Annotated in this window: 413 protein-coding genes, 8 tRNA genes, 3 pseudogenes and 1 riboswitch (1 of these 425 running past the window's edge); of the genes and pseudogenes, 276 read left to right on the forward strand and 148 right to left on the reverse strand. The window is 71.9% G+C overall.

The features are described from left to right. Positions 1 to 246: 246 nt before the first annotated feature. From ACZ7DY_RS28340 to ACZ7DY_RS28350, 3 genes are all read right to left on the reverse strand, one after another. Positions 247 to 696 carry an NUDIX domain-containing protein gene (locus tag ACZ7DY_RS28340; protein ID WP_471140864.1) on the reverse strand — a complete coding sequence of 150 codons (450 nt, stop codon included), beginning with the start codon at positions 694 to 696 and terminating at the stop codon, positions 247 to 249. A 52-nt stretch (positions 697 to 748) separates the two neighbouring features. Then, on the reverse strand, positions 749 to 1963 hold the full coding sequence (locus ACZ7DY_RS28345) for a helix-turn-helix domain-containing protein (RefSeq protein WP_471139960.1): 1215 nt from the start codon (positions 1961 to 1963) through the stop codon (positions 749 to 751). A gap of 242 nt (positions 1964 to 2205) precedes the next feature. Beyond that, positions 2206 to 2574, reverse strand: a complete 369-nt coding sequence (locus ACZ7DY_RS28350) for a GntR family transcriptional regulator (RefSeq protein ID WP_471139963.1) — start codon at positions 2572 to 2574, stop codon at positions 2206 to 2208. 814 nt (positions 2575 to 3388) lie between these two features. Between ACZ7DY_RS28350 and ACZ7DY_RS28355 the strand changes: the two genes are divergently transcribed. The 14 genes from ACZ7DY_RS28355 to ACZ7DY_RS28420 all read left to right on the forward strand — a co-directional run bounded on the left by ACZ7DY_RS28355 (position 3389) and on the right by ACZ7DY_RS28420 (position 14917). Then, positions 3389 to 3715, forward strand: a complete 327-nt coding sequence (locus tag ACZ7DY_RS28355) for a hypothetical protein (RefSeq protein WP_471139966.1) — start codon at positions 3389 to 3391, stop codon at positions 3713 to 3715. Then, positions 3712 to 4368 carry a GGDEF domain-containing protein gene (locus ACZ7DY_RS28360; RefSeq protein ID WP_471139968.1) on the forward strand — a complete coding sequence of 219 codons (657 nt, stop codon included), beginning with the start codon at positions 3712 to 3714 and terminating at the stop codon, positions 4366 to 4368. Before ACZ7DY_RS28355 ends, ACZ7DY_RS28360 begins: the two co-directional genes overlap by 4 nt. Further along, positions 4365 to 4706 (forward strand): hypothetical protein, encoded by a 342-nt coding sequence (locus ACZ7DY_RS28365; RefSeq protein ID WP_471139970.1) that lies wholly within the window; start codon positions 4365 to 4367, stop codon positions 4704 to 4706. Before ACZ7DY_RS28360 ends, ACZ7DY_RS28365 begins: the two co-directional genes overlap by 4 nt. Then, positions 4696 to 5859 (forward strand): hypothetical protein, encoded by a 1164-nt coding sequence (locus ACZ7DY_RS28370; protein WP_471139972.1) that lies wholly within the window; start codon positions 4696 to 4698, stop codon positions 5857 to 5859. Before ACZ7DY_RS28365 ends, ACZ7DY_RS28370 begins: the two co-directional genes overlap by 11 nt. 9 nt (positions 5860 to 5868) lie before the next feature. Beyond that, the gene (locus ACZ7DY_RS28375; RefSeq protein ID WP_471139974.1) at positions 5869 to 6114 is read left to right on the forward strand and encodes a hypothetical protein; all 246 of its coding nucleotides are present in this window, start codon (positions 5869 to 5871) and stop codon (positions 6112 to 6114) included. Between the two features lie 234 nt (positions 6115 to 6348). Beyond that, complete coding sequence (locus tag ACZ7DY_RS28380) at positions 6349 to 8097, forward strand: type IV secretory system conjugative DNA transfer family protein (RefSeq protein WP_471139976.1); 1749 nt, start codon at positions 6349 to 6351, stop codon at positions 8095 to 8097. Positions 8098 to 8253: 156 nt separating this feature from the next. Continuing rightward, positions 8254 to 9237 (forward strand): C40 family peptidase, encoded by a 984-nt coding sequence (locus tag ACZ7DY_RS28385; protein WP_471139979.1) that lies wholly within the window; start codon positions 8254 to 8256, stop codon positions 9235 to 9237. A gap of 44 nt (positions 9238 to 9281) precedes the next feature. After that, positions 9282 to 9461: a hypothetical protein gene (locus ACZ7DY_RS28390; protein WP_471139982.1), complete on the forward strand. Its 180-nt coding sequence runs from the start codon at positions 9282 to 9284 to the stop codon at positions 9459 to 9461. A gap of 2 nt (positions 9462 to 9463) precedes the next feature. Further along, positions 9464 to 9838: a hypothetical protein gene (locus ACZ7DY_RS28395; protein WP_471139984.1), complete on the forward strand. Its 375-nt coding sequence runs from the start codon at positions 9464 to 9466 to the stop codon at positions 9836 to 9838. A 2-nt stretch (positions 9839 to 9840) separates the two neighbouring features. Beyond that, complete coding sequence (locus tag ACZ7DY_RS28400) at positions 9841 to 11076, forward strand: hypothetical protein (RefSeq protein ID WP_471139987.1); 1236 nt, start codon at positions 9841 to 9843, stop codon at positions 11074 to 11076. After that, positions 11000 to 12343 carry a hypothetical protein gene (locus ACZ7DY_RS28405; protein WP_471139989.1) on the forward strand — a complete coding sequence of 448 codons (1344 nt, stop codon included), beginning with the start codon at positions 11000 to 11002 and terminating at the stop codon, positions 12341 to 12343. Before ACZ7DY_RS28400 ends, ACZ7DY_RS28405 begins: the two co-directional genes overlap by 77 nt. Then, positions 12337 to 13593, forward strand: coding sequence for a hypothetical protein (locus ACZ7DY_RS28410; RefSeq protein WP_471139991.1), 1257 nt, complete (start codon positions 12337 to 12339; stop codon positions 13591 to 13593). The genes ACZ7DY_RS28405 and ACZ7DY_RS28410 overlap by 7 nt, the downstream gene beginning before the upstream one ends. A gap of 179 nt (positions 13594 to 13772) precedes the next feature. Then, a complete protein-coding gene (locus ACZ7DY_RS28415; RefSeq protein ID WP_471139993.1) occupies positions 13773 to 13982 on the forward strand; it encodes a hypothetical protein in 210 nt (69 codons plus the stop codon). Positions 13983 to 14035: 53 nt separating this feature from the next. Next, positions 14036 to 14917, forward strand: coding sequence for an IS5 family transposase (locus tag ACZ7DY_RS28420; RefSeq protein WP_471140866.1), 882 nt, complete (start codon positions 14036 to 14038; stop codon positions 14915 to 14917). Between the two features lie 109 nt (positions 14918 to 15026). Here the strand turns inward: ACZ7DY_RS28420 and ACZ7DY_RS28425 are convergent, their stop codons facing one another. Next, a complete protein-coding gene (locus tag ACZ7DY_RS28425) occupies positions 15027 to 15371 on the reverse strand; it encodes a peptidase inhibitor family I36 protein (protein WP_471139995.1) in 345 nt (114 codons plus the stop codon). Positions 15372 to 15550: 179 nt separating this feature from the next. On the opposite strand from ACZ7DY_RS28425, the gene ACZ7DY_RS28430 reads away from it, so the two are divergent. From ACZ7DY_RS28430 to ACZ7DY_RS28460, 7 genes are all read left to right on the forward strand, one after another. Next, positions 15551 to 15754, forward strand: coding sequence for a hypothetical protein (locus ACZ7DY_RS28430; protein WP_471139997.1), 204 nt, complete (start codon positions 15551 to 15553; stop codon positions 15752 to 15754). A gap of 10 nt (positions 15755 to 15764) precedes the next feature. Continuing rightward, positions 15765 to 15929, forward strand: coding sequence for a hypothetical protein (locus tag ACZ7DY_RS28435; protein WP_471140000.1), 165 nt, complete (start codon positions 15765 to 15767; stop codon positions 15927 to 15929). 89 nt (positions 15930 to 16018) lie between these two features. Further along, positions 16019 to 16744: a DNA methylase gene (locus ACZ7DY_RS28440; RefSeq protein WP_471140002.1), complete on the forward strand. Its 726-nt coding sequence runs from the start codon at positions 16019 to 16021 to the stop codon at positions 16742 to 16744. Next, on the forward strand, positions 16741 to 17580 hold the full coding sequence (locus ACZ7DY_RS28445; RefSeq protein ID WP_471140003.1) for a bifunctional DNA primase/polymerase: 840 nt from the start codon (positions 16741 to 16743) through the stop codon (positions 17578 to 17580). The genes ACZ7DY_RS28440 and ACZ7DY_RS28445 overlap by 4 nt, the downstream gene beginning before the upstream one ends. A 1-nt stretch (position 17581) precedes the next feature. Then, the gene (locus tag ACZ7DY_RS28450) at positions 17582 to 19057 is read left to right on the forward strand and encodes an ATP-binding protein (protein ID WP_471140005.1); all 1476 of its coding nucleotides are present in this window, start codon (positions 17582 to 17584) and stop codon (positions 19055 to 19057) included. A 464-nt stretch (positions 19058 to 19521) separates the two neighbouring features. Next, on the forward strand, positions 19522 to 19731 hold the full coding sequence (locus tag ACZ7DY_RS28455; protein ID WP_471140007.1) for a helix-turn-helix domain-containing protein: 210 nt from the start codon (positions 19522 to 19524) through the stop codon (positions 19729 to 19731). A gap of 71 nt (positions 19732 to 19802) precedes the next feature. Beyond that, positions 19803 to 20999, forward strand: coding sequence for a tyrosine-type recombinase/integrase (locus tag ACZ7DY_RS28460; RefSeq protein WP_471140010.1), 1197 nt, complete (start codon positions 19803 to 19805; stop codon positions 20997 to 20999). Positions 21000 to 21122: 123 nt separating this feature from the next. Here the strand turns inward: ACZ7DY_RS28460 and ACZ7DY_RS28465 are convergent, their stop codons facing one another. After that, positions 21123 to 21830, reverse strand: a complete 708-nt coding sequence (locus ACZ7DY_RS28465) for a response regulator (protein ID WP_471140013.1) — start codon at positions 21828 to 21830, stop codon at positions 21123 to 21125. 131 nt (positions 21831 to 21961) lie between these two features. Here ACZ7DY_RS28465 and ACZ7DY_RS28470 point away from each other — a divergent pair, with 131 nt between their 5' ends. From ACZ7DY_RS28470 to ACZ7DY_RS28485, 4 genes are read left to right on the forward strand one after another with little or no spacing between them, the layout of a single operon-like run. Then, the gene (locus ACZ7DY_RS28470) at positions 21962 to 22945 is read left to right on the forward strand and encodes a Bug family tripartite tricarboxylate transporter substrate binding protein (RefSeq protein WP_471140869.1); all 984 of its coding nucleotides are present in this window, start codon (positions 21962 to 21964) and stop codon (positions 22943 to 22945) included. Further along, positions 22942 to 23472: a tripartite tricarboxylate transporter TctB family protein gene (locus ACZ7DY_RS28475; RefSeq protein ID WP_471140015.1), complete on the forward strand. Its 531-nt coding sequence runs from the start codon at positions 22942 to 22944 to the stop codon at positions 23470 to 23472. Before ACZ7DY_RS28470 ends, ACZ7DY_RS28475 begins: the two co-directional genes overlap by 4 nt. 1 nt (position 23473) lies before the next feature. Next, complete coding sequence (locus ACZ7DY_RS28480; protein ID WP_471140018.1) at positions 23474 to 24982, forward strand: tripartite tricarboxylate transporter permease; 1509 nt, start codon at positions 23474 to 23476, stop codon at positions 24980 to 24982. Beyond that, positions 24979 to 25470, forward strand: coding sequence for a GNAT family N-acetyltransferase (locus tag ACZ7DY_RS28485; protein ID WP_471140020.1), 492 nt, complete (start codon positions 24979 to 24981; stop codon positions 25468 to 25470). The genes ACZ7DY_RS28480 and ACZ7DY_RS28485 overlap by 4 nt, the downstream gene beginning before the upstream one ends. A gap of 18 nt (positions 25471 to 25488) precedes the next feature. Here the strand turns inward: ACZ7DY_RS28485 and ACZ7DY_RS28490 are convergent, their stop codons facing one another. Continuing rightward, positions 25489 to 25629, reverse strand: coding sequence for a hypothetical protein (locus tag ACZ7DY_RS28490; RefSeq protein WP_471140022.1), 141 nt, complete (start codon positions 25627 to 25629; stop codon positions 25489 to 25491). 123 nt (positions 25630 to 25752) lie between these two features. On the opposite strand from ACZ7DY_RS28490, the gene ACZ7DY_RS28495 reads away from it, so the two are divergent. Both ACZ7DY_RS28495 and ACZ7DY_RS28500 read left to right on the forward strand, forming a co-directional pair. Further along, complete coding sequence (locus ACZ7DY_RS28495) at positions 25753 to 26433, forward strand: class I SAM-dependent methyltransferase (RefSeq protein WP_471140023.1); 681 nt, start codon at positions 25753 to 25755, stop codon at positions 26431 to 26433. Between the two features lie 150 nt (positions 26434 to 26583). Then, entirely contained in the window at positions 26584 to 26748 is a 165-nt protein-coding gene (locus ACZ7DY_RS28500; RefSeq protein WP_471140026.1) for a hypothetical protein, read from the forward strand. A gap of 173 nt (positions 26749 to 26921) precedes the next feature. Here the strand turns inward: ACZ7DY_RS28500 and ACZ7DY_RS28505 are convergent, their stop codons facing one another. Together ACZ7DY_RS28505 and ACZ7DY_RS28510 are read right to left on the reverse strand one after the other, a co-directional pair. Continuing rightward, positions 26922 to 27410: a ribonuclease FAU-1 family protein gene (locus ACZ7DY_RS28505; RefSeq protein WP_471140027.1), complete on the reverse strand. Its 489-nt coding sequence runs from the start codon at positions 27408 to 27410 to the stop codon at positions 26922 to 26924. After that, a complete protein-coding gene (locus tag ACZ7DY_RS28510; protein ID WP_471140030.1) occupies positions 27391 to 28329 on the reverse strand; it encodes a GNAT family N-acetyltransferase in 939 nt (312 codons plus the stop codon). The genes ACZ7DY_RS28505 and ACZ7DY_RS28510 overlap by 20 nt, the downstream gene beginning before the upstream one ends. 116 nt (positions 28330 to 28445) lie before the next feature. Between ACZ7DY_RS28510 and ACZ7DY_RS28515 the strand changes: the two genes are divergently transcribed. Beyond that, the gene (locus ACZ7DY_RS28515; RefSeq protein WP_471140032.1) at positions 28446 to 28826 is read left to right on the forward strand and encodes a GntR family transcriptional regulator; all 381 of its coding nucleotides are present in this window, start codon (positions 28446 to 28448) and stop codon (positions 28824 to 28826) included. A gap of 43 nt (positions 28827 to 28869) precedes the next feature. Here ACZ7DY_RS28515 and ACZ7DY_RS28520 read toward each other — a convergent pair whose 3' ends face one another. After that, positions 28870 to 29964, reverse strand: coding sequence for a DUF5925 domain-containing protein (locus ACZ7DY_RS28520; RefSeq protein WP_471140034.1), 1095 nt, complete (start codon positions 29962 to 29964; stop codon positions 28870 to 28872). A gap of 260 nt (positions 29965 to 30224) precedes the next feature. On the opposite strand from ACZ7DY_RS28520, the gene ACZ7DY_RS28525 reads away from it, so the two are divergent. Further along, a complete protein-coding gene (locus ACZ7DY_RS28525; RefSeq protein ID WP_471140036.1) occupies positions 30225 to 31046 on the forward strand; it encodes an SGNH/GDSL hydrolase family protein in 822 nt (273 codons plus the stop codon). A 24-nt stretch (positions 31047 to 31070) separates the two neighbouring features. On the opposite strand, the gene ACZ7DY_RS28530 is transcribed toward ACZ7DY_RS28525, so the two are convergent. Beyond that, entirely contained in the window at positions 31071 to 32732 is a 1662-nt protein-coding gene (locus ACZ7DY_RS28530; RefSeq protein ID WP_471140873.1) for a serine/threonine-protein kinase, read from the reverse strand. Between the two features lie 102 nt (positions 32733 to 32834). Then, positions 32835 to 33299, reverse strand: a complete 465-nt coding sequence (locus ACZ7DY_RS28535; protein WP_471140038.1) for a MarR family winged helix-turn-helix transcriptional regulator — start codon at positions 33297 to 33299, stop codon at positions 32835 to 32837. A gap of 141 nt (positions 33300 to 33440) precedes the next feature. Here ACZ7DY_RS28535 and ACZ7DY_RS28540 point away from each other — a divergent pair, with 141 nt between their 5' ends. From ACZ7DY_RS28540 to ACZ7DY_RS28560, 5 genes are all read left to right on the forward strand, one after another. Further along, positions 33441 to 34352, forward strand: a complete 912-nt coding sequence (locus ACZ7DY_RS28540) for an SDR family oxidoreductase (protein ID WP_471140040.1) — start codon at positions 33441 to 33443, stop codon at positions 34350 to 34352. A gap of 16 nt (positions 34353 to 34368) precedes the next feature. Beyond that, positions 34369 to 35241 carry an amidohydrolase family protein gene (locus ACZ7DY_RS28545; RefSeq protein WP_471140874.1) on the forward strand — a complete coding sequence of 291 codons (873 nt, stop codon included), beginning with the start codon at positions 34369 to 34371 and terminating at the stop codon, positions 35239 to 35241. A gap of 7 nt (positions 35242 to 35248) precedes the next feature. After that, positions 35249 to 36823, forward strand: coding sequence for an acyl-CoA synthetase (locus tag ACZ7DY_RS28550; protein WP_471140042.1), 1575 nt, complete (start codon positions 35249 to 35251; stop codon positions 36821 to 36823). Positions 36824 to 36915: 92 nt separating this feature from the next. Then, on the forward strand, positions 36916 to 37374 hold the full coding sequence (locus tag ACZ7DY_RS28555; protein ID WP_471140044.1) for a MaoC family dehydratase: 459 nt from the start codon (positions 36916 to 36918) through the stop codon (positions 37372 to 37374). Positions 37375 to 37647: 273 nt separating this feature from the next. After that, positions 37648 to 37917: a hypothetical protein gene (locus ACZ7DY_RS28560; protein WP_361168343.1), complete on the forward strand. Its 270-nt coding sequence runs from the start codon at positions 37648 to 37650 to the stop codon at positions 37915 to 37917. Between the two features lie 255 nt (positions 37918 to 38172). Here ACZ7DY_RS28560 and ACZ7DY_RS28565 read toward each other — a convergent pair whose 3' ends face one another. From ACZ7DY_RS28565 to hmgA, 3 genes are read right to left on the reverse strand one after another with little or no spacing between them, the layout of a single operon-like run. Further along, positions 38173 to 39393 (reverse strand): type ISP restriction/modification enzyme, encoded by a 1221-nt coding sequence (locus tag ACZ7DY_RS28565; protein WP_471140047.1) that lies wholly within the window; start codon positions 39391 to 39393, stop codon positions 38173 to 38175. A 25-nt stretch (positions 39394 to 39418) separates the two neighbouring features. Then, positions 39419 to 40168, reverse strand: coding sequence for a GntR family transcriptional regulator (locus tag ACZ7DY_RS28570; protein ID WP_471140049.1), 750 nt, complete (start codon positions 40166 to 40168; stop codon positions 39419 to 39421). Between the two features lie 28 nt (positions 40169 to 40196). Further along, entirely contained in the window at positions 40197 to 41561 is a 1365-nt protein-coding gene (gene hmgA / locus ACZ7DY_RS28575) for a homogentisate 1,2-dioxygenase (RefSeq protein WP_471140052.1), read from the reverse strand. A gap of 101 nt (positions 41562 to 41662) precedes the next feature. Between hmgA and ACZ7DY_RS28580 the strand changes: the two genes are divergently transcribed. The 3 genes from ACZ7DY_RS28580 (at position 41663) to ACZ7DY_RS28590 (ending at position 45134) form a co-directional block, all read left to right on the forward strand. Further along, positions 41663 to 42304, forward strand: coding sequence for a TetR/AcrR family transcriptional regulator (locus tag ACZ7DY_RS28580; protein WP_471140054.1), 642 nt, complete (start codon positions 41663 to 41665; stop codon positions 42302 to 42304). Between the two features lie 152 nt (positions 42305 to 42456). Then, entirely contained in the window at positions 42457 to 43881 is a 1425-nt protein-coding gene (locus ACZ7DY_RS28585; RefSeq protein ID WP_471140056.1) for a CitMHS family transporter, read from the forward strand. Then, on the forward strand, positions 43881 to 45134 hold the full coding sequence (locus tag ACZ7DY_RS28590) for an MFS transporter (RefSeq protein WP_471140058.1): 1254 nt from the start codon (positions 43881 to 43883) through the stop codon (positions 45132 to 45134). Before ACZ7DY_RS28585 ends, ACZ7DY_RS28590 begins: the two co-directional genes overlap by 1 nt. A gap of 440 nt (positions 45135 to 45574) precedes the next feature. On the opposite strand, the gene ACZ7DY_RS28595 is transcribed toward ACZ7DY_RS28590, so the two are convergent. After that, positions 45575 to 46612 (reverse strand): sulfotransferase, encoded by a 1038-nt coding sequence (locus ACZ7DY_RS28595; RefSeq protein ID WP_471140061.1) that lies wholly within the window; start codon positions 46610 to 46612, stop codon positions 45575 to 45577. Between the two features lie 107 nt (positions 46613 to 46719). After that, on the reverse strand, positions 46720 to 47550 hold the full coding sequence (locus ACZ7DY_RS28600) for an endonuclease/exonuclease/phosphatase family protein (RefSeq protein ID WP_471140876.1): 831 nt from the start codon (positions 47548 to 47550) through the stop codon (positions 46720 to 46722). A gap of 188 nt (positions 47551 to 47738) precedes the next feature. Here ACZ7DY_RS28600 and ACZ7DY_RS28605 point away from each other — a divergent pair, with 188 nt between their 5' ends. Beyond that, positions 47739 to 49127, forward strand: a complete 1389-nt coding sequence (locus ACZ7DY_RS28605) for an aldehyde dehydrogenase family protein (RefSeq protein ID WP_471140063.1) — start codon at positions 47739 to 47741, stop codon at positions 49125 to 49127. A gap of 49 nt (positions 49128 to 49176) precedes the next feature. Continuing rightward, positions 49177 to 50256, forward strand: a complete 1080-nt coding sequence (locus ACZ7DY_RS28610) for a Zn-dependent alcohol dehydrogenase (protein WP_471140879.1) — start codon at positions 49177 to 49179, stop codon at positions 50254 to 50256. Positions 50257 to 50603: 347 nt separating this feature from the next. Here ACZ7DY_RS28610 and ACZ7DY_RS28615 read toward each other — a convergent pair whose 3' ends face one another. Continuing rightward, the gene (locus tag ACZ7DY_RS28615; protein ID WP_471140066.1) at positions 50604 to 51638 is read right to left on the reverse strand and encodes an urea transporter; all 1035 of its coding nucleotides are present in this window, start codon (positions 51636 to 51638) and stop codon (positions 50604 to 50606) included. A 55-nt stretch (positions 51639 to 51693) separates the two neighbouring features. Continuing rightward, a complete protein-coding gene (locus tag ACZ7DY_RS28620; RefSeq protein ID WP_471140069.1) occupies positions 51694 to 52698 on the reverse strand; it encodes a DMT family transporter in 1005 nt (334 codons plus the stop codon). Positions 52699 to 52825: 127 nt separating this feature from the next. On the opposite strand from ACZ7DY_RS28620, the gene ACZ7DY_RS28625 reads away from it, so the two are divergent. Beyond that, on the forward strand, positions 52826 to 53401 hold the full coding sequence (locus tag ACZ7DY_RS28625; RefSeq protein ID WP_471140072.1) for a TetR/AcrR family transcriptional regulator: 576 nt from the start codon (positions 52826 to 52828) through the stop codon (positions 53399 to 53401). Between the two features lie 51 nt (positions 53402 to 53452). Here ACZ7DY_RS28625 and ACZ7DY_RS28630 read toward each other — a convergent pair whose 3' ends face one another. Beyond that, positions 53453 to 54163: an ArsR/SmtB family transcription factor gene (locus tag ACZ7DY_RS28630; RefSeq protein WP_471140074.1), complete on the reverse strand. Its 711-nt coding sequence runs from the start codon at positions 54161 to 54163 to the stop codon at positions 53453 to 53455. A gap of 148 nt (positions 54164 to 54311) precedes the next feature. Beyond that, positions 54312 to 54959, reverse strand: coding sequence for a TetR/AcrR family transcriptional regulator (locus tag ACZ7DY_RS28635; RefSeq protein ID WP_471140076.1), 648 nt, complete (start codon positions 54957 to 54959; stop codon positions 54312 to 54314). 109 nt (positions 54960 to 55068) lie between these two features. Here ACZ7DY_RS28635 and ACZ7DY_RS28640 point away from each other — a divergent pair, with 109 nt between their 5' ends. The 3 genes from ACZ7DY_RS28640 (at position 55069) to ACZ7DY_RS28650 (ending at position 57320) form a co-directional block, all read left to right on the forward strand. Then, positions 55069 to 56220 carry an acyl-CoA dehydrogenase family protein gene (locus tag ACZ7DY_RS28640; protein WP_471140079.1) on the forward strand — a complete coding sequence of 384 codons (1152 nt, stop codon included), beginning with the start codon at positions 55069 to 55071 and terminating at the stop codon, positions 56218 to 56220. A 104-nt stretch (positions 56221 to 56324) separates the two neighbouring features. Further along, positions 56325 to 56612, forward strand: a complete 288-nt coding sequence (locus ACZ7DY_RS28645; protein WP_471140081.1) for a YiaA/YiaB family inner membrane protein — start codon at positions 56325 to 56327, stop codon at positions 56610 to 56612. A 69-nt stretch (positions 56613 to 56681) separates the two neighbouring features. Continuing rightward, complete coding sequence (locus ACZ7DY_RS28650) at positions 56682 to 57320, forward strand: TetR/AcrR family transcriptional regulator (RefSeq protein WP_471140084.1); 639 nt, start codon at positions 56682 to 56684, stop codon at positions 57318 to 57320. On the opposite strand, the gene ACZ7DY_RS28655 is transcribed toward ACZ7DY_RS28650, so the two are convergent. After that, a complete protein-coding gene (locus ACZ7DY_RS28655) occupies positions 57311 to 57775 on the reverse strand; it encodes a MaoC family dehydratase (RefSeq protein WP_471140086.1) in 465 nt (154 codons plus the stop codon). The two genes, ACZ7DY_RS28650 and ACZ7DY_RS28655, sit on opposite strands and share 10 nt — an antisense overlap. 107 nt (positions 57776 to 57882) lie before the next feature. Between ACZ7DY_RS28655 and soxR the strand changes: the two genes are divergently transcribed. Continuing rightward, a complete protein-coding gene (soxR, locus tag ACZ7DY_RS28660; RefSeq protein ID WP_471140088.1) occupies positions 57883 to 58353 on the forward strand; it encodes a redox-sensitive transcriptional activator SoxR in 471 nt (156 codons plus the stop codon). A gap of 111 nt (positions 58354 to 58464) precedes the next feature. After that, complete coding sequence (locus tag ACZ7DY_RS28665) at positions 58465 to 58983, forward strand: hypothetical protein (protein WP_471140090.1); 519 nt, start codon at positions 58465 to 58467, stop codon at positions 58981 to 58983. Between the two features lie 43 nt (positions 58984 to 59026). Here ACZ7DY_RS28665 and ACZ7DY_RS28670 read toward each other — a convergent pair whose 3' ends face one another. Then, positions 59027 to 59641 carry a hypothetical protein gene (locus ACZ7DY_RS28670; protein WP_471140093.1) on the reverse strand — a complete coding sequence of 205 codons (615 nt, stop codon included), beginning with the start codon at positions 59639 to 59641 and terminating at the stop codon, positions 59027 to 59029. Between the two features lie 290 nt (positions 59642 to 59931). On the opposite strand from ACZ7DY_RS28670, the gene ACZ7DY_RS28675 reads away from it, so the two are divergent. Continuing rightward, the gene (locus ACZ7DY_RS28675) at positions 59932 to 62772 is read left to right on the forward strand and encodes a penicillin acylase family protein (RefSeq protein WP_471140094.1); all 2841 of its coding nucleotides are present in this window, start codon (positions 59932 to 59934) and stop codon (positions 62770 to 62772) included. A gap of 18 nt (positions 62773 to 62790) precedes the next feature. Here ACZ7DY_RS28675 and ACZ7DY_RS28680 read toward each other — a convergent pair whose 3' ends face one another. Then, a complete protein-coding gene (locus ACZ7DY_RS28680) occupies positions 62791 to 64053 on the reverse strand; it encodes a serine-threonine protein kinase (protein ID WP_471140097.1) in 1263 nt (420 codons plus the stop codon). A gap of 73 nt (positions 64054 to 64126) precedes the next feature. Then, positions 64127 to 65464, reverse strand: a complete 1338-nt coding sequence (locus ACZ7DY_RS28685) for an MFS transporter (protein WP_471140098.1) — start codon at positions 65462 to 65464, stop codon at positions 64127 to 64129. Positions 65465 to 65625: 161 nt separating this feature from the next. On the opposite strand from ACZ7DY_RS28685, the gene ACZ7DY_RS28690 reads away from it, so the two are divergent. Genes ACZ7DY_RS28690 through ACZ7DY_RS28700 form a run of 3 tightly spaced genes read left to right on the forward strand, consistent with a single transcriptional unit; the run spans position 65626 to position 68687 of the window. Continuing rightward, positions 65626 to 66393, forward strand: a complete 768-nt coding sequence (locus ACZ7DY_RS28690; protein WP_471140881.1) for an SDR family oxidoreductase — start codon at positions 65626 to 65628, stop codon at positions 66391 to 66393. Beyond that, positions 66390 to 68072, forward strand: a complete 1683-nt coding sequence (locus ACZ7DY_RS28695; protein WP_471140101.1) for a class I adenylate-forming enzyme family protein — start codon at positions 66390 to 66392, stop codon at positions 68070 to 68072. Before ACZ7DY_RS28690 ends, ACZ7DY_RS28695 begins: the two co-directional genes overlap by 4 nt. Positions 68073 to 68093: 21 nt before the next feature. Further along, the gene (locus tag ACZ7DY_RS28700; protein WP_471140104.1) at positions 68094 to 68687 is read left to right on the forward strand and encodes a TetR/AcrR family transcriptional regulator; all 594 of its coding nucleotides are present in this window, start codon (positions 68094 to 68096) and stop codon (positions 68685 to 68687) included. Positions 68688 to 68724: 37 nt separating this feature from the next. Here ACZ7DY_RS28700 and ACZ7DY_RS28705 read toward each other — a convergent pair whose 3' ends face one another. From ACZ7DY_RS28705 to ACZ7DY_RS28715, 3 genes are all read right to left on the reverse strand, one after another. Beyond that, positions 68725 to 69939: an acyl-CoA dehydrogenase family protein gene (locus tag ACZ7DY_RS28705; protein WP_471140107.1), complete on the reverse strand. Its 1215-nt coding sequence runs from the start codon at positions 69937 to 69939 to the stop codon at positions 68725 to 68727. Between the two features lie 9 nt (positions 69940 to 69948). Beyond that, the gene (locus ACZ7DY_RS28710; protein WP_471140109.1) at positions 69949 to 70980 is read right to left on the reverse strand and encodes a phosphotransferase family protein; all 1032 of its coding nucleotides are present in this window, start codon (positions 70978 to 70980) and stop codon (positions 69949 to 69951) included. Positions 70981 to 71139: 159 nt separating this feature from the next. Further along, positions 71140 to 71436, reverse strand: coding sequence for a hypothetical protein (locus ACZ7DY_RS28715; RefSeq protein ID WP_471140112.1), 297 nt, complete (start codon positions 71434 to 71436; stop codon positions 71140 to 71142). 133 nt (positions 71437 to 71569) lie between these two features. Between ACZ7DY_RS28715 and ACZ7DY_RS28720 the strand changes: the two genes are divergently transcribed. Then, positions 71570 to 72505 (forward strand): NADP-dependent oxidoreductase, encoded by a 936-nt coding sequence (locus tag ACZ7DY_RS28720; RefSeq protein ID WP_471140115.1) that lies wholly within the window; start codon positions 71570 to 71572, stop codon positions 72503 to 72505. Positions 72506 to 72523: 18 nt separating this feature from the next. Here the strand turns inward: ACZ7DY_RS28720 and ACZ7DY_RS28725 are convergent, their stop codons facing one another. The 6 genes from ACZ7DY_RS28725 to ACZ7DY_RS28750 form a co-directional block, all read right to left on the reverse strand. Beyond that, on the reverse strand, positions 72524 to 72853 hold the full coding sequence (locus ACZ7DY_RS28725; RefSeq protein WP_471140117.1) for a DUF202 domain-containing protein: 330 nt from the start codon (positions 72851 to 72853) through the stop codon (positions 72524 to 72526). After that, a complete protein-coding gene (locus ACZ7DY_RS28730; protein ID WP_471140120.1) occupies positions 72841 to 73233 on the reverse strand; it encodes a YidH family protein in 393 nt (130 codons plus the stop codon). The genes ACZ7DY_RS28725 and ACZ7DY_RS28730 overlap by 13 nt, the downstream gene beginning before the upstream one ends. Positions 73234 to 73276: 43 nt before the next feature. After that, positions 73277 to 73816, reverse strand: a complete 540-nt coding sequence (locus ACZ7DY_RS28735; RefSeq protein ID WP_471140123.1) for an NUDIX hydrolase — start codon at positions 73814 to 73816, stop codon at positions 73277 to 73279. Between the two features lie 15 nt (positions 73817 to 73831). After that, positions 73832 to 74596, reverse strand: a complete 765-nt coding sequence (locus tag ACZ7DY_RS28740; protein WP_471140126.1) for a glucose 1-dehydrogenase — start codon at positions 74594 to 74596, stop codon at positions 73832 to 73834. Continuing rightward, positions 74593 to 75246: a TetR/AcrR family transcriptional regulator gene (locus ACZ7DY_RS28745; protein ID WP_471140129.1), complete on the reverse strand. Its 654-nt coding sequence runs from the start codon at positions 75244 to 75246 to the stop codon at positions 74593 to 74595. The genes ACZ7DY_RS28740 and ACZ7DY_RS28745 overlap by 4 nt, the downstream gene beginning before the upstream one ends. Positions 75247 to 75325: 79 nt before the next feature. Beyond that, positions 75326 to 76216 carry a DMT family transporter gene (locus tag ACZ7DY_RS28750; RefSeq protein WP_471140131.1) on the reverse strand — a complete coding sequence of 297 codons (891 nt, stop codon included), beginning with the start codon at positions 76214 to 76216 and terminating at the stop codon, positions 75326 to 75328. Positions 76217 to 76461: 245 nt separating this feature from the next. Here ACZ7DY_RS28750 and ACZ7DY_RS28755 point away from each other — a divergent pair, with 245 nt between their 5' ends. From ACZ7DY_RS28755 to ACZ7DY_RS28765, 3 genes are all read left to right on the forward strand, one after another. After that, positions 76462 to 78117: an FAD-binding dehydrogenase gene (locus ACZ7DY_RS28755; RefSeq protein ID WP_471140134.1), complete on the forward strand. Its 1656-nt coding sequence runs from the start codon at positions 76462 to 76464 to the stop codon at positions 78115 to 78117. Positions 78118 to 78323: 206 nt separating this feature from the next. Beyond that, entirely contained in the window at positions 78324 to 79286 is a 963-nt protein-coding gene (locus tag ACZ7DY_RS28760; RefSeq protein WP_471140136.1) for a hypothetical protein, read from the forward strand. A gap of 43 nt (positions 79287 to 79329) precedes the next feature. Then, positions 79330 to 80895, forward strand: a complete 1566-nt coding sequence (locus ACZ7DY_RS28765) for an APC family permease (protein ID WP_471140139.1) — start codon at positions 79330 to 79332, stop codon at positions 80893 to 80895. A gap of 100 nt (positions 80896 to 80995) precedes the next feature. Here the strand turns inward: ACZ7DY_RS28765 and ACZ7DY_RS28770 are convergent, their stop codons facing one another. Next, positions 80996 to 82393, reverse strand: coding sequence for a GntT/GntP/DsdX family permease (locus tag ACZ7DY_RS28770; protein WP_471140141.1), 1398 nt, complete (start codon positions 82391 to 82393; stop codon positions 80996 to 80998). A 36-nt stretch (positions 82394 to 82429) separates the two neighbouring features. Continuing rightward, entirely contained in the window at positions 82430 to 82936 is a 507-nt protein-coding gene (locus ACZ7DY_RS28775; protein ID WP_471140143.1) for a gluconokinase, read from the reverse strand. Between the two features lie 138 nt (positions 82937 to 83074). On the opposite strand from ACZ7DY_RS28775, the gene ACZ7DY_RS28780 reads away from it, so the two are divergent. The 3 genes from ACZ7DY_RS28780 (at position 83075) to ACZ7DY_RS28790 (ending at position 87442) form a co-directional block, all read left to right on the forward strand. Continuing rightward, complete coding sequence (locus ACZ7DY_RS28780) at positions 83075 to 83776, forward strand: FadR/GntR family transcriptional regulator (RefSeq protein ID WP_471140145.1); 702 nt, start codon at positions 83075 to 83077, stop codon at positions 83774 to 83776. Between the two features lie 72 nt (positions 83777 to 83848). Next, a complete protein-coding gene (locus ACZ7DY_RS28785) occupies positions 83849 to 84256 on the forward strand; it encodes a YchJ family protein (protein ID WP_471140147.1) in 408 nt (135 codons plus the stop codon). A 306-nt stretch (positions 84257 to 84562) separates the two neighbouring features. Beyond that, entirely contained in the window at positions 84563 to 87442 is a 2880-nt protein-coding gene (locus tag ACZ7DY_RS28790) for a peroxidase family protein (RefSeq protein WP_471140149.1), read from the forward strand. Between the two features lie 21 nt (positions 87443 to 87463). Here the strand turns inward: ACZ7DY_RS28790 and ACZ7DY_RS28795 are convergent, their stop codons facing one another. Then, complete coding sequence (locus ACZ7DY_RS28795; protein ID WP_471140151.1) at positions 87464 to 89026, reverse strand: acetolactate synthase large subunit; 1563 nt, start codon at positions 89024 to 89026, stop codon at positions 87464 to 87466. Between the two features lie 944 nt (positions 89027 to 89970). Between ACZ7DY_RS28795 and kdpF the strand changes: the two genes are divergently transcribed. Genes kdpF through ACZ7DY_RS28815 form a run of 4 tightly spaced genes read left to right on the forward strand, consistent with a single transcriptional unit; the run spans position 89971 to position 94559 of the window. Further along, positions 89971 to 90060 carry a K(+)-transporting ATPase subunit F gene (kdpF, locus tag ACZ7DY_RS28800; RefSeq protein WP_033264828.1) on the forward strand — a complete coding sequence of 30 codons (90 nt, stop codon included), beginning with the start codon at positions 89971 to 89973 and terminating at the stop codon, positions 90058 to 90060. A gap of 8 nt (positions 90061 to 90068) precedes the next feature. Then, positions 90069 to 91733, forward strand: a complete 1665-nt coding sequence (gene kdpA, locus ACZ7DY_RS28805; RefSeq protein WP_471140154.1) for a potassium-transporting ATPase subunit KdpA — start codon at positions 90069 to 90071, stop codon at positions 91731 to 91733. Further along, positions 91730 to 93883 carry a potassium-transporting ATPase subunit KdpB gene (gene kdpB / locus ACZ7DY_RS28810; RefSeq protein WP_471140157.1) on the forward strand — a complete coding sequence of 718 codons (2154 nt, stop codon included), beginning with the start codon at positions 91730 to 91732 and terminating at the stop codon, positions 93881 to 93883. Before kdpA ends, kdpB begins: the two co-directional genes overlap by 4 nt. A gap of 7 nt (positions 93884 to 93890) precedes the next feature. Continuing rightward, on the forward strand, positions 93891 to 94559 hold the full coding sequence (locus ACZ7DY_RS28815) for a potassium-transporting ATPase subunit C (protein ID WP_471140884.1): 669 nt from the start codon (positions 93891 to 93893) through the stop codon (positions 94557 to 94559). Between the two features lie 43 nt (positions 94560 to 94602). On the opposite strand, the gene ACZ7DY_RS28820 is transcribed toward ACZ7DY_RS28815, so the two are convergent. Further along, positions 94603 to 94690: transfer RNA gene (locus ACZ7DY_RS28820), tRNA-Leu, on the reverse strand. Positions 94691 to 94878: 188 nt separating this feature from the next. On the opposite strand from ACZ7DY_RS28820, the gene ACZ7DY_RS28825 reads away from it, so the two are divergent. The 3 genes from ACZ7DY_RS28825 to ACZ7DY_RS28835 all read left to right on the forward strand — a co-directional run bounded on the left by ACZ7DY_RS28825 (position 94879) and on the right by ACZ7DY_RS28835 (position 97591). Next, positions 94879 to 96204, forward strand: a complete 1326-nt coding sequence (locus tag ACZ7DY_RS28825; RefSeq protein ID WP_471140160.1) for a M20/M25/M40 family metallo-hydrolase — start codon at positions 94879 to 94881, stop codon at positions 96202 to 96204. 191 nt (positions 96205 to 96395) lie between these two features. Beyond that, complete coding sequence (gene chpH, locus ACZ7DY_RS28830) at positions 96396 to 96629, forward strand: chaplin ChpH (RefSeq protein ID WP_471140163.1); 234 nt, start codon at positions 96396 to 96398, stop codon at positions 96627 to 96629. Positions 96630 to 96769: 140 nt separating this feature from the next. Further along, positions 96770 to 97591 (forward strand): chaplin, encoded by an 822-nt coding sequence (locus ACZ7DY_RS28835; protein ID WP_471140166.1) that lies wholly within the window; start codon positions 96770 to 96772, stop codon positions 97589 to 97591. 152 nt (positions 97592 to 97743) lie between these two features. Here ACZ7DY_RS28835 and ACZ7DY_RS28840 read toward each other — a convergent pair whose 3' ends face one another. Beyond that, positions 97744 to 97932, reverse strand: a complete 189-nt coding sequence (locus ACZ7DY_RS28840) for a DUF5703 family protein (RefSeq protein WP_127911640.1) — start codon at positions 97930 to 97932, stop codon at positions 97744 to 97746. 47 nt (positions 97933 to 97979) lie between these two features. On the opposite strand from ACZ7DY_RS28840, the gene ACZ7DY_RS28845 reads away from it, so the two are divergent. Beyond that, positions 97980 to 98804, forward strand: a complete 825-nt coding sequence (locus tag ACZ7DY_RS28845; protein WP_471140169.1) for a hypothetical protein — start codon at positions 97980 to 97982, stop codon at positions 98802 to 98804. Positions 98805 to 98883: 79 nt separating this feature from the next. Here ACZ7DY_RS28845 and ACZ7DY_RS28850 read toward each other — a convergent pair whose 3' ends face one another. Both ACZ7DY_RS28850 and ACZ7DY_RS28855 read right to left on the reverse strand, forming a co-directional pair. Beyond that, a complete protein-coding gene (locus ACZ7DY_RS28850) occupies positions 98884 to 101355 on the reverse strand; it encodes a helix-hairpin-helix domain-containing protein (RefSeq protein ID WP_471140171.1) in 2472 nt (823 codons plus the stop codon). Next, on the reverse strand, positions 101352 to 102332 hold the full coding sequence (locus ACZ7DY_RS28855; protein ID WP_471140173.1) for an aldo/keto reductase: 981 nt from the start codon (positions 102330 to 102332) through the stop codon (positions 101352 to 101354). The genes ACZ7DY_RS28850 and ACZ7DY_RS28855 overlap by 4 nt, the downstream gene beginning before the upstream one ends. A 217-nt stretch (positions 102333 to 102549) precedes the next feature. Between ACZ7DY_RS28855 and ACZ7DY_RS28860 the strand changes: the two genes are divergently transcribed. Continuing rightward, positions 102550 to 103605 (forward strand): LLM class F420-dependent oxidoreductase, encoded by a 1056-nt coding sequence (locus tag ACZ7DY_RS28860; protein ID WP_471140176.1) that lies wholly within the window; start codon positions 102550 to 102552, stop codon positions 103603 to 103605. Positions 103606 to 103848: 243 nt separating this feature from the next. After that, a complete protein-coding gene (locus tag ACZ7DY_RS28865) occupies positions 103849 to 104637 on the forward strand; it encodes a ferritin-like domain-containing protein (RefSeq protein WP_471140178.1) in 789 nt (262 codons plus the stop codon). Positions 104638 to 104674: 37 nt separating this feature from the next. On the opposite strand, the gene corA is transcribed toward ACZ7DY_RS28865, so the two are convergent. Then, positions 104675 to 105676 (reverse strand): magnesium/cobalt transporter CorA, encoded by a 1002-nt coding sequence (corA, locus tag ACZ7DY_RS28870; RefSeq protein ID WP_471140179.1) that lies wholly within the window; start codon positions 105674 to 105676, stop codon positions 104675 to 104677. Between the two features lie 62 nt (positions 105677 to 105738). On the opposite strand from corA, the gene ACZ7DY_RS28875 reads away from it, so the two are divergent. From ACZ7DY_RS28875 to ACZ7DY_RS28895, 5 genes are all read left to right on the forward strand, one after another. Then, entirely contained in the window at positions 105739 to 106425 is a 687-nt protein-coding gene (locus ACZ7DY_RS28875) for a histidine phosphatase family protein (protein ID WP_471140182.1), read from the forward strand. Between the two features lie 123 nt (positions 106426 to 106548). Continuing rightward, positions 106549 to 107139, forward strand: a complete 591-nt coding sequence (locus ACZ7DY_RS28880; RefSeq protein ID WP_471140184.1) for a DUF3090 domain-containing protein — start codon at positions 106549 to 106551, stop codon at positions 107137 to 107139. Next, positions 107103 to 107921, forward strand: coding sequence for an SCO1664 family protein (locus ACZ7DY_RS28885; RefSeq protein WP_471140187.1), 819 nt, complete (start codon positions 107103 to 107105; stop codon positions 107919 to 107921). The genes ACZ7DY_RS28880 and ACZ7DY_RS28885 overlap by 37 nt, the downstream gene beginning before the upstream one ends. A 149-nt stretch (positions 107922 to 108070) precedes the next feature. Continuing rightward, on the forward strand, positions 108071 to 109300 hold the full coding sequence (gene mshC, locus ACZ7DY_RS28890) for a cysteine--1-D-myo-inosityl 2-amino-2-deoxy-alpha-D-glucopyranoside ligase (RefSeq protein WP_471140190.1): 1230 nt from the start codon (positions 108071 to 108073) through the stop codon (positions 109298 to 109300). 146 nt (positions 109301 to 109446) lie between these two features. Continuing rightward, positions 109447 to 112506: an NPCBM/NEW2 domain-containing protein gene (locus tag ACZ7DY_RS28895; RefSeq protein ID WP_471140192.1), complete on the forward strand. Its 3060-nt coding sequence runs from the start codon at positions 109447 to 109449 to the stop codon at positions 112504 to 112506. Positions 112507 to 112584: 78 nt separating this feature from the next. Here ACZ7DY_RS28895 and ACZ7DY_RS28900 read toward each other — a convergent pair whose 3' ends face one another. The 10 genes from ACZ7DY_RS28900 to ACZ7DY_RS28945 all read right to left on the reverse strand — a co-directional run bounded on the left by ACZ7DY_RS28900 (position 112585) and on the right by ACZ7DY_RS28945 (position 123356). Next, a complete protein-coding gene (locus ACZ7DY_RS28900; RefSeq protein ID WP_471140195.1) occupies positions 112585 to 113568 on the reverse strand; it encodes a PAC2 family protein in 984 nt (327 codons plus the stop codon). A gap of 196 nt (positions 113569 to 113764) precedes the next feature. Beyond that, a complete protein-coding gene (locus ACZ7DY_RS28905) occupies positions 113765 to 114436 on the reverse strand; it encodes a FadR/GntR family transcriptional regulator (protein WP_471140198.1) in 672 nt (223 codons plus the stop codon). 132 nt (positions 114437 to 114568) lie between these two features. Next, complete coding sequence (locus tag ACZ7DY_RS28910; RefSeq protein ID WP_471140201.1) at positions 114569 to 115336, reverse strand: ferredoxin reductase; 768 nt, start codon at positions 115334 to 115336, stop codon at positions 114569 to 114571. Next, positions 115329 to 115958, reverse strand: a complete 630-nt coding sequence (locus ACZ7DY_RS28915) for a sulfite oxidase-like oxidoreductase (RefSeq protein ID WP_471140204.1) — start codon at positions 115956 to 115958, stop codon at positions 115329 to 115331. The genes ACZ7DY_RS28910 and ACZ7DY_RS28915 overlap by 8 nt, the downstream gene beginning before the upstream one ends. Beyond that, entirely contained in the window at positions 115955 to 117310 is a 1356-nt protein-coding gene (locus tag ACZ7DY_RS28920) for an amidohydrolase (RefSeq protein WP_471140207.1), read from the reverse strand. The genes ACZ7DY_RS28915 and ACZ7DY_RS28920 overlap by 4 nt, the downstream gene beginning before the upstream one ends. 41 nt (positions 117311 to 117351) lie before the next feature. Then, a complete protein-coding gene (locus ACZ7DY_RS28925) occupies positions 117352 to 118137 on the reverse strand; it encodes a nucleoside phosphorylase (RefSeq protein WP_471140210.1) in 786 nt (261 codons plus the stop codon). Positions 118138 to 118229: 92 nt separating this feature from the next. Then, positions 118230 to 119840: a glycerol-3-phosphate dehydrogenase/oxidase gene (locus ACZ7DY_RS28930; RefSeq protein ID WP_471140212.1), complete on the reverse strand. Its 1611-nt coding sequence runs from the start codon at positions 119838 to 119840 to the stop codon at positions 118230 to 118232. A 5-nt stretch (positions 119841 to 119845) separates the two neighbouring features. Continuing rightward, positions 119846 to 121390 (reverse strand): glycerol kinase GlpK, encoded by a 1545-nt coding sequence (glpK, locus tag ACZ7DY_RS28935; RefSeq protein WP_471140214.1) that lies wholly within the window; start codon positions 121388 to 121390, stop codon positions 119846 to 119848. 70 nt (positions 121391 to 121460) lie between these two features. Next, on the reverse strand, positions 121461 to 122252 hold the full coding sequence (locus ACZ7DY_RS28940) for an MIP/aquaporin family protein (protein ID WP_471140216.1): 792 nt from the start codon (positions 122250 to 122252) through the stop codon (positions 121461 to 121463). Between the two features lie 339 nt (positions 122253 to 122591). Then, positions 122592 to 123356, reverse strand: a complete 765-nt coding sequence (locus ACZ7DY_RS28945; RefSeq protein WP_471140218.1) for an IclR family transcriptional regulator — start codon at positions 123354 to 123356, stop codon at positions 122592 to 122594. 295 nt (positions 123357 to 123651) lie between these two features. Here ACZ7DY_RS28945 and metH point away from each other — a divergent pair, with 295 nt between their 5' ends. The 4 genes from metH (at position 123652) to ACZ7DY_RS28965 (ending at position 131583) form a co-directional block, all read left to right on the forward strand. Then, positions 123652 to 127188, forward strand: coding sequence for a methionine synthase (gene metH / locus ACZ7DY_RS28950; protein WP_471140220.1), 3537 nt, complete (start codon positions 123652 to 123654; stop codon positions 127186 to 127188). A 100-nt stretch (positions 127189 to 127288) separates the two neighbouring features. After that, entirely contained in the window at positions 127289 to 127984 is a 696-nt protein-coding gene (locus tag ACZ7DY_RS28955; protein WP_471140222.1) for an HAD family hydrolase, read from the forward strand. A gap of 337 nt (positions 127985 to 128321) precedes the next feature. After that, positions 128322 to 129929, forward strand: a complete 1608-nt coding sequence (locus ACZ7DY_RS28960; protein ID WP_471140224.1) for an ABC transporter substrate-binding protein — start codon at positions 128322 to 128324, stop codon at positions 129927 to 129929. A gap of 67 nt (positions 129930 to 129996) precedes the next feature. Then, positions 129997 to 131583 carry an ABC transporter substrate-binding protein gene (locus ACZ7DY_RS28965; protein WP_471140227.1) on the forward strand — a complete coding sequence of 529 codons (1587 nt, stop codon included), beginning with the start codon at positions 129997 to 129999 and terminating at the stop codon, positions 131581 to 131583. A 92-nt stretch (positions 131584 to 131675) separates the two neighbouring features. On the opposite strand, the gene ACZ7DY_RS28970 is transcribed toward ACZ7DY_RS28965, so the two are convergent. Together ACZ7DY_RS28970 and ACZ7DY_RS28975 are read right to left on the reverse strand one after the other, a co-directional pair. After that, positions 131676 to 132347, reverse strand: a complete 672-nt coding sequence (locus tag ACZ7DY_RS28970; protein ID WP_030782872.1) for a response regulator — start codon at positions 132345 to 132347, stop codon at positions 131676 to 131678. Positions 132348 to 132361: 14 nt separating this feature from the next. After that, positions 132362 to 133243, reverse strand: coding sequence for a RecB family exonuclease (locus tag ACZ7DY_RS28975; protein ID WP_471140229.1), 882 nt, complete (start codon positions 133241 to 133243; stop codon positions 132362 to 132364). A gap of 129 nt (positions 133244 to 133372) precedes the next feature. Between ACZ7DY_RS28975 and ACZ7DY_RS28980 the strand changes: the two genes are divergently transcribed. The 3 genes from ACZ7DY_RS28980 to ACZ7DY_RS28990 all read left to right on the forward strand — a co-directional run bounded on the left by ACZ7DY_RS28980 (position 133373) and on the right by ACZ7DY_RS28990 (position 136723). Continuing rightward, on the forward strand, positions 133373 to 134944 hold the full coding sequence (locus ACZ7DY_RS28980) for a site-2 protease family protein (protein ID WP_471140232.1): 1572 nt from the start codon (positions 133373 to 133375) through the stop codon (positions 134942 to 134944). 58 nt (positions 134945 to 135002) lie between these two features. Next, complete coding sequence (locus tag ACZ7DY_RS28985) at positions 135003 to 135905, forward strand: tRNA (adenine-N1)-methyltransferase (protein WP_125511707.1); 903 nt, start codon at positions 135003 to 135005, stop codon at positions 135903 to 135905. Between the two features lie 230 nt (positions 135906 to 136135). Continuing rightward, the gene (locus ACZ7DY_RS28990; protein ID WP_471140235.1) at positions 136136 to 136723 is read left to right on the forward strand and encodes a hypothetical protein; all 588 of its coding nucleotides are present in this window, start codon (positions 136136 to 136138) and stop codon (positions 136721 to 136723) included. 19 nt (positions 136724 to 136742) lie between these two features. Here the strand turns inward: ACZ7DY_RS28990 and ACZ7DY_RS28995 are convergent, their stop codons facing one another. After that, entirely contained in the window at positions 136743 to 137054 is a 312-nt protein-coding gene (locus ACZ7DY_RS28995) for a ferredoxin (RefSeq protein ID WP_471140238.1), read from the reverse strand. A gap of 254 nt (positions 137055 to 137308) precedes the next feature. On the opposite strand from ACZ7DY_RS28995, the gene arc reads away from it, so the two are divergent. From arc to prcA, 6 genes are all read left to right on the forward strand, one after another. Then, positions 137309 to 139075, forward strand: a complete 1767-nt coding sequence (gene arc / locus ACZ7DY_RS29000; protein ID WP_471140240.1) for a proteasome ATPase — start codon at positions 137309 to 137311, stop codon at positions 139073 to 139075. Between the two features lie 213 nt (positions 139076 to 139288). Continuing rightward, complete coding sequence (gene dop / locus ACZ7DY_RS29005; protein ID WP_471140242.1) at positions 139289 to 140800, forward strand: depupylase/deamidase Dop; 1512 nt, start codon at positions 139289 to 139291, stop codon at positions 140798 to 140800. Positions 140801 to 140924: 124 nt separating this feature from the next. Then, positions 140925 to 141143: a ubiquitin-like protein Pup gene (locus ACZ7DY_RS29010; RefSeq protein WP_150165888.1), complete on the forward strand. Its 219-nt coding sequence runs from the start codon at positions 140925 to 140927 to the stop codon at positions 141141 to 141143. Between the two features lie 5 nt (positions 141144 to 141148). Then, entirely contained in the window at positions 141149 to 141754 is a 606-nt protein-coding gene (locus tag ACZ7DY_RS29015; RefSeq protein WP_471140245.1) for an endonuclease VII domain-containing protein, read from the forward strand. Continuing rightward, entirely contained in the window at positions 141706 to 142551 is an 846-nt protein-coding gene (prcB, locus tag ACZ7DY_RS29020) for a proteasome subunit beta (RefSeq protein WP_471140248.1), read from the forward strand. The genes ACZ7DY_RS29015 and prcB overlap by 49 nt, the downstream gene beginning before the upstream one ends. 53 nt (positions 142552 to 142604) lie before the next feature. Then, on the forward strand, positions 142605 to 143387 hold the full coding sequence (gene prcA, locus ACZ7DY_RS29025; protein WP_471140251.1) for a proteasome subunit alpha: 783 nt from the start codon (positions 142605 to 142607) through the stop codon (positions 143385 to 143387). A gap of 84 nt (positions 143388 to 143471) precedes the next feature. Here the strand turns inward: prcA and ACZ7DY_RS29030 are convergent, their stop codons facing one another. Beyond that, on the reverse strand, positions 143472 to 144470 hold the full coding sequence (locus ACZ7DY_RS29030; RefSeq protein WP_471140887.1) for a LacI family DNA-binding transcriptional regulator: 999 nt from the start codon (positions 144468 to 144470) through the stop codon (positions 143472 to 143474). Positions 144471 to 144620: 150 nt separating this feature from the next. Here ACZ7DY_RS29030 and ACZ7DY_RS29035 point away from each other — a divergent pair, with 150 nt between their 5' ends. The 17 genes from ACZ7DY_RS29035 to ACZ7DY_RS29115 all read left to right on the forward strand — a co-directional run bounded on the left by ACZ7DY_RS29035 (position 144621) and on the right by ACZ7DY_RS29115 (position 161775). Next, positions 144621 to 145880, forward strand: coding sequence for an MFS transporter (locus ACZ7DY_RS29035; protein ID WP_471140252.1), 1260 nt, complete (start codon positions 144621 to 144623; stop codon positions 145878 to 145880). A 9-nt stretch (positions 145881 to 145889) separates the two neighbouring features. Continuing rightward, on the forward strand, positions 145890 to 147251 hold the full coding sequence (gene pafA / locus ACZ7DY_RS29040) for a Pup--protein ligase (RefSeq protein WP_471140254.1): 1362 nt from the start codon (positions 145890 to 145892) through the stop codon (positions 147249 to 147251). A gap of 129 nt (positions 147252 to 147380) precedes the next feature. Next, entirely contained in the window at positions 147381 to 148379 is a 999-nt protein-coding gene (locus ACZ7DY_RS29045; protein WP_471140256.1) for an FKBP-type peptidyl-prolyl cis-trans isomerase, read from the forward strand. A gap of 61 nt (positions 148380 to 148440) precedes the next feature. Further along, positions 148441 to 148815: an FKBP-type peptidyl-prolyl cis-trans isomerase gene (locus ACZ7DY_RS29050; protein WP_471140259.1), complete on the forward strand. Its 375-nt coding sequence runs from the start codon at positions 148441 to 148443 to the stop codon at positions 148813 to 148815. 136 nt (positions 148816 to 148951) lie between these two features. Beyond that, complete coding sequence (locus ACZ7DY_RS29055) at positions 148952 to 149953, forward strand: helix-turn-helix transcriptional regulator (protein WP_471140261.1); 1002 nt, start codon at positions 148952 to 148954, stop codon at positions 149951 to 149953. Positions 149954 to 149971: 18 nt separating this feature from the next. Beyond that, positions 149972 to 150949: a helix-turn-helix transcriptional regulator gene (locus ACZ7DY_RS29060; protein ID WP_471140264.1), complete on the forward strand. Its 978-nt coding sequence runs from the start codon at positions 149972 to 149974 to the stop codon at positions 150947 to 150949. After that, positions 150946 to 151221 carry a hypothetical protein gene (locus ACZ7DY_RS29065; protein ID WP_471140267.1) on the forward strand — a complete coding sequence of 92 codons (276 nt, stop codon included), beginning with the start codon at positions 150946 to 150948 and terminating at the stop codon, positions 151219 to 151221. Before ACZ7DY_RS29060 ends, ACZ7DY_RS29065 begins: the two co-directional genes overlap by 4 nt. 9 nt (positions 151222 to 151230) lie before the next feature. Further along, positions 151231 to 151428 (forward strand): hypothetical protein, encoded by a 198-nt coding sequence (locus ACZ7DY_RS29070; protein ID WP_471140269.1) that lies wholly within the window; start codon positions 151231 to 151233, stop codon positions 151426 to 151428. 210 nt (positions 151429 to 151638) lie between these two features. Next, complete coding sequence (tatA, locus tag ACZ7DY_RS29075; protein ID WP_471140272.1) at positions 151639 to 151923, forward strand: Sec-independent protein translocase subunit TatA; 285 nt, start codon at positions 151639 to 151641, stop codon at positions 151921 to 151923. Positions 151924 to 152015: 92 nt separating this feature from the next. Beyond that, positions 152016 to 152909 carry a twin-arginine translocase subunit TatC gene (tatC, locus tag ACZ7DY_RS29080; protein ID WP_471140889.1) on the forward strand — a complete coding sequence of 298 codons (894 nt, stop codon included), beginning with the start codon at positions 152016 to 152018 and terminating at the stop codon, positions 152907 to 152909. Positions 152910 to 152952: 43 nt separating this feature from the next. Continuing rightward, positions 152953 to 153852 (forward strand): diacylglycerol kinase, encoded by a 900-nt coding sequence (locus tag ACZ7DY_RS29085; protein WP_471140274.1) that lies wholly within the window; start codon positions 152953 to 152955, stop codon positions 153850 to 153852. 95 nt (positions 153853 to 153947) lie between these two features. Beyond that, a complete protein-coding gene (locus ACZ7DY_RS29090) occupies positions 153948 to 156758 on the forward strand; it encodes a DEAD/DEAH box helicase (RefSeq protein WP_471140276.1) in 2811 nt (936 codons plus the stop codon). A gap of 356 nt (positions 156759 to 157114) precedes the next feature. Beyond that, positions 157115 to 158773 carry an ATP-binding protein gene (locus ACZ7DY_RS29095; RefSeq protein ID WP_471140279.1) on the forward strand — a complete coding sequence of 553 codons (1659 nt, stop codon included), beginning with the start codon at positions 157115 to 157117 and terminating at the stop codon, positions 158771 to 158773. Beyond that, positions 158770 to 159177 carry a roadblock/LC7 domain-containing protein gene (locus tag ACZ7DY_RS29100; protein ID WP_098241423.1) on the forward strand — a complete coding sequence of 136 codons (408 nt, stop codon included), beginning with the start codon at positions 158770 to 158772 and terminating at the stop codon, positions 159175 to 159177. The genes ACZ7DY_RS29095 and ACZ7DY_RS29100 overlap by 4 nt, the downstream gene beginning before the upstream one ends. Beyond that, positions 159174 to 159587, forward strand: coding sequence for a DUF742 domain-containing protein (locus tag ACZ7DY_RS29105; RefSeq protein WP_471140282.1), 414 nt, complete (start codon positions 159174 to 159176; stop codon positions 159585 to 159587). The genes ACZ7DY_RS29100 and ACZ7DY_RS29105 overlap by 4 nt, the downstream gene beginning before the upstream one ends. Next, positions 159568 to 160182 carry a GTP-binding protein gene (locus ACZ7DY_RS29110; RefSeq protein WP_471140285.1) on the forward strand — a complete coding sequence of 205 codons (615 nt, stop codon included), beginning with the start codon at positions 159568 to 159570 and terminating at the stop codon, positions 160180 to 160182. Before ACZ7DY_RS29105 ends, ACZ7DY_RS29110 begins: the two co-directional genes overlap by 20 nt. A gap of 102 nt (positions 160183 to 160284) precedes the next feature. Continuing rightward, positions 160285 to 161775 carry a cytochrome P450 gene (locus ACZ7DY_RS29115; protein ID WP_471140286.1) on the forward strand — a complete coding sequence of 497 codons (1491 nt, stop codon included), beginning with the start codon at positions 160285 to 160287 and terminating at the stop codon, positions 161773 to 161775. An 18-nt stretch (positions 161776 to 161793) separates the two neighbouring features. Here the strand turns inward: ACZ7DY_RS29115 and ACZ7DY_RS29120 are convergent, their stop codons facing one another. Beyond that, positions 161794 to 162738, reverse strand: a complete 945-nt coding sequence (locus ACZ7DY_RS29120) for an RluA family pseudouridine synthase (RefSeq protein ID WP_471140289.1) — start codon at positions 162736 to 162738, stop codon at positions 161794 to 161796. A 190-nt stretch (positions 162739 to 162928) separates the two neighbouring features. On the opposite strand from ACZ7DY_RS29120, the gene ACZ7DY_RS29125 reads away from it, so the two are divergent. Continuing rightward, positions 162929 to 163528 (forward strand): GNAT family N-acetyltransferase, encoded by a 600-nt coding sequence (locus tag ACZ7DY_RS29125; RefSeq protein ID WP_471140291.1) that lies wholly within the window; start codon positions 162929 to 162931, stop codon positions 163526 to 163528. A 44-nt stretch (positions 163529 to 163572) separates the two neighbouring features. Here the strand turns inward: ACZ7DY_RS29125 and ACZ7DY_RS29130 are convergent, their stop codons facing one another. Together ACZ7DY_RS29130 and ACZ7DY_RS29135 are read right to left on the reverse strand one after the other, a co-directional pair. Then, the gene (locus ACZ7DY_RS29130; RefSeq protein ID WP_471140293.1) at positions 163573 to 164409 is read right to left on the reverse strand and encodes a siderophore-interacting protein; all 837 of its coding nucleotides are present in this window, start codon (positions 164407 to 164409) and stop codon (positions 163573 to 163575) included. Positions 164410 to 164460: 51 nt separating this feature from the next. After that, positions 164461 to 165366 carry a 5'-3' exonuclease gene (locus ACZ7DY_RS29135; RefSeq protein WP_471140296.1) on the reverse strand — a complete coding sequence of 302 codons (906 nt, stop codon included), beginning with the start codon at positions 165364 to 165366 and terminating at the stop codon, positions 164461 to 164463. 315 nt (positions 165367 to 165681) lie between these two features. Between ACZ7DY_RS29135 and ACZ7DY_RS29140 the strand changes: the two genes are divergently transcribed. The 5 genes from ACZ7DY_RS29140 to ACZ7DY_RS29160 all read left to right on the forward strand — a co-directional run bounded on the left by ACZ7DY_RS29140 (position 165682) and on the right by ACZ7DY_RS29160 (position 172040). Continuing rightward, positions 165682 to 166785, forward strand: a complete 1104-nt coding sequence (locus tag ACZ7DY_RS29140) for a quaternary amine ABC transporter ATP-binding protein (RefSeq protein WP_471140298.1) — start codon at positions 165682 to 165684, stop codon at positions 166783 to 166785. Next, the gene (locus ACZ7DY_RS29145; protein ID WP_471140301.1) at positions 166778 to 169387 is read left to right on the forward strand and encodes an ABC transporter permease/substrate binding protein; all 2610 of its coding nucleotides are present in this window, start codon (positions 166778 to 166780) and stop codon (positions 169385 to 169387) included. The genes ACZ7DY_RS29140 and ACZ7DY_RS29145 overlap by 8 nt, the downstream gene beginning before the upstream one ends. A gap of 171 nt (positions 169388 to 169558) precedes the next feature. Then, positions 169559 to 170548, forward strand: a complete 990-nt coding sequence (locus tag ACZ7DY_RS29150) for a hypothetical protein (protein ID WP_471140304.1) — start codon at positions 169559 to 169561, stop codon at positions 170546 to 170548. A gap of 162 nt (positions 170549 to 170710) precedes the next feature. After that, positions 170711 to 171286, forward strand: a complete 576-nt coding sequence (locus ACZ7DY_RS29155; protein ID WP_471140306.1) for a helix-turn-helix domain-containing protein — start codon at positions 170711 to 170713, stop codon at positions 171284 to 171286. 22 nt (positions 171287 to 171308) lie between these two features. Continuing rightward, positions 171309 to 172040 carry a helical backbone metal receptor gene (locus ACZ7DY_RS29160; protein ID WP_471140892.1) on the forward strand — a complete coding sequence of 244 codons (732 nt, stop codon included), beginning with the start codon at positions 171309 to 171311 and terminating at the stop codon, positions 172038 to 172040. On the opposite strand, the gene ACZ7DY_RS29165 is transcribed toward ACZ7DY_RS29160, so the two are convergent. Then, positions 172030 to 173181 carry a TDT family transporter gene (locus tag ACZ7DY_RS29165; RefSeq protein ID WP_471140308.1) on the reverse strand — a complete coding sequence of 384 codons (1152 nt, stop codon included), beginning with the start codon at positions 173179 to 173181 and terminating at the stop codon, positions 172030 to 172032. The genes ACZ7DY_RS29160 and ACZ7DY_RS29165 overlap by 11 nt on opposite strands. Before the next feature lie 71 nt (positions 173182 to 173252). Here ACZ7DY_RS29165 and ACZ7DY_RS29170 point away from each other — a divergent pair, with 71 nt between their 5' ends. Beyond that, a complete protein-coding gene (locus ACZ7DY_RS29170; RefSeq protein WP_471140311.1) occupies positions 173253 to 174257 on the forward strand; it encodes a LysR family transcriptional regulator in 1005 nt (334 codons plus the stop codon). A gap of 46 nt (positions 174258 to 174303) precedes the next feature. Further along, positions 174304 to 175284, forward strand: coding sequence for a phosphotransferase (locus tag ACZ7DY_RS29175; RefSeq protein WP_471140312.1), 981 nt, complete (start codon positions 174304 to 174306; stop codon positions 175282 to 175284). On the opposite strand, the gene ACZ7DY_RS29180 is transcribed toward ACZ7DY_RS29175, so the two are convergent. The 3 genes from ACZ7DY_RS29180 to ACZ7DY_RS29190 all read right to left on the reverse strand — a co-directional run bounded on the left by ACZ7DY_RS29180 (position 175241) and on the right by ACZ7DY_RS29190 (position 178339). Continuing rightward, on the reverse strand, positions 175241 to 175954 hold the full coding sequence (locus ACZ7DY_RS29180; protein ID WP_471140314.1) for a gamma-glutamyl-gamma-aminobutyrate hydrolase family protein: 714 nt from the start codon (positions 175952 to 175954) through the stop codon (positions 175241 to 175243). The two genes, ACZ7DY_RS29175 and ACZ7DY_RS29180, sit on opposite strands and share 44 nt — an antisense overlap. A 28-nt stretch (positions 175955 to 175982) precedes the next feature. After that, positions 175983 to 177428: an ethanolamine permease gene (gene eat / locus ACZ7DY_RS29185; RefSeq protein ID WP_471140315.1), complete on the reverse strand. Its 1446-nt coding sequence runs from the start codon at positions 177426 to 177428 to the stop codon at positions 175983 to 175985. A 149-nt stretch (positions 177429 to 177577) separates the two neighbouring features. Next, positions 177578 to 178339, reverse strand: coding sequence for a FadR/GntR family transcriptional regulator (locus ACZ7DY_RS29190; RefSeq protein ID WP_471140317.1), 762 nt, complete (start codon positions 178337 to 178339; stop codon positions 177578 to 177580). 75 nt (positions 178340 to 178414) lie between these two features. Between ACZ7DY_RS29190 and ACZ7DY_RS29195 the strand changes: the two genes are divergently transcribed. From ACZ7DY_RS29195 to ACZ7DY_RS29220, 6 genes are all read left to right on the forward strand, one after another. Next, positions 178415 to 179785 carry a glutamine synthetase family protein gene (locus ACZ7DY_RS29195; RefSeq protein ID WP_471140318.1) on the forward strand — a complete coding sequence of 457 codons (1371 nt, stop codon included), beginning with the start codon at positions 178415 to 178417 and terminating at the stop codon, positions 179783 to 179785. A gap of 9 nt (positions 179786 to 179794) precedes the next feature. Continuing rightward, positions 179795 to 181180, forward strand: coding sequence for an aldehyde dehydrogenase family protein (locus ACZ7DY_RS29200; RefSeq protein ID WP_471140320.1), 1386 nt, complete (start codon positions 179795 to 179797; stop codon positions 181178 to 181180). Between the two features lie 6 nt (positions 181181 to 181186). Beyond that, positions 181187 to 181969 carry a 3-oxoacyl-ACP reductase gene (locus ACZ7DY_RS29205; RefSeq protein ID WP_471140321.1) on the forward strand — a complete coding sequence of 261 codons (783 nt, stop codon included), beginning with the start codon at positions 181187 to 181189 and terminating at the stop codon, positions 181967 to 181969. 103 nt (positions 181970 to 182072) lie between these two features. Next, positions 182073 to 183404, forward strand: a complete 1332-nt coding sequence (locus ACZ7DY_RS29210) for a haloacid dehalogenase-like hydrolase (protein ID WP_471140894.1) — start codon at positions 182073 to 182075, stop codon at positions 183402 to 183404. Positions 183405 to 183420: 16 nt separating this feature from the next. Continuing rightward, positions 183421 to 184719, forward strand: a complete 1299-nt coding sequence (locus ACZ7DY_RS29215; protein WP_471140323.1) for an HAD family hydrolase — start codon at positions 183421 to 183423, stop codon at positions 184717 to 184719. 28 nt (positions 184720 to 184747) lie between these two features. Next, a complete protein-coding gene (locus ACZ7DY_RS29220; protein ID WP_471140325.1) occupies positions 184748 to 185692 on the forward strand; it encodes a DUF2510 domain-containing protein in 945 nt (314 codons plus the stop codon). Positions 185693 to 185725: 33 nt separating this feature from the next. Here the strand turns inward: ACZ7DY_RS29220 and ACZ7DY_RS29225 are convergent, their stop codons facing one another. Further along, complete coding sequence (locus ACZ7DY_RS29225) at positions 185726 to 186928, reverse strand: amino acid deaminase/aldolase (protein ID WP_471140328.1); 1203 nt, start codon at positions 186926 to 186928, stop codon at positions 185726 to 185728. A gap of 1064 nt (positions 186929 to 187992) precedes the next feature. Here ACZ7DY_RS29225 and ACZ7DY_RS29230 point away from each other — a divergent pair. The 3 genes from ACZ7DY_RS29230 to ACZ7DY_RS29240 all read left to right on the forward strand — a co-directional run bounded on the left by ACZ7DY_RS29230 (position 187993) and on the right by ACZ7DY_RS29240 (position 190768). Continuing rightward, positions 187993 to 188787: a hypothetical protein gene (locus ACZ7DY_RS29230; RefSeq protein WP_471140329.1), complete on the forward strand. Its 795-nt coding sequence runs from the start codon at positions 187993 to 187995 to the stop codon at positions 188785 to 188787. After that, on the forward strand, positions 188784 to 189959 hold the full coding sequence (mycP, locus tag ACZ7DY_RS29235; protein ID WP_471140332.1) for a type VII secretion-associated serine protease mycosin: 1176 nt from the start codon (positions 188784 to 188786) through the stop codon (positions 189957 to 189959). The genes ACZ7DY_RS29230 and mycP overlap by 4 nt, the downstream gene beginning before the upstream one ends. 74 nt (positions 189960 to 190033) lie before the next feature. After that, positions 190034 to 190768, forward strand: a complete 735-nt coding sequence (locus tag ACZ7DY_RS29240; RefSeq protein ID WP_471140334.1) for an SseB family protein — start codon at positions 190034 to 190036, stop codon at positions 190766 to 190768. A gap of 10 nt (positions 190769 to 190778) precedes the next feature. On the opposite strand, the gene ACZ7DY_RS29245 is transcribed toward ACZ7DY_RS29240, so the two are convergent. Further along, the gene (locus ACZ7DY_RS29245; RefSeq protein ID WP_471140337.1) at positions 190779 to 191141 is read right to left on the reverse strand and encodes a DUF1844 domain-containing protein; all 363 of its coding nucleotides are present in this window, start codon (positions 191139 to 191141) and stop codon (positions 190779 to 190781) included. 392 nt (positions 191142 to 191533) lie between these two features. Here ACZ7DY_RS29245 and infC point away from each other — a divergent pair, with 392 nt between their 5' ends. From infC to ACZ7DY_RS29295, 10 genes are all read left to right on the forward strand, one after another. Then, entirely contained in the window at positions 191534 to 192196 is a 663-nt protein-coding gene (gene infC / locus ACZ7DY_RS29250; protein ID WP_471140896.1) for a translation initiation factor IF-3, read from the forward strand. A gap of 106 nt (positions 192197 to 192302) precedes the next feature. After that, complete coding sequence (rpmI, locus tag ACZ7DY_RS29255; protein ID WP_471140340.1) at positions 192303 to 192497, forward strand: 50S ribosomal protein L35; 195 nt, start codon at positions 192303 to 192305, stop codon at positions 192495 to 192497. A 95-nt stretch (positions 192498 to 192592) separates the two neighbouring features. Beyond that, positions 192593 to 192976: a 50S ribosomal protein L20 gene (rplT, locus tag ACZ7DY_RS29260; protein WP_471140343.1), complete on the forward strand. Its 384-nt coding sequence runs from the start codon at positions 192593 to 192595 to the stop codon at positions 192974 to 192976. A gap of 199 nt (positions 192977 to 193175) precedes the next feature. After that, on the forward strand, positions 193176 to 194003 hold the full coding sequence (locus ACZ7DY_RS29265) for a TrmH family RNA methyltransferase (RefSeq protein WP_471140345.1): 828 nt from the start codon (positions 193176 to 193178) through the stop codon (positions 194001 to 194003). 160 nt (positions 194004 to 194163) lie between these two features. Further along, a complete protein-coding gene (locus tag ACZ7DY_RS29270; RefSeq protein WP_471140347.1) occupies positions 194164 to 195306 on the forward strand; it encodes a sensor histidine kinase in 1143 nt (380 codons plus the stop codon). 157 nt (positions 195307 to 195463) lie between these two features. Then, positions 195464 to 196594, forward strand: a complete 1131-nt coding sequence (gene pheS, locus ACZ7DY_RS29275; protein WP_471140351.1) for a phenylalanine--tRNA ligase subunit alpha — start codon at positions 195464 to 195466, stop codon at positions 196592 to 196594. Next, positions 196594 to 199140: a phenylalanine--tRNA ligase subunit beta gene (pheT, locus tag ACZ7DY_RS29280; RefSeq protein WP_471140353.1), complete on the forward strand. Its 2547-nt coding sequence runs from the start codon at positions 196594 to 196596 to the stop codon at positions 199138 to 199140. The genes pheS and pheT overlap by 1 nt, the downstream gene beginning before the upstream one ends. A 374-nt stretch (positions 199141 to 199514) precedes the next feature. After that, a complete protein-coding gene (locus tag ACZ7DY_RS29285) occupies positions 199515 to 200504 on the forward strand; it encodes a PP2C family protein-serine/threonine phosphatase (protein ID WP_471140897.1) in 990 nt (329 codons plus the stop codon). 278 nt (positions 200505 to 200782) lie between these two features. Further along, positions 200783 to 202132: a transcriptional regulator gene (locus tag ACZ7DY_RS29290; RefSeq protein ID WP_471140356.1), complete on the forward strand. Its 1350-nt coding sequence runs from the start codon at positions 200783 to 200785 to the stop codon at positions 202130 to 202132. Positions 202133 to 202251: 119 nt separating this feature from the next. Then, positions 202252 to 202794, forward strand: coding sequence for an NUDIX hydrolase (locus tag ACZ7DY_RS29295; protein WP_055699051.1), 543 nt, complete (start codon positions 202252 to 202254; stop codon positions 202792 to 202794). Here the strand turns inward: ACZ7DY_RS29295 and ACZ7DY_RS29300 are convergent. Together ACZ7DY_RS29300 and ACZ7DY_RS29305 are read right to left on the reverse strand one after the other, a co-directional pair. Further along, positions 202791 to 203051, reverse strand: a complete 261-nt coding sequence (locus tag ACZ7DY_RS29300; RefSeq protein ID WP_471140358.1) for a hypothetical protein — start codon at positions 203049 to 203051, stop codon at positions 202791 to 202793. The two genes, ACZ7DY_RS29295 and ACZ7DY_RS29300, sit on opposite strands and share 4 nt — an antisense overlap. A 225-nt stretch (positions 203052 to 203276) precedes the next feature. Further along, positions 203277 to 204137 (reverse strand): 3-hydroxybutyryl-CoA dehydrogenase, encoded by an 861-nt coding sequence (locus ACZ7DY_RS29305; RefSeq protein ID WP_362993551.1) that lies wholly within the window; start codon positions 204135 to 204137, stop codon positions 203277 to 203279. 180 nt (positions 204138 to 204317) lie between these two features. Here ACZ7DY_RS29305 and ACZ7DY_RS29310 point away from each other — a divergent pair, with 180 nt between their 5' ends. Further along, positions 204318 to 205553, forward strand: coding sequence for a glycoside hydrolase family 10-like protein (locus ACZ7DY_RS29310; RefSeq protein ID WP_471140361.1), 1236 nt, complete (start codon positions 204318 to 204320; stop codon positions 205551 to 205553). Positions 205554 to 205566: 13 nt separating this feature from the next. Here the strand turns inward: ACZ7DY_RS29310 and ACZ7DY_RS29315 are convergent, their stop codons facing one another. Both ACZ7DY_RS29315 and ACZ7DY_RS29320 read right to left on the reverse strand, forming a co-directional pair. Then, positions 205567 to 205761 (reverse strand): DUF1918 domain-containing protein, encoded by a 195-nt coding sequence (locus ACZ7DY_RS29315; RefSeq protein ID WP_471140364.1) that lies wholly within the window; start codon positions 205759 to 205761, stop codon positions 205567 to 205569. 96 nt (positions 205762 to 205857) lie between these two features. Continuing rightward, a complete protein-coding gene (locus tag ACZ7DY_RS29320) occupies positions 205858 to 206817 on the reverse strand; it encodes a DMT family transporter (protein WP_471140367.1) in 960 nt (319 codons plus the stop codon). Between ACZ7DY_RS29320 and ACZ7DY_RS29325 the strand changes: the two genes are divergently transcribed. Both ACZ7DY_RS29325 and ACZ7DY_RS29330 read left to right on the forward strand, forming a co-directional pair. After that, a complete protein-coding gene (locus ACZ7DY_RS29325; RefSeq protein WP_471140370.1) occupies positions 206816 to 208252 on the forward strand; it encodes an aminotransferase-like domain-containing protein in 1437 nt (478 codons plus the stop codon). The genes ACZ7DY_RS29320 and ACZ7DY_RS29325 overlap by 2 nt on opposite strands. Before the next feature lie 99 nt (positions 208253 to 208351). Continuing rightward, a pseudogene (locus ACZ7DY_RS29330) lies at positions 208352 to 208704 on the forward strand (histidine phosphatase family protein); the annotation flags it as partial. On the opposite strand, the gene ACZ7DY_RS29335 reads toward ACZ7DY_RS29330, so the two are convergent. Next, positions 208673 to 209158, reverse strand: a complete 486-nt coding sequence (locus ACZ7DY_RS29335) for a DUF6314 family protein (RefSeq protein ID WP_471140373.1) — start codon at positions 209156 to 209158, stop codon at positions 208673 to 208675. The pseudogene ACZ7DY_RS29330 and the gene ACZ7DY_RS29335 sit on opposite strands and share 32 nt — an antisense overlap. 9 nt (positions 209159 to 209167) lie before the next feature. Then, positions 209168 to 210157, reverse strand: a complete 990-nt coding sequence (locus tag ACZ7DY_RS29340) for an aldo/keto reductase (RefSeq protein ID WP_471140376.1) — start codon at positions 210155 to 210157, stop codon at positions 209168 to 209170. 229 nt (positions 210158 to 210386) lie between these two features. Between ACZ7DY_RS29340 and ACZ7DY_RS29345 the strand changes: the two genes are divergently transcribed. After that, the gene (locus ACZ7DY_RS29345) at positions 210387 to 211892 is read left to right on the forward strand and encodes an alpha/beta hydrolase (RefSeq protein ID WP_471140378.1); all 1506 of its coding nucleotides are present in this window, start codon (positions 210387 to 210389) and stop codon (positions 211890 to 211892) included. Beyond that, entirely contained in the window at positions 211889 to 213082 is a 1194-nt protein-coding gene (locus ACZ7DY_RS29350; RefSeq protein WP_471140380.1) for a serine hydrolase domain-containing protein, read from the forward strand. Before ACZ7DY_RS29345 ends, ACZ7DY_RS29350 begins: the two co-directional genes overlap by 4 nt. 387 nt (positions 213083 to 213469) lie before the next feature. On the opposite strand, the gene ACZ7DY_RS29355 is transcribed toward ACZ7DY_RS29350, so the two are convergent. Continuing rightward, positions 213470 to 214948, reverse strand: a complete 1479-nt coding sequence (locus tag ACZ7DY_RS29355; protein ID WP_471140383.1) for an MFS transporter — start codon at positions 214946 to 214948, stop codon at positions 213470 to 213472. Next, positions 214945 to 215547 (reverse strand): TetR/AcrR family transcriptional regulator, encoded by a 603-nt coding sequence (locus tag ACZ7DY_RS29360; RefSeq protein ID WP_471140386.1) that lies wholly within the window; start codon positions 215545 to 215547, stop codon positions 214945 to 214947. Before ACZ7DY_RS29360 ends, ACZ7DY_RS29355 begins: the two co-directional genes overlap by 4 nt. Before the next feature lie 129 nt (positions 215548 to 215676). On the opposite strand from ACZ7DY_RS29360, the gene ACZ7DY_RS29365 reads away from it, so the two are divergent. Next, positions 215677 to 217896 carry an NADP-dependent isocitrate dehydrogenase gene (locus ACZ7DY_RS29365; protein ID WP_471140389.1) on the forward strand — a complete coding sequence of 740 codons (2220 nt, stop codon included), beginning with the start codon at positions 215677 to 215679 and terminating at the stop codon, positions 217894 to 217896. A 109-nt stretch (positions 217897 to 218005) separates the two neighbouring features. Here the strand turns inward: ACZ7DY_RS29365 and ACZ7DY_RS29370 are convergent, their stop codons facing one another. Further along, a complete protein-coding gene (locus tag ACZ7DY_RS29370; RefSeq protein ID WP_471140392.1) occupies positions 218006 to 218809 on the reverse strand; it encodes a LysR substrate-binding domain-containing protein in 804 nt (267 codons plus the stop codon). Positions 218810 to 218866: 57 nt separating this feature from the next. On the opposite strand from ACZ7DY_RS29370, the gene ACZ7DY_RS29375 reads away from it, so the two are divergent. Next, positions 218867 to 219283: a DUF5997 family protein gene (locus tag ACZ7DY_RS29375; RefSeq protein WP_471140395.1), complete on the forward strand. Its 417-nt coding sequence runs from the start codon at positions 218867 to 218869 to the stop codon at positions 219281 to 219283. Positions 219284 to 219312: 29 nt separating this feature from the next. Here the strand turns inward: ACZ7DY_RS29375 and ACZ7DY_RS29380 are convergent, their stop codons facing one another. The 3 genes from ACZ7DY_RS29380 to ACZ7DY_RS29390 all read right to left on the reverse strand — a co-directional run bounded on the left by ACZ7DY_RS29380 (position 219313) and on the right by ACZ7DY_RS29390 (position 222253). Then, positions 219313 to 220518 carry an epoxide hydrolase family protein gene (locus tag ACZ7DY_RS29380; RefSeq protein WP_471140398.1) on the reverse strand — a complete coding sequence of 402 codons (1206 nt, stop codon included), beginning with the start codon at positions 220516 to 220518 and terminating at the stop codon, positions 219313 to 219315. 157 nt (positions 220519 to 220675) lie between these two features. Then, positions 220676 to 221635 carry an RNA polymerase sigma-70 factor gene (locus ACZ7DY_RS29385; RefSeq protein WP_471140401.1) on the reverse strand — a complete coding sequence of 320 codons (960 nt, stop codon included), beginning with the start codon at positions 221633 to 221635 and terminating at the stop codon, positions 220676 to 220678. A gap of 144 nt (positions 221636 to 221779) precedes the next feature. Further along, the gene (locus tag ACZ7DY_RS29390) at positions 221780 to 222253 is read right to left on the reverse strand and encodes a carboxymuconolactone decarboxylase family protein (protein ID WP_471140402.1); all 474 of its coding nucleotides are present in this window, start codon (positions 222251 to 222253) and stop codon (positions 221780 to 221782) included. A gap of 178 nt (positions 222254 to 222431) precedes the next feature. On the opposite strand from ACZ7DY_RS29390, the gene ACZ7DY_RS29395 reads away from it, so the two are divergent. Together ACZ7DY_RS29395 and rox are read left to right on the forward strand one after the other, a co-directional pair. After that, positions 222432 to 224072 carry a hypothetical protein gene (locus ACZ7DY_RS29395; RefSeq protein ID WP_471140405.1) on the forward strand — a complete coding sequence of 547 codons (1641 nt, stop codon included), beginning with the start codon at positions 222432 to 222434 and terminating at the stop codon, positions 224070 to 224072. Next, on the forward strand, positions 224069 to 225502 hold the full coding sequence (gene rox / locus ACZ7DY_RS29400; protein WP_471140408.1) for a rifampin monooxygenase: 1434 nt from the start codon (positions 224069 to 224071) through the stop codon (positions 225500 to 225502). The genes ACZ7DY_RS29395 and rox overlap by 4 nt, the downstream gene beginning before the upstream one ends. Positions 225503 to 225510: 8 nt before the next feature. On the opposite strand, the gene ACZ7DY_RS29405 is transcribed toward rox, so the two are convergent. Continuing rightward, positions 225511 to 226350, reverse strand: coding sequence for an alpha/beta fold hydrolase (locus tag ACZ7DY_RS29405; RefSeq protein WP_471140411.1), 840 nt, complete (start codon positions 226348 to 226350; stop codon positions 225511 to 225513). Positions 226351 to 226604: 254 nt separating this feature from the next. Here ACZ7DY_RS29405 and ACZ7DY_RS29410 point away from each other — a divergent pair, with 254 nt between their 5' ends. Together ACZ7DY_RS29410 and ACZ7DY_RS29415 are read left to right on the forward strand one after the other, a co-directional pair. Next, positions 226605 to 227663 (forward strand): vWA domain-containing protein, encoded by a 1059-nt coding sequence (locus tag ACZ7DY_RS29410; protein ID WP_471140414.1) that lies wholly within the window; start codon positions 226605 to 226607, stop codon positions 227661 to 227663. 166 nt (positions 227664 to 227829) lie between these two features. Beyond that, entirely contained in the window at positions 227830 to 228585 is a 756-nt protein-coding gene (locus ACZ7DY_RS29415) for an SDR family NAD(P)-dependent oxidoreductase (RefSeq protein WP_471140416.1), read from the forward strand. Between the two features lie 76 nt (positions 228586 to 228661). Here ACZ7DY_RS29415 and ACZ7DY_RS29420 read toward each other — a convergent pair whose 3' ends face one another. The 3 genes from ACZ7DY_RS29420 to ACZ7DY_RS29430 all read right to left on the reverse strand — a co-directional run bounded on the left by ACZ7DY_RS29420 (position 228662) and on the right by ACZ7DY_RS29430 (position 230628). Further along, complete coding sequence (locus tag ACZ7DY_RS29420) at positions 228662 to 229324, reverse strand: hypothetical protein (protein WP_471140417.1); 663 nt, start codon at positions 229322 to 229324, stop codon at positions 228662 to 228664. Next, positions 229324 to 229788, reverse strand: a complete 465-nt coding sequence (locus tag ACZ7DY_RS29425) for a DUF2199 domain-containing protein (RefSeq protein WP_471140900.1) — start codon at positions 229786 to 229788, stop codon at positions 229324 to 229326. Before ACZ7DY_RS29425 ends, ACZ7DY_RS29420 begins: the two co-directional genes overlap by 1 nt. Positions 229789 to 230022: 234 nt before the next feature. Further along, the gene (locus tag ACZ7DY_RS29430) at positions 230023 to 230628 is read right to left on the reverse strand and encodes a dihydrofolate reductase family protein (protein WP_471140420.1); all 606 of its coding nucleotides are present in this window, start codon (positions 230626 to 230628) and stop codon (positions 230023 to 230025) included. Positions 230629 to 230794: 166 nt separating this feature from the next. On the opposite strand from ACZ7DY_RS29430, the gene argC reads away from it, so the two are divergent. From argC to ACZ7DY_RS29455, 5 genes are read left to right on the forward strand one after another with little or no spacing between them, the layout of a single operon-like run. Next, the gene (gene argC, locus ACZ7DY_RS29435) at positions 230795 to 231823 is read left to right on the forward strand and encodes an N-acetyl-gamma-glutamyl-phosphate reductase (protein ID WP_471140422.1); all 1029 of its coding nucleotides are present in this window, start codon (positions 230795 to 230797) and stop codon (positions 231821 to 231823) included. Continuing rightward, the gene (gene argJ, locus ACZ7DY_RS29440) at positions 231820 to 232974 is read left to right on the forward strand and encodes a bifunctional glutamate N-acetyltransferase/amino-acid acetyltransferase ArgJ (RefSeq protein WP_471140424.1); all 1155 of its coding nucleotides are present in this window, start codon (positions 231820 to 231822) and stop codon (positions 232972 to 232974) included. Before argC ends, argJ begins: the two co-directional genes overlap by 4 nt. Then, the gene (argB, locus tag ACZ7DY_RS29445; RefSeq protein WP_471140427.1) at positions 232971 to 233915 is read left to right on the forward strand and encodes an acetylglutamate kinase; all 945 of its coding nucleotides are present in this window, start codon (positions 232971 to 232973) and stop codon (positions 233913 to 233915) included. The genes argJ and argB overlap by 4 nt, the downstream gene beginning before the upstream one ends. After that, positions 233912 to 235117, forward strand: a complete 1206-nt coding sequence (locus ACZ7DY_RS29450; protein WP_471140429.1) for an acetylornithine transaminase — start codon at positions 233912 to 233914, stop codon at positions 235115 to 235117. The genes argB and ACZ7DY_RS29450 overlap by 4 nt, the downstream gene beginning before the upstream one ends. A 7-nt stretch (positions 235118 to 235124) precedes the next feature. Continuing rightward, the gene (locus tag ACZ7DY_RS29455) at positions 235125 to 235670 is read left to right on the forward strand and encodes an arginine repressor (protein ID WP_361726545.1); all 546 of its coding nucleotides are present in this window, start codon (positions 235125 to 235127) and stop codon (positions 235668 to 235670) included. Positions 235671 to 236141: 471 nt separating this feature from the next. Here ACZ7DY_RS29455 and ACZ7DY_RS29460 read toward each other — a convergent pair whose 3' ends face one another. Both ACZ7DY_RS29460 and ACZ7DY_RS29465 read right to left on the reverse strand, forming a co-directional pair. Further along, positions 236142 to 237173 carry a bile acid:sodium symporter family protein gene (locus ACZ7DY_RS29460; protein WP_471140430.1) on the reverse strand — a complete coding sequence of 344 codons (1032 nt, stop codon included), beginning with the start codon at positions 237171 to 237173 and terminating at the stop codon, positions 236142 to 236144. A gap of 57 nt (positions 237174 to 237230) precedes the next feature. After that, positions 237231 to 237845 (reverse strand): pyridoxamine 5'-phosphate oxidase family protein, encoded by a 615-nt coding sequence (locus ACZ7DY_RS29465; RefSeq protein ID WP_471140432.1) that lies wholly within the window; start codon positions 237843 to 237845, stop codon positions 237231 to 237233. A 177-nt stretch (positions 237846 to 238022) separates the two neighbouring features. On the opposite strand from ACZ7DY_RS29465, the gene ACZ7DY_RS29470 reads away from it, so the two are divergent. From ACZ7DY_RS29470 to ACZ7DY_RS29490, 5 genes are all read left to right on the forward strand, one after another. Continuing rightward, on the forward strand, positions 238023 to 239216 hold the full coding sequence (locus tag ACZ7DY_RS29470) for an argininosuccinate synthase (protein ID WP_471140435.1): 1194 nt from the start codon (positions 238023 to 238025) through the stop codon (positions 239214 to 239216). Positions 239217 to 239261: 45 nt separating this feature from the next. Continuing rightward, positions 239262 to 240692 (forward strand): argininosuccinate lyase, encoded by a 1431-nt coding sequence (gene argH / locus ACZ7DY_RS29475; protein ID WP_471140438.1) that lies wholly within the window; start codon positions 239262 to 239264, stop codon positions 240690 to 240692. 86 nt (positions 240693 to 240778) lie between these two features. Continuing rightward, entirely contained in the window at positions 240779 to 241753 is a 975-nt protein-coding gene (locus ACZ7DY_RS29480; RefSeq protein ID WP_471140440.1) for an aldo/keto reductase, read from the forward strand. 83 nt (positions 241754 to 241836) lie between these two features. Further along, the gene (locus ACZ7DY_RS29485) at positions 241837 to 242388 is read left to right on the forward strand and encodes a TetR/AcrR family transcriptional regulator (RefSeq protein ID WP_471140442.1); all 552 of its coding nucleotides are present in this window, start codon (positions 241837 to 241839) and stop codon (positions 242386 to 242388) included. Next, positions 242385 to 243932 carry an MFS transporter gene (locus ACZ7DY_RS29490; RefSeq protein ID WP_471140444.1) on the forward strand — a complete coding sequence of 516 codons (1548 nt, stop codon included), beginning with the start codon at positions 242385 to 242387 and terminating at the stop codon, positions 243930 to 243932. The genes ACZ7DY_RS29485 and ACZ7DY_RS29490 overlap by 4 nt, the downstream gene beginning before the upstream one ends. Positions 243933 to 244138: 206 nt before the next feature. Here the strand turns inward: ACZ7DY_RS29490 and ACZ7DY_RS29495 are convergent, their stop codons facing one another. Beyond that, positions 244139 to 244759 (reverse strand): lysophospholipid acyltransferase family protein, encoded by a 621-nt coding sequence (locus ACZ7DY_RS29495; RefSeq protein WP_223828252.1) that lies wholly within the window; start codon positions 244757 to 244759, stop codon positions 244139 to 244141. A gap of 378 nt (positions 244760 to 245137) precedes the next feature. Between ACZ7DY_RS29495 and ACZ7DY_RS29500 the strand changes: the two genes are divergently transcribed. The 3 genes from ACZ7DY_RS29500 to ACZ7DY_RS29510 all read left to right on the forward strand — a co-directional run bounded on the left by ACZ7DY_RS29500 (position 245138) and on the right by ACZ7DY_RS29510 (position 247511). Then, entirely contained in the window at positions 245138 to 246319 is a 1182-nt protein-coding gene (locus ACZ7DY_RS29500; RefSeq protein ID WP_471140448.1) for a glycerophosphodiester phosphodiesterase, read from the forward strand. Positions 246320 to 246433: 114 nt separating this feature from the next. Continuing rightward, positions 246434 to 246961, forward strand: coding sequence for a sigma-70 family RNA polymerase sigma factor (locus ACZ7DY_RS29505; RefSeq protein ID WP_471140452.1), 528 nt, complete (start codon positions 246434 to 246436; stop codon positions 246959 to 246961). A gap of 37 nt (positions 246962 to 246998) precedes the next feature. After that, positions 246999 to 247511 (forward strand): GNAT family N-acetyltransferase, encoded by a 513-nt coding sequence (locus ACZ7DY_RS29510; RefSeq protein ID WP_471140455.1) that lies wholly within the window; start codon positions 246999 to 247001, stop codon positions 247509 to 247511. 66 nt (positions 247512 to 247577) lie between these two features. Here ACZ7DY_RS29510 and ACZ7DY_RS29515 read toward each other — a convergent pair whose 3' ends face one another. Next, the gene (locus ACZ7DY_RS29515) at positions 247578 to 248021 is read right to left on the reverse strand and encodes a hypothetical protein (RefSeq protein WP_471140902.1); all 444 of its coding nucleotides are present in this window, start codon (positions 248019 to 248021) and stop codon (positions 247578 to 247580) included. Between the two features lie 7 nt (positions 248022 to 248028). Next, on the reverse strand, positions 248029 to 248388 hold the full coding sequence (locus tag ACZ7DY_RS29520; RefSeq protein ID WP_471140458.1) for a hypothetical protein: 360 nt from the start codon (positions 248386 to 248388) through the stop codon (positions 248029 to 248031). A gap of 139 nt (positions 248389 to 248527) precedes the next feature. Between ACZ7DY_RS29520 and ACZ7DY_RS29525 the strand changes: the two genes are divergently transcribed. The 9 genes from ACZ7DY_RS29525 to ACZ7DY_RS29565 all read left to right on the forward strand — a co-directional run bounded on the left by ACZ7DY_RS29525 (position 248528) and on the right by ACZ7DY_RS29565 (position 261356). After that, entirely contained in the window at positions 248528 to 249175 is a 648-nt protein-coding gene (locus ACZ7DY_RS29525) for an HAD family hydrolase (RefSeq protein ID WP_471140461.1), read from the forward strand. Between the two features lie 413 nt (positions 249176 to 249588). Further along, positions 249589 to 250647 carry a methionine ABC transporter ATP-binding protein gene (locus ACZ7DY_RS29530; RefSeq protein ID WP_471140464.1) on the forward strand — a complete coding sequence of 353 codons (1059 nt, stop codon included), beginning with the start codon at positions 249589 to 249591 and terminating at the stop codon, positions 250645 to 250647. Next, positions 250644 to 251393, forward strand: a complete 750-nt coding sequence (locus ACZ7DY_RS29535; RefSeq protein ID WP_471140466.1) for a methionine ABC transporter permease — start codon at positions 250644 to 250646, stop codon at positions 251391 to 251393. The genes ACZ7DY_RS29530 and ACZ7DY_RS29535 overlap by 4 nt, the downstream gene beginning before the upstream one ends. A gap of 77 nt (positions 251394 to 251470) precedes the next feature. Then, positions 251471 to 252310 (forward strand): MetQ/NlpA family ABC transporter substrate-binding protein, encoded by an 840-nt coding sequence (locus ACZ7DY_RS29540; protein ID WP_471140468.1) that lies wholly within the window; start codon positions 251471 to 251473, stop codon positions 252308 to 252310. Positions 252311 to 252462: 152 nt separating this feature from the next. Then, positions 252463 to 253146, forward strand: coding sequence for a GNAT family N-acetyltransferase (locus tag ACZ7DY_RS29545; protein ID WP_471140905.1), 684 nt, complete (start codon positions 252463 to 252465; stop codon positions 253144 to 253146). A gap of 171 nt (positions 253147 to 253317) precedes the next feature. Then, on the forward strand, positions 253318 to 254532 hold the full coding sequence (gene cbiE, locus ACZ7DY_RS29550) for a precorrin-6y C5,15-methyltransferase (decarboxylating) subunit CbiE (protein WP_471140470.1): 1215 nt from the start codon (positions 253318 to 253320) through the stop codon (positions 254530 to 254532). A 357-nt stretch (positions 254533 to 254889) separates the two neighbouring features. After that, on the forward strand, positions 254890 to 259032 hold the full coding sequence (cobT, locus tag ACZ7DY_RS29555; RefSeq protein WP_471140473.1) for a nicotinate-nucleotide--dimethylbenzimidazole phosphoribosyltransferase: 4143 nt from the start codon (positions 254890 to 254892) through the stop codon (positions 259030 to 259032). 159 nt (positions 259033 to 259191) lie between these two features. After that, positions 259192 to 260424 (forward strand): uroporphyrinogen-III C-methyltransferase, encoded by a 1233-nt coding sequence (gene cobA / locus ACZ7DY_RS29560; protein ID WP_471140475.1) that lies wholly within the window; start codon positions 259192 to 259194, stop codon positions 260422 to 260424. A gap of 113 nt (positions 260425 to 260537) precedes the next feature. After that, a complete protein-coding gene (locus ACZ7DY_RS29565; protein WP_471140476.1) occupies positions 260538 to 261356 on the forward strand; it encodes a TrmH family RNA methyltransferase in 819 nt (272 codons plus the stop codon). A 24-nt stretch (positions 261357 to 261380) separates the two neighbouring features. Here ACZ7DY_RS29565 and ACZ7DY_RS29570 read toward each other — a convergent pair whose 3' ends face one another. Further along, positions 261381 to 262727 carry a serine/threonine-protein kinase gene (locus tag ACZ7DY_RS29570; RefSeq protein WP_471140479.1) on the reverse strand — a complete coding sequence of 449 codons (1347 nt, stop codon included), beginning with the start codon at positions 262725 to 262727 and terminating at the stop codon, positions 261381 to 261383. Between the two features lie 611 nt (positions 262728 to 263338). On the opposite strand from ACZ7DY_RS29570, the gene ACZ7DY_RS29575 reads away from it, so the two are divergent. The 3 genes from ACZ7DY_RS29575 (at position 263339) to ACZ7DY_RS29585 (ending at position 265631) form a co-directional block, all read left to right on the forward strand. Beyond that, positions 263339 to 263542 (forward strand): hypothetical protein, encoded by a 204-nt coding sequence (locus tag ACZ7DY_RS29575; protein ID WP_471140481.1) that lies wholly within the window; start codon positions 263339 to 263341, stop codon positions 263540 to 263542. 757 nt (positions 263543 to 264299) lie between these two features. Then, positions 264300 to 265259 carry a phosphotransferase gene (locus tag ACZ7DY_RS29580; protein WP_471140483.1) on the forward strand — a complete coding sequence of 320 codons (960 nt, stop codon included), beginning with the start codon at positions 264300 to 264302 and terminating at the stop codon, positions 265257 to 265259. 69 nt (positions 265260 to 265328) lie between these two features. Continuing rightward, a complete protein-coding gene (locus ACZ7DY_RS29585) occupies positions 265329 to 265631 on the forward strand; it encodes a TFIIB-type zinc ribbon-containing protein (protein WP_471140486.1) in 303 nt (100 codons plus the stop codon). Positions 265632 to 265755: 124 nt separating this feature from the next. Here the strand turns inward: ACZ7DY_RS29585 and ACZ7DY_RS29590 are convergent. The 5 genes from ACZ7DY_RS29590 to ACZ7DY_RS29610 form a co-directional block, all read right to left on the reverse strand. Continuing rightward, positions 265756 to 265830: transfer RNA gene (locus tag ACZ7DY_RS29590), tRNA-Val, on the reverse strand. A gap of 30 nt (positions 265831 to 265860) precedes the next feature. Further along, positions 265861 to 265932: transfer RNA gene (locus ACZ7DY_RS29595), tRNA-Val, on the reverse strand. 39 nt (positions 265933 to 265971) lie between these two features. Then, positions 265972 to 266043: transfer RNA gene (locus ACZ7DY_RS29600), tRNA-Val, on the reverse strand. A gap of 1 nt (position 266044) precedes the next feature. Then, positions 266045 to 266118: transfer RNA gene (locus ACZ7DY_RS29605), tRNA-Cys, on the reverse strand. A gap of 40 nt (positions 266119 to 266158) precedes the next feature. Beyond that, positions 266159 to 266231: transfer RNA gene (locus ACZ7DY_RS29610), tRNA-Gly, on the reverse strand. Between the two features lie 186 nt (positions 266232 to 266417). Here ACZ7DY_RS29610 and ACZ7DY_RS29615 point away from each other — a divergent pair. From ACZ7DY_RS29615 to ACZ7DY_RS29625, 3 genes are read left to right on the forward strand one after another with little or no spacing between them, the layout of a single operon-like run. Further along, on the forward strand, positions 266418 to 267443 hold the full coding sequence (locus ACZ7DY_RS29615; RefSeq protein WP_471140908.1) for a chorismate-binding protein: 1026 nt from the start codon (positions 266418 to 266420) through the stop codon (positions 267441 to 267443). Then, positions 267440 to 268261: an aminotransferase class IV gene (locus ACZ7DY_RS29620; protein ID WP_471140489.1), complete on the forward strand. Its 822-nt coding sequence runs from the start codon at positions 267440 to 267442 to the stop codon at positions 268259 to 268261. The genes ACZ7DY_RS29615 and ACZ7DY_RS29620 overlap by 4 nt, the downstream gene beginning before the upstream one ends. A gap of 54 nt (positions 268262 to 268315) precedes the next feature. After that, complete coding sequence (locus tag ACZ7DY_RS29625) at positions 268316 to 269140, forward strand: GNAT family N-acetyltransferase (RefSeq protein WP_471140492.1); 825 nt, start codon at positions 268316 to 268318, stop codon at positions 269138 to 269140. Here ACZ7DY_RS29625 and ACZ7DY_RS29630 read toward each other — a convergent pair. Beyond that, complete coding sequence (locus ACZ7DY_RS29630; RefSeq protein WP_471140494.1) at positions 269137 to 269655, reverse strand: DsbA family protein; 519 nt, start codon at positions 269653 to 269655, stop codon at positions 269137 to 269139. The two genes, ACZ7DY_RS29625 and ACZ7DY_RS29630, sit on opposite strands and share 4 nt — an antisense overlap. A gap of 229 nt (positions 269656 to 269884) precedes the next feature. Between ACZ7DY_RS29630 and ACZ7DY_RS29635 the strand changes: the two genes are divergently transcribed. Then, on the forward strand, positions 269885 to 270334 hold the full coding sequence (locus ACZ7DY_RS29635) for a hypothetical protein (protein ID WP_471140496.1): 450 nt from the start codon (positions 269885 to 269887) through the stop codon (positions 270332 to 270334). A 241-nt stretch (positions 270335 to 270575) separates the two neighbouring features. Beyond that, a complete protein-coding gene (locus ACZ7DY_RS29640) occupies positions 270576 to 270824 on the forward strand; it encodes a hypothetical protein (protein ID WP_469254215.1) in 249 nt (82 codons plus the stop codon). Positions 270825 to 271016: 192 nt separating this feature from the next. On the opposite strand, the gene ACZ7DY_RS29645 is transcribed toward ACZ7DY_RS29640, so the two are convergent. Both ACZ7DY_RS29645 and ACZ7DY_RS29650 read right to left on the reverse strand, forming a co-directional pair. Further along, entirely contained in the window at positions 271017 to 271586 is a 570-nt protein-coding gene (locus ACZ7DY_RS29645) for a CGNR zinc finger domain-containing protein (protein ID WP_471140498.1), read from the reverse strand. Between the two features lie 217 nt (positions 271587 to 271803). Beyond that, the gene (locus tag ACZ7DY_RS29650; RefSeq protein ID WP_003959770.1) at positions 271804 to 272217 is read right to left on the reverse strand and encodes an SsgA family sporulation/cell division regulator; all 414 of its coding nucleotides are present in this window, start codon (positions 272215 to 272217) and stop codon (positions 271804 to 271806) included. A gap of 191 nt (positions 272218 to 272408) precedes the next feature. Here ACZ7DY_RS29650 and ACZ7DY_RS29655 point away from each other — a divergent pair, with 191 nt between their 5' ends. Beyond that, positions 272409 to 272843, forward strand: a complete 435-nt coding sequence (locus ACZ7DY_RS29655; protein ID WP_471140500.1) for a TIGR02611 family protein — start codon at positions 272409 to 272411, stop codon at positions 272841 to 272843. Between the two features lie 66 nt (positions 272844 to 272909). Beyond that, positions 272910 to 272981 (forward strand) — tRNA-Val (locus ACZ7DY_RS29660). Positions 272982 to 273082: 101 nt separating this feature from the next. Here ACZ7DY_RS29660 and ACZ7DY_RS29665 read toward each other — a convergent pair. After that, positions 273083 to 275476, reverse strand: coding sequence for an SCO7613 C-terminal domain-containing membrane protein (locus tag ACZ7DY_RS29665; RefSeq protein ID WP_471140502.1), 2394 nt, complete (start codon positions 275474 to 275476; stop codon positions 273083 to 273085). An 84-nt stretch (positions 275477 to 275560) separates the two neighbouring features. Between ACZ7DY_RS29665 and ACZ7DY_RS29670 the strand changes: the two genes are divergently transcribed. Together ACZ7DY_RS29670 and ACZ7DY_RS29675 are read left to right on the forward strand one after the other, a co-directional pair. After that, complete coding sequence (locus tag ACZ7DY_RS29670; RefSeq protein ID WP_471140505.1) at positions 275561 to 276007, forward strand: SRPBCC family protein; 447 nt, start codon at positions 275561 to 275563, stop codon at positions 276005 to 276007. Between the two features lie 39 nt (positions 276008 to 276046). Continuing rightward, positions 276047 to 276118, forward strand: a tRNA-Val gene (locus tag ACZ7DY_RS29675). A gap of 61 nt (positions 276119 to 276179) precedes the next feature. Here ACZ7DY_RS29675 and ACZ7DY_RS29680 read toward each other — a convergent pair. Continuing rightward, positions 276180 to 276905, reverse strand: a complete 726-nt coding sequence (locus ACZ7DY_RS29680) for an exonuclease domain-containing protein (RefSeq protein WP_471140506.1) — start codon at positions 276903 to 276905, stop codon at positions 276180 to 276182. Between the two features lie 167 nt (positions 276906 to 277072). Between ACZ7DY_RS29680 and ACZ7DY_RS29685 the strand changes: the two genes are divergently transcribed. From ACZ7DY_RS29685 to ACZ7DY_RS29710, 6 genes are all read left to right on the forward strand, one after another. Then, on the forward strand, positions 277073 to 277639 hold the full coding sequence (locus ACZ7DY_RS29685; RefSeq protein ID WP_471140509.1) for a DUF4365 domain-containing protein: 567 nt from the start codon (positions 277073 to 277075) through the stop codon (positions 277637 to 277639). Continuing rightward, a complete protein-coding gene (locus ACZ7DY_RS29690) occupies positions 277639 to 278865 on the forward strand; it encodes a hypothetical protein (protein WP_471140512.1) in 1227 nt (408 codons plus the stop codon). The genes ACZ7DY_RS29685 and ACZ7DY_RS29690 overlap by 1 nt, the downstream gene beginning before the upstream one ends. Before the next feature lie 133 nt (positions 278866 to 278998). Continuing rightward, positions 278999 to 280978 (forward strand): threonine--tRNA ligase, encoded by a 1980-nt coding sequence (thrS, locus tag ACZ7DY_RS29695; RefSeq protein ID WP_471140514.1) that lies wholly within the window; start codon positions 278999 to 279001, stop codon positions 280976 to 280978. Positions 280979 to 281115: 137 nt separating this feature from the next. Further along, positions 281116 to 281676, forward strand: a complete 561-nt coding sequence (locus tag ACZ7DY_RS29700) for an HIT family protein (RefSeq protein ID WP_471140517.1) — start codon at positions 281116 to 281118, stop codon at positions 281674 to 281676. A gap of 116 nt (positions 281677 to 281792) precedes the next feature. Beyond that, a complete protein-coding gene (locus tag ACZ7DY_RS29705) occupies positions 281793 to 283214 on the forward strand; it encodes a helix-turn-helix domain-containing protein (RefSeq protein WP_471140519.1) in 1422 nt (473 codons plus the stop codon). 222 nt (positions 283215 to 283436) lie between these two features. After that, a complete protein-coding gene (locus ACZ7DY_RS29710; protein ID WP_471140521.1) occupies positions 283437 to 286625 on the forward strand; it encodes a M20/M25/M40 family metallo-hydrolase in 3189 nt (1062 codons plus the stop codon). 58 nt (positions 286626 to 286683) lie between these two features. Here the strand turns inward: ACZ7DY_RS29710 and ACZ7DY_RS29715 are convergent, their stop codons facing one another. Together ACZ7DY_RS29715 and ACZ7DY_RS29720 are read right to left on the reverse strand one after the other, a co-directional pair. Further along, a complete protein-coding gene (locus ACZ7DY_RS29715) occupies positions 286684 to 288351 on the reverse strand; it encodes a hypothetical protein (RefSeq protein ID WP_471140911.1) in 1668 nt (555 codons plus the stop codon). Between the two features lie 180 nt (positions 288352 to 288531). After that, a complete protein-coding gene (locus ACZ7DY_RS29720) occupies positions 288532 to 290739 on the reverse strand; it encodes an elongation factor G-like protein EF-G2 (RefSeq protein ID WP_471140524.1) in 2208 nt (735 codons plus the stop codon). Positions 290740 to 290998: 259 nt separating this feature from the next. On the opposite strand from ACZ7DY_RS29720, the gene pgsA reads away from it, so the two are divergent. The 18 genes from pgsA (at position 290999) to ACZ7DY_RS29810 (ending at position 309459) form a co-directional block, all read left to right on the forward strand. Then, on the forward strand, positions 290999 to 291670 hold the full coding sequence (gene pgsA / locus ACZ7DY_RS29725; RefSeq protein ID WP_471140527.1) for a phosphatidylinositol phosphate synthase: 672 nt from the start codon (positions 290999 to 291001) through the stop codon (positions 291668 to 291670). Then, entirely contained in the window at positions 291667 to 292587 is a 921-nt protein-coding gene (locus ACZ7DY_RS29730) for a phosphatidylinositol mannoside acyltransferase (RefSeq protein ID WP_471140529.1), read from the forward strand. Before pgsA ends, ACZ7DY_RS29730 begins: the two co-directional genes overlap by 4 nt. Further along, positions 292584 to 293747: a glycosyltransferase family 4 protein gene (locus tag ACZ7DY_RS29735; RefSeq protein WP_471140531.1), complete on the forward strand. Its 1164-nt coding sequence runs from the start codon at positions 292584 to 292586 to the stop codon at positions 293745 to 293747. The genes ACZ7DY_RS29730 and ACZ7DY_RS29735 overlap by 4 nt, the downstream gene beginning before the upstream one ends. Positions 293748 to 293918: 171 nt before the next feature. Continuing rightward, complete coding sequence (locus ACZ7DY_RS29740; protein ID WP_361726639.1) at positions 293919 to 294464, forward strand: LemA family protein; 546 nt, start codon at positions 293919 to 293921, stop codon at positions 294462 to 294464. Positions 294465 to 294618: 154 nt separating this feature from the next. After that, positions 294619 to 295533: a pyridoxal 5'-phosphate synthase lyase subunit PdxS gene (gene pdxS / locus ACZ7DY_RS29745; RefSeq protein ID WP_471140534.1), complete on the forward strand. Its 915-nt coding sequence runs from the start codon at positions 294619 to 294621 to the stop codon at positions 295531 to 295533. Then, complete coding sequence (gene pdxT, locus ACZ7DY_RS29750) at positions 295533 to 296138, forward strand: pyridoxal 5'-phosphate synthase glutaminase subunit PdxT (RefSeq protein WP_471140536.1); 606 nt, start codon at positions 295533 to 295535, stop codon at positions 296136 to 296138. Before pdxS ends, pdxT begins: the two co-directional genes overlap by 1 nt. Before the next feature lie 91 nt (positions 296139 to 296229). Continuing rightward, a complete protein-coding gene (locus tag ACZ7DY_RS29755; RefSeq protein ID WP_362999325.1) occupies positions 296230 to 296982 on the forward strand; it encodes a YebC/PmpR family DNA-binding transcriptional regulator in 753 nt (250 codons plus the stop codon). A gap of 123 nt (positions 296983 to 297105) precedes the next feature. Beyond that, positions 297106 to 297702 (forward strand): crossover junction endodeoxyribonuclease RuvC, encoded by a 597-nt coding sequence (gene ruvC, locus ACZ7DY_RS29760; protein WP_471140912.1) that lies wholly within the window; start codon positions 297106 to 297108, stop codon positions 297700 to 297702. After that, positions 297699 to 298310, forward strand: coding sequence for a Holliday junction branch migration protein RuvA (gene ruvA / locus ACZ7DY_RS29765; RefSeq protein WP_471140539.1), 612 nt, complete (start codon positions 297699 to 297701; stop codon positions 298308 to 298310). The genes ruvC and ruvA overlap by 4 nt, the downstream gene beginning before the upstream one ends. Before the next feature lie 57 nt (positions 298311 to 298367). Continuing rightward, complete coding sequence (gene ruvB / locus ACZ7DY_RS29770) at positions 298368 to 299441, forward strand: Holliday junction branch migration DNA helicase RuvB (protein ID WP_471140540.1); 1074 nt, start codon at positions 298368 to 298370, stop codon at positions 299439 to 299441. 197 nt (positions 299442 to 299638) lie between these two features. Continuing rightward, on the forward strand, positions 299639 to 300100 hold the full coding sequence (gene yajC / locus ACZ7DY_RS29775; RefSeq protein ID WP_471140542.1) for a preprotein translocase subunit YajC: 462 nt from the start codon (positions 299639 to 299641) through the stop codon (positions 300098 to 300100). A gap of 165 nt (positions 300101 to 300265) precedes the next feature. Next, the gene (gene secD, locus ACZ7DY_RS29780; protein WP_471140544.1) at positions 300266 to 302044 is read left to right on the forward strand and encodes a protein translocase subunit SecD; all 1779 of its coding nucleotides are present in this window, start codon (positions 300266 to 300268) and stop codon (positions 302042 to 302044) included. 1 nt (position 302045) lies between these two features. Next, positions 302046 to 303170 carry a protein translocase subunit SecF gene (secF, locus tag ACZ7DY_RS29785; RefSeq protein WP_471140546.1) on the forward strand — a complete coding sequence of 375 codons (1125 nt, stop codon included), beginning with the start codon at positions 302046 to 302048 and terminating at the stop codon, positions 303168 to 303170. After that, a complete protein-coding gene (locus ACZ7DY_RS29790; protein ID WP_471140548.1) occupies positions 303167 to 303715 on the forward strand; it encodes an adenine phosphoribosyltransferase in 549 nt (182 codons plus the stop codon). The genes secF and ACZ7DY_RS29790 overlap by 4 nt, the downstream gene beginning before the upstream one ends. A 295-nt stretch (positions 303716 to 304010) precedes the next feature. Next, complete coding sequence (locus ACZ7DY_RS29795; protein WP_471140550.1) at positions 304011 to 306548, forward strand: RelA/SpoT family protein; 2538 nt, start codon at positions 304011 to 304013, stop codon at positions 306546 to 306548. A gap of 31 nt (positions 306549 to 306579) precedes the next feature. After that, entirely contained in the window at positions 306580 to 307908 is a 1329-nt protein-coding gene (locus ACZ7DY_RS29800) for a serine/threonine-protein kinase (RefSeq protein ID WP_471140552.1), read from the forward strand. Beyond that, a complete protein-coding gene (locus ACZ7DY_RS29805; RefSeq protein WP_471140554.1) occupies positions 307905 to 308330 on the forward strand; it encodes an effector-associated constant component EACC1 in 426 nt (141 codons plus the stop codon). Before ACZ7DY_RS29800 ends, ACZ7DY_RS29805 begins: the two co-directional genes overlap by 4 nt. Then, positions 308314 to 309459 (forward strand): tetratricopeptide repeat protein, encoded by a 1146-nt coding sequence (locus ACZ7DY_RS29810; protein WP_471140557.1) that lies wholly within the window; start codon positions 308314 to 308316, stop codon positions 309457 to 309459. The genes ACZ7DY_RS29805 and ACZ7DY_RS29810 overlap by 17 nt, the downstream gene beginning before the upstream one ends. A gap of 89 nt (positions 309460 to 309548) precedes the next feature. On the opposite strand, the gene ACZ7DY_RS29815 is transcribed toward ACZ7DY_RS29810, so the two are convergent. After that, positions 309549 to 310781, reverse strand: coding sequence for a DUF349 domain-containing protein (locus ACZ7DY_RS29815; RefSeq protein WP_471140559.1), 1233 nt, complete (start codon positions 310779 to 310781; stop codon positions 309549 to 309551). A gap of 134 nt (positions 310782 to 310915) precedes the next feature. After that, positions 310916 to 311740: a peptidylprolyl isomerase gene (locus tag ACZ7DY_RS29820; protein ID WP_471140563.1), complete on the reverse strand. Its 825-nt coding sequence runs from the start codon at positions 311738 to 311740 to the stop codon at positions 310916 to 310918. Positions 311741 to 311905: 165 nt separating this feature from the next. Here ACZ7DY_RS29820 and ACZ7DY_RS29825 point away from each other — a divergent pair, with 165 nt between their 5' ends. Then, a complete protein-coding gene (locus ACZ7DY_RS29825; protein WP_471140566.1) occupies positions 311906 to 312619 on the forward strand; it encodes an MBL fold metallo-hydrolase in 714 nt (237 codons plus the stop codon). 13 nt (positions 312620 to 312632) lie between these two features. Next, positions 312633 to 313898 carry a histidine--tRNA ligase gene (hisS, locus tag ACZ7DY_RS29830; RefSeq protein WP_471140568.1) on the forward strand — a complete coding sequence of 422 codons (1266 nt, stop codon included), beginning with the start codon at positions 312633 to 312635 and terminating at the stop codon, positions 313896 to 313898. Positions 313899 to 313969: 71 nt separating this feature from the next. Here hisS and ACZ7DY_RS29835 read toward each other — a convergent pair. Together ACZ7DY_RS29835 and ACZ7DY_RS29840 are read right to left on the reverse strand one after the other, a co-directional pair. Then, positions 313970 to 314594, reverse strand: a pseudogene (locus tag ACZ7DY_RS29835) (response regulator). Then, complete coding sequence (locus ACZ7DY_RS29840; protein WP_471140570.1) at positions 314591 to 315823, reverse strand: sensor histidine kinase; 1233 nt, start codon at positions 315821 to 315823, stop codon at positions 314591 to 314593. Before ACZ7DY_RS29840 ends, ACZ7DY_RS29835 begins: the two are co-directional and overlap by 4 nt. A gap of 136 nt (positions 315824 to 315959) precedes the next feature. Here ACZ7DY_RS29840 and ACZ7DY_RS29845 point away from each other — a divergent pair, with 136 nt between their 5' ends. From ACZ7DY_RS29845 to rpsD, 3 genes are all read left to right on the forward strand, one after another. Beyond that, entirely contained in the window at positions 315960 to 316601 is a 642-nt protein-coding gene (locus ACZ7DY_RS29845) for a vitamin K epoxide reductase family protein (protein WP_471140573.1), read from the forward strand. 46 nt (positions 316602 to 316647) lie between these two features. Further along, positions 316648 to 318009, forward strand: coding sequence for a replication-associated recombination protein A (locus ACZ7DY_RS29850; protein WP_471140575.1), 1362 nt, complete (start codon positions 316648 to 316650; stop codon positions 318007 to 318009). 362 nt (positions 318010 to 318371) lie between these two features. Then, positions 318372 to 318986, forward strand: a complete 615-nt coding sequence (rpsD, locus tag ACZ7DY_RS29855) for a 30S ribosomal protein S4 (RefSeq protein ID WP_471140577.1) — start codon at positions 318372 to 318374, stop codon at positions 318984 to 318986. Here rpsD and ACZ7DY_RS29860 read toward each other — a convergent pair. Beyond that, on the reverse strand, positions 318974 to 321106 hold the full coding sequence (locus tag ACZ7DY_RS29860; protein ID WP_471140580.1) for an ATP-binding protein: 2133 nt from the start codon (positions 321104 to 321106) through the stop codon (positions 318974 to 318976). The two genes, rpsD and ACZ7DY_RS29860, sit on opposite strands and share 13 nt — an antisense overlap. A gap of 173 nt (positions 321107 to 321279) precedes the next feature. Here ACZ7DY_RS29860 and ACZ7DY_RS29865 point away from each other — a divergent pair, with 173 nt between their 5' ends. From ACZ7DY_RS29865 to nusB, 14 genes are all read left to right on the forward strand, one after another. Then, positions 321280 to 321738 (forward strand): DUF948 domain-containing protein, encoded by a 459-nt coding sequence (locus ACZ7DY_RS29865; RefSeq protein WP_471140581.1) that lies wholly within the window; start codon positions 321280 to 321282, stop codon positions 321736 to 321738. Between the two features lie 7 nt (positions 321739 to 321745). Then, on the forward strand, positions 321746 to 322105 hold the full coding sequence (locus ACZ7DY_RS29870; RefSeq protein WP_471140584.1) for a DUF6167 family protein: 360 nt from the start codon (positions 321746 to 321748) through the stop codon (positions 322103 to 322105). Further along, positions 322105 to 324774 carry an alanine--tRNA ligase gene (gene alaS, locus ACZ7DY_RS29875; protein ID WP_471140587.1) on the forward strand — a complete coding sequence of 890 codons (2670 nt, stop codon included), beginning with the start codon at positions 322105 to 322107 and terminating at the stop codon, positions 324772 to 324774. Before ACZ7DY_RS29870 ends, alaS begins: the two co-directional genes overlap by 1 nt. Beyond that, the gene (gene ruvX, locus ACZ7DY_RS29880; RefSeq protein ID WP_471140590.1) at positions 324774 to 325259 is read left to right on the forward strand and encodes a Holliday junction resolvase RuvX; all 486 of its coding nucleotides are present in this window, start codon (positions 324774 to 324776) and stop codon (positions 325257 to 325259) included. The genes alaS and ruvX overlap by 1 nt, the downstream gene beginning before the upstream one ends. Before the next feature lie 124 nt (positions 325260 to 325383). Continuing rightward, positions 325384 to 327084, forward strand: coding sequence for an endolytic transglycosylase MltG (gene mltG / locus ACZ7DY_RS29885; protein ID WP_471140592.1), 1701 nt, complete (start codon positions 325384 to 325386; stop codon positions 327082 to 327084). Further along, a complete protein-coding gene (locus tag ACZ7DY_RS29890) occupies positions 327081 to 327911 on the forward strand; it encodes a shikimate dehydrogenase (protein WP_471140594.1) in 831 nt (276 codons plus the stop codon). The genes mltG and ACZ7DY_RS29890 overlap by 4 nt, the downstream gene beginning before the upstream one ends. A gap of 168 nt (positions 327912 to 328079) precedes the next feature. After that, positions 328080 to 329264, forward strand: a complete 1185-nt coding sequence (gene aroC, locus ACZ7DY_RS29895; RefSeq protein ID WP_471140597.1) for a chorismate synthase — start codon at positions 328080 to 328082, stop codon at positions 329262 to 329264. Next, on the forward strand, positions 329264 to 329791 hold the full coding sequence (locus ACZ7DY_RS29900) for a shikimate kinase (RefSeq protein ID WP_471140600.1): 528 nt from the start codon (positions 329264 to 329266) through the stop codon (positions 329789 to 329791). The genes aroC and ACZ7DY_RS29900 overlap by 1 nt, the downstream gene beginning before the upstream one ends. Beyond that, positions 329788 to 330885 (forward strand): 3-dehydroquinate synthase, encoded by a 1098-nt coding sequence (gene aroB / locus ACZ7DY_RS29905; RefSeq protein WP_471140602.1) that lies wholly within the window; start codon positions 329788 to 329790, stop codon positions 330883 to 330885. The genes ACZ7DY_RS29900 and aroB overlap by 4 nt, the downstream gene beginning before the upstream one ends. Before the next feature lie 162 nt (positions 330886 to 331047). Beyond that, positions 331048 to 331998 carry a Pro-rich N-terminal domain-containing protein gene (locus ACZ7DY_RS29910; RefSeq protein WP_471140605.1) on the forward strand — a complete coding sequence of 317 codons (951 nt, stop codon included), beginning with the start codon at positions 331048 to 331050 and terminating at the stop codon, positions 331996 to 331998. Positions 331999 to 332138: 140 nt separating this feature from the next. Then, entirely contained in the window at positions 332139 to 332636 is a 498-nt protein-coding gene (locus ACZ7DY_RS29915) for an excalibur calcium-binding domain-containing protein (protein WP_471140607.1), read from the forward strand. 92 nt (positions 332637 to 332728) lie between these two features. Next, a complete protein-coding gene (locus tag ACZ7DY_RS29920) occupies positions 332729 to 333835 on the forward strand; it encodes an aminopeptidase P family protein (protein ID WP_471140609.1) in 1107 nt (368 codons plus the stop codon). Between the two features lie 58 nt (positions 333836 to 333893). Continuing rightward, entirely contained in the window at positions 333894 to 334460 is a 567-nt protein-coding gene (gene efp, locus ACZ7DY_RS29925) for an elongation factor P (RefSeq protein ID WP_384553412.1), read from the forward strand. A gap of 2 nt (positions 334461 to 334462) precedes the next feature. Next, positions 334463 to 334897: a transcription antitermination factor NusB gene (gene nusB, locus ACZ7DY_RS29930; RefSeq protein WP_471140613.1), complete on the forward strand. Its 435-nt coding sequence runs from the start codon at positions 334463 to 334465 to the stop codon at positions 334895 to 334897. A 199-nt stretch (positions 334898 to 335096) separates the two neighbouring features. Here nusB and bldD read toward each other — a convergent pair whose 3' ends face one another. After that, entirely contained in the window at positions 335097 to 335597 is a 501-nt protein-coding gene (bldD, locus tag ACZ7DY_RS29935) for a transcriptional regulator BldD (protein WP_030787240.1), read from the reverse strand. A 224-nt stretch (positions 335598 to 335821) separates the two neighbouring features. On the opposite strand from bldD, the gene pyrR reads away from it, so the two are divergent. From pyrR to metK, 13 genes are all read left to right on the forward strand, one after another. Then, on the forward strand, positions 335822 to 336385 hold the full coding sequence (gene pyrR, locus ACZ7DY_RS29940) for a bifunctional pyr operon transcriptional regulator/uracil phosphoribosyltransferase PyrR (protein ID WP_471140616.1): 564 nt from the start codon (positions 335822 to 335824) through the stop codon (positions 336383 to 336385). 88 nt (positions 336386 to 336473) lie between these two features. After that, a complete protein-coding gene (locus ACZ7DY_RS29945; RefSeq protein ID WP_471140618.1) occupies positions 336474 to 337460 on the forward strand; it encodes an aspartate carbamoyltransferase catalytic subunit in 987 nt (328 codons plus the stop codon). A 2-nt stretch (positions 337461 to 337462) separates the two neighbouring features. Next, a complete protein-coding gene (locus tag ACZ7DY_RS29950) occupies positions 337463 to 338749 on the forward strand; it encodes a dihydroorotase (protein WP_471140621.1) in 1287 nt (428 codons plus the stop codon). Next, positions 338746 to 339318, forward strand: coding sequence for a PH-like domain-containing protein (locus tag ACZ7DY_RS29955; RefSeq protein ID WP_471140624.1), 573 nt, complete (start codon positions 338746 to 338748; stop codon positions 339316 to 339318). Before ACZ7DY_RS29950 ends, ACZ7DY_RS29955 begins: the two co-directional genes overlap by 4 nt. After that, positions 339315 to 340466 carry a glutamine-hydrolyzing carbamoyl-phosphate synthase small subunit gene (gene carA / locus ACZ7DY_RS29960; protein WP_471140627.1) on the forward strand — a complete coding sequence of 384 codons (1152 nt, stop codon included), beginning with the start codon at positions 339315 to 339317 and terminating at the stop codon, positions 340464 to 340466. The genes ACZ7DY_RS29955 and carA overlap by 4 nt, the downstream gene beginning before the upstream one ends. Continuing rightward, complete coding sequence (gene carB / locus ACZ7DY_RS29965) at positions 340459 to 343767, forward strand: carbamoyl-phosphate synthase large subunit (protein ID WP_471140630.1); 3309 nt, start codon at positions 340459 to 340461, stop codon at positions 343765 to 343767. The genes carA and carB overlap by 8 nt, the downstream gene beginning before the upstream one ends. A 55-nt stretch (positions 343768 to 343822) precedes the next feature. After that, positions 343823 to 344929, forward strand: coding sequence for a quinone-dependent dihydroorotate dehydrogenase (locus ACZ7DY_RS29970; protein WP_471140633.1), 1107 nt, complete (start codon positions 343823 to 343825; stop codon positions 344927 to 344929). Then, a complete protein-coding gene (gene pyrF / locus ACZ7DY_RS29975) occupies positions 344926 to 345771 on the forward strand; it encodes an orotidine-5'-phosphate decarboxylase (RefSeq protein ID WP_471140635.1) in 846 nt (281 codons plus the stop codon). The genes ACZ7DY_RS29970 and pyrF overlap by 4 nt, the downstream gene beginning before the upstream one ends. 358 nt (positions 345772 to 346129) lie before the next feature. After that, positions 346130 to 346456, forward strand: coding sequence for an integration host factor (locus ACZ7DY_RS29980; protein WP_055564204.1), 327 nt, complete (start codon positions 346130 to 346132; stop codon positions 346454 to 346456). A gap of 38 nt (positions 346457 to 346494) precedes the next feature. Next, a complete protein-coding gene (gene gmk / locus ACZ7DY_RS29985) occupies positions 346495 to 347088 on the forward strand; it encodes a guanylate kinase (RefSeq protein ID WP_471140638.1) in 594 nt (197 codons plus the stop codon). A 60-nt stretch (positions 347089 to 347148) separates the two neighbouring features. Beyond that, positions 347149 to 347421, forward strand: coding sequence for a DNA-directed RNA polymerase subunit omega (gene rpoZ, locus ACZ7DY_RS29990; protein WP_005319902.1), 273 nt, complete (start codon positions 347149 to 347151; stop codon positions 347419 to 347421). A 57-nt stretch (positions 347422 to 347478) separates the two neighbouring features. After that, on the forward strand, positions 347479 to 348735 hold the full coding sequence (gene coaBC, locus ACZ7DY_RS29995) for a bifunctional phosphopantothenoylcysteine decarboxylase/phosphopantothenate--cysteine ligase CoaBC (RefSeq protein ID WP_471140640.1): 1257 nt from the start codon (positions 347479 to 347481) through the stop codon (positions 348733 to 348735). Positions 348736 to 349148: 413 nt separating this feature from the next. Continuing rightward, positions 349149 to 350357 (forward strand): methionine adenosyltransferase, encoded by a 1209-nt coding sequence (gene metK, locus ACZ7DY_RS30000; protein WP_471140643.1) that lies wholly within the window; start codon positions 349149 to 349151, stop codon positions 350355 to 350357. A 58-nt stretch (positions 350358 to 350415) separates the two neighbouring features. On the opposite strand, the gene ACZ7DY_RS30005 is transcribed toward metK, so the two are convergent. The 4 genes from ACZ7DY_RS30005 to ACZ7DY_RS30020 are packed head-to-tail and all read right to left on the reverse strand — an operon-like array spanning position 350416 to position 355538. Next, the gene (locus ACZ7DY_RS30005) at positions 350416 to 351492 is read right to left on the reverse strand and encodes a hypothetical protein (RefSeq protein WP_471140645.1); all 1077 of its coding nucleotides are present in this window, start codon (positions 351490 to 351492) and stop codon (positions 350416 to 350418) included. A gap of 41 nt (positions 351493 to 351533) precedes the next feature. Continuing rightward, positions 351534 to 353483, reverse strand: coding sequence for a hypothetical protein (locus ACZ7DY_RS30010; protein ID WP_471140648.1), 1950 nt, complete (start codon positions 353481 to 353483; stop codon positions 351534 to 351536). Further along, the gene (locus ACZ7DY_RS30015; protein ID WP_471140651.1) at positions 353480 to 354232 is read right to left on the reverse strand and encodes a TIR domain-containing protein; all 753 of its coding nucleotides are present in this window, start codon (positions 354230 to 354232) and stop codon (positions 353480 to 353482) included. Before ACZ7DY_RS30015 ends, ACZ7DY_RS30010 begins: the two co-directional genes overlap by 4 nt. A gap of 13 nt (positions 354233 to 354245) precedes the next feature. Then, positions 354246 to 355538: a helix-turn-helix domain-containing protein gene (locus ACZ7DY_RS30020; protein ID WP_471140653.1), complete on the reverse strand. Its 1293-nt coding sequence runs from the start codon at positions 355536 to 355538 to the stop codon at positions 354246 to 354248. 224 nt (positions 355539 to 355762) lie between these two features. On the opposite strand from ACZ7DY_RS30020, the gene ACZ7DY_RS30025 reads away from it, so the two are divergent. Next, entirely contained in the window at positions 355763 to 357934 is a 2172-nt protein-coding gene (locus ACZ7DY_RS30025) for a primosomal protein N' (protein WP_471140655.1), read from the forward strand. Positions 357935 to 358716: 782 nt separating this feature from the next. Here the strand turns inward: ACZ7DY_RS30025 and ACZ7DY_RS30030 are convergent. Continuing rightward, positions 358717 to 359283: a hypothetical protein gene (locus tag ACZ7DY_RS30030; RefSeq protein ID WP_471140657.1), complete on the reverse strand. Its 567-nt coding sequence runs from the start codon at positions 359281 to 359283 to the stop codon at positions 358717 to 358719. 307 nt (positions 359284 to 359590) lie between these two features. Here ACZ7DY_RS30030 and fmt point away from each other — a divergent pair, with 307 nt between their 5' ends. From fmt to ACZ7DY_RS30050, 4 genes are all read left to right on the forward strand, one after another. Then, positions 359591 to 360535: a methionyl-tRNA formyltransferase gene (fmt, locus tag ACZ7DY_RS30035; RefSeq protein WP_471140660.1), complete on the forward strand. Its 945-nt coding sequence runs from the start codon at positions 359591 to 359593 to the stop codon at positions 360533 to 360535. A 33-nt stretch (positions 360536 to 360568) separates the two neighbouring features. Then, positions 360569 to 362023, forward strand: coding sequence for an RsmB/NOP family class I SAM-dependent RNA methyltransferase (locus tag ACZ7DY_RS30040; protein WP_471140663.1), 1455 nt, complete (start codon positions 360569 to 360571; stop codon positions 362021 to 362023). A gap of 227 nt (positions 362024 to 362250) precedes the next feature. Next, positions 362251 to 362937 (forward strand): ribulose-phosphate 3-epimerase, encoded by a 687-nt coding sequence (gene rpe, locus ACZ7DY_RS30045; RefSeq protein WP_471140665.1) that lies wholly within the window; start codon positions 362251 to 362253, stop codon positions 362935 to 362937. Positions 362938 to 363015: 78 nt separating this feature from the next. After that, entirely contained in the window at positions 363016 to 364068 is a 1053-nt protein-coding gene (locus ACZ7DY_RS30050; RefSeq protein ID WP_471140668.1) for a sugar-binding transcriptional regulator, read from the forward strand. Positions 364069 to 364236: 168 nt separating this feature from the next. Here the strand turns inward: ACZ7DY_RS30050 and ACZ7DY_RS30055 are convergent, their stop codons facing one another. After that, positions 364237 to 364566, reverse strand: a complete 330-nt coding sequence (locus tag ACZ7DY_RS30055) for a MerR family transcriptional regulator (protein ID WP_471140671.1) — start codon at positions 364564 to 364566, stop codon at positions 364237 to 364239. Positions 364567 to 365048: 482 nt separating this feature from the next. On the opposite strand from ACZ7DY_RS30055, the gene ACZ7DY_RS30060 reads away from it, so the two are divergent. From ACZ7DY_RS30060 to ACZ7DY_RS30075, 4 genes are all read left to right on the forward strand, one after another. Further along, the gene (locus tag ACZ7DY_RS30060) at positions 365049 to 365405 is read left to right on the forward strand and encodes a hypothetical protein (protein WP_471140674.1); all 357 of its coding nucleotides are present in this window, start codon (positions 365049 to 365051) and stop codon (positions 365403 to 365405) included. Positions 365406 to 365500: 95 nt separating this feature from the next. Then, a complete protein-coding gene (locus ACZ7DY_RS30065; protein ID WP_471140676.1) occupies positions 365501 to 365920 on the forward strand; it encodes a guanyl-specific ribonuclease in 420 nt (139 codons plus the stop codon). Then, complete coding sequence (locus ACZ7DY_RS30070; RefSeq protein WP_471140679.1) at positions 365917 to 366369, forward strand: barstar family protein; 453 nt, start codon at positions 365917 to 365919, stop codon at positions 366367 to 366369. Before ACZ7DY_RS30065 ends, ACZ7DY_RS30070 begins: the two co-directional genes overlap by 4 nt. Positions 366370 to 366543: 174 nt before the next feature. Then, on the forward strand, positions 366544 to 367986 hold the full coding sequence (locus ACZ7DY_RS30075) for a GuaB1 family IMP dehydrogenase-related protein (protein WP_471140681.1): 1443 nt from the start codon (positions 366544 to 366546) through the stop codon (positions 367984 to 367986). A gap of 79 nt (positions 367987 to 368065) precedes the next feature. On the opposite strand, the gene ACZ7DY_RS30080 is transcribed toward ACZ7DY_RS30075, so the two are convergent. Continuing rightward, positions 368066 to 368875 carry an NAD(P)H-binding protein gene (locus tag ACZ7DY_RS30080; RefSeq protein WP_471140682.1) on the reverse strand — a complete coding sequence of 270 codons (810 nt, stop codon included), beginning with the start codon at positions 368873 to 368875 and terminating at the stop codon, positions 368066 to 368068. Positions 368876 to 368964: 89 nt separating this feature from the next. On the opposite strand from ACZ7DY_RS30080, the gene ACZ7DY_RS30085 reads away from it, so the two are divergent. From ACZ7DY_RS30085 to ACZ7DY_RS30095, 3 genes are all read left to right on the forward strand, one after another. After that, positions 368965 to 369411, forward strand: a complete 447-nt coding sequence (locus ACZ7DY_RS30085; RefSeq protein WP_471140684.1) for a winged helix-turn-helix transcriptional regulator — start codon at positions 368965 to 368967, stop codon at positions 369409 to 369411. A 250-nt stretch (positions 369412 to 369661) separates the two neighbouring features. Further along, positions 369662 to 371131: an amino acid permease gene (locus ACZ7DY_RS30090; protein ID WP_471140685.1), complete on the forward strand. Its 1470-nt coding sequence runs from the start codon at positions 369662 to 369664 to the stop codon at positions 371129 to 371131. A gap of 10 nt (positions 371132 to 371141) precedes the next feature. Further along, on the forward strand, positions 371142 to 371597 hold the full coding sequence (locus tag ACZ7DY_RS30095) for an Lrp/AsnC family transcriptional regulator (RefSeq protein WP_055564807.1): 456 nt from the start codon (positions 371142 to 371144) through the stop codon (positions 371595 to 371597). Here the strand turns inward: ACZ7DY_RS30095 and ACZ7DY_RS30100 are convergent. Continuing rightward, a complete protein-coding gene (locus ACZ7DY_RS30100) occupies positions 371594 to 372175 on the reverse strand; it encodes a hypothetical protein (protein WP_471140915.1) in 582 nt (193 codons plus the stop codon). The genes ACZ7DY_RS30095 and ACZ7DY_RS30100 overlap by 4 nt on opposite strands. 410 nt (positions 372176 to 372585) lie before the next feature. Between ACZ7DY_RS30100 and ACZ7DY_RS30105 the strand changes: the two genes are divergently transcribed. Both ACZ7DY_RS30105 and ACZ7DY_RS30110 read left to right on the forward strand, forming a co-directional pair. Next, positions 372586 to 373383, forward strand: coding sequence for a carbon-nitrogen hydrolase family protein (locus ACZ7DY_RS30105; protein WP_471140687.1), 798 nt, complete (start codon positions 372586 to 372588; stop codon positions 373381 to 373383). A gap of 69 nt (positions 373384 to 373452) precedes the next feature. After that, the gene (locus ACZ7DY_RS30110) at positions 373453 to 375147 is read left to right on the forward strand and encodes a flavin monoamine oxidase family protein (RefSeq protein ID WP_471140688.1); all 1695 of its coding nucleotides are present in this window, start codon (positions 373453 to 373455) and stop codon (positions 375145 to 375147) included. Between the two features lie 28 nt (positions 375148 to 375175). On the opposite strand, the gene ACZ7DY_RS30115 is transcribed toward ACZ7DY_RS30110, so the two are convergent. From ACZ7DY_RS30115 to ACZ7DY_RS30135, 5 genes are all read right to left on the reverse strand, one after another. Then, positions 375176 to 376105 carry an LLM class F420-dependent oxidoreductase gene (locus ACZ7DY_RS30115; protein WP_471140690.1) on the reverse strand — a complete coding sequence of 310 codons (930 nt, stop codon included), beginning with the start codon at positions 376103 to 376105 and terminating at the stop codon, positions 375176 to 375178. 114 nt (positions 376106 to 376219) lie between these two features. Beyond that, positions 376220 to 376924 carry a DUF5995 family protein gene (locus ACZ7DY_RS30120; protein ID WP_471140692.1) on the reverse strand — a complete coding sequence of 235 codons (705 nt, stop codon included), beginning with the start codon at positions 376922 to 376924 and terminating at the stop codon, positions 376220 to 376222. Between the two features lie 35 nt (positions 376925 to 376959). Beyond that, complete coding sequence (locus tag ACZ7DY_RS30125) at positions 376960 to 378159, reverse strand: Cmx/CmrA family chloramphenicol efflux MFS transporter (RefSeq protein ID WP_471140694.1); 1200 nt, start codon at positions 378157 to 378159, stop codon at positions 376960 to 376962. Positions 378160 to 378399: 240 nt separating this feature from the next. Beyond that, positions 378400 to 379788 carry a uracil-xanthine permease family protein gene (locus tag ACZ7DY_RS30130; RefSeq protein WP_471140697.1) on the reverse strand — a complete coding sequence of 463 codons (1389 nt, stop codon included), beginning with the start codon at positions 379786 to 379788 and terminating at the stop codon, positions 378400 to 378402. A gap of 139 nt (positions 379789 to 379927) precedes the next feature. After that, a complete protein-coding gene (locus ACZ7DY_RS30135; protein WP_471140700.1) occupies positions 379928 to 381139 on the reverse strand; it encodes an MFS transporter in 1212 nt (403 codons plus the stop codon). Positions 381140 to 381235: 96 nt separating this feature from the next. On the opposite strand from ACZ7DY_RS30135, the gene ACZ7DY_RS30140 reads away from it, so the two are divergent. After that, positions 381236 to 382423: an ROK family transcriptional regulator gene (locus ACZ7DY_RS30140; protein WP_471140703.1), complete on the forward strand. Its 1188-nt coding sequence runs from the start codon at positions 381236 to 381238 to the stop codon at positions 382421 to 382423. 39 nt (positions 382424 to 382462) lie between these two features. On the opposite strand, the gene ACZ7DY_RS30145 is transcribed toward ACZ7DY_RS30140, so the two are convergent. The 3 genes from ACZ7DY_RS30145 to ACZ7DY_RS30155 are packed head-to-tail and all read right to left on the reverse strand — an operon-like array spanning position 382463 to position 386515. Continuing rightward, the gene (locus tag ACZ7DY_RS30145) at positions 382463 to 383206 is read right to left on the reverse strand and encodes an SDR family oxidoreductase (protein WP_471140706.1); all 744 of its coding nucleotides are present in this window, start codon (positions 383204 to 383206) and stop codon (positions 382463 to 382465) included. Positions 383207 to 383248: 42 nt separating this feature from the next. Then, positions 383249 to 384139, reverse strand: a complete 891-nt coding sequence (locus ACZ7DY_RS30150; RefSeq protein WP_471140709.1) for an RNA polymerase sigma-70 factor — start codon at positions 384137 to 384139, stop codon at positions 383249 to 383251. A gap of 42 nt (positions 384140 to 384181) precedes the next feature. Beyond that, positions 384182 to 386515: a chitinase C-terminal domain-containing protein gene (locus tag ACZ7DY_RS30155; protein WP_471140710.1), complete on the reverse strand. Its 2334-nt coding sequence runs from the start codon at positions 386513 to 386515 to the stop codon at positions 384182 to 384184. A gap of 257 nt (positions 386516 to 386772) precedes the next feature. Continuing rightward, positions 386773 to 386903: riboswitch (FMN riboswitch) on the forward strand. A gap of 183 nt (positions 386904 to 387086) precedes the next feature. Between ACZ7DY_RS30155 and ribD the strand changes: the two genes are divergently transcribed. The 10 genes from ribD to ACZ7DY_RS30205 all read left to right on the forward strand — a co-directional run bounded on the left by ribD (position 387087) and on the right by ACZ7DY_RS30205 (position 395624). Continuing rightward, complete coding sequence (ribD, locus tag ACZ7DY_RS30160) at positions 387087 to 388184, forward strand: bifunctional diaminohydroxyphosphoribosylaminopyrimidine deaminase/5-amino-6-(5-phosphoribosylamino)uracil reductase RibD (protein ID WP_471140712.1); 1098 nt, start codon at positions 387087 to 387089, stop codon at positions 388182 to 388184. A gap of 1 nt (position 388185) precedes the next feature. Beyond that, complete coding sequence (locus ACZ7DY_RS30165; RefSeq protein ID WP_471140714.1) at positions 388186 to 388806, forward strand: riboflavin synthase; 621 nt, start codon at positions 388186 to 388188, stop codon at positions 388804 to 388806. A 56-nt stretch (positions 388807 to 388862) separates the two neighbouring features. Next, entirely contained in the window at positions 388863 to 389450 is a 588-nt protein-coding gene (locus ACZ7DY_RS30170) for a nicotinamide mononucleotide transporter family protein (RefSeq protein ID WP_471140917.1), read from the forward strand. Then, complete coding sequence (locus ACZ7DY_RS30175) at positions 389447 to 390742, forward strand: bifunctional 3,4-dihydroxy-2-butanone-4-phosphate synthase/GTP cyclohydrolase II (protein WP_471140717.1); 1296 nt, start codon at positions 389447 to 389449, stop codon at positions 390740 to 390742. Before ACZ7DY_RS30170 ends, ACZ7DY_RS30175 begins: the two co-directional genes overlap by 4 nt. A gap of 46 nt (positions 390743 to 390788) precedes the next feature. Next, positions 390789 to 391274, forward strand: a complete 486-nt coding sequence (gene ribH / locus ACZ7DY_RS30180) for a 6,7-dimethyl-8-ribityllumazine synthase (protein WP_471140720.1) — start codon at positions 390789 to 390791, stop codon at positions 391272 to 391274. A 35-nt stretch (positions 391275 to 391309) separates the two neighbouring features. Further along, on the forward strand, positions 391310 to 391582 hold the full coding sequence (locus ACZ7DY_RS30185; protein ID WP_355819390.1) for a phosphoribosyl-ATP diphosphatase: 273 nt from the start codon (positions 391310 to 391312) through the stop codon (positions 391580 to 391582). A 54-nt stretch (positions 391583 to 391636) separates the two neighbouring features. Then, positions 391637 to 392485, forward strand: a complete 849-nt coding sequence (hisG, locus tag ACZ7DY_RS30190) for an ATP phosphoribosyltransferase (RefSeq protein ID WP_471140723.1) — start codon at positions 391637 to 391639, stop codon at positions 392483 to 392485. A 21-nt stretch (positions 392486 to 392506) separates the two neighbouring features. Continuing rightward, on the forward strand, positions 392507 to 392956 hold the full coding sequence (locus ACZ7DY_RS30195; RefSeq protein ID WP_471140725.1) for a PH domain-containing protein: 450 nt from the start codon (positions 392507 to 392509) through the stop codon (positions 392954 to 392956). Positions 392957 to 393162: 206 nt separating this feature from the next. Next, the gene (locus ACZ7DY_RS30200; RefSeq protein WP_471140728.1) at positions 393163 to 394539 is read left to right on the forward strand and encodes a hemolysin family protein; all 1377 of its coding nucleotides are present in this window, start codon (positions 393163 to 393165) and stop codon (positions 394537 to 394539) included. Then, positions 394536 to 395624: a hemolysin family protein gene (locus ACZ7DY_RS30205; protein WP_471140730.1), complete on the forward strand. Its 1089-nt coding sequence runs from the start codon at positions 394536 to 394538 to the stop codon at positions 395622 to 395624. Before ACZ7DY_RS30200 ends, ACZ7DY_RS30205 begins: the two co-directional genes overlap by 4 nt. Positions 395625 to 395679: 55 nt before the next feature. Here ACZ7DY_RS30205 and ACZ7DY_RS30210 read toward each other — a convergent pair whose 3' ends face one another. Both ACZ7DY_RS30210 and ACZ7DY_RS30215 read right to left on the reverse strand, forming a co-directional pair. Then, positions 395680 to 397581, reverse strand: coding sequence for an AAA family ATPase (locus ACZ7DY_RS30210; protein ID WP_471140733.1), 1902 nt, complete (start codon positions 397579 to 397581; stop codon positions 395680 to 395682). 445 nt (positions 397582 to 398026) lie between these two features. After that, entirely contained in the window at positions 398027 to 398677 is a 651-nt protein-coding gene (locus ACZ7DY_RS30215) for a uridine kinase family protein (RefSeq protein WP_471140736.1), read from the reverse strand. Between the two features lie 313 nt (positions 398678 to 398990). Here ACZ7DY_RS30215 and ACZ7DY_RS30220 point away from each other — a divergent pair, with 313 nt between their 5' ends. The 3 genes from ACZ7DY_RS30220 (at position 398991) to ACZ7DY_RS30230 (ending at position 400847) form a co-directional block, all read left to right on the forward strand. Next, positions 398991 to 400346: a peptidase C39 family protein gene (locus ACZ7DY_RS30220; protein ID WP_471140738.1), complete on the forward strand. Its 1356-nt coding sequence runs from the start codon at positions 398991 to 398993 to the stop codon at positions 400344 to 400346. Positions 400347 to 400509: 163 nt separating this feature from the next. Beyond that, positions 400510 to 400701 carry a hypothetical protein gene (locus ACZ7DY_RS30225; RefSeq protein WP_471140740.1) on the forward strand — a complete coding sequence of 64 codons (192 nt, stop codon included), beginning with the start codon at positions 400510 to 400512 and terminating at the stop codon, positions 400699 to 400701. Then, positions 400698 to 400847, forward strand: a complete 150-nt coding sequence (locus ACZ7DY_RS30230) for a hypothetical protein (RefSeq protein WP_471140743.1) — start codon at positions 400698 to 400700, stop codon at positions 400845 to 400847. The genes ACZ7DY_RS30225 and ACZ7DY_RS30230 overlap by 4 nt, the downstream gene beginning before the upstream one ends. 182 nt (positions 400848 to 401029) lie before the next feature. Here ACZ7DY_RS30230 and ACZ7DY_RS30235 read toward each other — a convergent pair whose 3' ends face one another. From ACZ7DY_RS30235 to ACZ7DY_RS30245, 3 genes are all read right to left on the reverse strand, one after another. After that, positions 401030 to 401221, reverse strand: a complete 192-nt coding sequence (locus ACZ7DY_RS30235; RefSeq protein WP_471140745.1) for a CsbD family protein — start codon at positions 401219 to 401221, stop codon at positions 401030 to 401032. Positions 401222 to 401337: 116 nt separating this feature from the next. Further along, complete coding sequence (locus tag ACZ7DY_RS30240) at positions 401338 to 401718, reverse strand: hypothetical protein (protein ID WP_471140747.1); 381 nt, start codon at positions 401716 to 401718, stop codon at positions 401338 to 401340. A gap of 138 nt (positions 401719 to 401856) precedes the next feature. Next, entirely contained in the window at positions 401857 to 403347 is a 1491-nt protein-coding gene (locus ACZ7DY_RS30245) for a M1 family metallopeptidase (protein ID WP_471140749.1), read from the reverse strand. Positions 403348 to 403573: 226 nt separating this feature from the next. Here ACZ7DY_RS30245 and ACZ7DY_RS30250 point away from each other — a divergent pair, with 226 nt between their 5' ends. Beyond that, positions 403574 to 403720, forward strand: a complete 147-nt coding sequence (locus ACZ7DY_RS30250; RefSeq protein WP_471140752.1) for an SCO1431 family membrane protein — start codon at positions 403574 to 403576, stop codon at positions 403718 to 403720. Here ACZ7DY_RS30250 and ACZ7DY_RS30255 read toward each other — a convergent pair. Genes ACZ7DY_RS30255 through ACZ7DY_RS30265 form a run of 3 tightly spaced genes read right to left on the reverse strand, consistent with a single transcriptional unit; the run spans position 403698 to position 406199 of the window. Further along, positions 403698 to 404639 (reverse strand): hypothetical protein, encoded by a 942-nt coding sequence (locus tag ACZ7DY_RS30255; RefSeq protein WP_471140754.1) that lies wholly within the window; start codon positions 404637 to 404639, stop codon positions 403698 to 403700. The two genes, ACZ7DY_RS30250 and ACZ7DY_RS30255, sit on opposite strands and share 23 nt — an antisense overlap. Before the next feature lie 10 nt (positions 404640 to 404649). After that, positions 404650 to 405651, reverse strand: a complete 1002-nt coding sequence (locus tag ACZ7DY_RS30260; protein ID WP_471140757.1) for a DUF6114 domain-containing protein — start codon at positions 405649 to 405651, stop codon at positions 404650 to 404652. Beyond that, positions 405642 to 406199, reverse strand: a complete 558-nt coding sequence (locus tag ACZ7DY_RS30265; RefSeq protein WP_471140759.1) for a DUF6230 family protein — start codon at positions 406197 to 406199, stop codon at positions 405642 to 405644. Before ACZ7DY_RS30265 ends, ACZ7DY_RS30260 begins: the two co-directional genes overlap by 10 nt. 199 nt (positions 406200 to 406398) lie before the next feature. Between ACZ7DY_RS30265 and ACZ7DY_RS30270 the strand changes: the two genes are divergently transcribed. Continuing rightward, positions 406399 to 407022 (forward strand): TetR/AcrR family transcriptional regulator, encoded by a 624-nt coding sequence (locus tag ACZ7DY_RS30270; RefSeq protein ID WP_471140762.1) that lies wholly within the window; start codon positions 406399 to 406401, stop codon positions 407020 to 407022. 64 nt (positions 407023 to 407086) lie between these two features. On the opposite strand, the gene ACZ7DY_RS30275 is transcribed toward ACZ7DY_RS30270, so the two are convergent. Beyond that, entirely contained in the window at positions 407087 to 408331 is a 1245-nt protein-coding gene (locus ACZ7DY_RS30275) for a glycoside hydrolase family 18 protein (protein ID WP_471140764.1), read from the reverse strand. 346 nt (positions 408332 to 408677) lie between these two features. Here ACZ7DY_RS30275 and ACZ7DY_RS30280 point away from each other — a divergent pair, with 346 nt between their 5' ends. Next, on the forward strand, positions 408678 to 409850 hold the full coding sequence (locus ACZ7DY_RS30280; RefSeq protein ID WP_471140766.1) for an acyl-CoA dehydrogenase family protein: 1173 nt from the start codon (positions 408678 to 408680) through the stop codon (positions 409848 to 409850). Here the strand turns inward: ACZ7DY_RS30280 and ACZ7DY_RS30285 are convergent. Continuing rightward, the gene (locus ACZ7DY_RS30285) at positions 409813 to 410298 is read right to left on the reverse strand and encodes a hypothetical protein (RefSeq protein WP_471140928.1); all 486 of its coding nucleotides are present in this window, start codon (positions 410296 to 410298) and stop codon (positions 409813 to 409815) included. The genes ACZ7DY_RS30280 and ACZ7DY_RS30285 overlap by 38 nt on opposite strands. Before the next feature lie 265 nt (positions 410299 to 410563). Between ACZ7DY_RS30285 and ACZ7DY_RS30290 the strand changes: the two genes are divergently transcribed. Beyond that, positions 410564 to 411691, forward strand: a complete 1128-nt coding sequence (locus ACZ7DY_RS30290; protein ID WP_471140769.1) for an Rv3169 family protein — start codon at positions 410564 to 410566, stop codon at positions 411689 to 411691. Between the two features lie 28 nt (positions 411692 to 411719). Then, positions 411720 to 412820: a phosphotransferase family protein gene (locus ACZ7DY_RS30295; protein ID WP_471140772.1), complete on the forward strand. Its 1101-nt coding sequence runs from the start codon at positions 411720 to 411722 to the stop codon at positions 412818 to 412820. Position 412821: 1 nt separating this feature from the next. Here the strand turns inward: ACZ7DY_RS30295 and ACZ7DY_RS30300 are convergent, their stop codons facing one another. Further along, a complete protein-coding gene (locus ACZ7DY_RS30300; protein WP_471140775.1) occupies positions 412822 to 413250 on the reverse strand; it encodes a hypothetical protein in 429 nt (142 codons plus the stop codon). 271 nt (positions 413251 to 413521) lie between these two features. Here ACZ7DY_RS30300 and ACZ7DY_RS30305 point away from each other — a divergent pair, with 271 nt between their 5' ends. The 4 genes from ACZ7DY_RS30305 to fxsA all read left to right on the forward strand — a co-directional run bounded on the left by ACZ7DY_RS30305 (position 413522) and on the right by fxsA (position 417639). Further along, positions 413522 to 413962 carry an Lrp/AsnC family transcriptional regulator gene (locus ACZ7DY_RS30305; protein WP_150219824.1) on the forward strand — a complete coding sequence of 147 codons (441 nt, stop codon included), beginning with the start codon at positions 413522 to 413524 and terminating at the stop codon, positions 413960 to 413962. Between the two features lie 43 nt (positions 413963 to 414005). Next, positions 414006 to 415655, forward strand: coding sequence for an amidohydrolase (locus tag ACZ7DY_RS30310; protein ID WP_471140777.1), 1650 nt, complete (start codon positions 414006 to 414008; stop codon positions 415653 to 415655). Between the two features lie 535 nt (positions 415656 to 416190). Then, entirely contained in the window at positions 416191 to 416982 is a 792-nt protein-coding gene (locus ACZ7DY_RS30315) for a polyprenol monophosphomannose synthase (protein ID WP_471140779.1), read from the forward strand. 81 nt (positions 416983 to 417063) lie between these two features. Then, on the forward strand, positions 417064 to 417639 hold the full coding sequence (fxsA, locus tag ACZ7DY_RS30320; protein WP_471140782.1) for an FxsA family membrane protein: 576 nt from the start codon (positions 417064 to 417066) through the stop codon (positions 417637 to 417639). A gap of 139 nt (positions 417640 to 417778) precedes the next feature. Here the strand turns inward: fxsA and ACZ7DY_RS30325 are convergent, their stop codons facing one another. From ACZ7DY_RS30325 to yczE, 4 genes are all read right to left on the reverse strand, one after another. Further along, a complete protein-coding gene (locus ACZ7DY_RS30325; RefSeq protein WP_030360404.1) occupies positions 417779 to 418153 on the reverse strand; it encodes an RNA polymerase-binding protein RbpA in 375 nt (124 codons plus the stop codon). Between the two features lie 256 nt (positions 418154 to 418409). After that, positions 418410 to 419765 (reverse strand): MFS transporter, encoded by a 1356-nt coding sequence (locus ACZ7DY_RS30330; protein WP_471140785.1) that lies wholly within the window; start codon positions 419763 to 419765, stop codon positions 418410 to 418412. A gap of 45 nt (positions 419766 to 419810) precedes the next feature. Then, complete coding sequence (locus ACZ7DY_RS30335; RefSeq protein ID WP_471140787.1) at positions 419811 to 420578, reverse strand: glycerophosphodiester phosphodiesterase; 768 nt, start codon at positions 420576 to 420578, stop codon at positions 419811 to 419813. Further along, a complete protein-coding gene (gene yczE, locus ACZ7DY_RS30340) occupies positions 420575 to 421246 on the reverse strand; it encodes a membrane protein YczE (RefSeq protein ID WP_471140789.1) in 672 nt (223 codons plus the stop codon). The genes ACZ7DY_RS30335 and yczE overlap by 4 nt, the downstream gene beginning before the upstream one ends. A 102-nt stretch (positions 421247 to 421348) precedes the next feature. Here yczE and ACZ7DY_RS30345 point away from each other — a divergent pair, with 102 nt between their 5' ends. After that, positions 421349 to 422848, forward strand: a complete 1500-nt coding sequence (locus ACZ7DY_RS30345; RefSeq protein ID WP_471140791.1) for an SCO1417 family PLP biosynthesis transcription factor — start codon at positions 421349 to 421351, stop codon at positions 422846 to 422848. A gap of 34 nt (positions 422849 to 422882) precedes the next feature. On the opposite strand, the gene ACZ7DY_RS30350 is transcribed toward ACZ7DY_RS30345, so the two are convergent. Both ACZ7DY_RS30350 and ACZ7DY_RS30355 read right to left on the reverse strand, forming a co-directional pair. Beyond that, complete coding sequence (locus ACZ7DY_RS30350; RefSeq protein WP_471140793.1) at positions 422883 to 424541, reverse strand: ATP-binding protein; 1659 nt, start codon at positions 424539 to 424541, stop codon at positions 422883 to 422885. Positions 424542 to 424578: 37 nt separating this feature from the next. Then, the gene (locus ACZ7DY_RS30355) at positions 424579 to 424773 is read right to left on the reverse strand and encodes a hypothetical protein (protein ID WP_160503705.1); all 195 of its coding nucleotides are present in this window, start codon (positions 424771 to 424773) and stop codon (positions 424579 to 424581) included. A gap of 275 nt (positions 424774 to 425048) precedes the next feature. Between ACZ7DY_RS30355 and ACZ7DY_RS30360 the strand changes: the two genes are divergently transcribed. Continuing rightward, a complete protein-coding gene (locus ACZ7DY_RS30360) occupies positions 425049 to 425441 on the forward strand; it encodes an ankyrin repeat domain-containing protein (protein ID WP_471140794.1) in 393 nt (130 codons plus the stop codon). Between the two features lie 301 nt (positions 425442 to 425742). Next, complete coding sequence (locus ACZ7DY_RS30365) at positions 425743 to 427158, forward strand: HEAT repeat domain-containing protein (protein ID WP_471140796.1); 1416 nt, start codon at positions 425743 to 425745, stop codon at positions 427156 to 427158. Between the two features lie 36 nt (positions 427159 to 427194). On the opposite strand, the gene ACZ7DY_RS30370 is transcribed toward ACZ7DY_RS30365, so the two are convergent. The 5 genes and pseudogenes from ACZ7DY_RS30370 to ACZ7DY_RS30390 all read right to left on the reverse strand — a co-directional run bounded on the left by ACZ7DY_RS30370 (position 427195) and on the right by ACZ7DY_RS30390 (position 431571). Next, positions 427195 to 428073 (reverse strand): 5-oxoprolinase subunit C family protein, encoded by an 879-nt coding sequence (locus tag ACZ7DY_RS30370; RefSeq protein ID WP_471140798.1) that lies wholly within the window; start codon positions 428071 to 428073, stop codon positions 427195 to 427197. After that, entirely contained in the window at positions 428070 to 428696 is a 627-nt protein-coding gene (locus ACZ7DY_RS30375; protein ID WP_471140800.1) for a 5-oxoprolinase subunit B family protein, read from the reverse strand. The genes ACZ7DY_RS30370 and ACZ7DY_RS30375 overlap by 4 nt, the downstream gene beginning before the upstream one ends. Continuing rightward, positions 428693 to 429457, reverse strand: coding sequence for a LamB/YcsF family protein (locus ACZ7DY_RS30380; protein ID WP_471140802.1), 765 nt, complete (start codon positions 429455 to 429457; stop codon positions 428693 to 428695). The genes ACZ7DY_RS30375 and ACZ7DY_RS30380 overlap by 4 nt, the downstream gene beginning before the upstream one ends. A gap of 30 nt (positions 429458 to 429487) precedes the next feature. Continuing rightward, positions 429488 to 430240, reverse strand: a pseudogene (locus tag ACZ7DY_RS30385) (putative hydro-lyase); the annotation flags it as partial. 29 nt (positions 430241 to 430269) lie between these two features. Beyond that, positions 430270 to 431571 carry an MFS transporter gene (locus ACZ7DY_RS30390; RefSeq protein ID WP_471140804.1) on the reverse strand — a complete coding sequence of 434 codons (1302 nt, stop codon included), beginning with the start codon at positions 431569 to 431571 and terminating at the stop codon, positions 430270 to 430272. A gap of 170 nt (positions 431572 to 431741) precedes the next feature. On the opposite strand from ACZ7DY_RS30390, the gene ACZ7DY_RS30395 reads away from it, so the two are divergent. The 4 genes from ACZ7DY_RS30395 to ACZ7DY_RS30410 all read left to right on the forward strand — a co-directional run bounded on the left by ACZ7DY_RS30395 (position 431742) and on the right by ACZ7DY_RS30410 (position 439786). After that, positions 431742 to 432446, forward strand: coding sequence for a GntR family transcriptional regulator (locus ACZ7DY_RS30395; RefSeq protein WP_471140807.1), 705 nt, complete (start codon positions 431742 to 431744; stop codon positions 432444 to 432446). Between the two features lie 58 nt (positions 432447 to 432504). Beyond that, positions 432505 to 434049: a hypothetical protein gene (locus ACZ7DY_RS30400; protein WP_471140809.1), complete on the forward strand. Its 1545-nt coding sequence runs from the start codon at positions 432505 to 432507 to the stop codon at positions 434047 to 434049. Positions 434050 to 434128: 79 nt separating this feature from the next. After that, on the forward strand, positions 434129 to 435022 hold the full coding sequence (locus ACZ7DY_RS30405; RefSeq protein WP_471140810.1) for a hypothetical protein: 894 nt from the start codon (positions 434129 to 434131) through the stop codon (positions 435020 to 435022). Positions 435023 to 435097: 75 nt separating this feature from the next. Further along, positions 435098 to 439786: a hypothetical protein gene (locus ACZ7DY_RS30410; RefSeq protein ID WP_471140813.1), complete on the forward strand. Its 4689-nt coding sequence runs from the start codon at positions 435098 to 435100 to the stop codon at positions 439784 to 439786. On the opposite strand, the gene ACZ7DY_RS30415 is transcribed toward ACZ7DY_RS30410, so the two are convergent. The 5 genes from ACZ7DY_RS30415 to ACZ7DY_RS30435 form a co-directional block, all read right to left on the reverse strand. After that, a complete protein-coding gene (locus ACZ7DY_RS30415; RefSeq protein WP_471140815.1) occupies positions 439779 to 440900 on the reverse strand; it encodes an aromatic ring-hydroxylating oxygenase subunit alpha in 1122 nt (373 codons plus the stop codon). The genes ACZ7DY_RS30410 and ACZ7DY_RS30415 overlap by 8 nt on opposite strands. A 46-nt stretch (positions 440901 to 440946) precedes the next feature. Further along, positions 440947 to 442101: an N-methyl-L-tryptophan oxidase gene (solA, locus tag ACZ7DY_RS30420; RefSeq protein ID WP_471140818.1), complete on the reverse strand. Its 1155-nt coding sequence runs from the start codon at positions 442099 to 442101 to the stop codon at positions 440947 to 440949. A gap of 16 nt (positions 442102 to 442117) precedes the next feature. Further along, positions 442118 to 444562 (reverse strand): GcvT family protein, encoded by a 2445-nt coding sequence (locus ACZ7DY_RS30425; RefSeq protein WP_471140821.1) that lies wholly within the window; start codon positions 444560 to 444562, stop codon positions 442118 to 442120. Then, entirely contained in the window at positions 444559 to 445644 is a 1086-nt protein-coding gene (locus tag ACZ7DY_RS30430; protein ID WP_471140823.1) for an S-(hydroxymethyl)mycothiol dehydrogenase, read from the reverse strand. Before ACZ7DY_RS30430 ends, ACZ7DY_RS30425 begins: the two co-directional genes overlap by 4 nt. A 304-nt stretch (positions 445645 to 445948) precedes the next feature. Then, positions 445949 to 446779: an IclR family transcriptional regulator gene (locus ACZ7DY_RS30435; RefSeq protein WP_471140826.1), complete on the reverse strand. Its 831-nt coding sequence runs from the start codon at positions 446777 to 446779 to the stop codon at positions 445949 to 445951. 189 nt (positions 446780 to 446968) lie between these two features. Between ACZ7DY_RS30435 and ACZ7DY_RS30440 the strand changes: the two genes are divergently transcribed. Together ACZ7DY_RS30440 and ACZ7DY_RS30445 are read left to right on the forward strand one after the other, a co-directional pair. Continuing rightward, positions 446969 to 447370 (forward strand): bifunctional 3-phenylpropionate/cinnamic acid dioxygenase ferredoxin subunit, encoded by a 402-nt coding sequence (locus ACZ7DY_RS30440; protein ID WP_471140827.1) that lies wholly within the window; start codon positions 446969 to 446971, stop codon positions 447368 to 447370. A gap of 5 nt (positions 447371 to 447375) precedes the next feature. After that, complete coding sequence (locus ACZ7DY_RS30445; RefSeq protein ID WP_471140920.1) at positions 447376 to 448629, forward strand: NAD(P)/FAD-dependent oxidoreductase; 1254 nt, start codon at positions 447376 to 447378, stop codon at positions 448627 to 448629. Between the two features lie 127 nt (positions 448630 to 448756). On the opposite strand, the gene ACZ7DY_RS30450 is transcribed toward ACZ7DY_RS30445, so the two are convergent. Next, positions 448757 to 449353, reverse strand: a complete 597-nt coding sequence (locus tag ACZ7DY_RS30450) for a hypothetical protein (protein WP_471140923.1) — start codon at positions 449351 to 449353, stop codon at positions 448757 to 448759. Positions 449354 to 449815: 462 nt separating this feature from the next. On the opposite strand from ACZ7DY_RS30450, the gene ACZ7DY_RS30455 reads away from it, so the two are divergent. After that, a protein-coding gene (locus ACZ7DY_RS30455) for a sensor histidine kinase (RefSeq protein WP_471140829.1) crosses the window boundary here: on the forward strand, positions 449816 to 451916 show its 5' portion. Its footprint extends 890 nt past the window's final position; only the first 2101 of its 2991 coding nucleotides appear in the window; it begins with the start codon at positions 449816 to 449818; the stop codon falls past the right edge of the window.

The following is a 451916-nucleotide window of genomic DNA, read 5'->3' on the forward strand; positions in this document are numbered from 1 at the left end:
CCGTGTACGCCTGGGTGGCCGACTCGACATCGGGGACGCAGTGCAGAAGGTGGTCGAACTCCGGTGACTCGGGCTGCATTTCACGCTCCTGGAGGATTCCGTGGGTGGCGATCATGCCATCGTGCCACCGGCAGTGTGCCTTGCAGCGGAAGCCGGTAGCAGAAGGCCCCGGAGGAGGCCGACGATCCTGGCGTGTGGTGATGTTGGGGTGGAGACTGGCATCCGGCTTGCCCCATCGGACAGTCCCTAGGGCTCAGGATGTACGCCATGCTCCAAGTACGCTACGGCGCCCTCATTGCGAGCGGCAGCAGCTGCTCGGATACGGCGTGCGAGGCGGGGAATGGTCAGCTCATCTACCGCGTCGACGGCGTAAAACTCGTACGCCTTGATCTCTGATGCCTGCAACCTGATCTGCGCCCGGACCTGGTCAGGGAGGGTGCCACCATCGAACAGGCACAGCACCTTGTCACCCTCAGAGGGGCTCGGCGCCCAGTCGACGGCGAGCAAGCGGCCGATCTTGGGCGTGATACCGAGTTCCTCTCTTACCTCTCGCGCACACGCCTGTAGCGGGGACTCGCCCGCGTCGACATACCCGCCTGGGATGTCGCGGTACTCCTTGTATGTCGTCTCCAGCAGCATGATCCGGCCCTGGGCATCGAAGAAGAGCGCGCCCGCGGCCATCCGCGGGCGCGCCATCTTCGCTTCGTGTTCGTTCTCGGTCTCGCTCACGTGACCGAGCCTAACCAGATCAGAGCACTCGAAGCCTCTCGGCCAGGTCGGCTACAGGACGCGTCGGCCGGCCTCGGGTCCCCCGGACCCAGCCGAGCACGATCTCACGGCTCATGTAGTGGTGCCGCACCTGCTCCGGTGCCATTTCTTCTGCGTCAAGAACGACGCTGAGCGCGTCGTCAGTGCGATTCCAGGCCGTGAGGGCTCGCGCCACTTCGAGGCTGTGCCTCACCCTTCGCTCGATTGGGAGCCCACTCGTATCAACCTGTGCCCCCAGCTCTGCCGCGACCTGGTAATCGCCCAGCTCACCAGCGGTGGCCACTTTGTGGATCGCGACGTTGGTGGGTCCAAAGGCAGTCCACATGTGGTTGCTGTCTGTCCCGAGCCGCCTTGCCATCCCTTCCGCCTCGTGCAGGAAGGCTTGAGCTGTCGCACGGTCCTCGGCGCGAGCCGCAGCCATCGAACCCGTCAGGAAGAGGGTTCCGTAGACCGACAGATACGCGGGGGTCGCTTCCCTTAGCCCAGGCTCAAGGAATCCGGCTGCGTCGCTCACAAGCTGCACTGCGGTCTCGAAGCGGCCAGTGGAAAGCAGGCAGTGTGTCACCGACCGGAAGAGTGATCCAATGATGACGTTGTTCCCGCTCTGCTGAGCGGCGGCAAGACCCCGGTCAGCCGCCATCCACGCAAGCTCGTTCTCGCCCAGCTTGCCGAGCACCATCGCTGCCCCTTGGTAGGTCAAGGCGAGCAATGCGTTCGCCTCCTCCCGCTCTTGCCCGGCATACGTGCGCACTGCGAGTAGGGCGTCGGAGAGGATCAAGGGCAACTGTCGTGTCGCGAAGCCATACTGAGATCCCTGGTAGGCATCCCACGCTTCGCCGACATCGGACCGCAACGCGTCCAATGACGGCGGCTCACCATCGGTCGGCGCTCCGAGTAGCGGAGTCAACTGCCGGTAGTCCATGAGCGCTTCACGCAGGGCCGGCACCGTGCGGCGGCCGCTGTCCGCCGACCACTCCAACAGGGTCGGCTCACCGATGAGATCTCCGATGGACACGTCCAATGCGTGGGCCAGCGCCCGGATTACAGAGAGTCGGTCCAGCTCGATGCGGTTGTTCTCCGCTTTGCCGAGCCAATCCGCGGTGCGACCAACCAGCCCGGCCAACACCTCTTGGGACATGCCGCGGCGATGGCGGTACCACGCAACCCGCTCGCCGATCGTCAGTTGCTGCGTCATTCCTCGCATGACTTCAGCGTCACCTCAGTTGGAATGAGGACCCCGGAAGGATTTTCCGGGGTCGAATCAGTGGCGCGCCATAGCGTCATGGGTGTCGAGATCGTGACGCCAACGACGACTGCAAGGAGGCGCGGCTATGTCTCTGACGGCTAGGGAACGGCACCAGGTGATGGTGGCCCTTGCGGAGCTCTCCATGGAAGTGGGTGTCCTCGCGGAGAGGGCTAAACGGCTGGGATCGGCTGTCACCCTGCCGCGTCCCGCTCCTCCAACTGTCGGAGGCGTCCGTCCAAGCGGCCCAGATGTTCACGCATCGATTCGATCTCCCGCATGATCGCGGTGAACTCGGCACTCGAGGCCGACTCTTCCTGAGTTTCAGGACTGCGAGCGCTCACGAAGTAGCCGCGAGTCGAATCGGGCGTAACTAGCCCCCACTTCGTGAGTAGCTGGACAGCCTTCGTTGCCGTCCCAGGAGCCACCTCAAAGCGCTCAGCAATCGCTCGAACCGAGGGCAGCTTGTCCCCGACCTTCACCTTGCCGGTGTTGATCTCCTCGCGCAGGGCCTCAGCGATCTGCTCGTTCACCCGTCGTGCGTCGTCAGCAGTCGGTGTCATGCAGCGATGTTAGCGCCCACTGATCTAGCACAGCCAGCACGAATAACACGGAACCTTGTACTGGTTGTATCAGTCGTGCTAGAACAGAGTTAGTTGCTGGCCCGCACAGGGAGAGCACACGTAAGTCCTGCTTGACCTGCACAAACGCCCGGAGAGGTCCGTACTAGGCGGATCGCCTCGAAGGAAGCGATGGTGTCTTGAGAACTCAACAGAGGTTGTGAATGCGGGGCTTGAGCCCCGCCCCCCGCAACGGCCCGGGTGATGGCCGCCGACGGCCACTTCGTGGCAGGCGAACCTGTCCTGTCCTGCGTGCCAGCTCTGGAGAAACGCCCCTGGGGAGCATGCCTTCACCCCTGAAGGACAGCCTCTTGGGCGCCACCTGGTGCGCGCCGTCCTGTTGGCGTCAGAGCAGTGATGATGACGCACCCGACTTTCCCGGCTCGGGGCCCTCACGTCGCAACGGCGTGCTGGTGAAAGCCGTGTCCCTTCGTCTGTGAGGGGGTCGGTATGAACCGACGACATCCCAAGGCGCCGCCCAGGTTGACCGGCACAGCGGCGCCGTTTCCTCTTTGGTCCGCGAGCACAGCAGGACGCTCATGGGCGACCGGTCACCTTCTGCCGAATCGCGGCGGCTAGCGCCGCGCCGGTTGCCTCCTCCGCCCGTCCGGGGCGCTCTTCGGGGCGCGTCCGTACGGGCGGGGTTGAGGGGAGCCGGAATCTCGTGGTTCCACAACGGCGCGCGGCCCCGGGTGGCTAGACCCGGGGCCGCTGTTGGGCCGTTCCCGTTCCGTCTGATCTCAGAGGAGTACGACCCATGAGGTGCATCGTTGCTGGTCATACTGCCGTTACCGCGAAGGAGTTCGCGGAGCTGGCGTTGGGCTTTGCCGAGTATGCGGCGGGGTTCGATCCGGAGCTGTTCACCGGTACGGCCGACGAGTCCGAGGAGGACCGGGCGGCACGGCTGACCGTGGCGCGTGACGTGCTTGCGGACCTGCGGCAGGTCGACCCGGTGGCCGCGGCCTACGCCCACGCTCTGCTGAGGGAGAGCGACCTGCCGACGCCGGCGCCCCGCACGCGTCGGGTTCGCCGGGGGCGGCGGGCGCCGGTGTGCACCATGCAGGGCCGGGCGGTGGCGGCATGAGCCAGACCTTGACGGCCCTGTCCGTCGCCCTGCCGCTCACGGCCGGGTGGTCCGTGAACAGCGTGTGGCTGCGTCGGCGGATCAAGGCCGTGCGCCACGACCCGCTGACGGGCCTGTGGACGCGCGCAGAGTTCGAAAAGCGCGCCTGCAAGAGCCTGGCCCAGGGGCAGCAGCGGGCCGTGCTCGTGCTGGATCTCAACTGGTTCAAGCAGATCAACGACACATACGGCCACGCGGCCGGGGATGCGGTGCTCCGCGCGACCGGCCAGCGCCTGGGCGCGTGGACGGCCGCGCATCACGGCGTGGCCGGCCGACTGGGCGGGGACGAGTTCGCCGCCATCACCGACGCGAGCGACACCGTCACTGGCAACCTCAACGCCAAGCTGCTGAACCTCATCGGCCGACTCGAGCAGCCCGTTGTCTTCGGGGGGCGCGTGATCGACGTGCACGTGTCGATCGGGGTGGCCCGCTACGGGCGGGCCGATCTGTCCGCTCTGCTGCGGTTGGCCGATGAGCACATGTACCGGATCAAGCAGCAAGGCGGCGGTTTCAGCATCGCCCCCGCGCATGAGCACGGTCCGGGGCTTGGCACGGTGAACGGCCGCCGCGCGGGGCGCCCTGGTACCCACGGCGCACCGGAGGTGACCGCATGAGCTACGCCGACACGGTGCAGAACCTCTCGCCTGCCCTGACCGCGCTGCGGCTGCTGGCCGTGGACTTCGCCAAGCTGCCCGCGCCGACCGTGCGTGTCTCGCCGGTCTACCCGACGGTGCTGGATCTGTCCCTGCACGGCGACTTGGGGGCGTTCGAGCCGTGGCGGGCCGCGCTCGGCATCGCCCGCGCGGACATCGACTTCCACACGCAAAGCGACGGGCGGACGTGGGTGCTGTGCGCCGACACCGACTACGCCGGTGCCCGCGTGACCTTGTACGCCTACGGCGACGTACTGCGTCGCACCCTGACCATGGTGGGAGGCTGCCATGCGGCATAAGACATCGCCCGACGAGCCGACACGTACCTCGCGCGCCCTGGACAGGGTCCGGGGCATCAACCCGTTCGCCGTGGTCGAGAAGCTGCTGACGCTGGCGGCCCTGACCGTCGTGGCGGTCACCGTCGGCAGCCAGCTCGCGCCGATCCTCGGTCTGCACGGGCACTTCGGCACCGCCGCCGCCTGGTTCATCGCCCTGGTCTTCGACGCGTTGTGGATCGGCGCGCTGAAGATGAGCGAGCAAGCCATCCGGCAACGCAGCGTCCTGGGGATGACCGTGATGCTGTCCGTGGCCGCCCTCTCGATGGCCGGGTCGGTCGCGATCCTGCTGCTGATGGGACACGCCCGCGTCTTCGCCCTGGTTCCGGTGGCCGCCGCCGTGTTCATGGGGCTGCGGATCTTCGCCGACCACATGCTTGCGGATGACGCGACCTCTCGTGTCATCGCCGATCAGTCCGCCGCCGCCCGCAACACCCTGGCCCTGACCTACGCCGACGCCCGCCAGCTCAAGGCCGGTGCCGAGAACGAGGTCGTCATCGAGACAGCCGAAACGCTCGCCCAGGCGCACCGGCAGGCGGTGCAGGCGAAGGCACTGACCGGCATGCAAAAGAAGATCAACAAGGCGCGTGCCAGGGCCGAAGAGAAGCTGCAGTCGTCCGAGGACAAGCACGGTGCGGAGGCCCGGTCCTTCATGGCCCGAGAGCTGCATGCTCTCACCCCGCCTGCGCCCCCGGACCGGGCCGCCTCCGCTATCGAGGCGCCCCCACAGCCCCCCGCCACCACGCGCCCGAAGCCTGCGGCGCCCGGCCTGGGCAAGGCGGAGTCCTCGGAATCCTCGGAAAGCCCTGACCTGCACGAACACCTTGCCGAACGTGTGCCCTCGGAATACGTCCCGGACGATTCCGAGGCCCCCTCGGATCTTTCCGAGGGGCCTGGGCGCAAACCCAGCATCAGTGACAGGGCGCTGTACCTCACCGGTCGTCGGATCTTCACCGAGCTGGCGCCGCCGAAGTCGCTGAACGGCTTCATCAAGGCCATGAACGCCCAGGAGGCCAAGGCCAGTTACGAGCGGATGGCCAAGACCTACGAGCAGCTGCAAGCAGAATTCCCCAGCAAGGTGCGAGCCCCCCAGGCGCCCCCTCGCGACCAGGCTTAAGGAGAGGTTATGCCCGTACAGACCGCGATCGAGCAGACCGCCCAAACCGCGCAGCCGCAGGGCAGCCACCACTGGGTGATGACGCTGGAGATCCCCGGGAGGCTGATCTCCACACAGTCCAACACCTTCACGCCGCCGCAGAGCTGGACTCGCATGGACGCTTTCGTGGCCATCAAGAACGAACTCGCGCGAAGGAACCCGGAGTTGGCGCACGCCAACGTCATGTTCTTCGCCCTGGAACCCAATCAGCTCTGACCCCGAGCCACCCTTCCGGCACCACTGATGAAGGCCGTCCCCCAGTCGAGTGGGGGACGGCCTTCGTCACGACTGCCGGAAGACAGTCGAGTGCACCACCGCCCCGAGCCATCGGTTGGCCGGCGGCTGGCGGGCTGGCGGACACGGTCCGCAGGTCCCGCAGGTCCGCCGCGCAGATCCGAGTACCGGCCCTGGGGATTCGTCCTTCCCACCCCACCTGAGAGATGAGGATGCATGACCGCCGAAGCGGTCGAAGAGACGAAAGCAGCATCGCCCACAACCAAGACGGCCAGGTCAGCAGCACGGAAACCGATGTCGGAGGAGTCCCGCTGGCTGATCGGCGGGCTCGCCGTCACGGTGCCCGCCTCCGGGCTGGTCTACCGCGACGAGGTGGAGGCCTGGGTCTACGACAACCGCTACTGGCTGCTCGGCATCGCCGTCCTGCTGGTCGGATCGTGCGTGCTGGCCATGACCCGTGCATGTCGGCGTACCCGCAGGGCGCGTCCGCGCAAACAGGCGCGCGCCGTGGCCACGTTCGCCTCCGAAGGCCTCCAAAGCCCCGCCCCGCAAAGTCCCCCGAGCAGCGGGGACCCATTCACACCCGATGCGCAGCCACACGAGGGGCCCGCTTCCCCGGTCCCTCTCGTGCCGGATGCACAGCCGCCGGTGGTGCCTGCTTCCTTCCAGAGTGATGAGGCGCCCAAGCTGGCCGCCGCGCTGAAGCTGGACTACGCGGCGGGCAAGGCCCGCACGCTCCGCCGCGGGCGGGTCGAGCTGGGGGAAGAGTGGGTCATCGAGCTGCCCCCCGGCGGCGTGTATGGCGATGTGGCGGCCAAGTCGAAGCGGGTGATCTCCTGGCTCGGCGTGGACGCCACCAAGGTGACTATGCGACCGGGGCCCACGTCCCGGCACGTGGTCATCACGGTCTTGGACCATCCCGTCTACAGCCGCACCCCGGCTCTGCCCGACCCGGTGGAAGCCACCCGCCGGGGCGTGATCCCCCTCGGGTACGACATGCACGGCGCCATCGTCGAGATCCGCTCTCCGGTCGGCGATACACACATTCTGGTCGCCGGATCGGCCGGTGCGGGAAAGACCGAAGAGATCAAATGGCTCGTCTACTTCGCTCTCGTCAACGGCTGGGACATCGTCCTGGTCGATGCCAAGGGGGACGGTGACCTCGCCTATGCGGAAAAGGCGTGCCTCATCTATGAGGAGGTTCCCGACCACGACCGGATGATGGACATCATCTCCTTTGTGGAAGAGCGGCACGCGCAGCGTGCTGCGGAGAACAGCGCATCGGTCAAGGCCGGAAACGGCAAGGTGGAGCACCGGCCGCTGCTCTTCGTCATCGACGAGGTCAGCACCTACACCGATGAGGCCGACTCGAATAAGCAGGCGGCAGAGTTCGAGAAGAAGCTGAAGAAGGCTTCCCGGAAGTTCCGTTCGTCGAAGATCCTCGTCGTGCTGGCGACGCAGAGCCCGAAAGCTGAAGTCATCAACACGTCGATTCGTGCGAATCACCGTGTGCGGCTGGCCTTCGGGTGCGCCGAGACCAAGCAGTCGGACGTGATTTTGGGAAGCGGCACGGCGGCAACGGGACACGACGCCTCCAAGCTCCCGGCAATTGACGGAGCAGCGATTCTCCAGATCAAGAACCAGCTCCGGGAATTGCGCGGTTTCCTCGTCACCGATGAGGAGCTGCAAGCGGCCATCGATGCCCGCGCGGATGAGTTCCTGGAATCGGAGCCTGAATACGTGCGCCTGGTCCGTGAGGCGTACGGCGACGACGCGTTTCTCTCCACTGTCGAATTCGCTGCGCGGCTCCGCGGTCTGGGGGTGGATCTCGCCGGTGAAGGCGATGACACGGCGACGGGCAAGGCGGTCGCGGCGTGGCTGTCCACGTCGTTCGGCTGCAGCGTTCCCACCGCCCAGGAGGGCCGTGTCCGGGGCCGCTTCCTGACCGCCATTCTCGGCCGGTAGCCACCGTGCCAACACCGTGCAACGTCCGTGCGGGCACTGTGCAGAACCGCTGGCCCACCGTGCCGTGCACGGTGGCCGCACGGTGTCTGCACAGTGTCCCGCACGGTCCGTGACCTGCATCAATATACCTGCGGAGGGCAGGAGATGAAAGGATCCGTGATCGGCCTTGTGGTGGTCGGATCAGGGCTGCTGGCGGTCACCGCCACCAGTTTGACCGGCAACCCGGCGGTCCGCGGCAAGGCCACGTCGGTGGCCAACCGCACGGTACCGGGATCGGTGCCCGCACGCTTCGAGCGGCTCTTCAACGCCTGGGGCAACGAGTGCGACGCCATCACCCCCAGCATTCTGGCCGCACAGCTCAAACAGGAATCCGGTTTCAACCCGCGCGCCAAATCGCCTGTTGGGGCGATGGGGATTGCTCAGTTCATGCCGGGAACCTGGCAGAACTCGGGATACGACGGCAACGGCGACGGCAAGAAGGACGTGTGGGATCCGGAAGACGCGATCCCGTCCGCCGCCAAATACATGTGCTCGGTCTCCCGAGACCTTAAGGGTGTGCCCGGCGACAAGACGCGGCTTGCCCTGGCCGGATACAACGCCGGTCCCGGAGCAGTGCAAAAGTACCGGGGCATACCGCCCTACAAGGAGACGGAAAACTACGTCGCCACCATCATGGCATCGGCCGCGAAGATGGGGCAGGCGGTCGGCGGGCAGGGCAACGTGGCTGTGGAAGCGGTCAACTATGCGTCCGCGCAGATCGGCAAGAACTACGTCTGGGGTGGCGACGGTGCCGCCGATGGCGGGTTCGACTGCTCAGGTCTCATCAAAGCCGCGTTCTCTCAGGCCGGGGTGACCCTGCCCCGCGTCGCCAGCGCCCAGTACACCTACCTGGAAAACGACGGGGCCCTCGTCGAAAAAGACGATCTCGGCATCGGGGATCTCATTTTCTTCAGCCAGAAGAAGCGGACCGGCAAGGCGACTCCCGCTGACATCGACCACGTCGGGATCTATCTCGGCAAGGGGCATTTCCTGAACGCCCCGCGTCCTGGGGCGAAGGTCCGTATCGAGAAGGTCGGGTGGGACACCTACATGGGTGCCGGCCGGGTCTACCCGAAATCCACGAACACCAAGGAGGTGTGATGGGAAACGGACAGTGCATTGCGACCACGCAGGCCATGTATTCCGTGGCCTCATCCGCTCAGAGCCTGGAAACGACGGTGACCGTCCTGACGGTCCTGGCCGTCTTCCTGGCCCTCACGTGTGCCGGGGCCGTGGTCGTCGCATTCCGGCTCGGATCCAGCCTCAAGCGCCGCACGGCGCAGCAGCCCGCCCCCCTCACCCGCACGTCTGAGAAGGAGTACTGAGCATGGGCAAGTACACCGGAACCATCGTCGTCGCCGGTCCGGGTGATGGGTGCATCACCAAGTCGGACGGCTCGAAGGACTGCTCCAAGGGCGCCAAGCAGGTCGTCAAGACGGTCAACGACACCGGCCCGGACCTGGCGCCGGTAGCGGGGTTCCTGCCGCTGTACGGCGTGATCATGGGGGTTCTGGTCGGCGCGGTCATCCTGGCCATTGCCGCCGGGGCGGTCATCTCGGCGGGGCGCGGCGGGATCCAGGCCGGGTTCAAGAAGGACGGCTCGGCGCTGAAGAAGACCGCGGTCACGGTCGGCGGTCTGATCGTGCTGCTGCTGGGCGTGCTGGCCATCGGCCCGTCCATCGCCACCGCGCTGGGCGGCTGAGCATGGCCGACGATCCGTGCAAGTACGTCAAGGGCGCTGCCCATAAGTACTGCGAGCGCGGCCAAAACGGCGGCAAGGGAGTCACACCCGACGACCTGACGCCGCACAAGCCCGATGCGCTCGATCCACTGGGCGCCGCCGTCAACTGGCTCTCCGACCAGGCCTCGGCGCTGTACCGGCTGATGGACAAGTCGATGATGGCCGCCGCCGACCCTCTCGGGGGCCTCAAGGGCGGCACGCTGGCCAAGGTGTACAACCCGGTCGCGGGCCTGGCCCTGCTGATCGGTGCGATTGTTCTGGTGGGCGGGCTGATCTTCTGGATCGCCCGCCCTTCGGGGCCCGCCTTCAAGAAGGCGGGATCGGCCGGCGGCCGGTTCTTCGGTCTGCTGTTCCTCGTCACGGTCATCCCCACGGCGGTGGCGCTGATCGCGTTCGCACTGGGCCAGTTCTCCGCACTCATCTACGCCGACCTGGCCGACCACCCCTTCAAGGGCATGGAAAAGTCCCTGCTGGGCTCCACCGGCAACCCCTACGGGCGCCTGGCGCAGGCCGCAGTGGTGGTCCTGGCGGTCGGCCCGCTGTGGCTGGTGTGCGTCATCTCGCCGCTCGCTGTGCTGGCGGCGGTGGTGTTCCTGCCGCTGTCCGCCGCGCTGGGGGTGGGCAAGGGGTGGATGCGCTCGCGCAGCGGCAAAATGCTGCTGCATCTGCTCGCGGCGGTATTCCTGGCCCGCGTGCCGGTCGCCATCGTGCTGATGTTCCGCAAGGTGATGCCCAAGAGCGCGCTGAACGATCTGCTGCTGACCGCCGCCACGGCGGTGGTGTGCCTGTACATCCTGCTGAGCCTCCCGGCGATGGCCAAGAGCGTCGCTGCGGCCGTCACCCGCGCCCCGAAGCTCAGGACGCAGAGCGAGGGCCGCACCGCGGTCACCAAGATGCCCGCCGACGCCGAACGCCAGATCCACGCCAAGCGGCTGGCCGCCGCCCAGGCCGGTAGGCGCAAGGCGCCCCGGCCGGCGGCGTCCGTGCACGAGCCGGGCCGCCGCCCCTACCCCGGCGGCGGCAAAGGCGTCCGTGCCGCGCTGAAGGCACCGGGCCGGTCGGCGAACCCCGCTCAGCCCGCACCGTCCCGTTCCACGCCTGCACGACAGGAGAGGATCCGCCATGTCCGGGTCACGGACGTATCTGCTCGACCCCCTCTACGAGACCGAGACACTCAAGCTCCCCCCGTCACGCACTGACCTGACCGTCATGGGCGCCGGGGTTGCCCTGAGCGCCGTGCACGGGATGGCCGTCCCCGGCCTCCTGGGGACACTGACCTGCATCATCCCGGCGGCTGTGACCGGGACGCTGTCCCTGGTCAAGACGGGCGGGTCGACCGTCGTCGAACGCGTGGGCCGTCGCGGCGGCCACGCGCTGCGGAAACGCGCCCTGCAGCGGGCCATGAAGCGGTACGAGAGTGTGCAGGCCTCCTTCGCGGATGATGCGAAGGGGGCCCTGCCCCACCACACGACCTTCACCCACATCACCGAGGTGGTGTGGCACGAGCGGGACGGATGCGCGTTCCCGCAAGGAGCAGGCAGGCTGCTGGCGGCGTTCGAGTGGGTCACCGACGGCGCCGCCCTCAAGGACAGTGCGCACCGCGACCGCGCGCACGACGCACTCGCCGCGTTCCTGGAGTGGGTCGCGGTCACCGGCCACGGCTCGTGCGTGCGCATCGTGCACGCGGTCAGCCCCTACACCGGCGAGCACGATGTGCGCGCCGAAGGAGACGGCGACCTGGCCGACTCCTACCGCCAGCTCATGGACCTGGTGAACGGGGCGTGCGATGTGCACTCCACCGTCATCCTGCTGTCCGTGCCCGCCCACGGCCCCGACGTCGAAGAAGAGACCGCGTGGGCTCAGGCCGCTTACGAGCAGGCGCGGGTGTGCGGAATCGACACCGGCCGCATGTGGGACCGCGCCACCTGGGACATCGCGCTCGCCCCGATCAAGGGCAGCGACCCCTACGAGATCCACGAGAACCTCTTTCGCTCCGGGGACTTCGTCACCGCGACCGCCAACGTCACCGACTTCCGGCGCGGTGAGCGGGCAGCGGACTTCTGGCGCCCGATGATCACCACGCTGCCCCGCGTCACCCGCACCACCGTCATCGAGTATCTGCCGCTGGATCGTCGCAAGGCGGAAAAGCGGCTGGAGACCGGCGAGATGCTGCGCACTGCGACCGCCCGCGACGAACAGGACGTCCGGCGGGAGAAGACCTCCACCCGTACCGGCAAGCGGGCCGCCGACCTCCACGAGGAGGACATCTCCGACGGCGCCGCCTATGTGAAGGTCGCCGCCCAGATCATGGTCCAGGCCCGCGACGAGAAGGAACTCAAAGAGTTCCGGCGGGATGTAGAGCAGAGCGCGGTATCGGCCGGCGCCCACCTGATGTGGATGGACCGCGAACACGAAAAGGGCTGGCACGCGGCCCTGCCTCTTCCGGGAGGGGAGATCACATGCTGACCACCACCACCCGCCAGGCAGCGGGCCTGTTCCCGGGCTACGCCTGCAGGCCCGTCACCGACGGCGCCCTGATCGGCGCTTCCCTGCTGGACGGTTCCCCCTTCCGCCTCACTCCCGTGGACTGCGATCAGGAAGTGCTCCCGTCCACGGGGATGGCGCTGCTGGGCACGCTGGGCAACGGCAAGTCCACCAACACCAAGGTCATGGCCCTGCGGGACATGGCCCGCCCCGGGCGCCGCTACGCCGTACTGGACGCCAAAGGCGAAGACGGCGTCGGCGAGTGGGACGCGGTCGCCGCGGCCATGGGCGTCACGCCGGTCCGCTTCGGCGACGGGGTGTGCATGAACCCGCTCGACCCGAGGATCCCCCCGCTGCACCGCGTGCAGCTGGTCGCGGTGCTTGCCGAACTCGGCGGGCACCGGCCGCTGTCACCCGGAGCGCGCATGGCACTGGATGCGGCCATGGAATCCCCCGCGGCCCGCACCCTGTCCGGTCTGATGGGAGCGGTCACCTCCCTGGAAGCGGACGCGATCCCGGGACGCTTCGATGCCAGGCAGCTGCTCGCCTTCGGGCAGGAAGTCGTGCAAGCCCTGTCCCCGTTCATCCGCTCCGCCACGCGCGGCATGCTCGATGGGGAAACGTCGGTCTCGCTCGATGCGAAGCTGACCGTGTTCGACTTCTCCCGCATCGACCGCACTTCTATCGCGCTGCCCGCGCTGATGTCGGTCGTCGGGGTGTTCCTGGAGTCGGTGTGGCTCGCCCAGGGCGGCGCCGATCACGGTATCCACTCGACGCTGATCGTCGAAGAGGCGTGGCAGATCCTCAAGCACCCGGCCACGGCCGCGCTGTTGCAGCGGATGATGAAGTACTCCCGCCGTGAAGGTCTCTCGGTCACCTCCGTCGCGCACAGCGCCAAGGACGCCACCTCCGAAGAGGCCAAAGACCTGCTCCGCCTGGCTTCCACCCGGGTCCTGCACCAGATGGACGAGGGTGAAGCCGAGCAGTGCCGCGGGCTGTTCTCCCTGCCCGACTGGGCCGTGCGGCAGATCCCGCTGCTGGGCCGGGGACAGGCCATCTGGCAGACCGGGCGGCACGTCAACCTCGTTCAGACCCTGGTCACCGACTACGAGAAGCGGCTGTGCTTCACCTCCCGGCGCCGCGACGCCGCCCAAGGCAAGCCGCCCGTGCCTGTTGCCCGTGGCGCGTGGGCGTGGGAGATGCCGCCCAACGTCATCGACCACGCCGCCTGACACTCAACTCCGCGCCAGCCCACCGCGCCCCGCCTTCCGTCCCCGGATCGGCGGGGCACGGCGCTGTCCCCGGCCGCTCTGCCTGGCCTTCGCTCGCCCCTTCGGGCTGGCGAAGACCGGGCAGGCCGACCGGCCCGTACTCCACCCCACCGCGACGCTCTCAACTCGGAGGCTTCACCGTGCTGATAGGCAACCGCACTCCCGCCCGCTACGAGATCACCATCACCCCGGTCACACCCGCCCGGCGGCCCCTCTGGCTCTGGGCTCTGATCGCCCTGCTGCTGCTCGCCGTCGCCGCCATCATCGACCAGCCCGACCAGGGCAACGCCAGCCCGCACCAGCCCACGCACATCCAGAGCGCCGACGACCGCCCGCACGGCCAGGACTAGGGCCTGTCCGGTGGGTCGTGTGACTGGCTTGTGTCTTGGTCGTTCATCTCAGCGTGGGGCGAGGCGATCTGACGGATGCTGAATGGGCGCGGCTGAGGCCGCACTTGCCGTGGAACGTCGGGCGGGGCGGGCGTTGGAAGGATCATCGTCGGGTGATCAACGGGATTCTGTTCCGGCTGAGGACGGGTATTCCGTGGCGGGATCTGCCAGCGCGGTTCGGGAAGTGGAAGACGGTGCACGACCGGCATCGTCGCTGGTCGGCGGATGGCACGTGGGAGAGGGTTCTGCGGGCTGTCCAGGCTGATGCCGACGCGGCCGGCGGTATTGACTGGTCGATGGTGAGCGTGGACTCCACGGTGTGCCGGGCTCACCAGCATGCCGCGGGCGCTCGCAGGGAGGCGCCACGCAATTCCGGGAAGCGCACCCGTCCGGTGCAGCACCGTCCCGACGAGGGCCTGGGCCGTTCCCGGGGCGGGCTGACGACGAAGATCCACGTGGTCGGTGAGGGCGGATTGCGGCCGCTGGCCACGCTGGTCACTCCTGGGCAGTGGGGTGACGCGCCGCAGATGGTTCCGGTCCTGGAGCGAGTGAGGGTGCATCGCCCGGCCGGTGGCCGTCCTCGTACCCGTCCCGGCCATCTGGGCGGCGACAAAGCTTACTCGTCGCTTCGGAATCGCCGGTATCTGCGGCGCAGGCAGATCAAGCACACCATTCCCGAGCGCAAGGACCAACGGGCCAACCGGAAGCGGCGGGGCAGCGCGGGCGGCAGGCCCACCGGCTTCGACACGACGGTCTACAAGCGTCGCAACGAGGTGGAGCGGCTGATCAGCCGGTTGAAGAATTATCGGGCCGTGGCCACCCGCTTCGACAAGAGAGCGTACGTGTTCCATGGCAGCGTGACCGCCGCTTCCGTACGCCTCTGGATTCGTCCCTGACCGGGCGGGCCGATCTCTGAGATGAGTCTGCTGGGTGCAGCACCGGGCCCCTCCAGCAGTCGCTCACGCACGGAGACTGGAGGGGCCGGAAGGGCCGTCGGCGGTGGGGCTACTGGTTGAAGATGACGGAGCGGAACTTCAAGCCCTCGCCGCCGAAGCCGCTGTACGCCCTCAGGGAGAAGGACTCGCCCTCGCATTCGAGGTCGGTATAGACGGTGACGATGCTGTTGGTGCGGTTGCGCGGGGAGTGCGCGGGAGTCGTGCTCGGGTCGGCGACCTCGGCCAGGTCGATGCACTCGCGGCCCTTGGGGTCACTGAGCCTGGCCTCGATGGTCTTGCCGTCCTTGTTGTAGGTGAAGACGAACTGGCCGGTCGCGGCGTTGGCGGAGGTGGGCAGGGTGACGACGAGCGCGAGCGCGCCCAGGGCGGCGGCGAGGGAAGTACGGAAACGCATGAGGGCATCCTTAGACGGAGGGGTGGATTCCTCCCCAGGCTGTCCATGCCACCACCGGCTCAAGACGGGGGGCAGTGTGCTGTCACCCGTTCGTGAACGCCGAAACCTTTCCGCAGCGGCCATGTGGGGGAACCCGGTTCACGCCCTGCCCACTGATCTATCGGACACGCCCTAGGGCCATGGCCTGCCGCGACTGCACCGGACACCACCCGATCCGTCTGGACGCCTACCCGGCCGGCAACCCCCGCGCCTCCCTCGTGGCCGCACACCGCGCCACCGAGGCCCGCGCCGACGCCCCCGGACCGGTCCACGTCCACTACGACGCCACCACCGACACCTTCACCGTCATCCGCACCGACCCCACCACCGCGAACCAGCGCTGAAGGAGCCCTCATGGACGAAGACGAGTACTGCGACGAGTGCGCCGACTACGGCTGCGCCGGCCACGAACTGTGCGACGAGTGCGCGGGCGACATCTGCAACGAGTGCGACGGCTGCGACTGCCACGAGTCCCCGTGCCCCGGCTACATCGCGCACTACACCGGCACCGACCTCTAGCTAAGCCAAGGGCGGCCCCCGCATCTCGCCAAAGAACTGGGGCCGCCCTTGTCCATCCGCCCACTACAGACCTGATGGAGGTCTCCAGCATGACGCAATCCACCCCCATCCGGCGAGACGGCCACCGGCCGTTGCTGCTGGATCTGTTCTCCTGCGCCGGCGGCGCCGCCATGGGCTACGCCCGTGCCGGTTTCGCCGTGCACGGCTGCGACATCGTCGACCGGCCCAACTACCCCTTCTCCCAGCACCGGGGCGACGCCCTGGAACATCTCGCCCGCCTCATCACCACGGGCGCGATCCAGCAGTACGCGTTCGTCCACGCGTCCTGCCCGTGCCAGGCAGGATGCGCGCTGACCGTGGGCACCAACCAGTCCCAGGGATGGGGCGGAACGCACATCGACCTCGTGGCGCCCACCCGCGAACTGCTTGACAAGACCGGCCTGCCCTACGTCATCGAGCAGCCCAACGGCCGCGCCGCCATCCGCAAAGACCTCACCCTGTGCGGCGAGATGTTCGGCCTCGGCGTCATCCGCCACCGCAACTTCGAACTCGGCGGCTGGAACATCGAGCAGCCGGCGCACCGCCCGCACCGGGGCCGCGTGCGCGGCTACCGTCACGGCCGGTACTTCGACGGCCCGTACGTGGCCGCGTACGGCAACGGCGGCGGCAAGCCGTCCATCCCCGAACTTCAGGCCGCACTCGGTATCGACTGGACCGACGTACGCGAGGAACTGACCGAGGCCATCCCGCCCGCCTACAGCGAGCACATCGGCCGCGCCTTCCTCACCTCCCGCACGGCGGGGGTGGCGGCATGAGCGAGCACCTGCGCACCGCGCTCGACCTCGCGGCCTCACGCATCCCGGTCATGCCCCTGCGGGCAGGGAAGGTGCCGTTTGCCAACTGCCGCCGCTGCACCGACAACGCCTGCGGCGGACGGCCCAACATGAAGACCCCCGGCCCTTGCACCTGCCCGGCTCCGTGCCACGCATGGGCCGCCGCGACGACCGACCCGGACGTCATCACCTCCGGCCTCTGGCGCCGTGCGTGGCTGCGCGCGAGCGCGGTCGCCTACCACCCGGGCGGGGCGGGGCTGACGGTCGTGGACCTGGACAACGCCGACGCCATCGCGTGGGCCCGCGAGACCCTGCCCGCCACGCCGATCGTGCCCACCACCCGCGGTGAGCACTGGCTCTACCTGGGTCGGATGCAGTCCGCGAACGCGGTTCGGCCCGGTGTGGACATCAAGTCCACGATGGCCTACGCCCGCTGGCTCGGGTTCGGCACGGGCGCCATGACGGCGTTGCCGGATGCCGTGCGCCAGTTGGCCGTGAACAAGCCGCCGACGATCCGGCCCACGCCGCGCACCGTCACCGCGTCCGCGCCGGCCGGGGGCGGGGAGTGCCGCCACCGCACGCCCGCCTACCTGGAGCGTGGCATCGCCATGGCGGCCCAGCGCATCACCGAGGCGACCAGCGGCGTGCACGCCACCGTGTACCGCACCTTCCTGGCCGTGCTCTCCACACACGGCCGGTGCGGCTGCCTCACCGACGCCCACATCACCCGTCTGTTCACTGCTGCGCAGGCCAAGGGCGAGACCCTGCGGCACTGCACCGACGCATGGAACAACGCCCGTTCGAAGTTGGGACTGTGACGTGTCCGACGAGGAGAAGGACCCGGCGCGCAAGGTCATCACCGACTACGCGCAGACCCACTTCCGGTACTTCCGCACGGTCGACGGCACCGTGTACGCCCAGCGCACCGGCCACCCCGTGGCTCGCCCCATCCGCTCCCAGGGAACCACCGGGAGCCACCGCCAAGAACTCATGGTCGACCTCTTCCGCGACGGGGTCGGTGTCTTCAACGGAACTGCCCTCAAGGAGGCGTTGGACTTGATCGAAGCACTCGCCCTGACCGAGCAGGTACAGCCCACCCACATCCGCGTCGCCCCCGGCTTGGACGGTGCCACCTGGCTCGATCTGGGCCGCGACGACGGACAGTCGGTACGCATCCATCCCACCGGTTGGGACATCCGCGTCCCTGACCCCGCAGAGGTCTGCTGGCGGCGTACCCAGCTCACCGGCGAACTCCCCCTCCCAGCCCAGGACACCGACGGCAAAGGTCTGGATCTGCTGCTGCGGCTGTGCAACTTCGCCGACGCCCAGACCGAATGCCTGGCCCTCGCCTGGCTCATCGGCTGCCTTGAACCCTCCGTCCCGGTTCCGGCGCCCTTCCTGACCGGCCCGCAGGGCGCGGGCAAGTCCACCGCCGGGCGGATGCTTATCCGCATCATCGAGGGGATGAGCAGCGACCTGCGCCGTCCCCCGAAGGACGAAGAGAACATGATCACGGCCGTGGCCGCCGGGTGGATCACCGCTTTGGACAACCTCTCGCACCTGGCCCCGGACCTGTCCGACCTCATGTGCTGCGTCATCACCGGAGCCGAGAGCATCAAGCGCGCGCTGTTCACCGACGGCGACGTCGTGCGCTCCCGCTACCGCCGCCCGGTCCTGCTCACCGGCATCGACGTCGGCATCATCCGCCCCGACCTCGCCGAACGTCTCCTCACCCTGCGCCTGGAGCGCCCCCGGGTGCGGCGCACCGAGGCGGAGTTGTGGGCGGAGTACGCCGAGATCCTCCCCGTCGTACTCGGCTCGCTCCTGGATCTCACCGTCAAAGTCCGCGCGGCCGAAGCGGAAACCCCCACCGACCTGCGCATGGCCGACTTCGCCCACCTGTGCGCCCAACTCGACGCAGCCACGGGCTTCGGGACCCTGGCCGCCTACCGGGCCAGCCTGGACGACCTGAACGACGACGTCATCGAAGGTGACCTGCTGGCGCAGACCGTCCTGCAGCACGCTGCCGGCCTCGCCCCCGGCGAGGAGGTACGCATGACGTCGGCCGAGTGGCTGCACTGCCTCACCACCCTCTACAGCGGCGAGGACTACCGCCCGCTGCCCAAGGGCTGGCCCACCACCGGCAAAGTGCTCTCTGATCGGCTGCGGCGCATCCAGCCCACCCTGGCCGCCCGGGGCGTCCTGGTCGAGTGGGGCCGCACCAGCGCCGCCCGCTACATCGAGCTCAGCCGCCAGGCCCCGACCCCGCTGCACCAACAGCAGACCGCGTTCTAACTGCCCGCACGGGCGGACAAGCAAGAGGAGCACGCCCCGCCCGGGGTGCTCCTCTTGCTGTTCGGCGGCGCCAGCCGCCCTGCACAAGTCGCGCCGCGAAGCGGCCCGTTCTTCATGTCCTGAGCGGCGACGCACCACCACAGAAACCACCCCCTCGTTTTCCTAAGTAGGGGAGGTCTGCGTCATTGCGTCACCAGGGTCCGACAGACGGCCGCTGACCAGCACAGACAACGGTGACGCAGACGGCGGATCCTGCGTCACTCCCGCGTCATCCGCGTCACCCCATGACGGGAGCCCGTGTCACAGGTGACGCAGGCCCCATCCTGCTGCGTCACTCAAACCCGCAGGTCAGGGGTCTTATTGACGCAGGTGACGCGATGACGCAGAAATCCGCACCTAGGACACACCCGGGCCCACGACCTGACTCCCGAAGGCAAGAGATGCACCGCCGAGGAGGCTCCTTAATGAGTGCCACCGCTGCACCTGTCGCCAGGCTCCTCTACACCCCGGAGGAGGCAGCCGAGGCTCTCGCCATCGGCCGTTCACTGATCTACGAGGAGATCCGCCTTGGGCGCCTCCAGACGGTCCGGATCGGTCGACGTCGACTCGTTCCGCCCGAGTACATCGCGGAGTACGTCGAGCTACTCAAACGAGAAGCGCAAGCAGCCGCATAGCAGTCGGACAACACGCCAGGCAGGATCCGCCTCAGCGGGCCCTGCCTGGCCATATAGGAAGGCAGTAACGGATGACCGAGGATTCCGAGGGGCGCCGCAGGGCGGGCCATGGTGAAGATTCGATCTACTGGGACAAGTCCAAGGGCCGCTACGTAGGAGCTGTTTCCCTTGGGCACACGCCAGCAGGGAAGCGCATCCGTCCCGCGGTGTCTGGCAAGACGAAGACCGAAGTACGGCGCAAGTTGCGTGACCTGAAGAAAGAGCTTGAGGCAGGTCGAAAGACGCCCGCCAACTACACGGTCTCCCAAGCTGTGAATGACTGGTTCCGTCAGGGGCTCAAAGGGCGCGAGGCCAGCAGCATCGAGACCTATCGGAGCCTTTCCAGGACCCACATCCATCCGGACTTGGGGTATGCCAAGCTGCGCGAACTTGAGGCGGACGATCTGGATGAATGGCTTGAGGAGAAGGCGGAGGTGCTGTCCACGCAGTCCTTGAAGATGCTTCATTCAGTACTGCGACGCTCCATCGGCCATGCACAGCGCAGAGGCAAGGCCCTGCGCAATGTGGCGGAGTGGGTCGAGGTTCCGGACGGGCGGCCCGGCCGCCCCAGCAAGTCGCTCACCTTCGAGCAGGGGGAAGCCGTACTGCAGGCCAAGGTGGGCACCTGGATTCATGTCTATGTGGTGCTGTCTCTCCTGGTTGGAGTGCGCACCGAGGAGGCCCGGCCACTCCGTTGGACGCACGTGCACACACAGGTAGTCGGCGGAGTGAAACCCCACGTGGACGTGTGGAGGTCTGTACGCCGAGGTGGCGACACCAAGACCCGTAAGAGCAGGCGCTCGCTGGCCATGCCGCGCCAAGTCGTACCAGTCCTGGAAGCGCACAGGGCGTCGCAGCGCAGCAAGTGCAAAGAGTCGGGGACGGTATGGGATCCGGACGGCCTTGTTTTTCCCTCTGAGACTGGGGAGCAACGGACCGCCCTCAACGTGCGGCGCAACTTTCGGCTCCTCCTGAAGGACGCTGGTTTCGAGCAGCCGGCGGAGTGGACTTCGCGAGAGCTGCGCACCAGTTTTGTGTCCCTACTTTCTGATCACGGCGTGCCGATCGAGTCCATCGCACGTCTCGTAGGCCATAGCGACAGTGGCACCACGGAGAGGGTCTACCGCAAGCAGCTTCGTCCCGTGCTCACAGAAGGCGCTGAAGCCATGGACGACATCTTCGGGGAAGGTGCGAGTGACGGGGCCGACGAGGGACTTACAGGGGCGTAGTGGTGGGCTTTGGCTCCCGGTTTGGCTCCTTGGCTCCATCGCGAAGTACTTATACGCGCCTTGACCTGCGATGGAGTTGGACGCGACTCCTATGGTGCCTTTAAGGAAGCCTTCAAACTCCGCTCAGGTCGTGCCCGGATTGCTCTCGCCCAGCCACCGGTACCGCCGCTCCGGCCGGCCCGTCCCGCCGTACCGGAGCGTCACCTCCGCGCGCCGGGTGGCGACGAAGAATTCCAGGTAGCGGCGTGCGCTCACCCGGGACAGTGAGCCTGCCCGCGCGCACTCCGACGCCGACAGGCCCTCGGGGTGTCCGCGCAGGGTCTGCTCCACCAGTTCCGCCGTGTGCGCGGCCAGTCCCTTCGGCAGTTCGCGCGAGCCCGGCGGCCGTGTGCCGAAGAGCTGGTCGACGTCTTCCTGGCGCGCCTCCCGCAGGCCGTCGAGCCGGGCCCGCAACGCCGCCACGTGCCTTAACTGCTCGTGCAGCGCCGCCCGGTTGAACGGCTTGATCAGATAGTGCAGGGCGCCGGCCCGCAGCGCCGCCCGGACGACCGCGGCGTCCCGCGCCGCCGTGATGAACAGGGCGTCCACCGGCCGGCGGCCCGGCTCGCGCTCCTCGGCGGCCCGCAGCTCGCGCAGGACCGCGATGCCGTCCATGTCGGGCAGGTACACGTCGAGGAGGACGAGATCGGGGTGGAGCCGCCGCGCCGCGTCGACCGCCTCGGCGCCGCTGTGGGCGACCCCGACGACGGTGAAACCCTCCACCGCCGCGACATACCGACTGTGCAGCTTGGCGACCATGAAGTCGTCGTCCACGACCAGCACCCTTGTCATCGCCGCAGGCTATGGGCGCGACCACAACGACCACAACGACCGTTGATTCCGGAAGCGAGACAGCTCGCCGGCGCACGGGCAGCATGTGGGCCACCTCACACCCGACCACGTACCGACAGGTGGTGGCACACGTGCGCCTGCGCACCCCCCTCGCCCTGCTCGGGGCCGCCCTCCTCGTACTCCTTGCGCCGCCGCTGCTCACCACGGGCAGCGGCGCCGGGACCGGCACCCAGATCCCCGGGCTGCGCCTGATGGTCCCCAACACGCCCGGCGGCGGCTACGACATCACCGCCCGCACCGCGGCGAAGAACGCCGAGGACGCCGGACTCACCCACAACATCGAGGTGTTCAACCTGCCCGGTGCGGGCGGCACCGTCGGCCTGACCCGGCTCGTCGGCGAGCACGGCAACGGCAAGCTCGCCATGTCCATGGGCCTCGGCGTGGTGGGCGCGGCCCGCTCCAACCACGCCCCGAAGACCCTCTCCGACACCACGCCCATCGCCCGGCTCACCGAGGAGCAGGACGTCGTCGTGGTCGCCGACGACTCCCCGTACAAGACGATCGGGCAGCTCGTCGACGCCTGGAAGAAGAACCCCGGCAAGGTCACCGTGGGCGGCGGCTCCTCGCCCGGCGGGCCCGACCACCTCGCCCCGATGCTGATGGCGCGCGCCGCCGGCATCGAGCCGAAGAAGGTCAACTACATCCCGTTCGACGGCGGCGGCGAACTCCTCGCCTCGATCCTCGGCAGCAAGGTCGCCTTCGGCGTCTCCGGGGTCGGCGAATACCTGGACCAGATCAGGTCCGGGGAGCTGCGGCTGCTCGCCGTCACCGGGCCGAAGCGGGTGAAGGGCCTCGACGGGCCGACCCTCCGGGAGTCCGGCTACGACGTGGACTTCACCAACTGGCGCGGCATCGTCGCACCGCCCGGCCTCAGCGACGCCGAGCGCGAGAAGCTCACCGTGCTCGTCGAGAAGCTGCACGCCTCACCCGAGTGGAAGAAGTCCCTGAAGACCAACGGCTGGGACGACGCCTTCCTCACCGGAAAGAAGTTCGGCGCCTTCCTGGACGCCCAGGACCGGCGCGTCGTCTCCGTACTGAAGGAGCTCGGCCTGTGACCGCCACCGACCCTCCCCCTCAGGCGCCGAACCGCCGCGCCTGGCTGCGCGACCACTCCGAACTCGGCGTCTGCGTCCTGCTCTCGGCCCTCGGCGCGCTCGTCCTCACCGACGCGCTCACCATGGACGTGGACCTCACCCAGCGCGGACCGATCGGCCCCAAGACCGTACCCCTCGCCGTCGGCATCGCCCTGCTCGTCGTCGCCGTGCTGCTCGCCGTCGACGTGCTGCGCGGCGGCCGCGGCGAAGCGGAGGGCGGCGAGGACGTCGACCTCTCCGAACCGGCCGACTGGCGCACCGTGCTGCTCCTCGCGGGCGTCTTCCTCATGACCGCCGTCCTCATCGAACCGGCCGGCTTCCCGGCCGCCGGAGCGCTGCTCTTCTGGGGCGCCGCCTACGCACTCGGCAGCCGCCGGCTCGACCGCGACCCGCTCATCGCCGCCGCGCTCTCCGTCGTCACCTACGAGGTCTTCGACAACCTGCTCGGCGTGCCCCTGCCGGGCGGCCCCCTGATGGGAGTGGTGTGACATGAACTCCTTCGCCTCCCTGATGGACGGCTTCGGTACGGCCCTCACCCCCGTCAACCTCCTGTGGGCCGCCGTCGGCGTCCTGCTCGGCACGGCGATCGGCGTGCTGCCCGGCATCGGCCCCGCGATGGCGGTCGCCCTGCTGCTCCCGGTGACGTACGGACTCGAACCGACCGGTGCCTTCATCATGTTCGCGGGCATCTACTACGGCGCGATGTTCGGCGGCTCGACCACCTCGATCCTGCTCAACACACCCGGCGAGAGCGCGGCCGTCGTCGCCGCCATGGAAGGCCATCCGATGGCCAGGTCCGGACGCGGCGCGCAGGCCCTAGCGGCCGCCGCCGTCGGACACTTCGCGGGCGGCATGATCGGCACGACGCTCCTGGTGGTCCTCGCGCCGACCGTCGCCGACCTCGCCGTCGGCATCGGCGCGCCCGACTACTTCGCCATCATGGTGCTCGCCTTCATCGCGGTCACCTCCGTGCTCGGCTCCTCCCGCATCCGCGGCCTCGCCTCGCTCCTGATCGGCCTGACCATCGGCCTCGTCGGCCTCGACCAGATGACGGGCCAGCAGCGGCTCACCTTCGGCTCGCTCCAACTCGCCGACGGCATCGACGTGGTGATCGTCGCCGTGGGACTCTTCGCCATCGGCGAGGCCCTGTGGGTCGCCGCCCATCTGCGCCGCACCAGCGGCCGGGCGATCCCGGTCGGCCGCCCCTGGCTGGCCAAGGAGGACGTGCGGCGCACCTGGAAGTCCTGGCTGCGCGGCCCGCTCATCGGCTTCCCGTTCGGCGCGATCCCGGCGGGCGGCGCGGAGATCCCCACGTTCCTGTCGTACGTGACGGAGAAACGGCTGTCCAAGCACAAGGACGAGTGGGGCAAGGGCGCCATCGAAGGGGTCGCGGGACCCGAGTCGGCGTCCTCCGCGTCGGCCGCCGGCACCCTCGTCTCGATGCTCACGCTCGGCCTGCCCACCACCGCCGTCGCCGCCGTGATGCTCGCCGCCTTCCAGCAGTACGGCATCCAGCCGGGACCGCTCCTCTTCGAACGCGAGGCGGACCTGGTCTGGGGCCTCATCGCCTCACTCTTCGTCGGCATGGTCCTGCTCCTGGCCCTCAACCTCCCGCTCGCCCCGCTCTGGGCGAAGCTCCTGCGCATCCCGCGCCCGCACCTCTACGCGGGCATCCTCTTCTTCGCGGCCGTCGGCGCCTACGCGGTCGGCGGCGAACCGCTCGACCTCGTCATCCTGCTCGTCATCGGCCTGATCGGCTTCGGCATGCGACGGTACGGACTGCCGGTCCTGCCCGCCGTCATCGGCGTCATCCTCGGCCCGAACGCCGAGCAACAGCTGCGCCGCGCCCTGCAGATCAGCGACGGCAGTGTCTCCGGCCTCGTCGACACGCCCTTCTCCGTGACTGTCTACGGCCTCATCGTCCTGATCGTGGCGTGGCCCTTGTTGAGGAAGGCGGTGGTGCGGGCACGCCGACGTGCCGTAGACGTAGAGGCATGACCCCACCCGAGGCCCACGAGACCCCCGACGCCGCCGCGGACATCCGGCGCGCCACCGCCGCCGACGTGCCCGCCGTGCGGGCGGTCACCGACGCGGCGTACCACCGCTACATCGAACGGATCGGGGTCGTCCCCCGCCCGATGGAGGCCGACCACGCGGCCGATGTGGCGGCCGGATTCGTGTACGTCACCGGGGACCCCGTCGTGGGCCTCCTGGTCCTCGTCCCGCGCCCGTACGAAGGACGGCTCCTCCTGGAGTCGATCGCGGTCCACCCCGACGCCGCGGGGCAGGGGGTGGGCCGCCGCCTGCTCGCCTTCGCCGACGCGCACGCGCGGGAGCTGGGGCTCCGTGAGATCCAGCTCTACACCAACGCGATGATGTGGGAGAACCAGAAGATCTACCCCCGGTACGGATACGAGGTCATCGAGCGGCGGGTGGACGGGCCGTACGACCGCATCCACTACCGCAAGCGGCTCACGGACGGCTGACGGCCGCCCTCCCGCGTCTCATCCGTCCGGCCACCAGGTCCGCTGGACGTCCTTGCGCACCTCGGGCCTCTCCTGCGGCCGGACCTCCGCCTCCTGCCGCTCGCGCGCCCTGCGGCTGACGGACTTGCCCGCGGGCTTGTGCGTGGTCACTCGGCGCATCGCGGCCTCCCGGCTTCCCGACTCCTGCCTTACCGATGTCCATTCAAGGCACTCGGTAGACCTCTTGAGGCCCGCTTTCTGATCGAGGGGCCGATTGTCAGTGGTGGCTGCGACGATCGGGACATGACGATCAACGAGTGCGGCACGCCGCTCACCTGGGCCGATCCGGTCGACTGGGACGCGGCCGCGGACACCTTCGACGACGAACCGGACCACGGCCTGCGCGACGAGCGGGTGCGCGCGGCCTGGGCGGAGCGCATGGGGGAGTGGCTGCCGGACACCCCCGGTGACGTGCTGGACCTCGGCTGCGGCACCGGCAGCCTCGCCCTCCTCGCGGCCGGGCGCGGCCACCGCGTCACCGCGGTCGACCGCTCGCCCGCCATGGTGGAGCGGGCCCGCGTGAAGCTGGCGGACCACGACGCGGAGGTCCTGACCGGCGACGCGGGCCGGCCCCCGGTCGCCGGACGGAAGTTCGACGTCGTCCTGGCCCGCCACGCCCTGTGGCTCCTGCCGGACCCGGAGGCCACCCTCCGCCACTGGTGCACGCTGCTGCGCCCCGGCGGCCGGCTCGTCCTCGTCGAGGGCGTCTGGGGCACCGTGAGCCCCGTCGGCCTCCCCATGTCCCGCCTGATCCCGGCCCTGACCCCACTCGTCACCCACCTCCACACCGAACGCCTGTCGGGGGACGCGCGGTTGTGGGGCGGCCCGGTCGCCGACGAGAGATACGCGGTCGTGGGCACCGTGCGGGGCACCCCCGTCCGGCACACAGAGAACGTCGACGTTCCGCCCTTGAGCGATGCCTGACCAGTTCCCGGGGCAGGACGTCTGACCACTGTGCTCAGGTCGGTCGGGGTGACGTGAGTCGCGTCGAGTTCGAGGCACGGCGCAGGCGGGGAGCCCGTCAATGGTGAGCCGGGGAAGTGCTCGGGGCTCCACTGGCATCCCCTGTCCCGGTTGCCGCACGACATGGTGGCGTACTGCCGCGCCGCCCTGACCGCCTGGCACGAGGGCCGGCACTTCGCCGTGCACTGGCAGTCGGACGACGAGCCCGTGGCGTACGACGAGGCCCGCACCGCGGCCCTGGAGCCGCTGGCACCTGCGCGGACGGGTCGGCCCTAGGGCATGTCCGCGAAGTCGCGTCGTTCGCCCGAAGGGTGTGGCCCGCGGCGTCTGGTGCGTGCGATCGCAAGGCGGAGGGTCGCCCTCGTACCGGGCGTACTCGGGCGGGTCCGACAACGCGGCGAGCGTGCGTGCCAGGCGTCGCGGGCCAGACGGGGCTTCGCGGACAGACCCTAGGGGAGGGGGAGGCCGTCGTTGCGGGCCAGGGTCTCCAGGGTGTCCAGGGCGCGGGTCGCCTCGGCGGCCGCCGCCGGGTCCGTGGTGGACAGGCCGCTCGCGGCGAACTCGTCCTCGTCCAGGCGCAGTACGGTGCCGCCGTCCGCCGAGCACCACAGGTCCAGGTCCAGGTCCTCCACGGTGAGCACCGCGCCCTCGCGGACGGCGGGGCGGGTCACGTCGCAGTACCAGCCCTTCAGCGTGCCGTCCGCGGCGTACACCTCCTTGATCGCGTACCAGCGGTCGCGCCAGTAGTGCTCGGTGAAGACGTCCCCCGGTTCGAAGCGCACGAAGCCGAAGTCGCGGACGCCGGGGGCCGCCCACGGGGCGCGGACGGTGACGCGGACGCCGTCGTCGTCGAGGAGCCGCGCCGGGTAGCGGATCTTGGTGCGGCCCGCCTTGACGAGGGCGACCTCGACCGTCGCGTCAGCCGAGGGTCCGGACATGACGCACCTCCGTCCCGCAGATCTCGTAACCGAACCACTTGTTGATCGCCAGCATCGGCTCGTTCCCGGCGTCGTTGCCCGTGAACGCCTCCGTGCAGCCCGCCGCGCGGGCCCGGTGCAGGGAGTCGTTCTTGGCGAGCTTGGCCAGGCCGCGGCCGCGGTGGGCGCGCGCGGTGCCCGTCATGCCGGACGCGTAGCGCCCCGCACCGTCGGTGCGGGCCAGGGTGAACGCCGCGGGACGGCCGTCCACCAGCGCGACGGTGGTCAGCTCCCGGCTGACCAGGGGGTGGTGCCACGTCTCGGCGAGCCAGTGCTCGTAATCCTTGAACTCCGCGGCCACGTCGCCCGGTTCGTCGGCCACCGTCTCCGCGTCCAGCGCGAACAGAGGCCGCGCGTCGTCCGCGTACACCGATCCGCTGACCAGCTCGACCCCCGTCGGGGGCTCCCGGCGGGGCGGCAGCGTGCCGTGTGCCAGGTCCAGGCGGAGGAAGTGCGCGCCGCGGCGCTCCAGGTAGCCGTGGCGGGCGGCGAAAGCGCGGGCGGCGGGCTCGTCGAGCACCCAGGAGTACACGGCCTGCGCGCCCGCGTCGGCCAGATGCGCCTCCGCGGTGCGCAACAGGAGCGTGCCGGCCCCCTCGCCGCGCCGCTCCGGATGGACGTACACGTTGGCGTAGCCCTGGCCCGGCTCGGGGCTGTCGTGGGCGATGCCCACCTGCGCCGTACCGATGACCTCGCCGTCGACCTCGGCGATCAACTGCCGGTACGCGGAGTCCGGATGGGCGTGCGCACGGTCGAAGGCGACCGCCGCGGGGGAGATGAGCATGGCGGGCACGCAGGCGCGGCGCACGGCGGCGAAGCCCGCGTCATCCGCGGCGGCCGTCGGGGCATCGGAGCTGATCGCTCGGACGATCACAGTCATGGAGCCGCACGGTACGCGCGCCCCGCGCCGGGACGCCTCCCATTTTCGGTGCACACGCCCAAGGACGCGGGGCGCGCGGACCGGCCTGCGGGGCGGAAGTGCGGGACAATCACCGGGTGACGTTGAAGATCGACATCGATGGTGGCGCGGGCGACGCGCCGTACGAGCAGGTGCGGGCCCAGATCGCCGAGCAGGCGAGGTCGGGGCTGCTGCCGGTCGGCTACAAGCTGCCCACGGTGCGGGGGCTCGCCGAGTCCCTCGGGCTCGCGGCCAACACGGTCGCCAAGGCGTACCGGGCTCTCGAAGGCGACGGCGTGATCGAGACGCGGGGGCGGAACGGGACGTTCGTCGCCGCCGCGGGGGACGCCGCGGCGCGGGCCGCCTCGGCCGAGGCGCAGGCCTACGCGGAGCGGGTGCGGCGGCTCGGGCTCTCGGAGCGCGACGCGGCGGCCGCCGTGCGGGACGCGCTGCGGGCGGCGTACGGGGACGCCGGCTAGGCCACCGGCCCCGGCCGCACCCGTATGCCGTGAGCCGGATCCGCTACAGGTACAACCCGGCGTCCGCGCCCTCCCGTTGGTCGGGGACCGAGGTGGGCGCGGTGCCCCGGCGCAGCGCGAACAGTTCCGCGAGGGTGGCGCCCTCGCGGCCCACGCCCTCCTCCGTGCCGAGCCATTCCACCGCCTCGGGGCGGGTCAGCGGGCCGACCTCGATGCGGGCCAGGCAGCGGCCGGGGCGGACCACCGCGGGGTGCAGGCGCTCGAGGTCCTCGTTGGTGGTGACGCCCACCAGGACGTTCCTGCCCTGGCCGAGCAGGCCGTCGGTGAGGTTGAGCAGCCGTGAGAGCGCCTGGCCCGCCGTGTGCTTGGCCTCGCCGCGGATCAGCTCGTCGCAGTCCTCCAGGAGCAGCAGCCGCCAGCGGCCCTTCGCCGTCCCGTCGTCCTCACCGATCGCGATGTCCATGAGGTAGCCGACGTCGCCGAAGAGCCGCTCCGGGTCGAGGACGCAGTCGACCTGGCACCAGTCACGCCAGGAGCGCGCCAGCGTCCGCAGCGCCGACGTCTTGCCCGTGCCCGGCGGGCCGTGGAGCAGGAGCAGCCGCCCCGAGATGTCCTCGGGCGTGGTCTTCATCAGGGTGTCCATGGCGTCGGCGACCGGCGCCGTGTAGTTGGGCCGCACCTCTTCCCAGGTGCCGGCCGAGATCTGCCGGGTGGTGCGGTGCGGGCCGCGCCGCGGGGAGACGTACCAGAAGCCCATGGTGACGTTCTCCGGCTGGGGCTCCGGCTCGTCCTGCGCGCCGTCCGTGGCCTGCTTGAGGACGCTCTCGGCGAGTTCGGCGGTGGTCGCCGTCACCGTGACGTCCGCGCCGCGGTTCCACCGGGAGACGAGCAGCGTCCAGCCGTCGCCCTCGGCGAGGGTCGCACTGCGGTCGTCGTCGCGGGCCGCGCGCAGCACCCTCGCCCCGTACGGCAGCAGCGTGGAACCGGATTTGACGCGGTCGATGTTGGCGCTGTGCGAGAAGGGCTGCTCGCCCGTGGCGAAGCGGCCGAGGAAGAGCGCGTCCACGACATCGGACGGGGAGTCGCTGTCGTCGACGTTGAGCCGCATCGGCAGTGCGTCCTGTGGGTTCGCAGACATGCCGACATGATCCGGCACGTACCCCCGTCGTGCACCAGGTTTCCGCAGTGCGTTTCTTCCGTCCCTCTTCCGGGCGTCGGCGCCACGCCGTTCGAGATGCGGAGGATGCGTGCAGATGTTCCCCACCGGTCACAGCGGCGGTCGGTGAACTCCGCGGACGGGAAAGGGAATTGTCGGGGAAGTTATTGACATGAACACTATCGGCGGCCGGGGGTGCGTGCTACCACGGTCGAGGCAGAAACCCTGCTAAGGGAGGTTCCATGAAATTGTCCCGGATCACGGCATACATGTCCTCGCTCCTCCTTGCGGCCGCCTTCGCTCTCACCGGAGCGGCGGCGGCCCACGCGGACCCGTCGGCCGACCAGCGGGCCGCCGCGACCGGCTATGTGGCCCTCGGCGACTCCTACTCCTCGGGCGTCGGCGCCGGCAACTACGACGGCGCAAGCGGCGACTGCAAGCGCAGCACCCGCGCCTACCCCGCCCTGTGGGCCGCCGCCCATTCACCCTCCAGCTTCAACTTCGTCGCGTGCTCGGGCGCTCGTACGGGTGATGTTCTCTCCGGCCAGCTGGGCCCGCTGGGCTCCGGCACCGGACTCGTCTCGATCACCGTCGGCGGCAACGACGCGGGATTCGCCGACGTCATGACGACCTGTGTGCTGCAGTCCGAGAGCAACTGTCTGGCGCGCATCAACACGGCGCGCCAGTACGTCGACACCACCCTCCCCGGCAACCTCGACAGGGTCTACGACGCGATCAGCGCGAAGGCCCCGGCCGCCCACGTGGTCGTCCTCGGCTACCCCCGCTTCTACAAGCTGAGCGGCGGCTGCCTCGCGGGTCTCTCCGAGCGTGAGCGGGCCGCGATCAACGACGCGGCGGACTACCTCAACGCCGCCACCGAGAAGCGCGCCGCCGACCACGGCTTCACCTTCGGCGACGTCGCGTCCGCCTTCGCCGGGCACGAGATCTGCTCCGGCAACGCCTGGCTGCACAGCGTCAACTGGCTGAACATCGGCGAGTCCTACCACCCCACCGCCGCCGGACAGTCCGGTGGCTACCTCCCCGTGTTCACCGCGGCCGCCTGATCCGGGGCCACCGAAAAGCACACGTCACGGCGTGTAGGAGGCCCCGCCCGACGGGGTCTCCTGCTCGCAGGTGACCGAGTACGCCACGGAGTTCGAGGTCACCGCCACCGGTGCGCGCACCTCGACGCTGATCGCGTTCCCGTACGGCCCGCCGCCCGGCTCGTACGCGGTCTCGGCGTGACCGACCTGCCGCGTCTTCGCGCCGCCCGAGGCGAAGGCGAGCGACTTCCAGCCGGGCTCGCCCGGCTCGCCGGACCTCGTCACCCAGCGGTACTCGACCGTGGCGGGCAGGCGCCCCACCGTGAACGTCGCGGTGAACGACGGGCCCTGACCGGCCGCCGGCGGGCACGCGCCCTCGTACCGCGTGTGGCTGCCGGAGACATACACCCGCACGCTCTGGGCGGGCGCGGGGGTGTGGTTGTTCCCGCCGTTCCCCCCGTTTCCGTTCTCCTTGCCGTTGTCGTCCTTGCCGCTGTCCTTGCCGCCGTCGCCCTCGCTGTCCGAGGAGGCGGTCGACTGGCCGCCGCCACCGTCCGGGTTCTTCGACGCGGTGCCGGCCCCGGCCTGGCCGTCGGCCCCGTTGTCGCTGTAGTGGCCGCCCGAACCGCCGCTGTCGTCGCCGCCGCTGTGGTCGATCAGTGCGTACGTGAGCCCGCCGAGGGCGAGGGCGAGCACGATGAGCCCCACCACCAGGGCGACCACGCCGCGCCGGGAGCGGGCGGGCCGGGACGTGTCGGTGGTGGTCGTGGTCGGCGGCGGGGCGACGGGGAAGGGCGCCGGGGGCGTGGGCCCGTACTCCTGCCGCTCGGTGGTGGCGGTCGGCAGGTAGGGGAGCGCGGTGCCGACGCGCGGGGTGCCGCCCGACGCGACGGTCCGCAGATCGCGCTCGGCGTCGGCGGCGGACATCCGCTCGCCCGGATCCTTGCGCAGCAGCCCCTCGATGACCGGGGCCAGCGGTCCGGCGGCGCGGGCGGGCGGCAGCGGTTCGTCGACCACCGCCCGCAGGGTGCTCAGCGGGGTGTCCTGGCGGAACGGCGAGCTGCCCTCCACCGCCGCGTACAGCAGTACGCCGAGCGACCACAGGTCTGAGGCGGGGCCGGGCCGCTGCCCCAACGCCCGCTCCGGGGCGAGAAACTCGGGCGAGCCGACGACCTCACCGGTCATCGTCAGCGCCGAGCTGCCCTCGACCAGCGCGATGCCGAAGTCGGAGAGGACCACGCGCCCGTCGTTCGAGATCAGTACGTTGCCGGGCTTGACGTCGCGGTGGAGGATCCCCGCGTCGTGGGCGGCGCGCAGGGCGGCGAGGATCTCCGCGCCGATCCCGGCGGCCCGCTGCGGGGAGAGCGCGCCCTCGGCGTCCAGCACGTCGGAGAGGGAGAGGCCGCGCACCAGCTCCATGACGATCCACGGACGGCCGCCCTCCACGGCGACGTCGTAGACGGTGACGACATTGCGGTGGGGGATACGGGCGGCGGCCCAGGCCTCGCGCTCCAGGCGGGCATAGAGCCGGTCGACCTCGACGGCCGGGAGCCCGGCGGGGGCGCGCACCTCCTTGACGGCCACCTCGCGCCCGAGCACCTCGTCGCGCGCCCGCCACACGGTGCCCATGCCGCCCTCGCCCAAGGGGGAGAGGAGGCGGTAGCGCCCCGCGATCACGCGCTCTGGCCGACTCACGGGCGCCCCCATCCGCAGCAGTGCGATGCTCCACAAAAGTAGCTCAGCGGAGCGCTGTTGCAGCCCCCTTCAACACCAATCCACCCGTGCGGGCGCGGCCTTTTGCCCGCGCCCTCAGGACAGCGAGCGGTGGGCGCTCTTCAGGGCCTCCCGGAACCGCGCGACCTCCTCGGGCCGCAGCTCCCGCACCATGCGCTCCTCCAGCAGCCGCGCCGCCTCCGCGTGGTCGGCCAGGTGGCAGCGGCCCGCGTCGGTGAGCAGGATGACCTTCTCGCGGCGGTTGCGCGGGTTGGGCTCGCGGCGGATGAGGCCGCGCCCCTCCAGGGCCCGCACCATGTCGGCCATGGTCTGCGCGGTGACGAAGGAATCCCGCGCCAGCTGCGCGGCGGAGATTCCGTCGTGCCGCTCCAGCACGGTCAGGGCGGTGTACTGCAGCGCGGTGATGCCCGCGGGTCTGAGCAGCTCCTCCAGGCGGGCGCGCACCACGAGTTCGGCGCGCTTGACCAGGTAGAGGAGGGAGGGGCCCGCCGGGTCCGCCCCGGCCCCGTCCGTGGTCGCGGGCTCCGCCCGTTCCGTCATCCCGCGCCTCCGTCAGCCGCCGAGCCCGATGTCCTGGGGCCAAGCGTAAGTCATTGACAGGAATCCTGTTGATGAGGAGCATGGGCGCACGCAAGCCATCAACAGGATTCCTGTCAATTGCGATGTGAGTGGGGCTCAGTCATGGATCTGCACGGAATGGCCGCCGTCGTCACCGGCAGCGGCCGCGGTCTCGGTCTCGCCTACGCCCGGGCCCTCGCCGAAGCCGGCGCCGCCGTGGTCGTCAACGACATCGACGCCGACGCGGTCGGCGCCGCGGTGGACGCCATCACCTCCCGCGGCGGCCGGGCCGTGGGAGTCACCGCCGCGGTGGGCGGCACCGAGACCGCCGAACGGCTGGTCGACACGGCCGTACGGGAGTTCGGCGGCCTGGACGTCCTGGTCACCAACGCCGGGATCCTCCGCGACCGGGTGCTGTGGAAGATGACCGACGACGACTTCGACTCCGTCGTCGACGTCCATCTGCGCGGCACCTTCACCTGCGCCAGGGCGGCGGCGGTCAGGATGCGCGAACAGGGCACCGGCGGACGGCTGATCCTGATCTCCTCGCCCGCAGGACAGCGGGGCAACTTCGGGCAGACCAACTACGCCGCCGCCAAGGCCGGCATCGTCGCCATGGCCCGGACCTGGGCCATGGAACTGGCGCGCGCGGGCATCACCGTCAACGCCGTCGTCCCGGTCGCGGCCACCGAGATGACCAGGACCATCCCCGCCTTCGCGGCGGCCATCGAGGAGTCCGGGCGCACCGGCGCACCCCTGCCGAAGTGGCTGCGCGAGGACGAGGGCCTCGGCACCGTGGAGGACGTGGCGGGGCTGATCACCTTCCTGGCCTCGGACGCCTCGAAGGGCGTCACCGGCCAGGCCATCGGCATCGGCGGCGACCGGCTGGCGCTGTGGGCCCACCCCAAGGAGAAGGCGGTCGCCTTCGCCGACGGCGGCTGGAGCGCCGACGCGATCGGCGCGCAGTGGCACCGCGGCCCGGGGGCCGAACCCGAGACCTACGGGATCCCCGCCCCGCGGACACCGGAGGCGTGACATGGGTGCCCCGGCCATCGACGTCGCCGCGCTCACCGCGATCGACGTCCACACGCACGCCGAGATCTGCAGGACCGGCCACGGAGCGCTCAGCCCCGAACTCTTCGGCGCCTCCGAGAAGTACTTCAAGGCCCACGGCCACCGGCAGCCGACCGTCGACGAGATGGCGGCCCACTACCGGGAACGCCGCATGGCCGCCGTGGTCTTCACCGTCGACGCCGAACACGCCACCGGCCACCCCCGCATCCCCAACGAGGAGATAGCCGAGAGCTGCGCCGCCCACGCCGACGTGCTCCTGCCCTTCGCGAGCGTCGACCCCCATAAGGGGCGGGCGGGCGTCCGCGAGGCCCGCCGCCTGGTGACGGAGCACGGCGTACGCGGCTTCAAGTTCCACCCGAGCCTCCAGGCGTTCTCGCCGGACGACCGGATGGCGTACCCGCTCTACGAGGCCATCGAGGAGCTCGGAGTCCCCACCCTCTTCCACACCGGGCAGACGGGGATCGGCGCCGGGGTGCGCGGGGGCGGCGGCATCCGGCTCGCGTACTCCGACCCGATGCTCGTCGACGGCGTGGCGGTGGACTTCCCCGACCTGCGGATCATCCTCGCCCACCCGTCGTTCCCCTGGCAGGACGAGGCGCTCGCCGTCGCCACGCACAAGCCGCACGTGTACATCGACCTCTCCGGCTGGTCTCCCAAGTACTTCCCGCCGCAATTGGTGCGCTACGCCAACACCCTCCTGAAGGACAAGGTGCTCTTCGGCTCCGACTACCCGGTCATCACCCCCGACCGCTGGCTTGCGGACTTCGCGGAGCTGGAGATCAAACCGGAGGTCCGGCCGAAGATCCTCAAGGAGAACGCCGCCCGCCTGCTCGGCCTGCACGGGAAGTGAGGGCGCCGTGTTGAACCAAGGCATCGGCTCCTGGCCCGCCCGCCGGGCCCGCAGGACCCCGCACCGGACGGCCCTGGTCCACGAGGGCACGCACACCACCTACGCCGAGCTGCACCGCCGGGTCCGGGGGCTCGCCCACGCGCTGCGCCGCCTCGGGGTCGGCCGCGGTGACCGCGTCGCCTATCTGGGCCCCAACCACCCGGCCTTCCTGGAGACCCTGTTCGCGGCCGGAGTGCTCGGCGCGGTCTTCGTGCCGCTCAACACCCGTCTCGCCGCCCCGGAGCTGGCGTACGACGTCTCCGACTCCGGCAGCACCGTCCTCGTGCACGCGGCCGAGCACGCGGCGACGGCCGCCGCGGTCGCCGCGGAGACGGGCGTGCGGCACCGCGTCACGCTGGGCGCGGCCGAGGGGACGGCCCTCGCCTACGACGAGCTGACCCGCCACCACGGCCCGCCGGAACCAGGCGACGCCGAACTGCCGGACGCCGCCGAACCGCTCGACGCGTCAGTCGCCCCGGACGACCCCTGCATGATCATGTACACCTCCGGGACGACCGGCCGCCCCAAGGGAGCCGTCCTCTCCCACGCCAACATCATCTGGAACAGCGTCAACGTCCTCGTCGACACCGAGCTGACCGCCGACGAGGTCACCCTGGTCGTCGCCCCGCTCTTCCACACCGCGGGCCTCAACATGACCTGCCTGCCCACCCTCCTCAAGGGCGGCCGCGTGGTGCTGCTCGGCTCCTTCGACGCCGACCGCGTCCTGGACGCCATCGAGACGCACCGAGTCACGTACCTCTTCGGCGTCCCCACGATGTACGACGCGCTGGCCGCCCGGCCCCGCTGGGCGACCGCGGACCTGTCGAGCCTGCGCACCCTCAACTGCGGCGGGGCACCGGTGCCCGACCGCACCATCGACACCTACCTCGCGCGCGGCCTGACGTTCGGCCAGGGCTACGGCATGACCGAGGCGGCCCCCGGCATCCTCCTCCTGGACCGGGAACAGAGCGCGGCGAAGGCCGGCTCGGTCGGCGTGCCGCACTTCTTCACCGACACGCGCGTGGTCCTGCCGGACGGTACCGCCGCCGCGCCCGGACAGAGCGGCGAGATCCTCGTCAGCGGACCCCACGTCATGACGGGTTACTGGAACCGGCCCGCCGACACGGCGGCCGCGTTCACGGCGGACGGCTGGCTGCGCACCGGTGACGTCGCACGGACCGACGAGGACGGCTACGCGTACATCGTCGACCGGGTGAAGGACATGTTCGTCTCGGGCGGGGAGAACGTCTACCCGGCCGAGGTCGAGAACGCCCTGCTCACCCACCCCGCCGTCCGCGAGTGTGCCGTCGTCGGCGTGCCCGATGGGATCTGGGGGGAGGTCGGCCACGCCGTCGTGGTCACCGCGCCCGGGCCCGCGGGCCGGGTGGACGCCGGGGAGCTCCTCGCCCACCTCCGGGGCCGGCTCGCCAAGTACAAGATCCCCAAGTCCGTCGCCTTCGTGGCGAGCCTGCCGCGCACGGCCTCCGGAAAGGTCCTCAAACCGGCGGTACGCGAAGCACACCTGAACCGGAAGCACACCTGAACGAGCAGGACACCAGAACCAGAAGTACACGCTGAACGAGCAGCACACCCGAGCAAGAAGCGGATCCTGACCCTCCCTCGAAAGGCACGCCCATGCCCACCGCCGCCCACGGCCTCGACGGCATCACCTCCCTCGCCGGCACCGATCTCGGCCGCACCGACTGGCTGGAGATCACGCAGGACCGGATCGACACCTTCGCCGACGCCACCGGCGACCACCAGTGGATCCACACCGACCCGCGGCGGGCCAAGGACGGCCCCTTCGGCGCGCCCATCGCCCACGGCTACCTCACCCTCTCCCTCGTCATCCCCCTCTTCGGACAGCTGCTCGACCTCACCGGCATCTCCATGAGCGTCAACTACGGCCTGGACAAGGTCCGCTTCCCCAGCCCCGTGCCGGTGGGCGCGAAGATCCGCCTGCACGGTGCGGTCGACTCCGTCACGGAGGTCAAGGGCAACGGCGTACAGATGCACCTGGTGTTCACGGTCGAGGTGGAAGGCGGCGACAAACCTGCGTGTGTCGCGCACGCGGTCTACCGTCACTACGCGTGAGCGTCCCGAACTGCCTCACCGGCCCCACCCATGCCGGAACGCCACGTGAGATAGCCCACGTCACAGGGTGTGGGCGGGGCCCGGCGGTGACACGTCCCGTCCCGCTGTCGGGCCCTTTGTCCAACTCGCCCTGGAATCGCTTGGATTCGGAGAGTAATCGTCAACCTCCTTGCGGGGTAGGTGAATCCTGTGACCGGGATACACGTGTGTCATGCCGGGGCGATAGGGTTAACCTGCCCTGGGCCGGGTGCCCTCGTACGGGTGGGGAGTGACATGGAACAGATAACGGTGCGCAGCAGGGCGCGTGTCCCTGCGATCACTTGTGGCAGCAGCGCGAGCAGCTCGCGTCTCGATCGTCATCTCTCGGTGCTGGGCGGCCCCGCCGTCCCGCAGCGCGAGTCGCACGAGGCGACGCTGCTGATGCGTGAGCTGACCTCACGTGACGCCGCGCACGCCCGCAGCAGCAGGGGTGCCCGAGTGAGGCGAGTCTCGCTCTTCGCGCCACTGCGCAGGCTGCGGCGCTCGCTGTTCGGCGGACGCTGACCGCGGGTGGTCCCCGGGACGGAACCGCCGCTCAGGCGGCGGATCTTTCCCACCCACCCCGCTCACCCCGTCGCAGGTCATCGAAACCGATGCCGACACCGTCACGACACCCCGGTAACACTCCTGCCCCACAAGCCTTTTGACACCGCGCCGCCGGACCCGGCCGGCACGTGACCGACCGCTGGGCGCCACGCCCACACTCCCCCGGGAGGTCCACGTCCGGCCCGGCGTTCCGCCCGGTGTGACGCCCCCCGCTCAGATCAGGGCGAACTGCCCGTCAGGACCCTCTTCGCGGTGGTCGAGGACGGACGCCGGCCGTCGCGCGGAGTCGGGGACGGGCAGGACGCCCGACCCGCGCAGCCCCTCCTCGCTGACCCGCCAGGACCCGGCACCCCGCGGGTCGAGCCCCGACACCAACTCCTCCTGCCGAGGGGCCAGTTCCGCCAGCAGGGCGAGCCCCGTGATCAGTTCGAGGAGCTCGGACGTCCACGGCTGCGGCCACACCGCCGGCCCGATCGCCTCCAGCGTCCCCGCCTCGGCCGCCCCGGTCCGCAGCGCGAACCACCGCTCGACCACGCGCACGCCGCTCACCTCGTACTCCCAGGCCTCCCTCGGCACCGGCGAGATGACCCCCTCGTCACCGACCCGCAGGACCTCCTCGTCGGCGTCGTACGCCAGGACGCGGGGGTGCGCGGGCAGCGGCGCGCGGACGTACGGCCTGCGCCCGCCGGGCAGCTTCGGCCGCTCGCCGTCGCCGCGCAGCTGAAGCCAGAGCAGCCGCCGCCCGAGCTCCACGCCGCGCGCCCAGACGTCACCGTCGGCGGTGAGCGGCACGCGGCACCCAGCGGCCGACCCGACCCCCGCCGCGAGCACCCAGGCGAGCAGATCGGGCGCCGTGACCTCCGTGCCGAGCGCGCCCGACAGATGGGCGAGCAGCCCCGGCGCCACATTGGGCTCCAGGCCGCCGGGCCTGCGGAACAGCGGCCTGATCCGGCCCGGCCGCCCCGCCGGCGAGCGGCCGTCCGGCAGCACCCGGCAGGCGAGGACGGCCGGCCCCGGGGCACCAGGCACATGCCCCTGCTCGACGGCGAAGAGCTGGCCCTCGCCCGCCACCCGCCACAGCTCGGGACGGGCGACGTCCAGGAGGCGGTGGTCGGGGATGAGCCACTGCTCGTCGAAGGGGCCGTGCAGCACCCGCACCGGCTCGGGACAGCGACCGGTCTCCCGCGCGAGCCGGCCCGTGCCGCCGTGGTGACCGGGCAGTTGGGCGACCGCGGTGTGTAGCGTGCGGGCGCGCGTGGGACGGAACAGGGCCTCCCGCTCGGGGCCCCCGGCGCGGACCAGGGCGTCCCAACGGGCCTTCAGGGATGCGGCGTCCGGGCCCATCGGCCACCCGCGGCCCGGCCGGAGCGGTGCGACGGACCACGGCATGAGGTCCGCGAGCAGCGGCGCTTCGTCGTGCGTCACGCCCGGCATCGTACGACGTGCCCGCCCGCGCCCGTCACGTCGCGTCGAGCGTGACCGAGAAGGAGAAGCGGTCGCCGCGGTAGTGGATGCGGGCCACGTCCAGGGTCCGGCCGTCCTCGTCGTAGGTGACGCCGGTGTAGTGCAGGATCGGGCTGAGCAGCGGCACTTCGAGGAGCCGGGAGGTCTCCGGGTCGGCGAGCGTGGCCTCGACGGTGTCGGTGATGCGGCTGATGCGGACCCCCACCACGTCGCGCAGGACCTTCGTCATCGGCCAGCGCGCCAGGTCCTCCCGGTCGATGCGGGCGGCCAGTTCGGGGCGGACGTAGTTGCGGGCGTGGTTGGTCGGCTCGCCCGTCTTCTCGTCGCAGCGCAGCCGGTGGTACGTCGCCACCTCGGCCGAGTCGGGGAAGTACTCCGCGAGTTCGGCGGGCGGCGGGGCCGTGCCGTGGTCGAGGAGCCGGGTGGTCATGCCCGACTGCTGGGCCACGATCGCGTCGACCGAGCCCAGCAGCCGGACGGGGGAGCCGCGCTGCGCGCTCGGCTCGATGAAGGTGCCGCGCCGCCGGTGGCGGGTGATGAGCCCCTCGTCCTCCAGCTCCTTGAGCGCCTGCCGCATGGTCAGCACGCTCACACCGTAGTGCCCCGCCAGCTGCTCCTCGGTGGGCAGCCGGAGCGGGGCCTCGGGGGCGCGCCCCAGTATCGAGGCGCGCAACGACTGCGACACCTGGTACCAGAGCGGCAGTTTCCGATTCAGGACGATCGAGTCCGGGGCGAAAGCGGTCACGGTCTCTCCGAATCAGCGTGGTGTCGCGTCAGTCGCGGAAGTGGCGCTCCAGACCCTGCCATACGTCGTCGTAGCCGCGCTGCAGGTGGGACGCGGTCGCCGCCTGCTCCGTCGCCGTCACCGGCCAGCGCGTCTCGAACATGAAGGCGAGGCCGTCGTCGATCTTCTGCGGCTTCAGCTCGGCGGCCGACGCCTTCTCGAAGGTCTCGCGGTCGGGTCCGTGCGCGGACATCATGTTGTGCAGCGAGCCGCCGCCCGGCACGAAGCCCTCCGCCTTCGCGTCGTAGGCGCCCTCGATCAGACCCATGTACTCGCTCATCACGTTCCGGTGGAAGTACGGCGGCCTGAACGTGTCCTCGCCCACCAGCCAGCGCGGCGCGAAGACGACGAAGTCCACACCCGCGAGGCCCGGGGTGTCGGACGGCGAGGTGAGCACGGTGAAGATCGACGGGTCCGGGTGGTCGTAGCTGATCGAGCCGATCACGTTGAAGCGGTGCAGGTCGTAGACGTACGGGACGTGGTTGCCGTGCCAGGCGACCACGTCGAGCGGCGAGTGGTCGTACGTCGCGCGCCAGAGGTTGCCGCAGAACTTGTTCACCACCTCCACCGGGCCCTCGACGTCCTCGTACGCGGCGACCGGCGCCCTGAAGTCCCGGGCGTTGGCGAGGCCGTTGGCGCCGATGGGTCCGAGGTCGGGGAGCCGGAACGGCGCGCCGTAGTTCTCGCAGACGTACCCCCGGGCACTCGCGTCGAGCAGCTCGACGCGGAAGCGGACGCCGCGCGGGATCAGCGCGACCTCACCGGGCTCGGCGCGCAGCAGCCCGAACTCGGTGCGCAGGAGCAGCCCGCCGTGCTCGGGCACGATCAGCAGCTCGCCGTCGGCGTCGCTGAACACCCTTTCCGTCATGGAGGAGTTGGCGTGGTAGAGGTGAATGCCCATGCCGGTGCGCTGCGTCGCGTCGCCGTTGCCGCCGAGCGTCCACAGGCCCGCCAGGAAGTCCGTGCCGGGCGCGGGCTCCGGGAGAGGGTTCCAGCGCAGCCGGTTCGGGTCGGGCACCGACTCGGTGAAGGGGGCGGTGCGGAGCGCGCCGTTGTCCACGCGCGTGAACCGCGGGTGCGCGGCCGAGGGGCGGATGCGGTACAGCCACGAGCGCCGGTTGTGCGCGCGGGGCTCGGTGAAGGCCGCGCCGCTCAGCTGCTCGGCGTAGAGCCCCAGGGGCGCGCGCTGGGGGGAATTGCGGCCGTGCGGCAGGGCGCCGGGCACCGCCTCGGAGCTGTGTTCGTTGCCGAAGCCGGAGAGGTAGGTCAGGCCCTCGGCCGTCTTCCGTGCGTCGTGCGCCCCCGTACGGTCCGCGCCCGTGGGCTCCGCCTGGTCTGCGTGGTCCCCGATCATCACCGCTCCCTCGTCAATGATTCCTATGGGACACCGTAGGATTCAGGTTTTCCTTCCGCAAGGGGGAGCCAGGAATGTGAGCGGTGCTCTACTCTCCCGGAATGCGCCACCCGAACCCGCCCGAAGAACCGCGCCCACCGGCCTCCATGCGCCGTCTCCCCGTGCAGGAGCGCAGCGCCGAGCGGCTGACCCGGATCCTCGACGCCTGCGCCGCCGTCCTGGACGAGGTCGGCTACGAAGGCCTCACGACCCGGGCGGTGGCCCAGCGCGCGGGCGTCCCGATCGGCTCGGTCTACCGCTTCTTCGGCAACAAACGGGCCCTCGTCGACGCCCTCGCCCACCGCAACCTCGACGCGTACGCCCAGCGCGTCGCCGAGCGCGTCACCGGCGTCGAACACGGCGACTGGCGCGGCGCCGTCGACGCCGCCTTCGACGAGTACCTGACGATGATGCGCACGGTGCCCGGCTTCGGCCTCGTCGACTTCGGCGTCCCCTCCGCGCCCGAGGCGATGCCCGACGCCAACCTCCAGGTCGCCGAACGGGTCGCCGCCCTGCTCGCGGGCCACCTGGACCACCCCCTCGACGCCACGCTGCGCCGCACGATGCTGGTCGGCGTCGAAGCGGTCGACGCGGTCCTCCAGCTGGCGTTCCGCGCCGGCCCGTCCGGCGACGCGGAGCTGGTGGAGGAGGCCCGGGTGCTGCTCCACGCCTATCTGGCGCGGCGGCTCGACCGGCCGGGCTGAGGCGGGCGCCCCTGCGGAAGGCCCCCGTTGACCAGGAGTTTTGCGCTTATTGCTCGCGCGTCAACATCTTGTTAACGCCGGAGAGCGGGTCCTAACGTCATCCGGACCGCCAGACCTGGTGGGAGTTCGATGGTGAACGTTAGGTAGCCCCCATGCTGACAATCCTCGGATTCGTCATGATCGCCACCTTCCTGGTGCTGATCATGATGAAGAAGATGTCGCCGATCGCGGCGCTGGTGCTGATCCCCGCGCTCTTCTGCGTGTTCGTAGGAAAGGGAGCCCATCTCGGGGAGTACGTCCTCGACGGCGTCGGCAATCTCGCGCCCACGGCGGCCATGCTCATGTTCGCCATCGTGTACTTCGGCGTCATGATCGACGTCGGCCTCTTCGACCCGATCGTCCGCGGCATCCTGCGCTTCTGCAAGGCGGACCCGGTGCGCATCGTGGTCGGCACCGCGGTCCTCGCCGCGATCGTCTCGCTCGACGGCGACGGCTCGACCACCTTCATGATCACGGTCTCGGCGATGTACCCGCTGTACAAGCGCCTCAAGATGAGCCTCGTCGTGATGACCGGCGTCGCCGCCACCGCCAACGGCGTCATGAACACGCTGCCCTGGGGCGGCCCGACCGCCCGCGCCGCGACCGCCCTGAAGGTCGACGCGGCCGACATCTTCGTCCCCATGATCCCGGCGCTCGCCGTGGGCCTGGTCGCCGTCTTCCTCCTCTCGTACGCCCTCGGTCTGCGCGAGCGCAAGCGGCTCGGCGTGCTCTCCCTCGACGAGGTCCTGGAGAAGGAGACGGCGGGCGAGAGCGTCCTCGTGGGCACCGGCGGCGGCGACGGCCGCACCCCGCTCGGCAAGCGGACCGCCGGCGGACCGGGAGCCGACGCGGCTGGCGCCGACGCCGAAGATGCCGCAGACGCCGACGACGACGGCTTCCAGGCGCTCGACCCGCACCGCCCGACGCTGCGCCCCAAGCTCTACTGGTTCAACGCGGCCCTCACCGTCCTGCTGCTCACCGCCATGATCATGGAGTGGCTGCCGATCCCGGTCCTCTTCCTGCTCGGCGCCGCGCTCGCCCTCACCGTCAACTTCCCGCAGATGCCCGACCAGAAGGCCCGCATCGCCGCCCACGCGGAGAACGTCCTCAACGTCACCGGCATGGTCTTCGCCGCCGCCGTCTTCACCGGCGTCCTCACCGGCACCGGCATGGTCGACCACATGGCCGACTGGCTCGTCGACGCCATCCCCGACGGCATGGGCCCGCACATGGGGCTGGTGACGGGACTTCTCTCCATCCCGCTCACCTACTTCATGTCCAACGACGGCTTCTACTTCGGCGTCCTGCCGGTCCTCGCCGAGGCGGGCCAGGCGCACGGCGTCTCCACCCTGGAGATCGCCCGCGCCTCCATCGCCGGACAGGCCCTGCACATGTCGAGCCCGCTGGTGCCCGCCGTATACGTCCTCGTCGGCATGGCCAAGGTCGAGTTCGGCGACCACACCAGGTTCACCGTCAAATGGGCCGTGCTCACCTCCCTCGTGGTGCTCGGCGCCGGAATCCTCTTCGGCATCATCTGATGCCGACCGCGTCACCCGGGCCCGGTACCAGGGGCTGGCTGCTGCGCCTCGTCATCGCCTTCGGCTTCGCGCAGGGGGAGGTGTCGATGGCGCGGCCCGCCGTCTCCTACCGGGCCCTCGCGCTGGGCGCCGACGAACGCGCCATCGGCGTCATCGCCGGCGTCTACGCCCTGCTGCCCCTCTTCGCCGCCGTACCCCTCGGACGCCGGACGGACCACGGCCGGTGCGCGCCCCTGCTGCCCCTCGGCGTCGTCCTGATCGCCGGCGGCTGCGCCCTGAGCGGCACGGCGGGCTCGCTCGGCGCGATGGCCGCCTGGAGCGGGGTGATGGGGCTCGGCCACCTCTGCTTCGTGATCGGCGCCCAGTCGATCGTCGCCCGGCAGTCCGCCCCCGCCGAACAGGACCGCAACTTCGGGCACTTCACCATCGGCGCCTCCCTGGGGCAGCTGATCGGACCGATCGCGGCGGGTGCCCTGATCGGCGCGGACACCGGCCGCACCAGCACGGTCGCCCTCCTCGTCGCCGCGGCCGTCGCGGCCGTCTCGCTCACCTCGCTGTGGCGCATCGAGCAGGTGCGGCCCACGCCCGCGCCGGGCCGGGCCGAACGCGTGCCGGTCCTCGGCATCCTGCGCACCCGGGGCGTGCCCGCCGGCATCTTCATCAGCCTCGCCGTGCTCTCCGCGACGGACATCCTCACCGCCTACCTGCCGGTGGTCGGCGAGCACCGGGACATCACCCCGGCCACGGTCGGCCTGCTGCTCTCGCTGCGCGCCGCGGCCACGATCGCCTGCCGTCTGGTGATGACGCCGATGATCCGGTGGCTCGGCAGGACCGTCCTGCTCACCGGCACCTGCCTGCTCGGCGGAGTGCTCTGCGCGGGCATGGCGCTCCCCGTCCCGGTGTGGGGACTTGCCCTGATGCTCGCCGCGCTGGGCTTCTGCCTCGGGGTGGGACAGCCGCTCTCCATGACGACCGTCGTCCAGGCGGCGCCGGACGGCGCCCGCTCGACGGCACTGGCACTGCGGCTCACCGGCAACCGCCTCGGCCAGGTCGCGGCCCCCGCCTCCGCGGGGCTCGTCGCGGGGGTGGCGGGGGCGGCCGCGCCGTTCGTGATGCTGGGCGGCCTGCTGCTGGCGGCGGCGGGCCTCGGCATGCGCCCGCTGCCCGGACCCACGGGGCACGACCCGGGCCCGGGAAGGGGCCGGACCGCCCGGCCCACCGACCGGGACGGACGAGTCACCGAGAGGTCCTGAAGGGCGGCCTTCCTGCGGGGACGGTCACGGGGGTCGGACGGGGGCCCGGGCGCGGCACCGAGCGGTCCTGAAGGGCGGCGGCCCTGCGGGGGCGGTCACGAGGACCGGGCGCGGCACCGAGCGGTCCTGAAGGGCGGCCGCCCTGCGGGGGCGGTTACGGGGTCCGGACGCGGCACCGAGCGGTCCTGAACGCGGCCGCCCTGCGGGGACGGTCACGAGGACCGGGCGCGGGGCCCGGACGCGGACCCGCGCCCGGAACGGCGGGCGCCCCGCGGGGCGGTCACGGAGCCTGGACGCGGGGCCCGGACGCGGACCCGCGCGCTGAAGGCGTCGAGGACGCTGTGGGCGCGTACGTGCACGGCGTACTCATCCCGGCGGCATCCGTGGCACTGCCCCGCCCGCTCCCCACCCCCCTCGGCGCGCGTACGAATCCGGTCACCTCACCGCGACGCCGCCCGCAGCGCCCTGGCACCCGCCGTGCAGCCGTCCCTCAGTTCGTCCAGTTGGGCGGACATCAGCTCTTTCTCCGCCGAGCCCCGGCGGCCGCCGTCCAGTTGGCTGCACGCGCCCTCCAGCCACTCCGGTGCGGGCTCGACCCCGATGAACGCGGCGAGGCGGGAGAGTTCCAGCCGGGGAGCCTCGATGAGGTCCTCGTAGGCGAGCGAGGTGCCCTGTCCGGCGGACAGGCCGTCGAGGAAGCGGGTGCCCTGGACGACCAGTTCGGACCAGAGGTCCGCGAAGCGCCGCAGGGGGAAGTCCCGGTCCAGCACGAGGCCCGCGTCGAACCGCTCGTCGAGCAGGGGCGCGAGCTCCGCCGGCAGGGCGCGGACCTGTTCGGACGTCAGGTCGGCGACGTCCTCGACCCCCGTCCGTTCCCTGATCTCACGCATCAGGGTGATCACGCGGTACCCGGGATGCCGGCTCATGGACAGGGCGCAGTCCGGCCCGTCGCGGAAGAGGTGCACGAACCTCGCGTACGGGAAGGCGGCGCGCAGGCGTGGCGCCCAGCCCGTCGAGTACCCCGAGCGCTCCACCACGGCGGTGCGGCCGAACCGTGCGCAGAGCCACTCGAAGAGCGCTTCGTGGTGTGCGGCGGCGGTGGTCTCGGGCCGGCCGGAGACAACCGCGCCGATCTCGTCGAGCAGGCCGTCGGGGTCGTCGGTGAGGTGGGGGAGGACCATGAGGGAGAGGGCGGGGATGCCGGTCTCCGCGGTGTGGCGCCCGGGGCGGCGGGTGTAGAGGAACTCCGGCATCAGCACGCCGCTGCGGATCATGCTCGCGAAGTACGGGGTGGGCCGGTGGAGGGCCTCCCAGAACCGGTCGCCCGGGACCGGTCCTTCGGGGAAGGCCGCGTCGCCGACGGACGCCATGTACTCGTTGAGACTGAGGATGTCGGGGTGGGTGTTGAGGATGCGGGACAGCGCGGTGGAGCCGCTGCGGCCGGTGCCGATGACGAAGGTCAGGCTGCGCAAGGTCACTCTCCGAGGGCGCGTCGCGGGTGTTCCTGCCTCTGTGCACCCCAGCACAGGCGGGCGGGGCGCACCAGAGGGCGGGGGAGTGCCCGGGAGGCTCCCCGCGCGGTGTTTCAGCCGGGGTCCACGTCGGCGTGCAGCAGGTGGTGGTCGGAGTACGGGGTGGGGTGCACGCCGTGGCGGCGCGGGACGAGTCCGCGCAGGAAGACGTAGTCGAACTTGCTCTGCCAGTCGGTGGTCGGCTCACAGGTGCCCGTGCCGGCGCCCGTGGCCGTGCCCGTACGGGTCCCCGCGGGCCGGCAGGCCTGTGCGGCGTCCGCCGCCAGGGCCCACATCCGGGCGAGTTCGGGGGTGTCCGGCACGGCGTTGAAGTCGCCGAGGACGATCGCGCGGTCGTGCCGGGCGACGGCCCGGGCGAGCACGCGGGTCTGGTCCGCCCGGACCGCCTCCTGACGGCGCTGGGCGAGGTGGGTGTCGAAGACCCGTACGCGCCGGCCGCCCACGGTGGTGGTGACCGCCAGGTAGCCGCGGTCCTCGGAACCGCCGTCGGGGTACTCGACGTTCACGCGGTCCGTCATCGGCGCCGCCGAGAGGATCGCCTGACCGAAGCCGCCCGGCCGCCAGGGCCAGCCCCCGCACCGGCTCCGCTTGCGCAGGACCGTGCCGTACTCGACGTGGTAGGTCAGCCCGTAGAGGCGGTCCAGGTACTCCCGGATCTGCTCGACGTCCCGTACGCACGCTTCCTGCAGGCCGATGACCTGGGGCGCGTATGTGGCGATCTCCGCCGCGCGGCCGATGTTGTTCCCGCCGCAGGGGTTGCAGATGTTCCAGGTCATCACCCGGTCGGGCACGACGTCCTCGGCGGCCTCCCGGGGCAGGTACCGGGCGAGGACGACACCGTCCGGCGCGCTCGGGCCGAGGAGCACCAGACAGAGCAGGGTCATGGCGCCCGTGAGCCATCGTGTGCCCCTACCGAGCACCCTCGCCTCCTCGATCGCGCTCCACCCCGGCGTCCGACGTCCGCATGCACGAGGTTATGGGACGGGGCGGCGCGGGCGGCAGCCGGATGCCCCTGGTGCCAGAAAACTATCAGCGCTAGTTTGTAGCGCGGACGACAATCTGGAGGAGTGCGATGAAGGCCCACGACGGGATGTACATCGACGGTGCCTGGCGACCGGCCGCGGGCACCGACACCATCACGGTCCTGAACCCGGCCGACGAAGAGCCCGTCGGCGAGGTCCCCGCGGGCACCGCCGAGGACATCGACGCCGCGGTCCGCGCCGCCCGCGCCGCCCTGCCCGGCTGGGCCGCGACCCCGCCCGCCGAGCGCGCCGCCCTGATCGGCGCCCTCCGCGACCGCCTCGTCGCCCGCAAGGACGAGATCGCCGGGACCGTCACCGCCGAACTGGGCGCCCCGCTGCCGTTCTCGCAGGCCGTGCACGCCGGGGTGCCGATCCTGGTCGCCGGCTCGTACGCCGAACTCGCCGCGACCCACCCCTTCGAGGAGCGGGTCGGCAACTCCACCGTCTACCTGGAGCCGGTCGGCGTCGTCGGCGCGATCACGCCCTGGAACTACCCCCTCCACCAGATCGTCAACAAGGTCGCGCCCGCCCTCGCCGCGGGGTGCACGGTCGTCCTCAAGCCCGCCGAGGACACCCCGATCACCGCCCAGCTCTTCGCCGAGGCGGTGCACGAGGCGGGCGTCCCCGCCGGTGTGTTCAACCTGGTCACCGGCCTCGGCCCGGTCGCGGGCCAGGCCCTCGCCGGGCACGAGGGCGTCGACCTCGTCTCGTTCACCGGCTCCACCGCCGTCGGCAGGCAGATCGGCGCCACCGCGGGCGCGGCCGTCAAACGCGTCGCCCTGGAACTCGGCGGCAAGTCCGCCAACGTCATCCTGCCCTCCGCCGACCTCGCCAAGGCCGTCAACGTCGGCGTCGCCAACGTCATGTCCAACTCCGGCCAGACGTGCAGCGCCTGGACCCGCATGCTGGTCCACACCGACCGCTACGACGAGGCCGTGGAGCTCGCCGCGGCCGCCGCCGCCAAGTACGGCCCGCGCATCGGCCCCGTCGTCAACGCCAAGCAGCAGGCGCGCGTGCGCGGCTACATCGAGAAGGGCGTCGAGGAGGGCGCCCGGATCGTGGCGGGCGGCCCCGAAGCCCCCGAGGACAAGGGCTACTTCGTCCGGCCGACCGTCTTCGCCGACGTCACCCCCGACATGACCATCGCCCAGGAGGAGATCTTCGGCCCGGTGGTCTCGGTCATCCGCTACGAGGACGAGGACGACGCCCTGCGCATCGCCAACGGCACCGTGTACGGGCTCGCCGGCGCGGTGTGGGCGGCCGACGAGGCCGAGGCGGTGGCCTTCGCCCGCCGCATGGAGACCGGACAGGTCGACATCAACGGCGGCAGCTTCAACCCCCTCGCTCCCTTCGGCGGTTACAAGCAGTCGGGCGTCGGCCGCGAGCTGGGCGTACACGGTCTGAGCGAGTACCTCCAGACCAAGTCGCTGCAGTTCTGACCCGCCCGGCCGCCCCGAACCCGCCAACCTTCCCAAGGAGTACGTGAACGTGGTCCGCGCCGCCATCCTCCCCGCCGTCGGCTCCCCGCTGGAGATAGCCGAGATCGACCTGCCGGAGCCTGGCCCCGGCCAGGTCCGGGTGCGCCTCGCCGCCGCCGGGGTCTGTCACTCCGACCTGTCGCTGTCCAACGGCACGATGCGGGTGCCGGTGCCCGCCGTCCTCGGCCACGAGGGCGCCGGCACGGTCCTCTCCGTCGGCGAGGGCGTCACGCACGTCGCCGCCGGTGACGCCGTCGTCCTGAACTGGGCGCCCTCCTGCGGCAGTTGCCACGCCTGCTCGATCGGCGAGGTCTGGCTCTGCGACAGTGCGCTCGTGGGCGCCGCGGACGTCTACGCGAGGCGCGCGGACGGCAGCGACCTCCACCCCGGCCTGAACGTCGCCGCGTTCGCCGAGGAGACGGTGGTCGCCGCCAACTGCGTCCTGCCCGTACCCGACGGCGTCCCGCTCACCGACGCGGCCCTGCTCGGCTGCGCCGTCCTGACCGGGTACGGCGCCGTGCACCACTCGGCCCGGGTCCGCGAGGGCGAGAGCGTCGCGGTCTTCGGCGCCGGCGGGGTGGGTCTCGCGACACTGCAGGCGGCGCGGATCGCGGGCGCCGGGCGGATCGTCGCGGTCGACGTCTCCCCCGAGAAGGAGGAGCTGGCCCGCTCGGCCGGAGCCACCGACTACGTGGTGGCCTCGGAGAAGACGGCCAAGGCCATCCGCGGTCTCACCGGCGGCCGGGGCGTCGACGTGGCAGTGGAGTGCGTGGGCCGCGCGGTGACGATCCGCACGGCGTGGGAGTCGACGCGGCGGGGCGGGCGCACCACGGTGGTCGGCATCGGCGGCAAGGACCAGCAGGTGACCTTCAACGCCCTGGAGCTCTTCCACTGGGGCAGGACGCTCTCCGGCTGCGTGTACGGCAACTGCGACCCCGCGGTGGACCTCCCCGTCCTGGCCGGACACGTCCGCGCCGGCCGGCTCGACCTGGGCGCCCTGGTGACCGACCGGATCGGCCTCGACGACATCCCGGCAGCCTTCGACAACATGATCGCGGGCAAGGGGGGCCGGGCGCTCGTGGTGTTCTGAGCCCAGTGGTGGAACTCCCGCAGGAGGAGCTGTTCCGTGCCGCGCGTCCGGGGCTCGGCTCGCGCGTCGCGTTGAACACCGGCGCCGACGGACCCAACCGGAGCGCGAGGGACTCCAGTTCGCGGCGGAACCCGGCGTCGGCGGCGGCCAGCTCACGCAGCGCCCCGCCCAGCCGGCGCACCGCATCGGGGTCGGCCGCGTCCCGACCGTCGAGCACCGCCACCACGGCGGGGTCCCGCGAGAACCGCTCGCGGAGCCGTTCCCAGAGAGCGGTGGCGGCATGGGTCCCCAACTGCCCCCCCCGGCTCCGCCGAGCACGGCGGCGGCCAGGGCGCCGAAGGCGATGCTCATGGCGCCACGGCATCGCCCCGCTCCGGCCGCCGCTCGCCCGAACCGGCAAGCAGGGCAAAGGAGTTGGCGCCCGCCAGGAACACGAGCGTGGTCAGCACGAAGGGCCACGTGAAGGCGTGGCCGCCGGCCGGTGCGGAGAACGCCGCCACCGCAGGACCGAGCGCCGTCGCCACGGCGGCGCCCATCAGCGCGTACGCGAGGGTCGCCGCCCGCGCGGGCAGGAAGACGCCGCACAGGGCGAGGGCGACGAGGGCGGCGTTGTACCCCGAGGTGCCGTCCGCGATCTGCGCGGCGGGCGCCCCCAGCGCCCACGCCGTGGCGCCGCCGACGACGCTGCCGAGGGACGCCACCGCCGCCGTGCGCACGCCCGCGACCAGCAGACCGGCGAGGATCAGGGCCCCGACGTACCACTGCGGCATGAAGAAGATCTGGCCGAAGCCCGCGAAGAACCCGTGGACCAGATCGGCGGGGCGGAGCGCCGTGGCGCCGGTCGCGGGGTGGCTCGGCGTGGCCGGGGCGTCGCCGTGGTGCCAGATCCGCCGGAATCCCGGCGCCCCGATCGTGGCCGCGGAGGCGACCAGGCAGAACGGCAGGGTGAGCGAGGGCAGGCCCCAGGTGCCGAGGAACCGGACCACGGCCGCGGTGACGACGGTGACGACCGCGGAGCAGGCCACCGCGACCAGCACCGTGGAGGCGTGCCCCGGCCCGAGGAAGACGGCGCAACCGAGCGCCGTCAGGCAGGCGTTGAAGCCTTCGAGGCCGGTCGAGACGCGGTCGCGGTCGGCGCCGAGGAGGCGGGCCGTGGCCGTGCCGACCGCGGTGCCCGCAAGCCCGTAGAGCCCGTACCGCCACCCCGCGGCGAAGAGCGCCAGGCAGAAGAGGGCGCCGGTGGCCGCGTTCGGCAGGAAGGTGACCTGCCCGTGGCCGCGCAGCACTTGCGCGGCGAAGGCGCGGGCGCGGGGCGGCGCGACCGCCCGGCCTCCGTCGCCGGCCGGGCCACCGGCGTCCACCGCATCCGTCGCATGCCCCACGGCCACTCCCGGGTCAGGTCCCTGTTCCGTCCGGCAGAACGGGTGCAGAGTACATCTAAGTTGCCGGAGGGGTGGCTTCCGGTGCGTCCGTGGCCCGGGTGCGGGGGCGGGATCGCGCCACCGCGACCCCCGCGAGGCAGAGCGCGCCACCGCCGAGGGTGACCACCCCCGGCACCTCGTCCAGGGCCAGCCACGACATCAGGACGACGAGCGCGGGCACGGCGTACGTCGTCGCGCCCATGCGGCTCGCCGTCGTGCGGGCCAGCGCGTACGCCCAGGTGGTGAAGGCGAGAGCGGTCGGGAAGATGCCCAGGTAGACCATGTTGAGGGTCGCCGAGGCCGGCGCCTGCCGCAGGTCGGTCACCAGCTGCCCCGTGAACGGCAGGCACAGGACGGCGCCCACCAGGCAGCCGAAGGTGGTGACCTGCAGCGCGCTCGCGCTGCCGAGCGCCGGCTTCTGGGCGACGACCCCGGCCGCGTACCCGACGGCCGCGATCAGGCAGAGCGCCACGCCGAGCAGGGACGCCTTCCCCTCGCCGGACATCGAGAAGCCGACGGCGACGGCGCCCGCGAACGAGACCGCCATGCCCGCGAGGAGCCGGGGCGGCAGCGGGTCGCCGAGCAGCCGCGAGCCGAGCAGGGCCACGAGGATCGGTCCGATGTTCACCAGCAGGGCCGCGGTGCCCGCGTCGACCTGCTGCTCGCCCCAGTTGAGGACGACCATGTACACCCCGAACCACAGCAGCCCGGACACGGCGATGCCCGGCCAGGCGGCGCGCGGCGGCAGCCCCTCCCTGCGCACCGCCCAGACGGCGCCGAGCGTCACCGCCCCGGCCAGGAGCCGCCCGAGCGCGAGCGCGCCGGGGGAGTAGGCGGCTCCGGCGCTGCGTATGGAGACGAAGGCGGAGGCCCACAGGACGACCGTGAACGCGGCGGCGGCCGCTGCGAGCAGCTCGGGGCGGCGGGCGGTCAGTCGGGAGGCGGGCGGGGCGGGGGTGGCTGGTGCGGGGCGCGGGGAAGTGGCCGGAAGTGGCGCGTGCGCGGGGCGGGAGGCAGGCATGGGCCGAGGTTATGGCGTGGACGCTTCGGCGTTCAGCGAATTATCGGGCTCGACCATCTGGTTCCGGCTGCCTGTAGTACTCTCACTGTAGTGGTCGATACGTAGTACTTCGAATGGAGTGGTGGCCATGGTGCGCAGGAACGACGGCCGGCGGGCGGCCTTGGTCGACGCCGCCATCGAGGTGCTGGCCAGGGAGGGCGCCCGGGGGCTCACCTTCCGGGCCGTGGACACCGAGGCGGCGGTCCCCACCGGCACCGCCTCCAACTACTACAGCAACCGCGACGACCTGCTGACCCAGGCGGGCGCCCGCGTCTACGAACGGCTCACCCCCGACGCGGAGGTCATCGAGCGGCAGCGGACTGCGGCGCCCGACAAGGAGACCTACGCGGAGCTGATGCGCGAGGTCGTCGGCCGCGTCAGCGGCTTCCGCACGGGTTATCTGGCCCTGCTCGAACTCCGCCTGGAGGCGACCCGGCGGCCGGAGCTGCGGGCCGTCCTCACCGAGCGCGTCCGGTCCGACCTCGACGCCAACCTCTCGTACCACGCGGCGTCCGGGCTGCCGGGTGACGCGATGGCGGTCAAGCTCCTCTATCTGGCGTTCAATTGGCTCATCGTCGAACAGCTCACGCTGCCGGATGTCCTCTCCGAGGCCGAGCGCGACGAACTCGTCGCGGCGGCGGTGGAGCGCATCGTCGCGGGCTGACCGGCTGACCGGCTGACCGGCTGACCCGCCGTCCCGTGTCCGCCGGCCCGGCTAGAGGCCGTCGATGCCGAGGTGGGCGGTGAAGGCCCGCGCGCCGGCCGGTGTCACCCGCACGGCGCGCTCCGAACCGATCCGCTCGCACCAGCCCGCGGTCAGTGCGTGGTCGCAGAGCGCCGCCCCGGCGACCCCGGCGAGGTGGGGCTTGCGCTCCGTCCAGTCCAGGCAGGAGCGGGCCAGCGGCCGCCGGCCGGTCCGCACCAGCTCGATGCCCAACTCCCCGAACCACTCCACGCCTTGGTCGGTGAGGGCGAACCCGGTGTCCTGCCGCAGCAGCCCCCGCTCCGTCATCGCCCCGGTGACGGCGATCCCGAGCCGTCCGGCCAGGTGGTCGTAGCAGGTGCGGCCGCGGGCCATCGCGCCGGCGGCGCCCGCCTCGCGCAGCGTGCGGGGCGGCACCCGTTCGCCGGGGGTCGCGTGGGCGGCGAGGTCCTCGACGAGCTGGGCGACGCGCTCGTCGGCGAGCCGCACGTAGCGGTGCCTGCCCTGCCGGTGCTCGGCGAGCAGGCCGCCCGCGACCAGCCGCCCCAGGTGTTCACTGGCCGTCGACGCCGCGACACCGGCGTGCCTGGCCAGCTCTCCGGCGGTCCAGGCCCGCCCGTCGAGCAGCGCGAGCAGGCAGGCAGCCCTCGTCTCGTCCGCGAACAGCGCGGCGAGGGAGGCGAGGGCGGGGGCGTTGGTGTTCTTTCGGTGGCCCGGCGTCATGCCCTCAGGATGGGGCAGGGACCCTTCGGTCGGCACCGAAGCGTGCGCGTGACGGACCCTGAAGTGTGCGGGTGACGGACCCTGAAGTGTGCGCGTGGCCGACCCCGAAGTGTGCACGCGACCGGCACCGAAGGCGGCGAGGCTGCCGTCAGGCGCGTGCCGCAAGCCCCTCGTACTCCAGCGCCAGCCCGTCAAGGAGTGCCCGCAGGCCCGCCTCGAAGGCCCGTTCGTCGATGACCTGCTGCCGCTCGGCGAGCAGGTGGGCCTGGCCCAGGTGCGGGTAGTCGGCCGGGTCGTACGCGGTCTCGTCGTCCACGAAGCCCCCGGCGAACGAGCCGAGCGCGGAGCCCATGATGAAGTACCGCATCAGCGCGCCGATCGAGGTCGCCTGCGCGGCGGGCCAGCCGGCGTCGACCATCGCCCCGAACACCGCGTCGGCGAGCCGGAGTCCGGCGGGGCGGCGCCCCGGGCCGCGCGCGAGCACCGGGACGATGTTCGGGTGCAGGGTGAGGGCGGCCCGGTAGGAGACCGCCCAGTCGTGCAGCGCCGTGCGCCAGTCGCGCCCGTCGTCGGCGTCGAACATCGACAGGTCGACCTGGGCGCTCACCGAGTCCGCGACCGCCTCCAGGATCTGGTCCTTGGTGCGGAAGTGGTTGTACAGGGAGGGCCCGCTGACCCCGAGCTCGGCGGCGAGGCGGCGCGTGGAGACGGCCGCGAGTCCCTCGGAGTCCACGAGGGCGCGGGCCGCGTCGACGATGCGTTCTCGGCTGAGGAGGGGCTTGCGCGGTCGGGCCATGCGGCACATAGTAGGGCTGCCGCAACAAACTAGCAGTGCTAATTTAAATGCGACCTAACTTGAAGTAACCCGCCGCGCCACGCGGGACCCGAGGTGGAGAGGTGCCCCCATGAACCTGGAGCTCAGCGACGAGCAGGCCGCGGTCCGTCGGCTGGCCGAGGAGTTCGTGGCGCGCGAGATCACTCCGCATGTCGTGGAGTGGGACCGCGCCGAGAGCGTCGACCGGGGCATCGTGAAGAAGCTCGGCGACGTCGGTTTCCTCGGGCTCACCATCGACGAGGAGTACGGCGGCTCGGGCGGCGACCACCTCGCGTACTGCCTGGTGACCGAGGAGCTCGGCCGCGGGGACTCCTCGGTGCGCGGCATCGTCTCGGTCTCGCTCGGCCTGGTCGCCAAGACCATCGCGCACTGGGGCGACGAGGAGCAGAAGAGGCGGTGGCTGCCCGGGCTCACCTCCGGCGAGTACGTGGGGTGCTTCGGGCTCACCGAGCCGGGCACCGGATCCGACGCGGGCAGCCTCACGACACGGGCCGTGCGCGACGGCGACTCGTACGTGATCAACGGCACCAAGATGTTCATCACGAACGGCACCTGGGCCGATGTCGTGCTGCTCTTCGCCCGCACCGGTGACGCGCCGGGCCACAAGGGCGTCTCGGCCTTCCTGGTCCCCGCCGACACCCCCGGCCTGACCCGCCGCACCCTGCACGGCAAGCTCGGCCTGCGCGGCCAGGCCACCGCCGAACTCGTCCTTCAGGACGTCCGCGTCCCCGCTTCGGCCATGCTGGCGCCCGAGGGCAAGGGCTTCTCCGTCGCCATGTCGGCTCTCGCCAAGGGGCGCATGTCGGTGGCGGCCGGATGCGTGGGCATCGCGCAGGCGGCGCTCGACGCCGCCGTGCGGTACGCGGGCGAGCGCGAGCAGTTCGGGAAGAGCATCGCCCACCACCAGCTGGTGCAGGAGCTGCTCAGCGACATCGCGGTCGACGTCGACGCCGCGCGCCTGCTGACCTGGCGGGTCGCCGACCTCATCGACCGGGGGCAGCCCTTCGCCACGGAGTCCTCCAAGGCCAAGCTGTTCGCCTCGGAGGCCGCCGTGCGCGCCGCCAACAACGCCCTCCAGGTCTTCGGCGGCTACGGCTACATCGACGAGTACCCGGCGGGCAAGCTGCTGCGCGACGCCCGCGTGATGACCCTCTACGAGGGCACGAGCCAGATCCAGAAGCTCGTCATAGGCCGCGCCCTCACCGGCGTCTCGGCCTTCTGAGCGCACCCGCCGCCCGCCACCCGCCGCTGAGTACGGCCCGCTGAGTACGCACCTGAGTACCCCGACGGATGTGGCGCCCGCCGGTCTTCGCGGATGCTGCGTACATGACTGAGCCGCCCATCAAGCAGCAGACCACCAACGCCTTCTACGGCCAGGCCGTGGCCTCCTTCGCCGTCTCCATCGGGGCCGTCGCCATCGGCATCGGCTACCTGGACGCCTCCGCCTGGGTGCGCGGGTTCCTCGCCATCGCCGTGCTCTACCTGACGACCTCCGCGTTCACGCTGGCCAAGGTGATCAGGGACCGGCAGGAGGTGGTGCAGATCGTCAGCCGGGTCGACCAGGCCCGCGTCGACAAGCTGCTCGTCGAACACGACCCGTTCCGCCCGTCCTGACCGACGCCCTAAGCGCTTGCTCACCGTCAGAGGTATGGTGTCCCTCCCGAAAGGCTGAAGGAGTGGGCGATGAGTGCGGCGGAGGAGACCGGCGGCGAGGAGCAGCCGTGGGGCGAGGTGAGCCCCGACGCGGCCAGGCGGCTGCTTGTCGCCGCCGTCGAGGCCTTCGCCGAACGCGGCTACCACGCGACGACGACCCGCGACATCGCGGGCCGCGCCGGCATGAGCCCCGCCGCGCTCTACATCCACTACAAGACCAAGGAAGAGCTGCTCCACCGCATCAGCAGGATCGGCCACGACAAGGCGCTGGCCATCCTGCGCACCGCCGCGGAAGGCCCGGGCGGCGCGGCCGACCGGCTCACGGCGGCCGTGCGCTCCTTCGTCGGGTGGCACGCGGCGCACCACACGACTGCGCGCGTCGTCCAGTACGAGCTGGACGCGCTCGGCGAGGAGCACCGCACGGAGATCGTCGCGCTGCGCCGCAAGACGGACGCGGCCGTGCGGGACATCATCAACGACGGGGTCAGGGCAGGGGAGTTCGACGTTCCCGACGTGCCGGGCACCACGCTCGCCGTGCTCTCGCTCTGCATCGACGTGGCCCGCTGGTTCAACGCGGCGGGGCGCCGCACGCCCGACGAGGTCGGCGCGCTCTACGCCGACCTCGTGCTGCGGATGGTGGGCGCGCGGCCCGCGGAGCCTCAGAAGTAGTAGCGCGAGACCGACTCCGCCACGCACGCGGGCTTCTCGGCGCCCTCGCGCTCCACGGTGACCTTGGCCGTCACCTGGACGCCGCCGTCCTTCGTCGGCGTGACGTCGGTGAGCAGGGCGGTGGCGCGCAGCCGCGAGCCGACCGGCACGGGGGAGGGGAAACGGACCTTGTCGGTCCCGTAGTTGATGCCCATCTTCATGTTCCGGACGCCCATGACCTGCGGGACCAGGCTCGGCAGGAGCGACAGCGTCAGGTAGCCGTGGGCGATGGTCGTCCCGAAGGGGCCCTGCGCCGCCTTCTCCGCGTCCACGTGGATCCACTGGTGATCGCCCGTGGCCTCGGCGAAGAGGTCGATCCGCTTCTGGTCGATCTCCAGCCAGTCGCTGTACCCGAGCTGCTCGCCGACTCCGGCGCGCAGCTCCTCGGGCGACGTGAAGATCCTCGGCTCCGCCATGGTCCCTGGCCTCCTAGACGTATCGGAAACGTACGCAGACTAAGCGCTTGCTCAGCATGCGGGGTGGGCCGACGCGTGTCAACGGACCAGCCAGTAGGGTTTGCCGGGTGCCCCAGATCCCGGAAAAGGTCCATGAACTCACGGTCGGCCAGCTCGCCGACCGCAGCGGTGTCGCCGTGTCCGCCCTGCACTTCTACGAGTCCAAGGGCCTCATCGACAGCCGCCGCACCTCGGGCAACCAGCGCCGCTACCACCGGGACACGCTGCGCCGCGTCGCCTTCATCCGCGCCTCGCAGCGCGTCGGCATCCCGCTCGCCACGATCCGGGAGGCCCTCGACTCGCTGCCCGAGGAGCGCACGCCCACCCGCGAGGACTGGGCGCGCCTCTCGGAGGGGTGGCGCGCGGAACTGGACGAGCGCATCAAGCAGCTCGGCCGGCTGCGCGACCATCTGACGGACTGCATCGGCTGCGGCTGTCTCTCCCTGGACACCTGCGTGCTCTCCAACCCCGACGACGTCTTCGGCGAGCGGCACAGCGGCTCCCGGCTGATGGTGGAGCGCCGTCCGGGCCGGAGGTAGGGCCGGAAATTCCCCGCCCCGCGTCTAGCGGCGGCCGCGGTCGACGCATCAACGTGTTCGGTAGCCGAGTACGTACACGGAGCACGTCGAAGCCGATCGGGGGAGAGGCCGATGTCCGTCGTCATCTGCTCACTGCTGTGGGACGCCGCACGGCACGGACGGCAGACCGTCAAGTACGACAGTGACGGCTACCACCTGGTGCGTTTCCCGTACGGCGCGGACGAGGAGTCGTACGACGCGTGGCACATGCACGACCCCGCCAAGGGCGGCACGCACCCCTCGAAGTTCCCCGACGCCCGGTCGGGACTGATCTGGCCGAGCCACGAGGGCTGGGGGCTGCTCTCGGCCATGGTCTTCTGGCAGCCGGACGCCAGGGCGACGGAGTTCCGCGCGCGGTACGTCAGGGACCCGCTGAACCTGACGAGCGGATACGACTCGACGGCGACCACCGACTCCACGCCGACCGGAGGAGGGCAGTACAGGACCTACCTCTGGCAGATGTTCGTCCACCCGGGCACGCCGCTCGGCCTGAAGATCTCGGCACGCGGCGCGGGGGACGTGAAGCGCCCCACGCCGCTGATACACGCCCAGTTCAAGCTGGCCATACACACGGACGTCAAGGCGCCCTGAGCGGACCGCACTTCACCCGCCTCACCCACACCTCACCCGTACCTCATACGGTGACGAGGGGGCGCGGCCGCCTGGCCCGCGCCTGTGCCCGCGCCACCGCGTCCGGGGTGAGGACGGGTGCGGGCACGACGATGCCGCAGCCCGTGCAGACCGCCCCCGACGACGGCTCGTGCGCGAGCCCGTGCCGCCAGACGAGGTCGGTGTCCGCACAGACGGGGCAGGCCGCGCCCGGCTCCCTCTCCAGCGCCGCGATCAGCCGGCGCAGCACGTCGCCGAGAGGGGCGTGCGGGTGGATGTCCGGGTCGTCGCACCAGGCGATGCCGAACCCTCCCCAGGTGCAGCGGTGCCAGTCGTCGAAGCTGCCGGGGCGCCTGAGCCCGTCGTGCTTCTCCTTGCGGCGGCGCTCGGCGAACCCCGCCTCATAGGCGAGCCAGACCGCCCGCGCCGCCTCCAGCTCGTTCAACGCCGCCACCAGCCGCGCCGGGTCGGGCGACCTGTCCTCCGGCCCGAAACCGGCCCGGGAGCACAGGTGGTCCCAGGTGGCCCGGTGGCCATAGGGGGCGAACCTCTCCAGGCACTTGCGCAGCGAGTAGCGCCGCAGCGCCAGATCGCTCTGCGGATCACGCACCTGTCTCGCGAGACTCCGGAATCCGGCCATCGCCCTGCACCTCCGTCACACGCACTTCCGTACGGGTCCCCGTGTTCCGTTTTCGCCGGCGTCGATGTCGGGAGCCGAAACGACGTCGCCGAGTAGACGTATCGACACGCGATTCGGCTCCCTCATCGCGCGACCCTCTTTCGCCTGCCCGGGCGAGCTGGGGTGATGCCCGCACAACGGGGGCGCGTTGTGGTGATTCGGAAAAGGCGACGCATGTTCATCTTTCGGGTTGGCCGACCCGCCAGTAGCCTCCGCCGCATCGGCCTTCCGCGGAACCCGGAGGAGCAGCCATGCGACGACGCAACGTCAGACTCAGAACACTCACGGCGGGGGCGGCCCTCGCCCTCGGCGCCGCCCTCCTGGCGCCGCTGCCGGGGGCCGCGGCCGCGCCCGACGGCCCGGCGCCGCAAGGGCGGTCCGCCGCGGCGGACGACTATTGCGAGGGCCGGTGCGCGGACATCCTGCCGCCGGGCGCGAACGGCAACGCGACGCTCGCCGAGATCCTCGCCCACCGGCTGCTCGGCACCCGACCGGCCCACGCGGACGACCAGTTGGGCCCCTACGACGCGCTCTCCTCCGGCTACGGCTCGCTCACCGACGACCGTCTCACCGAGTTCTTCAATGACGCCTCGTTCGGGGTGCCCGACGGGCAGACCGCCTCGGTGACCCGGCCGCGCGACGACGTGACGATCACCCGGGACAAGAAGTACGGCATCCCGCACATCAAGGGCACCACCCGGTACGGCACCGAGTTCGGCGCGGGCTTCGCCGCGGGCCAGGACCGGCTCTGGCTCATCGACCTCTTCCGGCACATAGGCCGGGGGCAGCTGACCTCGTTCGCCGGCGGCGCACTCGCCAACCAGGGCCTGGAGCAGCAGTTCTGGCCGCAGGCCCCGTACACCGAGCAGGACCTGGAGAAGCAGGTCGAGTACATCAGATCGACCCAGGGCGAGCGCGGCAGGCAGGCCATGGAGGACGCGCAGGCCTACGTCGACGGGCTCAACGCCTACCGCGTGAAGTCGAAGAACGGCCGCTACTTCCCCGGCGAGTACGTCCTCACCGGGAAGATCGACGCGATCACCAACGCCGGTGAGATCGAACCCTTCAAAATCACCGACATGATCGCGCTCGCCTCGGTGGTCGGCGGACTCTTCGGCAACGGCGGCGGCGGAGAGGTCGAATCGGCGCTCTCCCTGCTGAAGGCCCAGGAGAAGTACGGGGTGGAGAAGGGCACGAAGGTGTGGGAGTCCTTCCGCGCCCGCAACGACCCCGAGGCCGTGCTGACCATCCACGACGGCACGAGCTTCCCGTACGCGGGCAAGCCGGCGAAGGCCCGCGGCACCGCCATGCCCGACCCGGGCTCCGTCGAGCGCGAGCCACTCGTGTACGACCGCGAGGGCGGCGCGAAGAGCGGCGCCAAGGACCCCGTCCGGGCGCCGGAGAAGCTGAAGCCGCTGCAGGGCATGTACGACAAGGGGGTCCTGCCGTCCGACCTGTTCCGGGCCGACGGCCACAAGAAGGGCATGTCCAACGCGCTGCTCGTCTCCGGCGAGCACACCGCGAGCGGCCACCCCGTGGCCGTCTTCGGCCCGCAGACCGGCTACTTCGCGCCCCAGCTGCTCATGCAGCAGGAACTCCAGGGCCCCGGCATCAGCGCGCGCGGCGTCTCCTTCGCGGGCGTCGGCATGTACGTCCAGCTCGGCCGCGGCCAGGACTACGCATGGTCGGCCACCTCCGCGGGCCAGGACATCACCGACACCTACGCGGTCGAGCTGTGCGAGCCCGGCGGGGGCACCCCCACCAAGCAGTCGGCCGGTTACCTCTACCGTGGCACCTGCACCCCCATGGAGAAACTGGAGCGCAGGAACGCCTGGAAGCCGACGCTCGCCGACTCCACGGCCGCGGGCTCCTACCGCATGCAGGTCTTCCGCACGAAGTACGGCATCGTCACGCACCGCGCGAACGTCGACGGCAGACCCGTCGCGTACGTCTCGCTGCGCTCCACCTACCGCCACGAGGCCGACTCCATCATCGGCTTCCAGATGCTGAACGACCCCTCGTACGTGAAGGACGCCGACACGTTCATGAAGGCCGCCCAGCACATCAGCTACGCCTTCAACTGGTTCTACGCCGACTCGCGCGACATCGCGTACTACAACAGCGGCGCCAACCCCGTGCGCGCCGACGGGATCGACCCCGCCCTGCCGGTCAAGGCGGAACAGGCCCACGAATGGCGGGACTTCGACCCCACCGACAACACCTCGGCGCAGACCCCGCCCGCCGAGCACCCGCACTCCGTCGACCAGGACTACTACATCTCCTGGAACAACAAGCAGGCCGAGGAGTTCAGTACCGCGGGCTTCGGCATGAGCGCCGTGCACCGCGGCGACCTGCTCGACGGACGCGTCAAGAAGCTCACCGAACAGGGCGGCGTCACCCGGGCCTCACTCACCCGGGCCATGTCGGAGGCGGCCGTCACCGACCTGCGCGGCGAGCAGGTGCTGCCCGAACTCCTCGACGTGCTCCGCAGCAAGCCGGTCACCGACCCGCAACTGGCCAAGGCCATCGAGCAGTTGGCGGCCTGGCGGGCGGCGGGCGCGCAGCGCAACCAGACGGCGGCGGGCTCCCGGACATACGCCCACCCCGACGCCGTACGCATCATGGACGCCTGGTGGCCGCTGCTCGTCGAAGCCGCGTTCGAACCGGGCCTCGGCAAGGACCTGTACGGGGCCCTCACCGCCCAGCTGGCCACCGACGAGGCGCCGTCCGCGGGCCACGGCCCCACCGGCGGGCACGCCGGCTCGGCCTTCCAGTACGGCTGGTGGGGCTATGCCGACAAGGACCTGCGCAAGGTCCTCGGGCGGCCCGTGAAGGGCGAGCTCGCCGACACCTACTGCGGCGCGGGCAAGCTCGACGCCTGCCGCGACACCCTGCTCACCACGCTGGCCCGCGCCGTCGCGAAGCCCGCCACCGAGGTCTACCCCGGTGACGACGCGTGCAAGGCGGGCGACCAGTGGTGCGCGGACTCCGTCATCCACCGGGCGCTGGGCGGCATCACGCACAAGCCGATCCAGTGGCAGAACCGCCCCACCTACCAGCAGGTCGTCGAATTCCCCCGGCACCGCCCGTAGTTCCGGCCCGGACGGGGCTCAGTACAGAGCGATCCGCCCTGCGGCGAACACGACACGCGCCAGCTCCTCGTGGCAGATGTCGCTGTGCGCGCCGGAGGGCGGACCGCCGCGCCGCACCACCGATGCCGTGTCGATGCTCACGCACCCCTTGGCCGGTATCCTCTCGCCCAGTTCGATGCGGCGGGTGCCGTCCACGGCCCGGATGCCGTTGTAGCCGATGGCTCCCCAGCGCTCCCACAAATCGAGGAAGCTCGACGAGTCACCGGCCAGCTTCGAGGCGAGCGGGTAGAGCTTGCCCAGCGCGTCGTCGAAGTGCGAGTAGCAGGAGACGAGCGGGCCGTCGATGCGGTCCTGCATGCCGTGCAGGGCGCCGCCGCGGAACCTGTCGTGCGGGAGCCGCTCGGCGAACGTGTAGTGCGAGAAGGCGCCCTGGAGCAGCGTCACCGACTTCACCGCCCGTACGTCCGCGGGCATCCCGCGCAGCGCGTACGCCACGAGCCGGGCGCCGAAGCTGTGTCCGATGAGGTGCACCCTGATGCCCGGCACATCGGCGGCGAGCAGTCCGATCGCGGGTCCGAGCCCCAGCTGGCCCACCGCGCCCGCCCGCCGCTTCATCGCGTAGTACGTGCCCTGCCGCAGCAGTTCGTGGGCGCCGTCCCACAGCCGTTCGCGCAGCTCGCCGAGGAGGGCGGGCTCCCCGGTGTCCGACCGCGCGGCGGCGAACATCTCGCAGACCTGGACGGCGTCGTCGGTGAGCATGGCGGGCTCGCCCGCGCCGGTGTCCTGGCCGAAGTGCCGGGCCGGATGCGTCTCGCGCAGGGAGACCAGCTCGCGCACGTGCCGGCCGAACTCGTAGATGCGGGACGGCACCCGCGAACGCTCGGCGAGCAGTTCGGCGATCCGGTCCAGGGTGGCGCCGTGGTCGGGGAAGGCGCGGTCCAGCGCCTGCCGGGTGGCCGGGTCGAGCACGGGCTCGCCCGGCGGAGCGCCCGGGACCGTGGCCGAGGGGTCGAAGTCGGGGATCGGCTCGTCGGGGAAGCGGATCGCGGGCCAGAGCACGCCGACGTAACCCAGCCGGACCCCCGCCCCGCAGAGATCCTGGGCGGGGGTGAAGAAGCGCCGGTACAGCTTCCTGGCGTCCTTCTGCTGGTTGTTCCAGCCGTGCGCGAAGACCAGCAGATCGGTGACGCGTTCACGTTCCGCGCCGGAGAGCAGCTGCGCGCGCTGCGCGGTGTCGACGTCGCCGTCGGCGTCGAAGGTCAATTCCCAGTAGGGCTCCACGCCCGGAGTGTCCTGCGCCCCGGGCCACCTGGCCAGATGCCGTGCACCACCTGGCCGGGCGGGGGGGAGCGGTTCAGGCGAGGTCGCGCTCCCGCGTCTCCGGGAGCGCGAGGACGCAGAGCAGCGACACGACGGCCATCGCGCTCACGTACCAGCCCACCGAGGAGGAGCCGAACGCGGACTGGAGCCGGGTCGCGACCAGCGGCGAGACCGCGCCGCCGAGCACCCCGCCCAGGTTGTACGCGAGCGAGGCGCCGGAGTAGCGCACGTTCGTGGCGAACAGCTCGGGCAGATAGGCGCCCATCGGGCCGTAGACCACACCCATGCAGAAGAGCGCGCCGCCGATCGCGACGGCGACGAGCACCGGCCGCTCGGTGTCCAGGAGCGGGAAGAGCACGAGCCCCCACACGGCGGCCAGCGCGGTGCCCGCGAGGACCAGCCTGCGCCGCCCCGCGCCGTCGGAGCGCGTCGCGGCGAGCCAGGTGCCGGCCGCGAGGAAGAGACAGGCGACCAGCGAGAGGCCGAGCATGGTGTTGCGGGAGATGTGCAGGGTGCCGGTGGCGTAGGAGAGGCAGTAGGTCGTGGCGGTGTAGAAGAGGCCGTACGCGACGACCATTCCGCCCGCGCCGAGCAGCAGTTCGCGCGGATGGCGGCGCACCACGTCGAGCGCGGGCACCTTGCTCGCCTCCTGTGCCGTCATGACCTTCGCGAAGACCGGGGTCTCGCTGATCCGCAGCCGCACGAACAGGCCGACGCCGACCAGCAGGAACGAGAGCAGGAACGGCACGCGCCAGCCCCACGAGCGGAACGCCTCGTCGGAGAGCGCGGCCGACAGCAGCCAGAACACGCCGGTCGCCGCGAAGAAGCCGACGGACGGGCCGAGTTGCGGGAAGGCCGCGTACAGGCCGCGCTTCTTGCGCGGCGCGTGCTCCACCGCGAGCAGCGCCGCCCCGCCCCACTCGCCGCCGAGCCCGATGCCCTGCAGGAAGCGGAGCAGGACGAGGAGCAGCGGCGCCCAGATCCCCCAGGTGCCGTAGCCGGGCAGGAGGCCGACGAGCGCGGTCGAGAGGCCCATCAGGAGCAGCGAGGCCACCAGGACGGACTTGCGTCCCACCCGGTCACCGAAGTGCCCGAAGATCACCGAGCCGATGGGGCGGGCCGCGAACGCCACCGCGTACGTGGAGAAGGAGGCGAGGGTGGCGTTGACCGGTTCGAGGGTCGGGAAGAACGCCTCGTTCAGGACGAGGGCGGCCGCCGTGCCGTAGATGTAGAAGTCGTAGAACTCGATGGCCGTCCCGATGAAGGAGGCCACGGCCACTCTCCGCAGACTCTCGGCGCCCGCACCCGGGGCCGGACCCGCGCCCGCGTCCTGGACCTGCTGGTTCTCTGCTGCTGTCGCTTCGCTGTGCACGAGCGGCACTCTCACGGTGGATGTACGGGGCAGTCAATACCCGGGACGGGCCGTCTCGGTCATTGAGACCGGGACGGCAGCGGCACCGGGCGGGGCCTTCCGCCACGACATACCGACTGGTTAGTCTGCCGGGGAAGCCGAGCCGCGGGCGAAGGAGAACCATCGTGGAGACCCTGCAGGACAAGGGAGTCGTCGTCACCGGCGGAGGAGGCGGCATCGGCGCCGCGCTGGCCCGCCGCTTCGCCGCCGAGGGGGCCCGCGTCGTCGTCAACGACCTGGACGCGGCCAAGGCGAAGGCCGTCGCCGCCGAGGTGGGCGGCATCGCCGTGCCGGGCGACGCCTCCGTGATCGTGCCCGAGGCCCGTGAGGCCCTCGGCGGCACGGTCGACGTGTACTGCGCCAACGCCGGGCTCGGCTCCGGCGGCGACGAGGCCGCGCCCGAGGAGGTCTGGGCCGCGGCCTGGGACGTCAACGTGATGGCCCATGTACGGGCGGCCCACGCACTGCTGCCCGAGTGGCTGGAGCGCGGCGGCGGCCGGTTCGTCTCCACCGTCTCCGCGGCCGGCCTGCTCACCATGATCGGGGCCGCGCCGTACAGCGTCACCAAGCACGGCGCGTACGCCTTCGCCGAGTGGCTCTCGCTCACCTACCGCCACCGGGGGATCAAGGTCCACGCGATCTGTCCGCAGGGCGTCCGCACCGACATGCTCGCCGCCACCGGCACCGCGGGCGACCTCGTGCTCACCCCCACCGCGATCGAACCCGCGGACGTCGCCGACGCGCTCTTCGCCGGCATGGCGCAGGACCGCTTCCTGATCCTGCCCCACCCCGAGGTCGCCGCCTACTACCAGGCCCGCGCCGCCACCCCCGACAAGTGGCTGACCGGCATGAACCACCTCCAGCAGAAGTGGGAGGCGACGCAGCGGTGAGCGACCTTCCCCCCGCCGGTTCCCGGTACGCGGCCAAGCCCTGGCTCGGCCGGCTCAACGCCGCCCAGCGCGGCCCCGTCCACCCCGCCGCCTCCGTGCCCCACGCCTTCCGCGACGCCGTCGCCGGCGCCCCCGGACACACCGCGCTCGCCTACTTCGACGGCCGCCTGAGCTACCGCGAGACCGACGCCCTCACCGACTCCGTCGCCGGCCACCTCGCCGCGCGCGGCGTCACCCGCGGCGACCGCGTCGCCATCCTCCTGCAGAACACCCCGCACTTCGTTCTCGCGCTCCTCGGCGCCTGGAAGGCGGGCGCGACCGTCGTCCCCGTCAACCCCATGTACAAGTCGGCGGAGGTCGCGCACGTCCTCGCGGACGCCGGGGTGACCGCGCTGATCTGCTCGGACCGCGCCTGGGAGACGTATCTGCGCGACACGGCGGCCGGTTCGCCGGTGCGCGTCGTCCTCACCGCCTGCCAGCTCGACCTCCAGACCCGTGACGACACCCGCGTCCTCGACTTCGAGCGCCTGCCGGTGCCCACCGACGCCGACGACCTGGTGGCCGTCGCGCGCCGGGGACTGCCGGCCCCCGCCGACCGCGAGCTCGGCCCGAACGACGTGGCGCTGATCAGCTACACCTCGGGCACCAGCGGCACCCCCAAGGGCGCCATGAACACCCACGGCAACATCACCTACAACGCCGAACGCCAGCGCACCGGCTCCGGGATCCCGGCGGGCTCCTGCTACTTCGCGATGGCGCCCCTCTTCCACATCACCGGCATGGTCGCCCAGGTCGCGGCCTGCATCGCCAACGCGGGCACCCTCGCGCTCGCCTACCGCTTCGAGGCCGGCGTGGTCCTCGACGCCTTCGCCGAACACCGGCCCGCGTACACGGTGGGCCCGTCCACGGCCTTCATGGCGCTGGCCGCCCACCCCGCGGCGACCCGCGCGCACTTCGACTCCTTCGTGATGATCTCCTCGGGCGGCGCGCCGCTGCCCCCGGCCCTGGTGGAGAAGTTCCGCGCCGCCTTCGGCCCCTACCTCCACAACGGCTACGGCCTCACCGAGTGCACCGCGCCCTGCGCCTCCGTGCCGCCCGGCCAGGAGGCCCCGGTCGACCCGGTCTCGGGCACCCTCGCCGTCGGCGTCCCCGGCCCCGAGACGGTCGTCCGCATCCTGGACGACGCCGGCCGCGAGGTGCCGTTCGGCGAACAGGGCGAGATCACCGTGCGCGGCCCGCAGGTGGTGCCCGGCTACTGGCGGCGCCCCGACGCCACCGCCGAGGCCTTCCCCGGCGGCGAACTGCGCACCGGCGACATCGGGTTCATGGACACGGCGGGCTGGCTCTACGTCGTGGACCGCAAGAAGGACATGATCAACGCCTCCGGCTTCAAGGTCTGGCCGCGCGAGGTCGAGGACGTCCTCTACACCCACCCCGCCGTGCGCGAGGCGGCCGTCGTCGGCGTCCCCGACAGCTACCGCGGGGAGACCGTCAAGGCGTACGTCAGCCTGCGCCCGGACAGCGACGCCGGCCCCGAGGAGCTGGCCGCGCACTGCAAGGAACGGCTCGCCGCGTACAAATACCCGCGCGACGTGGAGATCCTGGCGGAGCTGCCGAAGACCACAAGTGGGAAGATCCTCCGGCGGGAACTGCGTTCCCGCGCGAAGAACGGCAAGTGAAGCGAAAGGCAGGTGGCGGCAGTGGCCCGAACGACGGACGGTGACGGCACGCCCGTCCCGCAGCGCCTGCTGGCCGCCGCCACCAGGCTCTTCGCCGACCACGGGTACGACCGTACGTCGGTACAGGAGATCGTGGAGGCGGCGGGCGTCACCAAGGGCGCGCTCTACCACTACTTCGGCTCCAAGGACGACCTCCTGCACGAGGTGTACGCCCGCATGCTCCGCGTCCAGCAGGAGCGGCTCGACGCCATCGCCGCCACGGACGCCCCGGTGGAGCGGCGGGTGCGCGACGCCGCCGCGGACGTCGTGGTCACCACCATCGACAACCTCGACGACGCGTCGATCTTCTTCCGCTCCATGCACCACCTCAGCCCGGAGAAGAACAAGCAGGTCCGTGCCGAGCGGCGCCGCTACCACGAGCGCTTCCGGGCCCTGATCGAGGAGGGCCAGGAGTCCGGCGTCTTCTCCACCGCCACCCCCGCGGACCTGGTGGTGGACTACCACTTCGGTTCGGTCCACCACCTGTCCACCTGGTACCGCCCCGACGGCCCGCTCACCCCGCGGCAGGTCGCCGACCACCTGGCCGACCTGCTGCTGAGGGCGCTGCGGCCGTGAGGTGAGACAAGGAGCGCTCCCGCCGGGCGGGACGCGGTCACCTGTACTTCTTCAGCTCCCGCCGCGCCAGCGACCGCTGGTGCACCTCGTCCGGACCGTCGGCCAGGCGCAACGTCCGTGCCGCCGCCCAGAGTTCTGCCAGCGGGAAGTCCTGGCTGACGCCGCCCGCACCGTGCAGCTGCACGGCCCGGTCCAGGATGTCGACCACCGCACGCGGAGTCGCGATCTTGATGGACTGGATCTCCGTGTGCGCGCCCTTGTTGCCGACGGTGTCCATCAGCCAGGCCGTCTTGAGGACGAGCAGCCGCAGCTGCTCCACGGCCACCCGCGCGTCGGCGATCCACTCCTGTACGACGCCCTGCCCGGCGAGCGGCTTGCCGAACGCGGTACGGGCCACCGCCCGCTCGCACATCAGCTGGATGGCCCGCTCCGCCATGCCGATCAGCCGCATGCAGTGGTGGATGCGGCCCGGGCCGAGCCGTGCCTGGGCGATGGCGAAGCCGCCGCCCTCCTCCCCGACGAGGTTCGACACGGGCACGCGCACCCGGTCGAAGACGACCTCGGCGTGACCGCCGTGGTAGTGGTCCTCGTACCCGAACACCCGCATGGCGCGCCGGACTTCGAGGCCGGGAGTGTCGCGCGGGACGAGGACCATGGACTGCTGGCGTCGGATGTCGGGGCCGTCCGGATCGGTCTTGCCCATCACGATGAAGACGGCGCAGTCCGGGTTCATCGCACCGGAGATGTACCACTTGCGGCCGGTGATGACGTAGTGGTCGCCGTCGCGCTCGATGTGCGTGGTGATGTTCGTGGCGTCGGAGGAGGCCACCTCGGGCTCGGTCATCGCGAACGCGGAGCGGATCTCACCGGCGAGCAGCGGCTCCAGCCAACGCTTCTGCTGCTCTTCGGTGCCGAACTGCGCCAGCACCTCCATGTTGCCGGTGTCGGGCGCCGCGCAGTTCAGCGCCGTGGGCGCCAACTGCGGGGAACGGCCGGTGATCTCGGCGAGCGGCGCGTACTGGAGGTTGGTCAGCCCGGCCCCGTGCTCGGCGTCGGGAAGGAAGAGGTTCCACAGGCCCTGCCTGCGCGCCTCGGCCTTCAACTTCTTGACCACGGCCGGGGTGTCCCACGGCGAGGCCAGCGCGGCGCGCTGCTCGTCGGCGACCGCCTCGGCCGGGTACACATGCTCGTCCATGAAGGCGAGCAGCTTCGCGCGCAGCTCTTCGGTGCGGGCGTCGAATGCGAAGTCCATGGCTCTGTCTCAGCCTTCCTGTCGTCCCTGGAGCGTGGCGCGGCCGTGCTCGATGAAGACGGGCACCAGCTCGCCGATCCGGTCGAAGCCCGCGCCGACCGTCTGGCCGAGCGTGTAGCGGTAGTGGATGCCCTCGAGGATCACGGCGAGCTTGAACCACGCGAACGCCGTGTACCAGGAGACCGCCGACACGTCGCGCCCCGAGCGCGCGGCGTACCGCTCGATCAGCTCGGCCGGGTCCGGGTGGCCCGGCGCGCCCGCGGTGGTGCTGACGGGCGAGTCGGGCAGGTCCAGCTCGGCGCTGTACATCACCAGCAGGCCCAGGTCGGTGAGCGGGTCGCCGAGGGTGGACATCTCCCAGTCGAGGATGGCCTTGATCCGGTCGTCGTCGCCGATCAGGACGTTGTCCAGGCGGTAGTCGCCGTGCACGACGGCGGGGGCGGGGGAGTCGGGGAGCGAGCGGCCGAGCGCCGCGTGCAGCTCGTCGATCCCGGCGAGCTCGCGGTTGCGGGAGGCGTCCAGCTGCTTGCCCCAGCGGCGCAGCTGGCGGTCGAGGAACCCCTCGGGGCGTCCGAAGTCGCCGAGCCCGACCGCCGCGGGGTCCACGGCGTGCAGGTCGACGAGGGTGTCGACGAGGCCGAGGACCGCGGCGCGGGTGCGCTCGGGGCCGAGCGGCGCCAGCTCCTCCGCGGTGCGGTACGGCGTCCCGTCCACGAACTCCATCACGTAGAAGGGCGCCCCGATGACGGTGTCGTCCTCGCAGAGCAGCACCGGCGCGGGCACCGGCACGTCGGTCGGGTGCAGGGCCTCGATCACCCGGTGCTCGCGCTTCATGTCGTGCGCGGTGGCCAGGACGTGGCCGAGCGGAGGGCGCCGGACCACCCAGCGGGATGCGCCGTCCGTCACCGCGTACGTCAGGTTCGACCGGCCGCCCTCGATGAGCCGGGCGGTGAGCGGCCCGCCGGCGAGGCCCGGCCGCTCGCGGTCGAGGTGGCCGCGCAACTGGTCGAGGTCGAGGCCCGGCGGGTGGTCTGAGCTCATCTTCTGCTCCTGATCGGACGGGAGGCGGTCTGACTCCCACATGATGCCGACCAGTCGGTATGTCGTCCAGAGGCTACCGGGCGCGAAGACCGGGGGAAAGAGTGATCCCCCGCACCAGACTGCCAGGGGGCGCCGGTGCGGGGGAAGGGCGGGCCGCGCTCAGTGGTCGTCCCAGTGCCCGTCGTGCGAGGCGTGCCGGTGGCCGTCGTGCAGGTAGTCGACGTGGTCCCCGTGGGTGACGGAGTCGTGGCCGCAGCCGTCCCCGTGCTGGTGGTCGTGGCCCTGGTGGGCGGTGTGGCCGGTGGGCTCGCACTCGTCGTAGTGGTCGGAGTGCAGACGGTGCATGTGCCCGTCGTGCGCGTAGTCGACGTGGTCGCCGTGCGGCACCTCGGGGTGGCCGCAGGCCGGGCCGTGGAGGTGGTCGTGCACCGGGTGTTCGTGGTGGAGCGTGGTCATGACGCGCACCTTCTGTGACTGCCGGGGAGAGTGACCCTCTCAGGCTAGCCCCTGATGCCCCATTAATTCCGTTATGCGACCCTGGTTGGTGTTTGCATGACCTCCGCGACGGCGACTCCCTGAAGGCGACCCCATGAAGGCGATCAGCTACCGCAGCTACGGCGGACCCGAAGTCCTCGAGTACGGGGAGCTGCGCGACCCCAAGGTCGGGCCCGACTCCGTCCTGGTGAAGGTGCGCGCCGCGGCGGTGAACCCCGTCGACTGGAAGTGCCGCCAGGGCCACCTCGACGGGGCGCTCGATGCCGTCTTCCCGGTGATCCCCGGCTGGGACGTCTCCGGCGTGGTGGTCCAACCGGGCGCCTCCGTACCGGAGTTCGCCGTCGGCGACGAGGTCATCGGCTATGTGCGGGAGGACTTCCTCTCGCGCGGCACCTTCGCCGAGTACGTCGCCGCCCCCGTACGCACCCTCGCCCGCAAACCGCGCAACCTCTCCTTCGAGGAGGCCGCGGGTCTGCCGCTCGCCGGCCTCACCGCCCACCAGGTCGTCACCGGCCCGCTGGCGGTGACCGAGGGGGACGTGGTCCTCGTGCACGCGGCGGCGGGCGGCGTCGGGTCGATCGCGGTGCAGCTGGCCCGGTACGCGGGCGCCCGCGTCATCGGCACCGCGAGCGAACGCAACCACGACTACCTCAGGGAACTCGGCGCCGAACCGGTCACCTACGGGGACGGGCTCGTCGACCGGGTCCGCGCGCTCGCCCCCGAGGGCGTCGACGCCGCCTTCGACACGGTCGGCGGCGCCACGCTCAAGGCCTCCGCCGAACTCCTCGCGCCGGGCGGCCGTCTCGCGTCCATCGCGGACGGCGGGGTCGTCGGCCTCGGCGGCCACTACTGCTTCGTCCGGCCCGACGCCGCCGACCTGCAACACCTGTCCCGGCTGGCCGAGGAGGACGTGGTGACCGTCCACGTCGACGAGGTGTTCCCGCTGGAGCGGGCGGCCGACGCGCACCGGCTGAGCGAGGAGGGCCGCACCCGGGGCAAGATCGTCGTGACGGTGGAGTGGGAGGACTGACCGGCCGCTCACGGAGGCTCAGACCACCATCGCCGCGGCGCACACCGCCAGCGCGAGGGTGCACAGCGCCGCCGTCCGTGCGGCCCCGAGCGTCATCGTCCGGGGCTCGCGCACGGTCAGCGCGACCATCCTGCGGTGCGCGACGACCAGGAAGCCGAGCCACAGCAGCAGACAGAGCGCGCAGGCCAGCACGCCCGGCGCGGTGGGCCCGGCGTGCAGCACGGCGCGGGCGGCGAGCACCGCGGCGACCGTGGCCGACAGCGTCGTACGCCGCCACGCGAGGCGGGTGCGCTCCGGCTGGAGCCCCGGGTCCCGGGCCTCCCCGCGGCCCGGCGTCACCCCTCCCATCCGAAGAGCACGACGATCACCATGGCGAGCGCGACGACCGCGACGGCGAGGCTCAGCACGGTCGGGAAGCGCCCGGTCGGCAGGTCCTCGCCGCGCCGCATGGCGCGTTCGCAGCGCACCCAGTGGTTGACGGCCCGCAGTGAGCAGAGCACGCCCGCGCCGAGCAGCGCCAGGGCGAGACCGATCCGCCAGCCCCAGCGCAGGTCCGGCAGGAACTGGTCGACGGCGAAGCCGCCGCCGATCAGCGCGAGGGCGGTGCGCAGCCAGGCCAGGAAGGTGCGTTCGTTGGCGAGCGAGAAGCGGTAGTCGGGGGTGTCGCCCTCCTCGCGAATGCGCTCGGGGGCGAACCACAGCCGCAGGCTCTGTACGAAATTGCTCACGGCCGCACCATAAGCCGTGCCGGTCCGCCCGCCGGGCAGGCCCTCAGCTCCCCGCGCGGAAGGCTCTCAGCCGGTGGTAGGCGTCGAGCCCGTCCGGCACCCACTCCCAGGTGCCGAGCCGCCGCGCCACCTCGTCCTCGGTGAGGAAGGCGTGCCAGGCGACCTCCTCGGCCTGGGGGTCGACCGGCAGCTCGCAGCGCACCTCGTAGAGGTACGACCACCAGCTCTTGCCCGTCCCGTCGTCGTAGAGGAACTTGAACAGCGGGGTGGGGCGCGGCAGTCCCCGCACCCCCAGCTCCTCCTGCGCCTCGCGCAGGGCGGCGTCGTCGCAGGATTCGCCGGCCCCGACCACGCCGCCCACGAACAGGTCGTAGAGGGAGGGGAAGACCAGCTTGGTCGGGGTGCGGCGGTGCACGAAGAGGCGGCCTCGCGCGTCCCGCACCTCGATGAACACGCAGCGGTGGCGCAGGCCGCGCGCGTACGCCTCGCCGCGCGCGACCTCGCCGACCACCTCGTCGTTCTCGTCGACGATGGCCAGGATCTCCTCTGCGGGGTCGGGCGCGGGCCCGTTCTCAGCCGTCATGGCGACCATCCAACCTCACCGGCCCATGACGTACTTCACGGTGGGTCCCGCGGTCCAGCCGCCGTCGACGGCGAGCTCCGCGCCCGTCACATACGAGGCGGCGTCGGAGAGCAGGAAGACCACGGCACCGGCGATCTCCTGCGGCTCGCCGACCCGGCCCATCGGGGTGTTGGGGTATTTGCCCTCGCCCTTCTCGATGCCGACCTGGGCGGTCATCGGGGTGTACGTCATGCCGGGGTGGACGGAGTTGACGCGGACGCGGGCCGTGCCGAGCTCCACCGCGCCGATCTTGGTGAGGCCGCGCACGCCCCACTTGGAGGCGCCGTACCCGGCCGTGAGGGCGAGGCCCATGAGCCCTGCGGCGGAGGAGATGTTGACGATCGAACCGCCTCCGGCCTCCTTCATGGCGGGCACCACGGTCTTCATGCCGATGAACACGCCGGTGAGGTTGGTGTCCAGGACCCTGCGGAAGTGCTCCACGGACTCCGACTCCAGGAACTGGCCGGTGGATATCCCGGCGTTGTTCACCAGGCCGTGGACGGCGCCGAACTCGGCGACCGCGAAGTCGGTGACGCGCCGCCACTCCTCCTCGGACGTCACGTCGTGGCGGACGAAGCGGGCGCGCTCGCCCAGCTCGGCGGCGGTCGCCCGGCCCTCGTCGTCGAGGACGTCGGTGAGGACGACGTGGGCGCCCGCGGCGACGGCCAGGCGCGCCGTCTCGGCGCCGAGCCCGCGCGCGGCGCCGGTGACGGTCCGGCCGGTGAGGTCGTGCTGGGTCATGGGGTCTCTCCAGGGGTGGGGCGCGGGGCGAGCAGCAGCGCCGCGGTGGTCTCGACGAGATCGGCGAGGAAGACGTCCTCGCCGGTCAGGGGGGTGGCGCCGGCCAGGTACTGGCGGGCGCGGTCGCCCAGGGCGGCGCCGATCAGGGTGAGCGCGAGGTCGAGCCGCTCCAGGCGGAGCGGCTCCGGCAGGGCGGGCGCCAGGCGGGCCACGCACTCCTCGACGCGCTCGATCAGCGTCCAGTAGACGGTGCCGTCCAGGGTGGGGTGCGGGGTGCGGGTGCGGACGCCGCTCTCGTGGCTGAGCTGGGCGGAGATGCGCAGGCAGCGGCGCCCGCGCTCGGTGCGCAACTCGCCGGCCCCGGCGCTCACCAGGGCGGTGAGCAGCCCGCGCAGATCGGTCCTGCTCTGTCCGGCGTGCTCAAGCTCGGCCGCGAGCACCTCTTCCGTACGGCGCTGACGGGCCGCCATTACCGCGTCGAGGAGGCCGCCGCGCGAGCCGAAGTGGTACTGCACCGCGGAGGGGTTGCTCTGCCCGGCGAGCCGGACGATGTCCCGCAGCTGGGCGCCGTCGACGCCCTGCTCCGCGAAGACCTCCTCACCGGCGCGGATGAGCTTCTCGCGGGTCTCGGGACCTGAGGTTCGGGCCATGGAGGAACTCTAATGCTGGCCATTATTAAAAAGCGAGGGGTGCGTGCCCGGATGGCCGGACTCTCGGACGGCGCGGTGCTCAGCGCCGGTGCAGATGCCGCCCCACGGGCCCCCGGCCGGCCCCCGGCATCGCGGGGTGCAGCCCCAGCAGCACCACCCCCGTCACGATCGCCGCCAGCCCCGCCGACTGCCAGGCCAGCGCCCCCGTGTCGGTGCGCAGCCGGTCCCCGAGGAAGCCGACGCCGCACGCGATCCCGGCCAGCGGCTGCGAGGCGGTCAGCGCGGGCAGCGACATCCGCAGCGGCGCGGTCTCGAAGGCGCTCTGCACGAGGATCAGCCCCGTCACGCCGAGGACAAGCACCCCGTACGGCTGCCACCCGGTCAGCACCTCGGAGACCCCGCCCTCGGAGAACCGCTCCCCGGTCACCCGCGTCAACGCGTCCTGCACACCGAAGAGGAGGCCCGCGGCCAGCGCGAGCAGCACCGGACCCACGCCGAACTCGGTCCGCTTGGCGAACGCGGTCAGGAGCAGCGCCGCGCCCACCATCACGCCGAAGATCAGCCAGTGCCGCAGCGGACTCGTCACCGCGTCGCCGCCGCGCGGCTCGCCCGCCACGATGAACGCGGTGACCCCGCCCGCGAGCAGCAGCAGCCCCGCCCACCCCTGGCGGCCGAGCGGCTGCCCCGTCTGGTGCCGGGAGAGCGCGAGGGCGAAGAGCAACTGGGTGGTGAGCAGCGGTTCGACGAAGGAGATCTCGCCGCGGCCGAGCGCCAGCGCGCCGAGCACCATGCCGCAGACCATCAGGCCGATCCCGGCCAGCCAGCGCGCCTCCTTGACCAGGTCGAGCAGCAGCCGCGGCGAGAGGAAGTCGCTCAGCGGCGCGTTCTGCGCCACGTTCTGCTGGAGCACGAAGCCCAGGCCGAGGCAGCAGGCGGCGCCGAGCGAGAGGACGAGGATCAGCACCGACACGTCACATACCTCGGAAGATCGGGGGCGCGGCCGTACCCGCGCGTCCGGCGCGGGAGCGGAGGGCCGCCGCCCCTCGGGCCGGGGCGCGAAAAGGGGACGCAGCCGACCATAGTGGCTCATCCGCCGCCCCGCGCCCGGGAGCTCGCGCCCTTCCCCGTGCCTGTTTCGGTTGACGTCCGCCACCGGGCTACCCAGGATCTGACCCACCGGTAACCTTGCGGGACCTGTCGAGGAGGACGACCCCTATGGCGTACGACGCAGATGTGATCGTGATCGGGGCGGGGCTCGCGGGCCTCGCGGCCACCGCCGAACTGGTCGACGCGGGGCGCCGGGTCATCCTCGTCGACCAGGAGCCCGAGCAGTCGCTCGGCGGGCAGGCGCACTGGTCGTTCGGCGGTCTCTTCTTCGTCGACTCGCCGGAGCAGCGGCGGCTGCGGATCAAGGACTCCCACGCGCTCGCCCTCCAGGACTGGATGGGGACGGCCGCCTTCGACCGTCCGGAGGACCACTGGCCGCGCAAGTGGGCCGAGGCGTACGTCGACTTCGCCGCCGGCGAGAAGCGTTCCTGGCTGCACGCGCAGGGGGTGCGGTTCTTCCCGGTCGTGGGCTGGGCCGAGCGCGGCGGCTACGACGCGCAGGGCCACGGGAACTCCGTGCCGCGCTTCCACATCACTTGGGGGACCGGGCCCGGGCTGCTCGCGCCGTTCGTGCGGCGGGTGCGGGACGGGGCGGCGCGCGGCCTCGTCCAGTTCAGGTTCCGGCACCGCGTCACGGGCCTCGCGCGCAGCGCGGGCGGCGTCGACACGGTCACCGGCGAGGTCCTCGCGCCCTCGTCCGTCGAGCGGGGCAGGGCAAGCAGCCGGGAGGTGACCGGCGATTTCGAGTTCCGGGCCCAGGCGGTCATCGTCACCTCCGGCGGCATCGGCGGCAACCACGACCTCGTACGCGCCCACTGGCCCGAGCGGCTCGGCACCCCGCCCGAGAAGATGATCTCCGGGGTCCCCGCGCACGTGGACGGCAAGATGCTCGGCATCGCCGAGGAGGCCGGGGCGCACCTCATCAACCGCGACCGCATGTGGCACTACACCGAGGGCATCGAGAACTGGAACCCCATCTGGGAGCGGCACGGCATCCGCATCCTGCCGGGCCCCTCGTCCCTGTGGCTGGACGCGCGCGGCGACCGCCTGCCGGTGCCGCTCTTCCCCGGCTTCGACACGCTCGGCACCCTGGAGCACATCATGGGCACCGGGTACGACCACACGTGGTTCGTGCTCAACCGCCGCATCATCGGCAAGGAGTTCACCCTCAGCGGCTCCGAGCAGAACCCCGACCTGACCGGCAAGTCCGTGCGCGGCGTCATCGACCGGGCGCGCGCAGACGTGCCGGGCCCGGTCAAGGCGTTCATGGACCACGGCGTCGACTTCGTCGTCGAGAAGGAGCTCGGCGCCCTGGTGCGCGGCATGAACGCGCTCACCAAGGAGCCGCTCATCGACGAGGCCGCGCTGCGCCGCACGCTCGCCGCGCGCGACCGCGAGATCGCCAACCCCTTCACCAAGGACCTCCAGGTGACGGCCATCCGCGGCGCCCGCAAGTTCCTCGGTGACCGGCTCATCCGGGCCGTACCGCCGCACCGCGTCCTCGACCCGGCGGCCGGCCCGCTCATCGCCGTGCGCCTCAACATCCTCACCCGCAAGACCCTCGGCGGCCTGGAGACGGACCTCTCCTCGCGCGTCCTGACCGAGGGCGGACAGCCCCTGCCGGGCGTGTACGCGGCGGGTGAGGCCGCCGGCTTCGGCGGCGGCGGCGTGCACGGCTACCGGTCGCTCGAGGGCACCTTCCTCGGCGGCTGCCTCTTCTCGGGACGCACCGCGGGCCGCGCCGCGGCCCGGGCGGTGAACTGACCGGCCCGCGGGGCCGGACGCTGATCGAGCGTCTCTCCGGGGGCGGGTGTGAACACGGTTGAACCAGGTGGAGGGCGAAGTCCGGCGATCGTGGGACGAGTTGGTGAAGAACGGGGGCGCCGCCGGGCCTTGACGAGGAGCAGTGCCTACCGCTTTGCTGTGCGTGATCATCCGTACGCAAGCCGCGCCGGGGAGGACGTTCCGCGGTGTCACCACCCCCGCCCCCACTCGGCCGCTCCCGCAGAAAAGCCGCGGGACACGCCTTTGACGCCGCCCTCGACGACGCGGAACTCGCCACCGCGCGCACGGCATTGGCGCAGGGCCGCTGGACCGAGGTCCGCGCGCTGCTCGCCGCGACCGGCGACGACTGGGACCGCAGGGGACACCGCTTCCACGTCCTCGGCCAGGAACCGACCACCGGCGCCTGGGCGCGCGACTGGCGGCTCGCCGAGCCCGAGAGCCACGACGCCGAGGTGCTGCTCGTCTTCGCCGCCGTGCACAAGGCGCTGCGCGGCAAGGAGCGTTCGGACAAGGTGCGCGAGCGGTGCCGCGAGGCGGCGGCCCGGGTCCCCGCCGACCCGACGCCCTGGCTGGCCCTGCTCCTCCTTGAGCGCTCGCTGGGCCGCGAGGAGGACGTCGTACGCCTCTTCGACGAGATCAGGCACCGCCACCCCGAGCACCACCACGCCCACCACCTGATGGTGGCCCGGCTCGCCGAACGGCGCCCCGGCGCGGGCCAGGACCCGCTGCACGAGGTGTACGACTTCGCGGCCTGGGCCGCCGAGCAGGCGCCCGCCGGCTCGCCCCTCGCCGTCCTGCCCGTCGTCGCGCACGCCGAGCGGTACCGCGTCCTCGCCACCGCGGGCCTGGAGTCGACCGACCCCGCGGCCTCCGGGCACTGGACCGGGCGGCGCGCCCGCGGCGTCATGAAGGCCGCCTTCGACTGGTGGCTGGAGTGGGAGACGCCGGCCGGCCCCGGCCACCCCCGCTGCCACGTCGACCTCAACTTCCTTGCCCACGCGAAGTCCTGCGAGGGCAGGGCCGCCGAAGCCGCCGCGCTCTTCCACCGCATCGGACGGCACGCGACCCCGGCCCCCTGGTCGTACCCGGACCGGGACCCGTACGAGGCGTTCGCCGCCGCGCGGGCCACCGCCTTCGGCACGGCCTGACCATCCGTCCCCGATCAGCACCTTGCGAAAGGACAACCGCGCCATGGCGACGGGAAGTTCGACCCCGAGCGGCACCAGATCACCCGGCAGAGCGACGGGTGACACCGGGATCAGCACGTACAAGGGACAGGAGCAGGCGCTGCGGGCCGGCCGGCTCGGCACGGCGGGGCTGCTGCTCTCCGTGCTCGCCGCGACCGGCCCCCTGATGGTCGTCGCCGGCGTCATGCCCACCACCTTCGGCGTGATGGGCGTCGTCGGACAGCCGCTGCTCTTCCTCGTCCTCGGCGTCGTCCTCGCGCTGTTCAGCTTCGGGTACGCCGAGATGAGCCGGCACGTGCACAACGCCGGCGCCTTCTACGCGTACATATCCCGCGGCCTCGGCGGCACCGCGGGCGCGGGCGCCTCGGTGGTCGCGCTGGTCGCCTACAGCGCCCTGCAGGCGGGCCTGTACGGCATCCTCGGCTTCGAGGTCTCCGGGCTCCTGCACACCTACGCCGACGTCGAGGTGGCCTGGTGGATCCCGGCGCTCGTCACCGTCGCCGTCGTCGGGGTCCTCGCCTGGCTGAAGATCGACCTCAACGCGCGCGTGCTCGGCGTCCTGCTCCTCATCGAGGTGGCGCTCGTCGTCATCTTCGACATCGCGGCCGTCGCCGACCCGGGCAAGGAGGGGCTGTCGCTGCACGCGCTCAACCCGGACACCCTCGGCGGCGCGGGCGTCGCCACCTCCCTGTGCTTCTGCATCGCGGCCTTCACCGGCTTCGAACAGGCCCCCGTCTACGCGGAGGAGACCAGCCGCCCGCAGGTCGTCGTCGCCCGCGTGATGTTCTTCGCGGTGGGCTTCGTCGCCCTCTTCTTCGCGTTCAGCTCCTGGGCGCTCACCGTCGCGGCCGGCCCCTCCGGCATCGTCCCCGCGGCGCGGGAACAGAGCGCGGGGCTGCTCTTCGGACTCACCGAGTCCCGGCTCGGCGGCACCTTCACCGACGTACTCCACGTCCTGTTCGTGACCGGCATGTTCGCGGCCATCCTCAGCTTCCACAACGTCGTCGCGCGGTACGCGTTCGCGATGGGGCGCGAGAGGCTGCTGCCCGCCGCGTTCGGCCGCACCAACACCGCGACCGGCGCCCCCGGCACAGGATCGCTGCTCCAGACCGTCGTCTCTGTGGTGATCGTCGTGACGTTCGCCGTCACCGACGACGGCGCGGCGGGCGACCCGACCGCGCCCGTCCTGCACCTGTTCACCTGGGGCGGCAACGTCGGCGCGCTCGGCGTGATCCTCCTGATGGCCACCGCGTCCGTCGCGGTGATCGTCTTCTTCGCCCGCCGGGGCGCCGCGCGCGCCCAGGTCTGGCGGATCACCGCGTCGGCGCTGGCCACCGTCGGGCTGCTCGTCATCGCCGGCTACACCGTCAAGGACTTCGACGTGCTCGTCGGCGCGGGCGAGGGCTCGGCGCTCAGCTGGGTGCTGCCCGGCGTCATCTTCGCGGCGGCGGTGATCGGCGTGGTGTACGGGATGATCCTGCGCTCCCGTGACCCCGGGGCGCACGCCCGCATCGGGCTCGGGAACGAGGCGTTCCAGCTGGAGAAGGCGTCTTCGTCGCCGGGGGCCTGAGGCGGCGGCCGGCACGGGGCGTGGCCGCACTGGAGTACCAGTGCGGCCACGGTGAGGGGTCAGCGCACGCGGGGCGGAGGGTGGATCGCCCGCCCGGGCGCTAAAGGATCAGCGAGAGGAGCAGGACCAGGCCCCCCGCCACCACCGAGATGATCGTCTCCATGACCGACCACGTCTTGACCGTCTGGCCGACGTCGAGCCCGAAGTACTCCTTGACCAGCCAGAAGCCCGCGTCGTTGACGTGCGAGAAGAAGAGCGAACCGGCGCCGATCGCCAGCACGAGGAGCGCCGTGTGCGCCGTCGACATGTCGGCGGCCAGCGGGGCGGCCAGACCGGCCGCCGAGATCGTCGCGACCGTCGCCGAGCCCGTCGCGAGCCGGATGGCCACCGCGATCAGCCAGGCGAGGAGCAGCGCGGGGATCGACCAGTCCTCGGAGAAGTCCAGGATCATCTGGCCCACGCCGACGTCGATGAGCGTCTGCTTGAAGCCGCCGCCCGCGCCCACGATCATCAGCACGCCGGCGATCGGCGCGAGCGACTTCTCGACGGTGGTGGACAGGCGGTCCTTGCTGAACCCGGCCGCGCGGCCCAGCGTGAACATCCCGACGATCACCGCGGCGAGCAGGGCGATCAGCGGCGACCCGATGACGTCGAAGACCCGCTGCACCGTGGCCTCGGGGTCGTCGACCACGATGTCCACCAGCGCCTTGGCCAGCATCAGGACGACGGGCAGCAGCACGGTCGCCACCGTGACACCGAAGCCGGGACGCTTCTCCAGGTCCTCCGAGGCGCGCTGCGGGATCATCTTCTCGGGCGCCGGAACGTCCACCCAGCGGGCCGCGACCTTCGAGAACAGCGGCCCGGCGATGATCACCGTCGGGATGGCGACGAGGACACCGAGCGCGAGCGTGACGCCGAGGTTGGCCTTGACCGCGTCGATCGCGACGAGCGGGCCGGGGTGCGGCGGGATGAGCCCGTGCATCACGGAGAGACCGGCCAGCGCGGGGATGCCGATCCGCATCAGCGAGTAGTTGCCGCGCTTGGCGACCATCAGGACGACCGGGATCAGCAGCACGATGCCGACCTCGAAGAAGAGCGGCAGACCGATCACCGAGGCGATCAGGACCATCGCCCAGGGCATCGCGCGCCCGCCCGCCTTGGCGAGGATGGTGTCGACGATCTGGTCGGCGCCCCCGGAGTCCGCGAGCAGCTTGCCGAGGATGGCGCCGAGCGCGATGAGCACGCCGACGCCCGCCACGGTCGAGCCGAGCCCGCCGGTGAAGCTGGTGATGGCCTTGTCGAGCGGGGCCCCGGCGAAGGCGCCGAGCGCGAGCGACCCGACGGTCAGCGCGAGAAACGCGTGCAGCTTGAACTTGGTGATGAGCAGGACGATGACGGCGATGCCCGCGAGGACTGCGATCCCCAGCTGGGCATGGCCCGCCGAGGTGATCGGCTCGACGGGGTCCGCTGCCAGCATCTCGACGCTGAGACTGGTCACGGTGGGTTCCTTGGACGTGGGTACGGAAATGCGGTGCTAGCCGAGGTGCCGCAAGGCCTCTGCGGCTCGGTCGGCGATCTCATCGGGCTCACCCGAGACATCGACGTCGACCCCCGCCTCGTCCGCCCCGAGGGGCTGCAACGTGGCGAACTGGGAGTCGAGCAGCGCCGTGGGCATGAAGTGGCCCTTGCGGTGCGCCATGCGGTCCTCGATGAGCTTCCGGTCGCCGGTGAGGTGCACGAAGACCAGGTCCGGGGCGGCCGCGCGCAGCCGGTCGCGGTAGCTGCGCTTCAGCGCCGAGCTGCTGACCACCCCGCCGAGACCGGCCCGCCCGTGCGCCCAGGTGCCGATGGCGTCGAGCCACGGCCACCTGTCGTCATCGGTGAGCGGGGTGCCGGAGGACATCTTGCGGATGTTCTCCGGCGGGTGGAAGTCGTCGCCCTCGGCGTAGGGCACGCCGAGCCGGTCCGCGAGCAGGGGGCCGATCGTGGTCTTGCCGGTCCCTGCCACGCCCATGACTACGACGACGTGGGGGGTGCTCATCGCTGCCTGCCTCGCTGTCCTCATCGACATCGGTCGGTTGTTCACGTCACTGAAACCCATTAGGTCTGACGAATTCAAGAGCCTGTGACATAAAAGTCTGACTTATTGTTCCTCCGCTGCTCCTCGTAGGCTTCCGGCATGACCGCACAGGCCCGAGGGCTGCACTCCCGCGTACTCGAAAGCCTCGGGCCCGCCATCACGGCGGGCGAGTACCCGCCGGGCAGCGTGTTGCGCACGGACGAGCTGGCCCAGCGCTTCGAGGTCTCCCGCTCCGTGATGCGCGAGGCCGTCCGGGTCCTGGAATCCATGCACCTGGTCGCCTCCCGCCGCCGCGTCGGCGTGACCGTACGGCCCGCCGAGGAGTGGAACGTCTACGACCCGCAGGTCATCCGGTGGCGTCTGGCCGGCGCCGACCGGGCCCGGCAGCTGCGCTCCCTGACCGTCCTGCGCTCCGCCGTCGAGCCGGTCGCCGCGGGGCTCGCCGCCCGGCACGCCACGGCCGCCCAGTGCGCGGAGCTCACCGAGTGCGCGCTCGGCATGGTCGCCCACTCGCGCGGCCACCAGCTGGAGGGCTACCTCAGGCACGACGTCGCCTTCCACCGGGTGATCCTCAACGCCTCCGGCAACGAGATGTTCGCCCGGCTCGGCGATGTCGTCGCGGAGGTCCTGACCGGCCGTACCGCCCACCAGGTGATGTTCGAGGATCCGGACCCGCCCGCCGTCACCCTGCACGTCCAGGTCGCGGAGGCGGTCAGGGAGGGCGACGCGGCCCGGGCGGAGGCGCTGACCCGGCAGATCGCCCTCGGCGCCCTGGAGGAACTGGACATCCTCGCGCCCTGAGGCCGGCCCGGCGCCCCCGAAGCCGGCCCCCCGGCCCGCACCCGGCGTCCGGCGGTCGGCGACAATGGACGCATGCCCCGACGCGCCACCCGCCCCGCCGCCACGCCCTGCCCCTGCGGCCACACCCAGCCGTACGAGAAGTGCTGCGGCAGGCTGCACCGGGGGGAGGCCGCCGCAGGCACCCCCGAGGAGCTGATGCGCTCCCGCTACAGCGCCTTCGCCATGCGGGACGAGAGCTACCTGCTGCGCACCTGGCACCCGCGGACCCGGCCGCCCCGCGTGGAGTTCGACCCGGCGCTGCGCTGGTCGGGCCTGACCATCGAGGCCACCTCCGAGGGCACCGCCTTCCACACCACCGGCACGGTCACCTTCCTGGCCCGCTACACCGACGGCGGCCGCCCCGACTCCCTGCACGAGAAGAGCCGCTTCGAACGGTTCGACGGCGCATGGGTGTACGTCGACGGCACCTTCATCGACTAGGCGCCCCGCCCTCGCCCCCCACCACCCGTCGGGACCCGGCCACCGCGCGGACCCGGCGGGTGGGGCTGCTGGGGAGCATGAACTCACACGGGGTGTGAACGAGTGTCCTCACCCCGCGCGCCGCACACGGTTGACCGCCGCCCACGGGCCCAAACGCCCTGGCCCGCCCGCGTGTTCGAAGTCCGGAGAGGGTCGCGCACATAGGCGGGAACCGCCGCTGCGGGCCGCCGGTGCCGCCAGTAGCGTCTGCCTGCCCCCCTGTCCCGTACGCAGTCCCGCGAGCAGCCGTGCGAAGGAAGTGGCCCCATGGCCGACACCGGACAGCACCAGCAGAGTCACGAGCGCTACATGGGCGGCAGTCCGGAAGCGGAGCGCCGGCTCTTCCGGCGTCTGGCGCAGGAACTGATGAAGGTTCAGGAGAAGAACCGGCGCGCGGCCGGGGCCGCCGGCATCGAGCGCACCCTGCACGCCAAGGCCGCGCTCGGCGTGGAGAACGCCCGCCTGCGCTTCCACGACGACCTGCCCGACGAACTGTGCCGCGGCTACGCCCGGCCGGGCGCCGCCTACCCGGCGACCGTCAGGCTCTCCAACGCGAGCGGCATCCGGCAGGCCGACGGCGCCCCCGACCTGCGCGGCATCGCCGTACGCGTGACCGTATCCGCCGACGAGAGCCACGACCTGCTGGCCACCAACCACCCGGTCTCCCACGCCCGCGACGCCCGCGAGTTCGTCGCCTTCGCCACGGCCATGGCCGGCGCGACCACCCGGCTCGGGAAAGGCCTCGGACTCTACGTCAAACTGCCCCTCGCGGTGGGCCCCACCACGGCCGGCCGGATGCGGCGCAACGTCCGGGCCGCCACCCGGCACACCGTCAAGAGCCTGGCGGGGGAGACGTACTGGAGCCGCAGCGCCATCCTCTGGGGCCCGGCCGGACCCGTCCGCTACCTGCTGCGCCCGGCGGGCCACGTCCACACCACCGGGTCGCGCGCCGAGGGCCGCGACCCGCAGTACCTGCGCCGCGAGTTGGAGACCCGCCTCGCCCGCCACGACATCGTCTTCGACCTGTGCCTCCAGCGGTACGTCGACGAGCGGCGCACCCCCGTCGAGGACGGCTCCGTCGAGTGGCCGGAGTCCCTCGCGCCCGCCGTGCCCGTCGCCACGCTCACCGTGCCCAGCCAGGACCTCGACACCGCCGAGGCCCGGGCCGCCGGCGGCCGTGTCGAGATCATCGGCTTCAACCCCTGGTTCACCACCGACGACTTCCGCCCCCTCGGGAACCTCAACCGCGCCCGCAAGTCCGCCTACGAGGCCAGCGCGGCCCACCGCCACGGGCTGCGCTTCGTCACCGGCGAACCGCTGCGCAACAAGGCGTTCGGCGTGCCCGTCGGCGCCGCGTTCCGCCTTCTCAACCGCTATGTGCCGTGGCACAGGCTGCCGTTGGACGCGAGCCTGCTCAACCTCGTCTTCCTGCGCAAGGCGCTGCGCCGCGCCAACCTCATCGACACCGACCTGCACGAGGCGCCGCCGAAGCCGGTGCCCGCACCGCCCACGTTCGACGAGCGGCTGCGCACCGTCCGCTCCTACGACGGCACGTACAACGACCTCTCCCGGCCCGCCATGGGCTCCGTCGGCGCCGTCTTCGGGCGCAACATCGAACCGGTCTACCGCCCCGACCTCTTCGACGTCCCCAACCCCGTCACGGTCAGCCGCCAACTCCTGCACCGGGACACGTTCCTGCCCGCCACCTCGCTGAACGTGCTGGCCGCCGCCTGGATCCAGTTCCAGGTCCACGACTGGGTCAACCACCGCCGCCACAAGCCCGGCGGAAAGTGCGTGGAGGTGCCGCTGCCGCCCGGCACCACCTGGCACAACACACCCGGCGGACCCGCCGAGAAGGTGATGCGCTTCGCCGAGAACGAGGGCGTCGAACTCCCCGGCGACCGCCCGCCCATCCTCTTCGCCAACACCGCCTCCCACTGGTGGGACGGCTCCGAGGTGTACGGCGAGGACGAACAGACCGCCAAATACCTGCGCGAGCCCGACGGCGGCGCCAAACTCCGCCTGGACGAGGGCCACTTGCCGCTCGGCCCGAACGGCGTACCGCTCACCGGCTTCGCCGAGAGCTGGTGGATGGGGCTCAGCGCCATGCACACCCTCTTCGCCCGCGAACACAACGCGGTCTGCGACGCGCTGCGCCACGCCTACCCCTCGATGAGCGAGGAGAGCGTCTACCACACGGCGCGCCTGGTCGTCTCGGCCCTCATCGCCAAGATCCACACGGTGGAGTGGACCCCCGCGATCCTCGCCACCGAGGCCATCGACCTGGGGCTGCACACCAACTGGGACGGCCCGCCGGGAAAGTGGCTGCAGAAACTCGGCCTGTGGCTGCTCGAATCCCACTCGCTGACGGGCATCCCCGCCACCCTGCCCGACCACCACGGGACGCCGTACTCCCTCACGGAGGACTTCGTCACCGTCTACCGCATGCACCCGCTGATCCCCGACGACTTCGAGATGCGCGAACACCACTTCGGGCAGCGCCTGGAGACCCTCGGCTTCCGCGACATCCAGGGCGCCGCCGCCGAGGCCGCCATCCGCAAGACAGGACTGGCCGACACGCTCTACTCGTTCGGCATCGCCCACCCGGGCGCGATCACCCTGCACAACTTCCCGCGCGCCCTCCAGCAGTTCGAGCGCGACGGCGAGATCATCGACCTCTCCGTCGTCGACCTGGTCCGCACCCGCAGGCGCGGCGTGCCCCGCTACAACGACTTCCGCGAGGGCCTGCACAAACCGCGTGTCCGACGGTTCGAGGACCTTTCCCAGGACCCCGGCACCGTCGCCCGGCTCAAGGACGTCTACCGCTCGGTCGACGAGATCGACACTGTCGTCGGCCTCTTCGCCGAGAACCCGCCGCACGGCTTCGGCTTCAGCGACACCGCCTTCCGCGTCTTCATCCTGATGGCCACCCGGCGGCTGCAGAGCGACCGCTTCCTGACCGTCGACTTCCGTCCCGAGATCTACACCCCGCTCGGCATCGACTGGGTGCAGAAGGGCGGCATGAAGACCGTGCTGATGCGGCACTGCCCCGAGCTCGCGGGCCTGCTGCCGCGCGGGGCAAGCGCGTTCGCGCCCTGGCGTCAGGTGCAGCCGCCGAGCGACAGGGGCGGACACGCGGGCGGCTGACGGCGACCTGACCGGCGCGCTCTAGGCCAGCGCAGGCACCACGCAGTCGATGAGGAACGGCCCAGGCTCCGCGAGCCCCCGCTTCAGGAGCACCGCGAACTCCTCGGCGGTGGCGGCCCGTTCGGCCGGGACACCCATCCCGCGCGCCAGCGAGACGAAGTCGAGGGGCGGCCCCGACAGATCGAGGAGCCGCCGCGCCCGCGTCCCGGCCGTCGCCGCCCCCACCGAACCGAGCTCCAGATTGAGGATCGCGTACGACCGGTTGTCGAAGACGACGGTCGTGACGTCGAGCCCCTCCCTGGCCTGCGTCCACAGCGCCTGCAGCGTGTACATCGACGCCCCGTCCCCGACCAGCGCCAGCACCGGCCTGCCGGGACAAGCCACCCCCGCACCCACCGCCAGCGGCAGCCCCTGTCCCATCGCCCCGCCGGTCAACGTCAGCCAGTCGTGCCGCGGCGCCCCCGCGGTCGCGCCGGGCAGCCACAGCCCCGAGGTGTTGGACTCGTCCACGACCACCGCGCCTTCCGGCAGCAGCGCCCCGATCACGGCGGCCGCCGACTCGGCGGTCAGCTCTCCGGTGGGCAGCTCCGGCCGGCCCGCCTCCTGGCACACGGACTTCGCGCCGGGCCCGGTCACCTCGGCGAGCCCTTCGAGCGCGGCCGTCACATCCTCCGCGCCGGCCGCGAGCGTGTGCACCGCGCACCCCTCGGGCACCAGCGCACCGGTCTGCCCCGGATAGGCGAAGAAGGAGACCGGCGACGCCGCGCCGGCCAGCACCAGGTGCCGTACGCCTGCCAGTTGACGCCGCGCGCCCGCGGCGAGGTAGGCGAGCCGTTCCACGGCGGGGCGACCGGCGCCCCGCTCCAGGCGGGCGGGGAAGGTCTCGCCGAGCAGCCGCGCCCCGGTCGCCGCGGCGATCCGCCCGGCGGCCGCGAGCCCGGCGCCGCGCACGGCCTCCCCGCCGAGGAGCAGCGCGACCTCCTCGCCGGAGCGCAGCGCCGCCGCGGCGCCCGTCACGGCGTCCACCGAGACGAGGCCGCGCCGCCGTGGCGCCGGAGGCGCGGGGGAGGGCGGTTCGTCCGCCGGCGACCAGGACACGTCGGCGGGCACGACGAGTGTCGCGACGGCTCCGGGCGGGCCGGCCGCGGCGGCGAGGGCGGCCGCGACGTCGCCGGCGAGTTCCGTGGCGTAGTACGTGCGGCGCGTCCAGGCCGACACGGTGCGGGCGAGCGCCCCGATGTCGGACTCCAGGGGCGCGTCGAGCCGCTTGTGGTGCAGGGCGTGGTCGCCGACGACGTTGACGACGGGGGTCGCGGCGCGCCGCGCGTTGTGCAGGTTCGGCAGGCCGCCGGCGAGTCCGGGGCCGAGGTGCAGCAGGGTGCACGCGGGGCGTCCCGTCATCCGCCCGTACCCGTCGGCGGCACCCGTGGCCACGCCCTCGAAGAGGCAGAGCACGGGCCGCAGGTCGGGTGTCTCGTCGAGCGCGGCCACGAAGTGCATCTCGGAGGTGCCCGGATTGGCGAAGCAGGCGCGGACACCCCCGCCCACGAGGCCGTCGATCAGGATCTGCGCTCCGTTCGGCATGGCGGTCCGCCTCTGCTCGGTGGCGTGGGCGCGCGAGGGGCGGCGGCGCCCGGTCGGTGGGAGGCACCCGGGCCCCTGTCGTGGGCCACGGCTGTCCGGCGACGCCCGGCACGCACGCTCGCCGCGCTGTCGGGCCCAGTCTTCACGGGGTCCGGGGCGTGGCGGCAGCCGGGATCCGGCCAGCCCCCCGCCGGGCCGGACTCTCGCCCCGCGCCCGACGGGCCCCGTCACGCGCGGCGGCCGGGCCCGCGGGACGGTGGCGGTCGCCCGCCTGCCGGAGCGCGCCACGACGGCCGGACCGTGCCGCGCCCGGCCCGGTGAGTCGGCAGGCCAGGGCCGCGCCCCTGCCCGCCGCTCAGGTGGACCGACCGGTGGGGTGGAGCCGGTCCGGGGACGGAAGCGGTGGCGCCGGGCGGACCCGGTGCGGGCCCGGTCGCGGAGAGCCGGGTCGTACCCGTACCGAGCGTCCACCGGTACGAGAGAGACGTACCGCACCCGCGGAATCGGCCCCTCCATCACCTGCCACCGCCCACTGGCCCCTGGGCGGCGACGACATGGCGCCTGCTCACGGCGCCGAAGGCCCGAGCACCCCGGCGCGGCACCCGTGCGCGAGCCCGCCCCGGCCGCGGCCGCTCCGCCGTCACGGCGAGGAGCCCCGCACGCTCCGCCGGGAGCGCGTCCGGTCCGGACCAGGCGGCCGGAAACCGCTCCCGCCCCCCGCCCGGCGATGATCCGTAAGAGAGCCGTCAAGAGCCCCGCCGACGCCGTATGGAGGGCGTCAACGGGGGACGGATCGGGCCGAACGGACGCTTACCTCTAATCGTCCGTTCAAGCAGTCCGTTTCTCTTCTGTCAGGAGCTCACGATGGCCGACGTGGCCTTCGTCGTCACCACGATCGCGGTCTTCGCGCTGGTGGCACTCGTCGCCAAGGGGGTGACCAGGCTGTGACCGCCGAGAACATCGTCGGCCTCGTCGTGGCCGTCGCCCTGCTGGGCTATCTCGTCCTCGCCCTCGTCTTCCCGGAGAGGTTCTAGGTACGGATATGAGCCCCGTCCTCGCCGGTGTGCTCCAACTGCTCGCGCTGATCGCGGCGCTCGCTCTCGCATACCGCCCGCTCGGCGACCACATGGCCCGCGTCTACGGCTCGGAGCGCCACCTTCGCGTCGAGAAATGGATCTACAAGGCCATCGGCGCCGACCCCGACACCCAGATGCGCTGGCCCGCCTACCTGCGCGGCGTCCTCGCCTTCTCCGCGGCCGGCGTCCTCTTCCTCTACCTGCTGCAGCGGCTCCAGGGCTCGCTGCCCGGCTCGCTCGGCTTCCGCTCCATCGACCCCGACCAGGCCTTCAACACCGCGGCCTCCTTCGTGGCCAACACCAACTGGCAGTCCTACGCCGGCGAACAGGCCATGGGCCACGTCGTACAGACCGGCGGCCTGGCCGTGCAGAACTTCGTCTCGGCCGCCGTGGGCATCGCGGTCGCGGTCGCCCTCGTACGCGGCTTCGCCCGCTCGCGCACCGGTGAACTCGGCAACTTCTGGGCCGACCTGGTGCGCGGCACCGTCCGCATCCTCCTGCCGATCTCGGTGGTCGGCGCCCTCATCCTGGTCGCCTGCGGAGCCCTCCAGAACTTCTCCGGCATCCACGAGGTCGGCCAGTTCACCGGCGGCACCCAGCAGTGGAACGGCGGCGCCGTCGCCTCCCAGGAGGTCATCAAGGAGCTGGGCACCAACGGCGGCGGCTCCTTCAACGCCAACTCCGCCCACCCCTTCGAGAACCCCGGCCCGTTCTCGAACCTCTTCGAGATCTTCCTGATCCTGCTGATCCCCTTCGCCCTGACGCGGACCTTCGGCAGGATGACCGGCTCGCTCCGGCAGGGCCGCGCCATCCTCGCCACGATGGCGACGATCTGGCTCGCCTTCACCGCGCTGATGATGTGGACGGAGTTCCACCACGGCGGCCCGGCCCACGAACTGGCCGGCGGTGCGATGGAGGGCAAGGAGACCCGGTTCGGCGTCGCCGGTTCCGCGATCTTCGCGGTGGCCACCACGCTGACCTCCACCGGCGCCGTGAACTCCTTCCACTCCTCCTACACCGGCTTCGGCGGCGGCCTGGAGATGCTCGGCATGCAACTCGGCGAGATCGCCCCCGGCGGCACCGGCTCGGGCCTCTACGGCATGCTCGTCATGGCGGTCATCGCGGTGTTCATCGCCGGACTGATGGTCGGACGCACCCCCGAGTACCTCGGCAAGAAGATCGGCACCCGCGAGATCAAGCTCGCGGCCTGCTACATCCTCGTCACCCCGGCCCTCGTCCTCGGCTTCACGGCCGCCGCGATGGCGCTGCCCACGCCGGCCCACTCGATGGCCAACTCCGGTGCGCACGGCTTCTCCGAGATCCTCTACGCCTACACGTCCGGCGCCAACAACAACGGCTCCGCCTTCGCGGGCCTGAGCGCCGACACCCAGTGGTTCAACAGCACGATCGGGATCGCCATGCTGCTCGGCCGTTTCCTGCCGATGGTGTTCGTCCTCGCCCTCGCCGGATCGCTCGCGCAACAGCGGCCGGTCCCGGTGACCACGGGCACCCTGCGCACCGAGAAGCCGCTCTTCACCGGGTTGCTGGTCGGCGCCATCATGATCATCACCGGTCTCACCTATTTCCCCGCGCTCGCGCTGGGACCGCTCGCCGAGGGGCTTGCGTCATGAGCACTCACGTACCGAAGCACGAACGGGGCGACCGGGACGGGGGATCGCTCGCCACCGCGGACCGGGCACCCCGCCAGGAGCGCCCCGCCACCGACCCGACCACCCAGGGCACCCGGGTGGGCGCGGGCCTGTTCGACCCGGCCCAGCTGCTGACCTCGCTGCCGGAGGCCGTCCGCAAACTGCATCCGCGCGTGATGGTGAAGTCCCCGGTCATGTTCGTCGTCCTGGCCGGCTCGGTGGTCACCACCGTGCTCGCCGTCAGGGACCCGGGGGACTGGTTCGGCTGGGCGATCACCGGCTGGCTCTGGCTGACCACCCTCTTCGCCAACCTCGCGGAGGCCGTCGCCGAGGGCCGCGGCAAGGCACAGGCCGACACGCTGCGCCGCGCCAAGACCGACACCGTCGCACGCCGCCTCACCGGCGCCACCGAGGAACACATACCCGGCACCGACCTGCGCGTCGGCGACCTCGTCGTCTGCGAGGCGGGCGACATCATCCCCGGCGACGGTGACGTCGTCGAGGGCGTGGCCTCCGTCGACGAGTCCGCCATCACCGGCGAATCGGCCCCCGTCATCCGGGAGTCCGGCGGCGACCGGTCCGCGGTCACGGGCGGTACGAGGGTCCTCTCCGACCGCGTCGTCATCAGGATCACGACGAAACCCGGCGAGACGTTCATCGACCGCATGATCAACCTGGTGGAGGGCGCGGCCCGGCAGAAGACCCCCAACGAGATCGCGCTGAACATCCTCCTCGCCTCCCTCACGATCGTCTTCCTGCTCGCCGTCGTCACACTGAAGCCCTTCGCCGTCTACGCCGGGGCCGACGACCAGACCTCGCTGATCGTCCTGACGGCACTCCTCGTCTGCCTCATCCCCACGACGATCGGCGCCCTGCTCTCCGCGATCGGCATCGCCGGCATGGACCGCCTCGTCCAGCGCAACGTCCTCGCCATGTCGGGCCGGGCCGTGGAGGCGGCGGGCGACGTGTCGACCCTGCTGCTCGACAAGACCGGCACCATCACCCTCGGCAACCGCCGCGCCGCCGAGTTCGTCCCGGTGCGCGGCACCACGGCGGCCGAACTCGCCGACGCCGCCCAGCTCTCCTCGCTGGCCGACGAGACCCCCGAGGGCCGCTCCGTCGTCGTACTGGCGAAGGAGCGGTACGGCCTGCGCGAACGCCACCGGGGCGAGCTGACCGGCGCCACCTGGGTGCCCTTCACGGCCCAGACCCGCATGTCCGGCGTGGACGTCGAGGGCCGCAAGGTCCGCAAGGGCGCGACCGGTTCGGTCATCGCCTGGGTCCAGGAGCGCGGCGGCGAGGTCGCACAGGACGCACAGGAACTCAACGACCGGATCTCACAGTCCGGCGGCACCCCGCTGCTCGTCGCCCTGGAGGACGAGAACGGCGCCCGGGTCCTCGGCGTCATCCACCTCAAGGACGTCGTCAAGGAGGGCATGCGCGAGCGGTTCGACGAACTGCGCCGCATGGGCATCAGGACCGTCATGATCACCGGCGACAACCCGCTGACCGCCAAGGCCATCGCGGACGAGGCGGGCGTGGACGACTTCCTCGCCGAGGCCACCCCCGAGGACAAGATGGCGCTGATCAAGCGGGAGCAGGCCGGCGGCAAGCTGGTCGCGATGACCGGCGACGGCACCAACGACGCCCCCGCCCTCGCCCAGGCGGACGTGGGCGTGGCCATGAACACGGGCACGTCGGCCGCGAAGGAGGCCGGCAACATGGTCGACCTCGACTCGGACCCGACCAAGCTCATCGAGATCGTGGAGATCGGCAAACAGCTCCTCATCACCCGCGGGGCGCTGACGACCTTCTCGATCGCCAACGACGTCGCGAAGTACTTCGCGATCATCCCGGCGATGTTCGCCGTGGCCTACCCGGGCCTCGACAAGCTCAACATCATGGGCCTGTCGTCCCCCGAGTCCGCGATCCTCTCCGCGGTCGTCTTCAACGCGCTGATCATCGTCGCGCTCGTGCCGCTGGCCCTGAAGGGCGTGCGCTACCGGCCGATGACCGCCGACCGCATGCTCCGGCGCAACCTCGGCGTCTACGGCCTGGGCGGACTCGTCGCCCCGTTCGTCGGCATCAAGGTCATCGACGTACTCCTCTCCCTCATCCCCGGCATTGGCTGACGTGATCATGAACAACTCCGCGGCGAACTCCGCCCGCCTGCTCGGCGCGGGCCTGCGCGCCCTGCTCGTCCTGACCGTGCTCTGCGGCGTCCTCTACCCGCTCGCGGTGACCGGCGTCGCCCAGGCCCTCCTGCCAGGACGGGCCAACGGCTCCGAGGTGAAGGCCGACGGCAGGGTCGTCGGCTCCGCACTCATCGGCCAGCGCTACGACCTGCCGCCGAAGAAGGGCCGGCGGACCCCCGCCCCCGACCTCACCTGGTTCCAGCCGCGCCCCTCCAACGGCCTCGGCGAGAACAGCGTCAACACCCGGTACCGGCTGCTCGTCTCCGGCGCCACCAACCTCGCCGGCGACAGCAAGGAGCTGATCAAGCAGGTGGAGACGGCCAAGGCGGCCGTGATCAAGGACAACTCGACCCCCGACCACAAGGTCCTGCCGTCCGAGGTGCCCGCCGACGCGGTCACCTCATCGGGCTCGGGCCTTGACCCGCACATCACACCGGAGTACGCGGCCCTCCAGGTCCACCGCGTCGCGGCCAGGAACCACCTGCCCGTCCGCCAGGTCCGCGACCTGGTGACGACCCACACCGAGGGCCGCACCCTCGGCTTCCTGGGCGAACCGAGGGTCAACGTCCTCGAGCTCAACATCGCCCTCGCGGAACTGACCGGCAAGCACTGAGGGGGCACGCGAAAGGCCCCAGTCTCGCGACTGGGGCCATTGCTGGTGTCCGAGGGGGGACTTGAACCCCCACGCCCGATAAAGGGCACTAGCACCTCAAGCTAGCGCGTCTGCCATTCCGCCACCCGGACAAGGTGTCTGTCTTCGCGGGGTGTTTCCCGCGGCGACACAGAGAACATTACCAGGCTCCCGGGGGTGTTCGATCACCCCCTCGGTCCCGTGTGAACTGCGGATGACGCCCCCCGCCCGCCCTTGGGCGCGGAGCCCGGGAGAGAGAGGATGAGGGGGACCACCAGCAGCGAATGCGGGAGGAGCCAGCGTGAGCGGGTCCAGCACGGACAAGGCCGTCACCGGTGAGGACGAGGTCGTCGACCTCTGTCGCGAACTGATCCAGATCGATACGAGCAACTACGGCGACCACTCGGGCCCGGGGGAGCGCAAGGCCGCCGAGTACGTGGCCGAGAAGCTCGCCGAGGTGGGGCTCGAGCCGAAGATCTTCGAGTCCCACCCCGGCAGGGCCTCCACGGTCGCGAGGATCGAGGGCGAGGACCCGTCGCGGCCCGCGCTCCTCATCCACGGCCACACGGACGTCGTGCCCGCCAACGCGGTGGACTGGACGCACCACCCCTTCTCCGGGGAGATCGCGGACGGCTGCGTGTGGGGCCGGGGCGCCGTCGACATGAAGGACATGGACGCGATGACCCTCGCGGTCGTACGGGAGCGGATGCGCACCGGTCGCAAGCCTCCGCGCGACATCGTCCTCGCCTTCCTCGCGGACGAGGAGGCGGGCGGCACGTACGGCGCCCGGTACCTCGTCGACAACCACCCCGGGCTCTTCGAGGGGTGCACGGAGGCGATCAGCGAGGTCGGCGGCTTCTCCTTCACCGTCAACGAGAACCTGCGCCTCTACCTCGTCGAGACGGCCCAGAAGGGCATGCACTGGATGAAGCTGACCGTGGACGGCACCGCCGGCCACGGCTCGATGATCCACAAGGACAACGCGATCACCGAGCTGTCCGAGGCGGTCGGCCGGCTCGGGCGGCACAAGTTCCCGGTGCGGGTCACCAAGACGCTGCGGCACTTCCTCGACGAGCTCGGCGACGCCCTGGGCACCGAGCTCGACCCGGAGAACATGGATGAGACGCTCGCCAAGCTCGGCGGCATCGCCAAGCTCATCGGCGCCTCCCTGCAGAACACCGCCAACCCGACGCAGCTCGGCGCCGGGTACAAGGTGAACGTCATCCCCGGCCAGGCCACCGCCCACGTCGACGGCCGCTACCTGCCGGGGTACGAGGAGGAGTTCCTCGCCGACCTGGACCGGATCCTCGGGCCGAACGTCAAGCGCGAGGACGTTCATGCCGACAAGGCTCTGGAGACCACCTTCGACGGCGCGCTCGTCGACGCCATGCAGAGCGCCCTGCGCGCCGAGGACCCGATCGCCCGCGCCGTGCCGTACATGCTCTCGGCCGGCACGGACGCCAAGTCCTTCGACGACCTCGGCATCCGCGGCTTCGGGTTCGCGCCGCTGAAGCTGCCGCCGGAGCTGGACTTCGCGGGCATGTTCCACGGCGTCGACGAGCGGGTGCCGGTCGACGGCCTGAAGTTCGGCGTCCGGGTGCTCGACCGGTTCATCGACGCTTCCTGACAGGAGTGCGTCCGGAAGGCGACCGGCAAACGGTCGCTTTGCGTGCTGAAACGACTCTCCAATAATCGTCAGCGCGTACGTACTTGACTGAAAAGAGTGAAAGGAACCATGGGCTCGTAGCCCGCCCATCCCCTCCTCGTTACAGGTGATGCAGTCCGCGGCTGGGACTGCATTGCCAACAAGGAGGAATAATGATCAAGAAGATCGTCGCCGCTGTGGCTGCCACTGGTGGTCTCGTGCTCGCGGGCGCGGGCATTGCCGCCGCCGACGCCGGCGCCCAGGGTGCCGCCGTGAACTCTCCCGGTGTTGTCTCGGGCAACGTTATCCAGGTTCCCGTCCACGTGCCGGTGAACGCCTGCGGCAACACGATCTCCGTGATCGGGCTGCTGAACCCCGCCTTCGGCAACGTCTGCGTCAACAAGTGACGTTGTAGTGCCTCACCCCTCGAGGGTCTGAGCCGGTCGGCCCCGGAGTGCGTGCCACGCGCTCCGGGGCCGACAGGCATTTCCGCGTCCCGGCAAGCGTGCCCGGACGTATTCCGGCAGGTAAAAGGCAGGGAACAGCTATGCGACAGGTCACGCGCAAAGGCCTGATCACCGTGGCGGCCGCCACCGGTGTGCTCGCCGCTACCGGGGGTTACGCCCAGGCGGACTCGGGCGCGAGCGGCAGCAGTTCGGATTCGCCCGGTGTGCTGTCGGGCAACTCCGTCCAGCTCCCCATCGACGCTCCGGTCAATGTCTGCGGCAACACCGTCAACGTGGTCGGCGTCCTCAATCCGGCGATGGGCAACCACTGCGCCAACACCTCCCACCGGGGCGGCGGTTCGCACAAGCCCTCCGGCGGCGGCGCCAAGGCCGGCGGGCACACCAGCGACTCGCCCGGCGTCGGCTCCGGCAACAACGTGCAGTTGCCCATCGACGCCCCGGTGAACGTCTGCGGCAACAGCGTCACCATCGGCGGCCTCGGCAACACGGCGCTGGGCAACGAGTGCGCGAACGACTCCGGCACCACGGTCACCCCGCCGGGCGGCGAGAAGCCGCCGACGGGACCCGGGCACCCGGGCGAGCCGCACCACCCCGGAGGACCGCACCACCCGGGCAAGCCGCACCACCCCGGTAAGCCGGGCGAGCCGGGTCAGCCCGGGGGCCCGCACGGTCCGATGCACCCGGGCGGTGCGCAGGATCGCGCCATTCCGAACAACCCGGGCACGCAGAGCCTCACGCCGCCCGAGGGAACCTCGCGACTGGTGCCGCCGGAGCGGGCGGGGGCCGTGGAACAGCTCGCCTCGACCGGCAGCGAGCTGCCGCTCGGCATCGTGCTGCCGGTGGGCGCGGGCGCGCTGCTCGCGGGCACCGTGCTCTACCGCAGGGCCCGGGCAAGCGCCTGAGCCACCGCGCCGAGCAGGCGAACGGAGCGGGTCCCGCGACGGCGGGGCCCGCTCCGTTTCCCGTCCGGCCCGACGCACGGCCCGAGGGCACGGCTGTCGTCACGCGGCCCTGGTCACGCCGACCTCGTCACACCGCTCTCGGCACACCGCTCTCACCAGGTGGCTCTCACCTGGCGGATGATCCGCCGTTTCAGCCGCACTCTGCGGCTGCCGTCGGGATGCAGACTCAGGCGGTCCAACTCCCAGTGTCCGTACTCTGCGTGGTCCGTCAGGAGACGCGTGGCTTCCTTGCGGGTGACCCCGCGCGGTACATACACGTCGACAAATTCGTATTCCGGCATCGCATCTATTGTGCGGGCATGGGCCCGGTACGGATAGCGTCTGCACTATGTCTGATGCTGCGCAGCCCACCGCTGCCGAGGTACGCGCCGCCGCCGAGGCGGTCAAGACCGCGCTCGACCGCCACCTGGCCGCGGTCGAACGCAGGTCGGGCGAGGACGATCCGGCCGTCTACGAAGCGTTCAACGAACTCGCCGCCGCGGCCGAGGAGTACGACGAACTCCTCTACGACCGCTACGACGAGGTCACGCCCTTCGAGATCCCCGGCACGGAGGACTCGCTGCCGCCGTACCAGGGCCCGGAGGAGGCGAACGCGCTGAGCGTGTTCCTCCGCCGCGACTACACCGTGGCGGAGCCGCAGCGGCTGCTCGCCCAGGCCCAGCGCGTCGCCGACCTGGACTCGGGCGGCAGGGGCGGCGGCTCGGCCGACACCGTGCACAGCGCGCTCGGCGTCCTCTTCGGGGAGTTCGAACCGGACGAAATCTCCTCCCGGCACAAGGAGTTCGGCCTGGAGGAAGGGGATTCGACGCTCTGGGTCACCGCGGTGGACACCCCCGCCGAGCCGGGGGAGTGGCTCGACGCCCCCTTCGACCAGGCCGACCCGCACCGGGTGGTGTGCCGCTTCGACGTCAGTGTGGTCTTCGACGACGAGCTGGAGGACGAGGGGCTCGACGGTCTGGAGACGGAGGTCGACCTCGATCCCGATGTCGACATCGACCCGGACGTGCCGGTGCCGCTCGACGCCATCGACACCATCGACGACGAGGCCGACCCTGACCTCGACCCCGACTCCGACCTGGACCCCGATGCCGAGCCCGACGTCATGGGCAGGGCGGACGGCGAGGGGCGGGGGGCCCGCCGGGCCGGCCGCTGACGCCCGCCGTCCGCGCTCGCCCCTTCCCGGACTTCCCGGAGGAAGGGGCGAGCGCGTGTGCGGCCGCCAGTGGGCGCGCTCAGGCCGTCGCCGCGGGCACCTGCGGGCGCAGCAGGGTCTGGAGCCGCGTCGTACGGTCCTTCCACAGCCGCTCCGCCACCGCGCGCGGCAGTGCCTGCTCCACGCCCTGCACGACCGACAGGTGCCGCTCCGCGCGGCTGAACGCCGTGTAGACCCACGGCCGGGTCAGCGCCTGCGCCGCGTCGCCCGGCAGGACCACGACCACCGCGGGCAGCCGCAGCCCCGCCGCCTGGTGCGCGGTGAGCGCCCAGGCGTGCCGCACCTCCCGCTCCACCCGCTCCTTGGGTACGACGACGGGGGCACCGTCACACTCCAGGTGCAGCCCCTCGGCGTCGGCCCGGACCACCCGGCCGAGCGTCGTGCGGCCGGGCGCCGGGGAGTGCGCGACCCGGTCGCCGGGGTCGAAGCCGCCGAACCGGCCCGGGCCCGGGTTGAGCCGCTCCTTCAACGCCGCGTTGAGCACGCGGGTGCCCGCGGCACCGCCGTGGCCCGGCGTGATGACCTGCGTCTGTTCGGCGGGCACCCCGATCGCCCGGGGCACCGAGTCGGCGACGAGCTGCACGGTGCGGTGGATCGCCTCCGCGGCATCGCGCACCGGGACGAGGACGACCTCCTTGCCGGGCGCGTCGACCTGGTTCAGCTCGCCGACGGCGATGCCGGAGGTCAGCTCGCCGATGGGGCCCGGGTCCGGGGTGCGCGAGACGATCTGCGGGCAGCAGCGCGCCGCGACGAGGTCGGCGAAGACCCGTCCCGGGCCCGCCGACCACAGCACGCCGGGGTCGCCGCTGAGCACCAGGCGGGCGCCGTCCGGCAGGGACTCCACCAGCATCGCCGCGCTCTCCACGTCCAGCTGCGGCGCGTCGAGGACGACCAGGAGGTCGAGGGCGAGGGCGCCGTCCGCGTCGCGCCCGGGACCCTGTGCCCCGGAGAGCAGCCCCGCCACGGTCACCGCGCTCTCGCCGCCGCCGAGCGCCCGCGCGAGACGACGGCGTCCGTCGACGCCGTGGGCGGCGGCACACACCCGCAGGCCCAGTGCCGTCGCCGCGGACACCAGCGCGGTGGGCTCGGCACGGGCCTCCTCGCCGCCGGAGTGCAGCACGAGGCCGTGCCCGGCGACGGCACGGATCAGCTCGGCGGCGGACCCGGAAGCCCCGGCGGCCGCGGCCTCCCAGTCGGCGGCCGCGGGGCCGGGACCGTCTTCCTTCGGCAGGGAGTTGATCACGCGGGCCAGGCCGTCGGCGAGGCTCTCCTCCGCGAGTGCGTACCGCTCCAGGCCGATCAGGACGCGGACCGGGCGCTCCGGCTCCTCCGCCCCGGCTTCGTCCTCGTCCCCCGCCTGCTCGTCCGAGCGCTGGACGGGGACCTCGGCGCCTTCGAGAGCGTCCTGGAAGACCAGGGCGTCCCCCTCGGCGAGGGCGCTCTGCACGGCCGCGTCCGGATCCGGCACGCCATACCGGCCGAGAGCGGCGGTGAGCGCGGCGGAGTCCAGTGCCGTGTGCCCCGCCACGGCGGCCTGCTCCAGGAGCCAGACCGTGACCGCGCGGCCCCTGCGCTCGTCGTCGGGCCCGCACTCGGAGCCGAGGAGTGCCCGCGCGAACCCGTCGGCCTGCTCGGGCCGCACGCCACCGACCCGGAGCAGCTGCCAGGGGTCCGCGCGCAGCTGGTCCTCGGCGCCCTCGCCGAGCGCGGCGGCCGTCGGCTCGGCGAGCGCGGGCGGCCCGCCTGCCTCCGTGAGCACCGCGCGGACCGCCTCGACGGTCTGCGCCGCGGGCGCCTGAGCCGCCGCGGGCTGCGGCGCGCGCACGGGCGCGGGGGCGCTGGACGGCGCGGGCCTGCGGGGCGCGGGCTCCGGGTCCCGGAAGGCGCTCGCGACGGGCTTCTCGCCGCTCTCCACGGCGCGCACGGCGGCGAGCAGGTCGGCGGCGGTCCCGCTGAGCTTGGTGCCGGCCTCGATGGGACCCTGCTTCGACGCCTTGCGCTGCTCGATGCGCTCCCGCAGCTCACGCTGCGCGGCGATCTCGGCCTCGGTCTCCGACAGCGCGGCACTCTTGCCGTCACCGTCGCCGTCGCCCTCGGTGTCGCCGTCGCCGTCGCCGTCGCTGTCAGCCGCGCCCGTGTCGGCGTCGGTCTCGCTCCCGGCCTCAGCCTCGGTCTCGGCCCCGTCCTCCACCGCGGCGGCCTCGCCGTCGGCAACGGTCTCGGGGTCCGGCGCCGTGTCGGCCTCAGCCTCACTCCCGGCCTCGCCCTGGCTCCCGACCTCGGTCTCGCTCCCGGCCTCGGCTCCGTCCTCCCCCACGGCGGCCTCGCCGTCGGCAACGGTCTCGCCGTCGGCAGTGGTCTCGGCGTCCGGCGCCGCCTCGGTGCCGGGAGGCGTGGTCCCGGCCTCCGGTGTGGCCTCGGTGTCCTGCGCGGCCCCGCCCTCCGGCGTCCCCGGCGTGGCGTCCTCCGCGGCGGCGGGTTCCGTACTCACAGCGTGCTCCAGTCCTGATCGGGATAGCGGTGCACGGGCGCCGACACATCGTCGAGCGCCTGGCAGATCTCGTCAGGAAGACTAAGGGTCTCCACTGACAACGCGGCCGTGAGCTGCTGCGCGTTGCGCGCGCCGACGATCGGGGCGGTCACTCCCGGGCGGTCCCGCACCCAGGCGAGGGCGACTTGGAGCGGGGTCGCCGAGAGCCCGTCGGCGGCCGTCACGACCGCGTCGACGATGCGGCGCGCCGTCTCGTCGAGGTACGGCGCGACGAAGGGCGCCATCTGGTCGGAGCCGCCGCGCGAGTCGGCCGGGGTGGCGTGCCGGTACTTCCCCGTCAGCACGCCCCGGCCCAGCGGCGAGGAGGGCAGCAGGCCCACCCCGAGGTCGACGGCGGCGGGCAGCACCTCGCGCTCGACGCCGCGCTGGAGGAGTGAGTACTCCATCTGCGTACTCGCCAGCCGGGTGCGGGTGCCCGGCACGGCGAGCTGCCAGGTCGCGGCCTTGGCGAGCTGCCAGCCGCAGAAGTTCGACACGCCCGCATAGCGGGCCCGCCCGCTGCTGACCGCTATGTCGAGGGCCTGCAGCGTCTCCTCCAGGGGTGTCTCCGGATCGAAGGCGTGCACCTGCCACAGGTCCACGTGATCCGTGCCGAGGCGGGTCAGTGAGGCGTCGAGCGCGGCGAGCAGATGGCCCCGCGACCCGTCGAAGCGCCGCTCGGGGTCCGGCACGCTGCCCGCCTTGGTGGCGATGACGAGGTCGCGCCGCGGCACGAGCCGCTCCATCAGGCGGCCGAGGAGATACTCGGACTCGCCGTCGCCGTACACGTCGGCGGTGTCGACGAGGGTGCCGCCCGCCTCCCAGAACAGCTTCAACAGGTCGGCGGCGTCGTTCTCCTCGGTGTGTCCCCAGGTGAGGGTGCCGAGTCCGATGCGGGACACGCGCAGGCCGGTCCGGCCGAGATGCCTCTGCTCCATGGGCGCTGAGATTACTGGCCGGGCCCCTGCCACGGGCGAGCCTGTGGACAAAGCAGCGATGGTGGAGAACCGCGCCACCCGTTTCGGGAGTTCCGCTTCGCAGGGCCGCCTGCATGGCCCCGGCCACACTCCCGGCCCCACTGACGGATTCCGCACCGCACGCTACAGTCCCCGGCACAGGACGTTACTCATGAGTACAGCGGTAAGGGGATCGGTCATGCAGCTCGGGATCAACCTCGGCTACTGGGGCGCCGGGATGGACGCGGACAATCTCGCCGTCGCCAAGGAGGCCGACAAGCTGGGCTACGCGGTCTGCTGGGCCGCCGAGGCGTACGGATCGGATGCCGCGACGGTGCTTTCCTGGGTGGCGGCGCAGACCGAACGCATCGACATCGGGTCCGCGATCTTCCAGATCCCGGCCCGGCAGCCCGCCATGACGGCGATGACCGCCGCCACCCTCGACTCGCTCTCCGGCGGCCGTTTCCGGCTGGGCCTCGGCGTCTCGGGCCCGCAGGTCTCCGAGGGCTGGTACGGCGTGAAGTTCGACAAGCCGCTGGCCCGCACACGCGAGTACGTCGAGATCGTCCGCAAGGCCATGACGCGCGAGCGCCTTTCCTACGAGGGCGAGCACTGGACGCTGCCGCTGCCCGGCGGCCCCGGCAAGCCCATCAAGCTGACCGTCCACCCGCAGCGCGAGCACATCCCGCTCTACGTCGCGGCGATCGGCCCCAAGAACCTGGAGCAGACCGGCGAGATCGCCGACGGCGCCCTGCTGATCTTCCCTGCCGCCGAGCACCTGGAGGAGACCGCGATCCGGCACCTGCGCGCCGGGCGCGAGAAGGCCGGCAAGACGATGGAGGGCTTCGACGTCGTCCCGACGCTGCCGCTCGCCGTCGGCGAGGACAGCCAGGTCGACGCGCTCGCCGACATGTTCCGGCCGTACACCGCGCTGTACGTGGGCGGCATGGGCAGCCGCAAGCAGAACTTCTACAACCAGCTCGCCCAGCGCATGGGGTACGAGAAGGAGGCCGCCGAGATCCAGGACAAGTACCTGGGCGGCGACAAGGACGGGGCGGCCGCCGCGGTGCCGCGGCAGCTGATCGACTCCACCACGCTGCTCGGTTCCGTGGACCGGATCGCCGACCGGATGCAGGCCTACGCCGCTGCCGGGGTCACCACGCTGACGCTGGCCCCCGCCGGCTTCACGCTGGAGGAGCGGCTCACGGCCCTGCGGGCCGGCACGGAAGCCCTGGAGCGCGCCGGGCTCGCCTAGGCGAGCAGGAGGAGGAGACACAGGGGGGAGAGAAGTCCGCGGCCGTGGTGGGGGCTCGGGGGGTCTTCCCCGCCACGGCCGTCACGGGGAACAACGCGTCACGGGGCCCGCGGTTACGGCCTCGTGGCGGTGTCCTGTCCTTCGTTCGGCGGAGCCGACCGGGACAGCTGTTGCCCGATGGCGTGCCTCGCACTTGAGTGATTCTTTGCGGAGGTTCGCGCACAGGGCATGGAGGTGCCAGTGATGCTGTCGGCCAGGAGTGTCTTCCAGGAGATCCTCGACCACGACGAGTCGTTCCGGCTCTTCTGCTCCATCGCCGCCAGTGGCGAATCGCAGGGCGGCTGGGAGAACGGCCGCATCGCCGAGCTCGTCCCGGAGAGCGAGCGCGCGCTCGCCCCGAAGATCGCCCGGCACGGCGCCGACGAGGACAAGCACGGCAGGATCTTTAATGCGCTGATGAAGAAGCGCGGCCTGCGGCCGGTCGACGTCCCGCACGAGACCGACTACACGATGCTCCTGGAGAAGCACGGCATCGGCCTCGCCCACACCCGGCTGAAGGGCGACGAGCCGCTCACCGTGCGGGACATCGTCACGTACCTCTCGCACAGCAGGGTCACCGAACAGCGCGCGTCGGAGCAGATGCGGCTGCTGCTCAAGCACTTCGCCGACCACCCGGACATCGGCCGCGCGGTACGGATGATCTCCCACGACGAGGACAACCACCTGGCCTACTGCCACGAGGAGCTGCTGCGCTTCGCCCACGCCGGGCACGGCCGCGCCATCCAGGCCACCCTGCGCCAGTGCGCGCTCGCCGAGATCCGCATCTACCGCGACGTGAGCCTCGCCGTCATGGACCACATGGGGCGCATCCTCGGCTGGCCGCACGCCAAGCGGCAGCTGCTCGCCGCCGGCATCCACGCCCTGTACGGCTACGAACGCGCCGGCGGCTGGCGGCGCATGGTCTCCCTGAAGATGCCCGGCCGCCGGGACGCCCTGGGCGGGCCCGCGGCACCGGCCCCCGAGTTCGTCTGATCCCGGACCCCGCCGGACCCGGGTCCGACGGGACGCGCTACAGCCAGCCGCGCCGCTTGAACATCCGGTACAAAACGACCTCGAGGACGACCATCAGAAGGATCACCGCCGGGTAGGTCCACGCCCAGTGCAGCTCCGGCATGTGGTCGAAGTTCATGCCGTAGATGCCCGCGATCATGGTGGGGACCGCGGCCATGGCCGCCCACGCCGAGATCTTCCGCATGTCGTCGTTCTGCCGGACGCTCATCTGCGCCAGGTGCGCGGAGAGGATGTCCGACACCAGCCGGTCCAGGCCCTCCACGGATTCGTTGACGCGCGTCAGATGGTCGTTGACGTCCCGGAAGAAAGGCTGCGCCGTCTCGTCCACGAAGGGCACCGAGGACCCGTAGGGGCCCGCTCCGGAGAGGCGTGCCACGGGCAGCGCCAGCGGTCCGGTCGCCCGGCGGAACTCCAGGATCTGCCGCTTGAAGGTGTAGATCCGCGACGCCGTGTTCCGGGAGCCGCTGCCGCCCTCCGGAGAGAAGACCTCCGCCTCCAGGACCTCCAGGTCGGCCTGCAACTCGTCGGCGACCTCCAGATAGTGGTCCACGGAGGCGTCGGCGATCGAGTACATGACCGCCGTCGGGCCGTGCCGCAGGAGATCGGGGTCGGCCTCCAGGCGGTGGCGCACAACGCCGAGGGGTGCGCCCTCGCCGTGGCGGACGGTCACCACGAACGAGTCGCCCATGAAGATCATGACCTCGCCGGAGGAGACGGTGTCGCTGTCCGCCTCGTACACGACCGGCTTGAGCACCATGAACAGCGAGTCGTCGTAGATCTCCAGCTTGGGCCGCTGGTGGGCCTTGAGGGCGTCCTCCACCGCCAGCGGGTGCAGCCCGAACTCCTGGCTGACCTTGTCGAACTCCTTCTCCGTCGGTTCGTGCAGCCCGATCCACACGAACGCGTCACCCGACCCTCTGGCCTCGCCGAGGGCATCGGAGAAGTCCTCGGGGCCCTCGGTGCGGCGGCCCTCTCGGTAAATGGCACAGTCGACGATCACACCGCGCATTCTTCCCAGCCCACCCGGGTACCGCACCCCCGCGGCCGCTTAGGCTGATCCGCATGCCCACGCTGATCCTCGTCCGGCACGGACGCTCCACCGCCAACACCGCCGGCCTGCTCGCCGGGTGGACCCCCGGCGTGGCCCTCGACGAGCGGGGCGCCGCACAGGCCGCCGCGCTGCCCGCACGGCTCGCCGGGCTGCCGCTGGCCGAGGTCGTCACGAGCCCCTTGCAGCGCTGCCGGGAGACCGTGGCGCCGCTGCTCGCCGCCCGGCCCGGCCTCCAGGCGCAGACGGAGGACCGCATCGGGGAGTGCGACTACGGCGACTGGTCGGGCCGCAAGCTCGCCGAACTCGCCGACGAACCGCTGATGGAGGTCGTCCAGCGGCATCCGTCCGCCGCCGCGTTCCCCGGCGGCGAGTCGATGCGGGCCATGCAGACGCGGGCGGCCGAGGCGGTCCGCGAGTGGAACGCGCGCGTGGAGCGCGAGCACGGCGAGGACGCCATGTACCTCATGTGCTCGCACGGCGACATCATCAAGTCCCTGGTCGCCGAGGCCCTCGGCCTCCACCTCGACCTCTTCCAGCGGATCTCCGTGGAGCCCTGCTCCGTGACCGTCATCCGCTACACCCGGCTGCGGCCCTTCCTCGTCCGGCTCGGGGACACCGGTGACTTCGCCTCGCTCGCGCCGCGCGAGGAGCCGCCGGGCGCCGACGCCACCGTGGGGGGCACTGCGGGCGCACCGTGATCGTCACGCGCAGTAGGGTGAGGCGGGCCGAGACGGCCCCCGCAGCCCGTTCGCAGCCGTCCGGCCGTCGTGGCGGAGCCGTCACGACACCCATACCTTGCAGTCGATCAATGGAGACAGGACGTGTCCCGTCAGGTGTTCCTCTACGACCCGCCGGAGCGCTTCGTCGCGGGAACGGTCGGGCTGCCCGGACGGCGTACCTTCTTCCTCCAGGCCTCCGCGGGGGTCCGGGTGACCAGCGTCGCCCTGGAGAAGACCCAGGTGGCCGCCCTCGCCGAGCGCATGGAGGAACTCCTCGACGAGGTCGTGCGCCGCAGCGGGGGCAGCGCCGCGGTGCCCGCCGTCGCCCCTTCCGAGGTCACCGACAGCGCGCCGCTCGACTCGCCCGTCGAGGAGGAGTTCCGCGTCGGCACGATGGCGCTCGCCTGGGACGGCGAGGAGGAGCGCATGATCGTCGAGGCCCAGGCGCTCGTCGAGCTGGACGCCGACACCGAGGACGACCTGGCGGCGGCGGAGGAAAGGCTCCTGCAGGACGAGGAGAACGGCCCGCCGATGCTCCGCGTCCGCCTCACCGGGGCGCAGGCCCGCGCCTTCGCCAAGCGGGCCCTGGACGTGGTGAACGCGGGCCGCCCGCCGTGCCCCCTGTGCAGCCTCCCGCTCGACCCGGAAGGACACGTATGCCCGCGCCAGAACGGATACCGGCGGGGAGCGTGAACGACGCCGTGGCGCTCCTCACCCACGGGGAGCTGACCGTGCGCGGGCGGATCCGCGAGGCCTCGAACGCGGTGCTCTACTGCACGGTCGCGTACGAGGGCCAGGAGGCCGCCTGCGTCTACAAGCCCGTCGCCGGGGAGCGCCCCCTGTGGGACTTCCCCGACGGCACGCTCGCCCAGCGCGAGGTCGCCGCCTACGAGGTGTCGCTGGCCACCGGCTGGGACCTGGTGCCGCCCACCGTGCTGCGCGAAGGGCCGCACGGCGAGGGCATGTGCCAGCTGTGGATCGAGGGCTCGGACGGCGCCGGGCTGCTCGCCCTGGTCGACGGCGAGGAGCCCGGACAGGGCTGGAAAGCCGTCGGTTTCGCGCGCGTCGACGAGGACCGCACGGCGCTCCTCGTGCACGCGGACGACGAGCGGCTGCGCCGCCTCGCCGTCCTCGACGCGGTGATCAACAACAGCGACCGCAAGGGCGGCCATCTGCTGACCGCGGGGGACCGGCTCTACGGCATCGACCACGGCGTGACCTTCCACGCCGAGAACAAGCTGCGGACGCTGCTGTGGGGCTGGGCGGGGGAGCCGCTGACCGGTGAGGCCGTCGAGGTCCTGACGGGCCTGCGGGACGGGCTCAAGGAGGGCGGCGCGCTGGCCGAGCGGCTCGCCGGGCTGATCACGCCCGTGGAGGTCGACGCGGTGCGCGCGCGGGTGGCGGCGCTGCTGCACTCCCGGCGCCACCCGGAGCCGAGCGGCGACTGGCCGCCGATTCCCTGGCCCCCGGTGTAGCCGGCGCCCAGGAATGGCCGGTTCCGCCGTCCGGGGCGCCCGGAACACCCCTCCGGGAGCCGCGAGAGTGCGCCCGCGGCCACCGATCCGTTGATCCCCACTCGTATCCCCACTCGTATACGGACGCCCCGTCCGGTTAGGCTCAGGGCATGCATGCCTGGCCCGCTTCTGAGGTCCCCGCCCTTCCCGGCAAGGGCCGCGACCTCCGGATCCACGACACCGCGACCGGTGGACTCGTCACCCTTGACCCCGGTCCCGTCGCCCGTATCTACGTCTGCGGCATCACCCCGTACGACGCGACCCACATGGGTCACGCGGCGACCTACAACGCGTTCGACCTCGTGCAGCGCGTGTGGCTCGACACCAAGCGGCAGGTTCACTACGTCCAGAACGTGACCGACGTGGACGACCCGCTCCTGGAACGCGCCAACCGCGACGGAAAGGACTGGGTCGAGCTCGCCGAGGGCGAGACCGCCCTGTTCCGCGAGGACATGACCGCGCTGCGGCTCCTGCCCCCGCAGCACTACATCGGAGCCGTCGAGGCGATACCCGGCATCGTGCCGCTCGTCGAACGCCTCCGGGACCTGGGCGCCGCCTATGACCTGGAGGGCGACACCTACTTCTCCGTCGAGTCCGACGCCCACTTCGGGGAGGTGTCCGGGCTCGACGCGGCCGCCATGAAGCTGCTCTCCGCCGAGCGCGGCGGCGACCCGGACCGCCCCGGCAAGAAGAACCCGCTCGACCCGATGCTCTGGATGGCGGCCCGCGAGGGCGAGCCGAGCTGGGACGGCGGCACCCTGGGCCGCGGCCGGCCCGGCTGGCACATCGAGTGCGTGGCCATCGCCCTGGACCACCTGGGCATGGGCTTCGACGTGCAGGGCGGCGGCTCCGACCTCGCCTTCCCGCACCACGAGATGGGCGCCTCCCACGCCCAGGCCCTCACCGGCGAGTACCCCTTCGCCAAGGCCTACGTCCACGCCGGCATGGTCGCCCTGGACGGCGCGAAGATGTCCAAGTCCAAGGGCAACCTCGTCTTCGTCTCCAAGCTGCGGCGCGACGGGGTCGACCCGGCCGCCATCCGCCTCGCCCTCCTCGCGCACCACTACCGCGCGGACTGGGAGTGGACGGACGCCGTCCTCGACGAGGCCGTCGAGCGGCTCGGCCGCTGGCGCGCGGCCGTCTCCCGCCCCGACGGGCCGTCCGCCGAGGCGCTCGTCGAGGAGATGCGGGACGCCCTCGCGAACGACCTGGACGCGCCGTCGGCCCTCGCGGCCGTCGACCGCTGGGCCGCCCGCCAGGCCGCCGACGGCGGTACGGACGAGTCGGCGCCCGGCGTCGTGTCGCGCGCCGTCGACGCGCTGCTCGGCGTGGCCCTGTAACGGCTGCCCGTGGACGCGGGCCCGCCCCCGTGCGCGGGGCGGGCCGCACCACCGCCGCCCGACCGAGAACGGGCCGCTCCGGAAATCCAGGAGCGGGCCAGCAAAGTCCATGGCCACGGGGGCTCTTGAGGCGCTAGACCTCCGCCATGAGATCTTCCACGCGCTTCAGACCGGCGGTCGCGGCCGCCCTGCTGGGCCTCCTCGTGGCGTTCGCCGGGCCCGGCGGCGGCTCCGCGCGGGCCGCCGACGAGCCCGCGACCACGGTCGGCGACGTCACCGGCTTCGACGCCGACGGGCCCGTCTACCACCTGAGAGCGGGCGAGGCCGAGGCCCGCGTCTCCTTCGTCTCCCGGGAGACCTTCCGGCTCGAACTCGCCCCGGACGGGAAGTTCACCGACCCCACGGGCAAGGACATCGTCCTGCCGCAGGGCAAGGCGCCCCGCACCAAGTGGCGGGAGAAGAGCGACCGTTACGAGCTGAGCACCTCCGAGGTGACGCTGCGCGCCTACAAGTCGCCGCTGCGCTTCGCCCTGTACCGGGCCGACGGCAGCCGGGTGTGGGCCGAGACCAAGGGCCTGTCCTGGACCAAGGACGCCACCACGCAGAGCCTGGCGCGCGGCGCCGACGAGCAGTTCTACGGCGCCGGGATGCAGAACGGCCGCGGCAACACCTCGCACCGCGGCAAGAAGGTCGAGGTGAGCGTCGACTACGAGTGGGACGACGGCGGCCACCCCAACTCCGTGCCGTTCTACCTCTCTTCGGCCGGGTACGGCGTCTTCCGCAACACCTACGCCCCCAACACCTATGACTTCGCCGAGCCGGTGACCGCCACCGCGAAGGAACAGCGCTTCGACGCCTACTACTTCGCCGGGCGCGGCGACGACGCCGCCAAGGACGTCATCGGGCAGTACACGAAGCTCACCGGCAAGCCCTTCATGCCGCCCGTCTACGGCATGGAGATCGGCGACGCCGACTGCTACCTCCACAACGCCAACCGCGGCGAGCGCCACACCCTGGACGCCCTGAAGGTCGCCGACGGCTACGTCGAGCACGACATGCCCAACGGCTGGATGCTCGTCAACGACGGCTACGGCTGCGGCTACGAGAACCTCGCCGAGACCTCCAAGGGCCTGGCCGAGCGGAAGATGAGGATGGGCCTGTGGACCGAGGACGGCCTCGACAAGATCGCCGAACAGGTCAGGGCGGGCCAGCGCGTCGCCAAGCTGGACGTCGCCTGGGTCGGCGACGGCTACAAGAAGGCCCTGGACGGCTGCAAGGACGCCTACCAGGGCATCGAGGAGAACAGCGACGCCCGCGGCTTCACTTGGGCCCCCGAGAGCTGGTCCGGGGCGCAGCGCTGCGGCGTGCAGTGGTCGGGCGACCAGAGCGGCAGCTGGGAGTACATCCGCTGGCAGATCCCGACGTACGCCGGGTCCACCATGTCCGGCATGGCGTACACCACCGGTGACGTCGACGGCATCTTCGGCGGCAGCCCCAAGACGTACGTACGCGATCTGCAGTGGAAGATGTTCCTGCCCGTCACGATGACCATGGACGGCTGGGCCGCCAGCGACAAGCAGCCCTTCCGGCAGGGCGAGCCCTACACCTCCATCAACCGCAAGTACCTCAAGCTGCACGAGTCGCTGCTGCCCTACCTCTACTCGTACGCCCACGAGGCGACCAAGACCGGTGTGGGCGCCGTCCGGCCGCTGGCCCTGGAGTACCCCCATGACCCCAAGGCCGCGACCGACGCCGCCAAGTACGAGTTCCTGACCGGCGAGGACTTCCTCGTCGCGCCCGTGTACAAGGACACCACCACCCGCGACGGCATCTATCTGCCCAAGGGCACCTGGACCGACTACTGGACCGGGCGCACCTACCAGGGGCCGACCACGGTCGACGGCTACGGCGCGCCCCTGGACACGCTGCCGCTCTTCGTCAAGGGCGGCGCGAGCGTGCCGATGTGGCCCGGCGGCATACGCTCCTACCAGGACCGCACCGCCGACTCGCCGCTCGCCTGGGACATCTACCCGCAGGGCCGGTCCTCCTTCGAGCTGTACGAGGACGACGGCGTCACCCGGCAGCACCGCGACGGCAAGTACGCGACGCAGCGCGCGGACGTGCGGGCACCGCGCTCGGGCGCGGGTGACGTGAGCGTGCGGATCGGCGCGAGCGAGGGCGAGTTCGAGGGGAAGCAGCGCAGCAGGCCCTACGCGTTCACGCTCCACACCGGCGACGCGCCGAGCCAGGTCCGCCTCGACGGACACCGGCTGCCGCGGCTCACGTCGAAGAGCGCATACGACGATGCCCGGCAGGGCTGGTACTACGACCGGGACGACCGCGGCGGCGTCGTGCGGGTCAAGACCGCGTCCCTGCGCACCGACCGCCCCTTCCAGCTGACGCTCGACGACGCCAGCGCCGTCGGCGGCGCCGTGCCCGGCGCGAACGCCGCGGTGAGCGTCCCCGCTGGCCAGGAGCTCGGCGCGGGCACCCCCGGCAAGGTCGCCGTCGACGTCACGGCCGGCACCAAGGACGCCACCGGCGTCGACGTCACCCTGGACGCCCCGCGGGGGTGGACCGTCACCGCCGCACGGGCCGACCGCATCCCGGCCGGCGCCACGCGCCGTGTCGAACTCGCCGTGACCCCGGCCAAGGACGCGCAACCGGGCGACCTGCCGCTCACCGCGACCGCCCGGTACCGCTCCGCGGGCCAGGACCGCACCGCCACCGGCCGGTTCGCGCTCGGCGTGATGCCCGAGGCACCCGGCAAGGACACCTGGGCCAGTGACATGGCGTGGCTGAAGTCGACCAACGGCTACGGCCCCGCCGAACGCGACCGCAGCAACGGCGAATCGGGCGCCGGCGACGGCCGGACACTGACCCTCGCGGGCAAGACGTACGAGAAGGGGATCGGCACGCACGCCGACTCCGTCATCGAGGTCTATCCGGGCGGCCGCTGCACGAAGCTGACCGCGGACGTCGGCATCGACGACGAGATCAACGGCTACGGGGAGGTGGCCTTCTCCGTCGAGGCCGACGGCAAGGTGCTGTGGACCTCGCCGAAGGTGACGGGTGCCTCGGCGACCGTGCCGGTCGACGTCGACGTGCGCGGCGCCCGGCACGTCCAGCTGAAGGTGACCGATACCAACGGCTCCAAGAGCGGGGACCACGCGGACTGGGCCGCGGCCAAGTTCGCCTGCGCGTAACGGAGTCGTGGCGGCGCCGGGCGGATCGTGATCCGTCCGACGCCGCCCCTTTCGGCCGTGCTGGAGTGGCGGAAACCCTCAGTCGTCCGAGGAATCCGCGGCGCCGGAGTCGTCCCCGTCGCTCTCATTCTCCGTGCCCTGCCCGGGGCGCTGGGTGGGCTTCGGCTTCGGGGGCCGGGTGCGGTCGCTGGGTGCGTCCCGCAGATAGGCCCCGCCGTCGCCGCCGTCCCTGCGCCGCAGATACCGCTCGAACTCGCGGGCGATGGCCTCGCCGGAGGCCTCCGGCAGCTCCGCGGTGTCCCGCGCCTCCTCCAGCGACTGGACGTACTCCGCGACCTCGCTGTCCTCGGCCGCCAGCTGGTCCACGCCCACCTGCCAGGCGCGCGCGTCCTCCGCCAGCTCGCCCAGCGGGATGCGCAGGTCGATCAGGTCCTCAAGGCGGTTGAGGAGCGCCAGCGTGGCCTTCGGGTTGGGCGGCTGCGACACGTAGTGCGGGACGGCCGCCCAGAGGCTGACGGCGGGCACGCCCGCGTGCGTGCACGCCTCCTGGAGGATGCCGACGATGCCCGTCGGACCCTCGTACTTCGTCTCCTCCAGGTCCATGGTGCGCGCCAGGTCCGGGTCGGACGTGACGCCGCTGACCGGGACGGGGCGGGTGTGCGGGGTGTCGCCGAGCAGCGCCCCCATGATCACCACCAGCTCGACGCCCAGCTCGTGCGCGAAGCCCAGGAGCTCGTTGCAGAACGAGCGCCAGCGCATGGACGGCTCGATGCCCCGCACCAGGACCAGGTCGCGCGGCTTGTCGCCGCCGACACGGACCACCGAGAGCCGGGTCGTCGGCCACGTGATCTTGCGCACTCCGCCGTCCAGCCAGACCGTCGGCCGGTTGACCTGGAAGTCGTAGTAGTCCTCGGCGTCCAGCGCCGCGAACACCTCGCCCTTCCACTCCTTGTCGAGGTGCGCGACCGCGGCGGAGGCGGCGTCGCCGGCGTCGTTCCAGCCCTCGAACGCGGCCACCATGACCGGGTCGACCAGCTCGGGAACCCCCTCGAGCTCGATCACCCAGGCCTCCTTCCGACGTTCCCTTGCGTACCCCCCAACCTTACGGCGTCGGCGGGGTCCCTCCGCAGCCCCCTTGCGTGGGGGAGTGCGTGATCACTGCCCACGTCAGGGCCGGGGAAACGGTCGTTTCGGGCGGTGTGGGGCGGTGCCTTCCCGGCGCCCCCGCCGGGCCTTCACGCAGGGCAGCGGGACGGTGTCAGAGCGTGGAGCGCAGCCACTGCTCGACGCTGGCGATGTGCACCGTCGCCCACGACCTGGCCGCCTCGGCGTCGCGGTCCCGCAGCGCGGCGAGGATCGCCCGGTGCTCGTGCAGCGTGCGGCTGACGGCGTCCTCCTGGGTCAGGCCGCGCCACACGCGCGCCCGGGTGGTGGGCCCGGAGAGGCCGTCGAGCAGGGAGCACAGGACGGAGTTGCCGGACGACCGGACGATGCGGCGGTGGAACTCCAGGTCGCAGGCGACCAGCTCCTCCACGGACGGCGCGGCCCCGAGCGCGTCCAACTGCTCGGTGAGCGAGTCGAGTTCGCGGTCGGTGAGGTGGGCGCAGGCCATCGCCGTGGCGGCCGGCTCCAGGATGCGGCGCACCGCGAGGAACTCCAGGACCGTGTCGTCGCGGTGGAAGTCGACGACGAAACTCAGCGCCTCCAAAAGGAGTTGGGGGTCCAGGCTGGTGACGTACGTGCCGTCGCCCTGGCGGACGTCGAGGATGCGGATCAGGGCGAGGGCGCGCACCGCCTCGCGCAGGGAGTTGCGCGAAAGGCCCAGTCCGGCGGCGAGTTCGCTCTCCTTGGGCAGCCGGTCGCCGGGGCGCAGGGCGCCCGAGACGATCATTCCCTTGATCTTCTCGATGGCCTCGTCGGTGACAGCCATGGGGGCCTCGCCTCACCAGTCAAAGTGTCCGAAAGACATCCGATGTATCAGGCGATTATGGTCCCGCCACACGCCCGGCCGCAGAGATGTGGCGGGATTGGCCCGGGGCCCGCGGGCTCCCGGGTGCGGCCGTCAGCCGAAGCGTTCGATCCTGATCCGGTCCACCGGCTGGCCGCCGTCCACCAGAAGGCGCGAGGCGTGCTCCGCGAAGCCGTTGGAGCCGCAGATGTACGCCTCCCAGCCGCCCTCTGGCCGCCCCGCACCGCTGAGGAACGGCGCCAAGTGGGCCGCGTTCAGGCGCCCTTCGGAGCGGGTCAGGACGACGGTGGTCTCCTCGGCGTACTCGTCCGCGTAGATCAGGTCCTCCCGCGTGCGCGCCGAGACGATCAGCCGCAGCGGCACGTCGAGCCCCGCGAGACGGCGGTGCCGGACCATCGACATCAGCGGCACCACGCCCGAACCGGCCCCGAGCAGCAGCGCGGGACGGTCGCCGGGCCAGGCGAAGAACCCGGCGAGCGGCCCGCGCACCTCGACCGTGTCACCGACCCGCGCCACGGTGTGCAGGTGCCCCGACACCTCGCCGTCTCGCACGTGGTCGAGGGTCAGCTCGATCTCCCCGCTGCCGTCGGGCGCGGAGGCGATCGAGTAGTGCCGCTGGGCGACGTAACCGTCCTCGGCGGTGAGCCGCAGCATCAGGTGCTGACCCGGCACGTGCCCCTCCCACTCGGGCACCTTCAGGCGGAACGTCGAGACGAGCGGGGTCTCGCGGCGGATCTCCACGAGGGAGGCGCGCTGCCACACCGCCGCCGACCGGCTGCTCACGTCGATGCGGCCGGGCACGGCGAACGCCGTCGGCGGCACGAAGGGCGCCGCCGCGGGGGAGTCGAAGGGTTCAGTCACCGGAGTAGCGCTCCTCGGCCCACGGGTCGCCCCGGTGGTGGTAGCCGTTCTGCTCCCAGAAGCCCGGTTCGTCGCGGTCGGTGAGGCGTAGCCCCGCGATCCACTTGGCGCTCTTCCAGAAGTAGCGGTGGGGGACGATCAGGCGGGCCGGGCCGCCGTGCTCGGGCGGCAGCGGCGCGTCGCCGTACTCCCACACGATCCACGCCTTGCCGCCCATCACGTCGGCGAGCGGCAGGTTCGAGGTGTAGCCGGTGTGGGCGTACGCGATGACGTGCGTGGCCGCGGCGAGCGGGCGGGCCTTCGCCAGGAACGAGTCCAGGCTCACCCCGCCGAACCGCACCCCGAACTTGGACCAGCTCGTCACGCAGTGGATGTCGCCCCGGTACTCGGCGGCGGGCAGCTCGTGCGCCTCGTCCCAGCTCCACGTCCGGGGGGCGGCGACGAGGCCGTCGACGCGGAACGTCCAGTCGGCGGCGGCCAGCCTCGGCGTCACCTCGGCGGAGAGGACGGGCCAGGTGTCGCGCGCGTCGTACTGGCCGGGCGGCAGCCGCGGGTCGCGGTCGGCGGCGCGGGCACGGCCGGTGAAGCCGCGCGTCGGTTCGAATCCGGCACCCGTGGTCATACGGCGCTCGTCTCCGGGTGCGCGGCGGCTGCTGCGGTCAGCTCCCGCAGGACGGCCGGCTCGTCGAGGGTGAGCAGGGCGCGGTCGCGCATGAGGACGCGGCCGTCCACCACGGTGTCCCGGACGTCGGCGGCCGCCGCCGCGTACGCCAGCGTCGACCAGGGGTCGTGCCGGGGCGCCAGGTGCGGGCGCGCCAGGTCGAGGACGATCAGGTCGGCGCGCTTGCCCGCCTCCAGGGACCCCAGCTCGTCGCCTAGCCCGAGGGCCCGCGCCGACTCGACGGTGGCCATGCGCACGGCCTGTTCGGCGCCGACCGCCGTGGGGTCGCCGCCCGCCTTGTGGACGAGCGCGGCGACCGTGACCGCGCCGAGCAGGTCCAGCGTGTTGGAGCTCACCGCGCCGTCTGTGCCGAGGCCCACCGTGACGCCCGCGTCGAGCAGCTCCGGCACGCGCGCGATGCCGCAGCCCAGCTTCAGGTTCGACACCGGGCAGTGCGCGACGGCGGTCCCGGTCCGGGCCAGCGTGGCGATCTCCGCGTCGGTGAGGTCGACGGCGTGGGCGAGCAGCGTGTCGGGGCCGAGGACGCCGAGGGAGTCGAGCAGCTCCACCGGGCGCATGCCGTGCTGCTCGGTGACGGTCGCCACCTCACCCGCGTTCTCGGCGGCGTGCAGGTGCAGCAGCGCGCCGTGCTCACGCGCCAGCGCGGCGATCGCCGTCAGCTGTTCGGGACTCAGGGTGTACGCGGAGTGCGCGAAGACGACCGGGCGGGTGCCCGGCGCCGGCGTACGGGCCGCCAGGTCGGCGGCCGCCCAGCCGAGCCGCTCGGCGTAGGGGCGGCCGTCCGGCGGGCCCGGCACGTCCATGAACGTCGGGCCGGTGAGCAGCCGCCAGCCGGCCTCACGGGCCGCGGCCTCGGCGGCCTCGTGGAACCAGTACATGTCGAGCGCGGTCGTCACCCCGCCGCGCACGGACTCGGCGATGGCGCCCCGGATCCCCGCCGTCACCGTCTCCGGCGTGAGCAGTGCGGCCTCGCGCGGGATCACCCTGGCCAGGAAGCCCTGCAGCGTGAGGTCGTCGGCGATGCCGCGCAGCAGCGTCATCGCGAGGTGGGTGTGGGTGTTGATGAGGCCCGGCAGGACGAGGCAGCCCCGCGCGTCGATCTCCTCGGCCGCCTCGTACGCGGCGCGCAGCCGCTCCGCGGGCCCCACCTCGACGACGCGGCCCCGGCGGACGGCGACCGCCCCGTCCGCCACGACGGTGCCCGCGGCGTCGACGGTCAGTACGTCGCCGCCGTGCACCAGCAGGTCGATGGAGCCGCCGCGGTCCTGGGCCGGCAGGTCGGTCGGATGCATCGGGGTCGCGCTCTCCCTGGTCGTTCGCGGTCGTTCGTCGTTCAGTGCTCGGCCCGGTCCGTGGCCGAGGCCAGCAGACGCAGCGCGTCCAAGGCTATCCGGGCGCCCCGGGCGACCCCGTCGGCCACCACGTCGCGGTGCGGGTCGTACCCGCCGGTGGCGGCCTCGTCGACGAGTTCGTCGGCGTTCGCGCCGTCCACGACCAGCGCGCCGCCCGCGGTCAGGCCGTGCGTGGCGGCGAAGACGTAGAGCGCCGCCAGCTCCATCTCGATCGCGGCGATCCCGGCCCGCGCGTACGCCTCGCCGGGCAGCGGCAGGAAGCCCGGCTGGAACGCGGCCCGCGTCCACACCACACCCCGGTGGTACGGCGCGCCGGCCGCCCGCGCGGCCCGCTGCAGCGCGATGACCGCCTCCGGCGCGGAGAACGCCGGGTACTCGGCGGGGATCAGCTGCTGCGTCACCCCGTCGTCGCGCACCGCCGCGTCCGCGATGACCAGGTCCCCGTCGCGGATGCCGGCCCGGATCGCGCCCGCGGTACCGAGCCGGATCATGGTGCGCACGCCCGCCTCGGCCAGCTCCTGGAAGAGGAGCAGCGCCCCGGGGGCGCCGACGCCGTGCGAGGCGACGACGACGTCCGTCCCCTGCCAGCTGCCCGTGAAGGTGCGGTACTCGCGGTGGTACGACACCTCCTTGGCGTCGGACAGGAGGCCGGCGACGGCGGCCGCGCGGCCCGGGTCGCCGACGACCACCGCCCGTGCGGGCAGGCCGGTGCGGGGGACGCGGGTGATGGGCAGCGCGTCGGATGGCGGCGTCTGGGGAGAACTCACGCGGGTGATCGTACGCAGCGCCGGGCACGGCGAAGGGGCGGCCCCCCGGGGGGAACCGCCCCTTGCCCGCGCGCTCGTACGAGCGGTGTGTCTCAGGCCTTCTTGCCCAGCAGGTCCTCGACCTTGGCGCGGACCCCGTCCGTGGCGAGGCCGCGGATCGTCAGCGTCGTGCGGCGGCGCAGCACGTCGTCCGCGGTCTCGGCCCACTCGTGGTCGCGGGCGTAGACGACCTGGGCCCAGATCTCCGGGGCGTCCGGGTGGACGCGCTCGGCGAGCTCCGGGTTCTCGTTCGCCAGGCGGGCGATGTCGAAGGAGAGCGAACCGTAGTGCGTCGCCAGGTGCTTGGCGGTGTCGGCGGCCATGCGCGGGCCCGGCGCGGGGCCGTCCACGAGCAGGCGGTGCGCGACGGCGCGCGGGTTGGCGATGCCGGGCAGCGGCAGCTTCTTCGGCAGCTCGGAGATGGGCTCGTAGTCGTCGCCGAGCGGGTGCCCCGGGAGGGACTCCAGCTTCTTCATCACCGTACGGCCGATGTGGCGGAAGGTCGTCCACTTGCCGCCGGCGACCGACAGCATGCCGCCGGCGCCCTCGGTGACGACCGTCTCGCGCTTGGCCTTCGAGGTGTCGCCGGGGCCGCCGGGCAGCACCCGAAGACCCGCGAAGGAGTACGTGATCAGGTCGCGCGACAGCTGCTGGTCGCGGATGGAGAAGGCGGCCTCGTCCAGGATCTGGGCGGTGTCGGCCTCGGTGACCCGCACGTCTGCCGGGTCGCCCTCGAACTCCTCGTCCGTGGTGCCGAGCAGCAGCATGTCCTCCCAGGGGAGGGCGAAGGTGATGCGGTACTTGTCGATCGGGGTGGCCAGCGCGGCCTTCCACGGCGCGGTGCGCTTGAGGACCAGGTGCGCGCCCTTGGAGAGGCGGATGGAGGGCGCGGCGGCCGGGTTCTCCATCTTGCGCAGGTGGTCCACCCACGGGCCGGTCGCGTTGAGCACCAGTCGGGCGTTGACGCCGAACTCGTCGCCGCTCGTGCGGTCCTTGAGCTCCGCGCCCGTGACCCGGCCCTTGGTGAAGCGCAGGCCGGTGACCTCGGCGTGGTTGAGGACGACCGCGCCGGCCTCGACGGCCGCGCGGACCGTCATCAGCGCCATGCGGGCGTCGTTCATCTGGTCGTCGCCGTAGACCGCGACGGCCTTCAGGTTGTCCGTGCGCAGCTCCGGCACGTCCTGCGCGGCCTTCGACGGCGACAGGAGGTGGCCGACGCCGTCACCGAAGGCGGAGAGCGCGCTGTAGGCGAAGACGCCCGCGCCGAGCTTGGCGGCGCCGTGCGGGCCGCCCTTGTAGACCGGCAGGTAGAAGGTGAGCGGGTTCGCCAGGTGGGGGGCGACCTGACGCGACACCGCGCGACGCTCGAAGTGGTTCTCCGCGACCAGCTTCACCGCGCCGGTCTGCAGGTAGCGCAGACCGCCGTGGAGCAGCTTGGAGGAGGCGGAGGAGGTGGCGCCGGCGAAGTCGCCGGCGTCCACCAGGGCCACCCGCAGTCCCGACTGCGCGGCATGCCAGGCGGTGGAGATGCCCAGGATCCCGCCGCCGATCACCAGGAGGTCGTACGTCGCCTTGGAAAGCTGCTCCCGGGTCTCGGCGCGGCTCTGGTGCGAACCGGCGGCCGGATGCGTCCCGAGGGCAGGGACGCTCTGCAGGGTGGTCATGTGTCTTACTCCTCGCCACTCTCGTCGAGCCAGCCCATGGACCGTTCCACGGCCTTGAGCCAGCTCTTGTACTCACGGTCGCGGGTGCCCGCGTCCATGTGGGGGGTCCATTCGGCGGCCCGGCGCCAGTTGGCGCGCAGCTCGTCGGTCGAGGACCAGAAGCCGACGGCGAGACCGGCGGCGTAGGCGGCGCCGAGGCAGGTCGTCTCGGCGACCATCGGGCGCACCACGGGCGCGTCGAGGAAGTCCGAGAGGGTCTGCATCAGCAGGTTGTTGGAGGTCATGCCGCCGTCGACCTTGAGGGCCGCGAGCTCGACGCCGGAGTCCTTCGTCATGGCGTCGGTGATCTCACGGGTCTGCCAGGCCGTGGCCTCCAGGACGGCGCGCGCGATGTGCGCCTTGGTGACGTACCGGGTCAGACCGGCGATCACACCGCGGGCGTCGGAGCGCCAGTACGGGGCGAACAGGCCGGAGAAGGCCGGTACGAAGTAGGCGCCGCCGTTGTCCTCGACCGACGACGCGAGCGTCTCGATCTCGGCGGCGGAGTTGATCAGGCCCATCTGGTCGCGCATCCACTGCACCAGCGAACCGGTGACGGCGATGGAGCCCTCCAGGGCGTAGACCGGCTTCTGGTCGCCGATCTGGTAGCCGACCGTGGTCAGCAGGCCCGAGTAGGAGTTGATGGCCTTGTCACCGGTGTTCATCAGCATGAAGGTGCCGGTGCCGTAGGTGGACTTGGCCTCGCCCTCGTCGAAGCAGGTCTGGCCGAAGAGGGCCGCCTGCTGGTCGCCGAGCGCGGAGGCGACCGGGATGCCGCCGAGGAGGTCGCCGAGCTGTCCGCCGGTGACCTCGCCGTAGACCTCGGCGGAGGAGCGGATCTCGGGGAGCATCTGCGCGGGGACGCCGATGGACTCGCAGATGCGCTCGTCCCACTCCATCTTGTGGAGGTTCATCAGCATGGTGCGGGAGGCGTTGGTGACGTCGGTGACGTGCTTGCCGCCGTCGGTCCCGCCGGTCAGGTTCCAGATGACCCAGGAGTCCATGGTGCCGAAGAGGATGTCGCCGGCCTCGGCGCGCTCGCGCAGGCCCTCGACGTTGTCGAGCAGCCAGCGGGCCTTGGGGCCCGCGAAGTAGGACGCGAGGGGCAGGCCGGTCTCGCGGCGGAAGCGGTCCTGGCCGACGTTGCGTCCGAGCTCCTTGCAGAGCGCGTCGGTGCGGGTGTCCTGCCAGACGATGGCGTTGTGCACCGGCTCGCCGGTGTTCTTGTCCCACAGCAGCGTGGTCTCACGCTGGTTGGTGATGCCGATGGCCTTGATGTCGTCGCGGGTGATGCCGGCCTTGGAGACGGCCCCGGCGACGACCTCCTGGACGTTGGTCCAGATCTCGGCGGCGTCGTGCTCGACCCAGCCCGGCTTCGGGAAGATCTGCTCGTGCTCCTTCTGGTCGACGGAGACGATCCGGCCGTCCTTGTCGAAGACGATGCAGCGGCTAGAGGTGGTGCCCTGGTCGATGGCCGCGATGAAGGGGCCTGCGGTGTGTGCGTCGGTCACGGTGTGCTCCAGAAGTTCTTTGCTGACGGCTCTCAAGCCTCTGTGGCGGTCATCGGTCGCTGTCGTGGGTCTACTTGAACGCGACGTTGTACAGACCGCCGGCGATGGCGCCACCGATCAGCGGGCCGACGATCGGCACCCAGGCGTACGACCAGTCCGAGCTGCCCTTGTTCGGCAGCGGGAGCACGGAGTGGACGATGCGCGGACCGAGGTCGCGGACGGGGTTGATCGCGTAGCCCGTGGGGCCACCGAGCGAGAGGCCGATGCCGACCACGACGAGGGCGGTGATCAGGGCGCCGAGGACGCCGAGGCCGTTGCCGCCGTCGTTCAGGCCCTGCGTCAGGATGGCGAGGACCAGGACGACCGTGGCGATGATCTCCGTGAGCACGTTCTGGACGTAGTTCCGGATCTCGGGGCCGGTCGAGAAGATGCCGAGCACCGGTCCTGCCGCGGGCGCGGCCTTCTGGTCGACCATGCCTTCCTCGGCGGGCTGCGCCGCGAGGATCTCGGGGTCGGTCAGGTGGGCAGTGAACTGGCCCAGGTAGGTGACCCACACCAGCACGGCGCCGATCATCGCGCCCAGCAGCTGGGAGCCCAGGTAGAGCGGAACGTCGCTCCACTTGGTGCCGCCCTCGATGGCGAGGCCGAGCGTGACCGCCGGGTTGAGGTGGGCACCGGAGACACCACCCGCGAGGTAGGCGCCGGTCAGTACGGCGAAGCCCCACCCGAAGGTGATGGCGAGCCAGCCGGCGTCCTTGGCCTTTGAGCGCTTGAGCGTGACGGCGGCGCACACGCCACCGCCGAGCAGGATGAGCACGGCGGTACCGATGGTCTCGCCGATGAAGATGTCGGAGCTGGACACCCGCGACTCCTTTGTCCTTCGTCCAGGGGAAGGCGAACCCCGGGTCCCTCCGGTGGTCCGCGACCTCAGGTGAGGTCGGTTGCCGGCCCTTGGCCTTGTCACACTCTAACGCGTAATGCCGGTAGGTGTTCGACAATGCCGACCGATGGACGCGAGTCTCACCCCGGGGTTACTGGCACGTCAAGAGTTCTGTTATTGAAAACACGATCGTTATTGATCGTTCCGCGTTATCGGTTCCGACCCGCCCTCACGGGGGCCGTACGCGTGCCCCGATCCTCGCGCGAACGCGTGCCACCTGCGTGTTGGAGCCGCGAGGCGACGGGGAAGGGGGAAGGGCGGTCAGAAGCGCCCGGCGCCCAGATCGCGGGAGACGGCGCGCGCGCAGTCCCGCACGGCGGCGATCAGCTCGGGCCGCAGCTCCCCGTCGCGGCAGACCCGCTCCACGGCGCCGGTGATGCCGACCGCGCCGACCGGCATGCGCCGCCGGTCGTGGATGGGGGCCGCCACGGAGGCGATGCCCTCCCAGGTCTCCTCCACGTCCGCCGCGTACCCGCGCGCGCGGGTCACGTCGAGGATGCCCTCGAACCCCTCGGGGTCGGTCACGGTACGCGCGGTGAAGGTGTTGCGCTCGGCCTCGACGGCCTCGTGGTGCGCGACCGGGTCGTACGCGGAGAGGACCTTGCCCAGCGCCGTGGAGTGCAGCGGCTGCATGGCCCCGACCTCCAGGACCTGGCGGCTGTCGTCGGGCCTGAAGACGTGGTGGACGATGAGGACGCCCTGCTGGTGCAGGACCCCGAGGTGGACGCTCTCGCCGCTGGAACGGGCCAGGTCGTCGGTCCACACCAGCGCGCGGGCGCGCAGCTCGTGCACGTCCAGATAGCTGTTGCCCAGGCGCAGCAGTTCGGCGCCCAGCTGGTAGCGGCCCGAGGCGGGGTCCTGCTCGACGAAGCCCTCCGCCTGAAGGGTGCGCAGAATGCCGTGCGCCGTACCCTTGGCGAGGTCGAGGGTGGAGGCGATCTCCGAGAGTCCGAGCCGTCGCTCGCCGCCCGCGAGCAGCCGCAGCATCGCCGCGGCCCTTTCGAGCGACTGGATGTTGCGTGCCATCGCAGCCCCGACCTCCGTCCCCTCGCGCCCTGCCGTCGTGTCCCATGCCGACGCGCCCATGGCGACGTTCGGCAATGCTGAACACTATCGGTCGTTGTCGACCTCTCGCTAATGCGCGGACGGCCCGTGTTGCCGCCTTCCCCGTCCCGGGCGCGGGAACCGGCCACGAGCGAGCCGCGAGTCCGCCTCGTGGACTCCTCGACGCAGGGACCTTGGTCCCGGCTACCCTGGCCGGGTGCGCCCTCCAACCAGAAGGCGCAAAGCCGACAGCCGTCGCACTCCAGGGAGCTCTTTCATGGCCTCGTCGCCTACCCCGTCGTCGCAGTCCACGCCCGTTCCGCTCGAGAGCGGAGCCCGAGCCGACGCCCTCCGCGAGGCCCTCGCCACCCGCGTGGTGGTGGCCGACGGCGCGATGGGCACCATGCTCCAGGCCCAGGACCCCACGATGGAGGACTTCCAGCAGCTCGAAGGCTGCAACGAAGTCCTGAACGTCACCCGCCCCGACATCGTGCGCTCCGTCCACGAGGAGTACTTCGCGGTCGGCGTGGACTGCGTGGAGACCAACACCTTCGGCGCGAACTTCGCCGCCCTGAGCGAGTACGACATCCCGGAGCGCAACTTCGAGCTCTCCGAGGCCGGCGCCCGCATCGCCCGCGAGGTCGCCGACGAGTTCACCCGCGACACCGGGCAGCAGCGCTGGGTCCTCGGCTCCATGGGCCCCGGCACCAAGCTGCCGACCCTCGGCCACGCCCCGTACGCCACCCTGCGCGACGCCTACCAGATCAACGCCGAGGGCATGATCGCCGGCGGCGCCGACGCCCTCCTGGTGGAGACCACCCAGGACCTCCTGCAGACCAAGGCCGCCATCCTCGGCGCCCGGCGCGCTCTGGACGCCACCGGCGCCAACCTCCCGGTGATCTGCTCCGTCACCGTCGAGACCACCGGCACCATGCTCCTCGGCTCCGAGATCGGCGCCGCGCTCACCGCGCTGGAGCCGCTCGGCATCGACATGATCGGCCTGAACTGCGCCACCGGCCCGGCCGAGATGAGCGAGCACCTGCGCTACCTCGCCCGCCACTCGCGCGTCCCGATCTCCTGCATGCCCAACGCGGGCCTGCCCGTCCTCGGCAAGGACGGCGCCCACTACCCGCTGACCGCCCCCGAGCTCGCCGACGCCCAGGAGAACTTCGTACGCGAGTACGGCCTCTCCCTGGTCGGCGGCTGCTGCGGCACCACCCCCGAACACCTGCGCCAGGTCGTCGAGCGGGTACGCGGCAAGGAGACCACCCCCCGCGAGCCCCGCCCGGAGCCCGGCGCCGCCTCGCTGTACCAGACGGTGCCGTTCCGGCAGGACACCGCGTACATGGCGATCGGCGAGCGGACCAACGCCAACGGGTCGAAGAAGTTCCGCGAGGCCATGCTGGAGGGCCGCTGGGACGACTGCGTCGAGATGGCGCGCGACCAGATCCGCGAGGGCGCGCACATGCTCGACCTGTGCGTCGACTACGTGGGGCGCGACGGCGTCGCCGACATGGCCGAACTGGCCGGCCGGTTCGCCACCGCCTCCACGCTGCCGATCGTCCTGGACTCCACCGAACTGCCCGTCCTGCAGGCCGGGTTGGAGAAGCTGGGCGGCCGCGCCGTCATCAACTCCGTCAACTACGAGGACGGCGACGGCCCCGAGTCCCGCTTCACCAAGGTCACCGCCCTCGCCAAGGAACACGGCGCCGCCCTGATCGCGCTGACCATCGACGAGGAGGGCCAGGCCCGCACCGCCGAGCACAAGGTCGCCATCGCCGAGCGCCTCATCGACGACCTCACCGGCAACTGGGGCATCCACGAGTCGGACATCCTCATCGACACCCTGACCTTCACCATCTGCACCGGCCAGGAGGAGTCCCGCAAGGACGGCATCGCCACCATCGAGGCGATCCGCGAACTCAAGCGCCGCCGGCCGGGCGTACAGACCACGCTCGGCCTGTCGAACATCTCCTTCGGCCTCAACCCGGCCGCCCGCGTCCTGCTCAACTCCGTCTTCCTGGACGAGTGCGTCAAGGCCGGCCTCGACTCCGCCATCGTGCACGCCTCGAAGATCCTGCCGATCGCGCGCTTCGACGAGGAACAGGTCACCACCGCCCTCGACCTCATCTACGACCGGCGCGCCGAGGGCTACGACCCGCTGCAGAAGCTCATGGAGCTCTTCGAGGGCGTCTCCACCAAGTCGATGAAGGCGGGCAAGGCCGAGGAACTCCTCGCCCTGCCCCTGGACGAGCGGCTGCAGCGCAGGATCATCGACGGCGAGAAGAACGGCCTGGAGGCCGACCTCGACGAGGCGCTCCAGGACACCCCCGCCCTCGACATCGTCAACAACACCCTCCTGGAGGGCATGAAGGTCGTCGGCGAACTCTTCGGCTCCGGCCAGATGCAGCTGCCCTTCGTGCTCCAGTCGGCCGAGGTGATGAAGACCGCCGTCGCCTACCTCGAACCGCACATGGAGAAGACCGACGACGAGGGCAAGGGCACCATCGTGCTCGCCACGGTCCGCGGCGACGTGCACGACATCGGCAAGAACCTCGTCGACATCATCCTGTCCAACAACGGCTACAACGTCGTCAACCTCGGCATCAAGCAGCCCGTCGCGGCGATCCTGGACGCGGCCGAGGAACACCGCGCCGACGTCATCGGCATGTCCGGCCTCCTGGTCAAGTCCACCGTGATCATGAAGGAGAACCTGGAGGAGCTGAACCAGCGCAAGATGGCGGCCGACTTCCCCGTCATCCTGGGCGGCGCCGCCCTCACCCGCGCCTACGTCGAGCAGGACCTGCACGAGATCTACGAGGGCGAGGTGCGCTACGCCCGGGACGCGTTCGAGGGCCTGCGCCTGATGGACGCCCTCATCGCGGTCAAGCGCGGAGTGCCCGGCGCCACCCTCCCCGAGCTCAAGCAGCGCCGCGTGCCCTCCAAGGCCACCACGGCCCTCCTCGAGGCCGACGAGGCGGAACAGCCGGCCCGCTCCGACGTGGCCACCGACAACCCGGTCCCCACCCCGCCGTTCTGGGGCACCCGCGTCGTCAAGGGCATCCAGCTCAAGGAGTACGCGTCCTGGCTGGACGAGGGCGCGCTGTTCAAGGGCCAGTGGGGCCTGAAGCAGGCCCGCACCGGCGACGGCCCCTCGTACGAGGAGCTCGTCGAGAGCGAGGGACGGCCCCGCCTGCGCGGCTGGCTGGACCGGCTGCAGACCGACAACCTCCTGGAGGCCGCCGTCGTCCACGGCTACTTCCCCTGCGTCTCCAAGGGCGACGACCTGATCATCCTGGGCGAGGACGGCTCGGAGCGCACCCGCTTCACCTTCCCGCGCCAGCGGCGCGGACGGCGGCTGTGCCTGGCCGACTTCTTCCGGCCCGAGGAGTCCGGCGAGACCGACGTCGTCGGCCTGCAGGTCGTCACCGTCGGATCGAAGATCGGTGAGGCCACCGCCGAGCTGTTCGCCGCCGACTCCTACCGCGACTACCTCGAACTGCACGGCCTGTCCGTCCAGTTGGCCGAGGCCCTGGCCGAGTACTGGCACGCCCGCGTCCGCTCCGAGCTGGGCTTCGCCGGCGAGGACCCGGCCGACGTCGAGGACATGTTCGCGCTCAAGTACCGCGGCGCGCGCTTCTCCCTCGGCTACGGCGCCTGCCCCGACCTGGAGGACCGCGCGAAGATCGCCGAGCTGCTCCGGCCGGAGCGGATCGGCGTGCAGCTCTCGGAGGAGTTCCAGCTCCACCCCGAGCAGTCCACCGACGCCATCGTCATCCACCACCCCGAGGCGAAATATTTCAACGCGCGCTGATCCGGCGCGGTCGTACACTGGTCGGTCCAGTGCAGGCCGGTTGCCTTCCCGTCAGAAGGAGGCAGCCGGCCTTCTCGTCCCTCATGGAAGGTGTGGTCGCATGACCAGTACGGTTCCCGCGCTCGGCACCCCAATGGCCGAAGGTTCCGCCCTGCAGGGTGTGCTGCTCGACATGGACGGAACCCTCGTGGACACCGAGGGCTTCTGGTGGGACGCGGAGGTCGAGGCCTTCGCCTCCCTCGGGCACGCGCTCGACGAGGCCTGGCGCGACGTCGTCGTGGGCGGACCCATGACGCGCAGCGCGGGCTTCCTCATCGAGGCCACCGGCGCGGACATCACGGTGCCCGAGCTCACCGTGCTGCTCAACGACAGCTTCGAGAAGCGCATCAGCCGCACCCTGCCGCTGATGCCGGGCGCCGCGCGCCTGCTCGCCGAACTCGGCGCGCACGGCGTGCCGATGGCCCTGGTCTCGGCGTCGCACCGGCGCATCATCGACCGCGTCCTGGACTCGATCGGCGCCCACCACTTCGAACTCACCGTCGCCGGCGACGAGGTGGCCCGCACCAAGCCCCACCCCGACCCCTACCTCCTGGCGGCCCGGGGCCTCGGCGCGGACCCCACCCGGTGCGCGGTCATCGAGGACACCGCGACCGGTGTCGCGGCGGCGGAGGCCGCGGGATGCCGCGTGGTGGCCGTGCCGTCCGTCGCGCCCATCCCGGCCATCGCGGGCCGCACCGTCGTCCCCTCCCTGGAACACGTCAACGTGCCTTTCCTGCAAGGCCTGATGACCCTCTGACAGTTCCGTCCCAGGCCCCCCCGGAGGTGTGACGTTTCCCACTCCGATGAGGGTCGACAGGGGTGCCCGCATATGCAGCGGCCCCCTTTCCGGGTCCCGGAGGCGTGACGATGTGTCCCGATTGATGGGAGCGTGCACGAAACCTTCCGGTGTCGGGTTATCGGTGTGTCCACGCCCGGTTTCGCAGCGTGATTGATCCATGGTTCACGCGCCCTCCGACGCTCATCTGGTGCGGACTAATCTCGTCGCGAGAACATCGCCCCACCCCCGTGCCCCACCAACCCACACCCCGCGTTGCGGGATTCACGGGATCCAAGAGCTCTGGAGAACGTCGAGCATGAACCGCAAGACTTTGGTGCTGCCGGCTGTCATAGGTCTGCTCGCCCCCGCGCTCGCCGCGTGCGGTGGCTCGGACGGTTCGGACGGCGACAAGCCGATCGCCGTCGGCACCACGGACCCGTTCGCCATCTCGAAGGAGGTCCCGGCGCCCTTCGACCCGGCGTACGCCTACGACGCCGGCTCCTGGAACCTCCTGCGCCAGACCGTGCAGACGCTCATGGCCATGCCGCGCGGCGGCGGTGACCCGCAGCCCGAGGCCGCCGAGAAGTGCGGCTTCACCGACACGGGCAACGAGCGCTACGCCTGCACCCTGCGCAAGGGGCTGACGTTCTCCGACGGCAAGCCGCTGACCGCCGCCGACGTGAAGTTCTCCATCGAGCGGGTCCGCGACATCAAGATCGAGCACCCCAGCGGTTCGGACGGCCTGGTCTCCAACGTCGACGAGATCGAGGTCCAGGGCGCCCGCGACATCGTCTTCCACCTCAAGAAGCCGGACGCCACGTTCCCGTTCAAGCTGGCCACCCCCACCGCGGGCATCGTCAGCAAGGAGCACTACAGCAAGACCAAGCTGCGCGACGGCTTCGAGGTGTCCGGCTCCGGCCCGTACACCGCCGAGCAGGACGTCGAGAACGGCCGCCTGGTCAAGACCGTCTTCACCAAGAACCCCAAGTACAAGGGCGGGTTCAAGGTGCAGAGCGACAAGGTGGAGCTGCGCAACTTCCCCGACACCGACGCCATGGGCAAGGCGCTGGAGGACGGCGACATCGACCTGATGACGCGCACCATGTCGCCCCAGCAGGTCCGGGAGCTCGACGCCGGTTCGAGCGGGAAGATCGACCTGGTCGACATGCAGGGCCTGGAGATCCGCTACCTCGCCTTCAACACCGACGCGCCGGTCGCCAAGAACAAGGCGGTCCGCCAGGCCATGGCCCAGCTCGTCGACCGCGGCGCGCTGGCCTCCTCGGTGTACGGCTCGACGGCCGACCCGCTGTTCTCGCTGGTGCCCTCCACCATCACCGGCCACGCCAACTCGTTCTTCAACAAGTACGGCAACCCGAGCACGGCCAAGGCCCGCAACCTCCTCGAGAAGGCGAACATCTCCACCCCGGTGAAGATGACGCTGCACTACACCACGAACCACTACGGGCCGGGCACCAAGAAGGAGTTCGAGCTGCTGCAGAAGCAGCTGAACAAGTCCGGTCTCTTCGACGTGTCCATCAAGGGCGTGCCGTGGAACACCTTCCGCGCGGCCGCGCACGACGGCAAGTACGCGGCCTACGGCATGGGTTGGTTCCCCGACTTCCCCGACGCCGACAACTTCCTCGCGCCCTTCCTCGACAAGGACAACTTCCTCGGCTCGCCGTACGTGAACAACACGATCAACGACCAGCTGATCCCGGCCTCCCGTCGCGAGGCCGACCGGCTCGCCGCCTCCAAGAGCATCCGCCGGATCCAGGACATCGTCGCCGAGGACGTGCCGGTGCTCCCGCTGTGGCAGGGCAAGCAGTACATCGCGGCACGCGACGACATCACGGGCGTCGAGTGGGCCCTGAACTCCTCGTCCAACCTCCAGCTGTGGGAGCTCGGCCGCGGCGTGAGCGGCTGACCCGCGCCGGGGCTCTCCCGGGGCACCCACAAGTTCAGCGAACGACCACAACACCAAAGGCACGTACGTGAAATGTCGTAACCAGTGGCTGGCCCTTCCCCTCACGGGAGGGCTCGCCGCCGCCCTGCTGACCGGCTGCGGCACGGAATCGGGCGGCGCGGGGGACACGGGCGACGCGGTCGTGATGGGGATGTCCGACGACGTCCTCGCCACCGACCCGGCATCCGGCTACGACCCCGGGTCCTGGCTCCTGTTCAACAACGTCTTCCAGTCGCTCCTGAGCTTCCCCAAGGGCGCCACCGAGCCCGAGCCGGAGGCGGCGCGGGAGTGCGGCTTCACCGACATGGAGGCGAAGGTCTTCAAGTGTGAGCTGCGCGACGGGCTGAAGTTCAGCAATGGCAACGCGCTGACCTCGAAGGACGTCAAGTTCTCCTTCGACCGCATGCGGAAGATCAAGGACGACGCCGGTCCGGCGATCATGTTCCCGATGCTGGACCGCGTGGAGACCCCGAACGCCAAGACGGTCGTCTTCAAGCTGAAGTACTCCGACGCGACCTTCCCCAGCAAGATCGCCTCGGGCGCCGGCTCGATCGTGGACCACCGCGAGTACGACATGAACGGGCTCCGCCAGGACGGCAAGGCCGTCGGCTCCGGCCCGTACAAGCTGGACTCCTTCGACAAGGAGCAGGCGGTCTTCTCCGTCAACTCCGACTACAAGGGCACGGCCAAGGTCAAGAACGACGGCATGGCCCTCAAGTTCTTCCACGGCGACCAGAAGGGCCTGAAGAAGGCGCTCCTGGCCCACGAGATCGACCTGGCCTACCGAGGCCTCGCCGCCGCGGACATCGCGGACATCGAGCGCGACACCTCCAAGGACGGCCAGGACGTCGACATCGTGGAGGGCACCAGCGCCGAGGTGCAGCACCTGGTCTTCAACATGAAGGACCCGGTGGCGGGCAAGCTCGGCGTGCGCAAGGCCATCGCCTACCTGCTCGACCGGGACGCCCTGGTCAAGGAGGTCTACCAGGACACGGCCACGCCGCTCTACTCGATCGTCCCCGCGGGCATCGGCGGCCACAACACCGCGTTCTTCGACACCTACGGCGCCCGTCCGCAGCGCGCCAAGGCCGCCGCCGCCCTGCGTGGCGACGGCATCGACGGCAAGGTCAAGCTCACCCTCTGGTCGACCCCCTCGCGCTATGGCCCGGCCACCGACCAGGAGCTGGAGGCCATCGCCAAGCAGCTCAACGCCTCCGGCCTGTTCGACGCCGAGGTGAAGTCCGTCGAGTTCAAGCAGTACGAGAAGGACATCGAGGCCGGCAAGTACGGCGTCTACGTCAAGGGCTGGGTGCCGGACTACCCGGACCCCGACAACTTCACGCAGCCGTTCTTCGGCAAGGGCAACGTCCTCGACAACCACTTCGTGAACAACACCATCACCGGCAAGATCATCCCGGGGACGGCGACGGAGAGCGACCGCACCAAGACCGACAAGCAGTACGGCCAGCTGCAGGACATCGTGGCCGAGCAGCTGCCCGTCCTGCCGGTCTGGCAGGCCAAGCAGTACGCGGTCGCCAACGACAGCGTCTACGGCCTGGAGTCCTGCCTCGACGCGTCGACGGTCTTCCGCTTCTGGGAGATCAGCAAGGGCTGACGCCCGACCCGCGAGCCCGACGACGAAGGTGGCCGCCCCCGCGAGGGGACGGCCACCTTCGTCGTGCGCGCCGCGGGCAGCGGCGACGTCTCCTACTGGGCGCCCGGCCGGACCAGCCCGCTCTCGTACGCGTACACGGCGGCCTGCACCCGGTCGCGCAGCCCCAGCTTCGTCAGCACATGACCCACATGGGTCTTCACGGTCGTCTCGCTCACGAAGAGGTCCGCGGCGATCTCCGCGTTCGACAGGCCGCGGGCGACCAGCTTCAGGACCTCGACCTCGCGGTCGGTGAGCGTGTGCAGGGTGTCCGGCACCGGCTCGTCGCCGGAGGGCAGATGCGCGGAGTACTTGTCGAGAAGGCGGCGGGTGATGCTCGGCGCGAGCATCGCCTCACCCGCGGCGACCACCCGGATCGCCTGCACCAGCTCGTTGGCCGGGGCGTCCTTCAGGAGGAAGCCGCTGGCCCCGGCGCGCAGCGCCTCCACCACGTACTCGTCGAGGTCGAAGGTGGTCAGCACCAGCACCTTCGCCGGACCGTCCCGGCCCGGGCCGGTGATCTGGCGGGTCGCCTCGACGCCGTCCATCCGCGGCATGCGGATGTCCATCAACACCACATCGGGCTGCAGCGCCCGCACCTGGTCGAGGGCCTGCAGGCCGTCTCCGGCCTCGCCGACGACCGCGATGTCCTGCTCGGCCTCCAGGATCATCCGGAAGCCGGTGCGCAACAGCGGCTGGTCATCGACCAGTAGGACGCGGATGGCCACGAGTCTCTCCTTAGCTAGCCCGGGCCCATTCTGCCCTGCTCGCCCCCGGCCGACTCGGGCGCCCTCACAGGAAGCGGATACGGCGGGGGAGTCCCCCCGAATTCAGGGCATACCGCCTGGTGATCGCACCAACCGCACAATTTGGTCGGCCGCGGCCGCCAGTTCCCCGTCGCCGTCGCCAGCTCGATCGCCTCCCACAGCGCGAGCAGCTTCCGCTCCACCCGCTCCAGATCGGCCACGACCGGGTCATACGTGATCACATCGCCGCTGCCCAGATAGACCAGCTGCAGACGGCGCGGCACGACACCCTTCAGCCGCCACACCACCAGCGCGTAGAACTTCATCTGGAACAGCGCGCCCTCCGCGTACTCCGGACGCGGGGCCTTGCCCGTCTTGTAGTCGACGATGCGGACCTCACCCGAAGGCGCCACGTCCACCCGGTCGATGATGCCGCGCAACCGCAGCCCCGACTCCAGCTCCGCCTGGACGAACAGCTCCCGCTCGGCCGGCTCCAGACGGGTCGGATCCTCCAGCGTGAACCAGCGCTCCACAAGACGCTCCGCGTCGGACAGCCAGCGCGCCATCCGCTCACCCTCCGGATCGTCCGCGAACAACTCCGTCAGCTCCGGCTTCGCCTCCCGCAGCCGGTCCCACTGACCCGGGATCAGCGCCTTGGCGCGCGGCGCCGTACGCTCACTCGCCGGCGCGTCGAAGAGCCGCTCGAGGACCGCGTGGACCAGCGTCCCCCGCGTCGCCGCCTCACTCGGCTTCTCCGGCAGCTTGTCGATCACCCGGAAGCGGTAGAGCAGCGGGCACTGCATGAAATCGCCCGCACGCGAGGGCGACAGAGACGCCGGGCGCACGGCCGCCACGGCATCGTCGGTGCTGGTTTCCATGAGGACAGACCCTACGACCCGCCACTGACAACAGCCGCATACCATCGACGACAGACCCTCTCGCCCTGCATGATCGTGCGGGTGACCGCGCCACACCGGGGCGAGGGACGCTTCGAACGAGGGGACATCGTGGACGAAAGCGGCGGGAGCGGCAAGCCGCAGTCCGACGGCGCCGAAGGCCTGCGGCCGAGCGACGCGGACGGCTCCCCGGAGCCGACGCGCCCGGTCGACACGGCCGAACAGCCGGCGCGGCGCCCGGTCGACACGGCCCGCGAGCCAGAACGCCCGGCGGACACACCCGACGAGCCGGACCGCCCGGCAGACCGGACCGACGAACCGCACCGGCCCCGGCCCGACGACACCGGCACGCACCCCACCGGGCCACGCCCGGAACAGGACACGCCCACCCCGGCCCACCCCCACGAGGAACCGGCCCCCAGGCCGCACCCCTCCCTCACCAAAACCCCCGACGACGACCGGCCCACCCAGCCGCGCCCCGCGCACGGAGGCCCCACCGGCAAAGGACCCGTGCCGCCCAGGACCCGCAAAGGACCCGGCGGCGGCCTCCTCATGGGCAGACCCTTCGGCGTACCGGTCTACGTCGCACCCAGCTGGTTCCTCGTCGCCGCCCTCATCACCTGGGTCTTCGGCGACCAGCTCGACCGCGTCCTGCCCGAACTCGGCGCCACCCGCTACCTCGTCGCCCTCTTCTTCGCCGTCGCCTTCTACGCCTCCGTCCTCGTCCACGAACTGGCCCACACCGTCGCCGCCCTCCGCTTCAAGCTCCCCGTCCGCCGCATCCAGCTCCAGTTCTTCGGCGGCGTATCCGAGATCGAAAAGGAATCGGAGACCCCCGGCCGCGAATTCGTCCTCGCCTTCGTCGGCCCCCTCCTCTCCCTCGTCCTCGCCGGCGTCTTCTACGCCGGCATGCGGGCCGTCGAACCCGGCACGGTCCCCGGCGTCCTGCTCGCCGGACTGATGATCTCCAACCTCATCGTCGCCGCGTTCAACCTCCTGCCCGGCCTCCCCCTGGACGGCGGCCGCATGCTGCGCGCCGTCGTCTGGAAGATCACCGGCAAACCCATGAGCGGCACCGTCGCCGCCGCCTGGGTCGGCCGCGCCCTCGCCATCTCCGTCCTCATCGGACTGCCCCTGCTCAACCAGTCGGGCGCCCTCGGCGGCGACGCCCAGGACATCGGCGGCATGAACACCGTCACCGACGCCCTGCTCGCCGCCATCCTCGCCGCGATCATCTGGACCGGCGCAGGAAACAGTTTGCGCATGGCCCGCCTGCGCGAACACCTCCCCGAACTCCGCGCCCGCACCCTCACCCGCCGCGCCGTACCCGTAGAAAGCGCCACCCCGCTCTCCGAAGCCCTGCGCAGGGCCAACGACGCCGGCGCCCGCGCCCTCGTCGTCGTCGACGCCGACGGCGACCCCATGGCCGTCGTCCGCGAAGCCGCCATCGTCTCCGTCCCCCAGCACCGGCGGCCCTGGGTCAGCGTCGGCGGCCTCGCCCAGGACATCACCGAAGGCATGCGGATCTCCGCCGAGCTCACCGGCGAAGAACTCCTCGACACACTCCGCGCCACCCCCGCCACCGAATACCTCGTCGTCGAGGAGTCCGGCGAGATCTACGGAGTACTGTCCGCCGCCGACGTCGAGCGCGCCTTCGTCAAGGCCATGGCACGGCCCAGCTGACCACCGCCCCCGGGCGGCCGTGGTCCGCGGGCCGCGCCACGGCCGGTAGGCTGGTCACATGTCCGAACCGACCGGTGCCGCCCGCCGTCGCGGGCCCTTCAAGGTCGGGGACCAGGTCCAGCTCACCGACCCCAAGGGACGCCACTACACGTTCACGCTCGAGGCCGGGAAGAATTTCCACACCCACAAGGGTTCCTTCCCCCACGACGAGCTGATCGGCGCTCCCGAGGGCAGTGTTGTCCGAACCACGGGAAACGTCGCCTACCTGGCGCTGCGACCCCTGCTCCCCGACTACGTCCTGTCCATGCCCCGCGGCGCCGCCGTGGTCTACCCCAAGGACGCGGGGCAGATCCTGGCCTTCGCCGACATCTTCCCCGGCGCCCGCGTCGTGGAGGCGGGCGTGGGATCCGGCTCGCTCAGCAGCTTCCTGCTGCGCGCCATCGGCGACCAGGGGATGCTGCACTCCTACGAGCGCCGCGAGGACTTCGCCGAGATCGCCCAGCAGAACGTGGAGCGCTACTTCGGCGGCCCGCACCCCGCCTGGCAGCTCACCGTCGGCGACCTCCAGGACAACCTCAGCGACACCGAGGTCGACCGCGTCATCCTGGACATGCTCGCCCCCTGGGAGTGCCTGGAGGCCGTCTCCAAGGCGCTCGTCCCCGGCGGCATCCTCTGCTGCTACGTGGCCACCACCACCCAGCTCGCCAGGACCGTCGAGTCCATCCGCGAGATCGGCGGCTTCAACGAGCCCACCGCCTGGGAATCGATGATCCGCAACTGGCACATCGAGGGCCTCGCCGTCCGCCCGGACCACCGCATGATCGGCCACACCGGCTTCCTCCTCACCGCCCGCCGCTTGGCGGACGGCGTCGAGCCGCCCATGCGCCGCCGCCGCCCCGCCAAGGGCGCCTACGGCGAGGACTACTCCGGCCCCAATGCCGACGGCGGCACCCCGCGCTGACCCGCGCGGCGGGCCCCCGCCAATGAGCAGGCGCCGCCGCCGAGTTCCCTGACCGACCAGGGAACTCGGCGGCGGCGCCGTTTCGTTGACAGGTCACCAGCCCCGTACCGCAAGAACCGCGAGAACCACCGGACCACCACCGCGACCCCGGTGTTCCACCTCACTGTGACGTATGGCACGATGCTGGCCACCCCCCCCGCCGGCACAGCCCTCACAGGAGACACTTCCTCGTGCAGCACCCCGCCGTCCCGGAACTGGCACACACCACCGCCCGCCCCATCCACTGGCTCGCCACCGCGGCCGCGCTCGCCGCCGTCGTCGCAGCCTCCGCCGTCCTCCAGCCCGACGCGGCCACCGCCGCCCAGACAGGCGCAGGACCACACTCCAGAGCCGCCGCGGCCGCACCCGCCCCGGCCCCCGCACCCGACCCCGCCGCCGTCGACTTCCCCCTCGACTGCGGCCCCGTGAAATCCGTGGTGAAGAAGAAGGCCACCGGCGACCTGGACGGCGACGGCCGACCCGAGACCGTGGCCGCCGTGCACTGCGAGGCCGGCTCCGGCACCCCGCCCGACGGCATCTACGTGATCACCCGCACCGGCAAGGGCAAGCCCCGCGTCGTCGCCACCCTCCTCGACCCCAAGGGCCGGCAGAACGCGAGCGACCTCGCCGTGCGTGACGGCGCCGTGACCGCCACCCTCCTCGGCTACTCCTCACCCGACGTGCCGCGCTGCTGCCCCGACCGACGGGACAAAGCCAAGTGGCGATGGCGGAACGGCACATTCGAGCGGTCCGCCCCCGCGGGCGCGCGCAGCGTGTGAGACACGGCCCGACGCGGCATCACGCCGCGTCGGGACCGTACACCTCGACCCCGTCCGAAACCCGGCGCACATGAATACAGTCCCCGGGACACTCCTTCGCCGAGTCCACGACATCCCGGAGCAGCGGCAGCGGCACCGGCGTTGTCGCCCCCTGCGCCTGCAACAGCTCGTCATCGGCACTCTTCACATACGCCAGCCCGTCGATGTCCAGCTCGAAGACCTCGGGCGCGTACTGCGCACAGATGCCGTCCCCGGTACAGAGGTCCTGGTCGATCCAGACCTCCAGAGCCTGGCCCTCACTGCCGGTCTCGGCCTCGTGCCCCACGGTCATCTCTCCTGCCGATCGCTGCGCCGGACGGCCCGACATTGCAGCAAGTCGGGCCAGCCCTGACGGGTGTTGAACGCTTCGACGATACAACCGCCCGCTTTCCGATGTTGTTGGGTGGGTATTCACCTGGCGTGAGGGAGAGCGCAAGGGTGAAGATCGGACACACCCCCATCGTCTTTGTGATCTAGGGGTTTCAATCGACACCCACCCAGGTAGGGTCTGGAAGCGTCCAGCTCCCCTTGGAGGAGGTGAGGACCGTGGCAGCCCACGACGACGACATCAACCGCGGCATCCGGCCCGGGCGAGGGTCTGAAGACCCTGCCGGTCAGGTTGCCTATCTCGAGCAGGAAATCGCCGTCCTGCGACGCAAGCTCGCCGACTCTCCGCGTCATACGAGGATTCTCGAAGAGCGGATCGTCGAGCTGCAGACCAACCTGGCCGGCGTGTCCGCACAGAACGAGCGGCTCGCCAACACGCTCCGTGAGGCCCGCGACCAGATCGTGGCCCTCAAGGAAGAAGTCGACCGGCTCGCGCAGCCACCGGCCGGCTTCGGAGTCTTCCTCGTGGCGAACGAGGACGGCACGGCGGACATCTTCACCGGGGGCCGCAAGCTCCGGGTGAACGTCAGCCCCAGCGTGGAGCTCGAAGAGCTCAGGCGCGGCCAGGAAGTAATGCTCAACGAAGCGCTCAACGTGGTCGAGGCCATGGAGTACGAGCGCGTCGGGGACATCGTCACCCTCAAGGAGATCCTCGAGGACGGCGAGCGCGCCCTGGTGCTCGGGCACACCGACGAGGAACGGGTGGTGCGGCTCGCCGAGCCGCTGCTGGACGTCACCATCCGCCCCGGCGACGCCCTGCTGCTCGAACCCCGCTCCGGCTACGTCTACGAGGTCGTCCCCAAGAGCGAGGTCGAAGAACTCGTCCTCGAAGAGGTCCCGGACATCGGCTACGAACAGATCGGCGGCCTGGGCAACCAGATCGAACTGATCCGCGACGCGGTCGAACTGCCCTACCTCTACCCCGACCTCTTCAAGGAGCACGAACTGCGGCCGCCCAAGGGCGTCCTGCTGTACGGGCCCCCCGGCTGCGGCAAGACACTGATCGCCAAAGCCGTCGCCAACTCCCTTGCCAAGAAGGTCGCCGAAGTGACCGGACAGGCAGCGGGAAAGAGCTACTTCCTCAACATCAAGGGACCCGAACTCCTCAACAAGTACGTCGGCGAGACCGAGCGCCACATCCGCCTGGTCTTCCAGCGTGCCCGGGAGAAGGCGAGCGAGGGCACCCCCGTCATCGTCTTCTTCGACGAGATGGAGTCCCTCTTCCGCACCCGCGGATCCGGAGTCAGCTCGGACGTGGAGAACACCATCGTCCCGCAGCTGCTCGCCGAGATCGACGGCGTGGAAGGCCTGGAGAACGTCATCGTCATCGGCGCCTCCAACCGCGAGGACATGATCGACCCCGCCATCCTGCGGCCCGGCCGGCTCGACGTGAAGATCAAGATCGAGCGCCCGGACGCCGAGGCGGCGAAGGACATCTTCGCCAAGTACCTCACCGAACGGCTCCCACTGCACGCGGACGACCTCGCCGAGCACAGCGCCGACCGGCGCGCCACCGTGCACGGCATGATCCAGTCGGTCGTCGAGCAGATGTACGCCGAGTCCGAGGAGAACCGCTTCCTCGAGGTGACGTACGCCAACGGCGACAAGGAAGTCCTGTACTTCAAGGACTTCAATTCCGGCGCCATGATCGAAAACATCGTGGGCCGCGCCAAGAAGATGGCCATCAAGGCCTTCCTCGAGGCGAACCAGAAGGGCCTCAGGGTCGCCCATCTCCTCCAGGCTTGCATCGACGAGTTCAAGGAGAACGAGGACCTGCCCAACACCACCAACCCGGACGACTGGGCCAGGATCTCCGGAAAGAAGGGTGAACGGATCGTCTACATCCGCACCCTCGTCACCGGAAAACAGGGCGCTGACACCGGACGCTCCATCGACACGGTGGCCAACACCGGTCAATACCTGTAGAACACAGGGCGGCTGCGGGTGTCCTTCACGGGTACCCGCAGCCGTCTGTTTTTCAATGAAGGCAATGATCTCCCCACCAGCGCAAAGGCGTTCTAGGCTCTTCGGTACCGCCGAGTCGCGCAGTGCGGGGACGGGCACCGCACACGCACCGGAGAACCAGCGGTACTTGAGCGCCGTTCCCGAAGGGGAGCGCCGCCGGGCAAGGAGGGCCGCATGACCGTACGGCGAGTAATGGGCATCGAGACGGAGTACGGCATCTCCGTCCCCGGCCACCCCAACGCCAATGCCATGCTCACCTCGTCCCAGATCGTCAACGCCTATGCCGCGGCGATGCACCGGGCGCGACGCGCCCGCTGGGACTTCGAGGAGGAGAACCCGCTGCGGGACGCGCGGGGTTTCGACCTCGCCCGCGAGGCCGCCGACTCCAGCCAGCTGACCGACGAAGACATCGGCCTGGCCAATGTGATCCTCACCAACGGCGCACGCCTGTACGTCGACCACGCACACCCCGAGTACAGCTCACCGGAGATCACCAACCCCCTGGACGCCGTCCTGTGGGACAAAGCCGGCGAACGCATCATGGCCGAGGCCGCCGACCGCGCCGCCCAGCTCCCCGGCGCCCAGCCGATCCACCTCTACAAGAACAACACCGACAACAAAGGCGCCTCCTACGGCACGCACGAGAACTACCTGATGAAGCGGGAGACCCCCTTCTCCGACATCGTGCGCCACCTGACGCCCTTCTTCGTCTCCCGCCAGGTCGTCACCGGCGCCGGCCGCGTCGGCATCGGCCAGGACGGCCACGAACACGGCTTCCAGCTCAGCCAGCGCGCCGACTACTTCGAGGTCGAGGTGGGCCTGGAGACGACGCTGAAACGGCCCATCATCAACACCAGGGACGAGCCCCACTCCGACGCCGAGAAGTACCGCAGACTGCACGTCATCATCGGCGACGCGAACCTCTCCGAGATCTCGACCTACCTGAAACTCGGCACCACCTCGCTCGTCCTTGCCATGATCGAGGACGGCTTCATCGCCGTCGACCTCGCCGTGGACCAGCCGGTGCGCACACTCCACCAGGTCTCGCACGACCCCACACTCAGCCACCTCGTCACGCTCCGCAGCGGCCGCTCACTCACCGCCGTACAGCTCCAGATGGAGTACTTCGAGCTGGCACGCAAATACGTCGAGGAGCGGTACGGCTCGGACGCCGACGCCCAGACGAAGGACGTCCTGGCCCGCTGGGAAGACGTCCTCACCCGCCTGGAGAGCGACCCGATGAGCCTCTCCGGAGAGCTCGACTGGGTCGCCAAGCGCGAGCTCATGGAGGGCTACCGCCGCCGCGACAGCCTCGACTGGGACGCCGCACGGCTCCACCTGGTCGACCTCCAGTACGCGGACGTACGGGCCGAGAAGGGCCTCTACAACCGTCTGGTGGCCCGGGGCAAGATAAAGCGGCTCCTCGACGAGACGGACGTCGAGCGCGCCATCACCAAGCCGCCGGAGGACACACGCGCGTACTTCCGCGGCCGCTGCCTGGAGCAGTACGCGGACGACGTGGCCGCGGCGTCCTGGGACTCGGTCATCTTCGACCTCCCGGGCCGTGACTCCCTGCAACGGGTGCCCACGCTGGAGCCCCTGCGCGGCACGCGGAACCACGTCAAGGAGCTGCTGGACCGCTGCCGCACGGCAGAGGATCTGGTTCGGGTGCTCTCCGGCGGCTGAAAGGTCATCGCCGGGGGAATCACAGAGGTGGGTCCCGCACGTTGAGCCAAGTGCGGGGCCGATGTCGGACCCGGAGCGTAGGGTCTGATCAAGAACGTCTAACCGAGCGAGCGGGGTGAGGTAGATGGCGACCAAGGACACCGGCGGCGGACAGCAGAAGGCGACGCGTCCCACCGAGGAGACCGAGGAGCAGACGCAGGACGCGCAGGCCTCCGAGGACCTCAAGGAACGCCAGGAGAAGCTGAGCGACGACGTCGACTCGGTTCTTGACGAAATTGACGATGTACTCGAGGAAAATGCCGAGGACTTCGTGCGGAGTTTCGTGCAAAAAGGCGGACAGTGACCCATGTGTCCGACTCTGAGGTCGGGAAGCGCTGTGCGGGTTGCGGGCGGACGCTGGCGACAGCGTTCTTCGCGGCCGACAGGAACCGGCGTGATGGACTTCAGACGCGTTGCCGAGAGTGCGTGGCGGAGTACAGCGCCGCGCACTATCGCCGCCGCAGGGCGGCGCTGGGTAAGACGGTGCGCGAGAAAGTCGAGGTACCCGCAGGGCACAAGCTGTGCCGCACTTGCGGCGAGGTCAAACCGCACAGCGAGTGGCACCGGAATGCGGCCGCCTCGGATGGCCTGTCGACGCGCTGCAAGGCGTGCCGGGCCATCCAGGGGCGGGAGGGGCATCTGAAGCGCCAGTACGGCATGACCGAAGCCGAGCGCGACGAGATGATCGCCTCCCAGATGGGGCTCTGCGTGATCTGTCTCAGTGCCCCCGCCGCCCATGTGGATCACTGCCACGAGACGGGTAAAGTCCGTGGCGTACTGTGCTTCAACTGCAATTCGGCCATCGGCAAGTTGGGAGACGATCCCGACACTGTTCGTCGGGCTGCCGCCTACCTGGAGGGAACCTCGTGGAAGCCAACACTCGTGGCACAGGGCGTCTACCAGCTGCCTTCCTGACGCCTGGTTCGTCGTCGTTCATGGATTTCCTGTCCGAGCACCAGCCCGAGATCCTGCCCGGCAACCGTCAACTGCCGCCCACCCAGGGCGTCATCGAGGCGCCGCACGGCACGACCATCGTGGCCGTGACGTTCCCCGGTGGTGTGGTCCTCGCCGGTGACCGGCGGGCGACGATGGGCAATGTGATCGCCCAGCGCGACATCGAGAAGGTCTTCCCGGCCGACGAGTACTCGGCGGTGGGCATCGCCGGCACCGCCGGTCTGGCCGTCGAGATGGTCAAGCTCTTCCAGCTGGAGCTGGAGCACTTCGAGAAGGTGGAGGGCGCGACGCTCTCCCTGGAGGGCAAGGCGAACCGCCTGTCCACCATGATCCGCAGCAATCTGGGCATGGCCATGCAGGGCCTCGCCGTGGTGCCGCTCTTCGCGGGGTATGACGTGGACCGCGAGAAGGGGCGCATCTTCTCGTACGACGTGACGGGTGGGCGTTCCGAGGAGCACGGTTTCGCGGCGACCGGTTCCGGGTCGGTCTTCGCGCGCGGTGCGATGAAGAAGCTCTACCACGACGGTCTGACGGAGGAGCAGGCGACGACGCTGGTCGTGCAGGCGCTCTATGACGCGGCCGATGACGATTCGGCGACCGGTGGTCCGGATGTGGCCCGCCGGATCTATCCGATCGTCACGGTCATCTCGGACGAGGGCTTCCGCAGGCTGACGGAGGACGAGTCCTCCGCGATCGCGCGCGCCATCCTGGAGAAGCGGCTCGAGCAGCCGGACGGCCCGCGCGCCGCTCTGCTCTGATCGCTCCGAATTCGCCACTGACTGAAGTTTTTTGACAGAAAGGGACGGATCCGGTGTCGACGCCGTTCTATGTCTCACCCCAGCAGGCCATGGCCGACCGGGCGGAATACGCCCGGAAGGGTATCGCCCGCGGCCGCAGCCTTGTCGTGATGCAGTATGCCGACGGCATCGTGTTCGTCGGCGAGAACCCGTCCCGTGCGCTGCACAAGTTCAGCGAGATCTACGACCGGATCGGCTTCGCGGCCGCGGGCAAGTACAACGAGTACGAGAATCTGCGGATCGGTGGCGTGCGCTACGCCGACCTTCGCGGGTACACGTACGACCGTGACGACGTGACGGCCCGCGGGCTCGCCAACGTCTACGCGCAGACGCTCGGCACGATCTTCTCCAGCAATGCGGAGAAGCCGTACGAGGTCGAGCTGGTCGTCGCCGAGGTGGGTGCCACCCCGGACGGCGATCAGATCTACCGTCTGCCGCATGACGGATCGATCGTGGATGAGCACGGTTCGGTCGCCGTGGGCGGCAATGCCGAGCAGATCAGCAACTATCTCGATCAGCGCCACCAGGACGGGATGACGCTGGCCGAGGCGCTCAAGCTCGCGGTCCAGGCGCTGTCCCGCGACACCAACGGCAGCGAGCGGGAGATCCCCGCGGAGCGGCTGGAGGTGGCGGTCCTCGACCGGACGCGTCCGCAGCAGCGGAAGTTCAAGCGGATCGTGGGGCGTCAGCTCTCGCGTCTGCTGGACGAGGGCGGCGCGACGGACGCGGCCACGGACACGGAGCCGGAGGCGGAGCCGGGCGGGGCCACCCCGACCTCCGGTGGCGACGTCGAGTAACACCCCTCAGTAGGTGACGTGAGCGCCCCGTGTCCCGGCCCGACGGCCGGGGCGCGGGGCGCTTTCGTGCGCCCGGGGGGGGGCTCAGCGGGCGGGGCCCGTGGAGCCGCGGACGGTCAGCCGCACGGGCAGTGGCGTGGCGTCCGGGGCGCGTCCTTCCAGGACGGCGACGAGGGATTCCATGCCGCGTTCTCCGAAGCGTTCGGCGGGCAGTCGGACCGTGGTGAGTTCCGGTTCGACGGCGGTCGCCAGGGTGAGGTCGTCGAAGCCGGTGACGGAGACGTCCTCGGGGATGTGCAGGCCGAGTCGGCGGGCCGCTTTGCAGGCGCCTGCGGCGAGGAAGTCGTCGTCGCAGATGATCGCGGTGGGGCGGGGGCCGGGGGTGGAGAGGGCGGCTTCGGCGACGGCGCGGGCGCCTTCGACGTTGAGGGGTGCGGCCACGCGGCGTACGGCGGTGTCGGTGCCGCGGAGGGTGCGGGCGAGGGCTTCGGCGCGTACGTCGAAGGTCCAGGAGTCGACGTCGGCGGCGAGGTGCAGGAAGTCGCGGTGGCCGAGGGTGAGGAGATGCTCCGTCACCTGGCGCATGCCGTCGGCGAGGTCGAGGTTGACGGTGGCGGCGCCGAGGCTGCCGGCGGGGTCGCTGTCGAGCATCACGAGGGGCAGGTCGTCGCCGCGGATGGTGGCGAGGGCGTCGGATGCCATGGAGGAGGCGAGTACGCCGTCGAGTGAGGCGCGTGCGGAGGCGAAGGGGTCGCGGGCGGGGCCGATGCCGTCGGGGGAGGGGTAGAGGACGACGCCGAAGCCGTGCCGGGCGGCGATGCGGGCGGCTCCGGTGTAGACGTGGGCGAAGAATTCGTTGGTGAGTTCGGGGACGACCAGCAGGGCTGTCTTTGTCCGGCCCAGGCGGAGGTTGCGGGCGGCGAGGTTGGGTCGGTAGCCGATGTCGCGTGCGGCGTTGCGTACGCGTTCGGCGGTGGGTTCGGCGACCCGGCCGCGCCATTTGTCGCCGAGGACCAGGGAGACGGTGGCCTGGGAGACCCCGGCGGCGCGTGCGACGTCGCGGCTGGTGGGGCGGGGCCCCATGGCTTCCTGTTGTGGCCCGGCCACGGTCACCTCCCGGATCGTGTCCGCGGCGGTGATGCGGTGGACCGGCGGACTGCGCTCATGGTACGTATGACGCTCGACGTTATACGTAAAACCTTGGGCGGTGTCGCCCGGCGAAGGGACGGGCCCATGGCGGCCGGATACGCGCAGATCCTGCGGACGAGATACGCGATGCGGCTGCTCGCGGGGACGCTGGTGGGCAGGCTCCCCAACGCCACGGCCGCCATCGCGATCGTGCTGTTCATCCGCGCCGAGGGCGGCACCTACAGCCTGGCCGGCGCCCTCGCCGCGGTGTACGGCGTCGCGAACGCCGTCGGTCAGCCGCTCCTCGGCCGCCTCGTCGACCTGTACGGCCAGCCGCGGGTGCAGCTGCCCGCCGCGCTCCTGTCCGCCGCCGCGATGGCCGCCTTCGCCTTCACCGGGCCGGACCGGCTCGCGCTCGCCCACGTGACGGTGGGCGCCGCCGGCCTCTTCACGCCGCCGCTGGAGGGCGGTCTGCGCGCCCTGTGGCCGAGCGTCCTCGGCAAGGACGAGCAGGTGCACACGGCGTACGCCATGGACGCCATCGCGCAGGAAGTCATGTTCACCGTGGGGCCGTTGCTCGTCACCGGCTGCGTCGCCCTCTGGTCGGAGCAGGCGGCGCTGCTGGTCGTCAACGCGGTGGGCGTGCTGGGGGCGCTCTCCGTGGTGGTGTCGCGGCCCTCGCGCGCCTGGCGCTCGGCGCCCAGGGAGGCGCACTGGCTCGGCGCCCTGCGCTCGCCCGGACTCCTCGCGCTCCTCGGTGCCTTCCTCTTCATCGGCATGGCGCTGGGCTCCATCACCGTCGCCGGGGTGTCCTACGCGGACGACAACGGCGGCGACGCGGTCTACGGGTGGATGATGGCGGCCCTCGGTCTCGGTGCCCTCGTCGGCGGCTCGGTGTACGGGGCGCGGCAGTGGAGCGGCGTGCCGGAGCGGCGGCTGACCGTGCTCGTGGCCCTGCTCGCCGTCTGCTACACGCCGCTGATGCTGACGCCCGGCGCGGTCGCGATGACCGGACTGACCGCGGTCGCCGGTGTCTTCCTCGCTCCGGCGCTGGCCTGTGCCTTCATCATCGTCGACCGGCACGCGCCGCGCGGCACGGTCACGGAGGCGTTCTCGTGGCTGGTGACGACCTTCACGGTGGGCGCCTCGCTGGGTACGGCCGCCGCGGGTCCGGTGGTCGAATGGGGCGGCACGGTGGGGGGCTTCGCGGTGCCGGGGCTCGCGGGTCTGGGCGCGTTGCTGGTTTTGCTGGCCACCGTGCGGGTACTGGTGGCGGTCCCTGATTCCGAGGTCGTTGCGGGTTCATCGGAAAATGATCGAAACGGTGCCGTCGAACCCGGTTTCAGTGCCGGGCATCAGGCGTAATGTTCAGTCATGGACCGCCGCATTTTCGGGCTGGAGAACGAGTACGGCGTCACGTGCACGTTCAGGGGACAGCGCCGCCTGTCGCCTGACGAGGTGGCGCGCTACCTCTTCCGCCGTGTCGTGTCATGGGGCCGCAGCAGCAACGTCTTCCTGCGGAACGGCGCCCGCCTCTATCTTGACGTGGGATCACATCCGGAATACGCAACGCCCGAATGTGACAACGTGACCGAGCTGGTCACCCACGACAAAGCGGGCGAGCGCATTCTGGAAGGCCTGCTCGTAGACGCCGAACGCCGCCTGCACGAGGAGGGAATCGCGGGCGACGTCTATCTCTTCAAGAACAACACCGATTCGGCGGGAAACTCCTACGGTTGCCACGAGAACTATCTGGTGGCCCGGCACGGAGAGTTCTCCCGACTCGCGGACATTCTCATTCCGTTCCTCGTCACCCGCCAGCTGCTCTGCGGGGCGGGCAAGGTGCTGCAGACTCCGCGCGGCGCCGTGTACTGCGTCAGCCAGCGTGCCGAGCACATCTGGGAGGGCGTGTCCTCCGCGACCACCCGTTCCCGGCCGATCATCAACACCCGCGACGAGCCGCACGCGGACGCCGAGCGCTACCGCAGGCTCCACGTCATCGTCGGCGACTCGAACATGTCCGAGACGACCATGCTCCTCAAGGTCGGCGCGACCGACCTCGTGCTGCGCATGATCGAGGCGGGCACCGTGATGCGGGACCTCACCCTGGAGAACCCGATCCGGGCCATCCGCGAGGTCAGCCACGACATCACGGGCCGCCGCAAGGTGCGTCTGGCCAGCGGCCGTGAGGCCTCGGCCCTCGAAGTGCAGCGCGAGTACTACGAGAAGGCGGTGGACTTCGTCGACCGCCGCGGCATCCGCACCGGCACCGTCGAGCAGGTCCTCGAACTGTGGGGCCGCACTCTGGACGCGATCGAGACCGAGGAGCTCGACCGCATCGGCACCGAGATCGACTGGGTGATGAAGTACAAGCTCATCGAGCGGTACCGCGCCAAGAACAACATGACCATGTCGCATCCGCGGGTCGCGCAGATAGACCTCGCGTACCACGACATCCACCGCCGCCGCGGGCTCTACTACCTCCTGGAGAAGAAGGGGCAAGCCGCCCGCATCTGCAACGACTTGAAGATCTTCGAGGGCAAGTCGGTGCCCCCGCAGACCACCCGTGCGCGGCTGCGCGGGGACTTCATCCGGCGGGCCCAGGAGCAGCGCCGCGACTTCACGGTCGACTGGGTCCACCTCAAGCTCAACGACCAGGCACAGCGCACCGTGTTGTGCAAGGACCCGTTCCGGTCCGTCGACGACCGGGTGGAGAAGCTCATCGCCGGCATGTGACCCGAGTGATTCGAATGACGTTGCGGGAACGCAACGCGGGCGCCGTACGTTCCTCGTGCGGCGCCCTTCTCACGCCGTAGAGTTGCGCGCACGCCAACCGACAAGATCGACCGATACGAGGCCCCCACCGTGCGCCGACGCTCCCTCCTCCTTGCCGTCCCGGCCGGCCTGCTCACGCTGGCAGGCTGTGGTGACGACAAGGCCGACAAGGCCAAGTCCAAGCCCAGTGACAGCCCGACCAACTCCGCGTCGGCCCCGCCGACGGCGAAGATCGTGGACGGCCCGCTGCCCGAGATCACCAAGGGCACGAAGTTCGGCCAGAAGCCCACCGTGGCCAAGGGCCCCGGCAAGGCGTCCTCCGACCTCGCGGTCAAGACCCTGATCGAGGGCAAGGGCAAGGAGGTCGCCAAGGGTGACTACCTGCAGGCCAATTACCTCGGCCAGATCTGGGCGACGGGCAAGGTCTTCGACAACTCCTACGACCGGGGCAACCCCACGGTCTTCCCGATCGGCGTCGGCCAGGTCATCCCCGGCTGGGACCAGGCCCTGGTCGGCAAGAAGCTCGACAGCCGCGTGGAGCTCGCCATCCCCCCGAAGATGGGCTATGGCGAGCAGGGGAACAAGCAGGCCGGCATCAAGGGCTCGGACACCCTCGTCTTCGTCGTCGACCTCGTCGGCACCTTTTCCGCCGAGAGCTCGGCGAAGGGCAAGGAGGTGGCCCAGTCCAACAAGGACCTGCCCAAGGTCGGCACGGACACCGACGGCAAGGCCCCCTCCATCGACGTCCCGAAGACGAAGGCGCCGGAGAAGCTCGTCGCGTCGTACATCCTCGAGGGTGACGGCGACGAGGTGAAGAAGACCGACAGCCTCCTCTGCCAGTACAAGGGCGTGCTCTGGGAGGACGGCAAGGAGTTCGACTCCTCGTACAAGCGCAAGCAGCTCGCCTCGTTCCAGCTGGCGCAGGTCGTCAAGGGCTGGGGTCAGGGTCTGACCGGCAAGAAGGTCGGCAGCCGCGTCCTCATCGTCATCCCGCCGGAGCTGGGGTACGGCGACCAGCCCCCGCAGGGCAGCCCGATCAAGAAGGACTCGACGCTCGTCTTCACCGTGGACATCCTCGCGAAGATGTGACCCCTTCGGGGATGTAAGACTGTCCGCGCTGACCTTTCGTATCAAAGCAGGAGCATTTTTCGTGAGCATCGACAAGCCCGAGGTCGACTTCCCCGTCGGCGAGCCGCCGGCCGATCTGCAGATCAAGGACATCTGGGAGGGCGACGGGGCGGTCGCCAAGGCGGGCGACTTCGTCAAGGTCCACTACGTGGGCGTCGCCTTCAGCACCGGCGAGGAGTTCGACGCGAGCTGGAACCGCGGCAACCCGCTGGAGTTCCAGCTCGGCGCCGGCCAGGTCATCTCCGGCTGGGACCAGGGGGTGCAGGGCATGAAGGTCGGTGGCCGGCGCGAGCTGACCATCCCCGCCCACCTCGCGTACGGCGACCGCGGCGCCGGTGGCGGCCGCATCGCGCCGGGCGAGACGCTGATCTTCGTCTGCGACCTGGTCGCCGTCTGAGGACGCCTGTGACCTGATCTGTCCACCGAGGGCCCATGCTTGTCCGGCATGGGCCCTCGGCTTTGCCACGACACCCCGGGGCGGTACGGTCATCGGTCGGAAGCATTGTGTGTTGTAAGGCCGAGAAAGGGCGTCGATGGCCATTGCCAAGGCCGAGCGGCTGATGAACCTTGCGCTGTGTCTGCTCGGGACCCGGCGGCCGCTCAGCAAGCGTGAGCTGCGCGACTCGATCGAGGCTTACGTCGAGGCCTTCGGGCCCGGGGGCAGGGCGTCGCACGGGCCGGGGGGCCGGGCCGCGGGCTCCGACGACTCCTTCAACCGGATGTTCGAGCGCGACAAGGACGATCTGCGCGAGCTCGGCCTGGTCATCGAGACCGTGGAGAACCTCGACGGCGAGGTCGGCTACCTCGCCCGTCGCGACAGCAACCGTCTGCCGCCCATCACGATCGACGCCGAGGAGGCCGCCGCCCTCGGTCTGGCCGCCAAGGTCTGGCAGCAGGCCCGCCTCGCCGGGGCCGCCAGTGGTGCCCTGCAGAAGCTGCGCGCCGCCGGGCTGCCGGAGGACGCCGACCCGTACGGGGCGCACAGCGCCCTGGAGCCGCGCATCCCCGCGCACGAGGCCTCCTTCGAGCCGCTGATGCTCGCCTGCCGCGACCGCCGCCCCGTCGTCTTCGACTACCGCAAGGCCACCGCGGCCCGCCCCGAGCAGCGCCACGTCGAGCCCTGGGCCCTGGAGTGCTGGCGCGGCCACTGGTACCTCGCCGGGTGGGACAGGGACCGCGGTGCCGAGCGCGTCTTCAGGCTCTCCCGGATCACCGGCAAGGTGCGCACCCGCGCGGGCAAGTACACCGCCGACGTCCCGGACGTCGTCACCGTCCGTGAGACCGTCGCGGGCTGGGCGGGGGAGATCGCGGACCGCACCGCCCTGATCCGGCTGCGCACCGGGGCCGGTTACCCGCTGCGGGCCAAGGCCGTCGCGATGCGGGAACTGGGCGACGGGTGGGACGAGTTGGAGATTCCGTACGGTCACGGCCTCGATGCCTGGCTGGTGGAGTTCGGGCCCGACGTGGTGGTCCTCGAGCCCGCCGAGTTGCGGGCCGACGTCGTGGACCGGCTGCGCGCCGTGGCCAAGGGCTGAGGGGGAGCGGACAGAGCTATGGCCTCGAACGCCATCGACCAGACGCGACGGATGCTGTCGCTGGTGACCTATCTGCGCGAGCGCCCCGGCGCCCACGTGGAGGACGTCGCCCGCGCCTTCGGCATCACCCCCGACGAGCTGATCTCCGACCTCGACGTGCTGCCGATGTGCGGGACCAGCTTCCGCGGCGGCGACCTGCTGGACATCGACACCGACGGCGACCGCATCTGGTGGCACAACCCCGACGACGTGGCCGCCCCGCTGCGCCTGGCCGCCGACGAGGCGACCGCGCTGCTGGTCGCCGCCCGCGCCGTGGCCACCCTGCCCGGCCTGCGCGAGAGCGACCGCCTCGCGCTCCTGCGCGCCACCGCCAAGCTGGAGACCGCCGCCGGCGAGGCGGCCGGGGCCAGCTCCCGCCTCTCGGTCACCTTCGAATCGGAGGGCGGCGTCTTCGCCGACGTCGACCGGGCCATCTCCGAGCGGCGAAGACTCTGGATCCGCTACTACTCGCCCGCCCGCGACGAGGTCACCGAGCGGGAGATCGACCCGATCCGGCTGGTGAGCGTCGGCCACACCTATGTGGAGGCCTGGTGCCGCCGCTCCGAGGCCCGGCGCACCTTCCGCCTCGACCGGGTCGCGGAGATCAAGATCCTCGACGAGCCGTCCGCGCCCCCCGAGGTCGAGCTGCGCGACCTCTCCGAAGGACTGGTGCAGCCCGCCGCCGAGGACCCCGAGGTCGTCGTGGAGGTCGGCCCCGGCGGCCGCTGGGTCGCCGAGTACTACCCCCACGACAGCGCCGAGGAGCTCGCCGAGGGCGGCCTGCGGATCACCCTGCGCACCCCCGACCCCGCCTCGCTGCGCCGCCTCGCGCTGCGGCTGGGCAGGGACGGCCGGATCGTCTCCCCGGTCGCGCTCGCCGACAGCGCGCGGCAGGCGGCGTGCGAGGCCCTGGAGGCGTACGAGAGGGACTTCGACCGTCAGGAGCAAGGGCGTTGAGCACACCGACCACGTCCGGACTGCCGGGGGTGCCCGCGCAGTCGCGGCGTACCCCCGTCCTGTTCACCGCCGCCTGCCCGGACTGCCGTGGCCGCTTCGAGCTCTCTGCGGGGGCGCTGCGGCTCGCCATCGGCGCCAGCCCCCGCACCACCTTCTACTCCTTCACCTGCCCCGAGTGCGGCGCCGCGGTCCGCAAGCCCGCGGGCGAGCGCATCGTCGAACTCCTCACCGGTGGCGGGGTGCGGACGCTGCGCCTGCACTCGACCGTCTAGGCTCGGCGCATGTTCTGGGCGATGCTCGCGATCGCGGCGGGCTTCTTGGGCCTCGCCGTCCTCGGCGTAATGGCGATCAAGGTCTTTGTGGAGACGCAGCGGCTCGCGCGTCAAGTGAGTGAGACCACACGGCAGATCAACCGTGCGGCGGAGGATCTGGAGAGGGCGGCGGCCGCTGTGGCCCGTGCGGGGCAAGGGGCTCTTTAGCGTCCGCGACCTGTCAACTCCCCGAGGTGGGCGGGTACGCTGCGAAATGCGGCCCGGGATCGAGGCGGGGGCCGTACTCGGAGTACGCGCGGGGATTGCCGAGCGTTTACCCCGGGGGGTTACGATCGCTGTCAGCGCGGGAGATCGGATGAATGTCCGGTCTGCCGAGCAACCAGACTCCTGACGCCTCGGTGAAGAAGGTATACAGCTATGGGTAGGCTCGGCCCCACCGAGATCATTCTCATCCTCGTCGTGATCGTCCTGCTCTTCGGAGCCAAGAAGCTGCCCGACATGGCGCGCTCCCTCGGCAAGTCGGCCCGCATCCTCAAGAGCGAGGCCAAGGCGATGAAGTCCGACGGCAAGGACGACGCCGCCGCCCCGGCCGACCCGCCGAGCGACCCGGCCGTCCAGCCGCGCACGATCAAGGCTGCCCCCGGCGACGTGACCAGCTCCCGCCCGGTCACCGAGCCGACCGACCGTACGACGCAGCGCTGATCCAAGGCCGGCGACGGCCGGCCTGCCGCACGAGATGAGGACGTGGGTTGCTCAAGTCTGCCCGCAAGAAGGAGAAGGACCCCGAGGGGCGGATGCCCCTCGCGGAGCACCTTCGCGAGCTCCGCAACCGGCTCGCCAAAGGTCTCCTCGCCATCACGGTCGTGTCGATCGTGGCGGCTTTCTACAGCCAGGAGCTGATGGAGTTCCTCGCTGATCCCGTGCCGCGCTGTGAGCCCGGCATGAAGCAGACCGGCGGCCACTGCGCGACGGTCACCTTCAACGACCTGCTGTCGCCCTTCACGACCACCGTGAAGGTCAGCCTCATGGTCGGCATCATCGTGTCCAGCCCGGTCTGGCTGTACCAGCTGTGGGCGTTCGTCGCGCCCGGCCTGCACAAGCACGAGCGCAAGTACACCTACTGGTTCGTGGGTGCCGCCGTGCCGCTCTTCCTGGGCGGCGCCTGGCTGTCGTACACGATCCTGCCCGTCAGCATGCGCGTGCTGCTCGGCATCACCCCCGACGGGGCGCAGAACCTGCTGCCGATGGACACGATCCTCGACTTCACCGTCAGGATGGTCCTCGTCTTCGGTGCCTCGTTCGAGCTGCCGCTGCTCCTGGTGATGCTCAACATGACCGGCATGGTGACCGGCCGCCGCATGATGACCTGGTGGCGTGGCGTGGTCATGGGCGTCTTCATCTTCGGTGCCGTGGCGACCCCGACCACCGACCCGGTCGGCATGATCGCGCTGGCCGGTCCGATCGTCGTCCTGTACTTCATGGCGGTCGGCATCTCCTTCCTGAACGACGCGCGCCGCCGCCGCAACGACCCCGACGCCGAGCTCGACGACGACGAGGCGTCCGACATCGACCTGACCCCGGAGCCGGTCGGCGACCTCGAATCGGTGCGGCCGCCGAGGGTCCTGCCCGAGCAGGCGGGCACCGCCCGGACCGATCACCGGGTGAACGGTTTCGACGACGTGACCTGATCTTGTAGGGTCCTCCCTCAAACTCCGTTCGGGGGGACGCCCAGTGACCAGCGAGATCACCCTCTTCGTCAATCCCACCGCGGGCCGCGGCCGGGGCGCCCACGCGGCGCAGCCGGCCGCTTCCGCGTTGCGGGCCCGCGGTTTCTCCGTGCGGACGGTCATCGGAGAGGACGCCGCCGATGCGCTGCGGCGGGCCCGGGCGGCCGTCGAAGGGGGCACCGCGGCGCTGATAGCCGTCGGCGGCGACGGCATGGCGAGCCTCGCGCTGCAGGCCGTCGCCGGGACGGCCACCCCGCTCGGGGTGATCGCGGTGGGGACCGGCAACGACTTCGCGCGCGCCCTGGGCCTTCCGGTGCGCGATCCGGCGGCCGCGGGGGAGATCGTCGCCGAGGCGCTCAAGGGCGCGCGTACCCGCGACGTCGACCTGGGCAGGGTCGGCGGGACCTGGTTCGGGACCGTGCTCGCCTCTGGTTTCGACTCGCGGGTCAACGACCGGGGCAACCGGATGCGGTGGCCCACCGGCCGGTTCAAGTACGACCTGGCGATGGTCGCGGAGCTTGCGGCGTTCCGGCCGATCCCGTACCGCATCACGCTGGACGGCGGCACCGTCCACGAGGTCGACGCCACGCTCGTCGCGGTCGGCAACGGCACCTCGTACGGCGGGGGCATGCGGATCTGCGCCGGAGCCGACTTGGCCGACGGGCTCTTCGACGTCACCGTGGTGGGGGAGTGCAGCCGTACGACCCTGCTCAAGGTCTTCCCGCGGGTCTACAAGGGGACCCACCTCGACCACCCCAAGGTGACCGTGTACCGGGCCGCGGAGGTCGAGCTGGCCGCGCCCGGCGTCACCGGATACGCCGACGGGGAGCCGCTGGGCGCGCTGCCGCTGACCGCGCGGTGCGTGCCGGGGGCGGTACGGGTGCTCGCGCCCCCCGCGCCGTGAGCGGGCGCCGCGCACGCCCCTGAGCCGCCGGCTTCGGCGGCCCCGCCAATAATGATCGTCCGTTGTCAGTGGTGCCCGGTAGTCTCGAAAGCACGATGACAGAGGACCTCTCACCGGCCGAGCGGTACGCGGCGGCGCGCAAGCGCGCTGTCGAGCAGGCCACCGCACTCGCGTCCTTCCGCGAGATGTACGAATTCGGCCTCGACCCCTTCCAGATCGAGGCGTGCCGGGCGCTGGAGGCGGGCAAGGGCGTGCTCGTGGCCGCCCCCACCGGCTCGGGCAAGACGATCGTCGGCGAATTCGCCGTGCACCTCGCCCTGGGCCAGGGCAAGAAATGCTTCTACACCACGCCCATCAAGGCGCTCTCCAACCAGAAGTACGCCGACCTCGCCAAGCGGTACGGCGCGGACAAGGTGGGCCTGCTCACCGGCGACAACAGCGTCAACAGCGATGCCCCGGTGGTCGTCATGACCACCGAGGTCCTGCGGAACATGCTGTATTCCGGCTCCCAGTCGCTGGTCAACCTCGGCTATGTGGTCATGGACGAGGTGCACTACCTCTCGGACCGCTTCCGCGGCGCCGTCTGGGAGGAAGTGATCATCCACCTCCAGGAGTCGGTCACGCTGGTCTCCCTCTCGGCCACGGTGTCGAACGCCGAGGAGTTCGGCGACTGGCTCGACACCGTCCGCGGTGACACCGAGGTGATCGTCTCCGAGCACCGGCCCGTGCCGCTCTTCCAGCACGTGCTCGCCGGGCGGCGGATGTACGACCTCTTCGAGGAGGGCGAGGGCCACAAGAAGGCGGTCAACCCCGATCTGACCCGCATGGCGCGGATGGAGGCGAGCCGCTCGTACAATCCGCGGGACCGCCGCAAGGGCAAGATGGTCCGCGAGGCCGACCGCGAGCGGGAGCGCCGCCAGCGCTCACGGATCTGGACGCCGGGCCGCCCCGAGGTCATCGAGCGGCTCGACGCCGAGGGGCTGCTGCCCGCCATCACGTTCATCTTCAGCCGCGCGGGCTGCGAGTCCGCCGTGCAGCAGTGTCTGTACGCGGGGCTCCGGCTGAACGACGACGAGGCGCGCATGACGGTCCGCGAGATCGTCGAGGAGCGCACCGCGTCGATCCCGAATGAGGATCTCCATGTCCTCGGGTACTACGAGTGGCTCGAGGGGCTGGAGCGCGGCATCGCGGCGCACCACGCGGGCATGCTGCCCACCTTCAAGGAAGTGGTCGAGGAGCTGTTCGTCCGCGGCCTGGTCAAGGCCGTCTTCGCCACCGAGACCCTGGCCCTCGGCATCAACATGCCCGCGCGCAGCGTGGTGCTGGAGAAGCTCGTCAAGTGGAACGGCGAGCAGCACGCCGACATCACCCCCGGCGAGTACACGCAGTTGACCGGCCGTGCCGGGCGTCGCGGCATCGACGTGGAGGGCCACGCGGTGGTGCTCTGGCAGCGCGCCATGAGCCCCGAGCACCTGGCCGGCCTCGCCGGCACGCGCACGTACCCGCTGCGTTCCAGCTTCAAGCCCTCGTACAACATGGCGGTGAACCTGGTCGAGCAGTTCGGCAGGCACCGCTCGCGCGAGCTCCTCGAGACGTCCTTCGCGCAGTTCCAGGCCGACAAGTCGGTGGTCGGGATCTCCCGGCAGGTGCAGAAGAACGAGGAGGGCCTGGAGGGCTACAAGGCCTCGATGACCTGCCACCTCGGCGACTTCGAGGAGTACGCGCGGCTCCGCCGCGAGCTCAAGGACCGCGAGACCGAGCTGGCCAAGCAGGGCGCGGCCCAGCGCAGGGCCGCCGCGGCGGCGGCCCTGGAGAAGCTGAAGCCGGGCGACGTCATCCACGTCCCGACCGGGAAGTACGCGGGCCTGGCGCTCGTCCTCGACCCGGGGCTGCCCGCCGGGCGGGTCAACGGCCACCGCGGCTTCGACCACGTTGACGGTCCCCGGCCGCTCGTCCTCACCGCCGAGCGGCAGGTCAAGCGGCTCGCGTCGATGGACTTCCCGGTGCCGGTCGAGGCCCTTGAGCGGATGCGCATCCCGAAGTCGTTCAACGCCCGCTCGCCCCAGTCCCGGCGCGATCTCGCGTCCGCGCTGCGCACCAAGGCCGGGCACATCGTGCCCGACCGGCACCGCAAGGGACGCGCGGCGGCCGCCGACGACCAGGAGATCGCACGGCTGCGCGCGGAGCTGCGGGCGCACCCGTGCCACGGCTGCGACGAGCGCGAGGACCATGCGCGCTGGGCCGAGCGGTATCACCGTCTCAAGCGGGACACCTCGCAGCTGGAGCGCCGCATCGAGGGGCGTACGAACACCATCGCGCGCACCTTCGACCGCATCGTCGCCCTCCTCACCGAGCTCGACTATCTGCGCGGCGACGAGGTCACCGAGCACGGCAAGCGGCTCGCCCGGCTCTACGGCGAGCTGGACCTGCTGGCCAGCGAGTGCCTGCGCGACGGGGTGTGGGAGGGGCTCAGCCCGGCCGAACTGGCCGCCTGCGTCTCGGCGTTGGTCTACGAGGCACGGGTCGGCGACGACGCGCTCGCGCCCAAGCTGCCGTCCGGGGCGGTGAAGGCGGCGCTCGGCGAGATGGTGCGGATCTGGGGCCGGCTCGACGGCCTGGAGGAAGAGTTCAAGATCAGCCAGACCGAGGGCGTGGGCCAGCGCGAGCCCGACCTCGGCTTCGCCTGGGCGGCGTACATGTGGGCCTCCGACAAGGGGCTCGACGAGGTGCTGCGCGAGGCGGAGATGCCGGCCGGCGACTTCGTGCGCTGGTGCAAGCAGGTCATCGACGTGCTCGGCCAGATCTCCGCGGCGGCCCCCCGGGAGAACAGCACGGTCGCGAAGAACGCCCGCAAGGCCGTGGACCAGTTGCTCCGCGGGGTGGTGGCGTACAGCTCGGTGGGTTAGCGAGACCTTCGCCGCGCGCTCGGGCGCGTCCTTCGGCCGATTCGGCCGCGGGGCGCGCCCGTTCGGTGTTTTTCCGGGCGTTCGACACGTCACTCCATGTGTTCGAGCGATCGCCACGTGTGCAAAAGGGCAGAGTGTATGCCTCCCGGCGAGGCCTCTGCAGGGGGTTGCCGAATATGACACGGCGATGATTCCGGCGCACTAAGCTCGCCCGGAGCGCGGCGAGTTGAACGAGTTGCGACAGATTCGCGCGCTTGTTCCCCAATCTTTCGATCGTTCGCTTTGTCGTCTCCGCATATGTTCCGTCATCCCCCAAAGACGTCATTCCCCCCAAGACGAGTGTTCAGAGGGCATACATGGTGAGTGTTCAATCGCCTCCCGGTGGCCGAGAAGTCCCTTACGCGCGCGTGCTGTTGCTGCCCGCCATGCTGATGGCGGCGGCGACCGGAGCCGCCGTCGCCTCGGTGGCGGAACCGGCCCGGCCCGCCGTCGCCTGGTGCGGCGCCGTCGCGACCCTCCTGGTCATCGCCGTCGGCGCGGAAGCGGTGCGGCGCGGCCGGACCATCCGGGGCCAGCGCACGCAGTACGCGCAGCGGCTCGCCTTCCTCGAGCGCCGCATCGCCTCCCACGACGAGGAGACCGTCCGCCTGGGCCGGGAGATCCTGCCCGCGGCGCTCTGGCGGCTGCGCCAGGGCGAGGCACCCGTCGAAGTCGTCCGCAACGTCGTGGACAAGGACGAGGCCTACCGCGAACTCCCCGAATCGCAGCGCCAGTTGCTGCGCTCCGTGCTCGACACCCTGGACCGCGAGGAGGCGATGCGCGAATCCGCGCAGCGCGCCTTCGTCAACATCGCGCGGCGCGTCCAGTCGATCGTCCACCAACAGGCCGCGGAACTGCGCGACATGGAGGAGTTCCACGGACGCAACCCCGAGGTCTTCGACGACCTGCTGCGCATCGACCACGGCACCGCGCTGATCGGCCGCCTCGCCGACTCCATCGCGGTGCTCGGCGGCGCCCGCCCTGGCCGCCAGTGGCCCAAGCCCGTACCGCTGTTCAGCGTGTTGCGCGGCGCCATGTCCCGGATCCTCGACTACCCGCGCGTCGAGCTGCACTCCATCGCCAACGTCGCGATCCACGGCACCTCCGTCGAGCCGCTCATCCACGCCTGCGCCGAGCTCCTCGACAACGCCACCCGGTACTCGCCCCCGCAGACCAAGGTGCACGTCACCGCCGTCGAGGTGCAGACCGGCATCGCCGTCGAGATCGAGGACGGCGGGGTCAGCCTCAGCGAGGAGGCGCGGGCCCGCGCCGAGCGCATGCTGGAGCAGGCGCAGGCCGGCATCGACCTCAACGACCTCGGCGAGACGCCTCGCCTCGGCATGGCCGTCGTCGGCCGGCTCTCGCAGATGTACAACCTCCAGGTCTCCCTGCGCCAGTCCGCCTACGGCGGCGTCCGCGCGGTCCTCATCGTGCCGCGCGAGATGATCACCACCGGGCCCGCGCCCGGCCTCGCGCACGGCATCGGCGCCTCCGCCGTGCCCCGGGTGGACAACGCCGGACGGACCATCGAGGAACCCGCCCGCAACATCCGCCGCAAGAAGCCGCGCGTCGTCACCGCCGGCCCGCCGCTGCGCTCCCCGCTCACCGCGACGATGGAGGACGACGTCCCCGAGGTCACCGAGTGGACGCCCAACGGCCTGCCGCAGCGCCGCAGCCGCGTCAAGATCCCGCTCAGCGAGCGGTACGCCCAGGAGGCCGAGGCACAGCGGATCGCCGAGGCCCACGCCGCCGCGACCGCCCCGCCCCCGGTGCCGGCGCCGAAGCGGGACGAGCCCGAGCCGGGGCTGTGGATCGAGGCGTTCATGAAGGGCGTCAAGGGCGAGGGCCCCGATGACCCCGATCCGGTGCCGCCGCCCGGAACCGCCGCGGAAGGGCCGGCCACCGAGGGATCCTTCCCCCCGCGGGGAACCGACCGCAACCACCACGGCAGCGCCGACGAGAGGGACTGGCAGTGATCCAGCAACGCGCCAACTTCGACTGGATGCTGAAGGAGCTCGCCGACGGGGTGCCACAGACCCGGCAGATCGTGGTGCTCTCCGCGGACGGTCTGCGCATCGCGCGCTACGGCGGCGACCCGGACGCGGCCGACCGCATCGCGGCGGCCTGCGCGGGCCTGCAGAGCCTGGCCGCCGCCGTCGCCACCGAGATCCCGCACAGCGACGGCAACATGAAGATGGTCATCATCGAGATCAACGGCGGCTACTTCTACCTGATGGCCGCGGGGGCGGGGGCCTACCTCGCCGTGCTCGCGGACGAGACCGTCGACGCCGGCCTCATCGGCACCCGCATGCGCGACCTCGTCGTACGCATCGGGGCGCACCTGACGAGCCCGCCCCGGCGTGACGGGCAGGCCGTATGACTCCTCCGCAGGACTCCCCCCGCGGTTCGCGACCGGGCGAGGTCCCGGCGCAGGCCGGCGCGCCGCCCCAACGAGAGCGCCGCAGCCCCGAGAACCCGGAGCGGCTGTACATCCTCACCGGCGAGGGCTCCGAGCGGGCGGCGCTCGACCTCGTCACCCTGATCGTCGCGCAGGGCGAGGCGTCGCCCACGGCCCAGCCGGAGCACTCCGCCGTGCTGCGGCTGTGCACGACGCCGCTCTCCGTCGCCGAACTCTCGGCCTACATGGCGCTGCCGTTCAGCGTCGTGACCGTCGTCCTGACGGAGTTGCTCGGGGCCGGGCTCATCCAGGCGCGTGCCCCCATCGTCCGCTCCGCGCTCCCCGACCGATCCCTCCTCGAAGCGGTGATGCATGGACTTCAAAAGCTCTGACACGATCACCGGCCCCCGCAGGGAGGACGTCCTGCCGCACACGGCCGCGGCCGCCGTGAAGGTCGTGATCGTGGGCGGGTTCGGGGTCGGCAAGACGACGATGGTCGGTTCGGTCAGCGAGATCCGCCCGCTGACCACCGAGGAGACCATGACCCAGGCGGGCATCGGGGTCGACGACAACTACGGCTCCGAGTCCAAGACGGCCACCACCGTGGCGATGGACTTCGGGCGGATCAGCATCTCCGAGGAGCTCGTCCTCTACCTCTTCGGCACCCCCGGCCAGGAGCGTTTCTGGTTCCTGTGGAACGGCCTCTTCGAGGGGGCGCTCGGCGCGGTGGTGCTCCTCGACACCCGCCGCCTGGAGGTCAGCTTCGACGTGATCGGCCGCCTGGAGGAGCGCGGTGTGCCGTTCGTCGTCGCCGTCAACGACTTCCCCGACGCGCCCCACCACCCGGTCGAGACCCTGCGCAGGGCCCTCGACCTGGAACCCGGGGTGCCGATCATGGCGTGCGACGCCCGCCGCAGGGAGTCCAGCCGGGACGTCCTGATGACCCTGATGCGCTATCTGCACTCCCTGACGGTGGCCCGCGTCTGACCGGCGCGGCGCCCCCGTACCGCCGGCTCCCCGCACCCCGTACCGCCGGCCCCCTCGTATCCAGCAACCCGGAACCCTTCAGCGAATCCCGGAGCGACGACCGTGACCACCCCTGCCTCCCCCTCCTGGCCCGGCACCGACGGCCCCGCCGCCGCGCCGCCCGGCTGTCCCGCCCACGGCCTCGGCCCCGGTGGCCTGCGCCGCCTCTACGGCCCCGAGGCGGACGCCGACCTGGCGGGCCTGTACGAGAAGCTGCGCGCCGAGCACGGCCCGGTCGCACCCGTACTGATCCACAACGACGTGCCGATCTGGGCGGTGCTCGGCCACAGCGAGAACCTCCACATGGTCCGCACCCCCTCGCAGTACACCCGCGACTCGCGGCGGTGGCGCGCCGTGCAGGACGGCAGCGCGGGGCCCGACCACCCGCTCGCGCCGGTCTTCACCTGGCAGCCGATGTGCAGCTTCGTCGAGGGCGACGAGCACCAGCGGCTGCGCGGCGCGGTCACCGGCGCCATGGCCGGCATCGACCACCGCGGCATCCGCCGCTACATCAACCGCTACACCAACCACCTCCTCAACGACTTCTGCCAGGACGGCCGCGCCGACCTCGTCAGCCAGTTCGCCGAGCACCTGCCGATGATGGTGATGTGCCATGTGCTCGGCATGCCGGAGGAGTACAACGAGCGCATGGTCCAGTCGGCCCGCGACATGATCAAGGGCACCGAGACCGCCATCGCCAGCAACGCGTACGTGATGGAGGTCCTGATGGGTCTTGTGGCGCGGCGCCGCGCCAACCCCGAGGAGGACTTCACCAGCAGCCTGCTCGCGCACCCCGCGCGGCTCACCGACGACGAGGTCGGCGCGCACCTGCGTCTCGTCCTCATCGCCGCGTACGAGGCCACCGCCAACCTCATCGCCAACGTGCTGCGGATGGTCCTCACCGACCCGCGCTTCCGCGCCCAGCTCAGCGGCGGCCAGATGACGGTGCCGGAGGCGGTCGAGCAGTCCCTGTGGGACGAACCGCCGTTCAGCGCCATGGTCGGCTACTTCGCCAAGCAGGACACCCAGCTCGGCGGGCAGCGGATCCGGGCGGGCGACGGTCTGATCCTCGGCATCGCACCCGGCAACGTCGACCCGGTCGTCCGCCCCGACCTCAGCGCCAACATGCAGGGCAACCGCTCGCACCTGGCGTTCAGCGGCGGGCCCCACGAGTGCCCCGGCCAGGACATCGGCCGCGCCATCGCCGACACCGGGGTCGACGCGCTCCTGATGCGTCTGCCGGACGTCGAACTCGCCGTCGACGAGAGCGAGTTGCGGTGGACGTCCTCGATCCTCTCGCGCCATCTGGTGGAGCTGCCGGTGAAGTTCGCGCCGCGGCCCCCGCAGGACGTCATGGCGCGGCCCTCGGCGCAGCTGCCGACGCCGCGCAGGGACTGGGAGGTGTCGTCGCCGCCCCCGCGCAGGCCGGAGCCCGCCGCCGCCCCGCAGCCGGCGACCGCCCCGCCCGTGTCCGCGGGGTCCGCGGCACCGGGTCCCGAGGTCCGGCCCAAGGGAGTGTGGCAGCGCTTCCTCGTCTGGTGGCGGGGGTACTGACGGCAGGGACGGGCGGGGCTATCCGGCCCAGGTGTCGTACGCGGCCCAGGCGTCCAGGGTCCGCCTGCTGACGAAGCGGTGGGTGGTCCCGGTGACCGGATCGGTGAACTCGAGGACACGCGCGAGGAGTTGCAGGGGCCGCCGGAAGTCGTCCGGCGCCGCGGGACCGGTCACCACCGGGTAGACGGGGTCGCCGAGGATGGGCAGCCCCAACGCGTTCATGTGGACGCGGAGTTGGTGGGTGCGTCCGGTGTGCGGGACGAGCCGGTAGCGGCCGAGCCCGGCGCGGTGCTCGACGAGTTCGATCCGGCTCTCGCTGTTGGGCTCGGCGCCGGGCACCTCGTACGCCGCGATGACCCCGCGGTCCTTCTCGATGTGGCTGCGCACGGTCCGGGGCAGCGGCACGCCCGGGTCGTACTCCGCGACCGCCTCGTACTCCTTGTGCACGAGGCGGTCGCGGAACAGCGTCTGGTACGCGCCGCGTTCCTCGGGCCGCACCGTGCACAGGAGCAGTCCGGCGGTCAGCCGGTCCAGGCGGTGTGCGACGCCCAGCGTCGGGATGCCGAGCCCGGTGCGCAGCCGGGCGAGGACGGTCTGCGTCACGTGCCCGCCGCGCGGCATGGTCGCGAGGAAGTGCGGCTTGTCCACGACGACGATGTGCTCGTCGCGGTGGACGACGTCCAGGGCGAACGGCACCGGGACCTCCGGGGGCAGCTCCCGGTGGAACCAGACGAAGGCGCCCGGGGCGTAGGGCGCGTCGAGCGGCACCGGCGCGCCGTCCGCGCCGACGATCCGGCCCTCCCGCAGCATCGCGTCGATCACGCCCGGCCCGGCCGCGAGCCGCTCCACCAGGTGGTCGCGCACGGTCGGCCACGCCCCGTCGAACGGCAGCCTGACCCGGACGGGGTCGATGCCGTGGCGCTGGGGGAGGGGGCTCGGCGGGATGCGGGGCTTGCGTCTCATCAGGGGGTCAGCGTACGGGGCTTCGCCGGTCACGGGGGTGGGGAAGCGGGGCGGCGGGGCGCGGTGGGGGTGCCGGCTGGCCAGTAGTGGCGGGCGCGTGTGCGGGGCGCTCGGGCGCCGGAGGGGCGGGCTCATGTGCGCCCCGGAAAAGCACTGCCGCCGGCCGCGCCCGTACTGCGACCATGCGCCCATGCCTTTCAAGATCTCCGACATCGTCGCCGCAGGGACCCTCGCCCGCCGGGAGCAGCCGACGCTGCCCGTCCCCGGCGGTCTGGTGCTGCGCCCCTGGGCGGACGCCGACGCGCCCGCCGTCTTCGAGGCGTTCCAGGATCCCGTGATACAGCGCTGGCACGCGCGCGTGGCCGACACCGAGAGAGAGGTGCGCGGCTGGATAGAGGGGTGGCGCAAGGCGTGGACCGAGGAGCGCGACGCCTACTGGGCGATCGCCGACGCCGGGACCGACGCGGTGGTCGGCCGGGCCGCCCTGCGGTGCATCGTGCTCGCCGACGGCCAGGCGGAGATCGCGTACTGGACGATGCCGTCGGCCCGCGGCCGGGGCGTCGCCCCGCGCGCGGTCGTCGCCCTCACCGCGTGGGCCTTCGACGCGGTGGGCCTGCACCGCCTGGAGCTGACCCACTCGACGTCCAACGAGCCGTCCTGCCGCGTCGCCGTCAAAACCGGCTACGCGGTGGAGGGCACCAAGCGCAGCGCGCTGCTGCACGAGGACGGCTGGCACGACATGCATCTGCACGCGCGGATCAAGGGGGACGGGCCCGTGTCGCCGGTGTGACGCCCGGGTCCGCGCCGCCCGCTGCCGCGTGTGCCGCGGCGGTCTTACGCCGCCTTCTCCTGCTCGGCCTCCACCTGGGCGTTCCACTCGCGCTTCGACGCCTGCCAGCCGTCCTCGTTGTGGCCGAGGCGCCAGTAGCCGGAGATGGAGAGGTGCTCGCGGGGGATCTCGCGCTCCACGCGCAGATAGCGGCGCAGCTCCTTCACGAAGCCCGCCTCGCCGTGCACGAAGGCGTGCGGGGTGCCCTCGGGGAACTCCAGGGCGCGGACGGCCTCGACGAGGAGCTCGCCGACCGGGCGGTCGCCGCGGTGGAGCCAGACGACCTCCGCGTCCGTCGCGATCTTCTGCTCCTCCTCGGCACCCTCGACCTCGACGAAGATGTGCGCGACGGCTCCCTCGGGGAGGGCCTCGGCCGCCGCCGCGATGGCCGGCAGGGCGCTCTCGTCGCCGGCCAGGAGGTGCCAGTCGGCGTCGGCCGACGGGGCGTACGCACCACCCGGGCCCTGGAAGCGGACCGTGGCGCCGGGCTCGACGTCCCGCGCCCACGGGCCCGCGAGGCCCTCGTCGCCGTGGATCACGAAGTCGAGGGCGAGCTCGCGGGCCTCGGCGTCCCACCGGCGCACCGTGTAGGTCCGCGTCACGGGCCACTGCTCGCGCGGGAACTCCTCGCGGATCCGCCCGATGTCGAAGGGCTCGGGATACGTGACGCCCTCGGCGTCGAAGAGCAGCTTCACGTAGTGATCGGTGCACCCGGTGGTGGTGAACTCGGCGAGCCCCTCCCCGCCGAGGACCACCCGCTGCATGTGCGGGGTCAGCCGCTCCGTGCGCACGACCTGTGCGACATGGGCCTTCGGTGCTCTGCGTGCCGGACGTTCTGCCATGGCGACGGCCTCCCCTGATCCACGATTGCTTAGGCTTGCCTAAGTTAACACTTACGGGTGCAGGACCGAGAGGAGCCGCTTCAGCGATCCGCCCAGGCCCCACCGTGCCGCCAGCTCGTCGAGGGCCGCGGGGTCGCGCGGCTCGCGCGGCAGGGCCGTGTCGACGTCCGGCAGCGGCACGTCGCCCGCCACCCGCACGACCTTCGGGGCCACCGCCACATACGCCCGGGACTCGTCGAGCCGCTTGCGCTGCGAGGGGGTGAGCCTCGACTTCGGGTCGTCGACGGCGGCCATGATCCCGGCCAGGTCCCCGAAGGCGTCCAGGAGCTTGGCGGCCGTCTTCTCGCCGATGCCGGGCACGCCCGGCAGTCCGTCGCTCGGGTCGCCGCGCAGCAGTGCCAGATCCACATAACCGGGGCCGTCCACGCCGTACTTCTCGCGCAGCCACGCCTCGTCCGTCGTCTGGAGCGTGCCGACACCCTTCAGGGGATAGAGGACGCGGATGGAGCGCCGGTCGTCCACCAGCTGGTAGAGGTCGCGGTCGCCGGTGACGATGTCCACCGGGCCGGTGGCGCGGGCGGCGAAGGTGCCGATCACGTCGTCCGCCTCGTACGCCTCGACACCCACGCGCGCGATGCCGAGGGCGTCGAGGACGGCCTCGATGATCGGCACCTGCGGTGAGAGCGTGTCCGGGATCTCCTCGGCGTCCGGGCCCGTCACGGTCTCCTCGGCGACGCGGTGCGCCTTGTACGAGGGGATGAGGTCGACGCGCCACTGCGGGCGCCAGTCCGCGTCCATGCACGCGACCAGGTCGTCCGGGCGGTGGTCCAGCACGAGGCGGGTGATGAAGTCGAGCAGTCCGCGCACCGCGTTGACCGGGGTGCCGTCCGGGGCCTTCATGGATTCCGGGACCCCGAAGTACGCGCGGAAGTAGAGGGAGGCCGTGTCGAGAAGCATGAGCCGTCGTGTTCGCTGAGTCACATCGGCATCATGCCGCACGGCACCGACAGTGCGAACGTGCTGCGCACGGCGCCGCTGATCCCGGGTCCGCGACCGGTGCGCGTTGCGCATCGCGACGGACCGTGCCGATCACGCAACGGGTGTGAGCTGGGCCACTCCTTGGTTTGGTCCGGACGAGCGGGGGCAGGGGCCGACCGGAGCGAACCCTGTCGAGGATTCAACATTTCGATTCGGTAAACGGGCAGAACCCGGCCGCTCCACGGCCCGCCGGCGGGGGAGGCGGGCCGTATTGGTTCGACCCGAGAGGTGTATGTGTCCAGGCTGCAGGCCGAGCACTTGTACAAGGTGTTCGGCAGACGACCCGATGACGCGGTGGAGAAACTCCGCCACGGAGCCGACCGAGAGGAACTGCGCGCCGACGGCACCACCGCCGCCGTCATCGACGCCTCCTTCGAGGTCGAACCGGGCCAGATCTTCGTCGTCATGGGTCTCTCCGGGTCCGGCAAGTCCACGTTGCTGCGCATGCTCAACGGACTGTCGGAGCCGACCGCCGGTCACGTGCGCTTCGACGGTCAGGACCTGACCGAGCTGAGCGCCAAGGAGATGCGGGAGGTGCGCTCCAAGAAGATCAGCATGGTCTTCCAGCACTTCGCGCTCTTCCCGCACCGCAGCGTCCTGGAGAACGCCGGTTACGGCCTGGAGGTGCAGGGCGTGCCCCGCGCCGAGCGCGAGAGGCGCGCCACCGAGGCGCTGGAGCTCGCCGGGCTCAAGGGCTGGGAGAAGTCCTGGCCCGACGAGCTGTCCGGCGGCATGCAGCAGCGCGTGGGCCTGGCCCGCGCGCTCGCCACCGACGCCGACCTGCTCCTCATGGACGAGTCGTTCAGCGCGCTCGACCCGCTGATCCGGCGCGACATGCAGGACCAGCTCCTCGTCCTGCAGAAGCGGCTGAAGAAGACCATCGTCTTCATCACCCACGACCTGAACGAGGCCATGCGCCTGGGCGACCAGATCGCCGTCATGCGCGACGGCCGCATCGTCCAGATCGGCACCTCGCAGGACATCCTCGTCACCCCGGCCAACGACTACGTCGCCGCGTTCACGCAGGACGTCGACCGGTCCCGCGTGCTGACGGCGGGTGCGATCATGGCCGACGCCGACAAGGACTTCGTGCGGGCCGACGCACCGGCGACGGTCACCGAGGACACCCCGATCATCGAGCTGTTCACCCCCTGCTCCACCAGCGAGGTGCCGGTCGCGGTGACCGGCGCCGACGGCAAGCTGGTCGGCGTCGTGCCGCGGGCCAGGCTGCTCGCCGTGCTCGGCGAGCCGATGGAGGAACCGGAAGACGCCGCGGCGGCCGGCGACGCCCGGGAAAAGGGCGGCAAGAACGTGGGCAAGGTGAGCAGCGGTGCCTAGGATCCCCTTCGGCGACTGGGTCAATGATTCGGTCGAATGGCTCAGAACCCACATGGACTGGCTGTTCGATTTCATCAAGACCCTCTTCCAGAACATGTGGGACGGCGTCTACGACGTCCTCTCCGCCCCCGAGCCGCTGCTGATGGCGGGCATCCTCGCCGTCATCGCCTTCTGGCTGCGCGGGCTGCTCGGCGGTGTGCTGGCCTTCGCGGGCTTCGCGTTCATCGTCTCCCTGGAGCTGTGGGACAACGCGATGATGACGCTGTCCCTGGTGCTCGTCTCGACCTTCGTGGCGCTGGTGATCGCCGTGCCGGTCGGCATCTGGGCGGCGCGCTCCAAGACGGTCAGCGGCATAGTCCGGCCCGTCCTGGACTTCATGCAGACGCTGCCCGCGATGATCTACCTCATCCCGGCGCTGCTGTTCTTCCGGATGGGCGCCCCCGCGGGCATCGTCGCCACGATCGTCTTCGCGCTCGCCCCCGGCGTGCGCATGACCGAGCTCGGCATCCGCCAGGTCGACGAGGAGCTGGTCGAGGCCGCCGACGCGTTCGGCACCACGCCCCGCAACACCCTCTTCCGCGTCCAGCTGCCGCTCGCGCTGCCGACGATCATGGCCGGTGTCAACCAGGTCATCATGCTCGGCCTCTCCATGGCGGCGCTGACCGGCATGGTCGGCACGCCGGGCCTCGGCGCCGACGTCAACGCGGCCATCGGCCAGCTCGACGTGGGTCTCGGCGCGGAGGCGGGCGTCTCCATCGTCATCCTCGCCATCTACCTGGACCGCGTCACCAGCGGCCTGGGCAGCCAGGTCTCCCCGCTCGGCCGCCGCGCGTTCGCCAAGCTGCGCGCCGCGCAGGGCCTGAACCTGTGGAACTACCGCCCCCGTCCCGTCGTCGCGATGGTCGGCGTCGTCGTCCTCGCGCTCGTCGCGGGCGGCATGGGCATCTTCGGCGGCACCACGTCCGAGCCGGTGGCCGACGGCAAGAACGTCGGCCAGGGCAAGCAGATCAACATCGGCTACATCAACTGGGACGAGGGCATCGCCTCCACCTTCCTCTGGAAGGAGATCCTGGAGCAGCGCGGCTTCAAGGTGAACGCCAGCCTGCTCGACGCCGGCCCGCTCTACACCTCGGTCGCCCAGGGCGACGTCGACTTCCAGACCGACGCGTGGCTGCCGACGACGCACGCCACGTACTGGAAGAAGTACGGCGACAAGCTGGAGGACCTCGGCGCCTGGTACGACCGGACGTCGCTGGAGCTGACCGTCCCTTCGTACATGAAGGGCGTCGACTCGCTCGCGGACCTCAAGGGCAAGGGCGGCACGTTCGGCGGCAAGATCGTCGGCATCGAGCCGAGCGCCGGCGAGATGCAGCTGCTCAAGAGCAAGGTGCTGAAGGAGTACGGCCTCGACAAGGAGTACAAGGTCGTCGACGGCTCCACCACGGCGATGCTGTCGGAGCTGAAGGCCGCGTACGCCAAGAAGGAGCCGATCGTCGTTCCGCTCTGGTCGCCGCACTGGGCGTACAACGACTTCGACCTGAAGAAGCTCAAGGACCCGAAGGGCGCCTGGGGCAAGGGCGACGGCGTGCACACGCTGGCGCGCAAGGGCTTCTCCAAGGAGAACCCGCAGGTCGGCAAGTGGCTCAAGAACTTCGACATGAGCGAGAAGCAGCTCACCGGGCTCGAGGCCGAGGTCAACAAGGCCGGCAAGGGCAAGCAGCAGGACGCCGTGCGCGCCTGGCTGAAGAAGAACCCGGGCGTCGTCGACAAGCTGGCGCCGCTGCCGAAGAACTCCGGCGGCGAGGAGAAGAAGCGCCCGCTGAAGGCCGCCTACTTCGCGTGGGACGAGAACATCGCCGTCACCAACCTGTGGAAGCGCGTCCTGGAGAAGCGCGGCTACAAGATGGAGCTGACGCCGGCCGACGTGGGCCCGGTCTACACCGGTCTCGCCCAGGGCGACATCGACCTCGACCTCGACGCGTGGCTGCCCACCGCCCAGAAGACGTACTGGGAGAAGAACAAGGCCGACCTGAACGACATCGGGTCCTGGTACAGCCCGACCTCCTTGGAGGTCGCCGTCCCGTCCTACGTCAAGGACGTGAAGTCCCTCGCGGACCTCAAGGGCAAGGGCGACAGGTTCAAGGGCAAGATCGTCGGGATCGAGCCGGGCACCGGCGTGATGCAGGCGCTCAAGGACAAGGTCCTGCCCGACTACGGCCTCGACAAGGAGTACGAGATCGCCGCGGGCTCGACCCCTGCGATGCTCACCGAGCTGAAGGCCGCGTACGCCAAGAAGGAGCCCATCGCGGTGCTCCTCTGGTCGCCGCACTGGGCGTACAACGAGTACGACCTCACCAAGCTGAAGGACCCCAAGGGCGGCTTCGGCAAGGGTGACACGATCCGCACGATCTCCAGCAAGAAGTTCCCCGAGCAGTACCCGCAGCTCACCAAGTGGCTCAAGAACTTCCACATGAGCGAGGAGCAGCTGGCGAGCCTGGAGAACGAGATCAACAAGGCCGGCAAGGGCAACGAGCCCAAGGCCGTCGACGCCTGGCTGAAGAAGAACCCGGGCTTCGAGGAGAAGATGACGGCCGTGAAGTAGCGCCGGAACCTCCTTCCGTCCTCCCGAGGGGTGGGCCTCGCCTGTGGCGAAGCCCACCCCTCGGGGTGTTCCGGCGGGCCCGCCCGGTCCCTAACCTCGACGGGACCCGGACCCTGTCGAACACCCGACCGGGCCCGCCCTTCCCGGACAGCCGAACGTGAGACCCAGCCCGTGACCGCAAGGCAGCCGAGGACCGTGCTCTTCGCCGTCACCCTCGTACTGGCCCTGGCCGCCGCCCTGCTCGTCGCCCGGCTCGCCCGCGCCGACACCGCCCCCGCCTCCCCGGCCACCGCACGCCTGGCCGCGCTCGCCCGCAGCGTGCCTGCCGCCGACGGCCACCGCTACGACGCCCGGGACCACACCGGTCGCACCATGGACGCCGCGCAGATCGAGCAGGCCCAGGACGGCACGTACCTCGCCGTCTACCACACGCTCCTGCGCGACGGCCGCTTCCACGCCGCCGTCGCCACCTCCACCGACCTGCGCCACTGGCGGCGCCGCCATGACTTCGGCCCCGGCACCCACCAGGCCACGCTCGCCCACGACGGCCGGGGCGGATACGTCCTCGCCTACGAGAGGGACCCGCGCAACCACATCGCGGTCCGCGCCTACGGAAACCTCACCGCGCTGCTGCACGGGCACGCCCGGCGCTCCTTCGACGCCCCGCTGACCCTCTCCCGCTGCGCCGAGGGAACCCCGGCCATCACCGCCGTGCGCGGCGCCACGATCCACCTCACCGGGCACTACCGGGCGGGCTGCAACACCGACCGCCAGCTGCGCGCCACCCTCACCGGCTTCCGCCACTGGCACGCCGAGCCGGACCGGCGGCTCGACCGCGCCGTCCGCAGCCGGGGCAACGGCGGCAACATCGGCGACCGGGCGCCCGTCGAGCTCGGCGGGGAGCGCGTGGTGCTCATCGAGGGCCAGGGGCGGCCCGGCGACTTCGGCAGCTGGGGCACGTACGCGTACGACCCCTCCAGTGGCCGCGCCGACCGCCTCGACATCCAGACGCACGGCGGCAGCCACGCCTTCGCCAACCCCTCCGCGACCCTGCTCACCGACCCCCGGGGCCAACCTGCCCTGCTCGTCAGCCTGTTCGTACCGGCTGAGGGATCCGCGCCCGGGGAGGCCGGACAACTGCTCTACTGGCACCAGCTGTAGGACGCGAAAAAGAGGCGCGCGGCCCACTTCCTTGGAAGGGTGTGGGTGGGAGACGGGCGGGCGGTCCCGGCAACGGGGCAAAACCGTTTGGCGAACATGCGTAGGGTGCAGAAAACCCCTCAGGGTTGCGAGCGGGCCGATGCGCGGAAGGGAGCCGAGGCGATGGACGAGCACAAGGAGACCCTCCGGGTGGGCTCGGCCGTGCGGCGCCGCCGCCGGCAGCTCGAGCTCACCCTCGCCGTCGTCGCCGAGCGCAGCGGCCTCTCCGTGCCGTTCCTGAGCCAGATCGAGAACGAGCGCGCCCGCCCCAGCATGCGCTCCCTGCAACGTGTCGCCGACGCCCTGTGCACCACCGACGTGGAGCTCCTCGCCGCCGCCGACCCGGCCCGCACCGTCGAGGTGGTGCGCGCCGCCGACGACACGGACCTGGACGGCTCCACGCCCGAGGCCCGCGTCCGCGAGCTGGCGCGCGGGCACCACCAGCTGCACGCCCTGGAATTCATCGGGGACCACGACGAGGGACGCGAATTCCAGCACCGCAACGACGAGTTGCTGTACATCGTCGAGGGCGCCGTGGAGATGGAGGCCGAGGGGCGGGCCTACCGCCTGGGCCGCGGCGACACCCTGTTCCTCACCGGCGGAGTGCGCCACCGCTGGCGGGCCACCGTGCCCGACACCCGGGTCCTGGTGATCGCCGTGGGGGACCACATCGAAGCGGTGGACGACAGGGGGCGCTGACGTGCCGCTCGCGCGCGGCCCGCTGCGGGTCGTCTCCCTGGTGCCCTCGCTCACCGAGGCCCTCGCCGTCACCGTGCCGGGCACGCTGGTGGGGGCCACCGAGTGGTGCAGCCATCCGGCCGGGCTCGACGTGGTCCGGGTCGGCGGCACCAAGAACCCCGACGTGCCCCGCATCGTCTCCCTCGCCCCGGACCTGGTCGTCGCCAACGAGGAGGAGAACCGCGCCCCCGACCTCGCGGCGCTGCGCGCGGCCGGCGTCGAGGTCCTGGTGACCGAGGTCCGCTCCCTGGAGCAGGCCTTCCGGGAGCTGGCGCGGGTGGTCGCGGCGTGCGGGGCGGAGCGGCCCGGGTGGCTGACGGAGGCCGAGGAGGCGTGGCGGCGGCTGCCCGCGCCAGCGGGCCGGCTGCGGGCGGCGGTGCCCATCTGGCGGCGGCCGTGGATGGTCCTCGGCCGCGACACGTTCGCGGGTGACCTCCTCGCCCGGCTCGGCGTCGACAACGCGTACGCCGGTCACGCCGAGCGGTATCCGCGGGTGCCGGTCGAGGAACTGTGCGCCGCGGAGCTCGACCTGGTGGTGCTGCCGGACGAGCCGTACCGCTTCACGCGCGACGACGGCCCCGAGGCGTTCCCCGCGCACCTGCCGGCCGCCCTGGTCAGCGGCCGGCACCTCACCTGGTACGGCCCGTCGCTCGCCGAGGCCCCGGCCGTGCTCGGCGCCGCGCTGCGGGAGGCCCGGCCGCGCCCTACGGGGTGACCGACACCGGGGCGGGGGCCGGTGCCGCGAGGAGCCTTCCGTCGACGACCCCGCGCAGGGTGTGCGCGAGCGCCACGGCCCACACCGCCACGAGGAGGACGAAGAGACCGACCGCGAGCCAGCCGAAGACCGCGAGCCCGGTGTGCTTGCCGAGGCCCTCGGCGCCCGTCACACAGGTGCCCACCGGGAAGGTGAACGCCCACCACGTCATCGCGAAGCCCATGCCGCGGCGCCGGGCCCGCACCACCATCGCCCCCGCGAGCACCAGCCACATCATCGCGAAGCCCATCACGGGCACCCCGTAGAGGACGGCGAAAACCAGGAAGCCCCGGTCGATGGGGGCCTGGACGACGCCGGGCGCGAAGTCGGCGAACTTGTTCGTCGCGGTGGTCGACTGGCCGAGCGGGCCGAGCACCAGGAAGAGCGTGGGGGTGAGCGCCAGGGGGAGCGGCCCCGCCGTCACCAGCCTGGCGAAGATCACCGGCAGCATCACCAGGGTGGTGAGCAGGCTCAGGCCGAACATCGCGAAGCAGCCGTAGAGCAGGGTCTGCTGGGCCTGGCCCGCGGACAGGTGCGGGATGAGCAGCGGGCCGAGGGCCGCCGACACCATGGGGGCCACCACCGGCAGCAGCCACACGGGCGAGGCCTGGTCGGGGGCGATGCGGTGGCGGACCACCATCAGATACGGGACGGCCACGGCGGCCGCGAGCCCGATGGCCGTGCCGGCGGTGTACAGCGCGGTGTCGAGCGCGATGGCGGCGCCCGTGCCGATCCAGTCCCTGCCGACGATCAGGGTGCCGCCGCCCACTGCGAGCAGCGCCATCGACAGGCAGCCGTAGAACGGCGCCATCGCCGGGTCGAGCAGGTGGGCGCGGGCCTGGTCCCGGTGGTGGGCCCAGTGCGCGGCGCGGGCGACCAGCAGCACGGCGAGCAGGACGACGGAGAGCGCCCACAGGACGGTGCAGCCCGTGCGCAGCCCGGGGAAGGTGTACGGCAGCGTCGCGCCCGCGTTGGCGATGATGGCGGTGCCCATGACCGAGGCGTACCAGTTCGGGCCGAGGTGGCGGACGGCGAGGAGGCGGGTGCCGGCGACTGTGGGGGAGGTGCCCGCCGAGGTGGCGGGCCGAGCGGTGGTGACCATGGGTCCACGGTCTTACGAAGAGGGGGTCGGCCACCAGGGAGCGGTGTTCTATGGGGGCATAAAGTGACTTTATGAGTACGTCCCCCGCGCCCCCTCCATCCCCTGGGTCCCCTCCATCTCCCGCATCCCCTTCATCTCCCGCGTCAACCGAGCCCTCCGCCGCCCCGAATGTCCCTCCGGCCTCACTGGCCCACCGCGTACCCGACCTCGGCGCGCTCCAGCTGCTCCTCGCCGTGGCCAGGCTCGGCAGCCTGGGCCGGGCCGCCCGCGAGCTCGGCATCACGCAGCCCGCGGCGAGCAGCCGGGTGCGGGCCATGGAGCGGCAGCTCGGCGTCGCGCTCGTCGAGCGCTCGCCCCGCGGCTCGCGGCTGACGGACGCGGGGGCCCTGGTCACCGACTGGGCGGGCCGCATCGTGGAGGCGGCCGAGGCCTTCGACGCGGGGGCGCAGGCGCTGCGCGACCGGCGGGACTCGCGGCTGCGGGTCGCGGCCAGCATGACGATCGCCGAGTATCTGCTGCCGGGGTGGCTGATCGCGCTGCGGACCGAGCGGCCGGACACCGCCGTCTCGCTGCTCGCGGGCAATTCCACCGCCGTCGCGGCCCGGCTCCTGGCCGGCGAGGCGGATCTCGGCTTCGTCGAGGGGCTCACCGTGCCGGGCGGGCTCGACGACGTGGTCGTCGCCCACGACCGCCTCGTCGTGGTGACCGCGCCGGGCCACCCGTGGGCGCGCCGCGCGAAGCCGCTGGGCGCGGCGGAACTGGCGGCGACGCCGCTGATCCTGCGGGAGGAGGGGTCGGGCACCCGGCAGGTCCTCGAAGCGGCGCTCGGCGGCCTCGCCAGGCCGCTGATCGAGCTGTCGTCGACGACGGCGGTCAAGGCTTCGGCGGTGAGCGGCGCGGGGCCCTCCGTCCTGAGCGAGCTGGCGGTGGGCGAGGAGCTGGCGGCGCGGCGCCTGGTGGAGATCCCGCTCGCGGACGTACGGCTGCGCAGGGAGCTGCGGGCCGTCTGGCCGGCGGGGCACCGTATCGCGGGCCCGGGAAGGGACCTGCTGTCGCTGACGCGGCGCGCGCGGTGAGCGGGGGGCCTGGCGTCCCGAAGTGGGCCCCGCCCACCATGGGTGCATGAACGTGACCGCGCCTCCCGCGACCGGTGTCCGGACCTCCTGGCGGCAACTGCCCGCGCACGTTCGCGCGGAGCTGGAGGGTGCGCTCGGCGCGGCCGTGGTCGGGGCGGTGACGCAGCGCGGGGGATTCTCGCCGGGTGTCGCCGCCCGGGTGCGGCTCGCTGACGGCAGGCGGGCCTTCGTCAAGGCCGTCAGCGCCGAGGTCAACCCCGGCAGCCCCCGCCTGCACCGCGCCGAGGCCCGCAACGCCGCGGCGCTGCCGGACTCCGTGCCCGCGCCCCGGCTCCTGACCTCCTACGACGACGGGACCTGGGTCGCGCTCGCCTTCGAGGACGTCGACGGCAGGCAGCCCCAAGTGCCGTGGCGCACCGGGGAGTTCGGGCGGGTCCTGGACGCGGTGGACGAGCTCGCGCGGGACATGACGCCGACGTCGCTGGCCGTTCCGTCCGCCGTCGAGGCGGTGGCGGGCATGTTCCGCGGGTGGGAGCGGCTGCTCGGCCAGGGGGCGGGGGACGACGCCAGGCTCGATCCGTGGGTCCGGCGCAATCTGCCCGCCCTCGCCGAACTCGCCGCCCCCGCGGGCGAGTCCGCGGCGGGCGACACCCTGGCCCACGGCGACCTGCGCGCCGACAACATCCTGCTGACGTCAAGCGAGGGCCGGGTCGTCTTCGTCGACTGGCCGCACGCCCTGCGCGCCGCGCCCTGGTTCGACCTGCTCCTGATGCTGCCGTGCGTGCGGGCGCAGGGAGGGCCCGACCCGGAGGCCGTGTTCACCGCCCGGCGGGCGGGCCGGGGCGCCGACCCGCGGCGCGTGACCGCGGTACTGGCCGGTCTCGCCGGGTACTTCGTGCGGCAGTCCCTGCAACCCGCGCCGCCCGGCCTGCCCACCCTGCGCGCCTTCCAGGCGGCCCAGGGCGCGGCCGCCGTCGAGTGGCTCAGGACGCGGCTCGCGACGCGGCGCGGACCAGAGCTGCCATGACCCGGGTGTCCTCGCCCATTTCCGGGTGCCACTGCACTCCGAGTGCCCAGCGGGGGCCGGGGAGTTCGACGGCTTCGACGGTGCCGTCCTCGGCGTACGCGGAGACCACCAGGTCGTCGCCGAGGCGGTCCACCGCCTGGTGGTGGTAGGTCGGCACGTCCGTGGACGCGTCCGGGACGATCGACTCGTACAGCGTGCCGGGGACCGGCTTCACGGTGTGCGTGTCGAAGACACCGACCCGCTCCCGGTGCCCCTCCATGTGCTGGACCAGCGTCCCGCCGCGCGCCACGTTCAGCAGCTGCATCCCGCGGCAGATGCCGAGCAGCGGCGTCCCGGATGCCAATGCGGCCTCGATCAGGGCGAGTTCCCAGGCGTCCCGCTCCCGGGCGGGCGGCCCCGTGTGCTCCTCGGGCGCCGCGCCGTACCGGGCGGGCTCGACGTCGGGGCCGCCCGCGACGACCACGCCGTCCAGCCGCGCGACGACGGACCGGGCGTGCTCCGGATCGTCCGGCGGCAGCATCGCGGCGATGCCGCCCGCCGCCTGCACGAGCCGGGGGTACCCGGCCGGCAGGAGCGCCGCGGGCAGCTCCCACACGCCCCAGGCGGCCCTGGACTCCAGATAGGTGCTGACCCCGATCAGCGGCCTGCCGCTCACTGCGTTCTTTCTCACCGTTCTCCGTCCACCCTCACCGTGCTGATCAATTGCGTTCCAACTCTGCCTCGGCGGCCGCCAGCGCCGCGAACTCCTCCTCCGGCGCGCGTGCCACCAGACGGTGGCGGCTGTACATCCCGAAGTAGGCGATGGCGACGACGTACACGGCGAGTGCGATGAGCGCGGCCACCACGTCCACCAGGAAGGTGGCGACCAGCGCCGCGCACGCGAGGACCAGCGCCACGGACGAGGTCAGGACGCCGCCGGGCGTGCGGTAGGGCCGTTCGAGGCCGGGCTCGCGGCGGCGCAGCACGATGTGCGAGAGCGACATCAGCGCGTACGAGATGGTCGCGCCGAAGACCGCGACGTTCAGCATGCGGGCGCCGTCACCGGTCGCCGCGGCCAGGCCGAAGCCGATCGCGCCCGGGACGAGCAGGCCCAGGTAGGGGGCCTTGCGGCTGCTGGTGAGCGACAGGAAGCGGGGGAGGTAGCCGGCCCGGGAGAGGGCGAAGAGCTGGCGCGAGCCCGCGTAGATCAGCGAGAAGAAGGAGGCCACCAGGCCCGCGAGGCCCGCGTAGTTGATGACGCGGCTCAGGCCCGTCGCCCTGCCGTCCGGCTGTAGCGCCTCGACCAGCGGGTTGCCGGCGCCCTGGATCGCGTCGGCGCCGCGCGCGCCGGCCGACGCGAAGAAGGTGAGGAGCGCGAGCGCGACGAGGATCGCCATCGACCAGCGGATCGCGCGCGGCAGCGTGCGCGCCGGGTCCTTCGTCTCCTCGGCGGCCAGCGGTACGCCCTCGACGCCGAGGAAGAACCACATGCCGAAGGGGAACGCCGCCCAGATGCCGAGGACCCCCATCGGCAGCCAGGAACTGGCGCCGAAGGAGTCCGCGTCCACGGGGATGTCGTTCAGCTTCGACGCGTCGAAGTCCATGAACGCGCCGACCGCGAAGACCAGCAGCGCCGCCACCGCGACGCCCGTCACCACGAAGCTGAACCGCAGCGCCTCGCCGACGCCCCAGAGGTGGATGCCGATGAAGACCACGAAGCAGACCAGGTACACCGGCCACCCCGAGGTGAGCCCGAAGAGGCCGAGCGACTCGACGTAGTCGCCGATGAAGATGGAGATCGCGGCGGGGGCGAGTATGTACTCGATGAGGATCGCCGTGCCGGTCAGGAAGCCGCCCCAGGGCCCGAGCGCCCGGCGCGCGAAGCCGTAGCCGCCGCCCGCCGTGGGCAGCACGGACGAGAGCTCGGCGAGCGAGAAGACCATGCACGCGTACATCACGCCCATGAGCGCCATGGCGATGGCGAGGCCGCCGAAGCCGCCCTCGGCGAGGCCGAAGTTCCAGCCCGAGTAGTCGCCGGAGACGACGTAGGCGACGCCGAGGCCGGTGAGCAGGAGCCAGCCCGCGCTGCCCCGGCGGAGCGTTCTGCGCTCCAGATAGTCGTCCGCCGGTTCGGCTGGGCTCGGCTTGGTGGACTCCACGGTCATGGCACGGCTCCTATACGAGGGCACTGCGGCTTGCGGCGGGCGGCCCAGGGGGCGACTCAGGCGGGCGACTCAATGGAACGGAGCCATACCTTTGCCGTGCCGGGTGGGAGAAATCAAGCCCCGTGCGTTACACGCCGGTTAATCGCGCCTCACGTCAGGAAGCCGCGCAGCAGCGCCGCCGTCCCCGCGCAGTGCTCGCGCATCATCTCCCGCGCGCCGTCCGCGTCCCCGTCGAGCACCGCCTCGACCAGCGCGGTGTGCTGGCGCTGCGAGTGCTCCAGGTTCCGCACCAGGAGCGGGATGCAGTCCAGGAGGTCGTTGACGGTGGCCCGGACCGCCGCGTACTGCGCGGTGAGCGTCGGCGACCCGCAGAGCTCGGCGAGGGTGAGGTGCAGCAGCGTGTCCAGCCTGCGGTACTCCGAAAGGGGCGCGTCATGGGTCCGGTCGAGTGCCGCCCGCAACCGGTCGGCCTGCTCGCCGGTGAGCCCGTGCGCCGCGCAGAGCCCGGCCGCGCCCACCTCCAGGACCTCGCGGAAGCGCAGCGCGTCCTCCACGTCGACGTCCTTGATGCGGCGGCGCAGCTCGTCCTCGCCGGGCGCCTCGGGGCGCGGGCGCACGAAGGTGCCGCCGTACCGCCCGCGCCGCGACTCCACGAGCCCCTGGTCCTGCAGCACCTTCAGGACCTCGCGCAGCGTGACCCTGCTGATGCCGAGGCGGTCGGCCAGCTCCCGCTCCGACGGCAGGCGTTCGCCGCCGGGGACCAGGCCGAGGCGGACGACCTGGAGGATCTGCTCCAGCGCCTCCTCGAAGCCGTTGCCCGCCCGCACCGGACGCAGCACCGGAGTCAGCCGGTCGTCGTCCTGCGGCGCGGGCGAGGTGCCCCCCGGCGCGCCCTCTTCCGTGTGCGACATGCCCGTACCCCCTTCCCAAGCAAAGGTTCTCCGCAATACCTTATGGCTCCCGGCTGACCCAAGGAGGCTTTTCCCGTGGCAGACCGCACACCACCGCTCGCCGTCGAGGAGCTGACGGCCCTCGTCGCGAGCGGCGAGATCGACACTGTCGTCCTGGCCTTCCCCGACATGCAAGGGCGGCTCCAGGGCAAGCGGTTCGCCGCCCGCTTCTTCCTCGACGAGGTCCTCGAACACGGCACGGAGGGCTGCAACTACCTCCTCGCCGTCGACACCGAGATGAACACCGTCGACGGATACGCCATGTCCTCCTGGGACCGCGGCTACGGCGACTTCGCCATGCACCCCGACCTCACCACGCTGCGCCGGGTCCCCTGGAACGAGGGCACCGCGATGCTCATCGCGGACCTCGCCTGGAACGACTCCTCGCCCGTGGTCGCCGCGCCCCGCCAGATCCTCCGCCGCCAGCTGGAGCGTCTCGCCGAGCTCGGCCTGAGTGCGCACGTCGGCACCGAGCTGGAGTTCATCGTCTTCAAGGACACCTACGAACAGGCCTGGGACGCGGGGTACAAGGGCCTCACCCCGGCCAACCAGTACAACATCGACTACTCGGTCCTCGGCACCGGCCGCATCGAGCCGCTGCTGCGCCGCATCCGCAACGACATGGCCGCAGCGGGCCTCGTCGTCGAGTCCGCCAAGGGCGAGTGCAACCCGGGCCAGCACGAGATCGTGTTCCGCTACGACGAGGCTCTCGTCACCTGCGACCAGCACGCCATCTACAAGACCGGCGCCAAGGAGATCGCGGCCCAGGAGGGCGTCTCGCTCACCTTCATGGCCAAGTTCAACGAGCGCGAGGGCAACTCCTGCCACATCCACCTCTCGCTCCAGGACGCCGACGGCACCAACGTCATGGCGGGCTCCCCGGACGACCCGCACGGCATGTCGCCCATCATGCGGCACTTCCTGGCCGGCCAGCTCGCGGCACTGCGCGACTTCTCCCTGCTGTACGCGCCCAACATCAACTCCTACAAGCGGTTCCGGCCCGGCTCCTTCGCGCCGACCGCCGCCGCCTGGGGCCACGACAACCGCACCTGCGCGCTCCGCGTCGTCGGCCACGGCCCCTCGCTCCGCTTCGAGAACCGCCTGCCGGGCGGCGACGTCAACCCGCACCTCGCGGTCGCCGGACTGGTCGCCGCGGGCCTGTACGGCGTCGAGCAGAAGCTCGAACTGCCCGCGGAGTGCACCGGCAACGCCTACGGCGGCGAATACGAGCACGTCCCCACCACCCTGCGCGAGGCCGCCGAGCTCTGGGAGAACAGCCCCATCGCCAAGGCGGCCTTCGGCGACGAGGTGGTCGCGCACTACCGCAACATGGCGCGGGTCGAGCTGGACGCCTTCGACTCCGCGGTGACCGACTGGGAGCTGCGCCGCTCCTTCGAACGCATGTGAGGCCCTGCCGTGTCCGACCTGCATGAACTCCACGTACTGAACCCGGCGACCGAAGAAGTCGTCGCCACCGTCCCCGCCGCCACCGCGCGGGACGTCGACGCCGCCGTCGCCCGCGCCGCCACGGCGCAGACCGCGTGGGCCGCCGCTGCCCCCGCCGACCGCGCCCGCCTGCTGCGCCGCTTCGCGTCCGTCGTCGACGGCCACCTCGAGGAACTGGCCCACTGTGAGGTGCGCGAGGCCGGCCACCTCATCGGCAACGCCCGCTGGGAGGCCGGCAACGTCCGCGACCTCCTGGAGTACGCGGCCGGGGGAGTGGAGCGCCTGAACGGCCGCCAGATCCCGGTCCCCGGCGGCCTCAACGTCACCCTCCTCGAACCCCTCGGCGTCGTCGGCGTCATCGCCCCCTGGAACTTCCCGATGCCGATCGCCGCCTGGGGCACCGCCCCCGCCCTCGCGGCCGGCAACGCGGTGATCCTCAAACCCGCAGAGACGACACCGCTCACCGCGCTGCGCCTCGCCGAACTCGCCCTGGAGGCAGGCCTTCCCGAAGGCCTCTTCCAGGTCCTGCCGGGCACGGGCGACGACGCGGGCAACGCGCTCGTCGAGCACCCCGGCGTCGCCAAGATCGTGTTCACCGGCTCCACCCGCGTCGGCAAGCGGATCATGACCAAGTGCGCCGACCGCGTGAAGCGCCTCACCCTCGAACTCGGCGGCAAGAGCCCGAACATCGTCTTCGCCGACGCCGACGTGGAGGCCGCGGCCCTCGCCGCCCCCATGGCGTACCTCGACAACTCCGGCCAGGACTGCTGCGCCCGCACCCGCATCCTCGTGCAGCGCTCGGTCCACGACCGTTTCCTGGAGACCATGCGGCCCGCCGTCGAATCGGTCGTCGTGGGCGACCCGTCCGACGAGAAGACCCAGATGGGCCCGCTCATCTCCGCCGCCCAGCTGGAGCGCGTACGGTCCTACGTCCCGCCCGGCACCGGCATCCACGGGGCGGCCCCCGAGGGCCCCGGCTTCTGGTTCCCGCCGACCCTGCTCACCGACGTCGACCCGGACGCGCCCGTCGCGACCGAGGAGGTCTTCGGGCCGGTCGCCGTGGTCATCCCCTTCGAGGACGAGGCCGACGCCATCCGGCTCGCCAACGCCACCGAGTACGGCCTGTCCGGCTCGATCTGGACGCGTGACGTGGGGCGGGCACTGCGCGTCTCCGGCGCTGTCCGGGCCGGCAACCTCTCCGTCAACTCGCACTCCAGCGTGCGCTACTGGACCCCGTTCGGGGGTTACCAGCAGTCCGGGCTCGGCCGTGAACTCGGCCCGGACGCGCTCGCCGCCTTCACCGAGACCAAGAACGTCTTCATCAGCACCGCACGCACCGACAGCACGGAGGCCTGAAGCACCATGACCGACCAGACCATCTGCCGCCGCCTCGTCGGCCGCACCGCCGTCATCACCGGCGCCGGCAGCGGCATCGGCCTCGCCACCGCGCGCCGCCTCGCGTCCGAGGGCGCCCACGTCGTCTGCGGCGACATCGACGAGAGCGCGGGCAAGAAGGCCGCCGAGGAGGTCGGGGGGACCTTCGTGAAGGTCGACGTCACCGACGCCGAGCAGGTCGAGGCGCTCTTCAGGACGGCCTACGAGACCTACGGCTCCGTCGACGTCGCCTTCAACAACGCGGGCATCTCACCGCCCGACGACGACTCCATCCTGGACACCGGCCTGGAGGCCTGGAAGCGCGTCCAGGAGGTCAACCTCACCTCCGTCTACCTGTGCTGCAAGGCCGCCATCCCCTACATGCGGCGACAGGGCAAGGGCTCCATCATCAACACCGCCTCGTTCGTGGCGCGGATGGGCGCGGCGACCTCGCAGATCTCCTACACCGCCTCCAAGGGCGGCGTCCTCGCCATGTCCCGCGAGCTGGGCGTGCAGTTCGCCCGCGAGGGCATCCGCGTCAACGCGCTCTGCCCCGGCCCGGTCAACACCCCGCTCCTCCAGGAGCTGTTCGCCAAGGACCCCGAGCGCGCCGCCCGCCGCCTCGTCCACATCCCCGTGGGCCGCTTCGCCGAGGCCGACGAGCTCGCCGCCGCGGTGGCGTTCCTCGCCAGCGACGACTCCTCCTTCGTCAACGCCACCGACTTCCTGGTCGACGGCGGCATCTCCGGCGCGTACGTCACGCCGCTCTAGGCCCCGCTCGCAGCTGCTCCCGTAGTTCACCCAGCAGCCACCCACCCGTCAGCCGGGCGTCGCACGACGCCCGGCTGACCTGCGTAAACACTGGAGTGTGTCCGTGAACTTCAAGCGCCGCGCCCTTGCCTGCGCCGCCGTGCTCGCCACCGCCGCAGCCGGCCTCGCCACCGTCCAGACCCCCGCCGAAGCGGCCCGGGCCACCCGGCCCGCCGCGCACGGCCGCCCGGCCGCCTGCCCCGACCTCACCGTCACGAAGGGCTGGTACGGCCAGAACAAGGAGCGTCTGCAGCGGATGATCGATGCGTACGGCCGCTGCGGCCCACACCGGCACGACGGCGGCGCCCGGCCGGTCGCCGTCTTCGACTGGGACAACACCGTCATTAAGAACGACATCGGCGACGCCACCCTGTACTGGCTGCTGCGCAACGGCAGGATCCGCACCCCGGAGCGCGGCGACTGGCACACCACGAGCCGCTACCTGACCGCCCCCGCGGCACAGGCCCTGGCCAAGGCCTGCCCGGCCACCGGAACCACCCTCCCCACCGACCGCGACACCGCCTGCGCCGACGAGATACGCACCGTCTACGGCGAGGGCACCACCACCTCGGGCGCGACCGCCTTCGACGGCTTCGACCACCGCCGGATGGAACCGCAGTACGCCTGGCTCGCCCAGCTCACCCACGGCTGGTCCACCCACCGGGTGAAGCAGTTCGCGGCCGCCGCCCGCAAGGAGAACCTCGCCGCGCCCATCGGCACGGAACAGCGGGTCGGCACCGGCCGGGTCACCGGCTGGATCCGCTATTACGACCAGCAGCGCGACCTGATCCACACCCTGAAGAAGGCCGGCTTCGACGTCCACATCGTCTCCGCCTCCCCCGAACCCGTCGCCGAGGTCTGGGCCGAGGCCGTCGGCGTCGACGCCCGGCACACCCTCGGCATCCGCAACGTCACCGCGCACGCCAGGCAGACCGCCCACCTCAAGGGCTGCGGAACCGCCGAGGACGGCGACGACTCGATGATCACGTACATCGACGGCAAGCGCTGCTGGATCAACCAGGAGATCTACGGGGTGCGCGGCGCCGCCGCCGAGCGGGTCCAACCCGCCGTGCGGCGCCCGGTGTTCGCCGCCGGCGACTCCGACACCGACGTCTCCTTCCTGCGTGACGCCACCGGCCTGCGGCTCGCCCTGAACCGCAACAAGAACGAGCTGATGTGCCGGGCCTACGACGACGGCGACGGCCGCTGGCTGGTCAACCCCATGTTCATCGCACCCAAGGCCAGGAAGGCCGGCCCCTACCCCTGCGCCACCACCGGATACGTCCGACGGGACGGCACACGGGCCCCGGTGCGCCGTACGGACGGGTCCGTGATCCCCGATCAGCTGGACACGGTGTACGGGCCGTCGGCACCATCGCCGACGGCGAAGGACTGATGTACGGTCCACACGCATGCGTAACAGAAACATTTTGGCGCTGACCCTGGCCGCCGCCGCCACCCTGGCGGCCGTGCCGGCAGCTCTCCCCGCGGCCGCCGCCACGCCCGCGAACTCCCGTACGGCCACCGGGCATTGCCCCCAGCTGTCGAAGAAGCTGACCTGGTACGGCGACAACCGCGCCCACCTCCAGCGGATGATCGACGAACGCGGCAGCTGCTCGCACCCGCGGTCCGGACACGGCCACCAGCGACCGGTGGCCGCCTTCGACTGGGACAACACCGTCACCAAGAACGACGTCACCGACGCGACCATCGCCTGGTCCCTGCGGCACGACAAGATCCTGCGCCCCAAGAGCTGGAAGTCCACCAGCAAGTGGATGACCGACGAGGCCGACCGCGCCCTCACCGAGGCCTGCGGCACCGACGTGCCCGTCGGCAGGCCGCTGCCCACCTCCACCGACACCGCCTGCGCGGACGAGATCTTCGAGGTCCGCGAGGACGGCAGGACGATGAGCGGCGCCGCCGCCTTCGCGGGCGAGTGGGACCACCGTCACACCGTCCCGCAGTACGCCTGGGTGCCGCAGCTCTTCGCCGGGCACACCGTCCGCGAGCTGGAGTCGTACGCGGCGAAGGCCCGCACCGAGGCGCTGGCCGCCCCGATCGGCGCCACCCAGCGGGTCGGCACCCACGAGATCCCCGGCTACGTCCGCTACTACGACCAGCAGCGCGACCTGATCCGCACCCTCAAGAAGGCCGGCTTCGACGTCTACATCGTCTCGGCCGGCTCGGAGCCGGTCACCGAGGTCTGGTCGAAGGGCGTCGGCATCGACCGGCGGCACACCGTCGCCATCCGCTCGGTCCTGGACCGCAAGGGCCGCATCACCACCTGGAACCAGGGCTGTGGCGGTGTCCCCGTCAACAAGGGCGAGGCCATCCCGTACATCGACGGCAAGCGCTGCTGGATCAACCAGGAGATCTTCGGCATCAAGGGCAAGAAGGCCTGGGACAGGCAGGACCGGGCGCACCGCATCGCGCTCGGCGGCGGCGACGCCGACACGGACGTCACCTTCGTCGGCGACGCGACCGGCGCGCACCTCGTGCTGAACCGCAACAAGAACGAGGTGATGTGCCGCGCCTACGACGACGCGGACGGCCGCTGGATCGTGAACCCCATGTTCATCGAACCGCTGAAGCAGAAGGCCGACCCCTACCCCTGCTCGACGAGCGCGTACAACGAACACAACGGCGACAAGGGCCCCGTCCGGCGCCCGGACGGGGCCATCGTCCCCGACCAGACGGACTCGGTGTACTGATCTTCACGGCAGGTCCTAGAGTGCCGGGATGAGCATGTCGACTCCGCCCGGCTGGTACCCCGACCCATCGGCGCCGGGCGTGGAGCGCTGGTGGGACGGGACCGCCTGGACCGAGCACCGGCGGACTCCCGAGTACACGCAGGCGCAGCAGGGCTTCGGGCCGCCCGGCGACGTCACGGCCGTGATGGCCCCGGCCGGCTCCGGCGGCGGCCGGGGCAAGGTCGTGGCGCTCGCCGCCGCCGGGGTCGTCCTCGTCGGCGCGATCGTCACCGGCGCCGTCCTCCTGACCAAGGACGACGGCGGGGCCACGGGCGGCGCGCCGGGGCCGAGCGTGCCCGTCAAGAGCGCACCCGCGCCGAGCGAAACGGCGTCGAAGTCGGCCTCCCCGACCTCCGACCCCGACCCGGACACCCTCGTCGACGACCTCAACGGCATCACGCTGCCCGTCCCCGACGGCTGGGAGAAGGACGACGACTCCTTCGGCGGCGGCGCCACCATCCAGACCCCGGACATCGTCGACTGTCCGGGCGACTCCGGCCTCTGCCGCGAGGGCACCGTCACGTCGAGCACCGTGACGGGCACGGACGAGACCGACCCCAAGGCGATCGCCCTCGCCGACATCAAGGACGCGGCCGACGCGGCGTACGACCGGGACAAGCTGGACAAGCAGCCCTACGGCGGCATCACGGGCCACGAGAAGCTCAAGGAGGGCCAGATCGCCGTCGCCGGGCGCTCCGGCTACTACGTCCGCTGGCGCGTCCACACCGCCAAGGGCCCCGGCGGGTACGTCCAGTCGCTCGCGTTCAAGTCCAGTGTCGGCTCTCAGTCGCCGGTCATCGTCCGCTTCGCCGTCGGCGCCGGCGACGACGCGCCGCCGGTCTCTGTGATGGACGAGATCACCGAGGGCATCCGGTCCGTCGACGACAGCGCGACGGGTGGCGGCGTCGGCGAGGACGTGGGGCCCACCCCGTAGCGCCGGGGTGGGCCCGCGCGGCCGGGTGCGGGGTCAGAGGAAGGTCTGCCCCTCGCCCCGGTACGTCGGAACGCTCCCCGTCACCTCGTCGCCCTCGACCAGGTGCAGCGTCTCGAACCGCTCGCACAGCTCCCCGGCCTTGGCGTGCCGGAACCACACCTTGTCGCCGATCCGCAGATCGTCCGCGGGCGGGCCGTGCAGCGGCGTCTGCACCTCGCCGGCGCCCTCCTGCGGATCGTAGGAGAGCCCCTCCGGCAGATACGGGACCGGCGAACGGTCCGGGCCCGCGACCCCCGACGCCGGATAGCCGCCGCCGAGCACGGTCACGGTCCCCGCGCCGGGCCGCCGCACCACGGGCTGCGCGAAGAGCGCGGCCGGACGCCCGCTGAACGACGTGTAGTTGTCGAAGAGCCGCGGCACGAAGAGCCCCGACCCCGCCGCGATCTCGGTGACCGCACGCTCGGCCGCGGTGTGCTGCACGCTGCCGGTGCCGCCGCCGTTCACGAACTCCAGCTCCGGCGCGACCTCCCGGACGGCGGCGATGGTCTGCCCCCGGCGTGCGGCCAGCTCCCTGCGGGCCGCCGCCTGCATCATCCGGATCGCCCGCGAGCGTGCCGGGTGCCCCTCGACCGCGTCGCCCACCCCCGCGACATGGCCCTCGTACGCCATGACGCCCACGAGCCGGAAACCCGAACGCCGCACGATGGCGCGGGCCAGGGCCGAGACCTGTGCGGGGGAGTGCAGCGGCGAACGGAGCGCCCCGACGCGCACCCGTCCGCCCAGCACCTTGAGGGACGTGTCCAACTCCAGGCAGACCCGCACCTCTTCGGTGCCGCCGTCCCTGGCCTCGTCGATCAGCCGCAGCTGGGCCGGGTCGTCGACCATCACCGTCACCGCGGCGGCGAGCTTCGGGTCGGCGGTCAGCCGCGCGAAGGAGGCGCGGTCCGCCGAGGGGTAGGCGAGCAGTACGTCGTCGAAGCCGGCGCCGGCCAGCCAGAGCGACTCGGCGAGCGTGAACGACATGATCCCGGCGAAACCCTCCCGGGCCAGCACCCGTTCGAGCAGGGCACGGCAGCGCACGGACTTGCTCGCCACCCGTATCGGCTTGCCGGCGGCCCGGCGTGCGAGGTCGTCGGCGTTCGCGTCGAACGCCTCCAGATCGACGATCGCCACGGGGGCGTCGAGGTGTGCGGTGGCCCGGTCGTAACGGGCCCGGTCTGCTGCACGGGCTGTCATGGCCGAAGCCTGCCAGACACGATTACCGGAGGGTAGGGGGATGATCCGGGCAGATCGCCCGGGGGCGAGGACTGGGTTCCCTCGCCTCCCGCGCCAGCCCGTAGAGTGACGCGCACGGAGCCTGGCCGAGCGGTGCGCACGGAGCCTCGCCGACCGCGCGCTCCGGCCGGCCGAGCGCGAGGAAACGGGGGAGCATGAGCACGGAGGCGGCTCGCAGCCCCATCCCCCCGCGTCCTGCCACGCCTCCCCGCCCCACGGCCCCACCGGCCCCCGCCGACGAGCCGCCGCCCGCGCCGTCCGCCCGCTTCCCCGACGTCCGCCCCCCGGTAGACCAGGACTGGCTCCTGGAAACCCCACGCCCCACCCCCACGGACCCCCCAGAACCCCCCGACCAGGCGACCCGCATCCAGGCCCTACTGGCCCCTTTCGACCGGGCCCGGGTCGGACGCGATGCCCGCGCCGGGGACGAGGTCCGCGCCGAGCGCGAGGCCCGCACCGGAGACGAGGACCGTGTCGAGGGCGAGGCCCGCACGGAAGGCGAGGTTCCCCCCGGACGCGATGCCCGCACCGGGGACGAGGTTCGTGCCGAGGGCGAAGCACCCACCGGACGAGAACCCTGCGCCGGACGCGAGGCAGTCGGCACCACCACCCCGCCTCCGCCGGCCTCGGCCCGACTCCCCGACGCCCCGCCTGCGATCACGCCGACCGACGCGCTGCCGCCCCCGCCCCCCACCGCGCCACCGGCCCCCCGGACGCCACCACGCCCTGTCACACCTCCCGCCCCCGCTTCCGAGGCGGCGCCTCGGTCCGCGCAAGACCCGCTGCCTTCCGCCGCCCATGAGTCGGCGGTGCCCAAGGCCCCTGCCTCGAACCCGCCGCGTCCCGTGGGGCGCCAGGCCGCGGCTCCCCGCCCTACCGGGGCCGACGAGGTGTTGTCATCGGAAGGGGCTGCGGGCCGTTTGCGGGCCGTCCCCGGTGACGTTTCGTCAGAATCGGGGCCCTCGGGCGTGTCTCGTACGGCCGCCGGCCAGCGCGTGGTCGGGGCCGGGGCCGGGCGGCCCTTCGTGTCGTTTGCGCGGCCCGCGATGTACGACGACCGCACCGCCCGGCTGCGCGCCCGCGCCGCCGCCGCGGCCGTCTGTGTCGTCCTCGGGCTCGGGCTCATCGGCGGTGCCGTGACCGGGAGTTGGCTGACCGGGGAGTCCGCCGCGGGCGGCGCCGCCCGCAGCGCGTACACCGTCACCGGCGGGCTCTGGCACAGCGTGCCCGTCGACCGGCTCTTCCCGCCCGCGCTCAAGGGCGAGGGCGCGGGCCCCGGCGGCGCGGACCGTTCCTGGACCCGCGTGGCCGTCGCGCCGGACAGCGGCTGCCGGGACGCCTTCGACCCGCTCCTGCGCAAGGCGCTCGCCCCGGCCGGCTGCCTGCGGCTGCTGCGCGCCACGTACACGGACGCCACACGCAGCCACGTCACCACCGTCGGCCTGCTGTTCACGAAGGCGGACGCCGACGGCATGCAGACGCTGCGGAACCGTTTCACGGAGGAGGGGCTCGACCGGCGCCCCGACCTCATGCCCCGCCCGTACGCCGCCAAGGGCACCCCCGCCGAAGGGTTCGGGGACACGCAACGGGCCTCCTGGACCATCTCCGTGCTCCCGGACGCGCCCGTCGTCGCCTACGCCGTCTCGGGGTTCGCCGACGGCCGCGTCGTCACGGACCCCGAGCCCGCCACCGAGGCCATGGGCACCAACACCACGTCGGCACCGGCCCAGGCGGGCCTCGGTCACGAGGCGAAGGGCATCGCCGACCGCGTCGAGCGGGGCCTGCGCAAGACCATCGCGGCCGCGGAGAAGAAGTCATGAGGCTCCGCCGGGCCCTCGTCGCCACCGCGGCTACCGCACTCGCGCTCGCCCCCGCCGCCCCCGCCCACGCCGACGACGGCATCCGCGCCCAGCAGTGGGGCCTCGACGCCATGCACACCGGCCAGGCGTGGCAGACCACCAAGGGGCGGGGCATCACCGTCGCCGTCCTGGACACCGGCATAGACGGCGAACACCCCGACCTCGCGGGCAACGTCCTGGAGGGCAAGGACATGGTCGGCTTCGGGGCCCGCCGCGGCGACCGCCCCTGGGCCCGGCACGGCACCGCCATGGCCGGCATCATCGCGGGCCACGGACACGGCGAGGGCCGCGCCGACGGCGTGCTCGGCGTCGCGCCCGAGGCGAAGATCCTGCCGGTCCGGGTGATCCTGGAGGACGGTGACCCGGACCGCAAAAAGGCCCGCAACACCCGCGGCAACGCCCTGGCCGACGGCATCCGCTGGGCCGCCGACCACGGCGCCGACGTCATCAACCTCTCCCTCGGCGACGACTCCAGGTCCGCCCACCCCGAACCGGCCGAGGACACCGCGGTCCAGTACGCCCTGAAGAAGGGCGTCGCCGTCGTCGCCTCCGCGGGCAACGGCGGCGAGCGCGGCGACCACATCTCCTACCCCGCCGCCTACCCCGGCGTGATCGCCGCGACGGCCGTCGACGAGAACGGCGCCCGCGCCTCCTTCTCCACCCGCCGCTGGTACGCCACCGTCGCCGCGCCCGGCGACGACATCGTCATCGCCGACCCCGACCACAAGTACTACGAGGGCTGGGGCACCAGCGCCGCCTCCGCCTTCGTCTCGGGCGCCGTCGCCCTGATCCGCGCCGCCCACCCCGATCTCACGCCGGCCCAGATCAAGCAGCTCCTCGAGGACACCGCACGCGACGCCCCGCCCGGCGGACGCGACGACGCCCGCGGCTTCGGCCTGATCGACCCCGCCGCCGCACTCGCCCGCGGCGGCAGACTCGCCCCCGACAAGCCGCGCCCGGCCGCCTACGGCTCGAAATACTTCGGACCGGGCCCCGACGAGGACACCGGCGACGACGGGCCCGCCGGCTGGCTGGGACCGGTCGCCGGGGGCCTCGGCGTCGCCCTGCTCGCGGCGGCGGTCCACCTCTGGCGGACCAGGTCCGGCGCCGCCCGGCGCGGCCCCGGCGCCTGACGGCCGGACGCGGCGGCCCCGGGCACCTGACCGGGGCGTCGACCCCGCTCTGTAGGGTCGACACCGTGGCGAACATGGCGAACAAGAACATTCCCGACCCCGGCTTCTCCGACGACGACGGGACGGCCGACCCCCGGCTCGCCGCGGCGCTCGCCGCCTGGTCCGAGGACCGCACGGCCCACGGCCCGGTCCTCGAGGCCCTGGCCGGCGCCCGGCTGCTCGTCCCCGTCGTCGCCGTGCTCGGCGAAGTGGAGGAGGACGAGAACGGGCTGCGCCGCGAGAAGACCAGCGACATGGCGGTCCCCACCCTCAAGGCCGGCGACCGCAAGGCGCTGCCCGCCTTCACCTCCACCGAGGCCCTCGCCCTGTGGGACCCGGCGGCCCGCCCCGTCGCCGTACCGCTGCACCAGGCGCTGCAGGCCGCCGCGCACGAACAGGCCGACACGATCGTCCTGGACCTCGCGGGCCCCGTTCCCTACGAGCTGGGCCGCTCCGCGCTGATCGCCCTCGCCGAGGGCCGGGCCAGCGCCGACCCGCTCGCCGACCCCGCCGTCACCGCAGCGGTGCGCGCGGCCGTCGCCGCCGAGCGGGCCGTGCTCCGCGCCCACCTGGGCCCCGGCACGGCGGACGGCACTCTCGCCCTCGTCCTCGACCCGGCCGCGGACCCCGCGGAGGCCGCCCAGCGCGTGGCCCGGCGGATCGCCGCCGACGAAACACTGAGGGCCCGCCTGGTGCGCGGTCTCGACCTGGCACTTCTGCCGGCCGAGGCGACGCCACCGGGCGAGCCCCTCTACGTACGTACGGTGTGAGCCCGGGGGCTCAGCCGAAGACCGGCCCCGTGTACTTCTCGCCGGGGCCCTGACCCGGCTCGTCCGGCACGATCGACGCCTCGCGGAACGCCAGCTGCAGCGACTTCAGGCCATCGCGCAGCGGCGCCGCGTGGAACGAGCTGATCTCCGTGGCGCTCGCGTCGAGCAGGCCGCCCAGCGAGTGGATCAGCTTGCGGGCCTCGTCCAGGTCCTTGTGTCCCTCGCCGCCCTCGGCGAGGCCGAGGTTGACCGCGGCGGCGCTCATCAGGTGGACCGCCACCGTGGTGATCACCTCGACCGCGGGGACGTCCGCGATGTCACGGGTCAGGGTGTCGAAGTCGGGGGAATCGGGGGTGGGGGTCGCGTCGCTCATGGCCCCCACGATATGCCGAGCCGCCATCGGCCCGGTCCGCGGGAGCCGGGTCGGTGCGCCGGTTAGCCCCACACCCCGGGAGCTGCTAACCTTGTGTAACGACCGGCCGGATGTCCGCGTGTCAGCGCAAGGATCCGGCCCACAAGTGGAGGCTCCGATCTCCCACCTGGCCGCTCCCCGAGCGGCGGGTCACCGGTCAGGCGGCCGAAGTCCCCGAGGCTTCGGGTCGCCCGATGTGCGCCCCGCGATCACCGCGGAGGTGCTCCGGTAGTACGTGGAGCCCCTTCTGTGATCGGTCGGGGCATTTTTTGTGGCCTCGCTCGGTTGGTCCAGTCAACAGACGTAACGCGGCTGTCCGCCAGACGGTCGCGTGGTGCTACCGAGGAGGATCCATCAGCGCCGAGCCCCGCATCAACGACCGGATTCGCGTTCCCGAGGTGCGACTTGTCGGTCCCAGCGGCGAGCAGGTCGGGATTGTTCCGCTTGCCAAGGCCCTGGAGCTTGCGCAGGAGTACGACCTTGACCTGGTCGAGGTCGCGGCGAACGCCCGTCCGCCCGTGTGCAAGCTCATGGACTACGGGAAGTTCAAGTACGAGTCGGCCATGAAGGCCCGTGAGGCGCGCAAGAACCAGGCGCACACGGTCATCAAGGAGATGAAGCTCCGGCCGAAGATCGACCCGCACGACTATGACACCAAGAAGGGTCATGTCGTCCGGTTCCTCAAGCAGGGCGACAAGGTCAAGATCACGATCATGTTCCGTGGTCGCGAGCAGTCCCGCCCCGAGCTGGGCTTCCGACTGCTGCAGCGCCTCGCTTCGGACGTCGAGGACCTCGGGTTCATCGAGTCGAGCCCGAAGCAGGACGGCCGAAACATGATCATGGTTCTCGGTCCGCACAAGAAGAAGACCGAGGCGATGGCCGAGGCCCGTGAGGCCCAGGCGGCTCGCAAGGCGGACGCGAAGGCCAACCCGGGCCGCTCGCAGAACTCCGCCGAGGGAGAGGAGCTCGACGAAGCTCCCGCCGAGGCCCCGGCCGAGGCTCCTGCCGAGGCCTGATCCCTTGGACGCGAGTCCATTGGATGCCAATCGATACATATGGCTCCCGGATGCCCGGTTTCGCGACCGGGCATCGGAGTGCCACTGACGAGGAGAGAACGGCGCTATGCCGAAGAACAAGACTCACAGCGGTGCCAAGAAGCGTTTCCGGGTCACCGGCTCGGGCAAGGTGCTGCGGCAGCGTGCCGGTCGCCGCCACTACCTGGAGCACAAGCCGTCGACGCTGACCCGTCGTCTCGCCGGCACCGTCGAGCTGTCCTCGGCGGACGCCGCCAAGGCCAAGAAGCTCCTCGGTATGTGACGGCGCGCCCTGCAGCGTCAGGGCGCAGCCGACCGACCATCGGGACCAAGCCGTTCTCGGGTCACGCACGTGGCCCAGCTACAAGGAGTTAACAAGTGGCACGCGTCAAGCGGGCAGTCAACGCCCACAAGAAGCGTCGGGCGATCCTCGAGCAGGCCAGCGGCTACCGCGGCCAGCGGTCGCGCCTGTACCGCAAGGCCAAGGAGCAGGTCACCCACTCCCTGGTCTACAACTACAACGACCGCAAGAAGCGCAAGGGCGACTTCCGTCAGCTGTGGATCCAGCGCATCAACGCCGCTGCCCGCGCCAACGGCATCACCTACAACCGCTTCATCCAGGGTCTGAAGGCCGCCAACATCGAGGTGGACCGCAAGATCCTCGCGGAGCTGGCCGTGCACGACGAGAACGCGTTCGCCGCGCTCGTCGAGGTCGCGCAGAAGGCGCTGCCGTCGGACGTCAACGCCCCGAAGGCGGCCTGACGCCTGCGTCCCGCCCTGGCGTGATTCCGGACCCGTGAGCCGTTTGGCTCGCGGGTCCGCTGTCGTTCCGGATCTCGTCTGCCCCTTCTGCCGTCTGCCGTCCGCGGGTTCCGTTCTCGGCCGGTCGCGCCCACGCGGCGGAGCCGCATATTGATACAGCCCCGCGCCCCCAGCGGGGCGCCGTCCCGAGGTGAGTTGAATGGTTGCCGCCCCCGAATCGATCTCCCCCAAGTCGCCCCGCGTCAGTGCCGCGCGGCGGCTGGCCAAGCGGAACTTCCGGGGCAAGGAGCGGCTGTTCCTCGCCGAGGGGCCGCAGGCCGTGCGGGAGGCCGCCGGGCACGGGAAGACGCTCGTCGAGCTGTTCGCCACCGTCGACGCCGCCGAACGCCACGCCGACATCGTGGGGGAGGCCCGCGCGGCCGGGGCCCGGGTGCACCTAGCCGACGAGGACGTCATCGCCGACATCTCCACGACCGTCACCCCGCAGGGCCTCGTCGGCGTCTGCCGCTTCCTCGACGTGCCGTTCGAGGAGATCCTCGCCGGCCGCCCCCGGCTCGTCGCCGTCCTCGCGCACGTCCGCGACCCCGGGAACGCCGGGACCGTGCTGCGCTGCGCGGACGCCGCTGGCGCCGACGCCGTCGTCCTCACGGACGCCTCCGTGGACCTCTACAACCCCAAGTCGGTGCGGGCGTCCGTCGGTTCGCACTTCCACCTGCCCGTCGCCGTGGGTGTCCCCGTCGAGCAGGCCGTCCAGGGGCTCAAGGAGGCGGGCGTCCGCATCCTCGCCGCGGACGGGGCCGGCGCCCACGACCTCGACACCGAACTCGACCGGGGCACCATGGGCACCCCCACCGCCTGGATCTTCGGCAACGAGGCCTGGGGCCTGCCGGAGGAGACCCGCGCACTCGCCGACGCGGTGGTGCGCGTTCCGATCCACGGCAGAGCCGAGAGCCTCAACCTCGCGACGGCCGCGGCCGTGTGCCTCTACGCCTCCGCCCGTGCCCAGCGCGCCTCCAGTACTCGCTGAGGGGGTCCGCTCCGTCACATCGAGCTAGTAGTGTGACGGGCTCGGGGGGCCCTCCCCCAGGCTCTCGGCTTCACCCCCTCGTATCCCGGCTCCGCCCGGAGAGGGGGACCCCGAGCAGGGAGGCACCCCCACCGACAGTCCGAGAGGTGGGGTACGGGGAATGAGTGTCGGCACGAGCAGAGCACCGGGAGTGCAGGACGTCGTCCGTGCCCGCACGGACCGCGGCGGCCCCGGTGACCTCGGCGACCTCGGACTCGACCCCGACGAGCTGCCCGACGGCCTCGTCATCGCCGACGAGAGCGCCCGGATCGTCTGCTTCAACGCCGCCGCCGCGCGGATCACCGCGGTCTCCGCCGCCGACGCCCTCGGCGCCCCCCTGGACCGCGCCCTCCCCTTAGAAGACCTCGAAGGCCGCCGCTGGTGGCAGCTGACCGACCCCTACGGCGGCCTCGCCATCCGCGTCGGCCAGCCCGAGCGCAACCTGCTCCTGCCGGGCGGCCGCGAGGTCCTCGTCTCCGCCCGCTACGTCCGCACCCGCCCCACCGGGCCCGTACGCCGCGTCGTCGTCTGCGTCCGGGACACCGAGGCCCGTCGGCGCACCGAGCGCAGCCACGCCGAGCTGATCGCCACGGTCGCCCACGAGCTCCGCTCGCCGCTCACCTCCGTCAAGGGCTTCACCGCGACGCTGCTCGCCAAGTGGGAGAGGTTCACCGACGACCAGAAGAAACTGATGCTGGAGACCGTCGACGCCGACGCCAATCGCGTCACCCGGCTGATCGCCGAGCTCCTCGACATCTCCCGCATCGACTCCGGCCGCCTGGAGCTGCGCCGTCAGCCCGTCGACATCGGCGCCGCCGTCGGCCGGCACATCCAGGCACACGTCGCGGCGGGCCAGGACGCCGACCGCTTCCTCGTCCGGGTCGAGCAGCCGCTGCCCGACCTCTGGGCGGACCCCGACAAGATCGACCAGGTGCTGAGCAACCTGCTGGAAAATGCGGTGCGCCACGGCGAGGGAACCGTCACCATCGAGGCGGCGGCCTCCCCCTCGCCGCGCGAGCGGGGCGGCGCCGAGACCGCCGTGACCGTGAGCGACGAAGGTCCCGGCATTCCGGAGGAGTCGATGGGCCGCGTCTTCACCCGCTTCTGGCGGGGCAGCAAGCGCGGCGGGACGGGACTGGGGTTGTACATCGTGAAGGGCATCGTGGAGGCGCACGGCGGGACGATCACGGTCGGCCGCGCGCCCGGCGGCGGCGCCCAGTTCCGATTTACGTTGCCCGTGGGGGCCCCGGCGTATCTCCAGTGACCCTGTGAGGACGCCCTGAGCAGCCCGCGGGCTCATTCGTTCACCGCACCCCCGTTAGACTCGGTCGTTGGCACTTTGTGTCCCCAAATCCGGGACAGCTTGTCTCCGAGTCGTTGACGGGGACCCATCCGCCAGCCAATCGGAAGCACGGGAAGAGATGTCGGCACCGAACAAGTCGTACGACCCTGTTGAGGTCGAGGCACTGAAACCTGAAGAGATCGAGCGCATGCGGGACGAGGCGCTCGCCGCCTTCGCGGCCGCGGACTCTCTCGAGGCGCTCCAGGAGGCCAAGGTCGCGCACACCGGCGGCACCTCGCCGCTGGCGCTCGCCAACCGCGAGATCGGCGCGCTGCCCCCGCAGGCCAAGGCCGAGGCGGGCAAGCGCGTGGGCATGGCGCGCGGCGCCGTGAGCAAGGCGCTTGCCGCCCGCCAGAGCGAGCTGGAGGCCGAGCGCGACGCCCGCGTCCTGGTCGAGGAGGCGGTGGACGTCACGCTGCCGTACGACCGCATGCCCGCCGGCGCCCGGCACCCGCTGACCACGATGATGGAGCGCGTCGCCGACGTCTTCGTCTCGATGGGGTACGAGGTCGCGGAGGGCCCCGAGGTCGAGGCGGAGTGGTTCAACTTCGACGCCCTGAACTTCACCCCGGACCACCCGGCCCGGCAGATGCAGGACACGTTCTTCGTCCGGGGCCCCGAGGGGACCGACGGCGACGAGTCCGGGGTCGTGCTGCGCACGCACACCTCGCCGGTGCAGGCCCGCGCGCTCCTCGAGCGCCGCGAGCCGCCGGTCTACATCGTCTGCCCCGGCCGCGTGTACCGCACGGACGAGCTCGACGCCACGCACACCCCGGTCTTCCACCAGATCGAGCTGCTCGCCGTCGACGAGGGCCTGACCATGGCCGACCTCAAGGGCACCCTGGACCACATGGTCCAGTCGCTCTTCGGCCCGGACATGAAGACCCGCCTGCGGCCGAACTACTTCCCGTTCACCGAGCCGTCCGCCGAGATGGACATGGTCTGCTACGTCTGCCGCGGCGAGTCCGTCGGCAACCCCGACCGCCCCTGCCGCACCTGCGGCAGCGAGGGCTGGATCGAGCTCGGCGGCTGCGGCATGGTCAACCCCAAGGTGCTCACCGCCTGCGGCGTCGACCCCCAGAAGTACAGCGGATTCGCCTTCGGGTTCGGCATCGAACGGATGCTGATGTTCCGCCACAACGTCGAAGACATGCGAGACATGGTCGAGGGTGACATCCGGTTCACCCGGCCGTTCGGGATGGAGATCTGATGCGGGTCCCGCTTTCCTGGCTGCGGGAGTACGTCGACCTCCCCGCCACCGAGACCGGCCGTGACGTGCAGGCCAAGCTGATCGAGGTCGGCCTCGAGGTCGAGACCGTCGAGCAGCTCGGCGCCGGGCTCAAGGGCCCGCTCGTCGTGGGCAAGGTCCTCACCATCGAGGAGCTGGAGGGGTTCAAGAAGCCCATCCGCTTCTGCACCGTCGACGTCGGCACCGCCAACGGCACCGGCGAGCCGCAGGAGATCGTCTGCGGCGCCCGGAACTTCAGGGTCGGCGACAAGGTCGTCGTGGTGCTGCCCGGCGCCGTCCTGCCCGGCGACTTCGCCATCGCCGCCCGCAAGACATACGGCAAGACCTCGCACGGCATGATCTGCTCCGGCGACGAGCTGGGCATGGGCGACGACGGCTCCGGCGGCATCATCGTGCTGCCGCCCGAGCACGAGGCCGGCACCGACGCGATCGAGCTCCTGGAGCTGGTCGACGAGGTCCTGGACATCGCCGTCACGCCCGACCGCGGCTACGCGCTCTCGATGCGCGGCGTCGCCCGCGAGACCGCCATCGCGTACGGCCTGCCGCTGCGCGACCCGGCGCTGCTCGACGTGCCCGCGCCGAACTCCTACGGCTACCCGGTCAAGATCAGCGACCCGATCGGCTGCGACCGCTTCACCGCGCGCACCGTCACCGGCCTGCAGCCCGAGGCCCGCTCCCCGATCTGGCTCCAGCGCCGCCTGCAGAAGGTCGGCATGCGTCCGATCTCGCTCGCCGTCGACATCACCAACTACGTGATGATGGAGCTCGGCCAGCCCCTGCACGCGTACGACCGCTCCCGCATCCAGGGCACGATCGGTGTCCGCAGGGCAGAGCAGGGCGAGCAGCTCACCACGCTCGACGGCACCAAGCGCGTCCTGGACGCCGAGGACCTGGTCATCACCGACGACCGCGGCCCCATCGGCCTCGCCGGCGTCATGGGCGGCGCCAACACCGAGATCGCCGACTCCGAGACCCCCGCGTTCGACCCGACCGGGGCATCGGCGGCCGAGGCCCGCGGCACCACCGAGGTGGTGATCGAAGCCGCGCACTTCGACGCGATCTCCGTCGCCCGCACCGCGCGCCGCCACAAGCTGTCCTCCGAGGCGGCCAAGCGCTTCGAGCGCGGCGTCGACCCGCAGGCCGCGGCCGCCGCCGCGCAGCGCACCGTCGACCTGCTCGTGCTGCTCGCGGGCGGCAGCGCCGAGGCCGGCGTCACCGAGGTCATCGCCCCGACCGCGCCGCGCACGATCTCCATGCCGGCCGACCACCCGGACAAGGTCGCCGGTGTGGCGTACGGCCGGGAGACCGTCGTGCGCCGCCTCCAGGAGGTCGGCTGCGACGTCTACGGCCAGGACGCCCTGACGGTCACCGTGCCGTCCTGGCGCCCCGACCTCGCCGAGCCGAACGACCTCGCCGAAGAGGTCATCCGCCTCGAGGGGTACGAGAACCTGCCCTCGACGCTGCCCAAGCCCCCCGCGGGCCGCGGCCTCACCGAGCGGCAGCGGCTGCACCGCCGCGTCGGCCGCGCGCTGGCCGGTGCCGGTTACGTGGAGGCGCTGAGCTACCCGTTCATCGGCGAGGGCGTCTTCGACCAGCTCGCCCTGGACCAGGACGACCCGGCGCGCCGCGTGGTGAAGCTGGTCAACCCGATCTCCGACGAGGAGCCCGCGCTTCGCACGACGCTGCTGCCGGGGCTGCTCTCCGCGCTCCGCCGCAATGACGGCCGGGGCTCGCACGACCAGGCCCTCTTCGAGACGGGCCTCGTCTTCCACCCGCGCGAGGAGCTGAAGGTCGCGGTGCGCCTGCCCGTCGACCGGCGCCCCACCGACGAGGAGATCGCGTCCCTCACCGACGCGCTGCCCGTCCAGCCCCGGCACGCCGCCGTCGTCCTCGCGGGCGCCCGCGAGCAGGCCGGCTGGTGGGGCAAGGGCCGCCCGGCGGACTGGGCCGACGCCGTGGAGTCGGCGCGGACCATCGCCCGTGAGGCCGGTGTCGAGCTCATCGTCGACCAGGGGCAGTACGGCCCCTGGCACCCCGGCCGCTGTGCCCAGCTGAAGGTCGTCGTGGACGGGGAGATCGTCACCGTCGGCCACGCAGGTGAGCTGCACCCGCGCGTCGTAAAGGCGTTCGGCGTGCCCGCGCGCACCTGCGCGATGGAGCTCGACCTGGACCGGCTGGAGTCGGCGCGCGAAGGTGCCGTCCGGGCGCCGCGCATCTCGACGTTCCCGGTGGCCACCCAGGACGTCGCCCTCGTGGTCGACGCCGAGGTGCCCGCCGCCGTCGTCGAGTACTACCTGCGCGGTGGCGCGGGCGAACTCCTGGAGTCCATCCGGCTGTTCGACGTCTTCGAGGGCGAGCAGATCGGCGAGGGCAAGAAGTCCCTCGCGTACGCGCTGCGCTTCCGCGCCGCCGACCGCACGCTCACCGTCGACGAGGCCACCGCGGCCCGTGACGCGGCCGTCGCGCGCGCGGCCGAGGCGACGGGCGCGGTGCTGCGCGGAGCGTAGTCACCACGCGGGGTCGCCGCCAGGCGCACCAGGGGCGTTACGAGGGGCTCATCCGGACCACCGGATGGGCCCCTCACTCGTTCGGGTGGTAACCGGAGGCACTCTGGCCCGATCGGGTCATGCGGTCGAAAGAATCGGTCCGGCCGTAGGGGCGGTCTGCTCGCTGATCCTGATCAGGGCCTAGGGGGGCCGACGGCATGATGCGTATCGGAGCGGGAGGGCCACGCCGGGGCACGCCCCGGACGTTCGTACGAAACAGGTGTTCCCGAAGAGTCGCCCGGCTGCTCCCGCGCCTGCTTCGCCGGCTGCCGCGCGGGGCGCGCCCGGTGCCGTGCCGGTGGAGGCGGCGCGTGGCCGCGCTGGGGCTGCCGACGATGTGGGGCGCCGTCGCGGTCACGTACAAGCTGGCCTGTCCGATCGCGCAGCAGGACGGGATGGGGGCGCGGATCGCCGGCAGTGCCGTCTTCTTCGCCGTGGGGACGGGGCTCGTCCTGCACGTGCGCCGGTCGCTGCTGCGGGAGCTGCGGCAGATCCGCGAGGTCGCGGGCGCCGCGCAGAACGTGCTCCTGAGGCCGCTGCCGCCCCGCACCGCGGGGCTCGCGCTCGCCGCAGGCCGGCTCTCCGCCTCCCGGGGCGCCTCCGTCGGCGGGGACCTGTACGAGGTGGCGGCCACCGACCACGGGGTCCGGGTCGTCATGGGCGATGTGCGCGGCCACGGTCTCGCCGCCATCGGCACCGCCGCCGCCGTCCTCGGCAGTTTCCGCGAGGCGGCCCACGACGAACCCGAACTGCCCCTGGTGCTCCGGCGGTTGGAGCGAGCACTCGACCGGCACCTGCGGGAGCGGGCCCGTGTCGAGCACCCGGTTGACGGTGGCCCCGCCGAGGACGCCCCGTCCGCCGAGGAGTTCGTGACCGTACTCCTCCTGGAGATCAGCGACGAGGACGAGATCTCCGCACTCAACTGCGGCCACCCCTGGCCGCATGTGCTGGCCGGGCGCGCCCGGCCCCTGACGGAGCGCGAACCGCTGCCGCCGCTCGGCCCCTTCCCGCTCCCGGCCGAGCTGCCGGTGCTGTGCTGCGGGCCGCTGCTGCCCGGCGAGACGCTCGTGCTGCACACGGACGGCGTGGCGGACGCGCGCGACGCCGCCGGGTCGTTCTTCCCGCTGGGGCCTGCGCTCACCGAGGCCGCCCGGGGCAGGCCCATCGCACCGCAGGCCCTCATCCACGCGGTGTACGCCCGGCTCGGGCGCCACGTGGGCCGGACGCCGTCCGACGACGCGGCGCTGCTCGTGCTGCGCAACGACCGGGTGAGGGTCCCGGCCCAGCACGCGGAGTCCGAACGGCGCGCCCGCACCATGAGCTGAGCGCCGGCCGGGCCCGGGGGAGAGCGGCGTGCGCCGCCCGCCCCGCCATGGAGTTGTCGGGCAGACGGCGGGACGGACGGCGCTCCATGAGGGCCGCCGCACTGTAGAGGGGGAGCCGGCGGCCCGGCCGGCCTCCTTAACTGATGAGGCATCTCAGTCAAGCGATCCCACACCCCATGCGGCAGAGCGCACACCCCCCGGATTCGGGCACTCCGTTCACACCCCGTGTGAAGGGACCTCCACTAATCTGAACAGCACCGAGCCACCGGAGGGCATCCATGCAGCCCAACACCCTGCTCGACGCGATCCTCGACGAAGCCGGCATCTCTCACGCGGGCCTCGCCGCACATGTGAACCAGGCCGGCAGAGCCAGAGGACTCGCGCTGCGCTACGAACACACCGCGGTCTCCCGCTGGTTGAAGGGCCAGCGACCGCGTGGCCAGGTCCCCGACCTCATCTGCGAGGTGCTCGCCGCACGGCTCCAGCGGCCCGTCACCCTCGACGACATCGGCCTCGGACTGCCCGGCGTCCCCGCCGCCAGGCCCGGCTCGATGTCCTCCACGCTCTCCGGCTTCGTCGAGCGGGCCACCGCCCTGTGGCGCTCGGACGAACAGCAGCGCCCGCACCTGCTCGGCGCCCCCGCCGTGACCGGCACGCCCGCCGTGATGCCGGTCTGGGAGTGGGAGAACCCGCCCGAGGACGTCGACGTGTCCCGCGGCGGCCGGCACCCCGTGAGCACGGCCGACATCGAGATGATGCGCGCGGCCCGCGCCCACTACGAGCAGATGTACCGCAAGACCGGGGGCATCGCGACGCGCACCCGCATCGTCGGCTTCCTCAACGCCGAGGCCGCGCCGCTGCTGCGCGGCAGCTACACCGACGAGATGGGCCGCCAACTGCACCGCTCCACCGGCGGCTTGGTGGCCATCGCGGGCATCTGCGCCTACGACTCCGACGCGCACGGCCTCGCCCAGCGCTACTTCCACCAGGCGCTGCGCCTCGCCAAGGCCAGCGGGGACCGGGGGCTCGGCGGGTACGTCATCGCGCTGCTCGTCAACCAGTCGCTGTTCATGCGCGAGTACCGCCAGGCCGTGGCGTTCGCCGAGGCCGCGCTGCGCGCCGCCGGACGCGATCTGACCCCGGCGCTCGCCTCCGACCTGTACGCGATGCAGGCCAAGGCGTACGCGCACCTGGGCGACGGCAGGAGCGCGCTCTCCTGCATCCGGCGTGCCGAGGCCGCGGCCGAGCGGATCCTGCGCGGCCGCGAGCCGGACGAGACGGGCTATGTCCAGCCCGGCCTCGTCAATGTGCAGGTGGCGGAGGCACTGCTCAGTCTCGGCGATCTCACCAGCGCCCACGAGCACGCCGCGGCGGCCGTGGACACGCCGGCGCACGACCGGGGCCGGGTGCACCGGCTCGCGATGCTCAGCCAGATCGAACTGCGCCAGGGCAACACCGACGAGGCGGTCGCCACGGCGGTGGAAATGGCAGAACAGGCCCGGGGGATGGAGTCACAGCGGCTGCGCGACCGGCTGCGTGCCGTGCGCGAGCACCTGGTCCGCAGCGACTGCGCGGGCACGGCCGAGGCCGCCGCACTGATCGACGGGGCGCTGCGCGTGCCGCTGTGACGCCCGCGGGGCGCCGCCGCGCCGGCCTCGCGCACGCACCGTCCCGAGCCGCACACACTCTGCTCTGACGTTCTTCCTGCTGCGATATTGCCATCTACTCGGCGGAAGGTGGCAGAACCGTGCAGTGGACGAAACAGAGCGAACAAACTGTGTATGGAAACCGATGGTTCACCGTCAATCTCGCAGATGTCGAGCTGCCCGACGGCCGGCATCTGGACCACTTCCTCATACGGCTGCGGCCCGTCGCCGTGGCCACCGTCGTCAACGACGCCAACGAAGTGCTGCTGCTGTGGCGGCACCGCTTCATCACCGACAGCTGGGGGTGGGAGCTCGCGGCGGGCGTCGTCGAGGACGGCGAGGACATCGCGTACGCGGCGGCACGCGAGATGGAGGAGGAGACCGGCTGGCGGCCGGGACCGCTGCGGCACCTCATGAGCGTCGAGCCGTCCAACGGGCTCACCGACGCCCGGCACCACATCTACTGGTCCGACGAAGGGACGTACATCGGCCACCCCGAGGACGACTTCGAGTCGGACCGCCGCGAGTGGGTCCCGCTCAAGCTGGTCCCCGACATGGTGGCCCGCGGGGAGGTCCCGGCCGCCAACATGGCCGCGGCGCTTCTCCTCCTGCACCATCTGCGTCTCGGCCAGGACGCGCGCTAGCCGTGACCGAGTGCCTGCCAGACCGCTACGGCGAGTGCCGCGACCGCCGCGAGAGCGACGATCGTGGGCAGCGGCCAGCGGGTGTGCTCCAGTGCAGCGACCCGGGCCTCCATGGCCTCCACGTTCTTGGCGGTCTGTTCGTCGTGCTGAGTGAGCAACGCCAGCCGTCCGTCGACGCGGGCCAGGCCCACGTCCAGGCTACGGCGTAACTCCGCGAGTTCTTCCGGGACCACGGCACTCTCGCCGTCGGTGGTCACGAGTCCACTCCTCTCTGTAGTGGCGCGTCCCCCCTCCTTCCGCACAGGAAGTCAACTCGCGTGGTGGGCAGGGCGGGAGAGTGTGCGATGGGCATATGCGAGCCTCTTGCGCACACGGTGTGTGAACGCCGCGGGCCCGGCACTCGCAGGAGTGCCGGGCCCGTCCGTACGGAGCGTGCGCGCGCGGGGAGTGAGACCGCCCGAAGAGGCCGGTCCGTCGACCCGTCAGGCGTAGGTGTAGAAGCCCGAGCCGGTCTTCCGGCCGAGCCGGCCCGCGTCCACCATCCGCTGGAGCAGCGGGGGAGCGGCGTACAGCGGCTCCTTGTACTCGGCGTACATGGAGTCGGCGACCGAGGCGACCGTGTCCAGGCCGATCAGGTCGGAGAGCTTGAGCGGGCCCATCGGGTGGGCGCACCCCATCTCCATGCCGTTGTCGATGTCCTCGCGGCTCGCGATGCCCGACTCGAACATCCGGATGGCGGAGAGCAGGTACGGGATGAGCAGCGCGTTGACCACGAAGCCCGAGCGGTCCTGGGCGCGGATCGCGTGCTTGCCGAGGATCTTCTCGACCACGGCCTGGGCCCGGCTGATGGTGCCCTCGGAGGTGGTCAGCGCGGGGATCAGCTCGACGAGCTGCTGCACCGGCGCCGGGTTGAAGAAGTGGATGCCGATGACCTGGTCCGGACGCGAGGTCGCGACGGCCAGCTTCACCAGCGGGATGGAGGAGGTGTTGGAGGCGAGGATCGCGTCCTGCCGGGTCACCACCTGGTCGAGCACCTGGAAGATCTCGGTCTTGACCTGCTCGTTCTCCACCACGGCCTCGATGACCAGGTCACGGTCGGCGAACTCGCCGAGGTCGGTGGTGAAGCTGAGCCGGTCGAGCGTGGCGTCGCGCTCCTCGTCGGAGATCTTGCCGCGCTCGGCCGCCTTGGAGAGGGAGTTGTACAGCCGTGTACGGCCGATCTCCAGGGCCTCGCCGGTGGTCTCCGCGACCTTCACGTCCAGTCCGGAGCGGGCGCAGACCTCTGCGATTCCGGCGCCCATCTGGCCACAGCCCACCACTCCGACGCGTGCGATATCGGTCATGGAGTCGGTCACCTCGTGCCTTTCGCTGATCAACGGGGCCGGCAGGTCCCCCGTATGGATGGTGCCTGCCTCGGCCGTGAACGTTACTCCGCAATGAAGGGTCCCCGAGGGGCCGGGTCGGGCATGCTGTCCGCATCCGGCAAGCGGTGCCGGAGGACAGCGAGCTCAGGGGGCATGCAGATGAGGCGTATGTCACGCCGGGTCTTCTCGGTGGCGGCCGCCGCGACGATCGCGGGCCTTGCGACGGCCGGGGACGCGGCGGCCGCCGGCCGGGGTCCGAAGAAGGGCCGCAGGGAGCTGCGGGCCATGTGGCTCGCGAGCGTCGTCAACCGCGACTGGCCCTCGCGGCCGGGACTCACCGCGGAGCAGCAGCGGGCCGAGCTCCTCGCACATCTCGACACGGCCGCCCGCCGCAGACTCAACGCGGTGGTCTTCCAGGTCAGGCCCACCGCCGACGCGCTGTGGCCCTCGCCGTACGAGCCGTGGTCGCAGTACCTCACCGGGGTGCAGGGCGAGGACCCCGGCTGGGACCCGCTGGGCACCGCCGTGCGCGAGGCGCACCGCAGGGGCCTGGAGCTGCACGCGTGGTTCAACCCCTTCCGGGTCGCCAACCACACCGACCCGTCACGCCTGGTGGCCACCCACCCCGCGCGCGTGCACCCCGACTGGGTGCTGCCGTACGGCGGGAAGCTCTACTACAACCCGGGGCTGCCCGCGGTCCGCCGCTTCGTGCAGGACGCGATGCTCGACGCCGTGCGCCGCTACCCGATCGACGCGGTGCACTGGGACGACTACTTCTACCCCTATCCCGTCGCGGGCCAGGTCTTCGACGACGACGACGCCTTCGAGCGGTACGGCGGCGGCTTCCCGGACCGGGCCTCGTGGCGGCGGGACAACATCGACCGGCTGGTGCGCGAGATGTCCCGGCGGGTGAAGAAGGCGCGGCCGCACTGCCGGTTCGGGGTCAGCCCGTTCGCGGTCTGGCGCAACATCGCGACGGACCCGAAGGGCTCGGACACCCGGGCGGGCGTGCAGACCTACGACGACCTGTACGCGGACACGCGGGGCTGGGTGAAGAAGGGCTGGCTCGACTACATCGTCCCGCAGGTGTACTGGAACATCGGCTTCGCCGCCGCGGACTACGCCAAGCTGATCCCGTGGTGGAGCGAGGTCGTGCGCGGCACGGACGTGAAGCTGTACATCGGCGAGGCGCTGTACAAGGCGGGCGACCCGGCGCAGCCCGCGGCCTGGCAGGACCCGGCGGAGCTCTCCCGCCACCTCACCTACGCCGAGAGCTACCCCGAGGTGCGCGGGCACATCTACTTCTCGGCGAAGGAGGTCGGCGTCGACAAGATCGGCGCGATGGCGCGGGTGGTCGCCGACCACTACCAGGAACCGGCGAAACCGCCGCGCTGACCGCGCCCGCCGGCTACGGCGCCGGGTCCTGATGCCGTACGACGGTGTCGGGGCCCGGCGAGAGCAGCGTCTCGTGGCCGTCGCCGAAGCGGACGCGGTACGGCGGCCCGCCGTCCGCGCCGAGCACCTCGACGACCTGCGCGATCCGGTCCTGCTGCCCGACGATCCTGCCGTGCAGCACCAGCTCGTCGCCTACGGTTGCACGCATCTTGGAGTGCCCCCTCGTCCCGCTCTGCGGTCGCGGTCTGTGGCGGCAAGTGTACGACGGGTGGCGGCAGTTGGGGCCTGTCGGGGCCGCAACCGGTCAGTCGCGGGCCCGTTGGGTGACCGCGATGCAGACGAGGACCGCGGCCGCGCTGAGCGGCGCGGCGACGGTGAGGTGCTCGCCGAGCAGGAGCACCGACCAGACCAGGGTGAGCAGCGGCTGGGCGAGCTGGAGCTGGCTCGCCTTGGGCACGCCGATCTCCGCCATGCCCCGGTACCAGACGACCAGGCCGAGGAACTGCGAGCCGACGGCGGAGTAGAGCAGGCCCGCCGTGCTGTGCCCGGTCAGCTCGAAGGACTCGTGGGGCAGGGCGAGGAAGGCGCCCGCCACGTTGAACGGCAGGCACAGCACGAGCGCCCAGCCGATGACCTGCCAGCCGGGCATCTCGCGGGCCAGCCGGCCGCCCTCGGTGTAGCCGGCCGCGCAGATCAGCAGGGCGCCGAAGAGGTAGAGGTCGGCGGTGGTCAGCGCGCCGCCGCTCTGCTGCACGGTGAACGCGATCACGGCGGCGGCCCCGGCGAGCGCCGCCGCCCAGAAGGTCCGCGAGGGGCGCGCCCCGGTGCGCAGCGCCGAGAGGACGGCGGTGGTCAGCGGGAGCAGCCCCACGACCACGGCCGCGTGCGACGTGGTGGAGGTCTGCAGGGCGAGGGTGGTGAGCAGCGGGAAGCCGACGACCACGCCGGCGCCGACCACCGCGAGCCCGGCCCAGTGGCGGCGGTGCGGGACGGCGACGCGCAGGGCGAGCAGACAGCCGCCCGCGACGAGCGCGGCGAGCACGCCGCGCAGGGTGACGAAGCTCCAGGGGCCGATGCCTTCGAGACCCCAGGCGGTGGAGGGGAAGGTGAGCGAGAAGGCCGTGACGCCGAGGGCGGCGAGGACGGTGCCGGCGCGGCGGGACGCGGGGCGCGGCGGACCGTCGGGGGTGCCGGGGGTGCCGGGGGTCTCCGGGGTGGTGACCGCTATCCGGGTCGGGCGAGTAGCGCTATCCTGTGCTGTCATGCATGAGAGTAGCAGCGTGAGTGAGCTGGCGAAAAGGCTGAGAGCGGAGCTTGACCGCTACTCTCCGGGTGGAAAGCTGCCGTCGAGCCGGACGCTGGTCGAGCGGTTCAGGGTGAGTCCGGTGACGGTCTCCCGGGCGCTGGCGCAGCTGGCAGCCGAGGGGCTCGTCGTCACCCGGCCCGGCGCGGGCGTCTTCCGCGCCGAGGCTCCGGCGCCCGCCGCGCCCGCCGGCGACACCTCGTGGCAGGAGGTGACGCTGAGCGCGGACGCCGCCGCCGAGTTGGTGCCGCGCTCCGTCGACGCCAGCGGAGTCCTTGCCACCCTGGCCGCGCCGCCGCCGGGCATCATCGAGTTCAACGGCGGCTACCTCAACCCCGCGCTGCAGCCCGAGCGCGCGATGGCGGCGGCCCTCGCCCGGGCGGGGCGGCGGCCCGGCGCGTGGGGGCGGCCCCCGGTCGACGGGCTGCCCGAGCTGCGCGAGTGGTTCGCGCGGGGGATCGGCGGGGCGATCACGGCCGCCGAGGTGCTGATCACGGCGGGCGGCCAGAGCGCGCTGACCACGGCGCTGCGGGCGCTCGCGCCGCCCGGCGCCCCGGTCCTCGTCGAGTCCCCGACCTACCCGGGCATGCTCGCCATCGCGCGGGCGGCGGGGCTGCGCCCGGTGCCGGTGCCCGTCGACACCGACGGCGTGCGCCCCCAGCTCCTCGCGGCCGCCTTCGAGGCGACGGGCGCGCGGGTCTTCGTCTGCCAGCCGCTGTTCCAGAACCCGACCGGGGCGGTGCTCTCCGCCGAACGGCGCCCCGAGGTCCTGCGGATCGCCCGCGAGGCGGGCGCCTTCGTCGTCGAGGACGACTTCGTGCGCCGCCTCGTCCACGAGGACGCCGGGCCGCTGCCGCGCCCGCTCGCCTCCGACGACCACGACGGCGTCGTCGTCCACGTCTGCTCGCTCACCAAGGCCACCTCGCCGAGCTTCCGGGTCAGCGCCCTCGCCGCCCGCGGCCCGGTCCTTGAGCGGCTGCGCGCCATTCAGGTCGTCGACCACTTCTTCGTGCCGAGGCCCCTCCAGGAAGCCGCCCTCGAACTGGTCGGCTCCCCGGCCTGGCCGCGTCATCTGCGGGCCGTGGCAGGGGAGTTGAAGGAGCGCAGGGATGCGATGTCGGCCGCGCTGCGCCTCCATCTGCCCGCCTTCACGGTGCCCCACATCCCCGCGGGCGGCTACAACCTGTGGCTGCGGCTGCCCGACGGCGCGCAGGAGGCGGCGTTCGCCTCGGCGGCCCTGCGCGCGGGCGTCGCCGTGGCCCCCGGCCGCCCGTACTTCGCCGCCGAACCCACGGCCGGCCACGTCCGGCTGAGCTTCGCGGCGGTCGCGGGCGTCGGCGAGATCGGGGAAGGGGTACGGCGGCTGCGGACGGCCTGCGACGAGGCGCTGGGCTGAGCCGCCGGCCCCTACGGCCCGGGCACACCTTGTCCCGTATCGCTCGCCCCGAAGACCACCGCATGCATGGGCGCGTGACACGCATCGCCGCCGTCCGCCCTCCTGCCCCTCGGCGAGGCCGAGCTGCGCTACTGCTCGCCCACCCTGCGCAGCCGTAGCCGCGCCACCGGCGACGCCCTCGGCCTCGCCCACCGGCCCAACCGCCCCTGTGTGACTGCGACATGGGCCGGTGCCGCGGCCGCGCTCTCGCGGAGGTCACCGCGCGCGAACCGGCAGCGGTCGACGCGTGACCGAGCGATCCGCACCCGGCCCCGCACGGCGGTGAGCCGCTGCTCGCGCGTGCTCGCCCTCGCCGGACCCGCCGTGGTGCGTGCGGCGCTCAGCCACGGGCTGACGCGCCCCCGTCGACGTACTGGAACCTCAGGCTCGACCCTGCCGCCGGTACTCCGTGACGAGCAGCAGGTCCTTGGCGGGGCCGCCCACCCGCCACCGGACGCGCCAGTGGTCCGCGTCGAGCACCTCGAACTCGCCGCGGTAGAGGTCGCGTACGCAAGGGTGGTCCGCGGTCCAACGGCCCGTACGCAGGTCGAGGTCGTGGAAGAAGCGTCCGTCGGCGAACTCCACGCGCGCGGTGCCCGCCGCGTCGCCGGGCAGGAAGCGCAGCGTGCGCTCGGCGGGGCGGGTGGTCCCGCGCCAGGTGAAGGCGCCGGATTCGTGGTGCAGGAGACCGTCCGCGTCCGGGGCGGGCAGCGGCGAGAAGAGCGTCGTACCGGTGAAGCGTCCCTCGGAGCCGTCCGCGAGGTCACGGACCGTGCGCTCGACCCGCCACCTGCCCGCCAAGTAGGCCAGCGCCCGCGGTACGGGGTGCGGCCGGGCGGTGGCGGCGCTGCGCTCGGGACGGGACATACCCGCAGGTTACTTGTTGACCGCCGCCAGGCTGCGCTCGTCGTAGCGCGTGCCAGCGACCCGGTCCGCGGGCGCCGCCGCGTCGATCGCGGCGAGTTCGTCGGCGGAGAGCTCGACCGCCACGGCCCCGAGGTTCTCCTCCAGGTAGCGCACGCGGCGCGTCCCCGGGATCGGTACGACGTCGTCCCCGCGGTGCTGCACCCAGGCGAGGGCGAGCTGCCCGGCCGTGACGCCCTTCCGGGCGGCGAGCGCGTCCAGCGTCTCGACTATGGAGAGGTTCCGCTCCAGGTTGCCGTCGGCGAAGCGGGGCTGGGTGCGGCGCAGGTCGTCCTGGGGGAGGCCGTCGAGCGAGGTGTAGCGGCCGGTGAGGAAGCCGCGGCCGAGCGGCGAGAACGGCACAAGGCCGATGCCGAGCTCGCGGCAGACCGGCGCGGTCTCCGCCTCCAGGTCCCTGGTCCACAGCGACCACTCGCTCTGCAGCGCGGTGATCGGGTGCACGGCGTGGGCCCGCCGGATGGTGCCCGCGCCGGCCTCGGAGAGCCCGAGGTGGCGCACCTTGCCGGCCTCGACCAGCTCGGCCATCGCGCCGACGGTCTCCTCGATCGGCACGGTGGTGTCCACCCGGTGCTGGTAGTACAGGTCGATGTGGTCGACGCCGAGGCGGCGCAGCGAGGCGTCGCAGGCCTGCCGTACGTAGGCCGCGTCACCGCGGATGCGCGTCGGCTCGCCCAGCCGGTTGGCGAAGCCGAACTTCGTCGCGATGACGGCCTGTTCGCGCCGCGGTCCGGCGAGCGCCCGGCCGATCAGCTCCTCGTTGTGGCCGTTGCCGTAGAAGTCGGAGGTGTCGAGCAGGGTGACGCCGAGGTCGAGGGCGCGGTGGATCGTCGCGATGGACTGCGTGTCGTCGGACGCGCCGTAGCCGTGGCTCATCCCCATGCATCCGAGGCCCTGCGCCGAGACGGTCAGTGCGCCGAGACGGCGGGTGGGAAGGCTGGTCATGGTCGTACCTCCTGGGCTGTTCCCTGTGATCGAAATCGACCCTAGGAGTTGGAGTGGACTACAGGTCAAGGCGCCGATCCGCCGGGATCCCCGGTGTGCATACGGGGGTTGTCCTCAGGGCGGTTCGGCCCGGTGGCCCGATGGTCCGGGGCCGCGTGCGTTCCTAGCGTGGTGGCCGAAGAGCCCGGCCGGAGTGCCGGACCGGGCGCCCACCGGAGCAAGGAGCACGATGCGTGTCGTCTCAGCGGTCACCGCGGGACTGGGTCTCGTCGGATTACTCGCGGGCCACGTGGCCGCCGCCGACGCCCCCGTACCCCAGGGGTCGTCCTCCCGGCCGCGCCAGAGCCTCGACTGGGGCCGATGCCCCGCCGAGCAGAAGGAGTTGAACGCGGCGGGCGCCGAGTGCGCGAAGGTGACCGTGCCCCTCGACCACGCCGACCCCGGCGGCCGGACCATCCGGATCGCGATCTCCCGCGTCCGGGCCAGGGCGCACGGCGAGCGGCGCGGCATCCTGCTCTCCAACCCCGGCGGCCCGGGCGGCACCGGCCTCGCCGGCACCCTGGCCCTGCGGTCCACACTGAAAGGTGTGGCGGACCGCTACGACCTGATCGGCTTCGACCCCCGCTTCCTCGGCGAGAGCACCCCCGTCACCTGCGGCGAGGCGCCGCGGCCCGCGCCCCCGGCCGCGACCACCACGCCCCGCGCCGACTTCGAGGAGTCGGTGCGCGCCGCGCGCGACACCGCGCGCCGGTGCCAGGAGCACGGCGACAACGCCGCGTTGCTGCCGCACGCGTCGACGCGGAACGTCGCCCGCGACATGGACGCGATCCGGGCGGCGCTCGGCGAACGCAGGCTGTCGTACTACGGCATCTCGTACGGCGCCGATCTGGGCGCCGTCTACACCCAGCTGTTCCCGCGTAGGGCCGACCGGATCGTGCTGGACTCCTCGACCGATCCGGCCGCCACGCAGTACGAGCTGTTCCAGCGCTCGGGGGCGCCCGCGGAGGCCGCACTCGCCCCTCAAGTGGGCCGTGACATAAGGGAGTTGTTGCGCCGTGCCGAGCGGCACCCCATTCCCGTGGGAGGGTCGCGCCTCAACGCCCCGATCCTGCGGATGATCTTCAAGCAGCTCGTGCAGCACGAGGAGTACGACGCCGGACTGGCCGGTGTCGTGTCCGACCTGAAGCGGGCCGCCGCGGGCGAGGAGGTCGTACCGGGGCCCGCGCTCGCCGGACTCCTGGAGCTCCTCTCCTCGCCCGGCCTTGCGGACAGCATGGTCGGCGGCGCGCTCTTCATGTGCGGCGACGGGGGCTGGCCCGCCGGCGGCTGGCCCAAGGACCCGGAGACGTACTGGAGGAACATGCAGCGCAGCCGGACCACCCAGCCGGTCTTCGGGCCGTACGTCAACGGAATGATCGCCCCGTGCGCGTTCTGGCGTGGCGAACCCCGCGAGCCGGGCACCCGGATCGGCAACGACGTGCCCGTCCTGATGCTCCAGGCCCGCCACGACAACAACGTCCCCTACGAAGGCGCCCTCGCCCTGCACGAGAAGCTCACCGGATCCCGGCTCCTGACGGCGGACATCCGCTCGCACGGCGTGTACGGGCGCGGCAACGACGGCCTCACCCCCCTCCCGTGCGCCGACCGCACCGTCAACGCCTACCTGGGCGGCGGGAAGCTGCCCGCCGCGGACCTCACCTGCGCCAAGCCGACTCCGAAGGAGAGTTCCCGATGACCGGCGTCAGCAGGCGAACCGGGCTCGCCGCCACCGCGGCGGCCCTGCTCACCGGGGCGGCCGCCACCCCCGCCGCGGCCACCGCGCCCCGCACCCCGGCCTCCCCGCGCGGCCGCGCCCTTCAGCGTGACGTCGACGCCGTCCACGCCACCGGCGCGAGCGGCGTCATCGCCGAGGTGGCCGGCGCCCATGGCCGCACGACCGCGCGGGCCGGCGTCGCCGACCTCAGCGGCGACCGGCCCGTCCCCCAGGACGCGTACTACCGCATCGGCAGCGACACCAAGACGTTCACCGCCACGGTCGTCCTGCAACTCGTCGGCGAGGGAAAGCTGAGACTCACCGACACCGTCGAGCGGTGGCTGCCCGGAGCGGTCCGGGGCCACGGCAACGACGGCCGCCGCATCACCATCGGCAACCTCCTGCGCCAGACCAGCGGCCTCAACGACTACATCACCGCGGAGAGCGGGGACTTCACCCCCGACGCCTACCGGCGCAACCGCTTCCGCTCGCAGTCGCCGGCGGAGCAGCTGACCGCGGCCCTCGCCGCACCCCCGCAGTGGCTGCCCGACGCCGACGACCCGGCGGGGGAGCGGCGCTGGGGATACTCCAACACCAACTACGTCGTCGCCGGCATGGTCGTCGAGGCGGTCACCGGACACCCCTGGGCCCAGGAGGTCCACGAGCGCGTCATCGAACCCCTCGGCCTGCGCGACACCCTGATGCCCGGCACCTCGCCGTACGTACCGAGGCCGACGGCCACCGGGTACACGTACTTCCCCCAGGAGACCCGCCCCACCGACACGACCCTCGGCTTCGGCGGCGGCGCCGACGGCTGCCTCGTCTCGACCACGCGCGACCACGGCGTCTTCCTGCGCGCCCTGCTCGGCGGCCGGTTGCTGCGCCCGGCGCAGCTGGCGGCCATGAAGCGGACCGTGCCGGTGAAGGACTGGGTGCCCGCCGACGGGGTCCGCTACGGCCTCGGCATCGCCTGGCGCCCCGTCGCCGGGCGCGCGGACGGCATCTGGTTCCACGGCGGGACCAGCCTCGGCTGCGTCAGCGAGTGCGGCGTCACACCGGACGGCACCACCTCCGTGACCAGCGCCGCCTTCACCCTGCGCCTCGACAGCCCAGAAGCGCACGAGAGCCAGGCCCGCGCAGCACTCCGCATGGTTGACGCGGCACTGCGCTAGGGCCGGAGGGAGGGGCGGGGCGCCGTCCTCCCGGCCGGTTCGGGTCGGCGGCGAGGGAGCCGAGTGCCGCCGCCACCGCGAGCGCCGTCAGGGTCGGGGCCATGTGGGGAGGAACGCGGCGTCGGACCAGGCGGGGCGGCCCTCCTGATGGCGCGGTGCGGGAGAGAGGCAGGCCCGCGAGGCACTCCGCATGGTCGACGCCGCGCTGCGCTAGGGCGTGTCCGCGAAGTCGGGTCGTTCGCCCGAAGGGCGCGGTCCGCGGCGCCCGGTGCGTGCGATCGCGAGGCGGAGTGTCGCCCTCGTACCGGACGTACTCGGGCGGGTCCGACAACGCGGCGAGCGCGCGTGCCAGGCGTCGCGGGCCAGGCGCGACTTTGCGGACACGCCCTAGGGCTCGGAGGAGAGACAGGGCGCCGTCCTCCCGGCCGGTTCCGGTCCCGGTAGGCGGGTCGCCGCGAGGGCGCCGAGTGCCGCCGCCACCGCGAGCGCCGTCAGGGTCGGGGCCATGGCGGTGAGGAACGCGGTGTGGGACCAGGCGGGGCCGCCCTCCCGATGGCGCGGTGCGGGAGAGGCGAGCGCGGTCATGAGGGTCGTCGCCAGGGCGATGCCCAGCGCCGGGCCCACGTTCATCGCCGTCTGCTGAAGGCCGCCGGCCACTCCGGCGTCCGCCACCGGGGCACGGCGTACGACGACGGCCGTGGCCGCGACCATCACCGTGCCGAAGCCCGCCCCCATGAGCAGGAAGGCGCCGCCCGTAGCCACCGGACCCGAGCCCGCATCCAGGCGGGAGAGGGCCAGCACGCCGAGGGCGAGCAGGGTCATGGCGCCGGTCAGCGTGTGGCGCGGGCCCGCGCGCCGCAGCAGTACGGGCGCCAGCGGCGCGCCGGCCACCATCATCACGGCGAGCGGCAGGGCGCTCAGCGCGCTGTGCAGGGGGTCGAGCGCCAGCACGTCCTGGAGGAAGTACGTCCCCACGAAGAGCGCCCCGAACATCGCCGCGGACGCCGCGAGGAGGATGCCGAGCGTGAGGCCGACCGCGGGCGTGCGGAGCAGGCGGGGCGGCACCAGCGGGCTCGGCACGCGCCGTTCGTGCCGGGCGAACGCGCCACCCGCGACGACCGCGCCCAGCAGCCCGGCGCCGGTGGCCGCCGTCCAGCCGCTCTCCGGGACGCCGACCAGGGTCTGTACGAGACAGGCCAGCGTCACCGCGAGCAGCGCGGCGCCCGGCAGGTCGAGACCGGGCGGCGGCTCCGTGCCGCGCGGTGCCGGCACCGGCACCACCAGCGCGATGACGCCGATGAGGACCGCGGGCGCGACACCGAGGAAGAACACGGAGCGCCAGCCCAGGTGCGTGGCGAGGGCACCGCCGAGGACCGGGCCTGCCGCGGCCGCCAGACCGATGGCGCTGGTCCGCAGCGCGATCGGCATGCTGAGCCGGTCCGGCGGGAACGCCGCCCGCAGCATCCCCAGCGTCGCGGGCTGCAGCAACGCCCCGAAGATCCCCTGGGCGACGCGCAGCGCGATCATCCAGCCGATGCCGGACGCCAGGCCGACGCCGGCCGAGGCGGCCGCGAAGCCCAGCGTCCCGACGGCGAAGAGCCGCCGGTGTCCGTACCGGTCGCCGAGCCGCCCCGCGAAGACGAGCAGGCTCGCCACGGCGATCAAGTAGCCGGTGCTCGTCCACTGCGCCTGGGCGAAGGACGCGTCCAGGTCGCGGCGGAGCGCGGGCTGGACGACGGTCAGCACCGTGCCGTCCAGCGCGACGATCATGGCGCCGGCCACACTGCACGCGAGGGTGAGGCGTCGGCTCCGCGGGCCGGGGGCCGCGGGTTCCCGTATCGCCGTCCCCCGGATCACAGTGGTCATGCGGCCACCGGCCCCAGGTGTGCCTCCAGCGCGGCGTCGAGCAGCGCTTCCACGTCGTCGGCGCCGGTCGCCAGGCGCAGGCTGCCCCACCCCCACAGCTGGGCGATGCCGTGCAGGTTGGCCCAGAGCGCGCCCGCGACGACCCGGGCCTCCGTGCCGGAGCCGGCGGGGCGGGCCTCGGCGACCAGTCCGACCAGGACGTCGAAGAGGGGCAGGCTCGTCTCGCGCAGTCCGAGCCGGCCGCTCTCCAGGAGGTCGTGGCGGAACATCAGCTCGAACATGCCGCGGTGGGTCGCCGCGAACTCCAGATACGCGCGGCCCAGCGCCTTCAGCCGCGTACGCGCGCCCCGGTCCGTGCCGTCGCCCGCGGCCCTCTCCGCCTCGGCCGCCAGCTCGGCGAAGCCGCGCCGGGCGATGGCGGAGAGCAGCGATACGTGGGTGGGGAAGTGGCGCCGGGGCGCCCCGTGCGAGACCCCGGCCCTGCGGGCGATCTCCCGCAGCGTCAGCGCCTGCACGCCGTGTGTCGCGAGCAGCTCTACGCCCACGTCCACGAGCCGGGCCCGCAGCCCGGTGTCCTCTTCGTTCTCGGTCTGGTCCATAGACAGTGTCTACTACAGGAAGTAGACACTGTCTACGGGAAATGAGGACCTTGGGGCCCTGTCCGTGGCGGGGGAGGGAGGAGGTATCTTGATGTCGAGAAATGTTGCAGACGCGGAGCGGAGCACCCGGTGACTGACTCGACCATCATCTACACCCACACTGACGAGGCCCCGGCCCTGGCCACGCACTCGTTCCTGCCGGTGGTGCAGGCCTATGCCTCGACGGCCGGTGTCAGCGTGGAGACCCGTGACATCTCGCTCGCGGGGCGGATCATCGCGAGCTTCCCGGAGCGTCTCGAGGAGGGCCAGCGCATCAACGACGCCCTCGCCGAGCTCGGCGAGCTCGCCAAGACGCCCGGGGCGAACATCATCAAGCTGCCCAACATCTCGGCCTCGATCCCGCAGCTGAAGGCCGCCGTCGCCGAGCTGCAGGGACAGGGCTACGCGCTCCCCGACTACCCGGACGACCCGAAGACCGACGAGGAGCGCGACATCCGCGCCCGCTACGACAAGGTCAAGGGCAGCGCCGTCAACCCGGTCCTGCGCGAGGGCAACTCCGACCGCCGCGCCCCCGCGTCGGTCAAGAACTACGCCAAGGCCCACCCGCACCGCATGGGCGCCTGGACGGCCGACTCGAAGACCAACGTCGCCACCATGGGCGAGAACGACTTCCGCTCCACCGAGAAGTCCGCCGTGATCACCGAGGCCGGCTCGCTGCGCATCGAGCTCGTCGGTGACGACGGCTCCACCACCGTCCTGCGCGAGTCCGTACCGGTCCTCGCCGGCGAGGTCGTCGACGCCTCCGTCATGCGTGTCGCGGCGCTCCGCGAGTTCCTCAAGCAGCAGGTCGCCCGCGCCAAGTCGCAGGGCGTGCTCTTCTCCGTGCACCTCAAGGCCACGATGATGAAGGTCTCCGACCCGATCGTCTTCGGCCACGTGGTCCGCGCCTTCTTCCCGAAGACGTTCGCCGCGCACGGCGAGACCCTCGCCGCCGCCGGCCTGACCCCGAACGACGGTCTGGGCGGCATCTTCAAGGGCCTCGAGTCCCTCCCCGAGGGCGAGAAGATCAAGGCGTCCTTCGAGGCCGAGCTGGCCGAGGGCCCCGAGCTCGCCATGGTCGACTCCGACAAGGGCATCTCGAACCTGCACGTCCCGAGCGACGTCATCGTCGACGCCTCCATGCCGGCGATGATCCGCACCTCCGGCCACATGTGGGGCCCGGACGGCGAGGAGCACGACACCCTGGCCGTCCTCCCGGACAGCAGCTACGCGGGCATCTACCAGGTCGTCATCGACGACTGCCGCGCCAACGGCGCCTTCGACCCGTCGACGATGGGCTCCGTCCCGAACGTCGGCCTGATGGCGCAGAAGGCCGAGGAGTACGGCAGCCACGACAAGACCTTCGAGATCCAGACCACGGGCACCGTGCGCGTCGTCGACACCGCGGGCAGCGTCGTCCTGGAGCAGACCGTCGCCGCCGGTGACATCTTCCGCATGTGCCAGACCAAGGACGCCCCGATCCAGGACTGGGTCAAGCTCGCCGTCACGCGCGCCCGCGCCACCGGCAGCCCGGCCGTGTTCTGGCTCGACGAGACCCGCGCCCACGACGCGGTGCTCATCGGCAAGGTCCGCCAGTACCTCGCCGACCACGACACCGAGGGCCTGGACATCCGGATCATGTCCCCGGTCGAGGCCACCGCGTTCTCCCTGGAGCGCATCCGCCGCGGCGAGGACACCATCTCCGTCACCGGCAACGTCCTGCGCGACTACCTCACCGACCTCTTCCCCATCCTGGAGCTGGGCACCAGCGCCAAGATGCTGTCGGTCGTCCCGCTGATGAACGGCGGCGGCCTCTTCGAGACGGGCGCCGGCGGCTCCGCCCCGAAGCACGTCCAGCAGCTGGTCAAGGAGAACTACCTGCGCTGGGACAGCCTGGGCGAGTTCCTCGCCCTCGCGGTGAGCTTCGAGCACCTCGCCACCACCACGGGCAACGCCCGCGCGCAGATCCTCGCCGACACGCTGGACCGCGCCACGGCCACGTTCCTGGAGAACGACAAGTCGCCGAGCCGCCGCCTCGGTGGCATCGACAACCGCGGCAGCCACTTCTACCTCGCCCTGTACTGGGCGCAGGAGCTGGCCAAGCAGACCGAGGACGCGCAGCTCGCCGAGGCGTTCGCGGCCCTGGCCAAGACGCTGGCCGAGCAGGAGCAGACCATCGTGGACGAGCTCATCGCCGTCCAGGGCTCCCCGGCCGACATCGGCGGCTACTACCAGCCGGACGCGGCCAAGGCCTCCGCGGTCATGCGCCCGTCCGCGACGCTCAACCAGGCGCTGTCGATCCTGGGCTGACGTCCCGGCCCGGGGTCACCCGCCCCGGTACGTGAGGAAGGGGCCTCCCGCCACACCGTGGCGGGAGGCCCCTTCCCGTATGCTCGGCCGATCCCGTATGCCCGGCCGGTCAGGAACGCCGTCGGGGTTTGCCGCGCTTCGCGGGCTTCGCGCGGGCGGCTGCGCCCCGCCGGCCCTTGCCGGCCGGCTTGGCGCCGGACTTGCCGGGCGCCGGACTCCGCTTCGCCCGGCCCGCGGCCTTCGCCCCGTCCCCGCCCTTGCCCTGCTCCTTGCCCTTGCCCTGCTCCTTCGCCGGGGTCTGCGCGCGGCCCCGCGAGCTGTTGACCGTCCGGCCGCGGACGATCCCGATGAAGTCCTCGACCAGGTCGGTGGTCTCGGCCTCCGGCCACGACAGGGCGACGCGCGACTCGGGGGCGCCGCTCACCGGGCGGTAGGTGAGGTCCTTGCGGTGGTGCAGGCGGGCGAGCGACTGCGGGACGACCACGACGCCCACCCCCGCCGCGACCAGCTCGACGGCGTCCTCGGTGGTGGCGGGGCGCTCGTGCGCGGGCACGCCGGGCCGCCGCTCCCACTCGAGGGTCTCGTCGAGCGGATGGAAGACGACCTCGTCGGCGAGGTCCTCCACGGACACCTCGTCGACCGCCGCCACGACGTGGTCCTTGGGGACCACGACGACCGTCGTCTCGGTGTAGAGCGGGATCGCGCTCAGATCCGTGCGGTCGATGGGCAGCCGTACGAAACCGGCGTCGGCGCCGCCCGCGCGCAGCACGTCGGGCGCCTCGGCGGCGGGGACCGCGAGAAGGGTCAGGGGGATGTCGGGCAGCCGCTCGTTCCAGATCCGCACCCATTTGGCGGGCGTCACTCCGGGGACGTAGGCGAGCCGGAACGACGGGGAGCTTTCGGAGCCTGTCACCTCGCCAGGCTACCCGGCGTGGTCAGGAGTGGCGCACACGCTCGATACCCTTGACCCATGACGTCGCACCAGACCACCCAGACCATGAAGCCCGCGACCGCGGCGAAGAAGCTGGGTGTGTACCTCCAGGCCACGCCCGCCGAGTTCCAGGAGGGCGTCGTTACGCGCAGCGAGCTGAACGCGCTGCAGACCGATCCGCCCGAGTGGCTCCAGGAGCTGCGCCGCAACGGCCCGCACCCCCGCCCCGTGGTCGCCGCCAAGCTCGGGGTCTCCATCGCGGGTCTCGCCCGCGGCGGAGTGACCGAGCCGCTCACCACGGAACAGATCGAGGCCCTGAAGCAGGAGCAGCCCGGCTGGCTGCGCCAGGAGCGGGCCACCCAGGCGGAGGTCCGCAAGGACGCCCTGCGCATCAAGGAGAAGCAGGCCGAGCAGGCGGAGAAGCGCGCCGCGCGCGGCGAAGACGCCCGCTCCTGACGCGGGGTTCCCGCGGTCCGGGGCCGGTCTCAGCGGTGTGAGCCCTGCTCCCTGAGTGTCCGGAAGAAGGCCCGCACGTCGTCGACGAGCAGCTGCGGCTGCTCCATCGCCGCGAAGTGGCCGCCCCGGTCGTACGTCGTCCAGCGCACGATGTTGTCGGTGCGCTCGGCGATGTGGCGCAGCGGGATGAAGTTGTCGCGGGGGAAGCCGGCCAGCGCGGTCGGGGTCGTCGACGGCAGGGGCGGGTTGCCCGTGTAGGCGGCGTTGGCCCGCTCGTAATAGATGCGGGCCGACGAACCTGCCGTACCGGTCAGCCAGTACAGCATCACGTTCGTGAGCATCTGGTCGCGGTCGACGGCGTCCTCCGGGCGGTCGGTCGAGTCCGTCCACTCCTTGAACTTCTCGACGATCCAGGCCAGTTGGCCCACCGGGGAATCGGTGAGCCCGTACGCGAGGGTCTGCGGGCGGGTGGCCTGGAGGTCGGCGTACCCCTGGCGGTCCCGCGTCCACGCCCGCATGCGCTCCCAGGAGGCGAGCGTGCGCTCACGCTCCGGCGGGTCGAGCGCCTCGAGCTCCGCCGCGTCGGGCTCCCTGGTCTGCGCCGAGTTCGGCAGCAGGTTCAGGTGGACGCCGATGACGTGGTCGGGGCGCAGTCGGCCGTGCTCGCGGGAGATGCCCGCTCCCCAGTCGCCGCCCTGGAGCCCGTACCGCTCGTAGCCGAGCCGTTCCATGAGTTCGGCGAAGGCCAGCGCCACCCGCCTGAGCTCCCAGCCGGTCTCCCGGGTCGGACCGGACAGCCCGAATCCGGGGATGCCGGGCATCACCAGGTGGAAGGCGTCCGCCGGGTCGCCGCCGTGGGCCCGCGGATCGGTGAGCGGGCCGACGACATCGGTGAACTCGACGATCGAGCCGGGCCAGCCGTGGGTGATCAGGAGGGGCGTGGCGTCCGGCTCGGGGGAGCGGACGTGGGCGAAGTGGACGTCCGCGCCGTCGATCGTGGTCATGAACTGCGGCCACGCGTTGAGCGCGGCCTCCGCGGCCCGCCAGTCGTACTCGTGGCGCCAGTAGTGGACGAGCTCCTTGAGATAACCGCGCGGAACGCCGTACGACCAGCCGACGCCCGGGAGTTCGTCCGGCCAGCGCGTGCGGTCGAGCCGGTCGTGCAGATCGTCCAACTCGGCCTGGGGTACGTCGATCCGGTAGGGGCGGATGGTGTCGTCACTCGAAGTCGTCATCGCCGCGCATGCTACGGCCACTGATCCACGCCCGGCGGGTATTTTCGGGCCGCTACGGTCCGTCGCCGCGGCCCTTTCCGAACGTCGTGGGACCGGCCGACCGCTGTGGGATCGGCCGCGAGCCGACGTACTGCCGGAGGGGGGACGTTTCGCAGGCTCAGCCGCGCGGCCCGCTCTCCGTCTCTGCCTGCTGGAGCCGCAGGCTCCGCATCAGCTGCCGGGTCTCGCGGTCGACGGCCCAGACATCCGCCACCGGACCCAGGTGGCCGAGCTTGTCGGGGTTGATGACCAGGCGGATCGCCCGGATCCGCCCGTCGGCCACGTCGAGCGCCAGGGTGTGGATGACCTTGCCGTCCCGGTCGCGGACGACCGCGCCCGGCCCGCTGTTGACCTCGTGCGGCTCGAACCGCGCGCCGATCCCGATCATCGCGGGGAAGCTGATCGAGAGGAGCCTCGCCACCGTGTCGATGCCGACGGCGGCCTTGGACAGCTGCGGGCCGTTGCCGCCGCTGTCGCCGACCATCGACACATCGGCGGCGAGCAGTTCCCGCAGGCCGGCGACGTCACCGACGCTGAGCGCCTCGAAGAACCGGGACGCCAGCGCCTCCTGTTCCTCGCGGGCCGGTTCGAACCGCGGACGCCCGTCCCGCATGTGCCGCCGTGCCCGGACGAGGAGTTGCCGGCAGGCCGCCTCGGAGCGCTCCACCGCCGCGGCGACCTCGTCGAACCCGAAGCCGAACACCTCGCGCAGGACGAAGACGGCACGCTCCAGCGGGCTCAGCCGCTCCAGCAGCAGGAGCGACGCCACCGACACCGATTCGGCCAGCTCCACCGAGCGCACCGGATCCTGGTACGGGTCGTCGAGCAGCGGCTCGGGGAACCAGGGCCCTACGTACTGCTCCCGCCGCACCCGCGCGGAACGCAGTACGTCGATCGAGACGCGGGTCACCGCGGCCGACAGGAAGGCCTTCGGGGAGACGGGCCGGGTGGTCGTGGCGTCGAAGCGCAGCCAGGTCTCCTGCACCGCGTCCTCGGCCTCGCCGACACTGCCCAGGATGCGATAGGCGATCGAGAACAGCAGTGGCCGCAGCTCCTCGAACTCCTCGACCTTGCTCACGCAGACCCCCCGATCCCACGCGCCGCCCACCCGGTGTCCGCACGGGCGCGGACACCTCCAGATGATCACTGCGGCCGTCGGGCGTCAGAGTAGCGCCCTGGCCCCGTGGCCCGGGGCGGACCCCGGGCCGGTGGCCGGCGCCGCTCAGTGGAACTGACCGGGCTCGTAGTCGCCGGCCGGCTGCCGGGTGATGATGTTCAGACGGTTGGCCATGTTCATGAACGAGATGTGGACCACCAGCGCGGCGAGCTGCTCCTCGTCGTAGTGCTCGGCGGCCCGTGCCCATGCTTCGTCGCTCACCCCGCCGGCCGCGTCCGCGACCCGGGTGCCCTCCTCCGCCAGCTCGAGCGCGGCCCGCTCGGCCTCGGTGAAGACGGTGGCCTCGCGCCAGACCGCCACCAGGTTCATCCGCAGCGCGGTCTCGCCCGCGGCGGCGGCCTCCTTGGTGTGCATGTCGGTGCAGGCGGCACAGCCGTTGATCTGGCTGACGCGGAGCGCCACCAGCGCCTGCGTGGTGCTCGGCACCGCCGATGCCTGCATCGTCTTGGCGCCCGACATGAAGTACTTGAGCGCCTTGGCGGCGTTCGGCTGGGCGAGGTAGTCAAGACGTGCGTCCATGGTGTGCTCCTCAGGTGTCTTGGCTGTCGTTCGGTGTCGTTCGGTGTCGTTCGGTGTAGTTCGGTGTCGTTCCGTGGTGACACCCCCGAGACGAGACAGCCCGACCCCCTGTGACATGGTCGGATGTGACCCGCGTCTCACCCTCCTCCGTCCGGGGCGACCGGGCAGGATGGCTTGCGTGCACCACAACATCCTCTGCGGCCTCGCGGCCAACACATCGCTGCCGCCGGAGCTGGTCGACCGGCTGATCGCCCTCACCGGCGCCGGCGCGGACACCGGCACCGACCCGGACATGAGCGCCGACATCGCCGCGGAGCTGGCCGGTCGGCCGGATCTGAGCCGTGCCCAGGCGGCCGCGCTCTTCGCGCGGGCGGAGACGGCCGCGGGGCCGCTCGCCCGCGCGGGCCTGCTCGACGCCGCCGACATCGACCCCGGGACACAGCCGTACGCCGCCCTTGCCCTGCTCCAGGAGGGCGCCGGCCGCCCGCAATGGGCGCGCCTGTTCGCGTCGGACCCGGTGACCGAGCGCCGGGAGAAGCTGGCCGGCTGCCCCGGTCTGCCCCCGGACGTGGCCGCAAGGCTCGCCGCGGACCCGGACGTCCGGGTCGTCGCGGAGTTCGCCGCAGGGGCCGCGCCGGACCTCGCCGCCGGGCTCGCACGCCATCCGCACGCCGAGGTCCGCCGCGCGGTGGCGGAGAACGAGGCGACGCCGCCGCCCGTACTCGCCGCCCTGCTGACCGGCGAGGGACTGCCGCCCGCGCGGCGGTGCCTGGTCTGCGACCAGGAGCCGACGCCCTTCACGCACGATCCGGAGTGCCCACGCCCCGACTGCGAGCTCCCGCCCGGCGCCTCCTGCGACGGCTCACACGAGTCCACCATCCGCGCGGTGCGGCAGGCCGCCCTGATGAACCCGGCCACTCCGGGTGAGGCCGCCGATGCCTTCGCCGACGAGCCGTCCCTGCCGCTGCGCTGGGCGCTCGCCGCCCGCCGTGACCTCTCCCCGGGGACGTACGCGCGACTCGCCGCGGACACCGCTCCCGGAACGCGCGAGGACCTCGCGGGGAACCCGGCGATCGACGAGGCCCTGATGCGCGTACTGGCCGACGACCGCAGCCCCGACGTGCGGCGGGCGCTCGCGCACCACCCCCGCGTCCTCTTCGACCTGCTCACCCGCCTGGCCGCCACCACCAGGATCGGTCCGGTCCTGCTGCCGCGGATCGCGGCGGCTTCCCCCGCACGGACCGAGGAGCTCGCCGCGTCACCGGACCCGGCCGTACGGATGCTCGTGGCCCAGCGCCGGGATCTGCCGCCCGCGATCCGCGACGCGCTGGCCCGCGACGCCGACGCGAAGGTCGTCGCGTCCGTCGCCGCCCATCCCGGCTTCTCCGAGGCCCAGTTGCGCGACATGGCCGCCCGGCACGGAGTACAGGTGGCGGCGCGGGTCGCGGCCAACCCGGACGCGACCGCGGCGCTCCTCGAGGAGCTGAGCCGGTACGACCCACCGGCGCGGAAGGCGCTCCGTGCGCTGGCCGAGCACCCTCGCGCGACACCGCCGGTACTGCTGGCCTGCCTGGCGGACGCCCGTGCGCGCCCTGTCGCCGCCGGTCATCCATCCCTCCCACCAGGGACTTTTCCGGAGCTGCTGGCCGACGACGACTGGCGGGTGGTGGAGGCGGCGGCCGCCAACCCCTCGCTGCCGTACGACATGATGACGCGGCTGATCCCTCGGCGGAGTGCGACGGCGGCACGGGGACGGCAGGGGGAGGCGGCGCAGGGCAGGCCACCAGAAAACCAGACTCTTGAGGGGGAGTTGCGATGATCGACGTGATCGTGGTCGGCGGCGGACCGACCGGCTTGATGCTCGCCGGTGAACTGCGCCTGCAGGGCGTACGGGTGGTCGTGCTGGAGAGACTCGCCGAGCAGACCGAACAGTCCCGCGGGCAGGGCCTGCACGCCCGCAGCGTCGAGATCATGGACCAGCGCGGACTCCTGGACCGGTTCCTCGCGGTCAGCGAGAAGTTCCAGGTCGGCGGGCTCTTCGGCGGCATCGCGAAGCCGTGGCCCGACGGCCTCGACACGGCCCACCCGTACGGCGTCGCCACCCCGCAGCCGGTCACCGAGCGGCTGCTCAACGCGTACGCGCTCGAAGTCGGCGCCGAGATCAGACGCGGCCACGAAGTGACCGGGGTGAGCCAGGACGCGGACGGGGTGACCGTCGAACTCGCCGACGGCACACGGCTGCGCTCGCGTTACCTCGTGGGCTGCGACGGCGGCCGCAGCGTGGTGCGCAAGCAGCTCGGCATCGGCTTCCCCGGCGAGCCCGCCACGGTCGAGACGCTGCTCGGCGAGATGGCGCTGACCGACGCCCCGGAGACGATCGCCGCGGCCGTCGAGGAAGTCCGCAAGACCCAGCTGCGGTTCGGCGCCAGCCCCCTCGGAGACGGCATGTACCGCGTCGTCGTACCGGCCGAAGGCGTGACCGAGGACCGTGCGACCGAGCCCACCATCGAGGATTTCCGGACGCGGCTGCGGGCGTTCGCGGGCACCGACTTCGGGGCCCACGCGCCGCGCTGGCTCTCCCGCTTCGGCGACGCCACCCGGCAGGCCGAGCGCTACCGCGTCGGCCGGGTGCTGCTCGCCGGGGACGCGGCGCACATCCACCCGCCGACCGGCGGCCAGGGCCTCAACCTCGGTGTCCAGGACGCGTTCAACCTCGGCTGGAAACTGGCCGCCGCGGTCAACGGCTGGGCCCCGGAAGACCTCCTGGACAGCTACCACGCGGAACGGCACCCGGTGGGCGCCGCCGTGCTGGACAACACCCGCGCGCAGATCACGCTGCTCGGGTCGGGCGCGGGCCCCACCGCGCTGCGGGAGCTGTTCACGAAGCTGATGGACTTCGACGACGTCAACCGGTACGTGACCGGGATGATCACCGCGGTCGGTGTCCGGTACGACTTCGGCGAAGGACACGAACTGCTCGGCCGCCGCCTGCGTGACATGAAGCTGGGGACGACCCGGCTCTACGAACTGATGCGTACGGGCCGCGGTTTGCTGATCGACCGGACGGGCGGGCTCACGGCGGCGGGCTGGGAGGACCGGGTCGACCATGTCGTCGAGGCCGACGGGGAAGAGGAACTCGGCGCGCCCGCGGTGCTGTTGCGACCGGACGGGCATGTGGCATGGGCGGGCGATGAGCAGTCGGAACTGCTCGCGCGTCTGCGCAAGTGGTTTGGTGCGGCGGGGAGTTGAGGGGGCCGCTAGGGATGTGAGAGATAGCCGCTGCCGCCGCTGGTGCCGCGGTTGTGGCTCTGGCCGCCGTTCCGGCGGAGCGGGCCGGCCAGGGCGGCGCGCAGGGCGGTGTTGAAACGGTCGGGGGCCTCCTGGTGCGGCATGTGGCCGGCCTCGGCGATCACGCCGACCGTGGCGCCGGGCGTCAGGGCGGCGCAGTTCCGGGCCACCTCCAGGGGGATCGCGGCGTCCGTCTCGCCGTGGAGGTAGTGGATCGGGGTGCGCAGCCCGGGCAGTGAGGGGCGCGGATCGTACTCGGCGGCACAGGCCTGATGGGCGTCGATGTGGACACCGGAGTCGAGGATCTGGCGGACCGTCCAGTCGATGAGGGCCGGCGCGGTACCGGGGGCGAACCATCCCGGTACCCAGTCGGCGACCGTGCCGGCCCGGTCGCGGCGCAGGGCGGCCACCAGCTCCGCCTGGGCCCGGGCGTTCGTCGCCGGCCAGTGACCCGGCGCGCCCACCGGGACGACCCCGGCGACCAGCTCGGGGTGGCGCAGGGCGAGCTCGATGGCGAAGGCGCCGCCCACGGACGAGCCGACGACCACCGGCCGGTCCAGCCCCAGCGCGCCGATCAGCGCCACCAGGTCGTCGACGACCCCGGCGATGGTGTTGCCCCGGGCGGGGTGGGCCGAGCGGCCGCAGCCCCGCCAGTCCACGGTGACCACCCGGTGGTCCCGGAGGAAGTCGGGCAGTTGGGCGCCCCAGGTCCGGCCGCTGGTGCCCCAGCCGTGCAGGAACAGCAGCGCGGGGCCGGCTCCCTCGTCCTCGTAGTGGAGCGTGGTCTCGTTGACGTCCAGGTTGGGCACGGTTCTCCTCCGGCCTCATGGGCCCCGGCGGGCCGCGTGGTGGGTGACGTCATCAGCCAAGCGTGCTGACCCGTGCCGGCCAAGGAGCAATCCGCGCCCGCACCGATCACGAACGGAGATCGACGCGGGGCAGCGCCCACGAGACCGAACGGGCGCGTTGGCGGCAGCGGGTGAGGGTGCGTCAAAGGGGCGTTGTCAGTGGCTCCGCATAGAGTGAAATCACTCGCCAGGTACCGGAGAGAAGGAGCAGAAACATGTCCGCCAACAGGATCCAGCACAAGGTGAATCACGTCGCGCTGGTCGTGGACTGTTCGGGTTCCATGCGTCCGCACCAGGACCAACTCGTGCGCGTCGTCGACGAATTCGTGGCCGGGCTGAAAGCCGAGTCGGACAGCCTCGGTCACGAGACTCGGATAGGCCTCTACTCCTTCGACCACAGGGTGGAGAATCTGGTCTGGGACATGGATGTGAAACACCTTCCGTCCATGCGCGGTTTGTACCGGGTGAACAATGGCGCCACGGCCCTCATCGAGGCCTCCCTGAAATCCCTGGACGACCTCGGACACATCTGGGAGGAGTACGGCGAGCACAGCTTCCTCCAGATCGTGGTGACGGACGGCGAGGAGAACGCGTCCGGCGGTGACCGTCGCCACGACGGCGACATGACCATCCTCGGCCCGTGGCTCGACCGGATCTCCGCGAAGATGGGCGGCCTCCCCGAGCACTGGACGTCGGCGATCCTCGTGCCGAACTCCCTGGCCAAGCGCACCGCCCAGAACTACGGCTTCCCCGCGGGCAACATCGCGATCTGGGACGCGGACTCCCAGGAGGGCGTCGAGGAGGCCATCGGCACCGTGCGCGCCGCCGCCACCAGCTTCCTGCGCGCCCGCGAGCAGGGGGTGCGCGGCACGAAGAACTTGTTCGCGGTCGGCCAGGACATATCCATCGACGAGGTGCGGGCGAATCTCGAACCGATTCCGGCGAACAAGTACCGCCTCCTGAAGGTCGACAAGGAGGTCGAGATCCGCCCCTTCGTCGATTCACACCCGGGCGTGACGTATGAACGCGGCGCGTGCTACTACCAATTGGGCGCCCGCGCCCAGGTCCAGCCGAACAAGGAAGTCATCGTCGTCGAGAAGGACACGGACCGCGCCTATACGGGAGAGGCCGCCCGCAGTCTCCTCTTCGGTACGGGAATCCAGGGAACGGTGTCCGTAAAGGCGGGAAACAACCCCAAGCTGGAGGTCTACGTCCAGAGCCGCTCGGTGAACAGGAAGCTCAAGCCGAATACGCGTCTGCTCATCATGCTCTGAATATCGCTGACGGGCCGGGGCGGCCCGACGGAATCCGACGGTGTTTGGTTTCAAATGAATGGAGCCGAGTACCGCTGGGAGTGACGGCCGCCCTTCTCCGGAGCCGGCAACGGAACCGGAACCGGAGGCGGCGTGACGAGCGAGCGATGGGAAACGGAACATGTCCATGGACGGACGGTGCGCGGTGGTGACCGGTGCGGGAAGCGGGCTGGGGCGTGCCATGGCGCGGCGCCTGGCACGCGACGGCGCTCTGGTCGTGGCCGCCGGTGACCAGGAAGAACCGCCGACAGAGACCGCGAAGCTGATCATGGACGACGGCGGCGAGGCGTACGCGGTGCGCTGCGACGTCACCCGCGAGGACGACGTGGCCGCCCTGATGCGCCGGGCCGTGGACCGGTTCGGACGCCTGGACGTACTGGTGAACAACGCCGGAATGGAGTTCGCCAAGCGGGCGGAGGACACCACGGTCGCGGAGTGGGACCGGCTGATGGACGTCAACCTCAAGGGCGTCTTCCTCTGCGCCAAGCACGCCCTGCCCGCGATGCGCGACGGGGGCGGAGGCGTCATCGTCAACGTGGCCTCCGAGCTTGCGCTGGTCGGTTCCGAGGCGGTCGCCGCCTACTCCGCCTCCAAGGCGGGCGTCCTCCAGCTGACCCGGGCCCTGGCCGTGGACCACGCCGCCGACGGCGTCCGGGTCAACACCCTCAGCCCCGGCGTGATCCTCACCGACCTCCTGCAGACGGCCCTGGACTCGACGGGCGACGCCGAGGAACGGCGCAGGCAGTTCGAGAAGCGCACCCTGCTGGGCAGGCTCGGCACCCCGGAAGAGGCAGCCGAGGCGACCCTGTTCCTGGCGTCGGACCGGTCCTCCTACATGACCGGGGCAAACCTCGTCCTCGACGGCGGCTGGACGGCCCACTGACGTGCGTCTCGGCTCTCCGGGCCGACCGGGTCCGACCGGGTCCGACTGGTTCGAGACGGCCTGGGCCCGTAGGTGGTCAGCCGCCGTGAAGGCCCCACTCGTCGAGTCCGCCGTAGATGTGCGCTTCGAGGCATCGCGCGGCGTCAAGGCCCACGGCCTCACCCCGGTATACGGCGATGAGGGAGTCCTTGCCGCGCCACCAGGAGTCGGTCACGCCCTGTACCTCGGGCACCGGCTCGAATCCGCTGAGATCCAGCGCGAGGACGGCCCTGCGCGTGACCCGCGTGACGGTCGTGGCCCAACGGCGGGCGTGGAAGGCGAGCGCCAGGGATTCCACCCACCCGTCGGGGCCGGCGTGCAGGGGCGTCCAGCGACAGCTGTCGATGCCGAACGCACCGTCGGAGCCGATCTTGAAGCTGTAGGCCATGGACACCCGACCGGCCCCTGCCGGGAACGACCAGCCCCCCGCGGGCATCTCCTCCGGTGCACCGGCGTCCAGGCTGCGGGGGCCGCCCTCGTAGAACGGGGCGGGCGGCAGGGCGAGGCCGCCCCAGCGGTCCTGGAAGGCCGCGGCCCGGTCGATCTCCGCGGCGGGGATCCCCTGCTCGATCCACGCGTCGCGGTGTCGCCGGACGCCCTTTCGGCGGATGCGGACGCCCTCCGTCTCGATGAACCGCCGGGCCCTGCGGGTGAGGCCGGCCGGCGCGACCGGGACGGGCGAAACAGGCCGGTCGGTCATCACCGCTGCCGGCCGTCACCGGCGTGCAGCACGGCCGAGGCGATCTCCCGCACGCGCTCCGGGCCGATCCCTGTGCGCTGCTCGACGGCGAGAGGGTGGTCGGTGGGCTCCAGCTCGATGAGGGGGCGCTCACCGACGGGGCGGGTGTGGAGACGCGTCTTCAGGTCGAGGGTCGTGGTCGGATACACGGGAAGCTCGGTGGTGAGCCAGCCGAAGTACGGCTTCTCGGCCTCGCGGCCGGGCCTGTCCCACAGATCCGCGGCCCGGGAGAAGTTCTCGCGGCTGAGTGAGACCCAGACGCCCCAGGAGAAGACGTCGTCGCTGCCGATGACCGGTATCTCGATCAGGCCCTTGACGAAGTAGTGCTGCGCGCGGATCACGCATTGGTCCGACGAGAGCAAGCAGTCCTCGGCGCCGGCGAAGGCCGGGTCCCATACGGCCGGGGCCTCGGCCGTATGGTTCATCGGCAGCTCAGGGTGGCGGGCCCCGCAGCACGTGCAGGTGAATCCGAGATGACCGGTCATGATGCGGAGCCTAGTGATGGGCCGCGACGTCGCTGGTCGGCCCCCCACCTGCCGGCCCGTGTGACTGAGCGCTTCTGCCCAGGGAAGCGTCCAGCGGCGTATCCGCTGACGTCTCGCTCCGCAGCCGCCGGTGCCGGCCTGGTGGCCGTCCAGGCAGGCGTCGGCGGGACGATGTCACGCAGGGACGTGGAGCGGCGGGTGTTCGAGCACGCGGGGCTTGTACTCGACCAGCTGGATGCGGCCGTCGAAGGTGCGGTGCTCGATCATTTCGAGGGCAACGTCCGGGTAGCCGTCGTAGATGCGTTCTTCGCCCGTGGCCCCGGTGATCACCGGGAACATCACGACCCGGAAGCGGTCGACGAGTCCGGCTCGTAGCAGGGACCGGCACAGGCTGATGCTGCCGATCGTGCTGAGGAGCCCCGAGCCGCTGGACTTCATGGCGCGGACCGCCTCGACGGCGTCGTCGCGGACGAGCGTGGAGTTGGCCCACGTCAGCGGCTCCGCGAGTGAGGAGGAGAACACCACCTTGGACGCCCTCGTGAGCTCGTCGACGGACGCCTCTTCTTCGGGCCTGAACTCGTCTTGGCCCTGCGGGACCTCGCCCGCGGAGAAGCCCGACATCAGGCGGTAGGTGTTCGCTCCCATCAGGTAGGTGGCCGCGGGCTGCTCGCCGAGCCATGCGAGGTACTCCGGACCCTCGAGGCCCCAGAACCCGGGCCATCCATCTCCCGACGCATGGCCGTCGAGGGAGGTGATGAAGTCGACGAGAAGTTCCGACATGGCGGTGTCCTTTCCTGGGGTGACATGAGATTGGACTCGCCGGGAGCCACAAAATCATCGCGAACGGCCGGGGCCAACCGTCACGCTCAGCCGGGCCACCCCAGGGCACTCGATTGCATAAAGCTACAGGGGAACGTATAGTCATGCCATCCAAGAGGAGGGTTCCATGAGGGTACGCGCAGCGGTGGCAGGGGCCAGTGGGTATGCGGGCGGCGAGCTGCTGCGTCTGCTGCTCGGGCACCCCGGGGTCGAGATCGGCGCCCTCACCGGCAACTCCAACGCGGGCCAGCGCCTGGGCGCGCTGCAGCCGCATCTGTTTCCGCTCGCCGACCGGATTCTGGAGCCGACGACGGGCGAGGTCCTCGCCGGACACGACGTCGTCTTCCTCGCGCTGCCCCACGGCCAGTCCGCCGCCGTCGCCGAGCAGCTCGGGCCCGACGTCCTCGTCGTCGACATGGGCGCGGACTTCCGGCTGACGGACGCCGCGGCCTGGGAGAAGTTCTACGGGAGCCCGCACGCCGGCACCTGGCCCTACGGCCTTCCCGAACTGCCGGGCGCGCGTGCCGCGCTGGCGGGGTCCAAGCGCATCGCGGTGCCCGGTTGTTACCCCACCGCCGTCTCCCTCGCGCTCTTCCCCGCGTACGCGGCGGACCTCGTCGAGGCGGAGGCGGTGATCGTCGCGGCGTCCGGCACCTCCGGCGCGGGCAAGGCGGCCAAGCCGCACCTGCTCGGCTCGGAGGTCATGGGGAACATGTCCCCGTACGGCGTCGGGGGAGTCCACCGGCACACCCCCGAGATGATCCAGAACCTCTCCGCCGCCGCGGGCACCCCCGTCACGGTCTCCTTCACGCCGACCCTGGCCCCGATGCCCCGCGGCATCCTCGCCACCTGCAGCGCGAAGACCAAGCCGGGCGTCACCGCCGGGTCCGTGCGCGATGCGTACGAGAAGGCCTTCGCCGACGAGCCGTTCGTGCGGCTCCTCCCCGAAGGGCAGTGGCCCGCCACCGCCGCCGTGTACGGCTCGAACGCCGTGCAGGTCCAGGTCGCGTACGACGAGGGGGCCGGACGCACCGTCGTGATCAGCGCCATCGACAATCTGACCAAGGGCACCGCGGGCGGCGCCCTGCAGAGCATGAACATCGCCCTGGGCCTCGACGAGGCCACCGGGCTGACTACGATCGGAGTCGCGCCGTGAGTGTGACGGCAGCCAAGGGATTCACGGCCGCGGGCATCGCCGCCGGAATCAAGGAGAACGGCAACCCGGACCTGGCCCTCGTGGTCAACACCGGGCCCCGCCTCGCCGCCGCGGGCGTGTTCACCTCCAACCGCGTCAAAGCCGCCCCCGTCCTCTGGTCGGAGCAGGTCGTCAAGGGCGGCCTCGTCTCCGCCGTCGTCCTCAACTCCGGTGGCGCCAACGCCTGTACGGGACCCAAGGGGTTCCAGGACACGCACGCCACCGCCGAGAAGGTCGCCGACGTCCTCTCCCTGAACGCCGGCGAGGTCGCCGTCGCGTCGACCGGGCTCATCGGCGTCACCCTCCCCATGGACAAGCTCCTGCCGGGCGTCGAGAAGGCCGCGAACGAACTCTCCGCGCACGGCGGCGAGAAGGCCGCCATCGCCATCAAGACCACCGACAGCGTCCACAAGACGTCCGTCGTGACCGCCGAGGGCGGCTGGACCGTCGGCGGCATGGCCAAGGGCGCCGGCATGCTCGCCCCCGGCCTCGCCACCATGCTCGTCGTACTCACCACGGACGCCGACGTCGAGGCCGACGTCCTGGACCGGGCGCTCCGTGACGCCACCCGGCTCACGTTCGACCGGGTCGACTCCGACGGCTGCATGTCCACCAACGACACCGTGCTGCTGCTCGCCTCCGGCGCCGCCGGCATCACCCCGGAGTACGCCGAGTTCGCCGCCGCCGTCCGCGAGCTCTGCGACGACCTCGGCCGCCAGCTCATCGGCGACGCCGAGGGCGCGAGCAAGGACATCAAGGTCGAGGTGGTCAACGCGGCGAGCGAGGCCGACGCCGTCGAGGTCGGCCGGTCCATCGCCCGCAACAACCTCCTCAAGTGCGCCCTGCACGGCGAGGACCCCAACTGGGGCCGGGTGCTCTCCGCCATCGGCACGACCTCCGCCGCCTTCGAACCGGACCGCCTGAACGTCGCCATCAACGGCGTCTGGGTCTGCAGGAACGGCTCGGTCGGCGAGGACCGCGAGCTGGTCGACATGCGCTACCGCGAGGTCGTCATCACCGCCGACCTCGCCGCAGGCGAGGAGACCGCGACGATCTGGACCAACGACCTCACCGCCGACTACGTCCACGAGAACAGCGCGTACAGCTCATGACCAAGGACGTGAGCGGCCACCCCACCGCCCGCAGGCACACCGCGCTCCCCAAGGCACAGATCCTCATCGAGGCGCTGCCCTGGCTGACCCGGCACCGCGGCAAGACCGTCGTCATCAAGTTCGGCGGCAACGCCATGGTCGACGACGAGCTGAAGGCCGCCTTCGCCCAGGACGTCGTCTTCCTGCACCACGCGGGCCTCAAGCCCGTCGTCGTGCACGGCGGCGGCCCGCAGATCAGCAGGGCGCTCGACCGGCACGGCATCGTCAGCGAGTTCAAGGCGGGCCTGCGCGTCACCACCGAGGACGCCATGGACGTCGTACGCATGGTGCTCGCCGGACAGGTGCAGCGCGAGCTCGTCGGCCTGCTCAACCGGCACGGCCCGCTCGCCGTCGGCCTGACCGGCGAGGACGCGCACACCATCACCGCCACCAAGCACCAGCCCCGCATCGAGGGCGAGCTGGTCGACATCGGCCGCGTCGGCGAGATCACCGAGATCGACACCGGCGCCATCGAGGCGCTGCTCGCCGACGGCCGCATCCCGGTCGTCTCCTCGATCGCCCGTTCCCAGGACGACCACCATGTCTACAACGTCAATGCTGATACGGCGGCTGCGGCACTCGCTGCGGCGCTTGATGCCGAGACCCTGATGGTCCTCACCGACGTCGAGGGCCTCTACGAGGACTGGCCCCACTCCGACGAGGTCATCAGCAGGCTCACCGCGCGGGAGCTGGAGAAACTCCTGCCCGAGCTGGCGAGCGGCATGGTCCCGAAGATGGAGGGCTGTCTGCACGCCGTGCGCAACGGCGTCGAGACGGCCCGCGTGATCGACGGCCGCGTCCAGCACTCGATCCTGCTCGAGATCTTCACCGACGAAGGCATCGGCACGATGGTCGTCCCCGACCACGCCACCCACACCACCGACACGGAGGGGGACTCATGAGCAACCAGGAGCTGACCACGCGCTGGCAGGGCGCACTCATGGACAACTACGGCACACCCAGGCTGCCCCTCGTGCGCGGCGCGGGCACCAAGCTGTGGGACGCCGACGGCAAGGAGTACCTCGACTTCGTCGGCGGCATCGCCGTCAACGCGCTCGGCCACGCCCACCCCGCGATCGTCGAGGCCGTGAGCGCCCAGATCGGCGCCCTCGGCCACGTCTCGAACCTTTTCATCGCCGAGCCGCCCGTCGCGCTCGCCGAGAAGCTGCTCCAGCTCTTCGGACGCGAGGGCCGGGTGTACTTCTGCAACTCCGGCGCAGAGGCCAACGAATGCGCGTTCAAGCTCGGCCGGCTGACCGGCCGGCCGCACATGGTCGCCACCCGGGGCGGCTTCCACGGCCGGACCATGGGCTCGCTCGCCCTCACCGGCCAGCCCGGCAAGCAGGAGCCGTTCCTGCCGCTGCCCGGCGACGTCACGCACGTCCCGTACGGCGACGTCGAGGCCCTGCGCGCGGCCGTCACCACCGAGACCGCCTTCGTGATCATCGAGCCGATCCAGGGTGAGAACGGCGTCGTCGTGCCGCCTGCGGGCTACCTCGAGGCGGCCCGTGAGATCACCCGCGCCACCGGGACGCTCCTCGTCCTCGACGAGGTGCAGACCGGGATCGGTCGCACCGGGCACTGGTTCGAGTACCTCGCCCACGACGGCGTGGAGCCGGACGTCGTCACGCTCGCGAAGGGTCTGGGCGGCGGGCTTCCGCTCGGCGCGACCGTCGCGTTCGGCGCCGCCGCCGACCTCCTGAAGCCCGGTCACCACGGCACGACGTTCGGAGGGAACCCCGTCGCGTGCGCCGCGGGCCGCGCGGTCATCGACACCATCGAGGCCGAGGGGCTCCTGGAGAACACCAAGCGGGCGGGCGAGAAGCTGCGCGAAGGAATCGAGTCACTGGGACACCCTCTCGTCGGGCATGTAAGGGGCTCGGGCCTCCTGCTGGGTATCGTGCTCACCGAGCCGCTCGCGCCACGGGCGCAGCAGGCGGCTCAGGACGCCGGCTTCCTGGTGAACGCGCCCGCCCCCGATGTCGTACGGCTGATGCCGCCGCTGAACGTGCGCGACGACGAGGTGGAGGCGTTCCTCCGGGCGCTGCCCGGCGTACTGGACAAGGCCGCACGGGCCGACGGGGACGGACGATCCGGAGAATGAGACGACGATGAGCCAGGCGCAAGGCAACGAGCACGGCGACCACGCGGGTCCCGCCGTGCCGCAGACCCGCACCGCACGCCACCGCCGGATCGTGGACATCCTGAACCGGCAGCCGGTGCGCTCCCAGAGCCAGCTGGCGAAGCTGCTCGCCGACGACGGTCTGACCGTCACTCAGGCGACGCTCTCCCGCGACCTCGACGAGCTGAACGCGGTGAAGATCCGCAACGCCGAGGGCGACCTCATCTACGCGGTGCCGAGCGAGGGCGGATTCCGCACCCCGCGCGCGCCGCTGGGGGAGTCGGCCAAGGAGGAGCGGATGCGGCGTCTCTCCGCGGAGCTGCTGATCTCCGCGGAGGCCTCGGCCAACCTCGTCGTCCTGCGGACCCCGCCGGGCGCCGCACAGTTCCTCGCCTCCGCCATCGACCAGGCCGAACTCCACGACATCCTCGGCACGATCGCGGGCGACGACACGCTGATGCTGATCAGCAGGGAGCCGACGGGGGGACAGGCCCTGGCGGACCATCTGCTGCGGCTGGCGTCCAACGAGCACTAGGCCCGATCCGGTCGGCCGGAGTCACCCTTACCTCCGGCACGCCCCACGCCCTACGGTGCACCGCATGAGTGGACGACGCAGGCGTTGCCCGCCGCTTGCCGCCCTCGCCTGCGGTGCCGCGCTGCTGACGGTCGCCGCGTGCGGGAGTGACGTCGGCGTGCCGGCCGCCGGTGCTGCCGGGCCCTCCTCATCCGGAGGTGAGGGGGGCCGGTTCGTGGTGTGCTTCGGGGACTCCGCCGACTTCGAGGGCACGCGGTCGCCCGCCGCGACGGGCTGCCCCGAGGAGAAGCCGCCCACGGCGTCCCCCACGCCGACCGTCACCATGACGCCGCGCTTCCGGGAAGGCAGGGGCTGGACAGGGCCGACCTGCTCTGAGGGCGCCTCGTCCCCTCATGCGGTGCACCGTAGGGCGTGGGGGCACCAGGGAACCGTGCCGGGTCACACCCTCGCTGTCCCGGGGCCCCGGATGACTCAGCCGGATCCCTCACCGCGCCCGGGGGCCTCACCGTCCCGCGCCCGATGCGACATCCACGCCGCCACCAGCGCCCCCGACACGTTGTGCCACACGGAGAACACCGCCGAGGGCAGCGCCGCGAGGGGGCTGAAGTGGGCCGCGGCGAGGGAGGCCGCGAGGCCCGAGTTCTGCATGCCGACCTCGAAGGCCATGGCGCGGGACGCGGGCCGGCCGAGCCGGGCCACCTTGCCCGCGCCGTAACCGAGCGCGAGACCGAGGCCGTTGTGCAGGAACACCGCGAGGAAGACCAGGGCCGCCGCCGACTTGATGGCCGCCGCGCTGCCCGCGACGACGATCGCCACGATGGCGGCGACGGTCAGCGCCGAAAGCCACGGCAGGGCGCCGAGCACCCGGTCGACGTACCGTCCGAAGAGCAGCCGCACGGCGAGGCCCGCGAGGACCGGCAGGAGCACGGTCTTCAGGATGTCCGTGACCATCGAGCCCGCGTCGACGGGCAGGTACTCGCCCGCGAGCAGCAGCGTCAGCGGGGGCGTGACCAGCGGCGCGAGGACGGTCGAGACGGTGGCGACCGAGACGGACAGCGCCACGTCGCCGCGGGCCAGATAGGTCACGACGTTGGACGCGGTGCCGCTCGGCGCGCAGCCCACCAGGATCACCCCGGCCGCCAGCTGCGGTGACAGGCCGAGCGCGTGGGCGATCAGCCAGCCGAGCCCCGGCATGATCACGTAGTGCGCGACGAGGCCGAGCGCGACCGCCCAGGGCCGCTTGATGACGCCCTGGAAGTCGACCGGGGTCATGGTCAGCCCCATGCAGAACATCACGACACCCAGCAGGTACGGGACGTTCGTGCCCCAGCCCTTGAAGGCGTCCGGCAGGGCGAGGCCGAGCGCGCCGGCGGCCAGGACGAGCACGGGGAAGACGGTGACGGCACGACGGGCGGCCCGGTCGGCGCCACCCGTCCCGGTCGTCCCGCTGGTCGTCCCACCACTCGCGCCGGTCGTCCCGCTGGTCTTCTCTTCGGATCGCACGGCGTGATGCAACGCCCCGGCCGGGCGCGCGTGCAACCCCGTCTCGGTATGTGGTCGTTACACGGAAGCGTCCGGGGATCGTGCCGGGGTGACGGCCGGCGGCAGCGGCAGGGGGAGCCCAGGGAGGCCGTCGATGCTCTGCGCGATGTGGTCCTTCTTCGCGAAGTACGCGCCGAGCGAGGCGTCGTCCTCGCGGGCGAAGCGCTTGGCGTGCAGGTCACGGTCCTCGTCGTACGTCATGAAGGGCACCGCGTACCCGCAGGTGTCGCGGATCAGCTCGGCCGTCACGACGATGACGGCGCGCAGGCCGTGCGGCGTCGGGTCGATGCCGGGGAAGTGGCGGAGGAGTTCCGCGAACCGCGGGTCGTCGCGGAAGACGGGCTCGCCGCGGCCGTGTACGCGCACGATGTTGGGCGGCCCCTGGAAGGCGCACCACATGAGCGTGATGCGGCCGTTCTCCCGCAGGTGCGCGACGGTCTCGGCGTTGCTCCCCGCGAAGTCCAGGTAGGCGACGGTGAGTTCGTCGATGACCGCGAAGGAGCCCTTGAGGCCCTTGGGGGAGAGGTTGATCGTGCCGTCGTCGGCCAGGGGCGCGGTCGCCGTGAAGAACATCGGCTGCCCCTCGATGAAGGTGCGGAGCCTGCCGTCGATGCGTTCGTGAGTCTTCCCCATGCCCGGGATTATCGACCAAGATTCTTTCCCTGTCTAATTACTTTGGCGAACTGTTATGCCCGCCCGGCTGCCTCTGTCCGGCCCCCGGTCGCCATCTCCGGGCCTTGATTGACGAAACATACGGTGGAGTGCATACTCATGCATCACAGCGCATGAACTTCCGAGGAGGAGGTCCCCGTGACCGAGCGCGTCGTACTCGCCTACTCGGGCGGCCTGGACACCTCCGTCGCCATCGGCTGGATCGCCGAGGAGACGGGCGCCGAGGTCATCGCCGTCGCCGTCGACGTCGGCCAGGGCGGCGAGGACCTGGACGTCATCCGCAAGCGCGCCCTCGCCTGCGGCGCCGTGGAGGCCGAGGTCGCCGACGCCAGGGACGAGTTCGCCGAGGAGTACTGCCTTCCGGCGATCAAGGCCAACGCCCTCTACATGGACCGCTATCCGCTGGTCTCCGCCCTCTCCCGGCCCGCCATCGTCAAGCACCTGGTCGCCGCGGCCGAGAAGCACGGCGCAGGCACGGTCGCCCACGGCTGCACCGGCAAGGGCAACGACCAGGTGCGGTTCGAGGCGGGCATCGCCGCCCTCGGCCCCGGCCTGAAGTGCATCGCCCCCGTCCGCGACTACGCGATGACGCGGGACCGGGCGATCGCCTTCTGCGAGGAGAAGGGCCTCCCGATCGCCACCACCAGGAAGTCCCCGTACTCCATCGACCAGAACGTCTTCGGACGCGCCGTCGAGACGGGCTTTCTGGAGGACATCTGGAACGCCCCGATCGAGGACATCTACGAGTACACCGCCGACCCCGCGCGGCCCCGGGAGGCCGACGAGGTCGTCATCTCCTTCGAGGAGGGCGTGCCGGTCGCCCTGGACGGCGTCCCCGTCACCGCCCTCCAGGCGATCCAGCGGCTCAACGAACGCGCGGGCGCCCAGGGCGTCGGCCGGATCGACATGGTCGAGGACCGCCTCGTCGGCATCAAGTCCCGCGAGGTGTACGAGGCGCCGGGCGCCATCGCCCTGATCACCGCCCACCAGGAGCTGGAGAGCGTCACCGTCGAGCGCGAACTGGCCCGCTACAAGCGGCAGGTCGAACAGCGCTGGGGCGAGCTGGTCTACGACGGCCTGTGGTTCTCCCCGCTCAAGCGCGCCCTCGACGGCTTCATCGACGAGGCCAACCGGCACGTCACCGGGGAGATCCGGATGACCCTGCACGGGGGGCGCGCCGTCGTCACCGGCCGCAGGTCCGGCTCTTCCCTCTACGATTTCAACCTCGCCACCTACGACTCGGGCGACACGTTCGACCAGTCGAAGGCGCAGGGCTTCATCGAGATCTTCGGCCTCTCGTCGAAGATCGCCGCCAAGCGGGACCTCGCGTAGCCGCGCGGCCCGCCGTACCAGCAACAGCCTTGAGGAGCACGTGAAGTGAGCAGCAACAACGGCGGTGACGTCCGGCTCTGGGGCGGACGTTTCGCGGACGGGCCCGCGGAGGCCCTCGCCAAGCTGTCGGCCTCGGTCCACTTCGACTGGCGTCTCGCGCCGTACGACATCGCGGGCTCCCGCGCCCACGCGCGCGTGCTCCACAAGGCCGGCCTGCTCACCGCGGACGAGCTGACCGCCATGCTCGGCGGGCTCGACCGCCTGGAGGCCGACGTGGCCGACGGCTCCTTCGTCGGCACCATCGCCGACGAGGACGTGCACACCGCCCTGGAGCGCGGTCTCCTTGAGCGGCTCGGCCCCGACCTCGGCGGCAAGCTGCGGGCCGGCCGGTCCCGCAACGACCAGGTGGCGACGCTCTTCCGGATGTACCTGCGCGACCACGCCCGGATCATCGGCGGGCTGCTCGCCGACCTCCAGGGCGCGCTCGTCGGCCTCGCCGAGGCCCACCCCGACGTCGCCATGCCGGGCCGCACGCATCTCCAGCACGCCCAGCCGGTCCTCTTCGCCCACCACGTCCTCGCCCACGTCCAGTCGCTCTCCCGGGACGCGGAGCGCCTGCGGCAGTGGGACGCCCGGACGGCCGTCTCGCCGTACGGCTCCGGCGCGCTGGCCGGTTCGTCGCTCGGCCTCGACCCGGAGGCGGTCGCGAAGGACCTCGGCTTCGAGCACGGCTCGTCCGCCAACTCCATCGACGGCACGGCCTCGCGGGACTTCGTCGCCGAGTTCGCCTTCATCACCGCGATGATCGGTGTGAACCTCTCCCGGATCGCCGAGGAGGTCATCATCTGGAACACGAAGGAGTTCTCCTTCGTCACCCTCCACGACGCCTTCTCCACCGGCTCGTCGATCATGCCGCAGAAGAAGAACCCGGACATCGCCGAGCTGGCGCGCGGCAAGTCGGGCCGCCTCATCGGCAATCTGACGGGCCTGCTCGCGACGTTGAAGGCGCTGCCCCTGGCGTACAACCGCGACCTCCAGGAGGACAAGGAGCCCGTCTTCGACTCCTGCGACCAGCTGGAGATCCTGCTCCCCGCCTTCATCGGCATGATGGCGACGCTCACCGTGCACCGCGAGCGGATGGCGGAGCTGGCCCCCGCGGGCTTCTCGCTCGCCACCGACATCGCCGAGTGGCTGGTGAAGCAGGGCGTGCCGTTCCGCGTGGCGCACGAGGTCGCGGGCGAGTGCGTCAAGGAGTGCGAGGCGCACGGCATCGAGCTCGACCAGCTCACGGACGAGCAGTTCGCCAAGATCTCCGAGCACCTCACGCCCGAGGTGCGCACCGTCCTGAACGTGCCGGGCGCGCTGGCCTCCCGCGACGGCCGCGGCGGCACCGCGCCCTCGGCCGTCGCCGTCCAGCTCGCCGAGGTCAAGGCCGATCTGACGGTACAGCGGGAGTGGGCGGGCGCGCGCGGCTGACGGGTCATGGCCCACAGGTGAGAAAAGGGCGTCGCGGGTTACGTTGTCGAGAGACATCCGTACGACGAGGAGCCGAGGAGCCCGCGATGCCCTTCGCCCGGCTGGCCGCAGCCACGACCCCGACCGCGCACCTGGGCCTCGGCCTCGCCGCCGTCGGCAGGCCCGGTTACATCACGCTGGGCCGCGAGAGCGATCTGCCGCCGACCCGCAGCGTCGAGGCCCTGCGCGAGCGCGCCCACGAACTCCTCGACGCCGCCTACGCGTCGGGGGTCCGCTACTTCGACGTGGCCCGCTCGTACGGGCGTTCCGAGGAGTTCCTCGGCGACTGGCTGCGCGTGAGGCCCGACGTCCGGGACGTCGTCATCGGCAGCAAGTGGGGCTACACCTACACGGCGGAGTGGCGCACCGACGCCGAGGGCCCGCACGAGGTGAAGGACCACAGCGTCGCCGCGTACGACCGCCAGCGCGCCGAGACCGCGGAACTCCTCGGCGACCGGCTCGACCTCTACCAGATCCACTCCGTGACGCCCGAGAGCCCGGCGCTCACCGACAAGGAGCTGCACGGCCGGCTGGCCGCGCTCGCCGCCGATGGCGTCACCGTCGGGCTCTCCGTGAGCGGCCCCGAGCAGGCGTCCGCGATCCGCTCCGCGCTCGCCGTGACCGTCGACGGCGAGCCGCTCTTCCGCACCGTCCAGGCCACGTACAACCTCCTGGAGACCTCGGCGGGGCCCGCGCTCGCCGAGGCCCACGACGCCGGGCTCACCGTGATCGTCAAGGAGGGACTGGCCAACGGCAGGCTCGCCGGCCCGTACGCGCCGCCGGTGCTCCGCGAGGTCGCCGAGGAGACGGGGCTCGGCTGCGACGCGGTGGCGCTCGCCGCCGTCCTGGGCGAGCCGTGGGCGGGCGTGGTCCTGTCCGGCGCGGCCACCTCGGTCCAGCTCGTCTCCAACCTGCACGCCGCCGCCGTCGACCTGGACGCCGGGCAGCTGGAGCGGCTCGTGGGGCTCGCGCAGGACCCGGCCGCGTACTGGGAGGGCCGGGCGCGGCTGCCCTGGAACTGACGGGCGCGCGGCACCCGGCCGCCCCATCACGGACGATCACTCTCGATGAGACATTTCTGTCTCATGCGGCTTATGGTTGTTTCATGTCAGTCGATCGCGACCAGGTCCTGCGCAGCGCCGCGGCCCTCCTCACCCGTAAGGCCACCTCCACCATGGACGAGGTGGCCCGCGCCGCGGGCATCAGCAGGGCGACCCTCCACCGCCACTTCGCCGGCCGCGACGCGCTCGTACGCGCCCTGGAGGAGCTCGGCCTCCAGGAGTGCGAGGCCGCGCTCGACCGGGCCGGGCTCGACGAGGGCGCCGTGAGCGACGCGCTGCGGCGCCTGGTGCGGGAGATCGAGCCGGCCGCCGGCCTCCTCGCGTTCCTGTACACCGAGAACCAGCTCTTCGAGGGCGACACCCAGAACGAGGGCTGGTCCCGCATCGACGCCCGGCTCGCCGCGCTCTTCCGGCGCGGCCAGGAGAGCGGCGAACTCCGCATCGACCTCACCCCAGGCTGGCTGACCGAGGCGTTCTACGGCCTCATCGGCTCCGGCGCGTGGGCCGTGCAGGACGGCCGGGTGGCCGCCAACGACTTCTCGTACATGATCGCCGAGCTGCTGATCGGCGGCGCACAGCGGAGAGTGGACTCATGACCAGCACCCACCGGCAGACCGCGGGGACCGAGGTGGAGCGCAGCCCCGGCCGCTGGCTCGCCCTCGCCGTGCTCGCCCTGGCCGTGCTCCTCGTCGCCGTCGACGCGACCGTGCTCGGCCTCGCGACGCCGTACATCAGCGAGGACCTCAAGCCGTCCGGCACCCAGCTGCTCTGGATCGGCGACGTCTACTCCTTCGTCATCGCCGGCCTGCTCGTCTCCATGGGCAGCCTCGGCGACCGCATCGGACGCAAGAAACTGCTGCTCACCGGAGCCGTCGCCTTCGGCGCGGTCTCGGTCCTCAACTCCTACGCCACCAGCCCCGAGCTGATGATCCTGGCCCGCGCGCTGCTCGGAGTCGCGGGCGCGACCCTGATGCCGTCGACGCTGGCGCTGATCCGGAACATCTTCCACGACCCGCGCGAGCGCAGCCTCGCGGTCGGCATCTGGGGCGCCATGGCCTCCGCGGGCGCGGCCGTCGGGCCCGTCGTCGGCGGCTTCCTGCTCGAACACTTCTGGTGGGGCTCGGTCTTCCTCATCAACCTGCCGGTGATGGCCGTGCTCGTCCTGGTCGGCATCAAGTTCCTGCCCGAGTCCAAGAACCCGGCACCCGGCCCCTGGGACCTGCTCAGCGTCGTGCTCTCCCTCATCGGCATGATCGCCGTCGTGTACGCCGTCAAGGAGGCGGCCGCGCACGGAGTGCGCTGGGACGTCGTGGCCGGCGCCGTCGTGGGCGTCGCCGCGCTCACCTGGTTCGTACGCCGCCAACTGACGCTCGCCGCACCGCTCCTGGACATGCGGCTGTTCCGCAACCGCGGCTTCTCCGGCGCGGTCCTCGCCGACCTGCTGACCGTCCTCGGCCTCTCCGGGCTTGTCTTCTTCCTCTCACAGTTCCTGCAACTGGTGCAGGGCAGGCGCCCCTTCGAGGCGGGCCTCGCCGAACTCCCGGCGGCGGTCGGCGCGGTGGGCGCGGGGCTGATCGCGGGCGTGGTGGCGCGGCGGTTCTCGGTACGGATCGTGGTGGCGGGCGGCCTCGCGGCGGTCGGCGTCTCCCTCGCCGCGCTCACGGCGCTGAGCCAGCACACGGGGTACCCGCTGCTCGGCGCGGCGCTCCTGGTCGTCGGCATCGGCGCGGGCTTCTCCTTCACCGTGACCGCCGACGTCATCCTCTCCAGCGTCCCCAAGGAACAGGCGGGCGCGGCCTCCGCGGTCTCCGAGACGGCGTACGAACTGGGCGCGGCGCTCGGCATCGCCCTGCTCGGCTCCATCGTCACCGGCGTCTACCGCGACTTCACGGCCCCACCGGGCACGCCGGCCGACGTGGCGGCCGCGGCGCACGAATCGCTGGGCGGCGCGGTGGAGTCGACGGCGGACCTGCCGGCCGGCCAGGCGGACATCCTGCTCTCCTCGGCCCAGACCGCCTTCGTGGACGGCCTGCGCCTGGCGGCGGGCGTCGGCGCGGCGGTCCTCCTCGCGACGGCGGCCGCGGCGTGGTTCCTCCTGAAGGGCCAAAAACTGGAGGAAGGCACGCCGGCAACCCACTGACCACACACCTTGGCGCCCCTAAGGGGCGCACCCCGCACCGGCGCCGGGTGCGCCCCTTAGGGGCGCGGGGAACTGCGCGACCAGCCACACGCGACCCGCAGAGGACAGCCAAGCCCGGTGGCAGAACCCAGAACGCCCGCCCCGGCACCGGGAGAGACTCCCGCACCGGTGCGGGCGCACCGAGACTCCGCTCAAGCCCCGCAGGGCTACGCCGCTTTGGCCTTGGTCGCGTACATGTCCACGTACTCCTGCCCCGACAGCAGCATGACCTCCGTCATCACGGAGTCCGTCACCGCCCGCAGCACATACCGGTCACGGTCCATGCCGTCGTACCGGGAGAACTCCATCGCCTCGCCGAAGCGGACCGTCACCTTGCCGGGACGCGGCAGACCCTTGCCGCCCGGCTGGAGCTTGTCCGTGCCGATCATCGCGAAGGGGACGACGGGCGCGCCGGTCATCAGCGTCAGCCGGGCGATGCCGGTACGGCCCCGGTACAGCCGCCCGTCGGGCGACCGCGTGCCCTCGGGGTAGATGCCGAAGACCTTGCCGTCGTCGAGAATGCGCCGCCCGGTCATCAGCGCGGCGACGCCACCGCGTCCGCCGTCGCGGTCCACCGGGATCATGCCGACGCCGGTGAAGAACCACGCCATGAGGCGGCCCTTGAGCCCCTTGCCGGTGACGTACTCGTCCTTGCCGATGAAGAACACCGGGCGGTTGGTCACCAGCGGCAGGATCATCGAGTCGATGAACGTCAGGTGGTTTCCGGCCAGGATGACGGGTCCGGTCCCCGGGATGTTCTCGGCACCTTCTACCCGTGGGCGGAACATCAGGCGCAAGAACGGTCCGAGCACTGCCTTGATGAGCGCTAGACGGGACAACAGGCCCTCCGGTGTCAACGGGTCGACGACGAGTAAGTGCAGGTGAGCACGTTACTCGCGGGCCACCGCCCTTTGCACATCGGGTTCATGGACTCGATACGCAGTGTTGACCTGATTTTGCGCGCTCTTGCCCTGGGCCGTCGCCTTTGTGACGACTGTAGGGCCGCGAGGCCGTTGTGGCCCGAACCAGTGGTCCTTGTCACGCCCACTCGCCATGCCGCGTCATCCCGCCGTTCCGTCGGGGGTCTCCCACACGTCACTCGCGGCCACCTACGATCAGTCCCGCTTTGTCAGGTGCAAGGCGGCAGTACATCGGGAGGAGCGCCAATGGCGACGCAGGAGTCGGGTCAGCAGCGGCAGGGGACGAGCCCGGGCCGGCGGGCGGTACTGGGGGCGGCGGTCCTCGGCGCGGGCACGGCCGTGGCGGGGGTGCCCGGCGTGGCGAGAGCGGGCGAGCGGCACGGCGGCGGACACGACGGGCACGGCGGCTACCGGAGCCTGCCCGTGCCCACCGTCGTCGCGCACCGGGGGACCAGCGGCTACCGGCCCGAGCACACGCTCGGCTCGTACCAGCTCGCCCTCGACATGGGCGCCCACGTCATCGAGCAGGACGTCGTGCCCACCAAGGACGGCCATCTCGTATGCCGTCACGAGAACGACATCACCGCGACCACGGACGTCTCGGCGCACCCCGAGTTCGCCTCCCGCAAGACCACCAAGTCCGTCGACGGCGCCAAGCTCACCGGCTGGTTCACCGAGGACTTCACGCTCGCCGAGCTGAAGACGCTGCGCGCCAAGGAGCGCATCCCGGGCACCCGCCAGCACAACACCCTCTACGACGGACGCTGGGAGATCCCCACCCTCGAAGAGGTCCTGCGCTGGGCGGAGAAGGAGGGGCACCGGCGCGGCCGGCGGATCTGGCTGCACATCGAGACCAAGCACCCCACGTACTTCCGCAAGCTGGGCCTCGGCCTGGAGGAGCCGCTCGCCAAACTGCTGCGCCGCTACGACCGGCACAAGAAGAACTCGCCCAACTTCCTGCAGTCCTTCGAGCCCAGCAGCATCCAGCGCCTGGCGAAGCTGGTCGCGGCGCCCCGTGTCGTCCTGTTGTCCACCGCGGGCTCCCGCCCCTGGGACTTCGTCGAGGCGGGCGACCCGCGCACCGTCGCCGACCTGATCACCCCCGAGGGGCTGCGCTGGATGGCGGGGTTCGCCCAGGGCATCGGCCCCACCCTCGACCTGGTCATCCCGAAGAAGGCGGACGGCAGCCTCGGCACCCCGACCACGCTCGTCGACGACGCGCACGCGGCGGACCTGATCCTGCACCCGTACACGATGCGCAACGAGAACACCTTCCTGCCCGCGAACTTCAGGAAGGGCACCGACCCGAACGCCTACGGGGACGCCTTCGGCGCCTTCAAGACGTACTTCGAGACGGGCATCGACGGCATCTTCTCCGACAACTGCGACACCGCGCTGCTCGCCGCCGCGGACTTCGCCCGGGACTGACGGGCGCCCCGGGCGCCGGGCGACGCGCGTCAACGGCCGAGCGCCCGGCCCCGGTTGGGGTGAGAAGCGGCCGTTCCGGAAACCTGTGACCGGAACGGCCGCGTCCCGCCGGGCATGACGTACGACCTCATCCCCACGCTCATCCCCACCCTGCGCCCGCTGCTCGCCGCCGAGGCGTCCGCGGAGACCCTCGGCTCCGGCACCGACCCCGGCGACCTCGAACAGGCCGTCTGGCTGCGGCTCCTGGAGCGGGTGGAGGCGCAGGGCCCGCCCGCCGACCCCGCGCTCTGGCTGCGCGGCGCCGTCCGGTCCGAGGTGCGCCGCACCCGCCGTACGGACCGGCGCGAGGTGGCGTACGAGGACGAGCCCGCCGACGACGCCGAGCGCGGCCCCGAACAGCGCGCCCTGACCGCCGACCGGCACCGCACCCTGCACGCCGCGGTGCGCAGGCTGCCCGGCCGCTGCCCCCGCCTCATGGCCGCGCTGCTGTCCCCGCAGGACCTCACCTACCGGGAAATCGCAGGAGAGTTGGGAATGTCACAGGGCAGTCTGGGGCCGGAACGTTCCCGTTGCCTGGGATGCCTGCGCAGAATGCTGGCGGCGGAGGTTGCGGCTCCTGCTCCGAGGGGAATGGAGCGGTAGACAACCGGTGGAGCAGGTGAGCGGGAGGCATGCACACATGGGCATGAGCGTGACCATCTCGGTCGCGGCGTCGGACGACACGGACGCCGCCGAGCAGATCCTCAAACTGCAGTACCTCTGCTACCAGAGCGAGGCCGAGATCTACGGCGACTACTCGATAGAACCCCTGACCCAGTCCCTGGACTCCCTCCGGGCCGAAATGGCCGCGGGCACCGTGCTGGTGGCCCGGCTGGGCGTCGAGGTGGTGGCCTCCGTGCGCGGCACGGTCGACGCCGAGGGGACGGCGCGGATCGGCAAGCTCATCGTCCACCCCCGGATGCAGCGGCACGGTCTGGGCGGCCGGCTGCTCGACGCGATAGAGCGGACGCTCGGCGAGGACGCCACCACCAAGTCCTTCCAGCTCTTCACCGGCCACCGCAGCGAGCAGAACCTCCAGCTCTACCGGAAGCACGGGTACGCGCCGGTGAAGACCGAGCGGGTCGACGACCGGCTCACTGTCGTGACCCTCGCCAAGGACGCGCCGGCGAGCGCCTACGTGGCGAGTGCGTAGCGGTCCCTTGACGTCGCGTGCCGGCCTCCGTGGCCGGCGGACCCGGACCAGCGGCCCGGCGTGGGCTCAGGCCGCCCGCCGCGCCCGGTTCAGCCAGAAGATCGCCGTCACCGGCAGGATCACCGGGATGAAGAGGTAACCCATCCCGAAGTCCGACCAGACCGTGGCGTCCGGGAACGCGGACGGTTCCACCAGGGTCCAGGTGCCGACCGTGAGCACGCCGACCAGTTCGGCGGCGCAGCACACCAGCGCCGCCGAGCGGGCCGCGGCCCCACCGCGCACCAGCGAGTAGGTGATGAAGCCGTAGACGAGGCCCGCGAGCGCGGAGAGCGAGTAGGCGAGCGGGGCCTTGCCGAAGTCCGTGGAGATCTGCACGGCCGAGCGCGACACCGCGCCGACGACCATCACGCCGTACAGCCACACCAGCAGTATGCCCGGGCCGGTGATCAGCTTCTGGCGCGCGGGCTCTCCGTCCGCGGTGGCCCCTTCGTCCTTGCCGGGCTCGGTCACCGTCACCTCAGCCTCCCCAGATGTCGTAGAGCCGTACTTCGAGGACGGCGAGGACGACGCCACCCGCGGCGACCGTCACGGAACCCCAGCGGCTCCGTTCGGCCAGGGACATGAACCCCGCCGCGGGGATGCAGGCGAACGCGCCGAGCAGATACGCCACGAAGATCGTGGTGCCCTGGTCCGCCTCGTCGCCGCGCGCGAGCCGGACGATCCCGACGATCAGCTGGAGGGCGGCGAGCAGGGTCACCACGCCCATCCCGATGAAGTGCCAGTCCTTGGTCGGCTGGTCGCGGTAGGCGGCGAACCCGCACCAGGCGGCGAGGGCGAGCGCGGCCACGGAGGTCGCGATCGTCAGGGCATCAAGCATGTCCGTGACTTTATTACGGGACGCCCGGCCCGCCGCCTCCGCCCCTTCCGTCCCCCGCCGGCCGGGACCTCCGGCCCGGCGAGGGCCGCCGCTCGCCCCGATGCGCGTCCCCGGGCGGTGCCCCGTACCCTCGATCACCATGAAGATCCAGGCTGACGCGCTCCTGTTCGACAACGACGGCACCCTCATCTCCTCCCTGGAGTCGGTGTACCGCTGCTGGTCGCGGTGGGCGCGGGAGTACGGGATCACCGCCGAGGCGTTCGCCGAGGTCGAGCTGCACGGCCGCCCCGCCGCCGAGATCGCCGCCGACCTGCTGCCCCCGGAGAAGGTCGCCGAGGCCGTCGCGCGCATCGAAGAGCTGGAGGTCTCCGACGTGGCGGGCGGTGTCGCCCTGCTGCCCGGTACCCGCGAGCTGCTCGGCTCCCTGCCCGCCGACCGCTGGGCCGTGGTCACCTCCGCGACCCGCGTCCTGGCCGAGGCCCGCCTCGCCGAGGCCGGCATCCGGCCCGGTCTCCTCATCGCCGCCGACGACATCACGCGCGGCAAGCCCGACCCGGAGCCCTTCCTGCTCGCGGCCGGCAAGCTCGGCGCCGACCCGGCGCGCTGCGTGGTCTTCGAGGACGCGCCCGCGGGTCTCACGGCGGGCCGCGCCGCGGGTATGACGACCGTGGCGTTGGCCACAACCCACCGGGCCGCGGAGCTCGACGCCGATGCCCTCGTCAAGGACCTCTCCGAGGTGTCCGCGCAGGCCACGCCGGGCGGCGTGGAGATCACGCTCGCCGGCTGAACCACGGAAGCCGATCCTCCGCCGCTGTCCCACCGCTGTCCGGTATACGGACAGCGGTGGCGGACAGCCACCGCACACATGTTTTACTTGGGCCCATGACCACGACGAGCAGCCGCACCCTTGCGACCGAGGCGATGACGACGCCCGGTGCTCGTTGTATGTGTCGAATGTGCGCCTTCTGAGGGCCCCCGCACCACCTCTGAGCCTCGCGCCCCGAAGCGAAGCCGCTGTGCCGCGCTCCTGACCGACGTACTCGACGAAGCCGAGCAGTCGACGCAGGAAGCGAGCCCGCCCCGCGCACACGTCCTCCGGTTCCCCCGCACCACCACCGCGAGAACCGTGCCGCGTTCCGAACGAATGCCCCGTGCCCGGCGCACACCCGCGCCGCGCACTCGACAGTGACGGAAACCCCTGTGATCACCACTTCCGGCCTCACCAAGGTCTACCGCTCACGCGGTCGTGAAGTAACCGCTCTCGACGGAGTCGACCTGCACGTCCGCGAGGGCGAGGTGTACGGCGTCATCGGCCAGTCCGGCGCCGGCAAGTCCTCCCTGATCCGCTGCGTCAACCTCCTGGAGCGCCCCACCTCCGGCACGGTGACCGTGGCGGGCCAGGACCTCACCGCCCTGGCCGGACGCGGCCCGCGCGCGGGGAAGGAACTGCGCCGCGCCCGCAGCCGCATCGGCATGGTCTTCCAGCACTTCAACCTGCTGTCGTCGCGCACCGTGCAGGACAACGTCGAGCTGCCCCTGGAGATCCTCGGCCTCAGCGGGCAGCAGCGCTCCCGCAAGGCCCTCGAACTCCTCGACCTCGTCGGCCTCGCCGACAAGGCCCGCTCCTACCCGGCCCAGCTCTCCGGCGGTCAGAAGCAGCGCGTCGGCATCGCCCGCGCCCTCGCCGGCGACCCCAAGGTGCTGCTCTCCGACGAGGCCACCAGCGCCCTCGACCCCGAGACCACCCGCTCCATCCTCAAGCTCCTGCGCGACCTCAACCAGCAGCTCGGTCTGACCGTCCTGCTCATCACGCACGAGATGGACGTCGTCAAGAGCGTCTGCGACTCCGCGGCCCTCATGGAGCGCGGGCAGATCGTCGAGTCCGGCACCGTCACCGAACTGCTCGCCACGCCCGGCTCCGAGCTCGCCGCCGCGCTCTTCCCGGTCAGCGGCGAGGCCACCGGCGAGGACCGCACCGTCGTCGACGTGACCTTCCACGGCGAGGCCGCCACGCAGCCGGTCATCTCCCAGCTGTCGCGCACGTACAACATCGACATCTCGATCCTCGGTGCCGCGATGGACACCGTCGCGGGCAAGCAGGTCGGCCGCATGCGCATCGAACTGCCCGGCCGCTTCGAGGAGAACGTCGTCCCGATCGGCTTCCTGCGCGAGCAGGGGCTGCAGGTCGACATCGCGGGCGAGGACCGCGCGGACGCCCCCGGGAACGAGACGCTGCTGGTCAAGGAAGGTGCCAAGTGACCTGGTCGGAGATGCAGCCCCTGCTGGAGCAGGCCTGTTGGGACACCCTCTACATGGTGGGCTGGTCGACGCTGATAGCCGTCGTCGCCGGACTGCCGCTCGGCATCCTGCTCGTCCTCACCGAGCGCGGCGCACTGCTGCAGAACGCCTTCCTCAACAAGGTGATCGGGCAGATCGTGAACATCGCCCGGTCGATGCCCTTCATCATCCTCATGGTCGCCCTGATGGGCTTCACGCGCTGGATCACCGGCACCACGATCGGCCGCGAGGCCGCCCTCGTCCCGCTGGCCGTCGGCGCCATCCCCTTCTTCGCGCGCCTGGTGGAGACCTCGATCCGCGAGGTCGACGGCGGGCTCGTCGAGGCCGTGCAGTCGATGGGCGGCTCCACCTGGACCGTCGTGCGCAAGGTCCTCGTCCCCGAGTCGCTGCCCTCGCTGATCTCGGGCGCCACCACCACCATCGTCGCGCTCATCGGCTACTCCGCGATGGCGGGCACCGTCGGCGGCGGCGGCCTCGGCGACCTCGCCCTGCGCTACGGCTACCAGCGCTTCGAGACCGAGCTGATGTGGATCACCGTGGCGATCCTCGCCGTGGTCATCTCGATCATCCAGTTCGCCGGCGACTACGCGGCCCGCCGCCTGCACAAGCGCGGCGGCGGCTCCGGACGGCCGCTGCTCTTCCGGCCGCTGCGCGGCACGCTGCCCCGCACCGCCGCCGCCGAGCCGGCCGGCAAGACGACCGGCTGACCCAGGCCCCCGCAGACCTCCCCGCCACCCACGCGGGGCAGCACCACCTGCATCACCCATGGAGAAAGGCACTTTTCGTGCGTAACACCGCCAAGATCACCACCGCTGTCCTCGCCGCGGGAGCCCTCACCCTCGGGCTCTCCGCCTGTGGCTCCGACAAGGGTTCCGCGGGCGACAAGGACGGCCCGCTCGTCGTCGCCGCGACCCCGACGCCGCAGGGCGAGATCCTTGACTACGTCCAGAAGCACCTCGCCAAGAAGGCGGGCCTCGACCTCCAGGTGAAGGAATTCACCGACTACGTCACGCCGAACACCGCCGTCCAGCAGGGCGAGGTCTTCGCCAACTACTTCCAGCACAAGCCGTACCTGGACGACTTCAACAAGAAGCGCGGCACGGACATCGTGCCCGTCCCCGGGGCCACGGTGCACCTGGAGCCGCTCGGTGTGTACTCCAAGAGCGTCAAGAAGATCGGTGACCTGAAGGACGGCGCCACCATCGCCATCCCGAACGACACCACCAACGAGGCCCGCGCGCTCAAGCTCCTCGCGGACAACGGCGTCATCGAGCTGAAGAAGGGCGTGGGCTACGAGGCCACCCCCAAGGACATCGCGAAGAACCCGAAGAACATCAAGTTCAAGGAGCTGGAGGCCCCCACGGTGCCCCGCACCCTGGAGGACGTCGACGCCGCGGTGATCAACGGCAACTACGCGCTGGAGGCCAAGCCCGCGCTCAGCCCCGCCAAGGACGCCATCGTCGCCGAGCCCGCCAAGGACAACCCGTACGGCAACTTCCTCGCCGTCAAGAAGGGCGACGAGAACGACCCGCGCGTGAAGAAGCTCGCCAAGCTCCTCACCTCGCCCGAGGTCAAGAAGTTCATCGACGACAAGTACGACGGGGCCGTCGTCGCCGCGTTCTGACCGGAGACGGGACGACGTCCGACGCGCGTGACACCCACGGGGTCCGCTCCCGCACCGGGAGAGGACCCCGTGGTGCGTCTGCGCCCGCACATGCTGCATGCTGGGCACTTCAGAAGACCGAAAGGTGAAGGTCCTTCAGGTCTATGAAGGGTATGGAGCGGCGCATGACTACAGCCTCCTCGGGCACAGCGGGCACAGCGGGGTTCCCCGACGTCTCCATCAGCACGGAGCGGCTGGTGCTGCGCCCTCTCGAAGAGGCGGACGTCCCCGCGTACGCGGAGATGATGAACGACGAACAGGTCACGGCCTGGACCTCCGTGCCCCAGCCCTACACCGAGGCCGACGCGCTCGACTGGATCGCCCGGCTCGCCCCCGCCGAACGCTCCGCGGGCCGCGGCATCGTCCTCGCCGTCACCGAGTTCCTCACCCAGCGCCTCGTCGGCATCATCCAACTCCGCGACACCGACTGGCGGGTGCGCTCCACCGAGCTCAACTACGTCGTCGCCCCCTGGGCCCGCGGCGAGGGCTACGCCACGGAGGCCGCGCTCGCCACCGCCCAATGGCTCTTCCACGACCAGAAGTTCGAGCGCATCGAACTGCGCACCGCCGCCGACAACACCGCGGCCCAGCAGGTCGCGCAGAAGATCGGCTGCATCAGCGAGGGCGTCCTGCGCGGCGCCTGGATAGCGCGCGCGAGAAACGGCGGCGACCCGTTCGGCGGCTGGCTGGACGTACGCACCGACCTCATCGTGTGGAGCCTCCTCCCCGAAGACCTCGAAGGCGTCTCCGAGACCCTCGCCGACAGCGGCTTCTCGGCCTTCTCCGACTGGAACTGACCCCGCAGCCCCGGCGGCACCCGCGCCCGTGTCCGACGGGCCGCACACCCGCCGCCACCCGGCCGTTCCCGACTCCCAGCAGGTACGCTCGCCCTGGCCGCGCGCACGGTTGCGCCCACGCGGCCACCGCCCCGCAGTGACGACCCGCGAGAACCCAGGAGACAGACGAAGATGGCCGACCGGGTCACGGTGATCGGCTGGGACGGTACGCCGCTGACCGCCGCGGCGCGCTCCGCGCTCGGCGCGGCGACGCTGGTGGCGGGCGCCGCCCACCACCTGGCACTCGACGAGCTGCCCGCCCGCGCCGAACGGATCCGCCTCGGCAGCGTCGCCCTCGCCGCCCGCCGCATCGCCGCCCACCGCGGCACCGCCGTGGTCCTCGCCGACGGCGACCCCGGCTTCTTCGGCGTCGTACGCACCCTGCGCGCCCCGGAATTCGGCCTGGAAGTCGAAGTGGTGCCCGCCGTCTCCTCCGTCGCCCAGGCCTTCGCCCGCGCCGGCATGCCCTGGGACGACGCCGAGGTCGTCGTCGCCCACCGCCGCACCCTGCGCCGCGCCGTGAACGTCTGCCGCGCCCACCCCAAGGTCGCCGTCCTCACCTCGCCGGGCGCCGGCCCCGCCGAACTCGGCCTGCTCCTCCAGGACGTCCACCGCACCTTCGTGATCTGCGAGGAGCTCGGCACCGAGCGCGAACAGGTCTCCGTCGTCACCTCCGACAAGGCCGCCGACCACACCTGGCGCGACCCGAACGTCGTCATCGTCATCGGCGGCACGACCCCCGCCGCCGACACCGGCTGGATCATGGGGCGGGAGCCGGCCAACGGCCCGCGCGGCTGGGCGCTGCCCGCCGCGGAGTACGGCGGCGACATCTGGCTCGGCGAGGGCGAGACCGACCGGCTGCGCGCCGCCCAGCTCGCGCGCCTCGGCCCCCGCCCCGGCGACCTCGTCTGGGACATCGGCTGCGGCAGCGGCGCCTTCACCGCGGAGGCCGCCCGCTTCGGCGCCGCCGTGATCGCCGTCGACCGCGACCCCGACGCGCTGGGCCGCACCACGGCCGCCGTGCGCCGTTTCGGGGTGCAGGCCCAGACCGTGCACGGCGTCGCCCCGCACATCCTGGAAGACCTGCCCGAGCCCGATGTCGTACGGGTCGGGGGCGGGGGCGCGGCGGTGGTCTCGGCCGTCGCCGACCGCCGTCCGGAGCGCATCGTCACGCACGCCGCGACCCGCGACGCCGCCGAACTCATCGGCAGGGACCTGAACGAACACGGCTACACCGTCGAGTGCGCCCTCCTGCAATCCGTGGAGCTCGACACCCGCGCCTGGCGGGAAGAGAAGCGGACCGTCGTGTTCCTGCTCTCGGGGCGGCTGCCCGACCGCTCCCCGTGACCCTGCCGACGCGGAGTGCGAGGTAGGCTGGCCGATTGTTGTACTGCACCCGGATCCCCGGCAGTTCGCCGGTCGATGTCCGGAAAGCCCACCCGTTCCGGGGGGTGCGTGTGGTACGGCATGACCGGAGGACGCGCAACGTGGCGCAGTCCACAGCGGGCCGTGGCCGATCAAGCTGCCACGGCGGCGGACGGACAGGGACAATGCCTGTTGTCCGGTGCGCGGTTCGTGCCGCGGGACGCACACGCTCGTTGAGGATGACGGGCGGTTGGTGCGCCGCTCCGGGCGATGGGGCCTCCCCGGCCGAAGGCCGAGGGGTGGTCGAGTAAGCACTAACCGATGGGCGAGGGGTTACGCATGACCGACACCGGCCAGGTCCCGGGTGAGGGACTGCCGGAGGGCGCAGGCAACGGTGTGCCGTCCGGGCCCGTGCAGGGCATGGGGGCGCAGCAGCCGGGCGTTCCCGCCCCGGGTGCGTACACCTTCGTCGACCCGAGCGACCCCTCCGACAACCCCGCGGACGACGACGACCTGCTGCTGATGCCGGGCGCCCAGGGCGCGTGGAGCGAGGCACAGGCCGCGGCCGCCGCCGCGGGGCAGGGCCACGCGCCCGGCCACGGACAGGCGCCGGGGCACGGGCATGCCCCCGGCCGGGGCCGTGGCGCCCGGGCCGCGGAACCGGCCCATGCCGCCCAGCCCGCCCAGCCCGCCCACGGAGCCCACCAGCCGGGCCCGCACGAGACCTCCGGCCGCGACAGCGGCTCGGTCGACCTGAACGGCGTGCGCATGCCCGGCGGCGTGACCGCGCCGTCCCACCCGGGACCCGCCCGCCGTCCGCTCCACCGCGGCCCCTCGGGCCCCGCCGTGCCCGACGGCTCGGCGAGCCCCGTGCGCTCGCTCGCCGACCGGGGCCCCGCCGGCGCGCCCCCGGCCCAGCACGCCGCGCCCGCGCGCCACGCGGGTCCGCCGACGAGCGGGCCCGAGTACCTCGACATCCCGCGCGACGAGCCGGCACTGCCGGGCCCGCAGCTCGGCGAGATCCCGCCGCAGGGAGGCATGCCGTGGGGGGCGCCGCAGGAGCAGGAGCCCGCGCCCGGGGGCCAGTCCGACCAGGTGGCCTACGCCGCACCAGCAGAAACGGTCGTCCCGGCGGTCACAGACGTCACGGACACCCCTGACGTCACAGCTGCCTCGGACGCCTCAGCCCCCTCAGCCGCCTCAGACTCGGACGTTGCCGAGGGCCCGGACGCCTCCGGTGTCACCTCCGGCGCACCGCAGCCCGGCGAGGCCGCTCCCGCCGAGCTGCCCGCGGAGGCGCCGGCGTCCGAACACGCGCCGGAGCACGCGCCGCAGGCGGACGCCCCGGTGCCGCACACCCCCGAGGCCACCGCTTTCCCGGATGCCGCCGAGTCCGGCCAGGCGCCGGTGGAGGAGCAGCAGTTCCCGGCCGAGGGCCAGGAATTCGCGGCGGAGTTCGCCACGGGGGAGCAGCCGGCGTTCGCGCAGGCCGTGCCCGCGGCCGTCGGCCAGCCCGTCTTCGCCGTCGCCGGCGCCCAGCCGTGGGACGGGGCGCAGATCCCTCCGCACGCCCACGCGCACGCGCAGGGCGAGGGTCACCCGGCCGAGGCCCGGCACGCCGCGCAGGGCCCGAGCCGCCCCGAGCCGCACGGCCCGCAGGACGCCGGGGCGCCCACGCACGCCCCGCGCCACGGGGAGCCCGGCGGTGTCCAGGGAGCCGAGCCCATCGGGCAGTTCGTGCCCGTCGACGGCTCGGTCCCGACCACGCCGCACCTCGCCCCGACGCCGCCGCACCCCGTGGTCGTCCCGCAGGAGGACCCGGCCGCCGAGCCCGCCCCGGAGCCCGCCGCCCCCCAGAGCGACGCAGCCCCGGCCGCCGAAGCGCCGTCCGCGCCCCCGGCTCCGGCGGAGGCCGACAGCGCCCCCGCCCCCGTACCGCCGATGAACGAGACGGCCGTACCGAACGCGCCGGACGTGCAGAGCGCCACGGACACGCAGATTGCACAGGACGTGCCGGACGCCCAGTACGTGCCGGACATGACGGACGCGCCGACCCCGACCGCGCCCGAAGCCGCGCCCCTCCCTCCCGCGACCTCCGCGCCCATGCCTCCCATGCCCCCCGAGGCCGTGACCGCCGAGGCCTCGGCAGCCCCTGCCGGAGCCCCCGAAGCCGTGGCGCAGCCCGCTGTCACCGTGCCCGCGCCGCGCGACGGTGCCGAGCCCGCGCAGGCGCCCGCCGCGGAGCCGACTCCCGTGCCGGAAGCGGTGGTTCAGGAGACGGCGGAAGACCTGGCGGGAGAGGGCGGCGAGCCCTCGGGGACCGGTGAGGCCCCCCAGGGACCGACCGCCTCCGCTGTGCCCCGTATTGTCTCCCCTGCGGCGGCACCGGCAGAGTTCCCCGCCGCCCCGGAGACGGCCGACCCGGCCGCAGAGTTGGACGAGGCCGACGACGTCATCTCGTTCGAACCGATCGAAGCGAACGAAGTGACCGAAGTGGCCGAAGCACCCGAGATGGCCGAAGCGCCTGACGCCCCCGTAGCCGTCCCCGCCGCCGTTCCCGCGCCCGGGACGGCCGAGGTTCCCGAGAACCTCGCGCCCGCCGCCGCGCCCGAGGCCGACGAGGCCGGTGTGACGCAGGAAGCCCCCGGGCTCCTCGTGGTGGACGACGCCGAGGCCCCCGAGTTCCTGACGGCGCCCGAGGCGCCGGCCGCGCCGGACGCCGGGCTCCCCGAGCCGGCGGTGTCCCCGGGGACCGCCGCGCCGGGTTACGCCGACGCCGAGCGCGAGGCCGTCCTGCGCGTCATGCGCGAGCGCCGCGACATCCGCAACGGCTTCCGCTCCGACGCCATCCCGCACGAGGTGCTGCTCCGCGTCCTGGAGGCCGCGCACACCGCCCCGTCGGTCGGCCACTCGCAGCCCTGGGACTTCGTCGTCATCAAGTCCGCCGAGACCCGGCGGACCATGCACGAACTGGCCGCCCGCCAGCGCGACGCGTACGCCAAGTCCCTGCCCAAGGGCCGCGCGAAGCAGTTCAAGGAACTGAAGATCGAGGCCATCCTCGACACCCCGGTGAACATCGTCGTCACCGCCGACCCCACTCGCGGCGGCCGCCACACCCTCGGCCGGCACACGCAGCCGCAGATGGCCCCGTACTCCTCGGCGCTCGCCGTCGAGAACCTCTGGCTCGCCGCGCGCGCCGAAGGGCTCGGCGTCGGCTGGGTCAGCTTCTTCGACGAGCGCGAGATGGTCCGCACGCTCGGCCTGCCCGAGCACCTCGAAGTCGTCGCCTACCTCTGTGTGGGGTACGTCGACGAGTTCCCGGACGAGCCCGAGCTGATGCAGGCCGGTTGGTCCAAGCGCCGCCCGCTCTCCTGGGTCGTCCACGAGGAGACGTACGGCCGCCGCGCCCTGCCCGGCGAGGACCCGCACGACCTGCTCGCCGAGACCGTGGCCAACATCCGCCCGCTGGACGCCAAGGCGCTCGGCGAGGCGTGGGAACGCCAGAAGCGGATGACCAAGCCGCCGGGCGCCCTCGGCATGCTGGAGATCATCTCCGCGCAGCTCTCGGGCCTGTCCCGGATGTGCCCGCCGCCGATCCCGGAGCCCGCGGCCGTCGCGATCTTCGCGGGCGACCACGGCGTGCACGCCCAGGGCGTCACCGCCTGGCCCCAGGAGGTGACCGCGCAGATGGTCGCCAACTTCCTCGGCGGCGGCGCGGTCTGCAACGCCTTCGCCAACCAGGTGGGCGCCGAGGTCTGCGTCATCGACGTCGGCGTGGCCGGGGAACTCCCCGCCACCCCGGGCCTGCTGCCCCGCAAGGTGCGCGGCGGCACGGCCGACATGACGACCGGCCCCGCCCTCACCCGCGAAGAGGTCAAGGCGGCCATCGAGGTCGGCATCGAGACCGCCCGCGACCTGGTGGCGGCGGGCAACAAGGCCCTGCTCACCGGCGAGATGGGCATCGCGAACACCACCGCGTCCGCCGCCCTGATCTCCGTCTACACCGACACCGACCCCGCCGAGGTCACCGGCCGCGGCACGGGCATCAACGACGAGATGCACACCCGCAAGGTCGAGGTGGTCCGGCGCGCCCTGGAGCTCCACCGGCCCGACCCCGCGGACCCGATCGGCGTGCTCGCGGCGATCGGCGGCCTGGAGCACGCGGCCATGGTCGGCCTCCTCCTCGGCGGCGCCTCCCTGCGCACGCCGGTGATCCTGGACGGCGTCAGCGCCGGCGCGGCCGCCCTGGTCGCCCGCGCCATCGCCCCCGAGGTCCTCGCGGCGTGCATCGCGGGCCACCGCAGCGCGGAGCCCGGCCACGTGGCGGCCCTGAACAAGCTGGGCCTGCGTCCCCTGGTCGACCTGGACCTCCGTCTCGGCGAGGGCACCGGAGCGCTCCTGGCCCTCCCCATCGTCCAGAGCGCGGCCCGCGCCATGCACGAGGTGGCCACGTTCGACTCGGCGGGCGTCACCGAGAAGTAACCGCCACGGGGCGAAGCCCCTGTTTTCGGCACCGGGGCGGGGCTGGGGGAGACCTCCGGCCCCGCCCCCGCCATACTGAACCCGCACGTCAGCAGCCGCTCCAGCGCAGCAGCGGTGGCGCACCACGAAGACTCCGCCCGCACGAGGAGCCCCAGACCCATGGCCGAAAACCCCGCCTACCCCGTAGGTCTCCGCCTCGCGGGACGCCGCGTCGTCGTCCTCGGCGGCGGCCAGGTGGCCCAGCGCCGCCTCCCCGCGTTGATCAAGGCGGGCGCCGACGTCCTCCTCGTCTCGCCCTCGGCGACGCCCTCCGTCGAGGCCATGGCGGACGCGGGCGAGATCACCTGGACGAGGCGCCGCTACGAGGACGGCGACCTCGCCGGTGCCTGGTACGCGCTGATCGCCACCAGCGACGCGGAGGCCAACGACCGGGCGTCGGCGGAGGCGGAGGCGCTCCGCGTCTGGTGCGTGCGCTCCGACGACGCCGAGGCGGCCACCGCCTGGACCCCGGCCACCGGCCGCTCCGAGGGCGTCACCGTGGCGGTCCTCTCCAGCGACGTCCAGGACCGCGACCCGCGCCGCACCGCCGCCATCCGCGACGCCGTCGTCGAGGGCCTGCGCGACGGCAGTCTGGTCGCCCCGCACCTGCGGACCCGCACCCCCGGTGTCGCCCTGGTCGGCGGCGGCCCCGGCGACCCGGACCTGATCACGGTCCGCGGCCGGCGCCTGCTCGCCGCCGCGGACGTCGTCATCGCCGACCGCCTCGGCCCCCGCGACCTCCTCGACGAACTCCCGCCGCACGTCGAGGTCATCGACGCCGCGAAGATCCCCTACGGCCGCTTCATGGCCCAGGAGGCCATCAACAACGCCCTGATCGACCATGCCAAGCAGGGCAAGGCCGTCGTCCGGCTCAAGGGCGGCGACCCGTACGTCTTCGGCCGCGGCATGGAGGAGGCCCAGGCGCTCGCCGAGGCGGGCATCGCCTGCACGGTCGTCCCCGGCATCTCCAGCTCGATCTCCGTGCCGTCGGCGGCCGGCATCCCGGTCACCCACCGCGGCGTCGCCCACGAGTTCACGGTGGTCAGCGGCCATGTGGCACCGGACGACGAGCGCTCCCTGGTCGACTGGGAGGCCCTGGCCAGGCTCCGCGGCACGCTCGTGATCCTCATGGGCGTGGACAAGATCGGCAAGATCGCCGAGGCGCTGGTCGCCCACGGGAAGCCCGCCGACACCCCGCTCGCCCTGATCCAGGAGGGCACGACCGCCGCCCAGCGCCGCGTCGACGCCACGCTCGCCACGGTCGCCGAGGCGGTGCGCACCCACGAGGTGAAGCCGCCGGCGGTCATCGTCATCGGGGACGTCGTGAAGGTCGGCCCCCAGGCCCTGCCCTAGCGCCCCGGGGGCCCGCCCGCCCGGCGGGCCCCGAGAACCACCCGAGTAACCAGCGGTAACGGAACCCGTCCCCCGCCGTTGGCACCACACCCAGGACAAGGCAGTATCACCCTGTGGCTGATCTCATCACCGTCGACGACCCCGACGACCCGCGCCTGCGCGACTACACAGGCCTGACCGACGTCGAGCTGCGCCGCAGGCGCGAACCGGCCGAGGGCCTGTTCATCGCGGAGGGCGAGAAGGTCATCAGACGGGCCAAGGACGCCGGCTACGAGATGCGGTCGATGCTCCTGTCGGCCAAGTGGGTCGACGTCATGCGCGACGTCATCGACGAGCTCCCGGCCCCGGTGTACGCGGTCAGCCCCGACCTCGCCGAGCGGGTCACCGGCTACCACGTGCACCGCGGCGCCCTCGCCTCCATGCAGCGCAAGCCGCTGCCCACCGCGGACGAGATCCTCGCGACCAGCCGCCGCGTCGTGGTGATGGAGGCGGTGAACGACCACACCAACATCGGCGCCATCTTCCGGTCCGCCGCCGCGCTCGGCATGGACGCGGTGCTGCTCTCCCCGGACTGCGCGGACCCGCTCTACCGCCGCTCGGTGAAGGTCTCCATGGGCGCCGTCTTCTCCGTGCCGTATGCCCGCCTGGAGTCCTGGCCCAGGGGCCTGGAGGGCGTGCGCGAGGCGGGGTTCAACCTCCTCGCCCTCACCCCGGACGAGAAGGCCAAGTCCCTGGACGAGGCGGCACCGCACCGTATGGACCGCGTCGCGCTGATGCTGGGCGCCGAGGGCGACGGACTCTCCAGGCAGGCGCTGGTCGCCGCCGACGAATGGGTCCGCATCCCGATGGCCCACGGCGTGGACTCGCTCAACGTGGGCGCGGCGGCCGCGGTCGCCTTCTACGCGGTCGCGACGGGCCGCCCGCACTCCTGAGCCCCGGCCCGGGAGTCCGAGGCGTCAGTCCTCGAGCTCGAAGGTCGACTCGAAGTGCTCGGCCATGCGCTGCCCGTCCAGCGGCGTGTACGAGGGGCTGGGCCGCGTGTGCTGCTTCGTGTCGCCGCCGCGCTCGTCCCCGAGGCCCCGCGCCGGGCCCTGACACCCCTGCGCCGCCGCGATGCCGAGCGCCACCAGCAGGGTCACGACCACGAACACGGTGAGCCGCTGCCGCAGCAGCCGCGGATTGGCGGGACCCCGACGGCCCGTTCCCGTGGTGCGCGGACCCGGGCGTCCCGCGCCGCTGCGCGGTGCGGGCCTGCCGCCCGAACGCGTGGTGTTGCGGGGGCCGGAGGGCCGGGAACCGGACCGGGAGCCGCCCGGCCTGGACGAGCCGGTCCGCGGCGGCCCGCTGCGGGGCGCGGGCGCGGCGCCAGGAGCGGTGCGGCGCTGGCCGCGCGCGTCCGTGTACGCCTCGACGTGCCGGCCCGTCGGCTGGTCGTGGCTGGGGCGGGGCGCGGGCGGCCGTACGTCACCGATCCCCTGCGCCTCGCGGGCGGCGATCTCCTTCAGCCGCAGCGAGAGTTGGAGGGTGCTCGGCCGCTCCTCGGGGTCCTTGGCGAGGCAGGCCCGGATCAGCGGCGCGAGCGCGTCGGGCACGCCGTGCAGCTGCGCCTCCTCGTGCACCACCCGGTAGAGCATGACCTCGGAACTGCCGTGTCCGAAGGGCGAGTCCGCCATGCCCGCGTACGCGAGCGTGGCGCCGAGCGCGAAGACGTCGGTCGCGGGCGTGACCGCGGCGCCGCGCACCTGTTCGGGCGCGAGGAAGCCGGGCGAGCCGACCGCCGTCCCGACGTGCGTGAGGGTGGAGGCGCCGGTGGCCCACGCGATGCCGAAGTCGATGATCCGCGGGCCCTTCGGCGACAGCAGGATGTTCGACGGCTTCAGGTCGCGGTGCACGACACCGGCCTCGTGTACGGCCACCAGCCCCTCGGCCAGCGCCGATCCGACCACCGCCACATCGGCCGCGGAGAGCGGTCCCTCGGCGGCGACCTTGTCGTGCAGCGAGGGGCCGGGCACGTACTGCGTGGCGAACCACGGCCGGTCCGCGTCGAGGTCGGCGGCGACGAGCCGCGCCGTGCAGCCGCCGCGGATGCGGCGGGCGGCCGAGACCTCCCGCGCGAACCGCGAACGGAACTCCTGATCCTCCGCCAGATCGGGCCGGATCACCTTCAGCGCGACCCGCTGACCGCGCCGGTCCGAGCCCAGATAGACGACCCCCATGCCGCCGGCGCCCAGGCGCCTGTGCAGCCTGAACGAGCCGACGACACGCGGGTCCTCGCGCCGGAGCCGCATCATCGCCATGTCCATCCCCGCTACCCGGTCCGTTTGACGAGCCACAGCTTACGTTTCCGCGGCCGGGCACGTGCAGAGGCCGCGCCCTCGTGGGCCGATCGATTGTCCGTGGCGGCCGGGAAACGTGAGGAGTGGTCAGGGGACGGGGCCCGAACGGGCGTTGCCTCTGCCCGGATCGTCAACCGGCCGCCTCCCAAGGGGGATTGATCCCGCGCGGGGTGACCCCTGCGGACCGGCCGCGTACCCCTGGATCACGAGGCGGGCGTACGGGACGGGGGCGGGCGGGGCAGGTCACGGGGTGGTGACGGCGGTGTGCGGGGGAGTGGCGGAAGTGAGCGAAGTCACCCGTGGAGGCGTGCCGCCGGGCTTTGTCGGCGGATGACGGCCCGTACCCTCCGGGAAGACCCCGAGTCCTGGCCCCCCGTCTCCACCCACGGGAGTACATGGGGGGCGGCCGGTCATCCTCCGGGAGGCCCGGCAATCGGTACGAAGGCATGACGCCCGGCACCTTCCGCGCCCCTAGATTTGAGGTCAAGCGGCGGGTGCAGCGCTCGTCCCCCGAGGTCAGACACTCGCCGCTGCCAGAACCAGAGCGAAAACCACATCGAAGCGGTCAGGAGAGGACCATGGCGGACACGGCACCGCGGACCATGATCCGCACGCAAGGGCGCAGATTCTCCGCGTTCGGCGTCCGCCCGTCCGGCACGCGCCACCCGTTGGTGGCGACGGCCATGGTCCTCCCCCTGGCAGCCCTGCTCGTGGTCGTCTTCGGCGGCTGGGATGCAGTGGTCACACAAGCGTCGTCCGTGGGCGTGATGCTGGGGCGCTGAGCGGCGCCCCGGGCCCGGAAGAGCGGTCCGGGCGGGGACATCCGGCCAGAAAACCCCGTGGGGACGGGGGTGCGACGGACGGCAGAATGCCCGCGCAGCTGGGGAGCTGCGCGGGCATTGCCATGCCGGTGCGCGAGAGCCCCCCCCCCCGCGGCCGGGGGCGTACGTACTTCCCGGGCCGCCGCGCCCCGGACCGGGCAGGGGGGAGGGCTGACGCGGCCCCGCCCCGCCCGGCAGTCGTACGTTTCGGTCGGCTCTCCGCACCTCGGACCGGTCCCGGGTAGGTGAGGTGTGGCGCGGTCCCGGTCCGCCCGGCGGTCGTGCGCTTCGGTCGGCCCTCCGTGCCTCGGACCGGTCCCGGGTAGGTGAGGTGTGGCGCGGTCCCGGTCCGCCCGGCAGTTGCACGCTTCGGTCGGCCCTCCGCGCCCCGGATCGGGCCCAGGTGGGGGAGGCGTGGCGCGGTCCGGGCTTGCCCGCCGGTCGTGCGCTTCGGTCGGCTCTCCGCGCCCCGGACCGGTCCCAGGCGCGGGAGGGGTGGCGCAGTCCGGTCCGCGCGACAGTCGCACGCTTCGGTTAGCCCTCCGCACCCCGGACCGGCCCGGGCAGGGGGGGCGCGGTCCCGGCCCAGCCGGCGGTCGTACGCTTCGGTCGGCCCTCCGTGCCCGGACCGGCCCCGGGCGGGGGAGGGGCGGCGCGGCCCCGGGCCGCCCGGCAGTCGTACGCTTCGGCGATACGCCCCCGACGTACCGGAACCGCCGTGACCCCCGCGCTCCTTCCCGCCCTGACCGCCGAGGCCCGCTCCGCCGCCCACCCACCTGCCGCGCGCCCCTGCGCCTGCGCGGCCGGCGACGCGGTGCTCGCGGACCGTACGGACGCCACGGTGATCCGGCACGGCGACGTCGTTGCCAAGGCGCACGCCCCCGACACGGACCCCGCGGAGCTCGCGGTCCGCCTCGACGTGGCCGCCCGGCTCCCCGGCACCCTGCTCGCGCCCCTGCGACCCGACGCCACCGCCCTGCACGGCCGCCTCGTCACCTTCTGGCCCCACGGCACCCCCGTCGACCGCGACGACCCCGACGCCGCCCCCTGGGAGGCCGCCGCCGGCCTCCTCGCCCGCCTGCACGCCACCCCCACGGCCACCCTCCCGCACCCGCTCCCGCCCATGCGCGGCCCCGCCAAGGCGGCCCGCGCCGTCGACCGCCTCCGCGCGGCGGGCCCCCACCCTGCCGCGCCCCCGGTCCTGCGCGCCTGGTCCGGCCTGCCGCCCTGGGCCCGCGCGGAGGGCCCGACCGGGCAGGGCCCGCTCCGCCTGTGCCACGGCGATCTCCACCTGGGCCAGCTCGTCCGTGTCCCCGAGGGGAACTGGCTGCTCATCGACGTCGACGACCTCGGGGCCGGCGACCCCGCGTGGGACTTGGCGCGGCCCGCCGCCTGGTACGCGTGCGGGCTGCTCTCCCCCGGGGAGTGGACCCGTTTCCTGGGCGCCTACCGGGCCGCGGGCGGCCCCGCGGTGCCGGCGGACGGCGCCGACCCGTGGCCTGCCCTGGACGTCCCGGCCCGCGCCCTGACCGTGCAGACCGCCGCCCTGGCGATCGCCAAGGCGGCCGCCGCCGGCCGGCCCCTGGACGAGGTCGAGCAGGCCCTGGTCGACGCCTGCGACCGGATGGATAACACGGCCTCTCGCCCGCCCGAGTTGACGCCGGACGGCACGAAGTAGGGTGCAACGCACCGAAGCCGGGCAGTGTTCCGGCGAAGCAGTCACCACCGGCGAGGAGTTGAGCCGTCCATGCAGTGCCCCAAGTGTCACGCACCGATGCACACGTACAACCGCAACGGCGTCCAGATCGAGCAGTGCAGCGGCTGCCGCGGGATATTCCTGGACTACGGCGAGCTGGAGTCCCTGACCCGCCTGGAGGCGCAGTGGGGCGGCCAGCAGGTCCCGCCGCCGCCCGCGCCGCCCGCCCCGCAGGGCTACCCCGCCGCCCCCGCTCCGGCCTGGGGCGCCCCGCACGGCGGACACGGAGGCCACGGCGGTCACTACGGCCACCAGCGTCACAAGAGCTTCGGGCACATGCTCTTCTCGTCCTAGCCGGCCCGGCCCGGCCCGGTCCGGTCCCGTCCCCCGGAGCCCCGGCTCCGGGGGACGGCGCCGTCCCCCGGAGCCGGGAACGACGAAGCCCCCGGCCGTGGGAACGGCCGGGGGCTCCATGCGATGGTGCGCGATACTGGGATTGAACCAGTGACCTCTTCCGTGTCAGGGAAGCGCTCTCCCGCTGAGCTAATCGCGCGGGATGGACCTGCGGGTACTGCGTACTGCGTGCGCGATACTGGGATTGAACCAGTGACCTCTTCCGTGTCAGGGAAGCGCTCTCCCGCTGAGCTAATCGCGCGGGAAGGTCCTCATGAAGGCGAGCTTCACGAAGATCCAGTGGACGATACTGGGATTGAACCAGTGACCTCTTCCGTGTCAGGGAAGCGCTCTCCCGCTGAGCTAATCGTCCTTGGAGGTGGAGACGGGATTTGAACCCGTGTAGACGGCTTTGCAGGCCGTTGCCTCGCCTCTCGGCCACTCCACCAGGAGTGCGGGGGGTCGGGAAGATCCCCCACTTTCCTGCGAGCGGACGACCAGGTTCGAACTGGCGACCTCAACCTTGGCAAGGTTGCGCTCTACCAACTGAGCTACGTCCGCTTGTCTTTCCCGGTCCGCTTGCGCGTCCCGGCGACGTGTTGAACTCTAGCGGATTCCTGGGCCAGTACAAAAACGCGTTTGCGCAGCGTGCTGCGCTGTCGCTGGCCAGGGCGGCCTCGCGGCACCGGTCATAGACTCACATCCGTGCACAACCCCCCTCTGACACCCCTCTCCGCGCTCCCTCCCATGGCGCGCTTCGGCGGCCGCGTGGCCACCGGTCTGCGCGACGTCACCAGCGACCCCGCGGCCCTGGACTCCACCGGCTTCTGGGCGGTGACCGCGGACTTCGAGGGGGGCCTGGTCTGCGCCCGCTTCGACGACGTGCGCGAGGAGGCCGTGCCGCCCCCCGCCCCGGGGGCCTGGCACGGACCGGCCGCCGGGGAGTGGACGTCGTCCCTCGACCGCGCCGCGTACAAGGAAGGCGTACGGCGCATACGCGCGTACATAGCCGCCGGCGAGGTCTACCAGGCCAACCTCTGCCGCGTGCTGTCCGCGCCCGTCCCCGCCGACGCCGACGTGGACGCCCTCACCTCGCTGCTCGCCCGCGGGAACCCCGCCCCGTACGCCGGGACGATCCGGCTGCCCGGACACGGCGTGGAGGTCGCCACCGCCTCGCCCGAGCTCTTCCTGCGCCGCGCGGGACGGACCGTGGAGTCCGGGCCGATCAAGGGCACCGGCAGGACCGAGGCGGACCTCCTGGAGAAGGACTACGCCGAGAACGTCATGATCGTGGACCTCGTCCGCAACGACCTCGGCCGCGTCTGCACCACCGGCACCGTGACCGTCCCCGACCTCTGCGTGGTCGAGAAGCACCCGGGACTCGTCCACCTCGTCTCCACCGTCGGCGGGGAGCTGGCCCCCGGCGCGGGCTGGCCCGAGCTCTTCGCCGCCGCCTTCCCGCCCGGGTCCGTCACCGGCGCCCCGAAATCCAGCGCGCTGCGGATCATCGACGAACTGGAGACCGCGCCCCGTGGCCCGTACTGCGGCGGCATCGGCTGGGTCGACGCCGACCGCGGCACCGGCGAGCTCGCCGTCGGCATCCGCACCTTCTGGATCGACCGGGCCGCGGGCATGCTGCGCTTCGGCACCGGGGCCGGCATCACCTGGGGCTCCGACCCGGAGGGGGAGTGGCGGGAGACCGAGCTGAAGGCCGCGCGACTGCTGGCGGTAGCGTCGGGGACGTACGAAGCGAGCGGAGGAACCCCGACGTGAAGATCTGGCTCAATGGCCGGCTGCAGGACCTCGACAGCGCCCGCGTCTCCGTGCTCGACCACGGACTGACGGTGGGCGACGGCATCTTCGAGACGGTCAAGTCGGTCGAGGGCAGGCCCTTCGCCCTCACCCGCCACCTGGCCCGGCTCGCCGGATCGGCGCGCGGCCTCGGACTGCCCGAGCCGGACCTCGACGAGGTGCGCCGCGCCTGCGCGGCCGTCCTGGAGGCCAACCCGCTCCCGCTGGGGCGGCTGCGGATCACCTACACCGGCGGGCTCTCGCCCCTCGGCTCGGACCGCGGCGACCAGGGCACCACCCTCGTCGTCGCCCTCGGCGAGGCGGCCCCGAGCCCCGACTCCACCGCCGTGGTCACCGTGCCGTGGACCCGCAACGAACGCGGCGCCCTGACCGGCCTCAAGACCACCTCGTACGCGGAGAACGTGGTCGCCCTGGCCCGCGCCCGCGAACAGGGCGCCTCCGAGGCGCTCTTCGCCAACACGGTCGGACAGCTCTGCGAGGGCACCGGCTCCAACGTCTTCGTCGTGCTCGACGGCGAGATCCACACCCCGCCGGTCGCCTCCGGGTGCCTCGCGGGCATCACGCGCGCGCTCACCGTCGAGTGGACCGGCGCCCGCGAGAGCGACCTGCCCCTGGACGTCCTCGACCGCGCCGACGAGGTCTTCCTGACGTCGACCCTGCGCGACGTCCAGGCCGTGCACCGCGTCGACGGCCGCGAACTCCCCGCCGCCCCTGGCCCGGTGACCACCAAGGCGATGCGGGTCTTCACCGAGCGGGCCGCGGACGACCTGGACCCCTGAGTACGGGGAAAACCCCGGTGACGGAGCGGCCCCGGGGCGGGTAGAACGTCAGTGATGACCACGACCCTGCGGCCGACCGGGCCGCTCCAGCAGGGCGCCGACGGCGCCAAGGCGCGCACGTTCGACGTCTGTGTGAACAGCCGGCCCGTGGGGTCCATAGGCCTCGCCACACACAAGGTCTTCGGGCCGAAGGTCTGCCGGGTCGAGAACCTGCGGATCGAGGACGCCGACCGCAGGCGGGGCCGGGGCACCGTCGCCGCGCTGGCCGCCGAGGAAGTGGCCCGCGGCTGGGGCTGCACGCGCCTGGAGGCGACCGTGCCCGCCGACGCCGCGGCCGCCCTGCGCCTGGCGACGACCCTGGGGTACGTCGAGCGGAACCGCGTGATGACCAAGGCGCTGCCCGCCGAGGACCCCGCGCTGCCCGAGGGCGTCGCATGGCGGCCGATGACCGAGGCCGAGTACGGGCCCTGGCTGGCGCACGAGGAGGATTCCTACGTGCGCGACTGGGTCGGGCGCGGTGTGCCCGAGGCGCAGGCGCGCGCCAAGGCGCGGACCGACCACGCCCGGCTCCTTCCGCAGGGCGTCAGGACGCCGGACTCCTGGCTGAGCGTCCTCACCCGCCACGGGACGCGGCTCGGCACCCTGTGGGTCGCCCTGGAGGGCGAGGACGCGTTCGTCTTCAACGTGGAGGTCGACGCGGAGCACCGCGGCCACGGCCACGGCCGCTCCCTGATGCTCGTCGCGGAGGCGCAGGGCAGGGCGGCGGGCCGGGGACGCATCGGTCTCAACGTCTTCGCGGGCAACACCCCGGCCCTGCGTCTGTACGAGTCGCTCGGCTACCGGCCGGCCTCGTACTACCTCTACAAGCAGCTGCTCTAGGCGCCGTCGCCGGTCAGGAGCCGGTCCACGATCTCCTCGATCCGCTCGCGCAGCCCCTCCTGGCTCTTGCCGCCGTCCAGGCGCTCGCCGTCGATCACATACGTGGGCGTGCCGGTGACGCCGATCGCCTTGCCCTCGGCCTGGTCGGCGTCGACGATCAGGATGTGCCGTCCGTCGATCAGGGCGGTGTCGAACTCCTCGGCGTCGAGGCCGAGTTCGCGGGCGGTGTCCAGGAGGTGGCGCTCACCCTTGCGGTCCAGCTCCTCGACACCCGCGAGCACCGCCTCGACGTACGGCCACCCCTTGCCCTGCTCGAAGGCCTCCTCGGCGGCCTGGGCGGCGGCGAAGGAGTGCTGGTGCTTCTCGAGGGGGAAGTGCCGCAGGCGCAGCTCGACGCGGTCGCCGTAGCGGGCGCGCAGGGCACGCACGTCGTCGAGGGCGGTACGGCAGTCGGGGCACTGCAGCTCGCACCAGACGTCGACGGCGACGGGGCGGGCGGGGGTGGAGTCACTCATGGGCCCAGTCTTCCAGCACGCGCACTCCCTTCCCAACCGGGACCCGGGGCTTCCCGACCGGGACCCGGGGGCGGCGACCGGGACCTGGGGAGGAGACCTGACCCCGAGATGACCCGGATATGTCCCCGAAGTCCGCCGTCGGGCGTGGCTCCGCCGGGCCCTTCAGGTGCAGGATGGAAGGGATGACAGCGCCATACAGCCACGTTTGCCCGCATGCCTGGAGGACCGGATGATTGCCGAGACCGTCTGTTCCGCCGTATCCGCGGCCGGTCTTGGCATCGCCGCGGTCACGGCCTACCGCAAGCGCTTCCTCTCCGCGGCCCGCCTCGCGGCGTACTCCCTGGTCCCGGTGGGTCTGGTGATGACGGGCGTGGTCGGCTGGGCGGCCGACACGGCGTTCAGCCTCAAGGCGTGGGTCGGCTTCGGCGTGCTCGGCGTCGCCTGGCTCATGTTCCTGGGCACGCGGGCCGTGGAGCGCCGCCGGGGCGGCACCCGCAAGGAGCGCAAGGAGGCGGCCAGGGCCGCCCGGCGCGAGGCGGTCGCTCCCGGGGCGTCGGCGCCCTCCCTCGGCGCGAGCGCCCGGCCCGCCGCCGGCAGGCCCGCGGCCAAGCCGCAGGCAGCGGCGCCCGCGGAGGACTTCAGCGACATCGAGGCGATCCTGAAGAAGCACGGCATCTGACGGCGGCCCGCCCCGTGGAGGAGGGCGGTCGTCAACAGGCACGTACCTTCCCTGACATGAGCCGCTCCCTCGTTCGGGTACGGGCGGGGAGGCGGGCGCGGTCCGGGCCGCCACCGGCGAGTCGCGGGCGGGGCACGCCGGAGGCCGGCTTTCCGCCCGTTCACGGGATCCGGCGAACTCCCGCTCCGACCGGGCGTGTTGGTCGGCGGTGGCCGCGGAGCTGCGTCATCATCACCGCGAGATGCTGGACACCACCACAGAGGGCGATGCCGCCCCGCCGGACGACGGCAGGCAAGCGGCACCGGCCCATGAGCGACGACCTGCCGACGCAGAGCGGCACGGCCCCGACGGCGAAGCCGGGCGGCCCCCCGGGCACGAGGAGCGGCAGGGCTGTCTCTTCGCCCTCTCTCAACCGCCCTTGATGATCTTTCTGGCGGTGATCGGCACCCTGATCCTGTTGGCCTCGCTCCACGACCTGCTGCTGCTCTAGGGCCTGTCCGGCGGGTCAGGGCGTGTGAGGGGGGCGTGCACCCTTCGGTGCCGGTGAGCGGGGTTTGGTGCGTGCAGCTGCAAGGCGGAGGAGGGCGGCAACGCGGAGCGTTGGCAACCGACGACAACGCCGCAGATGTGCGTGCCAGACCCCGCGACCCGCGCCATGACCCGCCGGGCAGGCCCTGGCCCTCTAGCCCGCTGCCGGACCCGCCGCTTCCCGGCGGCGGGCGCGGTAGGCCGCCACGTGCAGACGGTTGCCGCAGGTGCGGCTGTCGCAGTAGCGGCGCGAGCGGTTCCGCGAGAGGTCGACGAAGGCGTGCCGGCAGTCCGGGGCCTCGCAGCGCCGCAGCCGCTCCTGCTCCCCGGCGACGAGGAAGAAGGCCAACGCCATCCCGCAGTCGGCGGCCAGGTGGTCGGCGACCGACGCCCCGGGCGCGAAGTAGTGGATGTGCCAGTCGTAGCCGTCGTGGTCGGTGAGCCGGGGAGTGGTGCCCGCCGAGGCGATCAGCTCGTTGAGTATCGCGGAGGCGGTCCGCGGCTCGGGGTGCGCGAAGACCTCCCCGAAGCGGCCGCGGATGCGGTGGACGTCGGCGAGATCCTGCCGCGACAGCTCCCCGACGTCGCTCACGTCGTGCCTCCGTACGAATTCACCGAGTGCCGCCACGTTCGCGAGCCCGTCCGCGCCGTTCGTCTCCGGTGCGGTGTTCACCAGATCGACCACGGCGTCGAGGGAACACCGGGTGTCGTGGGTGATCAGCACGATGCGCTCCCTGGCCTGGGGGTCGGGCCTGTGCCCGCCGATGCTGGCCGATGCTAGCCGCTTACCCCCGAGACGCACCGGCGCCGTCGTCGCGGGCTTTCCCGCGGCGACGGCGCCGGTGTCTGCATCTGTTCGCCTTGTGTCGTCGTGCCGTGACTGCTTGCGCCGTCGCCCCGAGTCGGACGGCGTGGGGTGTTCTCGACGCGCCGGGTGGCGCTCAGCTCTCTGCCAGGATGTGTGAGAGCTCCGTGTCGAGGTCGAAATGGCGGTGTTCCGTACCGGGTGGCACGGCTGCGTCCGTTCGCTTCAGGAAGGATTCCAGGGCCCGCGCCGGGGCCTCGAGCAGAGCCTCGCCCTCCGGCGAGCTCAGGGCGATGCAGACAACGCCCTGACCGTGGCTCCGGGACGGCCAGACTCGGACGTCGCCGGTACCGGTGGGCCGGTGCAGGCCCTCGGCGAGGAGGTCGCGGGCGAACACCCACTCGACGGTTTCCTCGGCTCCGGTGTGGAAGGTGGCGTGCACGGCATAGGGATCGGCCGTGTCATACCGCAGTCCTGCGGGAACAGGCAGTGAGGACTCGCTCGACACAACGAGGCGCAGGTGCAGCTCGCAGCTGACCGTGGTGTTCATAAGCGCCAGGGCCTTTCGCTCAGTGTGCGCTCGGGGATTCGCACGTCGGCGAAATCGACATGCCACCTACGGTGCCGTTGTAAACCCCTCTGAGGGTTTTGCGTGTCTTTAGGTGCCTCGTATGGCGGGTTGTCCCACCCATCGATGCACCCATTCCGGTGACGGGTTTCCGTCCGGTAGGGTTTGGCCGCATGAATACGGGGAGTAACGACCCGGCGGAGGTCACGGATCCGGCCGCCGGAACCAAGCCCGATCAGCCGCTCGGCTCGCGTGCGCCGGGGTTCATCCAGTCCCGCAGGGCGCTGCACCTGAGCTGGCAGGTCGGCGTCTTCGTCGTCGGCCTCGCGGTCGTCGTCGCGGGCATCATCATGCTGCCCCTGCCGGGCCCGGGCTGGCTGGTGATCTTCGGCGGCATGGCGATCTGGGCGACCGAGTTCGTCTGGGCCCAGCTGGTGCTCCGCTGGACGAAACGCAAGGTCACCGAGGCCGCACAGCGTGCACTCGACCCCAAGGTGCGCCGCCGCAACATCATCCTGACGACGATCGGTCTCGTGATCGTCGCGGTGCTCGTCGGCGTCTACGTGTGGAAGTTCGGCATCGTGATGCCGTGGAAGATCAAGGAGTGACCGAGGGGTGACTCCGGGGCGGTCCCGAGCACCCGCTGACATGCGGTAATGTTCTCCGTGCGCCCGGGGCGATTAGCTCAGTGGGAGAGCGCTTCGTTCACACCGAAGAGGTCACTGGTTCGAACCCAGTATCGCCCACCCCGGATTACGGCCCGGAGGCTTTTGCCTCCGGGCCGTTCTCGTATTCCCTTGCCATTCAAGGAAATTGACGGGTCCACATGTTCCGGCGGCTCCCGGAATCACTGCATTCGGTTGAGTACATTCCGGAACCGCCGTGCGTCGCGCAGCCGTTGTTCGTACGTCGCGCCCACCGCGAGGAGCAGGAGACCCGCCAGGGCCGGCGGCAGCCAGCGGGGCAGGGCGCCCACGACCTGCACCAGGTACGGGGCCAGCTCGTGCAGCGCGTCCAGGGCCAGGACCGCGCCGCCCAGCACGAGCGGGGCGCGCAGTCGCCGCCGGGCGCCCGCCAGCGTCAGGGCGAGGGCCACCGTGCCGAGCAGCAGAGGGCGCGGCCAGTGCGGGTCGGCCCAGGCGGCCGCGAGACTCGGCAGCAGCGTCGCCGCCAGCCCCGGCCCGTACGCCGTCCAGGAGGAGGCCTGCGGGTCGCGCCGGCGCCGCAGCACCCCGAGGAAGAGCGCGGCCACCGTCACCGGCAGCGTGTACGCCTCCGGCGCCGACACCCCCCAGGCGGCCAGGCGGACCCAGCCGGCGAGGACGAACAGCACCACGGCCGCGTACCCGACGGGACGCCGGTCCGCACGCAGCGCCGAGCCCGATGCGATGAGCCCGCAGAGCGAGAGCGCGAGCGCGAACATGGGCGCCTCCCCGGACGCCAGGGCGAGCGCGACCCCGCAGGAGACCGCCGCCGTGATCTCCACGGGCAGCGACAGGGGATGCCCGGCGACGCGTGCCACGGCGAGTACGGCCAGCCCCGGCACCACGAGCACGAGCACCCCGACGAGGGCCGGGCGCAGCTCGGCGGCGCCACCCGCGGCGCAGGCCAGCGCGGTGGCGTACCCCACGCAGGCGCAGGCCGGGAGCGCCGCCGCACCCCGCACTGCGGCCGGGCCGCGCGCCAGCCACACACCGGCCGCGAGACAGAGCGCCGTGAGCACGCCGAGCGTGGTGAGCGTCGCCGCCGTGGTGGCCAGCGAGAGGAACGCGGCGCTCACCGACGACGCGAGCCCCAGGGCCGCGGCGGTCAGCGCCGGAGCCGTCGACGTGGCACGCGCCGCGACGACGAGCACGACTGCGGTCAGCACCACCTGTGCCGAGAGCCCGACCGCGTACGGAAGCCGGAGCGCGACCGGCAGCGCGACGGCCGCGGCCCACAGGAGCACCGGCGCCGCGTACCGGGCCGCCTGCCGCACCCGCGGGTCCATCGGGCGGGTCGCCACCAGCAGGACGACCGCGACGGCCGCCAGCACCGCCGGGGCGGCCGACGGATGCGGCAGGGGCAGTTCGAGCAGCAGCGCGTCCCGGGCGTCCGCGGGAGCACCCGACCAGACCCGGGCCGCCCAGCCCACCGGACCGAGCAGGGCGAGCGCGGCGACGGGCAGCGCCCACACCACCGCAAGACCCTGCGCCACCGCCGACGCCGCGAGCACCCCGCGCCGCACCGGCCGCGACAGCGCGGAGGAGCGGATGACCGCCAACAGCGCCACGGCGCACACCAGATGGGCCGGCACCGCCCAGCCGGCGGACAGCACCGTGCGCAGCACACCGCCCGCCGCGGCCACCACGAGCAGGCCCCCCGCGCCCGCCGCACCGGTCGCGACCTCCGGCCCCTTGGCCCGCCACGCGGCCGCCAGCGCGATCACCGCGGCGAACAGCAGCAGCGCCCCCGCACGGGCCGCCCCGGCCGTCCCGTCGGCCTGCACGGACAGCCACTGGGCGCTCGCCGCGCCCCACAGCCCCAGCCCACAGGCGCCCACCACGGCGACGACCCGCACGGAACGGACCGCCGCCGTCAGCGCGAGCACCGTGTCGAGGGCCGCCGTGACCAGCAGCGCGGCCGTCATCGTGTGCGCACCGGCGTGCGCGGCACCCGCCCACAGGACCAGGGGGAGTTGGGCCGTCGCCACGGCCGTCGGCAGCGGCAGGCGCAGCCCGCCGAGGAGCACGCCGTAACCCGCCCACACCGCGGCGAGGACCGTGGACGTCCCCGCCGCGTACCCGAGGGCGTCGACGTCGGGGAGCGCCAGATGGCGCAGCGCGTACGCGTCGAGGACGGTCAGCGCGAGCCCGAGACCCGCCACCGCCTCCGCCGTCGAACGCAGCGCACGGCGCAGCAGCACGGCGGGGACGGCGAGCGCCGTCAGCGTCACCGCGCCGAGCACCGCGCTGCGGCCGCCGATGCCCAAGTGACCCCAGCTGACCACAGTGAAGGCGACGGCCGCGACGGTCAGGAGCACCCCGCCCAGCACGAGCAGGATGTTCTGGGCGCTCGCCGGCGCGGTCTCGGGGGCGGGCGGCCCGGCCGGACGAGGAGGCACTCCGGGCTGGCCCGCCGCGCGCAGGACGCCGAGCAGCCAGGCCCGGCGCCGCAGCAACTGCGCCCTGCGCACCTCCAGTTGGTGCAACTCGAAGTCGAGGAGGCGCAGTTCCTCGGCGGGTGGCGGAAGGTTCGTCATGTCCGTGGAGTGTGGTCGGCGGCACACCGCACGGCATCGGCGCGGATACTCAGGACGTACTCAGATCCGGGGCAGACTGCCCCTATGGACTGGTGCCACTACCGCTTTCGCAGCGTCTGGGAGCTGCCCGGCCCGCCCGCCGACGTCTTCGCGGTCCTCGAACGGGCCGAGGAGTATCCGCTGTGGTGGCGGCAGGTGCGCGAGGTGACCCCGCTCGACGACGTCAGCGGCGTCGCCCGCTTCCGGTCCCTCCTCCCGTACGACCTGGTCGTCACCGCGCGACAGCGGTGCCGCGACTCCGCGGCCGGGCTCCTGGAGATCGAGATGAGCGGGGACCTGGAGGGGTGGGCGCGCTGGACCGTCACGGCCGTGCCCGGTGGGACACGGGCCCGCTACGACCAGGAGGTCGTCGTCCGCAGACGCCTGATGCGGCGCCTCGCCGTCCCCGGACGGCCGCTCTTCCTGCTCAACCACGCGCTGATGATGCGCGCCGGACGGCGCGGTCTCGCGGCCCGCCTGGCAGCGGTTTGAAGGAAAGCCGCCCGGACCTGTATTGTTCAGTCCGTTCCCGGGCGATTAGCTCAGTGGGAGAGCGCTTCGTTCACACCGAAGAGGTCACTGGTTCGAACCCAGTATCGCCCACCCGGAGAATGCCGGTCCGTCAGCAGACGGACCGGTTTTTTCATGCCCCTGCCGCCGACACTCAGGCGGCCGCCGAGAGTTCGGGACGCAGCGGCCACGCGGGGTCCACCGCCTCCGGCGAACCGCTCTTCGCGAACCATGCCTGCAGACCGCGCGCCTGCGCCGCGTGCCAGACCGCCTGCAGGGTGTGCAGCTCGGCCGGCGAGAGGCGCTCCAGACGCCCCGCGAACCGCCGCCCCACCGCACGCACGACATCGAGGGCGGCCTGCGCGTCCGCCGCCGCGTCGTGCGCGTCCGACAGCTCCACCTCGTACTGCTCGCACAGGTCCGCAAGGGTCCTGCGGCCCTTGCGGTAGCGGTCCAGCTGCTTGTCCAGGACCCGCGGGTCGATCACGCAGAGCGACGAGCCCTCCATGTAGCGGCTCAGCGACGAGGCGCGGTGCCTGCGCAACTCCCGGTCCAGGATGGTCAGATCGAACGGCGCGTTCATCACCACGATCGGCCGGCCCGCCGCGCTCTGCTCGGCCAGATCGCGCGCTATCTCCTCCATCACCGGCGACGGCCAGCGGCCGGTGCGCTGCAGATGATCCTCCGTCAGTCCGTGTATCGCCGTAGCGGACTCGGGCACGGGTACGCCCGGGTTCACCAGCCAGCGGGTGATGCGCGGCCGGGTGCCCGCGCCCTGCTGGACGACGACGGCGGCCGACACGATCCGGTCGGTCTCGACGTCGACGCCCGTGGTCTCCGTGTCGAATGCGGCCAAGGGGCCCTCGTACCAGCACGTCATGGTGACGCAACTCCTCGATCTCGTACGGCAGATGACGTTCGGTCCCCTGCCCACACCGGTGATACCCGGGCCGTTTGCGCTGTACGCGGCCCGGAGACAACAGAGGTACGGGGCCTTGGAATTGACACCCCGAGCGGGAAACACCGGGTTCGGAAGGCTTGTTGAACATGGCGCTCGCGCAGCCCGAACAGGGTGGGCTGCTGCCCGAGCGGATCGCACCGCCGCGCGGCACACTCGCCACCACCGCCTGTATGGAGACCCTCCAGGTGGGCTACCTGCACGCCGTCGCGGCGGCCGCGGGCTGCTCGCTCTCCCAGCCCTTCCCGGACAACGGCATCGACTGGCACGTCAGCCACAGCGCCCCCGGGCACACGGTCGACGACGAGGTCACCATCAAGGTCCAGCTCAAGTGCACGTACCAGATACCGCCGAACCCGGCCGGACCCGCGTTCTCCTTCACGCTCGACAACGCACACCTGGTGAAGCTCGCCCGCACCCCCGTCTCGGTCCACAAGATCCTGGTCGTGATGGTGGTGCCCCGCTCCCCGGACGACTGGCTGCGCGCCGGACACGACCGGCTCGACCTGCGGCACTGCTGCTACTGGACCAACCTCGCCGGGCACCCCGTGACCGGCCGGCGCAGGACCACCGTGCGCGTCCCGACCTCGCGGATCTTCGACGACCGCGCGCTCTGCGAGATCATGACCCGCGTCGGGACGGGAGGGAGACCCTGATGCACCGCCCCTTCGACCACGACGACACCGTGCCGCCCGTCCGCCCGCACTCCGCCCCGGCCACCGGCCAGTGGTCGCGGCCGCCCGAACCCGCCACGGTCGACCCCGCCGTGCTCGGCGCGCTGCTCTCCCGCCACGGCTGGCAGCGGCGCGGCGGAGCCCCCGGCCGCTACGCCCGCTGGACGCCCCCGGGCCCCGGCTCCACGGGCACCAGCCTGCTCGTCCCCGAGAGCCGCGCCTTCCCCGACTGCGAGGACCTGATCGGCGAGGCCCTCGTCGCCCTCTCCCGCAGCGCCTCGCCCGCCGCCCGCGACGTACTCGTCGGCCTCGCCGTGCCCAGCGACGAGATCCACTGGTGGCGCGACGTGCCGCCGGGACCCGCCGACACCGCCACCTGGCCGGCGGAGGAACAGCTGCGCTCCGCCGCACGGCAGATGCTGCTCGCCGGGGCGCTCGCCGCGCGCGGCCGGGCCGGCTACTACGGCGCCCGCCACCGCCGCCCCGCCGCCGCCTCCCTGGAGGACGTCCTGGTGGGGCCCGCCACCGGCGGACGGCGCCTCACCGCCTTCGTCCCCGTCCTGACCGGCAGACCGCTCGCCGTCCGGCTGCACCAGGCGCTGTACGCCGCCCGGGAGGCCGTCGACTACCGGCGCGCCACCGGCGGCATGGACGCCTTCGACGGCGCCGTCGAGGCGGGTGTCAGCCACGAGCTGACCGAGGCGCTCGTCGCGCTGGTGCGCGGCACGGAGGGGGCGCGCGTGGCGGTGGAGTGGGCGCCGGGCGCCGGGGCGCCCGAGGGGTGCGCGGCCCGCGCCGAGCCGGTCGAGTTCTCGCCCGGCGACCTGGCGGTGCTGCGCGAGGCGGGCACCCGCTATCTGCGCGACGAGCCGTCGGTGCCGGTGCGGCTCACCGGGGCCGTGGTGCGGATGCGGCGGTCGGCGCCCAGCGGGGAGGGAGCCGTGCGGATCCGGGTGATCGCGGGCGCGGAGGTCCCGCACGTCCGGATGACCCTGGACGAGGAGTCGTACCGCATCGCGGGCCACGCACACCTGGTCGGGCTGCCGATCAGGGTGCACGGGCGGCTGGAGAGCCGGGGCGGTTTCCGCAGGCTCACCGGGGCGAGCGGGGTGGTGCCCGTCCAGGTGGACGACGCCGAGCGCGACCGGCTCATGAAGTCGCTCCAGGAGAACCTCGACTTCTTCGAGGGGGCCTGCGGGGCGGAGTGAGCGCAGAGCCCCGGCGGCCCCGGCCACGGGGGAGGGGAGATCCGTTTCGCGGCGGGGGGCCGTGGCTCGGTACGATTCCCCTTGCGCACGCGTGACAGAGAGCGGCGCACCCCCTTTCAGGTAGGAGAGACCGGTGTCAGACGTCCGTGTGATCATCCAACGCGATTCCGAGCGGGAAGAGCGCGTGGTGACGACGGGCACTACGGCCGCCGAGCTCTTCCCCGGTGAGCGCACCGTCGTCGCCGCCCGTGTCGCGGGCGAGCTGAAGGACCTGGCGTACGCCGTCGCCGACGGCGACGAGATCGAGCCCGTCGAGATCTCCTCCGAGGACGGCCTGAACATCCTGCGCCACTCGACCGCGCACGTCATGGCGCAGGCCGTGCAGGAGCTCTTCCCCGAGGCCAAGCTGGGCATCGGCCCGCCCATCCGGGACGGCTTCTACTACGACTTCGACGTCAAGGAGCCCTTCACCCCCGAGGACCTCAAGCGCATCGAGAAGAAGATGCAGGAGATCCAGAAGCGGGGCCAGAAGTTCTCGCGCCGCGTCACCACCGACGAGGACGCCCGCGTCGAGCTCGCCGACGAGCCGTACAAGCTGGAGCTCATCGGCCTCAAGGGCAACGCCGCGCAGGCCGCCGACGGCGCCGACGCCGAGGTGGGCGCCGGCGAGCTGACCATCTACGACAACCTCGACGCCAAGACCGGCGACCTGTGCTGGAAGGACCTCTGCCGGGGCCCGCACCTGCCCTCCACCCGCGTCATCCCCGCCTTCAAGCTGATGCGCTCCGCCGCCGCGTACTGGCGCGGCAGCGAGAAGAACCCGCAGCTCCAGCGGATCTACGGCACCGCGTGGCCGTCGAAGGACGAGCTGAAGGCGTACCTGGAGTTCCTCGCCGAGGCCGAGAAGCGCGACCACCGCAAGCTCGGCTCCGAGCTCGACCTCTTCTCCTTCCCCGAGGAGCTCGGCCCGGGCCTCGCGGTCTTCCACCCCAAGGGCGGCGTGATCCGCAAGGTGATGGAGGACTACTCGCGGCGCCGCCACGAGGTCTCCGGCTACGAGTTCGTGAACACCCCGCACATCTCGAAGGAGAAGCTCTTCGAGATCTCGGGCCACCTGCCGCACTACGCGGAGGGCATGTTCCCGCCCATCGAGTTCGACGAGCAGAACTACCGCCTCAAGGCGATGAACTGCCCGATGCACAACCTCATCTTCAAGTCGCGCGGCCGCTCCTACCGCGAACTGCCGCTGCGCCTCTTCGAGTTCGGCACCGTGTACCGGTACGAGAAGTCCGGCGTCGTGCACGGCCTGACCCGCTCGCGGGGCTTCACCCAGGACGACTCGCACATCTACTGCACCAAGGAGCAGATGCCGCAGGAGCTCGACACGCTCCTGACCTTCGTGCTCGACCTGCTGCGCGACTACGGCCTGACCGAGTTCGAGCTGGAGCTGTCCACCCGCGACGACTCCGACAAGTTCATCGGTGAGGACGCGGACTGGGCGGAGGCCACCGAGGCGCTGCGGCTCGCCGCCGAGAAGCAGAACCTGCCGCTGGTGCCCGACCCGGGCGGCGCCGCGTACTACGGCCCGAAGATCTCCGTGCAGGCCAAGGACGCGATCGGCCGCTCCTGGCAGATGTCGACGATCCAGGTCGACTTCAACCAGCCCAAGCGGTTCAACCTGGAGTACACCGCCGCGGACGGCTCGCGCCAGCAGCCCGTCATGATCCACCGCGCGCTCTTCGGCTCCATCGAGCGGTTCTTCGGCGTGCTCCTGGAGCACTACGCGGGCGCCTTCCCGGCGTGGCTCGCGCCGGTGCAGGCCGTCGGCATCCCGATCGGCGACGGGCACGTGGACTACCTCCAGGAGTTCGCGGAGAAGGCGCGCGCCCAGGGGCTGCGGGTCGAGGTCGACGCGTCGTCCGACCGGATGCAGAAGAAGATCCGCAATGCTCAGCGCAGCAAGGTGCCCTTCATGGTCATCGCGGGTGACGAGGACATGAGCAACGGCTCGGTCTCCTTCCGTTACCGGGACGGTTCCCAGGAGAACGGGATTCCCCGTGACCAGGCGATCGCGAAGCTCGTTGATGTAGTGGAGCGTCGCGCGCAGGTGTGATGTGGTTCCCGCGTGAGCGGGGTGATCCGAAGATTCGGAAGCAGCACAAGGCCAATGTGCCGTGGTCCCCGCACGAGCGGGGGTTTGAGGGGCGGCCCCCGCGGGGGCCGCCCCTCGTCATGTCCCTCAGGGCGAATATGCTGACCACCATGACGAGTGAGCCGGAGCAGCAGATCGGAGTCGGGACGCAGGACGCGTTCCAGCGCCTGTGGACGCCCCACCGGATGGCGTACATCCAGGGCGAGAACAAGCCCACGGGCCCAGGGGCCGACGACGGCTGTCCGTTCTGCTCCATCCCGGCCAAGTCCGACGAGGACGGGCTGGTGATCGCGCGCGGCGAGCAGGTGTACGCGGTGCTCAACCTCTACCCGTACAACGGCGGCCACCTGATGGTCGTGCCCTACCGGCACGTCGCCGACTACACCGAGCTCACCGCGGCCGAGACCGCCGAGCTGGGCGAGCTGACCAAGCAGGCCATGACGGCCCTGCGCGCCGCGTCCGGCGCGCACGGCTTCAACATCGGCATGAACCAGGGATCCGTGGCGGGCGCGGGCATCGCCGCCCACCTGCACCAGCACGTCGTCCCGCGCTGGGGCGGCGACACCAACTTCATGCCGGTCGTCGGCCACACCAAGGTGCTGCCGCAGCTCCTCGGCGACACCCGGAAGATGCTCGCGGACGCCTGGCCCACGCCGTAGGGCCGACGGCCGTGACGGCGTTGCATAACGTCAACCCCCCTCTGCGGTAGGAGGGTTGGAGGTCCCCACCTCGGCTGCCACTCTGCCCTCAGAGAGAGTCGGGTCAGGGAGGGGACATGTCCGTCGGCATGTCGCGTGCGGCCGACCCCGGGTGGGGGGAGTTCGGCCGGCAGTTGCGCTTTCATCGCCGGCGGGCAGGTCTCACCCAGGTGCAGCTCGGCAGGCGGGTGGGGTACCACCACACCTTCATCAGCAGGCTCGAAGGCGGCCTGCGGGAGCCGCCCTTCGACCTGGTGGACCGGCTCGACGCCGCCCTGGGGGCCGGGGGGCGGCTCGCCGCCGTCCTCGCCGCGCGGGTTCCGCCGCCGCGCGCGCCCGGCCCGCACAGGACGGCGCCCACGCTGTTCTCACCGCTTCCCGGGGCGGACACCCCCGGCGCCGACGCCCCGGGCGCGGACGCGGCCCTGTGGCCGTGGCCGGAGCGGCTGCCCGCCGAGGGGCTGGCCTGCCCGCTGCACGGCTGGGTGGGCTGCGCGACGCCCGAGCGCGGTGCGATGACGGAGCTGCTGACCGGGCCGGTCGGGCCGTACGAGAGCGCCGGGGAGACGGCGGTCGCGGAGGAGGAGCTGCTGCACGGCCTGACCGCCGTGCTGGCCTGTCTGATCCGTGAGTCGTTCGCGCACGTCACCGATGGCTGCGGGGACACCGTGGAACGGTTGCTGCGCGGGGTGGCGCGCTGGGCCGAGGCCGTCGACGCGAGCGGCCGGCTGCCGTACGGCCAGCTGCGTCTCGCCGCCCAGTACGCCCAGGTCGCCGGGCGGCTGCGGATGGAGCGGGGGCAGAGCGGCGTCGCCATGGCCTGGTTCGGGCACGGCCTGCGCTGGGCGGAGGCCGCGGGGGACGCGGAGGCGCGGGCGACCCTCCTCAGCGACATGTCCACCCTCGTCCGGCTCGACGGGGACGCGGCGTCGGCGCTCGGGTACGCGGAGGCCATCGGGGCGGTGGACGCCAAACGGCGCTGGATGACGACGCTGGCCGATCTGTACCAGGCGCGGGCGTACGCGCTGGGCAACGACGCCGCCGCGTGCCGGCGGCACATCTCGCTGGCGCGGCGCAGGTTCGCCCGGCTCGATGACCGGGACCGTCTGGAGGCGCCCTGGCTCTCGGGCGCGGAGGGCGTGCTGCGTCTGGAGTCGGCGATCGGCGGGGCGCTGCGCGATCTCGCGGTGGTGACGGGGGACCGGGGGGTGGCCCGCCGTGCGGTCGAGGCCACCGCGCGGTCGTATGCGCTGCTGCCGCCCGCGATGCACGCCACGCGCCTGCTGCTCACGCTGCGCCTCGCGGACAGCTGGGCGTGCGCCGGTGATCCGGTCGCGGCGGTCACTCTGGCGCGGCCGGTCCTGGAAGAGGCGGTGGGCGCGCGCGAGTTGATGATCTCCGTCGAGCTGCGCGGGCTGCACGGCCGGCTCGCCGGGCGGTGGGGGGATCTGCCGGAGGTCAGGGAGTACCGGGAGCGGGTGCGGGGGGCGTCGCCGTGAGGGGGGACAGGACGCGTCGGGCTTGCCAGTTCTTGACAGGGTGCGCCGGAGGGCCGGAATCCATTGACCGGGGGCCGGGCCGGTGTGAGGGTTCCGCCAGCCACGAGGATGTCATGTCACCGCCAGACCGGAAGTGGGGCAGCGGGCACGCCCGCACGGCCTGACGCACACGTGCTCCCCCCTGGCCAAGGCGAGCCTCAACACCTCTCACAAGGAGCCGTGATGCTCAGACGATCCGCAGCGGCCGGGATAACCCTGGCCCTGGCACTGGCGGGGGTGACGGTACCGGCCTCCCTCGCCTCGGCGGCGCAGACCGCGCCCTCCGCCGAGAAACCCGATCCCCTGGCGAAGGCCGTCGCAGCCGCCGACAAGGCGGTGCGCAGCGGCCTCGACTCACTCGCCACAGGACCCGAGGAACAGTACGACCGCCGGCAGGTCACCCCCTGGACCAAGGGCCTGTACTCGGTCGCGTACGAACGCACCTACCGCGGGCTGCCCGTGGTCGGCGGGGACTCCGTGGTCCTCGCCGACGGCAAGGGCAGGGTCCGGGCCGTCCGGTCCGCGACGGACGCGAAGATCTCGGTCGGCACCAAGGCGAAGGTGACCGCGGCCCAGGCGGTCAGGACGAGCCGCAAGAAGCTGGCCACGGTCAAGAAGGTCGACTCCAGGCGCCTGGTGGTCCGGATCCGCAAGGACGTGCCGACCCTCGCCTGGGAGACCGAGCTGACCGGCCGGACCCGGGCCGGCGACCCCAGCAAGTTGCACGTCTTCGTCGACGCCCGCACCGGCAAGGTCGTCGACACCTTCGACGACGTGCGCTCGGGCAGCGGCCACAGCAAGTGGAACGGCCCCGACCCGCTGACCATCGACACCTCGCGGTCCGGCAGCAACTACGTGCTGCGCGACACCACCCGGCCGGGGCTGCAGTGCTCCAGCTACCAGGGCGGCGTGTTCACCAAGGCGACCGACGACTGGGGCACCGGCAACCCCACCAGCCGCGAGACCGGCTGCGTCGACGTCATGTTCGCCGCCCAGAAACAGTCGAACATGCTCAAGGAGTGGTTCGGCCGCAACGGGCACAACGGCAACGGCGGCAGCTGGCCGGTGAGCGTGGGCCTGAACGAGCTGAACGCCTACTGGGACGGCTCCTCCGTCACCATCGGCCACAACAGCGCCAACGAGTGGATCGCCGGAGTGGACGTCGTCGCCCACGAGTTCGGCCACGGCCTTGACTCCAACACGCCGGGCGGCGCGAACCACGAGAGCGGCCTCGGCGAGGCCACCGGCGACATCATGGGCGCCCTGACCGAGGCGTACATCAACGAACCCGCCCCCTACGACACCCCCGACTACACCGTCGGCGAAATGATCAACCTCCAGGGGCGCGGCCCGATCCGGAACATGTACGACCCGAGCCGGGTCAACAACGACCCGAACTGCTACTCCGCCTCGATCCCGAACACCGAGGAGCACAAGGCGGCCGGGCCCCTGAACCACTGGTTCTACCTGCTCGCCGAGGGTTCCAACCCCGGCGGCGGCAAGCCATCCAGCCCCACCTGCAACAACCGCCAGGTGACCGGGGTGGGCGTCAAGAACGCCGGCAAGGTCTTCTACGGCGCCATGCTGCTCAAGACCAGCGGCATGACGTACAAGCGCTACCGCACCGCCACGCTCACCTCGGCGAAGAACCTCGACGCGAGCTGCGACCTGTTCAACGCCACCAAGGCCGCCTGGGACGCCATCAGCATCCCGGCCCAGAGCGGCGACCCGACCTGCGAGGGGCAGCAGAACGACTTCTCCCTCGGGCTCAGCCCGGCCTCGGGCCAGGTCGACGCGGGCGCGTCGACCACCGCCACGGTCAGCACCACGACCGTCACCGGCAGCGCCCAGCAGATCACGCTGACCGCGGCGGGCGCGCCGACGGGCGTCGGCGTCTCGTTCACCCCCGCCACCGTCACCTCCGGCTCCAACGCCACCATGAAGATCACCACGGCGGCCTCCACCACGCCCGGCACCTATCCGATCACCGTCACGGGCACCGCGGGCACCAAGACGCACACCGCCCAGTACACGCTGACCGTGGGCGGGGGCGGCAACCCGACGCCGCCGCCGGACATCGACGTGGAGAAGGTGCGGGCGCACCTGACGCAGTTCAACACCATCGCCTCGCAGAACGGCGGCAACCGCCGGTCCACCGGCGCCGGTTACCGGGCCTCCCTCTCGTACGTGAAGGGCAAGCTGGAGGCCGCCGGTTACAAGGTGACCGAGCAGAGCTGCGCCTCCGGCTGCTCCGCCGGCGCGGGCAACAACCTGATCGCCGAGTGGCCGCAGGGCGACGCCGGCAACGTCTACATGTTCGGCGCGCACCTCGACAGCGTGGCGGCGGGTCCCGGCATCAACGACAACGGATCGGGCTCCGCCGCGATCCTGGAGACCGCGCTGACCCTGGCGCAGAACAACCCCACCATGAAGAACCGCGTCCGCTTCGCCTGGTGGACCGACGAGGAGCAGGGCCTGAACGGCTCGGACTACTACGCCGCTTCGCTCCCGGCCGCGGAACGCGCCAAGATCAAGGCGTACTACAACTTCGACATGGTGGGCTCGTCGAACGCCGGGTACTTCATCAACAACCTGAACTCCGCGGCCTCCGTCCCGCTGCGGGACTACTGGACCTCCCTCAACCTCGCGCCCCAGGAGAACGTCGAGGGACAGGGACGCTCGGACGACGCGTCCTTCCAGCGGGTCGGCGTCCCGACCTCCGGGTATGCCACCGGCGCCTCGGACACGAAGTCCGCGGCGGAGGCGGCGAAGTGGGGCGGCACCGCGGGCCGTGCGTACGACTCGTGCTACCACTCCGCCTGTGACACGACCGCCAACGTCAGCTCCACCGCGCTGGACCGCAGCTCGGACGGGCTCGCGTACGCGGTCTGGAAGACGGCCGTCGGCGACAAGCCGGCCCCGACGGACGACTTCTCCCTCTCCGCCGACCCGGCCTCGGGCACGGTCGAGCCCGGTTCCTCCGCGAAGGTGACCCTCGCCACCGCCACGACCAGTGGCTCGGCGCAGAAGGTGGCGCTGACGGCCTCGGGGGCCCCGGCCGGGGTGAGCGTCTCCATCAGTCCGGAGTCGGTGCTCTCGGGCGACTCCGCGACGGCCGCCGTCGAGGTCGCGGCGGGCACGGCCGCCGGCACCTACACCCTGACCTTCACCGGCAACGGGCAGGTCAGCCACACCACCACGTACACCCTCACCGTGCCGGGCGGCGGCGAGACCACCTGGCAGCTGGGGGCCACCTACGCGGCGGGGGACGTGGTGAGCTACGAGGGCGTCCGCTACCGCTGCATCCAGGGCCACACCGCCTACCCGGGCTGGGAGCCCCCGAACGTCCCCGCCCTGTGGCAGCGCATCTGACCGCCTGAGGTGACGTACACCGAGGGTGGTGGGCCGCTCCTGGCCCGCCGCCCTCTCGTCACGCGTCGTACACGTCCGCCTTCCTCGGCATCGGGTCCTGGATCGCGCCGCTGAGGAAGCCGGAACGGGCGCCGAACTTCTCGGTGTTCACGCCGTTCTCCTCGAGGACCTTGATCGCGGCCGAGTGCACCACGCGCAGGACCGGCGTGGCGGCGCGCAGCGCGTCGTCGGCCATGAAGCGGTGGCGCCAGGGCTTGTCCGCCCAGGCGTGCCGCAGGCCGAAGGGCTCGGGCAGCACCAGCCTGCCGCCGAGGTAGTCGAGGAGCGGGGGATACCAGGTGAAGGGGGCGCGCACGGCGAGGCGCACCACCTCGTCCGCGTCGATCAGCGGCAGATTTCGGTCGGTGGTCTCCCAGAACTTGATCGGCTTGGCGACCGTCTTCGTCTTGGGCTCGGGCTTGGTGGTGAAGAGCGAGTGCACCGGGCCGAGGGCGTGGCCCGTGACCTCGATGCGCAGCGTCTCGTGCAGCACGGTCACCGTGATCAGCATGGTGATGACCAACTGGCCGTCCCAGAGGGTGAACTGCACACCGAGGTAGTGGCGGTTGCCGCTGCCGAACTGCTGTTCGTTGCAGATGCGCTGTATCTCGTGGCCGCGGATCTGGAAGGCCTCGACGTCCGTGCCGGTGGGCCGGGCCACCGCCTTGGCGTTCTCCCCGATGGGGGAGACGATCCAGTGCTTTATGTCCGGGGTGGGGAAGCCGCCGGTGTGCAGCGGGCCACGCTCCAGCATGCGCAGCTGGTCGTGCACCGCGCGTATGACGTCCCAGCTGCGGAAGGGGTGGATCTCCTTGTCCGGGTCGGCCGGCACCAGCTCCTCGGCCAGCTGCCAGCTGCCCCAGCGCGTGCCCATGCCCAATATGCCCTTGGGTCCCGCGTAGAACACGGAGTTGCTCTGCTGCTCGGCGGAGAGCCGGGCCAGGCCCTGGCGGAGCCGCTCGGCGGCCGTCTCGCCGGGGCTGCCGGGCACCGCCTCGGGGATCTTGGCGCCGATGCCGCCGCCCGCGAGCAGGCTCGCCCAGCGCTCGCGCAGGTCCCTGGCGGTGCGCTCGGCGATCTGCTTGGCCCAGAACCAGCCCACCACGGGCAGCACGATCGCCGCGCGCAGATACCAGGCCCAGAAGCCGCCGAACGGCAGCTTCAGGAGGGCTACGGCGGCCAGCACGCCCACGGCGACGAGGACCGTCGTGGCGAGCGCGCCCGCGCGCTTGTCCTCGCTCTTGGCGACCGCCCGCCTGATGGTGAAGACCAGCAGCCAGACGAGCAGGCCCGGCAGGAACAGCAGGCCGCACAGGACCATCACGGCCGTCAGCCAGCTGTCGCGCTCCTTGCGGATCCGGCTCGCCGCGAGGCAGTGCTCGACGACGACCTGCGGCTCCGTCCCGAACGACTGGATCAGCGGCTTGCGGCCGCCGCCCAGCATCCGCACCTGCACCGTGCGCGCGAAGGCCTCGCCGAGGTTGGGCTTGAAGAGCGACCAGAGGCCCGGCCTCACCTCGGACTTGTGCCACTCGGTGTTGGCCGCGAGGATGCCCTCGACATCGCCGTCGCGGTACGCGGCGGAGGCCAGGGCCTGCGTCGCCGCCGTCTGCCCAGCGGTGCCCGAGAGCGGGACCTGGGCCCCGGGCCTGAAGTCGAATACATCGTCCGCCACTGCCGCCCCCATCGCCGCGACGCCTTCGCTGCTGCGGCTCTTCCCGACTTCCTTGTCCGGCACACCTGTTGCCGTCCGGCGCATCTGTTGATCAGGTCATCAGCGTATCGGGGAGCACCGACATCCGTCAGGGGGCGGCCGCGTGCCGCCCACCCGCGAGGGGCGGGCGGACGGCACGCGCGGGCCCCGCAACTACCCGGTGCCCCCGGCCTGTTCGCGGATCTTCTCGGAGAGGTGCGCGGGCATCGGCTCGTGGCGCGCGTACGTACGGCTGAAGCGCGCGGTGCCCTGCGAGAGGGAGCGCAGGTCTACCGCGTACCTGCCGATCTCGATCTCGGGGACCTCGGCCCGCACCAGGGTGCGCCCGCCGGGGGCCTGCTCGGTGCCGACCACCCGGCCGCGGCGGCCCGACAGGTCGCTCATCACCGCGCCGACGTGGTCGTCGCCGACCAGCACCCGCACCTCCACGACCGGTTCGAGCAGATGGATCCCGGCGCCCGCCGCGGCCTCGCGCAGCGCGAGCGCGCCCGCCGTCTGGAACGCGGCGTCGGAGGAGTCCACCGAGTGCGCCTTGCCGTCGAGGAGCGTGACGCGCACGTCGATGAGCGCGTACCCGGCGGCGACGCCCTTGGCCGCCTGGGCGCGCACGCCCTTCTCCACGGACGGGATGAACTGCCGCGGGACCGCGCCGCCGACCACCTTGTCGACGAACTCGATGCCGCTGCCGCCGGGCAGCGGTTCGACCTCGATCTCGCAGATCGCGTACTGGCCGTGGCCGCCGGACTGCTTCACGTGGCGGCCCCGCCCGACGGACCTGCCCGCGAACGTCTCCCGGAGGGAGACCTTGTGCGCCACCACGTCGACCTGCACGCCGTACCGGCTGCGCAGCCGCTCCAGGGCGACGTCGGCATGCGCCTCGCCCAGGCACCACAGCACCACCTGATGCGTGTCCTGGTTCTGTTCGAGCCGCATCGTCGGGTCCTCGGCGACGAGCCGCGAGAGCCCCTGAGAGAGCTTGTCCTCGTCGGCCTTGCTGTGCGCCTGGATGGCGAGCGGCAGCAGCGGGTCGGGCATGTCCCAGGGCTCCATCAGGAGCGGGTCGTCCTTGGCGGAGAGGGTGTCGCCGGTCTCTGCGCGGTTCAGTTTGGCCACACAGGCCAGATCGCCCGCGACGCACTTGTCGAGGGGGCGCTGCTGTTTGCCGAAGGGGGCGGAGAGGGCGCCGATGCGCTCGTCGACGTCGTGGTCCTCGTGGCCGCGGTCGGCCAGGCCGTGCCCGGAGACATGGACGGTGGCGTCGGGCCGCAGGGTGCCGGAGAAGACGCGGACGAGCGAGATCCGGCCCACGTACGGGTCGGAGGCGGTCTTCACCACCTCGGCCGCAAGGGGGCCCGCCGGGTCGCAGGTCAGGGCGGGCCGCGGGCGGCCGTCCGGCGTGGTCACCGCGGGGGCCGGGTGTTCGAGCGGGGTGGGGAAGCCGCCCGTGATCAGTTCGAGGAGCTCGACCGTGCCGATGCCCTGGCGCGCGCCCTCGGCGGCGGGCGCCGCGGCCAGCACCGGATGGAAGATGCCGCGCGCGACGGCCCGCTCCAGGTCCTCCACGAGTGTCTCGAAATCGATCTCCTCGCCGCCGAGATAGCGGTCCATGAGGGACTCGTCCTCGCTCTCGGCGATGATCCCCTCGATCAGTTTGTTGCGCGCCTCCTCGATCAGCGGCAGCTGCTCGCCGCCCGGCTCGGACCCCTTGCGCTCTCCGGACGCGTAGTCGAACACCCGCTGCGAGAGCAGCCCGATCAGTCCGGTCACTGGGGCGTGTCCGTCCGGCCCCTGCTCTCCGTGGAGCGGCAGATACAGCGGCAGTACGGCGTCGGGGTCGTCGGCGCCGAACGCCCGCGCGCAGGTGCGGGTCATCTCCGCGAAGTCGGCGCGGGCCGACTCCAGGTGGGTGATGACGATGGCCCGCGGCATGCCGACCGCCGCGCACTCCTCCCACACCATGCGGGTCGAGCCGGTGATGCCCTCGTGGCCCTCCGCGGCCGAGACGACGAAGAGGGCCGCGTCCGCGGCGCGCAGACCGGCCCTCAGCTCGCCGACGAAGTCGGCGTATCCCGGAGTGTCCAGTAGGTTGATCTTGAAGCCGTCCCACTCCACGGGGACCAGGGACAGCTGCACCGAGCGTTGCTGCCGGTGTTCGATCTCGTCGTAGTCGGAGACGGCGGTGCCGTCCTCCACCCGTCCCGCCCGGTTCACCGCCCCCGCGGTCAGCGCGAGGGCCTCCACCAGGGTCGTCTTGCCGGAACCACTGTGGCCGACCAGCACCACATTCCGTATGGACGCGGGGTGGTCGGCCGATGCCGCCCTGCCGGCGGCTCCGGGGTGTGCGTTCGCCTTGTCGCCCATGCCTTGGCCTCCCGGTTACGTGCACGGTGAGGAGCCTGAAGCCCCCTCGGGGATGCTGGCTGCTCGCGGACACGCGGGGCCCAGTGCGGGGCGGCTCCGGCGGCGCCCGTCATGCTTTCGAGCTTTCCACCCGGGTCACTCTGCGTCCATACGTCGTACGCGATCGTGAGGGGGCGAGCCGGTCCGTCAAGGGCGTGGCTACGATGGGCCAGCCGGTGGCCAACGGGGCCGCGCGGCGCACCGAACCCTCGGGAAGGCCATGCTGAACAAGTACGCGCGTGCATTCTTCACGCGTGTCCTCACGCCGTTCGCCGCGTTTCTCATCCGCCGCGGGGTCAGCCCCGACGCGGTCACCTTCATCGGCACGGCCGGTGTGGTGGCGGGAGCGCTGGTCTTCTTCCCCCGGGGAGAGTTCTTCTGGGGCACGATCGTCATCACGCTGTTCGTCTTCTCGGACCTGGTCGACGGCAACATGGCCCGCCAGCTCGGCCGCTCGAGCCGCTGGGGCGCCTTCCTGGACTCCACGCTCGACCGGGTCGCCGACAGCGCGATCTTCGGCGGCCTCGCCCTGTGGTACGCCGGTTCCGGCGACGACAACATCCTCTGCGCCGTCTCCATCTTCTGCCTGGCGAGCGGCCAGGTCGTCTCGTACACGAAGGCGCGCGGCGAGGCCATCGGCCTGCCCGTCGCCGTCAACGGCCTGGTGGAGCGCGCCGAGCGGCTGGTGATCTCGCTGGTCGCCGCGGGCCTCGCGGGGCTGCACAAGTTCGGCGTCCCCGGCATCCAGGTCCTGCTGCCCATCGCCCTGTGGATCGTCGCGGTCGGCAGCATGGTCACCCTCGTCCAGCGAGTCGTGACCGTGCGCAAGGAGTCCGAGGAGGCCGACGCCGCGGCGGCCGCGGGAACCCAGGAGAGTGAGGCCGCACAGTGAAGGACCGACTCACCGACGCGCTGTACGGGCTCGGCTGGAGCACCGTCAGGAAACTTCCCGAGCCGGTCGCCGAACGGCTGGGCAGGACCATCGCCGACACGGTCTGGAAGCGCCGCGGCAAGGGCGTGCTGCGTCTGGAGTCCAACCTTGCGCGCGTGGTGCCCGACGCGAGCCCGCAGCGGCTCGCCGAGCTCTCCAAGGCGGGCATGCGCTCCTACCTGCGCTACTGGATGGAGTCCTTCCGGCTGCCGTCCTGGAGCAGGGAGCGCATCGCGCGGGGCTTCGACGTCAAGGACGTCCACCACCTCACCGACGGCCTCGCCGCCGGCAAGGGCGTCGTCCTCGCCCTGCCGCACCTGGGCAACTGGGACCTCGCGGGCGCCTGGGTCACCACCAAGCTGGAGACGCCGTTCACGACGGTCGCCGAGCGCCTCAAGCCCGAGACGCTGTACGACCGCTTCGTCGCCTACCGCGAGAGCCTCGGCATGGAGGTGCTGCCGCACACGGGCGGCTCCGCCTTCGGCACGCTGGCCAGGCGGCTGCGCGCCGGCGGCCTGGTCTGCCTCGTCGCCGACCGCGACCTCTCGGCCTCCGGCGTCGAGGTGAAGTTCTTCGGGGACACCGCCCGGATGCCCGCGGGCCCGGCGATGCTCGCCCAGCAGACCGGGGCGCTCCTGCTGCCCGTCACCCTCTGGTACGACGGCACGCCCGTCATGAAGGGCCGCGTGCACCCGCCCGTCGACGTCCCCGAGACAGGTACCAGGGCCGAGAAGACGTCTGTCATGACGCAGGCGCTGGCCGACGCCTTCGCCACCGGTATCGCCGACCACCCGGAGGACTGGCACATGCTGCAGCGTCTGTGGCTCGACGACCTGGAGCCCCGCCCCGACGCGGCCCGGCCGGGGGAACCCTCGTGAAGATCGGCATCGTCTGCCCGTACTCGTGGGACGTGCCGGGCGGCGTCCAGTTCCACATCCGCGATCTGGCGGAGCACCTCATCCGCCTCGGGCACGAGGTCTCCGTCCTCGCCCCGGCCGACGACGAGACCCCCCTCCCGTCGTACGTCGTCTCGGCGGGCCGGGCCGTCCCCGTGCCGTACAACGGCTCGGTGGCCCGGCTCAACTTCGGCTTCCTGTCGGCCGCGCGGGTCCGCCGCTGGCTGCACGAGGGCACCTTCGACGTCATCCACATCCACGAGCCGGCCTCGCCCTCGCTGGGGCTGCTCAGCTGCTGGGCCGCGCAGGGCCCCATCGTCGCCACGTTCCACACGTCCAACCCGCGCTCGCGGGCGATGATCGCCGCGTATCCGATCCTGCAGCCGGCCCTGGAGAAGATCAGCGCCCGCATCGCCGTGAGCGAGTACGCGCGCCGCACGCTCGTCGAGCACCTCGGCGGCGACGCGGTCGTCATCCCGAACGGCGTCGACGTCGACTTCTTCGCCCGCGCCGAGCCGAAGCCGGAATGGCAGGGGGAGACGATCGGCTTCATCGGACGCATCGACGAGCCCCGCAAGGGCCTGCCGGTGCTGATGAAGGCGCTCCCGCAGATCTTCGCCGAGCGCCCGGACGCCCGGCTGCTGGTCGCGGGCCGCGGCGACGAGGAGGAGGCGGTCGCCTCCCTGCCGGCCGAGCTCCGCTCCCGCGTGGAGTTCCTCGGCATGGTCAGCGACGAGGACAAGGCGCGGCTGCTGCGCAGCGTCGACCTGTACGTCGCGCCGAACACCGGCGGCGAGAGCTTCGGCATCATCCTGGTCGAGGCGATGTCCGCGGGCGCGCCCGTGCTCGCCAGCGACCTGGACGCCTTCGCCCAGGTCCTCGACCAGGGCGCGGCCGGCGACCTCTTCACCAACGAGGACGCGGAGTCCCTGGCGAAGTCCGCGGTCCGCCTGCTCGCCGACCCCGAGCGCCGTCAGGGCCTGCGCGAGCGCGGCACGGCGCACGTGCGCCGCTTCGACTGGTCGACGGTCGGCGCGGACATCCTCGCCGTCTACGAGACGGTCACGGACGGCGCGGCATCGGTGGCGGAGGACGAACGGGTGGGCCTGCGGGCGAGATTCGGCCTGGCGCAGAAGGGCTGAGCGGGGGCCATTGGGCCTGTCCGGCGTTCGAGGACGAGTCCGTCCGGCGTTCGAGGTTGAGCGCGCGGTGCCACAGGGTGGGGGCCGTGGCGAGCCCCTGGGGCGCCGGGCGGGTAGCCCGGCCGCGGGCCCGGTCCGCGGCGCCGCCGCCCGGAGGTAGCCTTGCCGCCCGTGACCTCCACATTGATCTGGATCGCGGTAGCCCTCTTTGCGATCGGCCTCTACCTGAGCTGGACGGCGGGCCGCCTCGACCGGCTGCACGCGCGCATCGACGCGGCCCGCGCCGCACTCGACGCACAGCTGCTGCGCCGCGCCTCGGTCGCCCAGGAGCTGGCCACCTCCGGAGTCCTCGACCCCGCCGCCTCGATCGTGCTCTACGAGGCGGCGCACGCGGCCCGGCAGGCGGAGGAGGAGCAGCGCGAGGTCGCCGAGAGCGAGCTCAGCCAGGCCCTGCGGGCGATCTTCGGCGAGGTCCAGCAGGTCGAGGCGGTGCGGGAGGCGCCGGGCGGCGACGAGGCGGCCACCGAACTCGCGGCGGCCGTACGCCGGGTGCCGATGGCCCGGCGCTTCCACAACGACGCGGTCCGTGCCGCCCGCGCGCTGCGCCGCCACCGCACGGTCCGCTGGTTCCGGCTGGCCGGGCACGCGCCCTTCCCGCTGGCCTTCGAGATGGACGACGAGCCGCCGGTGGCGCTGGCCGACCGGGCGACCGCCTAGCGGCCCGGGTGCGGGCTGGGGGCCCGGGGCGGCCCTGACCTGGCACGTCCCGGAAAAATGAGCCACCGGTCATCCATTGGCCCTTGCTGTGGCCTGGTGGCCGGGCGTTTCCTCGGAGCTGTAGAAATCCTCTTCAGCGAGTGAGGTCAACTCCGTGTCCAGCACCCCTGCCAGCAGCAACCAGACGCCCGAGACCGGCACCGCGCGCGTGAAGCGCGGCATGGCCGAGCAGCTCAAGGGCGGCGTGATCATGGACGTCGTCAACGCCGAGCAGGCGAAGATAGCCGAGGACGCCGGCGCGGTGGCCGTCATGGCGCTGGAGCGGGTGCCCGCCGACATCCGTAAGGACGGCGGCGTGGCCCGGATGTCCGACCCGAACATGATCGAAGAGATCATCGAGGCCGTCTCCATCCCGGTCATGGCCAAGTCCCGCATCGGCCACTTCGTCGAGGCCCAGGTCCTGCAGTCCCTCGGCGTCGACTACATCGACGAGTCCGAGGTCCTCACCCCGGCCGACGAGGTCAACCACAGCGACAAGTTCGCGTTCACCACGCCGTTCGTCTGTGGCGCCACCAACCTGGGCGAGGCCCTGCGCCGCATCGCCGAGGGCGCGGCCATGATCCGCTCCAAGGGTGAGGCCGGCACCGGCAACGTCGTCGAGGCCGTCCGCCACCTGCGCCAGATCAAGAACGAGATCGCCAGGCTGCGCGGCTTCGACAACAACGAGCTGTACGCCGCCGCCAAGGAGCTGCGCGCCCCGTACGAGCTGGTCAAGGAGACCGCCGAGCTGGGCAAGCTGCCGGTCGTGCTCTTCTCCGCCGGTGGCGTCGCCACCCCGGCCGACGCCGCCCTGATGCGCCAGCTCGGCGCCGAGGGCGTCTTCGTCGGCTCCGGCATCTTCAAGTCCGGCGACCCGGCCGCGCGCGCCGCCGCCATCGTGAAGGCCACCACCTTCTACGACGACCCGAAGATCATCGCGGACGCCTCCCGCAACCTCGGCGAGGCCATGGTCGGCATCAACTGCGACACCCTGCCGGAGACCGAGCGCTACGCGAACCGGGGCTGGTGATGACCACTCCCGTAGTCGGCGTCCTCGCCCTTCAGGGGGACGTACGGGAGCACCTGATCGCCCTGGCCTCGGCGGACGCCGTGGCCAGGCCGGTCCGGCGCCCCGAGGAGCTCGCCGAGGTCGACGGCCTGGTCATCCCGGGCGGCGAGTCCACCACCATCTCCAAGCTGGCCACCCTCTTCGGCCTGATGGAGCCCCTCCGCGCACGCGTGCGCGACGGCATGCCGGTCTACGGCAGCTGCGCGGGCATGATCATGCTCGCCGACAAGATCCTCGACCCGCGCTCGGGCCAGGAGACGGTGGGCGGCATCGACATGATCGTGCGCCGCAACGCCTTCGGACGGCAGAACGAGTCCTTCGAGGCGGCCGTCGAGGTCCGCGGCGTCGGGGGCGACCCCGTGGAGGGCGTCTTCATCAGGGCGCCCTGGGTCGAGTCGGTCGGCGCCCGGGTCGAGGTGCTCGCCGAGCACGACGGCCACATCGTCGCCGTCCGCCAGGGCAACGCGCTCGCCACGTCGTTCCACCCCGAACTGACGGGTGACCATCGCGTCCACGCGCTGTTCGTGGAGATGGCGCGGGGGAACCCGCGCGCGGGATCCTTGTAGGATCTCCGGGGATCCCCCCGGGGCCGAGAGCCTGCTCTAAGGTCTGGGAGAGTTCGTACTGGTTGTTGGGTAACGCGAAGGAGACAGGCAGATGTCCGGCCACTCTAAATGGGCTACGACGAAGCACAAGAAGGCCGTGATCGACGCCAAGCGCGGCAAGCTCTTCGCGAAGATGATCAAGAACATCGAGGTGGCGGCCCGCACGGGCGGCGCCGACGTGTCGGGTAACCCGACCCTCTTCGACGCCATCCAGAAGGCGAAGAAGAGCTCGGTGCCGAACAAGAACATCGACTCGGCCGTCAAGCGCGGCGCCGGCCTGGAGGCCGGTGGCGCCGACTACGAGACGATCATGTACGAGGGTTACGGCCCGAACGGCGTCGCGGTACTCATCGAGTGCCTCACCGACAACCGCAACCGCGCCGCCTCCGACGTGCGCGTCGCCATGACCCGCAACGGCGGCTCGATGGCCGACCCGGGCTCCGTCTCGTACCTCTTCAACCGCAAGGGCGTCGTCATCGTCCCCAAGGGCGAGCTCTCCGAGGACGACGTCCTCGGTGCCGTCCTGGACGCCGGCGCCGAAGAGGTCAACGACCTCGGTGAGACCTTCGAGGTGCTCAGCGAGGCCACCGACCTGGTCGCGGTCCGCACCGCGCTCCAGGAGGCCGGCATCGACTACGACTCGGCCGACGCCAACTTCGTCCCGACCATGCAGGTCGAGCTGGACGAGGACGGCGCCCGGAAGATCTTCAAGCTGATCGACGCGCTCGAGGACAGCGACGACGTGCAGAACGTCTTCGCCAACTTCGACGTCTCCGACGAGGTCATGGCGAAGGTGGACGCCTGACCGGCGCGTATGACGCACGGCTGTGCCGACGGGCCGACGGGGACACGCCCCCGTCGGCCCGTCGCGTTGTCAGTGCGAGCCGATAGCCTGCACAAACAGGTGAGCGAAGAAGTGGGGGCGGTCGTGCGGGTGCTGGGAGTCGACCCGGGTCTGACCCGGTGCGGTGTGGGGGTCGTCGACGGGGTCGCGGGACGCCCCCTGACCATGCGCGGCGTCGGGGTCGTCCGGACGCCGGCCGACGCGGAGTTGGGCCACCGCCTCGTCGCCATCGAGCAGGGCATCGAGCAGTGGCTCGACGAGCACAGCCCCGAAGTCCTCGCCGTGGAGCGGGTGTTCAGCCAGCACAATGTGCGCACGGTCATGGGCACCGCCCAGGCCAGCGCCGTCGCCATGCTCTGCGCGTCGCGGCGCGGCATCCCCGTCGTCCTGCACACCCCCAGCGAGGTCAAGGCCGCCGTCACCGGCAGCGGCCGCGCCGGCAAGGCCCAGGTCGGCGCGATGGTCACCCGCCTCCTGCGGCTCGACGCGCCGCCCAAACCGGCCGACGCGGCGGACGCCCTCGCGCTCGCCATCTGCCACATCTGGCGCGCCCCCGCGCAGAACCGGCTCCAGCAGGCCGTCGCGCAGAACCGACTCCAGCAGGCTGCGGCCGCGCACGCCGCGAGAACCACATCGACGGCACAGCCGGTCCCCACAGCACAGAAAGGCCGTACCGCATGATCGCCTTCGTCAGCGGCCCCGTAGCCGCCCTCGCCCCCGACACCGCGGTGGTAGAGGTCGGCGGCATCGGCATGGCCGTCCAGTGCACGCCGAACACCCTCTCCACCCTCCGCGTCGGCCAGCAGGCCAAGCTCGCCACCTCCCTCGTCGTACGCGAGGACTCCCTCACTCTGTACGGCTTCGCGGACGACGACGAGCGCCAGACCTTCGAGCTGCTTCAGACCGCGAGCGGCGTGGGCCCGCGCCTGGCCCAGGCCATGCTCGCCGTGCACAGCCCCGACGCCCTGCGCCGCGCGGTCTCCACCGGCGACGAGAAGGCGCTCACCGCGGTGCCCGGCATCGGCAAGAAGGGCGCCCAGAAGCTCCTGCTGGAGTACAAGGACCGCCTCGGCGAGCCCCTCGGCACCGGCGGCCCCGCCATCGGCACCCCCGTCACCTCCGGCTGGCGCGAGCAGCTGCACGCCGCGCTCATCGGCCTCGGGTACGCCACGCGCGAGGCCGACGAGGCCGTCGCCGCCGTCACCCCGCAGGCCGAGGCCACCGAGGGCACCCCGCAGGTCGGCCGGCTCCTCAAGGCCGCACTCCAGACCCTGAACCGCACCCGATAGACCCCTTCCGCACGCACCCGCCGGCCACCCCTAGAACCGCATCGCGAGGCACACCGCATGAACTGGGACGACACGACCGACGACGCCGCCGCGGCGGCCGACCGGCTCGTCGGTGCCTCCGCCGACGGCGAGGACCAGGCGGTCGAGGCCGCCCTGCGCCCCAAGGACCTGGGCGAGTTCATCGGCCAGGAGAAGGTCCGCGAGCAGCTCGACCTCGTCCTGCGCGCGGCCCGCGCGCGCGGCGCCACCGCCGAGCACGTGCTGCTCTCCGGAGCCCCCGGCCTCGGCAAGACGACCCTCTCGATGATCATCGCCGCCGAGATGGGCGCTCCGATCCGCATCACCAGCGGCCCCGCCATCCAGCACGCCGGCGACCTCGCCGCGATCCTCTCCTCCCTCCAGGAGGGCGAGGTCCTCTTCCTCGACGAGATCCACCGGATGTCGCGGCCCGCCGAGGAGATGCTCTACATGGCCATGGAGGACTTCCGCGTCGACGTCATCGTCGGCAAGGGCCCCGGCGCCACCGCCATCCCCCTCGAACTGCCGCCCTTCACCCTCGTCGGCGCCACCACCCGCGCGGGCCTGCTGCCCCCGCCGCTGCGTGACCGCTTCGGCTTCACCGCCCACATGGAGTTCTACGAGCCGGCCGAGCTGGAGCGCGTCGTCCACCGCTCCGCGCACCTGCTGGACGTGGAGATCGACCCGCACGGCGCCGCCGAGATCGCCGGCCGCTCCCGCGGCACGCCCCGTATCGCCAACCGCCTGCTGCGCCGCGTCCGGGACTACGCCCAGGTCAAGGCCGACGGCTCGATCACCAGGGAGATCGCCGGCGCCGCCCTCGCGGTCTACGAGGTGGACGAGCGTGGCCTCGACCGCCTCGACCGGGCCGTCCTTGAGGCGCTGCTCAAGCTGTTCGGCGGCGGCCCCGTCGGCCTGTCGACGCTCGCGGTCGCCGTGGGGGAGGAGCGCGAGACGGTCGAGGAGGTGGCGGAGCCCTTCCTGGTACGGGAGGGACTGCTAGCCCGCACCCCCCGGGGCCGCGTCGCCACGCCCGCGGCCTGGGCGCACCTCGGCCTCGTACCCCCGGCCCGTACGGGCGGAAAGGGCCAGCAGGATCTGTTCGGGACCTGACATCGCCGTGGCGGGACCGTGACCGAAGCTCAACGGCGCGGATAGTCGACCCCCGAGGAACTGCGGTGCGATGCTGAGCGTTGTTCGTTAGGTGCGGACTCGCTTAGACTCCGCCGATGCCGCCCTTGCGGGTGGCGTACCCACCCCCATCCCAATGGCCGCTTACCTGCGCGGTCGTGCGAAGGAAACTCCGTCCCGTGAATATCGTGACCCTCCTCCCGTTCATCGTGCTCATCGGGGCCATGTTCCTGATGACCCGGTCTGCCAAGAAGAAGCAGCAGGCCGCCGCGCAGATGCGTAACGAGATGCATCCCGGCACCGGCGTCCGCACGATCGGGGGCATGTACGCCACCGTCAAGGAGGTTCACGACGAAGCCGTCCTCCTTGAGGTGGCCCCCGGTGTCCACGCGGTTTACGCGAAGAACTCGATCGGCGCCGTCCTGGAGGACGACGAGTACAACCGCATCGTGCACGGCACCGAGGACGACCTGAAAGAGGACACCCCCGTCGTCCCGGACGACGCCTCTTCCCTGACCGAGACCGACGAGCCCGCCGACGCTTCCGACGACTCGCCCATCGACCTCGGCAAGAAGGACGCGGCCGCCGGGGCCGACGACGCGGAGCCGAAGAAGACCGACGGCGAGTCCGACGCGAAGTAGTCACGCCCGGGGCCCGTGGGGTGCGCCGCTCGCGCACCACGGGCCCCGGATCACGTGCATTTCGCGCCGAATCTCGACACCACTTCATGGCCGCCCGCCCGGGCCTCCCCGTACCGCAGTAGGGGCAGACCGGACGCCGGGCGGTTGGACAGGGAGAACGAGAAGGTGGCAGCACCGAAGAAGGGCCGAAGGCAGAGCTCGCCGGGCAAGCCGGGACGCTCGCTGGTCTTCATCCTGATCGCCCTCGTGGCGCTGACCGGGGGGATGTTCCTTTCCGGGCACACCACGCCGCGGCTGGGCATCGACCTCGCCGGTGGTACGAGCATCACGCTCGAGGCGAAGAACGAGCCCGGCCAGAAGAACGCGATCAACCCGACCAACATGAACACCGCGGTTGACATCATCAACAACCGCGTCAATGGTCTGGGTGTCTCCGAGGCCGAGGTCCAGACCCAGGGCGACAAGAACATCATCGTCAACATCCCCAAGGGTTCGAACGAGAAGCAGGCGCGGGCGCAGGTCGGTACGACCGCTCAGCTCTACTTCCGTCCGGTGATCACGCAGGCCAGCGGCGAGCCCATGCCCGAGCCGTCCGCCAGCTCCTCGTCCGGCACGGACAAGGAGAAGGACAAGGGCAAGCCGACGGACAAGGCCACGGACAAGGCCACCGACAAGGCGACCTCCCCGACCGACAAGGCCTCGCCCCAGGGCCGCGCCGTCAGCGAGGCCCTGAAGGCCGACCCGACGCCGTCGGACAAGGCTTCGGACAAGGCCAAGGACGGCCAGGACGGCAAGAAGAACGACAAGGCGCCGACCCCGGACCCGGCCACCGCCAAGCTCCAGGAGTCCTTCGCCAAGCTCGACTGCACGGACAAGAAGGCGCGCGCCGCGGCCGGCCGGGGCGTCAAGCCCTCCGAGCCGACCATCGCCTGCGGCAAGAGCCCCGACGGCAAGACGTGGGACAAGTTCATCCTTGCCCCGGCCGAGCTCAACGGCAAGGACGTCGACGACGCCAAGGCCGCCATCAACCAGCAGTCCGGCGCCTGGGTCGTCAACATGGAGTTCACCAAGGGTGGCTCCAAGAAGTTCTCCGAGATCACGAGCAAGATCAGCAAGCAGCAGCCGCCGCAGAACCAGTTCGCGATCGTTCTCGACGGCGAAGTGGCGTCGGCCCCCAGCGTCAGCACGACGCTGAGCTCGAACGCCGAGATCTCCGGCAGCTTCGACCAGGGATCGGCGAAGGACCTCGCCAACATCCTGTCGTACGGCGCCCTGCCGCTCACCTTCCACGAGCAGAGCGTCACCACGGTCAGCCCGGCCCTCGGCGGCGAGCAGCTCAAGGCGGGCCTGATCGCCGGTGCCATCGGCCTGGCGCTCGTCATCATCTACCTCGTGGCCTACTACCGCGGCCTCTCGCTCATCGCCATCGCGAGCCTCCTGGTCTCCGCGGCGCTGACGTACACGATCATGACGCTGCTCGGCCCGACCATTAAGTTCGCGCTCAACCTGCCCGCGGTCTGTGGTGCGATCGTCGCGATCGGCATCACGGCGGACTCGTTCATCGTGTTCTTCGAACGCGTACGGGACGAGATCCGCGAGGGCCGCACGCTGCGTCCCGCCGTCGAGCGGGGCTGGCCGCGCGCCCGACGCACCATCCTGGTCTCCGACTTCGTGTCGTTCCTCGCCGCCGCCGTGCTCTTCGTCGTCACGGTCGGCAAGGTGCAGGGCTTCGCGTTCACGCTCGGCCTGACCACGCTGCTCGACGTCGTCGTGGTCTTCTTCTTCACCAAGCCGCTGATGACGCTCATGGCGCGCAAGAAGTTCTTCGCGAGCGGCCACAAGTGGTCCGGTCTCGACCCGCAGCGGCTCGGCGCCAAGCCCCCGCTGCGGCGCTCCCGCCGTACCGCTCCCCCCGCCGGCCCTGTCGACCCGAAGGAGGCGTGAGATGTCGAAGCTCGGCAATCTCGGCGCCAGGCTCTACCGCGGTGAGGTCGGCTACGACTTCGTCGGCAAGCGCAAGATCTGGTACGGCATCTCGATACTGATCACCATCACGGCCATCGTCGGCCTCGCGGTGCGCGGCCTGAACATGGGCATCGAGTTCGAGGGCGGCGCGGTCTTCAACACCCCGAAGACCAGCGCCTCGGTGGCCCAGGCGGAGGAGTCCGCGGAGAAGGCCTCCGGCCACGACGCGATCGTCCAGAAGGTGGACGGCACCAAGCTCCGCATCCAGATCGCGGGCGTGGACATCAAGAAGTCCGACGAGATCAAGAAGTCGCTCGCCGAGGACCTGGACGTCAAGGCCGACGACATCGGCGCCGACCTGGTGGGCCCCAGCTGGGGCGAGCAGATCGCCAAGAAGGCCTGGCAGGGCCTGGCGATCTTCATGATCCTCGTGGTGATCTACCTGGCCATCGCCTTCGAGTGGCGGATGGCCCTCGCGGCACTGATCGCGCTGATCCACGACATCACCATCACCGTCGGTGTGTACGCGCTGGTCGGCTTCGAGGTCACGCCCGGCACGGTGATCGGTCTGCTGACCATCCTCGGTTACTCGCTCTACGACACGGTGGTGGTCTTCGACAGCTTGAAGGAGCAGTCGAAGGGCATCACCAAGCAGACCAGGTACACCTACAGCGAAGTCGCCAACCGCAGCATCAACGGCACCCTGGTGCGCTCCATCAACACCACGGTCGTCGCGCTGCTCCCGGTGGCGGGCCTGCTCTTCATCGGTGGCGGTGTCCTGGGCGCGGGCATGCTCAACGACATCTCGCTGTCGCTGTTCGTCGGCCTCGCCGCCGGCGCGTACTCCTCGATCTTCATCGCCACGCCGCTCGTCGCCGACCTCAAGGAGCGCGAGCCGCAGATGAAGGCCCTGAAGAAGCGGGTGCTCGCCAAGCGCGCGGCGGCCGCGGCGAAGGGCGAGTCCGCGGAGGCGTCCGGCTTCGAGGGCGACGAGGGGCCGCGGGACGACGTGGCCGGTGACGCCGCGCCCGCCGTCGTCGGCCCCCGCTCGCAGCCCGCGTCGCGCAGCCGCGGCAAGGGCCGCCCCTCGGGGAAGCGCCGATGACCGAGCTCGCCGGCGTCCCGGAGCTGCTGCGCAGCCGCATCCGTGACGTCCCGGACTACCCGAAGCCGGGCGTGATGTTCAAGGACATCACCCCGCTTCTGGCGGACCCGGCCGCGTTCTCGGCGCTCACGGAGACCCTCGCCGACCTCAGCGTCCGGCACGGCGCCACGAAGATCGTCGGCCTGGAGGCCCGCGGCTTCATCCTCGGCGCACCGGTCGCGGTCCGCGCCGGGCTCGGCTTCGTGCCCGTGCGCAAGGCGGGCAAGCTCCCCGGGGCGACGCTCCGGCAGGCCTACGACCTGGAGTACGGCAGCGCCGAGATCGAGGTGCACGCCGAGGACCTGGCCGCTGGCGACCGCGTCATGGTCATCGACGACGTCCTCGCCACCGGTGGCACCGCGGCGGCCTCGCTGGAGCTGATCCGGCGCTCGGGCGCCGAGGTGGCCGGCGTCGCCGTCCTGATGGAGCTCGGCTTCCTCGACGGCCGCCGGAGGCTGGCGGACGCCCTCGCAGGGGCGCCGCTGGAGGCCCTGATCACCGTCTGAGACGGCTCGCGGCACGGCACGAGGGGCGCTCCGGTATCCACCGGGGCGCCCCTCGCCGTTTCGGCCGGTTCCCGCCCTGGACGCAGGCCGAGCCCGGAGCCTCCCAGGGACCGGGGTGCCGGACGGACGGCCGGGGGACAGGAGGGGCCGGTTCCGGGGAATCCCCCGAGGACCCCTCGCGTTTCTCCAGTACAGAGGCGTCTCACCGGCCGAAGGCGAACCGACGGCCCAGGATCGATACCATGGGTTCTTCGGGGCCTGTCCGGGGGACCCCGATCGCGCACAGGGAGCGCTCTTGCCAGACGAGTCCCAGCCACTCACCGCCGCCAAGGCCGCCCAGAAGGCCGAGCAGGCCTCGGCGGGCTCCGCCGCGCCCGCGAAGAAGGCAGACGGCGCGCCCGGCGGCACGTCCGCGCAGCGCGCCCAGACAGAGGTCGCCCGGGGCGGCAAACCGGCCGAGCAGCCCCGCCCCAAGCCGGCCGCGGACCACCACCCGACGGCCCCCGCGATCCGGCCCGCCACCGGCCAGCCCGCGCGTTCCGGCTCCTCCAACCGCGTACGGGCCCGGCTCGCCCGGCTCGGCGTGCAGCGCTCCAACCCGTACAACCCGGTCCTTGAGCCCCTCCTGCGCATAGTGCGCGGCAACGACCCCAAGATCGAGACGGCCACGCTCCGCCAGATCGAGCGGGCCTACCAGGTCGCCGAGCGCTGGCACCGCGGTCAGAAGCGCAAGAGCGGCGATCCCTACATCACGCACCCGCTCGCCGTGACGACGATCCTCGCCGAGCTCGGCATGGATCCGGCCACCCTGATGGCCGGGCTCCTGCACGACACCGTCGAGGACACCGAATACGGCCTCGACACCCTCCGGCGCGACTTCGGCGACCAGGTCGCCCTCCTCGTCGACGGCGTCACCAAGCTGGACAAGGTCAAGTTCGGCGAGGCCGCGCAGGCCGAGACCGTGCGCAAGATGGTCGTCGCCATGGCCAAGGACCCCCGCGTCCTGGTCATCAAGCTCGCCGACCGCCTGCACAACATGCGCACGATGCGCTACCTCAAGCGCGAGAAGCAGGAGAAGAAGGCCCGCGAGACCCTGGAGATCTACGCTCCGCTGGCACATCGCCTGGGCATGAACACCATCAAGTGGGAGCTGGAGGACCTCGCCTTCGCGATCCTCTACCCCAAGATGTACGACGAGATCGTGCGCCTCGTCGCCGAGCGCGCCCCCAAGCGCGACGAGTACCTGGCCATAGTGACCGACGAGGTCCAGGCCGACCTGCGGGCCGCCCGCATCAAGGCGACCGTCACCGGACGCCCGAAGCACTACTACAGCGTCTACCAGAAGATGATCGTCCGCGGCCGTGACTTCGCGGAGATCTACGACCTGGTGGGGATCCGTGTCCTGGTCGACACGGTCCGCGACTGCTACGCGGCGCTCGGCACCGTCCACGCGCGATGGAACCCGGTCCCCGGCCGGTTCAAGGACTACATCGCGATGCCGAAGTTCAACATGTACCAGTCGCTGCACACGACGGTCATCGGCCCCAACGGCAAACCCGTCGAGCTGCAGATCCGCACCTTCGACATGCACCGCCGCGCCGAGTACGGCATCGCCGCGCACTGGAAGTACAAGCAGGAGGCCGTCGCCGGCGCCTCCAAGGTGCGCACCGACGTGCCGAAGAAGACCGGCAAGGACGACCACCTCAACGACATGGCGTGGCTGCGCCAGCTGCTCGACTGGCAGAAGGAGACCGAGGACCCCAGCGAGTTCCTGGAGTCGCTCCGCTTCGACCTGTCGCGCAACGAGGTCTTCGTCTTCACGCCGAAGGGCGACGTCATAGCGCTCCCCGCGGGCGCCACCCCCGTCGACTTCTCGTACGCGGTGCACACCGAGGTCGGCCACCGCACCATAGGCGCACGCGTCAACGGCCGCCTCGTACCTCTCGAATCGACCCTGGACAACGGCGACCTGGTGGAGGTCTTCACCTCCAAGGCGGCCGGCGCGGGCCCCTCCCGCGACTGGCTCGGCTTCGTCAAGTCGCCCCGGGCGCGCAACAAGATCCGCGCGTGGTTCTCCAAGGAGCGCCGCGACGAGGCGATCGAGCAGGGCAAGGACGCCATCGCGCGGGCCATGCGCAAGCAGAACCTGCCGATCCAGCGGATCCTGACGGGCGACTCCCTGGTCACCCTCGCGCACGAGATGCGCTACCCCGACATCTCGTCGCTGTACGCCGCGATCGGCGAGGGCCACGTCACCGCGCAGTCCGTCGTGCAGAAGCTGGTCCAGGCGCTCGGCGGCGAGGAGGCCGCCAACGAGGACATCGCCGAGAGCGCGCCGCCCTCGCGCGGACGCAGCAAGCGCCGCTCCAACGCCGACCCGGGCGTCGTCGTCAAGGGCGTCGAGGACGTGTGGGTCAAGCTGGCCCGCTGCTGCACGCCCGTCCCCGGCGACCCCATCATCGGCTTCGTCACCCGCGGCAGCGGCGTCTCGGTGCACCGCAGCGACTGCGTCAACGTCGACTCCCTCTCGCGGGAGCCCGAGCGGATCCTGGAGGTCGAGTGGGCACCCACCCAGTCCTCGGTCTTCCTGGTCGCCATCCAGGTCGAGGCCCTGGACCGCTCGCGGCTGCTCTCCGACGTCACGCGCATCCTCTCGGACCAGCACGTGAACATCCTGTCGGCGGCCGTGCAGACCTCGCGCGACCGCGTCGCCACCTCCCGCTTCACCTTCGAGATGGGTGACCCCAAGCATCTGGGGCATGTACTCAAGGCCGTGAGAGGGGTAGAGGGTGTGTACGACGTCTACCGCGTGACGTCGACGCGCAGGCCCTGACGGCCGGCCTGGCCGTGGGACGGGGGGACGCATGGGGCGATCGGCCCGGTCGGACGAGGTCATCGACGGCCGGTACCGCGTGGTGCGCGGCATCGGCAGCGGCGGCATGGGGCACGTCTACGAAGCGCTGGACGAGCGCCTCGACCGCCGCGTGGCCGTCAAGCTGATCCGCTCCGGCCTCTCCAGCGAGGAGGTGCAGCGGCGGTTCCGGCGCGAGGCGCAGGCGCTGGCGCGGATCTCCCACCCGAACGCCGTGGTGATCCACGACTTCGGCACCCACCACGGCCAGCCCTACTTCGTGATGGAGCTCCTGGAGGGCGTCAACCTCGAGCAGCTGACCGAGGCGGGCCCGGTGGAGCCCGCGGTCGCCCGGGCCGTGGCGACGGGCATGTGCCGGGGCCTGGCCGCGGCACACGACGCCGGGGTCCTGCACCGTGACGTCAAGCCGAGCAATGTCTACCTCACCCGGCGCGGCCGTGTCGTGCTCCAGGACTTCGGCATCGCGCAGCTCCTGATGGACGACTCGGGCGGCCTCACGCAGACCGGCGTGGTGGTCGGCACGCCGCGGTACATGAGCCCCGAGGCCATCACGGGGGCGCCGCCGTCCCTCGCCGCGGACCTGTACGGCCTCGGCATGTGCCTGCGCGTCATGCTCACCGGCGAGATGCCGTACACCGAGGCGGCGATGCCCGCCGTGATGTACCGGATCGTCCACGAGAGCCTGCCGTCGTTGCGCGGGCACCCCGGCGTCCCGGACGACCTGGCGGACCTCGTCGAGGATCTGCTGCGGCGCGACCCCCTCCTGCGGCCGACGGCGGAGCAGACGGTCGAGCGGCTCGCCTGCCCGCCCGACCCCGAACTCCTGGTCGCGCAGGTGGCGATGAGCGGCGTGCGCGACCGGGTCGTACGCAACCTCGAGGCCGGCCGGCACCCCGGGGCCGCGGAGACGGACACCGGGACCGGGGCGGCAGCGGCGGTGCCCTCCCCGTCGCTCCCCAGCGCGTACCCGCGCCGCTCGGACACCGACACCACCGACGTGGTCCGCCTGAGCGGCTCGACGCGGCGGCACATCCTCCGCTCGATGACGGCGGAGACCGCCGAGGTCCGCCAGCGCGAGGCCGTCGCGCTTGTCCTGCGCGGCGAGCTGGAAGAGGCGGTCGAACTCCTCACGGCCGTGGTCGAGGTCTGCGGCCCCGCCCTCGGCGCCGAACACCCCACCACGCTGGCGGGCCGCTACTGGCAGGCCGTCTGCCTGGCCAGGCTGGGCGCCGCGGGGGAGGCCCTCACCACCTTCTCCGAGGTCGCGGACGGCGCGGCGAGGTCCACGGCCGGGGCCGGGGAGAGGACACGGCTCGGATGACCGGCACGACCGACGCGGCCGGCGGCCGGACGGGACGGGACAGCGGGGGAGACATGATCGAGATCCGGGTCGCGGGCGCGCGGGACACCGAGGCGGAGCTGCGCTCCCTGCTGCGCTGGCTGAAGTCGGACGACGAGACCGGCGCCCGTACGCACGGCGTGCTCGCGTCGAGCGAGCCGGCCCGCGCCGACCACCTGGGCGCGGCACTCGACCTCATCGCCCTCACCGTCAGCGGCGGGCTCGGCGCGGCGCAGCTGGCGGCGGCCATCGCCCAGTGGCGCGGCGCGCGCCGCGGCGCACCGGCGGTGATCCTGCGCCGGGGCGAGCTCCGCGTCGAGGTGTACGACTGCGACGCCCGGACCGTACGGAGCCTGACCGAACTGCTCGCCGAGGAGCAGGACGGCGATGACGGAACTGCCTGACCCGTCCGCGTCGGCGGCGGTACTGGTCGGCACCGCCGCCTACCGCCACCTGCCGCAGCTGCCCGCCGTCAGGAACAACACCGCGGACCTCGCCGACGCCTTCCAGGACCCCACGGTCTGGGGCCTTCCCGCCGCGCGCTGCGCGACCGTCACCGACCCGACGACCCGCTCCGAACTCCTGGACCCCGTCTATGAGCTGGGCGGCAGATCCACCGACACACTGCTCGTGTACTACTGCGGCCACGGGCTGCGCGACTCCGACTCGGCCGACCTCTACCTCGCCCTCACCGGCTCCAGGGAGGGCGCCGGTTACACGGCCACCGAGTACCGGCACCTGCGGTCGGCGCTGCTCGCCTCACCGGCCCGCCGCAAGATCGTGATCCTGGACTGCTGCTTCGGCGGCCGGGTCGCGCGCACGCTCGCCGCCCCCGAGGGCGTCGCCGCGCAGGCCGTCATCGACGGCGCGTACGTGCTCACCGCCTCCTCGCGCGACCGCGTCGCACTGGCCCCCGAGGGCGAACGGCACACGGCGTTCACCGGCGAACTGCTCCACCTGCTCAACAACGGCGTGCCCGACGCGCCGGAGACACTCGACCTGGAGACCCTCTTCCGGGCCCTCGACCACAGACTCAGCTCCAAGAACCGCCCCCGGCCGCAGCGCAGCCAGGAGAACGACGTCGGCAGGCTGCCCCTCGTACGCAACCGTGCCCGCGCCTCCCGGACGGCCGCCGCCGGACCCGTCATCGACATCGAGGTGCAGGTGGCCATGGTCTCGACCGGGCTGCAACTGGCCCGGCTGCTGCGCTCGGTGGGGCGCGGCAGGGACGCCCTGCCGATCCTGCGGATGATCCTCCAGGCGAAGGTGCCCGCGGCCGACGGCGACAGCGTCGCCGTCCATCTGGAGCTCGCCGACCTCCTCACCGACACCGGCCAGGAGAAGGAGGCGATCGAGACGCTGGAGACCGCCTTCCGTCACACCTACCGCAGATTCGGCCCCGAGGCGGTCACCGTCTGCCGCAGACTCTCCGAGCTGCTCCAGGCGGCCGGCAACCACCGCCAGGCCTGCGAGGTGCTCCGGCACGCGCTGGACAACCTGGAGCGCGGCCCGGGACCGGAGCCGCCGGCGTAACCGGAGCACGGCGGCGCACGACGACGAAGGGCCCCTGCCCGCTCCTCGGGGAGCGGACGGGGGCCCGAGGTCACCTGTGCGGCAGGAGGTCAGCCGCCGAACTCGTGCAGACCCTTCAGCGCCTGGTCCAGCAGCGCCTGGCGGCCGTCCAGCTCCTTCTGGAGCTTGTCGGCCTTCGCGGTGTTGCCCGCGGCGCGCGCCGTCTCGATCTGGCCGCGCAGCTTGTCCACCGCGGCCTGCAGCTGACCGGTGAGCCCCTCGGCACGCGCGCGTGCCTCCGGGTTCGTCCGGCGCCACTCGGCCTCCTCGGACTCCTGCAGGGCACGCTCCACGGCGTGCATCCGGCCCTCAACCTTCGGACGGGCGTCCCGCGGGACGTGGCCGATGGCCTCCCAGCGCTCGTTGATGGCGCGGAACGCGGCACGGGCCGCCTTCAGGTCCGTCACCGGGACGAGCTTCTCCGCCTCGGCGGCCAGCTCCTCCTTGAGCTTGAGATTCTCGCCCTGCTCGGCGTCACGCTCCGCGAAGACCGCGCTGCGCGCCGCGAAGAAGACGTCCTGGGCGCCGCGGAAGCGGTTCCACAGGTCGTCCTCGTGCTCGCGCTGGGCGCGGCCCGCCGCCTTCCAGTCCGCCATCAGCTCGCGGTACCTGGCGGCCGTGGGGCCCCAGTCCGTCGAGCTCGACAGGGCCTCGGCCTCGCCGACCAGCTTCTCCTTGGCCTTGCGGGCCTCCTCGCGCTGGGCGTCGAGGGACGCGAAGTGCGCCTTGCGCCGCTTGGAGAACGCCGAGCGGGCGTGCGAGAAGCGGTGCCACAGCTCGTCGTCCGACTTGCGGTCGAGCCGCGGCAGACCCTTCCAGGTGTCCACCAGCGCCCGCAGCCGCTCACCGGCCGCCCGCCACTGCTCGCTCTGGGCCAGCTCCTCGGCCTCGGTGACCAGGGCCTCCTTGGCGTTCCGCGCCTCGTCGGACTGCTTGGCCTTCTGGACCTTGCGCTCCTCGCGGCGTGCCTCGACGGTCTCCACGAGCTGGTCGAGCCGCTTGCTCAGGGCGTCCAGATCGCCGACGGCATGCGCCTCGTCCACCTGTTGGCGCAGATGGTCGATGGCGGTCATGGCGTCCTTGGCGGACAGGTCCGTCGTCTTCACCCGGCGCTCGAGAAGTCCGATCTCGACGACCAGACCGTCGTACTTGCGCTCGAAGTAGGCCAGGGCCTCGTCAGGAGATCCTGCCTGCCACGAACCGACCACTCGCTCGCCGCCGTCGGCCGTACGCACGTACACGGTCCCCGTCTCGTCGACGCGGCCCCACGGGTCGCTGCTCACAGCGCCTCCTCCACATGATGCCTGCGCAGGGCCTTCGGGCCCCCGGCATCGTCCACAGTTTCGTCACCGCCAACATAGGCGACCGGCGGGGCGGCTGTCCGCATCCCGCGCGACCGAAGTTTGCCCGCCGGGGCTCAGGATTTGGTGACGGTCGCCTTGTCGATGACGACCGTCGCGTTGGGGGTGCCGTCGCCCTGCCCGCTGCTCTCGCCGGCCGCGGCGATCTTCTTGAGAACCTTCATCCCGGAATCGGAAATGGTCCCGAACGGTGTGTAGTCGGGCGGGAGCTGACTGTCCTGGTAGACGAGGAAGAACTGGCTGCCGCCGGTGTCACGGCCCTTCTTCTTCCGCGCGTTGTACTGGTTGGCCATGGCGACCGTGCCCGCCGGATACACGTTGCCCTTCAGCCGCTTGTCCTTGAGGTTCTCGTCCGGGATCGAGTAGCCGGGGCCGCCCTCGCCGGTGCCCTTCGGGTCGCCGCACTGCAGCACGTAGATGCCGCCCGTGGTGAGCCGGTGGCACTTGGTGTGGTCGAGGTAGCCCTTGTTCACCAGGAAGTCGAAGGAGTTGACGGTGTGCGGGGCCTTCGCCGCGTCCAGGTCGAGGCCGATCTCCCCGCACGTCGTGTCCAGCTTCATCGTGTAGTCGGCGGACCTGTCGACGTGGAGCGCCGGCTCCTTCTTGAAGCTCAGCGGCTTCGGCTTGCCGGGCGCCGCCTTCCGGCACGGGTCCTTCGGCTTGCCGGTCGGCTGCGCGGCCGCGTCGTCGTGCGTCGCCCCGTCGCCGTCGAAGGCGCCCGCCGCGTACGACACCGCGGTCCCCGCCACGACCACGGCGAGCGCCCCCGCGATCACCGCGTTGCGCATCCGGGCCTTGCGCCGCGCGGCCTCGCGCCGCTCCTGCTGGCGCGCGAACTTCTCCCGGGCGAGCTGCCGCCGCCGCTGCTCGTTGCTGACCACCGGGTCTCTCCCCTTGTCCCTGGCCCCTTTCCGGGACCGTCCGAATGTGCCCCGTACCGTATATGGGTTACCTGTGGAATCGGCAGCGCCGGTAGGCTCTGATCTGCCGCGTTCTCCGCCGGGGACCGCGGTCACCTCCCGCCGGACGACGAACGAAGGACGATCGTGCTCATTGCCGGGTTCCCCGCCGGGGCCTGGGGCACCAACTGCTACCTGGTCGCCCCCGCCGCAGGCGAGGAGTGCGTGATCATCGACCCGGGCCATCAGGCCGCCCAGGGAGTCGAGGACGCACTGAAGAAGCATCGGCTCAAGCCCGTCGCGGTCATCCTCACCCACGGCCACATCGACCACGTCGCCTCCGTCGTCCCGGTCTGCGGAGCGCACGACGTGCCCGCGTGGATCCACCCCTCGGACCGGTACATGATGAGCGACCCCGAGAAGGGCCTCGGCCGCTCCATCGGGATGCCGCTGATGGGCGAGCTGACGGTGGGGGAGCCGGACGACGTGCGGGAGCTGTCCGACGGCGCCGACCTGAAGCTGGCGGGCCTCGACTTCTCCGTCGCGCACGCCCCGGGCCATACGAAGGGGTCGGTGACGTTCCGGCTGCCCGAGACCGCGGAGATCCCCTCCGTCTTCTTCTCGGGCGACCTGCTCTTCGCCGGCTCCATCGGACGCACCGACCTGCCCGGCGGCAGCCACACCGAGATCCTCGAGTCGCTGGGCCGCGTGTGCCTGCCGCTCGACGACTCGACCGTGGTGCTGTCCGGCCACGGCCCCCAGACATCCATCGGCCAGGAGCGCGCCACCAACCCGTATCTGCGGCAGGTGGCCGCCGGCCTGGGCGCGGACCCGACGTCCGCCCCGCGACGAGGAATGTGACGAGAGAAATTCCGTGAGTACCTTCAAGGCCCCCAAGGGCACCTACGACCTGCTCCCGCCGGACTCCGCGAAGTTCCTGGCGGTGCGCGAGGCGATCGCCGCGCCCCTGCGCAACTCCGGCTACGGCTACATCGAGACGCCCGGCTTCGAGAACGTCGAGCTCTTCGCGCGCGGTGTCGGCGAGTCCACCGACATCGTCACCAAGGAGATGTACGCCTTCGAGACGAAGGGCGGCGACCAGCTTGCGCTGCGCCCCGAAGGCACCGCCTCCGTGCTGCGCGCCGCGCTGGAGGGCAACCTCCACAAGGCGGGCAACCTCCCGGTCAAGCTCTGGTACTCGGGCTCGTACTACCGCTACGAGCGCCCCCAGAAGGGCCGGTACAGGCACTTCTCCCAGGTCGGCGCCGAGGCGATCGGCGCCGAGGACCCGGCCCTCGACGCCGAGCTGATCATCCTGGCCGACCAGGCGTACCGTGCCCTCGGCCTGCGGAACTTCCGCATCCTGCTCAACTCGCTCGGCGACAAGGAGTGCCGCCCCGTCTACCGGGCCGCGCTGCAGGAGTTCCTGCGCGGACTCGACCTGGACGAGGAGACACGTCGACGTATCGACATCAACCCGCTGCGCGTCCTCGACGACAAGCGGGCCGACGTCCAGAAGCAGCTGGTGGGCGCGCCGTCGCTGCGCGACTACCTGTGCGACGCGTGCAAGACGTACCACGAGCAGGTCCGCGAGCTGATCACGGCGGCGGGCGTCGCCTTCGAGGACGACGAGAAGCTCGTCCGCGGCCTGGACTACTACACCCGCACGACCTTCGAGTTCGTCCACGACGGCCTCGGCTCGCAGTCCGCGGTGGGCGGCGGCGGCCGCTACGACGGCCTGTCCGAGATGATCGGCGGCCCCTCGCTGCCCTCGGTCGGCTGGGCGCTCGGCGTGGACCGCACGGTGCTCGCCCTGGAGGCGGAGGGCGTCGAGCTCGAACTGCCCGCCTCCACCAGCGTCTTCGCTGTGCCGCTCGGCGAGGAGGCGCGCCGCGTCCTGTTCGCCAAGGTGACCGAGTTGCGCAAGGCCGGTGTCGCGGCGGACTTCTCGTACGGCGGGAAGGGCCTCAAGGGCGCGATGAAGAACGCCAACCGCAGCGGCGCGCGCTTCACCGTCGTCGCCGGTGAGCGCGACCTCGCCGAGGGCGTCGTGCAGCTCAAGGACATGGAGTCCGGGGAGCAGGACGCCGTCGCGGTGGACGAGATCGTGCCGGTCCTGAAGGCGAAGCTGGGTCTGTAGCACCTCCCGGCGATCGAGGAGCGGGGCCCGGGGCAGGACCCTGGACCCCGCTCCTCTCCGTCCGTCAGGGCTCAGTCCAAAAGTCCCAGGCGTAGGGCGGTCGTCACCGCGGCCGTCCGGTCGTCGACGCCCAACTTCCCGAAGACCCGCAGCAGATGGGTCTTCACCGTCGACTCCGCGACATGCAGCCGGCGCCCGGCCTCCGCGTTGGTGCAGCCCTCCGCGACCAGCCGCAGCACCGCTGTCTCGCGCTCCGACAGGCGGGGCCGCTCGGGGTGCGCCCGCAGCTGGTCCACGAGCCGGGTGGCCACCGATGGGGCGAGGACCGTCTCGCCACGGGCGGCCGCCCGCACGGCGTCGGCCAGTTCGCCGCGGGCCAGGTCCTTGAGGAGATAGCCCGCGGCGCCTGCCTCGACGGCGCGCAGGATGTCCCGGTCGGTCTCGTACGTCGTGAGGACGATGACCCGGCACTCCAGCCCCGCGGCCGCCATCCGCTCGATCGACTCGACCGCCGGCCCCGCCGGGCATCCGCAGGTCCATCAGGACGATGTCGGGGCGCAGTTCGGCCGCGAGGGCCTCCGCGCGCGGGCCGCTCGACGCCTCGGCGACGACATCCAGGTCCGGTTCGGCGCTCAGCATGGCGCGCAGCCCCTCGCGTACGACGGGATGGTCGTCGGCGAGGACGATGCGGATCACGACGGGTTCCTCCCGGGGACGGGGACGGGGAGCAGGACGGTGACGGTGGTGCCGTCGCCGGGGCTGCTGACCACGTCGGTGCTGCCGCCGACCTCGGCGGCCCGCGCCCGCAGCCCGCGCAGGCCGTACCCCTGGTGGGGCAGGTCCGGGTCGAAGCCGCTCCCGTCGTCGCGCACCGCAAGCCCGAACGAGCCGTCCCCGTACGTCAGGGTGACGGTTGCCGAGGCACCGGGCCCGGCATGTCTGCGTACGTTGGTGAGCGCCTCCTGGCAGGAGCGCAGGGCCACCACTTCCAGGCCGGGCGGCAGCGGCCGCACCCGGCCGGTGACGGTGACGTCGGCGTCGTGCCGGGCGGCGAGACGGCGCAGCGCGTCCGGCAGCGGGCCGCCGTCCAGCTCCGCGGGGGCGCCGCCTGCCACCAGGGCCCGCGCCTCGGCGAGGTTCCGGCGCGCGGTGGCCTCCATCAGGCCGAGGTGCCGGCGGGCGGCGGGTATGTCCCGCGTCAGCTCCGCGTCGACCGCCTGGACGAGCATCAGGACGCTGGCGAAGCCCTGCGCGAGGGTGTCGTGGATCTCGCGCGACATCCGCTCCCGCTCCGCGAGGGCGCCGCGCTCCGCGGAGAGCCGGGCCACCTCCTCGCGGCTGGCGTCCAACCGGCCGATGAGCTCGGCGCGTTCCGTGCTCTGCTCGATGAGGCGGAGCACCCAGATGCCGACGGCCACGGAGAAGACCAGGGTGACGACGGCGAACACCGCGTTGTAGAAGATGTCCTGCGCCGACGGTCGCCACAGCATCGTCCAGCCCGCCACCGGCACGATGTTGAGGACGACGACGGCGATCAGCGCCGGACGCGTGCGCAGCGCCATGAAGCACATCGGGATGAGCGCGAAGGTCATCAGCCGGGTCTCGCCGACCAGCACGCCAGGCGGCAGGAAGAGCACGATCGCGCCGGTGACGTAGCCGCGTGCCCGGCGCTCGTCGGCGCCCTCGCTCATCAGGACCGGGCGTCCGACCCCGACGTACCAGGGCAGGAGCAGCAGGAGGAGCGCGGCGGCGGCGAAGCGGACGGGCCTGTCCGGTTCCGCCGTGCCGAGGACGAAGAGGAACGTGGCCAGCCACACCACGGCGAAGTACGCGTCCCAGAGGCGAAAGGTCCGGTTCCAGACATGCGAGTCGCGGGGCCCGCCGGACTCCACCGGGGGGTCGGCTTCGTATGCGTGTGCTGTCATGTCGTCGAGGTTCCCGCCGGAGCACGGGATTCGGGCCCCCCGTACGTGCCTCCTTATGTCCATCCAACGGTGGACACCCGCCCGGGTGCGGCACAATATGCGTGCCCGCGGCCCCCACAAGCGACGGAACGGCGTGATGAGCAAAACGATGTCAGCGAAGGAAGACGCCCTGGACGGCCGGGACCGTGCGGACGCTCCCGGTGCCGTCGGCGGCAGCCGTGCGCTCGCCCTCCTCCTGGTGATCACCGGCGCGGCCGGCCTGCTCGCGTCCTGGGTCATCACCCTCGACAAGTTCGAGCTCCTGAAGGACCCGAACTTCCAGCCGGGGTGCAGCATCAACCCCGTCGTCGCCTGCGGCAGCATCATGAAGAGCGAGCAGGCCGAGGCGTTCGGCTTCCCGAACCCGATGCTGGGCCTGGTCGCCTACGGCATCGTGATCTGCGTCGGCATGAGCCTGTTCGGACGGGCCCGCTTCCCGCGCTGGTACTGGCTCACGTTCAACGCGGGCGCGCTGTTCGGCGTCGGGTTCTGCACCTGGCTGATGATCCAGTCGCTCTACCACATCAACGCGCTCTGCCTCTGGTGCTGCCTGGCCTGGGTCGCCACGCTCCTGATCTTCTGGTACGTCACGTCGTTCAACATCCGCGCCGGGTTCCTGCCCGCGCCGGCCTGGGCCAGGAGCTTCCTGGCCGACTTCACCTGGGCGCTGCCGGTGATGCACACCGGCGTCATCGCCATGCTGATCCTCACGCGCTGGGGTGCCGACCTCTGGGCCTGAGCGGGCACCGGCGGGATTGTCAGTGGGGTGACATAGGGTTCTTGACGTGGAGCCCGACCTGTTCACCGCCGCAGCCGAAGACCGCCAGGAGAAGGACCCGTCCAGCAGCCCCCTGGCCGTCCGGATGCGCCCGCGCACCCTCGACGAAGTCGTCGGCCAGCAGCATCTGCTGAAGCCGGGCTCACCCCTGCGCCGGCTGGTCGGCGAGGGCGGGGGAGGGCCCGCGGGACCGTCCTCGGTCTTCCTCTGGGGCCCGCCGGGCATCGGCAAGACCACCCTCGCGTACGTCGTCTCCAAGGCGACGAACAAGCGCTTCGTCGAGCTCTCCGCCATCACCGCGGGCGTCAAGGAAGTGCGCGCGGTCATCGACGGCGCGCGCCGGGCGATGGGCGGCCACGGCAAGGAGACCGTCCTCTTCCTCGACGAGATCCACCGCTTCAGCAAGGCTCAGCAGGACTCCCTGCTGCCCGCCGTGGAGAACCGCTGGGTCACCCTGATCGCGGCGACCACCGAGAACCCGTACTTCTCGATCATCTCCCCCCTTCTCTCCCGCTCCCTCCTGCTCACCCTCGAACCGCTCACCGACGACGACCTGCGCGGCCTGCTGCGCCGGGCGCTCATCGACGAGCGGGGCCTCGGCGGCGCGGTCGAGCTGCCCGAGGAGGCCGAGGAGCACCTGCTGCGCATCGCGGGCGGGGACGCCCGGCGCGCGCTCACCGCCCTGGAGGCCGGCGCCGGCTCGGCCCTCGCCAAGGGCGAGCGGGAGATCACCCTCCAGACGCTGGAGGAGTCGGTCGACCGGGCTGCCGTGAAGTACGACCGCGACGGCGACCAGCACTATGACGTGGCCAGCGCCCTCATCAAGTCCATCCGCGGCTCGGACGTCGACGCGGCCCTGCACTATCTGGCCCGCATGATCGAGGCGGGCGAGGACCCCCGCTTCATCGCCCGGCGCCTGATGATCTCCGCCAGCGAGGACATCGGCCTCGCCGACCCGACCGCCCTGCCCACCGCGGTCGCCGCCGCCCAGGCCGTCGCCATGATCGGCTTCCCGGAGGCCGCGCTCACCCTCAGCCACGCCACGATCGCCCTCGCCCTGGCCCCGAAGTCGAACGCCGCGACGATCGCGATCCAGCAGGCCCAGGCCGACGTCCGCGGCGGCCTCGCCGGCCCCGTCCCGCCCCACCTGCGCGACGGCCACTACAAGGGCGCGGCCAAGCTCGGCCACGCCCAGGGGTACGTGTACCCGCACGACGTCCCCGGCGGCATCGCCACCCAGCAGTACGCCCCGGACACCATCGAGGGCAAGCGCTACTACCAGCCCACGAGGTACGGCGCGGAGGCGCGGTACGCCGACGTGGTCGAGCGGGTCCGCGCACGCCTCAAGGGCGAGAAGACCGACGGATAGCCGCGGGGCGCCGCCTGCGGCTGAGGCACCCCGCCCGACCCGGTACACTTGCCCGGAGTGCTGCGTCCCGTGACCGGTCTCGTACCGGCACCACCAGAACGGGACATCCAGCCGGAACCCCACCACCGCAAGGCACCGGGGATCCAGGAGCGTCGCGCACCGTCGAAAGGTGTCGCGGGCAGCCCACCACCACCCGGTATCCGGGAATCGGTCGGTGGGCCACTCGCGTGCTGCACATAGTGCCCAGACCAGGGAGCGGCTGCCTCGTGAGCCCACGGGCTCGTGAGGTTTCCCAGGCTGCGGATGCGACCTCCCCTAACCACTGGTGAAGCCGATTTCACAATGAACAGAGAGGTTGGTTCATGCCGAACCAGTCCCGCCCCAAGGTCAAGAAGTCGCGTGCCCTCGGCATCGCGCTGACCCCGAAGGCCGTCAAGTACTTCGAGGCCCGCCCCTACCCGCCGGGCGAGCACGGCCGTGGGCGCAAGCAGAACTCGGACTACAAGGTCCGTCTGCTCGAGAAGCAGCGCCTGCGCGCGCAGTACGACCTCTCGGAGCGTCAGCTCGTCCGTGCCTACGAGCGTGCGTCCAAGACGCAGCTCAAGACCGGTGAGGCCCTGGTCATCGAGCTGGAGCGTCGTCTCGACGCCCTGGTTCTGCGTTCGGGCATCGCCCGCACGATCTACCAGGCCCGCCAGATGGTCGTGCACGGCCACATCGAGGTCAACGGCGCCAAGGTCGACAAGCCGTCGTACCGCGTCCGCCCGGACGACGTCGTCATGGTCCGCGAGCGCAGCCGCGAGAAGCCGCTGTTCCAGGTCGCGCGTGAGGGTGGCTTCGCCCCCGACGGCGAGACCCCGCGCTACCTCCAGGTGAACCTGAAGGCCCTGGCCTTCCGCCTGGACCGCGACCCGAACCGCAAGGAGATCCCCGTGATCTGCGACGAGCAGCTCGTCGTCGAGTACTACGCCCGCTGACCCGGACGTAGCTCACCCTGCTTCAGCCCGTCGCCTCCCCGCCCTTCCCGGTGGGGCAGGCGGCGGGTTCGGTCGTTTCCGGGGCCGCCGCGCAGCGCCCTCGCCACCGCCGCGTCCAGCCCGAGCTCCGACCCGGCCCGCACGCACTCCTCGTACCGCTCGTCGCCCAGCGCCTTTCGGGCCCGCTCCTCGCACAGCACGTGCGGCCCGCCGAAATGGACCGAGCCGAACAGCGGCAGCCCCACCGAGCCCCAGATGCCGGCCGCGGCACCCTGGAGCACCGCGGCCTCCTCCATCTCACCCTCCGTCGCGGTGAACAGCGCGAGCAGCTCGATGGAGAGCACCGTGCCCAGCAGATCGTGGAACCGGTGGTCCAGATCCAGCGACCGGGCGAGCAGCTCCCGCGCGGTCTGCGCCTCACCCCGGGTCCACGCCGCATAGCCGAGGACATAGAGGGCGTACGCGAGAGCCCACTGCTCGCCGTGGTCCTCGCAGACCACGCGCACGTTCTCGCAGAGCTCCACCGCGGCGCCGAGCTCCCCGCGGAAGGCCAGCGCCATGGCGAGCTCCGCCTGTCCCATCAGGACGTTGCTGTTCAGCTCGCCGATCGCCCGGTACCGGTCGAGCGCCGAGCGCAGCAGCGTCTCCGCGCGCGCCAGGTCGTCGCTGACCAGGGCCAGACAGCCGATGCGGTGCTCCGCGTACGCCGCGGCGACCGCGCTGTCCGCTCGCCGTGCGCCGTCGCGGCACTCGTGCAGCGCGGCGAGCGCCGCGACCCGGTCGCCCTGGAGCACCGCCACGTATCCGAGCACCCACAGCGCCTTGAGCCGCGCATCGTCGTGGCCGCCGTCGAGCTCCAGGGCCCGGTCGAGCCAGTGCCTGCCCTCCGCGAGCCGCCCGCACCCGACCCAGTAGAACCAGAGCGTGCCCGCGAGGTACTGCCCCAGGTGGGCCTCGTCGGGCTCGGTCAGGGAGAACTCCAACGCGGCCCGCAGATTGGGCAGTTCGGCGTCGACCAGGGCGGCGACCTGCGGCTGGCGCGGTGAGAACCAGTCCAGCTCGCACCAGGTGGCCAGCCCCATGTACCAGTCGCGGTGCCTGCGCCGCAGCCGCGCGCGCTCGCCCGCGGCCTCCAGCCAGTCGGCGCCGTAGGCCCTGACGGTGTCGAGCATGCGGTAGCGGACGCCGGCGGGCCACTCCTCACGGGTCACGACGGACTGGGCGAGGAGCTCGTCGAGCACGTCGAGCACCTCGTCGGCGGCGATTCCGTCCCCGGCGCAGATGTACTCGGCCGCCTCCAGATCGAACTGGCCGACGAAGACCGAGAGCCGCGACCACAGCAGCCGCTCCCGCGGCGTACACAGCTCGTGGCTCCAGCCGATGGCCGTCCGCAGCGTCTGGTGACGCGGCGGCACGTCCCGCCGGGCCCCGACGAGCAGCCGGAACCGGTCGTCGAGCCGGGCGAGCAGCTGCGCGGGCGAGAGCGCGCGCAGCCGGCCCGCGGCCAGCTCCACGGCGAGCGGGATCCCGTCGAGGCGCCTGCACAGCTCCGTGACGTCCGCGCGGTTGCCGTCGTCGACGACGAAGCCGGGCAGCCCGGCCGCCGCCCGGTCGGTGAAGAGCGCCGCCGCGTCGGGGCCGGGCAGCGGCGCGAGCGGGAGGAGCCGCTCGCCCTCGGTCTCCAGCGGTCTGCGGCCCACGGCGAGCACCCGCAACCCGGGGGAGTGCGTCAGCAGATCGCGCACCAGCGCGGCGCAGGCGTCGACGAGGTGCTCGAAACCGTCGACGACGAGGAGCAGTTCCCGCTCCGCGAGGTGCCCGAGCAGCACCTGGCGCGGCGGCCGCTTCGTGTGGTCCGTCAGCCCCAGGGCCTCGGCGACCGCGTGGTCGATGAGGTCCGCGTCGCGCAGCGCGGTGAGGTCGACCAGCCAGGCGCCGTCCCGCAGCCGGGTCCGGGCCGCGGCGCGCAGGGCCAGGCGCGTCTTCCCGACCCCGCCGACCCCGGTCACGGTGACGAGCCGCCCGGCCTCCAACGCCGTGGCCAGCTCGGCGAGTTCGGTGCCGCGCCCGACGAAGGCGTTCAATTCCAGGGGCAGGTTGCCGGTCGGAAGAGGTCGCATGAGGTACGGAGCGTACTCATTCGTATGCGGTCCGTACAATCTGTTCGCGCAACTCCTGTGACGGCGAAGGGGAATGCGGTACGGAGCCACGCCCCCGGCGCGATAGGGTCGGAGGACGACTTTTCGATGTTCGGGTAGCAAGTTCAGGGACGAGATTCAGGGAGCGGTGCCAAGTGTCCGGTGGAGAGGTTGCCGGGGTCCTGGTGGCCGTCTTCTGGGCGATCCTGGTCTCCTTCCTCGCGGTGGCACTGGCGAGGCTGGCCCAGACGCTCAGGGCGACCACCAAGCTCGTCGCGGACGTGACCGAGCAGGCGGTCCCGCTCCTGGCGGACGCCTCCACCGCGGTGCGCTCCGCGCAGACCCAGATCGACCGGGTCGACGCCATCGCCTCCGACGTCCAGGAGGTCACGTCGAACGCGTCGGCGCTGTCCACGACGGTCGCATCGACCTTCGGCGGCCCGCTCGTGAAGGTGGCCGCGTTCGGCTACGGCGTGCGCCGGGCCATCAGCCGCAAGGGCGGCCCCGATCCAGAGGAAATGCCCACCAAGCCGTCCCGTCGTACGGTGATCGTGGGTCGCACCGTCCCGTCCGCGCGGCGGGCGAAGCGGGCCAACCGGAGTAAGAGGGACTGACGCAGCGATGTTCCGCCGTACGTTCTGGTTCACCGCGGGCGCAGCCGCCGGCGTATGGGCCACCACCAAGGTCAACCGCAAGCTCAAGCAGCTGACCCCCGAGAGCCTCGCCGCGCAGGCCGCGAACAAGGCGATCGAGACGGGCCACCGCCTGAAGGACTTCGCGCTCGACATCCGCGACGGCATGGCCGAGCGCGAGGCCGAGCTGGGCGAGGTGCTGGGCCTGCGGGACCACCCCGACGCCGAGCTGCCCGCGCCGCGCCGCTTCGCGGTCATCGAGAACCACAGCAGCAACAAGTACGACACGAAGAAGACGCAGTCCGTCGAGAACCCGACGCACTCGTACAACCGGAATGAGGACCACTGATGGAGTCGGCTGAAATCCGCCGCCGCTGGCTGAGCTTCTTCGAGGAGCGCGGGCACACCGTCGTCCCTTCGGCGTCGCTCATCGCGGACGACCCGACTCTGCTGCTCGTCCCCGCCGGCATGGTGCCCTTCAAGCCCTACTTCCTGGGTGAGGTCAAGCCGCCCGCGCCGCGCGTCACCAGCGTGCAGAAGTGCGTGCGCACGCCCGACATCGAAGAGGTCGGCAAGACCACGCGCCACGGCACCTTCTTCCAGATGTGCGGCAACTTCTCCTTCGGCGACTACTTCAAGGAGGGCGCCATCACGCTCTCCTGGGAGCTGCTGACCAGCCCCGTCGACAAGGGCGGCTTCGGCCTCGACCCCGAGCGGCTGTGGATCACGGTCTACCTCGACGACGACGAGGCCGAGCAGATCTGGCGCGAGAAGGTCGGCGTCCCGGCCGAGCGCATCCAGCGGCTGGGCAAGAAGGACAACTTCTGGTCCATGGGCGTCCCCGGCCCGTGCGGCCCCTGCTCCGAGATCAACTACGACCGCGGTCCGGAGTTCGGCGAGGAGGGCGGCCCCGCCGTCAACGACGAGCGGTACGTGGAGATCTGGAACCTGGTCTTCATGCAGTACGAGCGAGGCGCCGGCGACGGCAAGGAGGACTTCCCGATCCTCGGCGAGCTCCCGTCGAAGAACATCGACACGGGCCTCGGCCTCGAACGTCTCGCCATGATTCTCCAGGGCGTACAGAACATGTACGAGACCGACACCCTGCGCGTCGTCATGGACAAGGCCACCGAGCTGACCGGCGTGCGCTACGGCGCCGAGCACGGCTCGGACGTCTCCCTGCGCGTGGTCGCCGACCACATCCGTACGTCCACGATGCTCATCGGCGACGGCGTCACCCCCGGCAACGAGGGCCGCGGCTACGTCCTGCGCCGCATCATGCGCCGCGCCATCCGCAACATGCGGCTGCTCGGCGCCACCGGCCCGGTCGTCCAGGAGCTCATCGACGTCGTGATCAATACGATGGGCCGGCAGTACCCGGAGCTCGTCACCGACCGCAAGCGCATCGAGACCGTCGCCCTCGCCGAAGAGGCCGCCTTCCTCAAGGCCCTCAAGGGCGGCACCAACATCCTCGACACCGCCGTCACCGAGACCAAGGCCGCCGGCGGCAAGATCCTCTCCGGCGACAAGGCGTTCCTGCTGCACGACACGTGGGGCTTCCCCATCGACCTCACCCTGGAGATGGCCGCCGAGCAGGGGCTCTCCGTGGACGAGGACGGCTTCCGCCGTCTGATGAAGGAGCAGCGGGACCGCGCCAAGGCCGACGCCAAGGCCAAGAAGACCGGCCACGCCGACCTGCACGCCTACCGCGAGATCGCCGACGCCTCCGGAGCCACCGACTTCACCGGCTACTCCCTCACGGAGAACGAGGCCCAGATCGTCGGCCTCCTCGTCAACGGCGTCTCCTCGCCCGCGGCCACCGAGGGCGACGACGTCGAGATCGTCCTCGACCGCACCCCCTTCTACGCCGAGGGCGGCGGCCAGATCGGAGACACCGGCCGCATCCGCCTGGACAGCGGCGCGATCGTCGAGATCCGCGACGTCCAGAAGCCGGTCCCGGGCGTCCACGTCCACAAGGGCGTCGTCCAGGTCGGCGAGATCACCGTCGGCGCCCCGGTCTGGGCCTCGATCGACGCGCACCGCCGCCGCGCCATCGCCCGTGCCCACTCCGCCACGCACCTGACCCACCAGGCGCTGCGCGACGCGCTCGGCCCGACGGCCGCCCAGGCCGGTTCCGAGAACCAGCCCGGCCGCTTCCGCTTCGACTTCGGTTCGCCCTCCGCCGTGCCCACGGCCGTGATGACGGACGTCGAGCAGAAGATCAACGAGGTCCTCGCCCACGAGCTCGACGTGCAGGCCGAGGTCATGTCGATCGACGAGGCGAAGAAGCAGGGCGCCATCGCCGAGTTCGGCGAGAAGTACGGCGAGCGCGTCCGCGTCGTCACCATCGGCGACTTCTCCAAGGAGCTGTGCGGCGGTACGCACGTGCACAACACCGCCCAGCTGGGTCTGGTGAAGCTGCTCGGCGAGTCCTCCATCGGCTCCGGCGTGCGCCGCATCGAGGCGCTGGTCGGCGTCGACGCGTACAACTTCCTCGCCAAGGAGCACACGGTCGTCGCCCAGCTCCAGGAGCTGGTCAAGGGCCGCGCCGAGGAGCTGCCCGAGAAGATCTCCGGCATGCTCGCCAAGCTGAAGGACGCCGAGAAGGAGATCGAGAAGTTCCGCGCGGAGAAGGTCCTGCAGGCCGCCGCCGGTCTCGTCGACTCCGCCCGCGACGTACGCGGTGTCGCGCTCGTCACCGGCCAGGTGCCGGACGGCACGGGCGCCGACGACCTGCGCAAGCTGGTCCTCGACGTGCGCGGCCGCATCCCGGGCGACCGCCCCGCCGTCGTGGCCCTGTTCGCCACGGCCAACGGCCGCCCGCTGACGGTCATCGCCACCAACGAAGCCGCGCGTGAGCGCGGCCTCAAGGCCGGTGACCTGGTCCGCACCGCGGCCAAGACGCTCGGTGGCGGTGGCGGCGGCAAGCTGGACGTCGCCCAGGGCGGCGGCCAGAACCCGGCCGCCGTGCCGGACGCCATCGCCGCGGTCGAGCGCCTCGTCACCGAGACGGCCTGATGACCGAGCCTGCACCGGGCATGCGCAGGGGCCGGCGCCTCGCCATCGACGTCGGTGACGCCCGGATCGGGGTCGCCTCGTGCGACCCCGACGGGATCCTCGCCACGCCGGTGGAGACGGTACCGGGGCGCGACGTCCCGGCCGCGCAGCGTCGGTTGAAGCAGCTCGTCGACGAGTACGAGCCGATCGAGATCGTCGTCGGCCTCCCTCGCTCCCTCAACGGGGGCGAGGGCCCGGCGGCCGCCAAGATCCGCGTGTTCACCCAGGAGCTCGCCCGCATGGTCGCCCCCATTTCGGTGAGGCTGGTGGACGAGAGGATGACCACAGTGACGGCCAGTCAGGGCCTGCGCGCCTCGGGCGTGAAGTCCAAAAAGGGCAGGTCTGTTATCGATCAGGCTGCCGCGGTCATCATTCTTCAACAGGCTCTGGAGTCCGAACGGGCGTCAGGCAAAGCTCCCGGCGAGGGCGTCGAAGTGGTCATCTGATCGCGATACGGTAACGTTCCGCGCGATGCGGCGGTGTTCGAACAGCTGCCGCACAGCATCAAGAGGCGGAACGGTTGCCCGGCCATCCCGACGGCGGCCCCGCCTCGCGGCATGTAGGGGATCGATGACTGAGTATGGCCGGGGCCCAGGCTCCGAACCGTGGCATCCGGAGGACCCGTTGTACGGGGACAGCGGATGGGGAGGACAGGCGCCCGCGAGCGGCACGTCCACCTACGGCGGCCAGGGGCAGTACCACCCGCAGCAGCCGCACCAGCATCAGCAGCCGCACCAGTCGCAGTACGCCGGCGACTGGAGCACCGGTCAGCAGCAGGGCTACGACCAGCAGTCCTACGGTCAGCAGTCCTACGGCGGCCAGCAGCAGTTCAACGGTGACCCGGGCCAGGGCTACGACGGCGGGTCCGACCAGGGCCACGACGGTGGCTGGGACCCCGGTCAGCAGGGTCAGGTCCCCTACGGCGGCGACCCGATGGACCCCTACGGCGGCCAGCAGGCCGGCTACGGCTCGGAGAGCCACGACTACTACTCGACGCCCGAGGCCTACGCGCCGCCGGAGCCGCCGGCCCGCCGCCGGTCCGCGCCGCCGGAGTCCGAGACGGAAAGGCCCGACTGGGATCCGGGCCCCGACCAGGGCGAACACGCGTTCTTCGCGGGTGGCGACGACGAGGACGATGACGAGCCGGGCCGCCGTGGTGGCCGCGGTGACCGGCGCGGTGGACGCGGCGGGAAGAAGGGCAAGAAGCGCCGCAGCGGCTGCGCCTGTCTGGTCGTCACGCTGGTCTTCGCCGGTGGCCTCGGCGGAGTCGGCTACTTCGGATACCAGTTCTATCAGGATCGTTTCGGCACGGCGCCGGATTACGCGGGCGAGGGCTCGGGTTCGGCCACCGTCGAGATCCCGAAGGACTCCGGCGGCTACGCGATCGGACAGAAGCTCAAGGCGGCCGGCGTCGTCAGGAGCGTCGACGCGTTCGTCTCCGCCCAGCGCAAGCACCCGGACGGGCAGTCCATCCAGGCCGGCGTCTATCTGCTGAAGAAACACATGTCCGCGCAGGCCGCGGTCGAATTGATGCTGAACCCGAAGAGCCGCAACAACCTCGTCATTCCCGAGGGCATGCGGAACGACTGGGTCTACAAAAAGATCGACTCGCGTCTGCACCTGGACAAGGGCACCACCGAAAACGTCGCCAAGACGAAATGGAAGAGCCTCGGACTGCCTTCCTGGGCGAATACGAACAAGGACATCAAGGACCCGCTGGAGGGATTCCTCTACCCCGCGAGCTATCCGGTCGCCAAGGGCCAGAAGCCCGAGGACGTCCTCCGGAAGATGGTCGCCCAGGCCGGCGAGAAGTACGACGAACTCGGCCTCAAGTCGAAGGCCGCGGAACTCCACCTCAAGGACCCGCTGCAGGTCCTCACCGTGGCCAGCCTCGTCCAGGCCGAGGGCAAGTACAAGCACGACTTCGAGAAGGTCGCCACCGTCGTCTACAACCGTCTCAAGCCCAACAACACCGAGACGTACGGCCTGTTGGACTTCGACTCGACGGTCAACTACCTCCGCGGCGAGTCCAAGCTGGGCACCGGCACGGTCGACGAACTCCGCAAGCTCGACGACCCGTACAACACGTACAAGATCAAGGGTCTGCCGCCCGGGCCGATCGGCAACCCGGGCGACGTGGCGCTGAATTCGGCGCTGCATCCCGCCAGGGGCAACTGGTACTACTTCGTCTCCATCGACGACAAGACGCTGTTCGCCGAGACCAACGAAGAGCAGAACCGGAACCGCGAGAAATACCTGAAGGGGCAATGAGCGCGCAGAAGCGACGAGCCGCAGTCCTCGGCTCCCCGATCGCCCACTCCCTCTCCCCGGTGCTGCACCGCGCGGCCTATGAGGAGCTGGGGCTGAGCGACTGGTCGTACGACCGTTTCGAGATCGACGAGGCGGCGCTGCCCGGATTCATCGGGGAACTCGGTCCCGAATGGGCGGGGCTCTCGCTGACGATGCCGCTGAAGCGGGCGATCATTCCGCTGCTCGACGAGGTCAGCGGGACCGCCGCGTCCGTCGAGGCCGTCAACACCGTGGTGTTCCGGGAGGACGGCCGGAAGGTCGGCGACAACACCGACATCCCCGGCATGGTCGCCGCGCTCCGCGAGCGCGGCATCGAACAGGTGGAGTCCGCCGCCATCCTCGGCGCCGGCGCCACCGCGTCCTCGGCGCTCGCCGCTCTGGCGCGGATCTGCACCGGCGAGGTCGTCGCCTACGTGCGCAGCGAGACCCGCGCCGCCGAAATGCGGCAGTGGGGCGAACGCCTGGACGTCGACGTCAGGACCGAGGACTGGGAGGACGCCCGCGAGGCGCTGACCGCCCCCCTGGTGATCGCCACGACCCCGGCGGGCGCCACCGACGCACTCTCCGGTCTGGTGCCCGAGCGCCCCGCCACCCTCTTCGACGTCCTCTACGACCCGTGGCCCACCGAGCTCGCGGCCCGCTGGTCGGCGTACGGCGGGGCGGTCGTCAGCGGTCTCGACCTGCTCGTGCACCAGGCGGTGCTCCAGGTCGAACAGATGACGGGACGCGCCCCCGCGCCGCTCGGCGCCATGCGCAAGGCGGGGGAGCACGCGCTCGCCGCCCGGTAGGCCGCTGGTCGCGCCCGGGTCGCGCTGCGGTGGAGGCCCGTCCGTCAGGTGGACCGGGCGCCGGGTTCCGCCCCCGGACGTGGGAGGATCAGGGGTGGCGGGCCAGGGCCGCGCACCCGGCCGCGCCGTCGAAGACCGCAGTTCGAGGCGCGAGCATGAGGAGCACCGTTGAGCAGGTTGCGTTGGCTGACCGCGGGGGAGTCGCACGGACCCGCGCTTGTCGCGACGTTGGAGGGGCTTCCCGCCGGCGTGCCGATCACGACGGACATGGTGGCGGACCACCTGGCGCGGCGGCGGCTGGGGTACGGCCGCGGGGCGCGGATGAAGTTCGAGCGTGACGAGGTCACGTTCCTGGGCGGTGTCCGGCACGGCCTGACCATGGGTTCGCCGGTCGCGGTCATGGTGGGCAACACGGAGTGGCCCAAGTGGGAGCAGGTCATGGCGGCCGACCCGGTCGACCCGGAGATCCTCGCCGACCTGGCCCGCAATGCCCCGCTGACCCGCCCCCGGCCCGGCCACGCCGACCTCGCGGGAATGCAGAAGTACGGCTTCGACGAGGCCCGCCCGGTGCTGGAGCGCGCCTCGGCGCGCGAGACCGCGGCGCGCGTGGCGCTCGGCGCGGTGGCCCGTTCGTACCTGAAGGAGACGGCCGGGATCGAGATCGTCTCCCACGTGACGGAGCTGGCCTCGGCGAAGGCCCCCTACGGCGTCTACCCGACCCCCGCCGACGTCGAGAAGCTCGACGCCGACCCGGTGCGCTGCCTGGACGCGGACGCGTCGAAGGCGATGGTCGCGGAGATCGACCAGGCCCACAAGGACGGCGACACCCTGGGCGGCGTCGTCGAGGTGCTGGCCTACGGCGTTCCGGTGGGGCTCGGTTCGCACGTGCACTGGGACCGCCGGCTGGACGCCCGCCTTGCGGCGGCGCTCATGGGCATCCAGGCGATCAAGGGCGTGGAGGTCGGCGACGGCTTCGACCTGGCCCGGGTGCCGGGCTCCAAGGCGCACGACGAGATCGTCACCACCGAGGACGGCATCCGGCGCACCTCCGGCCGCTCCGGCGGCACGGAGGGCGGTCTGACCACCGGCGAGCTGCTGCGGGTCCGCGCGGCGATGAAGCCCATCGCGACGGTGCCGCGGGCGCTTGCGACGATCGACGTGGCCACGGGCGAGGCGGCCAAGGCACACCACCAGCGCTCCGACGTGTGTGCCGTGCCGGCCGCCGGCATCGTCGCCGAGGCCATGGTCGCGCTCGTCCTCGCGGACGCGGTCGCGGAGAAGTTCGGCGGCGACAGCGTTCCGGAGACGCGTCGCAACGTGCGCTCCTACCTCGACAACCTGCAGTACCGGTGATGGCGGCCGGTACCGAAGGCCCGCTGGTCGTCCTGGTCGGACCGATGGGCGTGGGCAAGACGACCGTCGGTGAGCTGCTCGCCGCCCGGCTCGGGACCACGTTCCGGGACACCGACGCCGACATCGTCGCCGCCCAGGGCCGGGAGATCTCGGACATCTTCGTCGACGAGGGCGAACCGTACTTCCGCGCCCTGGAGAAGGCCGCCGTCGCGGCCGCCCTCGCGGAACACGACGGCGTCCTCGCCCTCGGCGGCGGCGCCGTCCTCGACGGGTCGACCCGGGCGCTCCTCGCCGAGCACCCGGTCGTCTGCCTCTCGATGGACGTCGAGGAGGCCGTCAAGCGCACCGGCCTCAACCAGGCGCGGCCGCTGCTCGCGGTCAACCCGCGCAAGCAGTGGCGCGAGCTGATGGACGCCCGCCGGCAGCTGTACGCCGAAGTCGCCCGCGCGGTCGTCGCCACCGACGGCCGCACCCCCGATGAGGTCGCCGAAGCGGTCCTCGACGCACTGGAGTTGAAGGAAGCATGACGTCGGAGCAGACCCCCACCCGTATCCACGTCGGCGGCACCGCCGGCACGGATCCGTACGAGGTCCTGGTCGGTCGGCAGCTCCTCGGCGAGCTGCCCGGCCTCATCGGCGAGCAGGCCAAGCGGGTCGCCGTGATCCACCCCGAGGCGCTCGCCGAGACCGGCGAGGCACTCCGCCAGGACCTCGCCGACCAGGGGTACGAGGCCGTCGCCATCCAGGTGCCGAACGCCGAGGAGGCCAAGACCGCGGAGGTCGCCGCGTACTGCTGGAAGGCGCTCGGCCAGTCCGGCTTCACGCGCAGCGACGTCATCGTCGGCGTCGGCGGTGGGGCCTCCACGGACCTCGCCGGGTTCGTGGCGGCGACCTGGCTGCGCGGCGTGCGGTGGATCGCCGTGCCGACGACCGTGCTCGGCATGGTGGACGCGGCGGTCGGCGGCAAGACCGGCATCAACACCGCAGAGGGCAAGAACCTCGTCGGCTCCTTCCACCCGCCGGCGGGCGTCCTGTGCGACCTCGCGGCGCTCGACTCGCTCCCGGTGAACGACTACGTCTCCGGGCTCGCCGAGATCATCAAGGCCGGTTTCATCGCCGACCCGGTGATCCTCGAGCTCATCGAGGCGGACCCGGAGGCGGCCCGCACGCCCGCGGGCGCGCACACCGCCGAGCTCATCGAGCGCTCCATCAAGGTGAAGGCCGAGGTCGTCTCCGGTGACCTCAAGGAGGCCGGCCTGCGCGAGATCCTCAACTACGGCCACACCCTCGCGCACGCCATCGAGAAGAACGAGCGCTACAAGTGGCGGCATGGCGCCGCGGTCTCCGTCGGCATGCTCTTCGCGGCCGAACTCGGCCGTCTGGCGGGCCGCCTGGACGACGCCACGGCCGACCGGCACCGCACCGTCCTCGAATCCGTCGGCCTGCCGCTCAGCTACCGCTACGACCAGTGGCCCAAGCTGCTGGAGACCATGAAGGTCGACAAGAAGTCCCGCGGTGACCTGCTGCGCTTCATCGTCCTGGACGGCCTCGGCAAGCCGACCGTCCTGGAGGGACCCGACCCCGCCGTACTCCTCGCCGCCTACGGCGAAGTGGGGCAGTAAACCCCAAAATGTGCGTCACGTGGCCTTCCTGTTCCGGCCACGGGCACGTCACGGCCTCCCCGGCCGTTCACACAACGACGGCCGGGGGCGGTACCGTTCGGTAACGGGCGGCCCCGGCCGCCGCCCGACCAGCGTCAGTCGCACGAGACGGAGTGGCACCGGATGCAGCACGCAGTGGGATCTCCGCTGCCGCCGCCCCATCAGCCGGGGCACGGACCGGCCACCGGCTGGTCGCCGGCCGCACACCAGCCGAGCGCGCCGCCTCCCGGAGCGTCGGCGCACGCAATGGCTCCCGCCCCGGGATTCGCGGGCGCCCACGGGCCGCACGCCCCGGGACCGGTGCCGGTACCGCACGGTGCCCACGCGCAGGGGCAGACACCCATGCCGCACGCCCCGCCGGCGCCCCAGCCCCCGCAGCACGGACAGCTCGCTCAGCATGGCCCCGGCCCGGTGCCCCCACCGCCCCCGGACACCACGGGCCACGTCCAGCTGCCGCCCGGCGGCCCCGTCGCGATGCCGAGCCCCCCGCAGGGGGCAGCGCCCACCGAGACCGGCGCGACGACCCTCGCGGTGCTGCTCATCGGCCCCGCGGGCGCGGGCAAGACGAGCGTCGCGAAGTACTGGGCCGAGCACCGGCGGGTGCCGACGGCCCACATCAGCCTCGACGACGTACGCGAATGGGTGCGCTCGGGGTTCGCCGACCCCCAGTCGGGCTGGAACGACCACTCCGAGGCGCAGTACCGCCTGGCCCGCCGCACCTGCGGCTTCGCCGCGCGGAACTTCCTCGCCAACGGCATCTCCTGCATCCTCGACGACGCCGTCTTCCCCGACCGCCCGGTCGTCGGCCTCGGTGGCTGGAAGCGGCACGTGGGCCCCGGCCTGCTGCCGGTGGTCCTGCTCCCGGGCCTGGAGATCGTCCTGGAGCGCAACGCCGAGCGCAGCGGAAACCGCCGCCTCACGGACGAGGAAGTGGCCCGCATCCACGGCCGCATGGCCGGCTGGTACGGCTCGGGGCTGCCCATCATCGACAACTCCCAGCTGGACGTGGACGCCACGGCCCGCGTCCTCGACGACGTACTGGCCCGCGCCATCGCCAGCCCCCCGAAGTGGTAGCGGGGACCGAAGCGGCAGTCGGGACCGAAGTGGTGGTCCGGACCATCGGTCACGGTTGAAGCACCCCTTCCGCGAACCGCCTTCACACGTCCGTCACCGGGCCTACGGTCATGCCACTGGAATGAGCCCGGGGGCATGACATGACCGATCCGTACGGCACTCCACCCGCTCCACCCACCCCGTCGAACGGCTCCCGGCCCGCCCCGCGGTGGGCCCGGAAGCGCTATCTGCTTCCTGCCCTCGCTCTCGCCCTGTTCCTTGGCATCGGCATGGGCGCGGCCGGGGGAGACCCGGACGGCGGGGCGAAGGCGGGGGCCGCTCCGACCGTCACGAGCACGGCGACCGTCACCACGACCGCGACGCCGAAGGCCGAGCCCGCGCCCACCCGCACGGTCCGCTCGACCAGGACCGTCGAGTCGACCGTCACGGTCACGGCGCCCCCGGCGGGCGGAGGGTCCGGTGACACACGCGGGGACGACGGCGGCTCGGGCGGTTCCGGGTCCGACGGGGGCGGCTCCGTGTCGTACGCGAACTGCTCCGAGGCGCGCGCCGCGGGTGCCGCGCCGATCCATCGCGGCGAGCCCGGCTACGGCAGGCACCTCGACCGGGACGGCGACGGGACCGGCTGCGACAGCTGAGCACCGGGGCCCGGCGTGGGTCCGGTGGCGGTGACCGCCCGGTCGGACGCGCCCGCCGGGCCGTGGAGCCGGGACGCTCATAGGCTCGCCCCATGTCAGAGGTGTACGCGGTCCGCAGGGAGCGGGTCAGGGAGCGCTGTGCCGCCGCGGGCGGCGGAGCGGCGCTGGTCTCCCGGCCCGCCAACGTCCGCTATCTCGCCGGTGCCGTGCCCGACGGCGCCGTACTCCTCGTCGGCAAGGACGAGGACGTACTGCTGTGCGGGCGCCCGCCCGGTGATCAGCAGTCCGAGGGGCGGCCCGACGACGCCCTGCGGCTGCACCTGCTGCCGACGCACGGCGCCGACCCGGCCGTCGCCGGGGCCGGCCTCGCCCTCACCCAGGGCGCCGAGGCGCTGGCCGTCGAGGAGCACCACCTGACCGTCGCCCGGCACCACGCGCTCGCGTCGGTCGCGCCGCGTCTGCGGCTGACCGACCTCGGGACGGCCGTCGAGCAGCTGCGCCTGGTCAAGGACGCCGAGGAGCTCTCCTGTCTGCGGATCGCCGCCGAGATCGCCGACCAGGCGCTCAGTGAACTCCTGGAGTCCATCCTCGTGGGGCGCACGGAGCGGCATCTGGCGCTTGAGCTGGAGCGGCGGCTCATCGACCACGGCGCGGACGGCCCCGCCTTCCCGACCTCGGTCGGCACCGGCCCGAACTCGGGCAAGGGCGGCCACCGGCCCTCGGACCGGCGGGTGGAGGAGGGCGACTTCCTCTCCGTCTGTCTGGGGGCGAGCTACCGCGGATACCGCTGTGAGATCGGGCGTACGTTCGTCATCGGTACGTCGCCCGCCGACTGGCAGATCGAGCTGTACGACCTCGTCTTCGCCGCTCAGCGGGCCGGCCGGGAGGCTCTGCTCCCCGGTGCCGCCTGCCGTGACGTGGACCGGGCGGCACGTCACGTACTGGACTCCGCGGGGTATGCGGAAGGGCTTGCTCCACTGACTGGACATGGTGTGGGGCTCGAAATCGACGAGGACCCGCAGTTGGCGCCCGCGGCCATGGGTAAACTGGACGCCTGCGTGCCGGTCACCGTCGAACCGGGGGTTCACCTCCCTGGCCGGGGTGGTGTCCGGATCGATGACACGCTCGTCGTGCGCCCCGAGGCGGACGGCGGACCCGAGCTACTCACCATCACGACCAAGGAACTGCTCGCGCTCTGACGCGCGTGCGCGCCCGGGGTCGTCCACCCGTCAGTCAGTGCAGGAGATTGAAGCAACCGTGGCTTCCACGAACGACCTCAAGAACGGCCTGGTGCTCAAGCTCGAAGGCGGCCAGCTCTGGTCCGTCGTCGAGTTCCAGCACGTCAAGCCCGGCAAGGGCCCGGCCTTCGTGCGCACCAAGCTCAAGAACGTGCTCTCCGGCAAGGTCGTCGACAAGACGTTCAACGCCGGCGTCAAGGTCGACACGGCCACGATCGACAAGCGCGACATGCAGTTCTCCTACATGGACGGCGACTACTTCGTCTTCATGGACATGGAGACCTACGACCAGCTGCACGTCGACAAGAAGGCCGTCGGCGACGCCGCCAACTTCCTGATCGAGGGCTTCACCGCCACCGTCGCGCAGCACGAGGGCGAGGTGCTCTTCGTCGAGCTGCCGGCCGCCGTCGAGCTCGTCATCCAGGAGACGGAGCCGGGCGTCCAGGGCGACCGCTCCACCGGTGGCACCAAGCCCGCCACCCTGGAGACCGGCCACCAGATCCAGGTGCCGCTCTTCATCACCACCGGCGAGAAGATCAAGGTCGACACCCGCACCAGCGACTACCTCGGCCGGGTGAACAGCTAACCGTGGCTGCTCGTAACACGGCCCGCAAGCGCGCCTTCCAGATCCTCTTCGAGGCAGACCAGCGCGGTACCGACGTCCTGACGGTGCTCGCCGACTGGGTGCGCCACTCGCGGTCCGACACCCGGCAGCCGCCGGTGAGCGAGTACACGATGGAGCTCGTCGAGGGGTACGCGGAGCATGAGCGCCGCATCGACGAACTCATCGCGCAGTACGCCGTCGGATGGACCCTGGACCGCATGCCGGTGGTCGACCGCAATCTCCTCCGTCTCGGCGCCTACGAGCTCATCTGGGTCGACGGGACGCCGGACGCCGTGGTGCTCGACGAGGCGGTCCAGCTCGCCAAGGAGTTCTCCACGGACGACTCGCCTGCCTTCATCAACGGTCTGCTCGGACGCTTCAAGGAGCTGAAGCCGTCCCTGCGCCGGGATGAGGCGTAAGGCGTCGTCGTACGTCATCGGAGGGCCCGCAGCAATCCGCTGCGGGCCCTCCGATTTTCCCGTACGGGTTCTGCGCCGGGCCGAAGAAAGCGGCGCGGGACTCAATGGGCCGGGAAATGCGAAAAGCCGCCGGGGTGGCCGCGCCTTTCGGCTGCGGCCACCCCGGCGGCACGTTTCTGCTGATGTCTTGTGCGGCGCGTCAGACCTCTTCGTGCGCGACGGCACGGCGCGCGTCGGCGTCCAGGACGCCCCAGCTGATCAGCTGCTCGGTCAGGACCGAGGGGGACTGGTCGTAGATGACGGCGAGGGTGCGCAGGTCGTCCTGGCGGATCGAGAGCACCTTGCCGTTGTAGTCACCGCGCTGCGACTGGATCGTGGCGGCATAGCGCTGTAGCGGGCCCGCCTTCTCCTGCGGGACGTGGGCAAGACGCTCCAGGTCCAGGACGAGCTTCGGCGGCGGCTCGGCGGCGCCACCGGGAGCCGTACCCGGAAGGAGCTCCTGCACGGGGACGCCGTAGAAGTCCGCCAGCTCGGCGAGGCGCTGTACGGTCACGGCACGGTCGCCGCGCTCGTACGACCCCACGACGACCGCCTTCCAGCGTCCCTGGGACTTCTCCTCGACACCGTGGAGGGAAAGGCCCTGCTGGGTACGGATCGCGCGGAGCTTGGCCCCGAGCTGCTTGGCGTATTCGCTGGACATATAGCTCCCCGGACGCTGCGACAATCATGCGGCTCCGCCGCGTGGCTGGTAACTCACTGTGAGGTTACGCAGCGTTACTTGCTTGCGTCAAGCCGAATGGTCCTTACCGCCCCTTCGGTGGAGCCCGATGACGTGCGGACTCAGGAGTACTGGTACCGTGGATGGCGCAATTTCGACGTCCTTTAAGGTCCGTCCCGTGAGGCGGAGAAGGAGGTCCGTTTCATATGGACACGAATGACCCCGGTGTCGCGCGCCCTGTGCTCGAAGGCCCGGACATCGCACGGGTGTTGACCCGTATCGCTCACGAGATCGTCGAGCGCGCCAAGGGCGCCGACGACGTGGTTCTGCTCGGCATTCCCACCCGCGGCGTCTTCCTCGGCCGCCGGCTCGCCGAGAAGCTCGAAGAGATCACCGGCCGTACGATCCCGGTCGGCTCCCTCGACATCACCATGTACCGCGACGACCTGCGCATGCACCCGCCGCGCGCGCTCGCCCGCACCGAGATCCCCGGTGACGGCATCGACGGCCGTCTGGTCGTCCTCGTCGACGACGTGCTCTTCTCCGGCCGCACCATCCGCGCCGCCCTCGACGCGCTGAACGACATCGGCCGCCCCCGCGCGGTGCAGCTCGCCGTTCTCGTCGACCGCGGCCACCGCGAACTGCCCATCCGTGCCGACTACGTGGGCAAGAACCTCCCCACGTCGCTGCGGGAGACGGTCAAGGTGCAGCTCGCCGAGGAGGACGGCCGCGACGCCGTGCTGCTCGGCGCCAAGCCCGCCTCCGCCTGACCGGACCCGTCTCCCCCTTCACGGGCCCCGGGGCACACCCCTGCGCGCCCGCGCGCCCGCAGACCTCCACACACCGGAGTACACGCAGATGATGCGACACCTCATCTCGGCCGCCGACCTCTCCCGCGACGACGCCGTCCTCATCCTCGACACGGCCGAGGAGATGGCGCGGGTCGCCGACCGGCCGATCAAGAAACTGCCCGCCCTGCGCGGGCGCACCGTCGTCAACCTCTTCTTCGAGGACTCGACCCGGACCCGGATCTCCTTCGAGGCCGCCGAGAAGCGCCTCTCCGCCGACGTCATCAACTTCGCCGCCAAGGGCTCCTCCGTCTCCAAGGGCGAGTCCCTGAAGGACACCGCGCAGACCCTGGAGGCGATGGGCGTCGACGCCGTCGTCATCCGGCACGGCGCCTCCGGCGCGCCCTACCGCCTGGCGACCTCCGGTTGGATCGACGCCGCCGTCATCAACGCGGGCGACGGCACCCACCAGCACCCCACCCAGGCCCTCCTCGACGCCTTCACCATGCGGCGCCGCCTCGTCGGCCCCGACGCCGGGCTCGGCCAGGACCTCGCGGGCAAGCACATCACCATCGTCGGCGACGTCCTGCACAGCCGAGTCGCCCGCTCCAACGTCGACCTGCTGCACACCCTCGGCGCCGAGGTCACCCTCGTCGCCCCGCCCACGCTGGTGCCGGTCGGCGTCGAGCAGTGGCCCTGCGAGGTCAGCTACGACCTGGACGGCGTGCTGCCGAAGTCCGACGCCGTGATGATGCTGCGGGTGCAGCGCGAGCGCATGAACGCCGCGTTCTTCCCCACCGAGCGCGAGTACTCGCGCCGCTACGGCCTGGACGGCGAGCGCATGGCGAAGATGCCGTCGCACGCCATCGTCATGCACCCCGGCCCGATGGTCCGCGGCATGGAGATCACCGCCGAGGTCGCCGACTCCGACCGCTGCACGGTCGTCGAGCAGGTCGCCAACGGCGTCTCCATCCGCATGGCCGTCCTCTACCTGCTGCTCGGCGGCAACGAGCCCGCCGTCACCCACACCCGCCCCGTCGATTCGGAGACCAAGTAACCATGAGCAAGATCCTGATCCGCGGTGCGAAGGTGCTGGGCGGCGAGGCGCGGGACGTCCTGATCGACGGCGAGACGATCGCCGAGGTCGGCGAGGGGCTCTCCGCCGAGGGCGCGACCGTCGTCGAGGCCGGGGGCAAGGTCCTCCTGCCGGGCCTCGTCGACCTCCACACCCACCTGCGCGAGCCCGGCCGCGAGGACTCCGAGACCGTCCTCACCGGCACCCGCGCCGCCGCCAGCGGCGGCTACACCGCCGTCTTCGCCATGGCCAACACCTTCCCCGTCGCCGACACCGCCGGCGTCGTCGAGCAGGTCTACCGGCTCGGCAAGGAGTCCGGCTACTGCGACGTGCAGCCCATCGGCGCCGTCACCGTCGGCCTGGAGGGAAAGAAGCTCGCCGAGCTCGGCGCCATGCACGAGTCCGCCGCCGGCGTCACCGTCTTCTCCGACGACGGCAAGTGCGTCGACGACGCCGTGATCATGCGCCGCGCCCTGGAGTACGTGAAGGCCTTCGGCGGCGTCGTCGCCCAGCACGCCCAGGAGCCCCGCCTCACCGAGGGCGCCCAGATGAACGAGGGCGTCGTCTCCGCGGAGCTGGGCCTCGGCGGCTGGCCCGCCGTCGCCGAGGAGTCGATCATCGCGCGTGACGTGCTGCTCGCCGAGCACGTCGGCTCGCGGGTGCACATCTGCCACCTGTCGACCGCAGGGTCCGTCGAGATCGTCCGCTGGGCCAAGTCCCGCGGCATCGACGTCACCGCCGAGGTCACCCCGCACCACCTCCTCCTCACCGACGAGCTGGTCCGCTCGTACAACCCCGTCTACAAGGTCAACCCGCCGCTGCGCACCGAGCGCGACGTGATGGCGCTGCGCGAGGCCCTCGCCGACGGCACGATCGACATCGTCGCCACCGACCACGCCCCGCACCCCCACGAGGACAAGGACTGCGAGTGGGCCGCGGCCGCCATGGGCATGGTCGGCCTGGAGACCGCGCTCTCCGTCGTCCAGCAGACGATGGTCGAGACCGGCCTGCTGACCTGGGAGGCCGTCGCCGACCGGATGTCCTTCAAGCCCGCCGCCATCGGGCGGGCGACCGGTCACGGCCGCCCCGTCTCGGCAGGTGAGCCGGCCAACCTCGTCCTGGTCGACGCGGATTACCGTGGGGCAGTGGACCCCGCGGGCTTCGCCTCCCGCAGCCGCAACACGCCCTACGAGGGCCGTGAGCTGCCGGGCCGCGTCACGCACACGTGGCTCCGGGGTCGGGCCACGCTCGTCGACGGGAAGCTCACGTGACATCACTCCTGGAACTGGCCGCCGAGAAGGAATCGGCGGAGGTGACCGACTGGGCCGCGCGGCTCGGCTGGGTCGTCGGTCTGCTGCTCTTCATCGCGCTCGTCTACTGGCTGATGCGCGAGGGCTGGAAGTGGCGCGGCACGCTCCAGGGCGACCTGCCCGAGCTGCCCACCGCGCCGAGCGAGCAGGGACCGGCGAGACTTGAGCTGAGCGGCAGGTACCACGGCTCGACCACGGCAGGGCAGTGGCTCGACCGCATCGTGGCGCACGGCCTTGGCACCCGCAGCCGCGTCGAGCTCACGCTCACCGACGCGGGCCTGGACGTCGTACGCCCCGGGGCGACCGACTTCTTCATCCCGGCCGCACAGCTGCGCGAGGCCCGGCTCGACAAGGGCATCGCCGGCAAGGTCCTCACCGAGGGCGGTCTCCTGATCGTCACGTGGGAACACGGCGGCAGGCTGCTCGACTCCGGCTTCCGCTCGGACCACGCGGCCGAGCAGGCCGAGTGGGTCGAGGCGCTCAACAACATGACCGACAAGAACAGCACTACGGAAGGCACCGCACGATGACGACCTCCACCAGGGAAGCCGCCAAGGCTTCTGCCGTACTCGTCCTGGAGGACGGCCGCATCTTCCGCGGCCGTGCCTACGGGGCCGTGGGGGAGACCTTCGGCGAAGCGGTGTTCTCCACCGGCATGACCGGCTACCAGGAGACGCTGACCGACCCCTCCTACGACCGCCAGATCGTGGTCGCCACCGCCCCGCAGATCGGCAACACGGGCTGGAACGACGAGGACGACGAGTCGGCCCGCATCTGGGTCTCCGGCTACGTGGTCCGCGACCCCGCCCGCATCCCCTCGAACTGGCGCTCCGCCCGCTCGCTCGACGACGAGCTGCGGCGCCAGGACGTCGTGGGCATCTCCGGCATCGACACCCGCGCCCTCACCCGCCACCTGCGCGAGCGCGGCTCCATGCGCTCCGGCATCTTCTCGGGCGAGACGCTCCCGTCCGACGCCGAGCTCGTCGAGCGCGTCAAGGCGCAGCCCTCCATGAAGGGCCTGAGCCTGTACGAGGAGGTCGCCACCAAGGAGGCCTACGTCGTCCCGGCGGTCGGCGAGAAGAAGTTCACCGTCGCCGCCATCGACCTCGGCATCAAGGGCATGACCCCGCAGCGGATGGCCGAGCGCGGCATCGAGGTGCACGTGCTGCCCGCCACCGCCACCGAGGAGGACGTGTACGCCGTCGCGCCCGACGGTGTCTTCTTCTCCAACGGCCCGGGCGACCCCGCCACCGCCGAAGGACCCGTCGCGCTGATGACGGCCGTCCTGAAGCGCAAGACGCCGCTCTTCGGCATCTGCTTCGGCAACCAGATCCTCGGCCGCGCCCTGGGCTTCGGCACGTACAAGCTGAAGTACGGCCACCGCGGCATCAACCAGCCGGTGCAGGACCGCACCACCGGCAAGGTCGAGGTCACCGCGCACAACCACGGCTTCGCCGTGGACGCGCCGCTCGACAAGGCCGCCGACACCCCCTTCGGCCGCGCCGAGGTCTCCCACGTCTGCCTCAACGACAACGTGGTGGAGGGCCTCCAGCTGCTCGACCAGCCGGCCTTCTCCGTCCAGTACCACCCCGAGGCGGCCGCCGGCCCGCACGACGCCGCGTACCTCTTCGACCGTTTCGTATCGCTGATGACCGCAGAAGGAGCCCAGCGTGCCTAAGCGCACCGATATCCAGTCCGTCCTGGTCATCGGCTCCGGCCCGATCGTCATCGGCCAGGCAGCCGAGTTCGACTACTCCGGCACCCAGGCGTGCCGCGTCCTCAAGTCCGAGGGCCTGCGCGTCATCCTCGTCAACTCCAACCCGGCGACGATCATGACCGACCCGGAGATCGCCGACGCCACGTACGTCGAGCCGATCACCCCCGAGTTCGTCGAGAAGATCATCGCCAAGGAGCGCCCCGACGCGCTGCTGCCCACGCTGGGCGGCCAGACGGCCCTCAACACGGCCATCTCCATGCACGAGCAGGGCGTCCTGGAGAAGTACGGCGTCGAGCTCATCGGCGCCAACGTCGAGGCCATCAACAAGGGCGAGGACCGCGACCTCTTCAAGGGCGTCGTCGAAGAGGTCCGCAAGAAGATCGGGCACGGCGAGTCGGCCCGCTCGTACATCTGCCACTCCATGGACGACGTCCTCAAGGGCGTCGAGGAGCTCGGCGGCTACCCCGTCGTCGTCCGCCCCTCCTTCACCATGGGCGGCGCCGGCTCCGGCTTCGCCCACGACGAGGAGGAGCTGCGCCGCATCGCCGGACAGGGCCTCACGCTCTCGCCGACCACCGAGGTGCTCCTGGAGGAGTCCATCCTCGGCTGGAAGGAGTACGAGCTGGAGCTGATGCGCGACAAGAACGACAACGTCGTGGTCGTCTGCTCCATCGAGAACTTCGACCCGATGGGCGTGCACACCGGCGACTCGATCACCGTCGCCCCCTCTATGACGCTCACCGACCGCGAGTACCAGATCCTGCGGGACGTCGGCATCGCGATCATCCGCGAGGTCGGCGTCGACACCGGCGGCTGCAACATCCAGTTCGCGGTCAACCCCGAGGACGGCCGGGTCATCGTCATCGAGATGAACCCCCGCGTCTCGCGGTCCTCCGCGCTCGCCTCCAAGGCCACCGGCTTCCCGATCGCGAAGATCGCCGCCAAGCTGGCCGTCGGCTACACGCTGGACGAGATCCCGAACGACATCACGGAGAAGACGCCGGCCTCCTTCGAGCCGACCCTCGACTACGTGGTCGTGAAGGCCCCGCGCTTCGCCTTCGAGAAGTTCCCCTCGGCGGACTCCACCCTCACGACCACCATGAAGTCGGTCGGCGAGGCCATGGCCATCGGCCGCAACTTCACCGAGGCCCTCCAGAAGGCGCTGCGGTCCCTGGAGCGGAAGGGCTCGCAGTTCACCTTCGTGGGCGAGCCCGGCGACAAGAAGCAGCTCCTCGAAGAGGCCGTGCGCCCCACCGACGGCCGCATCAACTCCGTCATGCAGGCCATCCGTGCGGGCGCGACCCCCGAGGAGGTCTTCGACGCCACGAAGATCGACCCGTGGTTCGTCGACCAGCTCTTCCTGATCAAGGAGACCGCCGACGAGCTGGCCGCCGCCGAGCGGCTCGACGCCGCCCTGCTCGCCCACGCCAAGCGGCACGGCTTCTCGGACTTCCAGATCGCCGAGCTCCGCGGCCTGCGCGAGGACGTCGTCCGCGAGGTGCGCCAGGCCCTCGGGGTCCGCCCGGTCTACAAGACGGTCGACACCTGCGCCGCCGAGTTCGCCGCGAAGACCCCGTACTTCTACTCCTCGTACGACGAGGAGAGCGAGGTCGCCCCGCGCGAGAAGCCCGCGGTCATCATCCTGGGCTCCGGCCCGAACCGCATCGGCCAGGGCATCGAGTTCGACTACTCCTGCGTCCACGCCTCCTTCGCGCTCAGCGAGGCCGGCTACGAGACGGTGATGGTCAACTGCAACCCGGAGACCGTCTCCACCGACTACGACACCTCCGACCGCCTCTACTTCGAGCCGCTCACGCTCGAAGACGTCCTGGAGATCGTGCACGCCGAGGCGCAGGCCGGACCGATCGCGGGCGTCATCGTCCAGCTCGGCGGCCAGACCCCGCTGGGCCTCGCCCAGGCGCTCAAGGACAACGGCGTGCCCGTCGTCGGCACCTCGCCCGAGGCCATCCACGCCGCCGAGGACCGCGGCGCCTTCGGCCGCGTGCTCGCCGAGGCCGGCCTCCCGGCGCCCAAGCACGGCACCGCGACGACGTTCGCGGAGGCCAAGGCCATCGCCGACGAGATCGGCTACCCGGTCCTGGTCCGCCCCTCGTACGTGCTCGGCGGGCGCGGCATGGAGATCGTCTACGACGAGACCCGCCTCTCCGCGTACATCGAGGAGTCGACCGAGATCAGCCCCTCGCGGCCGGTCCTCGTCGACCGCTTCCTCGACGACGCCATCGAGATCGACGTCGACGCGCTCTACGACGGCGAGGAGCTCTACCTCGGCGGCGTCATGGAGCACATCGAGGAGGCCGGCATCCACTCCGGCGACTCGGCGTGCGCGCTGCCCCCGATCACCCTCGGCGGCTTCGACATCAAGCGCCTGCGCGCCTCCACGGAGGCCATCGCCAAGGGCGTCGGCGTGCGCGGCCTCATCAACATCCAGTTCGCGATGGCGGGTGACATCCTCTACGTCCTCGAGGCCAACCCGCGCGCCTCGCGCACCGTCCCCTTCACCTCGAAGGCGACCGCGGTGCCGCTGGCCAAGGCCGCCGCGCGCATCTCGCTCGGCGCGACCGTCGCCGAGCTGCGCGCCGAGGGCATGCTCCCGGCCGTCGGCGACGGCGGCACGCTGCCCATGGACGCGCCGATCTCCGTCAAGGAGGCCGTCATGCCGTGGTCGCGCTTCCGCGACATCCACGGCCGCGGCGTCGACACCGTCCTCGGCCCGGAGATGCGCTCCACCGGCGAGGTCATGGGCATCGACTCGGTCTTCGGCACGGCGTACGCCAAGTCGCAGGCCGGCGCGTACGGCCCGCTGCCCACCAAGGGCCGCGCCTTCATCTCGGTCGCCAACCGCGACAAGCGCTCGATGATCTTCCCGGCGCGTGAACTGGTCGCGCACGGCTTCGAGTTGCTCGCCACGTCCGGCACGGCCGAGGTGCTCAAGCGCAACGGCCTGCACGCCACGGTGGTGCGCAAGCAGTCCGAGGGCGAGGGCCCGAACGGCGAGAAGACCATCGTCCAGCTCATCCACGACGGCGGCGTCGACCTCATCGTCAACACCCCGTACGGCACCGGCGGCCGCCTCGACGGCTACGAGATCCGCACCGCCGCCGTGGCCCGCTCCGTGCCGTGCCTCACGACGGTCCAGGCGCTCGCCGCCGCCGTCCAGGGCATCGACGCACTGGGCCGGGGCGACGTGGGCGTCCGTTCGCTCCAGGAACACGCGGAACACCTGACCGCGGCCCGCGACTAGCAGCCCTGAGGGGGACACCGGAAACGGTGTCCCCCTCTTCGTGAGGACAACCACCATGTACAAGCTGTTCTTCAATCTCGTCTTCAAGCGGATGGACCCGGAGCGGGCCCACCACCTGGCGTTCCGCTGGATCCGTCTCGCGGCCCGCATCCCGGTCCTGCGCACCTTCATCGCGGCGGTCCTCGCGCCGCGCCACAAGGAGCTGCGCACCGAGGCCCTCGGCCTGCGGATGCACGGCCCCTTCGGACTCGCGGCCGGCTTCGACAAGAACGCCGTCGCGATCGACGGCATGTCGATGCTCGGCTTCGACCACATCGAGATCGGCACCGTCACGGGGGAGCCGCAGCCCGGCAACCCCAAGAAGCGGCTCTTCCGCCTCGTACAGGACCGCGCGCTCATCAACCGCATGGGCTTCAACAACGAGGGCTCGGCGGCCGTGGCGGAGCGCCTGGCGGCCCGCACGGCCGTCTTCAGGACCGTCGTCGGCGTGAACATCGGCAAGACCAAGGTCGTCCCCGAGGAGGAGGCCGCCGCCGACTACGTGAAGTCGACCGAGCGGCTCGCCCGCCACGCCGACTACCTCGTCGTCAACGTCTCCTCGCCGAACACGCCGGGCCTGCGCAACCTCCAGGCCACCGAGTCGCTGCGGCCCCTCCTGACCGCCGTGCGCGAGGCCGCCGACCGCAGCGTCGAGGGCCGCCGGGTGCCGCTGCTCGTCAAGATCGCGCCGGACCTGGCCGACGAGGACGTCGACGCGGTCGCCGACCTCGCCGTCGAGCTCGGCCTGGACGGCATCATCGCCACCAACACCACCATCGCGCGCGAGGGCCTCGGTCTGACATCCGAACCCGCTCTCTACGGAGAGACCGGCGGCCTGTCCGGCGCGCCCCTCAAGGAGCGCTCCCTGGAGGTCCTGCGACGCCTCTACGCGCGCGTGGGCGACCGGATCACGCTCGTGGGCGTCGGCGGCATCGAGAACGCCGAGGACGCCTGGCAGCGCATCCTCGCGGGCGCCACCCTGGTCCAGGGCTACAGCGCCTTCATCTACGAAGGGCCCTTCTGGGGCCGCGCGATCCACAAGGGCCTCGCCGCACGCCTGCGCACGAGCCCGTACGCCACCCTCGCCGACGCCGTCGGCGCCGACGTGAGGAAGCCCGCATGAGTGCCCTTGAACCCTTCGGCACGCGGCTGCGCCACGCCATGGACGAGCGCGGCCCTCTGTGCGTCGGCATCGACCCGCACTCCTCGCTGCTCTCCGCCTGGGGCCTGAACGACGACGTCGCGGGCCTGGAGCGGTTCACCCGCACCGTCGTCGAGGCGCTGGCGGGCACCGTCGCCGTCTTCAAGCCGCAGAGCGCCTTCTTCGAGCGGTTCGGCTCGCGGGGCATCGCCGTCCTGGAGAAGGCGGTCGAGGAGCTGCGGGCGGCCGGCGCCCTGGTCGTGATGGACGCCAAGCGCGGCGACATCGGCTCGACGATGGCCGCGTACGCCGAGACCTTCCTGCACAAGGACTCCCCGCTCTTCAGCGACGCCCTCACGGTCTCGCCCTACCTCGGCTACGGCTCCCTGAAGCCGGCCGTCGACCTCGCCCGCGAGAACGGCGCCGGACTCTTCGTGCTCGCCCTCACCTCCAACCCCGAGGGCGGCGAGGTGCAGCACGCGGTGCGCGAGGACGGACGCACCGTCGGAGCCACCGTGCTCGGACACCTGGCCGCGGAGAACGCCGGCCGGACGCCGCTCGGCTCCTTCGGGGCCGTCGTCGGCGCGACGCTGGGCGACCTGTCGTCGTACGATCTCGCGATCAACGGTCCGCTGCTCGCCCCCGGCATCGGGGCGCAGGGAGCCACCCCCGCGGACCTTCCCGGGGTCTTCGGCGGGGCCGTGCGCAATGTCGTGCCGAGCGTCAGCCGCGGTGTGCTCCGCCACGGACCCGACGTCACGGGCCTGCGCGACTCCGCGGCGCGCTTCGCGGACGAGATCAGGACGGCCCTCGAAACGGCCTGAGCGGAGCGCCGGGGGAGCCGTGGGCGGAGCCCGGAGCGGAGCAACGAGCCCTGCGTGCGTGCTCCGTTGACGGTTCCATGACGGTTCCCCGGCGGTCGGCCGATGGTCCACCGGCCCAAATCCGGGGTGAAATGCCCGATATGTGCAGCTCGACAGAGGCTGACCAGGACTTTTCGTCTGTTCTCGCTGACTCTGGCGGCCATGCCCGCTAGTCTCCGACGAGTAGGGGCGCCTCCCGCGCCCTTCAGGCAGTGGGGGACTGACGGGCAAGCGCGTTGCACGTTGCTCCCCAGGTGTGGGGCGACTAGGTTCCTCACCGGTCCGTATCCGACAGTTCGACATCCGAGGTGACGTAGGCGTGGCTCTTCCGCCCCTTACCCCTGAACAGCGCGCAGCCGCGCTCGAAAAGGCCGCCGCGGCTCGCCGGGAGCGGGCCGAGGTCAAGAATCGACTCAAGCACTCCGGCGCCTCGCTTCACGAGGTCATCAAGCAGGGTCAGGAGAACGATGTCATCGGCAAGATGAAGGTCTCCGCCCTGCTGGAGTCGCTGCCTGGCGTGGGCAAGGTCCGCGCCAAGCAGATCATGGAGCGTCTTGGCATCTCCGAGAGCCGCCGTGTGCGCGGTCTCGGCTCCAACCAGATCGCGTCGCTCGAGCGAGAGTTCGGTGGCGGTGCCGCCGGCTGATGTTCTCGGGCACTCCTGAGAACCTGGATAATCGCTGCATGGCTGCAACACCCCGGGGGACGTCCCCCGTACCCCCGGACGTACGTCCGCGGCTGACCGTGCTCTCCGGCCCCTCCGGGGTCGGCAAGAGCACGGTCGTCGCCCATATGCGAAAAGAACACCCCGAGGTCTGGCTCTCGGTCTCCGCCACCACCCGCAAGCCGCGGCCCGGTGAGAAGCACGGTGTCCAGTACTTCTTCGTCTCCGACGACGAGATGGACAAGCTCATCGCCAACGGCGAGCTGCTGGAGTGGGCCGAGTTCGCGGGCAACCGCTACGGCACCCCGCGCCGGGCCGTGCTCGAACGCCTGGAGGCGGGCGAGCCCGTCCTCCTGGAGATCGATCTGCAGGGCGCGCGCCTGGTCCGCGAGTCGATGCCCGAGGCACAGCTCGTCTTCCTCGCCCCGCCGAGCTGGGAGGAGCTGGTCCGCCGGCTCACCGGCCGCGGAACGGAGGCGCCGGAGGTGATCGAGCGCAGGCTCGCCGCCGCCAAGGTGGAGCTCGCCGCCGAGGCCGAGTTCGACACCACCCTGGTCAACACCTCCGTCGAGGACGTGGCGCGTGAGCTGCTAGCCTTGATGAAAGTTCTTTAGATCTACACCCGTGTCCTGACTCCGGTCTCGACATCACTTGACCCCATCGGAAGGCGAAGAGTGTCCTCTTCCATCACCGCGCCCGAGGGCATCATCAACCCGCCGATTGATGAGCTGCTCGAAGCAACCGACTCGAAGTACAGCCTCGTGATCTACGCCGCCAAGCGCGCGCGCCAGATCAACGCGTACTACTCCCAGCTCGGTGAGGGCCTCCTGGAGTACGTCGGCCCGCTCGTCGACACCCACGTCCACGAGAAGCCGCTCTCGATCGCGCTCCGCGAGATCAACGCGGGTCTGCTGACGTCCGAGGCCATCGAGGGCCCGGCGCAGTAAGCGGTTCGCACGTTCACCACAGGCCCGGCAGCACGGCTGCCGGGCCTGTGGTGTGTCATGGAGTGGTACGCATCCGAACGCGGATCCGAGCGCGGGGAGACAGAGGCAGTGGCCGAGAAGCCGAAGGTAGTCCTTGGGGTCAGCGGCGGCATCGCCGCCTACAAGGCGTGCGAGCTGCTGCGGCGGCTGACGGAGTCGGGCCATGACGTGCGCGTCGTGCCGACCGCGTCGGCGCTGCACTTCGTCGGCGCCGCCACCTGGTCCGCGCTCTCCGGCCATCCGGTCTCCACCGAGGTCTGGTCCGACGTCCACGAGGTGCCGCACGTCCGCATCGGGCAGCACGCCGACCTCGTGATCGTCGCCCCCGCCACCGCCGACATGCTGGCCAAGGCGGCCCACGGCCTCGCCGACGACCTGCTCACCAACACGCTCCTGACGGCCCGCTGTCCGGTGGTCTTCGCCCCCGCCATGCACACGGAGATGTGGGAGCACCCCGCCACCCAGGAGAACGTCGCCACCCTGCGCCGCCGCGGCGCCCTCGTGATCGAGCCCGCCGTCGGCCGCCTCACCGGGGTGGACACCGGCAAGGGCCGCTTCCCCGACCCCGCGGAGCTCTTCGAGGTCGTACGCCGCGTCCTCGCGCGCGCGGACCGGACCCAGGACCTGTCCGGGCGCCACGTCGTCGTGAGCGCGGGCGGTACCCGCGAGCCCCTCGACCCGGTCCGCTTCCTGGGCAACCGCTCCTCGGGCAAGCAGGGGTACGCCCTCGCCCGCAGCGCGGCGGCGCGCGGCGCCCGCGTCACCCTGGTCTCCGCCAACACGACGCTGCCCGACCCGGCGGGCGTGGACGTCGTGCCCGTCGGCACCGCCGTCCAGCTGCGCGAAGCCGTCCTCAAGGCCTCGGCCGACGCCGACGCCGTCGTGATGGCGGCCGCGGTGGCCGACTTCCGTCCGGCGACGTACGCCGCCGGAAAGATCAAGAAGAAGGACGGCCAGGAGCCGGCGCCGATCGCGCTCGTCCGCAACCCCGACATCCTCGCGGAGATCGCGGGGGAGCGGCCGCGCCCCGGCCAGGTGGTCGTCGGTTTCGCAGCGGAGACGGAGGACGTCCTGGCCAACGGCCGCGCCAAGCTCGCCCGCAAGGGCTGCGACCTGCTCGTCGTCAACGAGGTCGGCGAGCGCAAGACCTTCGGCTCCGAGGAGAACGAGGCCGTCGTGCTCGGCGCCGACGGCAGCGAGACGCCGGTCCCGTACGGCCCGAAGGAGGCGCTCGCGGACACGGTCTGGGACCTGGTCGCGGAGCGGCTGGCCTGACGGCGGGAGGGGCGGCTCTCCTGCCCGAAAACGGCAGAAACTGCCGCCGCGGCCGTTCGTCTCACCATCCGGACAGCGAATCACGGCCATTTTCCGAGGGCCGCTTTCGTCTCTTGGCGGAACTTGGCCACATTTCGGCGCGTCTCTTGACGACGTCTTCGCAGGCAGGGCTCAATGTCGTCTTCGCCCCCTCAGGCGCGCCGTACCCGGGAAAACCGGGTCCGTGAGCCTCCGGCGGAGACCGAACGTCGTACCGCGCAAGGCAGTGCCGCAGGTCACAGGGCTCCCAAGTGGCGAGACATGTGGACCTGCGGCCGAGTGTGACCGATAAACTGGTCTCGGACGACGCCGGGCGCAGCTCCCGGCCGTCCGCCCATGATCAGCCAGCAGCCGCTGCAACCACAGGGAGCGATGTGTCCCGGCGCCTCTTCACCTCGGAGTCTGTGACCGAGGGTCACCCCGACAAGATCGCTGACCAGATCAGCGACACCATTCTCGATGCGCTTCTGCGCGAGGACCCGACCTCTCGGGTCGCCGTGGAGACGCTGATCACCACCGGTCTCGTCCACGTGGCCGGCGAGGTCACGACGAAGGCGTACGCGCCGATCGCGCAGCTCGTGCGCGACAAGATCCTCGAGATCGGTTACGACTCCTCCAAGAAGGGCTTCGACGGCGCTTCCTGCGGCGTCTCGGTCTCCATCGGCTCGCAGTCCCCCGACATCGCGCAGGGCGTCGACACGGCGTACGAGCAGCGCGTCGAGGGCGACGAGGACGAGCTCGACAAGCAGGGCGCCGGCGACCAGGGCCTGATGTTCGGCTACGCCTGCGACGAGACCCCGGAGCTCATGCCGCTCCCGATCCACCTCGCGCACCGGCTCTCGCGCCGCCTCTCCGAGGTCCGCAAGAACGGCACGATCCCCTACCTCCGCCCCGACGGCAAGACCCAGGTCACCATCGAGTACGACGGCGACAAGGCCGTCCGCCTCGACACCGTCGTCGTCTCCTCGCAGCACGCGAGCGACATCGACCTGGACTCGCTCCTCGCGCCCGACATCCGCGAGTTCGTCGTCGAGCCCGAGCTGAAGGCCCTCCTCGAGGACGGCATCAAGCTGGAGACCGAGGGCTACCGCCTCCTGGTCAACCCGACCGGCCGCTTCGAGATCGGCGGCCCGATGGGCGACGCCGGCCTGACCGGCCGCAAGATCATCATCGACACGTACGGCGGCATGGCCCGCCACGGCGGCGGCGCCTTCTCCGGCAAGGACCCGTCCAAGGTCGACCGCTCCGCCGCGTACGCGATGCGCTGGGTCGCCAAGAACGTCGTCGCGGCCGGCCTCGCGGCCCGCTGCGAGGTCCAGGTCGCGTACGCCATCGGCAAGGCCGAGCCGGTGGGCCTCTTCGTGGAGACCTTCGGCACCGCCACGGTCGACACGGACAAGATCGAGACGGCCATCGCCGAGGTCTTCGACCTCCGCCCGGCCGCCATCATCCGCGACCTCGACCTGCTCCGCCCGATCTACTCGCAGACCGCGGCCTACGGCCACTTCGGCCGGGCGATCCCCGACTTCACGTGGGAGCGCACGGACCGCGTGGACGCGCTGCGGAGGGCGGCGGGGCTGTAGTCCCGGCCGCTGGTTTTCGAGGCCCGGTTCTCCCTTCGGAGGACCGGGCCTCGGTGTCTCACGGACTGTCCTCCGGCGGAGCGGGCTCGTCGTCGATGGTCGGGGTGGGGGCGTGGAAACGTCGCCTCACGTCATCGATGACATCCTCCCTGCCGTGGGCGCGCGCCAGATCGATGAACCTCTTGGCGAACAGTTCCAGGTCCTCGTCGTCGTCACAGAAGCCGAACCACGACAGCAGCGAATCGAGCGGAGAGTCCGGAGCTTCGTCGCCGGGGAGCGACCAGCCGGGGCCGGGAGACGGCTGCCACGCCGTGGTCGGATGCTGGTCGCCTTGCGGGACGGACGCCGCGAACGACGGCACGGCCGGGGGAACCAGGTGCTCGAAGGCGGGAGCGACGCGTTCATTGTTGGCCGCGGCCGACAACCGTGCGAAGAGGCCGATGCGATCGACTGCCCCTTCGACCTTCTCTTCGTTCCGGGCGAGCCACCACACCACCGCGCTTCCTGGGTCCTTGAGGACGTCGTCACCCAGGTAAGCCCGCTTGCTCCGCTCGTAGTTGCGCTCGTGCTCCCAGACGTCCTCGTCTTTGCGGACGTTGGAGAGCTTGGCGAGGCGTTCGCGATCGATGTCCGGCAGTTGGAGCGTGACGTCCTGGGCCATCGCCAGAATGCGGCCCGTCGCGTCGGCCCGCATCGTGCCCAGAGCCCCGTCCAGCTGGTGCTGCGCCAGCGCGGCCTGATGCGGTGGCTGCTGCGCCGTCAGTGTCCTCGCGCGCTGGAGCACGGCATCGATCGCCAGTCCCGCGGGATTGATGTACGGGGCGTCTTCGGGTGCGTCCAACATCGTCCACCGCACGGTGGCGGAGAAGGAGAAGTCGTAGTCCGTGACGGAGCTCGGCAGCGCCACGTACGCGACGCGCTGCTCCTGACGATGCGGAGCCGGCAGAGGTTCGTCGGGATCCGGAGGGAAGTACGGGGCGGGTCGGTCCGGACCCTGCCCCAGGATCTGGTGCGTCACCAGGGCGATGACGAGGAGCAGTGCAGCCGTGGTCGGCCAGGCCCATAACGGCCAGCCGGCGCTCAGGCCGAGTATGACGAGGATCAGTCCGAGGATGACCGTGACGAACGCGGTCATCGTCTTGTGCCCGGAACTCATGGTGGCCCCCGATTCGGATGTCAGACGGCGTGGCTGTAGGGCTGGATGCCCTGCGCGGTATTGATCTTCAGAAGCAGGTCGGAGACGGTCTCCGCACGACCGTCCGACTCGCTCGCGCCGCCCAGCGACCAGTCGAGAGCGACGCGGTACAAGCGGCCCGAGGTGCGGACGTCGGTCGCCGATGCCGTTGCAAGTACGTTCAGCGCCGGCTCGCGGTGGCGGACGTCCCGGCAGGCGTTGAACCAGTGAGCGGTCCGGGTGCGCCAGTAGTCGACCGGGCGGCCGAGCACGCCGGCCCATCCCAGCACCAGACTGCTGTGCACGCCGTGGGAACGGATGAGGCGGATCGGATCGGCGAGGGTCAGGAACAAGTCGAGATCGACGTCCCAGTGGCCTTGCGTGATCCCGGTGCCCAGGCGGTCCAGCATTCTCCGGTACAGCCGGTTCTCGGTCCTGGCCAGGTCGATCACCGCCCGGCGGGCGGCCTCTCCCACGGGCCCCGGTGTCCGCCGGGCCAGGTGGTGCAGGCGGACAAGGGCCTGATCCGGATGCGAGCGGGCCATGGCCTCGGAACACACCAGGATGAGAACCCGCCGCAGTCCGAGGCTCGTCGTCGAGTCCTTCGACCAGTCGTAGATCTGCTGCCGGAAGAACCGGCCGTGCTGGTCGTCCGCGAGGCCGAGAGCGAGCATCTGTGAGGCATCCGGCAGCAGGTCGGCCCGGGCTGCGGGGAGCGTCCACTGTTTCGCCAGCCATGTCAGATCTTCGGGGCGATTGGTCCGCAAGCCCTGTTCGGCGTACCGGGCAACCGCCTCGCTCCGCTCCGCCTGGCCGGCCCCGGCCTGCGTCAGACACCCACCGAACCAGTCCCGCAACTGGCGGCGGATGTCCGGCAGAAAGGTCCAGAAATGATTCCGGACGGCTTGGTCGTACCCCGGGATGCGGAACTGGACGTGTCCGTCCGGAAGTGTCTCGGCACCGATCGCGGAGAGTTCCGCGTGGAGGTCGCTGTGCTCGAGCCGGGGAGTGGTGTCCGGCGGGTGACCGAGGACGTTGAGGAGGCCGTTGGCTGCCTGGAGGACCGTGCTCGGAGCAGTGCCATGGAACACCGCGAGGGAGAGAAGGAGCGCTCTCCTGCGCCCGTTCTGTTCCGCCGAGATGTCTGCCGCCACACGCACGGCGTGATCCGCGGCGGCGGCCAGAGCGTTGGTCAGCCAGTGCGGAAATCCCTCCTCCGCGCCTGCCGAATCCCGGAAGCGCCTGATGCGGTCGGCCAGCGCCGCCACGTCGCGCAGTGGCGCCCGGGCGAGGTGAGCCGCCAGCTCAGGACCGCTCAGCTCGGCCGACGAAGGCGAGATGTTCTCGCACCGCAGATGGCGGACGAACAGCCGCTTCGCCGACGGGCGGCCGATGTCCACCGTGAGATGGCGCAGGTCACCCCGGAGGAGATAGCCGAGGTGATGCGGCAGGACCACCACGAGATGAGCACCCTGTCCGACGAGGTGACTGCGGAAATCGGAGAACTCCTCCTGGATCCCCAGGTACCGCGACTCGTCCACTTCGGAGAGGTCGAGCAGGAGCCGATCCCCACGGTTGATGTCGCGGATGTCGAGGGGTGACGCAGTCGCGTCATCAGAAGTGTCGGGGAGTTCGTGGAGGCTCCCGGAGGCATCGGAGAGTTCGTGGAGCAGCATCAGGGCCGCGGTGCGCCGGCCGCTGCCCGGGAGACCATCGAGCAGCACCGTGAACGAGGTGTCGAGCAGCTGCCGTGCCTGCTGCAGGCGAGGAGGGGGCACGAAGCGCCGGTACAGATGCTCACGGTCCGCGGGCGCGATCGCGAGCGGGCGCCGACTGACCTGCTCCCGCAACCGTGAGGCGGCGGCTTGGACGTAGAAGTTGTATTGCGCTCCCTCACCGCTGTGCACGGCGCTGCGGGCTTCATGGATGTACGAGCTCGCGGACTCGTTCACCGCTCGTCGTCCCTCTGCGGAGGACGGGTACCGAAGCGCTGCCGTATCCCGCCGCTGTTGTCACCGGATATGTAGTTGGTGCCGTCACCGGTGATGCGCGGACCGCCGTACTGGTCGCCGCTCCCGGTGTGCAGCGGCCCGTGGGCCTCGTTCACGAAGCTCCCCACAGAGCCGCCCACCTGGCCGATGCCCCCGCTCTGGTGATCCATGCGGACCGGGGCTTCCGGCGCGGACTCCTCGGGCGTGGACGAGGGACCCTTCCTGTCGAGCTTCGCCAGTTCGGGTACCTGCCGCACCAGACGGTCGCCGAGCCGGGCCAGGTCCTCGTCCTTGCTGTGCAACTCCACGCGTGCGTACTGGTGCTCCGCCAGCTCGGCCAACGACTTGGGGAGGCGATTCGGATCCAATTGCTCCACTCGTCGGCCGATGAAGAGGGGGACGACCAGGGCACCGGCGTCCAGCGCCGCCTCGATCTCCCGCCGGACCCAGTCCTGCGGATCGTCGAGGGCCCTTCTGGCGGGCCGGCGCTGATCGCGTGCGTCGAGCCAGTGTTCGTCGATCAACGCCAGCAGTACGTGACAGCGGCGGGCGGCCCGGATGAGATCCTCTGCGTACTTGCGACCGGGTTCGAGGGACTTCTTCGCGAGGAACACGCTGTCGGCGCCGAACCGGGCCGACAGCACGGTGTCGCACATGTACCCGACTTCCTTGCCGCCCTGCGTACGGTAGTTGATGAAGACTTCGTGCATGGCTGCGTCCTCTCTAGGATGCGGAGGTGCGGTTGATGGCGGCGGTGAGTTCCGGGGCGAGTGCCCGGACCGCGGAATTGCGGATGTGGCGTCCGAGCGTGTGAGAGAGCCGACGGAGATCGACGGCGACCGTCGCGGAGTGGATGAGACGCACCGCGGGAAGGACCTCCCGGGTCACGGCGCACGCCTGCTCGATGTCGCCGGCCGCGGCGTGGGCGAGCGCGCGCCGGACGCCGTAGCGGGCCCGACTCCGGAAGGCGTGCTCCGGAATCTGTTCCGTCTCCACGTCCAGCAGGGCGGCGGCCTGCCGGGGGCGGCCGAGGTCGTACAGGCACCAGCCCCTGAACATCGCGACCACGTCCGGCACATGGGAAGCGCCGAGTACCGGTCGGTCGGGTTCGGCGGCGTCCCGGGCGAGGAGATCACGCGCCTGGTCGAGACTGCGCATGCACGTGTCGTAGTCCCCGTCGACCGCTGCGCTCTGCGCAAGGTGCTGGGCAGCGAGCCCACGGATACGGAATGACGCGTTGCAGCTGAGGGCATGCGCAGCGAGTTGCACCGCGTGGGCGATGTCCCCTCGGTACAGGCTGATCAGTGAATGCCTGACGTACGCGTAGGCGGCGAGCCCTTTGTCCGCCCCGGCCTCCGCGAGCTGGACCGCGCGCTCGGTCCACCAGAGGGCCGCCGCATCGTCGCCGGATTCCTGGGCCATCCATCCCACGTACTCGGCGTACCGTGACGCGAGCAGAAGAAGTTCGCGTCGCGCGCGGGATTCGGCGTGGACGGCGAGCTGCTCCAGGCTGTGTGTCTGTGCGATGAGCGGTGGAAGCACGCTGCCCGGACCGGAGGCCTGCCCGAGGCGCCGGAACTGGTCGAAGAGCAGGCGCGACGCGTCCAGGGCGGTCGAGGCTCCGGCTTCGGAGGGCGACGGCGAGGGTTCGTCGCTCACTCGCATGAGCAGCGCCGACGCACCGGCGGCGATGACGCTGCGACGTTTCACGGGCTGGAACGAACTGGAACCGTCCTTGCTCAGATGCATCAACCACACCTCATCGTCGTGACCGGGGCCGGGGAGTGGCGAAGGTGAACGTCGTGCGGGTACGAGCCGGGCCAGGTCGCCCCCGGCCACCAGTTGCGCGTCACAGAGCCGGGCCAACTCCGTGGTCGGCCGTTTGAGTCCGCGTTCCACCTTGCTGAGCTGGCTCTTGCTGTAATGCACGCGTTGCCCGAGCTGTTCGAGAGAGAGCCCGGCGGCCATCCGCCGCACGCGCAATTCCTGTCCGAAGTCGTTCGGATGCTCCAGCACTTCGACCTCCGTCACTCCCGGCCGACGGTCGTTGAGCGCCGCGAATCAGCGTGCGGCGGCCGACAGGGCCGAGCAAGGTGAATGGTGCGGTTTCCCGTTTCCTCATCCGGAGGGAAGCCGACCGGCGTGCGGGTGTCCAGAAAGCGATATCGGCCACGGGTGCCGGCTGCCGCCCCGGCTGCGGGCACGCGGCGCTGTCAGTGCGGTCTGGTAGGAATGCAGCTGTGAGCAGGGAGAACGAAGGGTTCGAGGTGGGGGAGGCCGAGGAGCCGGAGCAGCTTGCGCTCATTCGTGACGCGGTGCGCCGGGCCAAGGTGCCCAGGGCCAAGCCGCGGACGTGGCGGGGGGCGGCCCTGGCCGGGGAGTTGCCCGTCGCCCGGGTGCTCGTCGACAAAGGCGTGCTGCACCTCGACCGGTACTTCGACTATGCCGTGCCCGCGGAGCTGGATGCCGTGGCGCAGCCGGGGGTGCGGGTCCGGGTGCGGTTCGGGGCCGGCGCGCGGAACGTGCGGGAAGGGCGGCGTGAGGGGGGCGGGCTGATCGACGGGTTCATCGTCGAGCGGCGCGCCGAGAGTGACTACAGCGGGCCGCTGGCCGCACTCGCCCAGGTCGTGTCGCCCGAACCCGTGCTGGAGTCCGGACTTCTGGAGCTGGCCCGCGCGGTCGCCGACCGGTATGCGGGCAGCCTCGCCGATGTACTGCAACTGGCGGTCCCGCCCCGACACGCGCGGGCCGAGGCGCGGGAGTCGCCCGCGCCCCCCGCCCCGCCTTCCCCGCCTGAACCGGGCAGCTGGCGGCGGTACGGGCACGGGGCCGAGTTCCTTGAGGCGCTGGCCTCGGGAGGTGCGCCGCGTGCCGTGTGGACCGCGCTGCCGGGGCCGGAGTGGGCCGAGGAGATCGCCCGCGCCGTGCGGGCCACGCTCGCCTCGGGCCGCGGCGCGCTCGTCGTCGTACCGACCGGGCGGCCCGCCGCGCGCGTGGACGCCGCGCTCACCGAAGTGCTCGGCGAGGGGCAGCATGCGCTGCTGACGGCCGACGCGGGGCAGGAGCGGCGGTACCGGGAGTGGCTCGCCGTCCGGCGCGGATCCGTGCGGGCCGTCGTCGGCACCCGGGCCGCCATGTTCGCGCCGGTACGGGACCTTGGCCTGGTCGTCGTCTGGGACGACGGGGACTCCAACCACAGCGATGACCGCGCGCCCTTCCCGCACGTCCGGGAGGTGCTGGAGCTGCGGGCCTCCCGGGACAAGTGCGGCTTCCTGCTGGGGAGCTGGAGCTGCACGGTGGAGGCCGCGCAACTCGTCGAGAGCGGGTGGGCGGCGCCGCTCGTCGCCGACCGCGAACAGGTGCGGGGAGCCGCGCCGCTGGTGCGGACAGTCGGCGACGGGGACCTCGCCAGGGACGAGGCGGCACGGGCCGCCCGGCTTCCCACGCTGGCCTGGCAGGTGGCGAGGGAAGGGCTGAAGCACGGGCCTGTTCTCGTGCAGGTGCCCCGGCGCGGGTATGTGCCGCGCCTGGCGTGCGAGCGGTGCAGGGAGCCCGCGCGGTGCCGGCGGTGCGCCGGGCCGCTGGAGGCCCAGGAGAGCGGGGCCGCGCTGCGGTGCGGCTGGTGCGGGGTGGATGAGGCCGCCTGGCACTGCGAATCCTGCGGCGGCTTCCGGCTGCGGGCCCAGGTCGTGGGCGCCCGCAGGACCGCCGAGGAGCTCGGGCGGGCGTTCCCCGCGGTGCCGGTGCGGACCTCGGGGCGTGAGCAGGTGCTCGACACGGTGCCGGGGACGCCGGCGCTGGTGGTGAGCACGCCGGGGGCCGAGCCCGTGGCCGAGGGCGGCTATGCGGCCGCGCTGCTGCTGGACGGCTGGGCGATGCTGGGTCGGCCCGACCTGCGCGCGGGCGAGGACGCGCTCCGGCGCTGGATCTCGGCGGCCTCGCTCGTCCGTCCCCAGGGGGCCGGCGGCACGGTCGCGGTCGTCGCCGAGCCGACCCTGCGGCCCGTACAGGCGCTGGTGCGGTGGGATCCCGTCGGCCACGCGGTGCGGGAGCTGTCGGAGCGGGCCGAGCTGGGGTTCCCGCCGGTGTCGCGTATGGCGGCCGTCTCCGGGCCGCCCGAGGCGCTCTCGGAGTTCCTGGCCGGCGCCGAACTGCCGCGGGACGCCGTGGTCCTCGGCCCCGTCCCGGTACGGGACGCCGGCGGCCCCGGGCCCACCCGCCGTGGCGGCGGCGCGCCGGCGGGTGAGCAGGTGGAGCGGGTCCTGATCCGTGTCCCCCCGGGCAGCGGAGCCGCACTCGCCGCCTCGCTGAAGGTGGCGCAGGCGGCACGGATGGCCCGGGGGGCCAAGGGCGCCCGGGAAGCGGGGGGCGAGCCGGTCAGGATCCGGGTGGACCCGCCGGACATCGGGTGAGGGGGCGGGGGCCGCTCGTCCGCTGTGATGGGCTGATCGGGCGGGGGTGGTTGTTCGGGCGGTTGTGGGTTGATCGGTCGGGGGCGCTGTTCGGCCGGTCGATGGTTGATCGGTCTGGGGCGGCTGTTCCGCCGGTCCTCGGCTGCCCGGTCGAGGCCGCAGGCCTGCTGCTCATCGGCTGCCAGGTCGCAGGGAGTCGCCCCCTCCGGTCATCGTCTGCCCGGTCGCAGGCCGCCGTCCCGCCGGTCGTCGGATGATCGGTCGAGGCTCGGCTGGGTGGGCGGTCATTAGCTGCGCGGTCGCAAGTCGCCGACTCCCGGTCATCGGCTGCTCGGTCGGGGCCGCAGTCCGGCTGTTCATCGTCTGCCCGGTTGCAGGTCGTCGCCTCCGCCGGCCATTGGCTGCCCGGTCGCAGGACCCCATCCCACTGGTCATCGGCTGATCGGTCGGGGTTCGGCTGTGTGGGCCGGCGTCGTCTGCCCTGCCCTGTCGGAGGTCGCCGTCCCGCCGGTCGTCGGCTGATCGGTTGGGGCTCGGCTGGGTGGGCGGTTCGTTGGCTGCCCGGTCGCAGGTTGTCGCCCCGCCGGTCATTGGCTGCCCGGTCGCAAGTCGCCGAGTCCCGGCCATCGACCGCCCGGCCGGGCTCGGTTGACGGCGCGGGCGTGGGCTGCTGACGCGGCGGGCGCGAGCTGCCTATGGGGAGGGCGTGAGCTGTCCCCTCGTCCTTGGCGGAGGGGGAGGGGACAGCGGTTTTGGGGGTGGCGGCCGACGGCCGGTGGGGGTCAGCCGTTGCGGGGGCCGGGGAAGGCGCTCGGGCGGGCTTCTTCGCGGAGTGCCGGGCTGCCCGCGGTGGGCTGGGCCGGCATCGCGCGGGCGGCGGGGACGGACGGCAGGGGGACCCCGACCGGCAGCGGGCGCGGAGCCGTCGCCGTGGCCGTGGAGGTCACGGTCGGCGTCGGCGTGTCCGTGGCGCGCTCCGCCTCGGCCGCCGCCTGGGTCGTGGCGCGGCGCGCGCCGTAACGGCGGTGGACCGCCTGCTTGGTGACGCCGAGGGCCGAGCCCACCGCGTCCCACGAGAACCCGAGCGAGCGGTCGAAGTCCACCGCGGCGGTGACCAGCGTCTCGACGCTGTCCCGCAGTTCCTGGGCGAGGCGGACGGTCGGGGCGGGGGCCCGCCCGTACACGACGAAGCCCGCGGACGGGCTGGAGCGGCGCGGGCGGTAGACGTTGCCGAGCTGGGCGGTGAGGGTACGCAGTGCGTCCACCTGCCGGCGGACCCGCTCGATGTCCCGCACCAGCAGGTGCAGGCTGGCCCGTGCCTGGGCGTCGTGGGTTGCGTGGTCGGCCATGAACAAGCCTCTCGAACCGGCGTTGAAAAGGATCGGGCCGCGTCCTGGGCCCGTTGTGGTCAACTCTTTCTTGACCAACGCGCTAGTTCGTGTGGGGTCACGGTGCAGGGGCGTATGTGCATATGCACAGGGCGCGCGCCGTTTCGTACGCCCCCGACGGCGTCAACCGCGCGCCACGGCCGGACCGTCCCGGGCGGGCCCGAGGGGCGGCCCATAGACTGGTGCGCCGCCGTCGCTGACCCCGGCGCCGTCCCTGACCCCCGGCCGCCGTCCCTGACCCCAGCCCAGAGATCCGAGGTACCCATCCGTGAAGCTCGTCTTCGCAGGCACTCCCGAGGTCGCCGTCCCCGCCCTCGACGCCCTCATCGCCTCCGACCGGCACGAGGTGGCCGCCGTCGTGACCCGTCCGGACGCGCCCGCGGGCCGCGGCCGCCGGCTCGTCGCGAGTCCGGTGGCGGAGCGTGCGGAGGAAGCGGGCATCGAGGTGCTGAAGCCCGCGAAGCCGCGTGACGAGGAGTTTCTGGCCCGGCTGCGGGAGATCGGGCCCGACTGCTGTCCCGTCGTCGCCTACGGCGCGCTGCTGCCCAAGGTCGCCCTGGACGTCCCGGCCCGCGGCTGGGTCAACCTGCACTTCTCGCTGCTGCCCGCCTGGCGCGGTGCCGCGCCGGTGCAGCACGCGGTGATGGCGGGGGACGAGATCACCGGAGCCTCCACCTTCCTGATCGAGCAGGGCCTCGACTCCGGGCCGGTGTACGGCACGGTGACGGAGGCGGTGCGGCCCACCGACACCAGCGGTGACCTGCTCACCCGGCTCGCCTTCGCGGGCTCGGGGCTGCTCGTCGCGACCATGGACGGCATCGAGGACGGCAGCCTGCAGGCGGTGCCGCAGCCGAACGACGGCGTCACCCTCGCCCCGAAGATCACCGTCGAGGACGCCCAGGTGGACTGGGCGGCACCGGCCCTGCGCGTCGACCGCGTGGTGCGCGGCTGCACCCCGGCCCCGGGCGCCTGGACCGTCTTCCGCGGCGAACGACTGAAGATCATCCAGGCGGCGCTCGTCCAGGACCGCACCGACCTCGCGCCCGGCGAGCTGTCCGCGGCGAAGAACAACGTGTACGTCGGTTCCGGATCGCACGCCGTCGAACTGCTCTGGGTCCAGCCGCAGGGCAAGAAGCCGATGCGCGGCGCGGACTGGGCGCGCGGGGTGCGGATCGCCCCCGGCGAGCGGGTCGGCGCGGTCGACGTAGGCTAGGTGGGTTCGACCCACCCAGCAGCGGAGCACCTTGTGAACGACCAGCCGAACCGGCGTCCCCGTAAGCCGGCAGGGAAGCCGGGGAAGTCCGGCAAGCCCTACCGCCGCCCGCAGAAGGACCCGGTCCGCTTCCTCGCCTTCGAGGCGCTGCGGGCCGTGGACGAGCGCGACGCCTACGCGAACCTCGTCCTGCCCCCGCTGCTGCGCAAGGCCAGGGAGAAGCAGGACGGCTTCGACGCGCGGGACGCGGCGCTCGCCACCGAACTGGTCTACGGGACGCTGCGCCGCCAGGGCACCTACGACGCGATCGTGGCGGCCTGCATCGACCGGCCGCTGCGCGAGGTCGACCCGCCGGTCCTCGACGTCCTCAACCTCGGCGTGCACCAGCTGCTCGGCACGCGCATCCCCACGCACGCCGCCGTCTCCGCCTCGGTGGAGCTGGCGCGCGTGGTGCTCGGCGACGGGCGGGCCAAGTTCGTCAACGCCGTGCTGCGCAAGGTCGCCCAGGACGACCTGGACGGATGGGTGCGGCGGGTCGCGCCGCCGTATGAGGAGGACGCCGAGGACCATCTGGCCGTCGTCCACTCGCACCCCCGCTGGGTCGTCTCGGCGCTGTGGGACTCGCTCGGCGGCGGCCGCGCGGGCATCGAGGACCTCCTTGAAGCCGACAACGAACGGCCCGAGGTGACGCTGGTGGCACGGCCCGGCCGCGCCACGGCCGACGAACTCCTCGACTCCGTCGGCGAGGACTCCGCGCTGCCGGGCCGCTGGTCGCCGTATGCCGTACGGCTCAGCGAGGGCGGCGAACCGGGCTCCCTGGACGCGGTGCGCGAGGGCCGCGCGGGCGTGCAGGACGAGGGCAGTCAGCTGGTCGCGCTCGCACTCGCGAACGCCCCGCTGGAGGGGCGCGACGAGAGGTGGCTGGACGGCTGCGCGGGCCCCGGCGGCAAGGCGGCCCTGCTCGCCGGCCTCGCGTCCCAGCGCGGCGCGGCCCTGCTCGCCGCCGAGAAGCAGCCGCACCGGGCGGGCCTGGTCGCCCAGGCGCTCGCCGGCAACCCCGGCCCGTACCAGGTGATCGCGGCCGACGGCACCCGCCCGCCGTGGGGCCCCGGCACCTTCGACCGCGTCCTGATGGACGTGCCCTGCACCGGTCTCGGCGCCCTGCGCCGCCGCCCCGAGGCCCGCTGGCGGCGCCGTCCGCAGGACCTGGACGGCTTCGCCCCGCTGCAACGCGCGCTGCTGCGCACGGCGTTGGAGTCGGTGCGGGTCGGCGGCGTCGTCGGGTACGCCACCTGCTCGCCGCACCTGGCCGAGACGCGCGCCGTCGTCGACGACGTCCTCAAGCAGACGGGTGGCGCCGAACTGTTCGACGCGCGCCCGCTGTTGCCGGGCGTCCCGGCGCTGGGGGACGGGCCGGACGTACAGCTGTGGCCACATCTGCACGGGACGGACGCGATGTATCTGGCGCTGATCCGGCGGACCGCCTGACGGAGCTCCCGCTCCCGGAAGCGGGCCGCCCGGACACCGGTGACGCGGCCGGACCGGACGTACGAACGACGACAGACGTACGACGACCGGGCACGCCGAGATCAGGCGGACGGCGATTGGGCGGGCAGAGGGGTGCGTGCGCGGGCAGAGGGGTGCGTGCGCGGGCCGCCGTGCCCACGCCGTGGACCGCGGTCAGCAACGCGCGCCGGGCATGGCAGGCTTGGGGCATGGCCGTGCAGATCAACCCCAGCATCCTGTCCGCGGACTTCGCCCGTCTTGCCGAGGAGGCAAAGGCCGTCGAAGGCGCCGACTGGCTCCACGTCGACGTGATGGACAACCACTTCGTCCCGAACCTCACCCTCGGGGTGCCGGTCGTGGAGTCGCTCGCGCGCGCGACGGACACGCCCCTGGACTGCCATCTCATGATCGAGGACCCGGACCGCTGGGCCCCGCAGTACGTCGAGGCGGGCGCCGGGTCCGTCACCTTCCACGCGGAGGCGGCGGCAGCCCCGGTCCGGCTCGCGCGCGAGATCCGGGCCAAGGGCGCCCGCGCCTCCATGGCGCTGAAGCCGGCGACGCCCATCGAGCCGTACGAGGACCTGCTCCCCGAGCTCGACATGCTGCTGATCATGACCGTTGAGCCGGGCTTCGGCGGGCAGGCCTTTCTGGACATCATGCTGCCCAAGATCCGCCGCACCCGTGACCTCATCGGCAAGCACGGCCTGGAGATGTGGCTGCAGGTCGACGGCGGTGTCTCGGCCGAGACGATCGAGCGCTGCGCCGAGGCGGGGGCGGACGTCTTCGTCGCCGGCTCGGCCGTCTACGGCGCCAAGGATCCGGCGGACGCGGTACGTTCATTGCGCGCCCAAGCCGAGGCAAAGACCGCGTCAAGCGCCTGGGCGTGCGACCACTGAGCCACGGGAACGTGAACGCAGTCCTTCAGGGCTGATCAACTAGGCCGGATCTGCAAGGATGAACGGCGAACCCAGTTTGTGAACAGCAGTGAGGAGAGCGCCGTGTCGGCCATGTCGGCGGGTCGGTCAGCCATGCGGATGGGACCCGCGGAGCTGGTGCAGGCGGCGGCCATGGCCCGCCGCTTCTACCTCGAGGGCAAGTCCAAGATCCAGATCGCCGAGGAGTTCGGCGTCAGCCGCTTCAAGGTGGCCCGGGTCCTGGAGACCGCCCTCGAACGGGATCTCGTGCGGATCGAGATCAGGGTGCCCGCCGAGCTGGACGCGGAGCGCTCGGACGCGCTGCGCGCCCGCTACGGCCTGCGGCATGCCGTCGTCGTGGAGTCGCCGGCCCCCGCCGACGAGATCGACGAGTCGCCCGATCCGGAGAACCTCGGTGAGGTCGCGGCGGACCTCCTCGGCGAGCTGGTCAACGAGGGCGACGTGCTGGGCCTGGCCTGGGGCCGCTCCACGATCCACATGGCGGCGGCGCTCGACCAGCTGCCGCCGTGCACGGTCGTGCAGCTGACGGGCGTGTACGACGCCGGGACCGCCGAGCGCGGCTCCGTGGAGGCCGTCCGCCGCGCCGCCCAGGTCTCCGGCGGCGAGGCGCACCCGATCTACGCGCCGATGCTGCTGCCCGACCCCGCCACCGCGGCGGCGCTGCGCAACCAGACGGGCATCGCCCGCGCCTTCGAGTACTTCGACAAGGTCACGGTCGCCTGTGTCTCCATCGGCTCCTGGGAGCCGGGGATCTCCACCGTCCACGACATGCTCAGCGACGAGGAGCGGGCGCACTACGCCTCGCTGGGCGTGGCCGCCGAGATGTCCGCGCACCTCTTCGACGCGGAGGGGCGCCGGGTCGGGCGGGACCTCGGCGAGCGGTGCATCACGGTCGAGGCGGACCGGCTGCGGCGTATTCCCGAGGTCGTCGCCATCGCCGGGGGCCAGCGGAAGGCAGCAGCGATCGACGCGGTGCTGCGGTCGGGGCTCGTCACCAGCCTGGTGACGGACACGGCGGCCGCCGATCAGCTGCTGGTGGCGGGGACCCCGCCGCGGCCCGCGCTGAACCGGGCGGACCCCGACGGCAACTGAGCCGGTTTCTTCCCCGGACGCCGGTCCAGGGCTCGGCACCGCCCCTGCGGGCGGTGTGCGGTCCGGTCCCGGCGCCGCGGCTGTCACGCCAGGGCCGGGACCTGCCCGAACAGCGGGTCGGTCAGCGGGTCGGTCGGTGGGACAGCCGGCGGATCGCCGGGGACGGCGTCACGTCGAACCGACGCGCTGGGCGCGCAGTTCCTCGTTGATGCGCTGGGCCTCTTCGAGCTGGTCTTCCAGGATGACGATGCGGCAGGCGGCCTCGATGGGGGTGCCCTGGTCCACGAGTTCGCGGGCACGGGCGGCGATGCGCAGCTGGTACCGGGAGTAGCGCCGGTGGCCGCCTTCGGAGCGCAGGGGGACGATCAGGCGGTGCTCGCCGAGGGCCCTCAGGAAGGCGGGGGTGGTGCCGAGCGTTTCGGCGGCACGCCCCATGGTGTAGGCGGGATAGTCGTCGTCGTCGAGTTTGTCGACGGGGCGGGTACTGCGAGGGGGCATAGACCTCTTCTTTCAGGGACGCGTCGAGGGGCCCGAGTGCCGTACCGGCACCCGGGCCCCGAGCTTTCAACACCATCTACCGGCTGACTGCGCCGGCTTTCTTTTTCCGCTGGTCCGCCCGACGGGGCGAAGGTGCGGGGATCGCGGTTGCGTGACCGGGGACCACCTTCCAATCCGGGGTCTGCGGTACCCGAGCGGTTGTCCTCCGCGCTCGGGCGATCCTGATGGCGTCTGCTCCTTACCTCATATGTCTTACTCGGTTGCACTACTGGATACCGCGGGTACTGCTCGGGAAAAACAGTAGCTCCGGCGTGGGGCAATGTCTACCGCAGCCAGGACAGATTTTCTCGCGGGGTGGGGTCCGTACTTCTGTCATACCTGTGCTCGTATGCCAGTCGCCCGGAGCGGAGCCGGAGCGGAGTCGGGGGTGGGCGGCGGCACTTGCGGGCATGAAGCCGCCCGGCCCGTCTAGGCTGCACCGCATGGAGCAGCGCGAGATCATGCAAAGAGTCGTCGGCATCCTGACCGAGGCGCTCGAGATGCGCCGGCAGGCCCGCGAGAACCCGGACGGCGAGATCGACAACAGCGGCGCGGTGGGCGCGATGCTCGAGGAGATGCTGCCGCGCATCGAGATCCCCGCCGATGCCACCCCCATCGAGGTCGCGGCGGTGGTGGGCCAGGAACTGGGGCCCGTCATCGAGCAGATCACCTCCGCCTTCGCCCTCTCCTTCGCGCAGCTCGCCGAAGTCCACGACGAGGGGCACACGGAGGTGTCGTCCGCGGACGTGCTGCGGTCCATCGCCCTGCACTTCGAGAACGAGCCCGAGGAAGAGGAGTAGAGGAGTAGGAGAGCGCGGGCGAGCGGAGCGCGGAGGGCGTGGAGGCGGCGGGACAGCGGGAGCCGTGAGGCTCGCGTCATGGCAGCATCTGTCCCATGGTGTCCCGGATCGTCTCCCGCGCGTCGGCGGTGCTGCTCGCCTGCCTCGTCCTGCTCGTCGCGGGATGTTCGTCGGGCGGCTCCACCGCACCCGACTCCCCGTCGGCCTCCGCCTCCGCCCCCGCGTGGGCCCGTGGCATGTCCACGGTCCAGGCCGAGCGGCTGCCCGCCGAGGCCCGGCGGACCCTGCGCCGCATCGATGACGGGGGCCCCTTCCCGTACGAGAAGGACGGCGCCGTCTTCGGCAACTTCGAGCGGGAGCTGCCGCAGCACAAGCGCGGCTACTACCACGAGTACACCGTCCGCACGCCGGGTGAGCGCGACCGGGGGGCCCGGCGGATCGTCACCGGGAGCGGCGGCGAGATCTACTACACCGATGACCACTACGCGTCCTTCAAGGCGGTGCTGAGGCGATGACCGACGGAACCGACAAGACCGACGGAACCGACGGCGCACCCGGCCCCGGCCCGCACACGCCGAACCCGCCCGCCCCCGATCCGCTCGCGCCCGTGCTCGACGCCGCGCGCGGCGCCGGCTGGACGACCGCGACGCTCTCCCTGGCCGGCGTGACGGACAAGGCGGCCTTCATGGAGCGCTGCGCCCGAGGCCTCGGCCTGCCCGACTGGTTCGGCCGCAACTGGGACGCCCTCGCGGACTGCCTCACCGACCTGTCGTGGGCCCCTCGCGCCCGCGGGCGGCTGCTCGTCGTCTCCGCGTGGCAGGAGTACGCGGAGGTGGCGCCGGAGGAGTGGCGGACCGCGCAGGAGGTGTTCACGGCGGCGGTCGAGCACTGGCGGGGCGCGCAGACCGGACTGGAGATCGTCCTGGCGCTGGGTCCGGCGGGCACGGAGCGTCGCGAGCCCTGAGCCGAGCGTTCCGCTTCGCTGCCCGGCTTGGACGATCCGACCACCGGCCCCGTCGCCCGCCTGGGTGATCATCCCAGGCCGTACAACCCCGGCGGCATGGGACAATGAAGTACGTGCTTTTCCCTCGGCCTAACTGTCCGGGGGCCACCTCTGATCGACTGGGATGAGCAGCACGTGCGCTTCCTCAATGACATCCAGCCTGCGTACGACCTGACGTACGACGACGTCTTCATGGTCCCGAGGCGCTCCGCCGTCGGCTCCCGCCAGGGCGTCGACCTGGCCTCGCCCGACGGCACGGGCACCACGATCCCGCTGGTCGTCGCCAACATGACCGCGATCGCCGGCCGGCGCATGGCCGAGACCGTCGCCCGCCGCGGCGGCATGGTGGTCATTCCCCAGGACATCCCGATCGAGGTCGTCACCGAGGTCGTCTCCTGGGTCAAGACGCGCCACCACGTCCTGGACACCCCGATCGTCCTGGCCCCCACGCAGACCGTCGCCGACGCGCTGGCCCTGCTGCCCAAGCGCGCCCACAACGCCGGCGTGGTCGTCGACGACGACCAGAAGCCCGTCGGTGTCGTCACCGACACCGACCTGAGCGGTGTCGACCGCTTCACGCAGCTCTCCGAGGTCATGTCCAGGGACCTGCTGCTCCTGGACGCCGACATCGACCCGCGCGACGCGTTCAACAAGCTGGACCACGCCAACCGCCGGTACGCCCCTGCCGTGGACAAGGACGGCCGCCTCGCCGGCATCCTCACCCGCACGGGCGCCCTGCGCGCCACGCTCTACACCCCGGCCGTCGACGCCAACGGCGGGCTGCGCATCGCCGCCGCCGTCGGCATCAACGGCGACGTGGCGGGCAAGGCCAAGCAGCTCCTCGACGCCGGAGTCGACACGCTCGTCGTCGACACCGCGCACGGCCACCAGGAGTCGATGATCGCCGCGGTCAAGGCCGTGCGCGGACTCGACCCGCAGGTGCCGATCGTCGCGGGCAACATCGTCGCCGCCGAGGGCGTGCGCGACCTGATCGAGGCCGGCGCGGACATCATCAAGGTCGGCGTGGGCCCCGGCGCCATGTGCACCACGCGCATGATGACCGGTGTCGGCCGCCCGCAGTTCTCCGCGGTGCTCGAATGCGCCGCCGAGGCCAAGAAGTTCGGCAAGCACGTCTGGGCCGACGGCGGTGTCCGGCACCCCCGTGACGTCGCCATGGCGCTGGCCGCAGGCGCCTCGAACGTCATGATCGGCTCCTGGTTCGCGGGCACGTACGAGTCCCCGGGCGACCTCCAGCAGGACGCCAACGGCCGCCTGTACAAGGAGTCGTTCGGCATGGCGTCGGCGCGCGCGGTGCGCAACCGCACCAGCGAGGAGTCGGCGTACGACCGGGCCCGCAAGGCGCTCTTCGAGGAGGGCATCTCCACCTCCCGCATGTTCCTCGACCCGGCGAGGCCGGGCGTCGAGGACCTGATCGACTCGATCATCGCGGGCGTCCGCTCGTCCTGCACGTACGCGGGCGCGGCCTCCCTGGAGGAGTTCGCCGAGAAGGCCACGGTCGGCATCCAGAGTGCCGCGGGCTACGCCGAGGGCAAGCCGCTGCACGCCAGCTGGCAGTAAGCCTCGTCAAGACGGTCCGACGGTCCCCACGGTTCGCCCGTGGGGGCCGTCCCGCGTTCCGGGCGGGGGTGGCCGGGGGTCAGCGGCCGAGGGTCGCCACGTACGTCTCCAGGGCGCTGCGCGGCGCGCGGCCGAGGAGGGTGCGCAGGGCGTTCTCCCCGATGGCCGTGCCGTCCAGGAAGCCGCCGGAGATCGCCGAGTAGGTGCTCAGGAGCATCGGCACCTGGAAGGGCAGCGCCTGTCCGGCGGCCGTGATCGCCTCGCGGGTGGCGGCGAGCGTGCCGGGTTCGTAGGCGCCGCCGGTCGCGGCCGCCAGGTCGGCGCCGCCGAGGGGCTCTTCGCCGACCAGCTCGTAGGTGCGGCCGGCGTGCGGGGCCGGGTCCTGCACCACCCGCACGGCGGCCTCGGCCAGGTCCTCGCGCGCCACGGCGGCCAGCCGGCCCGTGCCGAGCGGCGCGGCGATGGTGCCGTCCGGGCCGGGCGCGGCGATGGCCGCGAGGAACTCCGCGTACAGGCCGTTGCGCAGCACCGTCCAGTCGAGCGTGGAGCGGCGCAGTCTGCGCTCGGTCCAGCGGTGGGCGAGGGCGTACGTCAGGTGGTCGCCGTCGCCGCTCAGGCTGGTGTAGACGAGGTGGCGCACCCCGGCCTTCTCGGCGGCCGAGACCGCGGCCTCGTGGCGGGCGATCACGACGTCGTCCTCGGCGGCCCCGGCGGAGATGATCAGCAGCGTGTCGACGCCGGTGAAGTCCAGGGAGGACGGGTCGTCGAAGTCGATGCGGCGCCCGCCGGGAGCGGGGTTGCGGGAGCCGATGACGACGTCGTCCCGGCCCGTGAGGCGGGCGGTGACGAGGGTGCCGAGGGCGCCCGTGGCACCGGTGATCATGATCATGGAAGAGTCCCCCTTGTGAACGTGGCCGGCCGTTGACCGGATGCGAACATCGTCATGCACGGCGCGCGGCCGCATAAGGAGGCACTCTCATGTCAGCAGGGCACACGGCGGTAACCACCCCCTCGATCCCGGCCCCCGCCCGGGGTGCGGCCGGGGGTGCCGTCGAGCCGGTGATCAGCTGTGAGACACCGCAGGACGAGTGCGGTGTACGGGACGTCCTCGACCGGCTCGGCGACAAGTGGTCCGTGTACGTCGTGGTCGAACTGGCCTCGGGCGTCCTGCGGTTCAAGGAGCTGCAGCGCAGGATCCACGGCGACATCTCGCAGCGCATGCTCACCCTCACCGTGCGGCGCCTGGAGCGCGACGGCCTGGTCAAGCGCACCGTGTACCCGACGATCCCGCCCCAGGTGGAGTACGAGCTCACGGAGCTCGGCCACAGCCTCACCCGCCTGGTGAAGGCCCTCGCCGACTGGTCCATCGACCACCGTCCGGCCATCGCGGAGGCCCGCGAACGGTACGACGCGACGCACGGCTGAACACCTGGTCCGGCCCCTCGGCGCGCAACGGACGAAACGGACGGCGCAACGAAGAGACGCATCTGACGGAAGTGCGCAATGATCATTCATCGGTACGCAAGGTTGCTGCATTACGGTCGGGAAGGCGTGGACTCTAGAGTCTGCGCTGTACGTGGTGTGGCGGGGACTGCCTGCTCGGTGGTTCCCGTCTCCTAGCACGGGCGCCCTGGGTCCCCGCCGCCCTGACCGGCAGCGATGAAGGAGCCAGCGCGTGCTCGACCAAGGCGCACCCCCGCAGAACCGCCCACGCCCCTCGGGCGTCCCTGGCCTCGGCAGCCGTCTGATGCGGCGCAAGCCGGTCGAAAGCCTGGTCGCCGAGGGTGGCCAGGGTGAGGGTGGCTCGCTGCGGCGCTCCCTCGGAATGTGGCAGCTGACGATGATCAGCATCGGTGCCACGCTCGGTACCGGCATCTTCGTCGTCCTCGGCGAGAGCGTCCCGAAGGCCGGGCCCGCCGTCACGATCTCCTTCGTGATCGCCGGACTCACCGCCCTCTTCTCGGCGCTCTCGTACGCCGAGCTGGCCGGCTCCATCCCGGTCGCCGGCTCCTCCTACTCGTACGCGTACGCAACGATGGGCGAACTCATCGCCTGGGTCTGCGGCTGGTGCCTGGTCCTGGAGTACGGCGTCTCGGTCGCAGCCGTCGCCGTCGGCTGGGGCGAGTACCTCAACGAGCTGCTCGACGGGACGATCGGCGTCACCATCCCCGACGCGCTCTCCGCGGCGCCCGGCGAGGTCGACGGCGCGATCATCAACCTGCCCGGCCTGATCGTCGTGCTGCTCGCCATGGTCTTCCTGCTCGGCGGCGCCAAGGAGTCGGCGACCGCCAACACGATCATGGTCATCGTGAAGATCGCCGCGCTCGTGCTCTTCTGCACCATCGGCTTCATGGGCTTCAAGTCCGGCAACTACTCGGACTTCATGCCGCTCGGCACCGCCGGCGTCAGCGGCGCGGCCGCGAGCCTGTTCTTCTCCTACATCGGCTTCGACGCCGCCTCCACCGCCGGTGAGGAGGCGAAGAACCCGCAGCGCGACCTGCCCCGCGCGATCATGCTCTCGCTGATCATCGTCACCGCGCTCTACGTCCTGGTCGCCGCCGTCGCCGTCGGCGCCTGGAACTGGAAGGACTTCGAGGGTTCCGAGGCGACGCTCGCCGCGATCATGAACGACGTCACCGGGCAGCACATGTGGGGCACGATCCTCGCCGCCGGCGCGGTCATCTCCATCGCCTCCGTCGTCCTGACCGTCCTCTACGGCCAGACCCGCGTCCTGTTCGCCATGTCCCGCGACGGCCTGGTGCCCAAGGTGTTCGGCAAGGTCAGCGGGAAGACCGGCACGCCCCGCGTGAACACCGTCATCGTCTCGCTGTTCTGCGGCGCGCTGGCCTCCGTCATCCCGCTCGGCAAGCTCGTCGACGCCACCAGCATCGGCACGCTCTTCGCCTTCGGCCTGGTCAACGTCGCCGTGATCGTGCTGCGCCGGACGCGCCCGGACATGCCCCGCACCTTCCGGGTGCCGCTCGGCTGGCTCTTCCCTGTCCTCGGCTTCGGCTTCTGCGCGTACAACATGTTCAGCCTCGACTCCATCACCTGGGTCGTGTTCGGTGTCTGGATGGCCGTCGGCCTCGTGTTCTACTTCCTGTACGGCATGCGCCGCTCCCGATTGGCCACAGCAGAGAAGTGATCCACCCCCCGTGCGACTGAACGATCTCGACGAACGCATCGTGCACGCCCTCGCCGAGGACGCCCGCCGCTCCTACGCCGACATCGGCCAGCTGGTCGGACTCTCCGCGCCCGCCGTGAAGCGGCGCGTGGACCGGCTGCGGGCCACCGGAGCCATCACGGGCTTCACGGTGCGGGTCGACCCCGCCGCGCTCGGCTGGGAGACCGAAGGGTTCATCGAGATCTACTGTCGCCGGAACACCTCGCCGGAGGCGATCCAGCGGGGTCTGGAGCGGTACCCGGAGATCGCGTCCGCGTCCACCGTCACCGGTGACGCGGACGCGATCGTCCAGGTCTTCGCCGCGGACATGCGGCACTTCGAGCGGGTGCTCGAACGGATCGCGGGGGAGCCGTTCGTGGAACGGACGAAGTCCGTGCTCGTGCTCTCGCCCCTGATGCGGCGGTTCTCTTCGGGGTCCCCCGCCTAGCTCCTCGGCCGCGGAGCCGTGGGGTACGGGACCTTCCACGGGACGACGTCGAAGTCGCCCGTGCCCTGCCTGACCTTCTCGTACGGCGCCGAGCTCGCGCACTTGGCCAGGGTGTCAGGCTGCGCATCAGTGACCCCGTAGGCCGCCCAGCTGTACCCGACCCGGTCGTGGCGGCCCCGGTCGTCGACGGTGAAGCCGACCCGCTTGCCCTCGATGCCCTTCAGGTTGGTGCCGGTGATGACACCGGTGGCGGTGGCGACCTTCCCGCCCGTCATCAGGCAGTCGATGCGGCCCTCGGCCCAGCGGGCCTCGCCGCCCGGCCGGTCGAGGTGGACGAAGCGGAAGGTGCCGGTCGCCTTCGACGGGTCCTTGCGGTCCCCGGCCGCCAGATGCGCGTCGAAGGTGAACGTCACGTCGTCGGCCGTCGTGCGGTACATCTTCGCCGAGCCGGTGAGCGCGGCGGCCTCGCGTTCCTTCCCCCGCTCTCCGGCGCCGTGCGTCGTGGGGCGCGCCGTGCCGTCACCGGCCGCGGCGGCCACGCCCGCCGCCCCCACGGTGAGCAGCAGCGCGGCCGCCACGGCGAGGGCGCGGGGGTGGGGGCGGTGCGTGCCGGTGCGGGCCTTGTTCGTGCGGGGGGTGCTGGTGCCGTTCACGGGGGAGTCCTCCGTCGCCGGGGCCGTTCACCCGGTCTCTCCGGGCGTGATCACGGTCTCGCGGAACGGGGGTCCGGCACGTCCGGCCACGGGCCGCACCTCATTTCCCCCGCGCGACGGGGGCATCCGTACCTCTCCTGCGCCTCAGGGATGACGCTCCCGATACCCACGTCGCACCTGTGTACGGTCGGCACGCAACGAATCGCCGTCCCCGCGCCCGCACGCGCAACAGATCGCGCAGCTGCCCGCAACGGTCACACCTTGTCCGCATACGCCCGCCGACCGTACCGTCTTATCGACCCCGCCTTCCCCTCCGTACGCCTTGAGGTTCCGCCATGCCTGCGCTGCGCACCGCCCTGCTCCAGAGTTCGGGGCGCCTCGGATCCGTCGCCGAGAACCTCACGGCGCTTGACGGGGCCGCGCGGCGCGCCGCGGAGGCCGGCGCCGGGCTGCTGGTCGCGCCCGAGCTGTTCCTCACCGGCTACGCGATCGGCGACGACATCGCCCGGCTCGCCGAGCCCGCGGACGGCGACTCCGCGAAGGCCCTCGCCGAGACCGCGGCACGCCACGGGGTCGGCATCGCCTACGGCTACCCGGAGCGCGACGGCGACACCGTCTTCAACTCCGTCCAGCTGATCGGCCCGGACGGGACCCGGCTCGCGAACTACCGCAAGACCCACCTCTTCGGCGGCTTCGAACGCGACGCCTTCACCCCCGGCGAGCAGAGCGTCGTCCAGGCCGAGCTGGGGGGCGTCCGGATCGGCCTCATGATCTGCTACGACGTGGAGTTCCCGGAGAACGTCCGCGCGCACGCCCTCGCCGGCACCGACCTGCTCGTGGTCCCCACCGCGCAGATGCACCCCTTCCAGTTCGTCGCCGAGTCCGTCGTACCGGTGCGTGCCTTCGAGAACCAGATGTACGTGGCGTACGTGAACCGGGTCGGCCCCGAGGGCGAGTTCGAGTTCGTCGGGCTCTCCACGCTGGCCGGTCCCGACGGCGTGACGCGCGCCCGCGCCGGCCGCGGTGAGGAGCTGGTCCTCGGCGACGTCGACCCGGAGTTCCTGGCCGCCTCCCGCGAGACCAACCCCTACCTGCGCGACCGCCGCCCCGGCCTGTACGCGTCCCTCGTCTGAGCCCGCCCCACCTCGTCGCCCGCCCCCCTCGTCTTCCCCTCAGTTGTTCGTGCAAGGAGTCCCTGCCCCATGACGTCCACGGTGCCCACCGCCATCCAGCACACCGACGCGCAGCCGCCCATCACCATGTTCGGCCCGGACTTCCCTTACGCGTACGACGACTTCCTCGCGCACCCCGCGGGCCTCGGCCAGATACCCGCGACCGAGCACGGCACCGAGGTCGCCGTCATCGGCGGCGGTCTCTCCGGCATCGTCGCCGCGTACGAACTGATGAAGATGGGCCTCAAGCCCGTCGTCTACGAGGCCGACCAGATCGGCGGCCGGCTGCGCACGGTCGGCTTCGACGGGTGCGACGCCGACCTGACCGCCGAGATGGGCGCCATGCGCTTCCCGCCGTCCTCCACGGCGCTCCAGCACTACATCGACCTGGTGGGCCTGAAGACCCGCGCCTTCCCGAACCCGCTCGCCGAGTCGACCCCCTCCACGGTCGTGGACCTCAAGGGCGAGTCGCACTACGCCGAGACCGTCGCCGACCTGCCGCAGGTCTACCGCGACGTGGCGAAGGCCTGGGCCGACTGTCTCGAAGAGGGCGCGGACTTCTCCGAGATGAACCGCGCCCTGCGCGAGCGCGACGTCCCGAAGATCCGTGAGATCTGGGCGCAGCTCGTCGAGAAGCTCGACAACCAGACCTTCTACGGCTTCCTCTGCGACTCCGAGGCGTTCAAGTCCTTCCGGCACCGCGAGATCTTCGGCCAGGTCGGCTTCGGCACCGGCGGCTGGGACACCGACTTCCCCAACTCCATCCTGGAGATCCTGCGGGTCGTCTACACCGAGGCCGACGACCACCACCGCGGCATCGTCGGCGGCAGCCAGCAGCTGCCCCTGCGCCTGTGGGAGCGCGAGCCGCAGAAGATCGTGCACTGGGAGCCCGGCACGTCCCTGAAGTCCCTGCACGAGGGCGGCGAGCCGAAGCCGGCCGTGACCCGCCTGAACCGCACCGCGGGCAACCGCGTCACCGTCACGGACGCCTCCGGCGACATCCGCACCTACCGGGCGGCGATCTTCACCGCCCAGTCCTGGATGCTGCTCTCCAAGATCGAGTGCGACGACTCGCTCTTCCCGATCGACCACTGGACGGCGATGGAGCGCACCCACTACATGGAGAGCTCGAAGCTCTTCGTGCCGGTGGACCGTCCGTTCTGGCTCGACAAGGACGAGGAGACCGGCCGTGACGTCATGTCGATGACGCTCACCGACCGCATGACCCGCGGCACCTACCTCCTGGACGACGGTCCGGACAAGCCCGCCGTCATCTGCCTCTCCTACACCTGGTGCGACGACAGCCTGAAGTGGCTGCCGCTGTCGGCGAACGAGCGCATGGAGGTCATGCTCAAGTCGCTCGGCGAGATCTACCCGAAGGTCGACATCCGCAGCCACATCATCGGCAACCCGGTGACCGTCTCGTGGGAGAACGAGCCCTACTTCATGGGCGCCTTCAAGGCGAACCTGCCGGGCCACTACCGCTACCAGCGGCGCCTGTTCACCCACTTCATGCAGGAGAACCTGCCCGAGGACAAGCGCGGCATCTTCCTCGCCGGCGACGACATCTCCTGGACCGCCGGCTGGGCCGAGGGCGCCATCCAGACCGCGCTCAACGCCGTGTGGGGCGTGATGCACCACTTCGGCGGCGAGACCGACGCCACCAACCCCGGCCCCGGCGACGTGTACGACGAGATCGCGCCGGTGGAGCTGCCGGAGGACTGAGGAGCGCGGCCCGGACGGGTTCCGCCGGTCAGACCCCGGCGGCCCGTGCCTCCTCGTACACCTGCGCGGCGAGGTCCTTGAGCTCCTGCGCGTCCCGCGCGGACTCGCCGAGCTCGACCAGGATCTCGTCGACGCCCACCGCGGCATGGGCCGCCAGGTCCTCGACGATCTGTGCGACGCTGCCGCGGAACGGGGGGCGGTCCGGGCCCTCGTACGGCTTCTTCGTGTACCTGGCGTTGGCCCGCAGCACGCTCCGGACCGGCTTCTCGCGGCCCCGCGCCGCGGCCGCCTCGCGCACCCCGGCCCACTGCTCGGCGAGCACCTCGGCGCCCCTGGCCACCGGCATCCAGCCGTCGGCGCGCTCCACGAGCCTGCGCAGGGCCCGCGGGCTGTTGGCGGGGAGCAGGATGGGGATCGGGCGGGCGGGCTTCGGGCCCACCACCGAGGGCGCGATGGTGGTGAGCTCCCCTTCGTACGACACCGGGTCCGGGCCCCACACCGCGTGGCAGACGTCGATCAGCTCGTCCAGGACCTTCCCGCGCCGCTCGAAGGGGGCGACCGAGGCGGCCGCGTACTCGTCGTGGGACCAGCCGGTGCCGAGGCCCGCGACGACCCGGCCGCCGCTCGCCGCGTCCAACGTGGCCAGCGAGCGGGCGAGTTGGAACGGCACGTGCAGCGGCGCGACCAGCACGCTGGTGCCGAGACGGGCGTGCTCGGTGGCCGCCGCGGCGAGCGCCAGGGTGACCAGGGGGTCGGCGACCGAGCGGTACGAGTCGGGCCAGGGCAGGTCCGGGATCCCGTACAGGCCCTGGGTGGCGGGCTCGGGGTAGAGGATGCGCTCGAAGACCCACAGGCTCTCGTAGCCGATGTCCTCGGCGGCCCGGGCCACCGCGGGGACGTCGGATCCGATGGCGTACTGCCTGCCCTGCGGAAGACTCAGTCCGAGTGCGGTCGCCATTCCGGTGCTCCTTCGCTTCGGGATCGGTCGGTTCAACGTACAACGACCGGGCGGGAGTTCACCGTCGGCCGGGCCGGGCGTGGCCGAAAGCGGCCGACGGGCGGACGCGTCGCGTCAGTCCGGCAGGGGCGTCAGCAGGATCCGCCCCACCAGGCCCACCGCCCCGTCGAGGCGCTCGCCGAACTCCTCGGCGACGCCCGGCAGATCGCGCAGCGCCCAGAGCGCGCGCGCCGACGCCCATGCGCCGTCCCTGGCCCGCTCCAGGCTCCACGAACCCGCCAGATGCGTCAGCGGGTCCCCGACCTGGAGCAGGTCGGGGCCGGGCATCAGCTCTTCGCGGATGCGCTCCTCCAGCGTGACGAGGACATCGCCGACCCGGTCGAACTCGTCCTCCAGATCGGCCGGTTCACAGCCGAGCGAGCGGCTGGCGTCCACGAGGGCGAGCGCCAGGTCGTGCCCGATGTGGGCGTTGATCCCCGCGAGCGCGAACTGCAGGGGGCGCACGCCCGGATGGCGGCGGTACTGGAACAGCGGACGCCAGCAGGCGGGCGGGCGGCGACCCTCGGCGGCCGCCTCGACGGCCGCGAAGTAACGCTCGGCGAACCGGACGTTCAGCGTGACCGCGGGGTGGACGCCGGGCAGGGTGCCGGCGCCGAGGAGCCGGGCGAGCTCCTCGGTCACCGACAGATAGACGCGGTTGAAGACGGCGACCCCGTCGCGCGGCGGCCAGTCGTCGCCGAGCGCCCGCATCCGTGCCACCACGCCGTCGACCCCGTACGCCGGGGCCCCGAACTCCGCCAACCGCTCCCACTGCGCCATGGGGGCAGGGTCCCAGCCCGGGACCGGCCCCGGCGTCAGCGCACCGGCGGCTTCCCCGAAACGAGGGAACGCACGCCACCGGAACCGGCCGCCCCCCGGCCCCTGCCGAGCGCCACCGCCCCGGTCACCAGGGCCGCCGCCACCAGCAGCGCGCTGACCCACGGGGGCGAGCGGTAGCCGAGCCCCGCGGAGATCGCCAGACCGCCGAGGTAGGGGCCGGCCGCGCCGCCCACGTTGAACGCGGCCGTGGCGAACCCGCCCGCCAGGTGGGGCGCGTCGGCCGCCGCGTACAGCGCCCGCGCGATGAGCGTGGACCCGACGCCGAACGACAGCGCCCCCTGGACCAGGACAAGGACGACCACCGCCACCGTCTCGGCGGCCGTCACCGCCAGCAGGACCCAGCCGGCGAGCAGCGCGAGCGAGCCGGACACCAACAGCGGCACGGGCCGCACGTCCGCGACCCGGCCGCCCACCGTGACCCCGACGAAGGAGCCGATGCCGAACAGGGCGAGGATCACCGGCACCCAGCTGGCGCCGAGCCCCGTGACGCGGGTGATCAGCGGCGCCAGATACGTGAACGTGCAGAACGTCGCGCCGTTGACCAGCGCGCCGAGCAGCAGCGTCACCAGGAGCCGGGGAGAGCGCAGCGCCCGCAGCTCACCGAGCGCTCCCGGCCCCCCGGCCTCCGGGGCCCCGGGCGGCACCGCCCGCGCGATGGCGAAGACGGCGGGCAGCGAGAGCAGCGCCACGGCCCAGAACGCCGAACGCCAGCCCCACACTTCGCCGAGCAGCGCCCCTGCGGGGACCCCCGCGACGCAGGCGACGGTCACGCCGCCGAGCAGCGTGGACGTGGCGCGCCCCGTGGCGCCGGGCCCGACCATGCTCGTGGCGGTGACCAGGGCGACGGCGAGGAACCCGGCGTTGGCGAGGGCGCCGACGACACGGGTGGCGAGCAGCACGGCGAAGCTCGTGGTGAGCGCGCCGATGACGTGGACGAGCAGGAAGACGGTCAGGAAGACCAGGAGAGCGCTCCGCCGCGCGAAGCGGCGGCTCAGGGCGGCCATCAGGGGCGCGCCGACCACCATGCCGACGGCGAACGCCGAGGTCAGATGGCCGGCGGTGGGAATGGGGACGGCCAGATCGCGCGCGATGTCCGGGACCAGGCCGGACAGCATGAACTCGGAGGTGCCTTGCGCGAAAACGGCAAGGCCCAGCAGGTAGAGGGCAAAGGGCACAGCAGGACTCCGCAACCACGGTGTGGATCAGGAAGATCGGGACACGGGGCGGTGGTCCGGCGGGGAAAGGCACCGGCGTCGCGGACGGCCGCGCGGACACAGCGGGGCTGTGCGGGCGCGGCGCGTGGATCAGCGCGAGAGCACGGGAAGCCACCGGACGACCGGTGGCCGGAGTCTGTCGGACTCGGGAGAGGACATGGCGCGCACCTTAGACAGCGGGGGCGCGCCCCGTCCAGCGGATTACTTGCTCGTCGCGCTCTCGTCGTCGTACGTCGACGTGCCCGCATCCAACAGCGGTTCCTGGGACTTGAGGTGCGCCGGGGCGAACGCGCGCAGCACGTGGTAGCCGGTGATGACGACGATCGTGCCGAGCGCGATGCCGCTCAGCTCGAAGTTGTCGCTGATCTTCAGGGAGACGCCGCCGACGCCGATGATGATGCCCGCGGCGGCCGGCACCAGGTTCAGCGGGTTGCGCAGGTCGACCTTGGCGTTGATCCAGATCTGCGCGCCGAGCAGGCCGATCATCCCGTACAGGATGACGGTGATGCCGCCGAGCACACCGCCCGGGATGGCGGCCACGACCGCGCCGAACTTGGGGCAGAGGCCGAAGAGCAGCGCGAAGCAGGCCGCCGCCCAGTAGGCGGCCGTCGAGTAGACGCGCGTCGCCGCCATCACGCCGATGTTCTCGGAGTACGTCGTGTTGGGCGGGCCGCCGACCGCGGTGGAGAGCATGGACGCGGCGCCGTCGGCGGAGATCGCCGTGCCGAGCTTGTCGTCGAGGTTGTCGCCGGTCATCTCGCCGACCGCCTTGACGTGTCCGGCGTTCTCCGCGACGAGCGCGATGACGACGGGCAGCGCCACGAGGATCGCCGACCACTCGAAGCTCGGCCCGTGGAAGGAGGGCAGGCCGATCCAGTCGGCCTTGCCGACGGCGGACAGGTCGAGGCGCAGATGGTCGACGACCTTGCCGGAGCCGTCCGCCGAGTGGATCTTGCCGAAGATCTGGTCGAAGAGCCAGGAGATGCCGTATCCGAAGATCAGGCCGAGGAAGATCGCGATACGGGAGAAGAAGCCGCGCAGGCAGACCACGGCCAATCCGGTGAACAGCATCACCAGGAGCGCCGTCCACTGGTCCTGCGGCCAGTACGTCGAGGCGGTGACCGGGGCCAGGTTGAAGCCGATCAGCATGACGACCGCGCCGGTCACGATCGGCGGCATCGCGGCGTGGATGATCCGCGCCCCGAACCGCTGCACCGCCAGGCCGACCAGGAACAGCACGGCACCGACGACGAGGACCGCGCCGGTCACCGTCGCGCTGGAGCCGCCCTGGGCGCGGATGACGGCGGCGACGCCCACGAAGGAGAGCGAGCAGCCGAGGTAGCTGGGGACCCGGCCGCGGGTGGCGAGCAGGAAGATGACGGTCGCGACGCCCGACATCATGATGGCCAGGTTCGGGTCGAGGCCCATGAGGACGGGGGCCACGAAGGAGGCCCCGAACATCGCCACCACGTGCTGGGCGCCGAGGCCGAAGGTCCGCGGCCACGAGAGCCGCTCGTCGGGTCGGACGACGGCGCCCGGGGCGGGGGTGCGGCCGTCGCCGTGGAGTTTCCAGCGCACGCCGAGATCCATGGTGAGTGTCGCTTTCTGTGCGCCGAGCCGGGCCGTGGTGCGTGGCCCGAAATGATCCACGCCATGTTAATGCGACGTCAGTGCGGATTCTCCCGGCGCGGGACGGCCGCCCCCGGGTCGGGACGGTCGCCGGGCGACGTCAGGACCTCGGACCGGGGGCCGCCGCGTCGGTGGACCTGGACCCGGCGGCCTTGCGGCCGTCGGCGCGCAGCACGCCCGCGAAGGCGGTCAGACCGCAGGCGAGCAGCGTCACCAGACCGAAGGAGGTGACCAGGCTCGTCGCGTCCGCCAGCGTGCCGATCGCCGACGGCGCGATGAGACCCGAGGTGTACGTGATGGTGGCGACGCCCGCGATGGCCTGGCTGGGGTTGGGGCCGCTGCGGCCGGCCGCGGCGAAGGCGAGCGGCACCACGACCGCGATGCCGAGACCGAGGAGGGCGAATCCGGCCATGGCCACGACCGGGTGCGGGGCGAGGACCACGAGGAGCCCGCCGAGCACCGCGAGCACACCCCCCGCCCGCACCGTGCGCACCGCGCCGAAGCGGTTCACCACCGCGTCGCCCGCGAGCCGGGCGACGGCCATGGTGAGGGTGAAGCCGGTGGTCGACGCGGCGGCGACACCGGCCGAGGTGTCCAGGACGTCCCGCAGGTAGACCGCCGACCAGTCCAGGCTCGCGCCCTCCGCGAAGACCGCGCAGAAACCGACCGCCCCGATCAGCAGCGCCGACTTGGGCGGCAGCGAGAACCGTGGCGGCGCCTCCTCCTCTGGTTCGGCCTGCACGTCGAGGACGCCCTGGCAGGCGAGGAGGCCGATGACGGTGAGCGCCGCCGCGGCGAGCGCGTGGTGCAGCCGGGCGTCGGAGCCCAGGTGCGCGGCGACGGTGCCGGCCGCCGAGCCGATCAGGGCGCCGACGCTCCACATGCCGTGCAGCCCCGACATGATCGACTTCCGCATCAGTGTCTCGGTCTCGACGCCGATCGCGTTCATCGTCACGTCGGACATGCCCGAGGTCGCGCCGTACACGAGCAGCGCCAGGCAGAGCGTGGGCAGGTTGGGCGCGAGCGACGGCAGGACCAGCGCGAGCGTCCACATCGCGAGCAGCCCGCGCAGCGCGTTCCGGGCGCCGAAGCGGTGGCTGATGCGGCTCGCGAGCGGCATCGCGACGGAGGCGCCGATCGCGGGGAAGGCGAGGGCGAGGCCGAGCATGCCCGCGCTGACGCCCGCATGGTCCTGGATCCAGGGCACCCGGGTCGCGAAGGAGCCCGTGACCGCGCCGTGCGCGCAGAAGACGGCCGCCACGGCGATCCGCGCCTTCCTCAACCGGTGTGCGTCGACGACCACTTCACTCATTGTGCTCCGCCCTCCCGAGTGCTGCCCCGCTTCGGCGACGTAAACTATCAGGAACCCTGCCTGATAAATAGAACGTTTCTGTGGGAGGATCCGGCCATGCCTGTCTCGCCTGCCTCACCGAGTACCGCCCGGGCCATCAACGACCGGCTCGCGCTGGGCCTCCTGCAGAGCGAAGGGCCGCTGACCGCCAACCAGTTGAAGCAGCTCACCGGCCTCTCGCGGCCCTCGGTCGCCGACCTCGTCGAACGGCTCCAGGGCTCCGGGCTCATCACGGTCGTCGGCGAGGCCGGGGCCCAGCGGCGCGGCCCCAATGCCCGGCTCTACGGCATAGTCGCCGACCGCGCCCACCTCGCCGCCCTCGACGTGCGCACCGAGAGCGTCTCCGTTGTCGTGACCGACCTGCTCGGCGCGGTGCTCGCCGAGGCCTCCGCGCCCATCGGCGGCGACACCGGCACCGGGCCCGCCGTCGAGCGCGCCGTCGCCCTCGTCGAGCGCACGGCCCGCGAGGGCGGCGTCCAGCGGCTGCACACCGTCGGCATCGGCGCCCCCGGCCTCATCGACCCCGCCACCGGCGACCTGCACGACACGTCCTCGCTGCCCGCCTGGCACCGCCGCCTCGCCGGGGCCCTCCATGAGCGGCTCGGCGCCCGCGTCCTGGTGGAGAACGAGACCAACCTCGCGGCCCGCGCCGAACGGCGCGACGGCGCCGCGCACGACCGGGACACCTTCGTGCTGCTCTGGCTCGGGGACGGCGTCGGCGCCGCCGTGGTCCTCGACGGCGTGCTGCGCCGGGGTGCCTCCGGCGGCGCCGGCGAGATCGGCTTCCTGCCCGTACCGGGCACCGGCTCCCTGCCGTCCGCCACCGGCTGCGAGGGCGGCTTCCACTCGCTGGCCTGCGCCGCCGCCCTCCGTGAACTCGGCGCGGAGCACGGCCTTTCGGAACCGGGCATGTCCGCCGCCGACGTCCTGCGGCGCGCGGTGGTGAGTGACGCGGCCGGGTTCCTGGACGCCGCCGCCGACCGGGTCGCCGTCGGCGCGGCCGCGGTGGCGGCGATCCTGGACCCCGGCTGCGTCGTCCTCGGCGGTGAGGTGGGCCGCGCGGGCGGCGCCGCGCTCGCCGACCGCGTGGCCGACCGCGTCGGCGCCATGTCGCCGCTGCGCACCGAGGTCAGGGCCGGCACCCTCGGCGGCGCCGCGGTGCTGCGGGGCGCGCTGCTCGCCGCCCGGGACGCGGCGCAGGACGACCTCTTCGGGCCGAATCCCGGGCGCTCGCGCGGACACTGAGGTGCGGATGCCGGCCGCCGGGGCGCGGTGGGCGGGTGGCTACTTCCGGCCCGACCGTACCGCCAGGTACTCCTCGAACGTCCGCTTGCCGACGGCCCGTTCGGGCGTCAGATGGCCGCCCGCGCGCGCCGCACGGTAGGTGGCGCCCGCGAGCCGCAACGGCACCAGACGCCGCCGCTTCCCGCTCGCCCGCAGATAGGCGCGGGCCAGGTCGGGGAAGGTGCGGACCTCGGGGCCTCCCATGTCGTCGACCCGGCCGGCCGGCGGCGCCGCCGCCAACTCCGCGAGGCGGTCGGCGACTTCGGCGACCTCGATCGGCTGGTCACTCACCCCGGCGGGCAGCAGCATGACCGGCAGCTTCGCCGAGGCCTCCATCATCCGCAGGACCAGATCGTGGAACTGCGTGGTCCGCAGCACCGTCCAGCCGAGCCCGGACTCCTCGACCAGCCGCTCCACGGCGAGCTTCGACTTGTAGTAGCCGATCGGCAGGCGGTCGACGCCGACGATGGAGATGTAGACCAGGTGCGCGACGCCGGCCTTGCGCGCCGCCCCGATCAGGTTCCTCGCGGCCTGCTCGTCGCCGCCGCGCGGGGTGGAGGCGCAGTGCACGATCACGTCCACGCCCGCCACCGCCGCGTCCAGACCGGTGCCCTTGCGCAGATCGACGGCGTACGACTGGGAGCGGCGGCTGAGCACCCGCACCTCGTGACCGTCCGCCCGCAGCTTCTCCGTCACGTGGCGGCCGAGGGTTCCGGTGCCGCCGGTTACCAGGATCGTCGTCATCACAAGGTTCCTTCGCAGTACGGGACTTCGTGGACGCGGCTGTCACACGACGGCCAACTGCCGCTCCACGAAGGCCAGCTTCTCCGGATTGACCACTGACCGTACCCCGGTGACCACACCGTCGCCGCCCTCGAAGGCGACGACCGCCCTGATCCGGCCCGCCGTGCGTACCACCAGCGCGGGCCCGCCGTTGACCTCCGCGTACGAGAAGTCCGATGCCGCGATGTGCTCCACTATGCCGGCGAGGAACCGCAGGACTGCGGTGCGGCCGTGGATCGGGGTGGCGGTCGCCCTCGCCCTGCCCCCGCCGTCGCCCCACCAGGTCACGTCCCTGGCCAGGGTCTTCTCCAGGGTCGCGGTGTCCCCGTCGCGGGCGGCGGCGATGAACGACTCGACGAACTGCTGCCGCAGCTCGTGCCCCGGCTTGAAGCGGGCCCGCGCCTCGGCGACGGCCCGCACCCCCCTGCGGTACAGCTGACGGCAGTTGGCCTCGCTCGTGTCCAGGGCGTCCGCGATCTCCCGGTGGCTGTAGGCGAACGCCTCCCGCAGCACGTACACGGCACGCTCCTTGGGAGTGAGCCGCTCCAGGAGGACGAGCAGCGCCATCGACACGGCGTCGCGCTGCTCCGCGGACTCCAGGGGGCCGAGCGTCCCGCCGGAGGTGATCACGGGCTCCGGCAGCCAGGTGCCCACGTACTGTTCGCGCCGGGCACGGGCCGAAGTGAGCCTGGTCAGACAGAGGTTGGTGACCGTCTTGGCCAGCCAGGCGCCCGGCTGCTCGATCTCCGCGCGCCGCGCGCCGCTCCAGCGCAGGTACGCGTCCTGCACGGCGTCCTCCGCCTCCTGCGCGGAGCCCAGGAGCCGGTAGGCAAGCGCGAACATCCGGGGTCGGTGGGACTCGAATTCCTCGGCCAGTGCCGCAACGGTGCTCACACCCACAGGGTGCCATCCCATGGGTGTGAGCCCGCCGGGTGGTCAGCAGGAACCGAGGTCCTGCCAGACACCCCACGTTCCGCCGGTGCCGGGTTCATCGCCCTTCGTCCACCATTTCGCCTTCCAGGTGTGCGACTTGTGGGACACGGTCGTCCCGCCGCCGTACTCGGACGTGGCGCTCCACGCGGGCGCCTTGCACGTGCCCGGCTGGGGCGGGTCGGTCGGGTCCGGCGGGTCGGTCGGGCCGGTGCCCGTGCCCGGCTCGACGAGGGTGGTGCCGCGCGCCAGGTCACCGGCGAGGGCGTACGTCGTGCCGCCGATGCTCACCGTCCAGTTCCACGGCGTGGACACGGGCAGGTAGTAGTTGAAGGAGAGGTCCACGGAGGCGCCGGGGGCCAGCGACTGCCAGGCCGGCAGCTTCAGCGAGACCCGGTGGAAGTCGCCCTTCAGACCGCCGGCGTTGCTGCCGGTGTGGTCGCTGCTGATCACCTTCGTGCCGAAGCCGGACTGGTCGGAGGCGTTGCCGGGGGCCGACGTCGAGTAGTCGAACTGGAACTCCGTGCCGCCGGGGAGCGTGCTCTTCGTGTTGTTGGTGATCTTCACCTTGGGCGTGATCGGGTAGTTGGAGTCGCCCAGCTTGAACTCCCCGAACTCCACGCCGATGTCGACGGCCTTGGTGGGCAGCGTCTTGTTCGACACCTTCGCGCCATACGGCTTCGCGGCCTTGAACTTGTCGTACATCAGCGAGGTGAGCGTGTCACCGATCTCGTACTGGTCCTTGCCCGCGTTCCATCGGTAGTCGCCCGCCATCTCCCAGACCATCGTGCCACCGATGCCCCGGTCGACCACGTAGTCGGCCTTCTTCGCCACCGACTCCTCGTCCTCCGTGGAGAGGAAGACCTTCTTGTCGGCGTTCCACAGCCAGGGCGCGACCAGCGAGGAGCTGTACTTGCGGGCGTAGGTGCCGGTCAGCTTGGTGTCGGCGGGGAAGCCGTAGTCGGTGACGTAGTCCCCGACGATGCCCTTCTCCAGGTTCTTGGCGTGCCACATCGGGTTGGAGCCCGCGGGGGACTCCTTGCCGTTGTCGTCCTTGTCGTGCCAGAGGTTGTCGATGCCGACCGCGCCGTCACCGCACTTGGTCAGGCCGGAGCCGGCCGGACAGCTGGTCGAGGCCGCCTTGCCCCAGAGCCCGTCGGTGCCACCCTGCACGTTCTTGAAGCCGCGCGTGTAGTACGGCAGGCCGATGTTGATGCGCCCGGCGGGCATCGAGCCGCGGAAGTAGTGGTAGGCCCAGTCGGTGTTGAGGTAGCCGATGCCGCCGTACTGGGAGCTGCCGTAGACGTTGGCGGCCGCGAGTTCGGCGTCCTTGCCGTCGTCGAAGAGCGAGGCGTTGGGGCCGACGTACTCGTTCCAGGCGCCGTGCAGGTCGTACGACATGATGTTGACGTAGTCCAGGTACTTCTGGACCTGGAAGGTCTCCATGCCGCGCAGCAGATAGCCGGAGGAGGGGGCCGCCACGGTCAGCATGTAGTGCCTGCCGTCGGCCGCGCCCGCCCTGTCGAGCTTCTGGCGCAGGGACTTCATCAGCGCCGCGTAGCCCTTGACGAGGCCGCCGCGCCGGGCGTTGGAGAGGGAGTAGTCGAGCGGGTTGCCCGCGTCCTTCATCGAGGTCGGGTACTCGTAGTCGATGTCGACGCCGTTGAAGCCGTACTTCTTGATGAAGGCGACCGCGGAGTCGGCGAAGGTGTCGATGCCCGCCTGGTTGACCGAGCCGTCGGCGTTGGTGGCCATCGAGTAGAAGCCGCCGGAGTCGACGCGCTTGCCGTCGTCGCCGAAGTAGCCGCCGGTCTCGGCCCAACCGCCCACCGATATCAGCGTCTTGACGTTCGGGTGCTGCTTCTTGAACTTGTTGAGCAGGTTGAAGTGGCCCTTGTAGGGGAGCGCCGGATCCATCTCGGCGCCCGCGACGCCGGGCCAGGTCATGCCGGTGGCGGCGTTCTTGTCGCTGTCGGAGCCGACGGAGAGCTTGTTGTCCTTGTCGACGTGGCCGAAGGCGTAGTTGACGTGGGTGACCTTGTCCCAGGGGATGTCGGAGGCGAGGTAGGCCGGCTCGCCGTTCTTCCCGGTGCGCCAGCCGGTGAAGTAGCCGATGACGCGCCGCTGGTGGTCGGCGCCCATCTTCTCGCGGCCCTCGCTGTCGTAGACGGAGCAGTACGGGACGTCGACGCCGGGCGTCCGGTAGAGGCCGTCGGGGCGGCAGGAGGCGTCGTCGGCGGCGGCGTGCGAGGCGCCGCCGGAGACCAGGCCGAGCAGCAGGCCGGCGAGTGCGGTGCCGGCCGCGAGCAGCGTGGGTCTCGCGCGGGTGGGGGACGGCAAGGGGGGCCTCCTGGAACGGTGCGGAAGACGGGACGGGGCGGAACAACACAACCGGTGAAGATGTGAATCGTTCCGGGGCCCGGCGTGCACACCGTCGGCTCCGGCTCCTCTGAGGTGACGCAGAGATTAAGAGGACTAGACCAGTGCGTCAATAGGTCTGGACCAAGTTGGTTGAACGGTGATGCTGTGAGCCAGGCCACAGCCGGTGACCCATATGGCCCTCGATCAGCCGTGGCACACTGGCCTCGTACCAGAAGCAGCGCACTCCGGGGTCGGTGTAATTCCGAACCGGCGGTTACAGTCCGCGACCCGGCCGCCTCCAGCGGCCGGTTGACCAGGTGAAATTCCTGGACCGACGGTGAAAGTCCGGATGGGAGGCAGTGCGCGGCGGGCGGGCATCTCTGCACGCCGTCGTAGTCGGATCGTTCCTGGCGTCCCCAGGGACGGTTCCCGGGTTTTTCCGGGGACACGGGTCCATGCGGCGTCGGCGTCGCCGCAGGTGTCGCAGCCCGTACGTTCTGTCGTCATCGACAGGCCCCGGAGTCCGTGCCCGAAGAGGCAGGAGGACCCGGTGGCGACCGCCGCAGCCGAAACAGCAGCGATGCAGCGTGCCATCACGCTGGCCGCGCACGGACTCGGCTCCACCAGCCCCAACCCCGTCGTCGGCTGCGTCGTCCTCGACGCCGCGGGCGAGCCCGTCGGCGAGGGCTGGCACCAGCGCGCCGGCGGTCCGCACGCCGAGGTGAACGCCCTGCGGGCGGCCGGTGAGCGGGCCCGCGGCGGCACCGCCCTGGTCACCCTCGAACCCTGCAACCACACCGGCCGCACCGGCCCCTGCGCCCAGGCCCTCATCGACGCCGGGATCGCCCGCGTCGTCTACGCGGTCGCCGACCCGAACCCCACCGCGACCGGCGGCGCCCGGACCCTGCGGGCGGCCGGCATCCGCGTCGAGCAGGGCCTGCTGGAGGCCGAGGCCGCCGAGTCCAACGCCGCCTGGCTCACCTCCGTGCGCCTCGGCCGCCCCCACGTCACCTGGAAGTACGCCGCCACGCTCGACGGACGCATCGCCGCCGCCGACGGCACCAGCCGCTGGATCACCTCCGCCGAGGCCCGCGCCGACGTGCACCGGCTGCGCGCCGAGTGCGACGCCGTCGTCGTCGGCTCCGGCACCCAGCGCGCCGACGACCCGCACCTCGCCGCGCGCCTCGCCACGGACACCGGGACGCCCGTCGTACAGCCGCTGCGCGTCGTCGTCGACACCAACGGCACCGCCGTCACCCCCGGCGCCCGCGTCCTGGACGACGCGGCGCCCACCCTGATCGCCGTCGCCGCCGACGTGACCGGCGGGCCCGCGGCCGACACCGTACGACTCCCGCGCGCGGCAGGCGGGTTGGACATCCCCGCGCTGCTCGACGCGCTCCACGCGCGCGGCGTGCGCTCCGTCCTCCTCGAAGGCGGCCCGACCCTCGCCGGGGCCTTCGTCGCCGCCGGCGCCGTCGACCGCGTCATCGGCTACCTCGCCCCCGTCCTGCTCGGCGCGGGCCCCGCCGCCCTGGCCGGCGGCGGAATCACGACCATCACCGAAGCGTTGCGGCTCGACGTGCGCGACACCGTCCGCCTCGGCCCCGACCTGCGCATCACCGCGACCCCCGTAGCGAAGGAGCACTGAAGTGTTCACCGGAATCGTCGAAGAGCTGGGCGAGATCACCGCCGTCGAGAACCTTCCCGACGCCTCCCGCTTCCGCCTGCGCGGCCCCGTGGTCACCGAGGGCGCGAAGCACGGCGACTCCATCGCCGTCAACGGCGTCTGTCTGACGGTCGTGGAGCACGAGGGGGACGAATTCACCGCCGACGTCATGGCGGAGACCCTGAACCGCTCCAGCCTCGGCGCGCTCGCCGTCGGCTCCCGCGTCAACCTGGAACGCCCCACCTCGGTCGGCGCGCGCCTCGGCGGACACATCGTGCAGGGACACGTCGACGGGACCGGCGAGATCCTCGAGCGCAAGCCCTCCGAGAACTGGGAGATCGTCAAGGTCTCGCTCCCCGCCGGGCTCTCCCGCTACGTCGTCGAGAAGGGCTCCATCACGGTCGACGGCGTCAGCCTCACCGTGGTCGACGCGGGCCCCGACTTCTTCACCATCAGCCTCATCCCCACCACCCTCGCGCTGACCACGCTCGGCATCAAGCAGCCCGGCGACCCGGTCAACCTCGAGGTCGACGTCATCGCCAAGTACGTCGAGCGCCTGCTCGGCGACCGGGCCCACGCGAGCACCCCGGAGGCCACCAAGTGAACTGGCTCAACGCCGAGGCCTTCACCGCCTTCGACCAGCACATCCTCTGGTCCGACATGATCGGCAACACTGTCGGCCTGATCGCCCTCGCCCTCGGCTGGCGGCGCTCGATATGGACCTGGCCCGCCCAGTTCCTCTCCGGCGTCATCCTCGTCGCCGCCTACGCCTCCGCGCAGCTCTCCGGCGGCGTCGGCAAGCAGCTCCTCGTCATCGGCGTCGCCCTGTGGGGCTGGCGGCAGTGGACACGCGGCAGGCGGCAGGCGCAGGACGGCTCCATCGCCATCCGCTTCGCCACCTGGAAGGAGCGCGGCCTCCTGCTCGGCGGCACCGCGGCCGGCACACTCGCCGTCGGCGCCCTGTTCAACGCCGTCCCCGACCTGTCCTGGAACCCCTGGCCGGACGCCTACATCTTCGTCGGCACCCTCGCCGCGATGATCGCCCAGGCCCGCGGCCTCGTGGAGTTCTGGTTCGCCTGGCTCCTCGTCGACGTGGTCGGCGTCCCGCTCGCCTTCAGCAGCGGCCTGGCCTTCTCGGGACTCGTGTACGTCGTCTATCTCGCCCTCGTCCTCTGGGGCATGCGCGACTGGTGGCTGCGCTCCCGCGCGACCGCCTCGCAGCCCGTCATGGAAGGAGCCCCGGCATGACCGTGGCACCGATCTGGCGCACCGCCAGCGATGAAGACCCCGCCGACCTCACCCTCGACCCCGTCGAGCAGGCCGTCCGCGACATCGCGGCGGGCCGCCCCGTCGTGGTCGTCGACGACGAGGACCGCGAGAACGAGGGCGACCTCGTCGTCGCCGCCGAGAAGGCGACCCCCGAGATCGTCGCCTTCATGATGAGCGAGTGCCGCGGCCTGATCTGCGCCCCGATGGAGCCCCTCGAACTGGACCGGCTCCGCCTCCCGCAGATGGTCGAGCACAACACCGAGTCGATGAGCACGGCTTTCACCGTCTCCGTCGACGCCGCTGCCGCGCACGGCGTCACCACCGGCATCTCCGCCGCCGACCGCGCCACCACGCTCCAGCTCCTGGCCTCCGGCACGGCCGCCGCCGACGACTTCGTGCGCCCCGGCCACATCTTCCCGCTGCGCGCCAAGCCCGGCGGCGTCCTGGCCCGCAACGGCCACACCGAGGCCGCCGTCGACCTCGCCCGGCTCGCCGGCCTGCGCCCCGCAGGCGCCATCGTGGAGATCGCCGGCGAGGACGGGAAGATGCTCCGTCTGCCCGAGCTCGTCCCCTTCGCCCGCAAGCACGGCCTGACGATCATCTCCATCGAGGACCTGATCGCCTACCGCCGCTCCGCCGAGCCCACCGTCCGCCGCGAGGCGGAGGTCCGGCTGCCGACCGCCTTCGGCGACTTCACCGCCTACGGCTACCGCTCCACCGTCGACGGCGTCGAGCACGTCGCCCTCGTCCACGGTGACATCGGCGACGGCGAGGACGTCCTGGCCCGCCTCCACTCGGAGTGCCTGACCGGCGACGTCTTCCACTCCCTGCGCTGCGACTGCGGCCCCCAGCTCGAGGCGTCCATGCGGCGCATCACCGACGAGGGGCGCGGCGTGGTGGTCTACCTCCGCGGCCACGAGGGACGCGGCATCGGCCTGCTCTCCAAGCTGCGCGCGTACGAGCTCCAGGAGCGCGGCAGCGACACCCTCGACGCCAACCTGGAGCTCGGCCTGCCCGCCGACTCCCGGGACTACGGCGCGGGCGCGCAGATCCTGCGCGACCTCGGCGTGCGCGGCGTACGGCTGATGACCAACAACCCCGACAAGACCGACGCGGTCCTGCGGCACGGCCTGAAGGTCACCGGGCGCGAGCCCATGCCCGTCGAGGCCGGCGAACACAATCTCCGGTACCTGCGCACCAAGCGGGACCGGATGGGGCACGACCTGCCCTGGCTGGACACCACCGAGGTGTCCGCCTGCGGAAACCAGTAAGCCGAGCAAGCACCGGACACGGTCGAAGGACATTGAGGAGAAGCGCGTGAGCGGCAAGGGTGCACCCGAACTGAGCGTCAAGAACTGCGGCGACCTGCGGGTCGCGGTGATCGCCGCCCAGTGGCACGAGAAGGTCATGGACGGACTCGTCGACGGCGCCCTGCGCGCCCTGGGCGAACTCGGCATCAGCGAGCCCACCGTGCTGCGCGTGCCCGGCAGCTTCGAGCTGCCCGTCGTCGCCAAGGTCCTCGCGGGCCGCGGCTACGACGCGATCGTCGCGCTCGGCGTCGTCATCCGCGGCGGCACCCCGCACTTCGAGTACGTGTGCCAGGGCGTCACCCAGGGCCTCACCCAGGTCTCCGTCGACACCGGCGTCCCCGTCGGCTTCGGCGTGCTGACCTGCGACACCGAGGAGCAGGCCCTGGACCGCGCGGGCATCGAGGGATCGAGCGAGGACAAGGGGCACGAAGCGGTCACCGCCGCCGTCGCCACCGCCACCACGCTCCGCACCGTCGCCGAACCCTGGCGCTGAGGGGAACCGCCCGGCCGCGTAGAGTGGCGACCATCATGTCCAAGAAGACTTTCGAGGAGCTCTTCTCCGAGCTCCGGCACAAGGCCGTCAACGGCGACCCCGCGACCTCCCGCACCGCCGAGCTGGTCGACAAGGGCGTCCATGCCATCGGCAAGAAGGTCGTCGAGGAGGCCGCCGAGGTCTGGATGGCCGCCGAGTACGAGGGCAAGGAAGCCGCCGCCGAGGAGATCTCCCAGCTCCTGTACCACGTGCAGGTGATGATGGTCGCCCGCGGCATCTCCCTCGACGACGTCTACGCCCACCTCTGAGCCGTACCGTCCCCGCCACGTTCAACCCACCTTCACGCAAAGGAATCCCGCCTCATGCTGCGCATCGCCGTCCCCAACAAGGGTTCACTGTCCGGACCTGCGTCGGCGATGCTCCATGAGGCCGGATACCAGCAGCGCAAGGAGTCCAAGGAGCTCGTCCTCGTCGACCCCGAGAACGAGGTCGAGTTCTTCTACCTGCGCCCCAAGGACATCGCGATCTACGTCGCGACCGGCCGGCTCGACATCGGCATCACCGGTCAGGACCTGCTGATCGACTCCGGCGCCGACGCCGAGGCGATCCTGCCGCTCGGCTTCGCCCGCTCCACCTTCCGCTTCGCCGCCAAGCCGGGCACGGCCGACGGCATCGAGGACCTGTCGGGCAAGACCGTCGCCACCTCCTACGAGGGCATCGTCGCCAAGCACCTCGCGGAGAAGGGCGTCGACGCCGCCGTCGTGCACCTGGACGGCGCCGTGGAGACCGCCATCGAGCTGGGCGTCGCCCAGGTCATCGCGGACGTCGTGGAGACCGGCACCTCGCTCCGCAACGCGGGCCTGGAGGTCTTCGGCGAGCCGATCATGAAGTCCGAGGCGGTCGTCATCCGGCGCACCGGCGTGGACGGCGACGAGCCGAAGGTGCAGCAGTTCCTGCGCCGCCTGCAGGGCGTCCTGGTCGCCAGGGCGTACGTGATGATGGACTACGACTGCCGCGCCGAGCACCTGGAGCGCGCCGTCGCCCTCACGCCCGGCCTGGAGTCGCCGACCATCTCCCCGCTGCACAACGAGGGCTGGGTCGCCGTGCGCTCCATGGTCCCGGCCAAGGAGGCCCAGCGCGTCATGGACGACCTGTACGCCCTCGGCGCGCGGGCCATCCTGACCACGGCCATCCACGCCTGCCGCCTCTGACCCGGCCGGAGCACCCGCCTCATGTCCGACGCCCCCGCCCTGCCCGCCCTGCCCGTCACCTTCCGTCCGACGCGGACCCGGGCCGTCCTGCTCACCGCGGGTGCCGCGATCTTCGTGGTGATCACGGCGATCGCGTTCCTGCTGCCCGCGCTGAGCCCGGGGGAGCGCACGAGCTTCGTCTTCACCGGCGCGCTGCTCTTCGGCGTGCTCGTGCTGCTCAGCAGGCCCAAGGTGGTCGCCGACGAGTCCGGCGTGACCGTCGTCAACATCGCGACGAGCCGGCGCCTCGACTGGGCCGAGATCGTGCAGGTCAACCTCCGCCCCGGCGACCCCTGGGTCTTCCTGAACCTCAGCGACGGCACCAGCCTGCCCGCCCTGGGCATCCAGCCGGGCATCGCCAAGCGGCAGGCCATCGCGGACGCCCGCGCCCTGAGCGCGCTCGCGGAGGCCCGGACGGCTCGCGAGGACTAGGGCCTGGACGCTGAGTGGGCTGTCTTGATTAATCTGGTGGCGGGGCACGCACGGTGCGCCGCCCCGCCCCTGCTGGGCCCGCCCGGCTCCCAGGGGCTCCTGCTATCCGAGGAGTGACTCCCTCCGGCGATGGACGGATCGTCCTGTAGTACCTGCGCCGCCCCCACCCGACATACCGGGACCCGTACGACCGGGGAGGCGGCGGCATGACAGTCCCCCTCCTGCTTCTCGGGGCGGCATTCCTGCTGATTCTCGCCAACGGCTTCTTCGTGGCGGCCGAGTTCGGCCTGGTCACCGTGGAGCGGCCGGACGCGGAGAAGGCCGCGGCCGACGGCGACCGACGCGCCCGCACGGTCGTCGGCGCCCTCAAGGAGCTGTCCTTCCAGCTCTCCGGCACCCAGCTCGGCATCACCATCACCTCGCTCGTCGTCGGCATGCTCGCCGAACCGGCCCTCGCGAGCCTGCTCGCGGGCCCGTTCACGGCGGCCGGCGTCCCCGAGGGCGCCGTCGGCGGTGTCTCCGTGGTGGTCGGCATGCTGCTCGCGTCCGCCGTGCAGATGGTGATCGGCGAGCTGGTGCCCAAGAACTGGGCGGTCTCGAAGCCGCTGCAGGTCGCGCGGTTCGTCGCGGGCCCGCAGCACGTCTTCGCGCGGCTCTTCCGGCCCGTGATCGCCCTCCTGAACGCCGTGGCCAACCGGCTGGTGCGCGCGCTCGGCGTCGAGCCCGCCGAGGAGCTGGCCTCCGCCCGCACCCCCGGCGAACTGGTCTCCCTGGCCCGCCACTCGGCCCGCGCCGGTGCGCTGGAGCAGGACACCGCCGACCTGTTCGTCCGTACCCTCTCCCTCGGCGAGCTGACCGCGCAGCACGTGATGACGCCGCGCGTGAAGGTCAGCGCGCTGCAGTCCTCGGCGACCGCGGAGGACGTGGTGAACCTGACCCGCGCCACCGGCCTGTCCCGCTTCCCCGTCTACCGCGAGCGGATCGACGAGATCGTCGGCGTGGTCCACCTCAAGGACGCCCTCGCGGTCCCCGCCGACGAGCGGCTCAGGACCTCCGTGGGCCGCATCGCGCAGTCGCCCCTGCTGGTCCCCGAGACCCTGCCCGTGCAGCCCCTCCTGGAGCGGCTGCGCAGCGAACAGCCGATGGCCGTCGTCGTCGACGAGTACGGCGGCACGGCCGGCGTCGTCACCCTGGAGGACATCGTCGAGGAACTCGTCGGCGAGGTCCGCGACGAGCACGACCGCTTCGACCTGCCCGAGCTGTGCGCGGCGCCCGCCGACGAGGCCGGGCCCGCGTGGGACGCCGACGGCGGCTGCCGGGTCGACACGCTCCAGCGCATAGGACTCGACGTCCCCGAGGGCCCGTACGAGACCGTCGCGGGCCTCGTCGCCGATCTGCTCGGCCGCATCCCGGCCCCGGGTGACCGGGCCGAACTCCCCGGCTGGCGGCTCTCGGTGCGCCAGGTCGGCCACAACCGGGCGGAGCGGGTGCGTCTCGTCCGCCTGCACGACACCGGCGCCGCCCGTGCCGAGGCCGCCGAAGCCGCCTCCGCCGTGGGCCGACCCGTGGAGGCACTGCGATGAGCCTGCTGCAACTCCTCTTCGCCGTCCTGCTGGTGCTCGCCAACGGCTTCTTCGTGGGCGCCGAGTTCGCACTGGTCTCGGTGCGCCGCAGCCAGATCGAGCCGCTGGGCACCAAGCGCGCCCGCCAGGTCCTGTACGGCCTGGAGCATCTGCCGCAGATGATGGCCGCGGCCCAGTTCGGCATCACCGTGTGCTCGCTGACGCTCGGCGCCGTCGCCGAGCCGACCGTCGCCCACCTCCTGGAGCCGGTCTTCGAGGCGGTCCGGCTGCCCGAGGGCATGATCCACCCGCTCGGCTATGTGATCGCGCTGGCCCTCGTCGTCTTCCTGCACCTGGTCATCGGCGAGATGGTCCCGAAGAACCTCGCGATGGCGGCCCCCGAGAAGACGGCCCTCTGGTTCAGCCCGGGTCTTGTCGCCTTCGCCCGGCTGTGCCGTCCGGTGACCGCGGCGCTCGGAGCCTGCGCGCGCCTCGTCCTGCGGCTCTTCGGGGTGGAGCCCAAGGACGAGGTGGAGGCGGTGTTCACCAGCGTCCAGCTGGGCCGTCTCGTGGAGGACTCCGGCCAGGCCGGTCTGCTTGACCCCGTCGAGCAGGAGCGCCTGGAGGACGCCCTCGAACTGGGGTCGCGGCCGGTCACCGACGTCCTGCTCGACCGGGCGTCCCTGGTGACCGTGGGCCCCTCGGTCACCCCGGCCGGGGTCATCGAGCTCACCGGCCGCACCGGTTACTCCCGTTTCCCGGTCTGCGCGGAGAACGGCGCCTTCATGGGCTACCTCCACGTCAAGGACGTACTGGACCTGGAGGAGTCCGACCGGGCCGTGCCGCAGCAGGTGTGGCGGCCGATGACCACGCTGCGCTCGGAGCTGCCGCTCGACGACGCGCTGACGGTGATGCGGCGCGCCGCGACCCATCTGGCGCAGGTCGCCGACGCCTCCGGGAGGGTGCTCGGTCTTGTCGCCCTGGAGGACGTCCTTGAACTCCTGGTCGGCGAGGTCCGTGATCCGGCGCACCGGGTCACGCTGCCGCGCTCCCCGGCGGAGGAGACCCACAGGGACCCGGCGCTCACGGCCGGCCGACCGGGCTGAGGCGGCGCCGCCGCCCGCGAGGCTCTCCGTCCTCGTGGGCGGTGCCGTCCGGTCCTCAGATGCCCGGGGTGTCCTGCGGCCCGCGCCCGGAGAGCACTTCGCCGTAGGCCTGCATGAGGTCCGGCAGCCGCAGGGTCGACAGGTCGGCCCGGCTCGGCTCGCCGGGATAGCCGGAGAGGCGCAGGTCGCGGTAGGCGCAGCTCTTCTCGTACAGGGTGCGCAGGAAGCGGCCGTTGCCGAGCTCGTCGATCCAGGCCTGGTCCACGACGTGGCCGCTGATGGAGCGCAGCTCTTCGAGCGCCTCCTCGTCCCATACGTCGCCGTTGTCGGCGGCCAGCACCTCGCCGATGGCGGTGAGTTCGAGCGGGCGGTACGAGGGGAAGTCGACGCGGGTGGTGAAGCGGGAGGAGAGACCGGGGTTGGCGGCGAGCAGCCGGTCCATGCCCTCGGGGTAGCCGGCGAGGATGACGACGAGGTGGTCGCGGTTGTCCTCGGCGCGTTTGAGGAGCACCTGCAGGGCCTCGTCCCCGTACGCGTCGCCCTTGCCGTAGCCGGAGTTGGAGAGCGAGTACGCCTCGTCGACGAAGAGGACGCCGCCGATCGCCGAGTCGATCAGTTCGTTGGCCTTCACCGCGGTCTGGCCCAGATACTCGCCGACCAGGTCGGCGCGTTGCGCCTCCACGAGATGGTCGCCGCCGAGCAGGCCGAGGGCGTAGAAGACGCGGCCCAGGATGCGGGCGACGGTGGTCTTGCCGGTGCCGGAGGGGCCGGAGAAGACGAAGTGTCGTTTCGGCGGCTGGACGGGGAGGCCCTGCGCGGCCCGCAGCCGCGCCATGTTCAGCTGTGCGGAGAGCGCCTTGACCTGCCGTTTCACCGGCTCCAGCCCCACCATGCCCTCCAGTTCGGAGAGGGCCGCCTCCAGGAGCGCGGGGTCGGTGGGGCCCGGCGGGAGCCGCGGGGTCCCCGCCTTGACGGGGATGATCGCCTTCTCGCGCACGACGTCGGTCTCGGCCGGGCCCGAGCCGCCCTCGGCCGTCGACGGGCCGCCACCGGAGGGCAGTTCGGGCCCGGTCACCTTCACGTCGCGCCCTTCCGTGCCGAAGAGCGTGTCGATGCCGTCGGGCGCCTCCAGCACGTCCTGGCCCACCCCGGTCAGGCTGATGGCGGCGGCGAGGTCGGCCGCCTCGTCGTACCCGTCGCCCTCGGCGATCGCCGCGAGCCGGGCCGAGGTGTCCATGAAGGAGGCGTCGACCCGGTGCACCGCGCGGTACAGCGGCAGGGCCGCGGCCGAGCGGCCGGTGCCCTCGTGGGCGCGGGCCAGCCAGTAGCGCAGCTCCTTGCGCTGCGGCTGTTCGCTGCGGCAGCGCATCAGGGCGGCGGAGAGCAGGGGCTCGGCCTGGCCGTACGTCTCCAGGCGGACCCGCGCCATGCCGCCGAAGAGTCCGGCCTCGATGCCGAGCATCGGGTCGTCGATCAACGGGTCCGTGTGCCGCACCAACTGCTCCCAGTCCTTGACCAGATAGGCGCGGCAGGCGTGCAGGAAACGCACCTGCGGGTCGGCGTCGACCGGCGGCAGCCCCGCCAACGCCCGGTCGAGCTCCGGGACATGGCGGCCGTCCAGCCAGTGGGAGGCGTGGGCGAGCAGCAGGTCGCGGGTGTTCTCCAGGACGGGCTGCACCCACCAGCCCAGCCAGTACCAGGAGTTGAGGGCGCGGGCGTGCCGGGTGCGCTGCTCGCCGAACCGGTCGCGGTGCTGGAACATCCGCAGCAGCGCCGTCGTCGTGTCGATGCGCAGCGCGTGCAGCCCGAGCCAGCCGTCGGCCATTGCGGGGTCCATCCGCACCGCGGCCCGGAACTCCTCCTCCGCCTGCGGATAGGCTCCCATCGTGTAGGCGTCGACGCCCCGGAGCCAGGCGAGGTCGGCCGGGGCGGGTGAGCCCACCGCGTCGAAGTCCATCAGGTCCCCCACAAACCGTGCCCCCGTTTGCGTACCGCCGGACTTGGTGCCCGCCGGCGTCTGTGCTGAACCGCTGTGCCGTGGACGGGAGTTGTTCCGATGCGCGGAGCTTCCGTCCGAAAAAGCGCACCGATACGCATCGTACCTGCGGGGGAGCGGTCGGCCGTAGGGTGCCGCACCGGGAGATCGGCCGGAAAGGGCCGTACGGGAGCCGGCCCGATGGTGACCGACGGTGAGCGGACGGCGGCTCGCAGCGGTCGGAAATCGGGCCCGGAGGGCAGAACGAAGCCCCCGATCACGGGGGAACAACCGGGGGCTTCGCGTCTGCGGCGGTCGTCTTGGGACCGCACATTCAGAACGTAAGTCCTGTAAGGGCCCTGGGTCAAGCAGAGTTGAGGCACTCGCGAAAACTCACCGGGTCGATCGGAAGGGGTTTTCCGGGACTTCAGCGGACCGCCGACGGCCCTTCACTCTGTGTGACGAATCCGGTCCCCGCAGGCGCCCCACCCGGCCCGGCTACCACCTCGTATCCCTCTGGGCGCTGCCGCACCAGAAGGTGCGCGAAGGGCCGGGAGGGGTCCTCGGCGAAGTGCCGGAGTTCCGCGGGCTCCCAGCCGTCCCAGAAGTCGCTCTGGACCGTCCCGTCCCGTCGGCGTCCGCGCCGCCACGACTCCTCCCTCGCCACATCCATCCACAGCACGGCGGCGAGGTGCGGACGCAGCGCCCGACGGCCCGCCCCGACCCCCTCGACGATCACCACGGGGGCGGGGGGCAGGGGCGTGTCCGCGGGGCCGAACCGCCGCTCGTGCCAGTCGTACGTCGCGTAGCGCGCCGTCTCGCCGCGGGAGAGGGGTTCGAGGACCTGCCGGCGCAGCCGCGGGACCCAGTCGAACAGCTCGGCGTGGCTCGCGATGTCGTCGAGCCGCAGGAGGGGCGCGTCGCCGAGCGCCCCGGCCAGGCGCCGGGCGAACGTCGACTTGCCCGAGCCCGCGTGGCCGTCCACGGCGATCAGCCGGACCGGGCCGCAGGAGGGCGCGAGCCCGCGCAGGGCGTCGGCGAGGCGGGGGAGCGGGGTGGTGGCGCGCTGTCCTGTCATCACCGGCAAGGGTACGACCGCGGAGGGATGTGTTCCGCGCGCCGTCGCAGGTCATGCCATTGGTTGAGGCCAATATTGGTGCGCACGGCAGTGCTCGGGACGCTGGCAGAAGTCGGCCGGGACCGGCCATAGTTGGCCCACTTCCGTGCATCCGACCCGACCGTTCCGGATCCCGCCGGAAACCACGTCGACTGGGGGTCCCGCCATGGACCGAGCAGACAGAACCGACCGCACCGAGAGCACCGACCGCACCGGCAGAACCGACCGCACCGGCAGCACCTCCCGTACCGGCGGTCCGGGTCACACTGACCACATGACCCGCAGATCCGTCCTCGCCACCGCCGCGGCCGCGGCCGCCCTCGCGGTGACCGCCACCCCCGCCCTGGCCGCGGCTCCCGCGAAGGCCGGGGGCCGCGCCCCGCGCGCGGACCGCCCGGTGGACAACCGCTTCTGGACCTCGTACAAGGAGTGGAGCACCGGCACCGCCGAGGGCACCGGCCCCGGCACCGGGGCCCGCCCCGGCGTGCGGATCGTCCGGCCCGTGGGCCGCACCGACTACACCGACCCGCACACCGGCACCACCGCCACCTGGGAGTACGCCAGGTGGACCTCGCCGACACACCGCTCGACGGTCCCCGCCACCGAGGTGATCGCCTCCTGGAACGCCGGGACCCCGGCCGGGACCTGGCTCCAGGTCGAGCTGCGGGGCACGTACTCGGACGGGGCGAGGACGCCGTGGTACGTGATGGGCCGCTGGACCTCGGGCGACGACGAGACGAAGGACATCCGGCGGACCTCGGTCGACGACCAGACCGACGACAAGTCCACGGTCTGGACGGACACGCTCTCCGTCGATGACGCGAGCACGGGTCTGCGCGTCGTCTCGTACCAGCTCCGCCTGACGCTGTACCGCAGGCCGGGCGCGGCCGAGAGCCCCACGGTGTGGCGGCTCGGCGCGATGGCCTCGGACGTCCCCGACCGCTTCACCGTCCCCGCCTCCGAGCCGGGCCTCGCCGCGGAGCTGGCGGTGCCGCGCTACTCGCAGGAGATCCACGCCGGCCAGTACCCGCAGTACGACAACGGCGGCGAGGCGTGGTGCAGCCCCACCTCCTCGCAGATGATCATCGAGTACTGGGGCCGCAGGCCGACGCCGGAGCAGCTGGCCTGGGTCGACCCCTCCTACGCCGACCCGCAGGTCTGCCACGCGGCCCGCCAGACCTTCGACTACCAGTACAACGGCTGCGGCAACTGGCCCTTCAACGCCGCGTACGCCGCGACCTACCCGGACCTCCAGGGCGTCGTGACCCGCCTCGCCTCGCTCACCGAGCTGGAGTCCCTGATCGCCGCGGGCATCCCGGCCATAACCTCGCAGTCCTTCCTCAAGGAGGAGCTGACGGGCGCGGGTTACGGCACGTCGGGCCACTTGATGACGGTCATCGGCTTCACGGCGGACGGCGACGTGATCGCCAACGACCCGGCGTCCCCGACCGACGCCGCGGTGCGCCGCGTCTACAAGCGGAGGGAGTTCGAGAACATCTGGCTGCGCACGAAGCGCTACAACGCCTCGGGCAAGGTCGTGTCCGGCACGGGCGGCGTCTGCTACCTCTACTTCCCGACCAAGCTGTCCGCGCGGCAGCGCGCCGCGCTCGCGGCGGTCGGGGTGCGCTGAACAGACGTACGAAAAGTGCCCGCTCTCCGGGAGGGGAGCGGGCCCCGGCCACCCCGGTTCCGTGTTCGGGGAACAACACACGCATTTCGCGCACCCAACCCGGGGCCACCGCGTTCTACGGTCACGTCAGACCTGATCGACGAAATGCGGGAACCTTATGGATGTGCAGCACCCCCCGGCCCTGTCGGACCTGAGCGATCTGCAGCGTCGCGGCCGCGCGTGCGTCGCGTGCGGGGTCGCTCTCGACAACGCCACCGCGGTCGACCTCGGCAGCCGCCCCGACGCGGCCGTCGACCACCGTGCCGAGCTGTTTCCCCGTGCCTGCCCGTCCTGTGCGGCGGGGGGAACGTCATGACGTCGGCGACATCCGCCGAGGCGCAGGGGAGGCTTCTCGACCACCTCGACCAGTGCGGGGCGTGCCGGCGCCTCCAGTACTGCCCCACGGGCAGGCGGCTGCAACGGCAGGTGCGGGAGGCCCGCAATGATCTGCGCCCGGTGTGACCGGCCCATCGTCCCGGGCCAGCCGTACACCGCCCACACCATCCACAGCGCCTCGGCGGGCGGCGCCACGGTCCGCATCCACGTGGTCTGCCCGGGCGTCAGGGCGCGGCGGTGACCTCGGTGACCGACGGCGGGCATGCGTGTGCCCGCCCACCCCTGGGGGCGGGCGGGCACACGCCGGCTCAGCGGTCGCGGTCCTCGCGCAACGAGTCGCGCATGCCCTCGGCCTTGTCGCGCATGTTGTCCGCCGCGTCCTTGGCCTTGCCCTTGGCCTGGTCGGTCTTGCCCTCGGCGGCCATCCGGTCGTTGCCGGACGCCTTGCCCATCATCTCTTTGGCCTTGCCCTTTGCCTTGTCCATGGCGTTGTCGCCCATGACGGCTCCTCTGGTCGGGGATGGCTACACGCTATGAGGTGCGGAGGAGTAACGCATTTCGGGCAGACGGCGAGGGCCCCGTCCGGTCGGCCGGACGGGGCCCTGGTGCGACGCGGTCAGTTCAGCGCGGCGGGGGTGCTGTAGTAGAACGTCACCTTCGGCCACCCGCGCGAGGCGCCGATCTTGTTGAGCGCCTCCGCGATCTCCAGCGGCGTGATCTGCTTGGCCGCAGGGGCGTTGTCGATCTTGATGCTGAACGAGATGTCCATCATCGCGTCGATGTCACCGATGCTGGTGCTCCCCGAGAACTGCGTGCCGTCCGCGGTCTCGACGGTCGTCGATCCGGCCGTGTCGGCCGCCTGGGCCGCCTGCGCCGTACCCGCCGCCTCGGCGGACTCGCCGTCGGCCGCGCGGGCCGTCCCCGCGGATGCCAGGGCCGCGCCCGCGGCCGCACTGCCCGAGTAGCCCAGCAGGGCACGTCTGGAAACTCCGGTCATGATGGCTGTTCCCCTCCTGATCACGATCTCCCCCCTGGAGATCGACTGTGATCATAAGGACGGAAGGTGCGCCGCGGGACCGAATGAGATCATCCGTTTCTTTCGGGCCCACGGCGCGCCCCATCGCGTCCGCGTCGCTCAGCTGGCCGGGTCCACCACCCAGTCCGGATGTCCCGGCATCGGTGGGGTCTTGGAGCCGTACAGCCACGGGTGGAGGAAGCCCTCCAGGTCCTCGCCCGCGACCTTCGACGCCAGCTGGACGAAGTCCCGCGTGCTCGCCGTGCGGCCCTTGAACCCGGTGAGCCAGGCCCGCTCGATCTTCTGGAACGTGGCGTCGCCGACCTGCTCGCGCAGCGCGTACAGGACCAGCGCCGAGCCGTCGTACCGCATGCGCTTGAAGAGGTTCGGCTCGGTCGGCTCGGCGGGGGCGCCGTAGTCCTTGCGCCACTGGTCGTGGGCCCGGTAGGCGGTCTTCATGGCCGCCTCGAAGCTGTCCCCGCCGTGCTCCTGTGAGTACGCGCGCTCGTAGAAGCGGGCGTGGCCCTCGCTCAGCCACAGGTCGGACCAGCTCTTGAGGGCCACGCTGTCGCCGAACCACTGGTGGGTGAGCTCGTGGACCATGTTCCGCTCGGCGTCGACCTGCGTGCCGAGCAGGTCCGCCTTGGGGACGAGGGAGAGGGTCTGCGTCTCCAGGGCCACGCCGAGGTCGGTGTCGCCGACCAGGAGGCCGTAGCGGTTGAAGGGGTAGGGGCCGAGCTTCTCCTCCAGCCACTTCAGGTGGTCCGGCGTGAGTTTGCGGTACGCGGCCGTCGGCTCGGCCAGCGCCTCGGGGACGACGTCACGCAGCGGGAGCCCGCCGGGGCCCTCGCCGTCGACCAGCCGGAACTTGCCGACGGCGAGCTGCACGAGCTGGGTGGAGAGCGGCTGTTCGGAGTCGTACGTCCAGCGCACCCGGCCGTCGGGGCGCTCGGCGCGCGAGACCAGCTTGCCGTTGGCGACGGCCGTGCGGTCGCCCGGGGTCGTGATGCGGAAGGTGATCGGCGCGCGCTTGCTCGGGTGGTCGTCGGCCGGGAAGATCATCCGGGCGCCGTTCGGCTGGGGGTAGACCACCGTGCCGTCGGGCGTGGGGATCCAGCCGTAGTCCTCGATGGCGTCGTCGCGGTGCCGGGTCTGGGTCGGGTCGGCGGTGTACGTGACCTTGACGGTGAACGAACTCCCCTTCGCTATCGGGGACTTGGGTGTGACCGTCAGCTCGTCGCCCGCGCGCGATGCGCCCGCCGCGGAGCCGTCGACGGTGACGGTGTGCAGGGTGTTGCCGGCGAAGTCCAGGTTGAAGCGGGACAGCGCCTGGGTGGACCGCGCCCTGATCGTCGTCGTCGCCTCGAAGGGGGTCTTCGGCGCCTGCCAGTCGAAGTCCAGGTAGTAACGGTCCACCTCGTACCCGCCGTTGCCGTCCAGCGGGAACAGCGGGTCGCCGAGGCCGGGGGCGCCCGGCGAGGGCTTCTCGGTCCCGGTCGTCGCGGCCTGCGAGACCGGTGCGGTGAGGGCGGCAGCCGCGGTGATCGCGGCCGCGAGGGCGAGCCGCCCTCTGCGGCGCGGGCGGGGCGGTGTCGTCCGGTTCGTGCTCATCGGGAACCTCTCGGTCGTACGGTGCGCGGGCGAACGGACGGGGGGACGCCCCGCCGTCCGTGGTTAGACGCGCGGCACCGCGTCCGAGTTGCGGGGTGACCAACGTCTCTCCCGCGGGAGCGCTTCCGGCTGGCATGGTGTAGGGGGATCCCGCGCGGCGCTCGGTACGCGTACGTGGGGGTTCCGTGGGGGGAGTCACCTGCCGTACGAACGTCAGCGAGAAGACATGACCGCGACCTCTGCCACCGCCGTCCGCGCCAAGGCCCGCACCGGCGGCCCCCAGGAAGACGGGCCGAAGATCCTGGAACACCTCGCGGGCTGGACCCTCGTCGTCGTCCTCGCGATGCTCGTCACCCAGTCCGGCCTGATGTGACGTCGCTCTCCTGACCGCCGGCTCCGGGGCCCTTGCCGCCGGAGCCCGCCAAGTCGTCGAGGCCCGCCCGCCAGTGCCGCCCCGGCAGCCCCACGAGCCCGTAGAGCCACCGCACCGGTGAGCGCCGGTGCAGCAGCGTCACGCCCGCGACCACCGCGAAGAGCGGAAGGCCGAGCCAGCCGCCGACGAGCCGCACCAGCACACTGGCGAGGAGCGCGCCCACGAACGGCAGCCCGTACACCCCGGCCGCCGCGATGGCGACGCCCAGGAGCCTCGGCACCTTGCGGTCCTCGTCGGCGCCCGGCAGCGACCAGCCCTCCATCAGCCAGCCGATCTCGGTGATCAGCATGGTGCCGATCACCGCGGCCCCGAAGAGCAGCAGCGCGAGGAACGTGCCGGACGTCAGGAAGTCCAGTACGTGGTTGACGACGCTGTCCTTCGGCCAGTCGGCGAAGTCGCCGGCGCCGGGGGAGAGGAAGCGTTCGTACCCCCGGCCGTCCCACCCGTGGATCAACGTCCCGAAGAGCAGGAAATACCCCCCGACGCAGGTCAGGTACGCCCAGTAGCCGGCCCCCACGAGCACCAGACCCTGGGCCACCAGGAAGCCGATGATCGCCGCGACCGGGATCCCGCCCGCGTAGAAGAGCACGAACCCCGCCCACACGCCCTCGTGGCCCTCCGCCACGTGCATGGTCGCCCAGGCCGGGTTCTGCCACAGCAGGAAGAGCCCGGTCGGCACCATCAGGACGGCGGCGAAGAGCGCGGTGAGCGACAGATAGGGGTTGGCGGCCCGGCTGCGCGTGCGCGGCCCCTCGCCCGCGTTGATCCGCTCCCACACCTGGAGCTGCCGGCCGGCCGAGACGGCGGACGTCGCGCCGATCGCGTACGCCCAGAAGAGGGCCGCCTGGATCTGGATCATGCCGGACCCCTCATGCCGACGCCTTGAGGCTGAGTCCGCCCGCCACGATCGAGTCCGAGGTGACCAGGGCCTGTTCGGCGCTGACGTCCGTCATGAAGACGAACGGCGGCACGACGGGCGGCACGGGCAGCTTGTCGGGGGTGAAGGTGAGGCAGAGGATGCCCTCCAGGCACCCACGGAACTTGGTCAGGTAGAGCGTGACGTCGCCGCTGAGGTCCAACGTGTCGGCGCCCAGGGCAAGTTCCTCGCTGCCGTCGCGCGTGGTCAGCTCGTAGTCGGTGAGCGAGGCCGCCTTCATCCGCAGCACCATGACCTTCAACGGCCCGTCCGCCGTGGGGATCTCGCGGACCCCCGCCAGCAGGAACCCCTGCGGCGCGAAGAGCGTCGTGGTGACGGTCGGCGGCACCCGCGCCGCGACGATCGCCTCCGAGGGGGCCGCCTTCGCCTCAGGGGCGAGCGCCTTCGCGGGGCTCCCGTGCGCCACCAGCCCCGCGACCATCGCGACGGGGAGCAGCACGCCGAGCGTCCGCGTGCCCTGCCCGTCCCGCACCCGGGGGCGGGACGGATCCTCCTCGGCGTCCTCCGGCACCGGGGTCCAGCCGAACCCCATGGCGCTGCCGGTGATCCCGAGCAGCATGCCGATCAGGAACCCGCCGAGGTTGGTGGCCGCGAACGAGAGCACCGAGAGGATCAGGGCGTTGACGCTCACGTAGTGGTGCGTGTGCGGCAGCAGCCACAGGAAGAGCCCCGCCACGACCAGGGCGATCCCGATGCCGAGCGCCGCGATCCCGCCGAGCCCCAGGCTGACCAGCACGGAGAGCGGCGAGAGCGGGGTGACGAGGAGCTCGGTGCCGCCGAGGATGAGCAGCAGCCCGCCCCAGAACGGCCGGGTCCGCCGCCATCTGCGGACGACCCGGCGCTGCTCGGGCCAGGGGAGGCGGCGGTCGAGCCAGCCGCCGCCGTCCCCGCGGAAGGGTCTGACCCCGCCCCTGCCGCCGCCGGTCAGAAGCACTTCTTGCCGCCGAGGCTGACGTCGACCCGCATGCCCTTGAGACGGAAGTTGCCGCCGGTCGCCGACCAGGCGTGCGACTTCACGCCCGCGACCTCGATGTCGCCGGCCTGGAGCCCGAACTTGCCCTTCTCGCCCTTGACCCCGGGCACCTCGTCGAGCGTCGAGGCGTCCCGGCCGATCTCCGCGGTGCCGAAGCGGGCGTCGCCGACCAGGTCCTCGCCGTCGATGACGAGGTTGCTGGCGGTGACGTCGCCCGCGTCGCCGCCTGCGGTCAGTTTGAACACGACGTTGCCGACCGGGGTCTTCACCTCGGCGGCCTGGCAGATGTCGGAGAGGGTGGCGTCACCGATCCCGAGGAGCGCCACGGGGTGCCCCTTGCCGTCGATGTCCCGGTCCGTCTGGACGTACGAGGACAGGCCGTCGCTGGTCAGTTTTCCGGAGGCCACCTGGAAGCTGGTGCCCGAGACGGCGAAGGACGCGGCGAGCGCCCCCTCGGCCATCACGGAGGCCATCACACCGACGGCCAGGACGGCCGGCAGAGCCACCACGGCCGTCTTCTTCCAGGAGGTTCTGCCCTCGCGTAACGCGGTGCGTGCTGCGCCCACTTGTCTTCCTCCCGTACGTCGTTCCGCGTCGTCAAGCGTGCGTAAGGGGAGTGCGTGAAGCGCCGTCGGGAGCCGGGCCGGCAGGCGACACCGGTCTGCCATACTGCGGACATCCCGAGGCAGTTGGAGACTAGGGCCGAAATTGAATAATAGTCAACAGCGCGGTACGGACCGCTCCGCGGCGCGCCGCGGTGAACTGATCACCATCGGCCGGAAGCTGTTCGCCGACACGTCCTACGACGCCCTGTCGATGGACGACATCGCGAAGCAGGCGGGCGTCGCCAAAGGGCTGATCTACTACTACTTCAAGTCCAAGCGCGGCTATTACCTCGCGATCATCGAGGACTCCGTCGCCGATCTGGTGGCGCGCGCGGGCCGCCACGACGACCTCCCGCCCGTGGAGCGCGTGCAGCGCACCATCGACGGCTATCTGCGCTACGCCGAGCACCACCAGGCGGCGTACCGGACGATCATCAGCGGCGGCGTCGGCTTCGACGCCGAGGTGCACGCCATACGGGACGGCGTGCGCGAGGCGCTGATCGCGGCGATCGCCGAAGGGGCCTACGGCCGCAAGGACATACCGCGGCTGGCGCGCACGGCGCTGCTCGGCTGGCTGTGCAGCGTGGAGGGCATCACGCTCGACTGGATCGGCCACCGGGGGCTGCCGCGCGAGACGGTCGGCTCGCTCCTGGTGCGCACCCTCGGGGACACGATGCGGGTCATCGAGGACTTCGAGCCGTCGTACCCGGCGCCCGCGCGCCCCTGAGGGGTCACGCGCGAGAAGGGGCGGGAGCCGGCCGGCTCCCGCCCCTTCTCCTGTGTGCACAAGGTCAGTTGATGGCCTTGATCAGCTCACCGTTGGAGGTGTCCCCGCTCAGCTCCCAGAAGAAGGTGCCGCCGAGGCCCTGCTGGTTCTTGTAGTTCATCTTCCCCGCGATGGTCGCCGGGGTGTCGTAGCTCCACCAGTTGTTCCCGCAGTGGGCGTACGCGGTCCCGCCGACCGTGCCGTTGGCGGGGCACTTGGTCTTCAGTTCCTTGTAGTCGTCGATGCCCTGCTCGTACTTGCCCGCGGCCGGGCCGGTCGCGGTGCCGCCGGGCGCCTTCTGCGTGACGCCCGTCCAGCCGCGCCCGTAGAAGCCGATGCCGAGCAGCAGCTTCTGGGACGGGACGCCGAGCGACTTCAGCTTCTTGATCGTGGCGTCGGAGTTCCAGGACTCCTTGGGGATGCCGCTGTACGAGGTGAGCGGCGAGTGCGGGGCGGTCGGCCCCTTCGCGTCCCAGGCGCCGAAGTAGTCGTACGTCATCGGGTTGTACCAGTCGACGTACTGGGCCGCGCCCGCGTAGTCGGCGGCGTCGATCTTGCCGCCCTGCGAAGCGTCCGCGGGGATGGCCGAGGTCACCAGGTTCTTGCTGCCGAACTTCGAACGGACCGCGGCCATCAGGTTCTTGTACGCGGCGCGTCCGCTGGTGTCACACGTCAGACCGCAGGCGTTGGGGTACTCCCAGTCGATGTCGATGCCGTCGAAGACATCGGCCCACTTGGAGTTCTCGACCAGGTCGTAACAGGACTGGGCGAACGCGGCGGGGTTCTTCGCCGCCTCGGTGAAGCCGCCCGACCAGGTCCAGCCGCCGAACGACCAGAGGACCTTGAGGTTCGGGTGCTTCTTCTTGAGCTTGCGCAGCTGGTTGAAGTTGCCGCGCAGCTCCTGGTCCCAGGTGTCGGCGACGCCGTCCACGGACTGGGCCGCGGTGTAGGCCTTGTCGGTCGCGGCATAGGCGTCGCCCATCGTGCACTTGCCGCCCTGGACGTTCCCGAAGGCGTAGTTGATGTGCGTGAGCTTGCCGGCCGAACCGGAGGTCTCGATGTTCTTGACGTGGTAATTCCGGTCGTAGACACCCCATTCGGTGAAGTATCCGACGACCTTGGAACCGGCGGCGGCCTTCGTCGTGGTGCCCTTGTCCTGTTCGGCGGCGGCGCTGCCCGCGCCGGCCAGGAGACCCGCGCCGAGCGCGGCGCAGCAGGTGGTGGCGAGGAGCGCCCGGAGGGCGGCGCGGGGGGTGTGCGGTCTGAGCATCGTGTCTCCTCGTGGGGGAAACAGGGTGGGGGAAGTGGTGCTGTGGACCTGCGGGTGACACTTGGCATGAACGCGGTAAGACGTCCGTGGGAACAGTAGGAGGACTAGACCAGTGCGGTCAATGGTTCGTACCAATCCGGGCGCCGTCGGCGATCTTCGGTTATCTTTCGAGTAAGCGGTCGTTAACTAGTGACGGGCTGCCGCCGATCGGGCATACTCAACGCGCCACAGCCGCTGGTCAGCTCCCTCCGTGACCCGGAAGGAGACCCTGGCTGGGCATCGTTTCCCGGCGGCGCCGCCCCACCCAGCGCGGGCTCCGCCGCAGCCCCACAGGGAGGAAAGCGCCATGCCCGACCACATCGCGCAGTCGGTGGACCGTCAGCTGCCCACGGATGAGGCCAGGGATCTGCTCTCGCTCGTCCGGGACATCGCGCAGCGCGAGATCGCCCCGAAGGCGGCGGAGGAAGAGGACGCCGGGCGCTTTCCCCGCGAGGTCTTCACGCTGCTCTCCGAGTCCGGCCTCCTCGGGCTCCCCTACGCCTCGGAATTCGGCGGCGGCGACCAGCCCTACGAGGTCTACCTCCAGGTCCTGGAGGAGCTCGCCGCCGCCCGCCTGACCGTCGGCCTCGGCGTCAGCGTCCACACGCTCGCCTGCCACGCGCTCGCCGACTACGGCACCAAGGAACAGCAGGCCGACCACCTGCCCGCCATGCTCGGCGGCGGCCTCCTCGGCGCGTACTGCCTCTCCGAGCCCGCCTCCGGGTCCGACGCCGCCTCGCTGCGCACGAAGGCCGTCCGGGACGGCGACGACTGGGTCGTCACCGGCACCAAGGCGTGGATCACGCACGGCGGCATCGCCGACTTCTACACGGCCATGGCCCGCACCGGCGGCGAGGGTGCCCGCGGCGTGACGGCCTTCCTGGTGCCGGGCGACGCCGAGGGGCTGGGCGCGGCGGCGCCGGAGAAGAAGATGGGCATGAAGGGCTCGCCCACCGCTCAGGTCCACTTCGACGGCGTACGCGTCCCCGACGCCCGCCGCATCGGCGACGAGGGGCAGGGCTTCGCCATCGCGCTCTCCGCGCTCGACTCGGGGCGGCTCGGCATCGCGGCCTGTGCGATCGGCGTGGCCCAGGCGGCGCTGGACGAGGCCGTCGCGTACGCCACCGAGCGCCGGCAGTTCGGCAAGCCCATCGCGGACTTCCAGGGGCTGCGGTTCATGCTCGCGGACATGGCGACGCAGATCGAGGCGGGCCGGGCGCTGTACCTGGCCGCGGCCAGGCTCCGCGACGCGGGGCGGCCGTTCGCCAAGCAGGCCGCCATGGCCAAGCTGCTCTGCACGGACGCCGCGATGAAGGTGACGACGGACGCCGTGCAGGTCCTCGGGGGGTACGGCTACACCGCGGACTTCCCCGTGGAGCGCCTCATGCGCGAGGCCAAGGTGCTGCAGATCGTCGAGGGCACCAATCAGATCCAGCGCATGGTCATCGCGCGTCACCTCGCGGGTCCCGAATCGCGCTGAACTGACCGCGGGGCACCGGCGGCGCCACGAGCCGGGCCCACTCCGGGTCGTGCCGTCCGGGCAGCGTCCGGCCCCGGTCGGCCCAGTGGCGGATCAGCGCGCCGTAGATCGGCGGGTCCTGGAAGTGCTGCGGCTGGTAGGGCTGTTGGTAGGGCTGCTGCTGGAAGTGCTGCTGTTGCTGGTACGGCTGGTGGGGTTGCTGGTGGGGCTGCTGCTGCGGGTACGCCTGCTGGTACGGGGGAGGGGCCTGACGCACCGGCTGCGGTGAGGCCGGGTGCTGCGACTGGGGCTGGTGCTGGTGATGGTGTTGCGGCTGGTGCTGCGGGGGTTCCAGAGGCGGCCGGGGAACCGATTCTGCGGAGGCGGGCAACGTCACCAGGGTGCGCCGCCGGCGGCCGGTGGGGAGCTGCGCCGGGCCCATGTCGGTGCCCATGTCCGTGGGGGTCATGCCAGACCAACGCCCGGCGCCGCGCGGAAGTCACCGCCCCAGGGATTCGAGCGTCCGTTCACGACGGTCCCGCGGAGTGACGTGGACCCCGCGCGGGCACGGGTGCGCTCCACCGGCCACCCGTCCCGAAGGGGCCGCCCCCGGCCCGCGAACGGCCGCCGCGCGTCTGGCTCCGCCCAGAGAACTGACGTACCGTCAACTCCGCGCCGGAGGCCGCCACCGCCTCCCGCCGCCCTGAACAGCCGTGCAACCAGGGAGGTTTGACGTGACAGACGACCGTCCGGTCCCGCTCGACGAATACCCCGTGCACCAGGTCCCGCTCTCGATGAAGCACGTGGCGACCGGCGACCGCAACGCCTACGACCGGTGCATCTTCCACCTCTTCGACCACCGGGGCCGCTTCCTGCTCATCCTCGGGCTCGGCGTCTACCCGAACACCGGTGTCATCGACGCGTACGCCACGCTGCGCACCGGCGACACGCTCCATGCCGTACGCGCCAGTGACGCGCTCGGCGAGGACCGGATGAACCTCGGGGTCGGCCCCCTGCGCATCACCGTCGACGAGCCGCTGCACCGCATCCGCCTGGAGTGCGCCGCCGACCCGGACGACCCCGCCTCCCTCGCGTACGACCTCACCTGGACCGCCGACTTCCCAGCCCTGTGGGAGCCGCACCACATCCAGCGCCGCGGCGACCGGCTCAGCCTCGAAGGGCGCCGCTTCGTCCAGGCGGGACGGCCCACCGGGGTGATCAGGGCGGGCGGCGAACAGATCGCGGTGACGGCGGGGGAGTGGACCGCCACCCGCGACCGCAGCTGGGGCGTGCGGCCCATCCCCGGCGAGGAACGCGGCCGTCTGGAGGAGGAGTACGCCACCGAGGGCTTCCACTGGATCTGGTGCCCCGTCCGCTTCGACGACCGCTTCCTCATGGTCATCACCCAGGAGGACGCCGACGGCTACCGCACCCTCAACGACGCCACGCTCGTCCGCCCCGGCCACCGCGACCGCCAACTCGGCTGGCCCCAGGCCGACATCACCTACCGTCCCGGCACCCGCCACCCCGAGCGCGCCACCGTCCACCTCACCGACCCCGACGGCCGCAAGCCCCTGGAGCTCGGCATCGAGGTCCTCGCCTCCCTGCCGCTGGCCGTCGGCGCCGGCTACCCGCCCGCCGACGACTGGCAGCACGGCACCTGGCGCGGCCGCGCGTGGACCGACCGCCGCACCTACGACCTGTCGGACCCCGCGGCCCATCCGCTCGCCGCGTACGGCGTCATCGACCACGCCGCCCGCTTCACCCTGGACGGGCGGACCGGCCACGGCATCTTCGAGCACGGCAGCTTCGGCCGCCACGATCCGAGCGGTTTCACCGGATTCGACTCCGTGGCGCCCTGAGGGCAGCGCAGGAGGAAGGAGCACGGACATGGCAACGGCACCCCGTCCCCGCACCACCACCCGCGATCCGGAAGACCTCGCCCGCCGCCTCAGCGCCTGGCTCGACACCCGGCTGCCCGGCGCCAAGGCCGTCGACGTGACCGTGCCCGCGTCGAACGGCATGTCCAGCGAGACCCTGCTCTTCACCGTGGAACACCCAGAACCCCCCATCAGGAGCTGCGCGTTGCGCCTGGCGGCCGACCCGGCGGCGTACACGATCTTCCCCGTCTACGACATGCCGCGGCAGTACCGCACGATGCGGCTGGTCGCCGACCACACCGACCTGCCGGTGCCGCGCGTGCTGTGGCTGGAGACGGACCCGGCGCCGCTCGGCGCCCCGTTCTTCGTCATGGAACGGGTCGAGGGCCGCGTCCCGCCGGACGTCATGCCCTATACGTACGAGGGGAATTGGCTGCACGCGGCGACCGACGCCGAACGCGCCCGCCTCCAGGAGGCGTCCGTGCGCGTCGTCGCCCACCTGCACGACCAAGTGCCCCCGGAGGCGGCCCGGTTCCTCGCGCTGCCCGGCGAGGGCAGCCCACTGAGGCGCCACGTCAGGGCCCAACGCGCCTACTACGACTGGACGGTGCGCGGACTGCCCCGCTCACCCCTCATCGAGAGCGCCTTCGACCGCCTGGCGGAGCTCTGGCCCCGCGCCGAGGGCGATGCCGTCCTCAACTGGGGCGACGCCCGCATCGGCAACATCGTCTACGACGGGTTCGAGCCCGCCGCCGTCCTCGACTGGGAGATGGCCTCACTCGCCCCGCGCGAGGTCGACCTCGGCTGGTTCGTCTATCTGCACCGCTTCTTCCAGGACTTGACGGTCGGTTTCGGGCAGGCGGGCCTGCCGGACTTCCTGCGCCGCGACCACATCGAGGAGGCGTACGCACGGCTGACCGGGCACACCCCGCGCGACATGGAGTTCCACACGCTGTACGCGGCGCTGCGGCACGCGATCGTGATGCTGCGCGTCGCCTACCGCCAGGTCCACTTCGGCGAGGCCGCCGTGCCCACGAGCGCGGAGGCCGCGGACACCCTGATCCTGCACCACGGCAGCCTGGCCGCCATGGTGCAGGGCAGCTACTGGTGAATCAGGCGGCGGGCCGGTCCTGCCGCGGTACGCGGATGGGGCGCGAGCCGGGACCGTCCACGTGCGAGAACGGCTGCGTCCGCCAGTCAAGACCCTGAGGGAGCGTCAACAGCAGTGCCGTGTCCTGCTCCTGAGCCTCCATCGACTCGTCCGTGGGCACGGCGTCGGTGGCGGCCCGGCCGGTGCCGGCACAGACCGTGAGACCGAACGGGTTCCACGGCGTGGCGCACAGCGCGTGCTCGGGCAGCACGTCCTCGTCCGCGAGGAGCGCGATGGGCTGCCCGCAGTCGGGGCAGTTCACCCGGTACATCTCGAAAGTGTCGTAGGAGTCGAGAAAGGCGTCCGCCGGTTCGACGCCCTCCGGCTCGGGCTCTACGACCGGCTGCTGCTTGGCGCGGGCAGACCGGCCGGGGCGCTTCAAATTCTGCATGGGAATCTCCCCCTCGGGTGGGCCGACAAGGCGCTGCGGCCTCGACCACAGCGAGCACTTCCCGTCCCGTCGTAGAGGTAATCGTTGCATCCCGTCGGACACGGTCACAGCCATGTGTCGTTCGTCACATGCCGCGTGGAGATGCCCGAGTGCGGGGAGACGAGTGGGCCGGTCGCGCCGAGGTCCGGCGCGCCCCGGCCAGGGCGCCGACGCGCGGGGGCTTTGGGCGCTCAGGTATCCGTGGGGATCAAGAGCCCTGTAGGTTCGGCGCATGGAGGAGCTGGACCGACAGATCGTGCAGCTGCTCGTCAAGGACGGGCGGATGAGCTACACCGACCTGGGCAAGGCCACGGGCCTGTCCACGTCGGCCGTGCACCAGCGCGTGCGCCGCCTGGAGCAGCGGGGCGTCATCCGCGGCTATGCCGCGGTCGTCGACCCCGAGGCGGTCGGACTGCCGCTCACCGCGTTCATCTCGGTGAAGCCGTTCGACCCCAGCGCCCCCGACGACATCGCCGACCGCCTCGCGGGCGTCCCGGAGATCGAGGCGTGCCACAGCGTCGCGGGCGACGAGAACTACATCCTCAAGGTCCGCGTCGCCACCCCCCTGGAGCTGGAGCACCTGCTGAGCCGGCTGCGCGCCCTGGCCGGCGTCTCCACCCGCACGACGGTCGTCCTCTCCACCCCGTACGAGGCGCGCCCGCCCCAGGTGTGACCCGCGCGTCGCACGGACGCCGGCAGGGGCGAGACTGGTCCCCATGAGCCAGAGCACCGCCCCCGGGAACGCCCCCCGGGATCCAGAGAACCACCGCACCGTGCTGCTGCGCGGCGGCGACGTCCACAGCCCCGCCGACCCGTTCGCGACCGCGATGGTCGTCGAGCGCGGACACATCGCCTGGGTCGGCTCCGAAGGCGCCGCGGACTCCTTCGCGGACGGCGTGGACGAGGTGGTCGACCTGGCGGGAGCCCTGGTCACCCCGGCCTTCACCGACGCCCACGTGCACACCACTGCCACCGGTCTCGCCCTGACCGGCCTGGACCTGACAGGGGCCCGCTCCCTCGCCGACGCACTCGTTCTCGTACGCGAACACGCCACCGCACGTCCGCACGACCGCGTCCTCCTGGGCCACGGCTGGGACGCGTCCCGCTGGCCCGAGGGCCGCCCGCCCACGCGCGCGGAGCTCGACGAGGCCACCGGCGGCCGCCCGCTCTACCTCTCCCGCATCGACGTCCACTCGGCCCAGGTCACCACCGCGCTGCTCGACCTCGTGCCCGGCGTCACCGAGCGGGCCGGCTACCGCCCGGACGCCCCGCTGACCGCCGACGCCCACCACGGGGTGCGTGCGGCGGCCCTCGGGGCCATCACCCCCGGCCAGCGCACGGAGGCCCAGCGCGCCGCGCTCGCCCGCGCCGCCTCGCTCGGCATCGGCTCCGTGCACGAGTGCGGCGGCCCCGAGATCTCCGACGAGGACGACTTCACCGGGCTGCTCCGGCTCGCCGCCGAGGAGGCGGGGCCGCGCGTCGTCGGGTACTGGGCCGAACAGGACGTCCGGCGGGCCCGTGAGCTCGGCGCGGTCGGCGCCGCGGGGGACCTCTTCGTCGACGGCGCCCTCGGCTCGCACACCGCCTGCCTGCACGAGCCGTACGCGGACACCGCCCATGCGCACACCGGCACCGCCCACCTGGACGCCGCCGCCGTCGCGGCCCACGTCGTGGCGTGCACCGAGGAGGGGCTCCAGGCGGGCTTCCACGCCATCGGGGACGCCGCGGTGACCTCCGTGGTCGACGGCATGCGCGCGGCGGCGGAGAAGGTCGGCGCGGCCCGTATCCGCGCCGCGCGCCACCGCGTCGAACACGCCGAGATGCTCACCCCCGAGACGATCGCCGCCTTCGCCGAGTTCGGCCTCACCGCCTCCGTGCAGCCCGCCTTCGACGCGCTGTGGGGCGGCGAGGAGGGCATGTACGTCCAGCGGCTCGGCGCCGAACGGGCGCGCACGCTCAACCCGTTCGCCGCCCTGTTGCGCACCGGCGTGCCGCTGGCCTTCGGCTCCGACAGCCCCGTCACCCCGCTCGACCCCTGGGGCACCGTGCGCGCCGCCGCCTTCCACCGCACGCCCGAGCACCGCGTCTCCGTGCGCGCCGCGTTCACCGCCCACACCCGGGGCGGCTGGCGGGCCGTCGGCCGCGACGACGCGGGCATCCTGGTGCCGGGCGCGCCCGCGGACTACGCCGTGTGGCGCACCTCCGATCTGGTGGTGCAGGCCCCCGACGACCGCGTGGCCCGCTGGTCGACCGACCCGCGCTCCGGCACCCCTGGCCTGCCCGACCTGTCGCCGGGCGCCGAACTCCCCGTCTGCCTGCGGACGGTGGTGGGCGGACAGCCGGTGTATGTGCGGCCGGACGAGTGATGTACCGGCGGTGCGCGCCGCGGATCGCGCCCCGTCACGCCGTCGCACGACCTGGGAATCCTCGGCGCTGACCTGGAGGTCTACGAAGTAGCCGCAGCTCAGCGGGGTATTGACAGAGAGCCGCCGTGGGCCGGTAGGTTCGGCCGGGTCCACCACAGGACGTCCGACCGGCGAACCTCCACGCGGTCGTCGAACGCCGCTGGGTCACGGGTGGTGTGCCGCACCGGCGCACCACCGCTGGGAGCCAGGTCCAGCGCCCGCGACGCGGAGGCGAGGGAACGTATCAGCCGGTCGGCAGGTGTGACCCGGGTGGGGCCCGGACGCTCAGTAGACAACGGCTCTCGGTCGATCCGCAGCCAGCGGGTCCCAGGTCGGCCCGAAGGGCGCCGGGCCCCGATCCGCAGTACTTTCCCCCTGCCCGAGGGGCACTTCCGTCTCCTGGGCGGGCCCGTGGGCCCGCAGACCTCCGTGCCGCCGCTGCGGCGCAGGCCGCGGCCACTATGGTGGTCCTCTGCGTACGAACGAAGGGGCAGTAGTGAACGACGGCGGTCGGGTCTCCGAAGCAGGGGACCAGGGGAGGCAGTTCGGCTCGCTCGGCACGGCCTTGGTGATCATTCCGACCTACAACGAGGCGGAGAACATCCAGTCCATCGTCGGCCGGGTGCGGGCCGCCGTTCCGGCCGCGCACATCCTGGTCGCCGACGACAACAGCCCCGACGGCACCGGCAAGATCGCCGACGAGCTCGCGGCCGAGGACGACCAGATCCACGTGCTGCACCGCAAGGGCAAGGAAGGGCTCGGCGCCGCCTATCTGGCGGGCTTCCGCTGGGGCCTCGACCACGACTACGGCGTCCTCGTGGAGATGGACGCCGACGGATCCCACCAGCCGGAGGAGCTGCCCCGGCTGCTCACCGCGCTGAAGGGCGCCGACCTCGTGCTCGGCTCACGCTGGGTGCCGGGCGGGCGGGTCGTCAACTGGCCCAAGCACCGCGAGTTCATCTCGCGCGGCGGCAGCACCTACTCGCGGCTGCTGCTCGACGTGCCCATCAGGGACGTGACGGGCGGCTACCGCGCCTTCCGCCGCGAGACCCTCGAAGGGCTCGGCCTCGGCGAGGTCGAGTCGCAGGGGTACTGCTTCCAGGTCGACCTGGCGCGCCGCGCGGTCAAGGCGGGCTACCACGTCGTCGAGGTGCCCATCACCTTCGTCGAGCGTGAGCTCGGGGACAGCAAGATGAGCCAGAACATCGTGGTCGAGGCGTTGTGGCGGGTCACCGCCTGGGGCGTGGGGGAGCGCGTCGGCAAGGTCATGGGCCGCAAGCAGCCCTGAGCGGCGCCCGCGCGGGCACGCCCGGCCCGTCTTGATCATCCCCTTATGCCGGACTGAGGCGGTCCCAGGCACACTGGGAGCATGACGAACGGCGCACCGCCTCCCATCCGATCCGCCCGGCCCCGGCGCTCCGGGGTCCTGAGGTTCCTGCCGCTCGGCGTCGCCGCGTGGCTGGTCCTGGAAATCTGGCTGCTCACCGTCGTGGCGGGCGCCACGAGCGGGCTCGTGGTCTTCCTGCTCCTGGTGGGCGGCCTCGTGCTCGGCTCCGCGGTGATCAAGCGGGCGGGGCGCAGGGCGTTCCGCAAGCTCAGCGAGGCGGTGCAACAGCAGCAGAGCGGTGTGACGCCCGCTCCGGAGAGCGGGGGCGGCGGCGCCCTGACGATGCTGGGCGGGCTGCTGATCATCCTGCCGGGGCTCATTTCCGACGCCCTGGGGCTGATCCTGCTGGTCCCGCCGGTCCAGAAGGCCCTCGGGCGGTATGCGGAGCGGACCTTCGAGCGCAAGGTGCGGGAGGCGACGCCCGGCGGCCTCGGGGACGCCTTCCAGCAGGCGCGCATGCACCGCCCCGACGGCAAGGTCGTCCAGGGCGAGGTCATCAGGGACGACGGGGCCGCGGCGCGTGAGCCGCGCCCTGAGGACCCGCAGCTGCCCCGCTGATCCTCCCGGCCCCGGCGCGTGCGTGCGCGCCGGGGCATTCGGGTTCGGACAGCACAAAGGGACGGGGCCACTGCTGAGCAGTGGCCCCGTCCCTTTGTGCTGCGTTTTCCGCGGTGCGGTCGAGCGCGGTGGTCCGCCGTCAGGCGGACTTCCGGCTGTCCCGCGGGTGCACCGCGATGTTCATGGCGCCGGACCGGAGAACCGCCAGGCGCTCCTCCAGGACCTCTTCGAGCTCCTCTCGGGTGCGGCGCTCCATGAGCATGTCCCAGTGCGTACGCGCCGGCTTGCCCTTCTTCTCCTCAGGTCCGTCGCCGTCTACGAGGAGTGCCTGGGCCCCGCAGACCTTGCACTCCCACTCCGGCGGGATCTCGGCCTCAACCGAGAACGGCATCTCGAAACGATGTCCGTTCTGGCATGCGTACTCCACGGCCTGGCGCGGAGCCAGGTCGATGCCGCGGTCGGTCTCGTAGCTTGTCACCACGAGACGCGTGCCGCGAAGAGCTCGCTCACTCATGAATCGTGCCTCCCGGGCTTGTCGCCCACAGGACAGGTGTCGCTGTCGTCGTCATCCGGTCAACGTCCGGTCGGCGGTAAAGATTCCCGTTCAGGGTCATGCGTCGCCGTCGTATGCCGCCCCTTGTTGTACCCACCAGTGCCCGGTTTGTCACATCTGGCAGCAGATGTCACCCAGCGTTTCTGATTCTTCAGCTCGCAGTAACGGTCCGCCTGGCAGGCCAAACGCGTACACTACCGGCCTTTGCCGTCAGTTGCTAAATCCGGTGGGGCACGGGATTGCCCGCGTCGCGCACCGCACGCCGCACAGGTACCCGCGAGAGCAGGACGAAACCGAGCAAAAAGAACGCCACGAGGGAGACGATCGCGTCCCGGTAGCTCCCGGTGAGCTGATAGGTGAGGCCGAAGATCAGCGGTCCGAGCCAGGCCATGCCCCGGTCGCTGATCTCGTACGCGGAGAAGTACTCGGCCTCCTTCCCGCGCGGCACCAGATGAGAGAAGAGCGCGCGGGACAGCGCCTGCGTGCCGCCGAGGACCAGCCCGATCCCCGCGGCCAGGACGAAGAACCACGCGGGCGCGCCGGCCGGCAGGAAGTACCCGGCCCCGATCGTGACCGTCCAGGCCGCGAGCGAGCCCAGGATGGTGCGCTTGGCGCCGTACGTACGGGAGAGCCGCCCCATGGCGAGTGCCCCCGCCACCGCGAGCACCTGCACGAGCAGCACCGCGACGATCAGCGTGGACTGGTCGAGGCCGAGCTCCTCGGAGCCGTAGACGGAAGCCTGCGAGATCACCGTCTGGACCCCGTCGTTGTAGACGAGGTACGCCAGCAGGAACGCGAGCGTGTGCGGGTGGCGCCGCATGTCCCGCACCGTTTCCCGCAGCTGCCCGAGGCCCCCGCGCGCCGGCGTGCCCTCCCCGGGCGTCCTCACGCGGTCCCGCAGCCGCTTCAGGGGGACGAGGGTGAAGGCACCCCACCACACGCCCGCCGACGCCAGACAGATGCGGACGGCCATCGCCTCGGAGACCCCGAAACGGTCGTGGGCGAGGAAGAGCACGAGATTCGCGATCAGGACCAGGGCGCCCGCCGCGTAGCCGAACGCCCAGCCGCGCGACGAGACCGCGTCACGCTCCTCCGGGGGCGCGATCTGTGGCAGGTACGCGTTGTAGAGCACCATCGAGACGGCGAGCGAGGCATTGGCGACGATCAGCAGGAAGCCGCCGAGGAGATACCGCTCGCCGTCCAGGAAGAACATGCCCGCCGTGGCGGCCGCCCCCAGGTACGCGGCGACGGCCAGGAGCGGCTTCTTGCGCCCGGTGCGGTCGGCGGCGGCCGCCGCGACCGGCATCACGAAGACGGAGACGAGCACGGAGGCGGAGACCGTGTACGCGAAGAAGGAGCCGGCGCGGACCGGGATCCCCAGCGGATGCACGTACCCCGCCGGGTCGGCGGCCGCCTTGGCGATCTCCGTCAGATAGGGCCCGAGGAAGACGGTCAGGACGCTCGTCGAATAGACCGAGCACGCCCAGTCGTAGAAGTACCAGCCGCGCTGTTCGCGCCGTCTGGCGGCCGTGGCGTCGTCGGCCTGCGCCGCCTTCACGGTGTCGGTACCCACCCGTGACCTCGCTGTTCCCCGTGGTGCGACGCCGCCGCCGGGCGCTCAGACCCAGATCCCCCGGTCCTCGAGCACCCCGCGCAGCGTCTCGATGTGATCGGAAACTATGCCATCCACGCCCAGGTCGAGCAGGGCCCGCATTCGCTCGGGGTCGTTGACGGTCCAGACGTGGACCTGAAGCCCGCGCGCGTGGGCGGCCCGGACGAAACGGTGGTCGACCACCCGGACCCCGCCGTGCGTCTCGGGCACCTGGGCGCAGACGGCGGAGCGGCGCAGGGCGGCGGGCACGCCGTAGGAGTGCAGCCGCAGCGCCGCCACGCCCCGCGTGCCCAGGGAGGTGGCCAGGCGCGGGCCCGCGAGCCGCTGCGCCCTGGCCACCCGGGGCTCGGAGAACGAGCCGACGCAGACGCGGTCCCAGGAGGCGGTGCGGCGGATCAGGTCGAGCAGCGGCAAAAGGGCGGACTCCGCCTTGACGTCCACGTTCCAGCGGACCTCGGGGAACGACTCCAGGAGCTCCTCGAAGAGGGGCACCGGCTCGCTGCCCGCCACGCGCGCGTGGCGCACCTCGCTCCAGGGGAGGTCGACGATGCGCCCTGCCGCGTCCGTCACGCGGTCCAGCGTCGTGTCGTGGAAGGCGACGAGACGGCCGTCGGCCGTGGCGTGCACATCGGTCTCCATGTAGCGGTAGCCGAGGCCGGCGGCGCGCCGGAAGGCGGCGGCGGTGTTCTCCAGGCCGTCCGCCGCGCCGCCGCGGTGGGCGAGGGCGAGCGGACCCGGATGGTCGAGGTAGGGATGGCGTACGCGGGAGGTCACCGCTGCAGTATCGCCTGCTCCGAGGGGTCGCCGGCGGCCACGACGGTCCGGGCGGCGGGCGCGGGGACGGCGAAGAGCCGCAGGGAGAACTGGGCCAGCGGGCCGATGGCCAGCGCGTACACGACGGTGCCGATCCCCACGGTGCCGCCGAGCGCGAACCCGGTGGCGACCACCGCCACCTCCACGAGCGTCCGCATCAGCCGGATGGAGCGCCCGGTGCTCCGATGCAGACCCGTCATCAGGCCGTCCCGGGGGCCGGGGCCGAAGGCGGCCGCGATGTAGAGACCCGTCGCCGCACCGTTCAGGAGGATCCCGGCCACCATGAGGGGCACGCGCGCGAACAGGCCGTGCGCGTCGGGGAGCAGCGCCAGCGTGGCATCCATCGCGAGTCCCACGACGAAGACGTTCGAGACCGTGCCGAGCCCGGGACGCTGCCGGAGCGGGATCCACAGCAGCAGGACCGCGGCGCCCACGACGATGGAGACGACGCCGATCGACAGGCCGCTGCGCTCCGCGAGCCCCTGGTGCAGCACGTTCCACGGCTCGAGGCCGAGACCCGACACGACGAGGAGCGCCGAACTGACGCCGTACAGGGCGAGTCCCGCGTAGAGCTGCGCCAGCCTCCGCGGCAGGTGCCGCCCTACCGACGCGGATGTCGTCCCGGACAAGTGGTGCCCCCTGCTGTGGTGATAGTGGCCTGACGCGTGACACTCTGTGGCTTGTACTACGACGCCAACCATGGCCAATCCGGGGAAGGTGGACTGGGAATCATGGCTCAGTGGACTTCGGCGATGGGGTCGACGCAGCTCGCCCGCCTGCTCGCCTCCCAGCAGGACCGCCCCCCAGGAGCGGGCACCCGCCGCCCGCCCGCCTACCGCGCCCTCGCCGACGGCATCCGCCTGCTCGTGCTCGAAGGGCGCGTGCCGGTCGCCGCGCGCCTGCCCGCCGAACGCGAGCTCGCCGTCGCCCTCGCCGTGAGCCGCACCACCGTGGCCGCCGCCTACGAGGCGCTGCGCGCCGAAGGGTTCCTGGAGTCCCGCAGGGGAGCGGGCAGCTGGACCGCCGTCCCGGCCGGAAACCCCCTCCCCGCGCGCGGGCTCGAACCGCTGCCGCCCGAGGCGCTCGGCTCCATGATCGACCTGGGCTGCGCCGCACTGCCCGCGCCCGAGCCCTGGCTCACCCGCTCCGTCCAGGGCGCCCTCGAAGCGCTGCCGCCGTACGCCCACACGCACGGCGACTACCCCGCGGGCCTGCCCGCGCTGCGCGAGATGCTCGCCGAGCGCTACACCGCGCGCGGGATCCCCACCATGCCCGAACAGATCATGGTGACCACCGGCGCGATGGGCGCCATCGACGCGATCTGCCATCTCTTCGCGGGCCGCGGCGAACGCATCGCCGTCGAGTCACCCTCGTACGCCAACATCCTCCAGCTGATGCGCGAGGCGGGTGCCCGCCTCGTCCCCGTGGCCATGGCCGAGGGGCTCAGGGGCTGGGACATGGACCGCTGGCGCCAGGTGCTGCGGGACGCGGCGCCCCGGCTCGCGTACGTCGTCGCGGACTTCCACAACCCCACGGGCGCGCTCGCCGACGAGGACCAGCGCAGACAGCTCGTGGAGGCGGCCCGCTCGGCGGGCACGGTCCTCGTCGTCGACGAGACCATGAGCGAACTCGGGCTCGCCGCGGACCTCGCCATGCCGCGGCCGGTCTGCGGCTTCGATCCGGCGGGCTCCACGGTCATCACCGTGGGCTCGGCGAGCAAGGCGTTCTGGGCCGGCATGCGGATCGGCTGGGTGCGGGCCGCGCCCGACGTGATCCGCAGCCTGGTCGCGGCGCGCGCCTACGCCGACCTCGGCACCCCCGTCCTCGAACAGCTCGCCGTGAACTGGCTGCTGAACACCGGAGGCTGGCAGGCCGCCGTGGACGTGCGCAGGGAGCAGGCCAGGGAGAACCGTGACGCGCTCGTCACCGCCGTCCGGCGCGAGCTGCCCGGCTGGGAGTTCGAGGTGCCGCGGGGCGGTCTCACGCTCTGGGTGCGGACCGGGGGCCTGTCCGGCTCGCGCCTCGCCGAAGTGGGGGAGCGCGTGGGGGTGCGCGTGCCGTCCGGGCCGCGGTTCGGGGTGGACGGGGCCTTCGAGGGCTATGTGCGGCTGCCGTTCACCGTGGGAGGGGCGGTGGCCGACGAGGCGGCGGCGCGGCTGGCCGCGGCGGCCCGGCTCGTGGAGACGGGGGTCGGCGCGGGCGCGCAGGCCGCGCACCCCTTCGTCGCCTGACGCCGCGCCCGCGTGCGCCACGCGTCCCCTGCGGTCAGCCCTCCGCGGGTACGGGCTGTGCCCCCGCGATCTCGGGCGCTGTCTCCAGGGTGACCGGTTCCGCCTCCGCGGCTTCGGGGATCGGCTCCGCCTCGGCCGGGTCGGGGGGCGGTTCCGTCGCTGTGGTGTCCGACGCGTCCGGCGGGGTGATCCGCTCCGGCAGCAGCTCCATGACGGCCCGGCGGTGTGCCTCGCTGGTGGCGTCGTCGAACGGGTCCGGTGTCGCGGGCACCTGGAGCCGGTGCACCTGCCCCGCCCCGAGCCGGGCGTAGCCGCGGCCGGGCGGGACGTCCGGCGTGGGCGTCGTGTGCGGCGGCACCCCGAGGACCTCTTCGAGCTGGTCGATGGTGGCGGGCCCGAGCAGCACGCGCGCGCGGGTGTGCTGGTGCACGGCGTCGCTCAGCGCGTCCAGGCAGTCCAGTTGGTCGGCCACCACGACCGTCACATTGGCCGCCCTGCCGTGCCGCAGCGGGACCTGGAGCAGGGACTGGGGGTCCCTGCGCCCGTCGGCCGCGGCGAGGTGGCCCAGCGCGCTCGGGTGGTCGAGGAGGATCCACAGGGGGCGCTTGGTGTCCTCCGGCGGCGGGTGGCCCGCCTGGCGGGCGCGGTTGGCGGAGATGAGCCTGCGCTCGGTCTCGTGCGCCGCCCATTCGAGGCTGGCGAGGGCGCCGGTGAGCCCGCACTCGACGGCGAGGACGCCGCGGCGTCCGGTCAGGCAGGCGTAGTCGCCGGTGCCGTTGCCCTCGACGATGACGACATCGCCGTACTGCAGCGCCTGGAGGGCGATGGAGCGCACCAGTGTCGTCGTGCCGCTGCCGGGCTGGCCCGCGATGAGCAGGTGGGGCTCGGTGGAGCGGACGCCGGTGCGCCAGACGACCGGCGGCACGTCGCGCTGCTCCTGACCGTCCGTGACCGGCAGGGTGCGCTGGACGCCGGTCTCGTCGGTGAAGCCGAGGACGGTCTCCCCGGGAGCGGTGACGAACGGCTGGGCGGCGATGTCGGTCGGCAGCGGGGCCAGTACGGAGACGGTGAGCTGGTTGCCCTCCTCGTCCCACGCGAAGTGGTACTCGCGGCCGCGGCCCGACTTGGCGTGCAGCAGCTGCTCGATCCGCGCGCGGGAGTCGGGCTCGCCGTCCGTGAAGTAGGCGGGGTAGTGCACCACGAGCCGGGAGATCCGCCCGTTCTCGTCGAAGTCGTGGTCGGTGAAGGCCTTGTCCCATTCGCCGCCGTGGGTGAAGAGCGGGGCGGGGTCCTCGGGGACCGAGAAGTACGGGACGAGCGCTTCGTAGAGGGACTGCAGCCGCTGTACCTGCGACTCGTCGGGGCCGGTCGGCTCCGGGGCGGTGCGCTCGCGGCCCGTCCAGGCGGCGGCCGCCCCCAGGCAGACGGCGGCGAGCAGCGGCCCATAGGGGACGAGCGCCACGACCAGGACCACCGAGGCCACCAGGAACAGCAGGGGGCCGCGCTTGTCCTTGGGGGTGTCGGTCCATCTGCGCCGGCCGGCGGCCGCCAGCCGGCGCAGTCCCCGAGTGATCGTGATCAGCGGGTGGAGAACGTCGGTGGCGCTGTCGGCTGCCGACCGTGCCAGCTCCCGGCTCCGGGCGATGGATGCGGTGCCGTTGCTCAGAATGCGGGGGAGGGGGCGCCTGGCCACGTCTGTCTCCTGGAGGTGCGTACGAAAGGCAGGGGCGTCAGAACTTGATCCCGCCGAGGAGGCTCGCCAGGCTCGCGCTGCCTGCCTTGATGCTCGGGGCGATGGCGGTGCCCGCCATGAAGAAGCCGAAGAGCGCGCAGACCACCGCGTGGGACGCCTTGAGCCCGTCCTTGCGGAAGAAGAGGAAGACGATGATGCCGAGCAGGACGACGCCCGAGATGGAAAGGATCATGACGGTTCTCCTGGTTGGTGGGGACAGTCACCATGAGTTCTTCCAGGTTCACAGCATGTATCCATACGATAAAAGGTGCAAATGGGTTAATTAACGTGTATTTCGCCCGAATGGGGGAGTCCGCCCGGGTCATACGTGGGCGGGTCCGGGGGGTCTGCGGTTCTTGTGGTGATCTATGCCTCGGGCAGGCCGCGTCATGTGCCCGCGAGGGCAGTACCCTGTCGATTCACTCGTACGGCTGCACCGGCAGCGCACCCAGAAAGGCGGACGCCCCCATGAGCGAAGCCCCCGACCCCGAGGTCGTGGAGCTGGCGACCAAGATCTTCGATCTGGCGCGCCAAGGGGATGCCGCGGCGCTCGCCGCCTACGTGGACGCGGGCGTTCCGGCGAACCTCACGAACGACAGCGGAGACACGCTGGTGATGCTGGCGGCCTACCACGGGCACGCCGAGGCGGTCCGGTCCCTGGTGGAACGGGGCGCCGACACCAACCGCGTCAACGACCGGGGGCAGACGCCGCTCGCCGGAGCCGTCTTCAAGGGCGAGGACGCGGTGGTCCGCGCCCTCCTCGAAGGCGGCGCGGATCCGGCCGCGGGGACGCCTTCGGCGGTCGACACGGCCCGGATGTTCCAGAAGACGGAGCTGCTGCAGCTGTTCGGGGCCGCCTGAACCGGGTACCTGACCAGCAACAACGGGGGCGCTGGAAATGTGGTCGCGGCGGACATGACCGCCGGGTCATCATGACGACGTGATTTACGGACGCGACGGCGGGGCAGATGTTGCCGCACCGCGTGGACCGTGAGCGGCCCGCCCCCGGACCTCTTGTCCGGGAACCCCTGGGCCACGGACGAGAGGCAGAGGAACATGGTCTTCGACAAGCAAAAGACGGCGGGCGGCCCGACGTGTAGGCGCACGGCCAGGTAATGCGAGATTCCCGGTTGCGTCGACGCTTGATGTGAGGCTGTTTCCCATGTTCGATCCGGTCATAGCGCCGAGCGGTACGCTGCTCGGCCTGCTGCAGAGGGGCCGCGGTGACGGCACGCTGCACGCACTCACCGCACCACGTCCCGAGGCGCTCGCCGCCCTCGACCACTGCGTGCTGAACGACCCCCGCCACGACTGGCAGGTGGAGAACCGTTCGCTGTACTACGCCCGGCTCTACCTCGACCTGCACGGCGGGCTCGGAGAGATCGAGCGGCACCTCTTCGACGCCGAGGACGTCCTGAACACGGACGACTCGCGCACCGGCCTCGCGCTGGCCGTCCTCGGGCACCTCGCCTCGTACGGCAGGCAGGACGCCCTGGAGCTGCTGCGAAGGTACGCGGCGTTCGGCTCGAACTGGGCGTGGGCCCTCGACGAGCTCGCGCTGCGGGACGACGACGCGGGCCTGCGCGCCCTCGCGGCCCCCGTGCTCGCCCGGTTCGCGCCCGACGCGGAGGGCGAGGCCGAGCTGGCCGCCGCCGTCCGCGACGCCTACGAACCAAGGCCCTGGCGCCTCTGGGAGGAGGACCCCCGGGCCGATGTCGGCGCCCGTGTGCGCGCCGCGCGGGAACAGGGCTCCTTCGACCGCTGGCAGCGCCAGATGCGGCCCGCGGGTCCGCGCCCCGGCTGGAGCGTCCAGGCCGTCTTCGACTGGGCGCAGGAGGGCCTCGAACGAGGCGCCGTGCTGTACGTGCCCGCCGCCCGCTGCCTCACCGCCGTCGCCGGCCCCGAGGACCGCCCCCAGATCATCGAGGCCGCCCGCACCGGCTCGGACGGAGCGCGCGGGACCGCCCTGCGCTATCTGGCCGACGCCCACGACCCGGCCGTCTTCGACCTCATCGAGTTCGCCGCCGAGGGCCCGTCCCAGGTGGTGACGGAGGCCGCGACCGCCGCCTTCGAACGGATGCGCAGCGTCGCCGCCGTCGAGCGCGCCCGCCGCTGGGCCTACCGTCCCGACGCCCTGGGCGCCGCCGCCGGGCGGATGCTCGCCTGCCGGGGCGGGGCGCAGGACAGCAAGAAGGTCCTTGCCGCGCTCCGCGAGGCCGTCCGCGGCGAAGGCCCCGACGCGCCGACGCTCTGGACCCTCGTCGACGGCGCCGGACGCCTCGGCATCGCCTGTGCCGCCCCCGTCCTGCGGCACGTCTACCGCGAGACCGCCTCCTCCCACCTCCGGGGCCGCGCCGCCCGCGCGCTGGCCGCCACCGACCCTTCCTTCGCCGCCGGCTTCGCCGTCGAGTGCCTGTGGGACTGCGAGGAGTCCACCCGCGAAGTGGCCGCCCGCCATGCCGAGACCGGTGACGCCCGGGTCGTCAACCGCCTCCGCAGGCTCGCCGCGGACCCCGCCGAGGAGGACGACGTACAGAGCGCGGTACGCAGCCGGATCGGCCCGGACGCGCCCGTGTAGGCGGCGGCTTAGGCGCGCCTTGGCTCGGGCGCGGGGTCAGCGGCCGCCGGTGGTGCCGGCCTCGACGAAGCGGAGCGGCGTGCCCGGCCGTGCCTGGGCCGCCGCGGCCAGGTCAGCCTCCCTGACGACGGCCACCACGGGGTAGCCCCCGGTGGTGGGGTGGTCGGCGAGGAAGACGACGGGCCTGCCGTCCGGCGGTACCTGGACGGCGCCCAACACCATCCCCTCGCTCGGCAGTTCACCCTGAAGGGCCCGCTCCAGAGCGGGGCCCTCGGTGCGCAGCCCGATGCGGTTGCTCGCCGCGGAGACCCGGTACGCGCGCGTGGTGAGCGTCTCCAGGGCCGCCGCCGTGAACCACTCCGCACGCGGTCCGAGCCGTACCCGGAGCACCAGCTCATCGGGGGGCGCGGGCTGCGGAACGACGTCCACGCGTGCGTGCGTGCCGCTCGGGGTGCCGAGAGGCAGTACGGCGCCGTCCGCGAGCGGGGGCGGCCCGAGGCCGGACAGGAGATCGGTGGAGCGGCTGCCGAGCACCGGTTCGACGGCCACCCCACCGTCGAACGCGACGTAGCACCGTACTCCGGAGAGCGCGGCGCCGATCTCGACGAGCGCTCCGGCGGGCACGCGCACCGGGGCTCCCCAGGGCGCGGGCCGGCCGGCCACGGTCACGGGGCAGGGCGCACCGCCGACCGCGACGGTGACGGGGCGGCGCGGGCGCACCCCGCAGCCGTCGAGGGTGGTCTCCAGGACGGCGGCCTCGGGCGGATTGCCGACCAGCCGGTTGACCAGGCGTGCCGTGGGCGGATCGAGGGCTCCCGAGTGCGGCACCCCGAGATGGGCGTGGCCGGGGCGTCCGAGGTCCTGCACGGTCGTGAGCGCCCCGGCCCGTACGACGGCGAAGGCACGGTCGGTCATCGCGGATCCGATGCGGCCTGCGGAACGAAGCGCACGCGGGTGCCGGGGGAGAGCAGCGCGGCGGGCACGCGCGTGTGGTCCCACAGCACCGCGTCGGTCGAGCCGATCAGCTGCCAGCCGCCGGGCGAAGCCCGCGGGTAGACGCCCGTGTACGGGCCGGCCAGGGCGACGCTGCCCGCGGGGACGGAGGTACGGGGCGTGGCCCTGCGCGGCACCTCGCGGTCGCCGGGCAGCCCGGTCAGATAGCCGAAGCCGGGCGCGAACCCGCAGAAGGCGACGCGGAACTCGGCCTCCGAGTGGATCCGCGCCACCTCCGCCCGCGCCACCCCCCAGTGCGCCGCCACGGCCCCGAGATCCGGCCCGTCGTACCGCACCGGGAGCTCCAGGACACCGCCCGCGCGCGGGGGCAGTGGCGGCACCTCCCAGCCCGGCAGCTCGGCCCCGAGGCGGGCGGGCTCGTCGAGTCCGTCGAGGAGCACCGTGCGGGCGGCGGGGACGATCTCCCGTACCCGCAAGGAGCCCGCCGCCCGGCGCCGCAGCAGCTCGGCGTGGAGCGCCTGGGCCTCGGTGCCGTCGGCGAGTTCGACGAGCAGGGCCCGCTCGCCGACCCGGCGGACCCTCATGAGAAGGCCGCCACGCGCACGTCCGCCGACTCCAGCGCGGCCCGCACCCGGCGGGCCAGCTCCACCGCCCCCGGGGTGTCGCCGTGCAGACACAGCGAACGGGCCCGGACCTCGATCTCCCGGCCGCCGTGCGAGGTGACGACCCCGGCCCCGGCGATGCCGACGGACCGTGCGACCACGGCGTCGGCATCGGTGACGACCGCGCCTTCGACGGTCCGGGGGACCAACGTGCCCTCGTCGGTGTAGGCGCGGTCCGCGAACGCCTCGGTGACGACGGCGAGTCCGGCGTCCGCCGCCGTCTCCAGGAGTCGCGATCCCGGCAGCCCCAGGAGCGGCAGCGAGGCGTCGGCGAGCAGCACGCCGTCGACGACCGCGCGGGCCTGACAGGGGTCGTGGACGACGCGGTTGTAGAGGGCGCCGTGCGGTTTCACGTACGACACGCGCGCGCCCGCCGCGCGGGCGAACACCTCCAGGGCGCCGATCTGGTACGCCACTTCGGCGGCCAGCTCGGCGGCGGGCACCTCCATGGCGCGCCGGCCGAACCCCGCGAGGTCGCGGTAGGAGACCTGGGCGCCGATCCGCACCCCCCGCTCGGCGGCGCGGTCGCAGACGCGGCGCATGGTCACCGGGTCCCCGGCGTGGAATCCGCAGGCCACGTTGGCACTGGTGACGACGGAGAGCAGCTCCTCGTCGTCGGTGAGGTGCCAGCGGCCGAAGCCCTCGCCGAGGTCGGCGTTGAGGTCGATCGAGGTGGTGCTCATCTACGGGGGTTCTCCTGGGGTTCTCGGCGGTCAGACCACGCGGTACTGCTCGTCCCTGGCGTCGGTGACGAACATCCGGCCCGGCGCGTGCGTGAGGGCGAACGGCGGCCGCGAGGCCATCACCGCGGCCTGCGGTGTCACCCCGCACGCCCAGAACACCGGGATGTCGTCGGGTTCCGCGGTCACCGCGTCGCCGAAGTCGGGGCGGTCGAGGCGCTCGATGCCGAGTCCGCCGGGGTCGCCGCAGTGCACGGGGCTGCCGTGCACCGCGGGCATCAGCGAGCTCTCCCTGATGGCGTCGGAGAGGTGGCGGGGCGGCACGGGACGCATCGACACCACCAGGGGGCCGTGCAGCCGGCCCGTGGGGCGGCAGGGGCGCTCGGTGACGTACATCGGGACGTTGCGGCCCTGTTCGATGTGGCGCAGCGGGACACCGGCGTCGGCCAGCGCCCACTCGAAGGTGAAGCTGCAGCCGATGAGGAACGTGACCAGGTCGTCGCGCCAGCGGTCGACGACGTCCGTGGGCTCGTCAACCAGCTCGCCGTGCTCCCACACGCGGTAGAGCGGCAGGTCGGTGCGGAGGTCGGCGCCCGGGGCGAGCGGGGTGGTCCACGAGCCCTCGTCGGTGACGTCGAGCACCGGGCAGGGCTTGGGGTTGCGCTGGCAGAACAGCAGCATCTCGTACGCCCAGTCGGCGGGGACGGAGATGAGGTTGGCCTGGGTGAAGCCCGCCGCACGGCCCGCGGTGGGGCCCGTCTCGCCCGAACGGAACGCCGCCCGCGCCTCTTCGGCGCCGCGGAGCAGGGAAGCCGTCACAGGAGCTCCCTCCCCCGGGTCTCGGGGAGGCCGAGCAGCGCGAGGACGGCGAGGCCGTAACCGACCGCTCCGAAGACGAGCGCGCCGCCGACGCCCCAGCTGTCGGCGAGGAAGCCGACCATGGTCGGGAAGACGGCACCGACCGCGCGGCCGGTGTTGTACGTGAAGCCCTGTCCCGTACCGCGCACGGCGGCCGGATACAGCTCGCTGAGGAACGAGCCGAACCCGCTGAAGATCGCCGACATGCAGAAGCCCAGCGGGAAACCGAGCACGAGAAGAAGGCCGTTGGCCCCGTCCGGGATGTGCGTGTACGCGAGGACGCTGGCCGCGGAGAGGAACGCGAAGAGCGTGATGTTCCGTTTGCGGCCGAGCCGGTCGGTGAGGTACCCGCCCGTCAGGTAGCCGATGAAGGCGCCCGAGATCAGGAACGTCAGGTAGCCGCCGGTGCCGACGACGGTCAGGCCACGGTCCTCCTTGAGATAGGTGGGCACCCAGGTCGCCAGCGTGTAGTAGCCGCCCTGCACGCCGGTGGAGAGGAGCACCGCGAAGAAGGTGACGCGGGCGAGGCCCGGCTTGAAGATGGCGGTGAACGAGCCCTTGTCGGAGCTCTTGCGGCGCTCCTCGGCGGCCTCGGGGGCGTCGTGGACGTTGCGGCGCACGTAGATCACGAGCAGCGCGGGGAGCGCGCCGGTCCAGAACATCACGCGCCAGGCGACGTCGTCGTCGAGGAACTGGAACACCAGCGTGTAGACGACTACGGCGAGCCCCCAGCCCACGGCCCAGGAGCTCTGGATCGCCCCGAGCGTGCGGCCGCGGTTCTTGGCCGTGGCGTATTCGGCGACGAGGATCGCGCCCACCGCCCACTCGCCGCCGAACCCGAGCCCCTGGAGGGCGCGGAAGACCAGCAGCGTCTCGTAGTTGGGCGCGAAGCCGCAGGCCACGGTGAAGACGGCGTAGGTGACGACCGTGATCATCAGGGCCTTGACGCGGCCGATCCGGTCGGCCACCACGCCTGCGATGGCGCCGCCGACGGCGGAGACGACGAGGGTGACGGTGGTGAACAGGCCGGTCTGCCCGCTGTTGAGGCCGAAGTACGCGGAGAGGGCCACCATGCTCAGCGGCAGCGTGAAGTAGTCGTACGAGTCGAGGGCGTAGCCCCCGAAGGCGCCGGCGAAGGCCCGGCGTCCGCGCGGTCCGAGGGCGCGCAGCCAGCCGAATGCGCCGCTGTCGTCGACGGGTTCGGCCCGGTCGGGGCGGGTGTCGGCCGGAGCGGCCGGGGGTGGCGGGGTCGTGCTCATGGGCACCTCGCAGGAGAGGGACGGAGGGTGCTGAGGGTGCTGGAGCGGTGCGTTTTCGGGCCGAGCGGTGCGGGCCGTGCCCGACAAGCTAGAGGATCGTTGAACGATCCCTCAATACCCATGTTGTTTCGTTCTGGTATCTGCGATTGAATCCGGGCATGGCGGAGGGGATGGCTGATGTGAACGGGCTGGCCGACGACCGCGCGCTCCTGGGCCGCACCAGCACGGCCGAGCGGGTCTCGGACATCCTCAGGAGCCGCATCGCCGCGGGCTTCTTCCCGCCCGGCACCCGGCTCTCCGAGGACAGCATCGGCGGCGCGCTCGGCGTCTCGCGCAACACCCTGCGGGAGGCGTTCCGGCTGCTCACGCACGAGCGCCTGCTGGAGCACCAGCTCAACCGCGGCGTCTTCGTGCGCGTCCTGACCGACCGGGACGTGGCGGACATCTACCGCACCCGTTCGCTGGTCGAATGCGCGGTCGTGCGCGGACTCGGCGATCCGCCGTACGCCGTGGACGGACTCGCCGACGCCGTCTCCAACGGGCGCGCGGCCGCGCGCAGAGGTGACTGGAAAGGCGTCTCCACCGCCAACATCGACTTCCACCGGGAGCTCGTCGCCCTCGCCGGCAGCGAGCGCACCGACGAGCTGATGCGCAGCGTCTTCGCCGAACTGCGCCTCGCCTTCCACGTGGTGGACGACCCGCGCCGGCTCCACGAGCCCTACCTCGCACGCAACGAACAGATTCTCGAAGCCCTCCGGGAAGGCCGCAGGGACGAGGCCGAGACGCTGCTCGCCGAGTACCTCGACGACTCCCGCCGGGGCCTCGTCGAGGCGTACGGGCGGCCCGGCGCGCGGGACGGGCGCGACGGCGGCTGAGCCTGCCAGTTCTGCGCCGTTTCGACCGTTGTCAGACCGAGGACCTAGTCTGTGCACCGTGACTTCGCCTGCCGTTACGGACACCGCTCCGCCCCAGCTCAGCGCGGGGCCGAGGCCTGCTCCCGGCCCGGCCGCCGACGAGGGCCTGGCGCGCCGCCTGCGCGCCCTCGCCTGCACGGCCCCGCTGCACGACCTCGACGTGCGCAAGGCCAACCTCGCGGGCGAGTACTCGGTGTACGCGATGGCGGAGGTGGCCCTGTCCGCCATCGACCTCGTCACGCTGAACATGGACTTCGACACCGGCGCCGACCACGAACAGATCGTCGCCAGGCTCCTCCCGCGCGTGGCCGCCCAGGCACCGCACCGCCCGGCCGCCGAGCACGAGCGCGTGGCCCGCTGGGTGCTGGAGAACCTGATCAACGTCGGCAGCGTCGACCGCGGCTTCCGCGCCGTATACGGCACCTTCGCCCCGGACGGCACCTATGTCCGCAGGGACTACGACTTCAAACTCCTCGAAGAGGTCCCCGGCTACGGCGGCGGTGTCTACCTGCGCACCACCGACGAAGCGGTCAACGTCCTGGTCGGCGCCCTCGACACCGACGTCACCAGCGCCCAGATCGCCGCCGAGGTGAAGCTGGAGGTCCTGATCAAACGCGGCCGGCTCGCCGACGCCCAGCTCGCCGCGGAGCAGGCCCGCTACCGGACCGTGCAGTATTCGGAGACCCTGCGCAAGGCCCTGGAGGCCACCCGGCGCAACGTCCGCGCGGTGGACTGGCTCCAGGCCGTCCCCGACATGATCGCGGAAGCGCTCGACCACGTGGCCGACCGCTACCGCCACGAGAACGCCATCCTGACCAACATCCGCAAGGTGCGCGACGAGTCCGAGGCCGTCTCCGACTCGAAGGCCGGCGAGCACAAGCGCCGCGCCGCCGAGCTCGTCGACATCGTCAAGGACTGCATCCGCCGCCACACGCAGCTCCAGTCCCGGCTCCTCGAAGCGGGCCCGCTGTTCCGCGCCGAGCAGGACCGGCAGGCCTTCGCCGCCCCCACCGCCCACGCCGGCCTCGACCTCTACGGCCAGCTCGTCGCCCCCCTCCTGCCGCTCCCCGCCGAGCAGGCGATCCGCGTGACGGACGCCTTCTTCGCGCACGGGACCGGACTGCGCACGCCCGTCTCCGTCCGCGTCGGCGACCTCGTCGACATACTGCTCACCCCGCCCATGGAGCGCGAACACCTCGGCGCGGAGATGCCGGAGCCCGACCTCATCGCCACCCCGGACGACAGCCGCTTCAGCGAGGAGCAGCTCGCCGCCGCCATGGACCTGCTCGACCTGCCCTCCGACGCCCCCCGCAGACTCTCCGGCCTGCTCGCGGAGGCCCGACTCCGCGACCCCGAACTGCCCTACCTGGTCGCCCTGCTGGCCGTGCACGCGGCCAGCCCCCCGGTCGGCACCGCCTACCGCCAGGGCGAGGAGAAGCTGCTGTTCGCCGTGGACGACGGCACCGAACTCGACGACGAGGAGTTCGGCGGCGCCGACCTCATCGTCGGCACGGCCCTCCTGGACGCCGCCGGCATGGCGGCCGGCCGCACGGAGGTGGCCTGATGCCCGCGACCGAGCACGCCGCACCCCCGGCCGCCCCCGCAGACGTGACACCGATCCACCGCCACAAGGAGCACACGCCGTGACCGACCACCCCGCAGAGCACGCCGCGTGGGGCGAGCCGGACCCCGCGGCGGTGAGCTCCGGCCCCGCCCCCGTCACCCCGGCCGACGCCGCCGACGCCGCGCGGCTCGTCTCCTTCGGACTGCAGCCCAAGCTCCAGCCCGCCCGCGACCAGGAGTACGGCGACCTGCTCCGCCGCTACCGCGAGGACCCGCCCTTCGCGCGGCTCGCCGACGCCGTCGCCACCGGGCTCGGACTCGTCGTCCTCGAGGTCTCCCCGCGCGCGGGAATGGCCGTGACCGCCGCGGAGGACTCCGTCTTCGCCGTCCGCATGGGCGACTACGCCCGCCGCGCGGCCACCGACTCCACCGACCGCTTCCTGCACGGCCTCGCCCACCTCGCCGTCGCCGCCCTGGCCTTCCCGCGCCCCGAGGACCTCGCCGACGACGGCTACATCGGCCGGGTCACGGTCAACGGCGTCGACGCCTTCGTGCGCCAGGCCTGCCACCGCCTCGAAGAACGCGCCGAGGAACAGGGCGAGAACACCGACCCGGCCACCGACGCCCCGGGTCTCGAAGCCGCCTGGCGCATCTGGGCGCGCCGCAGCTCCACCGGCGCCACCAAGGACGCCCGCCGCCTCGCGGGCTCCACCACCGGCATCGTCGGCAAGGCCGTCGCCTTCCTCACCGACTCCGGCTTCCTGCAGCGCACCGGCGACGACTCCGGAGGCACGTACCGCACGACCGCCCGCTACCAGCTCCAGGTTCGCGACATGGCGGGCAGCGCGGCCATGGCGGAGCTCCTTGAGCTCGGCGTCGTACCGGTCACGGACGGTTCCGCGACGCTGCTGCCGCCCGAAGACACCGACGACCTGGAGCTGGCCGCCGACGCGGGGCTGCCGTTCCACTCCTGACCCACCGGCCGCCCCCAGGCCCCGCCCCGCACCCTTCCTGCTGTTCCGCACGACTTACGACGAGAGTCCGCCGCCATGTACGAGCTGTCCCGGGTCCGCCTCTACTCCATCGGTCCGGCCGGTGCGCGCTACGCCGACACCGTGCTCGACCTGCGCGGCGTCGGCGCGGAGGTGCCCGACCCCGCTCCCACCCAGGCGGAGTTCTTCGAGGACGAGCCGGTCGGCCCGCCGCGCCGCCCCGCCCCCGCGGGCGTGCTCTTCCTGGAGAACGGCGGCGGCAAGTCCGTCCTGCTCAAGCTGATCTTCTCGGTGATGCTGCCGGGCCACCGGAACACCCTCGGCGGCGCCAGCTCCGGCGTGCTGCGCAAGTTCCTCCTCGCCGACGACTGCGGACACGTCGCCCTGGAGTGGCAGCACACCCTGACCGGAGAGTGCGTCGTCGTCGGCAAGGTCAGCGAATGGCGCGGACGCCAGGTCTCCAACGACCCGCGGAAGTTCGCCGAGGCCTGGTACTCCTTCCGGCCCGGCCCCGGCCTCAGCCTGGACTCGCTGCCCGTCGCCGAATCCACCGCCGTGCGGCCCTCCGCGGAAGGCGTATCGGGCGCGCAGGGGCGCCGGCGCACCATGAAGGGCTTCCGCGACGCCATGACCGAGGCGGTCAAGGCCTACCCGCACCTCGAAGTGCACTGGGAAGAGATCCACGACCGCTGGAACGAACACCTCGGCGACCTCGGCCTCGACCCCGAACTCTTCCGCTACCAGCGCGAGATGAACGCCGACGAGGGCGAGGCCGCCGGCCTCTTCGCCGTCAAGAAGGACTCCGACTTCACCGACCTGCTGCTGCGCGCCGTCACCGACACGCGTGACACGGACGGCCTCGCCGACCTCGTCCACGGCTTCGGCAACAAACTCGGCCGCCGCGCCGAGCTCATCGCCGAACGCGACTTCACCGCCGGCTCCGTCGACCTCCTCGGCCGCATCGTCGAGGCCGCCGACACCCGGGCACGCGCGCGTGACGTGCACGCGGGCGCCGAGCGCCGCACCCGGACCCTGGCGCGCCGGCTCTCCGCGCGGGCCGTCGAGGAGCGCGGCCGTGCCGCCGAGCTCGCCGAGCAGGTCACCACCGCCGCCCACGCCGTCACCGAGGCCGAGCAGGCACGCGGCAAGAGCGCCCTCATCTCCGCCGAACTCGCCTACCGCCACGCCTCTCTGGCGCTCACCGTCGCCGAGAAGGCCGCTGCCGCGCAGCGCCGCGAGCTCGCCGAGGCGCGCACCCTGCACTCCGCCTGGCAGGCCGCCGAAGCCGTCCTGCGGCACCGCGCCGCCGCCGACCGCTCCGCGCGCGTGGCCGTCGCCATCCGCGAGGCCGAACGGGACGCCGCGCCCGCCCTGGCCGCCCGCGCCAAGGCCGCCTCCGACCTGGTCCGCGCCCTGCACACCGCCGCCGAAGGCGCCGAGAACCTCGCGAACGAAGAGGAGGAGCGCTCCGCCGCCCTCCAGGAGACCGGTGAGAGCGCGCACCGCGACGCCACCGCCGCCGCCACCGAGGCCCAGCGCGCCCGCAGCGAGATCGGCCACCTCAAGCAGCGCCTCGCCGAGGTCGAGCAGGAGACCGCGGAGGCCGTCCGCGCGGGCTGGCTCGACGACACCGCCCCCGACGCCGACCCGGCCCGCGCCGCCCTCGCCGCGAGCGACGCGGAGAAGACCACCGTCGCCGCCTGGGACACCGCCCGCGAGGCCGCCCGCCGCGCCACCGACCACGCCAGGGAGGCGGCCGCCGCCGAATCCCGCGCCGAACTGACCGCCGCCCGCGCGTCCGACGCCGCGACCGCCGCCGAGGCCGCCCACGACGCGGAGCGCCGCACCGCCGAGTCCATCGCCGGGGACCCCCGCCTCGCCGAGCTCCTGAGCCTGCCGGCCGGGGACGGCTCCGTGCCGCGGCCCCGCAAGGGAGCCGACGCCCCCGAGACCGACGCGGACGGCACGCTCACCGTGGCGGAGCTCGACCGCTCCGCGGACGACCTGCGGGCCCTCCTCGACGAGAGCGTCGCCTCCGCCGAGCGGCAGCTGTTCGACCTGCGCACCGCCGCCGCCGACGACTCCCGCATCCTCGGCGCCCTCGGCGACGGCGGGCTGCTGCCGCCCGGCCCCGACGTCCTGGCCACCGTCGAGTTCCTCGGCGAGCACGGCATCCCCGCGCTCCCCGGCTGGCGCTACCTCGCGCAGGCCGTCGACCCCGCCGACCACGCGCGTGTGCTCGCCGCCCGGCCCGAACTGGTCGACGGCGTCGTCATCACCGACCCGGCCACCCACGCCCGCGCCCGCGAAGCCCTCGCGGACGCCGCGCTGCTGCCCCGCTCCGCCGTCGCCGTGGGCACCGCGGCCGCGCTCCTCGCCCCCACCCCGGGCGAGCAGAGCGCCGAGGACAGCGGCGTCTTCCTCGTACCGCCGAACCCGGCCATGCACGACGAGCACGCCGCCGACGAGGAGCGGCAGGCGCTGCGCGCGCGGGCCGCACGGCGCGACGAGGAGATCCGCGCGCTCGCCGTCCGCCTCGGCAAGGACCGGGAGCTCTCCGCCCGCCTCGCCTCCTGGCGCGCCGGCTGCCCCACCGGCCGCCTGGCCGAACTCGCCACCGCGGCCGAGGAGGCGCGCGCCTTCGCCGAGGAGGCCGAGGCCGAGCTCGCCGAGGCCCGGACCGCGCGCGCCGAGGCCGACGAGGCGGCGAGCGAGGCGGCACGCGTGCGTGACGAGCGCCAGGACGCCGCCCAGCGCGCCCGCCGCGCCGCCGACGCCCTCGCCGGGCTCGCCTTCCGCCTCCGCGAGCGGGCCGGCTGGCAGACCAAGCTGCGCGAACTGGCCGACGACGCCGTCGAGTCCGAGGCCCGCGCCCAGACCTGCCTGGACCGCGCCCGCGCCGCCGACGAGGACCGCCGCGCCGCCCAGCGCGCCGCCGACGACGCCCGACGCACCGCCCGCGCGCTGCGCGCCGAGCGCGCCGAGATCGCCGGCGCCCCCGAGGACGTACCGGAGGAGAGCGAGACCCCGAAGGCGTCGCTGCCCGCCCTGCGCGAGGCCTACCGCGCGGCCTCCCAGCTCTACGAGAAGGTGGGCGTCGGCGCCGACCTCCGTGCCGAGCAGGCCCGCGCCGAGAGCGACGAGAGCGCCGCCCTCGCCGAGCTCGACCGGCTCAGCAACAAGGTCCGCACCCGCGCGGCCCTGCTCCTCGAAGGCACCGACGGCTCCGACGGCCCCTCCCGGCAGGCCGCCGCCGCGCGCGCGGAGGCACAGGTCCAGCTCATCGAGGCCCGCGCGGCCACCGCGAGCGAGCAGCTCGGCCGGCTGCGCGGCGAGGCCGAGCGGCACGCCCCCGAGGACGGCGACGCCCACACCGAGCTCCCCGAGGAGCTCGTCCCCGCCGACGCCGAGCAGGCCCAGGCGCTGCTGCGCACCGCCACCGGCGAACTGGCCTCGCGCACCGAGGCGTTGAGCCGCGCCAAGGAGGCGCACGCCGCCCTGTTGCGCACCCACCGCGCCACCGAGGACGCGGCCGGCGGCTTCGAGGAGACCGCGGCCCTGCTGCGGGACCTCCTGCGCGAGCACCATGAGGACGAGTCCGAAGAGGCCCCCGAGGCCTACCCCGGCACGCTCGAAGAGGCCCGCCACTCCGCGGCCGAGGCCCGCCGCTCCCTGCGCGGCTGCGCCGCCGACCTGTCCACCGCCGAGTCCGCCGTCCGCGAGGCCAGCGACATCCTCGTACGCCACGCGAACTCCACGCGGTACGAGCAGGTGCGCACCCCCGCCCGCCAGCAGATCCGGGAACTGCCCGCGTCCGCGCTGCCCGACCACGCCAAGAAGTGGGCCGACGCCTTCGCGCCCCGGCTGCGCGTCCTCACCGACGAGCTGGAGCAGCTGGAGCGCAACCGCGACAGCATCGTCGACCGCCTCCGCGGCCTCGTCGAGTCCTCCCTCGCCACCCTGAGGTCCGCCCAGCGCCTCTCCCGACTGCCGGAGGGGCTCGGCGAGTGGTCGGGCCAGGAGTTCCTGCGGGTGCGCTTCGAGGAGCCCGACCAGGCCACGCTCGTCGAGCGGCTCGGCGAGGTCATCGACGAGGCGACGCGCGCCGCCGTGAAGAAGAACTCCGATCTGCGGCGCGACGGAATGTCCCTGCTGCTGCGCGGTGTCCAGGCCGCCCTGGAGCCGCGCGGGGTCGCCGTCGAGATCCTCAAGCCGGACGCCGTGCTCCGCGCCGAGCGCGTCCCGGTCGGACAGATGGGCGACGTGTTCTCCGGCGGCCAGCTGCTGACCGCGGCCATCGCCCTGTACTGCACGATGGCCGCGCTGCGCAGCAATGACCGGGGCCGCGACAAGCACCGCCACGCCGGCACGCTCTTCCTGGACAACCCCATCGGCCGTGCCAACGCGACGTATCTCCTGGAGCTCCAGCGGGCCGTGTCGGACGCGCTCGGCGTGCAGCTGCTGTATACGACCGGTCTGTTCGACACGACGGCGCTCGCCGAGTTCCCGCTGGTCATCCGGTTGCGGAACGACGCGGACCTGCGGGCGGGCCTCAAGTACATCAGCGTGGAGGAGCACCTGCGCCCTGGCCTGCCGCAGCAGGACCCGGACGGCGAGACGGTGCACGGGGAGATCACCGCGACACGCATGTACAAGCGGCCCGCTGCGTCCGCGCCGGTGGTCCCCGCCCAGGCGACGGCCACGCTCCGGTCGACGGACACGACCCCGACGACCGCCACTACGTAGCGAGCTGTTTGGTCAGCCACTCGTGGAAGAGCCCGATGTGGTGCTCGGTCGGCACCAGCACCCCGCCCGCACGGTAGGCGCGTGACGCCATCGCGGGCTGGGTGCGCTCGCAGGCCGCGAAGTCCTGCGTGTTGACCCGGTGGAAGAGCTCCACGGAGTGCGTCAGGTCGGCTCCGGACGCGACGACCTCGGGCGCGTACAGCCAGTCGCACTCGACGACCGTGCGGTCCTCGGCCAGCGGGAACATCCGGTGCAGGATCACGTGGTCGGGGACGAGGTTGACGAACACCGTCGGTTTCACGGTGATCGCGTAGTAGCGCCGGTCCTGCTCCTGCGACACCTCGGGGAGCCGGCCGAAGCCTTCGCTGCCGTCGACGGTGAACCCGCCGACCTCCTCGCCGAACGCGGCACCGTGCCCCACGTAGTACTGCGCGGCGAACCCGTCCGTGAACTCCGGCAGGACGTCGGTCAGTTCGGGGTGGATGGTCGCGCAGTGGTAGCACTCCATGAAGTTCTCGACGATCAGCTTCCAGTTGGCGCGCACGTCGTAGCTGACGCGCCTGCCGAGCGCGAGCCGTTCGGTGCCGTACCGCTCGATGGACGCCGCGTCGCCGAGCCGTTCGACCGCCGCGCCCATGACGGTCTCCTCGAAGGAGGGCGGATCGTCGGCCAGGCACACCCAGGCGTAGCCGAGCCACTCCCGCAGCGCCACCTTCACCAGGCCGTACGCCCCGCGGTCCACGTCCGGCATCTTCACCAGGCCGGGCGCGGCGATCAGCCTGCCGTCCAGGTCGTACGTCCAGGCGTGGTACGGGCATCGCAGGGCGCGGCGCACCCGCCCGGACTCCTCGGTGCACAGCCGGGCGCCGCGGTGGCGGCAGACGTTGAGGAAGGCACGCAGCTCACCGGTGCGCGAGCGGGTGACGAGGACGCTCTCGCGGCCCACCTGCACGGTGCGGAAGGCGCCCGGCGCGTCGATGTCGGCGGCGCGCACCGCGCAGAACCAGAGCGCTTCGAAGATACGTTCCTGCTCCTGCCGGAAGATCTCCGGGTCGGTGTAGTGGTGGCCGGGGAGGGTCGCGATGAGGCTGGGCGGCAAGGGGGTCGTCGGCACGGTTCTCGTACTCCTCAAGCGGGCGGGGCCCAAGTGCGGCCGGGGCTCAAGCGGGCGCGGCGGCGATGCGGGCGGGGTCGAAGAGCTCGATGGGATGCCGGGTGGCGCCGTCCAGGGCCAGGTCGGCGAGGATCTCCCCGACCACCGGGACGAACTTGAAGCCGTGTCCGGAGAAGCCGGCCGCGACGGTGACCGACGCCGGGTGCGCGGGATGGCGTGCGATGACGAAATGCTCGTCGGGGCTGTTGGAGTACATGCAGGTGGCGGCCTTGATGAAGTGTCCCGGCAGGGTGGGGATCAGCCGCCCCACCTGCTCCGCCATCGCGGCGACCTCGTCCTCGTGGACCGTCCGCTCGATGGTCTCCGGCGTGCAGGGCGTGCCCTTGCGGAAGAAGGCGACCTTCGCGCCGAGACCGGGTCCGTCGATGGCGGGGAAGCCGTACACCTGGACGCCCCGCGGGTCCTCCCAGATGTAGATGGGATGGCTCTCCGGGAGGAACGGGCGCTCGCCGCCGGCCGGCCGGAACCAGTACATGACCTGCCGCTCGATGGTGAACGGCACCCCCAGGTCGGTCAGCAGGCCGGGGGCCCACGCGCCCGGGCAGATCACCAGCTGCCCGGCCGTGTAGCTCTCCCCGGCGGTGTGCACGCGCACGCCGTCCCGGTAGGGCTCCCATCGCGTCATGGGCTCATCGAAGTGCAGGTCGGCGCCGTGCCGCGTGGCCAGTTGGAGGTGCGCGGCCACGGTGTTCTCGGGGCGGACCAGGCCGGCGCGCGCCTCGTACAGGGCCACCTCGTCGTCCCGCGGGGTGAGGGTGGGGAAGCGGCGGCGGATCTCCTTCGCGTCGAGCATCTCGTGGGGCAGGTCCCACCGTTCGGCGGAGAGCCGCGAACCGGAGACGGTACGGCTGTCGGGGCGCCCGAGCATCACACCGCCGCAGAGCGTCGCGATGTCCCGGCCGGTGTCGCGTTCGAGGCGGTCGTAGAGTTCGTAGGCGCGCAGCAGCAGCGGTACGTACGCGGGGTCCTCGAAGTAGGACTGGCGGGTGATGCGTGAACCGCCGTGGCTCGAACCGCGGTCGTGCACCGGACCGAACCTCTCCAGGCCGAGGACGCGCACGCCCCGCGCGGACAGGTGGTGGGCGGCGGCGCTGCCCATGCCGCCCAGACCGATCACGATCACGTCATACGTGGGGGACACCTGTGCCTCCTGGCGGCTAGCGGCGGATGCGGGCCATCTCCGGGTCGAACAGGGGCTCATCGGCGACGGTCGCGGGAACCTTCTCGCCGAAGTACTCGATGTGCACACCGGTGCCCGCCGCCAGGGGCGGCAGCCAGGCGTACGCGACGCAGCGGCCCAGGGTGTACCCGTACGAGGCGCTGGTGACGTACCCGGCAGGGGCGCCGTCGAGGTACACGGGCTCCTTGCCGAGGACGACGGCCGCCGGGTCGTCGACGAGGAGGGCGGTGAGCCTGCGCGTGGGCCGCCCAAGCCCTTCGAGCGCCGAACGCCCCACGAAATCGCCCTTGTCCATGCGGACGGCGAAGCCGACGCCCGCCTCGTAGGGGTTGTGTTCGGTGGTCATGTCGTGGCCCCAGGCGCGGTACCCCTTCTCCAGCCGCAGGCTGTTGAAGGCGGAGCGCCCGGCGGCGATCACCCCGTGCTCCCGCCCCGCCTCCCACAGCGTGTCCCACAGGCACAGCCCCAGGTCGGCGGTGGTGTACAGCTCCCAGCCCAGTTCGCCGACGTACGACAGGCGCATCGCGGTCACCGGGACGTGCCCGATGTACGTCTGCCTCGCCCTGAAGTAGCCGAACGCCTCGTGCGAGAAGTCGTCGCGGGTGAGCGGCTGGACGAGCGCGCGGGCCAGCGGGCCCCAGACCCCGACGCAGCAGGTCCCCGAGGTGATGTCCCTGAGGTGCACGTCGTCGGGGGCGTGGCGGAGCAGCCAGTCGAGGTCGGCGGGGGAGTTGGCGCCCACCTGGAAGCGGTCCGCGGCGAGCCGCGCCACCGTCAGGTCGGACCGGACGCCGCCCGCCTCGTCGAGGAGCAGGGTGTAGGTGACCGAACCCGGCTTCTTGGCCAGGTTGTTGGAGGTCATGCGCTGCAGGAAGGCGAGCGAGCCGGGGCCGGTGACCTCCAGGCGGCGCAGCGGCGTCATGTCGTACAGGGCGACGCGTTCGCGGGTGGCGCGCGCCTCGGCCGCCGCGACGGGCGACCAGTGACGGGCCGACCAGGCGTCCCGCTCCGGCAGCTCGACGGCCTCGGCCAGCGGGGTGTTGGCCTCGTACCAGTGCGGGCGCTCCCAGCCGCCGCCTTCCAGGAAGACCGCCCCCAACTCCCGTTGGCGCGTGTGGAAGGGGCTGACCCGTAGGGGGCGCGGGCGGTCCATCGGCTGGAGCGGATGGATGATGTCGTACACCTCGACGAACTGCCGCACGCCGCGCTCCGCCACGTACGCGGGGGAGCGCTGCATGTCCTCGAAGCGCGTCAGGTCGCAGTCGTGCACGTCGAGCGAGGGCCGCCCGTCGACCATCCACTCGGCGACCGCCCTGGCGACGCCCGCGGAGTGCGTGACCCAGACCGACTCGGCGAGCCAGAACCCGCGCAGCGCACGGGACTCGCCGAGCACCGGCATGCCGTCGGGCGTGAAGGAGAAGACGCCGTTGAAGCCCTCGGCGACCTCCGCGTCCCGCAGGGCGGGGAGCAGCCGTCGGCACTCCGCCCAGCTCGGCGCGAAGTCCTCAGGGGTGAAGGGGTACGAGGACGGCATGGGCTCGGCGTCGTCGTAGGCGGGGACCGCGAACGGGTCCACGGGCATCGGCCGGTGCGCGTACGAGCCGATGCCGATGCGGTCCGTGTGCTCGCGGAAGTACAGGTCCCGGTCCTGGTGGCGGAGGATCGGCCGGCAGGCCTCGGCGCGCGGTCCGTCGACGCCCGCGAGCTCGGGCAGCGGCGTCGTCCGCACGTACTGGTGGGCCAGCGGCAGCAGAGGCACGTCGACGCCCGCCATCCGTCCGATCACCGGCCCCCAGAAGCCGGCCGCCGAGACGACGTGGTCGGCCGGGAAGGTGCCGCGGTCGGTGACGACGGCGGTGACGCGGCCGCCGTCCCGTTCGATGCCCGTCACGGTGTGCCGGTCGAGGAATCGCGCGCCACGCGCGCGTGCCCGTTCCAGCTGCGCGCGACAGGCGGGCACGGCGCGGGCCAGGCCGTCGCCGGGCGTGTACAGGCCGCCGTACACCTGGCTCTCGTCGATCAGCGGGGCCAGCTCCTTGCAGCGGGCCGGGCCGACGAGCCCGGCGTCGATGCCCCAGGACGCGGCGAGGCCCGCCTTGCGGTGCAGGTCGGCCCAGCGCTCCGGGGTGGTGGCGAGCTCAAGGCCGCCGACCCGGTCGAAGCAGGGGAGGCCGTCCGCCTCCAGGGAGGTGAACTTCTCCACGGTGTACGCGGCGAACGCCGTCAGCGTCTTGGAGGGGCTCGTACGGAAGACCAGGCCCGGCGCGTGCGAGGTGGAGCCGCCCGGCGCGGGCAGGGGCCCCTGGTCGAGCACGGTGACGTCGGTCCAGCCGCGGGCGGTCAGCTCGTCGGCGAGGGAGCAGCCGACGATGCCGGCCCCGATGAGGACCACGCGGGGGCCGGTGGCCCGGCCGCCGCTCACAGGACCACCACCGAGCGCAGGACCTCGCCCCGGCGCATGCGCGCGAACGCCTCCTCCACCTCGTCGGGGCCGATCGTCTCGGAGACGAAGCCGCCCAGGTCGAGGCGGCGGCTCAGGTACTGGTCGACGAGGATCGGGAAGTCCCGGGTGGGCAGGCAGTCGCCGTACCAGGACGACTTGAGGGCGCCGCCGCGCGAGAAGAGGTCGATCAGCGGCAGGTCGACGGTCATCTCCGGATCGGGCACGCCGACCTGGACGAGCACACCGGCGTGATCACGCATGTAGAAGGCCTGCTTGTACGTCGAGGGGATGCCGACCGCGTCGATCGCGACGTCGACGCCGTGGCCGCCGGTCAGCTCGCGCACCGCCGAAACCGGTTCGGTGCCCCGGGAGTTGACGGTGTGCGTGGCGCCGAACCGGGTTGCCCCGTCCAGTTTCGCGTCGTCGATGTCGACGGCGATGACCCGGCGGGCGCCGGACAGGGACGCCCCGGCGATGGCGGCGTTCCCGACACCTCCGCAGCCGATGACGGCGACGGTGTCGCCGCGGCCCACCCCGCCGGTGTTCACCGCGGCCCCGTACCCCGCCATGACGCCGCAGCCGATCAGCGCCACCGCCTCCGGGCGCGCCGCCGGATCGACCTTCACCGCCTGCCCGGCGGCGACCAGCGTCTTCTCGGCGAAGGCACCGATGCCCAGGGCCGGGGTGAGCGGTGTGCCGTCCAGGAGCGTCATGGGCCGGGTGGCGTTGCGCGAGTCGAAGCAGTACCAGGGGCGGCCGCGCAGGCAGGACCGGCAGGTGCCGCAGGGCGCGCGCCAGGCGATCACGACGCAGTCGCCGGGGACGAGATCGGCGACGTCCGCGCCGACCGCCTCGACGGTGCCGGCGGCTTCGTGGCCGAGCAGGAACGGGAAGTCGTCGCTGATCGCGCCCTCCCGGTAGTGCAGATCCGTGTGGCAGACCCCGCAGGCCCGCAGGGAGACGAGGACCTCTCCGGGACCGGGATCTGGCACGACGATCGTCTGCACCTCGACGGGTGCGCCCTTCTTGGGGGCAACGACGGCACGGACCTCGTGGGGCACGGCCAGACTCCTCTGCTGTTGCGCGCGGCGTGGCGGGAGTTGTTGCGCACTGCACGTTCGGTTGCGCTATGGGAGACATACTGGGAATGCCATCAAGAGGCCGTCAAGGGGGCGGAGCAAGCCTTCGCAATTCCGTGGGGAGGGCGTGGGGGCGGACTTCCGTGGGTGCGGCTCGCGGGTGGCGGGTGGCAGTGGTAGTCCGCGGGTGGCGGGCACGGGTGGTGGCACGCCGAAGGGCGGGACCGGTGGCTCCCGGTCCCGCCCTCACGCGCGTGTGCGCCGCCTCAGCGGCCCCGACAGAGCGTCAGAACCCGTACCCCATCCGCCGGGAGAGCTCCACGGACGCCGCGACGGTGCGCTTGGCGAGCTCGGTCAGCCGGTCCTCGGTCACCCGGTAGACAGGACCCGACGCGCTGATCGCCCCGATCACCTTGCCGTCGTGCGCCCGCACCGGCGCGGCGACGGCGGCCAGGCCCACCTCCAACTCCTCGACGGCGACGGCGAATCCCTGCTCGACCACCGTCTCCAACTCGCCGCGCAGCGCTACCGTGCCGGTCACCGTGTGCTCGGTGAGGCGCGGCAGGGTGCGTGCCATCAGCCCCTCGCGCAGGGTCGTCGGCAGGTGCGCGAGCAGCACCTTTCCGCTGGACGTCGCGTGCAGCGGGGTGCGCCGGCCCAGCCAGTTCTGCGCGGTCACCGAGGCCGGGCCGCGGGCCTGCATGATGTTGACCGCGGCGTCGTCGTCCAGGACCGCGATGTTGACCGTCTCGCCCAGCTCGTCCGCGAGTTCCCGGCAGACCGGGCCGCCCTCCTGCGAGATGTCCATGCGCACTGCCGCCGCCCCCGCGAGGCGGAGTACGCCGGCGCCCAGGAAGTACTTCCCGCGGTCCTTGGCCTGGCCGACGAGGCCGCGGTTCTCCAGTACGCCGAGGAGCCGGAACGCCGTGGACTTGTGCACGCCGAGCTCGTCCGCGATCTCGGTGACCCCGGCCTCCCCGTGGCGCGCGAGGATCTCCAGGACGCTCACCGCACGGTCCACGGACTGGACGGATCCGGCCGCCCCCTTCGGCTGGCCCGCACGCGGTTCCCCGCGCGGCGCCCCGTTCTGATCAGCCTGTTTGCGCTCGCCCGTCATATCTGAACTCTCACCACCTGGCGGCCTGTTGAAGCCGCGTTGTCGGGAAGCCCTTGACGCGATGGGCGCCCCACCCGGATTCTGTTGCGCATAGCGCTCCCTCGTGCGCCATGCGAAACATCATGTTACCGAAGGGTCTTGGCCCCCAGCGGGCCCAGGACCGGGCCGAATGACACCAGAGGGGGGCCCATGATCCCCGTATGCCGCCTCGAAGACCTCCCCGTGGGCGAATCCGTCCGCCTAGACACCACGCCGCCCGTCGCGGTGTTCAACGCCGACGGCGAGCTCTTCGCCATCGACGACACATGCAGCCATCAGGACGCCTCCCTGTCGGAGGGGTGGCTGGAGGGCTGCCTGGTCGAATGCCCGTTGCACGCCGCGACATTCGATCTCCGTACGGGCCGGCCCACGTGCCTGCCCGCGCGCCGCCCCGTCCGCACCCACCAGGTGTACGTCGAGGACGGTGTCGTCCACGTACACCTCGCGGGCGACGCTCTGGTCGGGCAGGGCGCCGTCCACGGAACCCCGCACGGCGCCGAGCGCGAAGTGGCCGCCGACCCGCCCGCCACGGGGAAAGGGTCCGCGGCGTGAGGCCCCTGGAGACCGTCGTCGTGGTGGGCGCCTCGCTCGCCGGACTGTACGCGGCACGGGAACTGCGTGCCCAGGGGTTCGACGGCCGCCTGGTCCTCGTCGGCGCCGAGCCGCACCTCCCGTACGACCGGCCGCCCCTGTCGAAGACCTTCCTGACCGGCGCCGGGGACGAGGACCAACTCGCCCTCTGCGACGGGGAGGAGAGCGCGGAACTCGCCGCCGAATGGGTCCTCGGCATCCGTGCCCGGGCCCTCGACGCCCGGAGCCGCACGGTCGTCCTCGACGACGGGCGCACCCTGGCCGGCGACGGCGTCGTCATCGCCACCGGGGCGGCCGCCCGCCGCCTGCCCGGGCCACCGCTCGCGGGCGTCCACACCCTGCGCACCCTCGACGACGCACGCGCCCTGCGCGCGGACCTGACCGGGGGAGCCCGGCGCGTGGTGGTGATCGGCGGCGGCTTCATCGGCGCCGAGACGGCCTCCTCGTGCGTGGCACTCGGCCACGACGTCACGGTGGTCGAGGCCGCGCCCGTGCCGCTCGCGGCCCCCCTCGGCACCGAGATGGCGGCGGTCTGCGCGCGCCTGCACGCCCGTGGCGGCGCGCGACTGCTGACGGGGTGCGGGGTGGCGGGAGTGCGCGGCACCTCCCGGGGCATCCACGCCGTGGAGCTCTCCGACGGTCGGCTGCTCGCCGCCGATGTGGTGGTCGTCGGCATCGGAGCCTCCCCGCACACCGACTGGCTCGCGGGCTCCCCTCTCGCCCTGGCCGACGGCGTCCTCTGCGACGACGGCTGTGTCACCGCGCTGCCGAACGTCGTCGCGGTCGGCGACGTCGCCCGGGCCGGCGGGACCCGCGCCGAACACTGGACCAGCGCCACAGAGCAACCACGCGTCGCGGTACGGAACTTGCTCGCCGGGCACACCGTGGAGACGATGCGTGCCGTGCCGTATTTCTGGTCGGACCAGTACGGCTCGCGGGTGCAGTTCGCCGGCCGGCGGGGAGCCGACGACACCGTGCGCATCGTCGAGGGTTCGCCGGATGTGGAGGACGGGGGCGGCTTCCTGGCGGTGTACGAGCAGGCGGGCCGCACCACGGCGGTCCTCGCGGTCGACCGGGCCCGCCCGTTCATGAAGTCGCGCAGGAGCCTGGCGGCCGCCGTCGCAGCAGAGCCGGTGGCCGAGCCCCCGGAGCCGGCCGCTCCCACCGAACTCGCCGTGCGGCCCGTGGCGGGACGCGTGACGGAGGCGGCGACCGTCTAAGGGTGACGGCAGCCCGAGGGGCGGCGGCACTCTGAAGACCGGCTGGGCCGGACCCCGTCCGGGACACCCAGCCCCGCCCCCCCCGCACACCAGGACCCGCGCAACCACGCAACCGCGCAGCCGCGCCTCAGGAGTGCGACAGCTGACCCGACCGGCCGTGCCGGCGTATGCGCTCCTTGCCGCGCGCCTCGGTCCTCGCCTGACGGCGGGCCCTGCGCCGCTCGCGCCGCAGCCGCCGCGCCGTGCTGCTCGGCATCGAGACGACTCCATGTCGCTGGTTCCACACCTGGCGCGTCACCCACACGTCGAGGACGCTCCATGTGGCCACGACCGTGCTGGCCACGCTGCTCAGCACCATGGGGAAGGAGAGCCAGGACCCCGCCAGGGCGGCGAGGACGGCGACCATCGCCTGGACGAGCGTGACCGCGACTATGATCACGGCGCGCACCGCGGCCGTCCGCACCGGATCAGGCAGCCGCCTCCTGCGGGCGGGCTCCTCCACCCACAACGGCGGCCGCTCTGCCGGGTGTTCACGTCCCCGTGCTTCCAGGGGACTCCGTGCGCGGACGTCATGGTCGCGCACGTCGCGCCCCTCGCGTCCGTCGCGGCCGAGCCCCCGCTCCTCGGGGGCGGCCGCCGCGTGCCGCGCCTCCTCCTCGGCCGCACCGGCCCCGTCAGCGGCGGCGCCGCCCCCGGACGCCCTGTGGCGCTCTGCCGTGCCCATCATTTCGTCACTCCCCCCGCTGCTTCGCGGCCGTCCATGGCGCACCCTCCGGACAGATCCTTCGGCCGTCCTCCGGCCTCTGGCCCAACTCACCACTGGCTGCCCGTTTTACTGCGCTTTATGTCGCCTGCCCGGCGGCGTGCCCTGGATCCGCGACTCTCTGCCTGAAGGACGAACGGGAGATCCCAAAGATTCCCGCTCCGCTTCCTCGAAGCGAAGAGATTCGGCCAACTGGCGTGCGTGGAACGGTGGATGGGGCATGGAAGCAGGTGCCACATGCTGGGACGCAATCTCCCGTAATGGAGGGACAACTGCGGACGTCCCTTTCGCGTCACGGCCGAAAAGCGTTCGGATGTGCCTTCGAGTTGCTCGTGAGTCAGTAGTAGGCTCGCGCCGTTTGTTGACGCACATGTGTGCCCCTGGCCCGTGCAACGGCCTCAGGGGGCCGATCTGGGGGAGGCCATGCGCTTTCGCGGGAAGTCCATCCGCCGGAAGATCGTGGCGCTGCTGATCGTGCCGCTGCTCTCCCTCACCGCCATCTGGGGCTTCGCCACCGTCGTCACGGGGCGCCAGGCGCTGAGCCTCGTGGACTCGGTCAACGTCTTCGACAAGCTCGCCTATCCGGTGGAGGACACGGCCCGCGTCATCCAGCAGGAGCGCCGCCAGTCCCTCATCTACCTCGCCGACCCACGGGCGTCGGACGCTCTCGCCGCGCTGCGCCGCAGCCGCAGCGCGACCGACGGGATGATCGACAAGATCCGGGCCAACGCCGAGGACCCGGACGTCCGGGACGGCATCAACGGCGAGTCGCGCAAGCGTCTCGACGCGCTCGTCGAGGCGCTCGACGGCATCGAGCCGGTCCGTCAGAGCGTCGAGGAGTCCACGATCACCAGGGCCGAGGCCCTGACGATGTACACCAAGCTGATCGACCCCTACTTCGACCTGCTCAGCACCCTCAACGGCTTCTCCGGTCTCGACGACACCGAGTACGACCAGCAGGGCCGCGCGCTCGTCGGCGCCACCCGCATGCGCGAACTGCTCTCCCGCGAGGACGCGGTGATCGCTTCGGCGCTCGTCGTGGGACGGATCACCAAGTCCGAGATCCGTCAGATCACCGAGCTCCGGGCCCAGCGCTCCATCCTCGCCGAAGTGCACTGGCCGCAGATCTCCGAGGACGAGCTCGCCCGGTTCAAGCGCTACTGGAGCGGCGCCGAGGTCGCCCAGTTGAGCAAGGCCGAGAACGATGTCATCGACTCCGGTGCCGGCACTCCGCGCGCGGTGACGTTCGACCACTGGGACCGGGTCGCCGGCCGGGTCCTGAAGCAGCTCTCCGAGAACAACATCGAGGCGACCGACCGCTTCCAGGGCCGTGTCGAACCGGCCGCCGTCAAGGTCATCGTGCGGGTCATCGCGGCCGGTGTGCTCGGTCTGCTCGCCCTGCTCGTCTCCCTCTTCCTGTCCGTACGCATCGGCCGCGGCCTCATCCGCGACCTGCGGCGCCTGCGCCTGGAGGCCCACGAGGCGTCCGGCGTCCGGCTGCCCGGCGTGCTGCGCCGCCTGGCGGCGGGCGAGCAGGTCGACGTGGAGACCGAGGCGCCCCGGCTCACCTACGGCAAGGACGAGATCGGGCAGGTCGGACAGGCCCTCAACACCCTGCAGCGCGCCGCCGTCGAGGCCACCGTCAAACAGGCCGACCTGCGCCGCGGCGTCTCCGAGGTCTTCGTCAACCTCGCCCGCCGCAGCCAGGTCCTGCTGCACAAGCAGCTCACTCTCCTCGACACCATGGAGCGCAGGACCGAGGACACCGACGAACTCGCCGACCTCTTCCGCCTCGACCACCTGACCACCCGCATGCGGCGGCACGCCGAGGGCCTCGTGATCCTCTCCGGTGCGGCCCCCTCCCGCCAGTGGCGCAAGCCCGTCCAGCTCATGGACGTCGTCCGGGCCGCCGTCGCCGAGGTCGAGGACTACGAACGCATCGAGGTGCGCAGGCTGCCCCGCATCGCGGTCACCGGGCCCGCGGTCGCCGACCTCACCCACCTGCTGGCCGAACTCCTGGAGAACGCCACGGTGTTCTCGCCCCCGCACACGGGGGTCCAGGTCCTCGGCGAGCACGTCGCCAACGGCTTCACCCTGGAGATCCACGACCGCGGCCTCGGCATGACCGCCGACGCACTCCTCGACGCCAACCTGCGCCTCGCGGAGACCCCCGAGTTCGAGCTGTCCGACACCGACCGGCTCGGCCTGTTCGTGGTCAGCCGGCTGGCGCAGCGCCAGCGCGTCCGCGTCTCCCTGCAGCCCTCTCCGTACGGGGGCACGACCGCCGTCGTCTTCGTACCGGAGTCGCTGCTCACCGACGACGTGCCCGACACCGGCGGCTACCGGCTCGACCGGCCGCGGAGCAAGGAACCCGCCGCGGGCCCCGACAGGGCGGCCGAGCGCACCGCGGCCCTCGCCCAGGTGCCCGTGCAACTGCCCGGCCTGCCCGCCTCCGTACTCGACGGCCCCGTCGAACTGGAGGCGCCCGTCGGCCTCGCCGACCTCGACGCCTTCCCGGGCGCAC

This window comes from Streptomyces sp. NPDC037013 (assembly GCF_055607265.1).

What these genes read in the sequence shown, in the direction of transcription:
- ACZ7DY_RS28815 (WP_471140884.1), top strand. Translation starts at nt 93,891, where the DNA reads ATGAACAACTCCGCGGCGAACTCCGCCCGCCTGCTCGGCGCGGGCCTG.
- hisG (WP_471140723.1), top strand. Translation starts at nt 391,637, where the DNA reads ATGCTGCGCATCGCCGTCCCCAACAAGGGTTCACTGTCCGGACCTGCG.
- ACZ7DY_RS29215 (WP_471140323.1), top strand. Translation starts at nt 183,421, where the DNA reads ATGCGTAACAGAAACATTTTGGCGCTGACCCTGGCCGCCGCCGCCACC.
- pheT (WP_471140353.1), top strand. Translation starts at nt 196,594, where the DNA reads ATGCGGGTCCCGCTTTCCTGGCTGCGGGAGTACGTCGACCTCCCCGCC.
- ACZ7DY_RS29945 (WP_471140618.1), top strand. Translation starts at nt 336,474, where the DNA reads ATGATGCGACACCTCATCTCGGCCGCCGACCTCTCCCGCGACGACGCC.
- ACZ7DY_RS28840 (WP_127911640.1), bottom strand. Translation starts at nt 97,932, where the DNA reads ATGCCGGAATACGAATTTGTCGACGTGTATGTACCGCGCGGGGTCACC.
- ruvB (WP_471140540.1), top strand. Translation starts at nt 298,368, where the DNA reads ATGAACTGGGACGACACGACCGACGACGCCGCCGCGGCGGCCGACCGG.
- ACZ7DY_RS28635 (WP_471140076.1), bottom strand. Translation starts at nt 54,959, where the DNA reads ATGGCCCGACCGCGCAAGCCCCTCCTCAGCCGAGAACGCATCGTCGAC.
- ACZ7DY_RS29755 (WP_362999325.1), top strand. Translation starts at nt 296,230, where the DNA reads ATGTCCGGCCACTCTAAATGGGCTACGACGAAGCACAAGAAGGCCGTG.
- ACZ7DY_RS28410 (WP_471139991.1), top strand. Translation starts at nt 12,337, where the DNA reads ATGCTGACCACCACCACCCGCCAGGCAGCGGGCCTGTTCCCGGGCTAC.
- ACZ7DY_RS28580 (WP_471140054.1), top strand. Translation starts at nt 41,663, where the DNA reads ATGCGCCACCCGAACCCGCCCGAAGAACCGCGCCCACCGGCCTCCATG.
- ACZ7DY_RS29060 (WP_471140264.1), top strand. Translation starts at nt 149,972, where the DNA reads ATGGCCTCGAACGCCATCGACCAGACGCGACGGATGCTGTCGCTGGTG.
- ACZ7DY_RS29570 (WP_471140479.1), bottom strand. Translation starts at nt 262,727, where the DNA reads ATGGACATGGCGATGATGCGGCTCCGGCGCGAGGACCCGCGTGTCGTC.
- ACZ7DY_RS30300 (WP_471140775.1), bottom strand. Translation starts at nt 413,250, where the DNA reads ATGCAGAATTTGAAGCGCCCCGGCCGGTCTGCCCGCGCCAAGCAGCAG.
- ACZ7DY_RS29290 (WP_471140356.1), top strand. Translation starts at nt 200,783, where the DNA reads ATGCAGCCCAACACCCTGCTCGACGCGATCCTCGACGAAGCCGGCATC.
- tatA (WP_471140272.1), top strand. Translation starts at nt 151,639, where the DNA reads ATGGGTAGGCTCGGCCCCACCGAGATCATTCTCATCCTCGTCGTGATC.
- gmk (WP_471140638.1), top strand. Translation starts at nt 346,495, where the DNA reads ATGGCTGCAACACCCCGGGGGACGTCCCCCGTACCCCCGGACGTACGT.
- ACZ7DY_RS29790 (WP_471140548.1), top strand. Translation starts at nt 303,167, where the DNA reads ATGACCGAGCTCGCCGGCGTCCCGGAGCTGCTGCGCAGCCGCATCCGT.
- ACZ7DY_RS30135 (WP_471140700.1), bottom strand. Translation starts at nt 381,139, where the DNA reads ATGAGTGAAGTGGTCGTCGACGCACACCGGTTGAGGAAGGCGCGGATC.
- ACZ7DY_RS28670 (WP_471140093.1), bottom strand. Translation starts at nt 59,641, where the DNA reads ATGGCCGGATTCCGGAGTCTCGCGAGACAGGTGCGTGATCCGCAGAGC.
- ACZ7DY_RS29390 (WP_471140402.1), bottom strand. Translation starts at nt 222,253, where the DNA reads ATGGACGCACGTCTTGACTACCTCGCCCAGCCGAACGCCGCCAAGGCG.
- ACZ7DY_RS29845 (WP_471140573.1), top strand. Translation starts at nt 315,960, where the DNA reads ATGAGCAAAACGATGTCAGCGAAGGAAGACGCCCTGGACGGCCGGGAC.
- ACZ7DY_RS28920 (WP_471140207.1), bottom strand. Translation starts at nt 117,310, where the DNA reads ATGCATCCGACCGACCTGCCGGCCCAGGACCGCGGCGGCTCCATCGAC.
- ACZ7DY_RS30240 (WP_471140747.1), bottom strand. Translation starts at nt 401,718, where the DNA reads ATGACCGGAGTTTCCAGACGTGCCCTGCTGGGCTACTCGGGCAGTGCG.
- ACZ7DY_RS29710 (WP_471140521.1), top strand. Translation starts at nt 283,437, where the DNA reads ATGCTCAGACGATCCGCAGCGGCCGGGATAACCCTGGCCCTGGCACTG.
- ACZ7DY_RS30360 (WP_471140794.1), top strand. Translation starts at nt 425,049, where the DNA reads ATGAGCGAAGCCCCCGACCCCGAGGTCGTGGAGCTGGCGACCAAGATC.
- pyrR (WP_471140616.1), top strand. Translation starts at nt 335,822, where the DNA reads ATGGACACGAATGACCCCGGTGTCGCGCGCCCTGTGCTCGAAGGCCCG.
- ACZ7DY_RS28710 (WP_471140109.1), bottom strand. Translation starts at nt 70,980, where the DNA reads ATGAGCTCAGACCACCCGCCGGGCCTCGACCTCGACCAGTTGCGCGGC.
- ACZ7DY_RS28960 (WP_471140224.1), top strand. Translation starts at nt 128,322, where the DNA reads ATGAACCGCAAGACTTTGGTGCTGCCGGCTGTCATAGGTCTGCTCGCC.
- ACZ7DY_RS29320 (WP_471140367.1), bottom strand. Translation starts at nt 206,817, where the DNA reads ATGACAGCACAGGATAGCGCTACTCGCCCGACCCGGATAGCGGTCACC.
- ACZ7DY_RS30140 (WP_471140703.1), top strand. Translation starts at nt 381,236, where the DNA reads ATGCCTGTCTCGCCTGCCTCACCGAGTACCGCCCGGGCCATCAACGAC.
- ACZ7DY_RS30005 (WP_471140645.1), bottom strand. Translation starts at nt 351,492, where the DNA reads ATGACCGCGTTCGTCACGGTCATCCTCGGACTGATCCTCGTCATACTC.
- mltG (WP_471140592.1), top strand. Translation starts at nt 325,384, where the DNA reads ATGACTGAGTATGGCCGGGGCCCAGGCTCCGAACCGTGGCATCCGGAG.
- ACZ7DY_RS29920 (WP_471140609.1), top strand. Translation starts at nt 332,729, where the DNA reads ATGTCAGAGGTGTACGCGGTCCGCAGGGAGCGGGTCAGGGAGCGCTGT.
- ACZ7DY_RS29110 (WP_471140285.1), top strand. Translation starts at nt 159,568, where the DNA reads ATGGACTTCAAAAGCTCTGACACGATCACCGGCCCCCGCAGGGAGGAC.
- ACZ7DY_RS29095 (WP_471140279.1), top strand. Translation starts at nt 157,115, where the DNA reads ATGGTGAGTGTTCAATCGCCTCCCGGTGGCCGAGAAGTCCCTTACGCG.
- ACZ7DY_RS28625 (WP_471140072.1), top strand. Translation starts at nt 52,826, where the DNA reads ATGGTGCGCAGGAACGACGGCCGGCGGGCGGCCTTGGTCGACGCCGCC.
- ACZ7DY_RS30390 (WP_471140804.1), bottom strand. Translation starts at nt 431,571, where the DNA reads ATGAGCACGACCCCGCCACCCCCGGCCGCTCCGGCCGACACCCGCCCC.
- ACZ7DY_RS28395 (WP_471139984.1), top strand. Translation starts at nt 9,464, where the DNA reads ATGGGCAAGTACACCGGAACCATCGTCGTCGCCGGTCCGGGTGATGGG.
- ACZ7DY_RS29345 (WP_471140378.1), top strand. Translation starts at nt 210,387, where the DNA reads ATGCGTGTCGTCTCAGCGGTCACCGCGGGACTGGGTCTCGTCGGATTA.
- pdxT (WP_471140536.1), top strand. Translation starts at nt 295,533, where the DNA reads ATGACCACTCCCGTAGTCGGCGTCCTCGCCCTTCAGGGGGACGTACGG.
- ACZ7DY_RS30015 (WP_471140651.1), bottom strand. Translation starts at nt 354,232, where the DNA reads ATGCACGAAGTCTTCATCAACTACCGTACGCAGGGCGGCAAGGAAGTC.
- ACZ7DY_RS28465 (WP_471140013.1), bottom strand. Translation starts at nt 21,830, where the DNA reads ATGACAAGGGTGCTGGTCGTGGACGACGACTTCATGGTCGCCAAGCTG.
- tatC (WP_471140889.1), top strand. Translation starts at nt 152,016, where the DNA reads ATGCCCCTCGCGGAGCACCTTCGCGAGCTCCGCAACCGGCTCGCCAAA.
- ACZ7DY_RS28885 (WP_471140187.1), top strand. Translation starts at nt 107,103, where the DNA reads ATGCCCGCGCCAGAACGGATACCGGCGGGGAGCGTGAACGACGCCGTG.
- ACZ7DY_RS30210 (WP_471140733.1), bottom strand. Translation starts at nt 397,581, where the DNA reads ATGGACTTCGACGCGGTGGGCTCACCCGCCCCGGCCGACCTCGCCTGG.
- ACZ7DY_RS28665 (WP_471140090.1), top strand. Translation starts at nt 58,465, where the DNA reads ATGTCCGTCGTCATCTGCTCACTGCTGTGGGACGCCGCACGGCACGGA.
- pheS (WP_471140351.1), top strand. Translation starts at nt 195,464, where the DNA reads ATGTCGGCACCGAACAAGTCGTACGACCCTGTTGAGGTCGAGGCACTG.
- ACZ7DY_RS29910 (WP_471140605.1), top strand. Translation starts at nt 331,048, where the DNA reads ATGCAGCACGCAGTGGGATCTCCGCTGCCGCCGCCCCATCAGCCGGGG.
- ACZ7DY_RS29700 (WP_471140517.1), top strand. Translation starts at nt 281,116, where the DNA reads ATGCTGACCACCATGACGAGTGAGCCGGAGCAGCAGATCGGAGTCGGG.
- rpsD (WP_471140577.1), top strand. Translation starts at nt 318,372, where the DNA reads ATGCCGAACCAGTCCCGCCCCAAGGTCAAGAAGTCGCGTGCCCTCGGC.
- ACZ7DY_RS30250 (WP_471140752.1), top strand. Translation starts at nt 403,574, where the DNA reads ATGACCGCGACCTCTGCCACCGCCGTCCGCGCCAAGGCCCGCACCGGC.
- ACZ7DY_RS28640 (WP_471140079.1), top strand. Translation starts at nt 55,069, where the DNA reads ATGAACCTGGAGCTCAGCGACGAGCAGGCCGCGGTCCGTCGGCTGGCC.
- ACZ7DY_RS28435 (WP_471140000.1), top strand. Translation starts at nt 15,765, where the DNA reads ATGGACGAAGACGAGTACTGCGACGAGTGCGCCGACTACGGCTGCGCC.
- ACZ7DY_RS29800 (WP_471140552.1), top strand. Translation starts at nt 306,580, where the DNA reads ATGGGGCGATCGGCCCGGTCGGACGAGGTCATCGACGGCCGGTACCGC.
- ACZ7DY_RS28600 (WP_471140876.1), bottom strand. Translation starts at nt 47,550, where the DNA reads ATGACCCTGCTCTGTCTGGTGCTCCTCGGCCCGAGCGCGCCGGACGGT.
- ACZ7DY_RS29615 (WP_471140908.1), top strand. Translation starts at nt 266,418, where the DNA reads ATGGCGCGCTTCGGCGGCCGCGTGGCCACCGGTCTGCGCGACGTCACC.
- ACZ7DY_RS29505 (WP_471140452.1), top strand. Translation starts at nt 246,434, where the DNA reads ATGACGTACGACCTCATCCCCACGCTCATCCCCACCCTGCGCCCGCTG.
- ACZ7DY_RS30060 (WP_471140674.1), top strand. Translation starts at nt 365,049, where the DNA reads ATGGAGCAGCGCGAGATCATGCAAAGAGTCGTCGGCATCCTGACCGAG.
- ACZ7DY_RS29915 (WP_471140607.1), top strand. Translation starts at nt 332,139, where the DNA reads ATGACCGATCCGTACGGCACTCCACCCGCTCCACCCACCCCGTCGAAC.
- ACZ7DY_RS29520 (WP_471140458.1), bottom strand. Translation starts at nt 248,388, where the DNA reads ATGCTTGATGCCCTGACGATCGCGACCTCCGTGGCCGCGCTCGCCCTC.
- ACZ7DY_RS28715 (WP_471140112.1), bottom strand. Translation starts at nt 71,436, where the DNA reads ATGACCACGCTCCACCACGAACACCCGGTGCACGACCACCTCCACGGC.
- ACZ7DY_RS29165 (WP_471140308.1), bottom strand. Translation starts at nt 173,181, where the DNA reads ATGGTCACCACCGCTCGGCCCGCCACCTCGGCGGGCACCTCCCCCACA.
- ACZ7DY_RS29190 (WP_471140317.1), bottom strand. Translation starts at nt 178,339, where the DNA reads ATGTCGCACACGGAAGAGGGCGCGCCGGGGGGCACCTCGCCCGCGCCG.
- ACZ7DY_RS30110 (WP_471140688.1), top strand. Translation starts at nt 373,453, where the DNA reads ATGACGTCCACGGTGCCCACCGCCATCCAGCACACCGACGCGCAGCCG.
- ACZ7DY_RS28955 (WP_471140222.1), top strand. Translation starts at nt 127,289, where the DNA reads ATGACCAGTACGGTTCCCGCGCTCGGCACCCCAATGGCCGAAGGTTCC.
- ACZ7DY_RS29465 (WP_471140432.1), bottom strand. Translation starts at nt 237,845, where the DNA reads ATGGGGAAGACTCACGAACGCATCGACGGCAGGCTCCGCACCTTCATC.
- ACZ7DY_RS30285 (WP_471140928.1), bottom strand. Translation starts at nt 410,298, where the DNA reads ATGACCCCCACGGACATGGGCACCGACATGGGCCCGGCGCAGCTCCCC.
- ACZ7DY_RS28945 (WP_471140218.1), bottom strand. Translation starts at nt 123,356, where the DNA reads ATGGCACGCAACATCCAGTCGCTCGAAAGGGCCGCGGCGATGCTGCGG.
- ACZ7DY_RS30145 (WP_471140706.1), bottom strand. Translation starts at nt 383,206, where the DNA reads ATGACGACGATCCTGGTAACCGGCGGCACCGGAACCCTCGGCCGCCAC.
- ACZ7DY_RS30380 (WP_471140802.1), bottom strand. Translation starts at nt 429,457, where the DNA reads ATGAGCACCACCTCGATCGACCTCAACGCCGACCTCGGCGAGGGCTTC.
- ACZ7DY_RS30450 (WP_471140923.1), bottom strand. Translation starts at nt 449,353, where the DNA reads ATGGGCACGGCAGAGCGCCACAGGGCGTCCGGGGGCGGCGCCGCCGCT.
- ACZ7DY_RS28445 (WP_471140003.1), top strand. Translation starts at nt 16,741, where the DNA reads ATGAGCGAGCACCTGCGCACCGCGCTCGACCTCGCGGCCTCACGCATC.
- ACZ7DY_RS28605 (WP_471140063.1), top strand. Translation starts at nt 47,739, where the DNA reads ATGAAGGCCCACGACGGGATGTACATCGACGGTGCCTGGCGACCGGCC.
- ACZ7DY_RS28735 (WP_471140123.1), bottom strand. Translation starts at nt 73,816, where the DNA reads ATGACGGCTGAGAACGGGCCCGCGCCCGACCCCGCAGAGGAGATCCTG.
- ACZ7DY_RS28375 (WP_471139974.1), top strand. Translation starts at nt 5,869, where the DNA reads ATGCCCGTACAGACCGCGATCGAGCAGACCGCCCAAACCGCGCAGCCG.
- ACZ7DY_RS29240 (WP_471140334.1), top strand. Translation starts at nt 190,034, where the DNA reads ATGGCGAACAAGAACATTCCCGACCCCGGCTTCTCCGACGACGACGGG.
- ACZ7DY_RS28630 (WP_471140074.1), bottom strand. Translation starts at nt 54,163, where the DNA reads ATGACGCCGGGCCACCGAAAGAACACCAACGCCCCCGCCCTCGCCTCC.
- ACZ7DY_RS30365 (WP_471140796.1), top strand. Translation starts at nt 425,743, where the DNA reads ATGTTCGATCCGGTCATAGCGCCGAGCGGTACGCTGCTCGGCCTGCTG.
- ACZ7DY_RS28350 (WP_471139963.1), bottom strand. Translation starts at nt 2,574, where the DNA reads ATGACACCGACTGCTGACGACGCACGACGGGTGAACGAGCAGATCGCT.
- ACZ7DY_RS29545 (WP_471140905.1), top strand. Translation starts at nt 252,463, where the DNA reads ATGGAGCGGCGCATGACTACAGCCTCCTCGGGCACAGCGGGCACAGCG.
- ACZ7DY_RS29485 (WP_471140442.1), top strand. Translation starts at nt 241,837, where the DNA reads ATGTCAGTCGATCGCGACCAGGTCCTGCGCAGCGCCGCGGCCCTCCTC.
- ACZ7DY_RS29585 (WP_471140486.1), top strand. Translation starts at nt 265,329, where the DNA reads ATGCAGTGCCCCAAGTGTCACGCACCGATGCACACGTACAACCGCAAC.
- ACZ7DY_RS29120 (WP_471140289.1), bottom strand. Translation starts at nt 162,738, where the DNA reads ATGAGACGCAAGCCCCGCATCCCGCCGAGCCCCCTCCCCCAGCGCCAC.
- dop (WP_471140242.1), top strand. Translation starts at nt 139,289, where the DNA reads ATGACCGTACGGCGAGTAATGGGCATCGAGACGGAGTACGGCATCTCC.
- ACZ7DY_RS28440 (WP_471140002.1), top strand. Translation starts at nt 16,019, where the DNA reads ATGACGCAATCCACCCCCATCCGGCGAGACGGCCACCGGCCGTTGCTG.
- ACZ7DY_RS28835 (WP_471140166.1), top strand. Translation starts at nt 96,770, where the DNA reads ATGCGACAGGTCACGCGCAAAGGCCTGATCACCGTGGCGGCCGCCACC.
- ACZ7DY_RS30230 (WP_471140743.1), top strand. Translation starts at nt 400,698, where the DNA reads ATGACGTCGGCGACATCCGCCGAGGCGCAGGGGAGGCTTCTCGACCAC.
- ACZ7DY_RS30215 (WP_471140736.1), bottom strand. Translation starts at nt 398,677, where the DNA reads ATGACAGGACAGCGCGCCACCACCCCGCTCCCCCGCCTCGCCGACGCC.
- ACZ7DY_RS30030 (WP_471140657.1), bottom strand. Translation starts at nt 359,283, where the DNA reads ATGGCCGACCACGCAACCCACGACGCCCAGGCACGGGCCAGCCTGCAC.
- ACZ7DY_RS29090 (WP_471140276.1), top strand. Translation starts at nt 153,948, where the DNA reads ATGACAGAGGACCTCTCACCGGCCGAGCGGTACGCGGCGGCGCGCAAG.
- ACZ7DY_RS29525 (WP_471140461.1), top strand. Translation starts at nt 248,528, where the DNA reads ATGAAGATCCAGGCTGACGCGCTCCTGTTCGACAACGACGGCACCCTC.
- ACZ7DY_RS28495 (WP_471140023.1), top strand. Translation starts at nt 25,753, where the DNA reads ATGACGATCAACGAGTGCGGCACGCCGCTCACCTGGGCCGATCCGGTC.
- ACZ7DY_RS29810 (WP_471140557.1), top strand. Translation starts at nt 308,314, where the DNA reads ATGACGGAACTGCCTGACCCGTCCGCGTCGGCGGCGGTACTGGTCGGC.
- ACZ7DY_RS29420 (WP_471140417.1), bottom strand. Translation starts at nt 229,324, where the DNA reads ATGACCGACCGGCCTGTTTCGCCCGTCCCGGTCGCGCCGGCCGGCCTC.
- ACZ7DY_RS28535 (WP_471140038.1), bottom strand. Translation starts at nt 33,299, where the DNA reads ATGACGGAACGGGCGGAGCCCGCGACCACGGACGGGGCCGGGGCGGAC.
- ACZ7DY_RS29840 (WP_471140570.1), bottom strand. Translation starts at nt 315,823, where the DNA reads ATGACAGCACACGCATACGAAGCCGACCCCCCGGTGGAGTCCGGCGGG.
- ACZ7DY_RS29510 (WP_471140455.1), top strand. Translation starts at nt 246,999, where the DNA reads ATGGGCATGAGCGTGACCATCTCGGTCGCGGCGTCGGACGACACGGAC.
- ACZ7DY_RS28725 (WP_471140117.1), bottom strand. Translation starts at nt 72,853, where the DNA reads ATGGGAGGGGTGACGCCGGGCCGCGGGGAGGCCCGGGACCCGGGGCTC.
- ACZ7DY_RS28755 (WP_471140134.1), top strand. Translation starts at nt 76,462, where the DNA reads ATGGCGTACGACGCAGATGTGATCGTGATCGGGGCGGGGCTCGCGGGC.
- ACZ7DY_RS29490 (WP_471140444.1), top strand. Translation starts at nt 242,385, where the DNA reads ATGACCAGCACCCACCGGCAGACCGCGGGGACCGAGGTGGAGCGCAGC.
- ACZ7DY_RS28620 (WP_471140069.1), bottom strand. Translation starts at nt 52,698, where the DNA reads ATGCCTGCCTCCCGCCCCGCGCACGCGCCACTTCCGGCCACTTCCCCG.
- ACZ7DY_RS29220 (WP_471140325.1), top strand. Translation starts at nt 184,748, where the DNA reads ATGAGCATGTCGACTCCGCCCGGCTGGTACCCCGACCCATCGGCGCCG.
- ACZ7DY_RS30310 (WP_471140777.1), top strand. Translation starts at nt 414,006, where the DNA reads ATGAGCCAGAGCACCGCCCCCGGGAACGCCCCCCGGGATCCAGAGAAC.
- ACZ7DY_RS29455 (WP_361726545.1), top strand. Translation starts at nt 235,125, where the DNA reads ATGAGCCAGGCGCAAGGCAACGAGCACGGCGACCACGCGGGTCCCGCC.
- ACZ7DY_RS28560 (WP_361168343.1), top strand. Translation starts at nt 37,648, where the DNA reads ATGGAACAGATAACGGTGCGCAGCAGGGCGCGTGTCCCTGCGATCACT.
- ACZ7DY_RS28740 (WP_471140126.1), bottom strand. Translation starts at nt 74,596, where the DNA reads ATGACCCAGCACGACCTCACCGGCCGGACCGTCACCGGCGCCGCGCGC.
- ACZ7DY_RS29690 (WP_471140512.1), top strand. Translation starts at nt 277,639, where the DNA reads ATGCACCGCCCCTTCGACCACGACGACACCGTGCCGCCCGTCCGCCCG.
- ACZ7DY_RS29245 (WP_471140337.1), bottom strand. Translation starts at nt 191,141, where the DNA reads ATGAGCGACGCGACCCCCACCCCCGATTCCCCCGACTTCGACACCCTG.
- ACZ7DY_RS28795 (WP_471140151.1), bottom strand. Translation starts at nt 89,026, where the DNA reads ATGCCGAACGGAGCGCAGATCCTGATCGACGGCCTCGTGGGCGGGGGT.
- ACZ7DY_RS29360 (WP_471140386.1), bottom strand. Translation starts at nt 215,547, where the DNA reads ATGGACCAGACCGAGAACGAAGAGGACACCGGGCTGCGGGCCCGGCTC.
- ACZ7DY_RS29155 (WP_471140306.1), top strand. Translation starts at nt 170,711, where the DNA reads ATGGACGAGCACAAGGAGACCCTCCGGGTGGGCTCGGCCGTGCGGCGC.
- ACZ7DY_RS29450 (WP_471140429.1), top strand. Translation starts at nt 233,912, where the DNA reads ATGAGCAACCAGGAGCTGACCACGCGCTGGCAGGGCGCACTCATGGAC.
- ACZ7DY_RS29135 (WP_471140296.1), bottom strand. Translation starts at nt 165,366, where the DNA reads ATGCTTCTCGACACGGCCTCCCTCTACTTCCGCGCGTACTTCGGGGTC.
- ACZ7DY_RS29575 (WP_471140481.1), top strand. Translation starts at nt 263,339, where the DNA reads ATGGCGGACACGGCACCGCGGACCATGATCCGCACGCAAGGGCGCAGA.
- ACZ7DY_RS28930 (WP_471140212.1), bottom strand. Translation starts at nt 119,840, where the DNA reads ATGACCACCCTGCAGAGCGTCCCTGCCCTCGGGACGCATCCGGCCGCC.
- ACZ7DY_RS28780 (WP_471140145.1), top strand. Translation starts at nt 83,075, where the DNA reads ATGACCGCACAGGCCCGAGGGCTGCACTCCCGCGTACTCGAAAGCCTC.
- ACZ7DY_RS28645 (WP_471140081.1), top strand. Translation starts at nt 56,325, where the DNA reads ATGACTGAGCCGCCCATCAAGCAGCAGACCACCAACGCCTTCTACGGC.
- ACZ7DY_RS29285 (WP_471140897.1), top strand. Translation starts at nt 199,515, where the DNA reads ATGTGGGGCGCCGTCGCGGTCACGTACAAGCTGGCCTGTCCGATCGCG.
- ACZ7DY_RS30305 (WP_150219824.1), top strand. Translation starts at nt 413,522, where the DNA reads ATGGAGGAGCTGGACCGACAGATCGTGCAGCTGCTCGTCAAGGACGGG.
- ACZ7DY_RS29900 (WP_471140600.1), top strand. Translation starts at nt 329,264, where the DNA reads ATGGCGGCCGGTACCGAAGGCCCGCTGGTCGTCCTGGTCGGACCGATG.
- ACZ7DY_RS28365 (WP_471139970.1), top strand. Translation starts at nt 4,365, where the DNA reads ATGAGCTACGCCGACACGGTGCAGAACCTCTCGCCTGCCCTGACCGCG.
- ACZ7DY_RS29035 (WP_471140252.1), top strand. Translation starts at nt 144,621, where the DNA reads ATGGCGGCCGGATACGCGCAGATCCTGCGGACGAGATACGCGATGCGG.
- ACZ7DY_RS30375 (WP_471140800.1), bottom strand. Translation starts at nt 428,696, where the DNA reads ATGAGGGTCCGCCGGGTCGGCGAGCGGGCCCTGCTCGTCGAACTCGCC.
- ACZ7DY_RS28775 (WP_471140143.1), bottom strand. Translation starts at nt 82,936, where the DNA reads ATGAGCACCCCCCACGTCGTCGTAGTCATGGGCGTGGCAGGGACCGGC.
- ACZ7DY_RS29720 (WP_471140524.1), bottom strand. Translation starts at nt 290,739, where the DNA reads ATGGGCGACAAGGCGAACGCACACCCCGGAGCCGCCGGCAGGGCGGCA.
- ACZ7DY_RS28915 (WP_471140204.1), bottom strand. Translation starts at nt 115,958, where the DNA reads ATGACCACGGGTGCCGGATTCGAACCGACGCGCGGCTTCACCGGCCGT.
- ACZ7DY_RS29425 (WP_471140900.1), bottom strand. Translation starts at nt 229,788, where the DNA reads ATGAACCATACGGCCGAGGCCCCGGCCGTATGGGACCCGGCCTTCGCC.
- ACZ7DY_RS29410 (WP_471140414.1), top strand. Translation starts at nt 226,605, where the DNA reads ATGTCCGCCAACAGGATCCAGCACAAGGTGAATCACGTCGCGCTGGTC.
- ACZ7DY_RS29500 (WP_471140448.1), top strand. Translation starts at nt 245,138, where the DNA reads ATGGCGACGCAGGAGTCGGGTCAGCAGCGGCAGGGGACGAGCCCGGGC.
- pgsA (WP_471140527.1), top strand. Translation starts at nt 290,999, where the DNA reads ATGCTGAACAAGTACGCGCGTGCATTCTTCACGCGTGTCCTCACGCCG.
- ACZ7DY_RS30130 (WP_471140697.1), bottom strand. Translation starts at nt 379,788, where the DNA reads ATGGATCTCGGCGTGCGCTGGAAACTCCACGGCGACGGCCGCACCCCC.
- ACZ7DY_RS28785 (WP_471140147.1), top strand. Translation starts at nt 83,849, where the DNA reads ATGCCCCGACGCGCCACCCGCCCCGCCGCCACGCCCTGCCCCTGCGGC.
- ACZ7DY_RS30065 (WP_471140676.1), top strand. Translation starts at nt 365,501, where the DNA reads ATGGTGTCCCGGATCGTCTCCCGCGCGTCGGCGGTGCTGCTCGCCTGC.
- alaS (WP_471140587.1), top strand. Translation starts at nt 322,105, where the DNA reads ATGGAGTCGGCTGAAATCCGCCGCCGCTGGCTGAGCTTCTTCGAGGAG.
- ACZ7DY_RS28400 (WP_471139987.1), top strand. Translation starts at nt 9,841, where the DNA reads ATGGCCGACGATCCGTGCAAGTACGTCAAGGGCGCTGCCCATAAGTAC.
- ACZ7DY_RS29310 (WP_471140361.1), top strand. Translation starts at nt 204,318, where the DNA reads ATGAGGCGTATGTCACGCCGGGTCTTCTCGGTGGCGGCCGCCGCGACG.
- ACZ7DY_RS28875 (WP_471140182.1), top strand. Translation starts at nt 105,739, where the DNA reads ATGCCCACGCTGATCCTCGTCCGGCACGGACGCTCCACCGCCAACACC.
- ACZ7DY_RS30275 (WP_471140764.1), bottom strand. Translation starts at nt 408,331, where the DNA reads ATGCTCAGACCGCACACCCCCCGCGCCGCCCTCCGGGCGCTCCTCGCC.
- aroB (WP_471140602.1), top strand. Translation starts at nt 329,788, where the DNA reads ATGACGTCGGAGCAGACCCCCACCCGTATCCACGTCGGCGGCACCGCC.
- ACZ7DY_RS29315 (WP_471140364.1), bottom strand. Translation starts at nt 205,761, where the DNA reads ATGCGTGCAACCGTAGGCGACGAGCTGGTGCTGCACGGCAGGATCGTC.
- ACZ7DY_RS28745 (WP_471140129.1), bottom strand. Translation starts at nt 75,246, where the DNA reads ATGGCCCGAACCTCAGGTCCCGAGACCCGCGAGAAGCTCATCCGCGCC.
- ACZ7DY_RS30205 (WP_471140730.1), top strand. Translation starts at nt 394,536, where the DNA reads ATGAGCCTGCTGCAACTCCTCTTCGCCGTCCTGCTGGTGCTCGCCAAC.
- ACZ7DY_RS28345 (WP_471139960.1), bottom strand. Translation starts at nt 1,963, where the DNA reads ATGACGCAGCAACTGACGATCGGCGAGCGGGTTGCGTGGTACCGCCAT.
- ACZ7DY_RS28585 (WP_471140056.1), top strand. Translation starts at nt 42,457, where the DNA reads ATGCTGACAATCCTCGGATTCGTCATGATCGCCACCTTCCTGGTGCTG.
- ACZ7DY_RS28405 (WP_471139989.1), top strand. Translation starts at nt 11,000, where the DNA reads ATGTCCGGGTCACGGACGTATCTGCTCGACCCCCTCTACGAGACCGAG.
- ACZ7DY_RS29870 (WP_471140584.1), top strand. Translation starts at nt 321,746, where the DNA reads ATGTTCCGCCGTACGTTCTGGTTCACCGCGGGCGCAGCCGCCGGCGTA.
- ACZ7DY_RS29665 (WP_471140502.1), bottom strand. Translation starts at nt 275,476, where the DNA reads ATGACGAACCTTCCGCCACCCGCCGAGGAACTGCGCCTCCTCGACTTC.
- ACZ7DY_RS28480 (WP_471140018.1), top strand. Translation starts at nt 23,474, where the DNA reads ATGAACTCCTTCGCCTCCCTGATGGACGGCTTCGGTACGGCCCTCACC.
- chpH (WP_471140163.1), top strand. Translation starts at nt 96,396, where the DNA reads ATGATCAAGAAGATCGTCGCCGCTGTGGCTGCCACTGGTGGTCTCGTG.
- ACZ7DY_RS29380 (WP_471140398.1), bottom strand. Translation starts at nt 220,518, where the DNA reads ATGACGACTTCGAGTGACGACACCATCCGCCCCTACCGGATCGACGTA.
- ruvA (WP_471140539.1), top strand. Translation starts at nt 297,699, where the DNA reads ATGATCGCCTTCGTCAGCGGCCCCGTAGCCGCCCTCGCCCCCGACACC.
- ACZ7DY_RS28455 (WP_471140007.1), top strand. Translation starts at nt 19,522, where the DNA reads ATGAGTGCCACCGCTGCACCTGTCGCCAGGCTCCTCTACACCCCGGAG.
- ACZ7DY_RS30070 (WP_471140679.1), top strand. Translation starts at nt 365,917, where the DNA reads ATGACCGACGGAACCGACAAGACCGACGGAACCGACGGCGCACCCGGC.
- ACZ7DY_RS28860 (WP_471140176.1), top strand. Translation starts at nt 102,550, where the DNA reads ATGCAGCTCGGGATCAACCTCGGCTACTGGGGCGCCGGGATGGACGCG.
- mshC (WP_471140190.1), top strand. Translation starts at nt 108,071, where the DNA reads ATGCATGCCTGGCCCGCTTCTGAGGTCCCCGCCCTTCCCGGCAAGGGC.
- ACZ7DY_RS29340 (WP_471140376.1), bottom strand. Translation starts at nt 210,157, where the DNA reads ATGACCAGCCTTCCCACCCGCCGTCTCGGCGCACTGACCGTCTCGGCG.
- ACZ7DY_RS28590 (WP_471140058.1), top strand. Translation starts at nt 43,881, where the DNA reads ATGCCGACCGCGTCACCCGGGCCCGGTACCAGGGGCTGGCTGCTGCGC.
- hmgA (WP_471140052.1), bottom strand. Translation starts at nt 41,561, where the DNA reads ATGATCGGGGACCACGCAGACCAGGCGGAGCCCACGGGCGCGGACCGT.
- ACZ7DY_RS28525 (WP_471140036.1), top strand. Translation starts at nt 30,225, where the DNA reads ATGAAATTGTCCCGGATCACGGCATACATGTCCTCGCTCCTCCTTGCG.
- ACZ7DY_RS30200 (WP_471140728.1), top strand. Translation starts at nt 393,163, where the DNA reads ATGACAGTCCCCCTCCTGCTTCTCGGGGCGGCATTCCTGCTGATTCTC.
- rox (WP_471140408.1), top strand. Translation starts at nt 224,069, where the DNA reads ATGATCGACGTGATCGTGGTCGGCGGCGGACCGACCGGCTTGATGCTC.
- ACZ7DY_RS28895 (WP_471140192.1), top strand. Translation starts at nt 109,447, where the DNA reads ATGAGATCTTCCACGCGCTTCAGACCGGCGGTCGCGGCCGCCCTGCTG.
- ACZ7DY_RS28675 (WP_471140094.1), top strand. Translation starts at nt 59,932, where the DNA reads ATGCGACGACGCAACGTCAGACTCAGAACACTCACGGCGGGGGCGGCC.
- ACZ7DY_RS29415 (WP_471140416.1), top strand. Translation starts at nt 227,830, where the DNA reads ATGGACGGACGGTGCGCGGTGGTGACCGGTGCGGGAAGCGGGCTGGGG.
- ACZ7DY_RS30370 (WP_471140798.1), bottom strand. Translation starts at nt 428,073, where the DNA reads ATGACCGACCGTGCCTTCGCCGTCGTACGGGCCGGGGCGCTCACGACC.
- cbiE (WP_471140470.1), top strand. Translation starts at nt 253,318, where the DNA reads ATGGCCGACCGGGTCACGGTGATCGGCTGGGACGGTACGCCGCTGACC.
- ACZ7DY_RS30435 (WP_471140826.1), bottom strand. Translation starts at nt 446,779, where the DNA reads ATGACGGGCGAGCGCAAACAGGCTGATCAGAACGGGGCGCCGCGCGGG.
- ACZ7DY_RS28540 (WP_471140040.1), top strand. Translation starts at nt 33,441, where the DNA reads ATGGATCTGCACGGAATGGCCGCCGTCGTCACCGGCAGCGGCCGCGGT.
- ACZ7DY_RS30325 (WP_030360404.1), bottom strand. Translation starts at nt 418,153, where the DNA reads ATGAGTGAGCGAGCTCTTCGCGGCACGCGTCTCGTGGTGACAAGCTAC.
- ACZ7DY_RS28460 (WP_471140010.1), top strand. Translation starts at nt 19,803, where the DNA reads ATGACCGAGGATTCCGAGGGGCGCCGCAGGGCGGGCCATGGTGAAGAT.
- ACZ7DY_RS28490 (WP_471140022.1), bottom strand. Translation starts at nt 25,629, where the DNA reads ATGCGCCGAGTGACCACGCACAAGCCCGCGGGCAAGTCCGTCAGCCGC.
- ACZ7DY_RS28655 (WP_471140086.1), bottom strand. Translation starts at nt 57,775, where the DNA reads ATGGCGGAGCCGAGGATCTTCACGTCGCCCGAGGAGCTGCGCGCCGGA.
- ACZ7DY_RS30120 (WP_471140692.1), bottom strand. Translation starts at nt 376,924, where the DNA reads ATGGCGCAGTGGGAGCGGTTGGCGGAGTTCGGGGCCCCGGCGTACGGG.
- ACZ7DY_RS28360 (WP_471139968.1), top strand. Translation starts at nt 3,712, where the DNA reads ATGAGCCAGACCTTGACGGCCCTGTCCGTCGCCCTGCCGCTCACGGCC.
- ACZ7DY_RS29635 (WP_471140496.1), top strand. Translation starts at nt 269,885, where the DNA reads ATGATTGCCGAGACCGTCTGTTCCGCCGTATCCGCGGCCGGTCTTGGC.
- ACZ7DY_RS28380 (WP_471139976.1), top strand. Translation starts at nt 6,349, where the DNA reads ATGACCGCCGAAGCGGTCGAAGAGACGAAAGCAGCATCGCCCACAACC.
- ACZ7DY_RS29685 (WP_471140509.1), top strand. Translation starts at nt 277,073, where the DNA reads ATGGCGCTCGCGCAGCCCGAACAGGGTGGGCTGCTGCCCGAGCGGATC.
- ACZ7DY_RS28485 (WP_471140020.1), top strand. Translation starts at nt 24,979, where the DNA reads ATGACCCCACCCGAGGCCCACGAGACCCCCGACGCCGCCGCGGACATC.
- ACZ7DY_RS30395 (WP_471140807.1), top strand. Translation starts at nt 431,742, where the DNA reads ATGGCTGATGTGAACGGGCTGGCCGACGACCGCGCGCTCCTGGGCCGC.
- bldD (WP_030787240.1), bottom strand. Translation starts at nt 335,597, where the DNA reads ATGTCCAGCGAATACGCCAAGCAGCTCGGGGCCAAGCTCCGCGCGATC.
- eat (WP_471140315.1), bottom strand. Translation starts at nt 177,428, where the DNA reads ATGACCGTGGAGTCCACCAAGCCGAGCCCAGCCGAACCGGCGGACGAC.
- ACZ7DY_RS28845 (WP_471140169.1), top strand. Translation starts at nt 97,980, where the DNA reads ATGTCTGATGCTGCGCAGCCCACCGCTGCCGAGGTACGCGCCGCCGCC.
- ACZ7DY_RS30280 (WP_471140766.1), top strand. Translation starts at nt 408,678, where the DNA reads ATGCCCGACCACATCGCGCAGTCGGTGGACCGTCAGCTGCCCACGGAT.
- ACZ7DY_RS29715 (WP_471140911.1), bottom strand. Translation starts at nt 288,351, where the DNA reads ATGGGGGCGGCAGTGGCGGACGATGTATTCGACTTCAGGCCCGGGGCC.
- fxsA (WP_471140782.1), top strand. Translation starts at nt 417,064, where the DNA reads ATGACGAACGGCGCACCGCCTCCCATCCGATCCGCCCGGCCCCGGCGC.
- rpe (WP_471140665.1), top strand. Translation starts at nt 362,251, where the DNA reads ATGGCCGTGCAGATCAACCCCAGCATCCTGTCCGCGGACTTCGCCCGT.
- ACZ7DY_RS30235 (WP_471140745.1), bottom strand. Translation starts at nt 401,221, where the DNA reads ATGGGCGACAACGCCATGGACAAGGCAAAGGGCAAGGCCAAAGAGATG.
- ACZ7DY_RS29350 (WP_471140380.1), top strand. Translation starts at nt 211,889, where the DNA reads ATGACCGGCGTCAGCAGGCGAACCGGGCTCGCCGCCACCGCGGCGGCC.
- ACZ7DY_RS29625 (WP_471140492.1), top strand. Translation starts at nt 268,316, where the DNA reads ATGACCACGACCCTGCGGCCGACCGGGCCGCTCCAGCAGGGCGCCGAC.
- ACZ7DY_RS29130 (WP_471140293.1), bottom strand. Translation starts at nt 164,409, where the DNA reads ATGGCAGAACGTCCGGCACGCAGAGCACCGAAGGCCCATGTCGCACAG.
- ACZ7DY_RS29170 (WP_471140311.1), top strand. Translation starts at nt 173,253, where the DNA reads ATGAGTACGTCCCCCGCGCCCCCTCCATCCCCTGGGTCCCCTCCATCT.
- ACZ7DY_RS28510 (WP_471140030.1), bottom strand. Translation starts at nt 28,329, where the DNA reads ATGACTGTGATCGTCCGAGCGATCAGCTCCGATGCCCCGACGGCCGCC.
- ACZ7DY_RS28865 (WP_471140178.1), top strand. Translation starts at nt 103,849, where the DNA reads ATGCTGTCGGCCAGGAGTGTCTTCCAGGAGATCCTCGACCACGACGAG.
- ACZ7DY_RS29305 (WP_362993551.1), bottom strand. Translation starts at nt 204,137, where the DNA reads ATGACCGATATCGCACGCGTCGGAGTGGTGGGCTGTGGCCAGATGGGC.
- ACZ7DY_RS28985 (WP_125511707.1), top strand. Translation starts at nt 135,003, where the DNA reads ATGTCCGAACCGACCGGTGCCGCCCGCCGTCGCGGGCCCTTCAAGGTC.
- ACZ7DY_RS29055 (WP_471140261.1), top strand. Translation starts at nt 148,952, where the DNA reads ATGGCCATTGCCAAGGCCGAGCGGCTGATGAACCTTGCGCTGTGTCTG.
- ACZ7DY_RS29805 (WP_471140554.1), top strand. Translation starts at nt 307,905, where the DNA reads ATGACCGGCACGACCGACGCGGCCGGCGGCCGGACGGGACGGGACAGC.
- ACZ7DY_RS29680 (WP_471140506.1), bottom strand. Translation starts at nt 276,905, where the DNA reads ATGACGTGCTGGTACGAGGGCCCCTTGGCCGCATTCGACACGGAGACC.
- ACZ7DY_RS29430 (WP_471140420.1), bottom strand. Translation starts at nt 230,628, where the DNA reads ATGTCGGAACTTCTCGTCGACTTCATCACCTCCCTCGACGGCCATGCG.
- coaBC (WP_471140640.1), top strand. Translation starts at nt 347,479, where the DNA reads ATGGAGTGGTACGCATCCGAACGCGGATCCGAGCGCGGGGAGACAGAG.
- ACZ7DY_RS28370 (WP_471139972.1), top strand. Translation starts at nt 4,696, where the DNA reads ATGCGGCATAAGACATCGCCCGACGAGCCGACACGTACCTCGCGCGCC.
- mycP (WP_471140332.1), top strand. Translation starts at nt 188,784, where the DNA reads ATGAGGCTCCGCCGGGCCCTCGTCGCCACCGCGGCTACCGCACTCGCG.
- ACZ7DY_RS30115 (WP_471140690.1), bottom strand. Translation starts at nt 376,105, where the DNA reads ATGGCGACCGCACTCGGACTGAGTCTTCCGCAGGGCAGGCAGTACGCC.
- ACZ7DY_RS29175 (WP_471140312.1), top strand. Translation starts at nt 174,304, where the DNA reads ATGAACGTGACCGCGCCTCCCGCGACCGGTGTCCGGACCTCCTGGCGG.
- ACZ7DY_RS30085 (WP_471140684.1), top strand. Translation starts at nt 368,965, where the DNA reads ATGTCAGCAGGGCACACGGCGGTAACCACCCCCTCGATCCCGGCCCCC.
- ACZ7DY_RS28430 (WP_471139997.1), top strand. Translation starts at nt 15,551, where the DNA reads ATGGCCTGCCGCGACTGCACCGGACACCACCCGATCCGTCTGGACGCC.
- ACZ7DY_RS28705 (WP_471140107.1), bottom strand. Translation starts at nt 69,939, where the DNA reads ATGGACTTCGCATTCGACGCCCGCACCGAAGAGCTGCGCGCGAAGCTG.
- ACZ7DY_RS30440 (WP_471140827.1), top strand. Translation starts at nt 446,969, where the DNA reads ATGATCCCCGTATGCCGCCTCGAAGACCTCCCCGTGGGCGAATCCGTC.
- ACZ7DY_RS30175 (WP_471140717.1), top strand. Translation starts at nt 389,447, where the DNA reads ATGACCGTGGCACCGATCTGGCGCACCGCCAGCGATGAAGACCCCGCC.
- pyrF (WP_471140635.1), top strand. Translation starts at nt 344,926, where the DNA reads ATGAGTGCCCTTGAACCCTTCGGCACGCGGCTGCGCCACGCCATGGAC.
- ACZ7DY_RS29640 (WP_469254215.1), top strand. Translation starts at nt 270,576, where the DNA reads ATGCTGGACACCACCACAGAGGGCGATGCCGCCCCGCCGGACGACGGC.
- ACZ7DY_RS28720 (WP_471140115.1), top strand. Translation starts at nt 71,570, where the DNA reads ATGAAGGCGATCAGCTACCGCAGCTACGGCGGACCCGAAGTCCTCGAG.
- ACZ7DY_RS30295 (WP_471140772.1), top strand. Translation starts at nt 411,720, where the DNA reads ATGGCAACGGCACCCCGTCCCCGCACCACCACCCGCGATCCGGAAGAC.
- kdpB (WP_471140157.1), top strand. Translation starts at nt 91,730, where the DNA reads ATGAGCACTCACGTACCGAAGCACGAACGGGGCGACCGGGACGGGGGA.
- ACZ7DY_RS30055 (WP_471140671.1), bottom strand. Translation starts at nt 364,566, where the DNA reads ATGCCCCCTCGCAGTACCCGCCCCGTCGACAAACTCGACGACGACGAC.
- carA (WP_471140627.1), top strand. Translation starts at nt 339,315, where the DNA reads ATGACGACCTCCACCAGGGAAGCCGCCAAGGCTTCTGCCGTACTCGTC.
- ACZ7DY_RS28565 (WP_471140047.1), bottom strand. Translation starts at nt 39,393, where the DNA reads ATGCCGGGCGTGACGCACGACGAAGCGCCGCTGCTCGCGGACCTCATG.
- cobT (WP_471140473.1), top strand. Translation starts at nt 254,890, where the DNA reads ATGACCGACACCGGCCAGGTCCCGGGTGAGGGACTGCCGGAGGGCGCA.
- ACZ7DY_RS29205 (WP_471140321.1), top strand. Translation starts at nt 181,187, where the DNA reads ATGACCGACCAGACCATCTGCCGCCGCCTCGTCGGCCGCACCGCCGTC.
- ACZ7DY_RS28765 (WP_471140139.1), top strand. Translation starts at nt 79,330, where the DNA reads ATGGCGACGGGAAGTTCGACCCCGAGCGGCACCAGATCACCCGGCAGA.
- ACZ7DY_RS29325 (WP_471140370.1), top strand. Translation starts at nt 206,816, where the DNA reads ATGCATGAGAGTAGCAGCGTGAGTGAGCTGGCGAAAAGGCTGAGAGCG.
- secF (WP_471140546.1), top strand. Translation starts at nt 302,046, where the DNA reads ATGTCGAAGCTCGGCAATCTCGGCGCCAGGCTCTACCGCGGTGAGGTC.
- ACZ7DY_RS28855 (WP_471140173.1), bottom strand. Translation starts at nt 102,332, where the DNA reads ATGGAGCAGAGGCATCTCGGCCGGACCGGCCTGCGCGTGTCCCGCATC.
- rpmI (WP_471140340.1), top strand. Translation starts at nt 192,303, where the DNA reads ATGCCGAAGAACAAGACTCACAGCGGTGCCAAGAAGCGTTTCCGGGTC.
- ACZ7DY_RS30195 (WP_471140725.1), top strand. Translation starts at nt 392,507, where the DNA reads ATGTCCGACGCCCCCGCCCTGCCCGCCCTGCCCGTCACCTTCCGTCCG.
- ACZ7DY_RS29860 (WP_471140580.1), bottom strand. Translation starts at nt 321,106, where the DNA reads ATGCGACCTCTTCCGACCGGCAACCTGCCCCTGGAATTGAACGCCTTC.
- metH (WP_471140220.1), top strand. Translation starts at nt 123,652, where the DNA reads ATGGCCTCGTCGCCTACCCCGTCGTCGCAGTCCACGCCCGTTCCGCTC.
- ACZ7DY_RS30345 (WP_471140791.1), top strand. Translation starts at nt 421,349, where the DNA reads ATGGCTCAGTGGACTTCGGCGATGGGGTCGACGCAGCTCGCCCGCCTG.
- ACZ7DY_RS29030 (WP_471140887.1), bottom strand. Translation starts at nt 144,470, where the DNA reads ATGGGGCCCCGCCCCACCAGCCGCGACGTCGCACGCGCCGCCGGGGTC.
- ACZ7DY_RS29010 (WP_150165888.1), top strand. Translation starts at nt 140,925, where the DNA reads ATGGCGACCAAGGACACCGGCGGCGGACAGCAGAAGGCGACGCGTCCC.
- ACZ7DY_RS28650 (WP_471140084.1), top strand. Translation starts at nt 56,682, where the DNA reads ATGAGTGCGGCGGAGGAGACCGGCGGCGAGGAGCAGCCGTGGGGCGAG.
- argC (WP_471140422.1), top strand. Translation starts at nt 230,795, where the DNA reads ATGAGGGTACGCGCAGCGGTGGCAGGGGCCAGTGGGTATGCGGGCGGC.
- ACZ7DY_RS28505 (WP_471140027.1), bottom strand. Translation starts at nt 27,410, where the DNA reads ATGTCCGGACCCTCGGCTGACGCGACGGTCGAGGTCGCCCTCGTCAAG.
- ACZ7DY_RS29355 (WP_471140383.1), bottom strand. Translation starts at nt 214,948, where the DNA reads ATGACCACTGTGATCCGGGGGACGGCGATACGGGAACCCGCGGCCCCC.
- ACZ7DY_RS28995 (WP_471140238.1), bottom strand. Translation starts at nt 137,054, where the DNA reads ATGACCGTGGGGCACGAGGCCGAGACCGGCAGTGAGGGCCAGGCTCTG.
- pafA (WP_471140254.1), top strand. Translation starts at nt 145,890, where the DNA reads ATGGACCGCCGCATTTTCGGGCTGGAGAACGAGTACGGCGTCACGTGC.
- ACZ7DY_RS29265 (WP_471140345.1), top strand. Translation starts at nt 193,176, where the DNA reads ATGGTTGCCGCCCCCGAATCGATCTCCCCCAAGTCGCCCCGCGTCAGT.
- ACZ7DY_RS29670 (WP_471140505.1), top strand. Translation starts at nt 275,561, where the DNA reads ATGGACTGGTGCCACTACCGCTTTCGCAGCGTCTGGGAGCTGCCCGGC.
- ACZ7DY_RS30105 (WP_471140687.1), top strand. Translation starts at nt 372,586, where the DNA reads ATGCCTGCGCTGCGCACCGCCCTGCTCCAGAGTTCGGGGCGCCTCGGA.
- ACZ7DY_RS30245 (WP_471140749.1), bottom strand. Translation starts at nt 403,347, where the DNA reads ATGAGCACGAACCGGACGACACCGCCCCGCCCGCGCCGCAGAGGGCGG.
- ACZ7DY_RS28340 (WP_471140864.1), bottom strand. Translation starts at nt 696, where the DNA reads ATGGCGCGCCCGCGGATGGCCGCGGGCGCGCTCTTCTTCGATGCCCAG.
- kdpA (WP_471140154.1), top strand. Translation starts at nt 90,069, where the DNA reads ATGAGCCCCGTCCTCGCCGGTGTGCTCCAACTGCTCGCGCTGATCGCG.
- ACZ7DY_RS28355 (WP_471139966.1), top strand. Translation starts at nt 3,389, where the DNA reads ATGAGGTGCATCGTTGCTGGTCATACTGCCGTTACCGCGAAGGAGTTC.
- ACZ7DY_RS29225 (WP_471140328.1), bottom strand. Translation starts at nt 186,928, where the DNA reads ATGACAGCCCGTGCAGCAGACCGGGCCCGTTACGACCGGGCCACCGCA.
- ACZ7DY_RS29375 (WP_471140395.1), top strand. Translation starts at nt 218,867, where the DNA reads ATGACGTCGCACCAGACCACCCAGACCATGAAGCCCGCGACCGCGGCG.
- ACZ7DY_RS29125 (WP_471140291.1), top strand. Translation starts at nt 162,929, where the DNA reads ATGCCTTTCAAGATCTCCGACATCGTCGCCGCAGGGACCCTCGCCCGC.
- ACZ7DY_RS28530 (WP_471140873.1), bottom strand. Translation starts at nt 32,732, where the DNA reads ATGGGGGCGCCCGTGAGTCGGCCAGAGCGCGTGATCGCGGGGCGCTAC.
- cobA (WP_471140475.1), top strand. Translation starts at nt 259,192, where the DNA reads ATGGCCGAAAACCCCGCCTACCCCGTAGGTCTCCGCCTCGCGGGACGC.
- argB (WP_471140427.1), top strand. Translation starts at nt 232,971, where the DNA reads ATGACCAAGGACGTGAGCGGCCACCCCACCGCCCGCAGGCACACCGCG.
- ACZ7DY_RS30185 (WP_355819390.1), top strand. Translation starts at nt 391,310, where the DNA reads ATGTCCAAGAAGACTTTCGAGGAGCTCTTCTCCGAGCTCCGGCACAAG.
- ACZ7DY_RS29070 (WP_471140269.1), top strand. Translation starts at nt 151,231, where the DNA reads ATGTTCTGGGCGATGCTCGCGATCGCGGCGGGCTTCTTGGGCCTCGCC.
- ACZ7DY_RS29335 (WP_471140373.1), bottom strand. Translation starts at nt 209,158, where the DNA reads ATGTCCCGTCCCGAGCGCAGCGCCGCCACCGCCCGGCCGCACCCCGTA.
- ACZ7DY_RS30080 (WP_471140682.1), bottom strand. Translation starts at nt 368,875, where the DNA reads ATGATCATGATCACCGGTGCCACGGGCGCCCTCGGCACCCTCGTCACC.
- ACZ7DY_RS28790 (WP_471140149.1), top strand. Translation starts at nt 84,563, where the DNA reads ATGGCCGACACCGGACAGCACCAGCAGAGTCACGAGCGCTACATGGGC.
- ACZ7DY_RS29970 (WP_471140633.1), top strand. Translation starts at nt 343,823, where the DNA reads ATGTACAAGCTGTTCTTCAATCTCGTCTTCAAGCGGATGGACCCGGAG.
- ACZ7DY_RS28975 (WP_471140229.1), bottom strand. Translation starts at nt 133,243, where the DNA reads ATGGAAACCAGCACCGACGATGCCGTGGCGGCCGTGCGCCCGGCGTCT.
- ruvX (WP_471140590.1), top strand. Translation starts at nt 324,774, where the DNA reads ATGACCGAGCCTGCACCGGGCATGCGCAGGGGCCGGCGCCTCGCCATC.
- ACZ7DY_RS30170 (WP_471140917.1), top strand. Translation starts at nt 388,863, where the DNA reads ATGATCGGCAACACTGTCGGCCTGATCGCCCTCGCCCTCGGCTGGCGG.
- ACZ7DY_RS29480 (WP_471140440.1), top strand. Translation starts at nt 240,779, where the DNA reads ATGCCCTTCGCCCGGCTGGCCGCAGCCACGACCCCGACCGCGCACCTG.
- ACZ7DY_RS29890 (WP_471140594.1), top strand. Translation starts at nt 327,081, where the DNA reads ATGAGCGCGCAGAAGCGACGAGCCGCAGTCCTCGGCTCCCCGATCGCC.
- ACZ7DY_RS29270 (WP_471140347.1), top strand. Translation starts at nt 194,164, where the DNA reads ATGAGTGTCGGCACGAGCAGAGCACCGGGAGTGCAGGACGTCGTCCGT.
- ACZ7DY_RS29630 (WP_471140494.1), bottom strand. Translation starts at nt 269,655, where the DNA reads ATGAGTGACTCCACCCCCGCCCGCCCCGTCGCCGTCGACGTCTGGTGC.
- ACZ7DY_RS28905 (WP_471140198.1), bottom strand. Translation starts at nt 114,436, where the DNA reads ATGGCTGTCACCGACGAGGCCATCGAGAAGATCAAGGGAATGATCGTC.
- ACZ7DY_RS28520 (WP_471140034.1), bottom strand. Translation starts at nt 29,964, where the DNA reads ATGTCTGCGAACCCACAGGACGCACTGCCGATGCGGCTCAACGTCGAC.
- ACZ7DY_RS29105 (WP_471140282.1), top strand. Translation starts at nt 159,174, where the DNA reads ATGACTCCTCCGCAGGACTCCCCCCGCGGTTCGCGACCGGGCGAGGTC.
- ACZ7DY_RS30220 (WP_471140738.1), top strand. Translation starts at nt 398,991, where the DNA reads ATGACCCGCAGATCCGTCCTCGCCACCGCCGCGGCCGCGGCCGCCCTC.
- ACZ7DY_RS29950 (WP_471140621.1), top strand. Translation starts at nt 337,463, where the DNA reads ATGAGCAAGATCCTGATCCGCGGTGCGAAGGTGCTGGGCGGCGAGGCG.
- ACZ7DY_RS29495 (WP_223828252.1), bottom strand. Translation starts at nt 244,759, where the DNA reads ATGTTCCGCCCACGGGTAGAAGGTGCCGAGAACATCCCGGGGACCGGA.
- ACZ7DY_RS30410 (WP_471140813.1), top strand. Translation starts at nt 435,098, where the DNA reads ATGTACGAGCTGTCCCGGGTCCGCCTCTACTCCATCGGTCCGGCCGGT.
- ACZ7DY_RS29655 (WP_471140500.1), top strand. Translation starts at nt 272,409, where the DNA reads ATGAATACGGGGAGTAACGACCCGGCGGAGGTCACGGATCCGGCCGCC.
- ACZ7DY_RS29650 (WP_003959770.1), bottom strand. Translation starts at nt 272,217, where the DNA reads ATGAACACCACGGTCAGCTGCGAGCTGCACCTGCGCCTCGTTGTGTCG.
- ACZ7DY_RS30255 (WP_471140754.1), bottom strand. Translation starts at nt 404,639, where the DNA reads ATGATCCAGATCCAGGCGGCCCTCTTCTGGGCGTACGCGATCGGCGCG.
- ACZ7DY_RS29705 (WP_471140519.1), top strand. Translation starts at nt 281,793, where the DNA reads ATGTCCGTCGGCATGTCGCGTGCGGCCGACCCCGGGTGGGGGGAGTTC.
- ACZ7DY_RS28425 (WP_471139995.1), bottom strand. Translation starts at nt 15,371, where the DNA reads ATGCGTTTCCGTACTTCCCTCGCCGCCGCCCTGGGCGCGCTCGCGCTC.
- ACZ7DY_RS28555 (WP_471140044.1), top strand. Translation starts at nt 36,916, where the DNA reads ATGCCCACCGCCGCCCACGGCCTCGACGGCATCACCTCCCTCGCCGGC.
- ACZ7DY_RS30355 (WP_160503705.1), bottom strand. Translation starts at nt 424,773, where the DNA reads ATGATCCTTTCCATCTCGGGCGTCGTCCTGCTCGGCATCATCGTCTTC.